The following is a 461,373-nucleotide window of genomic DNA, read 5'->3' on the forward strand; positions in this document are numbered from 1 at the left end:
AAGCAGTAGAAAATGAACTTGAAGATAACTTAGTTGAAAGTGCAAAAGAAGCTGAAGAACAATGTCCAGTAAGTGCCATAACAGTAGAGTAATTAATTTAAAGCTTAGATACTAATTTAAAACTTATAAAAGTAGACTACATTCTATTTAAATTACATTGATGAGAAGTCATGTGATTAATGGAGATGTAGTCTTTTTTTGTTCCTTTAAGGTACGCTCCTACAGATTATAGATGCCCAAAAAGCATAAACATTTTATGAAAAAGGATAATTTTTAAGGAAATGTAATGGAGATGGAAGTTTTACTGTAAAAATCTGCTTTTACATATGGTATAAATTTATATTTTTGGTTGGCATGGGACTTGCTCTTTATTAATTACAAAAGGTGAACTTTTTAAATAAAGGTATCCTATTAGGAGCCTTCTGAAAGGAGTAATAGTTCAATGGAAGGAAAAATGAAAGCAGCAGTTATACATGCATTAAAAGATGTGAGATGTGAGATGGTAGACATTCCACAGATTGGATCAGATGATGTTTTAGTTAAAGTTAAATATGCAGGAATATGTGGCTCAGATTTACCAAGAGCAATGGTTAGTGGGGCAAGAAAGTATCCATTAATATTAGGACATGAATTTTGCGGTGAGATAGAGGAAGTTGGAGCAAATGTTGCAGGTTTTGAGAAAGGTGATAGAGTTGCTATAGCACCACTTATACCTTGTGGAGAATGTGAATATTGCAGAGCAGGAAATTATGGTTTATGCGATCATTACAATATTATAGGAACTGGAAGTAACGGAGCTTTTGCTGAATATACTAAGGTTCCAAAGGAACATGTACTTAAGATTCCTGATAGTTTAGATTTTGAAACAGCGGCAGGAATAGAACCAGCTACAATAGGTTATCATGGATTAGCTAAAGCAGAAATAACACCAGGAGATACAGTTGTAGTAATGGGATGTGGTCCAATAGGTCAATTCACTATTCAATGGGCTAAGATTTTTGGAGCTTCAAAAATTATAGCAGTTGATATATTTGATGAAAAATTACAACTTGCAAAAGAATTAGGTGCAGATATAACAGTTAATTCAAAGGATTGTGATGCAGTTAAAGTAATTAGGGAATTAACTAATGGTGGAGCTGATGTAGTTGCAGAAACAGCAGGAAGTAAATTCACACAAGAGCAAGCAATACTAATAGCTAAAAAAAGAGGAAGAGTAGTTTATCTTGGAATATCTCACTCTGAATTACATCTAAAAGAAGAGTCTATAGAAAGTGTATTAAGAGGAGAAATTAAGATACAAGGTTCTTGGAATTCATATACATCACCATATCCAGGAAGGGCTTGGTATGCAACTATAGATTTCATGTCAAAAGGTGAAATAAAGTTTAAGCCAATGATATCTCACAAAATAAAGGTTGAAGAAGTTGGTAAATATTTAGAAGATATGGCTGGAAGAAAAATTTACTTCAATAAAGTTCTAGTAGAATTTTAGATGTTTAAAATACTAAAGCATATAGTAAAGGAGAAATAGAGATGGGAATAAAAATATCACCTTCAATATTAGGAGCAAACTTTTGTAATTTAGAGAAGGATATACACAGTTTAGAAAGTCATGGAATAAAATCACTTCATATTGATGTTATGGACGGTAACTTTGTACCTAATATAGCTTTTGGACCAGATCAAATTAAGATGCTTAGGAGCATAAGCAAAGATTTAGAATTTGATGTTCACATGATGGTAAAAAATCCAGATATGTTTATTGAGGCTTTAGTGGAAGCCGGGGCAGATAATATAACAGTTCATGCAGAAACTTGCCCTCATCTCTATAAGACTATTTATACTATAAAAAGCTTTGGCATAAAAGCAGGTGTATCTTTAAATCCTGCTACATCAATAGAGGCAATAAAACATGTGAAGGAAATGCTAAACAAGGTTTTAGTTATGACAGTAGAGCCTGGTTTTGGAGGACAAACCTTTATACCGTTTATGGGACATAAAATAAAGGAATTACATGAGCTTAAAATGGCTAAAGGTTTAGATTTTGATATACAAGTAGATGGTGGAATAAATATAAACAATATTTCAAAGGTTATGGAACTTGGAGCTAATGATATAGTTATAGGCTCAGCAATGTTTGAAGGTGGAGATATTTCTAAAACCTTAGCTGAATTTAATAAAGTAGTTTCAAAATTCTACTAATGATTTTGTAGAGTGTGATTTTTTGTGGTAAATGAGTTAGAAACGGATTAGATGTAAGAGCAATATTTATAAGTGTTTATGGGGTGAGAGTATGATAGCAATAGGTTGTGATCATGGTGGATATCAACTTAAAGAAGCAATAAAGAAGTATCTAGATAAAAATAATATTGAATATAAAGACTTTGGAAGCTATTCAAGTGAGAGTGTAGATTATCCTAAGGTAGCTTTTGAAGTAGCAACAGAAGTAGCTCTTAAACATTTTGAAAAAGGTATATTATGCTGTGGTACAGGGGTAGGCGTTTCAATTGCAGCCAATAAAGTCCCTGGAATAAGAGCAGCTTTAGTAAGTGATAAATTCACAGCAAAGGCAACGAGAGAACATAATGATTCCAATGTTTTATGTTTAGGTGGAAGAGTTATAGGAGAAGAGCTTGCGTTTATGATAGTTGACATATGGTTAAATACAGAGTTTATAGGAAAACATCATACAAGAAGATTAGAACAAATTAAGGATTATGAAGCATATTAAACTAAAATTAGAGAGGAGAAATTTAAAATGTTAGAACAATTAAAAGAGAAGGTATTAAAAGCAAATTTAGATTTACCGGGATATGGACTTGTTAAGTTTACTTGGGGAAATGTTAGCGCAATAGATAGGGAGACAGGCTTAGTTGTAATAAAACCAAGTGGTGTTGAATATGATAATATGACAGCCGAGGATTTAGTAGTAGTAGATTTAGATGGAAACATAGTTGAAGGAAAATTAAGACCATCTTCAGATACACCGACTCATTTAGTGTTATATAAGAAGTTTAAGGATATTGGTGGAATCGTTCATACACATTCTCCTTGGGCTACAATATGGGCACAAGCAACTAAAAGTGTACCAGCATTTGGGACAACTCATGCAGATCACTTTTATGGAACAATCCCATGTACAAGAGCTTTAAATGAACAAGAAATAAAGGGTCAATATGAAGAAGAAACTGGTAATGTAATAGTTGAAACTTTTAAAGATATAGATCCAAGTCAAATGCCAGGGGTACTAGTATATAGTCATGGACCATTTACTTGGGGAAAAGATGCTGATGAAGCAGTTCATAATGCAGTTATATTAGAAGAAGTTTGTAAAATGGCTTATGATACTTTAAACTTAAATACTCATCTGGCATCTATAGATAGTAACTTATTAGATAAACATTTCTTAAGAAAACATGGTGCAAACTCATATTACGGACAAACTAAGTAATTCAATAATTAATAGCATAACTTGTTTCAAGACTTGTTATGCTATTAATTTTATTAGGGGGAGAAAATATGTTGGATAATTTAAAGAGGGAACTGCTACAAGTAGCTAAAGATGCTGAAAAATCAGGACTTTGCAGGCATAAGTCAGGAAACTTCAGTATAAGAGACAGAAAGAGTAATTTAGTGGTTGTAACTCCAGCAGGAGTTGACAGAAATGAACTTATTCATGAACAGATTTGTGTAGTAGATATGGAGGCAAATGTAATAGAAAGATTAGGGGATATGAAACCTACAAGCGAACTTTTGATGCATCTACAGATATATAAGACAAGACCCGATATTAATGTAATAGTTCATACTCATTCAAAATTTGCTACTTCATTTGCAGTGCTTAAAAAGCCTATACCAGCAATAGTTTATGAGTGTTCGGCGCTAGGATTAAAAGAAGGGATAATTCCAGTAGCTGATTATGGAACTCCAGGAACAACAGCACTTTCTAATAGCGTAATAGAACCAATACAAAAAGCTGATGTAGTACTTTTAGAAAGTCATGGAGTAGTAGCCGTTGATAGAAATAGTAAAGACGCATTACTTAAGGCTAACTACGTTGAAGAATTAGCGGAGATTTATTATAGAGCTCTTATGATGAATGGTGGAAAAGAGCCTAACGCTATAAGTTTAGATGAAATACAAAAATGGAGATATCCTTCTGAAATAAAGTTTTAGGACTAACGGGAGTTTTATAAAGAGAATAATATAAGTTTAAAAGCCATCTTTTCGTGAAAGGTGGCTTTTATTATCTATAAATCTTCAGTATATTCTTTTAATACTTTTCCTATAGAATCATGTATAACTAAATCAGCTTTAGAGTCAGCAGAGGTAGTGCTTTTATTTATTAATATTAGATTTTTTCCTTTAAAATAATTAATTAGTCCAGCAGCTGGATAAACAACTAATGAAGTGCCACCAATAATTAAAGTATCAGCATGAGCTATTGCATTAACAGCTCCATTTATAACATTCTCATCCAAACCTTCTTCATATAAAACAACATCTGGTTTTACAGTTCCTTCACATTCTGTACAAGTGGGGATTTTAGAAGCTTTTAATATAAATTCTATTGGATAAAATTTATGACATTTAGTGCAGTAGTTTCTGTGAACAGATCCGTGTAGTTCAAAAATAGTCTTAGAACCAGCAGCTTGATGAAGCCCATCTATATTTTGAGTAATAACTGCTTTTAGTTTACCTAGTTTTTCAAGTTTAGCTAGTGCTAAGTGAGCATCATTAGGTTTAGCTTCTTCATAAATGAGTTTATCTTTATAAAATTTATAAAAATCCTCAGTATATCTCATAAAGTATGTATGAGAAACTAGTTGTTCAGGAGTAAAAGTTTTATTTAATTTCTCATTGAATAGGCCACTAGCGCTTCTAAAATCAGGTATTCCAGATTCTGTTGATACGCCAGCACCCCCAAAGAATACAATATTATTTGAGTTGATAAGTATTTCTTTTAATTTATCTATGCTCATAGAATCTCCTTACATTTAAAGTAAATATAAGTACATTATATCACTTCTATATAAAAAGTACCGAGAACTATTATTCTCGGTACTCACAAAATTTATAAGGATATCCTTACTTTTGTTATTCTTTTTTCCTTAACTTCCTCTATATTAAAAGTTATATTTTCGTAAGTAAGATTATATGTCTCTCCATCTTTAGGTATAGAGCCTAATAGATTTATTAAGAATCCACCTAAAGTGTCTGTATAACCATCTTCTAGTTCCATATGAAGAGAATCTGCTAAATCATCTAAAGATAATAAACCATTTGCTACATAGGTCTTATTATCTAATTTTTCTATATGAGGTTCTTCGTGATCATCTTCATCATTTATATTACCCATAACTTCTTCAATAAGATCTTCTATAGTAAGTATTCCTGAGAAACCGCCATATTCATCTATTAATATAGCCATAGTTTTCTTATTGGACTGAAGTTCTCTAAATAATATATCTATATTTTTAGTTTCTGGTACAAAATAAGGTTGATGAAGAATTTCTCTAATATTAACATTCTCAAAACCAACTTTACGAGCTTGTACTATAAAATCTTTCATATAAAGAATACCTATAATATTATCTATATCATCTTCATAGACAGGTATTCGAGAAAATCTTTCTTCTAATAATTCATCAATAGCTTCTGCTATAGGGGTATCTATATTAAGTAGGTATACATCGGTTCTAGGTGTCATAATTTCTTTTGATATAGTATCATCAAACTCGAATATACTCTCTATCATATCTTTTTCGGTTTCATTTATTACTCCATGTTCTTGTCCAACTTCTATTAAAGAACGTATTTCTTCTTTAGATACTTTCTCTTCTAAATCATCATCATTAAGCTTTGTTATTCTAAGCAATAAATTTGTTGATCCAGAAAGTAGTTTTACATATGGTAAGGCAATTTTAGAAATAAAAATTATAGGTTTAATTGAAAACATTGCTATAGCTTCTGCTTTCTTTAAGGCGATACGTTTAGGAAATAACTCTCCAAATACAAGAGTTACATAAGAAAGTAAGATAGTAACAACAATTTGAGCTATATTACTACTATAAGGAACACTTAGGCTATCTAATAGGTTAGCTAATTGTCCTGATACTCCAGTAGCTGCAGATGCACTAGCAAAAAATCCAGCTAAGGTAATACCAACTTGTATAGTAGATAGAAAATTACTAGGTTCGTTCATAAGATCTTCTAGTAATTTAGCTTTTTTGTTGCCTTCTTCGGCAAGGTGTCTGATTTTATTCTTATTAATTGAGACTATTGCCATTTCTGCTGATGCAAAAAAAGCATTAATTAAAGTTAGGATAACTATCAAAACCAATTGAGTCGTGACGCTACCCTCAGGGACTGATTCCATTAAAATTCCTCCTTGTTATTAAACAAAATATGTTATGAAATATATAATACCATATTTAATGATTATTTTAAAGCCTTAATAAGATTGAAAATTGGAATTATAATAGATATTCCTAAAACTAAAGGCTACAGGCCCTAGTGTATCAATATAAGAAATACTTAGTAAAACAATGAATTATTTAGAAATATAGAAATAATATGATAAATATGATAGATTTGTAGAAAAAGGTCGAAATATATGTGTTAAGATATTACTTGTCGCTGCGGTACAGTAGCGAAAAACAAAAAACAAAAAATGGTCTTTGAAAATTAAACAGAGGAAACTTAAGAAGTTTTGAATAAAACTTACACAACGAAAGTTGTGAGTAAGTAATTGTAACAAGTGTAAAACTTGAAGCAAATACTTAAAGTCAACGTAATTCTTAGAGTAAGATTAAACTAAAATTTGTGCACATTAGTGTGACACTTAAATTGAGAGTTTGATCCTGGCTCAGGACGAACGCTGGCGGCGTGCTTAACACATGCAAGTCGAGCGAGGAAATTGCTTCGGTAATTTCCTAGCGGCGGACGGGTGAGTAACACGTGGGCAACCTGCCTGATAGAGGGGGATAGCCTCCCGAAAGGGAGATTAATACCGCATAAAGTCAAATGAAGGCATCTTCAAATGACCAAAGGAGTAATCCGCTATCAGATGGGCCCGCGGCGCATTAGCTAGTTGGTGAGGTAACGGCTCACCAAGGCGACGATGCGTAGCCGACCTGAGAGGGTGATCGGCCACATTGGGACTGAGACACGGCCCAGACTCCTACGGGAGGCAGCAGTGGGGAATATTGCACAATGGGGGAAACCCTGATGCAGCAACGCCGCGTGAGTGATGAAGGCCTTCGGGTTGTAAAGCTCTGTCTTCAGGGACGATAATGACGGTACCTGAGGAGGAAGCCACGGCTAACTACGTGCCAGCAGCCGCGGTAATACGTAGGTGGCAAGCGTTGTCCGGATTTACTGGGCGTAAAGGGAGCGTAGGCGGATACTTAAGTGGGATGTGAAATACCTGGGCTTAACTTGGGTGCTGCATTCCAAACTGGGTGTCTAGAGTGTTGGAGAGGAAAGTGGAATTCCTAGTGTAGCGGTGAAATGCGTAGAGATTAGGAAGAACACCAGTGGCGAAGGCGACTTTCTGGACAATAACTGACGCTGAGGCTCGAAAGCGTGGGGAGCAAACAGGATTAGATACCCTGGTAGTCCACGCCGTAAACGATGGGTACTAGGTGTAGGGGGTATCGACTCCCCCTGTGCCGCCGTTAACACAATAAGTACCCCGCCTGGGGAGTACGGTCGCAAGATTAAAACTCAAAGGAATTGACGGGGGCCCGCACAAGCAGCGGAGCATGTGGTTTAATTCGAAGCAACGCGAAGAACCTTACCTAGACTTGACATCTCCTGAATTACTCTTAATCGAGGAAGTTCTCCCTTCGGGGAGGACAGGAAGACAGGTGGTGCATGGTTGTCGTCAGCTCGTGTCGTGAGATGTTGGGTTAAGTCCCGCAACGAGCGCAACCCTTATTGTTAGTTGCTACCATTTAGTTGAGCACTCTAGCAAGACTGCCGTGGTTAACGCGGAGGAAGGTGGGGATGACGTCAAATCATCATGCCCCTTATGTCTAGGGCTACACACGTGCTACAATGGCGAGTACAAAGAGACGCAAAGCCGCGAGGTGGAGCAAAACTTATAAAACTCGTCTCAGTTCGGATTGCAGGCTGAAACTCGCCTGCATGAAGCTGGAGTTGCTAGTAATCGCGAATCAGAATGTCGCGGTGAATACGTTCCCGGGCCTTGTACACACCGCCCGTCACACCATGAGAGTTGGCAATACCCGAAGTCCGTAGCCTAACCTTTTAGGAGGGCGCGGCCGAAGGTAGGGTCAGCGATTGGGGTGAAGTCGTAACAAGGTAGCCGTAGGAGAACCTGCGGCTGGATCACCTCCTTTCTATGGAGAAATTACTTAAAACTACAACTTAGTAGAATTTAAGTATAAAATTCAGTCAATATAATTGACAAAGATTTACGTTTTCCTCTGTTTAATTTTGAACGACCATAAGTTGTTCAATGTTCTTTGAAAATTGCACATAAGTAAGTAAAGTAATATATAATAAAGCCAGTTGGCAATTAATTAATCAAATTCTTTTATAGAATGACATAGGTCAAGATATAAAGGGCGTATGGTGAATGCCTTGGCATCGGGAGCCGAAGAAGGACGCGATAAGCTGCGAAAAGCTCTGGGTAGGCGCAAATAGCCTGTGATCCAGAGATGTCCGAATGAGGAAACTCACATGGGAAACCCCATGTATCCATAAGTGAATACATAGCTTATGGAGGGTAAACTCAGGGAACTGAAACATCTAAGTACCTGAAGGAAGAGAAAGAAAAATCGATTTCCTAAGTAGCGGCGAGCGAAAGGGAAAGAGCCCAAACCAGAAATTTATTTCTGGGGTTGCGGACAGAACATAAAAGCTAAATTACGTTAATCGAAGAGAACTGGAAAGTTCCACCGCATAAGGTAATAGTCCTGTAGATGAAAACGCGAAATAGTAAGTTCTGATCCAGAGTACCACGAGACACGTGAAACCTTGTGGGAAGCAGGGAGGACCACCTCCCAAGGCTAAATACTACCCGATGACCGATAGTGAAGAAGTACCGTGAGGGAAAGGTGAAAAGAACCCCGGGAGGGGAGTGAAATAGAACCTGAAACCGTATGCCCACAACCGGTCATAGCACTTTATATGTGTGATGACGTGCTTTTTGTAGAACGAGCCAACGAGTCACGATATGTAGCGAGGTTAAGTACTTAAGGTACGGAGCCGAAGGGAAACCGAGTCTTAATAGGGCACAAAGTTGCATGTCGTGGACCCGAAACCGGGTGACCTATCCATGGCCAGGTTGAAGCGAGAGTAAAATCTCGTGGAGGACCGAACCACGTTGGTGTTGAAAAACCATGGGATGAGCTGTGGATAGCGGAGAAATTCCAATCGAACTCGGAGATAGCTGGTTCTCCTCGAAATAGCTTTAGGGCTAGCGTCGAATATGAGTAATGGAGGTAGAGCACTGAATGGGCTAGGGGGCATATCGCTTACCGAACCTTATCAAACTCCGAATGCCATATACTATTAGTTCGGCAGTCAGACTGCGAATGATAAGATCCGTAGTCAAAAGGGAAACAGCCCAGATCGTCAGCTAAGGTCCCAAAGTGTAAGTTAAGTGGAAAAGGATGTGGGATTTCGAAGACAACTAGGATGTTGGCTTAGAAGCAGCCACTCATTAAAAGAGTGCGTAATAGCTCACTAGTCGAGAGATCCTGCGCCGAAGATGTTCGGGGCTCAAACTTACCACCGAAGCTACGGGCTTACAGTAATGTAAGCGGTAGAGGAGCGTCGTAAACGGGCAGAAGTCGTACCGAAAGGAGCGGTGGACTGTTTACGAGTGAGAATGTTGGCATTAGTAGCGAGATGTGAGTGAGAATCTCACAGGCCGAAAACCTAAGGTTTCCTCAGGAAGGCTCGTCCGCTGAGGGTTAGTCGGGACCTAAGCCGAGGCCGAAAGGCGTAGGTGATGGACAATAGGTTGATATTCCTATACCACTACCATCGTTATTACCGATGGCGTGACGCAGGAGGATAGTGTGTGCTAGCTATTGGATGCTAGTCTAAGCACTTAGGGAGTTAAGACAGGAAAATCCGTTTTAACAATTCTGAGGTGTGATGGGGAAGTCCATTTATGGATGAAGTACATGATTCCACGCTGCCAAGAAAAGCGTCTAGGGAGAAAAGTAGTGCCCGTACCGCAAACCGACACAGGTAGGTGAGGAGAGAATCCTAAGGCCGGCGGAAGAATTGCAGTTAAGGAACTCGGCAAATTGACCCCGTAACTTCGGGAGAAGGGGTGCCTACGAGAGTAGGTCGCAGAGAATAGGCCCAAGCAACTGTTTAGCAAAAACACAGGTCTCTGCTAAAGCGAAAGCTGATGTATAGGGGCTGACGCCTGCCCGGTGCTGGAAGGTTAAGGGGAACACTTAGCGCAAGCGAAGGTGTGAACTTAAGCCCCAGTAAACGGCGGCCGTAACTATAACGGTCCTAAGGTAGCGAAATTCCTTGTCGGGTAAGTTCCGACCCGCACGAATGGCGTAATGATTTGGGCACTGTCTCAACTGCAAATCCGGCGAAGTTGTAGTGCAAGTGAAGATGCTTGCTACCCGCGATTGGACGGAAAGACCCCGTAGAGCTTTACTGTAGTTTAGCATTGAGTTTCGGTATTGTCTGTACAGGATAGGTGGGAGACTGGGAAACTAGGGCGTCAGCTTTAGTGGAGTCAACCTTGGGATACCACCCTGATAGTACTGGAATTCTAACTGGACACCATGAAACTGGTGACAGGACATTGTTAGATGGGCAGTTTGACTGGGGCGGTCGCCTCCGAAAAAGTAACGGAGGCGCTCAAAGGTTCCCTCAGAAGGGTCGGAAATCCTTCGAAGAGTGCAAAGGCAGAAGGGAGCCTGACTGCGACACCTACAAGTGGAGCAGGGACGAAAGTCGGACTTAGTGATCCGGTGGTACCTCGTGGGAGGGCCATCGCTCAACGGATAAAAGCTACCTCGGGGATAACAGGCTGATCTCCCCCAAGAGTCCACATCGACGGGGAGGTTTGGCACCTCGATGTCGGCTCGTCGCATCCTGGGGCTGAAGTAGGTCCCAAGGGTTGGGCTGTTCGCCCATTAAAGCGGCACGCGAGCTGGGTTCAGAACGTCGTGAGACAGTTCGGTCCCTATCCGTCGCGGGCGTAGGAAATTTGAGAGGAGCTGTCCTTAGTACGAGAGGACCGGGATGGACTGACCTCTGGTGTACCAGTTGTTCCGCCAGGAGCATAGCTGGGTAGCTAAGTCGGGAAGGGATAAACGCTGAAGGCATCTAAGCGTGAAGCCCACCTCAAGATAAGATTTCCCATAGAGTAATCTAGTAAGATCCCTTGAAGAACACAAGGTTGATAGGTGAGGGGTGTAAGTGTGGTAACATATTTAGCTGACTCATACTAATAGATCGAGGGCTTGACCAATAAGTTAACTGGAATATATATTATTAAATGAACTTACGTGCAATTTTGAAAGAACAAAATTCTTTCATAATATATTTGGTGATAATGGCATAAAGGTAACACCCCTTCCCATTCCGAACAGGATCGTTAAGCTTTATTACGCCGATGGTACTGCATGGGAGACTGTGTGGGAGAGTAGGAAGTCGCCAAATAATTTATTTACAGGAAACTATTACAATGCAAGTTGTAGTAGTTTCTTTTTTGTTTGAAATATTTATATGTCAAAATCAGATAAAATCTTTTATTTCCCGAGAAATATTTTAATTTTTTTCTGTATAAAAAACTTTTAATAAATCAATAATTATAATATATTGACAAAATTTATTGATAACCATATAATATTTAAGTAAAGTATTTTATGGCTCGATAGCTCAGTCGGTAGAGCAGAGGACTGAAAATCCTCGTGTCGCTGGTTCGATTCCTGCTCGAGCCACCATAAGCCTAGTATTAACTAGGCTTATATTTTTCTCTTGAGTTAACGGTAAAAACTCTATCAAAACTCCGATAATTAACATTAATTAGTTGATGTTTACAAGTTGGATAAAATCACAGTGAAAGCTGTGATTTTTTGTTTCTGTTTTTTTAAATATATTAACTGGATGTAAATAAAAATTTAAGTATATTTAATATTACCTTAAGTAGAATGTAAGAAAATCTTAATATATTGAGGATATAATAATCAATAATAAGATTTTAATAAAAGGGTTGGTGAGGTTTATGAAGGAGGTTTTTAACAAGATTTCTTTAACTGAAGAAGAAAATGAGTACTTAGCAAAAGGAATTGCATTAGGTGCGGGTTTAGGTGTATTGATTGGTGTGGTTGTAGACAATGTTATGTTTGGATTTTCTTTAGGTGGAGTTTTAGGAGTATTAGGATCTCTGGCCTTCTCTTCATATAGAAAATATAAGAATAAGAATATAAAATCAGTAATTAAAAAACTGTAGGAATTAATATTCCTACAGTTTTTTTAAGTTTTCTATAACATCATTAATATGATCTTTTACTTTAACTTTTCTAAATTCTTTTCTTAGAATACCTTTTTCATCAATTAAAAAAGTACTTCTTTCTATACCAATGGTTTTTCTTCCATACATATTTTTCTCTTTTAATACATCATATAGAGCACAAACTTCTTTATCTTCATCACTTAATAATAAAAATGGTAATCCGAATTTTGTAATAAATTTATCATGAGAGGCTAAACTATCTTTACTTATACCAATTACAACAGCATTTTCGTTAGTTATAGTAGGTATACTATCTCTAAAGTCACAGGCTTGTGTAGAGCATCCTGGAGTGTTGTCTTTTGGGTAGAAATAAAGAACAACCTTTTTCCCAAGATAATCACTTAGTTTATGAGTTTCTCCATCTGATCCTTTTAATATGAAGTCAGGTGCTAGATTTCCAATTTCTATTTTTGACATAATTATTACCTCCTAAGTATATAAAATTATTATATAATAATTATTATTAATCATCAAGGAAAAGGAAGTTAAACGATAATATGGAGTTCTTTAGTGTATTAATTTTCTTAAATATGTTATTATGTTAGAGTGTTAAGTTTATATATAAAGGAGATTATGTATGGAAAATAAAGTTTTGGCAGTTGTAGCTGGTAATGAAATAACTGAAATGGATTTACAGCAAGCTATTTTAAAGTATCCTCAAGATAGAAGAGGGATGTTTGCAACAGAACAAGGTAAAAAACAATTATTAGAACAAATGATTTCGTTTGAATTAATGTTCCAATTTGGAAAAGAAGCTTCTTTAGATAAAACTAAAGAATTTGAAACAGAAGTGGAAAAGTTTAAAAAAGAGCTTTTAACTCAAATGGTTATTAACAAAGTAATATCAGAAGTGACTGTTACTGATGATGAAGCTTTAAAATACTATGAAGAAAATAGAAGTATGTTTTCAGAACCAGAAAATGTGACAGCAAAACATATTTTAATAAGTTCAGAGGAAGAAGCAAATAAAATTAAAAAAGAAATAAAATCAAATAACGTAACATTTGAAGAAGCTGCTAGTCAATATTCATCATGTCCATCTAAGGAACAAGGTGGTAATTTAGGTTCATTCTCAAGAGGAATGATGGTTCCTGAGTTTGAAGAAGCTGCATTTGCATCAGAGATAGGCGTTGTAACTGAGCCTGTTAAAACTCAATTTGGATATCACTTGATAAAGGTAGAAGCTAAAAATGCTGGTAAAGATTTAGATTTTGAAGAAGTTAAGGATGGAGTTGTAAATCAACTACTTCAAGAGACTCAACAAAAGAAATATTTTGATTTAATTGGAGAATTAAGTACAAAATATACTATAGATAGAAAATAATAAAATCGCTCTAGATTGTTAAGATCTAGAGTTTTTTATTGAAAATATTAAAGAATTTAATCATTGGGAGATTATAACTAAATTATTTTAGTCATAATATGTTGAAATATAATATAAAAGATGTTATAGTTATAAAAGCTTTTAACTTAGTCCAGAGAGACTAGCAAGGGGGATAAACAAATGAATAATGAACAATTACAAGTATCAGTGGTAGATGTAAATGAGAGTGTGCCACTAAAGAGAGCAATTCCTTTAAGTATCCAGCATTTATTTGCAATGTTTGGATCATCAGTATTAGTACCAATTCTTTTTGGAATAGATCCAGCGACAGTATTATTTTTTAATGGTATAGGTACATTATTATATGCATTCCTTACTAAAAAGAAGATACCTGCATATTTAGGATCAAGTTTCGCATATCTTGCACCAGTTTTTCTATTGTATAGTGAAGGGTATACCTTCCAACATGCACAAGGTGGATTTGTAGTTTCAGGTTTGATTTTTGCAACAATTGCTATAATAGTTAAATTTACAGGAACAGGTTGGATAAACAAGTTATTCCCACCAGCAGCTATGGGAGCTATAGTTACAATCATTGGATTAGAATTAGCACCAACAGCAGCAGATATGGCTGGATTCGCAGTAGGTGGATCTAATAATCCAGAGTTTTCTAATCCTAAATGGATATTAGTATCTATGATAACTTTAGCAGCAGTAATTTTAAGTAGTGTATTACTAAGAGGATTCTTAAAAGTTATTCCTATATTAATAGGTGTTGTGGTAGGTTATATTGCAGCATACGCTAATGGATTAGTTGATTTTACAACACTTGGACAAGCGAGTTTCTTTGTAACACCTAATATAAACATAGCTAAATTTGATTTCACGGCAATAATGACAATATTACCAGCAACTTTTGTAGTAGTAGCTGAACATATAGGGCATTTAGCTGTAACTAGTAGTATAGTTGGAAGAGATTTATCTGAAGATCCAGGACTACATAGATCGCTCCTTGGAGATGGATTATCTACAGCACTATCAGGATTTTTTGGTTCGGTTCCAACAACAACTTATGGTGAAAACATAGGGGTTATGGCATTAACTAAAGTTTATAGTGTATATGTTATATGTGGAGCTGGTCTTATATCTATAGTATTAGGTTTTTCAGGAAAACTATCAGCTTTAATTAGCAGTATACCAACCCCAGTAATAGGAGGCGTTAGTTTACTTCTATTTGGAACTATAGCTACATCTGGTTTAAGAACTTTTATAGAAAAAGGTGTGGATTTTGCTAAATCAAGAAACTTAATTTTAACATCAGTAATTTTTGTAATAGGATTAAGTGGTATAACTGTAAAATTAGGAGCTGTAGAATTAAAAGGAATGGGACTAGCTACTATAGTTGCCATGATTTTAAGTGTAAGCTTTATGATATTTGATTCACTAGGAATAATGAATGAAAAAGAAGATTAATAATATAAAAGCAGGAGATTTTAATTTAAAAAATCTCCTGCTTTTCTTTATACAGCGAATTCAGTGAAATCTTCAATATACTTATCAGCACTATTAATAAGTTTTTCTCTATGCTTAGATGAATGTTCATCGTATACTGCGATAACTTTCATTCCAGCAGCCTTAGCACCTTCTACAGCAGCGGGTATGTCTTCAAAAACAATACACTTATCTGGTGTTACACCTAAACGCTTTGCAGCTAGAAGATATACATCAGGGAAGTTTTTTCCTCTAGTAACCTCATTAGTAGTTGTAATGCTATCAAAAAAATCCTTAATATCATTGCTTTCTAGGGCTATATCTAATAAAGGTGATGAGTTTGAAGTAGCAAGAGCTAGTTTAATGCCATTAGATTTTAAATAGCTTAATAATTTTTTAGCTCCAGGTTTAAGTCTGGCTTTATTCAAATAATTATCATAGGCTAAATCATTAATTTCTTTAACTATTTCATCTGTAGATTCTTTTAGATTAAAATTGTCCTTAAAATACTGAGCGGTCTGCTTAAAACTTAAATGATTTATTTTTTCTTCTAAATCTGAAGGTCTTTTTGCTCCTTTACTTTCTAAATAAGTTATATTAATTTCATCCCAAATCCACATTGAGTCTATAAGAGTTCCATCTAAATCAAATATTGCAGCTTGTACATCTTTAAACAAATATATCTCCCCCAAATTCCTAATGTTATTTTTATAGTATATTAAAAAGTTATTAAGTTCAATATCATAATAAATTTTAATGCAGCATATCAAACTCTATATACTGCATTAATGAAACAGTTTAGCTAAATTCTCTTTCAAAGATTTTAATTTTTTCTTTACTCTTAAAATCCTCTAAGGAATCTATACCAACATTACTTAAAACTTCTTTCATAATATCGCTGTGAGTAGCTACCTTAACGGCTGAATTGTAGGCAAATTCATCAACTGAGGTTTTACCATATTCTTTAGGAATTAGGGCTTTAGGGCCACCGACACATCCTCCAACACAACCCATTCCTTCTATAAAATTGGCATCTAGTTCTCCAGCCTTAGCTTTTTCTAATATTTCTTTACATTCCTTTACCCCGTTAGCTTGAGCAGTTTTTAGTTTTATATGTTTTTCAGGAAAAAGTTCTTCAACTGCTTCTGATACAGCTATTGAAACTCCACCAGTTCTTGCATACAACCTTCCTCCTCTTGAAGCATATTCTATTGAAGGGATTCCTTGAAGTTCATTTGGTCTAATATCTAAAACTTCAAATATTCCTTTTAATTCTTCAAAGGTAAGCACGTAATCAATAGCATCTGAGATATCATTATCTCTAGCCTCTGCTTTTTTAGCGATACAAGGACCTATGAATACAACCTTAACATCTGGATTTAACTCTTTTAAAACTCTTCCTGCTGCAATCATAGGAGACACAGAAGGGGAAACATCTTTAACTAAATCATGATATACTTTTTTTAACATACCAACCCACATAGGACAGCAACAAGAGGTTATCATAATGTCACCATCTTTATTAACGTGATGATTAAATTCTACAGCTTCTTTTATGGTTAACATATCAGCTGTAAAAGCAACTTCTATCATGTCTGAGAATCCCATTTTTATAAAAGCAGCTCTATATTGGTCCATTGTTACATCAGATCCCCATTGACCAGATATTGCAGGAGCAACAGCTGCTATTACTTTTTTGTTATTTTTTAGTAAATCTATTATGGGGATAAATTCAATCCTATCTATAAATTTACCACTATCACAAGCTTCCACACATATGCCACAGTCAGTACAAAGATCGGTGTCTATATAAGTAGTTCCTTTTATTGGATCATCTAAAATAGCATCAAAGGGACAGGCGGTTTGACACTTAGTTCTCTCACCAGCTTCAGAAGTACAATCTCTAGAACAAGAGGAAACTTTTTCAATTATTTTTTCTCGAACTTTATAGTTTGTAATAGCTTTTTTTAGATTATAAATGAAATTTTCATCAGCTTTAACATCAACACCACATAATGAAGAGATTACAGACATAGCTTCAATCTTATCAAAGTTTGGAGAATTCATTATATTTTCTAAGGTTGAATTAAAATTTCCATCATAATAGGATTTAACTAATTCTTTAAATAAGTCTTCGTAAATTTTTTTCATAATATTCCTCCTAAGTGTAAATACTAATTTAGAAAACTTTTCTATTTGTTAGATTAACCATTATTTATAACTATTATGATTTTAGGAGAGAAAACTTATGAAAATATTGATAGGAATTTATATATTTTTAATACTTATGTTTTGGAGTCTTTGTGTAGCTGCTTCGAAAAGCGAAAAATATTATGAAAATATTATGTCTGATAAGGAAGAAGTGAAATAATTATGTAAGTTACAAAATATATATTATATGTAGTAATTTATTTAGGAAGGTGGATATGGTAGATTTAGTTATAGATCCGGGTCACGGAGGATCAGATTATGGGGCTAGAGGAGAAGGCTCTTTGGTAGAAAAATCTTTAACCTTATACATTGCAAATAAGATTAAAGAGTATTTGGATAAGAAACAGATATCTGTAATTTTGACTAGAAATGATGACAGATATGTGACTTTAGAAGAGAGAGCTAAAATTGCTAATAAAAATAAAGCTAGATGTTTTATGAGTATTCATATTAATAGCTCAGGTGTAGATAGTGCTGAGGGAACGGAAGTTTATACATTTACTAAAGGTGATGAAGGAGAGCGGTTAGCAGCTAATGTATTAGATAAGATAGTCTCTGGTGTTAGTTTAAAAAATCGAGGTGTAAAATTTGCTAATTTTACAGTTCTAAAAGAAACTGAGATGCCAGCAATTTTGGTAGAAACTTGTTTCATTAGTAACTCAAAAGAAGAAGCGTTGCTTAAAGAAGATTATTTTAGAGACAAAATAGCGCTTTCTATAGCTAATGGATTCCTTAGACATATTGGAAGAGAAGAAATTTCTATGGGAATTGATGAAGACATAGTTATTAATTCTAAAATCCCTATAATATCAATGCCTACTGCAACAAAGTATCAAGCATTTCAATGGGCTAGAAAAAAGGGAGCTACAGAGGAGTTTATTGCACTTGCAGAAATTTACTGGAATACCTCTATTGAGTCTGGAGTAAATCCAGTAGTAGCATATGCACAAAGTGCTATAGAAACTAATTTAGGAACTTTTAATGGGGTTTTTAAGAAAGAGTACAAGAATCCATGTGGATTAAGGATAAGTAATGATATAAATGATGAAAATGGAGGATATGCAACATTTAACAATTGGACAAGTGGTGTTGAGGCTCATTTAGATCATTTAGGACTTTATGCAGGAGGCGTTATTTATCCTAAAAGAATAAGTAGGGATCCTAGACATTTTCCTTATTTATTAGGTAAAGCGAAATATATAGAGGATTTATCGGGAAATTGGTCACCTTTAGATGACTATGGAATGAAGGTGTTAGAGTTAGTTAGGGAAATAGAGTCAAGCTACTCAGAAGAGGGGATAGCACCTATAAAACTTGATGATAATAATGATGGAAATAACTATAACGATGAGTTAGTAAATGATGATGATAGTGTTGAAGGACTAAAAAAGGAAGTTAGTAGTATTATTAATGATATAGAAAAGCTTAAAAGCAGAACTGAAGAATTAAAAATATACATTAACTCAGTAGAAGGATTTTTGGCACAGGAGAAAAAACTTAAAGATGCTTTAAATGCAACTAATATGTCATTACAGGAAAAAAATAAGAGTTATGAGCAAACTATAGAAGATATTTTAGATGTAATAAGTAAATTAAGAAGTATTGTTATATAAAAAAAGAATTGCTTAAGCAATTCTTTTTTTGGTCGGGGTGACAGGGATTGAACCTGCGACCTCATGGTCCCAAACCACGCGCGCTCCCATCTGCGCTACACCCCGTAGCACATAGATTATTATAAATAGTTTCTTTAAAGATGTCAATAATTTTAAGAAAAATATTCTAATACTGTATTTACTTTTATTTATACAGTGTATATAATACCTTTAGTTTATAAAATAAAGGGAGGTAAATTGCTATGAGAGGAACTACTGTAATCATGGTACTAGCGAGCCTTTGGTTTTTAATATTAGGAACAAGCATTTTGTTAAGTAAAAAAGTAAGAGGTATTATAGAGAGTGCAAGTATCGCTAATGATAAAACAGCTTATGTTAGATTTAATGCGTTTTTTAATTTATGCTTAGGGGGAATAGGTGTACTATTAGGAGTTGTGGATTACTTTTTTAAAGAGTATTCATTGTACATAGTGGGAGCTTATGCTGTAATTATGATATCAGCTGGATTAATTCAAGGAAGACTAAGTGCTAAATATAAATAAATAATTAAAGACCTTGTTTATGTATTAATAAGCAAGGTCTTTTGACTTGTAGCACTTTACGCTTGATATTTAACTAAATATTATAATATACTTACATGGAGCATAGAATTATAATAGGTAAAACAACTAATAATATTTTGTTCACGATATGTTTGTATTTATAAATACAATGGACTGTAAACATTTTATCTGACAACTTTAATGTTGAATAGGTTGTGGCAGTTTTTAATAAATTGTAAAATTTTGATTATTGGACGAATTGGGATTGGTTGTAAATAGGAAAAGTGTTATACTTATAACAGTTTACTAATTAATTGAAGGGGGGAAGGTATTACTTATTCGATTAGTAATGCCAAGGTGTTTATGAAGAAGAAGGCAATATCAGCTTTACTTGCAGCCTCGCTAGTATTCGGAACAGGTGTACAAGTATGGGCAGAACCTTTAACAGAACAGCAACAGCAGGAACTTAACGAAAAGGGTGCAAAGGCAGCAGATGCAAAAAGTAAGTATTCGGAGTTAAAGAATAAAGTAGATGAATTAGATGCACAAATTCAACCAATAGCGTTAGCTATGGAGGAAAATAATACTAAGATAGAAAATACAAATAAAGAAATTGATGATACTAAAAAAGCAATTGAAAAAAGTCAAAAGGAATTAGCTGAAAAAGAAGAGGTTTTTGGAGCTAGAATGAGAGCTCTATACAAATCAGGTGGACAAGAAAGCTACATAGGACTTTTATTAAGTGCTAATAGCTTAGGAGACTTTGTTTCTAAGGCTCAGGCAGTTGGTAAGATAATGAGCTTAGATAAGCAAATCATAGATGAGCTTAATGAAAAGAAAAAAGAATATGATGAACACATTGCGACGTTGAAAACTAAGATTCAAGAACTTGAAGATTTAAATAAAGATAATAAAGTAAAATTAGAAGAACTAAATGTTAAAAAAGCAGAACAACAAGTTTATGTTGATCAAGCTAAAGCTGAATATGATAAGATAGCTGATGATTTAATTACAGTTGAAAGAAATCTATATAGGCCTTTTGCTAATATAGTAAATAATTCAAGTAGTTCAGTTGATGATTTAAATAATGCTATAACAACATTAAGATCCCTTAGAAAGACTGTCAAGAGTTCTCAAGCTGATAATGAATTAGTTGACTTAATAGAAAAAGCTAAAAGTTTAGTACAAGAAAAAACAGCACCAAGCTTAAGCAGAGGTGGTGGAGCAGGATCTGCATCGGATTCAGCAATTCTTTCTATAGCTTATAGTAAATTAAATTCCACGTATGTTTATGGAGCTACTGGTCCTAACGTATTTGATTGCTCAGGATTTACTCAATATGTGTTTAGACAAGCCGGTATATCTATAGGAAGAGATACCTATGCTCAAGTTGGTAATGGGACTCCAGTGAGTTATTCTAACCTTCAGGTGGGAGATTTAGTCTTTACTAGTCCCCACCATGTAGGTATATATGTAGGTAATGGACAAATGATTCATGCTCCTCAAACAGGAGATGTAGTCAAAGTATCTAATATTTGGACCTTCTACGCAGCTAGAAGAGTAAAATAGAATATAGTTTATTATAGAGGGTGTTTAAAACATCCTCTTAATTTTTTTTGAAGTTTTTATAATTAATCTTTATAATGGATAAGTAATAGATATTTGGAGTGTGATGAATTTGGATATAAATAGATTTATTAAAGATGATGAGACCCTTGATGACCTACAGCTTAATGGAATTCATCTTATTCAAAAAAAGAAAGCCTTTAGATTTGGGATAGATGCGGTACTATTAGCTAATTTTGCAGAAGTAAAAAGAAAGCATAGAGTAATTGATATTTGTACTGGAACAGGAATAGTACCATTTGTAATATATGGGAAAAAATCTCCTGAGAGTATTCTCGGTATTGAAATACAAGAAGAATTTGTCGAAATGGCAAAAAGAAGTGTAGAAATAAATAATGCACAGGAGAAAGTAAAGTTTATTAAAGGGGATATTAAGGATATAAAGCTTATGAAGACAATAGAGAAAGCTGATGTTATAACAGTAAATCCCCCATACAAACTTAATTCTTCAGGAATAATAAATAGCAGTGATAAACTTGCTGTAGCTAGACATGAAATTTTATGCTCATTAGAGGATGTAATAATAGGCGCCAGGATTTTACTAAAAGATAATGGCAAATTATATATGGTACATAGACCAGAAAGATTGGCGGATATTTTATGTTTGATGAGAAAGCATAAAATAGAACCTAAAAGAATTAGAATGATTCAACCCAATACAAAAAAACCTCCCAATATAGTGTTAATTGAGGCGCAGAGGGATGGAGGGGCCTTTCTTAAGTGGGAAGCACCTTTGTATGTATATAATGATTGTGGAGGCTATAGCGAGGAAATAGAGCGTATATATGGAAGGGAGAAAGATAATGAGTAAATTATATATAGTACCTACTCCAATAGGTAATTTAAAGGATATAACTATAAGAGCTTTAGATGTTTTGAAAGAGTGTAATGTTATTGCGGCTGAAGATACTAGACAAACAATAAAACTTCTTAATCATTTTAATATCAAAAAACAACTGATAAGTTATCATCAACATAATGAATTAACGAAATCAGAAGAGATAATAAATAGAGTAAGAGGTGGAGAAATTGTAGCTTTAGTTAGTGATGCTGGTTCTCCGGGGATATCTGATCCTGGTAGTGTGATTATTAAAAGATGTATAGAAGAAGAAGTTGAATTTGAAGTATTACCAGGGGCAACTGCAATAATAACAGCGTTAGTTAATTCAGGATTAGATACAACTAAGTTTACTTTTAGAGGTTTTGTACCTAGAGAAAATAAAGAAAGAAGAGTATTAATTAGTGAAATAAAAAACCATAAAGAAACACTGGTATTTTATGAGGCTCCACACAGGATTAAAGAAACCTTAAGTTTTCTTCATGATGAATTAGGAGATAGAAAAGTGGCTATTTGTAGGGAGTTAACTAAACTTCATGAACAAATAGTACGTGGATCAATTTCAGAGGTTATAGAGCATTTTAATATAAATAACCCAAGAGGAGAGTTTGTAGTTGTAATTGAAGGGAAAAGTCAAGAGGAAATAGACTTAGAACAAAAGGCTAAATGGGAAAACACTACAGTGGAAGAACATATAATACTTTATGTAGATAGAGGATATAGTAAAAAAGAAGCAATTAAATTAGTTGCAAAAGAAAGAAGTATGCCTAAGTCAGAGGTATATAAATATTCAACTGATCTATAATAAAAAAAGCACTTCTTGGGGTTGAAGTGCTTTTTTAACCATATATACATATTGATTTATTTATGGATTAAAAATAATGTTAATTATTTTTTTAATTCAGCCATACAGTTCTTGCATATATTTTTTCCCTTGTAGTTAGTAACATCTCTTGCATCTCCGCAGAATATGCAAGCTGGCTCATATTTCTTTAATATGATTTGCTCACCGTCTACATATATTTCTAGAGCATCCTTTTCAGCGATATCTAATGTTCTTCTTAGCTCTATTGGAATAACTATTCTTCCTAACTCGTCAACTCTTCTTACTACACCTGTTGATTTCATATAAATTTCCTCCTCGTTTTACAACATTCGACATTTCGTATATTAATATTAGCAAAGATGTAATTTAAAGTCAATACATTTTCTCTAAATAACTGCAATATTTACAAATTTCTTACTTAAATAACATCTAAGATTAATATAATACCAAATAATTGAAATGTCAATAGTATAGTTTTCAAATAAATGGTAATAATATTATATAGATGAAATGAATAAAATAAGTATTTATAAGGGTTCTAGGGATATAATATAGTTAGATATATGAAGAATAATAATATTTTTAGATAATTAAATTTCTGTGATAAAAAAGTAATAACTTACCATAAATAAAAATTATATGTCGAAAGTGTATATAAAATAAGGATTATATTAACAATGATTCTATATATTATATGTCAATAAAAAGTATAAGTTACAGAAATATAAATAAATAATTAGTTAGTTTGACGAATAATACTAAGATAGTTATTTTATGTAACAATTTATTATATAATTCATTACAATATATATAAATTTTTTTTATTATTATAATCAAAATATTAAAAAAATATAAAAACTCATGTTTTATAAAAAATTATTTGTTGAAGTATTTATATTGACAAAAGCATATTAGAGAAAATTGTTGATAAATAGCTAATTATTCAACAGGTGTTCCACAAGTAATAAACAGATAATCCACAGGGTAAATGTGAATTATGTGGATAAAAATGGATGTAATAAATTTATATCCACATAATTTTTGAAGTTATCCACAATATATGTTGATAACTTGTTTATAACTGTGGATTGTAACTCTAAGGGTCTTAAAATAAGGATTTATTAAAATAAAATATTATTAATAAATTGATGATAACTTGTAAAGAGTTTTGGTATACTATATAATAACAGATATAGTGGATTTTAATGTGGAGGTACTCTTATGGATGAAAAAAGATTTGATGAAGAATACATTGCGAAGTTGGCAGAAGAGATGTCTAAAAATAGTATGATATCTTATGATGATTTACCTAAATATGATTTATTTTTATCACAAGTTATAGATTACTTAAATGATAAATTTGTTGACGATAAATATACAAATAATATAGTTCAGAACTATATAAAAAGTGAAGTTATAACTAAGCCAGAAGATGGTAAAAAAAGAGGATATACTAAAGTTCATTTAGCACAATTAGTATTACTTAGTTATATGAGACCAGTACTTACTACAGAGGAAATAAAAAAGGTATTTAAACTAGCATTTAATGAAATAAATCTTAGAGCAGATGATATAATTGACTGGGAGTCTGCTTATAAAATATTTTCAGATATACAAAGTGAAAGTTTTAATGATATAAAAAATTCATCTGTATTACATGATTCAAAATTAGAAAATATAGTAAAAGACTTAAATCTGGAAGACAAAGATGAAGAAAGAATAAAGATATTTTTATTAGTATTATCTTTGATTGCGCAAGCAAGTGTTATTAAAAAATTAGTGCAGAAAATAGTAAATGAATATAATGAAAAATAAATTTCAATAAATCCTCGATATTTTGAGGATTTATTTTTTTGGAATTAATGCTATTATTAGTATATCCAATTAGAAGGAAGTGATCATTGAAACAATGAAAAGAATAGATAAAATCTATAATTTTTTAATGAATGAAACTAAAGACTTTACTGTAGAAGATTTTAAGGAACTTAAAGGGTTTTCTGCAATAGAGATAGCGGATAGATTAGATATATTAAGGAATAATGTAAGCAAAGAATTAAATGAACTATATAAATCAGATTTGGTGATTAAGATAAAAGAAAGACCTGTTAAATATTTCAGCAAAAGAAGGTTAGAGGAATTATTAAATGTAGAAATAGTAGAGAGGCAAGTGGAGATACGAGAGCTTAGTGAATTATTTGGTGAAGAAAGTAAGATGACTAATTCACCTTTTGATTACTTAATAGGAGCTGAGGGGAGTTTAAAACAAGCTATAAATCAATCAAAGGCAGCGATAATGTATCCTCCAAATGGACTACATACATTAATATTAGGAGAAACTGGGGTAGGGAAAACTTTATTCGCAAATATGATGTTTAACTATGCTAAATTCTCTAAAAGATTTAAAGATAATGCACCTTTTATAGTTTTTAATTGTGCTGATTATGGAAATAATCCTCAACTACTTCTTTCTCATATATTTGGACATATTAAAGGTGCTTTTACAGGTGCAGATACAGAAAAAGAGGGAATCGTAGAAAAGGCAGATGGAGGAATATTATTTTTAGATGAGATTCATAGATTAAGTCCAGAAGGGCAGGAAATGATATTCTACTTCATGGACACTGGAACTTACAATAAATTAGGAGAAAGCGATAGAAAAAGAAGAGCAAATGTACTTATTATTGGAGCAACTACTGAAGAACCTAAGTCATCATTGTTAGCAACTTTTTTAAGAAGAATACCAGTAACAATTACAATACCATCGCTTCAGAAAAGACCATTAGAAGAAAGACTGGAACTTATAAAACATATGTTTTCAGCTGAAGCCAATAGAGTAAATAAAAAGGTTATAGTAGCTAGGGAAGTTATAAAAGCCTTGATTGGTAGTTCTTATACAGGGAACATAGGTAAGCTAAAGTCGAATATACAATTGATATGTGCAACTGCATTTTTAAATAGTTTAGAATCAGGAGACGCAATAGAAATTAATATTGAAAGCATACCTCCTAATATTCAAAAAGGGCTTTTTGTTATTTCTGATAATAGGAAAGACTTCGAAGAAATTTCATCTATTATAGATAATAATATGATTATTAGTCCTAAGGGTCAGATTAGTTTATTAAAAAATGATGATTATGAGCTTCCATTTAATTTATATAGAATTATAGAGGATAAATCTGAAATTCTTAAAAATGAAGGTATGAATAAAGAAGTAATTCATGATTTGGTCATGAAAGATATTGATGCCCAATTAAAAACTTTCTACAAAAAAATTAGAAAAGATAATAATGTAAAAGAAAAACTTTTATCTATTGTAGATAATGATGTATTTGAATTTACACAATATATAAAAAAGTTTACTGAAGATAGGCTAAATGTAACATATGGGGAAAGATTTGTATATGCTGTAAGTTTGCATTTAAGTGTATTTTTAAAACAAAGAGCTGATGATCATTTAACAAAGGAAAAAATAGATAGAATGGGTTATTCCATAGATGAAGATGGGCAGGAGTATGTAGTTGCGGAGGATATAGCGAATAAAATAGAAAACAAATTTAGAGTTAAAGTCCCTAAAATAGAAATTATATATTTAGCCATGTTATTAAAGAATTTAGAAGAAGAAAAGGTTATTAGTGAGAAAGTAGGTATATTAGTAATTGCTCATGGAAGTAGTACTGCCTTAAGTATGGTTAATGTAGCAGTAGACTTACTCGGCAAAGAAGGACCTATTGAGGCGGTGGATATGCCACTTGATGTTAGCCCACAAAGTATATTAGAAGAGGTTACGGAAAAAGTTGTTGAAATGAACGAAGGAAAAGGTGTACTTCTAATGGTAGACATGGGTTCCCTAGTAACCTTTGGGCAGATAATACAGGAGAGGACAAATATAAAAACTAGAACTTTAGATATGGTGTCCACTCCTTTAGTTATAGAAGCTGTTAGAAAAGGACATTTATTTTCAGAAGAGTTGGATGAAATATATTTTTCATTAAGAGAATTTAATGGATACAGTAATATTATAAATACCAACTCTAATAAACAAGGTTCTTCAAAGCCTAAAACAGTTATAACCGTATGTTCTTCTGGAGTTGGAACAGCAGAGAAACTTAAAGAGATAGTGAAGAATATAATTGAAGATATTTCAGTTGAAGAAATAGAGGTTATCCCTATAGGTATAAAAGGTGCAGAAGAAAATGTAAAAAATCTTGAGAGTACAAAAAATGTTATTGCTATAGTAGGGGTTAAAAATGTAGGTAAAGATATACCATTTATTTCACTTGAATCCTTTATAGGTGGAAGTGGTGCAAATGTATTAAGAGGAATAATATCTGGTGTGGAAGTAAGAGAAGAGGAAAGTAGGAGCCTTTTAATTAGAGAATTGTGTGAAGAAAATTTAGAAGAGTATTTAACATATCTTAATCCTAAAAAGATTATAGGGCTTTTGATGGACTTTATTAGATTGTTAGAGGAAGGTTTAAATAAAAATTTATCTAATGCAGAACAGCTTAGATTAATAATACATGTTGCTTGCGCTATAGAAAGAATGGTATTAAATTCAGGATTAACTTATAGAGGAGAAAAGAATTTTACTGCAAATTGTTTAGATGCTGTTAAAAATTCAGTAAAAGTATTCGAAGATAGTCTCAGAATAATACTAACAGAAGATGAAGTGTATCATATTTGTGAAATAATTTGATACAGTATTAGAAAAAATAAGAAAAGTGTATTAGCTTATAAATAGAAGTGTATCAAAATGTATTTTTCATCATAAGAAAGTATCAAAGCAGTGATATTTCTTAGTTGAAATGGCTTACATTCATTGATACACTTTTTTTGGCATGGATATTGCTATAATAAATAACGTATACAAAATAGATTAGTATATAAAATAAGAATATAAAGTTCTAAAAGGAGGAGCGGTTATGCCAGCAGTAGTTGTTGCAACCCATGGAAGATTTTCTGAAGAGTTAGTTAAGTCCTCAGAAATGATTTTTGGAAAACAGGAAAATGTAGAATATATAACCTTTATGCCAGGAGAAGGAACTGAAGATTTAACTAGAAAGTATAGTGAAGCTATAAAAGCTTTAGATATAGAGAATGGGTTAATATTTTTAGTAGATCTTTTTGGAGGAAGCCCATTTAATGCAGCTACATCGATAGTTGTAGAAAATGAAAATATGGATATAGTTACAGGCGTAAATTTACCTATGTTACTTGAGGTATTTGGAGCGAGAACATCTAGTTCTATAAGTGAGCTTGTAAAGATAGCTGAGAATTCAGGTAAAGAGTCCATTAGACCGTTTAAAGAGGGTCTTATAATAAATAAAAACATTAACGATGATGATGAGGAGGTTCTATAATTATGAAAATAGTTTTAGCTAGAATTGATGACAGATTAATACATGGTCAAGTAGCAACAGTTTGGTCGAAGGTAACTGGGTGTGAAAAAATAATAGTAGTAAGTGACGAGGTAGCAAAGGATGAGCTTAGAAGTACATTATTAGTGCAAGTAGCTCCTCCAGGAATAAAAGCACATGTTTTAAATGTTGATAAAGCTATAAGAGTATACAATAACCCTAAAAATGATTTTAAAGCTTTATTATTATTTACTAATCCTACAGATGTTTTAAGATTAGTTGAAGCTGGAGTAGGTATTGAAAGTGTAAATATTGGAGGAATGTCATTTAAAGAAGGAAAGAAACAAATAACTGGAGCAATTTCTGTAAATGATCAAGATATTTCATCTTTCAAAGAGTTAAACAAAAAGGGAATAGAATTAGAAATAAGAGTTGTTGCATCTGACTCTAAGGTTCTATTAAAAGATAAATTACCACTATAAAATTAAAGAATTAAAGAAATGGGAGGAAGAAAATTATGAATGCTTTACAAATTATTCTTGTTGTAGCATGGGCATGTATTTCAGGTATTGGTTCAGTTCTAGATGAATTCCAAACACACAGACCTTTGATATCATGTACAATTATAGGACTTATATTAGGAGATATGAAAACCGGTATTATATTAGGTGGAACATTAGAATTAATGGCTTTAGGATGGATGAATATAGGAGCAGCTATGGCACCAGATGCTGCACTTGCTAGCTGTATATCCACAATTTTAGTAATAGTTTCTAAACAAAGCATTGCAGAAGGAATAGCTATTGCTATACCACTAGCTGCTGCTGGTCAAGTTTTAACAATATTTGCAAGAACTTTATCAGTTGGTTTACAACACAGAGCTGATAAATATGCTGAAGAAGCTAACTTTGCTGGAGTAGATATGTGTCATTTAGGTGGATTGGTTATCCAAGCACTTCGTGTAGCTATACCAGTATTAATAGTTGCTATGTTTGCAGGTACAGATCAAGTAACAAATATGCTAAATGCAATTCCAGATGTTGTTACAAAAGGACTTCAAGTTGCAGGTGGATTCATAGTTGTAGTTGGTTACGCTATGGTTATAAACATGATGGGTGCTAAACACTTAATGCCTATGTTCTTCTTAGGATTTGTTGTAGCTTCATTCTCAAGCTATAATCTAGTAGCTCTAGGTATATTAGGAACAATTTTAGCTTTACTATATCTACAATTATCACCAAAGTATAATGGAGCAGTGCAAGTTGCATCTGCAAGTGATGACTTTGATGATGATGTGTTAGATTAAGAAGGAGGAGGAAATAGGAATGAGTGAACAAAAAAAATTAACTAAAAAAGATTTAATTAGTGTATTCCTTCGTTCAAACTTTCATCAAGGTTCTTGGAACTTTGAAAGAATGCAGGCTATAGGGTATGCGTATGCAATGAATCCTGTTCTTAAGAAGTTATATACAACTAAAGAGGAACAAAAAGATGCTTTAAAGAGACACTTAGAGTTCTTTAATACTCAACCATTTGTAACATCACCTATATTAGGAGTTACTTGTGCAATGGAAGAGCAAAGAGCTAATGGTGCAGATATAGATAATGGAGCTATAAACGGAGTTAAGGTTGGTTTAATGGGACCTTTAGCAGGAGTTGGTGATCCAATATTCTGGGGTACTTTAAGACCTGTACTTGCTGCATTAGGAGCTTCAATAGCAACTGGCGGTAGCTTACTTGGACCAATATTATTCTTCGTTTTATGGAATGTAGTTCGTTTAGGATTTAGATGGATTACACAATTTTATGGATATCAAGTTGGTGCTAACATAGTTAAAGATTTAGCTGGTAATAAGCTACAAAAATTAACTGAAGGAGCTTCAATACTTGGATTATTCATAATGGGTGCTTTAGTTGCTAGATGGACATCTATAAAGGTTCCATTTGAACTTTCAAGAGTTACTAATGCTGCTGGAGAAGTAACAGTTACAACTGTTCAAAGTGTTTTAGATTCTTTATTACCAGGATTATTAGCATTAGGATTAACATTCCTTTGCATGAGATTATTAAAGAAAAAAGTAAGTCCAATATGGTTAATCTTCGGATTATTCGCAGTAGGTATAATTGGATATGCTATAGGATTATTAGGTCTATAAGATTAAATTTTCACTACGTTTAATTTTTAGAAACCTTGGGAGATACTAAAATAAGTATTTTCCAAGGTTTTTTACATTATAGGAGAATTAAAAGTCTGAGTCATTATAATTTTATAGTGGCTTTTACTTAAAAAGTTATTCTATTGCTATAGAATCTTTTAATACTCTAATTGGTCTCATCATATCGTGGTCTTCGTGCTCTAATATATGACAATGCCACACATAATCCCCAGAATGATCTTTAAAATGCATGATTAATCTTGTTATCATTCCAGGAAAAACTTTAACAGTATCCTTCCAACCAGTTTCGAAGTTTCTAGGAGCTTCTGGTGGTCCAGTATACTTAATCTTACCTGTTTCCTGATAAAAAGAAACATCAAAAGGAATCCTATCTAATATTTTAAATTGAACTAAATGAATATGAATAGGATGAGGAAAAGTAGTTAAATTTAATATATTCCATATCTCTATACTATCATATTCAGGTTTTTCAGTTGTTGGATCACTCCACATACGATCATTTAACATAAGCATAGGTCTACCGTAATGATCTGTTGAAGCACTTAATGTCAATATTCTAGAATTATCAGCTAAGTCTTCAGTTAAATGACTTTGTGGTGTTAGTTCATGAGGAATTTCAGTCTTATCTTCTCCTCTTAAAGGTAGACATACTCTAAATTGCATTATTACGCTAATGTTTGGATCTGGAGATTCGTTGTTTAGAGTAATAGTTTCTCCCTTTAAGTTAGAAAAATCAACTATTATATCAGTTCTTTCAGCTGGTTCTAATTCTATTGAGTCCAGTGTAACAGGATGGTGTAACAATCCTCCGTCTGTACCAATCTGATAAAAGTTTTGTTTATTAGATAAACTTAGAGCATATCCTCTGGTATTTGAGCCATTAATAACTCTAAATCTGTACTTTCTAGGTTCAACATTAAGATATGGCCAGACCTTACCGTTTACTACAATTGTATTACCTAAAAATGCAGGAACTACTGATGGTTTTACATCCACTGGGAATGGTGGTGAATCTGGATAAAATAAAGAACCATCTTTGTTAAAGGATTTATCTTGAATCATCAAAGGGATTTCGTAGTTGCCTTTAGGAATATTTAATCTCTTTTCAAGTGGGTCACGAAGAATATAAAGTCCAGCAAGACCTGCATAAACATTTAATCTAGTTATTCCCATACTATGATCGTGATACCACATTAAGGTACCAGGCTGATGATTGGTATATCTATAAACCTTTCTCTTAAAAGTTTTCCCAGTAAAGGTGTAATCTTTTGTAAACCAAGCATCAGGGTGTCCATCACTTTCCCAGTCAACATTAGCACCATGAAGATGAACTACGGTTCTTACTTCTGGCGAATCTGAAGCACCATGAAGAGTGCGGTCTACAGGTAAAAAATGCTTTGAAGGAAGATTATTAATCCAACGTACCCATATTGACTTATCTTTTACAGCTTCTATTGTAGGTCCAGGAAAAATCCCCTCATAACCCCATATATAGGTGAGAGGAAATTGTTTATGAAAAGAATGATAGCTTTCTTTCATTTCGATCTCATAATATACATTCCCGTTTTCTATAAGAGGTCTCATTACAGGTGGGCGAGGAAGTTTATCTGTAAACTTAGGAATAGTATCAGGATTCGATGGATCTACTATTTCATTATTTGTGCTATCAATATAAAATTCATTACTCAAAATAAGCACATCCTTTTAGATAAATTTAGTCTCTTTTGCAATATATAATATGAATTAAACGACAATGTGTGATATTATTATCATAAATTTGACAATATGACTTTTTTAGAGATAAATATGTATAGCTAAATAATGAAAAACACATAATCTTCACATAATATATCTAAAATGATTAGAAATTTATATGTTAGAATAAAAATGTAATTTAATAAGATAAATTCTGGGGTGATAATAATGGATAAGACTATATATCTTGTTGAGGATGAAAAGAGTTTAAATATTTTATTAGAAAGATATCTACAACTAGAAGGTTATAAAGTAACGACATTTCTAGATGGAGATAGTGCTCTACAAAAAATAAAGGATATGCCAGATTTATGGATACTGGATATAATGCTTCCAGGAGCAGATGGGTATGAGCTTATAAAAAAGATAAAAGATAATAATAAAAATACTCCGGTAATATTTATGTCAGCAAGAAATGAAGAGCTTGATAGAGTTGTTGGACTTGAGCTAGGAAGTGATGACTATTTATCTAAACCATTTTTACCTAGGGAGTTAGTTATAAGAACTAATAAACTTATGGAGAGAATTTATGGTGATGAAAAAGAGCGAGTATCAGAATTATCAATAACCATAGGAGACTATGTTATTAGTAAAACGCAAAGAACAGTTTTCCTTGGTGAAATAGAGATTCAATTAACTAAAATGGAGTTTGAATTACTTAATTATCTAGCTGAAAATAAAAACATTTTAATATCTAGAGACCAAATACTTAGAAATGTTTGGGGAGATGATTATTTCGGTTCAGATAGAGTTGTTGATGATACTATAAGGAGATTAAGAAAGAAAGTTGATAAGTTAAATATAGAGACTGTGTATGGCTATGGATATAAGTTGGTATATAAGTCATGAGGGAATTAAGATTTAAATCATTAACAATGAGAATATGGACTACATTTACAGCAGTAATTTTAGTTATAATATGTAGTATTTCAATAGTATATTTAGTTGCCTACAGAACCATAAATGAAGCCAATAAGATGCAGGATCTAAAGGTTTTTCATGATGCAATAATTGATAGCGAAAATTTTATTCAACCTAACAGGTTTGATGAATTAAGAAACCTAAGAGGAAGTGAACATTTTATTGCTAAGGTGAGTAGTTCTGGAGATATAAAGATAGAAAGTGTAAGAAAGATTTCTGAAAAATTCTTCCCTCAAAACGAAGGCAATGTAAATGAGGGAAATAGGGGGATAGTACCCCCTGGAATAAAGGATGAGGGATTTAGAGAGTGGATGGCTACTTTTGCTAAAGGAGATATGACTGAAAGTGAATTTAAGGAGTATTTTAATAATAGAAAATATATATTTGTAATAAGTTCTATTAAAACAAATGCCTCTGAAAATGAATATTTAATATCTTTTACGCCAAATAGTGAAGATAATATAATAATATACATGGTTATGTTTATAGGACTTATATTTATTGGAATAGGCTTTTTTACAGCTAAGGTAGTTGCAAACCGTATCTCAAAACCCCTTAAGGAATTAGAAAATCATACAGTAAGAATAGCTCAAAAAGATTGGAAAGAGCCTATAATGATTAAAAGTGAGGATGAGATTGGAAGACTGGCAAAGGCTATGAACCTGATGCAGATAGAACTAAAGAGAATAGACGAGGAAGAAAAAACTTTTCTTCAAAGTATATCTCATGACTTAAAAACACCTGTCATGGTTATTATGAGTCATGCAGAAGCTATTATAGATGGTGTTTATATAGATTCAGTAGAGAAAACTGCAGAAATAATAAAAGAAGAAGCAATTAGTTTAGAGAAAAAAATAAAGCAGTTATTATACCTTAATACATTAGATTATGTTTTAGGAAATAATATTGACAATGAAGAATTTGATTTAAAAGAAGTTCTTTTAAAGATAATAAATAGGTTTGAAGTTGTAAATAGCAACCTTGATTGGGATCTTGACCTTGATAGGATTATAATTAAAGGTAATAAAGAAAAGGTTAAAGTTGCAATTGAAAATATATTAGAAAATGGATTAAGATATGCAAAAAGTCAGATAAGAGTAAAGCTTAAAAGAGAAGCAAATTATGGAATTATAGAGCTTTATAATGACGGACAGAATATATCTGAGGATAATATTGAACATATATTTGAAACACTCTATAAAGATAAAACAGGGAATTTTGGATTAGGATTAGCTATATCCAAAAAGATAGTAGACTTTTATGGCGGAAGTATAAAAGCTGTTAATAGAGAAGAGGGTGTAAGTTTTATAATTAAATATCCAATTTAGTGAATGAGGTTTAAGTAGTAAAAGATACTTAGACCTTTTTTTATTGTACGTTTGTACAATTGTACAACTGTACAAACGTACAAATAAAAAAATGTATAATCTTACAATTGTACAAGTGTACATCTGTACACTTGTACAATAATATTTAAATTTTTAACTTAAATAGGTCTGTGAATAAAGAAATAGAGAATATAAACAGGGCCAACATATAAAGTGAGTTCTTCTAAGATTTATCATCACATAAATTTCACATAATTATTTGATAATAGCATTACAATTAGTGTCTATAATGTGAGATATGAAATTAGTAAGGAATCACCTAAGGGGGAAGGAATAAATGAGAAAGTTAAAGCTATCAAAAAATGAACTTCTGCTAGTGCCAATATTAATATTATCAGGATTTTTAAGTTTATTTAATTTAAGTATTGAAGGTTATGGGAATGAGTACTACGCCGCTGGTGTTAAAAGCATGACAATGAGTTTAAAGAATTTCTTCTTTGTATCATTTGATCCAGCAGGATTTGTAACTATAGATAAACCACCTTTAGGATTTATGATACAGGCATTATCAGCAAAGATATTTGGGTATAGTGGATGGAGTATAATTCTTCCTCAAGCTTTAGCAGGAGTTATCTCAGTATGGGTTATTTATAAAATAGTAAAGAGATCTTTCGGAATTCCAGCTGCTTTAATATCATCTTTGTGTCTTGCTATAACTCCAATTTTTGTGGCTGATAGTAGAAATAATACAAACGATAATCTTTTAGTATTAGTTTTGCTTTTAGCATGTTGGGTGTTATCAAAGGCTGCAGAAAAAGGACATTTAAAACTATTAATTTTAAGCTTAGTTCTTGTAGGTATAGGATTTAATATAAAAATGCTTCAAGCTTACATGATTGTACCTGCTTTATATATAACATATTTGTTATCTACAGCAGTTTCATGGAAAAAGAGGATAGGACATTTAGTATTAGGAACCATAGTTCTTTTAATAACTTCTTTGAGTTGGGCTTTTGTTGTAGATTTAGTTCCAGAAGAGAATAGACCATTTATAGGAAGCAGCACAGATAATACGGTTATGGAATTGATAATAGGGCATAACGGATTAGAGAGACTTGGTCTTGGAAGTTCATCAAATTCAAATAGAAGTGGACTAGGTGGATTTGGTGAAATGAATCCTCAAGATGCTATGAATAGAGGGCAAGAAACACAAACAGGAAATTATTCATCAAATGGAGATAGTGAAAAGCCTCAACCACCAGAAGGAGCCAATGGACAAATGATGCAAGGTAATCCAGAAAGAGAAGGAAATATGGGTGAAGGTAAAGCACCGGATGGTTCAAGTGGAAATATGCCTCAAAGAGAAGGTGGATCTCAAGGAGGTATGGGATTTGGTAACATGAGAGCTGGTGGTGGCCAAGCGAGTAATATGGGAGGCTCAGAGGGAGCTGGTATTACAAGATTATTTCAAAACAACAGTTTGTCAGATCAAATAATATGGTTATTTCCATTATCATTAATAGGTTTTATAGCAGCCGCTATAAAGGAGAAATTAAACTTAAAGTTGGATAACAAAAAGAAATTAGGATTAGCACTATGGTTTGTTTGGTTAGTACCTGTATTTATATATTTTAGTTTTACAACAGGGTTATTTCATCCATACTATTTAACTATGCTTGCTCCCCCTATAGCAGCATTAACAGGTATAGGTGCTACATCTATGTGGGAACTTTACAAAGATAGAGGTTGGAAATCATGGTTTTTACCAGGAGCTCTTATAATTAATGCAGGAGTTCAACTATTAATCCTCTCTTATTATAGTAGTGATAATATAAGCAAAATATTAGCTATAACAGTATTTGTTTTATCTGGTGTATCTTCGGTAGTTTTAATTGCACTAAATTTACTAAGAAATAATGATAAAAAAGTAATAGACAAAATTGTAGTATCAATATCGGTAATAGGATTGTTAATAACACCATTAGTTTGGTCATCAACTACAATGTTTTATAAAATGTCAGGAACATTTCCTTCGGCAGGGTTAAGTTTGAGAACTGAGGAGATAGGAATGGGAAATACCTTAGAAGGTAATGAAGATATAACTAAGCTTGTAGATTACCTTAAATCCAATATAACCAGTGAAAAATATTTGGTGGCAGTACAATCAGCTACTGGTACAGCTTCACAAATAATCATAAATACAGGTGAATCTGTAATGACTCTAGGAGGATTTAGTGGCTCAGATCAGATATTAACTTTAGATGAGTTTAAAGAATTGGTGAATAAAGGAGAAATCAGATATGTCATAACTGGTGGCCAAGGTAGAGGTGGAAATAATGAAATAATGTCTTGGGTTCAAGAAAATGGTGTATTGGTTCCAGAAAGTAAGTGGGATAACACTAAAACTTCAACCACTGGAAATAAGACATTAAATCAGGGTTTTGGTAGAGGGAATTCTATAGAATTGTATGATTTAAAACCTGGCAAATAGAAGGTAACGCGCTTAGTAGAGGAGAAAAGAATGGATTTTTTCAAAAATGTTAAATTGACACAAAAAATTAGTTTGTTATCTATAAGTTTTTTAATATTCCTGACCATAATAGGAGTTACTTCAGTAAAACAATTGACAGTATTAAACAATAAAATTATGGAATTAAATGAACAAAGAGTTGCTCCAATTATAAAACTAGAAAATATAAAATCAGATATTGAGTATATCAGGTATGAAGGTAATTCTTTAATGGATGCAAGTGATGACGATGAGAAGAAAACTATAAAAGATGCAATAGCAACTAAGGTATCTGATATAGATGAGGCCTTACTTGAGTATAAAGATGATGAGGATTTTTCTAGTTTATTTAGTAATTATGACGCATTTATTGCAGCTAAGGACACATTTGTTGAAAATGCAGAACAACGTGGTCTTATTCAGCAAAATGGATCACATTTAGAAGGACAAATTCCACCAGAATCTCAAGATGGAGCTGGAGGAGCACCTAATAATATGCAGGCTTTTGATGAGGCGAAGATAGCCTTAGTTGAATCTTTTGATGAGGTTATAAACAATCATGTTTTAGAAGCACAGAATACTTATCAGGATAGTAAAGCTGATTATAAAAAAACGGTAATGATATTAATATCTATAGTTGTAATATGTATAGTCATTTCTCTTTTATTATCAATTGTAATAATAAGATCAATAATTGTGCCAGTAAAAAAGGTTACTGGGAAGCTAAAAGAAGTTTCAGAAAGCAATGGAGATTTAACTCAAAGGATTAATTATGAAAGTAAAGATGAAATAGGACAATTGAGTAAAAGTTTTGATTTGTTTATGGATAAATTACAGTCAATTATTAAAGAAGTAGCTAGTTCTGCTGAGGTTATAGAGTCTTCAAGTGGACAACTAAGTAAAGCAACAGCAATAACCACAGAGTCTTTAGAAGAGATTTCTAAGACTGTAGTAGATATAAGTGGAGGAGCAGCAGATGGAGCGGCATCAGCAGAAGAAACAACTGCAGGACTTTCAGAGGCAGCAAGATTTTCAGAAGCGGCTTCCGATGCAAGTAGAAAAACTGCTTATAATAGTAAAAAGGTTAAAGAATCAGCAGAGGATGGAGCTAACAAAATAGATGAGATAGTATCTTCAATTACAAACATAGCAAGTTCATCTAAAGAGGTTTCAGTGATAATAAATGAGTTAGATTATTCCTCAAGAAAAATAGGAGATATTATAAAAATAATCACATCAATATCAGAACAAACAAATCTATTAGCATTAAATGCAGCAATAGAGGCTGCAAGGGCTGGAGAGGCTGGCAAAGGCTTTAATGTAGTATCAGACGAAATCAGAAAATTAGCAGATGAAAGTAGTAAGGCAGCTAGAGATATATATGAATTAGTTAAGGATAATCAGTTAAAATCGGCATCGGCAGTAACTTCAGTAAATCAGGTAGAAGAAAAAGTTGCAAAAGGTGTTGAAAAGGCATCTGAAGTAGGTGAAAGTATCCAAAATATCATTAAAAATGTTAATGAAATAGTTGTAGAAATAGAGCAAATAGACAAAGCAAATGTTCAACAAGTGGAAAGCACAAAAGAGATAGAGCAAGCAATAAATAACATAGCTTTATCCTCAAATGAAATAGCATCAGGAACTGAGAACATAAGCTCTAGTATAGAAGAACAACTTAAAACCATGAATGGAATAGAGGAAACCACAGAAGATTTATTAGAAATGTCTAGAAGGTTAAGCAAAATAACCTCTGGATTTAAGGTATAGATTATAAGTTAATAAACGTGATTATAAACAATAAATAATTTAGGAGGAATTACTGTGAAAAAGAAATTAATTAAATCATTAATAGTAGCAGCTCTTGCCGTAGCAGTTATTACAGGAGGAATTTTCGGGTATAAGAAGTTTTTTGGTACTAATAAAGCTGTAGCAGCAAGTAGTAGATATATAACTGCAACGGCATCTAAAATGGATTTATCAGTAAATATACAAGGAACAGGAAGTGCATTTGCAGGGACTTCTAAAGAGGTAACGCCAAGCAATGAGGGGGTTATACAAAATTTAAATGTTCAAGTAGGAGATACTGTTAATAAAGGAGATACTCTTTTTGTAGCATATAGTGAAGACATTGCAAATGCTTTAGAAACAGCTAAAAACAATGTGTCAAAACAAGAGGCAGCAATAACAACCTCTAATAATCAAAGAGCATCAAAAATATCAGAAGCGCAAACTGCGGTTAAAAATGCTCAATCTCAATTAGATTCCGCTAATAAAGCGTTACAAGCTAATCCCACAGATGAATTACTAAAGGGGAAAGTACAAACTGCACAAGATAATTTAGATAAACAAAAACAGACATTAGAAAGTGCTCAAAATAGTTCAACAGCAGACACAACGCAATTAACTAATGCCCAAGAGCAGTATGAAAAAGCATTAGCTAATTATAATAAAATGACAGTTACCTCACCAATATCAGGAGTTGTAGTTGCTAAAACTTATAACACAGGGGATGATGTACAAGCATCTAAATCAGTTTTAACAATAATAGATCCAAATTCTATAAAAGTTAAGGTAGCTGTAGATGAATTAGACATAGCTAAAGTAACTAGTGGACAAACAGCTACAGTTAAGTTTGATGCAATAAGTGATAAGAGCTTTGAGGGAACAGTTGAGGCTATAGCGCAATTAGGTACAAGCAACAATAATGTAACTACCTATGATGTAACTTTAGGCATAAAAGAACCCACAGGAATTAAGGTAGGTATGAACGCTAATATTACCATAGCAATACAAAGTAAAAAGGACGCATTAGTAGTTCCAGTTGAGGCTGTAACAAAAGAAAGTGACAAAAAATATGTTACAGTTTCAAGTTCATCTGGTGAAAGTGAAGGAACTCAGTCAAGAGGGCAAAGAGTAGAGATTACTACAGGACTAGAAAATGAGAGTTATGTAGAAATAGTTAGTGGAGTAACAGAGGGAGAAAAGTTACTTATTACTTTGCCAACAACAACTACATCAACTAATACTAATAGAAGTGAGAGAGGCAGCTTTGGAGGAGCATCTATGGGAGGCTCTTCTATGGGAGGCGGCTCAATGGGTGGTGGAAGTGGAGCTCCATCAGGAGGACAAAGACCTTAAGGAGGTGAGGTAATGAATAAATACACTAATAAATCTGAAGTAATTAATATGAGTAATATAAATAAGATATATTCAATGGGAAGTAGTGAATTTAAAGCTCTTGACAATATTAACTTAAGTATTAATAAAGGTGAATATGTAGCTATAGTTGGGCCTTCTGGGGCAGGTAAGTCAACTCTTATGAATATAATAGGATGCCTAGATACACCAAGTGGTGGAGAATATATATTAGATGGATTAAATACAAAATGTAGTGATTCAAAATTAGCAGAGATAAGAAATAAAAAGATAGGTTTTATATTTCAGAATTATAATTTATTGCCTAAATTAAATGTTTTGGAAAATGTAGAATTACCCCTTTTATATTTAGGAATGAGTAGTCGTGAAATAAAAGAGAAAGCATTGTCAGCATTAAAAAAAGTTGGTCTAGAAACCCATTTAAAGCATAAGCCTAATGAGTTATCAGGAGGGCAAAAGCAAAGAGTTGCAATAGCCAGAGCCTTGGTAACAGAACCTCAGATAATACTTGCAGATGAACCTACAGGAGCTTTAGATAGTAAGACAGGAAGAGAAGTTCTTAATATGTTGGAAGATTTAAATAAAGAAGGTAATACCATAATTATAATAACTCATGACAAGGAAATAGCAGCCGAGGCTAAAAGAATGATAACCGTAAGAGATGGAATAATCACCTCAGATACTTGGAAAGTAGGTGAAATAAGCATATGAGAATTTCAAAACTAATTAGGATTTCTTTAGCATCTGTTTGGAGTAATAAAATGCGATCTTTTCTTACTATGCTTGGTATAATAATAGGAATATCTTCAGTAAGCATATTAGTAGGAATAGGAGAAGGAACGAAAAAGCAGGTAACTGAGCAAATTGAAAGCCTTGGAACCAATCTTATAACAGTTAGTATAACTGGAAATAGAACTAAGGCCATTACTAATGAGGAGCTTGAAGAATTAAAAACTAAACCAGGTATTAAGGAGATAGCTCCTGCATTAAGTCAAGGAAACATAAATGTTAAAGCAGGAACAACATCTAAAACTACTACACTTGAAGCTTCAACAGCTAACTATGCAGATATAAGAAAATTAGCAGTTGCAAGTGGTAGATTCATTAATGATAATGACGATGAGAATAGATATAAGGTTGCAGTAATTGGCTCAGAAACAGCTACAAATCTATTTTCAACAACAAATGTTGTAGGAAAGACAATGTATATAAGTGGTATTGAGTTTAAAATAATAGGAGTTCTTGAGTCTCAAGGAACAAGTGCTACAGGTTCAAGTGATGATAGGGTAATAATTCCATTACAAACAGCTCAAAGATTGTTACAAACTACAACTGTAAAAACATTTTATGCGGAAGCTACAGATAAAGACAGTGTTAGTGAAGCAAAATCATATCTAACCTTATTTCTTAATAAGAAGTATGATAATAATACAAATAGCTATAGAATAATGGATCAGACAAGTCTTTTAGAAACAGCTAGCTCAACTACTTCAAGTTTAACTACAATGCTTGGAGGAATTGCTGCAATATCTTTAGTAGTAGGGGGAATAGGTATAATGAATATTATGCTGGTTTCTGTTATAGAAAGAACTAGAGAAATAGGCATAAGAAAAGCTATAGGAGCTAAAAGAGGAGTAATTTTAACACAATTTTTGATAGAAGCAGCTACAATAAGTACACTAGGTGGTATTTTTGGAGTTTTAATAGGATTTTTAGGCGCTTATGTGGCTCAAAACTTCTTTAACTTAAGTGTAAGTATTTCTAATAATATAGTAATAGGAGCATTTATTTTCTCCTTCTTAGTTGGAGTAGTGTTTGGCATATATCCAGCCAATAAAGCATCAAAATTGAATCCTATTGATGCATTGAGATTTGAATAAGTTCTAATAAAGGAAACGTATCAAAAAGTTTTTGGTACGTTTCCTTTTTAATAGCTATTATTTAGGGTAAAATATTAAGTATCAAGTGAAACTTGATTCAGGTGGAGTTTGGTCTCCAACTGAATCTTAGTTGAACTTATCTAGGGTCGTGCCACTGTTAGCTCCCGACTTAATATAGGATGGGAGTGCTACAGTGGCTAGACATCAGATCAAATATACTTAAATGAGGATAACCATGGATATAAAAGAACTAAGAATATCTGTAAGAAATCTTATTGAATTCATTTTAAGAAGAGGAAGTATAGATAGCGGATATACAGGTAACAAGAGGGCGCAAGAAGGAACCAAAGCTCATCAATATTTACAAAAAGAGAATAGCAAAATCTATGAAACCTATAAAAAAGAAGTTTATTTAAAGCATGTATTTAGTAGAGAAGATATAGTATTAACAGTAGAAGGACGAGCTGATGGGATAATAGATTTAGATGAAAAGATAATTATAGATGAAATAAAAAGTACAACTAGAGATTTAATTGATATACAAGAGGAAGATAACTTACTACATTGGGCTCAGGTTAAATTTTATGGATATATGTATTTAATAGAAAATAGTTTAGAAAACATAGAGTTACAACTCACATACATAAATCTAGAAAGTAGTGAAGTAAAGAGCTTCCTTAAAGAGTTCAACCTTAAGGAGCTTGAGGAGTTTGTAAATAGTGTAGTAGACGAATATGTAAAATGGGCAAAGTTTACTTTAGAGTGGAAAGAAATTAGGAATAATTCTATAAAAGATTTAACATTTCCCTTTCCTAAGTATAGACAAGGACAAAGAGAATTTGCGGTTGTTATCTATAATACCATAAGAAATAATGGTATGCTTTTTGCACAAGCGCCTACAGGAATAGGAAAAACCATATCAACACTTTTTCCTAGCATAAAGGCATTAGGTGAAGAGCAGGCAGATAGAATATTTTATTTAACAGCTAAGACAATTACAAGGACTGTAGCTGAAGAGTCTATAAGTATTTTAAGAAATGAGGATTTAAGAGTAAAAAGCATTACCTTAACAGCTAAAGATAAAATCTGCTTTAGTGAAGAGGGAAAATGTAATACAGAAGAATGTCCTTACGCAAAAGGATATTATGACAAAGTTAATGAGGCTTTATTTAAAATACTTAACAATGAAGATGAATTTACAAGAGAAAAGATAGAAGCATATGCTAGGGAATATGAAATATGTCCATTTGAATTTTCTTTAGAAATATCAATTTGGTGTGATGTAATAATAGGGGATTATAATTATGCATTTGATCCTAGAGTATACTTAAAAAGATTTTTTGATGAAAGAACAGAAGATTATATATTTTTAATAGATGAAGCTCATAATCTAGTATCTAGAGGAAGAGAGATGTTTTCAGCAGCTATAAGTAAAAGAAAGATTTTGGACCTTAAAAATCTTTTAAAGGGAGAAAAAAAGCTAACAAGAAGATTAAATAAGATAAATAATTTTTTGATAGCTTTGAGAAAAGAGGGAGATGGGAAAGGAGAAAATGAGTTTATAACAGAAGAACCTAATGTGGTATACGAATATATTAGAGACTATTTAAAAGAGTGTGATGAATTTCTAATAAATAATAGGGATTTTCAATATTATCAAGAGGTTTTAGATGTTTACTTTGAGTTAAATACTTTTATAAATATGAGTGAATTATATGATGAAAATTATTTAAGCCTGGTTGTTATTGATGGAAATGAACTAATATTAAAGCTTTATTGTATTAATCCAAGAGATAATCTTATAACTGGAATGAATAGAGCTAAAAGTAAGGTTATATTTTCAGCAACATTATCACCAAGCAGTTATTTTATAGAACTTCTTGGAGGAGAGGAAAATAGCTATAAGATGAGTTTACCATCTCCTTTTCCAAAAGAAAATCTATTAACTTTAATAGCGCCTATATCTACACGGTTTAAACATAGAGGGGCAACAATAGAGAAGATACTTCTTATGATAATAGAATTTGTAAAAGGCAAAAAAGGTAACTATATGTGTTTCTTCCCGTCTCATAGATATATGAAGCAAGCTGAGGAACTTTTAACTAAGCTTAGTGATGAAATTATATATATACCTCAAAAAGAAAATATGACTGAGATAGAAAAAGAAGATTTTTTAGATAAGTTTAAAAAACCAAAGGAGAAGGTACAACTAGGCTTATGTGTCATGGGAGGAATATTCTCAGAAGGGATAGATTTAAAAGGTGATTCCTTAATAGGGGCAATAATAGTAGGGGTAGGTCTCCCTCAATTATCTTTTGAGCAAAATCTAATTAAGGACTTTTTTAATGAAGTTGGAACAGGGTACGATTATGCATATGTTTATCCAGGGATTAATAAAGTTATGCAGGCTGTAGGGAGAGTTATTAGAAGAGAAGAAGATAAGGGTGCAGTTTTATTAATTGATGATAGGTTTTTAACTGAAAAGTATATTAAACTTATGCCAGAAGGTTGGAGAGATTTTAAAGTAGTCAAAGATAACAGTTCTATAAATAAACAAGTCAAAGAATTTTGGAGGAGTAATAATGAAGAATAAGATATTTTATTTTTCATCTACGGGAAATTGCTTGTATGTATCAAAGCAAATAAAAGATGAATTAGGAGAATGTGAAATAATATCAATACCTAAAGCTATGAAGGAAGGAAAATTTGAGTATGAAGGAGATAGGATAGGAATTGTATTTCCACTACATTCATATGGACTGCCAATTATAGTTAGAGACTTTATAGAAAAAATAAAGATTAACAAAGATGCTTATATATTTGCTGTAGAAGTTACTGGTGGAGGTAAGTCAAATTTCCCATTAATAGAAATAGATACGCTTCTAGAGGATAAAGGAGAAATAAAAAATTCAGTTATAATAAAATATATTTCAAACTATACCAGAATGGGTAAAAATCCTACAGAAGAAAGAGCTAAAAAGGCTATAGAAGAAAACACCTCTAAGCTTCAAGAATTTATAAAAACACTAAAAACTAAAGAAATAAAAGCCTTACCAAAAAGATATTCTTTAATTCACAAAAAGTTTTATAGTTTATGGAAAGATTCCTATAAAGAAAAAGACAAAAACTTTAATGTAGATGAAAGATGTATATCTTGTTCTATGTGTCAAAAAATATGTCCAGTAAATAATATAGAAATGGTTGAAGGATATCCTAAATGGACGGGAAAATGTATAGACTGTATGGCTTGCATAAATATATGTCCAAGTAAGGCTATAAACCTTGGAAAAAGCACACAAAATAAAAATAGATACAGAAATCCATATATTAAAGCCAATGAATTAATATAATTACAATAAATATTATATTTTAGAAATTATTAATTTAAGTGGGTATGATTTCATCTGTATACAACGTAAAAAGTGTAATAAAACTAAATGCTTAATGGACACAATATGTTTGTAAACATTAAGGAGGGATATATTATGAATTACAGAAGAAATCATAAAATAAAAGAAGGATTAATTCCTACAGCATTAGGTACCGCAGTAACTGCAGGAGCAATAGCAGCTCGTTGTATGGACGCAAGACACCACAGCATGGGTAAAAGAGATATAGTGCCAATGTTAGAAACGGCTGTATTAGGCTTTGGATTAGCTCATGTAGTACTGGGAGCTATTGATTTATTTCAAGATTAATAGATGTATTATAAACCATACAGAGAAATGTATGGTTTTTTTATTTTTAAATCCATAAAATTGTATATTAAAAGTATAAATGGTATTTAAAAGCAAAAGGAAAACCTCTACAAACCCAGCTATAATGGGACTTTAAATTAGATTATAATTTTAACAATAATAATTATTAATAAATAATTTTATGAAGAATTAAGTAGAGTAATAAGAGAGTTAGTGATATAATTAGTTTAAAATATTTCATAAAAATAGGGGTGGAAAAATGAAAGGAACTGTTGTAAGTACCTGGATGAAAACATGTAGTAATATGTATAGTAAAGAATGCGTTGAAAATGCTTTAGCCTCTGCTGGACTTGACAGACATAAGATTTTTTCTCCGTTAGAAGATGTAGATGATGCAATAATTAATAAATTAATATCTAATATAGCTCAGGCTAATAAGGTATCTATTTCTGAACTATGGAGAAAAATAGGTGTTGATAATATAAAGGCATTTTTTAAGGATTATCCAGCATTTTTTAAACATGAAAATCTATATACGTTTTTAAAATCAATGTATGATGTTCACGTTATTGTTGTTAAAAGAATACCAGGAGCAAAACCGCCACTATTAAACTTGGAACCAATATCTAAAAGAGAAGCTATATTTGAGTATTCTTCTAAAAGAGGTATGTTTGATTACTTTCAAGGATTAATAGAGGGAGCAAGTAAGCATTTTAATGAAAAATTAAGTACTGAAGAAATATCTAGAACCCCTGATAATCTTAAATTAAAATTAACTTTTGAAAATGATATATATGTTAAGAAAAGTTATAAAATAAATAAGATATTATCTTTTGGTTTCCTAAAGGATGTAGGAGCAAAGGTAACAATTTTATCAACACTTATAATTGCTATATTAAATTTATTAGTTTATTTTACAGCTAAAGATTTACTTATATACACTTCAATTGCAAGTGGTTTAATTGGTTCATTTGTAGCCAACTATATATTACATAGACCTATGAAGGTCATAATCAATGATTTAGAAAGACTTAAGCAACATAATTATGTGGATGATTTATATCTTGAAACTAATGACTCCTATGAAAAATTCTATGATTTAATAAAAGATTATAAGAAAGTAATCACAGAAGATTTTGTTGGATTTAAAGGAGTTACAGATGAGATTAACACCTTTAGTGCCGAGGTAAGTAATATAGCTAACAAGATGAACTCTACTTCAGAAGAAATTGGCGGAGTAGTAGAACAAGTTGCTAATGCTGCAATACTTCAAACCTCCGAAATAGAAGGATCAGTAGCTATGCTAAAAGATAGTGTTCAATCTATAGTATATGTAACTAAAAAGGAACATGAAAATAAAGGCGAATTAGAAAATGCTGTAGCTAAAATTACTAATAGTTATAAAAACACTAAAGCTACATCAGACAAGCTTAATGATGTATTAGTAGAATTCGGCAATGTTAAAACTAATAGCTTAGAATTACAAGAAAAGGCTAAAGGAATAACACAAATCGTATCATTAGTATCTTCAATAGCAGAACAAACAAACTTACTTGCTTTAAATGCATCTATAGAAGCAGCTAGAGCTGGTGAAGCTGGAAGAGGATTTGCGGTTGTAGCTGAAGAAGTTAGAAAACTTGCAGAACAATCACAACAAGCTGTTAATGATATAACTGGAAGTTTAAATCAAATAATTGGTGAAATAGATAATGTAGTAACAGACATAGGAACACAATTTGATGTTTTAAAAGAAGAAAACAGCAAATTAAATGTAGCTGTTAGCTATAGTGATAGTGCTAATACAACTATAAACCTAGTAGCAAATAAGATGATTGAAACTTCAGACCTACTTGAAAAAGAGACAGGCTCTATGTCTGAAGTATATAGCAAGATTGAATCTCTAGTATCTATAGCAGAAGAAAATACTGCAGCATCAGAAGAAGTAAGTTCTAGTGTATTAATGTATACAGAAGATATTAGAAATCTTACTAAGAGTATACAAGAGTTTAAGCAGTTAGCAGAACAATTTAATGACGATATGGATAAATATAAGATATAATATCAAAAGTAGTTCTCAATTTATTTTGAGAACTACTTTTTTACGCCGTAACCTCCATATAAAGAAGCCACATCTCTAATGGTTATAAAAGCATCTGGATAACTATTTTTAACATAATCTATAACTTCATTTTTAATTTTTCTTTTTAGATGAATCATAAGTATACGCTTTTCATTCACTCTTCCATAGGCCTTTATTTCAGTAACCCCAATTTTTTTATCTCTTAAATATTGAGCAAGCTTATTGCCATCTTCCTTATTTAAAATAATCTCTAAAGTTACTAATCCATAATTTAATTTTTCCTCTAAAGATAAGCCGACAAAATGTCCTAAAGCGTAACCTAAAGCATAGGCTATCATTCTATTTGGATAACTAGTTATATCAACAATTATTCTGCTTACAACTACTAACCAAAGCATAATCTCAAAAAAAGCAATAATTGAAGCAATAGTCTTTTCTTTTTTAGTTATGAATATTGTTTTAACTGTGGTTAAGGATACTTCTATAATTTTGGCTAAAAAGATAATTAATGTACTTAATATCATTTTCTACACCTCCTATATAAAGTTTTCTCTAATAATACTAAATTTATAGTTATATATCAATAAAAGAAGGTGAAGAAATAAATTATTTTCTTCACCTTCTTTTGGTTAAATATTAAATCCAAGGTAATAAAATGTAAACTGATTTAATTTAAAACTATACTGCATTGTGAACGAAGGATGCTATTCTATCAACTGGGATATCACTAACTGCACCAGTATTAAAAGGTCTTCTATTACCATTATGGTTGCAACATTGATTGTTATTTCCTGAATTTATTTGATAATACTCATCACAAGCGCTACCTAAAGGGCATGCTGGGGGAGCCCCTGTTTCATTTAGTAGCCTTATGAAAGTTGGATTTACCGCTAAAAGTACTCCTGTAAACCCTTGACCAGATAAACCTCCACTTGTTGTGAATACTGTAACTGTTTCACCTATATATCTAGCCATATGAGCTACAAAATTACAATCTGAACCGTTAGCCATTTTGAATTTCCTCCTCTGTAATAAATTTATCATTAAGAATAATGATATGAGACAAAGTATCTTGATATATATTATGAGCGAAAGATTTATGTTGTTACAAAAAAATACAAAATATTTATAGAAAATACATTTATATACAATTAAGAACGGCGAAATATATTTGTATAATATACTATCCTCTTGGCAAACTAATTTTTAGAAAATCCAATAGAGAGGGTGTTAATTATGAAGAATTCAAATGGAATATCCGTTTATAGCGAAATCGGAAAACTTAAAACTGTTTTACTACATTGCCCAGGAGCTGAGTTAGAAAATATAGGACCTGCACACTTACAACAGCTTCTCTTTAACGAAATTTTATATATAAATCAAGCTCAAAAAGAGCATAATCAATTCTCAGACATTCTAAAAAAAGAAGGTGTGGAAGTTCTTTATATTACAGAGCTTATGGCTGAGGTCTTAAAAGATAATAGAGTAAGAAAAGAATTTTTGGATGACTTTTTGAAAGAAGGAAATGCAGATGTAACTGGATTAAAAGAGAATATCCTTGAATATTTAAATGAGTTTTCACCAGAAGAATTAATAAAGAAATGTGTTGGAGGAATAAAGAGAGGGGATATACAAGATAAAAGAGCAAATAACCTCGAAAATATGGTGAAAAATGCGCATCCTTTTTATATAGATCCTATTCCTAATCTATATTATCAAAGGGATATATTTGCCTCTGTAGGAAAAGGAATTTCCTTAAGTGTAATGGCGAATAAAGTGAGAGATAGAGAGGTTTTATTACCTGAATACATATTTAAATATCATCCAAGATTTAAAGGTACAGAGATGTGGTATCATAGGCAAAAGGCGCATAATATTGAAGGCGGAGATATATTAGTATTATCTGATAAAGTAGTTGCTATAGGGATAAGTCAAAGAACTCATCCAATCGCTATAGAAAAATTAGCAGAGAAATTACTGTCATCATCAGAATCTTTTGAAGTAATTTTAGCCTTTGATATACCTAAAGAAGATGCCTATATACATTTAGATAGAGTATTTACAATGGTTGATTACGATAAGTTCACTATATATCCACAAATACAGGAACCACTAGATGTTTATAGTATAACTATGGATAAAAATAATAAAATAAAAATCATATATGAACATGATGATTTAGCAAAAATATTAGCAAAACATCTTAACTTAGGTACAGTTAATTTAATAAAATGTGGAGATGGAGATCCAATAGCTGCTAACAGAGAACAATGGAGTGATGGTAGTAATACTTTAGCTGTAGCACCAGGAAAAGTCATATGTTATGACAGAAATTATATAACTAATAATGCTTTAAGAAAAAATGGCGTGGAGGTTTTAGAAATAGAATCTTACGAGCTGTCTAGAGGCGGTGGAGGTCCTAGGTGTATGAGCATGCCAATAGTAAGAGATAAATTGTAAAGTGACAACTAAAATTATGTAAGTTTTCACTTTATTTTTAAAATACTAATTTAGGCATAGAAAATTAACAAAGTACTACATTTGGGTTATTATAAATAAAATTTACACATAAAAATAAATAAAGTGAAAACTTGAGTATGATATTGTATGAGGTAGTATTTAAGAAATAAACTAATGAAAAGGCTTTTCTTATTAAAAAATAATTGTGAACTTTTTGTTACAATATAAATATATGAAAAAGTAATTAAGAGAGGACGTGAGTATTATTTGAGGGAGCTTATAAGTAAATTCAAAGAGGTTACAGTATCAGTATTGCCTATAACTATAATTGTATTAATACTTAACTTTACCATTACTCCCATAGAGTCAGATTTAATATGGAGATTTTTAATTGGGGCTGTATTTATAATAGTTGGATTAGGAATATTTTTATTTGGTGCTGAATTAGGAATTCAGCCTATAGGGACTTTAATGGGGTCAACACTAACTAAAACTAAAAAAGTATCAATAATAATTATATTTGGTTTTATTCTTGGATTCTTTATAACCATAGCAGAACCAGATTTGCAGATACTAGCAAAACAAGTAAATGAAGTTACAGCTGGAGCGGTATCACAAGCATTATTATTGATAGTTGTTTCTATTGGAGTAGCAGTACTACTTGTAATAGGTTTATTAAGAGTGGTCTTTAATATAGCCTTATCTAAAATTCTAACAATTCTTTACGGGATAATATTATTACTATCTATCTTTACGTCATCTGGCTTTTTAGGCATATCTTTTGATGCAGCAGGAGCCACAACAGGATCTATGACAGTTCCTTTCATATTAGCTTTAGGTCTAGGAATAGCATCTGTAAATGGTAAAAAAACATCCGAAGAAGATAGTTTTGGACTAGTAGCTATAGCATCTATTGGACCTATAGCATCTGTACTCATAATGAGCATAATATCTAAAGTTGAAATCTCAGCAGAACTTTCTAGTAATAAAAATGAAGCTGTAAATGGAATTCTTTCTCCTTATATACATGAGATACCAAAGATGCTATTAGAAGTGGCAGTAGCTCTATTACCATTAGTAGTACTATTTTTAATATTTCAAGTAATATATTTTAAATTATCAAAAAAGAAATTTACGAAAATATTAAAGGGAATGGGTTATACATTTATAGGATTAGTTCTATTTTTGACTGGAGTTAATGCAGGATTTATGGAAGTTGGAAGCGAAATAGGAAGAGAGGTAGCCTTATTAGAGAATAATTGGATTCTTATACCAATAGGGTTTATACTAGGATTTACAGTTATATTTGCAGAACCAGCTGTTCACGTCTTAAATGAGCAGGTTGAAGATGTTACAAGTGGTCATATAAAGAAAGAATTTATATTATATACACTATCTATAGGAGTAGCAATAGCAGTTTCATTATCTATGATAAGGATAATGGTGCCTTGGATGAAATTGGCATACTATCTATTGCCAGGATATATAATAGCTATAATTCTTTCATATAAGGTTCCTAAAATATTTGTAGGAATAGCATTTGATTCAGGGGGAGTAGCCTCAGGGCCTATGACTGCAACCTTTATTTTAGCCTTTGCCCAAGGGGCAGCAGATGCCATAGACAGTGCAAATGTTCTTATAGATGCATTTGGTGTAATAGCAATGGTAGCATTAACACCACTTATAGCCATACAAATTTTAGGGTTGATTTATAAACGTAAGACCATGAAGGAGGGAGTTCAGTTAGATGGTAAGTAATCCAAGAAACTCTGGGTATTCAATGTTTATAGCGATAGTTAACTTTGGAGTTGGAAGTAAGATATTGAAAGAAGCAAAAAAAGAAGGAGTATCAGGCGGAACCATATTTTTAGGAAAAGGAGCAGCAAAAAACCATATATTAGAACTATTAGGACTAGATAAGGTGAAAAAAGAGGTAGTTTTAATGGCTTCTTGTAGTGATATTGAAAATAAGGTTCATGATATACTAACCAAAAAATTTGCTCTCCATAAACCTAATCATGGAATACTATTCTCAATTGAAGTTAACAAAGTATTTGGATCAAGGGTATGTAGTGCAAATAGTGAAAAACAAGAGGGAGGATCTATGGAAGAGTTAAAGGAAAAAAATGATTATGAAGCTATTTTCACCATAGTGGATAGAGGAAATGCAGAAGATGTTGTAGAAGCCGCTACACTAGCTGGAGCACAAGGTGGAACTATAGTCAATGGTAGAGGATCTGGAGTCCACGAAAACAGCCAATTCTTTGGAATGACCATAGAACCAGAAAAAGAAATAGTTATCATACTCATCGAAAAATCAAAAACAAATGATGTGGTTACAGCAATTAGAGAAAAAGTTGACATAGATGAACCTGGCAAAGGAATAGTATTCATAATAGATGTAAACAAAACTTCAGGTTTGGTAAACGTAGATAATATATTATAAATATTAGAAGAGAAAATATTTTTTAAAAGCACTGATTCAAGAGAGTCAGTGCTTTTTCATTGGGAATATACCTTTTAAAGGGAATAAGGACTATATGGCAACTGATTGTCCAGGAGCATTAATGGAATATATGGGTGATATAAATGGAGCTGCAGCTTTTATACCTAAAGCAACTTAAAATACTACAACTAATCAGAATGGAGAATCAATTGGTGTGTTGTAGCTAAAAGTGGACTTAATGCAAGACGTGGAGATGGTACAATATTTATTTAACCTGACTTTAATATATGTTGGATAGGAAATTGTTGTTACAATTTAACATTAAATACAAGCTAGGAAATTAGGTGTTTTTATTTATTAATTTTTAAAATAGTATGTAGATTTTTTTGTTGTTTTATATACATGTTTGTCGAAAATATTGCTTGTCATTAATCCGCAGAATATACTGAAATAAAAGAAACCATCACGACTTCCAATCAGTAAATGGTTTCTTCACAATAAATTGTAGTTTATTGAATATATCAATTATAAACATATGTTCTCTAAAGTGCAATAGTATTTTAGGAGGATAAATGAATCAAGAAAGAATAGATGCTAAAAAATTGTTTAAAGAAAAAAATTATACTAAAGCAGTGGAGTTGTATGTTAAGGTTTGGGATGAAGATAATATTGATAAATGGGTAGGTTGGGAATATGCTACTTCCTTAAAGAATCTAGGAAATATAGATGAGGCGCTTAAAGTATGTAGAATTCTATATAAATACGAACCTACATTTAAATATAATAATGATTTATATTCATGGACTTTATATGAAAAGTATTTTAAGAATTTGGATGCAAAAGAAAAACCAAAAAGTCTAAATCATCTTTTAAAAGTAGCGGACTTTATAGTTAATATAACTAATCAATCTGATAAATCGCCATATGAAAGAACTATATGGAGAGTTGTAAAAATATACAAAGAAAGCGCTGATTTACAAGCAATGCTTTATTGGTTGAAAAAATTAGATGTAAATAAGTTGAGCGATATCTGTGTTAAGGTGAAAAGTAATAATAAAGAGAGAGAATTGGCTTCACAAAAGGAAGACTGGTTTTATTTAATGAGCAAATGTCTTAAGGAAGTAAAGGAATATGATGAGTGTATCAATATGTGTGATTTGGCTCTCAATAATATAAATAAGTTTCACAATGATAGAGATAAATGGATACAAATGGAAAAAGCACAATGCATGGCGAACTTAGGTAAAGAAGAGGATTCCATCAAATTATTAGAGGGAATATTAATGAAAAAAAATCATTGGGTTATACACTATACGATTTTTAAGATAAAAGTTAAAGTTGGAGATATTAAAGGTGGATTAGCTAGTGCGTATGCAGCAGCTTTATCAAAAGATCCAATGAAATTAAAAGTTAATTTATACTATGAAATAGGTCAAATATTAGAAAATAATAAGAGTTATGAATATGCATTAATGCATTATATATTAAGTAGAAAAGTAAGAGAAGAAAATGAATGGAAAGTGTCAAGCCAATTAAATGAAGCAATAGATAGACTTAAAAATATAACTGCTATTAATAATATGGATATTGAGAAAGAATTAAATAAGTTTTGGACAAGTGGCAAGCTGGAAGGAACCGAGAGAGAAGATGGTTACATATTAAGAATAATGCCTAATGGTAGAGCAGGCTTTATAAAAACAAATATAGAAAATTATTATTTTAAAACATCTTCTTTTTTATCACATAAAAAATTTATCAAGGAAGGAACAAAGGTTACTTTTAGTATTATGGACTCTTTTGATATAAAAAAAAATAAAGATACAAAAGAGGCTATAGATATTTTATGTATTTAAACAAATTTTAGGAGGAGAAACATGGGCAAGAAAAAATATTATGCTGTCCGTAAAGGTAAGGTTCCAGGAGTATATGAATCATGGGAGGAATGCAAAAAAGTAATTGATGGATTTAGTGGTGCAGATTATAAAGCATTTGGAAGTAGGGAAGAAGCTTTAGCATATGCAGAAAATAGGGATATAAGCAAATCTCACAAAGAAAAGGCGCAAGAAGTAGGTGCTGTAATAGCTTATGTAGATGGTAGTTATTCTGATACAGCAAAAAGATATTCCTATGGATGTATTATGATAACCCCAGAAGGTGATATTATAAAAAAATCTGGATATGGAGAAGATCAGAGAGCTTTAAATATTAGAAATGTTGCAGGGGAACTTCAAGGGGCAATGTATGCTGTAAAATCAGCTTTAGACTTAGGATATAAAAGGCTTATAATTAGGCATGATTATATAGGGATATCTAAGTGGTTTAATGGAGAATGGAAAGCCAAGGATGAAATAGTAAAAATTTATGTTGAATATATGAGTAAATTTAAAAATAGAATTGAAATAATGTTTGAAAAAGTTACTGCTCATAGTGGAGATTATTATAATGAAGAAGCAGATAAATTAGCTAAAAATGCTATTATGTTAAATAATAAAAAAGAGTTGTTGGACAATGAAATAAATAATTCTAATGAGGATAGCCAACGTGAAAAAATTATTAATTTGATCAATGATTTAATAATGGAAACGAATGAAGTTATGGAGTTTTTAGGGATAAGCAGGCAGAAATTAACGGCTATTAATAAGCAACAAAAATTAATTCCTATTAAAAAAGATATATATTTGAGAATAGACATAGAGAATTTTATGAAAGAAATAAGTGAAAAATAGGAGGGAATATTTTGGTAGATAAAATTAAGAAAAAGTTGGAAGATTTAATTGAAGAAATAGAGGGTGTATGCGAAATTGAAGATATTAGTTTTTCATATGAAAAAAATAGTGATTTATTAACGCAAGTTACATTAAATAGTAGTACAATCCTAAGGCTATACAGTACTAAAAAGGGATTAAAAATAGATGATTCTGTAGCAAAAGATAAGGAAGTAGCGAATAAAGTAATAAATAAGTGGAAAGAATTACATTATAACGAAATAGAAAATAAAAATTTTACATATAAAAAAGTTAAAGATTTTTCTAAAAGTAAAGAGAATCTATTAGGATTAGCAGAAGGTGGATTTGTATCTAATGAATATAAGGGAAATTCAAACATATATGATTTCTGTATAGTTATAGAAGATAAAGAGGTATGTGAGAAAGTAACAATAAATTTTTATAAGACTGGAAGTATAATGGTTCAAGGGTATACAGGTAATTTATGGGAAAGGGTATGTAGGGCAATAGAGGAAGGCATAGATTGTGATGTTAAAGATATATTTAGAAGAATAGCTACAGAAGCATTAAATATAGAGGATGATACAAAGGATGATTTTAGTAAGTATGATGAAAGTCTTAAAGAAAAATTAACAGAGCAAGTATATAATTATCTCAGCATAGAGGATAGAGAGTATTTAACTTCATCTGAGAAATTAATTCAAGAAAAAGTTAAATTTCGTAGATATAATAGTATATTGTGCCCAGCGGTACTATCTCTTGAAGGATTTTTTAAGATATTAATAGTGAAGTTAAAAATATTAAAGACTTATGAAATATCTAATTCTAAATTTAATTTTGGATGTATATTTGACGATAAACACAAGCTTTTAGATTCTAAATATAGAATAATGACATGCAAAGATGAAATGCATAGAAAAGAAATTAAAGAAGTTATAGAGTTATTATATAGTAAAATAAAAGCATTCAGAAATCCTGCATGTCATAGTAGTGGAGGAATGGGACCGTATAGTTCAAATGTTAGAAGTTTTGAAAGATGTAAGGAAATATATGAAAAAGAAGTAATTCAGTGTATAAAGGATTCATATTATACTGTGTACAAGTAAATACTTATCTGTTAATATAAATAATAAAGAAAGGTTGGTGAAGTGATTGTGATAAAGAAACATTATATTAATAATTTGTGTAATAATGAGTTTTCATATCATGATGACATTATCATTTGGGAAATAGATTTTAATAATCGTAATAGAACATGTGTATTGCAATCAAGTTCATCATATAATCCATGTGACTATATACAAGATTTGTTTAGAAGTGTAAAGGAAATAAATCCAGAAATATGTAATATGTTTATTGACCTAAAAAACTTTTATGGAGATTATACTGATTCATGGTTTTGGAAATGTACTTTTATCTTAGATTCATGCAGAAATTTAGATGATGTTGTATTTGAAGATATACAAGATATTAATTTGACTAAAGATGAGAATCAGATAATAAAAGAATATCTGTATAGATGCGTTCAAAAAGAAGCATTTATTTAAAAGTATTTATATATAATTAAATTAAAACTGCACTTCTTTAAAATAGAAGTGCAGTTTTAATTTAAGGAATTACTACATTAATATATACATAAAAAATATAGAATAATACAAATCGCTGAAAGTCTTGATTTTACTATATTCCTTAACATAGAAAAATACACAAAAACACATCAATCTAATCTAGAAGTAGGGGGGGAATCCCTCTAGGTGCACCAATTTCTTTTCTCCAGTTTTTAAAGTCACCTTATAGGCTCTTAAAGCTTTTTGGGGCAATTAAGTTTCTGATTTAGGTTGTGAAAGTGACTTCTAACAATCCTCCCCCTTAACCCTCACAAATTATCCCCGAGCACATCCAACCTTTCAAAAGTAAATAACCCACACCATCCCCCACCTTTAGACATATTATATTACTAAGTTTCATTTTTTGTGAAAGGAGGTAATATAAATGACAGAGAGCATATTAACACGTATTTCTTTAGAAGTGGAATATAAAGCAGGACTAGATAAAGAAGGAAAAGATGTGTTTAAAAAGCAGAGCTTTATAGGCATAAAAGAAGATGCTTCTGATGAGGCTTTATGCATAATAGGCAACTCAATAGGTGATGTTTTAGATACTCAAATATATAGAGTATCTAAAGGACTAAAGTATGAATTGATTAATTTATAAAAAATATAAATTTGCTTTAAGGTAGTAATAGTCTAGTTTTAGACGTTACTACCTTTCTTTTTAACTATATTTACCATACGGATTTCTATATTTCGACATATATATATATTAATATCAAGTGAAAATTTTTTCAGGTAGAAATTATTCTTAATTGAATAAATAATGAGAAAATATCTCCCTCTAATAGAAGATTTAAAGGCTTGGTAATTATGCAAAAGATAAAAAAATTGAGGTGATTTTATGAGTCAAGATGACTGTGACTATGAATATATAGAACAGCTTGTGTATAGAGTTCAAAATGGTGAGATTGAGGCAAAAGATCAATTAGCTATAAGAGTTAAATACTTTATTAGAAGCATAGTTAAAAAGTATCATATCAATTCCTATAGGCGTAGAGATAAAGTCAGTGAAGGTTATGAGATTATGTTTAGATGCATCAAGGATTATGATGTAAAGAGAGGAAAGTTTTTTCCTTTTATAAGAAGATGTATAAATAATCACTTTATAAATTTATTAAAAGCCACTAAAAAAGGTGAATTTAAAGATGGAAAAAAGACTTTGATTATAGATGAAAAACTAGAGAATGTGCTATTTTATGAAATGGATTATCCAGAAGATATTTTATATGAAAAGTTTAATATAGAGGTTTTAAGAAAGGCTCTAAGATCATTAAATGAAAAGGAACTTGAGCTAATTAAGTATAGATATTATGAAAAAAAGACTCTAAAAACCTATGCTAAAGATAAATGTATAGATTATAGCACTGCCATTAGGCGTAATAAAGCTGTTCTTGAAAAGTTAAAAAAGCTTATAAATAAGGAATTAAAAAACCATAGGGACTGATTAAAAATTTGTAAAAAGAGAGGCTGAAATAATTCAGCCTCTCAAATTTTTTAAATGAATTACTCTAAACTAATTCAGTGCTTCTTCTTTCATTTAGCTTTGCAGAATAGAGAGAAATAAGATCATTACCTTTGGATGTGAAGATGTTTTGCTCTAAAATGTCATTAGCTAATTTGGTTACTTCTTCTTTAGTTAGGTCACTTCTAACATCTGAAATGGAGAACGTTGCTTTATCTCCACTTGAGGTTACAAATACAAGTGTTAAAGAATAATTCATTTTTATTCACCACCTTTTAATTATTTTTAATACATATATTAAGCTTCATCTATGATAGAAACTTCATTTAGCATAAAGTATCTAGTAGATGAGCTTAACACTGCAGCAATTGACTTTGCAACTATTACTACATTACTTACAGGAGCATCTACTTTTACATTAGAATAGCTCTTTTTTCTAAAGGTATCTGCACCAGCATCATTTGTTCCAGACTTTACTTCTATTACTAAAGAAGTGGTCTTTGGTTCTTTGATAGCCTCCATAATATCACCTCCTTCCAAAATAAAATGTCTATACTATATAAGTAAAACAATAAATAAAAAAGTGGCGTTTTTTAGAGAAAAAGTTTGTTTTTTTGTAAAAGAAGTCAGTGTTTAATGACCTTCTTAGAACTTCTACAGAAGGAATTTAATGGGGCTGAACTTATACGCTGTAGAGACTTCTTCCCAAGTCTCTTTAGATTCTTATTAGGAACGCTCCTACAGGGTAGAAGTACATAGAATCATATAGTCATAGAATCATAGGGTCATAAAGTCATAGAATCATAGAGTCATAAAATCATAAAGTAGCATAGTATAAATAGTAGATTAAATAGGTAATATCGGGGGAAGATTTATGAAAAATAAAAAAACTGAAGGATTAGGTGCTAATGATGAGATTACACAGGGAGGAGAATGGGTAAGTGGTGAAAAGCAGGTTGGGCAAACTATAGTAGATTTTGGGTTCGAACCTGAAGAAGTTTCTGTGAAGAAACAAGTGGAAGAAAAGAGCATATCAGTTCCTAAGATTGAAAAGAGGTTTAGTAGACTTAATTTTTTATCAGTAAATGATGAGGAGCTAACATTAAGAAAAACCTATAATCTTAAGGAATCTATCGTAATAATGATTAATCAATTAAAGCTTGTTCATCCAAATGCCAATGCAAGATTTAATTCTATAGTTGAAAAAGCAATAAAACACTACTATAAATACATTATGGAAGAAGGCGGAAGCCAAGAAGAGTAGATAAATTAGCATTAAGAAAAGAAACATCATGGATAAATAGTTAGAATTTATAATTTTATTAAATAAATATATCCTCAAAAGCATTGATTTAGATGAGTCAGTGCTTTTTCATTTCTAAAACTACCATAATAGTTTCTAAAAATGAGCCGTAGAGTAGGAGGAATGTATAAGAGTAAAGCTGTGTGGAATAAGGCGATTATATTTTTGAAGCATAAAGTTTAAACAAACTATTTTTATAAAATAAATAGTGGAATAGTATCCCATAGCATAGTCGAAACTTTTGTTATTATTCCTGTTTTCCAAGTATATGTAGAGGTGATATTATGATTATGCTAAGAAAAAATATAAAGGTATAATAGTTAGAATTATTAATATATACAAATGTTGAAATAGATTAAATAGGAGATTTTAAAATGAATATTAGCAACTAAAAGTTCATAGATAATCCGAATGTCATGGTGATTATAACAAAATAATTAGTTTTTATATTTGTAAAAGCAATAAGCGATAAGGGGTATTAAATATATGAAGTTGATTCATGAATTGATTAGTGAAGATGAATCTGCAAAGAAAATATTATTAAAATGGGAAGATGAAGCAATAAATAAAATAGAAATTCTACATCCGTGCGAAGAGAATAATGAGAAGGTGTTACTAAACTTGCAGGTAACAACAAAGTCTTTATTAGGAGCAATAGCGTATAATACTGGTGGTATATTTATAGAATACGGATGGATTAGAATTTTGGGCAGCGGAAGTAATAAAATTAATAGAGATGTTTCATCATGGAATGGGCTAAATAGTAATAAAAAATTAAATGGAGCTTTATTAGTTGCAGATGATGTTTTAGGGGGATTTTTTGCAATAAATGGAGGTGCATTTATCGGGGAGATGGGGAATGTGTTCTACCTTGCTCCAGATACATTAGAGTGGGAAGATCTAGATTTAAAATTTGCAGATTTTATTTATTGGACTTTCACAGGAGATATAAACAAATTTTATGAAACATTTAGATGGCAAGGATGGAAAGATGAGATTGGCAAGATAACTGGAGATGATGGGATTTCAGTGTATCCTTATCTTTGGGCGGAAGATTTAGATGTAGAAATACGGTCAAGAAAGAGAGTTCCCATTGAGGAATTGTGGGGAATTACTATGGAGTTTAGAGAGCGGTTCGGTTTAAACTAGAGAAACTTTTTAGAACGTATTACGAATTAAGAGGAGTACTATAAGGGATCATAGGGAGAAAATTATATCAATATGATGTAGTGGGAGATGAGATGATTTGAGTGATTTTTTTGAAAGGCATGAACCCGCAAGTAGTAGAGCGAATGTGTTCGGATGGATTAGTATTAAAGATGATAAATATAAGCTTTTATCGGAGGCTCCAGATTTAATAAATAGAATTAATCAATATATAATAGAAATAAACGGATTTAAAAAATTCATTGAATATTTAGGGAAGGATAAGCAAATTTATTCTTGTTGTTATTTTAAAAATAAATCTGAAATTTTGACAAAGATCCAAAAATATATTAAAAAGAAAGCACTAATAAAAGAAGAATTTGTTGAATCTAATATAGTTGATGAACTCTATTATAAAAAAATATATAGTATAAAAGATTTTGACATCGAGTTGTTTAAAGATTCTTATTGCGATACTTTATTAGTTTTTTCAAATGATAAATTTGAAGAAAATACATTGGTAGAAATATTAAAAAAGTTAGATTTCTTTTGTCAACCAAAGGATCTCGGGGGGTATTTTCCAACTGAAAATGTTATTTCTTCATTAATAGCAAAAGAAATGGGATTAGTTTATGTTGTAAGGCATTATTGTAATTGGGATGAAGTAAATGAAAGAGATATATTTGTTAGTTATTCAAAAGAGAAATTATAAATATAGTTTTGTAAAGGATAGTATATTATGAAAAAAGTATCTTCTTTAGGATCTGTAGGAGTTTTATTGGGCTTAGTAATATCAAGATTTACTGTGATTAAGTATGGGGTTAATGCGAGACCAATCATACTATTTACTATACTAACAGTTTGTATGTTATGTGAAATATTATTAATAATTAGAAGAGAGTATATAATTGCAGTATGTTCATTGTCTATGATAATACCTTTAGTTCTTATAACAATTGGGGTGTATTTAGATAACGTAATTGTAGATTTTATTGGAATAGGATTAATATTTATATTAATTCCACTTATGATAAAGTTTCTAAAGAGATATAAAAATAATTCTAGTATTAAGTAGTTTGTAAATTGTTAAGTTAGGGGTAAAAGATGTTAGATAAGATCAAGAAAAAAGTCATAAATATTTTAGATTTAAGTAGTGATAGGTTACCTTTTGGATTTTTTGCAGCAATAGTAGTTATAACTTCTATAACTACTAAAAGAATGGGTTTCAATTCAATTATTATATTATTAGTTACAGTAAGTGTATTAATGCTATTAGCAACTATTACACAGATCATGAGACATGATAGAAATAAAAGAAATATTTTAATTTATTTTGGAGCGACATTAGCATGCATAATTATGACTATAACAGCTGAGAGATTAGAATATTATTTAAGAATAGGTGATTCAATAATGTTTGCTAATATTATAAAGATATTCTTAAGTGGATTGGCTATAGTTGCGGATATAATTGGAATACTCCAAATCAAAAATAAGATTAATAGCAAAGGAAAAAAGCTTACATTAATTATCATAATGATATATTTTAGTATGATAGCTATACTAGCAATAGTTTTTTTACCTCCTAAAAACATATGACACATAAATAATATAAAAAGATGACCTAAACATTAGTCGTAGTTTTTTGTTCTATAATATATTTATTTATTAAAAAACAATACGTAGGGGCAATTATATTTCTAGTGATTTCTATACCACTTAGCGTAGTTGCTGTTGGAATGTATCTAGGAAATATGGAATTATTAGAATTAGGACTAGTATTATTTTTACTACAACTGGAAGTTTAGCTTTAGTTTTACCTAGATTTATAAAAAATAGCTAAAGTATATGTAATGAGAATGTATAAATACGTGCAGGAGTTATTTATAGTAAAGGAGACTAAGATGTGTTTATAAGAATTTTTATTCGTTCTAATACAGTAGATGAAGCTAAGGAAGTGTATCAAAACTTAATTAATGAAACAAAACAATTTATTAAATCTGAAAAAATAGAGAAAATAGAACCTTATTGGAAATATGATGATACACATGTTATAGAAGCGAATATATTATTAAATTGCCACTTAGATAGTATTCAATTTAAAGAATTTTTATATAAAATATCAGATAAGTGGGAGTTCTTTGGTATTCCTGTAGATGAAGCATTAGCATCTAGAAATGTAGATGGATGTAAATACATTATTGATGAAATTGATATGATAAATATATTCTATTAATTAAATTTAATATATTTAAAAATTAATAAGCATAAAATTTAACCACAGCTAATAGTTAAACATAAAAGTATTCAATATACTTGGATAGTTTATTGTTTTATAATTAGATACCAACTCCAAAAATATTTAATGTTTCTTAATATTATGAAAGTAGGTCTATAAATTGAAAGATAAAAGAGCGCTTATGTCTATATTATCCATTGCTTGTGGACTTTTTGGGTATTTTTGTTGGAATAATGTTCGAAGTGAATTTAGAATTTTATTTTTAGTTGCAGTATTCATATTAGTAATGGCGTATATTATGGAAGGCAAAAAAAATAATTATAATAAGGTTTCATTAAAAATAAGTATACTAGCGTTAATGTTATCTGTAACTCTTTTTGTGAATGAACTTATTACGTATAAGTATCCTGAATTCTTATATTTACAAGGATATATCATTTCTTTAACTATTGTCATAATTAGTGTTATGCTAATTGTTAGTGCAATTTATTATATTAAAGCATCTAATAGAAGAAAGCGTGCTTTAATGATAGCAATTATATCATTTATGATATTATGTGTAATAGTTATAATTATAGCTGCGGTACTAAAAAATAAATAGATATTATAGTTTTTAGAAAACAGGTGATTGAATGAGATTTAAAAATAAAAAAAGATTTTTAATTTTAATGTTTCTATTGATTTTAATTTTTTGGTATATAGCATATAAGGTTAAGAGATTTGATAATAAGTTATTGCTGGGCATTGCAGTAATAGTGTCAAGCATATTTTACTTAGTTGCTGTTTTTGAATATTTTCAAGTAGAAGAAGATAGACTTATATACGTAAATCCTTTAGGAATGATAAGAAAAGAAATACCATGGACTGAGATAGTAAGAATATATGTTTATTCTGATAATGTTTTGAAAGCAGTTAAGATTGGATATGGAACATTAACAGAGAGAGAAATAACCATCGATTTTGTGACTAAAGACTATAAAAGATTAATTAAAATGGTATTAGATAAAGTTGAGGGAAATGAGAAAGTTTCAATAGATATAAGAATTGATGATTTCATAAAATAAATATACCTTCAAAAGCATTGATTTACACGAGTCAGTGCTTTTTCATTTGTAAAATAACCTAATAAACTTCTAACACTGATCTGTAGAAAAGAAAATAATTAGACTGACTCTGAATAGAGGGGGAGAAAATTTTATTGTGAGGGGTTAATAGTTGGGAAATAGAAGTGGTATAATAAAAAGTAAATATAGTAACACAATTGGAGGTAACAATGGATAAAACGATTGATAGAGAGTATATGCTAAAGACTGCAAAAACTTTGTTGGAGTTTAACAGTCCTAGTGGATTTTGTTTTGATATTATGAAAGTAATAGAAAAATGGGCAGTGGGATTTGGATATGATTTTGAGACAACTAATAAAGGTTGTGGAATTATTACTGTACCAGGTAAGGAAGAAGGTAAGGTAGTTGGATTATCGGCTCATGTTGATACTTTAGGAGCTATGGTAAGATCAATAACTAGCAGTGGAACTTTAAAGTTTACTTTGGTAGGTTCTCCTACAGTTCCAACTTTAGATAGTGAATATTGTAGTATAAGAACTAGAGATGGCAAGATATATACTGGAACTTTTTTAAGTGATAGTCCAGCAGCTCATGTTTTTGTAGATAGTAAAACTAAACCTAGAGATCCTGAGCATATGCATATAAGAATAGATGAAAGAGTAACTAATAAAGAAGAAACTCAAAAACTTGGTATATGTCCAGGGGATTTTGTGTTTATTGATCCTAAAACAACAATAACAGAAAGCGGCTTTATTAAGTCAAGATTTATAGATGATAAGGGAAGTGTAGCTTGTCTCATGACTTTGCTTGAAATGATGAGCAGGGAAAAAATTGTTCCTACATACACTACTAAAATATTTATTTCTACTTATGAAGAAGTTGGGCATGGTTCATCATATATTCCAAGTGATATAACTGAAATGATAGCTGTAGATATGGGATGTATAGGTGATGACCTTAGCTGTACAGAATATGATATTTCTATTTGTGCAAAAGATTCAGGTGGACCTTATGATTATAATATGGTAACTGACTTAGTGAATTTGGCTAAAGGAAATAACTTAAAGTATGTAGTTGATATTTATCCTATGTATGGATCAGATGTTGGAGCAGCTCTTCATGGAGGAAACAATATAAGAGGGGCTTTAATTGGGCCTGGAGTTCATGCATCTCATGGAATGGAGAGAACTCACAGCGAAGCTTTAGAAAATACTATTAAACTTTTATATCTATATTTAACTAAATAGAAAATAATCTAGTCCATAAAGATTTCGGTCTTTATGGACTATTATTTATAGAAGATTTATTAATTCATTCCCATAAAAACTTTTTCTGGAGTTATAGGAAGGTGCCTTACATTTACTCCAACAGCATTATAAACTGCTGCGGCAATGGCTGGCGCAGGTGTGTTTATAACTATTTCACCTATGGATTTTGCACCAAAAGGGCCAGTTGGCTCATAGCTTTCTTCAAAATCAACTATTATATTACCGATATCTTTTCTTGTTGGAATTTTGTATTGCATAAAGCTGTTGCTTTGAAGTCTTCCATTAGGATCATATTTAACATCTTCATATAAGGCTAATCCTATTCCTTGAACGATTCCGCCTTCAGCTTGGATTTTTGCAAGTTTTGGATTTATTATAGTTCCACAGTCAACTACTCCTACATAGTTTAATAAATCAACTTTTCCAGTTTCTTTATCGACTTCTACTTCTGCAAAACCAGCCATAAATGGTGGTGGAGTAACGTCACTTCCATGATTTCCAAAGCCTATTAGATGTTTACCCTTAGGACCAACAGTTAATTTCTCTGCTAAATCCTTAAGTGATATTAGCTTATCATGAGTTTTAGATTTAACTACATCTTCTGATAGTTCTAATTCATCTTTAGCAATATCTAATATTTTTGAAGCTTCTTCTAGAATTTTAGTTTTTAAATCTTCAGAGGCTTTAACCACTGCCATACCTGTAACATAGGTTCCGCTTGATGCATAAGAACCTGGATCATAAGGAGTTATATCTGTATCTGCTGCAATAACTGTTATGTTTTCCATGGAGGTATCAAGTACCTCAGCTGCCATTTGTGTAAGGATTGTATCGCAGCCCATTCCTACATCTGTAGCACTTATTAAAAGAGTAAAGTCGCCTTCCTCATTTAATTTAACTTCAACAGAAGAAGTGTCTATATGAGCTATTCCTGAACCTTGCATAGTTATAGACATACCAACTGACCTTATTTTGTTAGGAGAAACTTCTCTAGATGGATATTTTTCATCCCAATTAATAAGAGTTTTACCCTTCTTAATACAATCTTCTAAGGATATACTTTGAATTGGTTTTCCATAGGCTTTTGTAGTTTCCCCATACTCTACTAGGTTTTTTAATCTTAGTTCTATAGGGTCTATATTTAATTTTGCTGAGAGCTCATTCATAGCAGATTCAACTGCAAAGGTTCCTTGAGTAGCACCGTAACCTCTAAAGGCAGCTCCTATAACTTTATTAGTATAAACTGCTTGGCCAAAGAATCTTGATGCTTTTACCTTGTTGTATAAAGGGAGGGTTTTTTCAGCTACTAAACCTAGGGTTGTAAAACCATGTTCCCCATAAGCTCCTTGGTCAGATAAAGCATTTATATCTATGGCATTTATGGTTCCATCTTTTTCGGCACCTATAGTAACTTTGATTCTCATGGCATGTCTAGTATTGGTTGCTTCAAAATTTTCTTTTCTTTCATATATTATTTTAGATGGTTTACCTGTTTTTAAGGTAACTAGGGCTGTATATATTTCAACTACAGAGGTTTGTTTACCACCAAAACCTCCACCTACCCTAGGTTTAATTATTCTAATTTTACTAGGGGATATCTCTAATGCTCTAGCCAATTGTCTTTTTATGTGGAAAGGAACCTGAGTTGAAGATGTTACTACTAATCTTCCCATATGGTCAAGGTAACTAAAACTTCTGAAGGTTTCCATCATTGCATGAGCTTGTGCTTGAGGATAATAGGTGCTTTCAACTACTACAGGGGAATTGTTTATAACCTCATCAACATTTTCTCCAAAGGAATCGTTTCTGGTACATACTATATTTCTATCCTTCTCCATTCCTGTTGGAAAGTTTAGATGAATATCTTCTTCTGGGTGAATTATTGAAGGATGGTCTATAGCTTTTTCAAAATCCAAAACAGGCTCCAATACTTCATATTCAACCTTAATCATATTCATGGCCTTTATAGCAGTTTTTCCATCTACAGCAGCTATGATAGCCACTTCATCTCCAACATAACGAACTAGTTCATCTAAGATTAAGTTATCATAAGGAGATGGTTCAGGGAAGGATTGTCCTGCTAAGGTAAAGCGGGTTTTAGGTACATCTTTATGAGTAAATATACATTCTACTCCTTCAAGTTTTTCAGCTCTTGAAACGTCGATGGATTTTATCCTAGCAAAAGCATGAGGACTTCTTAATATTTTAATAACTAAAGCGTTTTGGAGTGCTAGATCCTCAGTATATACTGGTTTTCCTGTAACTAAAGCTAAACTATCTATTTTATTAAAGCTTTTTCCTACTGACTTCATATTACATTACCTCCAAGTATTTTTTTACTGCTCTAAGTTGTCCCATGTAGCCTGTACATCTACATAGGTTTCCAGTTAGATAATGAATTATCTCTTCTTCAGTAGGATTTTTTAGCTCATTTTTCATAGCTATTACTGTCATTATAAAACCAGGACTACAGAATCCACATTGTTCAGCACCTTCATTTGAAAGAATTTGTCCAAACCTTTTCGCTTCCTCTTGAACTCCTTCTATAGTAACAATTTTTTTATCACAAGCTTTTAATGTAAGTAAGGTACAAGATAATAAAGGAGAGCCATCTATCCAAACGGTACATAACCCACAGCAGCTTGTGTCACAACCTTTTTTAGCTCCAAGATATCCATTTGCTCTAAGAGTATCTATAAGCATATCATCTGCTTCAACTTGTAATTTATGATTTTTACCATTTATATTTAAGTTTACTAACATTTTATTACCTCCATAATAGCTCTTTTAACCAATACTTTGCTTATTGCTTGTCTGTATTCATAAGTAGCTCTCATATTGGTTCCAAATATAAGTTCAGAGCTCATTATATCTAGAGCTTTATTTAAAGAAGCTTCGCTAAAGCCTTCCTTTGATAAAAACTTTGACGCATCTATAGAGATTTTTGCAGTGGCAGGTCTAGCCCCTACAACTATTTTGAAATCATCATTAAGTTTAGATACAGTTACATTTAATATAGGATAATCACTTTTTGAATTTCTTAAAGATTTATAACTAGCTTTTCTCTCATTTTTCTTTATATAAATTTTAGTTAATATGTCTTTTTCATAGGGTTTTATTAAAAAATCTTGAAGGCTTAGTCTTCCACCTTTATATAGCTCAACTTCTGTATCAAGGGCTAATAAGGCAGTTATAAAATCAGAAAAACCGTATTTTGAATATACTGAAGCCCCTACAGTTACTATATTTCTAAATTGAACCCCAATAATATCTTTAACAGCTTCTTTTAATACTCCATTAAAGTAGCTGTTTAACGCTTCACTTGTTTCTATATCTCTAAATGTAGTTGAAGCACCTATTTCTATATAATTATCAGTTTCATTTATGTAATTAAGGTTAAGCTTTGAAAGGTCTATTCCTGTACCTATCCTTTTTGACCCCATTTTTAAAAAGGCACATCCTCCTAGAATGGTATTAGTCTTTCTAGCCACTAATTTATTGTAGGCATCTTCTAAGGTTTCAGGTTGAAAGAATTCTAACAAAGTAAACATATATTATACTCCTCCTAAAAAACTTTATATTAACACGAATATTTTCAAACTATTTTATTATATCATATTCTATATAGGCGTACATATATTAATTTTAAATTAGGTATGTTCAGATTTATTATCCTGTTGTATAATAAAAAAGGTCTTGTTATCACTTTGATAAAAATATATTGAGGTTTTAGAAGGAAAAGAGTTGGGATTATAATTATCAATAAATACAATCTTTTATATCAAAATGATAAATAATTATCATTTTGATATAAAAGATTAATAAAAAAATTATTAGAAAAATAAATAATTAGACAAATGGAATACTTTTAATGGTAAAAATGCATAAATATAAGTAATAAGTAGCCTGTGTTAAACCATATTAATTCATATATTCCTTAAATTACATATTCGAGAAGTTGGCACGGGAATTGCTCTATATATTTATGCAGTTTAGTTAGAATCTTTATTTGATAAATGACTATTATTTTATGCCATTAAAAATTAATAACGAATATTATTATAAGCAAGTTCAATGAGGAACTTTAGAGCTTAGAAATTGATTTTTTATTGTATTTCTAAAACTCAAAGTCTCTTTTGAACTTGCTTTTTTATTTTTAATAATAATATTGTCATTTAGAAAGATAGGGAGGTAAAGGTAGCAATTGTTAATCAAAATTTTAAGTATTTAATTAAGGGGGAAAAAACATGAAAAAATTTCTTAAAATCTTTGCAACAGGTTTAGTTGCAGCATCATTAGCATTAACTGGTTGTAGCACATCTTCGGGGGATTCAGGAAAGAAAACTGAAGAAACAAAAAAGGATATAAAAGTTGGATTCTTATTATCAGGTCCAATTACAGATGGGGGATATAACTTCAATCACAACAAAGGTAGACTTTACCTTGAGGAACAAACTGGAGTTGAAACAATTTATAAAGAGTCTGTTAAAGAAGATTCAGCTGAGGTTCAAAAAGTTGTAGAAGATATGATTAGCCAAGGTGCTAATGTAATAGTTGGAGCAAGTTTTGGATTTATGGATGGTATGGTTGCATCTGCAAAAGCTCATCCAGATGTAAAGTTCTTACATGGGGGTGGACATCAAACAGCAGATAATTTATCTAACTACTTTGGTAGAGAGTATGAGGCTAGATACTTATCAGGTATAGCTGCTGGTATGAAATCTAAAACTAAAAAACTTGGTTTTGTAGGAGCATTCCCAATACCAGAAGTTATAAGAGGTATTAATGCATTTACTTTAGGAGCACAATCAGTAGATCCAAGTATAACTGTACAAGTTGTTTGGACAAATACTTGGTATGATCCAGCTAAAGAAAAAGAAGCTGCAAAAGCTCTTATCGCAAATGGTGCTGATGTTATAGGACAACATCAAAATACAGCAGGTGCACAGCAGGCAGCAGAAGAAGCTGGAGTATTCTCAGTAGGTTATAACATAGACATGAGCGAAGCTGCTCCAAAAGCTAACTTAACTTCAGACATATTTAACTGGGGAGTTTATTACACAGCTCAAATAAAAGCAATTCAAGATGGTACATGGAAATCTGGAAGCTACTGGGGTGGAATTAAAGATGGTCTAGTTGATATAGCACCACTTACAAGTAATGTAGCAGAAGGAACTAAAGAGAAGATAGAAAAAGCTAAAGCAGCAGTTGTTTCAGGAGAAAACAAAATATTTGTTGGACCTTTAAAAGATCAAACTGGAGCAGAAAAAGTTGCAGCTGGAAAAACTATGACTGATGATGAAATCTTCTCTATGAACTGGTTTGTAAAAGGTGTAGATGGAACTATTCAAAAATAATTAATATGGAGTGATACTTTATGAATTCAGAGTTAATTGCTGTAAAAAGAATAACCAAGACATTTGGAAAAGTTGTAGCAAATAACAATGTTGATTTCAGCGTAAATGCCGGTGAAATACATGCACTTTTGGGTGAAAATGGGGCAGGTAAAAGTACACTTATGAATATGCTATCTGGAGTTTATACTCCAGATAGTGGTTCAATATTCATACATGGAAAAGAAGTTACTTTTACATCACCTAAAGATGCTATAAAAGCAGGAGTTGGAATGATATATCAACATTTTAAGTTAGTAGAATCAATGACTGCTATACAAAATGTATTGTTAGGACAAGAAAATAAATTATTTGTTAGTCAAAAGAAGCTTTTAAATAAGATTAATGATATTTGTAATAGGTTTGAGTTAGATATAGATGTTAATAAATATGTTCAAGACATGTCTGTTGGGGAAAGACAAAATCTTGAGATATTAAAGGTATTATATAGAGGTGCAGATATTCTTATATTAGATGAACCAACATCGGTTTTTACACCACAAGAAACTAAAAAGTTATTTAACATTATGAATAAAATGAAGCAAGAGGGTTGCGCTGTAATATTTATAACACATAAATTAGATGAAGTTATGGAGGTTTCAGATAGAATCACTATATTAAGAAAAGGTGAGACAATCTGTACTGTTGATAAGTTGAATACAAATCCTAAAAATCTTACTGAACTTATGGTGGGAAAAGAAATGGATTTATTTATAGATAGGGTAGAATGTGAAGCTGGAGAAGTAGTTTTAAAGGTTTCAGATTTAAGTGTTTCAGGTAGCGACAAAATAAAGCTATTAAAGGATGTAAGTTTTGAAATAAAAGCTGGAGAGGTACTAGGTATAGCGGGTATAGCTGGTTGTGGTCAAAAGGAGCTTTGTGAAGCTATAACGGGAATATGTAAAATTGATAATGGCGAAATAAACTTTAAGGGAGAAAACTTAGCTGGAAAAACCTCTAAAGAATTTATGGAAAGAGGAATAGCTATGAGTTTTGTTCCAGAGGATAGACTAGGGATGGGGCTAGTTGGAGCCATGGGAATAGTAGATAATCTATTATTAAAAGACTATAGAAAACAAAAGGGTATGTTTGTTAATAGAAAAAGTCTAGTAGATAAGGCTAAGGATATAGTAGAAAAGTTAGAGGTTAAAACACCAGGAATATATTATCCTATAAGGTATCTATCAGGTGGAAACATTCAGAAGGTTTTACTTGGAAGAGAATTAAGCTTAAATCCTAAACTTATAGTTATGGCTTATCCAGTGAGAGGTTTAGATATAAATACTTGTTACACCATTTACAACTTAATAAATGAGGAAAAGAAAAAAGGTACCTCAATTTTATTTGTTGGAGAAGATTTAGATGTACTTATTAAACTTTGTGATAGGATTATGGTTTTAAATAGTGGAAATGTAACTGGAGTAATTGAGGCAGAAAAAGCTACTAAAGAAGAAATTGGTCTTATGATGGTATCAAGCGGAAATAAGGATGGTGATAAATATGCTAGTGAGGCTAGTTAAGAGAACAGAAGTAGATAATAAAAAAAGTATGCAGATAAGAGTACTAGCAGTAGTTTTGGCTTTAGTTATAGTAAGCTTATTACTTCTTTTTCTTAAATTAAATCCATTAAGTGTATATGGCACAATGCTAAAAGGCGCTTTTGGTTCTGCTTATGGAATAAGACAAACAATAATTCAAGCAATCCCTCTTTTGATTGCTGGTTTAGGAGTATCTATAGCCTTCAAAATGAAGTTTTGGAACATAGGGGGAGAAGGACAGATAATGATGGGAGCTTTTGGAGCTGCGCTAGTAGCTTTAAATTTTCAAAGCTTACCTAAACCATTATTATTGCTACTAATGCTTGTAGTAGGTGCTGTTTTAGGTGGAATATGTGTGTTAATTCCAACATATTTTAGAGTAAAATATAGAACTAATGAAACTATTACAACCCTTATGATGAACTATATAGTTATAAAATTCATAACCTACTTACAGTACGGACCATGGAGAGATAAAAATTCTTTAGGCTTTCCTAAAATTCCAAATTTCTCTGATAATGCTATTATGCCTAAACTTTTTGGGGTTCATATAGGATGGATTATAGCTATAATTTTAGCTGTTTTAGTATATATTTATATGAACTACACTAAAAAAGGATATGAAATTTCAGTAATAGGAGAAAGTGAAAATACGGCTAAATATGCAGGGATGGATATAAAGAAAACAATTCTTGGAGCGCTTTTCTTAAGTGGGGCAATATGTGGAATTGCAGGAGTTATACAAGCTTCAGCAGTAAGTCAGACTTTATCTGTAGAAGTATCAGGTGGAGTAGGTAATACAGCTGTTATAATAGCTTGGCTTGGAAATTTAAGCTCCATAGGAATAAGTATAGTAGCTGTACTATTTGCAGCTTTAGTGTCTGGTGCAAGACTTATACAAACAGCTTATGGAATTCCTGAATCTGCAGCTTCATTACTGCAAGCGATTATACTTTTCTGTGTACTTGGAAGTGAGTTTTTTGTAAGATTTAAGCTTATATTTAACGGAGTATCTAAAAAAAGAGAAAAAGTTCAGGAGGTGGCATAAATGGATTGGATTACGAATTTTTTAGCAGCAGCAGTTATCGCAGGAACACCGCTTCTTTTTGGAACTTTAGGAGAAATAATAATAGAAAAAGTAGGAAATCTTAACCTAGGGGTTGAGGGGTTAATGCTTTTGGGTTCAGTTATGGGCTTTATGGTAGGCTTAAGTACTGGAAATCCATTTATTGCTTTAATTGCAGCTATGATTGCGGGAGCATTAGGAGCATTAATATATGCCTTTTTAACTGTTACCCTTAGAGCCAATCAAACTGTTTCAGGTTTAGCTTTAACCATATTTGGAACAGGATTATCAAGTTTACTTGGAACTAAACTTGTAGGCCAAGTAACTCCAGATAGTATAAAAGCATTTTTTAAACCTGTTGCCATTCCTTTATTATCAAAGATACCAGTTTTAGGTACAGCTTTATTTAACCAAGATCCCTTTATTTATTTAGGATATATATGTGCAATAGTCCTAGGATTATATTTATATAAAACCTCAAAAGGGTTAAATGTTATAGCTGTAGGAGAAAATCCAGCAGCTGCAGATGCTGCAAGTATAAATATTAATTTATATAAATATGTGCATATTCTTTTAGGTGGAGCTTTGTGTGGACTTGGAGGAGCTTATCTTTCACTTGTATATGTACCTGCTTGGCAAGAAAATGTTACAGCTGGTCGTGGGTGGATAGCGGTGGCTTTAGTTATATTTGTAGGATGGAATCCATTTAAGGCTTTAATAGGAGCTTATTTCTTTGGAGGGTTAGATATATTAGGATTTAGAATAAGTAGTCCATTTATTAATCAATATTTGATTGCGGCTATTCCATATATAGCAACCTTCGTAGTTCTTGTAGTGGTTTCTATGAGAAATTCAAGAAAAAATTCTCCACCTAAATCTTTAGGACAATCATATTTTAGAGAAGAAAGATAAAAGATCTTAGAAAAATAAATTAGTTTAGAGGTTGCTGCAAACAAACTTGCAGTAACCTTATTTTTAAATTAGTAAGTTAGAGTTGATTATGAAAAATAGGGGGTGATTATATGCTTATTGATGAAATAAGTAAACCTGTTAAGAGAATAGATGTTGAGGATAAGATTAAAGGGAAAACGGAATATTTAGCAGATATGCACTTTGAAGATGCTTTATATGCAAAAACATTAAGATCCACAAAGGCAAGAGCTGAAATATTATCAATAGATATTCCGAGTCTTCCAGAAGGATATTATATAGTAGATAAAAATGATGTGCCTGCTAGAAATGGGGTAAAAATTATAAATTATGAGATGCCGTTTTTTGCAGAGGATACAGTAAACTACATTGGGGAACCGCTTTTACTTTTGGTAGGACCTGATAAAGAGACGGTTGAGGAATTAATAACAGAGATAAAAGTTAATTATAAAGAGTTAAAGGGAGTTTTCTCCATAGATGAATCGGAAGCACTAACTGAACTTATATATGGAAAAGATAATTGTTTTATAGAATATAATTATGGAAAAGGTGACCTAGATAAAACTGAAAAAGAAGCAGCCTATGTATTTGAAAAAGAATATACAACTGGATATCAAGAGCACATATATTTAGAAACTCAAGGTATGGTTGGAACTTATGAAAATGGAAGAGTTAAGGTTATAGGCTCTATGCAGTGTCCTTATTATGTTAAAGATGCAGTAGTAGATGCTTTAGGTTTTGATTATGATGATGTTCAGATAGTTCAAAGTAATACTGGTGGAGGTTTTGGGGGAAAGGAAGAATATCCTTCCTTAATAGGTGGGCAAGTTGCTATTGCTGCATTAAAGATTAAAAAGCCAGTTAAGCTTATATTTGATAGGGATGAAGATATTCAATGCACAACTAAAAGACATCCTTCACAAATTATTTTAAAAACTTTTTTAGATAAAAATCATAAGATAATAGGTGTAGATGCAGATGTTAAATTAGATGGTGGCGCTTACATGGGAATATCTAATATAGTTCTACAAAGAAGTATATTTGCAGCCATAGGTGTATATGATGTTGAAAATATAAAGGTTAGAGGAAGAGCTTTTGCTACTAATAATATTGTAACAGGAGCCTATAGAGGTTTTGGAGCGCCGCAATCTTTTTTTGCTACAGAAATGCACATGGAATATATGGCAAAGGAATTAGGAATAAATTCTTTGGACTTTAAGAAAAAGAATTTATTGAAAAAAGGAGATCTATCTTCAACTGGTGGGGTATTTAGAGAGGATATTGTATTACCAAAAATAATTGAAACTATAGAAGAAATGTCTTCATATAGCGAGAAATATGAACAATATAAAAAGAGTGATAAATATAAGGGAGTAGGAATGTCTCTATTTTTCCATGGAGGCGGATTCACTGGAAATGGTGAAAGGGATATTATAAAGGCAAAGGTTAAGCTTAAAAAATATAAAAATGATAAAGTAGAAATTCTTATATCTAACGTTGAAATGGGACAGGGAGTAACTACTGGACTTAGGAAGATAGTTGCCCATGCTTTAGAGATACCATTAGAAGATATAATATATGCAAATCCAGATACTGATAGGGTTCCAAATTCAGGACCTACAGTTGCTTCAAGAACCACAATGATTATAGGAAAACTTCTTCAAAATGCGGCTATAAGGATGAAGGAAGAGTGGAAATCTGGAGAAGAGATAGAGATCATGGAAAAATATAAACATCCAGAAGGGTTTAATTGGGATGCAGAAGCTTTAGTTGGAGATGCGTATAATACTTATTCATGGGGAGCTAACGTAGTAGAGGTTGAAGTTAATCCTATAACTTATGAAGTAGATATAAAGGGTGTTTGGACTGTTTTTGATATAGGTAAGGCTATTGATGCAAAGATAATAGAAGGTCAGATAGAAGGTGGAGTTGCTCAAGGTTTAGGTTATGCAGGTATGGAGGTTATGAATTCAAAAGAAGGAAGATTAATTCAAAGAACCAACACAGATTACGTAATACCTACAGCTAAGGATCTACCTAAGATTCATAATAAGTTAGTTAACACACCTTATGATTACGGTCCTTTTGGAGCTAAAAGTGCAGGGGAACTTACTTTAATAGGAGCAGCATCTGCTTATGCAATTGCAGTGCAAAATGCAATAGGAAAAACAGTGAGCCAGATTCCTGTAACCCCTGAGTTAATAATGGAGGTAATAAAAAATGACAAAAATTAAATTCAATCTAAATAATGAAGAAGTTAGTATTGAAAGCAATCCATTAAGACGACTTTTAGATGTTCTAAGAGAGGATTTTAAGTTGATAGCTCCAAAAGAAGGTTGTGGACAAGGCGAATGTGGAGCCTGTTCTGTAATTATAGATGGAAATCTTATTAATTCTTGCTGTGTGCCTTTAGGTAATGTAAATGCAGCTAAAGTTATTACAATAGAAGGTCTCGTAGATACTAAAGAATTTAATATACTCAAGGAAGCATATGAGGATGCGGGAGCTGTTCAATGTGGTTTTTGTACTCCAGGAATGATAATGGCATCATATGCACTACTAACTAAAAATAGTAGACCAAATGAGGATGAAATCAGAGAAGGAATATCAGGGAATCTTTGTAGATGTACAGGATACGATAAAATAATCGAAGCTATTAAGTTAGCTTCAAAAAGAGGTGATACTGTATGGTAATAAGTAAAGAGGAGAACTCTAATATAATATTGTATTTACCAGAAAGTTTAAAAGAGGCTTTGGAGGTAATAAGTAGAGAAGAGACTATAATATTATCTGGCGGAACAGATCTTATGGTAAGAAGGAAAAGACCCTCAGGACTTATACCTAGGTTTGATAAAAATACTGTCTTTGTTGCAAATCTAACAGAATTAAAAAAGATATACACATTAAGAGATTATCTTCATATAGGAGCTGCATGTACATTTTCTGAAATTAGTAATTATGAGTTAATTCCTGATTATTTTAAAATTGTAATTAAGGATATAGCATCACCGGCTATAAGGAATGTAGCAACTATCGGAGGCAATATCTGTAATGCTTCACCAGCTGCAGATATACTTCCATTACTTTATGCTTTAGAAGCTGAACTAGTGGTAGGAAGCCTGAAGGGGGATAGGATAATATTTATAGAGGATTTTATTGTTGCCCCAGGAAGAAATGTATTAGGCAGTGATGAAATTTTAAAAGAAATAAGGATTCCTATAGTTAACTTTAATGAATATTATTATAAGAAAGTTGGAACTAGAAAAGCTACAGCAATATCTAAACTATCTTTTATAGGATTTATAAATGTTGAGGAAGATGTAATTAAAGACGTGAGAATAGCTTTTGGAGCAGTAGCACCTACAATAGTTAAATCTAAAAAGATGGAGAATGAATTAATAGGAAAAAATATAAACAATTTAGATGAAATAAGCGAAGAATTAATTGAGGACTATTCAGATTTAATAAATCCTATAGACGATCAAAGATCAAATAAAAACTATAGAAAGCAGGTAGCGGTTAATTTATTAAAGGATTTTCTGAAATTAAAATAGATTCTTCCTATATAGAGTGGATAATGAGCAATAAATTATATAAATATAATAAAGCCCTTTTAAATTTTAAATTTATAATATAAAGACGTCATTGTATAATTAAATTACAGTGACGTTTTTGTGCAATAAGTATTAAGGAGTGTTAATATATGGATATTAAAAAGGATTTGCCAGAGATTTTTGAAGATTTTTCTGAAGCAAGAAAAAATGGGTTCATAATAGCAAAAGAACTTAAGGAGAAGAACATTCCTTTAATAGGAACATTTTGTACATATATGCCCCAGGAAATAGCTATGGCGGCTGGAGCAGCAGTAGTTTCTCTTTGTTCAACCTCAGATGAAACTATAGGAGATGCAGAAATGGATCTTCCTAGAAATCTTTGTCCACTAATAAAAAGTAGCTATGGTTTTGGGAAAACAGATAAGTGTCCTTATTTTTACTTCTCTGATTTAATTGTAGGAGAGACAACCTGTGATGGAAAGAAAAAGATGTATGAATATTTAGGGGAATTTAAAGCTGTTCATGTCATGCAGTTACCTAATACACAAGTTGGGGAAAAGAGCTATGAATTATGGAAAAGTGAGATAATAAAGCTAAAAGATTTATTAGAAGATAAATTAGAACTTAGAATTACAGAAGATAAGATTAAAGAAGCTATAAACTTAAAAAATAGAGAAAGAGTAGCTTTAAAAGAGTTTTATGAAATAGGTAAGTTAAATCCACCAGCTATTTCTGGAACGGATATATTGAAGGTTATATATGGAGCGACCTTTAAGTTTGATAAAGAACAATCTATAGAAGAACTTTCTAGTTTAACTGAGAGAGTAAAAAGAGAATACTCACAAGGAAAAAGACTAGATAGTAGACCAAGAATATTAATAACAGGATGTCCTATAGGGGGAGCTGCTGAAAAGGTAGTAAAAGCTATAGAAGATAATGGTGGTTATGTAGTTGCTTTTGAAAACTGCACAGTTGCTAAAGCAAATGAACTTTTAGTAGATGAGGATAAGGATGTATTTGATGCATTAGCAGAAAAATATCTTGCAATAGGCTGCTCTTGCATGAGTCCTAATGAAAATAGAAAAACTTTATTAGGAAAGATGATTGAAGAGTATAAGGTGGATGGGGTAGTAGATGTAATACTTCAGGCTTGCCATACTTATGCTGTAGAGACTCTTTCAATAAAAAGATTTACAAATAATAATTATAAAGTTCCATATATGGCAGTAGAGACAGACTATTCACAGTCAGATATAGGACAGTTAAATACAAGAATGGCAGCATTTATAGAAATGTTATAGGTGAAAATATGTATTCAATAGGAATAGATTCAGGTTCTACCTCAACTAAAGGAATATTATATAATGGGAATATAGTTAAAAAGATAATAACTAAAACAACTTCAAGACCTAGAGAGAGTATGATGAAGATATATTCAGATTTATCTTATGGACTTGAAGATAAACCCTATGTAGTGCTTACTGGTTATGGGAGAGAACTTGCGGATTTTGGAGATAAGAAGGTTACTGAAATTACCTGTCATGGAAAAGGTGCTAAATACCTTTGTGAAAATACAAGAACTGTAATAGACATTGGTGGTCAAGATAGCAAGGTTATAAAACTAGATCGAGATGGTAATCTTACAGATTTTTTGATGAATGATAAATGTGCAGCTGGGACTGGAAGATTTTTAGAGGTTATGGTAAAGACCTTAGATGAAGAGCTATCTTTAATAGACTCCCTTACAAAAGGGGTTAAGCCATATCCAATATCTAGTATGTGTACGGTATTTGCAGAATCAGAAGTTATAAGCCTAATCGCTAAAGAGGTTCCAAGAGAAGAAATATTGTCAGGAATTTTATCTTCTATAGCAAAAAGAACAGCTACCTTCGCATCTAAATTAAATATTGAAGAAGGTGTGTTTTTCTCTGGGGGAGTTAGTAGAAGCGAGGAATTTAAGAGAAGATTAGAAGGATTTATAAATAAAGAAATAAAGGTATCTCCTTTATCACAATATGCTGGCGCAATAGGAGCAGCAATAATTGGATATGAGAAGCAATTTAAATTGAGGAAGTGAATTTGTATGAGCCAAAATAACGTGAAATTTACCTGTGGCGGTGGATGTACAGCTAAGTTAGGTCCAGGTATGCTTAAAAGTGTATTAGATAAAATTCCTAATAAGTTTGATGAGAATTTATTAATAGGATTTGATAGCTCAGACGATGGAGCTGTATATAAATTGACAGATGACATAGCTATTATTCAGACCTTGGACTTTTTTACTCCTATAGTAGAAGATCCATATACTTTTGGCAAAATAGCTGCAGCTAATGCTTTAAGTGATGTATATGCCATGGGGGGAGAGGTAAAGGTAGCTCTTAATATTGTGGGATTTCCAGAAAAGATGGAGGCAGATATTCTAGGAGAAATACTTAGAGGAGGAGCTGAAAAAGTTCATGAAGCAGGAGGAGTTGTATCGGGAGGACATTCTATAAATGATCCAGAACCTAAATATGGCTTATCTGTAACCGGGGTAGTTCATCCTTTAAAGATTCTTGCTAATAATAACTGCAAGATAGGAGATAAACTTATACTTACAAAACCACTAGGGGTAGGAATAATAACAACAGCTCATCGGGTAGGAGAAGCCAGTGAAGAAGCTTATAATAAGGCTATAAAATCTATGGAAACTTTAAATAAATATGCGGCTGATAAGATGAAAAAATACAAAGTTAACGCATGTACTGATGTAACTGGCTTTGGATTTTTAGGACATTTAAATGAGATGATTAAAGATGAATATTCAATAAAGGTAAATGGAAACACCATTCCTTATATAAAAGAAGCTTATGACTATGCTAAAGAGTTTTTAATAACAGCAGGTGGACAAAGAAATAGAAGACATTTAAAGGATAAAGTATTTTTTAAAGATATTGAATTTGCATTAGAGGAAATTCTATTTGATCCACAAACTTCTGGAGGACTTTTGATAAGCTTATCTTCAGATGAGGCAGATGATTTATTGAAGGAATTACAAGAACTTGATTTAAAATCAGAAATTGTAGGAGAAGTTATTGAAAAACAAGAGTTTAATATAATAATAGAGAAATATTAAAGGAGAGAGAACTATGATAAAAGTTGATGCTAGAGGGGAACTTTGCCCTATACCAGTAATAAAGGCTAAAAAAGCTTTAAAAGAAATTGAGAAAGATGGGGTTATTCAAGTAGTTGTAGATAACGAAATAGCGAAAGAAAATTTAGAGAAAATGGCTAAAGAAATTGGATATAAGTATGCGGGCGAAAAATTAGGTGAAGATCACTATGAGGTTAAGATAATAAAAGGAGAAGGGGAAGAAGAAGTTAAAGAAGTTCTTATAACAAAGGAAACTATAAGTTCAACAGCTGTAGTTATTTCTTCTGACAAGATGGGAGAAGGAAATGAAGAATTAGGAACTATTTTAATGAAAGCTTTTATTTATACCTTAACAGAAACAGAGACTCTTCCAACCTGCATTCTATTTTATAATGGAGGAGCTAAACTTACAACTAAGAACTCATCTGTATTAGAAGATTTGAAAAAGCTTGAAGAACAAGGGGTAGAAATATTAACCTGTGGAACATGTCTAAATTATTATGGATTAACTGAAGAATTAGCTGTTGGATCTGTAACTAACATGTACAGTATTGTTGAAAAAATGAATTCTTCAGATAAAATCATTAAACCATAAGAGGAATTAGAATGGATGTGGAGATATTTAGTTTAATAACTTTTGATTCTACTCACAGTGCTATTAGAGCTGAAAAAGAGCTTATGAATAATATAAATGTAAGAATAATACCTGTTCCAAGAGAGATAACTTCAGGTTGTGGCCTTTCACTTAAGCTGGATAACAATAATATAGATAAGGCTAGAGAGATTCTTATTAGCAAAAACATAAAAACTTCTGGTTATTATTTGATTAAGAAAATAGGATTAAATAAGGAAGTAACTCGCTATGAAACTTAAGGAAGTTTTAGATGTAAAGTTAGGGGATGTTATAACTATTGTTGGGGCAGGAGGGAAAACTACCTTAATGTTTACCTTAGGAGAAGAGTTAAGAGGAGAGGGGAAAGTTTTAATAACCACTACAACAAAAATATATATGCCTGAAACTAAGCAGTTTGATTTTCTAGAAATTGATTCCCATAAGTTTAATGAATATGTTATTGATAAGGGTATTTATATTTATGGAGAAAGTGTAGATTCTGAGAATAAGATAAAGGGGTTAAATTTAAAACTTTTAGAAAAACAGCTTCATAAATTTGACTATGTATTAGTAGAAGGGGATGGCTCCAAAAAGAAACCTATTAAAGGGTGGAGAGAAGATGAGCCAGTTGTAAGTAGTAATACTACTAAAACTGTAGGTGTTTTAAGTATAGAGGTTGTTGGAAAAGAAATTAATGAAGAAAATATTCATAGAGTAGACAGGTTTTTAGATATAACTAATTCAAAATTGGATGATGTTGTAGATTTAGAGATGATTACTTCTCTAGTTTTCCATGAAAAAGGATTATTTAAAGATGCAAAAGGTGAAAAAATACTTTTTATAAATAAGGTTGAAAGTCATAAAGACAAGATGCTGGCGGAATGTCTAAAAGAAAAGATAAAGAAAATAAATAATGGATATATAAATAAAATTATTTGTGGAAGCTTAAGAGGGGAAGTTTATGATTAATTGTATAGTTATGGCATCTGGATACGGAAGTAGAATAGGAACAAATAAACTTCTTTTAGAGTATAGAGATAAAAAGCTTATTGAGCATATTATGGATAAGATTTTACAGATTAATTTTTATTCAAGGCTTGTAGTAGCAAAGGATAAGGAAGTTTTAGATATTGCATGTAAAAGAGGATTTAAAGTAGTGGAAAATAAAAATTCTATTCTTGGGCAAAGTGAATCCATAAAACTAGGAATAGAGAGTTCTCCAGTTGCAGAAGGATACATGTTTTTTACAGGAGATCAACCTTTATTAAGTAAGCTAACAATAGAGAAGATGATAGATGCTTTTAAAAATAATCCTCAGAATATAGTAATTCCTAAATATAAAGAGAGAAATGGTAGTCCAGTTATATTCTCTTCAATATTTATAGATGAACTTAAAGCTTTAAAAGGAGATAAGGGTGGAAGAGAAGTCATTAAAAGAAACAAGGATAGTTTAATATTTGTTGAAGTTGAAAATGAATATGAGCTGATGGATATAGATACCTGGGAGGATTATGAAAAATTACAGTTACAAAGGAAGGATAATTTATAATGAAAGAAATGGTTATAGTTAGAGGGGGAGGAGATATAGCCTCTGGTGTAATTCAAAAGTTATATAGATGTGGATTTAAGGTTTTGGTATTGGAAATAGAAAACCCTACCTGCATTAGAAGAGAGGTAAGTTTTAGCGAGGCTTTATTTGAAGATGAAATAGAAGTAGAGGGAATAAAATCTGTTAGGGTAAAAAACTTAGAAGAAATAGAAGATGCTTGGAAGAATAATAAGGTACCTGTGATTGTAGATCCAAAAGGAAGTTATATAAACTTATTAAAACCTAAGGCAGTAGTAGATGGAATATTAGCGAAAAAGAATTTAGGAACTTACATTAATATGGCACCTATAACCATAGCTTTAGGACCAGGTTTTGAAGCAGGAAAAGATGTTGATGTAGTAATAGAAACAAATAGAGGACATAATTTAGGAAGACTTATATTTAATGGAGAAGCTCAAGCAGATACTGGGGCACCAGGGAATATAGGAGGATATACTAAAGAAAGAGTTATATATAGTCCTTGTGATGGTGTTATAAATAATGTAAGAGTGATTGGGGATATAGTAAAAAAAGAAGAGCCATTAGCATATGTAGGAGATTATATAGTTAGAGCTACTATAGATGGAGTTTTAAGAGGGATAATAAGAAATAACAGCAAGGTGTATAAAGGACTTAAAATTGCAGATATTGATCCAAGGCTTGAAGAGAGAAAAAACTGCTTTACTATTTCTGATAAAGCTAGAACTATAGGTGGAGGGGTATTAGAAGCTCTGATATACTTAATCAGACAATAATTGTTGATTTACAAATATATACCCAGTTGTTATAATAAATTATATAAAAAAATAACATTTAATTAATAAAATATCATATAAACTACTGAAAACTTTCCAAAATATTAAAATTGATAAGGAGGGGACTATGAGTAAAGTTATTTTTGAAAAAGTCCTTGAAGCTTTAAATAAAGATGAAGAAGTAGCTCTAGTTATGCTTACAAACAGCATAGGTTCAGTACCAGGTGCAGAAGAATCTATGATGGCTGTATATAAAGATGGAAAAACTATTGGCACTGTGGGTGGTGGGAAGATAGAGTTTGACTTAATAAAAAGAAGCCTTAAAGCATTAGAAACAGGAGAGAGTTTCACATTTAAATACACCTTAAACGAAACTGGTGAGTTAAAAATGACTTGCGGTGGGGTATCAGAAGGGTTTGTAAGGATAGTAAAACCTAATGAAAAGTTGGTTATTTTCGGAGCTGGACATGTATCTCAAAAGATAGCTTCTATAGCTAGTAGTTTAAGCTTTGATGTTTATATAGTAGATGATAGAGAAGAGTTTAAAAATGTTGATACTTTTAAGGATGTAAAGAGATTTTTATGCTGTACCCCTAGTGAAGCCTTAAGTGAGATTAATTTAAATAATAGAAGCTATGTAATATTGGTTACTAGAGGTCATGTTACTGATTATGAAGCGCTTAAAGAAGTTATAAATAGAGATGTTGCATATATAGGCATGATGGGAAGTAAAAAGAAGGTTAAGGAAATAAAAGAGAAGTTAAATAATGAAGATATAGATAAAGAGAAAATAAAGAAACTTTATGCTCCTATAGGACTTGATATATGTAATGGTACTCCGGAAGAAATAGCCATATCTATTATAAGTGAGATACTGGTGATTAAAAACAAAGGTACCTTGAAACATTTAAGTGAAAGGGAGGAATAGGTTTGTATTCAGTTGGAATAATAACAGCTAGTGATAAAGGTTCTAAAGGTGAACGAGTAGATAAAAGTGGAGATGTAATTAGAGAAATAGTAGAAGCAAGTGGATATAAAGTTAATAGATATGTAGTAGTTCCAGATGAAAGAGAAGATCTAAAAAAAGAGCTTACATATATGAGTGATGATCTAAAGTTGAATTTAGTGGTTACAACAGGAGGTACAGGCTTTAGTCAAAGAGATGTAACCCCAGAAGCTACTAAAGAAATAATTGAGAGAGAAGTGCCAGGAATATCAGAGGCAATAAGAGCTTACAGTTTAACTATAACTAAGAGAGCTATGCTATCTAGAGGAATATCTGGTATAAGAGGGAACACCTTAATAGTTAATCTACCTGGAAGCCCTAAAGCTGTAAGAGAATCTCTAGAATATATAATAACTGAGTTAGAGCATGGAATAAAGATATTAATTGGTGAAGACTCTGAGTGTGCAAGATAAAAGGGGTGAAATGATGAAAAAGATAAAAACTGAAGATGCAGTGGGAATGATTTTATTTCATGATATTACTAAAATAGTCCCAGGAGGATTTAAGGGTAGAGCTTTTAAGAAGGGACATTTAATAAAACAAGAGGATGTACAGGAACTACTTTCATTAGGAAAAGACCATATTTATGTGTGGGAAGATATTGAAGGATTTTTACATGAAAATGATGCGGCTATAAGGCTTAAGAATTTAGCTTGTGGAGAAGGTATCGTGTTTGGGGAGATAAAAGAAGGAAAGATAGATTTTATAGCAGAACATGATGGACTTCTTAAAATAGATTCAGAGGAACTACTAAATTTAAATATGATAGATGAAATAATGATGGCTACTCTTCATGACAATACGTATGTGAAAAAGGGAGAAAAGCTTGGGGGAACAAGAGTAATTCCTTTAGTTATAGATGAAAAGAAAATAATAGAAGCTGAGGATACCATAAAAAATAAAATAGTGAGAGTAGTTAAAGTTAATCCGAAAAAAGTAGGTATAGTAACTACAGGCAATGAAGTTTTTTATGGAAGAATAAAAGATGCCTTTGGATCAGTTATAAGAGGGAAAGCAGCTGAATATGGCTGTGAAGTATTGGGGCAAAAAATACTACCAGATGATTTAGATAAAATTAAGTCAGCTATTTTGGAGTTTATAAATGAAGGCGCAGAGCTCATAATGTGTACAGGCGGTATGTCTGTAGATCCTGATGATTTAACCCCTTCTGCAATAAAGGCAACAGGAGCAGAGATTATAACCTATGGTTCTCCAGTTTTACCAGGAGCAATGTTTTTACTTGCTTATAATGGAGATATTCCTATAATGGGACTTCCAGGATGTGTTATGCACTCTAAAAGAACAGTTTTAGATCTAGTTTTACCTAGAGTTTTAGCTGGTGAAAGAATAACCAAAAGAGACATTGCTATGTATGGCCAAGGTGGCTTATGTCTAAATTGCGAAGTATGTACCTTCCCACATTGTAGTTTTGGAAAGTACTAAAAGGAGGTGCGAAATGGAAAAATTAACTCACTTTGATGAGCAAGGTAAAGCTAAAATGGTTGATGTAACAGAAAAGGATATAACTAAAAGAATAGCTAGAGCTTCTGGGAAAATACAAGTAAGTCCTGAAACTTTAAAGATAATTGAAGAAGGTAAAATAGGTAAGGGGGATGTGCTCGGAGTAGCTAGAATAGCAGGTATTATGGGGAGTAAAAAAACTTCAGACTTAATTCCAATGTGCCATCCTCTACTAATAAATGGCTGCAAGATTGAATTTAATATAAATAGAGAAAATAATGAAATTGAAATATATTCAGAAGTAAAAGTAAGTGGGAAAACAGGAGTAGAAATGGAAGCTTTAACAGCAGTATCCATAACTGCTCTTACTATATATGACATGTGTAAAGCCGTAGATAAAGGAATGATTATTAAAGATATTCACCTTATAGAAAAAATAGGTGGAAAGAGCGGGCATTTCTTATACGACAATAATACTAAGATTAAATAAGTTTGGGGGCTAGGGTTATGAAAGAATCATTATTAAAGCCTATTCAGAGTACTGTCTTAAAATATGCAGAAGTTATAGCAAACGTAATAAAAGTAGATGTGGAAATTGTAGATAGTAACTTAAATACTATAGCAGGGACTGGAATATTTACTAGCAATATAAATGGAGATAACAAAGGTGTAGTTTATAAACATGTTTTAGCTACAGGGAAACATCAAATTATAGAAAATCCTAGAGAAGCTGAAATATGTAGACTCTGTAATCAGAAAAATGAATGTTTAGAAATGATGGAGATATCAACGCCCATAATATTTCAAAAAGAAATAATAGGGGTAATAGGTTTGGTTTGTACTACTATTGAACAAAAAAATTACCTGTCTGATAATTTAGATTCCCATTTAGAGTTTTTGTATAAAATAAGTGAACTTATAAGTGCAAAGATATATGAATTTAAGGGGAATGAAAGAAATGTATCTTATATAAATTTACTTAAGCAAGTTGTTAATAGTGTAGATAACGGAGTTATAATTATAAATTCTGAAAGTAAAATAGTTGAAATGAATAGTAAAGCTATGAAAAAGTTAGAATTAACTCCGAGCGATATTAATGGGAATATACAGCTTAAACTTTTAGAAGGAAATATATTAGAAGAAGAATTCTATAAAGTAAGAATAAATGGCAAAAAATATAATCTTGTAGGAAGCCTAATACCGCTAGAAGATACCTTAGAAGACTACAATAAAATGCTTATTTTTAATATGCTAAAGGATGTAAATACAAAGGCGTATAAAATAACCAGTGATAATAAAATAGTAGGTTTAGAGGCTATAATCGGAGAAGGTAAAGCCATGCAAGGCATAAAAGATAAAATAAGAAAAATAGCTAACACTAAATCAACTGTATTTGTTACTGGAGAAAGTGGAACTGGAAAAGAACTTATAGCTAGGGCAATTCATGCTGAAAGTGATAGAAGAAATAACCCTTTTATAGGAATAAACTGTGCAGCTATACCAGATACCCTACTAGAGAGTGAACTATTTGGATATGTTAAAGGAGCATTTAGTGGTGCAAATCCTAATGGAAGAATAGGTAAATTCGAGCTAGCAAATAAAGGTGTGATATTTTTAGATGAGGTTGGAGACATGCCTCTGTATCTTCAGGCTAAATTATTAAGGGTTCTTCAAGAGAGAACATTAGTAAGAATAGGCTCTAATGAATTAGTAAACTTGGATATTAGAGTAGTTGCAGCAACTAATAAAGATCTAAGACAAATGATTAAGGAGAATAAATTTAGAGAAGATTTATATTATAGATTAAATGTTATACCTATAGAAATACCTGCACTAAGGGAAAGAAGAGAAGATTTTAAACTCATATTAAACACTCTAATTGATAAATATAATAAAATTTTTGATAAGTATGTTCATACTGTTAATAAAGATGCTTATGAAAAATTAATAAGATACAGTTGGCCTGGAAATATTCGTGAGCTTGAAAATGTAGTAGAACTTTTAATTAATTTATCTGACAGTAGAGGAATAATAGAGAAAGAAATGCTTCCACATACTATATTAGGTAATAACAAAGTTGAGACTTTTCATGAAGAGGAAGAAATACGATTTCTTAAGGATATAGAAAGAGAATATATACTTAAAGCTTTAGATAAATATGGCTATGATACCAATGGGAAAAAGATGGTTGCAGAAAAACTGGGAATAGGAATAGCTACTATATATAGAAAAATAGGCTCTTTTAAAGAATAGTTATCAATGTGAGAAGGTATTATCATTTTGATAATTAATTACTATAGTAGAATTTCTAAATCTAAAAAGTTAAAAGGGATTTAAGCGGTTTTTAGTTTCATAAAAATACTTTTGGTAAAATCAATAATCTAAGTGGCAAAAATACACCTATATTTTTAATATATCAACAATTTTTATACATTTGGCAAGGGATTTGCTAGAAAGGTAAAGTAAGAAATGTTTATAAAGAAAAACTTAATAGAGAAATAGAAACAAGTTCAATGACGAACTTTCAAAATCTTAGGAAAAATAGATTTATTTTTCTTTTATTTGAAATGAGAGTACTGAACTTGTTTTTTTTTATTTTCCTTTTAAGTTTAAAGTAAAAATATAGGGGGCTAATTATGATTAGGTTTATATTAAACGGAAGAGAAGTTTCTGCAGATGGAGAGTTGAAGTTAATTGATTATTTAAGAGATTATGAAGGATTAACTTCAGTGAAAAATGGATGTGCAAAGGGTACTTGCGGGGCATGTACTGTAGTTATTGAAGGAAAAAATATAAGAGCTTGTATCAAAAAGATAAAGGATATAGAGGGAAAAGAAGTAGTTACAATTGAAGGTTTAACAGAACTTGAAAAAGAAGTTTATACAGATTCATTTTCAAATGCTGGTGCTGTTCAGTGTGGATTTTGTATTCCTGGAATGATAATGAGTGCTAAAGCATTAATAGACAGCAATCCTAATCCTACAGAAGAAGATGTAAAAAAGGCAATAAAGAGTAATTTATGCAGATGCACTGGATATGTAAAAATAGAAAAAGCAATTTTAATGGCAGCTGAAGCTTTTAGAAAACATAATAAAATTCATTTAGAGCAAGAAGCTAAAGTAGGAAGACGAATGGCTAGAATTGATGCCAAAGAAAAGATTCTAGGTACAGCAAAATATCCCGACGATTATTACATAGAAGGAATGTTATATGGAAAAGCTCTTCGCTCAAGATATCCAAGAGCAAAGGTTTTAAGTATAGATACAGATGAAGCTAAAAAGCTTCAAGGTGTACATGCAGTTCTTACTGCCGAAGATATTCCAGCTAATAATTATCAAGGATATATATTTAAAGATTGGCCTACTATGGTAGCTATAGGAGAAGAGACTAGATATTTAGGGGATGCTATAGCAATAGTAGCAGCTGAAACAAAAGACATATTAGAAAAAGCGCTTTCATTAATAAAGGTTGAATATGAAGAATTACCAGCAATAACTAATGTTCATGATGCCTTAAAAGATGATGCCTACAAGATACATGAAAAAGGGAATATTTTAAGTAACACTTATGTAAAAAGAGGAAATCCAGATAAGGCAATTGAGGAATCAAAATATGTTGTAACAAAAAAATATAAGACTATGCCTATAGATCATGCCTTCTTAGAACCAGAAGCAACCATAGCTTTTTATGAAGGAGATGTATTGACTTTATATGTTTCTTCACAACATATTCATTCAGATCATGAAGGTATATGTCATGTATTAGGACTTCCAGAAGATAAGGTACATGTTATATCAGCATATGTTGGAGGGGGATTTGGAGGAAAAGAAGATTTGACAGTGCAACACCATGCAGCTCTTCTTACTTACTACACCAAAAAGCCAGTTAAAATAACCTTTAGCAGAGAGGAAAGTTTACTTGTACATCCAAAGAGACATGGAATGGAAGTAGAAGTAACTACAGCTTGTGATGAGGAAGGAAATTTGACAGCTTTAAAGGCTAAGGTTTTAGCGGATACAGGAGCTTACGCATCTCTTGGTTCCGTGGTACTAGAGAGAGCGTGCACTCATTTATGTGGACCATATAGAATACCTAATATTGAACTTAACGGATATGCAATATATACAAATAATCCGCCAGGAGGGGCATTTAGAGGATTTGGAGTTCCTCAAACAACCTTTGGAAGTGAAACCAATATAAATATTCTTGCAGAGCAAGTAGGTCTAGACAAATGGGAGTTTAGATACAAAAATGCTGTAAAACCAGGAGATATTCTTCCAACTGGACAACTGTGCGATGAGAGTACAGCGATAATAGAAACTTTAGAAGCAATAAAGGATGAATATTACAGTGGAAAACATAAATACATAGGTATTGCTTGTGCTATGAAAAACACTGGTTGCGGAGTTGGAGTAATAGATACAGGGAGATGTAATATAGAAGTTAAAAATGGAAAGATAATTATAAAAACTTCTGCTCAATGTATAGGACAAGGACTGGCAACAGTCATGACACAAATTTGTGGAGAAACTACAGGAATATCTTTAGAATTAATTGAATATCATTCACCAGATACTATGGTTACTCCAGATTCAGGTCCTACTACAGCATCAAGACAAACCTTAATTACAGGAGAAGCAACTAGAAGAGTTTCTTTAAAATTAAAGGAAGCTCTAAAAACAAAAACATTAGAAGAGCTTGAAGGAGAAGTATTTAAGTCAGATTTTACTGCAATTACAGATAAGTTAGCTTCAGAAAAGGAAAATCCAAAACAACATATAGCTTATGGATATGCAACCCAAATGGTAATTTTAGATGAAAAGGGGAAGGTTGAAAAAGTATTTGTAGCTCAAGATGTTGGAAGAGCAATAAATCCTACAAACGTGGAGGGACAGATAGAAGGTGGAGTTGTAATGGGACTTGGATTTGCTCTTACAGAGAAATTTGAGACAGAAGATGGATATGTGAAATCAAAGTTTGGAACAATAGGTTTATGGAGATCTACAGATGTTCCTAAGATAGAATATAAACTTATAGAAAAGAAACTAGGAGACTTAGCATATGGTGCTAAAGGGGTTGGGGAACTAGTTTTAATACCAACTTTAGCGGCGACTTCAGAAGCCTATAGAACCTTTGATGGAGAAAGAAGATATACTCTTCCACTAGATAATACTCCATATAAAAAGAAGTAAAAATGAAGGGGGTAAGAAATGAAAACTTCTGTTATTATTTTAGCTGCTGGTCAAGGTAAAAGGATGGGAACTGTAAAACAGCTACTTCCTTGGGGAGATACAACAGTATTAGGACAATCTATTACTTGCTATAATGATATTAATATTGATAAACTTATTATAGTAGTTGGATATAAAGCAGATTTAATAAAAGAAATTTTTTCACAGGATAAGATAACCTGGGCATATAATGAAGATTTTGCTGGAGATATGGCAAGTTCTTTCAAAAAAGGCTTTGAAAAAATAGATAATGATACAGAAGTTTTATATCTTGCTTTAGGAGACACGCCAGCAATTAAGGCTGAAACATTACAACTTATGGAATCAGTTTATGATAAAAACAGATATAAGATCATAATACCAATGGTTAATGGTAGAAAAGGACACCCGGTATTGTTTTCTAAAGATATATTTAAAGATTTAGAGATGGTTGGAGAAAATTATAATTTAAAAGATGTAATTAAAAATCACGATGATGAGGTTTATTATTTACAAGTAGAAGATGAGAATATTATTTATGACATAGATACTATAGAAGAATATGAAACCTTATTAAGAAAGAATAATCTATAAAGGTGGCATTGATAAAATTGATAGATAAACAAGGAAGAAATATAGAATATTTAAGAATTTCATTAACTGATGTATGTAATTTAAGATGTGTTTACTGCATGCCAAAAGATAATATTACTTTTATGGATAAAGAGAAAATCTTAAAAGATGATGAAGTTATAAAGCTAGTCAAATTAATGGCTAAATGTGGCATAAAAAAAGTGAGATTAACAGGTGGAGAACCACTTACTAGAAAGAACATACTTAAAATAATAGAAGATATACACAGAGTACCTGGCATAGAAGAAGTATATATAACAACCAATGCCCTTTTATTAGAAGGAAAAGAAAGAGAATTTAAAGAAGCAGGTTTAAAAGGAGTAAATATAAGTTTAGATACTTTAAAGGAAGAGACCTACAGAGACATTACTAGAGGTGGAGATTTAAAAGTTGTATTAAGAGTTATAGATAATTTATTAGACTTAGGTATTAAAGTTAAGGTTAATTCAGTAATAATTGGAGGAGTTAATGAAGATGAAATATTAAATTTAGCAGCTCTTACAATAAATAAAAAAATGGATGTAAGATTTATAGAGCTTATGCCTATAGGAGCAGCTAAAGATTTAACCCCTATAACCAATAATAAAGTTAAAGAGATTATAAAGCATGGGCATGTACTTGAAGATGAAAAGATGATAGGAATAAGTGGACCTGCAAAGTATATGAAACTAAAGAATGCCTTAGGTAAGGTTGGATTTATAAGTGCTATAAGCGATAATTTTTGTGAAAGTTGTAATAGGATAAGAGTAACTTCAGAAGGATTTTTAAAACAATGTCTACATTGGAATTATGGTATAGATTTAAAGACTTTAATCAGAAGTGGAATGAATGACGAAGAGTTATTGGAGATAATAAAAGACAAAATATATAATAAACCTATTAAACATAGCTTTGGAAAAGATGAAAAGGATAAGGATAATAGATTTATGAATGAGATAGGAGGATAACCATGGGTAGAATAGTAGCAATATGTACAAGCGTGAAAAAGGGGACCAAAAAAGAAGAAGTTAAAGAGATAGAATTGGTTGAAGACTTTGGATTAAAGGGAGATGCTCATGGTGGTAAGTGGCATAGACAGGTAAGTTTATTGGCCAAGGAAGAAATTGATTCCTTTAATAAAAAAGGTGGTAAAGTAGTTTATGGAGACTTTGGTGAAAATTTAGTTACCGAAGGAATAGATTTAGCTAGTTTATCAGTAGGAGATAAAGTAATAATTGGAGAGGCATTAATAGAAATAACTCAATTAGGCAAAAAGTGTCATGATAAATGTGAGATTTTTTATTCAGTAGGGGAGTGTATAATGCCTACCAAAGGGATTTTTGGAAAGGTATTAAAAGGTGGAGATATATATTTAGGAGAAAAAATTGAATTATATTAGGACTTAGATGTATTATCAAAATGATAATAAAATATCATTTTGAGAGTAGAGGGTTTATTTACTGAAAGTTTTATCGGATTCAAGATTATCCACAAGTATTTAATAAGTTGTTTGTTTTCAAGGCTTTAATGATTAATAGTAAGAATTAATAGTGAATTGGCACAGTATTTGCTTATATAAATCATATGAGTATTTAAAAATGAAATTTAAATTTTAGATTAAAAACAAGTTCAATGATGAGCTTTTAATTTCTAAATATATTTCTTTGGAATATATTTTTAATTAGGGATCACATTGGGCTTTTTTTAATTTAGTACTATTAAGGAGCGGAAACAAATGGACAACATTATAAAATGGAAATTTAATGAACTTAAAAATTGTGGTAAGGCTTCCACAGACTTTTTATCTAAGAAAGAAGTTTCTAAAGCTAAAAACTTTCATGGTAGTTTTCCTCAATATGAAAGGACTCCAGTAGCATCTTTAGATAATTTAGCTAAAGAAATTGGTCTTGGAGGAATATATCTTAAAGATGAATCGTATAGATTTGGATTAAATGCTTTTAAAGTATTAGGTGGTTCTTTTGCTATGGCAAAATATATAGCTAAAAAATTAGAAACAGATATATCAGAACTTGACTATAAAAAAATTATATCTGATGAAGTTAGAGATAAACTTGGTGAAATAACTTTTGTAACGGCTACAGATGGAAATCATGGAAGAGGTGTAGCTTGGACAGCAAATAAGCTTAAACAAAAATCTGTAATTTATATGCCTATAGGATCATCTTTAACTAGGTTAGCACATATACAAGCTGAAGGTGCAGAAGCCTCCATTACTGATATGAATTATGATGATGCAGTAAGATTTGCAGCTAAGTATGCTGAAGAGAATAATGGACTTATGGTACAAGATACAGCTTGGGAAGGGTATGAAGAAATCCCTACATGGATAATGCAAGGATATGGAACTATGGCATTAGAAGCTTCAGAGCAGCTAAAAGAGATTGAAGTGGAAAAACCAACACATGTTTTTGTTCAAGCAGGAGTAGGATCATTAGCAGGAGCAGTTCAAGGTTTTTTTGCTTCTGAATTAGGAGAAGATTGCCCAACAACTGTTATAGTTGAGTCAAATTTAGCAGATTGTTTTTATAAATCGGCAGTAGCTGGAGATGGAAAAGCTTATGCTGTGGGGGGGGATATGCAAACTATAATGGCAGGACTTGCTTGCGGAGAAGCTAATACTATAGGCTGGGAAGTTCTTAAAAGTTATAGTTCAGCATTCGTATCTTGCCCAGACTGGGTATCAGCAAATGGAATGAGGATATTAGGAAATCCACTAAAAGATGATAGAAAAGTAATTTCAGGGGAGTCTGGAGCAGTTACTACAGGTTTACTATATGAAATAATGACTAATCCAGATTATAAGGAACTAAAAGAAGATTTAAAACTAGATGACAAGTCTAAGGTTTTGCTTTTTAGTACTGAAGGAGATACAGATCCAGCTATGTACAGAAAGATAGTATGGAAAGGCGTAAATAGTAAAGAAGAATTATAAAATAATTGAGGTGAAAGTATGTTATCAGAAGCAAGAAAAAATAAACTTACAGAAGTGTGTCAGGAATTAATAAGAAACAAAAGCTACTCAGGAGAAGAAAAAAATGTAGCAGATGCTATTAAGACGGTTTTTGAGGAGTTAGGTTACGATGATTATTTTATAGATGAATATGGAAATATAATTGGACATATAAAGGGAAGTGAAGAAGGAAAGAAAATTTTATTTGATGGTCATATAGATACAGTTCCAGTACCAGATGAATCTAAGTGGACTCACAATCCTTATGGTGGAGAAATTGTAGATGGAAAGATATATGGTCGTGGAACTTCTGACATGAAGGGACAGCTAAGTGCAATGATAGTTGCAGCAGCTTGTTTTGCTGAGGATATTAAAAAAGACTTTAAGGGAGATATATATGTAGCAGGGGTTGTACATGAGGAGATATTTGAAGGAATAGCTTCAAGAAAAATAAGTGAAGCTGTAAATCCTGATTATGTAGTAATAGGTGAATCTTCAGAGCTAAATCTTAAAATAGGACAAAGAGGTCGTGCGGAGATTGTTATAGAAACCTTTGGAAAACCAGCTCATTCGGCTAATCCTGAAAAAGGTATAAATGCAGTATATAAAATGAGTAAAATCATAGAGAAAATTCAAGAACTTGAAACACCAGTGCATCCAGTATTAGGTAAAGGCATATTAGTTTTAACAGATATAAAATCTTCTCCTTATCCAGGGGCATCAGTAGTTCCAGACTATTGCAAGGCAACTTTTGATAGAAGACTTTTAGTTGGAGAAACAAAGGAAAGTGTATTAGCACCTATAAAAGCTTTTGTTGAAGAATTAATGAAGGAAGATTCAGAACTTAAAGCGGAGGTTTCTTATGCTAAAGCTACTGAAAATTGTTATACAGGAAGTACTATTTCAGGGGAAAGATTTTTCCCAGGATGGCTTTATGAAGAAAAGGATGAATTTGTTCAAATAGCTTATGAAGGATTAAAAAGTGCAGGTTTAGATCCAGAAATAACCCAATACTCTTTCTGTACAAATGGAAGTCATTATGCGGGAGAAAAAGGAATAAGAACTATAGGATTTGGCCCATCGAAAGAAAACTTGGCTCATACTATAGATGAATATATAGAATTAGAACAATTATTTATTGGAGCTGAAGGATATTACGGAATATTGAATTCTCTATACAAAAAATAAGGGGTGTTAAAAATGAGAGTGTTAATTAAAGGGGGAACTATCGTTGATGGAACCTTGCAAAAAGGATATTTAGGAAACTTACTTATAGAGAATAACAAAATATTAGAGATAAGCAAAGAAGAAATAAAAGCAGATAAGATAATTGATGCAGCTGGAAGAGTAGTTTGTCCTGGATTTATAGACACTCATAGTCACTCAGATTTAAAGATATTAGATAATCCTTTTAATGAAATTAAGATAAGACAAGGAATAACTACAGAAGTATTAGGGCAGGATGGAATATCTATGGCTCCACTTCCTAAAGAATATATAAGCACTTGGAGAAAGAACTTAGCCGGACTTGATGGGGAAAGCGACAATATAGATTGGGAATATGAAACCACGGATAATTATCTTAAGCTTATGGAGAAAAACGGAGTAGGATTAAATGAACTTTATCTAGTGCCTCATGGAAATGTAAGAATGGAAGCCATGGGTTTAGAGGACAGATATTCAACCACAGAAGAAATAGAGAAAATGTGTGAAATAGTAAGAAGAGAAATGGAAGCAGGAGCTTATGGATTATCAACAGGGTTAATCTATATTCCTTGTGCATATTCCGAGACAAAAGAAATTATAGAAATGTGTAAGGTAGTAGCAGAATATGATGGAGTATTTGTAGTTCATCAAAGAAGCGAAGCTGATACTATTCTTAAATCTATGGAGGAAGTTATAAACATAGGAAGAGAATCTGGTGTTAAAGTTCACTTCTCACATTTTAAAGTATGTGGGAAAAATAACTGGCAGTATATTGATGGAGTTATTGAGCTTTTAGAGAAGGCACAAAAGGAAGGAATAAAAGTTTCTTTCGACCAATATCCCTATGCGGCAGGAAGTACAATGCTTGGAGTAGTTTTACCTCCATGGGCACATTCAGGTGGTACAGATAAACTTTTAGAGAGGTTAAAAGACGAAGAATTAAGAAAGAAAATGATCTATGATATAGAGCATGGCATAGATGGATGGGATAATTTCATAGACTTTGCAGGTCTTGATCAGATATTTGTAACCAGTGTAAGAACCAAAGAAAATGAACATCTAATAGGTAAAAATCTACTAGAGATAGGTGAGCTTAAAGGAAAAGATCCTTATAATGCAACTTTTGATTTATTGTACGAAGAAGAGAATGCAGTAGGAATGGTAGATTTCTATGGATTAGAGGAACATGTAATTAAATTCATGAAGAGGAAAGAGCAAAATGTTTGTACAGATGGGCTTCTTTCAGGAAAACCACATCCTAGAGCTTATGGTTCTTTCCCAAAGGTTATAAATAGATATGTTAAGGAATTAAATATCCTTTCTATTGAAGAAGCTGTATATAAAATGACCTATAAAGCGGCAGAAGCTTTTAATATTAAAGATAGAGGAAGCTTAGAAGTTGGAAAGTACGCTGATATAGTAATAGTAAATATGGATACCGTTAAGGATAAAGGAACCTTTGTAGATCCTACACAATATCCAGAGGGAATTGATTATGTAATCATAAATGGTAATGTTGTTGTGGAAGAAGGACAATATAACAAGATTATTGCCGGGAAGGTAATAAGAAGGAATTAAGAAAGTAAGGGGGCTAATCCTTTGATTATAGGAAATGGAAGAGTAATAACTAGGGATGAAAAAAATCCATATATAGAAAATGGAGCAGTAGTTATAAAAGATAACACCATAATAGCGGTGGGAGAGTATTCATTACTTAAAGAAAAGTATAAAGAGGAAGAGTTTATAGATGCAAAAGGAAAGGTGATTATGCCTGGACTTATAAATACGCATATGCATATTTATAGTGCTTTTGCTAGAGGAATGGCAGGAAAAGGACCAGCACCTAAAAACTTCACTGATATCTTAGAAAATCTTTGGTGGAGACTTGATAAAGGCTTAACTCTAGAGGATACAAAATATAGTGCCTATACGACTTACTTAGATTGTATAAAAAATGGAGTAACTACTGTTTTTGATCATCATGCAAGCCCTTATAGTGTTGAAGGCAGTCTATTTACAATAGGAGATGCAGCAAAAGAACTTGGAGTTAGAACTTGTCTTTGTTATGAAACTTCAGATAGAGATGGGGAAGAGATTCTTAAAGCTGGAATAAATGAAAATATAAACTTTATCAAAACTTATAACAATGTGAATGAGGAAATGTTAAAAGGAATGTTTGGAATGCATGCCGCATTTACTCTTTCAGACAAAAGTTTAGATATGTGTAGAGAAGCTATGGAAGGATTAGATGCAGGTTATCACATACATACCTCAGAAGGAATAGATGATTTATACGATTCCCTAAGAAATCATGGAAAAAGAGTTGTAGAAAGACTTATGGATTTTGATATTCTTTCAGATAAAACCATAGCTGTTCATTGTGTTCATGTTAATAGTAGAGAAATGGAGATTTTAAAGCAAACAAATACAAATGTAGTTCATAATCCAGAATCAAATATGGGGAATGCAGTAGGATGTTCACCAGTTTTAGAATTTATAAAAAGAGGGATTAACGTGGGTCTTGGAACTGATGGATATACTAGCGACATGATGGAATCCATGAAGGTAGGAAATATAATTCATAAACATAATCTATGTGATCCTAATGTTGGCTTTAATGAAGTATCCTCTATGGCATTTGATAATAACAGAAAAATAAGCTCTAAGTATTTCAACAAAGAAGTTGGAGCTTTAAAAGAAGGAGCTTATGGAGATGTAATTATTGTAGATTATAATCCTCTTACTCCTTTAAATGAAAACAATATAAATGGACATATTATATTTGGAATGTCAGGAAGATGTGTTACAGACACAATAATAAATGGAAAAGTAGTAATGAGAAATAGAGTAATAAATACAGTGGATGAAGAAAAGATATTCTCAAAATCTAGAGAGATAGCTCAAAAGTTATGGGAAAGAATCTAAAATAAATTAATTAAGGGGAGTTAATTATGGCAAATTTAAATATAGATATTTTAGGTATGAAATTTAATAATCCAGTTTTTACAGCAGCTGGCCCAGGTGCTAAAGATGGAGATATGTGTGTAGCAGCAGTAAAAGGAGGAGCTGGTGGATTAGTTACTAAAACTATATCAGTAGATGCGGCAGATGTTCCAAGACCTTGTATGGGAGCAACTAATAGCGGATTTTTAAATACTGAGCTTTGGTCAGAATTGCCTAAAGAACAATGGATAGAAAAAGAGTACTTAAAGGCTAAAGAAGCTGGAGTTCCTATGATAGTAAGTATGGGATACACAAAGGAGCAGATTGAGGTAGTTGCTCCTTTGGTTAAACCTTATGCAGATGCAGTTGAACTTTCAACTCACTATGTTGGAACAGATGTAACACCTATAGTAAATGCACTAAAGGCAGCAAAAGCAGCATTAGATGTTCCGGTATTTATGAAAATGAGTCCACATACTGACATTAAGGTAATAGCAAAAGCAGTAGAAGATGCAGGTGCAGATGGACTTGTTATGATTAATTCCTTTGGTCCATGTATGTCTATAGATATAAATACAGGACTACCTATAATGGGAAGTAAAAATGGTTATGGCTGGTTATCAGGAACAGCTATAAGACCACTTGCTATTAGATGTATATTTGAAGCTTCTCAGGTTGTAAAGATTCCTATAATAGGAGTTGGAGGAGTGTCAAACGGAAGAGATGCAGCTGAAATGTTAATGGCTGGAGCTTCAGCTGTTCAGGTATGCACGGAAGCTATATTAAAAGGTCCAAGCATTTATGGGAAAATAGCTAAAGAACTTAATGATTTTTTAGATACAAAGGGCTATAAAGATGTAAATGAAATAGTGGGACTAGCTTCCAAGAATATAAATGAAAGAAACTTTAGAACTCACACAGTTCCTCCAGTAGTAAATCATGATAAGTGTATAACTTGTGGAATATGTAAGAGAAGCTGTGTATATGATGCTATAGAGATTGATGGAAAGCTTACTATAGATAATGAAAAATGCTTTGGTTGTGGACTTTGTGTAACTAGATGTCCTAAAGAAGCATTATCAATTTCTTATGTTTAATTAGTTGAGAAAGGGGTATGGTTATGGGGATAGTATTAATTAATGGTAGAGTTGTTACTCCGGAGGAAACCGTTGAATGTGATATAAGAATAGAAAATGAAGTAATTGAAAGCATGGGAAAAGATTTAGCAAAGGAAAATGATAAGATTATTGATGTAAAAGGAGCTTACATTCTTCCAGGGGCAATTGATACTCACACACATTTTGATTTGGATACAGGAACTACCTTTACAGCTGATAATTTTGAAACAGGAACTAAAGCTGCTATAGTTGGGGGAACCACAACCATACTAGATTTCGCAACACAAAACAAAGGGGAATCTCTAGAAGATGCTCTAAATAATTGGCATAAAAAAGCTCATAACAAAGCATACTGCGACTATGGTTTTCACATGGCAATAACTGATTGGAATGAGAAAGTTTCTAAAGATATGCAACTTATGATAGATGAAGGTGTAACCTCATTTAAGATGTATATGGCTTATAAAAATTTAATGGTTAAAGATAGAGAAATATATGAGGCCTTAGTTAGAAGTAAAGAAATAGGTGGACTTATAGGCTTTCATTGTGAAAATGGAGATATTATAGATGCTTTAGTTGATAATGCTAGAAAAAATCATAAAACTAAACCTTATTACCATTTTAAAACTAGACCAGCTTGCCTGGAAAGCGAGGCTATTAATAGACTTGCTTCAATAGGAGAAGTAGCAAAAGCTCCAGTTTGGGTTGTTCATTTAAGTACTGAAATGGGACTTAAAGAGGTCAAGAAGGCAAGAGCAAAAGGAGTAGAGGTAGTACTTGAAAGTTGTCCTCAATACCTCCTTTTAGATAACAGCTATTATGGAAAAGAAACAGATGAAAGCTTTGAAGCTGCAAAATATGTTATGTCTCCACCTCTTAGAGAAAAAAATGATAATGAAGCTCTTTGGGAAGGAATTAGAAATGGGGATATAGATTTTCTAGGAACAGACCATTGTTCCTTTAACTATAAAGGGCAAAAAGATCTAGGAATAGATGATTTTAGTAAAATTCCTAATGGAGGACCAGGAGTAGAACATAGAGTTTATCTAATGTATACCTATGGAGTTTGTGAGGGTAAGATATCAATAAATGAGATGAGTAAATTAGTATCAACTAATGCTGCGAAAAACTTTGGTTTATATCCTAAAAAGGGAATAATTCAAGTTGGAAGTGATGCAGATTTAGTTGTTATTAATCCTAACACAGAAACTATAATAACAAAAGATAAACAAACCCAAAATGTCGATTATACTCCTTATGAGGGCTTTAAAAGAAAAGGTTCAATTGAGTATGTATTATTAAGAGGACATGAAGTTGTAAAAGACGAAAACTTTATAGATAATTCACCAATAGGCTTATATCAGAGGAGAAATATAAGGCAATTTAATTAAGGGGGCTAAGAGATGTATACATTTATTCTTAATAATAGGGAAGTTGAGGCTAAAGAAGATATAAATCTCTTAGAATTTTTAAGAGAACAGGAAGACTTAACCTCAGTAAAAAATGGCTGCTCAGAAGGTGCTTGTGGTGCATGTATGGTTCTTTTAGATGGAAAAGCCATGAGAGCATGTATACTAAAAACCTCAAAAATCCAAGGAAAACATGTAATTACAGTTGAAGGGTTATCAGAGAAAGAAAAAGAGGTTTTCGCTTACTCCTTTGGGGAAGCAGGGGCAGTTCAATGCGGATTTTGTATTCCTGGAATGGTTATAAGTGCAAAGGCTTTAATCGATACAAATAATAATCCCACTAGTGAGGACATTAAGAAGGCGCTAAGAGGGAATATATGCAGATGTACAGGATATATCAAAATAGAGCAAGCAGTTAACATGGCTGCAAAAATCATAAGAGAAGGAACGGAAGTTCCAGAAACTCACTTTAAGGGTGTTATGGGAGAAAACGTTCATAGGGTTGATGCTTTAGCTAAAACCTTAGGAACAGGTAAATATGTAGATGATATGAAAATTAATGGGATGCTTTATGGATCAGCTTTAAGAACAAAATATCCTAGAGCATTAGTTAAAAACATAAATATAGAAGAAGCTAAAAAAATTCCAGGTGTAGTGGCTATATTAACCTATAAGGATATCCCGGGAAATAGATATTTAGGTCATTTAGTTAAGGATTGGCCAGCCCTTATAGCTGAAGGTGAGGAAACTAGATATATAGGAGACTCTATAGCATTAGTTGCCGCTGAAAATAAGAAAGCACTTAAAGAAGGTTTAGAAGCAATAGTTGTAGACTATGAAGAAAGAACCCCTTTAAGTTCACCAGAAATGGCTTTAGAAATAAATGCACCTAAAATTCATGAAAAAGGAAATATACTTTTTAAGCAGGTTTTAAATAGAGGAAATGCTGAAGACACCATAAAAAATTCTAAATATGTTGTAACAAATAAATATTCTGTTCCCTTTACTGAACATGCCTTTATGGAGCCAGAATGTGCTATAGGTATGCCACATGGTTTTGGAGTTAAGGTTTATACTGGAGGGCAAAATGTATTTGATGATCAACATGAAATAATGTCTCTTTTAGGACTTCCAGAAGAAGAGGTGAGAATAGTTAGTAAATATGTTGGGGGAGGTTTTGGTGGCAAAGAAGATATGAGTGTTCAACACCATGCAGCTCTGTTAGCATATATAACTAAAAAGCCAGTAAAAGTAAGCTTAAGCAGAAAAGAAAGCATAATGATTCATCCTAAAAGGCATGCTATGGAGATGGAATTCACAACAGCCTGTGATGAAAATGGCATATTAACTGCTATGAAAGCGGTTGTTATATCAGATACAGGAGCTTATGCGTCACTTGGAGGACCTGTGCTTCAAAGAGCATGCACCCATGCAGCTGGACCATATAATTATCACAACGTGGATATAATAGGAACAGCTGTGTATACTAACAATCCACCAGGAGGAGCTTTTAGAGGCTTTGGGGTTACTCAGACAGCTTTTGCAACAGAATGTAATTTAAACCAACTAGCAGAAATGGTTGGCATATCACCTTGGGAGATAAGGTATAAAAATGCTATAGAGCCAGGCCAAGTTCTACCAAATGGACAAATAGCAGATGAAGGAACAGCTCTAAAAGAAACTCTAGAAGCTGTAAAGCAAGCTTATGAAAGCAGTCCATATGCAGGAATAGCTTGTGCCCTTAAAAACAGTGGGGTAGGAGTTGGAGTACCAGACGTAGGACGAAGCAGGTTGACTATTATAGCTGGAAAAGTTCATGTAAGATGTGGAGCGGCTTGTATAGGTCAGGGAATTGGAACAGTTAATGCTCAAATAGTATGTGAAACCACTGGAATAACCTATGACAAAATAGTCGTAGAAGATCCAGACACTCATGTTACACCAAATTCAGGAACTACTACAGCATCAAGGCAGACAGTATTTGCAGGAGAAGCTACAAAGCAGGCAGCTATTAAACTAAAAAAAGACTTAGAAAATAAAACGCTAGAAGAACTTGAAGGCAATGATTATTATGGAGAATACAAAGGAGTTACTGATCCTATAGGTTCAGATAAAGAAAATCCAGTAAGTCATGTAGCGTATGGATATGCAACACAAGTTGCTATAATAGATGAAAAGGGAATTCTTAAAAAAGTGGTAGCGGCTCATGATGTAGGGAGAGCAGTAAATCCTAAAAATGTAGAAGGACAGATAGAAGGTGGAGTAGTTATGGGACTTGGTTATGCTTTAACTGAGGATTATCCATTAAAGGATTCCATCCCAACCGCAAAATATGGAACTTTAGGACTTTTTAGAGCTAATCAAGTTCCAGATATAGAATCTATAATAATTGAAAAAAATACTGATGAGGTTGCCTATGGAGCAAAGGGAATAGGGGAGATAGTTGTTATTCCTACAGCACCAGCAGTCCAAGGAGCATACTATAAATTAGATGGAAAGTTTAGAACAAAGCTCCCACTTAGTGAAACCCCATATAGAAAAAAATAAAAACTCATGTTTTTACATCATTATTGAGATAAATATTGTTTAGACAAGTATCATAATGAGTTAAATTATAGAATAGATTAGTATAGACTGGTAAAACATTCTAATTAAAACAGGGGGTTTTTTATGAAAGTCTATATAGTACTAAGCATGGATACAAATGATGTAATTTCTGTAGATAAGGTTTTTAGGGATAAGGAAATAGCAGAGAAGTATGCAGATATTCAAAATTCAAGAAACAGGGCGTTAGATTATTTTATAAGAGAACGAGCTTTAATGGAAAACATAGATGAGCCTGTTAGTGTGTAGATAAAAAAGAGGTGTAAAAATCAAACTTAAATGATTTTTACACTTTTTTATGTTTATAAAATAAAGAGAAAATAAATTTAATCAATATCTAAATGAATTTACGAGAAAATCATTTCTTTAGTTTTGCTTGAATCAACCATATATTCGTAGGCTGCTATATGGCTATAATATAATTGTCCAAGCTTTTGACCTGTAGGAAGGTTCCAATCTTTTTGAAGTTCTGATGAAATAGCAAACCAGTTTGTAGTTTTTACTCCAGCTTGAGCCAGTCTACTTATAGCTGACTGCTCCACTAAGGGACACCATGTTCCAGAGGCGTCAATAGTAGCGTAAACATCATAACCATCTCTTACAGCAGAGATAGCAGGAAATGTTAAACAGACGTCTGTAACTATTCCAGCCATTATTAATTTACTTCTTCCAGTAGCTTTAACTTTTCTTAAAAAGTTTTGATCTTCCCAAGCATTTATTATTGTTCTATCTATTACCTGAACATCAGGAAACATTTCAGTAATTTCTTTTAAGAATTCACCATTTGGACCACTGCTTTTACTTGAAGTTAATATAACTGGAATATTAAATAGTTTTGCAGTTTCTGCTAAGGAGATAATATTATTTTTCAAAATATTTGTAGGTAAAGTTTTTACTGTAGAAAGTAACCCAACTTGATGGTCGATTAAAATCAAAGCAGAATTTTCTGGAGTCAAAGTTTCATAAAATCTAGTATTATCTTGCATAATTAGAAACCTCCTAAAAATATATTTTTGAATTAAGCTACAGTAATTAATATTCCCTTAGCTGATTTTCATATGTTCTATAATTAATGACATTAAAGCTTGAATTTATAAATTTTTAACGATAATTACTAAAAACTAAGCGTTTATTTCAAAAACCACATATTCACATTAATTTCATGGTAATATAAAGGTGGGAACAATTAAGTAAAATGGTACATATAGCTTTTTATTAGCGACTTAGAAAACTAAAGGGGAATTTATGAAAAATTTGATATTAATTTTAATGTTGATAGGCTTACTATTAGATTTTTATGCAGTATTTAATCTATTTAGATTTAAGATAGGTTTTAATATTATTGGGAATAGGACATATGTCAGTAGGACTAGCAGAGTTAAACTAAATAAGTATCTTGTAATCGGTGGAGTAGGGATTACTATAACTTCGATTGCATCGATTTTAAAGATATTCGTAGGATAATGAGGGGGAGAATATGAAAAAGAAGTTTTCAAGATTATTTATAATCAATATTTTGTTTTATTTAAACAATTTGCTCTATTTAATATTTGGATTAAAGATAGAGAGTAATTCTTTAGAACAGGCTTGGTCAATGATACCTCTTATCTTTATTGTAATAGTATATGATTTTATGGATTATTCATGGAAAAATAACTTAAGTATAAAAAACAAATCCATAGTTGATTTTATTATAAGGATTTTAGCTTTTTTAGCTGTATTATATAGTGATGAAAATAAAATGGTATTTTTTATTTTACTTATGATATTAATGACTATAACAAATATACTGATAGAATTTGATATAAAAAAAGATATACACAGTAATAATTATTATAAGGATATAAAAGAATTTGATTTATATGAAAATGAAAAGTTGGATAATTTGATAAAGAGATACTATTATTATAAAAATGTAGATCTAGATAAGTGCAATTTAGATAATAGATATGAAGTAGATAAAATGTTTAAGCTTGAAAAGAAAGAGAAATTGGCAAAATGGATTTCCTTTTGTTCGATGTATATACCAATTATTTTTTTAGATGTTTTCACAGGTATAGGCAAAATTCTTATAGGGATAATACTTTTGGTAGCATTTATTATATATATTTACGTATCTCATGAAAAATTTAGCTGTTTTTATAAAGACAATAAAAGATTGAGAAGAAAAAATATAATGAATTGTATATTTCTGTTTATGGGGATGACAATATTATATATAGTAAAGATGTTCCTTCATAAAAGTAATTTAGTAGAATTAAGTTTTAGAGATGAAGTATTTATTATGATTACTGGGATATTATTTTGTGCATTTTCAATGAATCATAGTCAAGAAATATTAAATAGATATTAAAATAAAGGTTAATAAATGAGCTGTCGCAATATGCGGTAGCTCATTTATTTTGGATATATTCCCAAATAAATGTTAAAAAAATAACCACAAATATAACGTTGTAAGTTTTTAAATTATGATTACAAAAGAAAAAGTTTTTATAACTCAATAATACTCTTGAATTCATAGGTTTATATAAATAAAAAATTGAATATTTAGAAAAATATTATCAATTTAATGTTAAAAAATTAACATTATTTCTGAAAAAAGTGATATAATTAAATAGTAATAATATAGAAGAATTTTATATAGGACAAGGAGGTTCTTTTATGGAATGGAAAAAAAATTTCGAAAGTAAGATAGTTACTGCAGATGAAGCTTCTAGAAAAATAAAATCAGGGGATAGAGTTGTTTTAGGCAATGCTTGTGCAGCTCCCAAAGATGTTGTTAAGGCCATGGTTTTAAACAAGGAAAATTATAGAAATGTTGAAATCATGAATATGCTTTTGCTAGAAGAATGTGAATATGTAAAACCTGAAATGGAGCCATATTTCCGTCACAATTCTTTATTTGTTGGAGGTGGAGTTAGAGAGGCTGTTATGTCTGGAAGGGCAGATTATACGCCATGTTTTTTTTCTGAAATGCCTAAATTATTTAGAAGTATAAGGGTAGATGTAGCTATAATTAATGTTAGTGCACCTGATGAGCATGGATATTGTAGTTTTGGGGTATCTGTTGACTATATTAAGGCAGCGGCAGAAGAAGCAAAAATTGTTATAGCAGAAGTAAACGATAAGATGCCAAGAACTATTGGAGATTCTTTTATACATGTTTCAAAGATAGATTATATAGTAAAGACCTCAAACAACATAGTTGAACTTAACCCTCCAAAGATTGGGGAGCTCGAAAGAGCTATTGGTGAAAACTGCGCAAAGTTAGTAGACGATGAATCAACTCTTCAATTAGGAATAGGGGCTATACCAGATGCTGTTTTATTATTCCTTAAAGATAAAAAGAATTTAGGGCTTCATTCGGAAATGATTTCTGATGGAGTTGTTGAGCTAATTGAATCAGGTGTTATTACAAATGAGGCTAAAACTTTGCATAGAGGTAGATCTGTAATCACATTTCTTATGGGAACAAAAAAGCTTTATGATTATGTAGATAATAACCCCAATATTATAGTATATCCAGTTGACTATGTTAATGATCCACGTGTTATAGCTCAAAATGATAAGATGGTTTCTATTAATTCTTGTATCCAAGTGGATCTTATGGGACAAGTAGCCGCAGACACAATAGGATTAACTCAGTTTAGCGGAGTTGGTGGACAAGTTGATTTTATAAGAGGAGCTGCAATGAGCAAAGGCGGTAAATCTATAATAGCAATGCCTTCAACAGCTGGACATGGAAAATTTTCAAGGATAGTCCCTATGTTAGATGAAGGAGCCGCGGTAACCACATCTAGAAATGATATACATTACGTTGTTACTGAATTCGGGATAGCAGAATTAAAAGGAAAAACCTTAAGGGATAGAGCAAGAAATTTAATAAATGTTGCACACCCTAATTTTAAAGAAGAATTGATAAGTGAATGGGAAAGAAGATTTAAAATGAAGTTTTAGAAATATGTATATAGACATCCTATAGAAATATGGGATGTCTATATTTTATTGTTTAATATTATTTAAATATACTTGATTTTATATTATACTTGTTATATATTATATATAACAAGTATAATATGATAAAGGAGGAGATAAAATGCTCATAAGAATTGATTTTCAAAGTGATGTTCCTATATATCTTCAGCTTAAAAATCAAATAGTCCATGGAATAGCAAGTTCAGAACTTCAGCCGGAAGAAAGCCTACCTTCTGTTAGACAAATGGCTGAAGACATTGGCATAAATCTTCACACTGTAAATAAGGGATATAACCTATTAAAGGATGAAGGGTTTGTTACTATTGATAGACGTAAAGGTGCAGTAGTAAATGAAATACCTATTAAGCCAAGCGAAAAGGTTAAGGAAACTTTAAAAGATGAGCTGAAAAATATAATTGCTCAAGCGCATTGTTTTGGAATGGATAAAGAAGAGTTTATAAATGAGTGTTTAAGCATGTATGACGAATATAATAAATAAACCTCAAGGAGGGGTGTTTTATGAATAACGAATTAATTAGTAATGTGATGTCAGTTTTCATTTTTGCTTTGTTATATTTGACCTTTTTAGTTACCCCTAAGATAACTAGAAAGGATTTAATATTTGGTGTTTCTATACCATTGGACAGGACTAAAGATGAAGAAATAAAAAAAATATCTAGAAGTTATTATATTGAACTAACAGGAATAACTTTAATTATTGCCATAATATATTTTATAATATTAAACAATGTTTTGAACCACCCATTAACTTTAGTATTATTTACTTTTGTTATTATTGGAGCATATTTTGTAGTATTTTTAAGAGCTAATAAAAAGATGAAAACATATAAAAGTAAAAATAATTTTATGGGTAATAAAAAACAGGTGGTTTATGTTGATACCAATATGTCTAAAACCTTAAGAAAAGATGCTGTAATACATCCTGTTTGGTTTATTATACCTGGAATTATAGCTTTAACTAATTTAATTTTGCCACTTATGAATTACGATAATCTTCCAGAAAATATAGGTACACATTGGAATATACAAGGTGTTGCGGATAGATTTGTGACTAAATCTATGGGTTCAGTTATAAGTACTGGATTAATACCTTTAGTATTAGTTGGAATTTTAGCTTTCACAAATTACTCTATTGCTATAAGTAAAAATAAAATTGATGCAAGTAATCCTGTTAAATCTTCACAAAAATTATTTAAGTTTAAGAAAATTAATTCAATAATGATATATTGTTTAACTATTGGATTAACTCTTTTATTAACAACATTTAATTTAAAATCTTGTAATATTATTTCTTTTGATTTAGCTAAATTTTCACCAGTTTTAATTATATTTTTCCTAGCAGTAGTTATAGGTCCTATTATTATAAGTATTAAAATAGGTCAAGGTGGAAGCAATATAAAGGATAAGGATGAATCAGATATAAATTCTGATGTTATAAATGTTGATGACGATGAGTTTTGGATACTTGGATCTTTTTACTATAATCCTAATGATCCATCAATATTTGTAGAAAAGCGTTTTGGAACTGGATGGACAATGAATTTTGGCAATAAAATATCTATTATTATATCGATAATATTTATAATATTTGTAACTATAATGATGCTAATGCCAGTTATATTTTCATAAAGTAAAGTAGGGGTGTGTTGATATGGTAAGTAATAATGTAATAATTTCAATGCTTATAGTAATGCTAGTTTGTGTATTATTTCCTATAGGTATATTTATATATTTCAAAATTAAAGATGGGATATCTATAAAGACAACCTTAGGGGGAATAATAGGCTTTGTATTATTTGCACTAATATTAGAGCAAATACTTCATAAAGTTGTAACATCATCAAATATAATTCCAGTAAACACTTTAGCTTTTGGGATATATGGGGCGCTGGCTGCTGGAGTATTTGAAGAAACAGGAAGATTTTTGGTTTTCAAAACTTTTTTAAAGAATAAAAGAGAATGGAAAGACGGACTAGGATATGCTATAGGTCATGGAGGAATAGAAGCTATACTAGTTGGAGGATTGAGTTTTCTGAACTCTTTAATAATAACTTTTGCATTAAACTCAGGCACTTTAGATACGATGCTAAAGGGACAAAGTGAATCTATGGTTGAAGGTATTAAATCTTCTGTAATTAATGCAACTCCTTTAATGATTGGGGTTGGAGGTATTGAGAGAATATTTGCATTTATGGTTCAAGTAGGACTTACTTTTGTAGTGTTTTATGGAGTCAAAAAGAGAAAAAATATTTATCTTTTATATGCAATATTGCTCCATGCATTAGTAGATTTTATTCCTGCTTTATATCAAACCAAGATAATAAGTAATGTTTTTATAGTAGAGGCAGTTGTAGGTATATTTGCAATTATAGCAGTAGTTTTTACTATAAGAAGTAGAAAAATATTTGAGAATATTGAATAGAAAATAAAACTCTGAGAATAATTTTTTGTCCTCAGAGTTTTTTCTATTTACAATAAAATATTTTAGGAATATATTGTATTTACAGTTAATTTCCCTAATATGTTTCCAGTTGAAAATGATGAAGAAGAGGTAGAGAAAATGACCCGTATATTACTTGATGGAATAAGAAAATAATTATAAATATAGGAGGCAACTTACCATGCACAGTAATTCTGTTATTTCTGTACAAAATATTACACAGAAGTTTGGTTCCAATACAGTACTTGATGATGTAAGTATTGAGGTTAAAAAAGGTGAGGTATTAGGTATTTTAGGACCTTCTGGTTCTGGAAAAACAACTTTAGTTAAGTCTATAGTTGGAATGCAGACACCGAACTTAGGAAGTATTGAAGTGTTGAATACTAAAATTCCATCATTAAAGGTAACATCTAAGGTTGGTTATATGGCTCAATCTGATGCCTTATATGAGGACTTAAATGCAATGGATAATCTTTTGTTTTTTGCTGAACTTTATGGATTAAAAGTAAAGAAAGCAAAAGAGAGGGCTAGGGAGGTTTTAAAACTTACACATCTTTTAGAAGATGAAAAAAAGGCTGTGAGAAACTTCTCTGGTGGAATGAAAAGAAGACTATCTCTTGCGATAGCTTTAATACACGCCCCTGAGATTTTAATATTAGATGAACCAACAGTTGGAATAGATCCAGTGCTTAGACAGGAGTTCTGGGGCAAGTTTAATGAACTTAAAGATAGTGGTTGTACTATAATAATTACTACTCATGTTATGGATGAAGCTGAAAAGTGCGATAGATTAGCTCTTATAAGAGATGGAAAGATAACGGCATTATCTTCTCCAGAGGACTTAAAAAAACAAGCTAAGACTGAAACTATAGAAGGTGCTTTTTTGTATTTTGGAAGCTTAAAGGGGGAGAAATAATATGAGAAGTATTACTGTTGCTAAAAGGGTTATGAAACAGATTATAGGAGATAAACGTACCATAGGAATGATGTTATTAGCACCTATATTTGTTATCTATCTTTTTAGTATAATATTGACTTCCGCTCCAGAGAAGGCAAAGGTTGATGTAATATCAGCACCAGAAGAGTTTATAGTTTTCCTTAAAGATGAGGCAGAGGTCATAAATGTATCTAATGAAAATGAAGCTATAGATAATCTTAAAGAAAAGAAATCAGATGGATTTATAAATTTTAGTGGAGATAAATCAGAAATAACTATTGATGGTTCAGAGCCTAATACAGCAAAACTTACAATAAATTCAGTAAGTAAGGCACTGTCATCTTATTCAGAAGATAAATTATCTGTATTTATACAAGATATCAGTAAAACCTTAAAGGGAAATGCCGTGAAAATAGATATGCCTAATAAACCAGAGATTAATTATCTTTATGGCGCAGAAGATATGGATTTATTTGATGTTTTAGCACCAAGCATGATGGGATTTTTTATATTCTTTTTTGTATTTCTAATAGCTGGAGTATCTTTTCTAAGAGAAAGAATAAGTGGAACATTAGATAGAATATTAGCTACGCCTTTAAAGAGAAGTGAGATAGTGCTTGGATATTTTATAGGCTTTGGTGTATTTGTAGTTATTCAGACTGTAATTATACAACTGTTTATGTTTTATGGATTAGATATAAATTTAAAAGGCAGTTTTTTAAGTGTATTATTAATAAATATAATACTTGCAGCTGGATCACTGTCCTTAGGAACATTTTTATCATCATTTGCAAGAAATGAACTTCAGTTATTTCAGTTTATACCAGTTATAATAATTCCTCAGATTCTATTTAGCGGCATATTTAATCTGACAGAAGCTCCAACATGGGTACATGTTTTATCTAAAGTATTTCCTCTTACCTATGGAGCAGAAGCTTTAAAAAATGTTGCTATAAAAGGATACACTTTAGGGGAAGTTTCTTTTGATGTTTTTATGCTTGCAGGATATGCAATATTATTTATAATGCTTAATATATTAGCTTTAAAGAAATATAGAAGGATTTAGAAGTAAAAAAAGTAGTTTTTATCAGCTTAAAAACTACTTTTTTTGTACATTATACTATTCTAAACTAAATACATAGATAAACATAGTACATAGTAAAACTAATCATTTAGTAAAACTAATCAGTTAGGTAAAAATAGTACATAGTAAAGCTATGTATTTAGGTAAACACAGTATGCAGTAAAACTTAAAATCAGAAGGATTTTAATGAGGATTAAAAATAAGCCTCTGAAGAGCTACAGTGTAGACAATTCTTTTATAGCTTTAATCCCGATCTCAATTTCATCACTGGTATTAAAGTAAGAAAAACTAAATCTTACTGCTCCTTGCTCTTTAGTGCCTAAAGCTTCATGCATAAGTGGAGCACAGTGAGCACCAGCTCTTGTTGCTATTTCATAGTTATTCCAAAGTTCATCACATACAAGGTTTGAATCATAATCACCAAGATTTAAAGTAACTATAGGAGCTCTTAAAAACTTTGAGAAGTCTCCATAGATACGTATATTTTGAATATCTTTAATTCCATTATAAAACTTCCACATATGAGAGAGTTCCTTTTCTCTTATTTTATCTATTCCTATTTCATCTATAAATTCAAGTCCTGCTAAAAGTCCTGCTATACTGTGGCTATTAACTGTTCCTGCTTCTAAAGCATCGGGCATTTCTAGGGGATGGGACTTTGAATATGAGTGACTTCCGCTGCCTCCTGTTTTTAATGGACGTATTGGAAGATTATCTTTTATACATACTCCGCCTGTACCTTGGGGACCCATTAAAGATTTATGTCCTGTAAAGCAAATTATATCAACATTATCTCTGTGCATATCTATAGGGAAAACTCCAGCAGTTTGAGAAGCATCTAATATAAATAGTAGATTGTTTTTTTTGCATATTTCTCCTATAAGTTTTATATCTATAAGGTTTCCTGTAAGATTTGAACCATGGGTGCACACTATGGCTTTAGTGGTTGATTTAATTTCTTTTTCTATTTTAGAGTAATTTAAAATTCCATTTATATCAGAAGGAATTATGGATAAATCAATTCCTTTTTCTCTTAAAGCATAAAGTGGTCTTAAAACAGAATTATGTTCAAGTTCTGTAGTTATTACATGATCACCTATGATCAGACAACCGTTTAAAGATATATTTAAAGCTTCTGTAGAATTTGAAGTGAAGGCAACATTTAGAGGATTACCAACGTTAAATAGTTCTGAAACTTTTTCTCTGGTTTTATATACAAGTCTAGAAGCATCAAGAGCTAAAGAGTAAGAGCCTCTAGAAGGATTTCCTAAAGTATTTATAGCATTTGCAACAGCTAGAGCTACAGTATCTGGTTTTGGGAAGCTTGTAGCTGCATTATCAAAATAAATCATTATATTTGCACCTCATAATTTTATGATATTATATCATTATAACAAATTTACTAGTAGGTGATTAAGATGAATGAAGAAATTTTTAATTTAATTGCGTTTAACTCAACAAGTAATGCTATAAGAGCAGAGAAGGAATTGAAACTAAACGATATAGAGGTTAAAGTTTTACCTGTACCTAGAGAGATAACAGCAAGTTGTGGTTTATCTATAAAAATAGAAACTAAGGATTTAGAAAAAGCTGTATCTACTCTTAAAGAAGGAAGTATTGATGTAGCTGGATACTACAATGTTAGTAAGATTGGATTAAATAGAAACATAGAAAAAATAGAGCTTTAAGGGAAATCGCTATAAGGTAGATAGAAATTATTCTACAGTATAGTGATTTTTTTGTTATATAGGTTCATATAATTTTTATTTCTTGGGGCATAATAATTTTATTAATCAGAAAAGTGAGGAGAGGATTACATGCTCTATGGATATATAACTATATTAGCAGTAATTGTAGTAGCTATACTTTATATGTTATTAAGAGGCAGAGGAGAAGAAGACCATAATTTAATGGAGGATGTTCCTAGTATAAGTATAAATAAAGAAAGCTTAGAAAAGCATGCTTTTCAGATATCACAATATTTTTCTACCATTACAAGGAAGTCCAATTGTAGAAGAAAATTAATTAAAAGCTTAGACAATAGTTATGGTCATATAATTAAGACTTATGAATATTTAGATAAGCAGGTTAAACAAAGGAAAGAAATTCTGCCAGCAGCTGAATGGATGATAGATAATTTATATTTAATTGAAAGAGAATATAAGGACATAAAACATAATATGCCAATGTCATATTATAAGGGGCTTCCGGTAATTAAAAAAGGGATAATGAAGGGATATGCTAGGTGTTATCACATAGCAGTAGAACTTATTTCGCATACAGATGGAGCCGTAGATGAAGAGATTATAGAAACCTTTATAAAGGCATATCAAAAAAATTCTGTTCTTACCACAGGAGAGCTTTGGGCTTTACCTATTATGATAAGGATAGCTTTAATTCAAAATATAAGTAAGATAGCAGAAAAAATAATTTATGCACAACAAGAAAAACAAAAGGCAGAAACTTTAGCTGAGAAAATTATAGAGGCATATAATAATGAAAGACTTGAGGATGAACTTAGAAGGATATCCTTAGAGGAAAATATAGAGTATAGTTCACATTTTGTGGAAAGATTACTTAAGGTTGTTAGAGATAATGGTGTAGATAGAGCACCATTTTATAAGTGGATAGATGATAGACTGATTTTGCAGCAAACTACAGCTGACAAAATGATAATTGTTGAGCATCAAAAGCAAGGAAGTTATCAGATATCAATGGGAAATTCAGTTACTAGTATAAGAGCAGTAGCTGCAATAAATTGGAGAGACATATTTGAAGAAATAAGTATGGTGGAGAAAATATTGCAAAATGATCCAGCTAATATTTATTGTAATATGGATTTTGAATCTAGAGACTATTACAGACATAAGATAGAAAAATTATCAAAAACAATAGATGTAGATGAGGTTGTTATAGCACAAAAAGCTATTGAGTGTGCCAAAAATGCTGATAGTGATGAAGCTTATATAAGACATATAGGTTATTACCTTATAGATGATGGTATAAGTAAATTGAAAAAAGTGGTTGGTGGAAAAAGAAGTATAAAGGATGGTTTTGAAGGTTTTATATTTAAGCATAAAACTTTCTTATACTTATGTGTTATAACAGTTGTTACTATTTTATTAAGCTTTACATCTATAGGAATGGTAAAGAATTCTCTAAATCCTATTACTTATGTAGTAGCTTTTTTGGTTCTTCTTATACCTTGCAGTGAAATAGTTATCTCTATATTACATTGGAGTATAAATAAATTATTAGATCCTAAATTTATTCCTAAAATGGAGCTATCAAAGGAATTGCCAGAGGATTGCACATCCATGGTTGTAATTCCAACTCTATTAAGTAATAAGGATAGAGTTTTGGATTTGATAGGAGATTTGGAAGTATATTATCTTGCAAATCAACATAAAAATCTATACTTTGGGCTTTTAGGAGATTTTAAGGACGGTAAAAATAAAGAAGAAAAAGAAGATAAACACATATTAGAATTAGCTTTAAATGAAGTAAAAAGATTAAATGATAAATATTCAAATAATGGTGAAGATATATTTTATTTCTTTAATAGATATAGACAATATAACGACAAGGAAAATATATGGATTGGATGGGAAAGAAAACGTGGTAAGCTCATGGAGTTTAATGCTCTACTAAGAGGAGCTAAAAACACAAGTTATGATACTATAAGCGGAGATATTACAAAACTTCAAAAAGTTAAGTATGTAATAACCTTAGACGCAGATACTCAATTACCTAGAGAAACTGCAAAAAAACTTATAGGGGCTATGTGTCATGTGCTTAATAAACCTCATGTTGATGAAAAAGATAAAAGGGTTAAAAGAGGATATGGCTTAATGCAGCCTAGAGTAAGTGTTGGTACTATTGCAGCTAACAAAACTGTTTTTTCAAAGATTTTCTCTGGGGAAACAGGGATAGATAAATATACTACTGCTATATCAGATGTATATAATGATTTTTTTGGCGAGGGCATTTTTACAGGGAAGGGAATTTATGATGTAGATATTTTTAACTACATGCTTAAAGATGAGATTCCAGAAAACACAGTGCTTAGTCATGACTTATTAGAAGGTTCTTATGTAAGGACAGCATTAGTTACAGATATAGAACTTATAGATGGGTACCCAGCTTATTATAATTCTAGCTCTATGAGACTTCATAGATGGGTAAGAGGAGATTGGCAGATTATTAAATGGATTACTAAAAAGTCTCCTTTAAACACTGTTTCTAGGTGGAAGATATTTGATAACTTAAGGAGAAGTATTTTAGCACCATCTATTATATTACTGACACTATTATCTTTTGTTATATTTCCTCATAGTGAAGAATGGATTGTAATAGCTTTATTAGCTATTTTATGTCCTATTCTTTTTGATGTGTCAGAGGCAGTAGTTTCACCTATTAAGGGGATAAGTTTATCAGGGAAAATAGGAAATGGGAAAACGGCATTAGAACAAACTTTATTGATTTTTTGCTTTTTACCTTATCAAGCTTATTTAATGATGAATGCTATAATAAAAACTTTATATAGAGTTTTTATTAGTAAAAAAAATCTTCTTGAATGGCAAACAGCAGCAGATGTTGAGTCAAAGCTTAAGAGGGGAATGAAGGATTTTATTTCGTTTATGTGGCAAGGGTCTGCTATAGCCCTATTAATTTTGGGAATTTCTTTCTTAAATTCCACAGAAGCGGGGTTATTAATACTTCCTTCATGTATTTTATGGTTTTTAAGCCCAGTAGTTGCTTATTATATTAGTAGTGATATACCTTTAACTCGTTTAGATATAAATAAGGAAGATACTCATTTATTAAGAATTTTAAGTAGAAAGACTTGGGCATATTTTGAGGATTTTGTTAATAAGGAAAACAACTGGTTAGCACCTGATAATTATCAGGCTGATCCTCCAAATGGAGTAGCTACAAGAACTTCGCCTACTAACATGGGAATGGGAATTACATCTAATTTAGCGGCCTATGACTTAGGATACATAGGGGTAATAGAAACTGTAGATAGATTAGAAAAAATACTAACTAGTATGGATGGGCTTATAAAATATAAAGGACACTTTTATAATTGGTATGACACAGTAAGTAAAGAGCCTTTATATCCAAGGTATGTTTCTACAGTTGATAGTGGAAATCTAGTAGGATATTTATGGGTGGCTGAGGAAGCCCTTGAAGAATATAAAAATGATATTATAGTTAATAAAAGGAAGATAGATGGGTTATGTGATGTTTTAGAGTTATGCAACGAAGAAATAGAGTTAGCCTCAGGAATAAAAGAAATCTATTCACCTATAATAAGTGATATTAGAGAAGTAGATTTAGATATTATAAGTTGGAGAAATCTTTTAACTAATATAAGAAATAAAGCCTTAGAAGTTGATAAGATTGATGGCTGTAGAAACTTGTATTGGAACAATAAGTTAAAAAGTTCTGTAAATAAGTATTTAGGAGAAATACAAAGGATATTCCCTTGGGTAGATATATTTATACAAAACATATCTTCAATGGATACCAAAGAAGAGGATCTTAAAAAGATTCCTTCTAATACTAAATTAATAGAGCTAAATAATAAAATAGATGAAGTTATTTCAGGTACCAATATAAATGAAGTTTGGTGGGAAGAGTTTAAACTTCTTTTTAATAACGGAAAAGATGAAGTAAATAAAATAATCAATAAAATTAATAGAGTAAAAGATAATTTACACAGTATGGCAGAGAATACTGATTTCTCAATTTTATATAATAAAAGCAGAAATCTTTTTGCTATAGGATATGACATAGAGAGAGATGAGCTTGGAAATTCTTATTATGACTTACTTGCATCAGAATCAAGGCAAGCAAGTTTTATAGCAGTAGCCAAAGGTGATGTGGAGCAAAGACACTGGTTTAGTTTAGGAAGAGCAATGACTCTTATGGATAGTGGAAAAGGTCTTGTTTCTTGGTCTGGAACTATGTTTGAATACTACATGCCCCTACTTATTATGAGAAACTATCCAGATACTCTGTTAAATGAGACTTATAGAGAAGTAATAGGTGTTCAGCAGCGTTACGGAAGGAAAAGAGGGGTGCCTTGGGGAATATCAGAGTCAGCATTTTATACATTTGATATCTCAAAAAATTATCAATATAAAGCTTTTGGAGTTCCAAGTATTGGCCTAAAAAGAGGGTTAGCAAACGAGTTAGTAGTATCTCCATATTCCACAGTAATGGGACTTCAAATAGATTTTAAAGGTTCTTTAGAGAATATAAAAAGTCTAAAAAATGAAGGGCTAGATGGGAAATATGGTTTCTATGAAGCTATTGATTATACAAAAGATAGATTATCTAAGGACGTAAATAAGGCCATAGTTAAATGCTTTATGGTTCATCATCAAGGTATGAGTTTAATGGCTTTAACAAATGTATTAAATCATAATATTTTTCAAGATAGATTCCACAGAATACCTAGAGTTAAGGCTACTGAACTACTACTTCAAGAGAAGGTATCTAAGAGGGTTGTATATGATAGACCACAAAAATTTGAACCTATAGAATTAAACTTAGAAAAACAAGATATCGTAGTAAGAACCTTTAATACTGCTAAGAGTAAATATCCAGAGGGTCATCTTTTGTCTAATGGTAATTACTCAACCATGATAACTAATAGTGGAAGTGGATACGGTAAGCTAAAGGATATGACTGTTTACAGATGGAGAGAAGATCTGACTTTAGATAATACAGGAATGTTCTTTTATATAAAGAATTTAAATTCTAATGAGTATTGGAGCGCAGCTTATTCACCATGTGGCAATGAAGGAGAAGAGTATGAGGTTATATTTTCTCTAGATAAAGCTGAGTTTAGGAGAAAAGATGGTAATCTTACAACTTATTATGAAATAACTGTGTCTCAAGAGGACAATGCAGAAGTAAGGAGAATATCCATAACTAATCACAGTGAACATAGCAGAACAGTAGAGGTAACAAGTTATGCTGAAGCTACTCTTGCACCTTATAATGCAGATATAGTTCATCCAACCTTTAGTAACTTATTTATAAGAACTGAATATGTTGAAAGTCCTTCTTGTGTAATAGCTAATAGAAGACCAAGAGCTAAAGGGCAGAAAAAACCTCATGTTATGCAAACTATAGCAGTTCAAGGAGAAGCTATAGGAACCATACAATATGAAACTAGCAGAGCTAATTTTTTAGGTAGAGGAAGAGCGGTATCAAATCCTATAGTTATGGATGATGAAACACCACTTAAAAATACAGTAGGTGCAGTACTCGATCCTATAATAAGCATGAGAAGAAGATTAAAAATAAGACCAGGTGAAACAGTAAAGATAGCTTATACAACAGCAGTTGGGGATTCTAGAGAAGAAGTTATAGAATTAGCAAAAAAATACTCAGAAATGAGAAATGTTGAAAAGGTATTTGAAGCTTCTTGGACTCAGACGCAAATGGAAATGAAATATTTAGGAATAAAGTCTACACAAGCAAATATATATCAGCTTATGGCTTCAAAGATATTATTCTTAAATAACTCGCTAAGAGAAAGAGAAGATTATATTAAAAGGATTAAGAAGGCTCAATCATCCTTATGGCCTTATGGTATATCAGGAGACGTACCTATACTTTTAATAATAATAAGGGATGAGAAGGATTTGTATTTAATAAAGCAAGGACTTCAAGCTCATGAATATTGGGATAGAAAAGGTCTTAAAGTAGATTTTGTAGTATTAAATCTACAAAATACTCTATACATTCAACCCCTACAAGAAGCTATAAAGGATATTGTAAATTCAAGCTATGCAAGGGATAGACAAAATATTCAAGGAGGAGTGTTTCTACATAGCAAAGGAAGTATGGCTCAGGATGACATAGAATTTTTAATATCCATAGCTAGATTTTTTATTGATGGAGACAAGGGAAGTTTAATAGAACAAATAGAACTAGTAAGTGAAGAGGAAGATAACATAGAGTATTTATCTGTAAAAGAAAAAGACTATGGAAATATTCAGTATTCATACCCAAGCAAAAATCTAGATTACTATAATGGAGTAGGTGGATTCGACACAGAAAATGATGAATATGTAATAATACTTAAGGACAATAAGACCACTCCTGCACCTTGGATTAATGTAGTATCTAATGGAGACTTTGGGTTCCATATATCAGAAAGTGGAAGCAGCTATACCTGGTATAAAAATAGTAGAGAAAATAAGATAAGCACTTGGTCAAACGATCCTATAACAGACCCATTAACTGAAGGCTTATATGTAAGAGATGAGATTACAGGAAAGGTATGGGGAATATCCGCAAGACCACTTAGAGATAAGGGAGAATATATAGCTGAACATGGTTTTGGATATTCTAGGTTTAAACATTTCTCACAAGGAATATTAGGAGAAATGACTACTTTCTGTCCTATGGATGAAAGTGTAAGAGTGGAGATAGTAAAGTTAAAAAATCATACTAATGAAGAGAGAAAATTATCATTAACCTATTATTCAGAGCTTTCATTAGGAGTAGTACCTCAGCAGACTGTTCAATATATATCAAGCTATTTAGAGGAAGACTTTATATATGCTCAAAACCCTTATAGTGAGCACTTTGGAAGGGCATTTGCATATCTTACTATATTAGGTGGAGAGGATAGAAGCTTTACTGGAAATAGAAGCGAGTTTTTAGGAAGAGGAGGAAACGTTGAGGAACCTGAAGCTCTGAAGAAAGCTAGGTTATCAAATGTTACTGGAGCAGGATACGACCCTTGTTTAGCTTGTAATACTAAGATTTCATTAAAACCAGATGAAGAAATCGAATTAATAGTATTATTTGGGCAAAAAGAAGGAATAGAAAATATAAAAGCCGTAATTAATAGATTTAAAGATATTAGTTATGCTGATAACTCATTAGTAGAGGTTAAGAATTTCTGGAGGGATTTACTTCATAGAGTTCAGGTTAAAACACCAGATAAAACCATGGATATTATGCTTAACGGATGGCTTATGTATCAAACTCTCGCTTGTAGGTATTGGGCTAGAACTGCATTTTATCAATCTGGTGGAGCTATGGGCTTTAGAGATCAACTTCAAGATGTTATGTCTATAGGATTTTTAGATTCAAGCTTTACTAAAGAGCAAATAATACGAAGTGCAACAAGACAATTTGTAGAAGGTGATGTTCAGCATTGGTGGCATCCAGTTGTTAATAGTGGTATAAGAACAAGATTTTCTGATGACTTGTTATGGCTTCCTTATGTAACTATAGATTACATAAAAAACACTGGAGATTACAGTATATTAGATGAAGAAGCAGTATATCTTGAAGATGAACCATTAAGAGAAGGGGAAGATGAAAGATATAAGGTTACTCCAGAATCAGATAAAAAAGGAAGTATATATGAACACTGTATAAGAGCTATAGAAATTTCTTTAAGATTTGGGGAACACAACATTCCACTTATGGGAAGTGGAGACTGGAATGATGGTATGAGTACTGTTGGGAACGAAGGAAAAGGAGAAAGTGTATGGCTTGGTTGGTTCCTATACAGCATACTAGATAACTTTAAAGAAATTTGTAAACATAAAAATGATGAAGAAAAGTTTACACGTTATGAGGAAATGAGAGACTTTATAGGAGAAAATCTAGAGAAAAATGCTTGGGATGGAGGCTGGTATAGAAGAGCCTACTTTGACGATGGAACTCCTCTTGGTTCAATAGAAAATGATGAATGTCAGATAGATTCTTTATCTCAATCTTGGGCAGTTATATCTGGAGCAGGAAGAAAAGAGCGTGTAGAAGAAGCAATGCGTGCCTTAGAAAAATATTTAATTAAAGAAGATAAAGGAATAGTACTTCTACTTACACCACCTTTTAATAATTCTAAGTTAGAACCTGGATACATAAAAGGTTATATTGCTGGAGTTAGAGAAAATGGAGGTCAATATACCCATGCAGCTACTTGGGTAATATTAGCTATGGCGAAGTTAGGTTATGGATATAAGGCATGGAAAACATTCCATATGATAAATCCTATAAACCATTCAAAATCTCATCTAGAATGTGAAAGATATAAAGTAGAACCTTACGTAATGACTGCCGATGTATATGGTGCAGAAGGTCATGAAGGAAGAGGTGGTTGGAGCTGGTATACTGGAACTTCTGGATGGATGTTTAGAGTAGGTATTGAAGGAATCCTTGGGCTTAAGCTAAAAGGAGATAAGGGATTCATTATAGAACCAGCTGTTCCAGATGAATGGAATGAATATGAGATTAACTACAGAAAAGATAAATGCTCCTATAACATTAAGGTTGTTAGAGGAGAAAAGAAAGAAATTTATCTTGATGGTAAACTATTAGAGGATAATCTAGTTCCATATTTAGAAGATGGAGAACATATAGTTAAAGTAATTATATAATGAGAAGGGATCATTGTGATAAATTATTGCAATGGTCTCTTTTTATTTTATCCTGTAGGAGCGGTCCTAAGCTCCATTAGATTCCCTATATCTGCTTCCTTTTAGAAGCTCGAAGAACTTAATTAAATTCATTATCTTTCTCAGCGTTAGACTTATTAAGAACAAAGTAAACTTTTAAAAAAGCCTTGCTAATGAATTAAGGCAAAGTCAAAATCCATATTGAACAATAGATGAATAGAAAAATATTTTTATAAAAGATGAATAATGAGTGGGAAGAAAAGTAGACTACCCAGTGTCAAAGTGTCAAAGTGTCAAAGTGTCAAAGTGTCAAAGTGTCAAAGTGTCAAAGTGTCAAAGTGTCAAAGTGTCAATATGGCATTATGTTGTACTTAGAAGGGATTTAATGAAACTCTTGAGAAAAAGAGTTTTTACAGAATATAAATTGACAGATTTACCTATATATAGCCGTATATATATGTGAAGGGGGGATAGGGAAATGAAAAAACTAAAATTTTTATTTATTACATTACTTTCAGTCATAATTTTAACAGCTTCACTAGTTGGTTGTGAAGGTAAAAAAAATGATGTTCCAAGGGTTAAAGGGTTATTTTATAAAGTAGAAAAGGATGGGAACTATTTATATCTTGGAGGTTCTGTTCACGTAGGAAAAGAAGTTAAATTTATAGATTCAGTTGAAAAGGCCTATAAAGAATCTATTGGACTTGGAGTAGAAGTAGATATACAAAATAGCATAGAAGGATTTATATCCGAAAACAAAAAATACTTTATAGTAGTTGGAGCGGGTCACATAGTTGGAGAAGATGGAATTATTAAAGCCTTAGAAGATAAAGGTTACTCAATTACTAGACTTGAATAATAAATAAAGGAGTTTCTATTAGGAATGAAGTGATAGAGGCTCCTTTTACCTTTAATTAAATAATAGTTTAATTGTTCTAGCAAGATAGGTACTTTATACTAACGCATATTTCTATAGTTAACAAAATGACTAATAGATTAGAACATACCCCTATAAAAAGGGATCTCATTCTCTTCCTCAGCTTCAGTCTAATCCTTTTACTTATTAAAAACAAAGTAAACTTTTTTGAAAAAGATCTTGATAATAAGTCACGGAAAAGCCAAAATGCCTATTGAAGAATTGAAGAATTGAAGAATTGAAGAATTGAAGAATTGAAGAATTGAAGAATTGAAGAATTGAAGAATTGAAGAATTGAAGAATTGAAGAATTGAAGAATTGAAGAATTGAAGAATTGAAGAATTGAAGAATTGAAGAATTGAAGAATTGAAGAAAAAAGGAATCTAATGGAGTTTGAGAAGAAACTCCTACAGGGCAGTAGTGCACATCTATTCGGTAGACACGCACTGCTTATCTGTAGAAGTTCGAAGAACTTCATCAAATCCCTTCTCTTCCTTAGCGCCAGTCTAATCCTTTTATACATTAAGAAGAAAGCTCATTAGTGAATAAATACATAAACTTATGAAGAAAATAATTAGAGATAAAACATAGGAGGAAGATAGAGATGAAAAAAATATTTACTTTAATACTTACGTCAATGCTTTTAGTTGGATGTACAGCAAAAGATTCTGGTGCAGCTAAGAATGCCGAAAATGCTACACTTTTAGATAAGGTTAAAAAGGCAGGAGTTATAAAAATAGGCACTGAAGGTACTTATGCACCTTTTACATACTATGATAGTTCGGGGACTTTAACTGGTTTTGATATAGACATAGCAAATGAAATAGCTAATAGGCTTGGTGTCAAAGCAGAGTATGTTGAAACAAAATGGGATGGAATGTTTGCTGGGTTAGATGCAGAAAGATTTGATGCTATAGCTAATCAAGTTGGAATAAAAGCAGAGAGGCAAGAAAAATATGACTTTTCAGATCCATATATAGTTTCAAAAGCAGTTCTTATAGTTAATAAAGATAATACAGATATTAAAACTTTTGATAATTTAAAAGGAAAAAAGTCAGCTCAAAGTTTAACTAGCAACTTAGCTGATATAGCAAGGAAGTACGGAGCTGAAATAGTTCAATCTGATGGATTTAATCAGTCTATAGATTTATTAACCTCAAAAAGAGTTGATGCTACAGTTAATGATAGCTTGTCATTTTATGATTTAAATAAACAAAAACCTGATTTAGGGGTAAAAATTGTGGCTGAATACGAAAATGCAGATAAGTGTGGAATAATGTTTAGAAAAAATAATAAGGAACTAGTTGATGCTGTTAATAAAGCGTTAGCAGATATGAAGAGTGATGGAACATATTTAAAAATATCAGAAAAATGGTTTGGTACAGATGTATCTAAATAGAAGGAAAAGCTTATGAATTTTGATGAAAGAATAGTAAGGATAGTTAAAGATTCCTTTTTTCCATTACTTGAGGCTGGAATTAAGTTTACAATACCTGTAGCTGTTATATCATTTGTACTAGGACTAATATTAGCATTGTTTATAGCTTTAATGAGAATATCAGGAGCTTGGCTATTAGAGGGAATAGCAAAATTTTATGTATGGATAATAAGAGGAACCCCTTTATTAGTACAGTTATTTATAATTTTCTATGGATTACCTAAAATCGGAGTCATATTAGCACCACTTCCATCAGCTATTATTGGATTTACTATGAATATGGGTGCGTATAATTCTGAGGTAATAAGAGCGGCAATAATATCTATAGCTAAAGGACAATGGGAAGCTGCCTATTCTATAGGAATGACTAAAAGGCAGGCTTTAGATAGAATAATTTTACCTCAAGCTGCAAGGGTATCAATACCTCCATTATTTAATTCTTTTATAAGTTTGGTTAAGGACACCTCTCTTGCAGCATCTATAACTTTGACAGAAATGTTTCAAGTAGCACAGAGAATAACAGCAGCCACTTATGAACCTCTTGTATTGTATTGCGAAGCTGCATTTATTTATCTGATGTTTTGTACAGTATTAACCTTTATTCAAGGATGGATAGAACACAGATTAGATAGATACGTAGCTAAATAATTGGAGGAATTATATGATTAAAATAAAAGGCTTAATGAAGAGGTTTGGGGATAATTTAATATTAAAAAATGTAAGTTTAGACATTAATAAAGGTGAAACTGTTGTTATAATTGGACCATCTGGATCTGGAAAAACAACTTTTTTAAGATGTATTAATTTACTTGAGATACCTAATGATGGAGAAATAAATTTAGGAGAAAACAAGATTAATTTCCATGACCCAAATAAGGTCAGTCAAAAAGAAATATTAGAACTTAGAAAACATACAGGCATGGTGTTTCAAAGTTTTAATCTTTTCCCACATAAAACTGTAGAAGAGAATATTATAGAAGGACAGATTACTGTTCTTAAGAGAGGTAAGGGAGAAGCTATAAGTAAGTCAGATGAGTTACTTAGTAAAGTAGGGTTAAGTGATAAAAAGATGAGCTACCCTCATGAATTATCAGGAGGGCAACAACAAAGAGTGGCAATAGCTAGAGCCATGGCCATGGATCCAGCGGTAATCTTATTTGATGAACCTACATCGGCGTTAGATCCAGAGCTCGAGGTTGAGGTTTTAAATGTAATGAAGGAGCTTGCAAAGGAAGGAATGACAATGATTGTAGTAACTCATAAAATGAGCTTTGCAAGAGATGTGGCTAATAAGGTTGTCTTTATGGATAACGGAATTATAGTTGAAGAAGGTACACCAAATTATATATTTAAAGAGTCAAAAAACGAACGATTAAGACAGTTCTTGAACATAATAAATGATTAGTATAATTGATATATTAATTAAAATACACTTGAATATATAATGAATTAATAAGTGTTGAGAAAAATATTTTATAATCTATTAAAAATATATTGGCAATATTAATACTCATATGCTATACTAATAGTATTAACAAAGGCGTTTTCAGTAACATGAAAGCGCCTTGTTTTTTATTATTGAATAGATATATAGACAATGAAGTCAATTTCTTTATTTCAAGAAATTGGCTTTTTCTGTTTAAGTATAAATAAGGTGGTGCAAGATGAAAAAAGTAATTATTAAACTAGATCATGTTGATAAATGTTTTGAAAAAAATCATATAGTTAAGGATTTATGTTTGGAAATTTATGAAGGTGAATTTTTAACAATGCTTGGACCCTCAGGATGTGGAAAAACTACTACCTTAAGAATGTTGGCAGGCTTTGAGGATTCAACTAATGGAATTATAAGTGTTGAGGGAGAGGATGTTCGTAATAAGGCTCCTTATGAGAGAAATTTAAACACAGTTTTTCAAAACTATGCACTTTTTCCTCATATGAATATTTATGATAATGTTGCCTTTGGGCTAAGCATGAAGAAGGTAAACAAGGCAGAAATTAAAGAAAGAGTTAAGGAAATGTTAGAGCTAGTTCAGCTTAAAGGGTTTGAGAAAAGAAAGCCAGATCAACTTTCAGGAGGTCAAAAGCAAAGAGTAGCTATAGCTAGAGCTCTTATAAATAAACCTAAGGTGCTATTACTTGATGAACCTTTAGGAGCTTTGGATTTAAAGCTTAGAAAACAAATGCAGATGGAGCTTAAAAGGTTACAGAAAAAACTTGGAATTACATTTATATATGTTACCCATGATCAAGAAGAAGCGCTTACTATGAGTGATAGAATAGCCATTATGAATGGAGGAATATTAGAGCAAGTTGGAACTCCAGATGAGATATATGAAAGACCAGTATCAAAATTTGTTGCTGATTTTATAGGGGAATCAAATATATTTTCTGGAACTATTAGAGCAAATAATGGAGATTATTTAAAAATAGATGTTGATGAAGGACAAGTGGTCTCTTATGCTAAAGGGTTTATGGAGGATGAGCATGTATATGTATCAGTAAGACCTGAAAAAATCAATATGTCCATGCAATCCATAGAGGGGTTTTCTTTAGTAGGTATAGTTAAAGAGCATGTATATGTTGGATCTATGATTAAGAGTATTGTAGTTTTATCTTCGGGAGAAGAGATAAAAATAAATAGGTTAACAGGAGAGGATTTAATTCCAATAGGCAAAAAGGTATATATACATTGGAATGTTAAAGATGCTGTAGTTATGCACTCAAAAGACAATGAGGAGAAATTTATAGGGGAAGAGAGAGGGTTAGATTTTATAGAAAATAAAAGGACTATAAGTGTATAGGGGGGATAGAATGGAGACAGTTAATAAAAAGCTAGTTAATAATTTTAATAAGGCAATAATACCGATAATCACTATGGTGGGACCAGTTACTTTTTGGCTTTTACTATTTGTATTAATACCTCTTATATATGTTCTTGGAATTAGTTTTATGGAAAAGGGGGTATATGGTGGCGTTGAAGCTACTTTTACCTTAGCTAATTACAAAGCGCTATTTGATCCTTTATACCTGAATATATTTTTAAGATCCTTAATTATAGCAGCAGCTACTACTTTTTTGTGTTTAATAATAGGATATCCTTTTGCATATTTCATATCAAAAAGATCACCAATGACAAGGGTAATATTATTAATGTTAGTTATAATACCCTTTTGGACTAATTCCTTAATCCGTACTTATGGGTGGATTATTATTCTTAGAACTGAGGGGTTATTAAATCAAGTACTAATGACATTTCATATTATTAAAGAACCTTTAAAGATAATGTATACCAATATTGCTGTAATGATTGGCATGGTATATACTCTATTTCCATTTATGGTATTGCCTTTATATTCTTCAATTGAAAAACTAGATAAATCTCTACTTGAAGCGGCAAATGACTTAGGAGCTAAACCTAGGAATTCATTTTTAAAGGTGACTCTTCCTTTAACTAAATCAGGGATTTTTGCAGGTTCTATATTAGTATTTATACCTACTTTAGGGTACTTCTTCATTCCAGATTTATTAGGTGGAAGCAAAATAATGCTTATAGGGAATTTAATAAAAAATCAATTCTTAACAGCAAGGAATTGGCCTCTCGGAGCAGCTTTATCTATGGTATTAATAGTATTAACAATAGTTCTTGTTGGAGTATATTCAAAAACTGGAGGAGATATGGAGGACATAGGAAGGGGATTTTAGTATGAATAGAAGTAAAAAGTTATTTAATATATCAACGTTAGTATATGTATGTCTTGTTTATTTGTTTTTATATCTGCCTATTTTTGTGTTGGTATTATTCTCTTTTAATAGTTCAAAACTAAACATTAATTTTGAGGGATTTACTTTAAAGTGGTATGGGGAGTTGTTTTCAAATGGACCACTTCTTGAAGCCTTAAAGAATACAATGATAGTTGCTTTTTTTAGTACTTTAGTTTCTGGAATAATAGGAACAATAGCGGCTGTGGGAATGTATAGGTACAGCTTTAAGGGCAAAAGTGTAATAGATAGTTTATTATATGTACCAGTAGTTATTCCAGAAATAGTTTTGGGAATTTCATTACTTTCATTTTTTTCACTTATAAAAATAGATTTAGGTTTATTTTCTTTAGTGCTTGCCCACGCAACCTTTAGCATACCTTTTGTGGTCATAACTGTAAGATCTAGACTCAGTGGGTTTGATAAATCCATAGAAGAAGCAGCTATGGATTTAGGTGCTAGTAGATTAAAAACTTTTTTAAAAGTAACTTTACCTATTATATGGCCTGGAGTAATGTCAGGGGTACTACTAGCATTTACTTTATCTTTAGATGATGTAATAATAAGCTTTTTTACTACAGGTCCACAAAGCAATACCTTACCTTTAAAGATTTTCTCAATGGTTAAAACGGGAGTTACTCCTGATGTAAATGCACTTTCAACTTTGATGCTGGTAGCAACCTTTATGGTAGTTGGAGCGGCTCAATATATACAAATAAGAAAAGAAAAAAGTTTAAATTACAATAATGATTAAGAGGGGTGTAGAAATGAAATTTAAAAAGGTTTTAGGGATTTTATTAACAACTACTATTTTAGTTGGGGGGCTATACGGTTGTGGAAAGAAGTCTTCTGAAAGTAAAGGTGAGTTAAATGTTTTTAACTGGACAGAATATTTACCACAATCTGTTATTGATAAATTTCAAGAAGAGTATGGAATAAAGGTTAATTATAGTAACTACTCTTCAAATGAGGAATTACTAGCAAAAGTTCAAACGGCAAATGAAGGAACTTATGATATTGTGGTACCTAGTGACTATATGGTAGATATAATGATTAATAAAGGACTACTTGAAAAGATAGATACTGATAAGCTTACAAACTTTAAAAATTTAGATGAGGCGTATTTAAATCAATATTTTGATAAAGGAAATGAATATTCGGTTCCTTATGTAGCAGGTGCGGCAGTTATTGCAGTTAATAAAGATAAGGTTAAGGAGAATATAACATCATTTAAAGATCTTTTGAATTCTAAATATAAAGATTCTATAGTGGCTTTAGATGACCAAAGAGCTCTTATAGGTATTGCACTTAGAGCATTAGGATATTCAATGAATGAAGTTGATGATAAAAAACTTCAAGAAGCAAAAGAATATCTAACAAAATTAAAACCTAATATAAGAAGTTTCGATAGTGATAGTCCTAAAACCTCAATGATAAGTGGAGAAACTTCTATAGGCTTTATGTGGAATGCTGAAGCTGCACTTGCTTACCAAGAAAATAAAAATATACAACCAGTTTTTCCAGAGGAAGGGACTTATTTGTTCTTAGACAATATGGCTATTCCTAAAGGTGCAAAAAATAAAGAGGCAGCTGAGAAGTTTATAGATTTTATCCTTAGACCAGAAATAACAGAAATGATAGCAGAAGAATATCCTTATAAAATTGTAAATAAGGCAGCTTATGATTTATTACCAGATGAGTATAAAAATAATAAGGCTTCAAATTTACCTACAGAAGTATTCACAAAAGGAGAATATGTTAAGGATGTTGGAGAATCTACATCAAAGTTTGATGATCTTTGGAATTCATTTAAGCAATAGTTATGAAGGAGGGAAGCGCTATGGATGTTAAAAAGATGTATATAGATGGTCAATGGGTAACTTCATCCTCAGGAGAAATAAGAGAAATTATAAATCCGGCTACAGGTAAGGTTATAGAGACGGTTGCAGAAGGAACGGCTGAAGATGTTAAAAAAGCAGTAACAGCAGCAAAAAGAGCTTTCTATGAAGATGGATGGATGGAAACTACAGCTATAGAGAGAGCAAGTTATCTATATAAAATTGCAGATAGATTAGAAAGTATGGAAAAAGAATTTTCTGAGATAGATACTTTAGATAATGGAAAACCACTTAGAGAAACAGTGGGGGACGTACAAGATGGAGTTGCATGCTTAAGATATTATGCAGGTCTTGTTAATAAGCCAAGTGGACAAATTTATGAAGTGCCAGATCCTAATATGCAGTCAATGGTAGTTAGAGAACCTATAGGAGTGTGTGGCCAGATAATTCCATGGAACTATCCACTTTTAATGGCTTTATGGAAGATTGCTCCTGCATTAGCGGCAGGAAATACAATTGTATTTAAGCCATCAGAAGTTACGCCACTTAGTGCTATTAAATTATTTGAAGTAATTGAATCTGTAGGGATTCCAAAAGGAGTTGCTAATCTAGTTATGGGAGCAGGAGCTGTAGTTGGACATGAGATTGCAGCTAATATGGATATAGATAAGGTTGCTTTTACTGGTGGTACTAAAACAGGACGAAGTATAATGCAGGCAGCCACAGGAAATATAAAAAATATTTCATTAGAGCTTGGAGGAAAATCTCCAAACATTGTATTTGCAGATGCAGATTTTGAAACAGCTGTTGATTATGCATTGTTTGGTATATTTTGCAATCAAGGACAAGTGTGTTCAGCAGGTTCAAGATTAATTCTTGAAGATAAGATATATGATAAATTCATCGCAAGACTTGTGGAGAGAGCTAAAAAAATTAAGGTAGGATCAGGAGTTGATCCAGAAACTGAAATGGGACCTCTTGTAAGCAAAATACAGATGGATAAGGTTCTAAATTATATTGAAATAGGTAAAAAGGAGGATGCAAAATTAGTTTGCGGTGGAAATAAGATTAACACTGAAGGATTGAAGGATGGATTTTTCGTTGAACCTACTATATTTATAGATACAACTCCAGATATGACGATAGTTAAAGAAGAGATTTTTGGACCTGTTCTTGTGGTACAAAAGTTTACAGGGGAAGAAGAGGCAATAAAATTAGCAAATGATACAGTTTATGGACTTGCAGGTGCAGTATTTACTCAAGATGGAGCTAAAGCTATGAGAGTAATAAAGAAATTAAGAGCAGGAATTACTTGGGTGAATTCATATCATCCAACATTTAATGAAGCACCTTGGGGTGGATATAAACAAAGTGGAATAGGAAGAGAACTTGGAACTTTTGGTTTAGAGGAGTATACAGAAGTGAAGCAAATTAATATTAATTTAAAACCTGAGCCATTATATTGGTTTAAAGAATAATGAAAAGGAGTAGATATTTATGGAAAAGAAATTTGTGCTTGAGGATTTAGAAAGAATCCTAAGCTATGTAACTGGTGATGAACTGACGGCATACGATAAGAAGAAAATAGTAAAGGAAGCAGTTGATAATTATAATAATTACGTGAATCCTGGCTGGTTAAAGTATAGAAAATCAGTTTCAACAAATGCAGCTTTTGTTGAATGGACTGACAATGATTCATATTTTTATGATGTAAATGGAGAAGAGTTCATAGATTGTCTAGGTGGTTTTGGAATTTTTATGTGCGGTCATAGAAATGAAGAGATATTAGAGGTTGTTGAAGCTCAGCTTAAGAAGCAGGCACTTCATAGCCAAGAACTTTTAGATCCATTAAGAGGGTACCTTGCTAAGGCTATGGCTGAGATTACTCCAGGAGACTTAAATTATTGTTTCTTTACAAATGGAGGAGCTGAAGCTGTAGAAATGGCTATAAAACTTGCAAGAATAGCTACTGGAGGTAGCTGGTATATTTCTGCCGTAAACGGATTTCATGGTAAGTCTATGGGAGCTATTTCTCTAGGAGGAAAGGATACCTATAGAACTCCATATCTTCCTATGATACAACAAGTACAACATGTTGAATATGGAAATGCAGAGGATATAAGAAAAGCCATAAGAAACTTAACACATGTAGGTGAAAAAGTTGCAGCAGTTGTACTTGAGCCTATACAAGGGGAGGGAGGTATTATTATTCCACCAAAGGGATATCTAAAAGAGGTAAGAAAGATATGTGACGAGTATGATGTATGTCTAATTTTAGATGAAATTCAAACTGGAATGGGAAGAACTGGCACAATGTTTCGTTGTGAAGCAGAGGGGGTTGTTCCAGATATTTTAACTTACGGAAAAGCTTTTGGTGGGGGAATTATGCCTATAACAGGAATTATTGCAAGACCGCATTTATGGGTGAAGGAGCTTCAAGATAATCCTTGGATTTTAGGATCACCAACTTTTGGAGGTAATCCACTTGCTTGTTCTGCAGCATTAGCTACTATAAAATATATGTTAAAACATGATATTCCGAAACAAGCCCATGAAAAAGGAGAATATTTGCTTAAGGGATTAAACAAGCTAAAAAGTAAATATCCTGAACTAATTCAAGAAGTTAGAGGGGTTGGATTAATGATAGGAGTAGAGTTTAATAAAACTGAAATGGGTTTTTCAGTTGCAAAAGGACTTTTCTCAAGAAAAGTAATGACAGCCGGAACTTTAGTAAATTCTAAAACTATAAGATTTGAACCTGCAGCTACAACTTCATATGAAGATTTTGATAAGGTATTAAAAAGATTAGATGAGGCGTTAGCAGATACAAAAAAACTTTTTAATCATAGTGATTCTAAAATAGGTTAATAAATTATAAAGTGACAGTTGGCAATAAGAGATTAATTCTCTGAAATTTGTCTACTGTCACTTTTATTATAATTGATTTACAAATTCTTTATGAAGATGTTTTTCTAAGTTAAATCCTAAATCTCTTAATACTGAATCTAAAGCTTTAAGTGTCAAATAGAGTTTATCTTCATAACAGTTTTCACCCATATGCCCTATACGAAACACCTTATTTTGTAAAAAACCAAATCCACCAGCGATAATTATATTATGTTCTTTAAGCATATTATTGAATATATCACTGTAGTTAAGATTATCAGGAACTAATATAGTAGAAACTGTATTTGACGGATGTGTTTCTGGAAATAGTTCTAGTCCAGAATATTTTAGAGTATTTCTAAGAGCAGTGGCATATTTTGAATGTCTAGAAATTACTCCTTCTTTATCTTCCAATATATTATCTAAAGCAACATCAAATGCATATAGATCACTTATAGGCTGAGTGTAAGGAAACCATTTATCCTCATACCAAGTATTCCAAGTGGAAAGATTAGTATAAAATCCTCTTATAGGTTGAGTTCTATTGTTTATAGCATCTAAAGCTTTAGAACTTAAACTTAAAAACGTTAGTCCAACTGGAGCAGAAAGACACTTTTGAGAACCGCCTACTATAATATCTATATTCCAGTCATCTACATAAACTTCTTCCCCACCTATACTAGATACGGCATCAACTACAGAAATTATATTATAACTATTAAGAAGTTTACATATGTCTTTTATTGGATTAGTTATACCAGATGGTGTTTCACAATGAACTAATGTTGCTATTTTATAATCATGGTTTTCTTTAAGAAAGTTTTCTAATTGATTTATATTAATTCCTTTTCTTTTATTACCATGAAAATAGTCAACTCTGCCGCCATACATTTTAGAAAAATCTCCAAAACCTTCTCCATATATACCATTTTCAATACATAAAACCTTATCTCCATCTTCTATTAAGGAAGCACAAGCAGCCTCTAAACCTAATATTCCTTCTCCAGCTAAAACTAGAGTTTTATTCTTTGTATTTAATAGAAGTTGTAATTTTGAACATATATTTTTATAGAAGTCGAAAAACTCCAAATCTAAGTCAGGATTAGTTATTTCTTTTGCTAAGGCAATTCGTACATTTTCTTTAATATAAGTAGGTCCAGGTGTCATTAATAAAGTATTCATAATAATAACCTCCTTTATAGGTTAGTTAAAATATTTCTACGAGAAAAAGCTCCTTGTAGATAGTAAGCTAAAGGAAGTCCTATTACGGCACCAACAACACATTGCATAAAATTACCCCATATAGATTGAATAGGTGCTATAAAATTGCCTAACATCGCAGCTTCTGTAAGATAGTAACCACCAACCATAATTATAGTTGCAATTATTATTCCTAAAGAATTGAATATTATTACTTTTGATTTAGATGAACCAGCCTTATGAGAAAGATATCCCATAATATATCCCATAGTGAATCTTATTATAAATGTAAATGGTGCCCATATAAAATATGAACTTGTTACATCAAATAAAGCCATGCCAAACGCCCCCGATATGGCACCAGCTTTTTTCCCAAAAACTATAGCAATAGTAAAAGCCATTACATTACCTAGATGAAATAGTCCTCCAGAAGTAGGACCAGGTATGTTTATAAATCTAGTAGCTACGTAAACTAAAGCTATAAACAGACCGTATAAAGCAAGGTTTTTTATTTTTGATTGATTTGTAGTAGTATTATTCATTAACACTAAGCCCCCTTGGTAATTTTTATTGAATATATCTTAACGCAAATATATAAAAAATTAAAATGTATGCATACAATTATAAATGCTTTTAGTATCACTAATTTTATAAGTTTAATAATATATAATATATCAATAAAAATAGGAGAAAATTTATGAGTTATACTACAGATAGACAACCTCAGGGGAGAGCAAGGTCCACTGCTAATCTACTTAGAGAAGGTATGATAGCAGAATTAGTTGCTATAGATGACTATAGCTATTTCATTAGTTATACTGATAATAGAGAAGTAAAAGAAATACTTCATCATATAATGGAAGAAGAAAAAAGACACTATGGAATGTTTTTAGATGCTTTAAGAAAAGTAGATGATGAAGAAAGTGCTATGCAGGAGAAGGTAAAAAATGAAGTTAAGCTATCTAATAGAGGAAGAGAAAAGTTAGGGATAAAAAATAGACCAGCTAAAGACGATTTATTAAAATTTATAAGAGATGCAATTAAAGGAGAGTTGGAGGCAATAATACTTTATGATCACATGGTTAATGAAATTTGTGATGAGTATGTAAATAAGATTATAAATAGTATAACTAAAGAAGAAAAAGAACATGTTGAAGAACTTACTAAGGTTTTAGTACTTTTAGATAAGGATACTTATGGGCCTATAGGCTGGGATCTATAAATTAGGAAAAGTGATGCAAAATGTTGTGCATCACTTTTTCACTATAAAAGAAAATCAAGTGTTATAAATTAATAAAAAACACTCTCACATATTATTTGAATAGTATATTATAAATAATAATTTGTAAGGGTGTTTATTTTGGCAAAAGGTTATATATTAGTTAGATTATTTAAGGTAAAGGATGCGTTACCTATAACACAAGCTAAGCTTAAAATTATAAATTCTGAAAATAAGGAAGTAGTTTATGAGAATGAGGATGCATTTGATATAAGTGGAAGAAGTAAGAATATAGAAGTTATAACTCCAGAAAAGTCTCTTTCCTTAAAACCTTATGAGGAGGGCATACTTCCTTATGGAGTATATAATATAGAGGTAGATTCAGAAAAAGATGGTAAGGTTATAGTAGAGGGAGTAAGTGTATTTGAAGAAAATACATCTATACAAAATATTGAAATAGTTGAGGAGAATAATAATAATAACTTTAAGGGTTCACCAAAACAAATAGTTATTTCACCTCAAAAGCTTGTTATGAAGAATGGATTAGGCGAAAAACAAGGAATTTCAATTACACCATATGTTTTGGATCAAGTATATATACCTGAATTTATTATAGTTCATTTAGGAGCCCCAAGTGCAGCCGCAGAAAATGTTACAGTAGGATTTATTGACTACATAAAAAATGTTGCTTCAAGTGAAATTTATCCAACCTGGCCAGAAGAAGCTCTAAAAGCCAATATTTATTGTCAAATATCTTTTGCATTAAATAGAATTTATACAGAATGGTATAGAAATAAAGGGTATTCTTTTCAAATAACGAACTCTACTGCCTATGACCAATATTTTATAAAAGGTAGAAATATATTTGAGAACATAAGCAAGATTGTTGATGATATTTTTAGTAAGTATATTATAACTATAGGAAACAAAACTCCATTTTTTGCTCAATATTGCAATGGAACTACTGTTACCTGTGATGGGTTATCTCAATGGGGGACTGTGGATTTAGCCAAAGCAGGAATGGAGGCATTTGGAATTATTAAATATTATTTTGGTGAGGATAAGGAGTTAGTTAGAGCCACTATAATTGAAGGTATACCAGAATCTTATCCAGGAACACCTTTAAGACTTAATGATATAAACGAAAATGTTAAAGTAATTCAAAAGCAATTAAATAGAATATCTAAAAATTTTCCTGCAATACCTAAAATACCTTTAGAGGATGGGAATTTTGGAAAAGACACTGAGGAAGCAGTTAAGACTTTTCAGAGAACTTTTAATTTGACACCAGATGGTATTATAGGTAGATCTACTTGGTATAGAATATCTAGTATTTATGTTGGGGTAAAAAGATTAGCTGAATTAGAGCAAGAACCAGAAGAAGAGATTAAAGAGCCAGAGGGAGATGGAAAGTACCCAGGATATTTATTAAAATATGGCTCAAGGGGAGAGAAAGTAAGAGAAATGCAAAGCTATCTTGCTGAAATTTCTAAATATTATAATATACCAAGTATACTTCCAGATGGAATATTCGGTAATATAACCAAGCAAACTGTTATAGAATTTCAAAGGTTATTTGGATTGGACGCAGATGGAATAGTAGGGGTTAGTACTTGGGATATGATTTATAACGTGTATAAAAAATTAGATCGAAAAAATATTAGAGAAACCTATATATATTCTTCTGATTATCCGGGATATGTGCTAAAAGAATATTTAATTAATGATGATATAAAGTGGCTACAGACTTACTTAAATTCAATAGCTAAATTTTATAAAGAGGTTCCGACTATAGCTGTAGATGGTATATATAGAAAAAGGACTAGAAATGCTGTAAGTTCTTTTCAGAGACTCTTCGGATTGAGTCCTACTGGGGAAATAGGATATAACGATTGGAATAAATTAATATCTGTATATAAATCTTTAGGTGATGAAAAAGACAATAAGAGAATTGAAAATATATATGATTATCCAGGATTACCGATTATGATTGAAGATGAAGATGGATACGTGACTATTTTACAAAAGTATATAAACATTTTATCTAAGAATAATTATAGAGTACATCAAGTAAATGTTACTGGATACTTCAATGAAGAAACTGAACTTGCAGTAAAGAAGCTTCAAAAAGAATTTGATTTACCTCCTACTGGTAAGGTTGATGAAACCACATGGAATAAAATTTTATCAATATATAAAGCCTTATATACAGGAGATTTTGTTAAAAGAAAAAGACATTAGAAATATTTAGAAGATAAATAAACAGTTATTGAAAGAGATTTAGATAACTGTTTATTTATTTTTTCTATATTATGGAACAAAACAAGTTGACTACTGACAACTTATAAAATATAATTAAGTTGTGATTAAAGTGAAAGGAGAACTGTTGATGATAAAAGTTTGTTTATTAGGGTTAGGTAGAACAGGAAAAGAAATAGCTAAAGTTTTATTAGAAGAAGAGGATATAGACCTAACTTTTGTGGTATGTAGTAAAGATAGTGAAAAGGCTAATAGGGATTTAGGAGAAGTATTAAATATAAGTAATACTGGGGTAAATGTCATAGAGTCCGATGATCTTGAAGGTTATATATTAAAATATAAACCTCAAGTAGCAATAGATTTCTCTAAAAGTGAAGCTGCTATAGAAAATGCAAAAATATTGTCTAAGATGAAAGTTAAAATAATTATTGGAACTACAGGTTTTAATGAATTGCAACACAAAAAGTTAGTTAATTTAGCTAGAGAAAATAAAACAGCCATAGTTCATGCGCCAAACATAACAGTAGGAGTAAACGTATTAATGACGCTTACTAACATAGCAGCAGGTATTCTCCAAGACTATGATTCTACAATTATAGAATCTCATTTTAAAGAAAAGAAGGAAGCTCCTACAAGCACAGCTAAAAAGATTGCAAATGAAATAGTCAAGGGACATGCTTATGAAGAGAATATTAATAATATTGATATTAATTCCATCCCTATATTATCAGTAAGAGCTGGTGGAATAGTGGGTAGACATAAGGTAATAATGGCTGGAGAACATGATAAGATTGAGATAACACATGAGTCTTTTTCTAGAAAGGCTTTTGCATTAGGGGCACTAAGAGCAGTAAGATTTATCGTTGATAAGATTGGTTACTATGAAATGGATGATGTTCTTAATCTAAAGGAAATAATGAATAAGTTCTCAGAAAGAAGTATATTAGTAAATCAAATGGAAAATTAATAAATATAATTTAATTAAAGAAGGTGTTGAAAAATAATTTTAAAATTATTTTTCAACACCTTTTATATGATTTTAGCTAAAAAATTCTAAAATGTAAGAGCATTCAAAAGTACTTCCTATTTCTAATTTTTCTACGCCTTCTCTGTCTTTAAATTCTCCAGCAAAACCTTCGTAATCAGCATGACCATACCAAGGCTCTATACAGACAAAAGGTGCACCTGTAGGTTTAGACCACAAACCTAGGTAAGGGAATCCACTAAAATCCATAGACATATATTTATTATGGTTTTTAGACTTTAAATAAATTTTGTTGGATTTTAAATTATTAAATACTAAAGCGTCATTTTTAAAAACTTCTTTTGATAAAGGAATCTTATTCTCATTATCTAGATAAGGAATATTTTTATTTGTATAAAGTCCTGTAATTGGAGAAAGTTCCATTATAGAAGTAGTTTCCTTTTCAGAGAACTCAAAATAATAGTCATCTATAGTTTCACCTTCTTCTATTGAACAAAGGAAAGCAGGGTGAGCACCTACTGAAAAATAGATATCTTTATCATCTAAATTATCTACAGTGTAACTTACCTTTATAGAATTATTTATAAGGGTATATTTTACTTTAAGTGAAAACTTATAAGGATATATTTCTAAAGTTTTTTCGTTATATTTTAAAAGAAATTCTAAAGAATCTTGAGATTTATTTATTACTTCATAATTGCATACTCTACCAAATCCATGTTGAGGAAGCTCATAGGTATTGCCATCAACTCTATATTTATTTTCTGAAACCTTTCCAACTATCGGGAATAAAATTGGAGCATGGTATTTCCAATGATTTCCATCACCGTTCCATAGAAATTCTGTAACACTATTTTTAGTTTTAATACTATGTAATTCAGCACCATAAGCATTAGCTTCAACTTTTAAAAATTCATTTTCTATCAACAAGTTCATAAATGTATTACCTCCTGCAAAATAACTAATTCACTACAATTATATCATTAATAAAAGAAATAGTAAGTTATTATAAATCTTTATGTAGGTATTTTGGTATAATAAGTAGTACTAGAGTGTAATTATAAATTATAGCAATTAAGTTAAGGAGACAATGGCATGAAAAAAGATTGTTTTATGGATAAGAATTGCCTTTGGAGTTTTATTAAAAAGTTAGTAGTAAGAGTTAATGATGATGAAATTTTTGCACTTTCTGCTCAATTAGCCTATTATTTACTACTTTCATTTTTCCCACTTCTAATGTTAATTATGATTATTGTAGGATTCAGTAATATAAGTACAACAGACACATTAAAATATTTAGAAGGATTATTACCTATAAATACCTATTTGCTTATTGAATCTACTGTTGTAGAGGTTTTAGACGGACAAAAGGGCCAGTTGCTTTGGTTTTCAGTAATATTATCTGTATGGTCCTCCTCGTCAGGATTTGCAGCAGTTATAAAAGGATTAAATAAAGCTTATGGAATAAAAGAAACAAGGGGATATATAAAGGGGACTTTAATTTCTATACTTTGTACAATCGGAGTAGTATTAATTATAATTTTAACATTATTTTTAGTTGTATTTGGAGGAGTTATTAGAGAATTTTTAATTGCCAAACTCCCTTTTGATAATATTATAACCTTTGCTTGGGATATATTGAGATTTGCAATACTTATATTTGTTATGATATTTGTATTTGCAACCTTATATCATTTTGCTCCTTGTAAAAGATTAAAGTGGCATGACGCATTACCAGGAGCGGTAACTACAACACTGGGATGGATTGTTGTGTCGTCTTTATTCTCATTTTATGTAAATAATTTTTCCAATTATTCTAGGTTTTATGGAAGTTTAGGTGCTGTGATTGTATTGATGACATGGCTTTATATAACTTCTGTTATACTTCTTTTAGGGGGAGAAATTAATGCAATTTTAATGGAATAAGTAGTTTTAAAATTTATAAAGATTATAAATTATATTTGAATAATATCCTGAATTATGGTTAGAATTTACAATAAAGTAATTCAGGAGGTTAAATTAATGAATAAAATAGTTTTAATGGGAAAAATAATCAAAGACCCTGAACTTAGAGTACTAGAAGAGACAGAAAAAGTATTTACTAAATTTATTATAGCTGTAGAAAGAAATTTTAAAGCATCAGATGGAACTAGAAAATCAGACTTAATCCCTGTAGTAATGTGGGGAAGAAAAGCAGAAGTAATTTGTGAGTATGGAAAAAAAGGAACTATGCTAACATTAAGCGGCCGCTTAAGAACAGGAAGTTATGAAGATAAAGAAGGAAACAAAAAATACATAGCAGAAGTTATCGCAGAAGATTTTAAGTTTTTGCAAAGAAGACAACAAGAAAAAGAAGCGGTTTTGGATGAAATCAAATAATTCCTGGGGGTTTATCCCCAGGAATTATTTGATTAAGCTATATATTAAACTAAAGCTCCTTTTTAACCTCTTTATCCATAATAGTTTGAGCAAATCCAACACCAAACTCGAAGGCTTTTTTCAAGTCTTCAGGAGATGGTTTAAATAGTATCTTTAAGCCAGGAGTGTACATTTTCATTTTTAATTCCTTTAAACGAGCTTCCATTCTAGGAACTGCCTCACCACTCCAACCATATGAACCAAATGCTCCTGCATATTTTCCACCGTGAATTACAGGATTAAGTTTAGCTAAAACATCTCTGATTGGCTCGAGCAATTCTCCAACTATTGTTGGTGAACCAAATAAAATACCCTCAGAATCAGAAATATCTTTTACTATATCTTTTAAGTCATTATGAATAACATTATATAACTTAATATCAAATTTACCTACGGATTGAATTCCTTCAGATATTTTGTTAGCAAGTTGCTCTGTATATCCATAGGCTGATACATAAGAAATTGTTATTTTTTTTATTTCTTTAGGAGCTGGAGGAGTACTCCACTCTTTATACAAAGAAACTATCTTCCATGGATCTTCTCTTAAAACTGGACCATGACCAGGGCAGATAAGGTCTATATCCAAATCTTTAATTTTATCTATTGCACTTAAAACATAAGATTTAAAAGGTCCCATTATACAATCAAAGTAATATCTTAACGCTTCATTATATTGCTCTTGATCAGGGATTTTATCATTAAATACGTCCTCAAAACAATAGTGTGCTCCAAAAGAATCACAAGTAATGAGTGTTTTATCTTCTGGTATATAGGTATATATAGTGTCTGGCCAGTGTAAGAATGGAGCAGATATAAATTTAAGAGTTTTATTTCCTAAACTTATACTGTCGTTATCAGATACCACAATAGCATCTATATCTCTATTAGCTATTTTCTCCATAAACTTAATTGCAGGTGCAGAACCTACTACTTTTGCTTTAGGAGATAAATCTAGTAATTTTGCGACAGAACCTGCATGATCAGGTTCTGTATGATCTACAACTATATAATCTATTTTGGTAACATCAATATCTAGAGTTTTTAAGCGTGCTAAATATTGATCAAAAAATTGTTCTTTTACAGTTTCAAAAACTGCAACTTTTTCACTTCCTTTAACAACATATGAATTATAAGTTGTTCCATAAGGAGTATACATTATAATATCAAAAATTCTTAAATCTGGATCTAAAGCTCCAACCCAATGAATATCTTTTTTTATTTCTAAAGAGCGCATATTTTACACCTTCCTTATACATTATAGCGTTTAATTATTATATAATAATAATTATCCATTAATATTATTATATAATAATTGTTGATAAAAATAAATACTGTAGAATTAATTTACAAATTTATTAAATGGTAATAATTTGTTGATAAAATAGCTATTTTACAATATAATTATGAACTAACAATAAGTTATTAAGTTTTAGAATAGGAGATATTAAATAATGAGTTCAGTTTTTTGGGTTTTATTATTGTCTGCAACACCACTAATAGAGCAAAGAGGAGCAATTCCATATGCTATTTATGCTGGAATGGAACCACTACAAGCATTTATAGTAGGTTATTTAGGAAGTCTAATACCAGCTCCTTTTATTTTGCTACTATTTAATGCGATTTATAAGTGGTTAAAAAAATATCCTAAATTTGAAAAGATAACAAATCTTATAGATAATAAAATAAGTAAAAATAAACATAATCTTGAAAAATATAAGGAAATTGGACTTATAACCTTTATAGCTATACCACTTCCTACTACAGGTGTGTGGACAGGAACAGCTATAGCGGCTTTTTTAGGATTGGATTTTAAAAAGTCAATGTTTTGTGCGGCAGTAGGAGCAGCAGGTTCAGCTATATTAATAACAATTTTATGTATGGTTTTCCCGGCTTTATTTTAAGGGAAATACTTTGTAAAAAAGGTTATCAAATTTGATAGCCTTTTTTATTTGGAATAAAAGGATGAATTGGCATAAATATTGCTTGTTATATTGGTATAAAAAGTTCAAATTATAAGATAATGAACTATGCTAAATAAAAAAAACAGTATATAATAATATTTCATTAGAAATTTATTAACATAAAATTAATTATTATTATGGAGAGGTGGTGATAATAGATCAGTCGAAATATAAGCTAGATTCAGTAACGGGGTGATATAGATATGGAAAAACTAGTAGAAATTATTAAACAAGAAGATAAAAAGAATCCTTATACAGATCAAGAATTAGCTAAAATATTATCTTTACCTAGATTAAAGATTATCAGTGAAAGAAACAAACTAAATATTCCAGACTCTAGAGATAGAAGAAAAAAAATGTTGTTAGAGGACTTAAAATATATTCTAACTAAAAATCCAAACATGTCAGAGAGAAAAATAACTGATCTGATGATAGAAAGAGGATACAATATCTCTAGAAATATTGTGGCTAGAAATATGAAAGATTTATTAGAAGATACTGAATCAAAAAATGATAACAATAAAGATATTGAAAAATCTTCTAATACATTTAAAGAATATATAAAAAGAGAAGAAAAAACAGAGGAAGATGAATCAGGGTTTAAAAAATTAATAGGTTATAGAGGAAGTCTTAAAAATAAGATTGATTTAGCAAAAGCTGCTATACTTTACCCACCCAATGGATTACATACATTAATATACGGGGGAACAGGAGTAGGTAAAAGTGAATTAGCAGAATGCATGTATGAATTTGCTGTAGCTAACAATGTTAAATCTAAAGACGCTCCATTTATCATATTTAACTGTGCAGATTATGCTGAAAACCCAAATCTTTTAATATCTCAATTATTTGGTGTGGTAAAAGGTGCATATACTGGAGCCAACTCAGATCGGGAAGGATTAGTGGAAAAGGCTAATGGCGGAGTACTATTTTTAGATGAAATCCATAGACTGCCGCCAGAAGGACAAGAAATTCTATTCTATTTAATAGATAAAGGTAAGTATAGAAAACTTGGAGAGACAAATACTGAAAGAAATGTAAATGTTTTAATACTAGGAGCTACAACAGAAAATCCAGAATCTAATCTGCTATTAACCTTTAGGCGAAGAATTCCAATGTTAATAGAGTTGCCGAAACTAACAGATAGACCACTATCGGAAAAACTTGAGATTATAACAATGTTTTTAGTTAGAGAAGCAAATAGAGTTAATAGAAATCTTTTAGTAACTAGAGATGTGCTTATGTGTTTAATGTTATATAACTGTCAAGGGAATATCGGACAGCTTAAGAGTGACATACAAGTAATATGTGCAAAAGGATATGTTAAATACATGTCTAAAAACATCAGTGAAGTAATTATTGATATGGAAGACTTAAGTAACATTATTAAAAGTGAGTTCTTAAAAGGAAATAAAATAAACAAAACAATAATGAGCTTAGTTACTGACGATCTATATATTGATATTAAAAATATGAAAAGTCATAAAAGTGAAATTACTAAGTACGTAAATGAGAACGAGATATACCAATATATAGAGAATGAGTTCCAGAATCTTGAGAGTCAAGGGATGAAGTCAGAAGAAATTGATGAGATTCTTTTGCAAAAAGTTGAAGGTAAGTTAGGAAGGATAATTGATAATAAAAATATAACAAAGGTGCTTAATATAAATGAATTAAAGACTATAGTAAGACCTGAAGTTATAAACATAACCGAAAAAATACTAGATATTGTAAGGGATAAATATAAGTTTATAAATAACAGCTTTTTTATAGCACTTGCAATACACATTAACTTTACTATAGAGAGAGTACTTACTGGGAAGAGTATAACAAAATCAAATATAGATGTTACTAAAAAAGTACTTCCACAAGAATTCCAAGTTGCAGAAAAAATTAGGAAGACTATAGAAAAAGCTACTAATCTACCAATACCAAATGATGAAGCAGGATATATAGCACTATATATTAATAAATTTTGTTCAGATGAATTAATACTAGAACCTAAAGTAAGAGTTATTATAATAACTCATGGACATGTTGCAGAAGGGATGGCAGATGTAGTAAATCAACTATTAGGAGTAGATGATACCATAGGAATAGAAATCGCCTTAGATGAATCCCCAGAAAGTGCACTAGAGAGAACGATAAAGGTAGTTAAACAAATAGATGAAGGGAAAGGCTGTCTTTTACTTGTAGATATGGGGTCCCTAGGTGGATTTGCTAGTGCTATTGAAGAAAGGACTGGAATTAGAGCTAAAACAATAGGAAGAGTTGATACACTGCTAGCTTTGGAAGCAGTTAGAAAAGCTTCAATAGAAGGAGATAGTCTTGATAATATAATGGAAGAATTAAAGGAGTCAAGATTATATCAGGGTACATTTAAGTCAGAGATATCTAGTAGAGCAAATGTAGATGAAAAGAAAAAAGCTTTAGTAACAATATGCTTAACTGGAGAAGGTAATGCCCTAAGTATAAAGAAATATCTTGAAAATCACTTAAAAAGAGATAATAAAGATATAGAAATATTCCCTATGGGCTTTATAAATAAAGAAGATATAGAGGAGGAGATAGAGTTACTTTCAGAGGAATATAATGTGGTAGCAGTTTGTGGAACAATAAATCCTAAGATAAGCAATGTTCCATTTGTATCCTATGAAAGTATATTAAATGGTAAAGGAATAAGCCGAATATCTAAATTTATGGATATATACACACAAGAAGAAGTTGTAAATGAAGAAAGGTTAATAGATTTAATACAAGAAGACTTGGTATTTTTAGATATGGATGAATTATCTAAAGAGAGCATTATAGACAAGATGGCAGAAACTTTAGAAGCTAAGGGATATGTTAATAGCAAATTTATATTAAGTCTATATAAAAGAGAAGCCATGGGTAGTGGAATATTTAATAATACAATAGCAATTCCTCACGGATTGCCAGAAAACGTGATAAAACCGGCAATTGCCATAGCAAAACTAAATAATCCAGTTCAGTGGGAAGGGGAAGTTATGGTAGATTTAGTAGTGATGTTGGCATTAAAAGAAAATAATAGACAAGAAATTAAAAAATTATTTTCCATGATTAGGGAAGAGGATCTTACTGAAAAGCTGAAAACAGCTCAATCTGTAAAAGATATCAAGAAAATGTTTTCATAAAATCAAAATATTCCATAATGTTGGCATGACCCTTGCTAATATAAATAGTATCTAGCTCAGGAAGGAGAAGTGGGGATGGAGATAAATAATTATATTAAGAAAGAATTGATAAAAGTAAATCTACCTTGCAAAAATAGAAATGAATTATTTCAAATGATGCATGACGAAGCATTTAAACATGGCTATGTGGAACGCGACTTCTTAGAAGGTTTGTTGTCGAGAGAAGATGTATTCCCTACAGGAATAAAATTGGAAAACTATAGTGTAGCCATTCCTCATACAGAGGCAGAATATATAAAGGAACAGTTTATAGCTATAATAGTGCCTGAAAAACCAATAACATTTAAGTTAATGGATGACGAAACTCAAGAAGAGGAAGTTAATTTAATTTTTATGTTAGGTTTAAATAAACCTCATAGTCAATTAGAGGTTTTAAAAGAACTAATGGGTTTAATCCAAGAAGAAGAAGTTGTTAAAAAGATAATTTCATCAAAAGATGTAAACGAAATTAAGAGTATATTAGAAGCAAGTTAACATCAATCAAAAAATAAAAGAATTATTAGGAGGAATTTATTATGGGAAAACGTATTTTAGTAGCATGTGGAGCGGGAATAGCAACATCAACAGTGGTTTGTGACAGAGTAGAAAAATTGGTTAAAGAAAATGGAATAGATGCAGAAGTAATTCAATGTAAAATTGCAGAGGTTGCATCTAAGCAAGAAGGGGCAGACTTAATAGTATCAACAACTATTTTACCAACAACTTATAGTATACCAGCTTTAAAAGCAACAGCTTATATAACTGGTATTGGTACAGAAAAGTTAGATGAAAAGATATTAAGTTATCTTAAGTAAAAAGATTTACACTGTCTTTTTATTGTAAAGATAGAGAGACAGTTAAATAATATTTAATTTATATTTTGAGGAGGAATTTATAATGGACAAACTTATGGAAATCGTTCAGTACATTTTAGGTATCGGACCTACAGCAATCTTACCACTAGCAATTTTAATTATCGGTCTAATATTTGGTACAGGTTTTAAGAAAGCATTTAACTCAGGAATAATTATAGGTATAGGTTTTGTAGGTATAAGCTTAGTTGCAAACTTACTTACAAGCACATTAGGACCAGTTGCTCAACAAATGGTTGAGAGATTTGGTTTAAACTTAACTGTAATTGACGCTGGTTGGCCAGCAGCAGCAGCAGCAGCTTGGGCATCACCAGTAGCAGCTATAATGATTCCAATATGTTTAGCTGTAAACTTAATAATGATATTCACTAAGACAACAAAAACATTAGATATAGATATATGGAATTACTGGCACTTTATAGCAGCTGGAGCAACTGGATATATAGTTACAGGCAGCTGGTGGTTTGCAATACTTTGTGCAGTTTTATACGAAATCGTTGTATTAATTGTTGCTGATAAAACAGCTCCAATGGTATCAGAATTCTATGAACTTGATGGTATATCTCTTCCTACTGGATCTACAGCAGCATTTGCTCCACTAGGATACTTAATCGGTAAAGTAGTAGATAAAATCCCAGGAATAAATAGCATAAAAGCAGATGCTGAAACTATTCAAAAGAGATTTGGTATATTCGGTCAACCTATGATGATGGGATTAATCCTTGGTTGTATACTTGGTATTTTAGCAGGTTTAGATGTTGGTTCAATATTCAAAACTGGTATATCAATGGGTGGTGTTATGCTTCTAATGCCAAGAATGGTTAAGATATTAATGGAAGGTTTAATTCCAATATCAGAAGCAGTTAAAACTATGCTTCAAAAGAAATATGCTGGTAGAGAATTATATATCGGTATAGATGCAGCTGTATCAGTTGGTCATCCATCAGTTATGGCAACAGCATTAATATTAGTTCCAATAACAATATTCTTAGCTGTTATATTACCAGGAAATAAAGTTTTACCTTTCGGTGACTTAGCAACAATTCCATTCTACATGGCATTTATAGTTGGATTTAGAAAAGGAAATATTGTTCACTCAGTAATTACAGGAACTATACTTATAGCAATATCATTATTCATGGCAACAAACTTTGCAGATGTTCATACAGCAATGATGGCAAATGCAGACTTCAATATGCCAAATGGAATGACTCAAATATCAAGTTTAGATATGGGTGGTAACTTATTTAACTGGTTAATATTAAAATTTGCAGAGCTTGCTAAAGCTTTTTTCTAAAGCTTTAACTATATAAATAATATTTGTTAGAAGGAGGAAATTATGAAAGCAGCAGTATTGCATTCAGTAGGAGATATAAGGTATGAAGATATAGATATCAAACCTTATGGAGATGATGAAGTTAAAATAAAGGTAATGGCGGCAGGTATATGCGGGTCAGATCCTCCAAGAGCATTAAAAAATTGGAAGTATCCTTTACCAGCTATATTAGGACATGAATTTGCAGGTTATATAGTTGAAAAAGGTAAAAATGTTAAAAACGTAGAAATAGGAGATAGAGTTGTTGCTATTCCATTTGAACCATGTTTTGAATGTGAATATTGTAAAAAAGGTCATTTCTCACTTTGCGAAAGTTATGGAATGTTAGGAGCACAATCTTATGGAGGTTTTGCAGAATTTGTAAATGTGAAAGCTCAAAATGTCCTAAAGATAGGTGACATCGACTATGAAGAAGCAGCAATGATAGAGCCATTAGCGGTAGCATTACATGGAGTTTTAAATATTAAACCTCAAGTTGGTGATACTGTAGCAGTTCTAGGAGCTGGTACTATAGGTCAATTAACAATTCAATGGCTTAAGGTAGCTGGAGTTGAGAAAGTAATAGCAGTAGACATATCTGATAAAAAAATATCTGAGGCTTTAAATCTTGGAGCAGATGTTGCAATCAATGCATTGAAGGAAAACCCAGTAGAAAGAATACTAGAATTAACTAATGGAATGGGTGTAGATATTTGTATTGAATGTGCTGGTTCAAAAATAACTCAAGAACAATGCCTTCTTGTTACTAAAAAGAAAGGTAAAATAGGATATCAAGGAATCGGTCATGCTGGTATTGAATTATCAGAGGCTGCTTTTGAAGGAATATTTAGAAAAGAGTTAAATATCCAAGGATTCTGGAATTCATATTCAGCACCTTTCCCAGGACAAGAATGGGTTAAGAGTATAGAGTATGTAAAACAAAAGAAGATAAAATTAAAAGAGTTAATATCACATAGATTCACTCTAGAAGATACAGCTAAAGCTTTTAAAATGATAGGTGATAGAAAAGAAGAATATAATAAAATAATGATAGTACAAGACTAGAGGGGGGATTTAGAAGTGAAAGCATTGACAAAGACCGAAAAAGGATATGACAAAATGGCATTACTAGATATAGAAGAGCCAAAGGCAGAAAAAAATCTAGTAAAAATAAAGGTTGAATATAGTGGGATATGCGGATCGGATTTACACTCTTTTAAAGGTGAATATGGAAACATAAAAACACCTGTAGTACTAGGTCATGAATTTTCAGGTGTAGTAGTAGAAGTTGGTGAAAGTGTTACAAAGGTAAAGGTTGGAGATCGAGTAACTAGTGAAACTACTTTTGAAACTTGCGGTGAGTGCGATTTCTGTAAGAGTAAAGATTATAATCTATGCTCTACTAGAAAAGGTATAGGAACTCAAGCAAATGGAAGTTTTGCAGAGTATGTATTATCAAGAGAAGAAAGTGTTCATGTATTACCTGAAAATGTTAGCTTATTAGCAGCTTCATTAACAGAACCACTTGCTTGTTGTGTACATGCAGCATTAGAAAAAACTACTATAAATGCAGGCGAAGTTGCATTAGTATTTGGACCAGGTCCAATAGGATTACTTCTTAGCCAAGTAGTAAAATCTCAAGGTGCTTATGTAATATTAGCAGGTGTTACAAAAGATAAAGAAAGAATGGAATTAGCTAAAAAGTTAGGTATAGATTTAGTTGTAGATTTACTTCAAGAAGATTTAGATGCGATAGTAATGGAAAAAACTAATGGATATGGAGCTAATAAGGTATTTGATTGTTCAGGCGTTATCCATGCAGTAAATCAAGGATTAAGACTTACAAAGAAAAAAGGTGACTTTGTTCAAGTAGGCTTATTCGCTAAAGTAAAAAATGAATTAGATCAAGAAGCTATTATTCAAAGAGAAATAAGATATATTGGATCTAGATCTCAAAAACCAAGTTCTTGGATAACATCTTTAGAATTACTAAGAGATAAAAAAGTTGATACTGAAACATTAGTAACTAAAATGGTAGACCTTGAAAACTGGAGAGACGGTATAGATGCAGCTATGCAAGGAAGCGAAATTAAGGTTGTTATAAAATCTTAATAACTAAAGACGTAATAAAAGATAAAGTTAATAAAGTAGCTTTAGAAGTAGAACTTAAGATTGAGGGGGGATATAAATGGATATAATAATTTCACCATCATTGTTATCAGCAAATGTATGTAATTACGCAGAGGATTTCGGAGTATTTAATCAAAAAGATATAAAATCAATCCATATAGACCTTATGGACGGACACTATGTTCCCAACATATCATTCGGATTGGACCAAATAGCTTCTTTAAGAAAATTGACAGATGCAGAATTTGATGTTCATCTTATGGTTACTGATCCAGATAAATTTGTTGAAACTTTGGTTGAGGCAGGTACAAACAGTATAACAATACATGCAGAAGTAGCGACTCATCTATATAAAAGTATACATTATTTAAAAAGTTTTGGAATTAAGGCAGGGGTAGCAATAAATCCAGCTACATCACTACAGTGCTTAGAATATGTTTATCCACTACTAAATAGAGTTCTAATAATGTCTGTTGAGCCTGGATTTGGAGGACAAGCATTTGTACCTTTTGCTTTAGAGAAAATAAAACAATTAAATAAGATAAAAGAGGATGGTAATTACGACTTTACTATTCAAGTAGATGGGGGAATAAACATAGATAACATAGAAGATGTTATTAAGTGTGGAGCTAGAGATATTGTTATAGGTTCATCTTTATTTAAACAAGATTTGTCAGAGAATATTGATTTGTTTAATAATAAAATAAATGAAATTATTAATACCCCTTAACCCCTCACATTTTAATAATAAAGATAAGGAGAATATTGCGAGTATTCTCCTATTCTTTTATTAATAATTAATTATACTACGTCATTTACTTTCTTACAACAGAATAAATATTGAATATAGAGAGGATGATAAAAATGAAAATATCAATAGGTTGCGATCACGGTGGTTTTAAATTGAAGGAAAAGATTAAGGAATACCTTACATCTAAGAATATAGAGGTAGACGACTATGGTACATTTAGTTCTGAAAGCGTTAATTATCCTAATTATGCTATAAGTGTATCAAAATCTGTAGTAGATAAAAAAAGTGATTTAGGAATATTATGTTGTGGTACAGGAATAGGTATGTCTATAGTGGCAAATAAAATTCCTGGTATAAGAGCAGCAGTTGTTGGAGATACTTTTTCAGCTAAAGCTACTAAAGAACATAATAATACAAATATATTATGTTTAGGTGAAAGAGTTATAGGAGAAGGCCTAGCTTTAGATATAGTGGATATATGGATTAATGCTGAGTTTCAAGGTGGACGTCATCAAGATAGATTAGATTGTATTACAGCTGTAGAACAAGGTAATCTATAGAAGTTTTTATAGAAAAAGGGGGGATTTATTGTGATAGAAGAATTAAAGAAGTTACAAAATGGAACAGATATCAGAGGAATAGCTATAGAAACGTCAGAGCATAAAGTAAATCTAACACCTCAGGTAATAAGATTTATAGGAAATGGATTTGTAAAGTGGATAAAAGAAAATAAATGTAACGGTAAAAGTAAGATAAAAATAGCAGTAGGCATGGATTCAAGATTATCAGGTCCAGAACTTAGAACTTCTTTAATAGATTTACTTATAAATGTAGGGTGTGATGTGTATGACTGTAATATGAGTACAACGCCAGCTATGTTTATGACAACACTATTGGATAATTACAAATGTGATGGAGCCATAATGATAACGGCAAGTCACCTTCCTTATTACTATAATGGACTTAAGTTTTTCACTAAAGAAGGGGGTTGTGAGAAGAAAGATATAGAAGATATCTTATTCTCAACCTACAACTCAGAGATGAGCTATACAACTAAGGGAGAACTTAAAGAAGTAAACTTGATAGATGAGTATTCAAACTTGTTGGTTGATAAAATCAGGTCATCAGTAAACTCAAAGAAAAATTACAATAAACCATTAGATGGAGCAAAAATAATAGTAGATGCTGGAAATGGGGCTGGAGGTTTCTTTGCTAATAAAGTATTGATGGAGCTTGGAGCTAATACAGAAGGAAGTCAATTCCTAGATCCAGATGGAACTTTCCCCAATCATATTCCTAACCCAGAAAATAAAAAGGCCATGGAATCTATAAAAAAGGCCGTGTTAAAATGGGATGCAGATCTTGGGATAATCTTTGATACTGATGTAGATAGAGCTGCAATAGTATCTAATACAGGAGAAGAAATAAATAAGAATGCCCTTATAGGGCTAATATCTTCCATAGTGCTTGAAGAACATCCAAAATCAGTAATAGTTACTGATTCAGTAACATCTACAGGATTAGCTGAGTTTATAAGTACTTTAGGTGGAGTTCATCATAGATTCAAAAGAGGATATAAAAATGTAATAAACGAATCTAAAAGACTAAATGAAGAAGGCAGAGATAGTCAATTAGCTATAGAAACATCTGGCCATGCAGCTTTAAAGGAAAACTACTTTTTAGATGATGGTGCTTATCTTATAGCTAAAATATTAATAAAAATGGCTAAGCTTAAAGAAGAAGGAAAAGAGATATCAAGTCTTATTAGGGGATTAAAACACCCAAAAGAAAGTGAAGATATAAGACTTAAGATAAGAAGAGAGAATTTTAAATCATATGGGGAACAGGTAATAAGTGGAGTAAAGCAGTATGCTTATAAAGTTGAAGGTTGGAGTGTAGATCATGAAAACTTTGAAGGAGTAAAGATAACCTGCGATGAGAATTCCGGTGATGGGTGGTTTCTGCTTAGATTGTCCCTACATGAACCAGTACTTCCTCTTAATGTTGAATCAGATAGTATAGGAGGAGTAAATAAAATATTAGATAGATTAGCACCTTTCTTGGAAAAATATAGTGAACTAGACTTATCTAATATATCTAAATATACTATAATTATATAATGTTTTATAAGGGGTTGAGTAATATGAAGTTAGCTGCATCTATAATGTGTGCTAATCAATTAGAGTTAGCTGTAGAATTAAAGAGGCTAGAGGAAGCAAGTATAGAACTTCTACACTGTGATGTTATGGATGGTGTTTTTGTTAATAACTTAGCTATGGGACCATATGTATTAGAGGCTATAAGTAAGGCTACTAGCATACCATTAGATATACATTTAGCAACGGTAGATGTACCAAAATACATAGATATGTATTCATATTTAAAACCGGAATTTATGTCGTTTCATATAGAGGCAAGTAAAAATGTCGATGAGGATATTGAACGTATAAGAAAAAAAGGAATAAAGGTATCTTTAGCAATAAGTCCAGAAACTTCTATTGAGAGTATTAAGCCATATTTGAAAAGAATAGATATGGTTTTAATGATGACTGTAAACCCGGGGTTTGCAGGCCAAAAGTTTAATTATAGCGTATTGAATAAAATAGATGAGTTAAATGAATATATGAAATCATTTGACAAAAAACCTGTTATAGAAGTTGATGGATGTATAAATAAAAATACTATTTTAGAATTAAAAAATAGAGATATAGACACGTATGTATTAGGAACATCAGCATTGTTTAATAAAGATAAAGAGAGCTATAAAGATAAAGCAAGAATAGTAAGAGAACTAATATTTGAATAAGACTAAAGAGAATGTTATAAGTTTAAAATTTGTAACATTCTCTATTTATATGAAATATAATAATAGCAATTTTATTTTAGAGTTGATTTTATTTACGAATATTGGTATAATTTAATTAGGGTTGTTAACGTATACACAAATTTCAGCTATGGAAAAGGGAATTTTTAGAGAGATGTTTTTAAAAGAATCGGTATATCCGATTCTTTTTTCGTAATAAAATTAACTGCTTATGCATAAAATAGTACTTGAATAGTAAGAATAACTTGGCATAAGGAGGGAATTAGCTTGGATAAAAAAATATCATCAAAAAGTTTTTTTGAGTTTATAAATTTAGTATGTGCAAGAGAAGTAGAGTATTTCATGTTAGAGACTAACTATACTACTAAGTTTAATAATAATATAAAGCAGATTATAGAGGAGCTAAAGACCATAGGGAAAACAAGTGTAGAATTTATGGTTTTATTTAATACAAAAGGTGAGATTGCTCTAATTAATGAAGAGATAATTGGTAGTTATGTAGGAGAAAATTTAATTGAAAATTTAAAAACTACATATAAACATACTGATATTGATACTTTAATAGAGTTAAGTGAAAAGTATTCTTACGAAGAGAAGCAAACTTTTATAATTAAGTTATATGAAGATTTATGTAGAATATTGAATGAGATATATAAAGATATTAAATTTAGAAAAGAAGTCGCAGAAAGTTATAAAAAGAGGTATTCACTAGCTCATGTAAGGGAAGATATGCTGCCTATGTCAATAGCATCAATACTTATTTTAGAAGATATATGTGCATATTTGTCTTTTGATGTAGAATTAACAAAAATAATACCACAAAAAACTAAATAATTCGATTTTAACCCCCATTAACAAAGGGTATTAGGAGGAAGTTGTTTACAGATTTGCTCTTTTTACAAATAAATTGTCTATAAATAATAGAAAGTTTTTTTTATTTGAACCATTGTTTGACAAAGTTTTTTTAGTAGATTATGATATGATTTTTTTAGAGTTTATTTTATGCCAAAGGGGATTTATAAGTTATTAAGGGGGAGAAAAATCAATGATTATTTTAAAGAATGAAAAAGTTGTTGAAAGTGTACAAGATAACAGTAGGTATGAGTATTCGTACAGATTAGTTAAAACCGACTATAGAAATATGGTTGCCTACGGCATAGAAGTTGAAAGGATGGACTTCAATGATGAAAATTTAATAAATATAGAGAGGGAATGTATAAATAAAATTTCTCCAGTATATAACAAAGTAGAAAATATGGTAGATTTACTCTATAAGTATAGAGTATCACCTATACATCTAGTGGATGTTTTAGGAGAAACAATAGACGAATGTGTTATGGATTTTCCTAATTAAAGAATAATATAGAAAGGGTTTAGAGCTCTTTCTTTTTATTATGAAAAAATTATTATTTTGAAAACTTGTTAGTTGTAATTATATAATTTAAGTATAGAATTTTAGATATAAAGTGAAACTTCAGGAGGAAGCTTATGATTTATGGTATAGGAGTTGACATAATAGAAATAAATAGGGTAGAAAATGCAATAGAAAGAACTACAAGTTTTCTAGGAAAAGTTTTTAATGAATCAGAGATACTGTACGTTAAAAATAAAAAAAATAAGTATGAGAGTTTAGCAGGAAATTTCGCAGCTAAAGAAGCCTTTTCAAAAGCGTTAGGTACGGGGGTAAGAGGTTTCTCTTTAAGAGAGATAGAGATAACAAGAGATACTTTAGGAAAGCCAGGTATTTTACTTCATGGAAAGGCTAAGGAATTGGTGGAAAAAGAAAATCTAAGTATTCATTTAAGTATATCTCATAATACTACAAATGCAGTTGCATATGTAGTATTAGAAAAAATATAGGAGGAGATATGATAGAAATCCTAAGCTCTAAGTCTTCAAGAGAAATGGATAAGATCTCAATAGACAAGTGGGGTATTCCAAGTATTTTATTGATGGAGAATGCGGTATTTTCTCTATTGAAACACTTTAAAGATTTGGATGACATACTAATTGTATGTGGTCCCGGAAATAATGGGGGTGATGGATTAGCATTAACACGGCATCTACTTAATTTGAATAAGAGAGTTAGAGTATTTATAGCAACAGATACTAGTGGAAAAACAAGTGATTTTAATACTAATTTTAGGTTGTTAGAATGTCTAAAAGTAGAAATCATCTTGATGTCAGAGGATAAAAATTTAAGTGTTTTCAAAAAAAGCATAAATGAGTGCAAGGTTTTGGTAGATTGCATCTTTGGGACTGGCTTGAATAGAAATACTGATGGGATATATTCAAAGCTGATAAATGAAATAAACAAGTCTAAAGCTTATAAGATCTCAATAGATATTCCATCAGGACTTTGCAGTAATGCAGGAGTTCCTTTAGGAGAAGCTATAATTTCTGACAAAACAATAACATTTCAATCGATTAAAAAAGGTTTTATAAATTACGAAGCATTAGATTATATAGGTGAACTAATAGTAGAAAATATAGGAATACCTAATGAAATTGAAAAAGAAATATCCGAAAGTATTTGGATGTTAGAAGAAAAAGATGTAAAAAATCTTATACCCAAAAGAAAAAGGCATTATCATAAGGGTAAGTATGGTAGAGTGTGTGTTGTTGCAGGAAGTAATAGGTACTCAGGCGCAGCATATCTTAGTACTCAAGCTGCAGTAAAAGCAGGAGCGGGTCTGGTTTATCTGTATACAGATAAAACGTTGAAGCCCTCTTTGGATAGCAAATTAACGGAGGCTATGGTTGGGGACTATGAATCAGATGAATTCAAAGAAATTATAGATAAATCTGATGTCATTGTTTTTGGTCCTGGACTTGAAAATACAGTTGAAACTCTTGATAAGTTAAAATTAATTCTTGAAAATTTTAAAGGTAAACTTTTAATAGATGCTGATGGAATTAATGTACTAGAAAATAACTTGAGTCTGTTACATAAGTGTAAATGTAAGGTAGTGATGACTCCTCATCCAGGAGAAATGAGTAGAATAACTGGAAAATCCATAAGATATGTAAATGAAAATAGAATAGAATTAGTAAAAAGATTTAGCAAAGAGTATAATGTGGTTTTATTGTTAAAGGGATTGTATACGGTAATATCTGATGGAAATGGAGTATGTGTTAATCCAACTGGAAATAGCGCCATGGCTTCAGGGGGAATGGGAGACACTTTATCAGGTATAATTGGTGCTTTGATTGGACAAGGATTAGATGTATTTCAAGCAACAAAATTAGGAGCATATTTGCATGGATATATAGGAGAAAAACTATCAAAAACAATGTATATAGTTAATGCCAGCAATATAATAGAAAATTTACCTTTGTTTTTAAAAGAGTTTGTATCAAAGGATGAATAAATAAAATTATGTGATAATAGTATTAATGTAGGATTAATTAGTTTGGAGGAATTATGAAGAGAAAAATCCTGTTTTTAATACTTATATTCTTAGTAATAGGCTTATCTTTTTGCTCAATAGTGTACTTGAAATTCTCAAGAAGTGATGAAAAAATTATAAGTGACATAAGAGAGCTTAAAAGTTATCAATGTGATGTAAGGTACGTTATTAAAAATTCAAGAGGAGAAATAAAAGAAGAAACTAATCAACTTTATAGTGACAATAAAGGTAATAGAGTGGACTTTGGAGAAGATAGAATACAGGTGTATAATAATGAAGGAAAGGTTAAAGTTTGGGATAAAATTTTAAATAAAGGCTATGAGACTACAACTCAAGATTATAGTTTTTATTCAATTAGTTTTATTAACAATCTTTCTAAGTATTTAAATGATGGAAGTACTATGGAGATGGAGTATGATAAAGAGATAAATAAGAGATATCTTAAAGTTAACGTAGTGCTTGATAATAATAATCCTAATTTAGATAGAGCTATATTATATGTAGATATATACGAAAGAGTTCCAGAAAAGCTTTTAGTGTTTAATAAAAAAGGAGAATTAGTAGTAGAAGCCTTTTATAATAATTTTATACGAGATGCTAAGGTGGATGAAACTCTATTTGATTTAGGAGAATAGAGAGAGTATTAAGAGGTGTGAATAATGGAAAATAGTATTAGACCTGTATGGGCAGAAGTTGATTTAGGACGTATAGAGCATAATGTAAAACAAATAAAAAGTCTTTGTGAAAACAAGAAAATATATGGAGTAGTTAAAGCAGATGCATATGGACATGGAGCTTTGGATATTGTTCAAGTATTATTAAAATCTGGAGTTACTGATTTAGCTGTAGCCTTAATAACAGAGGCTTTAGAGATTATAAAATCTGGAATAAATGTACCGATGTTAATTTTAGGTTTTACACCATTAACTTTTGCAGAAGATATATTAAATAATAATATAGAGCAGACCGTTTATGATCTGGAGTACGCAAAGAAACTTTCAGAAATAGCTCAAGAAAAAAATAAAACAGCTAAAATTCATATTGCAGTAGATACAGGTATGGGAAGAATAGGATTCTTGCCAAATGAAAAAGGAATGGAAGCTGTTAGACAAATAAGTAAACTACCTAATATTAATATTGAAGGAATCTTTACTCATTTTTCTACAGCGGATGAAGCTGATAAAACTTATTCATTAGAGCAACTAGCTAAGTTTAATAAGTTTGTTGATGACCTAGAGAATGAAGGAATTAAAATTAATATAAAGCATGCATCAAATAGTGCTGGAATAATGGATTTACCAGAGGCACATTTTAATGCAGTAAGACCAGGAATAATAATGTATGGATATTATCCGTCCAATGAAGTTATAAAAGAAAGACTAGATTTAAAACCAGCATTAACTCTTAAAACTAGTGTAGTTCATGTTAAAACACTTCCTAAAGATATGTATATAAGCTATGGAAGAAAGTATAAAACAGATAAGGAAAGAGTAATAGCAACATTACCTATAGGTTATGCTGATGGTTATACAAGAGCACTTTCTAATAAAGGAAAGGTAATTGTAAATGGAAAATTAGCATCCATAGTAGGAGCTGTGTGTATGGATCAGTGTATGATTGATGTAACTGATGTAGGTACAGTAAAAGTTGGGGATGAGGTAATACTTTTAGGTGAACATGGTAATACAAGATTTAATGCAGATGATTTAGCAGAACTTTTAGATACAATAAATTATGAAATTATATGTATGATTGGCAGAAGAGTGCCAAGAGTTTACATAAACAATGAGAAAATTGTCAAAATAAGAAACTATGTGTAATTAAAAACTAAAATATGGAAAATGAAGAGATAAAATCCTTTGACATATTGACATAATTTGCAATATAATTAGTACATAAACTCTTTTTCTACCTAGGAGGAATGGTTATGTCTATATCAAAGGATAATTCTATAAAATTAAATTTATTCAATAATAATGAAAAAAACAGTAAATTTAATGAAAACAACTTAATATTATATATTGAGGGTCAAGAAGTAGTTTTAAACGAATCAGAAATAATTAAAGCCTACGAAGAAATGGCGCAGATTAATTTAGAATTAGCTGAAACTTGTATGGATTCTTGTATACAAGAAACTGATGAATACGAGAAGTGGTTATGCGGAGTGTGATAGACAGATGACCAATATGGTAGTAAAAAGAGGAGATGTCTTTTATGCTGACCTAAGCCCGGTAATAGGATCGGAGCAAGGAGGCATAAGGCCGGTTATTATAATCCAGAATGACATCGGAAACAGGTATAGTCCAACAGTTATTGTGGCTGCAATAACTTCTCAGATAAACAAAGCAAAACTTCCTACTCATGTAGAAATTTCGTCTGAAGAATATGGATTAAATAGAGATTCAGTAGTATTGCTTGAGCAGGTTAGAACTTTGGACAAGAGAAGGTTAAAAGAAAAAATTGGTCATATGACTGAAGGCGATATGAAAAAAGTAGACAAAGCTTTATTGATAAGCTTAGGACTTTCTTAAGAAAAGACTCAATTTAAAAGTATTATTATATTAATAGGTTATTTAAAATTGATTAATTTTAAATAACCTATTTTTATTTAAATTTAAATAGTATAGCACAATAAAAATAAACAGTAAAAAATATAGCTTATATAAGTCAATTATATATACAAAATGTTATATTATATGTTATAATTGCAACTGGAAAATAATCGTAGAAAAATAAACTTTTAAGCAGGGGGATAAGTATGAGTAATAAAATTGCTGAACTAAAAGAAATAGCTAAAGTAATAAGGAAGGATATAGTATCCATGCTTACTGAATCAGGGTCAGGGCATCCAGGTGGATCTTTATCAGCAACTGATATACTAACAACACTATATTTTAATGAGATGAAAATAGATCCTAAAGATCCTCAAAATCCAAATAGAGACAGATTTGTATTATCAAAAGGCCATGCTGCTCCAGTTTTATATGCAACTTTGGCAAGAAAAGGGTATTTTGATGTAGAAGAATTAAAAACTTTAAGAAAACTTGGATCAAATCTTCAAGGACATCCTAATATGAACGACTTATCAGGTGTAGATATGTCAACAGGTTCATTAGGTCAGGGGATATCTGCTGCCGTAGGAATGGCTTTGGCAGGAAAATTATACAATAAAGATTATAGAGTTTTTGCCCTTCTTGGAGACGGAGAATTAGAAGAAGGACAGGTATGGGAAGCTTCTATGAGCGCTGCACATTATAAATTAGATAATTTAACTATATTTGTCGATTTTAATGGACTTCAAATAGATGGGGATATACATGAAGTAATGAATCCATCTCCAATTGATAAGAAATTTGAAGCTTTTGGATGGAAAACAATCATAATAGATGGTCATAATTATGAAGATATACTGAATGCTATAGAAGAAGCCAAGGCTACGAAAGATAAGCCAACTGCTATCATAGCTAAAACAATAAAAGGTAAAGGGGTATCTTTTATGGAAAATGAAGCAGCTTGGCATGGAACAGCACCTAATAAAGAGCAATGCGAACAAGCGTTAAGAGAAATAGGAGGAGAAAACTAATGGGTAAAAAGATAGCTACAAGAGAAGCATATGGAAAGGCTTTGGCAGAAATAGGACAAGTTAATAAGAACATAGTAGTATTAGATGCAGATTTATCGAAGTCAACAAAAACAGCAGATTTTAAAAATGTTTGTGAAGACAGATTTATAAACATGGGAATAGCTGAAGGAAATATGATGTCTGTAGCAGCTGGGCTTTCTACATGTGGGAAAATACCTTTTGTAAGTACCTTTGCTATGTTTGCAGCTGGAAGAGCCTTTGAACAAATCAGAAATTCAATATGTTATCCTAAATTAAATGTTAAAATATGTGCTACACATGCGGGATTAACTGTTGGAGAAGATGGGGCATCTCATCAAGCAATAGAAGATTTATCACTTATGAGAAGTATACCAAATATGACAGTAATTTCGCCAAGTGATTCCGTAGAGACAGAAGCAGCTATAAAAGCTGTAGCTGAATATAATGGACCTTGTTACGTAAGACTAGGTAGAGCGGCAGTTAATGTAATAAACGATAACCCTGAATACTCTTTTGTTATAGGAAAAGGAGTAACTTTAAAAGAAGGTAATGACGTAACTATAATAGCTAACGGAATAATGGTAGATGTAGCTTTGGAAGCAGTAGGTATATTAGAAAGTGAAGGAATTAATGCTAGAGTTATTAATGTACATACATTAAAACCTATAGATAGTGAACTTCTAGTAAAGGCGGCTAAAGAAACGGGAGCATTAGTTACTGTTGAAGAACATAATGTCATAGGTGGACTTGGATCAGCAGTTTCAGAAGTTTTAGCAGAAACATATCCAGTTCCAATAGTTAAAGTTGGTGTTAAAGATACTTTTGGAGAGAGTGGAAAACCAGAAGAACTGCTTAAGGTTTATGGATTAACTTCAGAGGAAATAGTTAAGGCTGTTAAAAAGTCTATTTCTTTAAAAAGATAATTTAAAAACAGAAAAAACAGTGTGGCAAGAATAATTTGCTATACTGTTTTTAATTTTTGAGCTAAAATATTAAAGGTGATATTAAAACTTAATAATTTCCAATACAAAAAATAGAATGATAAAAAAAGGATAAAATAATTGTTAATATGAAAAACTATTTTATGAGGAGGGTAGCTATGAAAAAAACTGTTTTTAAAGATTATTTTTTGATAACATTAGGAATAATTTTGGTGGTATTTTCACTAGAGTATTTTTTTATACCTAATAAAATAGCAGCTGGAGGGGTTACTGGTATTGCTATTGTACTAACAAGCTATTTACCATGGATTAATACTGGGGCATTCGTATTTATATTGAACTTAATATTATTTGCATTAGCATTCTTACTTATTGGGGGAAGTTTTGGAGCGAAAACTATATACGCAAGCTTTGGTTTATCGTTTGTAATGTGGTCTGTTGAAAAGTTTTTAAATCCTGTGGCTGTAACTGAAGAATTGATGCTAGCTGCAGTTTTTGGAACATTAATTAGCTCTCTCGGTATGGCACTTATATTTAATGTAAATGCATCTACAGGAGGGACTGATATATTAGCAAAGATTTTAAATAAGTATATAATGCTGGATATTGGTAAATCTTTGTTGGCAGTGGATTTTTTAGTAACCTTAGCCGGAGCTATTACATTTGGAATTGATGTAGGATTATATGCGCTTTTTAGTGTTATATTGAATGGATTAACTATAGATAAGGTAATAGAAGGATTCAAAGTTAGAAAAGAAATTAAGATAATTAGTGATAAGAATATGGAAATAAGTGAATTCATATTAAATGATTTAGACAGAGGATGTACATTTCTTACTGCAAAAGGCGGATTTAATAAAAATAATATAAGTATTTTATATACAGTATTAGGGAGAACAGAATTTATAAAACTTAAAAATTATATAAGAGAAATAGACCCTAGGGCATTTATTACAGTAGGAGAGGCACATGAAGTATTAGGTGAAGGGTTTGGAGAGTTAGAGTAATAGGGGGACAAAAGATGAAAAAATATATAAAGGAATACTTCTTAATAACACTGGGAGTACTATTGTTAGCTGTTGCGTTGGAGTATTTCTTTTATCCAAATGAAATTGCGGCAGGTGGAATATCAGGATTAGCACTAGTAGTTAACAGGATTTTTGGTATTTCTACAGGGATTATAATGATTGGAGCAAATATTATTTTATTCTCTTTAGCATTTTTATTAATAGGAGGAAGCTTTGGAACAAAGAGTTTATATGCAGCATTTGGCCTTTCGGCATTGCTTTGGGTAGTTGAAAAATTCTTGAATCCTGTAGCAATTACAGAAAATTTAGTACTTGCTACTGTGATAGGAAGTGTAATAAGTTCAATAGGGATTGCAATAGTGTTTTCTCAAAACTCTTCTACAGGTGGAACCGCTATTATAGCTAAAATATTAAATAAATACATTCATTTAGATATAGGTAAGTGTCTTCTAATTTCAGATTTTATAGTAACGTTACTTGCAATATATATATTTGGTATAGACCTAGGTATGTTTGGTTTAATAAGTGTATTTATGGTAGGGAATTTAGTGGACAAATTTATAGAGGGTTTTAATATATGTAAGCAGGTAATGATAATAACCTCAAAAGGTGAAGAAATTGTTAATTATATTATTAATGAAGTAGATAGAGGGTGTACGGTAATTAATGGTACTGGAGGCTATTCTAAGGAAGAAACCAAAATAATATATACAGTTTTAAATAGAAGAGATTTTATCAAACTAAAAGGTAAAATTAAAGAAATTGATAGAAGAGCATTTATTACAGTTAATGACGTAAGAGAGGTTTTAGGCGAGGGATTTAATATACTACCTGAGTAGCTAATTTTTATAAAAAGAGGAATTTATGATTTGTATCTAAGTTCTTCTTTTTTTCATTTAAATATTAAATATATTGATATAATTCTACAGAAAAATAGAAATTATTAAAAAACTTTTAAAAATTGGATTTCATAATAAATTTTTTGTATGCTATAATAAAACCATATATGACAAAACTGGCTAACTATTTTGATGAAAAAATTGAGAGGTGTTTATATGATCGAATTTAAGAATGTGAGTAAGCTTTATAATAATAACGTAAAAGCTTTGGTAGATGTTAACATAAAAATAGAAAATGGAGAATTCGTTTTCCTAGTTGGTCCTTCCGGTGCAGGTAAATCAACATTTATAAAAATGCTTATAAAAGAAGTAGATCCTACTAATGGCAAAATAATAGTTAATGGAACTGATTTATCAGCAGTTAAAAGAGCACAAGTACCATACTATAGAAGAAAAATTGGAATGGTTTTTCAAGACTTTAGACTTATTCCTACTCTAAATGTATATGAAAATGTTGCGTTTGCAATGAGAGTAGTTGAAGCATCTCAAAGAGAAATAAGAAGAAGAGTTCCAATGGTATTATCTTTAGTTGGATTATCGCACAAATACAAAATGTTCCCAAATGAACTTTCTGGTGGAGAACAACAGAGGGTTTCTTTGGCAAGGGCAATAGTAAATAATCCATCAGTGTTAATTGCAGATGAACCTACAGGGAATTTGGACCCAGAAACTTCTACAGAAATAATGAACTTATTAGATGACATAAACAGAGCGGGTACTACTATACTAATGGCTACACATGCTAAAGACATAGTTGATACCATGAAAAAGAGAGTTATAGCAATAGAAAAAGGTACGATAGCAAGAGACATCATGAAAGGTAGGTATGAAGATGAAATTAAGTAGTATAAAATATTTTATAGTGGATGCATTTAAAAGTATAAAAAGAAATTTAACTATTAGTATTGCATCAATGGCTACAGTTTTAGTTACATTACTTATATTTGGAGTTTTCTTGTTAACAGCATTGAACATAGGTAAAGGTGTAGCAGATATAGAATCTAAAGTTGAAATAATGGTAGTGCTTAAAGACGATGTTACAATGATGGATCAACGTGAAATTGAAATACAGTTAAAAAAAGAAACTGGAGTTAAAGATGTTGTATATGAATCTAAAGCAGAAGCTTTAGAAAAATTTAAAGGTCAATTAAATGAATATAAAGATTTACTTAATGGATATGATGATAAAAATAATCCACTTACCAATTCATTTTTAGTAAAACTAGAAAAACCAGAGTATGCTGAAGCAGTGGCTGATTCCGTATCTGATATGACTGGAGTAGAAAGCGTAGAAAATGATCAAGAATTGATTAATAAAATTGCTTCTTTTACAAAAGCTATAAGATGGGTAGGAGTGGTACTATTTATAATATTAGTTGGAGTATCATTATTCTTAATTATAAACACAATAAAGCTAACAGTATTCTCAAGAAGAAGAGAAGTTGGAATAATGAAGTTTGTTGGAGCTACAGATTGGTTTATTAGATGGCCTTTTATAATAGAAGGTGTAATTATAGGTTTATTAGGTGCTGTATTATCTAATATTGTTCTATATTCATCTTATAGTGTATTATTCTCTGTAATATCTAAACAACTTATTACTATGACATTGGTAGCTCCTAGTTACGTATTAACAGTGATGCTTGGAGAGTTTATAATAGGTGGAATATTAATTGGTGCATTTGGAAGTTTCATTGCTCTTAGAAAATTCTTAATAGTTTAACAAATATGGTATAATATTCTCTACATATGTTAATATATTTAAAGCAAGGATGTATGAAAGGAAGACAAAATATGAATAATAAATTTGTTGAAGTAAAAAGAAAATCAAAATTTCCTAAGATTTTGATAGCAGTAATAATTGCCTTGCTATTTCTAGGGAGTAATATTTTCTTCTTTTTCTTAGGGAATAGGCTAACATTAAATGGACTAGTAATTCCTTGGGGAAGAGGGGAAATAAGTGAATCACTTAAAGGAATAGACAATGTAGAGAAATTTAAAAAACTATTTTCAATTAGAGATGAGCTTTATTTAAAATATGATGGCGAAATCGATGAGGATAAATTAGTAGATGGAGCTATTAAAGGAATGACGGAATCATTAGGTGATCCCTACACAGTATATATGACAAAAGAAGAGGCTGAAAGTTTTAATAGTAAAATGCAAGGGAACTTCTCAGGAGTAGGGATACAACTTGACATAAAGGATGAAAATATAGTGGTTGTAACACCTATTGAAGGTTCTCCAGCAGAAAAAGCAGGTATCTTAAAGGGTGATGTTATATTAAAGGTTGACGGGAAAGACGTTTCATCTAAAGAGTATGACAAAGCTGTGGCTATGATCAGAGGGGAAAAAGGAACAGACGTTACCTTAACATTATATAGAGAAGATAAAGGCAATTTTGATATTAAACTAAAAAGAGATACTATAACAGTAAAATCTGTTGAAGGTGAGATGTTATCAAACGGAGTTGGATATGTTACAATAAGTTCTTTTGATGAACATACAGATAAAGAATTTTTAGATACCCTAAACAATTTAAAGGGCAAAGGAATGAAAGGTATAATATTAGACCTTAGAGGAAATCCAGGTGGATATATGCATACCGCAGTATCTGTAGCATCTCAATTTATTCAAAAAGATAAAGTAATAGTAGCAACAAAAGATAAGTATAATCAAGAAGAACATGCTTTATCACAAGGTGGTAGCTTCATTGGAACACCTCTAGTGGTGCTTATAGATAATGGAACAGCATCAGCTTCAGAAATTGTATCCGGAGCTTTTAAAGATTATAAAGTAGCGGATTTAGTTGGAACTAAAACTTTCGGAAAAGGTGTAGTTCAAAGACCTCTAGAATTAGATGATGGGACTTTATTAAAGGTAACAATTTCTAAGTGGTATACTCCTAATGGAAACAATATTCATAAAAGTGGAATTGAAGCTGATTATGAAGTGGAGTACCCAAAAGAATTGGCAACTGCAAAATATAATAGAAGTAAAGATCCTCAATTTGCTAAAGCTTTAGAGTTGATAACAGAAAAATTAAAATAGGAGGATTTAAGACTATGGATCTAACCTTATATACATTAAGATCCGTAGCATCTGCGATAATAGGACCATCAATAATAGTTGTTATATTATTAGGGGTAATGTTCTATATTAAAAATAAGAAGATATCATTTATGCAAAAAATGATAGTAGGGGAGAGTATTAACTCTCCCCTAGAACTTACTTTGTCACAAATAGTTTTAGGTATTTTTGCAGGTGCAATTGGAAGCTTATTATTAACTTACTTTGGTATAATGTTTAATGAAAATTCAAGGATAGAGTGGTTATTTTTAGTATCAATGTTATTGATGTTATATAAACCTAGATTCGTATGTTTTTCATATAGTGGAGCTATAATAGGAGCTTTAACATTAATTTTAACTTTTATATATGGAGATCAATCTCCAATAAAACTAGATATAGTACATTTAGTAATGTTTGTAGGAATTATTCATATAGTAGAAGGTTTTTTAGTTATTATTGATGGAAGCAGAGGCGCTATACCTGTATTTACTAATAAGAATGGTAAGATATTAGGTGGGTTTGCACTTAATAGATACTGGTCTTTGCCTATAGCTGTGTTAATAATAATGAATTCATCAGGAAGTTATATAGGAACACAAAGTGTAGGAACTCCTGATTGGTGGCCAATACTTAATCACAGCTATACACTAGATATTCTAAAGACTGCCATAATAGGGTTATTTCCCTATTATGGAGTTGTAGGATATTCATCTATTACTTTTTCCAGTACTAAAAGAGAGAAGACATTGTTGTCTGGTTCATTAATTTCTCTTTATGGCATTTTATTATGTGGTGTTGCATTGATAGCAGACCTTGGGATTACAGGAAGTATAGTTGCTTTAATATTTATGCCTCTAACCCATGAAGCAATGCTTAGGTTATCTAGCTACATAGAAGAAAAAAAGTCGCCTTTATATACCAGCGATGAAGAAGGAATATGTGTGCTTGAAGTAGCACCAAGATCACCTGCCTTTGATGTTGGTATCAAAAGTGGTGATAAGATACTTCTTATAAATGAAGAAATAATTAGCAATGAAGCTGAAATATATAAAATTGTTAAAGAAAGCTTCAATGATGTAAAATTAAAAGTGAAAAATATAAATGGGATAATATGTGACTATACATTAAAACCAGATATAAATAGAAGAATAGGGGTAGTGTTAGTTCCTAAAATGGTTAAGCAAGAAGATGCTATGCCTTTAGACAATGACTTTAGAAGTGTTTTAGAGAAGGTTAGAAATAGGAAAAACAATAAAGAATAAAGACTAATAAGAAATGTAAGCTAATCTAAAAATAAGTATTTATTTATGGGTTTAGCTTACATTTTTAATTAATGAGTAAATATTGACTAAGAGAGAATATAAATATAGAATATATTTAGGAACTTATGTTCGATGAGCAATTTAAGTTAGTTTTATTAAGGAGTAGGAGGGAAATATGGGTAACTTTAAAATAGAATCAAAATTTAAACCTACAGGCGACCAGCCTCAAGCTATAGCAAGTATTGTAAATTCCTTGAGAAATGGTGAAAGAGGGCAAACCTTATTAGGTGTAACTGGTTCTGGTAAAACTTTTACTATGGCAAATATAATTGAAGAAGTTCAGAAACCTACATTAATACTTGCACATAATAAAACACTTGCAGCTCAATTATGTGCTGAATTTAAAGAGTTTTTTCCAAACAATATTGTTGAATACTTTGTGTCATATTATGACTATTATCAGCCAGAAGCTTATGTAGCTCATACAGATACTTTTATTGAAAAAGATGCATCAATTAATGACGAAATAGATAAGTTGCGTCACTCAGCTACGTCAGCGTTACTAGAGCGAAGAGATGTAATAATTGTTGCTTCCGTATCTTGTATATACGGATTAGGTAACCCAGAAGAATATAAGAAGCTTACTATATCTTTAAGAGTTGGTATGGAAAAAGATAGAGATGAAATAATGAGAAGACTTATAGAAATTCAATATGAAAGAAATGATATAGACTTCGCTAGAGGTACATTCAGAGTTAGAGGAGATTCTTTAGACATAATACCAGCATCATCATCTAACAAAGGAATAAGAGTAGAATTTTTTGGAGATGAAATTGAAAAGATAAGAGAATTTGATGTTTTGACCGGTAAGATAATTGGGGATAGAAAACATGTATCTATATCTCCTGCATCCCACTTTGCTGCATCTAATGAAACTGTAGAAAAAGCTTTGGGAACCATAGAAGTTGAGTTAGAGGATAGACTTAAGGAACTAAATGCAGAAGGAAAACTTTTAGAGGCTCAAAGATTAAAACAAAGAACAAATTTTGATATAGAAATGATTAGAGAGATGGGGTATTGTACAGGAATAGAAAATTATTCTAGAATTCTAGATGGAAGGGCTCCAGGAACCTCGCCTCAAACTTTAATTGACTATTTCCCAGAGGATTTTCTGCTTTTTATAGATGAATCTCATGTAACTTTACCACAAGTTAGAGCAATGTATGCAGGAGATAGAAGTAGAAAAGAATCTTTGGTGGAATATGGATTCAGACTTCCTTGTGCATATGACAATAGACCACTGAAATTCCAAGAGTTTGAGAAAAAAATAAATCAGGTTGTTTTCGTATCTGCAACACCAGCAGTATACGAAATAGATAATTCTACGAATGTAGCAGAACAGGTAATTAGACCAACAGGACTTCTTGATCCTGTAATTGAAGTTAGGCCTGTAGAAGGACAGATCGATGATTTATACAGTCAGATAAAAAATACTGTAGATAAAGGATTTAGAGTGTTAGTAACCACATTAACTAAGAGAATGGCTGAAGATTTAACTAAGTATCTTAAAGATCTAGGAGTAAAAACAACTTATATGCATTCAGATATAGAAACAATTGAAAGAATGAAAATAATAAGAGATCTTAGATTAGGAGAAGAGGATGTTCTTGTAGGGATAAATCTATTAAGGGAAGGACTAGATATACCTGAAGTAGCTTTAGTAGCTATATTGGATGCCGACAAAGAGGGATTCCTTCGTTCTGAAACGTCACTAATTCAGACTATTGGTAGAGCAGCTAGAAATGCTGAATCAAAAGTTATAATGTATGCTGATAAAATAACTAATGCTATGGATAAAGCTATAAAGGAAACTGATAGAAGAAGAGAAATTCAAATTAAATATAATGAAGAGCATGGAATAACTCCTACAACAATAATTAAAGATGTAAGAGAAGTTATTGAAGCTACTAAGGTTGCTGAAGATAAAGAAGTGTACGGATTGTCTGAGTTAGTTACTGAAAGTATAGAAAATAAAGCAGAATTAATAAAGAAATATGAAGAAGAAATGATAGATGCAGCTAAAAATCTACAATTTGAAAGAGCAGCAGAATTAAGAGATAAAATAAAGAAGCTTAAAGATAAGAAATAAGGGTTATTGCACTATTAGATAGTGCAATAACCCTATTTAGTTGGACAGAGAAAAGTACTCATTAGCAGAAGCTTTATTTGGTAAAGAACCCTTAAATAATATAGATAATAATTTATATTTATCTACTAAAAAGTTGAATAATAAAGAAACTGATAAACTTACCAAAGTAAATCCTACCCAGCTAGTACTAGGGAAAATACTCAATAATAAATTCCCCACGGGTTTATGAAGATACATTATAATTAGTGAATTTTTACCGCAATAAGATAAAAACTTAATAATAGTTTTATTCTTCATATTATTACTAAAACTCAAAATTAAAATAGTAAAAGTTAAAGGATATATTAAATCTAAAATGGGATGTTTAAAAAAAGATTCTTTTATATTTAAATAATAGTAAAAATCCTTCTCAATGTTTAAATATAGTAAAATAATAGCAGATAAAGAGCATATAACTAAAGAATATACTGAGGATAGATATTTTAATATATTCTTACTATAAAAGCCTATAGCATAATAAGATAAACATATTGGCAATACATCTATTCCTAGAAAAAACCAGTATTTTTCATCTATGAGTGTTATAGTATCAGGTATAGTATTAATAGAATATACGTGTGCTAATAAATAACCGAGGAATATAAATAATATGATATAAATAGTCTTTAGATATCTTTGCATTTTAGTAAATACAAACCTAGTTAAGAATAAAATTGGAATAAACCAAAAAACTCCCCAAGCAGCTTTACCGCTATAAATATGACGTGAAAAATAGAGGATAAAGTTGTATAAAGAAATACTATCAGGAGAGATAATAAAGTCAAACATTATATCTATAACTGAAAAAATAATATAGGGAATATAAAAATTTAACAACTGAATTTTAAAGTCAATATTTTGTTTATGTAGAATGCCGCTAATTATAAAGAATGCAGGCATATGAAACCAATACATGTACGGAGCAAACTTGAAGGGGCTATGAGATAATACTACTGTTATGATTAATATACCTTTTGCTAAATCTAAATAAGTTATTCGTTTATTCATTATTCCTCCTAAAATGTGTATTTATTATTAATTTTAATAAAGTTTTGTTACAAATTTGTGACTAAATAATCTGAATTAGCATATTAAGTTAGATTAATAAATGAAATAGTGAACCAGTAAGTGATATTTATGATAAAATTATTAATTAGATATCAATAAAAATTTGGAGGGTTATATGGGATTTCATGTTAGAATGAAACAATACTCAGAGGACTTTACACAATCGGAACAAAAGATAAGTGAATATATATTAAAAAATCAGGAAGAGGTGGTTAATCTTTCTGCTCAAGAATTAGGAGAAAAAACAGGAACTTCTCCAGCATCAATTGTAAGATTCTCTAGAAAACTAGGATTTTCGGGGTTTGGAGAATTAAAAATTGAGATAGCTAAAACTACTAGTTCTGAAGAGGAAGAGTTAGATACTATTATTTCACCTAAAGATTCAGTATCAGACATAGCAGAAAAGGTTGTTAATAGAGCAGTTACTTCATTAAAAGAGACATATAGTTTAATAAATATTAAAGATTTAGAGGAATCTATTAATTTAATGAGAGAAGCTGAAACAATATATTTGTTTGGGATAGGAGCATCATCTTTAGTAGCTATGGATTTAATGTATAAACTAGTGAGGATAAATAAAAGGGTTATATTTAATATAGATAGTCATTTACAGCTAGCAGCGGTAGTACATATTACAAATAAAGATGTAGCTATAGGAATATCATATAGTGGGAAAACAAGAGAGGTAAATGAGGGGATAATAAGAGCTAAAGAAAAAGGAGCAAAAGTAATAAGTATAACTAATTGTAATAAGAATCCTCTTTCTAGCATAAGTGATATATCTTTAAACATACCTAATGAGGAAAGACAACTAAGGTTTGGAGCTATATCTTCTAGAATGGATCAATTAGCACTTATAGATATATTATTTTTAGGTGTAGCTATTGGGAATTTTGATAAAATTGAAGATATGCTAATGGAAACAAAGGAAATAGTCAAAAAATTGAAATAGGTCAAAAACATTTTCTATATTTTAGAAAATGTTTTTTTATTTCTATAAAAATAGGAATAAAATAAAACTTTATTTCATAAAATTAAAATAAATATTGAAATATTATTTCAAAAGTGTATAATAATAATTGAAGGTGAAAACATTTACGCGAGGTGATATTTTGAATGGAATTAATTTAAATAAACTAGTAACAGAAAGTAGAAATAAAAATACTAAAAATATAGACAAGCTGACGACTATAGAAATGCTTAAACTGATAAATAATGAGGATAAAAGTGTCCCATTAGCAGTTGAGAAAGAGATATATAATATAGCTAAATCTATAGATATTATAGCAGAAGCTGTTCAAAATGGAGGAAGATTAATTTATTGTGGAGCAGGAACATCAGGAAGACTAGGTGTGTTAGATGCATCTGAGTGTCCTCCTACTTATGGTGTTGATTCTAACTTGGTACATGCCTTTATTGCTGGAGGAAAAGAAGCAATGTTTAGTGCAATAGAAGGTGCAGAAGATTCAAAAGAACTTTGTGCAGAGGATTTGAAAGGTATAAATTTTTCAAACAAGGATGTTCTAGTAGGAATTGCTGCATCTGGAAGAACTCCTTATGTAATAGGCGGATTAGAATATGCTAAAAGCATACAAGCTACAACTGTTTCTTTAACTTGCAATCCTGATTCAGAGATTAGCAGCATAGCAGATATTGCTATAAGTCCTGTAGTAGGGCCTGAAGTAGTAACTGGATCAACTAGAATGAAAGCAGGTACAGCACAAAAATTAGTTTTAAACATGATATCAACAGGAGTAATGATTAAAATAGGCAAGGTATTTGGTAATCTAATGGTAGATGTAAAGGCAAGTAATGAAAAACTTATAGAAAGAGCAAAGAGAATAGTAGTAGAAGCTACTGGGGTGAGTAAAGAAGAGGCCTCAAGGGTATTAGAAAAAACTAAATATAATGTAAAATTATCTATATTCATGATTGTTTCTAATTTAGAAATAGAAAATGCTGAAATAATTTTAAATGAAAATTATGGATACATAGCTAAGGCTATTGAATCAATAAAAAAATAGATTTAGGAGGGATTTACATGAAAGTATTAATGGTATGTTCTGGAGGGATGTCATCAGCGATAGTTGTGAAAGCTGTAAAAGCTGAAGCAGATAGACAAAATTTTGAGTTAGATATTAAGGCTGTTGGAACAGGGGAATTTGAGGATGAGTTAGCTACTGGAGAGTATGATTTAGCTATAGTAGCTCCTCAAGTTAAACACAGATTTGAAACTTTTAAAAATCAAGCAACACAATATAATGTACCAATAGAACTTATAATACCTATGGGATATACACCTTTAGGGGCTCCAAAGACTCTAGAGCAAATTAAAAAACATAAAAAATAATTAATAAAGGAGAGAATAAAAATGCAGAAATTTTTAACGTGGATTGAAGAAAAGTTCATGCCACCTATGGCTAGGCTTGCTGAACAGAGGTATTTAAAGGCAATAAGAGACGGAATTATTTCAGCTTTATCACTTATCATAGTAGGATGTTTTTTCATTATCGTAGCTCAACCACCTATAGATTCATTAAAGACTTTAGTAGCACCTCATGTAGCCAATATAATGATTCCATACAGAATAACAATGGGACTAATGTCTATCTATGCAGTATACGGTATGGGGTATAGTTTAGCGAAATCATATAAACTAGATGGAATGAGTGGAGGAGTACTATCATTAGCAGGTTTTTTAATGATGACAGTTCCACTAAACATTGATGGAGTAATAAACAATGCTATTAAGGCAGGTGTAGAAGGTGCAGATAAAATAACTGCTCCAGGATGGATATTGCCTATGGGAAATTTAGGGGCAGCAGGAATGTTCACCGGAATAATCATGATGATATTCGGAGTTGAAACATTAAGAATATTAAAGAAACATAAGATAACTATAAAAATGCCTGATCAAGTTCCTGAATCTGTTGCAAGAAGTTTTGAAGCTCTGATTCCAGCAGCTGTTGTTATAATAGTATCTTGGGTAGTTAGAGTAGTATTAAGATTTGATTTAAATCAAGCAATTATAAATGTTTTTAAGCCAATAAATAATATAGTTGGAAATAGTTTAATTGGAGTAGTACTACCTGTTATATTAATAACTCTATTATGGTCAGCAGGCGTTCATGGAGTATCAATAATAGGATCTATATTGAGACCTATGTGGTTAATAATGTTAGAGCAAAATGCGTTAGACTTATCTAATGGAGTTGCATCAAATAAACTATCATATGTTGCACCTGAACAATTTTATCAATGGTTTGTTTGGATAGGGGGATCAGGAGCCACATTATCATTGTGCCTACTTCTAATATTCTCAAAATCAACTTACTTAAGGTCTGTCGGAAGATTTTCATTAATTCCAGGACTATTTAATATCAATGAACCTTTGATATTTGGTGTACCATTAGTTTTAAATCCATTATTAGCTATACCATTTATATTAGCACCAACTGTAATGACAATATTAAGTTATATAGCAGTTAAATCGGGAATGATATCAGGATTTGTAGTTAATGCTCCATGGACTCTACCAACACCTATAGGAGCATATCTAGCTACTGGTGGTGACTGGAAAGCACCAGTTCTAGTAATAATAAATATATTAATAGGTGTTGCAATATACTATCCATTCTTTAAATCATATGAAGCTAAACTTATTAAAGAAGAAAATGCTCAAGTTGACGGAGCTGTTCAAGTATAGTTAAATTATAAAATAATCATGGAGCTGTCGCATTAGCAGATAAAATTTATTAGCGACTGCTCCCTTTTTAGATTATGTTTTGATATGTAGTTTCCTTAGAAAATTTAAAGCTAAAGATATAAAAATGGCTATAATCCGCATAAACACTATATATAGTTATCTATATATATAGTTATATAGATAATGTTATATTTTTTATAGCAAAACAATAAAATTAGGAGGAGAAATAATGGAAGAAAAAATTTTTGAAATAATATTACACTGTGGTGACGCAAGAGGACATGCTTTTGATGCTTTAAAATTTGCAAGAGAAGGAAGGTTTGATGAGGCAGCGGATTCAATTAAAAAAAGTGAAGAAGAACTAAGGTTATCTCATAAGACTCAAACGGAGCTTATACAATCAGAAATAAATGGAGAAAAAGTTGAAATGAGCTTGTTAATGGTTCATGCACAAGATCAGCTTATGACAGCAATTTCAGAACAAAATTTGATAGTTCAAATGATAGAAATGTGTAAAGAAATAAAAGAATTAAAAAAATAAAAAATGGAGGTGTTTTTTATGATAAACACTTTTTTAAATATATTACTATTAATAGCTTTTGTAGCTATAACTGCAAAACTCACAAAATACATGATTGAAGTGAAAAAATGGAATTTGATGAAATATAGATGGTATATTGCTTTTATAGCTCCTTTTATAATAATAATTCCTACAGTGGCATTTGAAAATTTACCTAAATTTGTATTACAAATATCGGGATTTGTATTTGGCATGAGTTGTATAATATTCTTTGAGACAACAAGATTAATGATTGAGAAGAAGGAATTAAAAGGAGTAATCTATAATAACACTACCCCAAAATACAAAAAGAAAAAATAGTGAAGAAGGTTATGTCATGAAAAAAGAAAGCTATGTAGTGGGACTGATGTCAGGAACTTCTTTAGATGGTATTGATTCGGCATTAATAAATATAGTAGAAATAGATGGCAAAATAGAAGTAAAGCTAATAGATTTTATAAATGAGCCATTGGAAGAAGAACTAAAAGAAAAAATAAAAAGAGCCTTAAGTAAAGAAAGTTCTAATGTAGAACTCATATGCAGTTTAAATTTTGAATTAGGATATGCATTTAGTAATGCTGTAAAAAATTTGTGCAAAAAAGCAAATTTTGATATTGATAAGCTGGATATTATAGGATCACACGGTCAGACTATTTTTCATATTCCAAAAGCTTATGGAGAACATATAAAATCAACACTACAAATAGGAGAACCAGCAATTATAGCATATGAAACAGAAACCACAGTTATCTCTAATTTTAGAACTATGGATATGGCGGCTGGTGGTCAAGGAGCTCCTTTAGTTCCATATACGGAATATCTGCTTTATAGAGGAGATAAAAATAGAATCTTACAAAATATTGGGGGTATAGGGAATGCTACTGTATTACCGAGATATTGCAAATTAGAAGATGTCTATGCTTTTGATACTGGACCAGGAAATATGATAATTGATGAAGTTACTAAAAATTTAAAAGGAATACCATATGATAAAGATGGTTATTTTGCAAGCATTGGAAGTATAAAGCAAGACCTACTTAATGAACTAATGAGTATAGAATATATATCTATGAAACCACCTAAAACTACTGGAAGAGAGCTGTTTGGAAAACAATTAGTAGATTGTATTTTAAATAAATATGGGGATTTAAAGGCTGAAGATATAATAGCAACTATGACCATGTTTACCGCTAAATCTATAGCTTATAATTATAAAAAATTTATTTTTCCAAAACTAAAAATAGACGAAGTAATTTTAGGTGGAGGGGGAAGTTATAATAAAACCCTGATCAAAATGCTTAAAGAAGAACTTAAGGATGTTAAAGTATTAATACAAGAAGATTTAGGATTATCATCAGATGCAAAAGAGGCAGTGGCATTTGCCTTATTAGCTTATGAAACTGTTAATAGAAGGGCCGGAAATGTTTTGGGAGCTACAGGGGCAAGAAAAAGAGTTATACTTGGAAATATAACATTACCGCCTATAAAAAATAGAAGGAGATAGAGATATGAGAAAATTAGGAATTTCAATTTATCCTACACATGCAACATTAGAAGAAAATTTAGCTTATATAGATTTAGCTGCGAAATACAAGTTTAAGAGAGTTTTTACTTGTCTTTTATCTGTTGAGGGAGATAAAGAAAAGATTGTTGAAGAATTTAAAAAAACAATTGAGCATGCAAACAAATACAATATGGAGGTAATGGCTGACGTATCCCCTAGAGTGTTTGGAGACTTAAATATAAGTTATGAAGACCTAAGTTTTTTTAAGGAAATAGGAGCCTATGGAGTAAGGTTAGACATGGGTTTTACAGGGAACGAGGAATCCTTAATGACTTATAATCCCCAAGGATTAAAGATAGAATTAAATATGAGCTCAGGAACAAAGTATATAGAGAATATCCAATCTTATAAACCTAATATGAATAACATAATGGCTTGTCATAATTTTTATCCACATAGATATACAGGATTAAGTTATGATCATTTTATAAAGTGCTCAAAACAGTATAAAGAATTAGGAATAACTACAGCAGCATTTGTAAACTCCACTGAGGCTACATTTGGTCCTTGGCCAGTAAATGAAGGGTTATGTACTTTAGAAATTCATAGAGAAATGGGTATAGTAGCACAAGCTAAACATTTATGGGCTACTGGATTGATTGATGATATAATAATAGCTAACTGCTTTGCGTCAGAAGAGGAATTGAGGCAATTAAGCGAGATAGATCCGTATTGTTTATCATTTAATGTAGAAATAAATAAAGATGTACCTAATGTTGAAAGAAAAATTCTTTTAGAAGAATTGCATTTTAACAGAGGCGATGTTTCGGATTATGTTATTAGGAGCACACAAAGCAGAGTTAAGTTTAAGGGGCATGAATTTATTCCATTTAACACAATAGATATGAAAAAGGGAGATCTAGTTATAGAGACTTCTCTTTATGGACATTATGCAGGGGAACTGCATTTAGTAAAAAAAGAAATGAAAAACACAGGAAAATCTAATGTTGTGGGGAGAATAGTTCCAGAAGAACAATTTTTATTAGATTTTATTGAACCATGGCAAAAATTTAGATTAAAAGAGGTTAAGTAGAAACTGTTGCATTGCAGCAGTTTTTTTGTGGAAAAGTTATAGCTTTATATAGTTAAACAATTAAACAATTAAAACTTTATAACTTTTTATAAAGTTTTAATTGTTTAAAGTCCTAATAACCTAGAGATTCATTAATTACTATAACTTTTATTCTATTTTTTATAAATTGACCTGTTATTAGTACAAAATCATTACATATGCGATCTTTATGGTTACAGTCTATACATCTATCTAATTTAGTACAGGGAGTAGATTTCCCTAAACGTTTTGCATCTAAGGGGGCAGCTATTTGGCGAGTTCTTTTGATAGCACTATCTAGATTTTCAACTATTTTGTTAATACCAACCACAATAATTACTTGCTTAGGACCGTATAGCATAGGAGCAACGCGGCTTCCATTACCATCTATGTTGAAAATTTCTCCAGCTAGAGTAATAGCACTTGTACCAGTAATAAATGTATCAACATTAAAATTTTTTATATATAAATCACGTTTTTCTTCTTTTGATAAAGATGGATTAAATTTATCTAAAAATCTGTAATTGCCATTTCTTAAAAATTTAAAAATACCTGTATCTTCTAAAGTTATAGAATCACCTGAACCTACTGAAGACCCTTTGATTATTAATTCAGATATTAAATTTAATAGCTCTTCATTATTGTTTACAAAGTAGCCAGCCATATTATTTTTTTCAAGATTGGTTATTAATTTAGTAATACTTTGATTCATTTACTCACCTCTAAGACTTTTGAGAAATAGTATATCAAATAAATAAGAGAGCAGCAATATATAGAAATATATAAATATTTCTATAGAATAGATTGTTGACTAATGCACTTGAAAGATTTAAAATATAAATTATACGAACAGATGTTCAATAATATGTATGACAAATTTGAATTTACTCTGGAATTTAGGCAAAAATATTAGATAGGAATTTATAGAAGTATATTGATCAACAGGAGGATTAAATGAAGGATAAGATAATTATTAAAGGTGCAAAAGTTCACAATTTAAAGAACGTAAGTTTAGAAATTCCAAGGGATAAACTAGTGGTGTTTACTGGATTATCAGGCTCGGGGAAGTCTTCTTTAGCATTTGATACTCTTTATGCAGAAGGACAAAGAAGATATGTTGAATCCCTATCAGCTTACGCTAGGCAATTTTTAGGACAAATGAATAAACCAGATGTTGAATACATAGAGGGACTTTCTCCTGCTATATCAATTGACCAAAAGACTACATCAAAAAATCCACGTTCTACAGTTGGTACAGTTACAGAAATATATGATTATTTAAGACTGTTATATGCTAGAATAGGAACTCCGCATTGCCCTAAGTGCGGAAAAGAGATAACCCAGCAAACAGTGGATCAGATTGTAGATCATGTTATGGCAATGGGGGAAAAAACAAAGATACAAGTATTATCTCCTCTTGTTAGAGGTAGAAAAGGGACTCATGAAAAGATTTTAGATAGCATAAGAAAAAATGGCTTTGTGAGAGCAAGAATAGACGGAGAAATATACGAGATTACTGAAGAGGAAGTAAAGCTAGAAAAGAATAACAAACACAATATAGAAGCTGTTATAGATAGATTAGTTATAAAGTCAGATATAGAGAGAAGGTTAACTGATTCTCTAGAGATGGCATTAAAACTTAGCGGCGGCTTAGTAATAATCAATAAAGTTGGAGAAGAAGATGTATTGTTCTCAGAAAATTTTGCTTGTGCTGATTGTGGAATAAGTATAGATGAATTAGCACCTAGATTATTTTCTTTTAACTCTCCCTTTGGAAAATGTGACCACTGTGATGGTTTAGGAACTTTAATGGAAATAGATGAAGATTTAGTAATACCTAATAAGGAATTGTCTATAATGGAGGGAGCTATTGCCTCTTGGGGAGATGGAAGACTTAAGGAAGATGCATGGACTTTTGCAGTGTTAAATTCTTTAAGCAAAAAATATGGTTTTGATTTGAATACTCCTATAAAAGATCTTCCAAGAAACATAGTAGAGCTATTATTATATGGAACTAAGGGTGAGAGAGTTTCAGTAGATTATACAAAGGAAGGGATTAAAGGAACCTACAATCATGCGTTTGAGGGAGAAATTAATAATCTTAAAAGAAGATATAGAGATACTAACTCTGACCTTATTAAAGGTGAAGTAGAAAAGTTTATGAGCAATAATCATTGTCCTAAGTGTAAAGGACATAGGCTTAAGCCAGAAGCTTTAGCTGTAACTGTGGGAGAGAAAAATATAAGCGAATTCACAAGATTATCCGTAAATGATGAACTCAGTTATATAAATTCCTTGGAGTTATCAGAAAAAAATAAGGTAATAAGTGAACAAATTCTAAAAGAAATAAGAAGCAGACTAAGTTTCTTAAAGGATGTAGGATTAGATTATTTAGATTTAGCAAGAAACTCAGGAACTCTATCAGGAGGAGAAGCACAAAGAATAAGATTAGCAACTCAAATAGGATCATCTTTAATGGGAGTTTTATATATACTAGATGAACCTAGTATAGGACTTCATCAAAGAGATAATGACAGGCTGATTAAGACCTTAAAACACCTAAGAGATGTTGGAAATACGGTTATTGTAGTTGAACATGATGATGATACAATAAAAGAAGCTGATTTTGTTGTAGATATAGGACCAGGAGCTGGAGAACATGGTGGAAATATAGTAGCTGCTGGAACTTTAGATGTTATTAAGAATTGCAAAGAGTCTATAACAGGCCAATATTTAAGAAAAGAAAAAGTAGTAGAATTACCTAGTGAGAGAAGAACAGGAAATGGTAACTTCTTATCTATAAAAGGAGCAAAGGAAAACAATCTTAAAAATGTTAATGTAAAAATTCCATTAGGATTACTAACGATGGTTACTGGTGTATCCGGATCAGGAAAAAGTACCCTAGTTAATGAAGTTTTGTATAAAGGACTATATAAAATTATAAATAGAGCTAATATTGTTCCAGGTAAACATAAAGAAATAACAGGATATGAGGCTATAGATAAGATAATAGACATAGATCAAAGCCCAATAGGAAGAACACCACGTTCTAATCCAGCCACATATACTGGAGTTTTTGATATAATCCGTGAACTTTTCTCTCAAACTACTGAGGCAAAAATGAAGGGGTATAAACCAGGCAGATTTTCTTTTAATGTAAAGGGTGGAAGATGTGAGGCTTGCTCTGGAGACGGAATTATAAAAATAGAAATGCAATTTTTATCAGATGTTTATGTACCTTGCGAGGTTTGTAAAGGAAAAAGATATAATAGAGAGACTTTAGATGTAAAATATAAAGGTAAAAATATAGATGACATATTAAATATGACAGTGGAAGAAGGATTAAAATTCTTCGAGAATCTACCAAGAATTAAGAATAAACTTGAAACCTTGTATGATGTAGGTCTAGGATACATAAGATTAGGTCAACCATCAACACAACTTTCTGGTGGAGAAGCTCAAAGAATAAAATTAGCCTATGAACTTTCAAAAAGAAGTACAGGGAAAACCTTATATATTCTTGATGAACCAACAACAGGTTTACATATAGATGATGTTAATAGATTAACTCAGATAATTAGAAGACTTGTTGAAGCTGGAAATTCTGTAGTAGTAATTGAACATAATTTAGATATGATTAAATGTGCGGATTATATTATAGATTTAGGTCCAGAAGGTGGAGATGGAGGTGGCACTATAGTAGCTACAGGAACTCCAGAAGAAATTATTAAGGTTGAAAGTTCATTCACTGGTAAATATCTTAAAAAATATTTAGAATAAGATCAGGTGTAACTTGATTGAGTTGGGGTATCCATAAGGTGTCATAAGTTGACTAGTGGGTACCCTAAAATAATATATAATTTTATAGGAATTTCTTAAGATTACCTGAAAAATGCAATATTTGTAGTTTTTTTGTTGTATAATCATTAATGTACTAGTGAGACAATATAAATAAGAGTATGAAATAATAATTGAGGTGAGTACATGAGTTTTCAGAAATTGATAGGAGTGGTCTTTGCAATTTTATTTATTGTGGTATTATACATAATTATTTACTACGCGCTTAAAATTATGTACAAAGATGTAAAAGGCGGAAATAGAACAAAGGGTTCATCTAATAAAGAAAAATTAGCCTATGGGTTAGAAGTTGTTAATGAAGGACAAAACTCTAATCTAAAGAAAGGCTCTCTTATACATGTTAGAAATACTGTGACAATAGGAAGAAAAGAGGATAATTCTATTATTTTATCTGATACCTTTGTTTCAGGTAACCATGCTAAGTTATATGTGAGAAATAATGAGTTTTATTTAGAGGACTTAGATAGTACTAACGGAACTTATATTAATAATCAAAAACTACAAGGAAGAATGAAGTTAAAGATGAATGATGAAATAAAAATAGGTACAGTAGTATTTAAAGTGATGTAACTGGGGTGAAAAAATGAAGACTTTAAAGGATGAAAGAAAACTTTTAGCAGTAGTATACTTTTTAACCATAGCACTTTTCGTTAATCTAGCACTCCTTAAAGATCCTATAGATATAGGAGCTTTAATTATGGGAGGAGTATTAATTATACTTATAGGGTTTTCTCACTTTGTTATAAGAAAATACTATCCAGATGGAGATAAGTTTATACTTATATTTGCAGCTGTTTTAGCAGTAATAGGAATAGCAGTTTTATATAGATTAGATGAAAAAGTTGCTATAAAGCAAATTATATGGTTTATAGCAGGAATAACAGCTTATATTCTTATAATAGTATTACTTCCAGACCTAAAAACTTTTAATAGATATAGATACTATTTTTTAGCGGCTACGGCTCTGTTTATGCCTATGGCCTTACTTATCGGTAAAGAACAATATGGAGCAAAAAACTGGGTGCTATTTGGAGGTTTTGGATTTCAACCATCAGAATTCGGAAAGATATTTTTAGTTCTCTACCTGGCTTCGGCTTTAAGAAATTATGAAGACAAGAAGAATTTAATGGGAGACTTTAAACAACTTGTGGAGCCAGCAGCAGTAGTTATGGCATCCATAGGATGTATGGTTTTACAGAGAGATTTAGGTTCTGCCTTAATTTTCTTTGGAATTTCAGTAACTATATTATATATAGCTACAGCTAAAGGGAAATACGTATTTATGAGCTTAGGGCTATTTTCTGTAGGATCAGTAGTAGCTTATGGATTATTTTCTCATGTAAGAAATAGAGTTCTTATATGGAAGGATTTATGGGCATATGCTAATAACGAAAGTTATCAAATAGTTCAAGGGCTTTATTCTATATCATCAGGTGGTATGGTAGGAACAGGACTAGGGCAAGGGTATCCAGGATTCATTCCAGTAAATACAACGGACTTTATATTTGCAGTTATTTGCGAAGAAATGGGAATGGTATTTGGGATAGGTATATTAATGCTTTACTTCCTTTTATTTTATAGAGGTATGAGAAGTGCACTTAAGGTTGAAGATAGATTTTCTCAACTGATTTCAGTTGGATTTTCAGCAATGATTGCAGCTCAAGTTTTAGTAATTATAGGTGGAGTATTTGCCGTTATTCCATTGACTGGTATAACGCTTCCTCTTATAAGTTATGGTGGAACTTCTATGCTAACAATGTTTTTTGCACTTGGAATTATGCAAAAGATATCAGAGGAGGGTTAAAGTATGAAAGATATCCAAAGTAGTATAAAAAAGGTAATGATAGTTTTTTCTTTTCTACTTTTAGCTTTAATTACTTATATAGCTTATTTTCAGGCCTTTAAAGCTCCTGATATAGCAGAAAAAACAGGTAATCAGAGATTGTGGGCGGAAAGAAATAAAGTTTTAAGAGGAACTATATATGATAGAAATATGGTGGCTCTAACGGAGAGTAAAAGAAAAGATGCATTAACTCAAGAGAGAAAATATACTCAAGGATCATTATATTCACATATTTTAGGATATGCAAATGAAAAGTATGGACTAACAGGATTAGAAAATACTTATGACAAAGAATTAAGAAATTATAATAAAATATCTTATTCGGTTAATAGCTTATTAGATACTTTAAAAATTAAAGAAGCTTTTAAAAATAGAATAGATGAAGATGAGGATATAGTCGGGAATTCTTTAGTTACCTCATTAGATACTAATGTACAAAAATCCGCTTATCAAGCATTAGAAAATAAAAAAGGAGCAGTAGTGGTGTTAAATCCTAAAACTGGGGAGATTATAGCCTCTGTTTCTAGTCCTACTTATGATCCTAATAATTTAGATGATGTTATGAAAGCAGCTAATTCAGGAGCACAATCTAATTTTCCACTTATTAATAGAAGTACAGCTGGTATGTATGCTCCAGGATCAACCTTTAAGATTGTAACTTTAACATCTTCATTAGAAAATTTACCTGGAGTTACGAATAGAACCTTTAACGATAATGGAAAGATAGTATTTAATTCTAAACAATCCTTAAGTAACTATGGGGGAGCTTCATATGGTTCTATAGGATTAAAGGATGCACTAAGAGTTTCATCAAATGTGGTTTTTGGTACACTAGCTATGGATTTAGGAAATGGTAAGCTCAAGACTACAGCAGAGAATTATTATTTTAATAAAAACATCCCTGCTAATGGAGTAGTTATAGAAACTTCTCAATTTCCTACCATAGATGATTCAGAAAAAGGAAGCATAGCTCAAACAGGAATAGGTCAAAGTTCTATTTTAGCTACACCTATGCAGATGGTGTTAATAGCTTCTGCCGTAGCTAATGATGGAGTAATGGTTGAGCCTAAACTTGTAAATACAGTAGTTGATAAAAACGGGAAAACCGTTAAGAATATAGATACAAAAAACATAGGAAGAAGCCTTTCAAGTGAAAATGCTGCGATAATTAAAGATTACATGAGAAATGTAGTAAGTAGTAGAGAGAACAGTCAATGGACCTATTTTAAAGGACTTAATGTGGCTGGTAAAACTGGTACAGCCGATTATAAGCTTCCAGATGGAAAAGATGCAGTTCCAAATGCTTGGTTTATTGGATTTGCTCCAGCAGAGAATCCTCAATATGCAATTGCAGTGTTAATCGAAAATGGAGGAGTTGGCGGTGTAGCAGCGGCAGAGACTGCAGGAAAGGTATTAAAAACAGCCATGGGCAAATAGGAAGAGGTGGTTTTTATATTTGATTTTGAATATCATTTGAAGAACCTTCCTGAGAAACCTGGAGTTTATATAATGAAAAACTCTTTAGGTGAGATTATATATGTTGGGAAGGCAAAGGTTTTAAAAAATAGAGTAAGACAGTATTTTCAAAGTTCTAAAAATCATTCAGAAAAAGTTAAAAAGATGGTGTCGAATATTTCTGAGTTTGAATATATAGTTACAGATTTAGAAATGGAGGCTCTTCTATTAGAATGTAATTTAATTAAAAAACATAGCCCTAAGTATAATATTGCACTTAAAGATGATAAGTTTTACCCGTTTATTAAGATAACAATGAATGAAGATTTTCCAAGAGTATTTGTTACTAGGAATTATGCTAAAGACGGTAATAAGTATTTTGGACCTTATGTAAATGGCACAGCTGTCTATGAGACTATAACTTTAATAAAGAAGATATTCCCACTAAGAACTTGTAAGAGATCTATTATAGAAGGTGGGGAAAAAACAAGACCTTGCTTAAATTATCATATTAATTTATGTAAGGCCCCTTGTGCTGCACTTATATCGAAAGCTGAGTATAGAAAGATGATAGATCAGATTATAGATATATTAAACGGCAAAGATAATTATATAGTTAAGGAACTTAAAGAAAAAATGCTAAAGGCCTCAAATGAATTAGAATTTGAGGAGGCTGGAGGTTATAGAGATAAGATATTAGCGATAGAAAATATAATAGAGAAACAAAAGATGTTTACAGTTAAAGAAGGAGAAGAAGACTATATAAATCTTTATTGTGATGAAAAAGATTGTTGTGTACAAATATTCTTTTCAAGAGATGGAAAAATCAGTGGAAGAGAGCATTTTGTATTTGAAGATAAAGCGGGATATAATAAAAGAGAAATTTTAAGAGAATTTATTACTAGTTTTTATGGTGGAACAGCGCAAATACCTAAGAATATTTACCTACCAGATGTAGATGATTTAGAGTTATTAGAAGAGTTTCTAACTATAAAAAGAGGGTCAAAGGTTTGGATAAAGATACCTAAAAAAGGAGAGAAGATAAATCTTCTTGATATGGTAGAAGAAAATGCAAAGGTAACTTTAGATAAATTTAAAGATAAGATATTAAGCGATAAAGAAATAAATAGGGTAGCTTTAGAGGAGCTTAGAGAAATTTTAGAGTTAGATGAGTTGCCTATGAGAATAGAGGCTTATGATATCTCAAATATTCAAGGAGTGGATTCTGTAGGAACCATGGTAGTATTTGAAGAAGGTAAACCTAAAAATAGCGATTATAGAAGATTTAGAATAAAAACAGTTCAAGGTCCTAATGATTATGAAAGTATGAGAGAGGTATTAACAAGAAGATTTGCTCATGGATTAGAGGAAGTTAAGCAAATCCAAGAGAGAAAATTAACTCTTGGAGGTGGTAAATTCTCGGTATTTCCAGATGTAATCTTAATGGATGGAGGAAAAGGTCAAGTTAATATAGCACTTGAAGTTTTACAGAGTTTTGGAGTAGATATACCTGTTTGTGGAATGGTTAAAGATGACAAACATAGTACAAGAGGGCTTATTTATAATAATCAAGAGATATTATTGTCAAGAAGAAGCAATTTATTTCATATGCTTACAAGGATACAAGATGAGGTTCATAGATTTGCTATAACCTATCATAGAAGTTTGAGAGATAAAAGAACTCTTCATTCCATATTAGAAGATATACCTTATGTAGGAGAGAAGAGAAGAAGAAACCTACTTTTAAAATTCGGAAGTGTAGATAATATAAAAAAAGCTACTGTGGAAGAATTATTAGAAACACCTGGAATAGATAAAAAAGCTGCTGATAGTATAAAAAAGTACTTTAGTGGCAATTAAATAAATAGGGAAAGAAAGAGGGGCTTTAGCTATGAAATATGTAGTAGATACGCACACACATACTATTGATTCAGGGCACGCTTATAGTACATGGTTAGAAAATATTAAGTGGGCATCTGAAAACGGAGTTAAGGTTTTAGCAACAACAGAACACGGACCAGCTATGCCTGGAGGACCACATATATTCTTTTTTAATAATCTTAAGGTTTTACCAAGAGAAATGTATGATGTAATTCACTTAAGAGGTTGCGAAGCTAATATTGTAGACTTTGAAGGGAATATAGACATACCAATGGAAACACAAAATAAACTTGATTTAATAATTGCATCTTTACATGATGTTGTTATAGAATCTGGAACTGAAGAGCAGAATACGGATGCACTTTTAAATGTAATGGAAAACCCAAAGGTTGATATATTAGGTCATATAGGAAATCCCCAATTCCCAATATGTATAGAGAAAGTTATAAAAAAAGCAAAAGAAAAGAATAAAATAATAGAAGTAAATAATAGTTCATTTAGATCAAGACCAGGAAGTGAAAAGAATTGTAAGAAAGTAATTGAGTTATGTAAAAAATATGAGGTTAATATAATAGTTAGTTCAGATGCCCATGTATGTACTCAAATAGGTAAATTTGATGTAGCCCATGAACTTTTACAAGAAATTTCTTTTCCAGAAGAGTTAATAATGAACACAAATAAAGATAAGATAATAAACTATTTAGTGAAGAAAAATAAGCTTAAAGACATATAGCTTGTTAAATTTAGGATTATTTATTATACTTATATATTAGAGTACTATTAATCAGAAGGGGTTTCAATATGAATCAGTACGGTTTTTTATTAAATAAGCTAGACAAAATACTTGATAAAAATGACATAAAGATAAATGAGCCAATGAGTGAACATATATATTTTAAAGTTGGTGGACCAGTAGATTACTTGCTTAATCCAAAAAATAAAGAGCAGGTTGTGGAAATTATAAATATTTGCAAAAATGAAAATATTCCATACTATATAATTGGTAATGGATCAAATCTTTTAGTTAAAGATGGTGGAATAAGAGGCGTTGTAATAAAACTTTGCGAGTTAGATAATATAGAAGTGAAAGATAATACTATAATATCAGAATGCGGAGCTTTATTATCTAAGGTTTCAGAAGCTGCACTAGATAATTCTTTGACAGGATTTGAATTTGCTTGCGGGATTCCAGGAAGTATTGGCGGAGCTGTATATATGAATGCAGGAGCCTACGATGGAGAAATATCTCATGTTATAAAATGGGCTGAAATAATTGACGGAGATGGAAAACTAGTAAGGTTATCGAAGGATGAACTGAAATTAGGATATAGAACTTCGTATATTATGGAGAATGGGTTTGTTGTTATAAGCGCTTGTTTTGAATTAAGGTTTGGAGATAAAGAGTTAATTAAAAATAGAGTAGATGAATTAACTAGAAGAAGAGAAGAAAGGCAACCGCTTGAGTATCCTTCAGCAGGAAGTACATTTAAAAGACCACCTGGATACTTTGCAGGTAAGCTTATACAAGATGCTGGGCTTAAAGGTTTTTCTTTAGGGGGAGCCGCTGTATCGGAAAAACATTCAGGTTTTGTAATTAACAAAGGAGATGCAACTGCTAAAGATATTTTGGATTTAATAGCTCATATTCAAGCAACAATAAAAGAAAAATTTGGGGTGGAGCTTAATACTGAAGTCAGGATAATTGGAGAAGAAAAAGATAATTAGATAAACAAGAACTCAGCTTTTAAGGCTGAGTTTTTTACTTAGTGGTATTTAAAATAATATTCATCATAATGGAGGGAGTAAGCACATAAATATTAATACAAAAATTAAGTATTTATGATATAATTTATTATAGATTTTTAGTAGAAAGGACGGTGAAATCCTGATTTTGCTTAAGGCAATATTGTCAGGGGAACTTATGAGATTTGTAATTGTTACTGGATTGTCAGGAGCGGGAAAAACGGAAGCCACAAGAAGCCTTGAGGATTTAGGATATTTTTGTGTTGATAACTTACCACCTAAATTAATACCTAAATTTGCAGAAGCATGTATTCAAAGTGAAGGAAAGATAGATAAGGTTGCACTTGTTATAGATATTAGAGGGGGAGTTTTTTTTGATGACCTCTTTGAAAGCTTAATATATTTAAAAGATGGTGAATTTAAGTATGAGATATTATTTTTAGAAGCATCAGATGATATATTAGTAAAAAGATTTAAGGAATCAAGGAGAAGTCATCCATTAGCTCCAGATGGAAGAGTTATAACAGGAATAGAAAGTGAAAGAAAGAAATTAAGGGAAGTTAAGGATAGAGCAGATATAATTATAGATACATCAAAATATGCAATAAAGGATCTTAGGGAGAAAATAAATGAGAATTATGGAGATGGAAAGGTTATAGAAAAACAATTATCTGTGACTATATTATCTTTTGGTTTTAAATATGGAATACCTGTAGATGCTGATTTGGTATTTGATGTTAGATTTATTCCAAATCCTTTTTATATACCAGAACTAAAACCTTTTTCTGGAAATGAAAAACCTGTCAAAGATTATGTATTATCTCAAGAAGAGACTATAGGATTTGTAGAAAGACTTGAAGATATGCTTAAATTTCTTATACCAAACTATACTAAAGAAGGAAAGAGGCAGTTGATTATTGCAATAGGTTGTACTGGAGGAAGACATAGATCTGTTGCTATTGCTAATGATATTTACGAAAGATTAAGTAATGATTATACGGTTGGAATTGAGCATAGGGATGTGAATGAAGATACCTATAAGGGAGCTAGAAAGTTATGAGGTTCCTAGACTGGTTAAGACCTGGAATAAGGGTTAAAAGATGGATCTTATTTGGATTATTAGGAGTGCTTTTAGTAGCTTACGGTTTTACGGAACTTGCTTTACACAGTATGTATAGCATCATGTATAAAGTATTTTATGTATTTTTAATAATAACAGGGATTTTTGTTTTATATGTTTCAGTAACTGAAGTGATGAGGGGAATAATAGCACTTATAAATAAAGGATATATAAAGGTATCCTTAGATTCAGATAAAATGCAAAATCTTATATATGAAAAAAGATTATTAGTAAAAGGACCTAAAATAGTAGTAATTGGTGGGGGGACAGGTCTTTCCACAATGCTAAGAGGATTAAAGTATTATACTTCTAATATAACTGCTATAGTTACAGTTGCAGATGATGGTGGAGGATCTGGGGATTTAAGAGAAGATTTAGGTATTCTTCCGCCAGGAGATATAAGAAACTGTATATTAGCTTTGGCTGATACGGAGCCTTTGATGGAAGAACTACTTCAATATAGATTTAAAGATGGAAGGCTTAAGAATCAAAGCTTCGGTAATTTATTTTTAGCTGCAATGGATGGAATTTCGGATAATTTTGAGGATGCTGTTCAGAAGATGAGTTCGGTATTAGCAGTAACAGGGAAAGTTATACCTGTAACTTTGGAAAACATGAGATTGAAAGCATTTTATGAAAATGGTAATACAGTAGAGGGCGAATCACAGATACCAGAAGAAGCTATTGCTCAAAAAACTAAAATTTCGAAGTTAATGATTATACCTGAAAATGCAGAGCCATTAAGGGAGGCATTAACAGCTATACGAGAAGCCGATGTAATAATTATGGGACCAGGAAGTTTATATACTTCTGTTTTGCCAAATTTATTAGTAAAAAAGATATCGACAACCATTAAGAGAAGTAGTGGTTTAAAAATGTATGTCTCTAATATAATGACTCAGCCAGGAGAAACAGATAATTTTAAAGTTTCAGATCATCTAAGGGTTTTGTATAAACATTGTGGGAAAGATATAGTCGATTATGTTATAGCAAATGTTCAAGAATTACCTAAAAATCTTATTGAAAAATATAGGGAAGAAGGTTCTCAAGAAGTAATAATTGATAAAGAGATTATAAATAAGATGGGAATAGAGATTATAGAAGCTAATTTAGTTAAATATAAAGATGGCTTCATTAGACATAATTCAGAGGAACTCGCAAAAGTAATAATGACTACAGTTATGGAGAAAGCTCTTCTTTATGATAAGAAGAAGATAATAGAGTATATGTATCTATCCCAAAGGTTAAAAGAAAGTAAATAACTATATATTAAAGGAAGTATAAAGGGAAGGGAGATCCTATGTCATCATTTTCATCTAAGGTTAAAGGAGAAATATGCAGATATACAGATATAACTAGGGAAGAGGCTTTAGCTGAATTATCAGCTATAATGAAGGTAAGTGGAACTTTAGCCTTTAGTGGTAGGCAGATTAGTTTTAAGATAACAACAGAAAATCCAGGTGCAGCAAGATTAATATTTACTCTTCTTAAAGAACATTTTAGTATTCACTCTAAACTTATGGTTAAAAAGAGTAGTTCTTTAAAAAAGAACAATATTTATATGGTTCTAGTTACAGAAGAAATGGGAGTAAAAGAACTACTTTATGAAACTGGTATATTTAAAGAAGTTGAAGGCATAATGTCTTTAAGCTATGGTATAGAAGAACAAATGGTTTCTAGTGATGAAAACGCTAGAGCATATATTAGAGGTGCATTACTTGGAGGAGGAAGTATATCTAATCCGGAAAAAGCATATCATCTAGAATTTGTGACTCATAGTGAAGAATATGCTAAAGATTTAAGTAAACTTGTTAATAGGTTTGGATTGAATTCTAAAATTATTCAGAGGAAAAACAGTTATATAGTTTATATTAAAGAAGGTGAACAGATAGTTGATCTTTTAAATATAGTAGGAGCTCATACTTGCCTATTGGAGTTAGAAAATATAAGGATAATGAAGGAAATGAGGAATAATGTAAATAGACTTGTAAATTGTGAGACTGCAAACTTAAGTAAAACTGTTAATGCCGCAGTAAGACAAGTTGAAAGTATAAGACTCATTCAAAAGGAAATAGGACTTCAAAGATTACCTAAAAATTTAAGAGATATAGCAGAGCTTAGATTAAATTATCCAGATGAATCCTTAAAAGAGTTAGGAGAAATGCTAGATCCACCAGTAGGGAAATCAGGTGTAAATCACAGATTAAGAAAAATAGAAAAAATAGCAGAAGAGCTACGAGGGAAGTAAGATAGTTAAACTTAGATTAAGTTATTGTTATGAATGTTAAAGATTGAGTTAAAGGTGTATTAATAATAATACACCTTTAATTATTTTATGTAAAATTGGTATTAAGATGGTTGTTTGGAGGAATAAAAACAATGATAAAGAAAAGTATTAGAAATCAGCTATTAATACCAATTATATCTATGATAATTCTTTTAGTTTCAGTTTTATCTTATGTAGCCATAAGTGAGTCTAAAAAACACATAACTAATAATTCAGAGAGATTTCTAATTGAATTAACAAATGAAAAAATAAATAATATCAATAATATTTTTAATGATAATTTAACAAGTATGTGGGGAATTGTTAATTCTCAAATTCTGAAGGATGGAAAAACTCCCTGGGAAACTTTAAAAAATTTACTTGATTCTCAAAAAAAATCAAGGGATCATATATCTATAGGAATTATAGATGAAAATGGGAGCATAAAATATAGTGATGACACAACTGGAATGCTTGAAGATAAAGAGTTATTAACTAGAGTGCTTAATGGAGAAGGGTTAGTAAAAAAAGTTGGGATTGATGGAGATAATAATCCTATATTTTCTTATTTAGTTCCGATAGTAGTAGATGGTAGAATATCTAAAATACTAGTTGTAAATAGAATTGAACCAGAGCTTAGCAGAATAGTTAAAGAGGAAGTCTCAGGATATGGGGCAGGAATTATACTAAATGAACAAGGAATTATACAAATACATACTAACAATGAGTTTATAGGTAAAAAGTTAAGTGAGCTTGATGATAATGTTGGATTAGCATATATAGAACAAAAAATGATAAAAGGTGAGGTATCTTCAGGAGAATACAAACTCAACAATAAAGATAATATAATAACATATGGAAAAATAAAAGTAATAGGGTGGTCATTTGGTCAATACCTAGATAAACAGGGAATACAGCAAGAGGTTGATGAGTTGTCAAAGTATTTCTCTGCTTTAGGAGGCATAGTTGCGGTTATTGGTGTATTGACGGCATTAATAATAATAAACCTAATAACACGAAATTTAAAGAAAATAGACAATCATATGACTATACTTTCAACTGGGGACTTAACAAAAGGTGTAGAAGAGAATTTAAAGAAGAAAAAAGATGAGGTTGGAGACATAGCAAATGCTATTAATAAAACCCAACAATATATTTCTGAAATAATTTCATTAATAAAAATAAATTCAGATAGTATTGATATGAAGTCCGAAAATCTATCAAATATTTCAAGTAAGTTTGTCTATTCAACTGAAAACATAGCCCATGCAATAGAAGAAGTAGCAAGTGGAAGTGATACTCAAGCACAGGAATTAACCGATACAGTAGAAATAGTGAATAAGTTTGGACGAGAACTTGATAAAATAGTAGTACAGTTTGAAGAGATAAATACTAGAGCAGTAGACATTGATAAAAAAGCTAAAAAGTCTAATAACTCTATGGAAATGGTTGTCCAAGGATTGTTAGAACTTATAGTGACATTTAGTGAATTTAAAGAAAAAATAAATTTAATGGACAAAAATATTAAAAAGGTTAATGAGTTTACTTCAGTAATCAAATCCATATCAGAACAAACCAATCTTTTAGCTTTAAATGCTGCAATAGAGGCTGCTGCTGCTGGCGATACAGGAAAAGGGTTTGGGGTAGTAGCTGATGAAGTTAGAATTCTAGCAGAAAAAAGTAAAACAGCCTCAAATAAAATTTTTGAAATAGCATCTGATTTATTGAAAGATACACGAAATATTTCCTCAAATAGTGAAAAGATGAATAACGAAATAGTTAAACAAAGAGAGACAATAGATACATCGATGACTTCTTTTAAAGAGATATCATCATCTATAGAAGAAATAACTCCTAGGATAAATAATGTAAGTAGATATGTTGAAAGATTGTCGTCTAATAAGGATGATATCGTCATAAAAAGTGAAAATGTGGCATCAATTTCCCAGGAAATATCTTCATTAGCACAAGAAATATCAGCTTCGATGGAGGAAATGAAAGAATCATCACTTGATGTTTCGATAACATCTAAAGACTTAAAGGATATGACTGCAGTAATGAAAGAGAATGTAGGGATATTTAAAATAGAATAAGGTATGTTTTAAAGTAAGATCGCTTCAATATTGTGTGGTGGTCTTATTTTATTTATAACTTTGATGATTTACCTATTTTATTTAGGGCTATTTTTGTCTAAAATAGAAGATAGGGAAGGAAGTGATGGAGTGAGTGAAAAGAAGTTTTGTCATCTACATTTACATACAGAATACTCTTTGTTAGATGGTTCGGGTAAAATATCTAAAATAATAAAAAAGGCAAAAGAATTAGGGATGGAATCAATAGCAATAACTGATCATGGTGTAATGTATGGATGTGTGGATTTTTATAAAGAGGCGAAGAAAGCAGGCATAAAAGCTATATTAGGCTGTGAAGTTTATGTGGTGCCTAAATCTATGTATATAAAAACTAATGATAGCGAAAATGAAACCCATCATTTAGTTCTTTTAGCTAAAAATCAGCAAGGTTATGAAAATCTGATGAAGATTGTATCAAAGGGTTCAACAGATGGTTTTTACTATAAGCCAAGAATAGATCATGAATATTTGAGAAAACATAGCGAGGGTATAATAGGATTGAGTGCTTGTCTGGGAGGGGAAGTAAACTCAGCATTAAATAATGGTAATTATAATAAGGCAAAGAATATTGCCTTAGAATATAAGGATATATTTAAAGAAGGATTTTATCTAGAACTCCAATACCATGGATTAGAAGAGCAAAGAAAGGTTAATGCAGGTCTTATAGAAATTTCTAAAGAAACTGGAATACCTTTAGTTGCTACTAATGATACTCACTATATTGAGAAGAAGGACTATAAATCTCATGATATATTATTGTGTATTCAAACAGGAAAAACAGTAGAAGATGAAAAGAGGATGAGATATCCTTCTGATGAGTTTTATCTAAAGTCTCCAGAAGAGATGTGGGAATTATTTTCTTATGTTCCCGAGGCACTTGAAAATACAATTAAAATTGCTGAACAATGTAATTTTGATTATGACTTTCATAAATCAAAGTTACCTAAGTTTCCACTACCAGAAGGTCAAGATCCTTATGAGTACTTAAGAGATGTATGTTTTATGGGATTATTAGAGAAATATAATATAACCAATGAAAAATACTCTTATGAAAATATAGAGAAATATAAAAATATTAGTACTGAAGTAAAAGAACTTGTGGATAGATTAGAGTATGAACTTGGAGTAATAAACCAGATGGGTTATGTAGATTACTTCTTAATAGTTTGGGATTTTATAAGATTTTCAAATGAAAACAACATCCCAACAGGTCCTGGAAGAGGGTCTGCAGCAGGATCAATTGTAGCCTTTACGTTAGGGATAACCAAAATAGATCCAATAAAATATAATCTTTTATTTGAACGTTTCTTAAATCCTGAAAGAGTAAGTATGCCTGATATAGATTCAGACTTTTGTTATGAAAGACGACAAGAAGTTATTGACTACGTTGTAGATAAATATGGTGAAAGCAATGTTTCGCAGATAATAACCTTTGGAACAATGGCTCCAAGAGCCTGCATAAGGGACGTTGGAAGAGCTATGAATTATACTTATGCGGAGGTTGATAAAATAGCTAAAATGATTCCTACAATGTTAGGAATCACTATAGAAAAAGCATTGAATCTAAATCCAGAGCTAAAAAAACTATATGATGATGAAGATAGAGTAAGAAATTTAATAGATGTAAGTAGAGATTTAGAGGGATTACCAAGGCATTCATCAACCCATGCGGCTGGTGTTGTAATTGCTTCAAGACCACTTGTAGAATACGTTCCAGTACAGAAAAATGAAGATAATATTGTAACTCAATTTGATATGAATACTTTAGAAGAATTGGGTTTATTAAAAATGGATTTCTTAGGACTTAGAACATTAACAGTAATGAAGGATGCTGTTGATATGATAAGACAAAATAGAGGTATAGAGATAGATTTAGATGATATTAATACTAATGATAAAGAAGTCTATAAGATGTTAGGAGAGGGAAAAACTGTAGGTGTATTCCAATTAGAATCAGCTGGAATGACTAGCTTCATGAAGGATTTGAAGCCTGATTCTTTAGAGGATATAATTGCGGGTATATCATTATATAGACCAGGCCCTATGGCAGAAATACCTAGATATATAGAAAGTAAAAAAAATCCCGATAAGGTTACATATATAACACCAGAATTAGAAAATATATTGGATGTTACTTATGGTGTTATGGTATATCAAGAACAGGTAATGCAGATAGTTAGGGATCTTGCAGGTTATTCTTTAGGACGTTCAGATATGGTTAGAAGAGCTATGTCAAAGAAAAAGCATGAGGTAATGGAGCAGGAAAGACGAAACTTCATCTATGGAATAGTAGATGAAGAAGGAAATATTGAAGTTCCAGGTTGTGTAGGTAATGGTATTTCAGAAGAGGCTGGAAATAAAATATTTGATCAAATGATTGACTTTGCAAGTTACGCTTTTAATAAATCCCATGCTGCGGCTTATGCAATAGTAGGTTATCAAACAGCATTTTTAATGAGGTATTATCCTGTAGAATTTATAGCTGCAATGCTTAATTCAGTAATGGGAAATAATGATAAAGTAGCAGCCTACATAAACTCGGCAGAAAAATTAGGCATTAAGCTTCTACTACCTGATATTAACGAAAGTTACTCTAAGTTTACAGTAAAAGAAGATACTATAAGATTTGGATTGGCTGCAATAAAAAATGTAGGTTATAATGTTGTAGAATCAATAGTAAAAGCAAGAAATGAGAAGGGGAGATTCACATCCTTACAAGATTTCTGTAATAAGATGGATTTTTCATCTATAAATAAGAGGGCAGTTGAAAGCTTAATAAAAGCAGGCGCTTTTGATAGTTTTAATGTATATAGATCAAGACTTTTAGCAGTTCATGAAAAAGTTATGGATTCAGTTGCTGGAGATAAGAGAAGGAATATAGATGGACAAATGAATTTATTTATTGATCTTAATGAAAATGTATCTATTCCAGAGGTTACATATCCGCAGATAAATGAATTTAAGAAAAACTATATTTTAACAATGGAAAAAGAGATGACTGGTTTATATTTAAGTGGGCATCCTTTAGATGATTATAAAGAAAGTATTAAATTACAAACTAGTACTACTATAGATAAAATAATGGCTACAAAGGAAGTTTTAGAAGAAGATATACATGACGTACTTACAGTTGGTATGAGTGGATATAAGGAAGATGCTATAGAAGATGGAACTAGAGTTGTAGTTGCAGGAATAATAAGTTATGTAAGTAGAAAAGTAACTAGGAACAATACTATGATGGCATTTGTTAAGATAGAGGATTTAACAGCATCGATGGAGGTTGTAGTATTCCCTAAAACTTTGGAGAAAGTAAATTCACTTATTAATATGGATAGCTTGGTTGTAGTAAGAGGAAGAGTAAGTATAAACGAAGAAGAATTACCCAAAATTCTGTGTGAAGATATAACTCCGTTAGAAAAAATAAACACAGAAAAAGTTTATATTCGCGTAGAGAATACTACCAAGGCAAAAGAGATTAATAAGCTTCTTAAAGTTCTTTTGACCGAATATAAAGGTGATACTCCTGTTAATATTTTTACTGAAAAAGAAAAACAAAACTTTAGATTAGCTAGAGATTGTTGGGTAGATTTAGACAAGGGAGCTTTAGAGTATCTAAGAAAGAAATTTGGAAATGATAATGTAAAATTAGTTGATTAAAAGTGAGGGTTCTCAATTTTTTGGGAGCTCTTATTTTCATTATTTGTATTTGAAATAATTAAAGGTTTTTGATATAGTATATATGATGTAGATTTATAGAAAAAAATGTTGAAAGTTTTTAAATAGTTTATTAAATATTTAAATCTTATAAAAGCTTTGACAAAAAGTTAATAAATAATAATTAATAAGAGAAATGGGTATAATATAGTTAAATGAAATAGATTACATTATTTTTTGTAATAAAACCTAGTAAAAAGCTTGAAAATACCCGAAACTTTAAGTAAAATTAATTTGTCTTAATATATTTATAATTTTGAGAAAACTTCGAATAATAAGTAGTATTAAGTATGAAAATAGGATTAATACGTTTTTTTTAAAAGTGGTGGGTAAATTTTAGCATATGTGGGACTAGCTGTGTCCCTATAGTGTAGAGGAGGCATAATTAATGAAAAAAATAGCTATTTTAACAAGTGGTGGAGATGCACCAGGAATGAATGCTGCAATAAGAGCAGTTGTAAGAACCGCATTACATAATGGATTGGAAGTAATGGGTGTTGAAAGAGGATATGCTGGTTTAATTAGTGGAGAACTTCACCCAATGGACAGACGTTCAGTATCAGATATTATACAAAGAGGTGGAACAGTTTTAAGGACTGCAAGATGTAATGAATTTAAAACAGAAGAAGGCAGAGAAAAAGGCGCAAAAATACTTAAAGCTTATGGAGTAGACGCATTAGTTGTAATAGGTGGAGATGGATCTTTCACAGGAGCTAAACTTCTTTCTAAACTTGGAGTTAAAACTGTTGGACTTCCAGGAACTATAGATAATGACTTAGCTTATACTGACTACACAATAGGATTTGACACAGCTTTAAATACAGTGCTTGACGCTATAAATAAATTAAGAGACACTTCAACTTCTCATGAGAGAGTTTCTGTAGTAGAAATAATGGGAAGAAACTGTGGAGATTTAGCTTTATATGCAGGTCTTGCAGGTGGTGCAGAATCAATAGTAGTGCCAGAAAAAGGTTTTGACAAAGATGAATTATGCAAAACTATATTAGAAGGAAAAGTTAAAGGAAAAATGCACAATTTAATTTTAGTTGCTGAAGGAGTAGGTGGAGCGGAAGAATTAGCTTCATACATCGAAGAAGTAACTGGAATTGAAACAAGAGCTACTATTCTTGGACATATTCAAAGAGGTGGAAGTCCATCAGCTTCCGATAGAGTGCTTGCATCAAAATTAGGTCATAGAGCAGTGGAAGTTTTATTAGAAGGAAAAACTGCTAGAGTAATAGGAATAAGAAATAATCAAGTAATTGATGTGGATATAGATGAAGCTTTAGCTATAGAAAGAAAATTTGATGAAAAATTATATGATATAGCTACTGAAATATCATCATAAAATTAATTTAAAAGCAATAGCTTTTTAAATATATTTATTTTTAATTTATTTTATTTACGCATTTTGGAATTAAAAAATAAGGAGTGTTATCTATGAGAAAAACAAAAATAATATGTACAATTGGACCGGCTAGTGATAGCGATGAAATTTTATCAAAAATTATAGAAGCAGGAATGAATGCATCTAGACACAACTTTTCACATGGTGATCATGCAGAGCATGCAACAAGAATAAACAAAGTAAAAGAATTAGCTAAAAAATATAATAGAGAAATAGCAGTTCTTTTAGATACAAAAGGACCAGAAATAAGAACCGGAAAATTTGAACCAAGTAAGGTTGAATTAACTGTTGGAACAGATTTCACAATATATCCAGGTGGAGATGTTGTTGGAGATACTACAAAATGTTCTGTAACTTATACAGGTTTAGCTAAAGATGTTAAAGCTGGCGATACTATATTAATAGATGATGGTTTAGTTGGATTAGAAGTTAAATCAGTTGAAGAAGGTAAAGTAAACTGTGTTGTTAAAAATACAGGAATGGTTGGAACTCATAAAGGTGTTAATGTACCAGGAGTAGCAATTAAATTACCAGCTATGACTGAAAAAGATGAATCCGATCTTAAATTTGGTTGTGAAATAGGTGTTAACATGGTAGCTGCTTCATTTATAAGAAAAGCAGAAGATGTTATAGCTATTAGAAAAATATTAGAAGAAAATGGCGGAAGTCATATAGATATATATTCTAAGATAGAAAACCAAGAAGGTGTTGACAATATAGATGAAATCATAGCTGTTTCTGATGGAATAATGGTAGCTAGAGGAGATCTAGGAGTAGAAATTCCAATAGAAAAAGTTCCAGCTGTGCAAAAAATGATTATAGATAAATGTAATGCTGCTTGTAAACCAGTTATTACTGCTACTCAAATGTTAGATTCTATGATAAGAAATCCAAGACCAACTAGAGCAGAGGTTTCAGACGTAGCTAATGCTATATTAGATGGTACAGATGCTATAATGCTTTCAGGTGAATCAGCTAATGGAAGCTGGCCAGTAGAATCGGTTGAAACTATGGCTAAAATAGCTAAAGAAACTGAAAATCAATTAAGTTATGAATTAGCAGTATCTAGCGCTAAAAGACATATACCAGCAATTGGTGGAGTTATTTCAAGAGCTGCATGTAATGCTGCATATGAATTAAAAGCGAGTTCAATAATATCATCAACTCAATCAGGTGCAACTGCAAAGAGAATATCTCAATGTAGACCAGATTGTGCGATTATTGCAGTAACTCCTGATGAGAAAGTTGCAAAGAAATTAGCTTTAAGTTGGGGAGTATATCCAATAGTAGCTGAGAGAGTTAATTCAACAGATGAAATGATGGAAAAAACTGTTGATATAGCTAAAACAACTAAATATGTTAAATCAGGTGATACAGTAGTAATAGTTGCTGGTGTTCCAGTTGAAAAAGTTGGAGCTACTAACATGATGAAAATAAGCATAGTAGAATAATATATAAAACTGTCTAAGATGGTAAAAATCTTTAGACAGTTTTATTTTTTTATGAATAAGTTAAGAATTTGTTTAGATTTACTTAAGGTGCTTTTAATCTTCGAGGTTTATAATAAAATTAATATAAGAAATAACTTAGGGGGTATTTTTATTATGAATCTTGTAAAAAGGGTATTGATAGTAACTGCATCAACAGGACAAGGTCATAATTCAGTAGCAGACTCATTAAAAAAAGAGCTTGAAAAACAAGGCTACGAAGTTAAATGTATAGAACCTATAAAAGAGACTGGAGAAGTTTTAGATAAATTGGTATCAGGAGGATACGAAATTCTTGCAACTAAGGTACCTAGTTTATTTGGAATGTTATATAAAGCAAGCAATCACAAATTAACCAGTAATAGTATAGGCGGAATATTAGGGAAATCCATAAAGGATAGTACTTATGAGATTATAAAAGAATATAAACCTAATATTATAATATCTACTCATCCATTATTGGTTAAAGTTATAGCAAATCTAAAAAAAGAAAATAAAATTAATATTCCATTTATATCTATAGTTACAGATTATAAAGCTCATAGTACTTATGTGGACAAAAGCGTGGATGCCTATATAGTAGGAAGTGAATACACGAAAGAAAGTCTTATAGAAAAGGGAATAGATAAAGGAAGAATATATAGCTATGGAATTCCTGTAAAGAGAGATTTTATGAATTTCACTAATAGTATAAGTAGAGAAGAAGAATTTACTATATTACTAATGGGTGGGAGTATGGGACTAAAATCCATGAAAAAAGCTTTATTTGAGCTAATGAATTTAGATATTCCTTTAAAAATAATAACTGTATGTGGAAATAATGAAATTTTAAAAAGAGAACTTGAAGAGAACTATAAAACAGTACCAGTAAGTAAAGAGTTAATAATTTTAGGATTTACAACAAATGTATCTCAGTTAATGGATAGAGCAAGTTTGATTATAACAAAACCAGGTGGTTTAACTGTAACTGAGGCATTAGTTAAGAGGCTTCCAATTATAATACCTTATTACATACCAGGACAAGAAGAAGAAAATGTTAGATTTTTAGTTAACGAAAAGGCTGCTATATATGCAGAAGGAGATAATTTAAATAATATAATTAAAAGATTATTTAATGATCCTAAAGAACTAAAAAACATGGTAAACAATATAGATAAAATAGTTAAGGAGATTTCACTAGATAATACACTTAATTTAGTTACATCAATAATTGCAAGCTAGTTTCCTAGAAAAGGACTTTGCATTAGCATTTAAGAATTGCTGATGCGAAGTCCCCTTTTTTAATTTATTATTTTACCAGTTTCGGTTATATCATATCCACCAAGACCTTGAAGCTCTAATTTAAACTCATCAGAATTTAAAATCTCCATTAAGATATCAAAATAAGGTAGAATAGAATTCTTCTTTTTTATAACTATTTCATAGCGCTCTTTTTTCATTGGTATAAACTCTATACCTTGAACTTGAAGACTTGTTTTTTCAGTTCCTATTCCTAAGTCTGCATCACCACGAGAAATAGCACTTGCAACTGCTAGATGGGATGTACATTCTTTAGCATATCCATTTATTTTTTCAGGATTAATAGTATGTAAGCGTAGATTCTCATCTAATAATATTCTTGCACCGCTACCTTTTTCTCTATTAACTATAGAGATGTCATTTCTATCTAAATCTAACCAGGATTTTATATTTTTAGGATTGCCTTTATTAACATAGAATCCGATATTTCTGCAAGCTAAATGTACAGTTATGGTTGGTATTCCGGGAACTAATCTTTTTATATAAGGAATATTATAGCTATCAGTATCCCCATCCCAAAGATGAGTTGTTGCTATATGAACCTTATCTTGGTATAAGGAATACAAAGCATTGTATGATCCCATATAAGATCTAAGTATTTGAATGCCCTTAGGATGATATTCAATATGTCTACACAAAATATCTAATGCTACATCTTGACCACATAGAATAACACCTGTATTTGGAATAGGAGGATTTATTTTAGAATCTTCATTATTTACACTACTTATTTCATTAAATAATGATTTTTTGTTGTCTCTGGAATTATTTTTATATTCTTCCACATCTATAAAATCTACTCTGAATTTTCTTCCAACTCGATAAGCTTTAAGTTCACCTCTTTTTATTAGTTCATACACAGTATTTTTTGCTATCTTTAAAATATCTGCTACCTCTTGAGGTGTTAAGGATTTATCTTGAGTCATAATTAAATCTCCTTTCGAATAAGGAATATAAGTAAATTATAGCATAGAAGAAATATTAATCAATTTTACGAATGAAATATAAAAAAATCAAAAAAAGTTTTATAATATCAAAAACATTTACATTGGCAATATCATTATAATTCGTGAAGTGATAATAGGTTTCAATTAGAATAATAGTAAAAAACTTCATTTTTCCTATTGTAAAGCAAAAAAATATATGATAATATTAAGAACATAAATTACAAGTAAACAAACTAATAAAAAATTATGTGTATAGTTGATAAAATTTCATTTAAATATGATATTTTTATGAAATTTAAATTATGTTTTATATTGGACAAAGAAGTCTGTTAACTAAGCGGGCAAAGAAGTCTAGAAATTTAGGTTATTTATGAATTATCTAAATTATGGACTTCTTTTTTTATTATCTAAAATTAAGTATAAATCTTATCTAAAACTCAGTTTTAGATAAGTTTATAATAAATATTCAGTTTGAAGGAGGAGTATAAAAATGAGACAAGTAGCTATTTATGGAAAAGGTGGAATAGGTAAATCTACAACAACACAAAACTTAACATCAGGGCTTGCTACAATGGATAAGAAGATAATGGTAGTGGGATGTGATCCTAAGGCTGACTCAACAAGATTATTACTAGGAGGACTAGCACAAAAAAGTGTTCTTGATACATTAAGAGAAGAAGGAGATGACGTAGATTTAGATTCAATCTTAAAGCCAGGATTTAGAGGCATAAAATGTGTTGAATCAGGCGGTCCAGAACCAGGAGTTGGATGTGCAGGAAGAGGTATAATAACTTCAATAAATATGTTAGAGCAATTAGGTGCTTACGAATCAGATTTAGATTATGTTTTTTATGATGTATTAGGTGACGTTGTATGTGGTGGATTTGCAATGCCAATACGTGAAGGAAAAGCACAAGAAATATATATAGTAGCATCAGGAGAAATGATGGCATTATATGCAGCTAACAATATAGCAAAAGGTATCCAAAAATATGCAAACACTGGTGGAGTTAGATTAGGTGGAATCATCTGTAACTCAAGAAAAGTTGCAAATGAATATGAATTATTAGATAACTTTGCTAAAGAATTAGGAAGTCAATTAATTCACTTTGTACCAAGAAGTCCAATGGTAACAAAAGCTGAAATAAACAAACAAACAGTAATAGAATTTGATTCAACTTGTGAACAGGCAGATGAATATAGAACATTAGCAAGTAAAGTTGATAATAACGATATGTTTGTAATTCCAAAACCAATGAGCCAAGATAGATTAGAAGAAATATTAATGCAATATGGATTAATGGATCTATAAGAAAATAATAAAGAACATATGTGAATAAGAGGAGAGAGTTGTTATGTTAATGGTTCGTGCTATTATAAGACCTGAAAAAGTTGGAACAGTACTATCAGAACTTTTATCAGCTGGATTTCCAGAAGTGACTAAAATAGATGTATTCGGACGTGGAAAGCAAAAAGGAATTAAAGTTGGAGATATATATTATGATGAATTACCAAAAGAAATGATCCTAGTAGTAGTAAAAAATGAAGAAGATAAAGACGATGTTATAAGAATAATAATGAGAACTGCAAGAACAGGAATAAAAGGGGCTTTTGGTGATGGGAAAATATTTGTGTCTCCAGTAGAAACGGCGTATACCATAAGTAGTGGAAAAGAAGTCTTATAAAAGTTGAGGTGCTATAAATGAAAGAAATAATAGGAATTATTCGTTCGAATAAAGTAAATGTAACAAAAGAATCTCTCGCAGAGGCTGGATTTCCCTCATTTACTTGTAGAAAAGTTTTAGGGAGAGGGAAAAAATCATTAAATATGGCTTTAATTGAAGATTTAGTTCTTGATGAAAACATACCTGCCTCACCTGTAGCTGAAAATATATCAGAGCTTGGAAGACTTATACCTAAAAGATTATTCACATTAATAGTTAAAGATGAAGATGTAAAAAAAATTATAGATATAATTATAAAGGTTAACTCCACAGGAAATGCTGGAGATGGGAAAATATTTGTTTTACCAGTTAATGAAGTATATAGAGTAAGAGACAATAAATCTGGAGAAATAGTTATATAAAAGTAAATTTGGAGGTGAATTAAATGAGTACTATAGATAAAGTTTTGGATGGTTATAGTGCCAAAGTATTTAAAAATAGAAAAGCTCATATAGGAGAAATATCTGAAGAAGCACCAGAGTTAACTTCGAATGTAAGAACAATACCAGGAATAATGACAAACAGAGGATGTTGTTACGCAGGGTGTAAAGGGGTTGTACTTGGACCTTTAAAAGATGTTGCAGTAATTACACATGGTCCAATAGGTTGTGGTTTCTATACATGGGGAACAAGAAGGCATAAAGGAAAAAGTGATGAAAACACACAAAACTTTTTAGAATATTGTTTCTCTACAGATATGCAAGAAGGCGATATAGTATTTGGAGGAGAAAAGAAACTTAAACAAGCTATCAAAGAAGTAGTTGAGTTATTTAGCCCAAAATCAATAATGATTTGTTCTACTTGTCCAGTTGGATTAATTGGAGATGATATTCATGCAGTAGCAAAAGAGGCTGAAGCATTATATGGAATCAAAGTTCTAGCATTTTCTTGTGAAGGATATAAAGGGGTATCTCAATCAGCAGGTCACCACATAGCTAACAATGGTCTTATGAAAAATGTTATAGGAACAGGAAGTTATGTACCTAAAAAATTCTCAATAAACTTATTAGGTGAATATAATATAGGTGGAGATGGTTGGGAAATCAGCAGAGTATTAAAGAAAATCGGTTATGATATTGTATCAGTAATGACTGGTGATGGAAGTTACGAAGAACTTAAAAATGCACACACAGCAGATTTAAATATAATCCAATGTCATAGATCAATAAATTATATTGGTGAAATGATGAAAACTAAATATGGTACTGACTGGCTAAAAGTTAATTTTGTAGGTGTTGATGGTACTATAGAATCATTAAGATCAATTGCTAAGTATTTTGGAGATGAAGATCTTATAGAAAGAACAGAAGAAATAATTGCAGAAGAACTTCAAGATATCGAAGAATACATGGAATTATACAAAAATAAATTAACTGGAAAAACAGCAGCATTATTTGTTGGAGGATCTAGATCTCACCATTATCAAAACCTATTAGAAAGTTTAGGTATGAAGACTTTATTAGCAGGTTATGAATTTGCTCATAGAGATGACTACGAAGGAAGCGAAGTAGTACCATTTATGAAAGTTGATGCAGATTCTAAAAATATAGAAGAATTAAAATTAGAAAAAGATCCAGAAAAATTCAGATTAGTTATTCCAGAAGAAAGATATGCTCAATTAAAAGATGAAATAGCGTTAAACTACTACGGTGGTATGGAAAAAAGCATGGATAAGGGAGCAATAGTTGTTGATGATTTAAATCATTATGAAACAGAAGAGTTCTTAAAGTTATTAAAGCCAGACATATTCTTCTCAGGAATAAAGGATAAATTTGTAGCTCAAAAAGGTGGAGTTTTATCAAGACAATTACACTCATATGACTATAGTGGACCATATGCAGGATTTAAGGGAGCTGTAAACTTTGCAAGGGACGTTACTATGGGAATATATACTCCAGCTTGGAACTATACAGTAGCTCCTTGGAAAAAGGAACCTATATTAGAAGGAACATTAGGAGGTGTGGTATAATGTTAGATTTAACACCAAAAGAAGTAAAAGAGAGAAAAGCCCTAAAAATAAATCCAGCTAAAACTTGTCAGCCAGTTGGCGCAATGTACGCAGCATTAGGTGTTCATAAATGCATGCCACACAGCCATGGATCTCAAGGATGTTGTTCATTCCATAGAATGTACTTAACAAGACATTTTAAGGAACCAGCTATAGCTTCAACATCATCATTTACTGAAGGATCATCAGTATTTGGTGGAGGAAGCAATCTTAGAACTGCTGCTAAAAATTTATTTGAAATATATGATCCAGAAATAATTGCAGTTCATACTACTTGTCTATCAGAGACAATAGGTGATGACTTAAACTCAATTATAACTTCAATTAATATTCCAGAAGGAAAATACATGGTTCATACCAATACACCAAGTTATGTAGGATCACATGTAACAGGATTTTCTAATATGGTTTCAGGATTTATCAAATATCTTGCAACCTCAACTGGAACTTCCAATGGAAAATTAAATGTAATTCCTGGTTTCACAAATCCAGGAGATATGAGAGAAATGAAACGTCTTATGAAAGACTTTGGAATAGACTTCACAATGCTTCCAGATACAAGTGGAGTTTTAGATGCTCCTATGACTGGAACATATGAAATGTATCCTAAAGGCGGTACTAAGATAGAAGATATAAAGGCAATGGGAGACAGTGAATTAACACTTGCTCTAGGAAGTTTTGCTTCTGAGTTAGGAGCTACAGATTTAGAGAAGAAATGTAATGTACCATATAAAACATTACTTTTACCAATAGGAATTGGAGCTACAGATGATTTTATAATGGAATTATCTAAGTTCTCTAAAGGAGAAGTTTCAGAAGAATTAGAAGACGAAAGAGGACAACTAGTTGATACAGTAGTTGATTCACATCAATATGTATATGGTAAAAAAGTTGCTATATATGGAGATCCTGATACTGTACTTGGACTAACTAAATTTGTATTAGAATTAGGAATGATTCCTAAATATGTTATAACAGGTACTCCAGGAATAGCTTTTGAAAAGGCTGCTAAAGCTCTATTTGAAGAGTTTGGAGTAGAAGGATGTGTAGCAAAAGCTGCTAGCGATCTTTTTGAATTACATCAATGGATTAAAAATGAAGGTGTAGATTTATTAATAGGTGGAACTCATGGAAAATACATAGCAAGAGCTGAGGATATTCCATTCGTAAGAGCAGGGTTCCCAATTATTGATAGATATGTTCATTCATATATGCCAATAGTAGGATATAGAGGAGCTATGAGAGTTCTAGAATTAATTCTTACTGCATTAATGGATAGAATAGATAGAGATTGTGAAGATGAAGATTTTGAAATGGTAATGTAATTTATTTTTTAAAAAGGATTTTCAAGGGAGGAAATCTTCCCTTGGAAGTCCTTTTTTACTTTATAAGGAAGGTGATTTATTATGGAAGCAAAACCAGTAGCAGAAATTTTAGATGAAAGAAAAGATTTTATTTTTTGTAAAGAAGGCGATCATGGTAACTCTATGAAGTGTGATAGTGAAAGTGTATCTGGATCTGTTAGCCAAAGATCATGTGTATATTGTGGTGCTAGAGTTGTACTTAATCCCATAACGGATGCTTTCCATATAGTTCACGGACCTATAGGATGTGCTAGTTATACATGGGATATAAGAGGAAGTTTATCTAGTGGAGAAGAACTATATCGTAATAGTTTTTCAACAGATTTAAAAGAAAAGGATGTAATCTTTGGAGGAGAGAAAAAATTAGCTGGTGCAATAGAAGGAATCATGAAAAATCATTCACCTAAAACAATATTTGTTTATGCAACTTGTATAGTTGGAGTTATAGGAGATGATGTTGAAGCAGTATGTAAACAAGCTGAACAGAAATATGGAATTCCAGTTATACCAGTAATGTCTCCAGGATTTGCAGGACATAAATCCATGGGATATAAGACAGCATGCAATGCTCTTATGAATTTAATAGGAAGAACTAAGTCCCCTAAGATTAAAGGAGTAAATATATTAGGAGACTTTAATTTATCAGGTGAAATGTGGATAATTAAAAACTATCTTAATAATTTGGGGATAAATGTTGTTTCACAAATAACAGGTGATGCAAAGTGTGAGGAGCTTCAAAAAGCAGATGGCGCTAGTTTAAATATAGTTCAATGTGCAGGTTCCATGACATATCTTGCAAAAAGAATGGAAAAAGAAATGGGAGTACCATTTATAAAGGTAAGTTTCATGGGAATAGAAGATACAATGATTTCTCTTATAAATGTAGCTAATGCTTTGGGAGATAAAGAAATAATAAAAAGAACGCTAGCATTTGTAGAAAAAGAGAGAGCTAATTTAGGAAATGTACTAGAGAAGTATAGAAAAAACCTTGAAGGGAAAAAAGCAGCAATATACGTTGGTGGGGGATTTAAAGCAATATCATTAATAAAGCAGTTTGAAGAATTGGGTATGGAAACTGTAGTGGTTGGAACGCAAACTGGGAAAAAAGATGATTATGAAGTTATAGGTAACTTGGTAAAACCAGGAACAGTTATATTAGATGATGCAAACCCTTATGAACTTGAAAAGTTTATGAATGAAAAGGGAGCAGATGTTTTAGTTGGTGGTGTTAAAGAAAGACCTCTAGCATATAAGCTTGGTATAGCTTTTTGTGATCATAATCATGAGAGAAAACATCCTTTAGCAGGATTTGAAGGAGCTGTTAATTTTGCTAAAGAAATAAACTTAACAATAAATAGTCCAGTTTGGAAATATACAAAAGTTGGGGTGTGATAGTATGGGAGAACAATACGTAAACTTGACAGTTAATCCTTGTAATATGTGTATGCCTATGGGAGTAGTAAGTGCTTTTTATGGAATAAAAGGAGCAATGACAATCCTACATGGGTCCCAAGGATGCAGTACATATATTAGAAGGCACATGGCAACACATTATAATGAACCTATAGATATAGCTTCATCTTCATTAACAGAGCAAGGAACAGTTTATGGTGGAGAAAAAAACTTAATGAAAGGGCTAGAGAACCTAATTAAGTTATATAATCCTGAGGTAATAGCAGTAGCTACAACTTGTTTAGCTGAAACTATAGGTGAAGATGTTTCCCGTCTATCAAAAATATTTCATGAAAAACACCCAGATGAAAAAGTGAAATTAATACCAGTTCCATCTCCAGGTTATGGTGGAAGCCAATACGAGGGATATCTAAAAGCATTAAGATGTATAGTGGAAAATACAGAAATGGAAGAAGAGAAAAATAACAAAATAAATGTAGTTACAGGATATATAAGTCCAGCAGATGTAAGGGAATTAAAAGAGATTTTGGATAGCTTTGATATTGACTATATATTACTTCCAGATATATCTGAGAATCTAGATTCGCCAAGAACTGAGAAATACAACAGGCTATCAGTAGCAGGAACAGATATAAAAGATATATCAAAAATGGGGGGAGCTAGAGCAACAATTGAAATAAGCAGCTTTGTTAAAGATGATTATTCAGCTGGAAAATATCTTGAAGATAAATTTGGCATAAAAAACTATAGATGCAATGTGCCTAGAGGGTTAAGAGATACAGATGAGTTTTTAAAACTATTAAGTGAAATAACTGATAAACCAGTACCAGAGAGATATAAAGCTCAAAGAGGAAGATATATTGATGCTATGATAGATTCTCATAAATATAATGCCGAGGCTAGGGTAGTTATATATGGAGAACCGGATTTTGTTTACTCTACAGCAAGGCTGTGTGTTGAAAATGGTGCTATGCCAGTATTACTTGCTACAGGAACCTCTTGTAAAGAAATGAAGATATTAATAGAAGATGAATTAAATGAAGTGGCTGAGAGATTGTTTATAGATGAATATAAAATACTAGATAATACGGATTTTAAAGATATAGAAAAATATGCACTTGATCTTGGAGCAAATCTTATGATTGGAAGTTCCGATGGAAGAAGAATAGAAGAGAAGCAAGGGATTCCTTTAATAAGAGCTTCTTTCCCTATACATGATAGGATAGGTGGTCAAAGAATATTGAGTATAGGATATGTTGGTTCTTTAAACCTGATTGATGAAGTAACAAATAAAATATTAGAAGTTAAAGAAGGAAAATATAGAAAAAGTATTTATACTCAATTCTATAAAGAGGAGGGAAAGAAAGTGGAAGAAGTATCAAATGTAACAATAGAACCTAAATCAATTGATGAAAAAACTAAAACTCACCCTTGTTTTAGCTGTGGATCGGCTCATAAATATGCAAGGATACATCTGCCTATAGCACCTAAGTGTAACATTAGTTGCAACTATTGTTTAAGAAAATATGATTGTCCAAACGAAAGCCGCCCAGGAGTAACAACAGAAGTATTATCAGCACAACAAGCATTTGAAAAATATAAATTTGTAAAAGAAAAAATGCCTAACTTAACTGTTGTTGGAATAGCAGGGCCAGGAGACTCCTTAGCAAACTTTGAAGAAACTAAAAAAACTCTTAAGTTAATAAAAGAATTTGATAAAGATGTTACATTCTGCTTATCAACTAATGGTTTGATGTTACCATTTTATGCAAATGATCTAGTTGAACTAGGAGTTAGTCATGTGACTATAACTATGAATGCTGTAGATCCTAAAATAGGCGCAAAGGTATATAAATTTGTTGACTATTTTGGAACTAAGTATATTGGGGAAGAAGGCGCATCAATTCTTCTAAATAATCAGTTGCAAGGGCTTAGATTCTTAACAAGCAAAGGGATAGTCTGCAAGATTAATATCGTAATGCTTAAGGGGATCAATGATGAACATATAGAGGAAGTTGTAAAAACAGTAAAAGAATATGGAGCAACTATTACAAATATAATGCAGCTTATACCAGTTAAGGGAAGCGTATTTCAAGATATGCCTTTAGTTAGTAATAAAGAGCTAATGGATTTAAGAAAGACATGTGGAGAGCATATAGAGCAAATGTATCATTGCAAACAATGTAGAGCAGATGCTATAGGAACATTGGAAAATGATGAATCCATTAAATTTAGGAATTTTTCATCAAAAGATGGAGTAAAAGAGGAAGAATCAGCATTAAGATTTGCAGTAGCATCAAAAAGTGGAATGTTAGTAGATAAGCATTTTGGACATGTTACCGAATTTTATATATATGACTACAAAGAAGGGATTGTTTCTTTAGTTGAAAGAAGATCAGTAGAAAAATACTGCCAAGGATCAGAAGAGTGCGACGAGAGAGATGATAAAATATCAAAAATACTTAGATCAATTGAGGATTGTTCAGGAGTTTTAACATTGAGAATTGGTGATGCACCAGCCAATAGGTTAAAGGATAAGGGAATAAAGGTTTTTGTTACCTATGAAAGAATAGAAAAGGCCATAAAGGTTGCGGCTGAAGAAATTATAAAAAATAAAGAGGATAATAAACTAGTTTATATTAAGGAGGAAGAAATAATATGATAAGCCCAAAACATCATATATTTGTGTGTGCAAGTTGTAGAATCAATGGAACTCAAAAGGGGTTTTGCCATTCAAAGGATTCTGTAAATATACTTCAAAGATTTATAGAAGAAGTTGACGATAGAGATTTATCAGGAGAAGTTATGATAACTAACACAGGTTGTTTTTCAATCTGTGATAAGGGTCCTATAGTTGTGGTATATCCAGAAGGAACCTGGTATGGATCTGTAACACCTGACGATGTAGAAGAAATTATGGATAGTCACATAGAAGGTGGAGAAAAAGTAGAAAGATTACTTATATAGTATAAACTTAAGTGCAACTAAGGGGGAATATGCATGGAAAATAAAAAAATAACGATTATAGATAAAACTTTTGTTGCACTTTATGAGATTTATGGCGACAAGCTTAAAAAATTTAAAAATGAGCTTAGAGAATTATGCAATTATCTTAAATTAATAGGAGGGGACTATATTGAGGTTACCCCAAGGATTTTAGATATTTTACTACCCTTGCCCCAAGGGGTAGAATATATATTAAATGTTGAAAATAGATTAGAAGTGAACCAGTATGACAATGTAAATTTTATAATTTTTAACCTCAATAATATCCCCTCATATATCTTAGAAAAAGTTAACTTTATGATAGAAATAAATATAAATACGGTTAAAGATATAGAAATTTTCTCTAATTTTAAATTAGGGTTAAATGCTAATAATTTTATACGAATAACTGGATTGGATGATTTAATATTATATGACTATAAAAAAGTATTTTATAATTTAAAAGAAATATGGGGAGAAAATATAAATTTAAATCCAAAAAACAATTATGGATGTTCTACTGCAATAGCTATAGAATGGATAAAAATGATGGGAAAAAGTGTGACAACAAGTTTTGGAGGTATAGGTGGATATTGTGCATTAGAGGAACTTCTAGCTTCTAAAAACTTCATACTAAATCAACAAAATGATGAAGATTTATCAGTACTTCCTAAAATGGCAAGCTTACTTGAAAAAATAACAGGGAATGCGACACCAAGTAATAAACCTATCATAGGTAAAAATATATTTGAATTTGAATCTGGAATACATGCAGATGGAATATTTAAAAATCCAGAAATATACGAACCTTTTGACCCAACCAAAGTTGGAATAAAAAGAAGGTTAGTAATAGGAAAACATTCAGGAAAAATGGCAATAAAAAAGAAGTTGAGAGAATTGGGACTTCCGATTGAAGAAGATAGATTAGGAACAATGTTAGATAAGATTAGAGAATTAAGCACAAGAAGAGGAAGAGGCTTAAATGATAAAGAGGTATCAGATATATATAATAGTATAAAATGATTTAGGAGGTATTTCATGAATAATAATATATTTATAGTAGATACAACCTTAAGAGACGGAGAGCAAAGTCCTGATATAGCATTTTCATTAAAGAAGAAAATAGCTATAGCAAAGATAATGGATAATAATAAAATCTATCAAATAGAGGCAGGAATACCTGCCATGGGTGAAATAGAAAAAAGATGCATATATAAAATCATGGAGCAGAAGAAAAATTCATTGATATCTGTATGGAATAGGTTGAATAAACAAGATTTGATAGATTCTATAGATTGTAATCCAGATATTATTCATATAAGCATACCAGTATCAGATATACAGATTTACTCTAAACTTAAAAAAGATAGAAAATGGGTTGTAAATAAGATGAGAGAATGTGTTAATTTCGTTAAAGACAAGGATTATGAAGTAACGGTAGGATTTGAAGATGCATCAAGAGCAGATATAAATTTTATAATACACATGGCTAAAATATTAAAAGACTTAGGAGTAAATAGAATAAGATATGCAGACACTGTAGGAATACTTATACCATCTACTACAAGAACAGCCATTACTAATATATTAGAAAATGTACCTATAGATATAGAAATGCATGCACATAATGATTTTGGAATGGCACTTGCAAACTCAATTGAAGCAGCTAAAAGCGGAGCAAGATTTGTAGATTGCACTATGAATGGAATAGGGGAAAGAGCTGGTAACTGCAATTTACAAGAATTTATTAGAGTTTCATCTAGGCTTTTTAACATTAATGATGGAGCTTTGAAAAACTCAATATAAAAATAAAATTAGTATTTTAAGTATATATAGTGTGCTTTATAAAAAAACTAACTATTGTTCAATTTAATTGTAATATAGTTAGTTTTTTTATGGACTTATTTAATTATGTCACTTATTACAAAAGGATTTTTAGTTTTGTCACTAATACATTATGACTAGGATAGATTAAGTTTAGGTTGAATAAATAAGCTGTAAAAACTAAAATATATAGTATAAAAGGCTGAATTTACGAAGAAAACTAGATTCGTCGCATGAATTTAAGAGAGAGGTGTTTATGGAATAATGGGCATTACTTTAAGAGAAAAAGATATAATTATGTCCATAATTGAATCTGATAAAGATAATCCAATAACAATAAACGCTATAGCAGAGAAAATAGATGTAAGCTCAAGAACCGTTTTAAGAACTATACCTTATATAGAGAAATTTTTAAAAGCAAATGGATTTAATTTTGTTAGAAAACCTGGAGTTGGGTTAATATTAAAAGAAACTCAGGAAGGGAAAAAAAGGCTTTTAGAATTAGTAAATAATCAATTCTTAATAGAGGATTACTCGCCTAAACAAAGAGGGTTATTTATATTATGTGAGTTGCTTTTATCAAAGGAGCCTATCAAGCTTTATTATTTTACTTCTGTATTAAATGTATCAGAAGGAACTTTAAGTAATGATTTAGATAAGCTAGAAGGTTGGATAAAAGAAAGAGATTTAAAATTAGTACGTAAACCAGGACTCGGGATATATATAGAAGGAGAAGAAGACAAGACAAGGCAGGCAATAACTTCTATGGTTTATGAATTTGTAGATGAAGAACAAATTATAAACATAATAAAAGAAAAAATATCTTTAGATAAAAAAGATAAAAATAAGTTGGAATTAGATATAAAAAATAGACTGCTAAGTCTTATAGAAAAAGACACTATTAAAACTATAGAGAAATACGTTTCTCAATTAGAGGGTGAAGAAGAATTACATCTAGCAGATAGTGCATATATAGCGCTTATAGTACATTTATCTCTAGCAATACAGAGAATAAAAAATGAAGAGAAAATTGATTTTAATGAAGAAGCTCTAAATGAACTTAGAAACTTACCAGAATTTGATATAGCTAGAAAGTTATCTAAAAAGCTTTCCGAAGCTTTTAATGTTAGTATACCAGATGGAGAAATAGGTTATATAACAATGCATCTTAAAGGTGCAAAACTAGATATGGTGACTTCGAAGGAAGACTATAAAAATATTACCCAATTTCATTTATCTAAATTAGCTATGGAGATAATAAAAACAGCAGAAATTGAAACTTCCTATCCCCTAACAAAGGATAAGAAGCTAGAACAGGATTTAGTGAATCATTTAGGACCAGCTGTAAGCAGACTAAAAATGAATTTGGTTATAAGAAATCCGCTGTTAGACAGAATAAAAGAAGACTATAAAGATATATATAATGTCAGCAAAAGATGCTGTATGGTATTAAAGAATATAGGAAAAGGAACTATACCAGAATCAGAAATTGCCTATATAGCTATGCATATAGCAGCAGCTATAGAAAGAATAAAAAATAATCTAGCAAAACCAAGAATAATAGTAGCATGTGGAAGTGGTATAGGAACATCTAGATTATTATCAGCAAAACTTTTAATACTTTTTCCTAATATTGATATAGTGGATACTGTTTCTGCATTTACTATAAATGACAAAATGTTAATGGAAAAAGATATAGATTTAATTATATCCACAATAAACTTAGATGTTAAATTTCCAAGCATTATTGTAAGTCCTATGTTAACTGATAAAGACAAAGACAAGATAAATAAGTTTTTGAATATTCCGGTAAATAGGTATAGGATTTCTGGAAATGAAAACGGAGTATCAGTAAATAAAGAGCAGAAGTATGAGGATGTATTAACACTAACAAGTTATGGAAACGCAATAAAGTCATTATTAGATAGCTTTGAGGTTTATGAAGATAATGAAATAACCACAAAAGAAGAATTAATAGAAAAAACATCAATATTGTTTTCAAAAGATAATAATGAAAAGGCTCTTATAAAAGAAGGACTATTATATAGAGAAAAATTAGGATCAACATTTATAGAGGAACTTGGAATAAGTTTGTTACATTGTACTTTAGATTCCTTCCAAGGGGTAAAATTTGGATTAATAAGACCGAAAAAAGAAGTAGAAGATTTTCCAAATTTAAAAGTTGTTGTTGTAATAATAGTACCTAAGAAAAATAATACTATATTATTGAAAACAGTTAGTGAAATAAGTGAAGCTATAATTCAAGATGAAAATTTAGTGAAAGATTTTATTGTTAAAGATAAAGAACAGCTATTGAATTATTTAGAAAATTTATATACTAAGTTTTATTTTAAAATTGTTCAAAAAATTACAGATAAAAAAAGTTTATAATATCATTAATATAGAAATTAAAAAAAGAAAAAAGAGGTGCAAATAAATGTTCAATTTTTTTAAGAAAAATAAAAAAGAAGAAGTCGTAGTAGAAAATGAGAGTGATATATTAAGAAAAGCTAATATAAGATTAGGTTTAGAATCAGTTGGTAAAGTTGAAGCTATAGAGATGGCAGGAAGATTATTAGTTGAATCTGGATATGTTGAAGAAGAATATATTCAAGCTATGAAAGAAAGAGAAGAAGTTGTAACAACTTATATAGGCATGGGGGTTGCTATACCTCATGGAATAGGTGAAGCTAAGAAAAATATAAAAAAATCAGGAATAGTAGTATTACAATTCCCAAATGGAATACAATTTGATGATGAAAAAGCATATTTAGTTATAGGTATAGCTGGAATAGGTGATGAACACATAAAAATACTGTCCAATATAGCAGTAGTACTAGAGGATGAAGAAATAACAAAAGAGTTATATACAACTGGAGATAAAGACAAAATATACAAACTTTTTGCTAGTGCAGTATAAAATAATAGGAGGAAGAGATATGAAAGCTATACAAATAGGAGCAGGAAATATAGGAAGAGGATTTATAGGTGAACTTTTAGCTCACTCTGGTTTTGAGGTTACTTTCGTAGACGCTAACAATACCGTTGTCGAGTTAATAAATGAACTTAAAAATTACACTGTGCATGTATTAGATAATGAAAAAAGAGATGAAAAAGTCGAAAATGTTTCAGCCTTAAATATAAATGATGAAAAATTAATGGATGCAATACTTGAAGCAGATATAATGACTACAGCAGTAGGGGTAAATATATTAAGCAGAATAGCAGAAACTTTAGCAAAGGGAATAAAAAATAGATTAGCTAAAGGGGTAGAAAAGAATTTAAACATAATAGCTTGTGAAAATGCAGTAGGAGCATCAGAAGTTTTAAAAGAAGAAATATTTAAATATTTAACAGAAGAAGAAAAGGAAACTGTGGATAAATACGTAGGTTTCCCTAATAGTTCTGTTGATAGAATTGTACCTCCAGTAAGTGAAAAAATGGAGAATCCATTAGATGTAGTAGTAGAAAATTACTATGAATGGAATGTAGATAGAAATGGATTTAGAGGAGAAATTCCAGAAATAAATGGAATGAATTTAACTGGAAATCTTATAGCATATGTAGAGAGAAAGTTATTTACTTTAAATACAGGTCATGCAATAACTGCGTATTTGGGTAATTTAAGAGGCTATAAAACCATAGAAGAAAGTATAAATGATAATGAAATCTATGAAGTTGTATACCATGCTATGGTAGAAAGTGGAGATGGATTAGTAAAGAAATATGATTTTGACAGAGAAGATCACTTAAAGTATATAGATAAGATAATAGCTAGATTTAGAAATCCATATCTTCAAGATGATATAAAGAGAGTAGGAAGAGAACCTATCAGAAAGTTAAGTAAAGGTGATAGACTAGTTAAACCTCTATTAACCTCTATGTCATATGGTATAAGTACAGAAAACTTACTACTAGGAGTAGGTGCTGTATTATATTACAATAACCCAGAAGATCCTCAAAGCTTAAAATTACAAGAGATAATAAAAGAAAAAGGAATCAAAGGTGCAGTTCAAGAAGTTTCTGAGATATCAGATGAAAACATACTTATAAGTATAGAAAGTAAGTATGAACAAGTAAGAGAATTATTTAAATAATGTCATGTATGTGTATAAAAATAGTTAGCAATTTTGTTGCTAACTATTTCCATTATAATAACATTTATTTTTGAGAAATATATAAGTTGAATAGCTGAAATCTATAGAGTAGATAGGGACTTAAAAAAAACCATAGGGCTACAACTCAGTAAAATCAATGGTTTAGAAGTGTCACTATCTAGATAAAAAGATATAAAAATTTGTCACTAACCCTTGGTGACAATGTAGCAGTATCTATAGATTGAAATCATACTACCTGTAAACGTATAATGAAAGTATCAAAAGGAGGTAATAAAAAATGAGTCAAAATGGTGGATTTAAAAACAAAGTTCAAGTATTCGGTAAATTCCTTAGTGGAATGGTACTTCCAAACATCGGTGCTTTTATAGCATGGGGACTTATAACAGCTTTATTTATACCAACAGGATGGATACCAAATGAATATTTTGCTAAATTAGTTGGACCAATGATAACTTACTTACTACCATTATTAATAGCATACACTGGTGGTAAGACTGTAGGTGGACAAAGAGGTGGAGTTATCGGTGCTATAGCTGCAATGGGAGTTATAGTTGGAGCAGATATGCCAATGTTCCTAGGTGCTATGATAGTAGGACCTTTAGCAGGATGGGTAATCAAGAAGTTTGACAAAGCAGTAGATGGAAAAATACCTGCTGGATTCGAAATGTTAGTAAACAATTTCTCAATCGGTATTTTAGGTATGATATTAGCAATGCTAGCATACACAGGTATAGGTCCAGTTGTAGTAGCAATAACTACTATACTACAAGGTGGAGTTGAAGCTATGGTAAATGCAAATCTTTTACCACTAGTATCAATATTCATAGAACCAGGTAAGATATTATTCTTAAACAATGCAATTAACCACGGTATACTTAGTCCATTAGCAGTAGAACAAGTTAAAGAAGTTGGTAAATCAGTATTCTTCTTACTAGAAGCTAACCCAGGTCCAGGACTTGGAATATTACTTGCATACTTTGTATTTGGAAAAGGATCTATAAAAGATTCAACTCCAGGAGCAATAATCATACATTTCCTAGGCGGAATTCACGAAATATACTTCCCATATGTATTAATGAACCCAGCATTAGTATTAGCAGTAATAGCTGGTGGAGCTAGTGGAGTATTCACATTCTCAATATTAGGTGCAGGACTTGTAGCAAGCCCATCACCAGGAAGTATATTAGCTATAATGGCATTAGCACCTAAGGGATCATTCTTATCAGTAATTGCAGGTGTTGCTGTTTCAGCAGTAGTTTCATTCTTAGTAGCTTCAATATTTGTTAAAAATGCTAAGGTACAAGATGAAGAAGATTTAGAATCAGCTAAAGAAGCTGTACAAAGCTTAAAAGTTAAAAAGACTGGAAAAGTAAACAAAATAGTATTTGCATGTGATGCTGGAATGGGATCAAGTGCAATGGGAGCTTCAAAAATAAGAAGCAAAGTTCAAAAATTAGGCTTAGATATAGAAGTAACTCATTCATCAGTTGATGAAATACCAGGAGATGCTGATATAGTTGTAACTCAAGAAAATTTAGCAGACAGAGCAAGAAAAAGCTGCCCAAGTGCTGAATTAGTAACAATTAAAAACTTCATGTCAGATCCTAAGTTAGATGCTTTAATAGAGTCTTTGAAATAATATAAACTTATAACAAAGCTACCTAGTAGATAGAAATTAAATTTCTATACTAGGTAGTTTTTTTTGTATTTAAATTAATTCATTTAAGGTTTGTTTAAGTTGTGGAGAATAAAATAAACCTATGAAATGGAGGAATTAAATATGAATAGAAAATCAATATATAGCAAATTAATAGCAGCACTTTTGTGCACAAGTTTTTTATATTCATGTACTAGAGGTACAGCAACGAATACAGACACTTCAAGTAATACAGCAACAGAGCAAACAATAGCTGCAATAATAGGTGATAAGAGTATAAGCACAGTAATAAGTGAATTAGTTAGTTACGATGAAGAAGATAGTTATACAGATTGGAAAAATGAAAGTCTTAATTACATTAAATTAAATGGAGCATCAGCCACAGTAGAAGGAGATGGGGTAGAGGTTAAGGATAGTACAATAACTATAACAAAAGCAGGTGTTTATGTATTAAGTGGAACCTTAACAGATGGTCAAATACTAATAGATAATGAGGATAAAGGTGTAGTTAGATTAGTATTAAATGGAGTGGATATAACCAACGGCGATAATCCTGCAATATACTCTAAAAAGGCAGGAAAAACTATAATATCCATTGAAGAAGGCACAGTAAATAAATTAACCGATGGAAAAGAATATTCATTAGAAGATTCAGAGGATGAACCAGATGCAACTTTATTCAGTAAAAATGATCTTACTATAAATGGGTCAGGTAAGCTGATTGTAAATGGTAATTACAGTAAAGGGATAAAGACAAAAGATGATTTAAAAATAACTGGAGGAGATATAGAAGTAAATTCTGTTGATAATGGTATAGTTGGAAGAGACTTAGTTGCAGTCAATTCTGGAAACATTACTATAAATGCAGGAGGAGATGGTATTAAATCTACAAATGATGCAGATACAACTAAAGGTTTTATAGCAATTGAAGGTGGAAAATTCAACATAGAGGCAGAGCAAGATGGAATACAGGCAGAAACTTACTTGCTTATAAAAGAGGGTGAATTTAATATTACAGCTGGTGGAGGAAGTGAAAATGCACCTGCCAAGACCAATAATGATATGGGAGGGCCAGGAGGATTTGGAGGACAACAAGGTGGAAATACACAGCAAACCTCTGAATCAAGTAGTACAGATGATACCACAAGTACCAAAGGTCTAAAAGCATCAGGAGAGATAGGAATAGCTGGAGGAACATTTAACATAAATTCTGCTGATGATTCGGTACACACAAATAATAGCATCGTAATAAATGGAGGAGCCTTATCATTATCAGCTGGAGATGATGGAGTGCATGCTGATAATACTTTAGTTATTAACGATGGAAAAATAGATATATCAAAAAGTTATGAAGGGCTTGAGAGTGCAGTAATAACTATAAATGGAGGAGATATAAATATAGTTGCCAGTGATGATGGAATAAATGCAGCTGGAGGAGATGATGAATCAGCTCAAAATAATGCACCAGGACAGGCGAATGAAAATAATAAATTGGTTATAAATGGTGGTTATATTATGGTTGATGCATCTGGAGATGGATTAGACTCAAACGGATATATTTATATGACAAATGGAACTGTGATTGTTAGCGGACCTACAAATGATGGAGATGGAGCCTTAGACTATGATGGAAGCTTTGAGATGACAGGCGGATTATTAGTAGCTTATGGAAGTTCAGGAATGGCACAAGCAACATCAGATAGCTCAACACAAAACACAATTAGCATGATTTATACTAGTAAACAACAAGCTGGAACAATAGTGCATTTAGAAGATAGTGATGGAAAAGATATTATAACTATAGCGCCTAATAAGGATTATCAATCTATAGTTATAAGTTCACCAGAAATACAAAAAGATAAAACTTATACATTATATTCGGGAGGAGCATCAACAGGAGCAGCAAAAAATGGACTTTACACTAACGGAAAATATACTAATGGAACAAAAGTAGTTGATTTTTCCATATCTAACTCAGTAACTTGGTTATCAGAATCAGGGGTAACAGAAGCTAGAACTAACCAAATGGGCCCAGGAGGCGGTCAACAAGGAGGAATGAAAGGGCAAGGTGGTAAAGGAGGAATGCAAGGAGCACCAAATGGTGATAGACCAACAGAGGCGCAACAACCTCAAACCAATAAATAAATTAATGAAAAGCTATTTCACTAAAATAATTAGTGAAATAGCTTTTTATCATTTATTTTTAGGTAATTCAATAGAAAAGGTGGTTTCTTTATCAACAATGCTTTTTACAGATATTTTTCCGTTATGTTGTTCAACTATGGCTTTGGCTATAGATAGTCCTAGTCCATATCCACCACTATCTCTCGCTCGAGATTTATCAGTGCGATAGAATCTATTAAAGATCTTGGAGATATGCTCTTCTGGAATTCCTTTTCCTGTGTTAGTTACAGATAAATTGATTTTATTATGGGTTTTATTTAGAATTAGATTTATTTTACCTTTTTTATCTGTATATTTAATAGCGTTATCAAGGAAAATCATTATAACTTGTTTAAGCTGTTCTATGTTACCAGATACTATTAAGTTAGGTTCAATATCATAATGAAGAGCGATATTATTTTCAAATACGACTCCTTCCATGGTCAAGATAATATGTTCTACGGCTTCACTTAAGTTAAAATCAGAAAAAATCATCTTTACATCTGAATAATCTACTTGAGCTAGATATAATAAATCACTTGTTAGTTTATTCATTCTTTCAGCTTCAGATTTAATATAGTATAGCCATTTAGATTGATTATGTATGAAGTCATCTTTATTTGAAAGAAGTACGTCAACATTTGTATTTATAACGGTTAGAGGTGTTTTAAGCTCATGAGATGCATCAGCTATAAATTGTTTTTGTTTGTCAAAGGCTTCTTTTATAGGCTGAATTGATCTATTAGCAAAAAATCTACTAATTAGGAAAATGATTATTAGCATAAAGAAGGCGACAATTGTAAATGTATAAATCAAACTTCTGAGAGTATTTTTTTGAAAGGTTATGTCTAAAAAATATAAGTTATAACCACTAGAAGTATGATTTATAACAAAGGCTAAATCAGTATCGTCAACTGAAATATATCCTCTATTAACCTTCTTATTTATAGCTGCCTTTTTTGCTGATTCATAAAATTCATCAGAGATACTAAAGCGTGAAAAAGTGCTTATCTTGTTCCAATTGCCATCAGTAGTAACTGTGAAAGCATACCTTTCCATAGGACCTTGCCCTTTAGTAAAATCATTTTGGGGTACATCCATCTGTTTATCATTAGGCATGTCATCATTAGTTTTAGGTTTGTTACCTTTAGCATCACTTCCTGAAAGCTTATCTAAATCCATATCTATCTGAGTGTAGATATCTTTATGAGTTATTGCATAAATAGAAGTAAAGGAAATAAGAAGCATTATAGAAATAATTACTAGATTGAGAATTAGAAATCTATTTCTAAGCTTTTTAAACATTTATTTTTTAACCTCCAAGATATAACCAGCCCCACGTATGGTTTTAATCTCAACATCCGCATCTAAAAACAAAAGTTTTTTCCTTAAAAAAGATATATAAACTTCTACATGATTATGCTCAACCTCAGAATCAAAGCCCCATATCTTCTCTATTATTAACTCTTTAGAGGTAACAGCGTTTTTACGTATAATAAGCAGTTCTAAGAGTTCACTTTCCTTTAATATAAGCTTAATTTCTTTATCATCCATAGATAATTTTAAAGTGGCTGGATTTAGTTCAATAGAGCCTGTTTTTAGGGTGTTGTCTGTTATAACTTCACTTTTGCGTCTTGAAAGAGCACGTATTCTAGCTAATAACTCTTCAGTTGCAAAAGGTTTTGCTAGGTAATCATCCGCGCCAGTATCTAGCCCTTTAACTTTATCAGAGATATCTCCTTTTGCAGTTAAAAGTATAACTGGAGTAGCTATTTCCTCCTTTCGTAAATGCTTTAGAATTGTTAATCCATCCATTTTAGGAAGCATTATATCTAATAGTATAATATCGTAAATACCACTTAAAGCATTGTCTAATCCATCTTCACCATCATGAACTACATCTACAGTATAATTATTTTTCTTTAATATTTGAGATAAAGCCTCTGATAAATGGATCTCATCTTCAACTACTAAAATCCTCATAATATTCCTCCTGTTAAAGTAGTTTTTATCCTAATTATATCATAGCTAAGCTTAAATGAAGCTTAAAGGGGGAAGAGGATAGACATTAGCTTAAAAAAGTCTTTAAGGTTGGTTTAAGGTTAAAAAAGTAAACTTTAAACATAGATTATTAAGTTCTTGTTAACAAAGATTAATGAAATATTATAAGGAGTGAGTTACATGGCTATAGAAGTGTTTAATAGATACGAGAACAAATTTCAAATGAATAAGGAATTATATATGGATTTTAAGAGAGAATTACTAAAACGTATGGAAATGGATGAATTCAATCAAAATGATGAATTCTATAAAATATCAAATCTTTATTACGATACAAAAGATGACTTATTAATAAGAAGATCCTTAGATAAACCTAAATATAAGGAAAAAGTTAGACTAAGATCTTATGGAGTACCTGAAGAAAATGACAAAGTATACTTAGAGGTTAAGAAGAAGTTTAAAGGCATAGTTAACAAAAGGAGAACAACCTTGAAGTTAGATGAAGCCTACGAATTCTTAGATACTGGTATTAAGCCAGAGTATAAGGAATATATGAACAAGCAGGTATTAAAGGAACTATCTTATATATTGAAGATATATGATTTAGAACCAAAGGTTTATATAGCTTATGATAGAATAGCTTATTTTGAGAAAGAAAATCGTGAGTTTAGAGTAACTTTTGATACTAATATAAGAACCAGAAGATATGATTTAAAACTTGAGTATGGTGATTATGGAAATATTTTAGTGGAAGATGATTTATGGCTTATGGAAGTAAAAGCAGAAAACACTGTGCCATTATGGTTTTCAAAATTACTTTCTGAATATAAATTATATAGCTCAAGTTTTTCAAAATACGGTAATGAATATAAAAATATGATAAAAAATAGTATGGATGCGAAAGGAGAACTTAACATATGCTTGAATCAATATTCAGCTCAACAACCACAACAACTGATTCCACAATATCTTTAGTAACTGCATTATTAATAATAGGGGCCTCATTTATCCTAGGAGGAGTAATTAGTACTACCTATATGAAAACGAGCAGTAAAAAGTTATACTCACAAAACTTTGCACTAACCATGGTACTTTTGCCAGCTGTAGTTGCTATAATAATATTATTGATAGGAAGTAATGTTGCTAGAGCCTTTAGTTTAGCAGGAGCATTTTCAATAATAAGATTTAGAAGTGCCCCAGGTGACCCAAAAGATATATCATATGTGTTATTTGCTATGGCAGCGGGATTAGCTACAGGAGCTGGCTTTATAGGTTATGCAATATTATTTACAGCAATCCTTTGTGCACTTATGTTTATATTAAGTTTAATAAACTTTGGGAATAAAAATGTATCAGAAAAGTTATTAAAAATATCTATTCCGGAAGATTTAGACTACGAAGGCGCTTTTGATGATGTATTTGAGAAATTCACAACAGGATATGAGCTTAAAAAAGTTAAAACAACTAATTTGGGAAGCTTATTTGAATTGGTTTATACCGTAACAATGGATAAAACAGTAAGTCAAAAGAAATTTTTAGACGAGCTACGTTGTAGAAATGGAAACCTAAATATAGCTTTACTTATGGCTCCAGAAGCTACAGAATACTAAGAAAAATATTTAATTTATCCCCTTTAGAATAAAATTAACAGAATGTTAACAATTGAACATGGCAGTTTTAGGCTATAATATCAATGTTATGGAAATGCGCGTTTTCATAGCCAAGTTAGATAAAATAAGAATCTAATGGCAACTGATTCAATTTACTTGCACCGAAAGGTGCTCTTTTTTTGTAGTTTTTTAAGAAAAATTAGTGAAAAATATCATATTTATATAAACAACTAATTAGCGTGCGAACTATATTTATGTACAAGCAATTTGTAGAAAATAATTTTTGTAAATGTTGCGAGCATTTTCCATAGCAAATACATCTAATAAGTGTAACCTTAGCTAAGGAATGATAGAAATAGGGGGAGAGAGGATGCAGGTAATACCTTTCATAAAAATTAAAGCTAAAAAAGAGTCAGTAATTACTTCGATAAAGAATGGTGCACATTATTGCTGTAGAGGCTTCTTCTCAAGCCTCATTAAAGTCATTCTTGTTAAGATTATGTTTAATAAAGAGTTAAACACCTTGTTGCTGTAGAAGCTGTTTCTCAGGCTTCATTAGATTCATTAAATACTATGTTTAATAAAAAGTTAAAAAGTTAAATGTTTAAACATTTAAAAAGAAAAAAAGAAAAACATTTAAAAAGTTAAAAAGAAAAACATTTAAAAAGAAAAACATTTAAAAAGTTAAAAAGACTCTTTTATTCTGATGGGCTTCTCTTAAAGCTCCATCAAATTCATTTTCTCAAGAAAGATACAAAATTAGAAATTCAGAGGTTTTTATTGATGGAAAGACGTTTTTAATATATTATTAGTTTGTATACTAACCATATGGAGGATAATATGGATAATAATATAGGTACGTTAATTAATAGATCATCAAAACTTTTAAAGAATAAAATAAATATATCCTTAGAAAATTTGGGACTAACAGCAGTTCAGTGGTCTGTTTTGAAGGACATTTATAATATAGAAGAATTAAAGGGGGATATAGAAGAGCTAACCCCTTTAGAAATAGGAAGAAGATTAAATTTAGATAAAGCAACTTTATCTGGAGTTATTAATAGACTTATAAATAAGGAATGGATAGAAAAAATTAAAAATCCTAAGGATAAAAGAAGTTTTTATTTACTATTAACGCAAAAGGCGTTATATAATATGGAAGAGCTTGAGCAAATAAATAATGAGACTATAAAAAAGGCAGCAGAGGGTTTATCTAGCCAAGAAATAAAGCTATTAGAAAAGTATTTAGAAACTTTTATAAAAAACTTAGATAATGAATAAAAGCCTTTCTTTTGTAGATAATAGATATGAAATATAAAAGAAGGAGCTGGATTTTATGAATAAACTTGGATGTAGCGCTATGGATTGTGTTAACAATATATCTGGATTATGTTCTGCAAATGTAATATTAGTAACAGGACATGATGCTTCTAGTTCTTCAGGAACTCAGTGTGGTACATTTGCTGAAAAAAGTTTTAAAAATGCTGTTACTAGTGTTGGAAATACTAATTATGTTGGTGAATTAAAACAGATGTTTTCAAATAATAGCGGAATATTAATGTCTCCAGAAGTTAAATGTGAAGCAAAAAAATGTGCATACAACAAAAGAGGAGAATGTTCAGCAGATAACCTAGTTATATTTGGGCCAGAGGCTAGAAGTTCTTATGGAACAGCCTGTGAAACCTTTATAGAGGGATAAAATTTTAATATATAATGAAGATAAGGTAAAAGCATATAATGATAAAAGCTTTTACCTTTTTGATTTTATTTAATTAGTTTAACCTCTAAATTCAATGTGTTCATCATCAGGACCTTTGAAGACAACACGTTTCCACCCTTTCTCTTCAGGGGTTCTTGGACTAGGAATATGTGGTTTAGCAACGATGGGTACACCAGCCTCAACTAATTTAGAGTAGTCTTCATCAAAGTTATCACTAATAAGGCAAAAATGTGATCCAGAATTTATTTTTTTCTTTGTCCAATGCTCAAGTTCTAAAACTGTGTTACCTAATTTAAGATAGACGACTTTTTCAATTTCTGGTATGCCGGGGACATCATGTTCAAAGTATTTTTTAAAACCAAAGTTTTTTTCATAAAATTCAATAGACTTTTCTCTATCTTTAACAGAGATTGCTACATGGTCAATGTGAGTAAACATTAATTAATACCTCCTATTAATTATCTTTTGGTAGCTGAAGTTTGATTTGTAATACAACCCAATTGGATGAGGAGGTATTGTTGAATCCATGAGTTTCACCATGTGGTGAAAAAATAATATCTTTTTCCTTTATAGAGATTGGTTCATTATTTATGGTAATGGTACCTTCTCCAGAAATTATATAAAACACCTCATCAATATCTGAATGCTTATGGTCTGGGGTTATCTGACCAGGGGTGTAAAGTAAAAGACCTGTATCTAGCTGACCTTCTTTAAATATTCCTTTACGTGCACTTTTATCAGCTACAAAGTCTGTAATGTTATCAATATTAAATTTTTGCATTACTATTTCTCCTTTATATGGTTATAATATCTAATATTCAGCAATCATAATGAACTGATACAAGCGCTTGAATTTATATATTAACTGCTGTAAAATCATCATAGTATAGCAACTTTCTTTTTGCAATAAGGCACTTTTTAGTTAAGTACTTACCAAATGGTATGTATTGAATAAAGATGAGGTGGGGAATAAAATGCCATGTGATAAACATTGTCCAATTGAGCATACAGTTAATTTGATTGGACATAAGTGGAAGGTATTAATTATTAGAAACCTATTAAATAAAGGGGTTCAAAGATTTTCAGAATTAAGTAAAGGAATTAATGGAATAAGCCAGAAGATGTTAACTCAACAACTTAAACAGTTGGAGTCTGACGGGATAATAGAAAGAAAGGTTTATGCAGAGGTTCCTCCTAGAGTAGAATATTCATTGACTGAAATTGGATATTCATTAAGTCCAATTTTAGATTCTATGAATACATGGGGTATTTCACATATAAAGCATAATGATGAAAAGATATAAATGTAATTAAAGTAAAATAGGCATTGAATTTTTAATATAATAATGAGAAGGTAAAAGCATATACTAATAAAAAGGCTTTTACCTTTTTTGTTGATCAAGCTGTGAATAAATCTGAAGTAAGTGTGGATAATAGTTGCATGAAAAAATGTTAACTGATATTCTAATATTATCGAATTTAGGAAAGCGCAAGGGTGATAGATTTGGTTGAAAAGAATAAAGAATATGTTTTAGATATAATTTCTCAAGGATATGAAGGAGAAGGAATAGCTAAGATTGGTAGCTATCCAATATTTATAGAGGGTGCATTAAAGAACGAAAAAGTTAAGGTTAAAATAGTAAAAACAAAAAAGACCTATGCATATGGGAAGCTTTTAGAAATTATAGACGAATCTCCAGAAAGAGAAATTCCTGTGTGTGGAATATATGAAAAGTGTGGAGGTTGTAGGCTTCAACATGCAAGCTACAAGGCTCAGATAGATTTTAAAGAGGAAAGAGTTAAGGATTGTATAACTAAAATAGGAAAATTAAATGATAATATAGTTTTAAAGCCTATTGGAATGGAGAATCCTTTTAGATACAGAAATAAGGTCCAATTGCCTATAGGCTCAGTTAACGGAGAGCTTAAGATCGGTTTTTATGCGCCTAGAAGCCATGATATTATTGATTTAAAGACTTGTCATATTCAAGATGAAATTGGGGATAAGGTTGTAGAACTAACTAAAAAGTGGATGAAGAAATACAACATAACTCCAGCTACAGTAGATGGAAGATATAATCCTAAGGGTATCATGAGACATATTATGATAAGAAAGGGATTTAAAACTGGGGAGGTAATGATAGTTCCAGTAACAAACTCTACTGAGCTTCCATATAAAAAAGAATTTATAGAATTGATGATAAATAACATAAAAGGGTTAACTTCAATAGTTCAAAATATAAATGATAAAGAAACCAACGTAATACTTGGGATGAAATCTAGAACTCTTTGGGGAAAAGATACTATAACTGATTATATAGGAGGCTTTAGATTTAATATATCTCCATTATCATTTTTTCAAGTAAATCCAACACAAACAGAAGTGCTTTATTCTAAAGCTTTAGAGTTTGCTGGCCTTACTGGGGAGGAAACTGTATTTGATGCATATTGCGGTACTGGAACAATAACACTATTTCTATCACAAAAAGCTAAAAAAGTTTATGGGGTTGAAATAGTACCACAAGCCATAGATGATGCATGGAAAAACGCAGAAGCAAATAATGTGGATAATGTAGAATTTTTTGTAGGAGAGGCAGAAGAGGTAATACCAGACCTTATAACTAAAGGAATAAAGGCAGATGTTGTGGTTGTAGATCCACCAAGAAAAGGTTGTGAGAAAGCTCTGCTTGAAGCAATAACATCTATTAATCCTAAAAGAATTGTATATGTATCTTGTGATCCAAGTACCTTGGCTAGGGATTTAAATATTTTAGATGGACTTGGATATAAAACTGAGAAGGTTCAGCCAGTTGATATGTTTCCTCAGACGGCTCATATAGAGAATGTTGTATTGATGACGAATAGTTGTCCAAAAGTTAAATAAGACGGATTGACTACATATGTAGCTGTTTTGATGTGAAAATTAAGTGAAAATCGGGCTTTAAAAATTAATTTTATAGCCCGATTTTTTTGACCTTTTTATAGAGGACATCTGAGATTTTCATTGGCTGCTAATTAAGGGTTTATTTCCTATCTGTTTTATCTTAAAAAAGCAGCTAAGGGCTTAAAATACACCACACATTCTAAACAGGCAGCAAGCCCTTACTGCTTACTTATTGAAATATTTATCTAACTTGTTTGCGATACTTCATTTCTTAGGAAAAACTTTTTGTTCAAAACATAAATTCCACACCAGCCTATCAATAATAACAATTGTGCAAGGATAACAAGCCATAGTACCTCCATGTACCCGCCAATAACACAAAGTAAGGTGTTAACCAGAGGAAAACCTAGGAAAGTAAACATGATTGGAAAATCTTTTTTGTAATTCAAAGAGCTAACAAAACGACGATCCCAGAACTTAACTAAGGCTAACACTAAAACTCCCACTGTAATTATGGAAAGTGCAATCAACATTACCCATTGCATATTAGACGTTCTTGGGAAAAATGGTCCCATAAAATTAAAGAAATTGGATAAAGGTGAAACCAAACAAACTAGAGAAAGAATGGAAGCCAATATCGGATATATATAACCAATTAGATTATTGTAACCTTTCTTTTTATGCCACCATTCACCGATTAAAATAAAGGCAGTCCAGTATCCGGCTATATAGATCCATCCTGTAAAATTCATGACAGGTTCCCCATATATTACAGGTTCACCAGGGATCGGGTAATAACTCCACCTGGCAATGATTCCTTCAGAAGTTTGAAAAATCTGTTTTACTGCGACTGGATCCAGTGAAAAGTCAAAAATCATAGCACTAAGTCCAGTAATGAATGGTTTCGTCCAGGACGGTATATTTATCGTCTTCAAAACACGTAACGTTGAGTAAACTATAAGAAACTCGATAATTGGAACAGTTAATGGTATATTGAATATCATTAGGATACTGCGCCCATATGCGTAAAAACCTTCATTTCCCATAAGTCCCATAGATACCGCAACATTTTCAAAGGCTGCGGCGTAGAAAAAGACAAAACCTATGAATTGCATTAATATAATCTTTGGACGTTCTTCGTTATTAATTATATAAAAAATCATTAAAGTTGCAATTATTAAAACTAAAATATCTTGAATAAGCCATACAGGAACTAATGTTATATTTTCCATTGTTTGTACCTCCAGTTAAAATTAATATTTGTGTCGAACGTTCAAATATATTATAATAACACCATGTTACTTAATCAACAGGCAGTTCGATAACATTACGTTCGATATCTTACAAACGATGTAAGGGATGTTCGTTTATGATTTATTTAGGGAGGATATTATGGCATACGAAAAAGCTGACCAACGAGTGAGATATACAAAGATGGTTATAAAAAACAGTTTATTGGAACTTATGAAAGAGAATCCTATCAGCAAAGTTACAGTTACAGATATATGCAAGAAAGCAAATATAAACCGCAATACTTTTTATTCACATTATGCGAATCAGTTTGAACTTCTATCAAATATTGAAGATGAGTTATATGAAGAAATCAGACAGGTTGTGGAACATACTATGAACCTTAAAGCATCTGCTAAACTATCATATGAAATTTGCAAGTATATAAAAGCAAATAGTAATATATGTGAAGTATTATTTTCAGAGAATGGGGACAAAAAATTATTAGAACGTATTATTTATATCAGCCACGATTTAAATATTGAGAAATGGAGTAAAGAAGTTAAATATTTTGATCAAGAATTATTTGATAAATGGTATACATTTACCGCATATGGCAGCATAGCCATAATAAAAAAGTGGGTTAATAGTGGACTGAAGGAAAGTCCCAGCAAAATTGCTGCTTTTATTGATAAAGCGACAGAAGCAGTATCAAAAGATTTTTATTAATGCGCCATTTCATGCATAGAATTTACTCCTGGTGAATGATAAAATTCTCCACAGACTATACAGGCAATATATAGTCTGTGGAGAAAGTAGTTATTATACCCTATCATCCTTATACAAAAGCTTAATTAAACCTATTGCTGTTCTGCAAACCTCCACCATGCGACTGTTCCAACAAATCCTGTTACTCCAGTAATCGCAAGTATGGAGATGCTAGTGATTCCAAGAGGAACATTTGAAATAAATAATGCTGGAATTGTCCAAGGAAAGTAAGCTGAAAGTCCAGCCTGCGCAACGACATTGGAAATGACCACAATAAGGAACGCAAGTCCAATAGGTGCTAAATATCCCTTACTGACATTTGCCAATAAGGCACTTATTGTACTAACAACCATAGTTAGTAGTGATGCTAACATAAAAGTAAAAAAGCTATTCATGATAAGCAACCATGTGCCACCATTAAGTCCAATTAAAATACCCATAATGAATACAACTGCAAACATGAAAAAGGCCATCAATACATCCCAAAGAAAAATTATGATGAACTTTGAGATTACCACATAAAGTTTAGATACAGGTTTCACTAGCAATTCACTGATTGTTTTATCTGTATACTCCCGTCCGAAAACCCAACATGAGGTGAAAGAGAATCCAATAACCAAAATAGCAGTGATTGAACCAAGTAAATCAGTTAAATAAGGTTCCCACCCTGTATTAACAGCATTGTTATATGTTACTAGGCCAAGCATAATTGGCATAGTGGCAAATGCGACAACAACAATCCAAAAAACACTTGAACGTAATACTTTAAGGGCCTCACAATGTATAAATGACAATATCTTCATTAGTTCATCCTCCTTTGACTTTGAATAATTCGTAAAAAATAACCTTCCAAATCTTCTGTAACGATGTTTAGTTGAGTTGGGGGCTGTCCAAAGCGAACCAGCAATTCAGCTAATCTTTCAGGCTTTTCAGTTACGTGGCCATCGAAAAGCAACAAGCGGCCATCTGTATTTTCTTCAAAGTTATATCCGTGTTCTGTGAGTATATGTTTCATTGCATTTTTATTACGTCCATCTAGAATCATATGTTTTTGTAAAGACTGTTCTAGATGTGCCATTTTAATTTCCTGAATTAAGCTACCTTCATGGACAATGCCAATTCGATCGACCAGCTTTGAAAGTTCCTCCAGTTGATGACTAGATATAAAGATAGTAACTCCAAAATTTTTTGATAAATCTAAAAGCATTTTCCTGATTTCTACGACACCAGCAGGATCCAGACCGTTGATAGGTTCATCCAAAATTAAAATTTTTGGATTGTGAATCATTGCTTTGGCTAACCCTAGCCTTTGCTTGTTTCCTAAAGAAAGATTTTTTGCTTTCTTATTTTTATGAGACTCTAAACCGAGTTTTTGTATCACTCTGGTAATAGATTGGTGATCAGATATCATTTGCATCCTACGGGCAATATCTAAATTTTCTATTACAGTAAGTCCTGGATAGTAAGTGGCATCCTCTAAATAACCAACTTGTTCCCACAACTTGTGACTTCCAGAGTTAACTTTATTTCCTAGCATATAGACACTGCCAGACGAAGGGGTTAGCAATGACAGCATCATTTTAATTGTGGTAGACTTACCAGCTCCATTCAAACCAAGAAATCCGAATATTTCTCCACTATTTACCTCAAGTGAAAGATCACTAACGGCACGATAATCACCAAAATTTTTTGTGAGACTATCCAACTGTATTGCAGCTAAGGCGTCACTATTTAATCTTCCCATTTTATACACTCCTTTTGTGAATTTCTTTTTACGTTTTTATTAAAATTAACGCTATAATGAACTTTAATTTTAAAACATCAACTGAACATCAATTTTTACTCAAATTTCAGTTGATGTTTAGTTTACTTTGTAGGTGATATAATACTTATAATGGAGGTGAACTATAGTGTTTGATATTTTAATTGTCGAAGATGATATAAATACACAAAAACTAATGTGCGCAGTTCTAAAGCGTGGCGGATATAACGCATATACTGCAAAAGACGGACTTGAGGCCCTTGATAGGATGGAAACACAGCGATTTGATTTGATTGTTTTGGATCTGATGATGCCTCGTATGGATGGATATAAATTTTGCGGGCAATTAAGAAGTGTGGGAGAGAACATTCCAATACTGATGGTAACAGCCAACCAGGAGACTAAAGACAAGCATAAGGGGTTTCTTGCTGGAACTGATGATTATATGACGAAACCTTTTGATGAACAAGAGATGCTATTTCGAGTAAAGGCGCTTTTACGTAGAGCACAAATTGCCAGTGAACACAGAGTTGTCATGGGGGAAACCACAGCAGATTACAATACGCTTACTGTTTCATGGAAAAGTAAACAACTTGCTTTGCCAAAGAAAGAATTTCAACTTCTTTTTAAGCTCATGAGTTATCCCAATATGATCTTCACGCGCAATCAACTAATGGACGAATTTTGGGGATTGGAGACTGAAACAGACGAGCATACTTTGAATGTTCATATAAACAGATTGAGGGATAAATTTAGAGATAACCAAGATTTTGAAATTGTTACTGTACGCGGCTTGGGATATAAAATTGAGAGGCGAGTATGAAACAAATAAAAAATAGATTCACAAAGAAAATTAGTCTTGTTGTTTCCTTGGTGATCTTGGTTTTTCTAGTTATGTTACTGTCTATTTTATCGGCTGGCTTGATAGCTTATTTGCTAATCAAATTAGGAATCATGGATTTAGAAGGTACTGCAAGTCCAAGTCGAGCAATCTCCATAATGGCATATATCAGTATTTTTTTGGGAGTGGTAATAGCAACATTATTAAGTCTGCGCTCTGTTAAACCAATTAGAGACATGATGAAAGCCACTGAAAAGGTATCTCAGGGTAATTTCTCGGTCATGGTAAAGGGTAGTTTTGTATTTGAATTGGATGCACTTGCTGGGAGTTTCAATAAGATGGTGCATGAGTTAAAAGGTATAGAAACTCTGCGTAGTGACTTTGTAAGAAACTTTTCCCATGAGTTCAAAACTCCAATTACTTCGATTAGTGGATTCGCAAAACTATTACAGGCAGATGATATTAGTGAGGAGGAAAAGCAGGAATACCTGAATATAATAGTGCAAGAATCAGAGCGCCTTGTTCATCTTTCAACTAACGTTCTTAACCTTTCAAAAATAGAAAGTACAGAAATTATTAGCGGAAAAACTATCTATTGTTTGGATGAACAAATTAGAATTGCAATTGTAATGTTAGAACCAAAGTGGAGCGATAAAAACATTCACGTTGACATTAGACTCGAAGATGGAATTAAAATACTTGGAGATAAAAATTTAATCCATCAGATTTGGGTTAATCTTCTTGAAAATGCCATTAAGTTCACCAACACTAGTGGAGTAATAAAGGTTGGTCTATGGAGGAGTGGGGAAAAGGCAATATTTCAGATCGAAGATAACGGATGCGGAATGAATGATGAAACTATAAGTCATATATTTGATAAGTTTTTCCAAGGAGACACGTCTCACTCAGTAGCTGGAAATGGATTAGGTTTGACGTTAGTCAAGAAAATTATAGAATTATGTGAAGGAACAATTGAAGTACAAAGCGAGCTTGGGAAAGGTAGCGTTTTTATTGTGAAATTGCCACTAGGCTTAGATCTTAAGATAGATAATAATTAGTAATACAAAGCTTTGTCATTAAGCGGGTAAGCTAGGAAACGTGACAAACACCTTTTGATTTTGCTCCAAATTATCTAATGGAATTTTTGAAAAATTTAAAATCTGCTATACAATATTTATTATAAGAGGAAAATAAAAAATTCGAATTATGGTATATAGAATGAAGGGTGGTTTAATAATGAAGATACTTATAGTAGGCTATTTTACAGAGAACTCAAAATCAAATGTTATAGGGAACTTTCCAGAAGAATGGGACGTTGTAATTGTCCCACCAGGAGAAGAAATGCTGCATCATATTAAAGATTGTCAGGTAATCATACCTGAACATATTAAAGTGGATAGCAACCTGCTTTCGATAGCAAGAGAATTAAAGTTGGTACAGACAGGTGCAGGATTTGATAATGTTGATATTGATGCCTGCACGAAGTTAGGTATTTGGGTAGCGAATGCTGCGGGAGTGAATGCACAGGCAGTAGCTGAACACGTAATGGCACTGATGTTGTCTTATTATAAAAACATACCGTTTCTTGATACTTTTATGAAAAATAGGATGGATGAAAATCAATTGTATTATACAGGAAGCGAATTAAAGGGCAAAACGATTGGTATTATCGGCTTGGGAGCTGTAGGTAAAAAAGTTGCTGAGTTTTGCAGGGTTTTTGATATGAATGTACTAGCTTATGCTAGAAATACAGTTGTACATTCTGATGGATTTGCAAAAATAACGGATTTCGATACTCTTATAAGCTTATCAGATATAGTAAGTGTACATGTATCCTTGAATCAACAGACAAAACACTTAATCAATAAAGAAGTATTCAAGAAAATGAAGAATACTGCACTTTTCATCAATACAGCCCGTGGTGGGATTGTAAATGAAGGAGACTTGATTGATGCATTAAAAAATAAGGATATTTTAGGAGCGTGCCTAGATGTGTTTGAATCTGAACCGCTTCCTATTAACAGCGAGCTCAGGAGTCTTGGTAATGTTATACTTACCCCACATACGGCAGGTATGCCTGACGGGATCAAGTTCCACAAAAAAAGATATGAGTTTTTTGTGAATAATATAAAACGTGTAGAGAATGGTGAAGAGCCTGAAAGCAAGTTAAATCAATTGTTATAGTTTCGGTACAAAGAATAAGATTAATTAAATCTTATTCTTTTTTTCTCTATACTTAGTAGGAGTCATTTCCGTTACCTTTTTAAATTGGCGCATAAAGTGAATATCATTATTATATCCGCACATTTCTGATATCTTTTTAATTGGAATATCAGTTGTGGAAAGTAAGTATTTGGCATGATCAATTCTACTTAGAATTACATCTGTAATTGCACTTATTCCAAATAATTCTTTATATAGATGTTGAAAGCTAGACCTACTCATACTTAATTCGTGGGATAGTTCATTAATATTCCAATTAATATATGGCTGATTATATATTTTTGTCCGTATAATAGATAGTTTATTGTAATGGGTATTTATAATTTCATTATTTGAGTTATGTATTTTGTTGCTTAGCTTTAAAAAGAATAGTTTTAGATATAATTCGATAGTATCGTATTTGTAACGGTTTGACGCATAGGTTTCATAGCATAAGTTATTTATTATTATTGAAAGTTCATTTAAATTACCAATGTGTACTACTTCATCTTGAGGAATACCAAGGTTTTTAAATAAATCTTTTTCTTCTGGATCTATTTTAAAATGAAACCAATCATTTTGAAATTGAGAACCAAATGAGCGATAGAACTGAGGGGTATCCTCTCTGTATAATATGAAGGAATCAGGTCTTGTTATAATTTCAGAGCCATTTAATGTGAATATGGCAGGAGTTTTTAGAAGGAGCAATAGATAGTTTCCAGAACCATTGGGTCTACTTATATTGAAATCAGCATCGTGGCTATGATTATAGCCTATATTTATTATATGCATATATATTCCATCCCTAAAAATTTGATACATTTATTGTATTTTTGTACTAACATATTGTCAATATTAAATTTGCACAATATGTTAGTACAAACGCATGATACTTAATTGATATTTAATATATGACAACGTATACTGATTACATAAATTAGTGGAAAGTATTAGAAGTGATTAATTTTTAGAAAGGTGATGTTTGTGAGAATTGAAATAACAGATAAGTTAGGTAAAGATATTAATAAAGGAATGATAGGTCTTTTCTTTGAAGACATAAACTATGGCTTAGATGGTGGCTTGCATGCAGAAATGATTGAAAATAGATCTTTTGAATTTGTGGAGTCTAGGGGATTTAAAGATAATTATGAGATAATATTTGATGGGCTTTATGGTTGGGGCGCTTATCCAAAAGATGCAAATGGTGCTGAATTAAATATACAATCAACTAAACCACAAAACAATATAAATCCACATTATCTCGAGTTCATTGCATCTGAAAACCAAATGGGTTTTACTAATAAAGCTTATGATGGAATCTGTATGAAAAAAGATTTGACATATCATATATCTTTTTATGCAAGAACAGAAGATTATATGGGTGGAATTGAGGTTTGCGTAGTAAAGGATGAGAAAATAAAGGCCAATGTGGTTGTGACAGAATCAGTAAGTTCAGAATGGGTTAAATATCAAGCGGATTTAATCTCTAATGAAGATATTTCATATGGAGAATTTGTTGTGAAACTGAGTAAAGCAGGAAAAGTTTACTTTGACTTTATATCAATGAGGCCTTCTGATGCTGTTCTTGGTCTTTTTAGAAAAGATTTAGCTGAGATGCTAAAAGATATGATGCCAGGATTTTTAAGATTTCCAGGAGGATGTATAGTAGAAGGGAACACTTTAGATAGCCGTTATCAATGGAAAAGAAGCATAGGAAAGGTAGAAGAGAGGAAGGTAAACTGGAATCGTTGGGCTGTTCATGGAAGTACAGAAGAAAATAATTACACAAGCGAATATAGTCATTATAATCAGACTTTAGGAATTGGATACCATGAGTATTTTCTTTTATGTGAATATCTTAAAGCTAAGCCTATCCCCGTTATAAATGTAGGACTTGCGTGTCAATTTATGTCTTCTGAAAAAGTAGAAATTGAAGACCTTGAATTTCAAGAATTTGTACAGGATGCTATTGATTTAATAGAATTTGCAAATGGACCTGTAGATTCGAAGTGGGGAAAAATACGAGAAAAGATGGGTCACAGTGAACCATTTGGGCTTGATATGATAGGTATTGGTAATGAGCAATGGGAAACCGAGAATATAGACTTTTTCAAAAGATATGAAATATTTGAAAGAGCAATCCATGAAAAATATCCATATATAAAGTTAATTGGTTCGGCTGGCCCAGATATAAGTTCTAAAAAGTATAGTGATGCATGGAGTTATTATAAGGAGAGGGTAAATAATAATCCTAGTTATGTATATGCCGTTGATGAACATTATTATGTAGAACCAAAGTGGCTTTGTGATAATGTACATTTTTATGATAAGTATCCAAGAGATATTAAGGTTTTTGCAGGTGAATATGCTGCTCATTATGGTTTTGAAATGAATAGACCTGACTTTAATGATTGGGAAGCAGCTTTGTCAGAAGCAGCATTTCTTACAGGAATAGAAAGAAATGCAGATGTTGTTGTACTTGCTTCTTATGCACCACTTTTTGCAAGGATTGGATATATGCAATGGTCACATGACATGGTATTTTTTAATGGTGAGGCTTCTTACGGAAGTCCAAGCTACTATGTTCAAAAGATGTACAGCACACTTATGGGGACAAATCTTCTTGAAGTAATAAATGATGTGGAAGAAATACCATTTACTGTTTCTTATAATAAGGAAGAACAATATATAATAGTAAAGCTTGTTAATTACTTGGAGCATGAGGTTCGTGTAGATTTAGAAACTAAATTCTCATTAGCTGAAGATGGGGAAATGTATATTATGGAAGGGAAAACAAAGGATGTAAATTCTATATATAAACCATTTAATGTAGCTCCTAAAAAATATGATATTAATGTAAAAAACAGCATGAGTTATGAAATAAATCCAAGGTCATTTTGTGTAATTAAGATGTATTGTAAGGATGTAGAATGATACAATTTATAAATAAAATTAATCTTCTAGTTAAATTTCAATGTCTTAGAGAGTAAGAGTAAGTTGAGAAAGTCACAGAAGGAGAGTATGATTTAATCTAAGAGTATTATTTTTATGAATTGTTTAAGCTTAAGGATTTTATTTATTATGTGAACAACTAGGAGAAAAATAATGAATTTTAAGAATATGTTTTTCTATATACATTATTGTAATGGCAGAAGACTTATTAGAGAAGACAGTGCGAAGAGATTTACAAGAACTCTTAAACATCATGAATTGGCTTTTTTTACAGGTGGAAAGGGAACGATTGAGATAGAGAATAAGAGATATAAAATTAGAAAAGGGATGCTTTTTTATATTTGTAAAGGGGTATTACATTCATTAGAGTCTGATAGTAATGAGCCACTTAGTTTCTTAACTGTACATTTTAGTTATACCAATATAGATTTTAAGGATGGAAACTGGAATATAGAGGAGCCTATGAAAAGACTTCCTATAAGTACTGTATTAGATTTAAAAGATTATTATAATGTTGAGGATATGTTTCAAAAACTTTTTGATGGTTGGAATGCTAAATTACCGGGATATGAGTTTGTAACTGGAACATTATTTCAGCAGCTATTGATTACTATATATGAAAATGTAAAAGGACAAAATAGAATTTATTCAAACTCAATAAAAGTTGAAAAAGCAATTAAATATATGCATGTGCATATAGATAAAAAGATAACTTTATCTGAATTATCAGAAGTGATTCAGATATCTCCTTTCTATTTATCAAAGATTTTTAAAGATGCTACTGGTTACTCTGTAATAGAATATTTTAATAAGATAAAAATTGATAAAGCTAAAGAATTATTTATAGAAGGAAATAAAAAAGTAAAGGAAGTTGCAAATACTCTCGGATTTGCAGATGAATTTTATTTTAGCAGAATGTTTAAAAAGTTTGAAGGAATAAGTCCTTCAGAATATTATAACAAGAATATCCATGAAGTTTAATATAATACATGGTATAGAGCTCTCTTGTAAGTTAAAATGATATTGCTAATTAATCATGTGATTAGGTAGTAGCGACATTAAACTTAGCGGTAGGAGGGCTTATATTTATGCCTATATGGAAAAGAAATCTTATCTTTTGCTGGTTTGGAATGTTTATGACTGGTATAGGAATGAGTCAAATAGCACCAATATTACCTCTTTATATAAAATATCTTGGAGTTGATAATCCTAGTGAAATAGCACAGCTTTCAGGGATAGCTTTCGGTATTACTTATGTAGTTTCAGCTATCTTTTCACCGATTTGGGGACATGCTGCGGATAAGTTTGGAAGAAAACCAATGCTTTTAAGAGCGAGTTTGGGAATGGCTATAATCGTTGGAGGAATGGGTTTTTCAACTAATGTATATATACTTATAGGATTAAGAGTTTTACAAGGAGCTATAACAGGTTACAGCACATCATGTACAACCTTAATTGCAACTCAAACTGATAAAGATAATGCAGGATATGCATTAGGAACACTTTCAACTGCTAGTATTGCAGGATCTTTACTAGGACCTACAGTTGGGGGTATCATAGAATCATTTTTTAACTTAAGTAGCGTGTTTTTTATAACTGGGGGACTGCTTTTTAGTGCATTTATAACAACACTTTTATTTGTAAAAGAAGAGTTTGTACGTGAAGACAAAAAAGTTCTTAGTATTAAAGAAAAGTGGAGTATGGTTCAAGAAAAAAATTTAACTGTCACTATGTTTATAACATTTTTTATATTAACAGTGGCATTATATTCGGTAGAACCTATAATTACTGTATATATTGGACAACTTACTTCAACTACTAAAAATGTAGCTTTAATATCAGGAGTAGTATTTTCATCTTCAGGGTTGGCAAATGTACTAGCTGCCCCAAAACTAGGAAAACTTTCTGATAAAATAGGAGCTCATAAAGTTATTCTAGTATCTTTAATATGTGCAGCAATTATTTTTATACCACAGGCCTTTGTTAAAAATCCTTGGCAACTTATGTGTCTGAGATTTTTACTGGGTTTAACAGCAGGGGGATTAGTTCCTTCTATTAATATACTCGTAAAAAAGATAACACCAACAAGTCTTACAGGAAGTATATTTGGACTTAATATGTCGGCAGGATATCTAGGGTCATTCGTAGGGGCGGTATTAGGTGGGCAAGTAACGGCTTTACTTGGAATAAGATATGTATTTATTATTACTAGTATATTATTAGCTATAAACTCAATATGGGTTTATTTTAAAGTATATAAAAAATCTAACATAGAAAGATTACTATTAACAAAAAGACAATGAGGAGCTTCTATGGAACAGATTTAGATTTACAACCAAGGTGTAAAGGAATTGACACCATTGTTTTGTGTGGTATATCTACATCTGTAGGAGTAGATGCAACTGCTAGAGAAGCCTTATCAAAATGAATATAACCAAATTTTCGATAAAGATGCAATGAAAGCTTCGACTAAAGAAGAACCTGATTACGTTTGTTAATACATACTTCCTAAAATAGGTAAAGTTAGAAATACTGAAGAGATAATAAAGAGCTTATATATTTAATTGATTAAAAAAGATTTTGAATGAATTTTCGAAGTCTTTTTTACTTATGTTCTTAAAATGTAAAATAATCTTAATAAATATATTGGAAAATATATGCTAAAATATATGATAAAATATAGATTAATTAATTTATTAAAGGAGGAAGATATGAAAGCTTTAAAAGGGATTACCTTATTATTTTTAATAGTTATAAATATTATTTTTTCAGCTTGTAGTAATAATAATTCATCTTCAGTTACTACAATAAAACAGGGAGAAGACAGTATTTCTAAGACATTAGAAATCTCCTTTCCATATGAAAAACAGAAAGGGTATGCAACTAATCAATTTGCGGTTTGGATAGAAAATGAATCAGGAGAATATATAAAGACTATTTTTGTTACAAAATTTACGGCAACTAAAGGATATGAGAAAAGAAAAGATGCTATTCCGACATGGGTAGAAAAATCTAATATAAGTGATGGAAGTACACAGGAGATTGATACTGTTACGGGGTCTACTCCTAAGAAGTCAGCCGATCTAGTATATGTTTGGGATTGTAAAGATAAAGATGGAAATGAAGTGCCAAAGGGTGTATATAATTATTATGTTGAAGGCACTGTAAAGTGGGAAAACCGTGTACTTTATAGTGGGAAGATTGAAGTTGGAGGAATTGATTCATCTTCTGAGGCGAAGGTTGAGTATTCTACAGAAGAGGCAAAAGAGAGCGATATGATAGGAGCAGTAAAAGCAGTATATAATAAATAGTATAGAATGGAGAAGTAGGCATTTTTAATCTACGTATACTGGAACCAATGTTATGCAATTCAAGACTATTATGAAAAATGGGATTTAAACCATCGAATGCATATATTACATTTAATGGTTTCTTTCTTTATGTTTATTTGGTAAATACATTATGATACAATAATTTATAAGATTCTACAATAACTTAGGCAAAACTTATAGTTAGTTTTTTGATAAAGTCATAGAATTTATGAGATAGATCTGTCAATAAAGGAGGATAAGTAATGAAATTTATTTCGTGGAATATTGATTCATTAAATGCAGCACTAACAAGTGCTTCAGAACGAGCTTTATTATCTAAAAATGTATTAAATTCGATTATAGAACATAATCCAGATGTAGTTGCCTTACAGGAAACAAAGTTACCAAGTAATGGTCCTTCTAAAAAACATTTAGAAATTTTGAAGGAGATGTTTCCTGATTATAAAGTTGTTTGGAACAGTTCAGTTGAGCCAGCGCGTAAGGGTTATGCTGGGACAATGTTTTTATATAAGGAGAATTTAGAAGCAGTTGTTACCTATCCAGAAATCGGTGGACCAAGTACCATGGACTATGAGGGAAGAATAATCACTCTAGAGTTTGATGACTTTTTCTTAACTCAAGTTTATACTCCTAATGCAGGGGATGGACTCAATCGTTTGGAAGAACGCCAGATTTGGGATATAAAATATGCAGAATATCTAGCAAGCCTAGATAAAGATAAATATGTTATTGCAACAGGTGATTTCAACGTAGCTCATAAGGAAATAGACTTGGCTCATCCTAATAGCAATCGTAATTCACCTGGATTTACTGATGAGGAACGCCAAGGGTTCACAAATCTTTTATCAAAAGGGTTTACAGATACTTTCCGTTATATTCACGGAGAAATAAAAGATGTTTATACTTGGTGGGCTCAGCGAGCTAAAACTAGTAAAATTAACAATTCTGGATGGAGAATTGACTACTGGATAGTTAGTAATCGTATTGCGGATAAGGTTATAAAATCTGAAATGGTTGATTCAGGTACAAGACAAGACCATGGACCAATATTACTTGAAATTGATTTGTAGTATATAAAGAATTACAAGCATTAACTGGATTTTTAGGGAGAGGACATTACTCCTAGAAAATCCAGTTTTCTTTTATAGAATATATGGTAGCATAATAACTGCCGCTAAAACCTTTGGGTAATAACGGCAGAAAAGAAGTATGCTTTAAATTTTAAATTGTTTAACTAGATTGATTAGTGATTCTGATTTCTCATTTGATTTATTTGCTAAGTTTACGACACTTTCAGCCATATTAGCAATAACTGCTGTTTTCTGAGCAATATTTGTTGCTCCCATAGCTTCATCATTGGCAGATGTACTTATTTGGGTGATGGATTCAACCATATTTTGCATAGATGCCAAAAGTTCTTCCGATATTGAACTGAATTCAGTTACTATATCGCTTATCACCTTAGAGTGCTTGTTGTAACGTTCACTGTTCTGTACTACGCCCTCATAATCATTGAGTACTTTCTTATCAATAAACTCAGAGATCTCCATAGAACTTGAGGAAAGAGCATCTACTACTGTTAGAACCTCACTTGTTACTTCTTGAATTCGAGATACAGAAGTTTTTGAGCTTTCAGCCAGCTTTCTGATTTCGTCTGCTACAACTGCAAAGCCTTTGCCTGCTTCTCCTGCCCTAGCTGCTTCAATAGCTGCATTCAAAGCTAGAAGATTGGTCTGGGAAGTAATATCTAGTATAGAATTTGACAATTCATTAATTTGATTTACTGCCTTAGCTTGTTCAATTGCATTCTGCAAATTGACCTTTGTCCTACCGTATATTTCCATAGCTTCTTGTTTAGAAGAAATTGCACTTAATCTCATTTCCTCACTAAGTATACTTACTTTATTAACAGTGACTGAACCTTCTTGAGCTTTAGAAGCAACAGACTCGATGGCCTTTGCTACATCTAAGGAAGTGGCATTCATTTCTTCACTTGAAGCGGCTGTTTCCTCTGTTGTTGCGGATAATTCTTCCGTAGTAGAGGAAATATCTTCAATGTTTTCGTTCAAACTAGACATATCTTTATTGATTGAAAGTAACATTTGACTTACATTAGAAGATTCATCTACAACTGCTTTCATCATTGTACGCATGGAACTTTGCATCTTATCAAGTGAATTAGCTAAAATACCTATTTCATCCTGCTTTTCTAAAAGATTTTTGGATATATCTACTGTAAAGTCTCCAGTAGATATAACATTTAGATGTTCGGTGGTCTCTTTGATTGGTCGAGAAATATTGCGAGATATTAATATTGTTAGCCCCATACCAATTAAGAGGAATAAAGCGGATACCATGATCATGAGTTTAGTCAGATCATCCACCTTAGCCATAGCCACTGATTTTGGTACATTTACACCTAAAGACCAGTTAGTTCCATATACAGGATGGTAAGCCATGTATTTAGTTTCGCCATTGTAGCTATACTCACCTACGCCTGTTTCCCCTTTAGCCATTTTCTTTTGAATATTATACTCTGATTCCAATTCTGGATCACTCTCGTATTGTTCAAAGATGCTATACATTTCCAAGACCCGATTATTATCGCTGTCGGCTATTGTTATGCCATCAGGATTAATCATAAAAACTTCTTGCTGGTTAACTTCCATTTCATGTGTATACTCGCTTAAAGAATTTCCGTCTTGAATGGCAACCAGCACTCCTGTTACGTTACCATTTTCTTTGATGGGAACTGCAAGCATAATCACTACGCTTTTGTTTAGCATATCGATTAGAGGGTCTGACACATTAGGTTCTCCAGCTACTGCCTTTTTAAAATAGTCTCTTTCTTTGATATTCATAGTAACTTTATCTGTATCTACTACATCCCCATTGGTATTAGTGATAAGCATATTTACATGCCCATTTCTCTTAACTTCATCTCGAAGTAGGTCAGCTTTTTCATACATTGTCAACTCATTGCTTTTTATCCATGGGCTTTCAGCTAAAGCCTGCAAGGCATTAAACTGGGTATTTATCTTCTCGCCAATAATATTGGCATCAGCTTCAGCTATCTGTAAAAGATTTTCATCAATACTTGTTTTTAAAGCATTGCTGGAACTTAAATAAGCACTAACTCCTAATCCTACACAGATTGCAAACATTAAAAAAGCAAATGATAATGTTATTTTTGTTGTAATACTTTTAAATTTCATCAAATCCACTCCTAGTATCTTTTTCCGTTCTGTTAAGTTATATGAACATTGCTCTTCTCAATCCTAGGAAATACAATAAGTTTGACTAGAACTAAATGTCCCCCTTGAAAGGAGAAGCGCAATGAACAAAACAAAAGTAAAATGTCCTCGTTGTAACTCTGACCAACTATATAAGTTTGGTTTAGATAAGCAGGCTAATCAAAAATATCAATGTAAAAAGTGTAAGCGACAATTCGCACCTGACTCCGTCAGAAAGCGGGTAACATCTAAATATCCAAGATGTCCAAAGTGTGGTAAAGCAACTTTCTTGCATCACATCTATAAACACTATAATCGCTATAAATGTGGTAATAAGAAGTGCAATCATATCATTGTTCATCACCATAACCTAAATATAGATGATGCCTCCAGTGAAAACCTAACCGGTTCCCTTTCTATGAAAGGTATGCGTTTTCCACTCCATACTATTCTGACTGCATTAACTTTATATTTTTTAAACAACTCATCAACAAGAACTATTTCACAGTTCCTTTTCGTAACTTCAAATATAAAGGTTTCTCATGTCACAATAGCTAGTTGGACTCAAAAGTTTGCACCTTTTTTCAAACAAAAAGCTGATAAGTTTAAAGAGCAGCTAGATCTCCAATCTGACGATTGGCATGCTGACGAAACAGTGGTCTTTATAAATGGTGAACGCTATTATTTATGGTTAGCTATTGACTCTGAAACGAGATTTATTTTAGCTTTTCATCTAACCAAATCACGTAGTGAGGATTCAGCATTTACACTAGTAAACCAAGCTAAACAATTTGGAATGCCATCAAACTTTATAACTGATAGACTACCTTCATATAACCAAGCTGTAGCGAAGCTATTGGGCGAAAACAAGCATGTGCCTGTTGCTCCTATGTCTAGCGACATATCAAACAATTTAATTGAGTCTTTTAACAAAACATTTAAAGCTTGGTATAAAGCTAAAAAAGGGTTTAACTCTTTTGAGAAAGCAAATAACTTAATATACTTATTTGTCTTTCACTATAATTTCATTAGGCCTCATGGTTCATTAAATAATCTCACACCTGCTGAAGTTGCAGGCTTCGCTAGCAATAGCATTGATCGTAAATCTTGGTTTGTCGCTGCTTAATCTCAACTTAATATCTTTGATTAACCTGCAAAAATCTAACTTTTTGTAGGCTTATTTGCCATACAAAAATTTATTCAAACTTATATAATTTTCAAAGAACGAGTAATTCTACGAAATGTTAAGCTATTTTTTCATAACAACCTAACAGAATCTCTTTTTCTTTGGTAACAGCATGGTGAGTAGCCCTAGCTGTAGATAGTTTTGGTGCATGCTACAAGATAAAGTAATTATAGCAAAACATATATTTATTTTTTCGAATTAATAGGTAACATAATAGTCATGATGGTTCCTACTCCTACCTCACTTTCACATAAAATACTTCCATCTAATAATTCTATAATTCTTTTTACTATGGATAGACCTAGACCATTGCCTTGTCTTTTGTGTGATTCATCACATTGATAGAATTTGTCATATATTTTACTTAAGCTTTCCTTAGATATTCCCATTCCGTCATCTCTGATTGAAAACTGAAGAAATTTATCTATGACTTTAGTTGTAATCCATATGGTAGATTTTTGTTCTGAATATTTTATAGCATTATCAATTAGATTAGTCCACAATTGAAAGAGCAAGTCATAGTTACTTACAATACTACATTGTTCAAGTTGAAGCTCATATTGAATATCTCTATCATGCCACTTTTCTCCCAGTGAAATAATACAACGTCTAATTTGTTCATCAACTCTAACTTTTTGGTTCAAGTCTACGATGTTCTGATGATCTAACCTAGACATATTAAGCATGTTTTCACTCATACGAGAAAGTCTTTGGGATTCTTGATAGATATACGAGAGGTACTCCTTTTGTTCTTCTTCACTAAGTCCTCCATCTAACAACATTTCAGAGAAGCCTGCAATAGCTGCAATAGGGGTCTTAATTTCATGTGATACATTGCTCATAAAGTCCTTTCTCATATAGTCCATTCCATTTAATTCACGTGTCATTTTGTTAAAATTGCTTGCCATTACAGAAATTTCGTCGGGATATAATTCGTTTTTCTTTTTTCTATGATTATTATTAAATGATAATTGCACTGAAAAGTCACCATCAGCTACCTTTTGTACTCCTTCGCTAATTTCAACAATGGGGTTAATTACATAAGATGCTGAATGCCAAAGTGCGACAACACTCAATATCATGGTTATAGCACAAGCAACAAGACACATAAATAAAGCAACTTCACTGGTGATTGGACCATTATAAAATAAAGAAAAACCAATAAGCACCATGAAATATGCGATTCCGCAGGAAGCGCATAGGATTATAATGGATGCTAATGCAAGCTTAAAACGTAGAGATATTCTGTTTTTTCTAATTTTTTTAGTCATAGGTCTATAATCCTTTCCTATATTTTTGCTTTATAGCCTAGCCCACGAATTGTCACTATTTCAAAGTCAGTACAATGTTCAAATTTTCTACGAAGTTTCTTGATATGAGAGTCTATAGTACGGTCATCTACATCAGTATCCATTCCCCATATCTCATCCAATAGCTCTTGTCTTGTGAATATCTTATTAGGATTAGTAAGAAGCTTAAAGAGTAAGTAAAATTCCTTGGGAGGCATTTCGAAAATTTCATCATGTACCTTAACTGTTAGTGCATTATAATCAAGTAAGGTATCACCAACTACTAACTTCTTCTCGTTTGCAATTTGAGCTCTTCTTAACAATGCCTTTACTCGGAGTACCAATTCCCTCATGCTAATTGGCTTAATCATGTAATCATCCGTTCCAGCACGAAATCCTTTTTCCATATCTTCAAATTGATTCTTAGCTGTTATCATTAGAATTGGAATGGTATATTCTGCATCACGAAGTTCTTTGGCTAATTGATATCCATTCATATTTGGCATCATTATATCACTAATAATCAAATCAATATGTTCCTTGTCCAGTAAGTCCAAAGCCTGTTTTCCATCAAATGACGTAAAAACACGATAGGACTCTTGCTGTAGCTTTGCAGATATCATTCTGTTCAGTACCTCATCATCTTCAACAACAAGAATGGAGAACATGCTATCACCTACTTTCTTCTTAATGATTAACTACTTTATAATCAGCTACCTTTTTTAATTGAGAGTTTTCTAATCTATATACCACATCAACTAGGTCTAATACTCTTTCATCATGAGTTACCATGATGGCAGCCTTATTATGTTTTTTAACTTCTTTCTTAATTAACTCTACTACCTGTCTACCTCTAACTCCATCTAAACTCGCTGTTGGTTCATCGGCTAAAATAACATCTGGATTATTCATAAATGCTCTTGCAATTGCCACACGTTGCTTTTCACCACCAGACATCTTTGCGGGATATTTGTTTGAACATTCTGACAGTCCAAGATCATTTAACATATCATCTGCATTCATTTTAGGTTTTCCATTTTTTTTATTCATATCAAGAACTAATGTAAGCTGCTCCTTTGCTGTTAGATAAGGAAGTAAGTGATGACTCTGAAAAATAAATCCAATCTTTTCCCTACGAATTTTAACCAGTTTTTTGTTTTGTTTATTCAAAAGCTTTTCTCCTCCTACCACAACGCTACCATCTGTAGGTGAAAGTAACGCACCTGATATGGATAGAAATGTACTTTTACCTGAACCAGAGGGACCGATAATTGCAATAAATTGACCTGGCTTTACCTCAAGAGAAACATTTTTTAAGATGTTATTTTGTTGCTCACCATCTTGATAAGACTTCGATATATTATTTAACTGTAATGCATATTCATTTTTCATTATTCGTTTCCTCCTATTATAACAATCGGGTCAACTTTGGCAACTTTTATTATTGATACTAAACTTGTGACTAAAGAAATCATGATAAAAACAATAGATATAATAATAACTGATGGTATTTTAAGAGCAAAGGGCATACTACTTGGGAGAATAGATGCCATACCAATTGAAAGAAGATTGCCAATAATAACTCCAAACATTGAAAGAATTAGAACCTGACTAATAATATATCTTGTAAGTTCTGACATCTTCATTCCTATCGCTTTAAGAACACCAAACTGTTTTTGTTTTTGTATAGTGATTACATAGAAAAATACACCTAGTACTGCTGCTGATATTATTACTAGTACCCAAAGAATCATCTTAATAGTTAACTGCTCAGCAGAATAGCCAGGAAGATTATTAATAACTGTTTCTTTATCGATCACTTCTAATCCGTTTATATTTATATTATCGATATCTGAGCCCTGAATTGCTATTGCATTATACTTTTCAGTATAAGAAGAACTTACTAGTAGATTAAGTGCTGTAAATGTATCATCCTTAATAAAGCCTACTGGTGAGTGTCCATACATTTCATCATGTGTAAAGCCTACTACTGTTAAAGAAAGTCCTGTTACAGAATCCTTTACCACATCTCCAAGAGCTATATTTTGATCTTTAAATGAATCATCTAATAAAACAGGATATTCTACTGAGGATTCTTTTAATGATTCTCCTTGCGATATTTCTGGAGAAAGAAAACTTTCTGGATCAATAGCAAAATAAGTAATATCTAATTTCTTTTCATCTACTGATGTATTAATATTGGATCTTTTAATATTAAGATTTGTTACATTATCATTTGTTTGAGATGCTACTTCTTCTAGTACATCTGTTTTTATATCAGATATTGAAATTAAGTTTTCTGCATCTGAGCTTACTACGAAATACTCTGCGTCTGTCTTTTCAATGGTTGCACTAATAGCCCAACCAAGTCCATTTGCTAGTCCTGATAAAAATACAACCATAAATATCATCAGAACTAGTATGCTCTCTATCAGTGCATACTTTAATATGCCATGTTTTATTTCTTTCCATGCTAATTTCATAACTTACCTCTTTCCTTATATGATTATCATGAGTGTGATTTATATTCGCCTTATTTTTTAAACGTAATTTTTTAACAGCGTTCTTATTGAAATTGCAAAAAATATTAAGATAAATATTACAGCTGTAATGACTATCGATGTACATAATATAAAGCTGTAATGTGACCTGAATATGACCAAATTAAAAATAATAGAAGCTTAGAGAATATAAAAATGGAAGTAAATAAAATTATTTGATACAATGAACATAAAATTTTATTAGACAATACTATCTATGTAAAGGAAAGTATACAATCAAAAAGGTTAGTAAAAAACCAATTGACGGCTTTGTAGGATAAGCATAATAAATTATAAAAAACGGAAAGATATTAGCATTAGTTTAAAACAATGGCTTAGGAGATATAAAACATGAACATTATAGATTATGCAGAGTCACAAATGGAAGATTTTAAAACCACTAAGTTCAGTCTAGTAGATAGCTTGGTTTTATCTCAATTTGCATATATTCATTTTAATAAAGTTGTACCGGATATTTTAGATAAAAGTGAGCCTGTAAGAATTGGAGATTTGCTAAAAGCAGAACATATTCCTCATATGCTTAAGAATGTGAGAGATCCAAAAAGCAATAATAGACTTTTAATAGCGCTTGGAATGAGTCCAAGGTTTAGGGATATTCGTATGTGCTGCTATTCAGATAGTTTGGATATAACTTTACAAAAACAATTTGCGGCTGTAACTTACCTAATTGATGATGAAATAGCTTATGTCGCCTATAGAGGTACTGATGCTACTATTGTAGGATGGAAAGAGGACTTCAACATGGCTTTTATTTCTCCAGTTCCTGCTCAGCAAGAAGGAGTTGACTATTTAAATGCTGTTGCTGAAAGGTTTCCACATCTATTAATGGTAGGGGGACATTCTAAGGGAGGAAATGTTGCTGTTTATTCAGCTATGGAGTGTAATCAAGATATACAAGAACGTATTGTTGGAATTTACAGTCACGATGGACCTGGTTTTAGAGAAGAAATCTTTACAAGCGAAAAATATGCACATATCAAATCAAAGATACATAAAACTTTGCCACAGTCATCTTTAGTTGGAATGCTTTTGCAGTATCAGGAAGATTATCTTGTTGTAGAAAGCAACGAGTTTTGGATTATGCAACATGACCCTTTTTCATGGGTAGTTAATGAACGTGATTTTAAATATACACAAGGACTCACTAAAGATGCAGAGTATACTAATACCGTTATTAATGATTGGCTTTCATCTTTGGATGATGAAAAACGAGAGTTATTCATTACAACACTTTATAGTGTATTTGAATCCATTGGAGTTGTAAACCTTAGTGATTTGACAGAGGATTGGCGCAAAAAAGTAGGTGTAGCCATGGGAACTGTAAGAGGTATTGATGCAGAAACCAAGCGTTTTGTTTCTGCTACCATAAGATCTCTTTTGTCATTGTATGTGAAGAATTTACGTTTATTTTAATCCATATTAACATTGATTCGAGCAGTTAATGATTCATTTAAGTGATCCATTGTTAATTTGTAAAGTTCATCTGGTGAAAGGTTTTTGTCATTTAAGACCCATGTTTCTAAGACACTGAAAATAATATTAGATCTAATATTTAACATATAGTCATAAAATATGTTCTCTTTATATTCTATATTTAATTTCTCTAGTAAGTTTTTAGTTGTCCTTAAAATATTATCAATTATTATTTCTTTTTTATTAGTTACTAAAAGTTGTTCTAGTATTAAAGAATCTAAATACCAAAATCTTAAAAAAGGTTTTAGTAAAGATAGTGGATGTATTTTGTTAGTATTTTTATTCGATTTATAGTTAGCATATAGATATTCACTTAATTTAATAAATTTCTGATCTAGTTCATAACGTAATATATCATCTAAAGAATCATAGTTTCTATAAAAAGTTGCACGACTAACTTGAGATCTTTCTATAACTTCAGTAATTTTAATATCTTCATATCTCTTTTCTTCTAATAGCGAACTTAGAGCATTATATATGAATTTTGAGGTTTGTATTGAACGCTTGTCATTCTTGATATGATACATTTTATCCACTCCTGTTTCATAAAAATAAACTATATTTACATAGACAAAAGTATATCATATAATTTTTTATGAAACAAATGTATCTTAAAAAACGTTGAAGGGAGAAGTTTTATAAATGATTAAGAAGAAAACTATTATAATATTAGCTACAATAGTTGCGGTTCTAATTGGAGTTGGATTATACCTTTTTGGAGGGAATACTGATGATTTTGCAAAACATATCCCAGCTGTAGAAAAAACTCAATTTGTTGAGCACCCAAAGGATTGGAGAAACTTAAGGTATGGAGAAATTATACCTGTTTATAGAAAGGGAGCAAAGTTATATATTGAGGTATATAATTCAATTGATTCAAATGAATTACCACAAGAGTTATGGGAAAAAATTGATGGTGAAAAGTTAGCTAAGGAATATGGTGCTATGAAGGTATTACTTAATGGACCAAGATATTGGGTAGTTAATACAATAGATGCAAAAGGGAATACGAAAAATGGAAAAGTAGCTGATTTTGGTGGAATACAAATGACACAAAGAGCAACTTTAGAAAAAACTATATTTGAAAAAGGTTTAGGGGAGTCATCATACACTGAGAACAAGGTTAAAAGAGATACTGTGTACACTTACTTTAAGGGAAATATGGTTTATGAGTTAATATCGCATAAGGGAGAAAGATATAGAATGCAATCATATTCTCAAAATATAGATGAAGACTTAAAAATTGATGAATTAGAAAATCTAGGTGACGTACTTGAATTACCAGAAGGATGGAAGTATGAAGCAAAAATATTAGATGAAGAGTCTAAATTAAAAAGTAATGGTGAAGCAATAGTAATAAACGATAACTTACAAAACACTTATCAAAAAATTACTGATTAGACATCTTATGTAGAGAAACAATTGATATAAAAGATTGATTTATTTACAGAAATACTGAAAATTTACTTTTAATATATTGATACTGTAAATCAATAATTATAAATAATATAGCAATATGCAGTTATAACGTTTATTAAAAATATGATGTTATAACTGCATTTTTATTATTTTGATAAAATTTATTATTTTGATAAATTTAGTGATTAGGAAATTTTAAGTAAATAAATTTAAAATTTCCACAAAAATACTATAACTAATAAACATCCAATTTACAAATCGTTAAGAAAATTATAAAATTTATATAAAAATATTATAAAAATGAACAATAGGTTAATAGATACACTTATTGACAAGGTGAAAATTGAATATATAATAATAAATAAGACGATGGAGTTTTGCAATGACAGGCAGGTTCTATCTTTTTTTTTAAGAAGTTTTAGGGGGGATACAATGAAAAATATTAAAAAGATATTGTCTCTGGTAGCTACACTAACAATATCAGTTAGTTTAATAGCTTGTGGTGGAAAAAGTACAAGCACACCAGACACAGCAGGATCAGGAAAAACATTAAAGGTACATCTTGATGTTGAAGTAGCATCAATGGACCCACAAATCGCAACAGATGGTACTTCTTTTGAAGTAATGGCCGCAGTTACAGAAGGATTATATTCTGTAGACGAAGCTGGATCGCCTATTTTGGCAATGGCTGATAAGGTTGATAAAAGTGAAGATGGTTTAAAATATACGTTCACATTAAAGGATGCTAAATGGACTAACGGAACTGCAGTTAGTGCAAAGGATTTCGTTTTTGCCTGGAAGCGTCTAGTTGATCCTAAAACAGCTAGTGAATATGCATTCATAGCTGGTATAGCAGGAATTAAAAATGCTGATGATATTTCAGCAGGGAAAAAGGGATTAGATGAATTAGGAGTAACAGCTAAGGATGATAAAACTCTAGTAGTAGAATTATCACATCCAGTTCCATTCTTCGAATCATTATTGTCATTCCCTTCATTTTTACCAGTTAATGAAGAATTCTTTAAAAAGAGTGGAGATAAATTCGCTACATCACCAGATACTATTTTAAGCAATGGTCCATACAAAATTACTGCTTATGAACCAGCTGCAACAACAATAGAATTAAAGAAAAATGAAGATTATTGGGATGCTAGCAAGGTTAAATTAGCTGGTATACAATATCAAGTAATTAAAGAAGCTCAACAAACTATGCTAGCATATCAAAATGGAGATTTAGATGTTGCAACTCTTGCAGGAGAGCAAGTAGAACAATTTAAAGCGGATAAAGAATTCCACAACATTATGGCAGGATACCTATGGTATATTTCTCCTAACCAAAAGGTTGCTGGATTAGAAAATGAAAATCTTCGTAAAGCTCTTGCATTATCTTATGATAAAAAAGCTGTTGTTGATAACATATTAAAAGATGGTTCTATAGTAGCAGACTTTGCAGTACCAAGCTTACTTGCAACAGGTCCAGATGGAAAAGACTATCGTGAAACAGCAAGCACTTATCTAAAAACTGATAAAGCTAAAGCTGTAGAATTCTATAACAAAGCTAAACAAGAATTAGGTAAAGATAAATTTGAATATAAGATGGTAGTTGAAGATACTGAATCAGCTCAAAATGTAGCTCAATTCATTCAATCAGAAATACAAACAAATCTTCCAGGAGTTACTGTTAAGTTAGAAGTAATGCCTAAGAAGAACAGAGTTGAAAGAATGCAAGAAGGAACATTTGAACTTGGATTAACTCGTTGGGGTCCAGACTATGCAGATCCAATGACATACTTAGATATGTGGACTACAGGAAGCCCTAACAACTATGGTTTCTGGTCAAATTCAGATTACGATAAAATAATAAAATCTGCTCAAGATGGAGATCTTGCTTTAGACCTTGATAAGAGATGGGAAGAATTAAAGAAAGCAGAAAAAATAGTAATGGATCAAGCAGTTATTTTCCCAGTATATCAAAAGGGTAATGCTGTTATGATTAAAGATGGCGTATCAGGTATTGAATTCCATTCTGTTGGTATCAATAGAATCTTCAAGAATGCCGATAAGAAATAGTAAGTTATGTTCATTAATAAGATATTACAGTGGTTATTTTATAACCACTGTAATATTGCTTAAAAGAGGCTTTAACAGACATATTAGCTGCTTAAGTATTCCGAGAAGGAGGAATTCAACATGAAAAAATACTTGCTCAAAAGAATAGTAGTTTCATTACTCACTTTATTAGCAATTTTATTAATATTATTTTTAATGTTAGAACTTATGCCTGGTTCACCATTTAATGATGAAAAATTAACTGTAGATCAAGTGGCTTTATTAAATGCAAAATATGGATTAGATCAACCGGTATTTATAAGATTTTTTAATTATGTGAAAAATATGCTCACAGGAGACTTTGGAGTTTCCTACACAATTTCGAAAAATACACCAATATCTCAATTGCTTTCAATGCGCTTGCCTATATCTCTTAGACTTGGAGGACAGGCTGTTTTGCTTGGAGCACTAATAGGTTTGGTTTTAGGTATAATAGCTGCTTTAAAGCACAATACAATATGGGACACATTAACTACTGTAATTTCAGTTTTAGGTGTTAGTTTACCTTCTTATGTATTTGCCCTTGCTTTATCATATTCATTAGGATATAAATGGACAATATTCCCGTTGCTTTATTCAGCAGATTCACCATTTAAATCAGCGGTATTACCAACTATAGCCCTATGTATGTTTACCATAGCTACTATAGCTAGATTCACTAGAACAGAAATGCTAGAAGTACTTGGAACTGACTATATGTTACTTGCAGAAAGTAAAGGTGTAAATGGTATAGCATTAATATTTAGGCACCAGCTTAGAAATGCACTTATTCCAATAGTAACTGTACTTGCGCCTTTAGTTGTAGGATTAATGACAGGAAGCTTGGTTATAGAAAAAATCTTTTCAATACCAGGTATAGGAAGTTTATTAGTTACTGCAATACAAGCAAATGACTATAACGTAGTAGTTGCTTTAGCATTTATCTATAGCGCTATGTATATTGGAATTATGCTTATTGTAGATATTTTATATGGAGTTATAGACCCAAGAATAAGATTAGCAAAGGAGGACGGTCATGAGTAAACTAAATGAAAATCTAGAATTTCTACCTAATGATTTTGAATTAGTTGGGGAAGAAAATATATCTCATATCGATAAGAGTTATGCTAGTCAGCCCTACTTTAAAGATGTATTAAATCGCTTTGTTAAAAATAAGGGAGCAGTAATAGGATTAGTTTTTATAATACTAATAACATTAATGGCTGTAATCGGAGTAAGTCTTAATGGACATACATATGAGTCACAGATAATTTCACAGCAAAACTTAGCACCTAGAGTTCCTGGGCTTGAGAGTTTAGGTATTTTTGATGGCAGTGAAACCATGAATACATCTGGTGGACAGGTAGAAACAAATAAATATTTAGAAAATAATGAACTTAAAGACGTTTATTATTGGTTTGGTTCAGATGTTCTAGGAAGAGATATATTTACTAGAACTTGGATGGGAACCAGAATTTCATTATATATAGCTTTAATAGCAGTTTTAATAGATATGTTATTTGGATTAAGCTATGGACTTATATCAGGATATTTTGGAGGTGCCGTTGATAATGCTATGCAACGTTTTGCAGAAATATTAAACGGTATACCAAACTTAGTTATAGTTACTCTTTTAATTATTGTATTAAAGCCGGGACTTGCTACAATCACCTTCTCACTTATGATAACTGGGTGGATAGGTATGAGTAGAATTGCAAGAGCCCAGATGTTAAAACTTAAAGAGCAGGAATTTGTACTTGCCTCAAGAACCTTAGGAGCAAAAGACTTCTTTATTATATTTAAAGAAATACTACCTAATATTTTAGGTGCAATAATTACAAACACAATGTTCTCAATACCAAATGCAATATTTACAGAGGCATTTTTGGCCTTTATTGGTCTAGGAGTACCACCTCCAATGGCTTCACTTGGGTCATTAATAAGTGATTCATTTAAATCTTTTACAACCCATCCATATATGATAATGCCTCCAGTTATAGTACTAGCTATATTAATGCTTAGCTTTAATATGCTTGCAGATGGTATACGTGATGCATTTGACCCTAAAATGAAAGAATCATAAGGAGGATGAAGAAATGGAAAAAGAAAAAATATTATCAATTAGAGATTTGTCAATATCCTTTAAAACATCCTCAGGAAAAGTTAGTGCTATTCGTGGTGTTGAATTAGACCTTTATAAAGGTGAAACCTTAGCAATAGTAGGGGAAAGTGGTAGCGGAAAATCTGTAACTATGAAGGCTGCTATGGGTATACTCAGCAGTAATGGGCAAGTAGAATCAGGAGAAATTAACTTCTCTTATTATAAAGATAAAGACAAAGTTAATGTAGATATACTAAAACTTTCAAAAAAGGAAATGAGAACAACAATAAACGGAACTCGTATAGCTATGGTGTTCCAAGACCCAATGACTTCTTTAAATCCAACTATGACAATAGGGGCTCAGATTATGGAAGGTATGATATGGCACTATAAAACCCCTAAAGAAGAAGCAAAAAAAAGAGCTATAGAACTTTTAGAACTTGTTGGAATAGTTGATGCAGAAAAACGCCTAAAGAACTATCCTCACCAATTATCAGGAGGAATGAGGCAAAGAGTAGTTATAGCTATAGCTCTTGCATGTAACCCAGATTTATTAATCTGCGATGAACCAACAACAGCATTAGATGTTACTATTCAGGCAAAGATAATAGAACTTATAAAAGATATTCAAAAGAAGATGAATATATCAGTTATTTATATAACTCATGACCTGGGAGTTGTAGCAAAGGTTGCAGACTATGTTGCTGTAATGTATGCAGGAAAAATAGTTGAAAAAGGAAAGATAGATGAAATATTCTATGATCCAAGACACCCATACACTTGGGGCTTATTATCAGCTATGCCTGACTTAGACACAAAAGATGATAAGTTATATACAATACCAGGAACCCCTCCTAATTTGGCTGAAGAAGTAAAAGGAGATGCATTTGCACCAAGAAACATCTATGCATTAAACATTGATAACAGATTAGAACCTCCAATGTTTAAAATATCAGATACTCACTATGCTTCAACATGGCTTTTACATGAAAAAGCACCAAAGGTTGAGATGCCTTCTGAACTTAAAGCAAGAATAGACAGAATGTTAAGGGAGGCGAAACTAGATGGAAAATAAAAAGCCTTTATTAGAAGTAAAAGAACTTAAGCAGCATTTTAAGATAAGCAGAAAATACACAGTAAAAGCTGTTAATGGAGTAGATTTTGAAATATTTCCAGGGGAAACCTATGGATTAGTTGGGGAATCTGGAAGTGGAAAATCAACAATAGGACGTTCAATAATTCGTCTATATGACCCAACATCAGGTAAGATAAACTTTGATGGGGTTGATATATCAGGAAAATTATCTGAAAAGGAAAAAAAGCATTTAAGAATTAATATGCAGATGATATTCCAAGACCCAATGGCATCTTTAAATCCACGTAAAAAAGTATTAGATATAATAGCTCAAGGTTTAGATGTTCATAAACTTTATAAAACCAAAGAAGAGAGAGAAGAAAAAGTATATAAAATATTAGAAAAAGTTGGCCTATCAAAAGAGCATGCAAATAGATATCCTCACCAATTTTCAGGAGGACAAAGGCAACGTATAGGAATCGCAAGAGCTCTTATAATGAACCCAAAACTTATAATAGCAGATGAAGCTATAAGTGCATTAGATGTGTCTATACAAGCTCAGGTAGTAAATCTAATGAAAGATATACAAGAGGAAACAAATACAGCTATCTTATTTATAGCCCATGACTTATCCATGGTAAAATATATATCAGATAGAATAGGAGTTCTTCATTTAGGATATCTTTTAGAAACAGGAACAAAGGATGAAATATTCTCAAATCCAATTCATCCTTATACAAAATCACTATTATCAGCAATACCACATCCAAATCCTATTGTTGAGAGAACAAGAATATCAGAAAGCTATGATTACAAAACAAGTGGAATAAGTTACGAACAAGGAAAACAAAAACATGTAAGTGGAAGTCATTATGTATTAGCTACAGATGAAGAATATAAAACTTGGTCAAATAAATAATGAAAATCCTCCAGATTATCTTTCTGGGGGATTTTTTTGTACAAACTAACAGAAACTTTTCTAAGAAAAAGATTGTGCACAATTAAATTGAGCATTATAATAAAGAAGTCGTGATAACTAAAATAACTTAAATTTTAAAAGAGAGGATTGATAAGTATGGAGAATTTAAGATTAATAGAGGTTATAAAGAAGTATCAAAGAGATGAGAAGTTAGAATACTATGTTTATTTGAAGATAGCAAAGTTTGTTAAAGATAAAAATGACCATGATATGTTATTAAAAATAGCGGATGAAGAATACAAACATTATAATATATGGAAGCAGTATACTAAATGTGATGTTGAACCAAATATGTTTATAGTATATTGGTATGTATTTATGGCAAGACTGCTTGGATACACCTTTGTAATAAAAAATATGGAAAATAAACTTAGAGACTATAATAGTGACAATGGAATCGAACGCTCAATGGATTTAATAAAACTAGTACCAAGGGTTGAAGAGATTTTTAAAGATGAAATTGAGCATGAAGAAGAATTAATAGCTATGATTGATGAAGAAAAACTTAGATACGTTGGTTCTATGGTTCTTGGATTAAATGATGCATTAGTTGAATTTACAGGTAGCTTAGCAGGTTGGACTTTTGCTATGCAAAGCAATAACTTAATCTTATTAGCTGGACTTATAACTGGTATATCAGCAACCCTTTCAATGGCATCATCAGAATATTTATCAGTAAAAAATGAAGGGGGAAAGGATGCCCTTAAGTCCTCAGTATACACAGGAATAGCGTATTTATTAACAGTAGTAATACTTCTCTTACCATATATGATTCTTGGAGATTCAATGTATGTTCAGGCATTACTTATAATGCTTATTTTAGTAATACTAATAATAGCGACCTTTAATTATTATATTTCGGTAGCAAAAAGCATTTCATTTAAGAAAAAATTCTTAGAGATGAGTTCAATTAGTTTGTCAGTAGCAGTAGTTTCTTTTATAATTGGATTATTAGTAAAACGCTTTTTAGGAATAGATATATAAGAATTGAAAGTATATATATCTAAATTTAGGTTTAATATATTAAGGTAGTTAATTAATTAAAATATAAGGGGGAATAGATATGACCTTTAGAAAAATATTAACAGTGCAGCTTATGATTTGTATGTCACTTGTTTTTGTTGCATGTGGTAATAAAGAATCTTCAAAAAATCTAGAAAGAAATACTCCAAATACCTTAGAAATATCATTTCCATATGTAAGACAAAGTGGAAGTTCAAACAACCAATTTGCTGTATGGATAGAAAGTGATTCTGGAGAATACATAAAAACCTTATCCGTAACTAAATATACAGCAACAAAAGGATATAAGGTTCAGGAAAATGCAATTCCTACATGGGTTAAAAAATCAAACATCTCTAAAAAGAAGACAAAGGAAATTGATGCAGTTACAGAAGCAACACCTAAGTCAGGTGATATGGTTTATATATGGGATCTTAAGGATAAAGATGGCGCAGAAATACCAAAAGGAAGCTATAAATTTGTTGTGGAAGGAACCACAAGTTTAACAAGTAGAATACTTTACAGTGGGAAGATAGAAATAGGTGGGGAAGAAAAGACTGTAAAAGCAGAACCTCAATATGTTGGAAATGAAGCAAAAGAAAGTGATATGATAGGTGAGGTTGTAGCAAAATACAATCCATAATATAAAAATATAGAAGTAAGTAAAAGAACCATATATGAAGATGTGTAGCATATATGGTTCTTTTTTATATAATGTTTTTTTATGCAAATAAAACTTGTAAATATTTCTATAAATCATATTGACAATAAAAAATGTAAATGATATCATTAGTTTAACGTTAAATCTTAACAACTTACTATCATTAATCTTAAAGAAAATGTCTTAAAATATTTAGTTTAACGTTAAATCAACCAACATATAAGAAAGATGAGGAAGGGGAAAGTTTATGAACAGATTTAAAAAACTCTCTAGCATAGTGCTAACTACAGTACTAGCAATGTCAGTATTATCGGGGTGTGGACAAACTGGCAATACTGCAAACACTTCAGACAGAAAGGTTAAATTAAAACTAGGAATATGGCCTGAAGCTACAATGACAAGTGAAATTACATTACATGAAGGTTACAAGGCTAAATTAGAAGATAAAGATAAGGATGTTGAAGTTGTTCCATCATACTACAAATACACTACAGAGACATTTGTACCTATGGCTGAAGCTGGAAACTTACCAACCATATTTGAAACATGGTATACTGAACCTCAAAAACTTATTAAGGGTGGATATGTTGCTGATATAACAGATATATTAAAAAAGCGTGGATGGGATGAAGCAATAAATCCATCAATTAAGAAACTTTTATCAGATGGAAATGGAAGAATATATGGTATTCCACGTGATGGATATGCATTAGGGGTTATGGCTAATGTTAAATTATTTAAAGACGCCGGACTAGTTGATGCAGATGGACGTCCAATAGTTCCTAAAACATGGGATGAATTAGCTAAAACAGCTCAAACTATTAAACAAAAGACTGGTAGTGCGGGACTATGTCTTTTAGCTAAAGATGCAGCTGGTGGTTGGCATTTTTCTAATATAGCTTGGGCATTTGGAGCTACTTTAACTACACAAGAAGCTGATGGTAAATACAAATCTCACGTTGATAGTAAAGAAGCTATAGAAGCAATGAACTATGTTAAAGATTTAAAATGGAAATATGATGTTTTAACTGCAGATCCTACAAACGAAGATTGGGGAACAGGTTTCTCTAACTTAGGAACAGGCGCTGCTGCTATGTATATAGCTGCAAATGATGCTGTTGAGCAACCTACTGAAAATAATGGACTTCCTGCAGAAGATTTAGCTATATTTGCTATGCCAGCAGGACCTAATGGAGCTCAATATTCATTATCTGGTGGAACTCCATATATGTTCTCAAAGGATGCTACTGAAGCTGAAATCAATGCGGCTTTAGATTATCTTGAACTTATGGGTAAGGCACCAGTTGCAACAGAAGATTCAATAGCAGGTATGGAAGCTGATGCTAAGAGAAAAGTAGAAACTGGAATTCCTGTAATTAAGAGATTCCCTGCTTGGGTTAATAAGGAAGTACTAGATGCGGAAGCAAAAGTATTAAAAGATAACAAAAATGTTGATGATAAATTATATGCTTCATATTTTGATGCTATAGACAAGCAAGGAAACCTTCGTGTAGAAGAACCAGGATCAGCTCAAGATTTATACTCAGAACTTACAAAAGTTATACAAGCAGTTATCACTGACAAAAATGCTGATGTTACTGCTTTAATGAAACAAGCTAATGTTAATTACCAAAAGATTTTAGATGAAAAAGTAAATAAATAAAAATAGTTATTTTATATGTCTAGTTATCCAAATAGGTTTTCTTTATAAGACAACCTATTTGGATTCTTAAAAATCTTAGGGAGTGGGAAGAATGCGAAAAGTTGAGAAGAATGATTTACAAATCTGTGCAACTCCAGAAATTACAGTAAAGAAGAAAAAGGTTTTAAAAAGAAAAGATTTAATAGGTTGGGCTATTATGTTACCAACACTTATTTTATTTTCTTTTTTCATATGGGAGCCTTTATTAGAAAACATTAAACTTTCACTATATCAAGCAAATGGAATTAGACTGGTTAAATTTGTAGGATTAGATAATTACTTTACCGTATTTGCTCATCCTGATTTTTGGGCAGCACTTAAAAATACTTTTAGTTACATTGGTTGGTCGTTGGTTATAGGTTTTTTTGCACCTATATTAGCGGCTATTCTTATAAGTGAGACTATTCACTTCAAAGGATTATTTAGAGTAGGAATTTATTTCCCTAATATTATGCCAGGACTTGCCACAGTGATAATGTGGGGATTTTTATTTAAACCTGGTGGAACAGGAACCTTAAATATTTTGCTTGGAAAAATAGGAGTAGATCCTCAGCTATGGTTAACTAATCCCGGTTGGACAATTCCTCTTATTGTTATGAGTATGACGTGGAAAAGTGCAGGAGCTACAGCCTTAATCTATTTAGCTGGTATAAGCAGTATTAATCCTGAACTATATGAAGCTGCAACCATAGATGGAGCTTCAGTATTACAAAGAATAAGATATATAACATTACCGAAGTTGTTTTCACTTGGTAAGACAATGTTCATTCTTCAAATAATAGCAGTCTTTCAAATTTTATATGAACCAATGGTTATGACTAATGGGGGTCCTAATAATGCTAGTATTTCAATTATGCAATTAGTATATAATTTTGCATTTAAGGATTATAATTTCCCAGTAGCGGCAGCTTTATCAGTTATTGTATGTATAATACTTGCGGTATTAAGTGTACTTTATTTTAAGCTAACAGCAAATAAAGAAGGGTAGGAGGAGAGTTATAAGATGTTTTTTAATAAGTATAAAGAAAAATCAGATGGAGCAATTCGTTATTATGATATAAAGTCATTAAAAACAAAAATACTTTCTATAACAATTTTTATACTGTGTTTATTAATACTTATAGTATGCTTATTTCCTTCTGTATGGGTGTTTTTAGCTAGCTTTAAGGATATTAGTGAATTTAGAAAAGATGCGACTATACTACCGTCAACTTTTAATTTTCAAAAGTATGTTGATACTTGGAATAACTTAAAATTTGTTAGATATTATATAAATTCAACCATAGTAGTAATCGGGGGAACCTTGTGTTCAGTAACCTTTAATGGTCTTTTAGCTTATGTGTTAGCTATAATCAAGCCTAAAGGGCACAAAATAATATTAGGATTAGTTATGTGGAGTTTATTAATTCCAGCTACAACAAGCATAGTAGCATTATTTGTAAATATTAACAAAGTTGGTTTAAATGGATCTTTTCTACCTCTATGGTTGGTATTTGGAGCTAATGCATTTTATGTAATACTGTTTAAGAACTTTTTTGAAGGGTTGCCTAAAGAGTTAATAGAAGCAGCTAAATTAGATGGATGTGGAGAACTTCAGATATTTTTAAGAGTAATACTTCCTTTATCTAGACCTATAGTAATGGTTGTTGTTATTTTTACAGTTACTGCAGCTTGGTCAGATTTCTTATTACCTTATCTAGTACTTAATGGTACTCAAAAGGAAACAATCATGGTTAAGTTATTTGCATATCACTCCTCTAATAAAGTTAATGCAGTAGATATGTTAAGAGCAGTAGCCTTTTCAATTATTCCACCAATTATTCTATTTACAATATTCCAAAAACAAATTACAGATGGTGCCACAGCAGGTGCAGTAAAGGAGTAGAATTAAATATGGCAAAAATAGCGGATAAATACTATGTTACAGACTCGTGGAAAATCATTGAAGAAGGATTTAATAAAGATTATTCAGAGGTGTCCGAATCTATATACTCCCTTGGAAATGAGTATATGGGAGTTAGAGGTTATTTTGAAGAAGGGTATACTGGAGATAGCCTCCTTGGAAGTTATTTTAATGGAGTGTATGAATCACAAGAAGTTACAGGCTCCTCATATAAAGGAATAATAAAAGATAGTGAGTTTATGGTTAATTCAGTAGATTGGCTATATACACGTATAATTCTTGACAATGAAGTTTTAGATTTAAATAAAAGTAGTTTCAGAGATTTTAAAAGAGAACTAGATTTAAATACAGGAATTTTAACTCGTTCATTTATATGGGAAGTAGATGGAGGAAAAGAAGTAAAGCTAGAATTTGAACGTTTCTTATCAATGGAAGATGCTAACCTAGCGGGGCAGAGAATAAATATTACGCCTATAAATTTTAATGGTGATATAACAATCATATCGGGTTTAGATTTTACAAATATTCATCATATGGCAGGTGAAAATCTATGGAAATGTAGTGAAAATAGTAGTGGAGATAGGTGGCTAAGTATACTTGGAACCACAATAAATACAAAGCAAAATGTTTTTTCTACTTGCGCCTTTGATTGTATATATGAAAAAGAAGAAGATATTAGTGAGGAAAAGAAAATATTAAAAAGCTTTAAAATCAGCTTAAAAGAGGGTGAAAAAGCTACTTTTACTAAAGTTATTAGCAATCTAGTAAATAAGAATGATAAAGATTCACTTGATGAATTTATATCTAAATGCGAAGATGAAAAGAAAAATATCACATCAATTAAATATGATGAGATTAGAGATAGAAGTATAGAGTGGTGGAAAAAAGTCTGGCTTGAATCAGATATTGTTATAGATGGAGATGAGTTAAATCAGCAGGGGGTAAGATTTTGTATATTCCAAATGCATCAAACTTACCATGGAGCAGATCAAAGTAATGTAATTGGAGCAAAGGGATTAACGGGAGAAGCATATAACGGTAATTCATTTTGGGATACTGAAGCCTATTGTTTACCTTTCTACATCTTTAACAACCTAGAAGCAGCCAAACAATTATTAAGATATAGATTAATTACATTACCAGAGGCTAAGGAAAGAGCAAAGCAGTTAGATTGTGAAGGTGCATTTTTTCCGATAGCAACTATAAGTGGAAGAGAATGTTGTAACCTATGGCAGCATGCAAGTCTTCAGCTTCAACCATCAACAGCAGTTGCATATGGGATATGGCATTATGAGAATATAACTAAAGATGAAGAATTCGTATTTGAAACAGGGGTACCACTTCTTATAGAAATAAGCAGGATGCTTGCTACAAGAGGTGATTGGAGCTCAGATAAATCAAGATATGGATATTATGGGGTAATGGGACCAGATGAGTTTCAAATGATGGTAAACAATAATTGTTACACAAATTATATGGGTAAAACTACACTTGAGTATACCCTAGATGTTTTAAAGAGATTAGAAAGTAAAAATAAAGATTTATATGATAATATCCTTGGAAAGTTAAACGTTAAACAAGAAGAATTAGAAAATTGGCGTTTAATAGGGGAGAAAATGTTCATTCCCTATAATAAAGAAACTAAGCTTTTTGAGCAACATGAAGGATTTTTCAATTTACCGCATATAGATGTTGACAAGATACCCGTAGAAGATTTTCCATTATATCATAACTGGACCTACGATAGAATTTACCGTAACGACATGATTAAGCAGCCTGATGTTCTTATGTTTATGCTTTTATATAACAGCAGATTTACAGAGGAGGAACTTAGAGCTAACTATGAATACTATGAGCCAAGATGTATTCATGAAAGTTCACTTTCACCATCAGTACACTCAATATTAGCAGCACAATTAAAGAAACATAGAGAGGCTTATGATTTCTTTGGATTTGCAACTAGAATGGATTTAGATAACTACAATCGTAATACACATGAGGGTTTACATACAACCTCTATAGCAGCAGCTTGGATGAATATTTTATATGGGTTTGGAGGAATGCGCTCAGATAAAGAGGTGCTTAGTTTTAGACCTTCGATTCCAAAAGAATGGAATGGATATTCTTTTAGACTTTGCTATAAGGATGATGTAATCGTAGTGGAAGTTAATAAAGAAAATGTAGCACTTTATACTTTAAATGGCACAGAAATTCAAATTGAAGTGTATGAAGAAATCATAACTTTAAGTGAAGAAAAAAGGTTAATAAATATTCCAAGCGAATGGAGAGGGGAAAATGATTAGTTGGTTGATAGAAGAAAATTCGTATAACAAGGATAAAATATCAGCAAACGGCAATAAATTTCTTATAGGAAATGGATATCTTGGGATAAGAGGGACTCTTCCAGAGTATGAAAAGGAGCAGTTTGTAGCTATAAATTTATCTGGAATTTATGATCAGGTAGGAAATGCCTGGAGAGAACCCTTAAATGCACCAAATGCTCTTTTCACCTATGCTGAATTTGATGGACAAGAGTACCGTTTGCCTAATGTGGAGCCTTCTACTAATACACTAGCATTAGATTATAGATATGGTTTATTTAAATCTAAAACTAGTTTTGATACAGATAAAGGTAGATTGAGCATTGAGGTAGAACGATTTGCATCAATGGTTAATGAGCATTGCATCATTATGAAATATAGCGTTACTTCAGATTATGATGGAGAGTTAAATATATATACAGGAATAGATGGAGAGGTATGGGATATTAATGGACCTCACTATGATGAGATTAGGTACTCAATACATGAGGATGTATTAATCTCCAATGCTTTAACTCATGAAAATAAAGATAGGGTTTGTGTCAGTGAAAAAATTAAATATAACTTTGAAGCAAAAAAAGAGAAGGTTGAGAAGGATAATAAGCTTCTTAGAAAGATAAGTATAGATGCAAAAAAGGGGTTTACCTACGAAATATATAAGTTTATTACTGTATATACCAGTAAGGATTGTAAAAATCCAATAGAAGAATCGGTAGCACTTGTAAGAGATATATGGGACAAGGGTTATTTTGAATTATTAGAAGAGCATAAAAGAGCATGGGATAAAATCTGGTGTACCTCTGAAATTATTATAGATGGAGACGATAAGGCGGAAGAGGGGATTAATTATTCTATATATCATCTACATTCTATAGCACCGAGACATTCTAAAAGTTTATCAATTCCAGCAAGAGGGTTATCGGGACAAACCTATAAGGGTGCTATATTTTGGGATACAGAAATGTTTATGCTGGACTTCTTCTTAAACACTGAACCAGAGGTAGCAAAAACCTTACTTAAATACAGAATAGATACATTAGAAGGTGCTATGAAAAAGTCAGCTTCTTACGGATATAAGGGAGCTTTCTACGCATGGGAGAGTCAAGAAAATGGATATGATGCATGTTCAGATTATAATGTAACAGATGTATTTACAGGGCGACCAATGAGGACATATTTTAAAGACAAGCAGATTCACATTTCTTCAGCTATTGTTTATGGCATTATGAAGTATATCAATAGAACTGGAGATTATGATTTAATCACAGAAGGTGGATATAAAGTAATAATTGAATGTGCAAATTTCTATCATGATTTATTGCTAACTAAAGTGGGATCAGAAGTATATGAACTTAGAGATGTAATAGGACCAGATGAGTATCATGAAAGAGTTAATAATAATGCGTATACTAACAGAATGGCCAAGTTCACCTTTGAAAGTGCCTTAGATGTAATAAAAATGATAAAGAAAAATAAGTGGAAGCTTGAGGAAGAATATTCATTAGAAGAACTAGAATCAAAGTTTGCGGATGCAAGCTGTAAGATATATATACCTAAACCTGAGGATAAAACATCTATAATTCCACAATTTGATGGATATGAAAGTTTGGAAGATATAGAGATTAATAAGTTAAAAGAGAGATTATTAAATGACAAGGAATACTGGGGTGGAGCATATGGAATAGCCTCAGATACAAAGCTTATAAAGCAAGCGGATGTAATAACCATGCTTAATTTATTTCATAAAGAATATTCAGAAGAAGTAATGCTTAAGAACTGGCAATATTATGAGCCTAGAACAGAACACGGATCATCCTTAAGTGCCTGCATGTATGCTTTAGTAGCGTGTAAGTGTGGAATGCCCGATAGAGCATATCCATTTTTCTTAAAGTCAGCACTTCCTGATATTCTTGGAGGAGGTAAACAGTGGGCAGGACTTATATATATAGGGGGAACTCACCCAGCTTCATCTGGAGGAGCTTATATGACAGTTGTAGAAGGCTTTGGAGGTATATATTTTGAAGATGGTGTAGTTAAGGCAAGACCTTGTATGCCAGAAGGTTGGAAGAGTTTAAAATTTAAAGTTTCCTATTTAAACAAACTATATCAAGTAAATATAGAAAGTAATAAAGCTGATATAAAACAAATTCAGTAGAGGAACCTCCCTCTACTGAATTCTAGGATATAGACATTACACTATAACGTTCAACAACTCTAACTGGAAGAATTGTTTCCTTTTGGTGGATAGGTTTATTTTCAAGTTTATCTATTATGTAATTAACAGAAAGTTTGCCTTTTAAATGAGCATCTTGATGAATAGTAGTTAAGGCAGGTGATATTAAGTTACATAGATTAATATCATCAAACCCTATTATAGAAACATCATCAGGAACTTTTTTACCAGCTTGTTTAAGCCCTGTTATAATACCAGCTGCTAATATATCAGCTGTAGAAAATATAGCAGTAAAGTCATTTCGCTTAGCTAGAGATTTTCCTAAAGCAATGGCTGTTGGAGTATCAAGTTCCTGTTCAAACACAAGATCCTTATTAAATTCTATGTTAGCCTCTGAAAGAGCTTTTTTATAACCATCAAAACGTTCTGATACAACACCTTTGTATTTTATAAAAGGGGATGCAAATGCAATGCTTCTATGACCGTGATCGATAAGGTACTTAGTAGCAAGATAACCTCCATTAAAATCTTCAAGGCTTACATTACAGATATTAGGATTTGAAACATAACTATCTATTAAAACAACGGGAATATTTAATTTAGTTAAAACACTATAAAAATCGTCTTCATAAATGCCTGTAAGAATTAACCCGTCCACATTCCAGTTTCTAAGAAAAAAGTTCAAATCTTGACTTGTTTCTACGGTACGGAGCATTAGATAATACCCATTTTCACGCAAGGTAGATTCTATGGCACCTATGAATATAGAATGAAATGGATCCTCCATAAAATTCTTATCACGAGTAGTTACTATGTGATTTATAACACCTATAACCTTTGATGAGTTAGAAACTAAAGAGCGAGCTGACATGTTTGGAACATAATTTAAGTCCTCGATAGCTTTATTAATTTTAATAATGGTTTCTGCTGAAACACGACCAGGTTTTCCATGAATTACATTAGAAACTGTTGTACAACTTACGCCAACGGTTTTGGCAATATCTTTGATTGTTGCCATGTTTATACGTCACCTCCTTGGGAAGTTTAAGGTTAAACCTTTGGTATATTTTATCATTAAAACAGGAAATTGTATAGTAAAAAATCAGAAGGAGATAGCAGAATGATTAAAGGAGTAATTTTCGATCTTGATGGAGTATTAGTTTCAACAGATAAGATGCATTTTTATGCATGGAAGAAATTAGCCCACAAATTAGGGATCACTAATTACACAGAAGAAGATAATAAAAGACAAAAGGGAGTAAGTAGAATGGAGTCCTTAGAGGTAGTACTTTCAAAGGGGACAACCATCTACTCTCGTGAAGATAAATTAAAGTTTGCTGAAGAAAAAAATAAGTACTATGTTGAATTATTAGAGAGTCTTGATTCTCAGGCAGTTTTAATAGATGTTATAGAGACTTTAGAAATGCTTAAAGATAGGGGCGTATTAATAGGAATAGGTTCTGCAAGTAAAAATACACCTCTAATTTTAGAGAAAACAGGATTAAATAAATATATAGATGAAGTAAGCTGTGGCCTAGATGTTACTAAGTCAAAACCAGACCCAGAGGTTTTTATAGTAGCGGCTAAAAAGTTAAACCTAAAAAATGAAGAATGTTTGGTAGTGGAGGATTCTAAGTCTGGAATAGTGGCAGCAAGAGCATGTCATATGAGATCATTAGGAGTAGGACCAGAACATGAACAGTTAGGTGCAGATTATAATTCATTAACCATGCAAAGCAATGTAGATTGGGATGAACTTCTTAGTTAAGCTATATTACAAGGAAGAGTTATTTTCTAGTTTGATGATATAAATCTACAATGATATAGTTAAATTAGGATGTCAGATGAGAGGAAAAAATATTTAGGGGGAATAAGACATGTCAAGTTTATCATTAAAACACATTTATAAAAGATATTCAAAGGATGTAACAGCAGTAAAGGATTTTAATTTAGAAATAGAAGATAAAGAATTCATAGTATTTGTAGGTCCTTCTGGATGTGGAAAATCTACTACTTTAAGAATGGTTGCAGGACTTGAAGAAATATCAGAGGGAGAGCTATACATAGATGGTCAATTAGTTAATGACTTAGCTCCCAAGGATAGAGATGTAGCAATGGTATTCCAAAACTATGCATTATATCCTCATATGACTGTGTATGATAATATAGCTTTTGGGTTGAAATTAAGAAAAATACCAAAAGATGAAATAAATAAAAAAGTTAGAGATGCAGCAAAAATATTAGATATAGAGCACTTATTAGATAGAAAACCTAAAGCACTTTCTGGTGGACAAAGACAGAGAGTAGCCATGGGAAGAGCCATGGTTAGAGAGGCTAAAGTATTTTTACTCGATGAACCTCTATCAAATTTAGATGCTAAATTAAGAAACCAGATGAGAATAGAAATAGCTAAATTACATCAGAATCTTCAAACTACATTTATATATGTAACACATGACCAAGTTGAGGCTATGACTTTAGGAAGTAAAATAGTAGTTATGAAGGATGGAATAATTCAACAAGTAGATACTCCAACTGAAATATATAATCATCCTGCAAATATGTTCGTCGCTGGATTTATAGGAAGTCCTCAAATGAATTTCTTATATGGAGATGTAAAAGAAGAAAATGAAAATATTATAGTTGAAGTATTTGGGCAAAAAGTTGTTCTAGATAAGGACAAGGCTCATAAAATCAAAGGTTCTAATTATATAGAAAAGCAAGCCATATTGGGAATAAGGCCTGAAGATATAAAAATTGTAACTGAACAAGAGGGTAATAGAAGTTATATTGTAAATGGGATAATAGAAGTAGTAGAAAACTTAGGAGCAGAAGTCTTGCTTCACATAAAAGCAAATGATAGGGCATTTACAATAAAAACAGCTAAACATCAAGGAGAGGTTATAGGAGATAATATAAAATTTGCAATAGATTTAGATAAAGTTCACTTATTTAACGAAGAAAATCAAGATACTATATTCTAATTTAATGGTTTAAAAATAATCTGTGTATAAGTTGAGATGAATACCCCTCTAACTATTCATTATATAAGGCGCACAGATTATTTTTTATTACATTTTAATTACAGCTATTCTTAAGTTCAGGATAATATTCAAGAGACCAGTCTTCCATTTGCTTAAGTATCTTAGTAAGAGCCACACCTTTAGGAGTAAGATGATACACAACCTTAGGAGGAACCTCAGGATATACCACTTTGGCTATTAACTCGTCATTTTCTAATTCCTTAAGTTTTTCATTTAATACCTTTTGGCTTACGCCTTTAACCTTACGTTGAAGCTCTAAAAATCTTATAGGCTCATTATATAGATGACATAAAATTAATGCCTTCCATTTTCCTCTAACAAGATCCATTGCAAAATCCAATAAACACACATAGCTTTTATCTTTATATTCAATCATTTATAATACCTCTATTAAATTTATATAATAAATTAATAATAACAAACTTTCTTCTTATTATAAAGAAGTCATATAAATCTATATAAAAAGCTCAGCAAAAATTTGCTGAGCTAAAATTAATTAAAGCAATTTGGCTTCATCTTTTTTAACGACTTTCGCGTTATTGATGGCAACTAATGCTCCGTTTTTAGTATCGAAATAGTTTTTAGCTATAATAAGATTCATTAAAGCCTCTGTTTGAGCAGAGGTTATATCCTCTTTTACTCCGGAAATAGACATAGAAGCCTTTCCACCATTAGAAGTTATAAAGCTCATAACTAAGGTTTGCGTCATTTTAAATTCCTCCTTTCAGCTTAATGCTTTGAATATTGTTAATCCACATTAACTATTTGTGATATTTCGGTTAATAAATACTCAGCAGTATTATTTGCTAAAATGCCCTTAATAGCCTCTGCAAGAGTATAAAGATCTTCAACACTACAATCAGCTCTTAAGCCGGAGAAACCTAGATTTCTATAAATCGCCTTACCTGCATCATTAAAGCCATTTTCAACTTTAATGGTAATTTTAGAGGTATCTAAAATCTTTTGAATAGCCAAATTCATCACCTCCTCTCAAAAAAGCATTACGAGATAATATATTCAAATTAGACATGAAATGACATTGTTTTATTCATAAAAGAGACAAAAAAAGAGTTCCTTCTCAAGCCTCATTAGATTCATTAAAATACTATGTTTAATAAAAAGTTAAAAAGTTAAATGTTTAAAAAGTTAAATGTTTAAAAAGAAAAACATTTAAAAAGTTAAAAAGTTAAAAAGTTAAAAAGTTAAAAAGAAAAACATTTAAAAAGTTAAAAAGCTGATCAGAAGTGTTCAAATTTTCTTTTTATTGAATATTATTTTATTAAGAGGTGATGATTATGGTCAAAAAGGAAAAAATATCAGAAAAAGAAATAGTGGATATCACAAAAGAACAAGAGGAAGAAACCACTGAATATATAGGTATTAAAGAAGATGAAGAGATTGATGGTGAAGTAGTTAAGGTGCTTATAAGTTCATCATATGAAAATAAAGTTTCTAATACTATTGATGATAAAAATTTAATAAATAAATCAGAAGAGAAAAAAGACTTAATAAAAAGAAAGGGGAAACGTAAAACTCCAGAAGTTGATGGAGAAGGATATGATGTTAGGAGAACTTATCAATTAAGAAAATCTACAGTAGGAATGTTAAACAAACTTATTGGAATGAATCAAAATATAGATATACACATGAATACTATAGTTGATAATGCTATAAGAGAAGCTTATTTTCGAGCTTTATTGAAAGAAAAGAATAAATCTTTATAAAAAAAGATCAATATTTGTCGTTCAAAAATAGGCTCTTATGCATATATATAATATGTATTTGATTTTAACAAGTGCAATTATATAAGGAATAAGGAGCAATAATATGATAGAGTCAATTTTAGTTGAAAATGTATTAGTTATCGAGTATAAAGCAGGACTTAATAAGGAAGGAAAGGATATATTTAAGAAAACTCAAATTAATGTAAATAACACTGATATTACTGATGAAGAGTTATTTGAGCTTGGGCATGCAATAGGGGAGCTTTTAGATACACCTATATACAATATATCTAAAGGAGTGAAGTATTCACTTATAGATTTATAAAGAGGAAAAGGTAAGTATATATTTAATTGTAACTATATTAACGAATATTATTATTGGACTAATTAAGTGAAAATTATTATATAAAATGATTTTCGCTAATATTAGTCTAATTTTTTTGAAACAAAGTTTCCTTGACAAACGAATAATATGTATGCCATACTAACAATATAAATTGATGCTATTTAAAAGAGGGTATCCACTGACAAAGGAGATGTTTTATTTATGTATAAGATTGAAAATAGTCCTAAACGTTATTATGAAATAATACACAACTACCAAGAGGGACAGTTACTCTTTGCGGCAATACGGTTAAATATTTTTTCTTATCTAGATACACCACAAACCGCAGAAGATATTGCAAAGGCAATAAAATGTGATAAAAATCAAATTGAATTCATGCTTTTATCACTGATTTCCTGTGGATTGGTTAATAAACAAGGAGACTTTTATATAAATACACCAGAAACAAAAGATTTCTTATCTAGAAATAGCCAAGTTTTTTTAGGTGATACTCTATTATTTAGAGAGAAAATGACATCTCTTGCAGAACTTGAAGAAAAGGTAAAGACTGCTCAAACTGTTAGTAGGAATGGTTACGATTTTTCGGAGCTTGCACGTTTAAGTATTCCAGAAATGTATACTGGAAGAGTACAGGCGTTTATTGATGAAATCATGAAGTTATATCCAAATAGTAATGAGCCTCTAAACATTCTGGATCTTGGGGGTGGAGCAGGAATTTTGGATATTGAGTTTGTTAAACAGTTTCCAAATAGTAAAGCTACGATTATAGAAACACAGGCTGTTTCTGAAGTCACAAAGGAAATTGTGAGACAACATAAAGTTCAGGAAAATATCAAAGTGGTATCAGGAAACTTTAATTCTGATCCTTTGGGAGGACCTTATGACTTTATTATTGCCTCAGGTATCTTAAATTTTGTAGAGGGTGATATGTCTATATTTTTGCAAAAAGTATCTGATGCTTTAAAGGATGGTGGATATCTTTTTATCGTAGGGAGTTATGAGGATAAAAAAGGTAATGTTCCCACTAATATGTTGAGCTGGTTATCAGGTTTTTTGGAAGGGATTCCTTTGCCACCTAGTAAAGAGGAGATTGAAAATGCACTCCAAAAAGCTGGTCTTACTGTAGCAGATAAGATAAAAGTATCTATGTTTGAAGGGCTTATTTATCAAAAGGGTAGCAGTAATTCTTCAGTGGATGCTAGAGGGGTTATTGATTCATTTATTGAGCTGACAGAGAGAATTGCAAATGGTAAAACAAATGTGCTTGATTTTGGAAGTGAGGATATGAAATTTTACCGTGGAGAAATTCATATGATTAAAACAATAGGGGATTATCCAGGTATCCATAGTGCTGAACTTGCACGGAAATATGGAATAACCAGACCTGTGGTTCATAAGACTTTACAAAAATTGAGTGAACGTGGTCTGATTACTAAAGAAGATGATCCAGAAGATAAAAAACGCTATTTGATTTATTTGACTGAAAAAGGGAAGATTGCCTATGATGCTCATGAAGAATACCATGATAAATATGATAAAGCTCTTTTTGATTTTCTGGATAATACCCCTAGTGATAAATTAGAATCTATTAAAGGTTTTTTAGAGCATGCAATAAGTTTAATTCAAAATCACTCATAAGTGATTGCTTATCAAGGGTATTCCTATAATAGTTTTATAGTAAAGGGAGTGTGTTAATGGATACAAAGAATAAAATTATGATTATAGGGGGACATGGTAAAGTAGGTCAATATATTACAAGAGAGCTTAAAAACTATAATTTGGTTTTGGCTGGTCGAAGCGGAGAAAAGATAAAAAGATTTTTAGAAAAGCAAGAGATAGAAGCAGAAATTTGTGAGATGAATATTCATAACATTGACTTTGAGAAAATGCAAGGTATTGGATGGGTTATTGTTTGTGTGGATCAGGAAAATACTAAGTTGGTTGAATATTGTGATAGACATGGAATTGATTATATGGATGTAACTGCAAACTCGGAATTTATTGAGAAAATAAGGGGGTTAAAGCTTTTAGGATTAAGCAGAATTTTATTAGGCGTTGGATTAGCCCCAGGACTTACAAATCTTATGGCAGAGGAATTTGTTCGTAGCTATCCTTTGGCAGAAAGTATAGACATTCAGCTTGTTTTAGGTTTGGGAGAAAGGCATGGAGATGCGGCTATCAAATGGACTTTAGATAATTTCTTAAAAGGATACCCCCATAAAACCCTTGGATATATAAGACCATTTCAACTGAAAAATACAATAATAACTGAAGGAAATAGCTTAAGAACCTATAATTTTAATTTTGTTGATCAGCATATGTTAAACCAAAAGTATAAGAATAAGAACTTCATAACATATTTGGGATTTGATCAGCCAAATATAACAGCCCTTATTTATGGAAGTAAAAAAATTGGTTTGCTTGGCTTGTTAAAATATAAAAGGATTTACAAGCTTGCTGAAGAGTTTTTAAGAAAACCTAAATTTGGGACAGATATTTTTATAGTATCCATTCAAGCTGATGAAAAGAGAATATGCGCATGGGGACATAACGAGGGTAGATTCACTGGGCTAATTGCTGCAGAAGCAGCAAGACGAATGGCGACTATGGATTTTAAAAAAGGCATACTGGGAATTTCTGATATTATGAACCTTGAAGAAGTTCTTAATAATGAATCATTTGAGCTGACATTCGCTGATATAGAAACGAAATAACCAATATTGAGAAATTCTTCTGATTAGTTATATAATGGTATTGTAGACTAATTTGAAGGGGGCTTAATTTTATATGAAAATTAAAACTGTATCTATTATAGGGCTTGGAGCTCTTGGTATATTATTTGGTAATCATTTATCTAAAAGAATGAAGAAAGAGGATTTAAGAATTATAGCCAGTGAAGATAGAATAAAAAGATATTCAAATATATACTGTAACGATGAGCTTTGTGATTTTAATTTTATAACTCCAGAGGAGAAAACAGCACCTGCTGACCTTGTAATAATTGCTGTGAAATATAGTGCACTTAAGGATGCTATAAGGGATATAAAAAATCAAGTTGGGGAAAATACAATAATTTTATCTTTATTAAATGGAATAACTAGTGAGAAGTTAATTGCAGAAGCTTATGGTGAGAACAAGGTTCTATATTCTGTAGCTCAGGGAATGGATGCAGTAAGGGAAGGTAACAAGCTAACTTATAAAAATATGGGGATGATATGTTTTGGTGAAAAAGAAGCTGGTGTTATTTCAGAAAAGGTAAGCTTAGTTGAGGATTTCTTTAAAAGTGTAGAGTTACCGCATGAGGTTCAAAAGGACATGTATAAAAGGTTATGGAGCAAGTTTATGCTTAATGTTGGAGTTAATCAAACTGTTGCTTTATATAGAGGAAATTATGGAACAATTCAAGTTCAAGGGGAAGCTAGAGATACCATGATTAGAGCTATGAGAGAAGTTATTCTATTGTCTGAAAAAGAAGGGATTAATCTTACAGAAGAGGATTTAAATTATTGGCTCAATATATTAGATGGTTTAAGTGAAACAGGAAAACCATCTATGGCTCAAGACATGGAGGCAAAACGCTTAAGTGAGGTAGACTTGTTTTCAGGAGCGGTTCTTGAGCTTGGGAAAAAGTACTTACTAGAAACCCCTATCAATAAGAATTTTTATGATAGAGTTAAAGCTATAGAAAGTGGATATTAATTATATCTTTAATTTAAGGAAAAATAGAGCCGATAACCGCATTTTTACTTATGCGTGTTATCGGCTCTGTGTATTTGTATCTGGCTTTTTTACAGTTTAACTATTTCATTTCATCAACGGCAGTTTTTCCAGCAATTCTTCCGAAGGTAAATATATCGGTTAATGCATTACCACCAAGACGGTTACCTGCATGGATACCCCCAGCAACTTCTCCAGCTGCATAAAGGTTTTTAATTGGTTTATCATTTTCGTCTAATACATGAGCGTTAGTGTCTATTTTAAGTCCACCCATTGTATGATGAACTGCTGGTTTTCTAGGAGTAGCATAGAATGGTGCTTTCTCCACTTTTAAGCTAAATGTATCCTTATGGAATTCAGGATCAAATCCAGCATCAACATATGAGTTATACTTATTAATAGTATCTATAAGAACTGCAGGATCCATACCAACTTTTACTGCTAGCTCTTCTAGGGTATCTGCTCTAAATAAAGTACCAGCTTCTACCTGACGGTCTAGCTTTTCTTGACTTGTATTAGCAGCTGTTTTCTTTATTTCATCATCAGCTATAAGGTAGAATAAACCACCTTGTTCAATAGCAGCTTTTGTTAAAACATCTCTTCCAGAGAATTCATTAATAAATCTTTTACCTTCTTTATTTACCATTACAAAGTTTTCAGGAGGTACTTGAACTCCGCTGAATAGTTCACCAGTTTCAGGATCTGCTACAGGCATCATTTGAGTAAAGCCCATTCCTGTAAGTGCAGCACCTACTGTTTTACCAAGTAATATTCCATCACCAGTCATAGCGTAGGAATTAGTAGTTTTTATATCATCAGCAATATCGCTCCAATAGGTGTTATATTCTTTTAGCATCTTTGTGTTTGCACCAAAACCACCACTTGCAAGAACTACTGCTTTTGCATGAACAGTTATCTTTTGACCATTAACACCAGTTGCTATAACTCCTTTTATTTCGCCATCTTCTATAATAAATTCTTTTACAGGACTATCTGTAATGATTTTTCCTGAGTTATCTTGTACATATTTTGTTAGTGCAAGTATAAATGATGAACCATGGCTTTTAGTAGGCTTATGACCACGACGCCAAAGTGCACCAACTGGAGCGAATACTATACTTTTATCATACTCAACTCCTATTTCCTCTAGCCATTTAACACTTTCTAAAGCTCTGTCTGTAAGAATTTTTACTAGGTCATATTGTCCGTATATTGAGTTGCCATTAAGGTCAGTTCTTTTTCCACCAAAATATGTTTGCATTCTGTGAAGTAGTGGAGAATCAAATAGATGCCCTTTTTGCGTGTCAAACTTCTTCTTATAGTCAGAAAACTCTTTTCTAAGTGCATGGAAATCATCTAAATATTCTGGATGAATTAAGCTCTCATCTGTATCTAGTAATGCTTCGATGGTATGTCTTTCACCTGGATTTTCATCAAATTTCACTTGCCATTCTGGATCTGCAGCATTTACAGGACCACCTGAACGTATGGTATTACCACCTACTGCTGGATATTTTTCAAGAACAATAGCACTTTTACCATTTTGAAGTGCTGTTGCAGCTGCACTTAGTCCAGCACCGCCTCCGCCTACAACTACTACATCACAAGTATATTCTTCATCTTCTTTTATAAGGCTGCTAGCAGGTTTTGGACGTCTTTTAAGTATATCAGGGTTAACTCCTGCAAGCTTAACTGCTTTAGCTACACCGTCTAATACAGCAGTACTAGTTTCAGAAGCACCAGAAAGAGCATCAACATTTAATGTTTGTCCTTCGATTATTTTATCTGGTATTCTTACAAAAACTACATCGGCAAGACCTTCTGTTTCTCCATCTGTATTTATATCTATACTCTCTATTCTGTTTTCACTAAAGGATACTTTCATTGGAAGACTTCCACTGTGACCTATTGCACTTACCTCATATACTCCTGGAGTAAAGGTAAATTCTTCTTCTTCATTAAGCTGATTTGCAATCTTTGCAAATCTCATAAAGCGTAGGAAACATATTTCAAGGAAATCTATAGTTCTTTCATTGTTTAGATTACCTTCCTCATCAAATGCTTTGTTTGCATTTCCAAGTAAAAACTCATATCCTGGCATTACATTTGCATCTACCCCTGGTGCATCTAGGATTTGACGAAGATGTAGTTGCGCACGAGATGAACCTTGAGTATCAAGAGAAGCACCAAGAATCATTACTGGTTTTCCAGCAAGTGGATGAAGGTCAAAGCTTAGCCATTCAATTAAGCTTTTAAGGCTAGATGGTACTGAATGATTATATTCAGGAGTAGCTATAATAACACCATCACTTGCTATAATCTTATTGTTAAACATCTGTATAACTTCACTTGAGGATTGATTATCAGATTGATTAAACATAGGAACGTCTGTAATCTCAAGTATTTCTATTTCTGCCTTTGAATCAAAGTATTTTTTCATAAACTGAAGGAGTTTACGATTATATGATTTTTTTGCACTAGTTCCAACAATTGCTATAAATTTCATTATACTAATCCTCCTACTCTTCCCACGTGAATTTTTTAACTTTTTTATTTAAAACTTTTTCTGCTAAAAGTTTTGATGTTATATCAGTAAATAGAACAAACTCTCTAAAAATTTCATCAAGTTCTGCTAACTTATCAGCATATATAAGATTTCCTGTGCTATCAAATGCACCTTGTGATCTTCCTAAAAGGAATTCACTGCTTGGCATAATTCTAGCAGCAAGCTCAGGTGAATCAAGTATTTGTCTAAGATGTGCTTGTGCACGAGAAGAACCAAGTGTACCAAGAGAAGCTCCTACTATTAAAAGAGGCTTGTCTGTAAGTGCTTGGCTAGTGTAACTAATCCACTCAAGAGCACTTTTTAAAACAGCAGGTATGGCATGATCATACTCTGGGGTTGCTATTATTACTCCATCGGCTTTTAAGATTTTATCAGATAATTCTTCTACTTTTTGAGGAATAATATCAGAATCCTCAAGTTCAATAAATGGAGGTAAATCCTTGATTTCATATACTTCAATATCTGCCTCATTAGAAAAATGTTTTTGCATAAATTGAAGTAACATACGATTAGTTGACACGTCTGAATTGGTGCCTACGATTGCTAAATATTTCATGGTAATCCCCTTTCTGTACATCAAAATTTCATAATTTTAGTAGTATGTTTGATATAATTTTAACATGCTCCATATATTATATCTAATAGTTATTTATTGATGTTTGATAACATATTTGTTATAATCAAAAACAAGAATAAACAAGTTAATTGTTTCACAAAGGGATGAATGAAATGTCAAAAGGCTATCCTCAGGATATTTTGTATTATATTGATGCTATTTTAAAGTACAGTAATTATGGAAAAGCTGCTAAATCACTTTATATTTCTCAACCGTATTTAACTCAGGTTATTAAAAGGGTAGAAGAGCAGTTAAACTGTGAGCTTATAAGCCGTAGTAAACTTCCATATCGTTTAACTGAGCAGGGGAAGATATATTATCAATATTTAACTTCAATAGAAAATAACTATGCAAAACTACTTAGGGAAATATCAGATGTGTCAGATATAGGTAGTAAGGTTATAAAGATAGGAGTGCTTCCTAGTCTTGGAACCTACCTTTTACCTCTCTTTTTAGCAAAATTTTCAGGTATGCATCCAAACTATAGAGTAGAGCTTTCGGAGGCTTTACCAGATAAAAATGAGAAACTTACTCAAAATGGTGAGTTGGATTTTTGGATTGGACAAAATTCAAGAAATATTTCTCCAAACTTAAATTCAGTTAGCTGGGGAAAACACGGATACCGTGCTATTATTCCACGCTCTTGCGATTTATATCAGAAAGATGTAGCCATTATTCCAGAAGGGACTATGGACATAAGCAAGATATTGAGTCAAAAGATGATACTTACTTCTAAGGGTTCTGCAATAAGAAAACAGATAGATCAGCTATTAAGTGTTTATAAGGTAGAGCCCAAAATAATAATGGAAAGTACAGAGATTTATACTATACGTAATCTTGCAATGAGTAATTTGGGAGTGACTTTTATACCAGAAAGTGTCTATGTAAAGGAGAGCCCCTCTGAATATAATATATATCAGGTTCCTATGGATGAGTTGAGCATAGATTATTTTATTGCATATCTAAGTGAAAGAAAAATTACGAGTATTGATAAAGACCTTATAGATGCATTTCTAACTCATGGGCAGAATAGTTTTAATATAGGAGAACAAAATGGATGAGTATACAAAGATTATATATCTAATGGGAACAAAAATAACTCTTTATATAAAGGGAAAAGATGCTGAAAAACTAGCTGAAAAAGCTTGTGATATGCTTATTCATTATGAAGAAGTTTTTAGCGCTAATAGCGATAACTCACAGCTTGGGATGCTTAAAAAAGCAGCTGCACTAGCTCCACAAAAAGTGGATGAGGAGCTGTATGAGTTGATAAATATAGGGAAAAAACATAGTTTATCTGAAAGTACATATTTAAATATAGCAATAGGCCCGTTGATAAAATTATGGAGAATAGGTTTTGAGGAGGCACATGTGCCAGACAAAGAGTCTATAAAAAAGGTATTAGAACTTTTAAGACCTGAGAATATACAACTAGATGATGAAGAAAAGAGTGTCTATTTACTAAAAGAAGGCATGGAGATAGACCTTGGAGCCATAGCTAAGGGGTATTTTGCTGATAAAGTTATGGAATTTTTTAAGGAAAATGGAGCTAGTTCAGCTATGGTAGATATGGGAGGTAATGTTCTTGTTTTTGGAGAATCACCATCTGAAGGTGGTGACTGGAAAGTAGGAATACAAAATCCCTTTTTGCCAAGAGGAAATGCGGTAGCACTTGTTAAAATAAGAAATCAATCCGTTGTAACCTCAGGGATATATGAGAGAGTACTAGAAAAAAAAGGAAGTAAATATCACCATATATTTGATAGTAGAACAGGATATCCAATAGAAAGTAACGTAGCATCTTTAACTATTATTGCTGATAAATCCGTGGACTGCGATATATATACTACACAATTGTTTGGGTTGGATGCTGTATCAATTATACGTAGAGTTAATAGAATTAATAATATGGGTGCGGTTGTAATAACTGTGGATGGAAACTTAGCCTACACAAATAATCTTAAGGGAAAGATATATCCGATAACTTAAAACTTATAATATTTATACCTATTGGTATTTTAGGAGTTTTGTTTAATATATATCTTTTATTTAAGGGAAAAGATAAAAGAGAAAAATAAAAAAAAGCCTTGCAGAAGGATTTAATAAAATTATTCTGCAAGGCTTTTTAATAGAGTTATTTTATCTTCTAAGAAGATTGCTTTTTACTTAAATTATTGCTGCTGTTTTATTAGTATTATGTGTTGCTTCAAATTTAGAGATATCTTCTTCTTTTAATAGAGTAAGACTTATATCGTCATATCCATTTAGAAGTTTAGTTCTTTTAAAATCTTCTACATCAAAGCTAAATTCTAATCCTGTATTATCTTTTACCTTTTTTTCTTCTAAATCTATCTCTATTTTATAACCTTCGATAGTTTCAGTTTTTTGAAATAAGGCTTCTATTTCTTCAGAAGAAAGTTTTACAGGAAGTATTCCGTTATTGAAGCAGTTATTATAAAAAATATCTGCAAAGCTTGAAGCTATGATAGCTTTAAAGCCATAATCTTCTAATGCCCAAGGTGCATGTTCTCTAGAAGAACCGCAACCAAAGTTTGCTCTTGAAAGTAGGATAGAAGCTCTTTTATATTTAGGAAGATTTAGAACGAAATCTTCAATATCTTTTCCTTCTTCATCAAATCTAAATTCATAAAATAGGAATTTACCAAAGCCGCTTCTTTCAATTCTCTTTAAAAATTGTTTTGGAATTATAGCATCTGTATCTACGTTTGATCTATCTAAAGGAGCTACGATTCCAATATGTTTTACAAATGGTTCCATAAAATAATCCTCCTTATAGTAAATCTCTTACATCTACAAAATGTCCATATATTGCAGCCGCAGCTGCCATTTCTGGAGAAACTAAATGAGTTCTTCCACCACGGCCTTGACGACCTTCAAAATTTCTATTTGAGGTTGAAGCACATCTATCTCCTGGTTTTAATACATCAGGATTCATAGCTAAACACATACTACATCCCGGTTCTCTCCACTCGAAACCTGCTTCTATAAAGATCTTATCAAGACCTTCTTTTTCTGCTTGAGCTTTAACTCTTACTGAACCTGGAACAACTAGTGCTGTAACCTTTGGAGAAACTTTGCGACCTTGTGCTATTTTTGCAGCAGCTCTTAGGTCTTCAATTCTTCCATTAGTACAAGAACCTATAAATGCATAGTTTATTTCTATATCTTTCATAGGAGTACCAGGGGTAAGGTTCATATATTCTAAAGCCTTTTCTGTAGACTTTTGTTTATCTAAATCGTTAAAATCCTTTGGTGAAGGTACTAAATCATTAATTCCTGCTCCCATTCCTGGACTTGTTCCCCAAGTTACCTGTGGTTCTAAGGTATCTAAGTCAAATTCAAGAACTGTGTCAAACTCAGCATCTTCATCAGAGCATAAAGTTTTCCATTCTTCTACAGCTTTTTCGAAAGCTTCATCTTTTGGAGCATAGTCTTTATTTCTTAAGTATTCAAAAGTAACTTCATCAGGTTGGAATAAACCAGATCTTGCTCCTGCCTCTATAGCCATGTTACAAATAGTCATTCTTTGCTCCATAGTAGTTGTCTTAAGAGTCTCTCCAGTAAATTCAATAACATATCCTGTTCCAAAGTCTGTTCCATATTTACTTATAATTCCAAGAATTAAATCCTTAGCTGTAATTCCAGATTTAAAGGAACCTTTAACTTCGATTTTCATAGTTTTAGATTTTTTTTGAGGTAAACATTGAGTTGCAAGTACATGTTCAACTTCGCTTGTACCAATACCAAAGGCTAAGGCACCGAAAGCACCATGAGTTGCAGTATGACTATCACCACAAACAATTGTATTACCAGGTAAAGTAAGTCCAATTTCTGGCCCCATAACATGAACAACTCCCTGATTAGGACTATTTAAATCAAACAATGTAACTTTAAAATCTTCACAGTTTTTACTAAGTGTATCCATTTGCTGTTTAGAAATAGGATCTTTAATATTGTATCTATCTAAAGTAGGTACATTATGGTCCATAGTAGCAAATGATAAATCAGGTCTTCTTATTTTTCTGCCTGCCAGTCTTAAACCTTCAAAAGCTTGAGGTGAAGTTACCTCATGAATTAAATGAAGGTCTATATAGATTAAGCTTTGTCCGCCTTCCCCAAGACTAACTAAATGCTTATCCCAAATTTTTTCGTATAATGTTTTTTTAGCCATTAAAAAAGCCCCCTTTTTTTAGCTGACTTATTGCTTATAGTAATTTTATAACATTTAGGTTTATAATTGAAATATATATTAATTATGTTTGGTATAACTGGAGGTTATATAATGGAAAGCAATTTAGAATTATATAGAGTTTTTTATAAGGTAGCAAAGTGTGGAAACATATCTTTAGCAGCTGAAGAACTATTTATAAGTCAGCCAGCAGTAAGTAAGTCTATAAAAAAGCTAGAAGATGTGTTAGGAATAACTATGTTCTCCAGAAATTCTAGAGGGGTTAAGCTTACAAAAGAAGGAGAAGTCTTTTATAAATATGTAGAAAGAGCTTTAAATGAAATTTCTTTAGGGGAAACTGTTTTGGATAAATTTAAGATGAAGGAACAAGGAAGCATAAAAATAGGGGTAAGTACTACTATATGCAAGCATTTTGTTATACCTAAGCTTAAAAATTTTATAAAAGAATATCCTAATATAGAGATAAAGTTTATAAATAAGACTACCTTAGAAACCTTGAAGCTTCTTAAATATGGAGAAGTTGATATTTGCTTTGTAAGTGAACCTCCAGAAGAAGATTTCTTTAATTATATAAATTTAGTTGAAATTCAAGATATATTTGTAGCTAACAAGGAATACCTAGATTCATTAAATATTGAAAATATAAATGATATTTTTAATGTTGGGACTCTGATGTTTTTAGAAAAAGATAATATAACAAGGAAATTTATAGATAAGTATTTAAGTAATAATAATATATTTGTTCAGCCAGAAATTGAGATAAGTAATATGGATTTATTAGTGGAGTTTTCTAAAATAGGTTTAGGTATAACTGCTGTTATAAAAGACTTTACACTTAAGGAATTAGGTAGTGGAGAACTTGTGGAGATTCCAATAACTCCTCCTATACCTAAAAGAAGCATAGGAATGGCTTATCATAAGAGCATACCATTATCTATAGCGGCTAAAACTTTTTTAAAATATTTCCTATAAGCGTAACAATGGTTACAGAGTTAAGTTTAAGTAAGTGCTATCATTATATTAATGATATTGATTATCAATTAAAATTTATATAATTATTAATGTAATGGGAGGTACACCATGAAAAAAGATATTAACTATGTAACTATAGACGGCAGAGGAGAACATGACTCTTTTAGAGATTGTGTAACTAAAGCTATTAAGGAATTAAAACCAAATGAAGGAATACATGTAATTAAGGATTTTGAACCTTTTCCTATGTATAAAATGATGGAGGAAAAAGGGTTTGATAAGTTTGTAGAAAAAGTAAGTGATGAAGAGTATCATGCTTATTTTTATCCGATTGATAAATTAGAAAAGATAAAAATGACAGAGAATCTAGATATAGATGAGGATAAGATTAATAAAATAATTGAGATAAAATTAGATTATATAAAGGGTAATATATCTATAGAAGAAGCAAAGAAAACTATGAAAGATTCTTTTGAAAAGATTACTGCTCAAGAGTTTGCTATATGCGAGCAATATCTTCAAAAGTATGGAATATCAGATGATTTATTAGCAGAAAGAATGGATGAGATATTAGAGATTTTTGATGGAATATTAGTAAGTGAGAAACTTGATTTACCATCAGGTCATCCTGTTAAAACTTATCTAGATGAGATTTCAGCTATAAGAGAAGTTTTAAGTAAAATGAAAAAACAGTTAGGCAAGAAGTTTATCAAAAATCAATGGTTAGAGTTATATGATAAACTAGCGAAAATAAGCATTCATTTTTCTAGAAAACAAAATCAATTATTCCCAGCGTTAGAGAGTAAGGGATTTGATAAACCATCAAAAGTAATGTGGACTTTAGATAATAATACTAAAGAAATAATAAGAAAATCTAGAGGCCTTTTAGAGGAAGATAAGGATCAGGAATTTTTAAAGCTTCAAGAAGAAGTAATGGAAATGGTTGAGGACATGATGGTTAAGGAAGAAGAGATATTACTTCCAACTTCAATGGACTTACTTTCAGATGAAGACTTTGTGAAGATGAGAAAAGGTGATGATGAAATTGGATATTGTCTAATTAAAACACCAGCACCTTATGGAAATAAGGAGGGTAATGTTATGAGTAATCTAAATGGAAGCAATGAAAATGACTTTATGAAGGATATGGCGGCAGTACTTCAAAAGCATGGCATGCTTAATTCTTCATCTAAAAATGATGTTTTAGATGTTGCTCAAGGAAAACTTACTCTTAGTCAGATAAATTTAATTTTTAAACATCTTCAAGTTGATCTATCTTATGTTGATGAAAATGAAATAGTTAAATTCTATAGTGATACTAAACATAGAGTATTCCCAAGAAGTGCAGGGGTCATAGGTAGAGAGGTACAGAACTGTCATCCTAGAGAAAGTGTTCATATGGTTGAGGAGATCATAAGAGCCTTTAGAGAAGGGGAACAGGATGAAGCTGAATTCTGGCTAGAGATTAATGGAAAGTTCATATATATTATTTATAATGCAGTAAGAGATGAAGAAGGTAACTTCAAAGGCGTATTAGAAATGATGCAGGATGTTACTAAGATAAGAAGCTTAACTGGAACTCAAAGACTTTTATCTTGGACTAATGAAGGCACAAAGAAAAAGGAAGATAGTGAATCCTATATTAAGGAAGAAGAACTTCCAGAGAATGAATATGGAATAACAAAAGATAGTAATATAGGGGAGATAGTAAAGAAATATCCATATATAAAGAATTTTTTAGTTAATCTTTCTCCTAAATTCAGTAAACTTAAGAATCCAATACTTTTTAAAACAATGTCTTCAATGGCAACAATAGAAATGATAGCTCAAAGAGGGGACTTCGAAACGAAAGATCTTTTAGAAAAGATAGTAACTGAAATAGATAAAAACAAATAGAATAAGAAAATATAAAAACATCTAGGTTCTTAGGGAGAGGCTTAGGTGTTTTTTGCATTAAGTAGTTTCCATTGTATTAAAAAATTCATAGTAATATAATAGTAATTAAAATACATAAAATGGAGAATAATTGCGAATGAATATAGCAATGGATTTAAGTCAAAAAGAAGAACGAGAAATTAGAAAATCAATAGCGATTACTAATATGAAGAGGCTTGTGATAGGTCTAACTATAACAGCTCTTATGGAGATATTTATAATTATATTTCATGATTTACCAGGCATAAGATCTTCAGAAAGTACAGATAAGTGGATATATACTTCATACCTAATATTACATGGAATTATTTCAGTGCTGGGATTATATTTTGCAGTATATTTTAGAATAGTAACTAAAGGAGAACTAGCTAGAAGTATAAGTTTTTATGAAAATTGTGTCTACTTTATTTTAGGAATTATTTTGCTAAGTATAACTTTAATTACAGGCTTAGATCAATTTACTACCGGTCAGATAGTGGCCTTTGGGGTTAATATAATCTATAGTGGATTAGTTATTATTATAAAAAAGCCTTACAATAATATAATGTACATAACCTGTTTTTTAACCTTTATCATAGAGATGATAGTATTTCAGAAAGATAAAAACATATTATTCTCTCACCTAATGAATGGAGCATTTTTCTTTGTTTCTGCGTATTTTCTAGCTAAATTTGTATATAACAATCAAGTTTCTCACTTACATAAAAATATGAAACTTGAAGAAAGCAACAAAAAACTTCAATACTTATCTAATTATGATTTATTAACAGAAATACCTAATAGGAGATATTTTAAAGAACAGTTAGAAAAGGTCCTAATAGATAAGTATAATACTTGTAAATCATACATAGTTGTTATGGATATTGATTTTTTTAAAAAGATAAATGATAAATATGGACATCCGGTAGGAGATGAAATATTGAAGCAGTTTGCAAAACTAGTAGAAGAAAATATTACTTCTGATGATTTGGTTGCTAGATTTGGAGGAGAAGAATTTATAATATTTATTTCCAATATGGAGAAGGAAAACATTGAAGAAAGAGTAGACTCATTGAGAAAAGTTATTGAGAAGAATGAGTTTAAGGTAGGGGATACTATAATTAAGATAACCTCAAGTTTTGGGATATCTATTCTTGAAGGAGCTGGAGAATTAAATTTTGAAAAAGCCTACAGATTTGCAGATGAGGCTCTATATAACGCTAAAGAAAGTGGAAGAAATAAAATACACCTAGTTAAGAATTATAACACTTAAATCACAAACAACATTCGTATATATACGAATGTTGTTTTAATAAACTTCTATAATTATTGTATTAATTAATTTTCCATGTTAAAATTAAGATGAATTGTAACGGAATTTATTAATTATGTTTAAATATGAAAGGAATAGTTTATGATTAACGAAGATTTTATTTCAAAAAGAGTTGGAATAATAGGCGGTGGTCAATTAGGAAAGATGATGATAAATGAAGCCGCTAAAATGGGGATTTTCACAGCTATACTTGACCCATCAGAAGACTGTCCTGCTAGTTGTTTAGCAAATGAAAAGATTGTAGCAAGTTTTGATGATAAAGAGGCACTATTAGAACTGGCAAAAAAGGTAGATGTTTTAACCTGTGAGTTTGAACACATATCAACAGAAGCTTTAAAAGAGCTAGAAGAAAAAGGGTATAATGTTTATCCTAAATCTAGCAGTTTAAAAATAATTCAAAACAAATATAATCAGAAAAAAGAACTTCAAAAATACAATATTCCATTAGGGGATTTTATAGAGATTAAAAAAGTTCACGATATAGAATTAGCACTAGAAAAGTTTGGATATCCAGCTATGCTGAAAAGTGCATTAGGAGGGTATGACGGAAAAGGAAATAGTCTTATAAAAACGAAAGAGGACATAATTAAAGCATTTACAGAATTAAAGGGCGATATTATGCCACTATATCTTGAAAAATATATTCCTTACGTAAAAGAGATATCAGTTTTATGTTGTATAGGTAGAGATAAAGAAATAGCTATATATCCAGTAGCAGAAAATGTACATAAAGACAGCATATTATTTGAAACTTCAGTACCAGCTTCTATAAGTAGTAGTGTGGAAGAAAAAGCTAAAAATATAGCTAGAGAAGTGTGCAAGATTTTTGATACTGCAGGCATCTTGTGTATTGAAATGTTTTTAACAGAGGATGAAGAGGTACTGGTAAATGAGGTTGCACCAAGACCTCATAATTCAGGTCATTATACAATAGAGGGATGTATAACCTCGCAGTTTGAAAATCATATAAGAGCAATAGTTGGGCTTCCTTTAGGAAAAGCTGATTTAATAATGCCAACTGTAATGAGAAATATATTAGGGGAACCAGGCTACAGTGGAGAAACTTTTGTTGAGGGAGCTTATGAAGCCTTAAAAGTTAGGGGAACCTATCTTCATGTATATGGCAAGTCAGAGACTAAGCCACATAGAAAGATGGGGCATTTAACAGCAGTTGGGGAAACTGTAGAGCAGGCTAAAGAAAAAGCTCAAGAAGCAAGTAAATACATAAAAGTTATTTCTAAATAAAGTATTAGAAAAGAGGGGAAAAGTTATGAAACCAATAGTAGGTATAATAATGGGGAGTGATTCAGACCTACCAGTAATGAGGGAAGCCGCTGAAATTTTAACACAATTTGAAGTACCTTATGAAATGACAATAGTTTCTGCTCATAGAACTCCAGATAAACTATACAGTTATTCTAAAGAAGCAAAAGACAGAGGAATAAAGGTAATTATTGCAGGCGCAGGTGGAGCAGCACACTTACCAGGAATGGTAGCAGCTATGACAGCTCTACCAGTAGTAGGAGTTCCTGTGAAAACTAGTACATTAAATGGAGTAGATTCACTATATTCAGTTGTTCAAATGCCTCCAGGAGTTCCAGTTGCAACTGTTGCAATTAATGGAGCTAAAAATGCAGGGATTTTGGCAGCCCAAATTTTAGGTACTGTTGATGAAAAAGTTTATAATGCGGTTGATAAATATAAAAAGGATTTAGAAAGTATGGTACTTAAAAAAGCTGAAGACTTAGAGAGTACAATTAAATAATTATATAAATAAAAGAACTAAGCCATACTTAGTTCTTTTATTTATATCCTATAAAGTTACTTCTTCGGTTTCTCCATTAAAAGAACAAATAGATGCAGTTCCTTCTGTAAAATAAAGAACTTCAAAAATGCCATCATCTGCTTTGTACATATTTTTTAAAGCAGGATTAGTTTCTATCATAGCTTCTTTTGCTTCTTGTCTAGAATCTACAGCTAATTCTCCAGCTAAACGAATCCATCTTCCTTTATACATTGCACTTATTTCAACCTTAGGGTTTTTTAGTATTTGTTCAAATACCTTTTTCTTGTTGTTAGTTGCAATGTAAGTTTTTCCATCAAATTCTGCTACAGCTCCAAATGGGCGTACACGAGGTTGTCCTCCTTCATTAGTTGCTAAATAAAAAGTTTTTGCATCAAAAAGAAATTGTGCTGCTATGTTCATAGTATTGCTCCTCTCAATATTATAGTATAAAATTATATTATAGAAATATATTATATTGTTTGTCTATTTATAGCAAGTACGTGTTTTTGCAATAGTAAGTATCTTATATAATACTATTAGGAGGAGAAATGGATAAAAGTTTAGAATTATTCGGAAGATGCCCTTATGTAACGGTTCAGAAAGTTTTTTCAGGAAAATGGGTTATATTAATTATTCACCATTTAGAAAAAGGAACTCTTAGGTTTGGAGAGTTAAAAAGAAAACTACCAGAAGTTACGCAAGCAACTTTGACTAAACAGTTAAGAGAGTTAGAACATTCTGGAATGATAAAAAGAAATGTATATCCAGAGGTACCTCCAAAAGTTGAATATTCTCTTACGGAAATAGGAAGAGAATTTATTAGCGTATTAGATGAATTTGAGATTTTTGGAAATAAGTACATAGAGTATATGAATAACTCAGTTTCAAAGTAGAGTTTTGTAAATCTAACAAGGAAAAGGAATAGCTTATAAACTATCTATTAGTTTATAAGCTATTCCTTTTTTTGAAAAATTTATCCATATATTTTCAGCTGACACGAAAATACAACTTTATAAATATTTTGTACGATTTATTTTAACATATTATGACATACAATACAAACTTTTATAAGAAATTATAGTATTTATTAAAAGTTTTTGTAATAAATATTTTTTTAACGATAAAAAATTGAATTATATTAAATATATTTTAATAATATTCAATATTTCACTACAAAATATTTATTTTGTGTATATCAAAATTATAAAGAGAAATTAGAGAAATAAATGTAAAAAAACAGGGAGGAAAAATGATGAAGTGGTTTAACAACTTAAAAATTGCACCAAAAATAGTATCGTTATTTATCATAGTAGCATTATTTATAGGTATAGTAGGAGCTATGGGTATAAATAGTATGGGAAAAATAAATGACAATGCAGTAAGCCTATATAGTTATAATCTTAGTGCTGTATTAAAAATTACAGATGCCGATGCAAATTTTTCTGATATTAGAACTAATTTATTAAAAATGGTATACCAAAATGATAAAAAAGAAACTAATGAGGAACTTGAGAGTCAAATAAAAACTTTATTTAGTAAAAATGATGAGTTATTAGATTATTACTCAAAAAATTTAATGAATCCAAATGAAAAAGAAACTTTTGATAAAATACAAACTAATAGAATAATTTATAAAGATGGTGTTGAAAAAGCCATAGAATATGCTAAAAAAGAAAATTATGGAGAAGCATCTAAAGCAGTTAATGATATTAGTAAGGCAAGAGCTGAAATACAGGATGGGTTTGATAAAATCATACAGATGAATATTGATGAATCGGAAGATGCAAACAATGAAAATCTTAGGATTTTTAACCTTTCAAAGATAACTGCCTTAGTTATAACAGGAGTAGGATTTGTTTTAGCTGTTATATTAGGCTTATTAATATCTTTATCAATAGCTAAAAAACTCTCTAAAGTAGTAGAGTTTGCTAAAGCATTAGGTGCAGGAGATTTAACTAAGGATATAGATGTGGATTCTAAGGATGAAATAGGTATTCTAACCGTTGAATTAAACAAAGCAAAGGATAATGTTAAAACTCTTATAAGTGAAATTATAAATGGATCATCAGAGATAAGTGCAGGAAGTGAAGAATTATCTGCAACTACAGAAGAGGTATCCAGTAAGATGGAAGTAGTAAATGAAGCCACAAATCAGATATCTAAGGGAATACAAGATCTTAGTGCAACTACTGAAGAAGTTAGTGCCTCAGCTGAAGAGATTGGTGCAACAACTAATGAATTAGCAAACAAAAGTAATGAGGCTTTTAGAGCTGTTGATCAAATAAAACAAAGAGCTGAAAAGATAAAACAAAGAGCTGAAAAAAATATTAATGACGGAAACATAATATTTAACGAAAATAAAAACAACATATTAAAAGCTATAGCTGATGGAAAAGTAGTAGAAGAGGTAAGAATAATGGCTGACTCTATAGGAGCAATAGCCGAACAAACCAATCTACTAGCGTTAAATGCTGCAATAGAAGCAGCTAGAGCAGGTGAAAAAGGAAAGGGGTTTGCTGTAGTTGCTGAAGAGGTTAGAAAATTAGCAGAGCAATCTGGTGATGCTGTAAATGGAATTCAAAGCATGGTAAAGCAGGTCCAAGATGCTTTTGAGAATTTATCTAAGAGTGGACAAGATTTCTTAGTTTATATGGAAGCAAGTGTAAGACCTAATTACGACTTACTGCTAGAAACCGGTATACAGTACGAAAAAGATGCAGAGCAAATAAATAGTATTACAAAAGAAATATCAATATCAGCAAATCAAATAAATGAAGTTATAGAGCAGGTAAATAGAGCTATTCAAAATGTATCTGCTACAGCTGAAGAGTCAGCTAATAGTACTGATGACATACTTTTAAGTATTAATGAAGTAACAGATGCAGTAATAGATGTAGCAAAGACTTCACAGGCTCAGGCTGAAGTTTCCCAAGACTTAAGTGAGTTAGCACAGAAGTTTAAAGTATAATGTTAAGAGGGTTTAGAGATAAAATGAGATATAATAATTCTAATGCATATTATGAAGGAGATTATAATCAATGTGCTTATAACAATAAAGAAGTTAATTTGAATATTTGTAGTCATTTAGAGAGATATATAACAGATATTAAAAATTTGATATTTAAGCCTAAAAGTAAAACAAAGGATTTTTTTCAATTCGATAATAAAATACAGGTTTTTCTAAATGATAATACTATTATAATTATGATTAATATTACAGATAGGTGCAGTTTGAGTTGTAATAATTGTAACATTGAGGGTAATCACATAAAAATAAATGTAGACGAAAAAGAGATTGTTAAGAATGTTAAGAATATATTAGAGTATTATTCAAATGAAATAGAAAAATATGATTTAGTTTTCTATGGAGGAGATCCACTAGTGGATTTTAATAAGATACTGTACATACATGATAATCTAGGGGAAAATTATCATATAAATATAATAACGAATGGATTTCTATTAACTGATGAAATAATAAAAGTAATAATAAATAGAGATATAAGCGTATATGTAAATTTTGATCTCGGGACTAAGAATAAAATATGTGAAAGAATCAAGGACAACTTATTAAAGTATAAAAAGAAATATGCATATAGTAACAACATTAAAATAATAACTCATTATAACTTTCATTCAAACTTAGAGAAACTAGATAAATTTTATGAAGAAAGCAAGTTACAGATTGCAATTTTAAAAGAAGATTATAGTGAGAATCTCAAATATTATGACAAAATAGAACAATCAATAATAGATAGGTATTTAGAGCAATATAGAAAACTAACTAATAAATATAAACTATATAAAAAACAGGGAAAAGAATGCTCAAGTTTTTTAAAACAATTTTTAAATTATAACTAATCAAATACTATGTCTTAATGTATATAAGTTTTTAATATGCATTAAGACATTTTTCTTTACTAAAATGATTTTAATAGACATAAAAAGTCAAAAAAATTATCACGATAAATAGTTTAAATCCATACTATAGAATGATAAGTTATTAAACTAGCTAATGACTTAATTAATTCTTATCTAGGAGGAAATGGATGAGTAATATAGCTTTACAGATAGAACGTTTGGCAGATGGAAATGTAGCATCTGGATCAAGCGTTATCTTTGACAGTGTAGTATATTCTTCAGGAAATATTAGTTACAATGCAGCAACAGGTGTAATAACATTTAATGAAGCAGGAAGATATGTACTTGATTGGTGGATAGCGGTACAGACAGCTACGACTCCAAATTCAGTTATATTTGCAGCAGTATCTTCTCAAGGCGATATATTAGAAGGAAATATGCCAATTAAAACAGGAGAAGTAGTAGGTGTTGGGATAGTAGATGTTACTGTAGCACCAGTTACTTTAAATTTAAATTATATTGGAGCAGGAACAGCAATTTTTGCATCTACCGTACCTGTAAAGGCTACTATGGTGATAATAGAGGATGATATAGTTAGTCCTACAGGAGGAGCAACAGGAGCAACCGGGGTAACAGGAACAACTGGAGCAACAGGAGCAACTGGAGTAACAGGAGCAACTGGAGCAACTGGTGAAACAGGAGCAACAGGAGCAACTGGAGCAACCGGGGTAACAGGAGCAACTGGAGTAACAGGAGCAACCGGGGTAACAGGAACAACAGGAGTAACTGGAGCAACAGGAGTAACAGGAGTAACAGGAGTAACAGGAGCAACTGGTGAAACAGGAGCAACAGGAGCAACAGGAGTAACTGGTGAAACAGGAGTAACTGGAGCAACAGGAGTGACAGGAGCAACCGGAGCAACTGGGGCAACCGGAGTAACAGGGGCTGGACTTACTGGATTAGTAGTATTTGATCCAGCAGCAGCACCAGGTTATCCAGTAGGGCAAGTAGTAACTTATAATGGAGGAACCTATATAGTTAATACTGCTCCACCTACAGGAACACCAGACACATCACCAGATTATACACCATTAGCATTACCAGGAGTAACTGGAGCGACTGGGGTAACAGGAGTAACTGGTGAAACAGGAGCAACCGGAGTAACTGGAACAACCGGAGCAACAGGAGTAACTGGTGCAACTGGGGTAACAGGAACAACTGGAACAACAGGAGCAACTGGAGTAACAGGCGCAACTGGGGTAACAGGAGCAACTGGTGAAACAGGAGTAACAGGAGCAACAGGACCAGCAGGAGCTGGACTTGACGGAATGGTGGAATTTGATCCAGCAGCAGCACCAGGTTATCCAGTAGGTCAGGTCGTAACCTATAATGGAGGAACTTATATGGTTACAAGTGCACCTCCAACTGGAACTCCAGATACTTCTTCAGATTATACAGCAATGGCATTAGCAGGAGCAACAGGAGCAACAGGAGCAACAGGAACATCTGTTTTGACAGAAGGCTTTGCAGCTTTCTTACCAACATTTGCAACATCAGCAAGTGCTCAATTAACTGGATGGACTGTTACTAATCCTTATTTTACAAGTGCAAGTTTTAATCCATCAACTGGAGTTTATACAGTTCCTGCAACTGGAAGATATTCTATAAGTGCTACAATTAATTTTGCTACAACTGCAGCAATAAGTGTATCTTTAGGCACAGGAATAAATCCATCTCTTGTAGTTAGACGAACAGCACCAACGACAACTGATTTAGTTTCAGGTTTATTTCCAATTCTTAATGTTAATATAGCATTACTACTAACTTTAAGAGCTGTATTAGGAAGTGCAACAGTAACATTAGCAGGTGAAGTTGAATTAAATGCAGGAGATAATATTGGTCTATTCTATGAAGCAAATGGCTTAACTGTATCTATAAACCTTGGAGGCGGTGCTCCAGGGACTGTATGGAGTATAAATCGATTGACTTAAAAATGAACAATAAGTAATGTTTTGCCCTCTGGTATATATTTTATAATTTAGACCAGGGGGCATTTTTATATGAAAATAAAGTTTGTAATTTTCACAATGATTTTTGGAATATACCTTTCTGGAATATATAAGCTGTTATGTTTTCCTCTAATTACTATATTTTTACATTTATATACATAAAAGTATATAAAAATACACTGAAATACATCAATTGTAACTATGATATTGCTGTAAACATATTATAAAATGACAAGCTTTAGGTTAAATAAGACCATAAGCTAGATTTTATATGTAAGGAGGAAATTTATGAGTAATATAGCTTTACAGATAGAGCTTTTAGTAGCAGAAAATATAGCATCTGGATCAAACATTATTTTTGATAATACTGTTTATTCAGCAGGAAATGTTAGTTATAACCCAGTAACAGGAGTAATAACATTCAATGAGGCAGGAAGGTACGTTATTAATTGGTGGGTAGCAGTTCAAACTGCAACTGCTCCAAATTCAGTTATATTTGCAGCTGTATCTTCACAGGGAGATATTTTAGAAGGTAATATGCCTACTAAAACAGGAGAAGTAGTAGGGTTTGGCATTATAGAGGTTAGTGCAGCACCTGTTGCTCTGACATTAGACTATATTGGATCAGGTACAGCAATTTTAGCTTCTACTGTTCCAGTAAAAGCAACTATGGTTATAGTAGAAGATGATATTGTTAGTCCAACAGGTGGTACTGGAATAACCGGATCAACTGGAGTAACAGGAGTAACAGGAACAACTGGAATAACTGGAGCGACTGGAGTAACAGGAGTAATTGGGGTAACAGGAGTAACAGGAACAACAGGAGCGACTGGAGTAACAGGAGTAACAGGAGTAACAGGCGTAACAGGAGTAACGGGAACAACTGGAGTAACAGGAATAACCGGAGCAACTGGAGTAACCGGAGCAACAGGAATAACCGGAGCAACAGGAGTAACAGGAGCGACAGGTGAAACAGGAACAACAGGAGTAACTGGAGCAACTGGAGTAACAGGAGTAACAGGAGTAACAGGAGCAACTGGAGAAACTGGAGTAACAGGAACAACTGGAGTAACTGGAGCAACAGGAGTAACCGGAATAACAGGAGCAACCGGAGAACCAGGAGGAGTAACAGGTGAAACTGGAGCAACAGGAGCAACAGGTCCAACTGGTACTATAGGTGAAACAGGAGTAACTGGAGCAACAGGACCGACTGGAGCTATAGGTGAAACAGGACCTGCTGGAGGAGCAACAGGGGGCACAGGAGCAACTGGGGCAACGGGATCAACCGGAGCAACAGGAGCAACAGGAGCAACAGGAGCAACCGGAGCAACCGGAGCAACCGGAGCAACCGGAGCAACCGGAGCAACTGGATCAACTGGGGCAACTGGATCAACTGGGGCAACCGGAGCAACAGGAACTGTTCAACCAAATCCTTTTGATGTATATGTTCAAGCTGGTGCGGTTGGTGGAGATGGAACTCAGGCAAGCCCATTTGGAACTATTCAACAAGGTGTTACAGCAGTATCACCTACAGGTGTAGTTCATGTTCTTGGAGGAACTTATTCAGTTACTTCAACAATTACAGTTAATAAATCAGGAGTAACATTGCAAGGATATCCTAATACAATAGTTTTATTACAAGCAGCTGTAATTCCTTTCCTTGTTACTGGAAGTGGAGTTACAATAGATGGATTTACTATTACAAGTGATTTGGCGTATGCAGTTGAGTTTATACAATTTGCAGGAACTAATCACAAGCTAACAAATAACTATATATATGGACCACCTCAGGCAGGACCATCTACAGGGTGGGTAGTAAATCGTGGATTTTTAACTCAGGGAAATGTAGTTAACCTGATAGTTCAAAATAATATATTCTACTTTATGAGACAACCAGCATATTTAAATCCAAATTCTACAGGATATATTGTAGATAATGTGACTTATAATACTAGAGGATTTGTTGTAGACAGAGCAATATTTGTTTTCTCAGGAAACTCATGGGGAATTCCACAGAATGCCGTTGATATTGCATTGCTAGTTGGGACTCCTACTGGTGCACCATATGATCCTACTTCAGCATTATCAACCTATAACAGTTCTGCTGTAATAAGTGATCAGAGATAAAGAAATAAATATAAAAATATTTTAATTTATAAATTTACCCTACTAATTAATGGCATTGATTAGTAGGGTTATATATTTATAAGAATAAAAAAATCATTTAGAGATAAAATTTATATTTTTTCAGCTACACTTTTCTTATAATGTAAAATCGTTTTAGAATTTCCACTAAAAAATTAAAAAAAATATAACACTTTTGTTGACATATATAATATATTATTGTACATTTATAATGTAATTTAATAAACCTCACTTTTAATGGTGGGGTAGAGGCGCGGTATTTATTAGTCTTTAGAAGAGTTTGAGAAGCAATGATGCTATAGAGAAGGAAATATCGCCGAAGTAAATAATAATCTCATTATTATTTGCTGGGTCTGTAGTTAAGAGCTGCAGGACTGTCTCAATAAGCCACCCAGTTTATTGAGTTGTGCTATCTCATTTAGGGAAAAGTGGAGGGAAACTAGTAGCAACTATGTTTATTGCGATCTGAGTTCAGCTCAGATCTTTTTTTATAACTTAAAAAGATAATATAAGCTAAAAATATGAGGGGGAACAAAAAAATGAAAAAATTATCATTAATAGTATCAGCTGTTTTATCAGCAACACTTTTATTTACAGGATGTGGCTCAAAAGCTTCTGATACATCAAAAACTGAAGATACTTTTAAAGTTGGAATGGAAGCTGGGTATGCTCCTTTTAACTGGACTCAAAAAGACGATTCTAACGGGGGAGTTAAAATTGATGGGGCTGCAGAATATGCAGGAGGCTATGATGTAGAAATAGCTAAAAAAATTGCTGACGATTTAGGTAAAAAGCTAGTTATAGTTAAAACAGAATGGGATGGATTAATACCAGCATTAGAATCTGGAAAGATAGATGCAGTTATAGCAGGTATGTCCCCAACAGCAGAACGTAAAGAAACAATAGACTTTTCAGATAATTATTATAAATCAGAGTTAGTTATGGTAGTTAAGAAAGGTGGAAAATATAATGGAGCTACTTCATTAAAAGATTTTAGTGGAGCTAAAGTAACTGCACAATTAAATACTTTTCACTATTCTGTTATAGATCAAATAGCTGGAGTTCAAAAACAAACAGCTATGGATAATTTCTCTGCTATGAGAGTTGCCCTTGAGTCAGGTGTAATTGATGCATATGTTTCAGAACGTCCAGAAGGAATTAGTGCTGAATCTAATAGCAATAATTTCAAGATGATAGAACTTAAAGATGGATTTAAGGCATCTGAAGAAGATGTTGCAATAGCAGTAGGCGTGAAAAAAGGCAGTGATTTAACAGCTAAGATCAATTCTACATTATCAAAAATTTCTGAATCAGATCGTAAGACTATAATGGATAATGCTATAAAAAATCAACCTGCTGCTGAATAATAGCAAGGTATATATAAAGCCGAGTGTATTTAAGTAACATTCGGTTTTGTCAAGTGAAACTTGATTCAGATGGGGTTTTATCCCCAGCTGAATTTTAGTTGAACCTATCTAGAGTCGTGCCAATGTTATCTCCAACCAGAGGTATTACAGTGGCTAGACGTCAGATAAATTAAAGGAGTGAAAAAATGACTTTTGAGGATATTGTAAAAATCTTTTCAAATAACTGGCCTATGTTTTTACGTGGAGCTGGTATGACTTTATTAATTTCTATTATTGGTACAATCTTAGGATCTATTATAGGGTTGTTAGTGGGAATGGTTAGAACTATTCCTGTACCTGAAAGAGGTATAAAGAAGGCAGTTCTAAAAGTTGTTAATGCTATCTTATCTATTTACATAGAAGTATTCCGTGGAACCCCTATGATAGTACAAGCGATGGTAATTTATTATGGATCAGCTTTAGCTTTTGGGATAGATATGAACAGAATATATGCAGGTATATTTATAGTATCTATAAATACAGGAGCGTACATGTCAGAAATTGTCCGCGGAGGAATAGTTTCTATTGACAAAGGACAGTTTGAAGCAGCACATGCTATAGGTATGAGTCATGTTCAAACTATGATTAATGTAGTATTACCACAGGTTATTAGAAATATATTACCAGCTACAGGTAATGAGTTTGTTATAAATATAAAGGATACATCTGTTCTTAGTGTAATATCTGTAACTGAGTTATTTTTCCAAGCAAAATCTGTAGCAGGAATTAATTATAAGTTTTTTGCAACGTTTTTTATTGCTAGTGTTATGTATTTTATAATGACTTTTGCAGTAACAAGAATACTAAGATTTATCGAGAGAAAAATAGATGGTCCGGACAACTATATTATGTATGCAAACCAAATGCAAGTTGAAACACCAGAAGATATGTTACGCAGAAACCAAAATAATTAGGTTAAGGATTTAAGGACAAAGGAGATAAGTATGGAAAAAATAATTGATATTAAACATTTAAATAAATCCTTTGGAACTCATGAAGTTTTAAAAGATATTGATTTTTCAGTAAATAAAGGAGAAGTTGTTTGTATCATAGGATCATCGGGTTCAGGTAAGTCTACTCTTCTTCGCTGCGTTAACCTTTTGGAGAAACCAAGTGGTGGTGAGATAATATATAAAGGAAAAGATATTTTACATGATGAACATGATACACGTGCATATCGTACAAAGCTAGGCATGGTATTTCAACAGTTTAATCTATTTAACAATCATGATGTTCTAAGTAACTGTACTGTAGGACAAATGAAGGTTTTAAAAAGAAGTAAAGAAGAGGCTGAGAAAGTAGCCATGAAATATTTACAAGTTGTAGGTATGGAGCGTTTTATAAATGCAAAACCAAGACAATTATCTGGTGGACAAAAACAGAGAGTTGCTATTGCTAGAGCTCTTTCTATGGAACCAGATGTTATTCTTTTTGATGAACCAACATCAGCTCTTGATCCAGAAATGGTAGGCGAAGTTCTAAAGGTTATGAAAGAACTTGCAGAATCAGGACTTACTATGATGGTAGTAACTCATGAAATGGGATTTGCTAAAGAGGTATCTGATCGTGTAGTGTTTATGGATAAAGGCGTTATAGCAGAAGAAGGTCTACCAGAAGAAATATTTAATAATCCAAAACAAGAACGTACCAGAGAGTTCTTAAAAAGGACTTTGAATTAATAAATAAAACCCTTGAATTTCAAGGGTTTTATTTTTTTATAAACCTATGTAAATCTATGTCTTAAAAGGTAATAAAAATTTAAATATTAGTTCATAATTGAAAATGATTACTAATGTTGACAGGTTCCTTCAAAAGTTGTTTAATTGAAACTGACCAGTCGGTTTATGAATAAAAGGAGGAAGGAACATGAATAAAACTAATAAATTTACTGCTAAAAAATCTGTTATAGGAATTTTAATTATATCTGTAATTGCTGTAACACTTATACCTATGCTATATTCCTCTATTTATTTAAGCGCATTTTGGGATGTCTATGGTAAATTAGATAATGTGCCTGTAGCGTTTGTAAGTATGGATAAGCCTATAGTAAAAGATAATAAGAAGTATAATATAGGACAAGACTTACAAGACAACCTAAAAGATAATAAAAAGGTTCAGTGGAATTTTGTAAATTATGATGACGCAAAGGCTGGGGTTGAGGGTAATAAATATTATGCAATGATAGTCATACCAGAGGATTTTTCCCAAAAGATTGCAGACTCAAAAGATGGTGTTTTTAATAAACCTGAGATAATTTATGAAGCTAACAAAGGGCGAAACTATATATTCTCACAAATATCTGAAAAAGTAGCAACAAGTATAAAATCAGAAATAGCAGAAAATATACAAGAGGAAACTTCAAAAGCACTTGTTGACAATTTGTATGATATTAAAAAGTCATTAGGAGATGCTAGTGATGGAGCTAATAAACTTCAAGATGGAACTCAACAACTTTACGATGGAAGTAAAGATTTATCAAATGGACTAATTAAAGCATCCAACGGATCAGGAGAACTACAAAAGGGACTAAAAGATGCAGCAAAGGGTGAAAGCCAAGTTTATAATGGAATAAACTCTTTAAGTATTGGATTGAACCAGCTTAAACAAGGATTAACTCAAAAAAATGATAAAGTAGATCAACTTGTAGCTGGAGCAAAGGGAGTTTCTGATGGGGCAAGTTCTATATACAGTAAAGCCAGTGACGCAAACATTAAGCTATCTCAAAACTTAAATAGTGCAGCTACTGGAATTAAGGATGTATCGAGTTATATAAATACTTCAGATGCTTTAATAGCATCAGTTTTAGAAACTTATAAAACAACCGGAATTTTAGATGTTGCTACTCTTATGAAGGCTCAGGCTATTTTAGATGGTGTTAAAAGTAAGGATATAAGTAGTAATATAGCATATCCATTAAGTCAATCAGCTAATTCACTACAGCCTTTAGTAGATGGACTAGGTACACTTAAAGGTGGAGCAAAACAAGTGGCTGATGGTACTTCTGAACTTGTGAAAGGCCTTGAAGCAAGTCAAATACAGGCAGCAGCAGGAGTAGATCAATTAATTGCCGGGACAAGTTCATTAAAAGATGGAAGTGGACAAATACTGCAGGGATTAAATACTGCTGCTGATAAAACAGGAGAATTAAGTAGTGGATTATCACAACTAAGTAATGGTGCGAATACTTTAAACTCTGGCTTAAATGATGCAAATGAAGGAAGTAAAGAATTAAAAAATGGTCTAAACAGTGGATATACAGATATGACTAATAATTTTAAATTTACATCAGATAATATGGCCGACTTTGTAAAGGAGCCAGTGGTATTAAATGAAAATACTATAAATAATGTAGAATATTATGGTGAAGGATTAGCTCCTTATTTTGTATCATTATCTTTATGGTTAGGAGCAATGTTTATTACCCTTTTATTATCACTTGTTAAGAAATTTGATTTAATAAAAGGCAAGTTCTTTAACAGCTTTTTAGGAAAGTTTGTATTAGGTACAGTAATAGCAGTTGTTCAAGCTTTATTAGTAAGCGTAGTGCTTACTAAGGGATTAAATATACACACAGTATCCATGACAACTTTCTTCATAACAAATATGTTTATATCTGTTGTATACTTTAGTGTGATGTATGGAGCTTCACATGCTATAGGAATTGTGGCAACACCAATAATGTTTATTATATTCCTATTGCAGTTAGCTTCATCAGGAGGAACTTTCCCAATAGAAACAGCACCAACTTTCTTTAAAATAATAAACGAATATATACCTATGACTTATGCTGTATCTATACTAAGAATGGTAACTAGCGGAATAAATTCTGTAGTGTTTAATAAGGATATCTTTATACTATTAATATTTATGTTAGCATTTTTATGTGGAGGTCTAGTTATAAGAGCTATTATTAATACTTTACAAAAAGAGAAAAAAAGTAATGAAAATTTGAAAGTAGCTTAATAGATAATTCCCCTTTAGAGTAAAATCTAGAGGGGACTTTTTATTTGTTAATTTGACGTACAGTAATAGGATAGGTATTATGATAGGGGGGGGGGTAGTTCCATAAAATTTACAAGGGGGATATAGATTTGCAGAATTTATTATTAACACTATTAGTAGCAATAGTAGGAGGAACAATAGCACTAAAATTAAAAGTTCCAGCTGGAGCAATGATAGGAGCTATGATTTCAGTAGCAATTTTTAATATAGTTTTAGGAAAGGCTTATTTCCCAGTAAATGCGAAAATAGTCACACAGATAGCAGCAGGAGCTTTTGTTGGAGCTGGAATAACTTATAAAGATATTATAAGTCTGAAATCAATAATAAAGCCTGCGGTAATAATAACTTTAGGTATGATATCAATAAATCTCATTATGGGATATTTAATGCATAAACTTACTGGAATTGATTTAGTTACGTCTCTTTTTGCTTGTGCTCCAGGTGGAATTGTAGATATGTCGATTATAAGTAGTGATTTAGGAGCTGATACATCCAAGGTTGCAATATTACAATTAGTTAGGCTCATGGGGGTAATGCTTATATTGCCATCCTTGTTAAAGTTGATATGTAATAAACTGGGAGTATGTATAGTAAAAGATAAAACTAAAGTTGAAAAAGAAGAAAATATGAACAATAGTAATATACAGAATCTATTTATGACATTAGCTGTAGGAGGAATTTTTGGAACAATAGGTTATCTTCTAAAAATTCCTGCTGGAGCTATGACTTTTTCTATGATATCAGTTGGAGTTTTTAATATACTTTCAAGCAGAGGATATATGCCACTTACACTTAGGAGAATAACTCAAATGTGTGCAGGAGCATTAATAGGAGAAAGGATGACCTTTAATGACTTAATAGGTATAGGGGACATTCTGTTTCCAGCGCTTATGATACTTGTGGGGATAATAATTACAAACTTAGCCCTAGGATTTTTAATAAGTAGAAATAGTAATTTAGAAATAACAACAGCATTATTTTCTAGTGCGCCAGGTGGAATGTCAGATATGACACTAATAGCTGATGAACTTGGAGCGGATACCCCTAAGGTAGCAGTTTTACAGCTTGTTAGAGTAATAAGCGTAATAGCTTTATTTCCAATAATAATTAAGTATATAAGCGAACCCTTGACATAAAATTCAAAAAGTGGTATATAAAAAGTAGGGATTAGCACTCTATTGTATAGAGTGCTAATAAAATTAACTAACTACGAGTAAGAAGCGTAGTTTTATAGCGAGAGGAGAGATTTGCGTTGGAAACAAAACAATTTAAAGCAGAATCCAAGAGACTTTTGGACCTTATGATTAACTCTATTTACACTCACAGGGAGATTTTTTTAAGGGAGCTTATTTCTAATGCTAGTGACGCCATTGATAAAATTTATTATAAGGCACTAACAGATGACTCTATAACCTTTGATAAGGACAATTACTTTATCAAGGTAACTGCTGATAAAGAAAGCAGAACAATTAAACTTACTGATACAGGTATAGGAATGACAAAGGAAGAACTTGATGATAACCTTGGTGTTATAGCTAAAAGTGGTTCCCTAAATTTCAAAAAAGAAAATGAACTTAAAGATGGATATGATATTATAGGTCAGTTTGGTGTTGGATTTTATTCAGCATTTTTAGTAGCTGATGAAGTTACTGTTATAAGTAAAGCCTTTGGTAGTGATGAAGCTTATAAATGGGAGTCAAAAGGTGTAGATGGATATACTATTGAACCTGCTGAAAAGGCTTCTTATGGTACAGAAATTACTCTTAAGATTAAAGAAAACTCAGAAGATGAGAACTTTGATGAATATTTAGAAGAGTATAAATTAAAATCAGTAATCAAAAAATACTCTGACTTCATTAGATACCCTATTAAGATGGATATAACAGGTAGAAAACCAAAAGAGGGTACAGAAAATGAGTTTGATGAATATATAGAAGAACAAACTATAAATAGTATGGTTCCTATATGGAGAAAAAATAAAAATGAACTTACTAAAGAAGATTATGATAATTTCTATTCAGAAAAACACTATGGGTTTGATAAACCATTAAAATATATACACACTAGCGTTGATGGAGCTATAAGCTATAATGCTATATTATATATTCCTGAAAAAACACCATTTGACTTTTACACAAAAGAATATGAAAAAGGTCTAGAATTATATTCAAATGGCGTAATGATAATGAATAAATGTGCTGATCTTTTACCAGACTATTTTAGCTTTGTAAAAGGTATAGTAGACTCAGAAGATCTATCTCTTAATATATCAAGAGAAATTTTACAACATGATAGACAACTTAAACTAATAGCTAAAAATATTAAGTCTAAGATAAAAGGTGAGTTAGAAAGCTTATTAAAGAATAAAAGAGAAGATTATGATAAGTTCTATGAATCTTTTGGAAGACAATTAAAGTTTGGAGTTTACAGCGATTTTGGAAGTAATAAAGATGTTCTACAAGATCTACTAATGTTCTATTCTTCAAAAGAGAAAAAGATGGTAACTTTAGCTGAGTATGTTGGTAGAATGAAAGAAGATCAAAAATATATTTATTATGCTGCTGGAGAATCAAAAGAAAGAATAGAAAAGCTTCCACAAATAGAACTTCTATTAGATAAGGATTATGAAGTATTATATTTCACAGATGATATAGATGAATTTGCTATAAGAATGCTTATGAACTATAAGGAAAAAGAATTTAAATCTATATCAAGTGGAGATTTAGGAATAGAATCAGAAGAAAATAAAGAATCTAATGAAGCAGAAGAAAAAGATAATAAAGACTTATTTGAATACATGAAAACTGCTTTAGCTGGCAAAGTTAAAGATGTTAGAGCTTCAAAAAGACTAAAAAATCATCCAGTATGTTTATCAAATGATGGTGAACTTTCAATTGAGATGGAAAAAATATTAAACTCTATGCCTAATAATGAAAATGTTAAGGCAGATAAAGTTTTAGAAATTAATGTACATCATGACGTATTTAATTCTTTAAAACAAGCTTTTGAAAATGATAAAGATAAATTAAGTTTATTTACAGGTCTATTATATAATCAAGCTTTACTTATAGAAGGATTATCTATAAATGATCCTGTAGAGTTTACAAATAATATATGTAAGATAATGAAATAGTTAAAAGTCCATTGCGGAAGTGCAGTGGACTTTTTTACTTTAATTTAATAAGGAGCATTGACAATATACTAAGGTACCTTTATAATTAAATTAAAGAAGGTACCTTAGTATATTATTAAAGGAGATAAAAACATGGAAAAAAATAATAATGATTTAATTAAACAGTTAGCTAGACTTCAGTGGTTAATGCATAAACATCATTTCAAAAATCATAAAAATCATGGACCTATGGCGGATATTCACAGAGGTCAAGGAAGAGTGTTAGCCTTATTGAAATTAAAACCAGAAATTACTCAGAAGGAATTAGCGAATATTTTGGATATAAGATCACAGTCATTAGGGGAGCTTTTAGCAAAATTAGAGAGAAACGGATATATAACTAGAACACCTTCAGAGGAAGATCGTCGTGCTATGATTATTCGTCTAACAGAAGAAGGAAAAGCAGCAACCAATGAAAAAGAACAAGAGGATAATACTGAGGATTTATTCAAGTGTTTAAATGAGGCTGAGCAAAGTAATCTTAAAGATTATTTAGGACGTATAATTGTGGAATTAGAAAAAGAGTTTGGTGATACAGATGAGATCGAACACGAAATGCACCATCATAATCATCCTCATATGGGTAGAAGAGGATTTTTAGAGCATTGTGATAGAAGAAGAGGCTTTAATCATCAAAGCAATGAGGAAAATCATCATAATCCTTTTGGTAGAAAAACAGATATAAAGGAGGATGAAATTGAAGAATCTAGTGATAAAATGTAAAAAAGAACTATAAAAATAAAGCAAGAAGTTTTCTATTTATAAAGATAAACTTCTTGCTTTTTTACCTATATTTTTGAAAGAGCTTGTTCTAGATCGTAAATTAAGTCATCAACACCTTCGATACCGATTGAAAGTCTTATAAGATCTGGAGTAACTCCAGCAGCTATTTGCTCTTCTTCAGTAAGTTCTGAATGAGTTGTGCTTGATGGATGAATTACTAATGACTTAGCATCTGCAACATTTGCAAGTAAAGAGAATAATTCTAAGCTATTAATAAATTTCTTTCCGGCTTCAAGACCACCGTGAATTCCAAAAGTGAATATTGAACCAGACCCTTTTGGTAAGTATTTATCTGCAAGTGTTTTATATGGACTAGATTCAAGTTCAGGATAATTAATCCAAGAAACTTTAGGGTGATTACCTAAGTACTCAACTATTTTTCTTGTATTAGATACATGTCTCTCAACTCTTAAAGATAAAGTTTCTAGTCCCTGAAGTAAATAGAAAGCGCTTTGTGGACTAAGTGCAGCACCTGTATTTCTTAATAATTGAACTCTTGCCTTTAAAGCAAAAGCAGGTGCACCTAAAGATGCATAAACTAGATTGTTATAGCTTTTATCTGGAGTTGTGAAGTCAGGGAATTTGCCACTAGCAGCCCAATCAAAGTTTCCTCCATCAACAATAATTCCTCCAAGTGTAGTTCCATGTCCCCCTATAAACTTTGTAGCTGAATGAACTACTACATCAGCACCATATTCTATAGGTCTAATTAAATATGGAGTTCCAAAAGTATTGTCTATTATAAGTGGAATATTGTTTTCATGTGCTATATTAGCTACTGCTTCGATATCTAAAACATTGATTTTAGGATTTCCTATCGTTTCGCCATAAAGAGCTTTAGTTTTATCTGTAATAGCTTTTCTGAAGTTTTCTGGATTATCTGGATTTACAAATATAACATTAATTCCTAGTTTCTTTAAAGTAACTGAAAATAATTCATAGGTTCCGCCATATAAAGTAGCGGCAGCAACTATTTCATCTCCAGCACTTGCAACATTTAGAATAGAATAAAGTATGGCAGATTGACCAGAAGCAGTTGCAAGCCCAGCAACCCCACCTTCAAGTTCTGCAACTCTTTTTTCAAATACATCAGTTGTAGGATTCATTATTCTTGTATAAACATTTCCTGATTCCTTTAGCTGAAATAGATTAGCAGCGTGATCTGCGTTATTAAATACATAAGAAGTCGTTTGATAAATTGGAACAGCCCTAGCTCCAGTAGTAGGATCAGGAACTTGTCCTGCATGAACCTGTAAGGTTTCAAAACTTAATTTTCTTTCACTCATTTTTTTAGCCCCCTTAAAAATTAATCGTAAAGATTAGAAATTATAAATATTGTATCAAAGAAGAAATCATTTAGAAAGAAAAAAATAGCAAGAAGAAAAAATAAATATGAGACTTACCTAAAAGTGCGTACTTGTCCATAAAATTATATTGGAGTAAACTAAAAACTATATTAAGTTATTAGGAGGAGTTTTAATGAAAGTTGTTGCTTTTAATGGAAGCCCAAAAAAAGAAGGAAACACTTATCAAGCACTTAAATTAGTTGCTGATGAATTAGAAAAAGAAGGTATAGAAGTAGAGATTGTCCACGTGGGAAATCAAGTTATAAGAGGATGTATGGCTTGTGGTGGTTGTGGAAGAAATAAGGATGAAAAATGTGTTTTGCAAGGTGACTTCTTAAATGTCTGGGTTCAAAAAATGAAAGAAGCTGATGGTATATTACTTGGCTCACCAGTACATTATTCAGGAATAGCTGGAACTATGAAATCATTTTTAGATAGAGCTTTCTATGTTGCAAGCAGTAATGGAAATTTATTTAGACATAAGGTTGGAGCAGCTGTTGTTGCAGTTAGACGTTCAGGTGGACTTCCAACTTTCCAACAATTAAATAACTTTATAAACTATTCAGAAATGCTTGTACCTACTTCAAGCTATTGGAATGTAATTCATGGAACTAAACCAGGAGATGTAGTTGAAGATGGAGAAGGAACTCAAATAATGAGAACATTAGGGAAGAACATGGCTTGGTTAATGAAGTTAGTTGAGAATGGTAAAGATAATGTTCAAGAACCAGAAAAAGAAGATAAGATATTTACTAGTTTTGTAAGATAAAAACATATATTTTAAATAAGCTATCGTATTAACAGATTAAATTTGTTAGCGATAGCTTTTTTGTAGTTTATATTAGGAGAAAATGCTATAATGCAATTACTTAAAAGGAATTTAATATTATGAAAGGATGTAGGGGGTAGGATGTTAGAAGAGCTAAAAACTTTTATGGTTGTAGTAGAACAAGAGAACTTCACTAAGGCAGGAGAAATGATAAAATTATCTCAGCCAAGCGTAAGTTTACATATAAAAAATCTAGAAAAATATTTTAATACAACACTCATTACTAGATCCTCAAGGCAGAAAAATATTATAATAACTGAAAGTGGAAGGTTGCTTTATAGAAGAGCAAAAGAAATTTTTAGATTAGTTGAGAATACAACAAATGAACTTAAAAATATATCTAGTTCACTAAAGGGGCACATAAAGATAGGATCAAGTCTTACCATAGGTGAGTATTTTCTTCCTAATTTTTTAAAACAGTTTTCCATGGATTATCCAGATATTGAGATAGAAGTTATAATTGAAAATACTGCAAGTATATGTGAAGGAGTTAGAAATCTAAAGTTAGACTTTGGACTTATTGAGGGAATTGTTTCTTCACATGATTTTAAGCAAGAATATTTTTTAGAGGATAACATGGTTTTAATGGTTCCTTACAATCATCCTCTAACAAAAGATGAGTTTACATATGATAAACTGCAAAACTTAAGATGGATAAGTAGAGAATTTGGATCAGGAACTAGAGAATATTTAGATATATTTCTAACAACTAATGAGATAGTTCCAAGAAATATTATGGTGCTTGGAAGTAATTATGCAATAAAGGAAGCTGTGAAAAATTGGTTAGGTGTAACTCTTATTTCTAACTATGTAGCAAAAGAAGCATATAAAAATAAAGAAGTATCAATAATAGAAGTAGATAATAGTTTTAAAAGACATTTTTCATATCTAATATCCAAAGACATATCTCTGTCAATGATTTCAAAGGTATTTATTGAAAGTCTAAGTGCTTATAGTGATAAATATGATGTTGAAAAATAATAAGGTTAAATGATATACTAATTCAAGTAAATAAGAACAACTTAAGAATGTAGAGGTAAAATCATGAACACTGATGAAATATATAAACGTATAATGGTTATGGATAGCGTAAAAAGTGCTACTTCATATATGAAAAATAGCGAACTTACTAAATCAGATTTAAGTAAGTTATGTAAAAGACATAATATTTTCGTTGATGATAAAGCAACAAAAGAATCTATGATTACATTATTCATAAATTCGACTATTGGTGTGAAATTGAAGAATAAAGCTAAAAATAGATATAAAACTAAATAATTCAGATGTGAGTATTGTTTATGAATATCTAATGACAAGTTAAGCTATTATATTAATTAAAAATTAATGTAATGGCTTTTTTGCTTTAGTAATCAGCATAAGCTTTTATATCATAGAGAATACTATTTTAAAGACATAGCTATAAAAATAGATTTATCTATGGAGGATACAAGTATGGTTATAAAATTGTTAAAAAGAAATTGGTTAATTTGTGTGGTAGCTTTGGGTGTATTATTTAATATAAATAGTGAAGCAATAGCAAGTGAAATCATAACTTACAGTATTTCAACAAATTACAAAGATGATAGAATTGAACCACAGATAAAGATTCCTATTAATCTAGAGATTGAAAAAGAAGCTCAAAAGAGCGTTGAAGAAGGTCATTCGCCATGGAAACTTGATCCTGTTTTTGTAGCTCAGGTTTTTGTAAGTCTGCAAGTTTCGCCAGAAGGTATTACAGGATACTACCCAATCAAAGATAAAGAATTAAAGATTATCCAAAGCAGCGAAAAGGAAACTATAGTTGAAGTAAATTCAAATAAGACTAATATTAAAAAAGTATATTTAAAAAGGTTAATAAAAAAGGATTCCACTGGAATATGGACTGTTGTGGGATATGATGATAAGTAATAAAATAAATAGTAGGTTACACTGAGCACTTAGTGTAACCTACTGACTTTATCTATTGACAAGTAAAGAAATATCATTTTCATCATAAACATATTTTTTTCCACATATAGTACAGACAGTTTCTATATTTTGTTTTTCATTTAAAGCTCTGGTTAATTCTTCATTACCAAGAGAATATAACAACCCCAAAAACATTTCTCGTGAACAGCCGCAGAATAATTGTATTTCTTGAGTTCCAACTACTTTAGTATTAGGTAAGATAGTGTTTGGATTAAAATAAGAGTTATTAAAAAGACACTTATTTCTATCTATATAATCCAGCCAGTTAGACAATAAATCGGGATTGCAAAAAGGGAGTGGTTGAAGGAGTATGCCTCTACTATATAGGGTTTTAGAATTTTCATCCTTATAATAATACCTAAAAGCAGTTTCTACCTGATCACTTTTTAAAAAGTAATTGGAGAAGTCATCAACTATATTTTTATAAGGCATATCTACAATTCCTGTAAATAAGGAGCCCATACCTATATCCTTAGTCATCTTTATAATACCCTTATTTCCAATAAGCTCATGGATAGAATTAAATTTTTCTTTATTATCTATTAAATCCTCACTTGCATATCCTCTAACATTTCCATAGGAATCTACATCGCATCGTATATATTTAGAAGGAGTAGAAGTATTAATCTGGATACTTACTCTTTGTTTGTCTTTTAATAATCCACATAATAAGCTGGATAAGGTAAAAGTTGTAGATAAAGCTTCCCTTGAAATTATATTGAAGTTTTCTAAAGAAACTAATTCTTGAATTAAATCAGTATTATCTAAAATGTAGATTCTTGCTTGCTTGTCATTAGTAATTAGTTTAGTAATAGTTGCTTTCATAACAACGCTCCTTTCTCTAATTTAATTCTATAACCTGACGTTAGGTTAGGTTCAAGTGGTAATTTTAAGAATTTGATTGTAACTGACGTAAGGTTAGGATATATACTAATTATATAGAAGGAGGAATTTGCATGGAAAAGGAAGGCTTAAAGATAGGTGAGTTAGCAAAAAGGACAGGGATGACAGTAAGAGCACTACACCATTATCATCATATAGGGTTACTTACTCCCTCAGAGTTTACAGATTCAAATCACAGAATATATACAAAGGAAGATATATTAAAACTTCAGCAGATAATATTCCTTAAAGAATTGGGGTTAAGATTAGAAGACGTAAAAGATATTATTGAAAGACCTAATTATAATCCTGCAGGAGTAATTAAATATCAATTAGATAAAGTTAAAGAAAAAATTAAAATAGAGCAGGAATTATGTGAGGAACTTGAAATACTATATAAATTTCTTAAGGGCAATAAGGATGTAGATTTAGAAAAGTTTATAGAAGTAATACAATTGATGCAAGTAGGAGTGTATAATCATTTTACGGAAGAACAAATAGAGAAGATGAAAAATATACGAAGAAGCTTCACAGATGAAGAACAGGAAAAAATGCAAAAAGAATGGACTGATTTTATAAATAGACTTCAAAGGTGTTATGATAATAATACACAGTTTGAGGATGAAGAAGTTAAAAAACTTGTTAATATATGGACTGAAGCTGTGGATAAAATCACAAATAAAGATAAGGAAATAGTAAAAGCAGCTGAAAACTTTCACGGTGAAAATCCAGACAATCCTATAAGTTTTGGTATGACAGGAGAATTGTATAGATATTTGCAAGAAGCTATAGAGAAAAATAAGATATATTAAATAAATGCCACATCAACTAAGGAAAGTTAATGTGGAAATTTATTCTTTATCTATTTTGCACTTAAAGCAACTATATTTAGTAAACTCCAAGGTTTGTTAAAGTGTGGTTGGAAGAAGAAATCAACAAATGCTAACTCATCTATAGTCATTTTGTTTTGAATAACAACAGACATTGTATTCATTAATTGAGTTAAATCTGTTTTAGATATTATTTGAGCACCAAGTATTACTTCTGATTCCTCGTCATAAACAACCTTAACAGTTGCTGAGTCAAATGTCGGCATAAACTCAGGTCTATAGTTATCTGTAGCTGATACTGTTTTTACTTTTAGTCCAGTAGCTTTAGCTGAAGCTTCTGTAAGACCAGTTGAAGCTATGTTATAGTCATAGATTTTTATTCCTGAGGTTCCTTGAGTACCCATATATTTAGTAGTAGGTTCTACTAAATTTCTACCTATTAAAGTACCCATTCTAACTGCATTTGTAGCAAGTGGAATGTATTCTCTTTTGCCTGTTGGATTATATATTATTGAAGCGCAGTCTCCAGCAGCAAAGATACCTTCTTTACTTGTTCTCATATATTCATCCACTATTATTGCTCCGTTTGGAAGCATATCTAACTTATCTTTAAATAGAGCTGTACTTGGTCTAAATCCAATACATAGAATTACAAGATCAGCTTCATATTCACCTTTATTAGTTATAACTTTAGTTACTTTACCATCTTTTCCTTCAAATTTACTTACAGTTTCTCCCAAAGCTAGTTTAATTCCATGGTTTCTAAATTCATCTTCAGCAGTATCTGTAAATTCTTTATCAAGATATTTGCTTAAAACTCTATCCATACCATCTATTAAAGTAACTTCTTTACCGTTCATTTCGAAAGCTTCTACAAGCTCTACACCTATATAACCAGCTCCTACAACAACTATTCTATTAGCTGATTTAGCTTTTTCTATAATTGTGTTTGAATGAGCATAATTTTTTGAAAGAAGTATATTGTCTAAATCTATTCCTTCAATATTAGGTACTATTGGCCATGACCCAGTAGTAATTATTAATTTATCAAAATTATCCTCAAACTCTTCTCCAGAAGTTAAATCCTTAACTTTTAAGATTTTATTATCTACATCAATATCTAAAACATCATGAGACATCTTAGTTGTAACTCCAAGTTCCGCTAAAGCCTCTGGTGAACTGTAAAATAATCCTTGAGGATCTTTAACCACTCCACCTACATATAATGCTATTCCACAAGATAAGAAAGAGATGTTGTCATTTCTTTCGTATACTGTTATTTTTGCATCAGGATGTTTTTTTGCTGTATTTACTATTGCAGCTGTACCTGCATGAGTACAACCTATAACTGCTACCTTCATATAAAATTACCTCCAAAATAATAAATATATTTTATTTACAAATAATCATTCTCTATAAATAATATTTTAACAAAGTATTGTTAAAAAATCTATATATTTTTTTATTTTTTTCTTAAATTTAAATTGTATACCATAAAAATATTATCTATAGCAAAACTTAACAGGGATAGTTTCATAAGCTTTTCAAAAGATAGATAAGGAGGTGATTTTAATGACTCAAAAACTTGGTAAAAATAATAAAACAGGTGAAAAATCTTATTATAGAAATAAAAATAATAAATCAGCAGCAAACCCTGTAAATGCAGATGAAGATAAAGATATGAGTAAACCTGTTAGAGGACTACCTAAATAACAGTATTAATTAAAAATGAATTCTACAAGGCGCAAGTGGTGCCTTGTTTTTTTATAAAAACAATTAACTTTTTTTCTTTTTAAATGTTTTTCTTTTTAAATGTTTAAATGTTTAACTTTTTAAGCATTTAACTTTTTATTAAACATAATCTTAACAAGAATGACTTTAATGAGGCTTGAGAAGAAGCCTCTACAGTAATAAGGTTAGAAGGATTTGATGAAGCTGAAAAGCGCTTCTACAGATTAGAGGTGCGTATATTTCCCCAATAGATGGAAATAATAGTAGTGATTTTAATTAATTGTGTTTAGGAGGATTTTTATGGAGAATTCAATGTTTTGTTATCAGTGTGAGCAAACTATGGGTGGTAAAGGCTGTACTAAGTCAGGGGTTTGTGGTAAAACTCCAGAGATAGCTAATCTTCAAGATCTACTTATCTATCAGTTAAAGGGAATATCTTGTTATGCTAAGAAAATCATGGAGCAAGAAAAAAAGATAGATAAGAGTATAGTTTCTTTTGTTGAGAATGGATTGTTTACAACTTTAACTAATGTTAATTTTGATGCAGAAGTTCATGTAAAACTGTTACAAGAATCACAAAGTATAAAGGAAAGACTTAGAGATGAAGCTCCAGAAGGAGAATATCCCGATCAATGTACTTATAATCTAAGTGAAACAAAAGAAGAGATGCTTAAGGATTCTGTAAAGGCAGGCATTATGTATGATCAAAGTCTTGATGCAGATATAAGATCATTAAGATCCACTATATTATATGGATTAAAAGGCGTAAGTGCCTATGGCCATCAAGCAAGATATTTAGGTTATCACAGTGATCAGGTTGATGAGTTTTATTTTAAGGGATTAGAGGCAACGACAAATGATAATCTAAGTCTTGAAGATTTGATTAGAATGGCTATGAGAACTGGAGAGATAAGTGTAGAAGTAATGAGAACTTTAGATGAAGCTAATACTACTACTTATAAGAATCCATCACCACATAAGGTAAATGTAAATAGGGTTAAAGGACCATTTATTATTGTTTCAGGACATGATTTAAAAGATTTAGAGATGTTATTAGAACAAACAGAAGGAAAAGGAATAAATATATACACTCATGGGGAAATGATTCCAGCTCATGGATATCCTTCATTAAAGAAATATAAACATTTAGTAGGTAATTTTGGTAGCGCATGGCAGAACCAACAAAAAGAGTTTGATAATATACCAGGATGTATTTTGATGACTACTAACTGTTTAATGAGACCAAGAGAAACTTATAAAGATAGAATATTTACAACAAATGTAGTTGGATGGGATGGTATAAAATTTATTCCGACTAATGAAGATGAAACAAAAGATTTTAGTGAAATAATAGAAAAGAGCTTAGAGTTAGGTGGATTTAAGGAAGATGAAGAGAAGAAAGAAATATTAGTAGGCTTTGGTCATCATGCAACTTTATCTCATGCAGAGAAGATAGTTGAAGAAGTTAAGGCGGGAAATATAAGACATTTCTTCTTGATTGGTGGATGCGATGGAGCAAGACCAGGAAGAAACTACTATACTGATTTTGCTAAAATGGTACCAAATGATTGCATAATTCTTACTTTAGCTTGTGGCAAATATAGATTTAATAAATTAGATTTTGGTACAGTTGTAGGACTTCCAAGACTACTAGATGTAGGTCAATGTAATGATGCATATTCGGCTGTTAGAATAGCTACAGCTTTAGCAGATGCTTTTGATACAGATGTAAACTCACTACCTTTAACTATTGTACTTTCTTGGTATGAACAAAAGGCTGTTGCTGATCTTTTAGCATTATTATCTTTAGGTATAAAGGGAATGTACCTTGGACCAAGTTTACCAGCATTTTTATCTCCTAATGTTCTACAATACTTAGTTGATACATTTAATATAAAACCAATAAGCACAGCAGAAGAGGATTTAAAAAGTTCATTAAATCAAATCTGTTAACATAAGTAGTAAAATACTGTTAAAATTTTGTTTTAGCAGTATTTTATTTTTTCTATAATAAATATAATGGAAGTGAGGTTTTTATGAACGTTGAAGTGTTCATTTTAATTAATAATGTATATTTAAAAAAAATTTATATTAAAATAAAAAGGTATATAGAAAAAATATATACCCAATGGTATAATTTAGGGAATAAGAATAAAAGGTGTTATATAATAGGATTTCGTATACTTACTGGGGAGGATTGCTAATGGATCTTGTGGCTGCGTTATCATTATTAACTTTCATAATATATGTGTTTATAGGCGTGCATACCTTTAAGTCAAGCACTAGTTCAGCAGAAACTAAGCTGTTTTTATTGTTATGCTTAAGTTTATCTATATGGTCCCTAGGATATTTTTTAGGAAATATTCCAACCTTTTTTGCATCAGAACCGCTAATGAAGCTAGCTGCTATAGGGTGGTGCACTTTTACAACATTTGTTCTTCATATTGCATTAAGATTTACTAATAATAAGCTTTTTAAGAATAAGCTCTTACAAATACTTTTATATGTACCATCTATTTTCCTAATATACGTTAGAGTATTTTTACATTGGGAAGGTATAAGTTCAACCGACTCTATTTATGTTATTTTTTCGCTAGTTAATACTATTTATAATATTTCCTATCAATCTCTTTCACTAATTGTGATAGCTATCTGGGGCAAAAGACAATTGGAACTTAATAAAAAGAGACAAGCTATTATAGTAGTGTCAAGTAGTGCAGCATCCTTTGGAATTAATTTTTTGTCAGAGGCTGGAATACTGCCAGCTATGGGACAATTTTATGCTTTAATAATGGTTTTAGGAATTTATTATGCAATAATTAAATACAACCTTTTAAAAATACCTTCAGATATTTTGTTTGATGAAATATTAGCTGAAATGATGGATTTATTTTTTCTTGTATCTCCTTCAGGTGAAATAATAGAAATAAATAAGAGAACTGTTAGTTTACTTGGCTACTCTCAGCGTGAAATTTTGAATATGAGAATAGAAGATTTATTTAGTGAAAAGGAAACTGTTAAAAAGATAGTTCTAGAGTCACCCTATGACAAACATATATATCGGGAACTTAATTGTGTAACAGCATTAGGAAAACAAATTCCTATGGATGTTTCTTGTAAAAAAATAATTGATGAAAAGAGTAAGAAAGTAATAAGTACTGTTATTATTGGACATGATATAACCCTTACTAAAAAGCTTGAATATGAGTTACATGTACATGAGGAAATAGAAGAAAAACTGAGGGTAAGTGAAGAAAAGTTTCGTGTAATGTTTAGTGAACACTCAGCTATAATGCTTTTGATAGACCCTGAGAATTTAAATATTTTTTCCGCTAATACTTCAGCTCAAAAGTTTTATGGATATGATCAGGAAGATTTCGAAAAAATGAAAATTACGGATCTAAATGGAGCTGAGAATTTAGGTAACTCAGATATAGGTAATAATCTTAAAAATATATTAGATAAAAGTGTAACTGTAATTGAAACAACACATAGACTATCTAACGGGGAAATGAGAAATGTAGAGGTTCACCCGTCTCCAATTAAGGGTGGAGATAAGATTATGGTTTTTGCAATTATCCATGATATTACAGAAAGAAAAAAAGCAGAGGAATATATAACTTATCTTGCTTATCATGACGCACTAACAGGATTAGTAAATAGAAAGTATTTTGTTGAAACCTTAGAGGAAGAGCTAAGACTTCAAGTTAATGATCCCAAAAAATTAGCACTTATATTTTGTGATTTAGATGAATTTAAATATATTAATGATACTTTTGGACATGGTGCTGGGGACTTTGTTTTGTGTGAAGTTGGAAACAGAATTAAAGATTGTATTAAAGGTGAGGGAATTGTTGCTAGGTTAGGTGGAGATGAGTTTGCAATAATATTATTTAATATAGAAAATTATATGGATGCAGAAAAGTATATATATAGAATAAATGGAAGACTACAGATTCCAATGAAGATAAACGGTAATAAATTAAATATAAGAGCTAGTATGGGGATAAGCGTTTTCCCAGATGATGGAACAAGTGTAGATGATTTATTAAAGAATGCAGATAGGGAAATGTATTCAGTAAAAAGAAAAAATTATGAAAATGTAAATAATTAGTTAGGTAGAGCATATTTTTATGCTCTATTTTTTATTCTACTGAATAATAAAAATATTTAATAGGACAAGGGTTGAATTATTTAATTAATACAAAAAGCAGATAAAAATTAAGAAAATACTACCAAATAAGGTGAAGTGTTAATATATATTTAATAAAATTTAAATAAATAAATTATAGTAATAATTAGTGTTTATTGACAATTAAATAAGTTGTGAATAATATAACTATATATCATATTAAGTCTATAGGAATTATTAATTAATACTAGACTGTGAAAAGGTGGTAAATTCATGGTTATTAACTGGAATTTTATTGTTGAAAAAATACCATTATACCAACAAGCAGCGATATTGACTTTAAAGCTTGCTTTTTGGGGAATATTAGGCTCATTTATCATTGGGATAATATGTAGCGCTATAAATTATTACAAGGTTAAGGGTTTAAATATAGTAGTAAAAGCATATATAGAGCTTTCACGTAATACACCGTTGTTAATCCAATTATTTTTCTTATATTACGGATTAACAAAATTGGGATTAGTTTTAAGTGAAAATACCTGTGGAATAATAGGACTTTCTTTCTTAGGGGGGAGTTATATGGCAGAGGCATTTAGAGGTGGAATAGAGGCAGTAAGTAAAACGCAACTTGAATCCGGGATGAGTATAGGTCTTTCCAAGTTTCAACTTGCAAGATATGTGATACTTCCTCAAGCTTTTTCAGTAAGCATACCAGCTATAGGAGCGAATTGTATATTTTTGCTTAAGGAAACATCCATTTTAGGAGCTATAGCTATAGTTGATCTGATGAATGTTACTAAAGATTTAATCGGAATGTATTATCAAACTGTAGAATCTCTACTAATGTTAGTAGTATCTTACCTAATAATACTTTTACCATTATCTTTATTTTTAACCTGGCTAGAAAGGAAGGTAAGATATGCTGAATTCGGGTCTTAGTGTGATTTTTGATGGAATGAACTTTACAAGATTACTTGGTGGATTATTAGTTACAGCAAGAATTGCATTTATATCAATAGTTATAGGTTCTGTATTAGGAATAATTTATGGATTAGTTATGACTTCAAAATCTAAGGTTGTTAGAGTTATTTGCAGGTTTTATTTAGAACTTTTTAGGGTAATTCCAATCCTTGTTTGGTTATTTATATTTTATTTTGGAGTAACAAGCGTATTAAATATACATTTAGAGGGTGAACTTATTTCAATAATTGTTTTTAGCTTATGGGGAGCAGCAGAGATGGGTGATATAGTTAGAGGTGCTTTAGAATCTCTACCTAAACATCAGACAGAATCGGCTAAGGCATTAGGGCTTAACTTCTTTATGTTATATAGATATGTTCTTATACCTCAAGCTGTAAGAAGAATGCTTCCTGGTGCTATAAATTTAGCTACAAGAATGGTTAAAACTACTTCTTTAGTAGTACTTATAGGTGTTATTGAAGTAGTAAAAATAGGACAACAGGTTATAGAAGTTTCAAGGTTCAAAGTTCCAACAGCATCCTTTTGGGTTTATGGATTTATATTCATATTATATTTTATAATATGTTATCCATTATCCATATTATCTAAAAAGTTAGAAGCTAAGTGGAATAACTAGGGGGAATTAAAGTGGTTAAAGATAGTAAAGAGATATTACTAGAAATAAGTAAATTAAATAAAGGATATGATGGGAAACAAATATTGAAGGATATTGATCTTGAGATAACAAAAGGTGAGGTAGTGGTTATTTTAGGACCATCAGGATGTGGGAAAAGTACATTACTAAGATGTATTAACGGTCTTGAGGAAATACAAGGTGGGGAAATAAGGTTAGATGGTAATAACCTTATAGATAAAAATGTTAATTGGGGAGAGGTTCGTCAAAAGATAGGTATGGTATTTCAAAATTACGAACTGTTTCCTAATATGACAGTTATAGAGAACATACTATTAGGCCCTACAAAGGTACAAAAAAGAGATAAAAATGAAGTTTTAGAGCAAGCTAAGCAATTATTAGAGAGAGTTGGTTTGGCAGACAGAATGAATTCTTATCCAAGACAGCTTTCAGGAGGACAAAAGCAAAGAATAGCTATAGTAAGAGCTTTATGTATGAATCCGGAAATAATGCTTTTTGATGAGGTAACAGCATCTTTAGATCCAGAAATGGTTAGGGAAGTTTTAGATGTTATGCTAGGACTTGCAAAACAAGGTATGACCATGGTTATAGTAACTCATGAAATGGGATTTGCTAAAGCTGTTGCTGATAAGATTGTATTTATTGATGAAGGAAACATTCGTGAAGAAACTACTCCAGAAGAGTTTTTCACAAATCCAAAGACTGAACGCGCAAAGCGCTTTCTAAATATATTTCAATATTAAATAAAAGAGGGGATGAATAATAATGAAAAGTATTAAAAAAATTTTAGCAGCTGTAATTACTGGAACTGTTTTATTGGGGGCTTTTGCAGGTTGCAGTAAATCAGCGCCAGCAACTGATTCAAATAAATCTTCTATAGAACAAATAAAAGCAAACGGAAAAATAAGAATAGGTGTATTTAGTGATAAGCCACCATTTGGTTATGTAGATTCTAATGGTAAAAACCAAGGATTCGACGTAGTAATAGCTAAAAGATTTGCTAAAGATCTTTTAGGTGATGAATCAAAAGTTGAATTTGTTTTAGTTGAAGCTGCTAACAGAGTTGCATACTTAGAATCAAATAAAGTAGATATAATAATGGCTAACTTCACAGTTACAGATGAAAGAAAGCAAAAAGTAGATTTTGCTAATCCGTATATGAAGGTTTCTCTAGGAATTGTATCTCCAGATGATGCACCTATAACATCTGTTGATCAATTAAAAGGTAAAAAACTTATTGTCAACAAAGGAACTACAGCAGAAGATTACTTCACAAAAAATCATCCAGAAATAGAATTATTAAAGTTTGACCAAAATACTGAAACTTTTGAAGCCATGAAAGATAAACGTGGAGCAGGTTTAGCACATGACAACACAGAAGTTCTTGCTTGGGCGAAATCAAATCCAGGATTCACAGTGGCTCTTCCATCTTTAGGTGGGATAGATTCAATAGCTCCAGCTGTTAAAAAAGGTGATACAGAGTTATTAAATTGGATAAACTCAGAACTTGAAACTATAGGAAAAGAGAACTTTATACACAAGGCATATGAAGAAACTTTAAAACCAGTTTATGGTGATTCGGTTAGTCCAGATGAGCTTGTTGTAGAGGGTGGAAAGTTAAAATAAGTTTTATTTAAGGCAGAGAAAATTCTCTGCCTTTTTTTACTTATTATCAATTAATTATTTCATTTGAATTTACAATCAATTAACAGTATAATATTGCAAAGGGATAGGATTTTTAATTTTATTTCTATAATAAAAGTACTTACAATGAAGTGAGTTATTTATAAACATGTAAGTGCTGAATCATAACGAGAAAAGAAGGTATATTAAAATGAGTGAAGTTCACACGAAAAAAAATGAGATTCTTGAGGAGTGTCCTTTTTGCAATAGTAAGCATTTAGTACAGATCAAAGATAGGAAGGCTAAAGCTATAGTTAAAAACTTAGAAGTTGAATATGATGAGACTGTATATTTTTGTACTGTAGAGAAGTCAGAATTTATTCCTAATAAGGTATCAGATGAGAATAGTTTAAGGTCTAAGGATAAATATAAGAAAGTCATGGGATTATTAACATCATATGAAATAAAAAGTATTAGGGATATCTACGATTTAACCCAAAAAGAATTTTCAAACCTATTTGGTTGGGGAGATGTGACAGTTCAGAGATATGAAAAAAAATTAATTCAGGATGAAACTTATGATGATATGATGAGGATGACACTTATCAATCCTTCTTATACTTTAATGCTTTTAGAAAAACATAAGGATAGATTTAGTGAAGATAGATTTATTCAAATCAAAAGCAATATTAAAGAGATTATTAAGAAAAAAGGAAATCTTCATTTAAAAATAGAGGAAATTAAAAATGGTTATATTGATTTTGATGAACCCTCAGAGTTCAATGGGTATAAGGTTTTAAATATAGAGAAAATTGTTTCTGTTATTGGATACTTTATTCATTACATAAATCCTCTAAGCAAAGCAAAACTAATGAATTTATTATGGTACTCAGATATTCTTTCATATAAATTATATAACACATCTATTACAGGATTAGTTTATGAGCATCTTCAGTTAGGAATGTGTCCTATATCCTTTAATGAGATAATAAACCTTCCATTTATTAAAGTTGAAGAAGAACTTGTAGGAGAAGCTGTAAATTTAAAAATATGTTCAAAAGACAAGGTTGATATTTTAAGATTAAGTTTAGAGGAATTAAATGTGCTTGAAAAAGTAGCATTGTTCTTTAAGAGATTTGAAACTAGAGATATTGTAGAATATATACAAAAGGAAGTTGCATATATTGAAACAGAAAAAGAAACCATATTTTCTTTTTCATCATCAAATCATATAAAAAATTTTGAATAACATTTTATATAACGCCATAAGAAAAGTTATTAACTTTTCTTATGGCGTTACTTCTTATATTTTTTTAATATTGATTCAACATAATAAATAAATGATATTAAAAATGACTGTAAATAATCAATTGATTAAAAATGATTGATTTAATTATCATTTAATGATAGAATGATATTAAAGAATGAATTAAATGTTAGTTTAGAAATAATTAACAACATTAGTAAAATAAATCTTAAATGTAGGGGGATGATTTATGAGAGTAAATAAAGAAAAATGGTATAGCCTGTCTGAGCAAAATGTATTAAATATTTTAGATACTAGTATTTCAAAAGGGTTATCAGAAAAAGAAGCACAAGATAGAATTGAAAGGTACGGGAAAAATATTCTTCCAGAGGGAAAGAAGCAGAATCTATTTATGAGATTTATAAAACATTTTAATGATGTTTTAATATATGTACTTTTAGTTTCAGCAGTCATAACTGCAAGTTTAGGACACTTTGTTGATACGGCAGTTATAGTAGTTGTAGTTATTATAAATGCACTAATAGGTTTCTTCCAAGAGAATAAAGCAGAGAAGGCATTAGAAGGAATAAAAAACATGCTTTCCCTTAAGGCCCATGTAATTAGAGACGGTAAGAGATTAGAGATAGATTCTTCAGAAGTAGTTATTGGAGATATAGTACTAATAAGTCCTGGTGATAAGATTCCAGCAGATATGAGACTTTTAAGAGCTGATAATTTAAAATTAGAAGAATCGCCTTTAACTGGAGAAGCTACTTCCGTAGATAAAAACACTTATATTCTTAAAGAAGACGTAGTTTTAGGAGATAGAGATAATATGGTATTTTCAGGTACAACAGTAAGTTCTGGGACTGGACTTGGAGTAGTTGTAGCTATCGGAGAAGATAGCGAAATAGGTAAAATTAATAAGCTTATGTCTGAAGTTGAGCAGATGGAGACTCCACTTCTTAAACAAACTTCTAATTTTGGGAAGAAAGTGGCGGTTGTTATTGTAGTAATTGCTATACTTGTATATGTTTTTGGTCACTATTTGAGGGAGTATACTTCTAGTGAGTTACTCTTATCTGTTATAGGACTTGCAGTGGCTGCAATACCAGAGGGGTTACCTGCTATATTATCTATCATATTAGCAATTGGTGTGCAAAACATGGCTAAGAGAAATGCAATCATACGTAATCTTCCATCGGTAGAAACCTTAGGATCAGTTTCAGTAATATGTTCAGATAAGACTGGAACCTTAACTAAAAATGAGATGACAGTACAGGATGTTATAACAGCAGATGAGGATTACAAAGTTACAGGAACAGGATATTCACCTAATGGAAAATTTATTAAAGATGAAAAAGAAGTCAATGTAGAAGAGGATAAGGTGTTACTTGAAACCATTAAGGTTTTTAAAATCTGTAATGATTCAAGTTTAAATGAAGATGAAAATGGTAATTGGAGCATAAAAGGCGATCCTACTGAGGGATCTTTATTAACACTTAGCGAGAAAGCAAATATAGACTCAAGTAATTTATACAGAGAATCTACAATTCCATTTGATTCTGAGTATAAGTATATGGCTACATTGGTTAATCATAATGATGAAAAAATAATCTATATAAAAGGAGCTCCAGATAGGCTTTTTGATATAGCTAAGCTACAGGAAACTAAGGATGGATTAGTAGAATTTAACAAAGATAAATGGGAAGAGAAGATGGAGGCCTTAACTGAAACTGGCCAAAGAGTAATAGGTGCAGCTTATAAAAAAGTTAGTAATGAAATTGCCTCAATAACTCAAGAAGATTTAAGAACAGACATAGTTTTCTTAGGATTAGTAGGGATTATAGACCCTCCAAGAGAAGAAGCTATTGAAGCGATTAAAGAATGTGCTGAAGCTGGAATAACAGTAAAAATGATTACTGGAGATCATATAGGTACAGCTAAAGCTATAGGTAAGCAGATGGGTATACTAAATGCAGACCTAGCTATAGAAGGTAGCGATATTGAAAAAATGAGTGAAAAAGAGCTAAGAAGAGCTGCAATTAAATACAATATATTCGCAAGAACAAGCCCGGAGCATAAGTTAAAGCTAGTTAAGGCTCTTCAAGATGAAGGAATAATATGTGCAATGACTGGGGATGGTGTAAATGATGCACCAGCACTAAAGAAAGCTGATGTTGGAATAGCTATGGGAATAAAGGGAACAGAAGTTACTAAGGATGCATCAGAGATGGTTCTTGTAGATGATAACTTTAAAACTATAGTTAATGCAGTAGAGGAAGGAAGAAGAGTATACGATAATTTAAAGAAAACAATCCTATTTATACTTCCTACTAATGGTGCAGAAAGTTTTTTAATAATTGCAAGTATTCTATTTGGTACGATGATACCACTTAATCCAGTTCAAATTCTTTGGGTTAACATGGTTACCTCTGTAACTATATCACTAGCTCTAGCTTTTGAGAAAATGGAAAAAGGAGCAATGAAAAGACCACCAAGAGTAGCTAAAGCTCCATTGCTAGATAAATATTTTATTTGGAGAATTCTATTTGTATCAGTGATTATAGGGGGTGGAACATTGTTTATGAATGTTAATCTCTTAAATAGAGGGTATGATATAGACATGGTTAGAACAATAACTCTGCAAACAATAGTTATTACGCAGATGTTCCATTTGTTTAATAGCAGAAGCATAAGAGATTTTGCTTTTGATAAAAATTTCTTTTCAAATAAAGCAGTGTTCATTGTTTCGGGACTTCTTATAGTTCTACAACTTTCAATAACCTATATACCATTTATGAATACAATTTTTAATACAGTACCACTAGCATTATCTTATTGGAGATTTCCAATAGCTATGGGAGTAATAGTATTTGTAATAGTTGAGATTGAAAAGTTTATAATGAGAAAGCTTGATAAAATAGAAAGAGTTCAAAAAGTTAAGAAATCCGACAATAGATATATAGAAGTAGAGAGCAAATAATAAAAAACCACCTCACGGAAAGGTGGTTTTTTCTATATATTAACTTCTCTCTCAGGGATCTTAGATTTTATGGCTTTTTCAATTTCTTCTAAGGCTCTGTTATCCTTTGGATCAATAAATAAACAGGTATAGCCGCTTTCGCCAGCTCTTCCAGTTCTTCCTATTCTATGTATGTAGCTTTCAGGAGTTTCAGGAATATCGTAATTATATATGTGAGAAACTCCGCTTATATCTAATCCTCTAGCAGCCACATCAGTAGCAATTAGATATTGAATATCAGCATTTCTAAAAGATTTCATGATTCTCTCACGTTTTGATTGTAATATATCACTATGTAATTTTACGCAATTATATCCACGTTGGTGTAGAGCAATTTCAAGTTCATCAACTCTTCTTTTGGTTCTGCAAAAGATTATAGCCATAAAAGGATTATCTTCATCTAGAACCTTGCATAGAGCATCTTTTTTTCTTCTATCCACGGTTTTAACAACAAACTGCTTAATAGAATCTAGAGTAACCTCTTTTTTCTGTACTGAAATCATTAATGGGTCAATCATATATCTATATGCCAGTTTTTTAACATCAGAGTTTATAGTAGCAGAGAAGCAGATAGTTTGACGTTTTTTAGGCGTTTCTTTAATTATAGTTTCAACTTCATTTTTAAATCCCATTAAAAGCATTTGATCTGCTTCATCTAAGATAAAAGTCTTAAGTTTACTAAGATCAATACTTTTTCTCTCAATGTGATCCAGGAGTCTACCAGGAGTTGCTATAATTAAATGAATATTCTTTTTTAATTTTTTTAGTTGAGATCCAATGTCTTTACCGCCATAGGCAGATAAAACATTTATATTTTTAACCTCTTTTAGCTTATTAACTTCTTCAGCTATCTGTATAGCTAATTCTCTAGTAGGCGTAAGTATTAAAGCTTGAGTTGATTGTAATTCAGGGGATATATTCTCTAATATAGGCAGTAAAAAAGCGAGAGTTTTTCCAGTGCCAGTTTGAGCTTCACCTATTACGTCCCTACCTTGTTTTATATAAGCTATGCTGCTTTTTTGAATCTCTGTAGGTTCTGTAATACCATTTTTTCTTAATACCTTTATAATATCATCATTAATTCCTAAGTCTTTAAAATTCATAATTCATTCTCCCTTTATATTTTATGGGTCTAGTTAAGTTTAAAGGCTTTAGTGAATTATATCAAGAGCTCTTTTGAACTTTGAGTTTCCTATTAAAACGCATAAATACAATTAAAGGAATAATAACAAAGTTTATAAGTGCTACAAATTCATAATAATTAAGAAGTTTAAAAAGTATGAAAGAATTTTTAGAAGAAATATAAGCACATATAAACACTAGGAAACTAATAGCGTAGATAGAATAAGATACGTATTTTTCCTTTATATTAAAGTTTCTTAAAAGCAGTATTAATGAATAAAATGTGATGATATATTTAAGAAGCCATCCACCAACTATCTGGAGCATTACATAAAGTTCTCCAAATTCTAGAAACTGTAGATAACTCACCTGTTGAGTCTGTAGAAGCTTAGGATAATTCATAGTAATTGCTAAATCAGGAGTAAAGGTCATTAATATACCTGATATAGCCATAATCTGCATTTGTATAACAAATAGTAAAGCTATTACAACATATCTAGTCATTCTGCCTTTTTTATCACTTATTTTATTTAAATATGGAAGGGTTATGCAGATCGAACCATATAGCCCTAGGGATTTAAGAATAGAAATAAAAAAACCAGGGGTAAGACCATGTTCAAATATAGGAAATAGAAGCTTTATATCTTTATATTTTGTTGTTAATATAGAAAGATTTATTCCAGCAATAATTATAAGCATAATTCCTATTATAGATATTGTGACAATAGAAACTAAATCCTTTTTTATTGTGTATATGGCTGGAACAACAAAAAACAATAATAAGTACCAATTTGGAGTCTCAAGGAGCATGTTTTGATGCATTGAGTCTGCTTCAATAGAAGCACTTTCAATCAATGTAAAAAAAAGTGTAAACATAAATAAAACAATTACTATATTACCTAGGTTATTACCTATAGCTTCTCTATATATCTTAATTAAATTATAGTCTGATTTTTTTTTCCATATCGTGATTATGTATATATAAACTATAAAAATTATAATTGACGATATTATTACACCTATCCATGTATCCCTTAATCCATCGCGTATGAAGGTTGTAGGATAAGTTTTTAAAGAGACTATTGATACTCCTAATATTAAGAAAAGAAAGTGTTTTGGCGAAAATTTATCCATAAAAGAGCATCCTCCTGAAATTATGGTTAACTTAGAAATAATTACATATACTTATTATCTTCGAAATAGGGAATATTATTACATATTAAATAGAAAAGTTTAAAAGGTGATGAGATATGGGAGTTTCATATATTGAATATGTAAGAGAACGCTTAAATAATACCTTTGATGTAAAATATAGAGAGCTTAAGTGGCATGATAATAATATTTACATTGTTTATATAGAAAGCTTATGTGATTCTAAGTTTATAAGTGAATATATAATTGCACCAATTATGACAAGAGGAGAAGAATACCACAATGTAGATGATATAAAGGGAAGAGTTATAGTATCCAATTCAATAGAAGAGGCAAAAGGTAAAGAAGAGATTATAACTAGTATTTTAACTGCTAATGCTGTAATAATTTTTGATGATATTAATAGGTGTTTATGCTGTGAGGTTAAAGGTTTTCCTAAAAGATCTATTGATATTCCAATTACAGAAACAGTAATAAAAGGACCACGAGAAGGTTTTTCAGAAAATATCCAAGATAACATATCAGCTATAAGAAGAAGGATTAAAAGTGCTAACTTAAAAATAGAAAGTGTTATTCTTGGAAAAGAATCAAAAACTACTGTTGCGATTTTTTATATGGAAGACAAAGCTCCAGAAAAATTAATAAAGACAGTAAGAGACAAAATAAATGATATAAGCAGAAATTTTAAAGATGAGTTTATTTTTGATATTTCTTCTATAGAAGAAGGGCTAAGGAATAAAGGAACTCCTTTTGATACTATTGGCTACACTGAGAAGCCAGATGTTGCAGCATCAAAGATATCAGAAGGAAGAGTTTTAGTAATGGCAGATGGTGGTAGTTTTGCAATAACCGCACCTTATTTTTTTATTGAAAACTTCCAAACCACTGATGACTATACATTAAATAAATTTATGGCGAATATGGCGAGATTTTTAAGGTGGTTTTCATTTGGGATATCTACTTTACTTCCAGGAATATATATAGCTTTAGTTACCTATCACTTTAAACTTGTACCCTCAACATTTTTACTTAGAATGGCTGTATTTAGAGCTGGAGTACCAGTCCCAACAGTGGTAGAACTACTATATATGATTATATTCTTTCAAATTATAAGAGAGGCCGGTGTCAGACTTCCTCAACCAATAGGGCCCACATTAAGTATAGTAGGAGCACTTATATTAGGAGATGCAGCAGTGAATTCTGGATTAGCATCACAAGTTACAGTTGTTGTTGTAGCGATTACTTCTATAGCATCATATTTGGTTCCTAAGGTTTACGTAGCGATATTTACTTGGAATATTTTAATAATAATATTTTCAGCCTCTTTGGGGTTACCAGGATTTTATATAAGCTTTGTATTATTTGTATCTCATTTAGCTAGCTTAACTAGTTGTGGATATCCATACCTGTATCCATTAGGAACATTAAAAAGCTTTAAATATAAAGATGTTATATTTAGAGGGGATTTAGATAAAATATCATCTAATATATTCTCTGAGGAGGATTAGAATATGAAGAAGTTAATATGCATTTTTATGGTAATAGCTACAACTTTAAATGTAGGATGTTTTAATTATAGAGACATGAATAAATTATTATTTTCATTAGCGGCTATATTAGATGTGGATACTTCTGGAGATATAATTTTATATGGAGAGTTTTTTAAAACCCATAGGTATGGAGAAGAAAAAATGGGAAGAGAAGATAGAGTTATAATTAAAGGAAGAGGAGAAACCCTTTTAGATGCTTTTTATGATATAAACACACTTACAGGTTCTCCTGTAGCTTACGATGTTAATAGGGTTCTAATATATACTGAGAGAGCTGCGAGAGCTGGGATGGATGTTTTGGTAGATTCATCATTAAGAAATCAAAGACCAACATTAAGAGAGTTTATGTTTATATATTGTGGGAATCCAGAAGACTTAGTCAATATTCAAATAAGAGATGAAAATTTTATAGGATTATTTCTTGATAATAGTATGATATATCAAGGAAAGTTATTAAATATTGCAAGGCTTAGACTTGATGAATATTCAAATAATAGGCTAATGGGAAGCCGGGTCAATATAATGCCTATTATAAAAACAAGTGAGGAAAGTAAAAGAGATCGACTTGAATTTAGTGGTGCAGCTATTATAAGTGATGATAAAATGATAGGAAAAATCGAAAAAGATGAAGTAGAGGCATATAAAATTCTTATGAATGATATTAAACTTGGAGATATAACAACTATAAATCCTATGAATGAAGGTAAGGTTATATCATTAGATATACTAAAAGGCTCCACAAAGAAATTACTTAAGTATAATGGAGATAGAATAAAGTGTGATTTTAAAATTAATGTTAGGTCATCCCTAGAGGAAGCTCAAAAGAGTATAACTTTAACAGATGATAATATTAGAAAACAAGTAAAAGAATCAGCAGAAAAAACTGTAAAGGATAGATGCGAAAATCTATTAAGAAAATGTAAAGAAGAAAATATAGATATATTAAATATACAAAGAGAGCTAGAAGTTGAATATCATGGGCTTAATATTGAAAACATAATGGATAAAGTAGATTTTAATTTAGACATAAATATAGATATAGAAGGAAGTCAGGTAATTAATGATTCAAAATAGTAGGAAAGATAGCTTAATATTTATATAATAAAAGATAATTTTGGAGCCATAGCAAAACTAAATATGCTAGTTTTGCTATGGCCCCTTTTGACTATCATTAAATAATATATAATAACAAAATTAGTTTAAGAGTTAGAACATTCCTCATCACAAAGATTATATTTGATATCATAATCGAAATAATCATTTTTATAGGCCCAATCACACATCATCCCAAGAATAGGGATGACTTCTTTGCCACTATTTGTTATGGAGTACTCTACCTTCGGAGGAACTTCAGGATAAATCTTTCTTACGATTAAGTGATTTTCTTCTAATTCTCTTAATTGTTTAGTTAATATTTTATGTGTAATATCAGGAATAGAATGTTGAATTTGACTAAATCTTAAAGTTCCAGATTTAGATAAAAACCATAAGATTAAGGGTTTCCATTTACCACCTATAACCTCAAAAGCTACTTCAAATTCACAGGTAGCATTTTTAGTTTTATTTAGATTATTGGGCATAAGCACCTCCTAAAAATTTAATGATAATGTATAATAGTATTATACTATAAAAACTAAATTTAACATAATATAGGTATCATAAAGGATACTATCTATCAATAAAGTACATTCTTGTTTAGACTTAACTATAAGATTATACTGTATTTAATGGAATAAATAAAACTTTTAGTTGGAGGTGGACTTATGGATTTTAATTATCATATACCTACAAAAATTTTATTTGGACCTGGAAAGTTAAATGAATTATCAATGGAAAAGCTTCCAGGAACAAAAGCATTAATTGTAACTACAGCAGGAAAGTCAGTAAAGAAATATGGCTATTTAGATAGGTTACAGAAAATCTTATCTGGTAGAGGGATTGAATACGTTTTATTTGATAAGATTTTACCTAATCCTATTAAAGCTCATGTAATGGAAGGTGCAGATATTGCAAAAAAAGAGAATTGTGATTTTGTAATAGGGCTTGGAGGGGGAAGTAGTATTGACTCTTCAAAAAGTATTGCAGTTATGGCAAAAAATCCAGGTGACTATTGGGATTATATATCTGGTGGAACTGGAAAAGGGCTTCAAGTCAAAAACAGTGCACTTCCTATAGTTGCAATAACAACTACAGCAGGGACAGGAACAGAGGCTGATCCATGGACTGTTATAACAAAAGAAGAAACAAATGAAAAAATAGGTTTCGGTAATGAAGATACATTTCCAACCTTATCAGTAGTTGATCCAGAACTTATGCTAACAGTTCCTAAAAATTTAACAGCGTATCAAGGGTTTGATGCATTGTTTCATGCAACAGAAGGATATATAGCCAATATTTCAACACCTATAAGTGACGCCTATGCTTTAAAAAGTATAAAATTAATAGCAAAATATCTTCCTATATGTGTTAATGAAGGTGATAATCTTGAGGCTCGTATACAAGTGGCTTTAGCTAATACTCTTTCAGGGTTAGTTGAGTCTACATCTAGCTGTACATCAGAACATTCAATGGAACATGCGCTAAGTGCACATTATCCAGAGCTTCCTCATGGGGCTGGGTTAATTATGCTTTCAGAAGAATATTATAAGTTTTTTGCAGATAAGGCTCCCGAAAGATTCGTATCTATGGCTAAAGCTATGGGGATTGATTTCCATTCAGTACCTAAAGAAGAACGTCCTATGATGTTTGTAGATGCCTTATTAAAGTTACAAAAGGAGTGTGGAGTTGATAATCTAAAGATGTCTGACTACGGAATAGCAAAGGAAGAGATACCAGCACTAGCTAAAAATGCAAGAGAAACTATGGGAGGACTTTTTAGATTAGATCCATATAAATTATCATTAGAAGAAACCATAGAAATTATGACTAAAGCATATAAATAAAACATATAAGGATTAAGCCCAAAATCCTTATGGATAGATAAATAGAAGTTTAAGAGGAGGAACTATAATGTTATATAGAACTTATGGAAAAACTAACGAGAAGGTTTCTGTGTTAGGATTTGGATGTATGAGATTACCGATTATAGATGGAGATACAACAAAAATTGATGATGAAAAGGCTATAAAGATGCTTCGTCATGCAATTGATCAGGGACTTAATTATGTTGATACTGCATACCCTTACCACGGTACAGGAATGGGAAGAGGAGGAGAAAGTGAGCCTTTTGTTGCAAGAGCATTAAAAGATGGCTATAGAGATAAGGTTAATATAGCTACAAAACTTCCAAGTTGGTTAATAAAAACTAGAGAAGACATGGACAAATACTTAAATGAGCAATTAGAACGTTTGCAAACAGATAGAATAGATTTCTATTTAGTGCATGCACTTAGTGCAGCAACATGGGAAAACTTAAAAGAATTAGGTATAGATGAGTTTTTAGATTCAGCTATAAAAGATGGAAGAATAAGATATGCTGGATTCTCTTTCCATGATAAGTTAGAAGTATTTAAGGGAATCGTAGATTACTATGATTGGTCATTTTGCCAAATACAATTTAATTACTTAGATGAGGATTATCAAGCAGGAAAAGAAGGATTAGAGTATGCTGCTAATAGAGGTTTAGGTGTTGCTATTATGGAACCTCTTAGAGGTGGAAAAATAGTTAAAAATCTGCCAGAAGCTGTTATGAATACATTTGATGAAGCAGATGTAAAAAGAACTCCAGCTGAGTGGGCACTAAGATGGGTATGGAATCATCCAGAAGTATCGGTTGTTTTAAGTGGAATGAATACTATGGATAATGTTACAGAAAACTTAAGAGTTGCTAGCCAAGCTGAGCCAAATTCATTGACATATAAAGAATTAGAAATAATGGATAAAGTTAAAACTGTATTTAAACAAAGGATAAAAGTTAACTGTACAGCTTGCGAATATTGCATGCCTTGCCCAGCAGGAGTAAATATTCCTAAAAACTTCACTTATTATAATGAATTTAGTTTATTTGCAACACCTGATACAGAAAAAGAACTTAAAGCAAGATATAGTTCTGTAAGAGAAGAGGAAAGAGCGTCAAAATGTGTTGAATGTGGTAAATGCGAAACTCATTGTCCACAAGCTATTAAAATTCGTGAAGAGTTAAAAAATGTTACAGAATTATTTGTTTAAATAATAGAGTATTGTCATGAAATCAGAAAAGATTTTATGGCAATATTTGTGTTTAAAGAATTTGGAGGGGTTAAAATGCATATACCAGATAATTATCTAAGTCCTTCTACTTGTGCTACCTTCGGAGTAGCAATGGTACCTGTATGGAGGAGAGCTATTATAAAAATAAAACAGGAAGTAACTAGACAAAAAATGCCTTTACTTGGAGTGTGTGCTGCTTTTTCTTTTTTAGTTATGATGTTTAACATTCCACTTCCAGGAGGAACTACTGGACATGCTGTTGGAGCAGCCCTTGCAGCAATTTTATTAGGCCCTTATTGCGCTGTTATTTCAGTTACTATAGCATTGACTGTACAAGCCTTGTTTTTTGGAGATGGTGGGGTTTTAGCTTTAGCAGTTAATTGTTTTAATATGGCGTTTATTATGCCCTTTACTGCTCACTATGTGTTCAATTTTATAAAAAGTTTTATTAAAAATAAAAAAGGGGAATATATAGGAGTTTTTATAGCAGGCTATGTATCTTTAAATATAGCGGCTTTATTTACAGCTATTGAATTTGGTATTCAACCAATACTTTTTAAAGATGGAGCTGGATTACCTATATATAGTCCCTATGGATTAGCTATAGCAATTCCAGCTATGATGATACCACATTTATTAGTGGCAGGAGTTTTAGAAGGAATTATAACTACTGGTGTGTATAGCTATGTAAAGAAATTAACACCAGAAATAATATATAAGGAATCTAATAATAAAATAAAACCACTATATTTTTTAATAGGAATATTAGCTTTAGCAACACCATTAGGACTTTTGGCAACTGGTACAGCTTGGGGGGAATGGGGAGCTGAAGAAGTTCAAGAACTTGTAGGTTTTATTCCAAATGGAATGAAAAATGGTTTTAATTTCTCAGCACCAATGCCTGATTATGGATTAGAAGGTTTAAAAGAATATTTTGCATATATTCTTTCAGCTTTAGTAGGAATAACTGTAATATTTTTAATAATAAAACTTTGGGGAAAAGTATCATATAAAAATAGTCAAAAGGTGCAAAATGATTGATGAGTGGCTTTTAGAAAAAGATAGCTATATACCAAAAGGTGAAAAAAACTCATACATTGAGAAAAGTATTTTTTCTATGGTAAAAACAGTTTCTATTATAAGAGAGAATAAGATTAAAGAGGGAATAATTTATCACATAAATCCATTATTAAAAGTGGTTATTAGTATCTTAAGCTTAATAGCCATAGCAATAACCAGAAGTTTTATATATGTAGGAATTTTCGATATATATTTATTATCCGAACTTTTAATGATGGATAAAAGAGATGGGATAAGGATAATCAAAATGAGCTTGATTTTTCCTATTATAACTTTCATAGCATTAATACCAGCTGTTTTAATGGGGAATATATACAACAGTTTATTAATATTACAAAAGGTATTAAGTACAATAGTATTAATGAGTATTTTATCTCATACAACCAGATGGAGTGATATTAATAAAGCTTTAAAACTAATGTTTATACCAGATATAATTATTTGGATTATGGATATAACGATAAAATATATTGTACTATTAGCTGAATATTCTATTGATCTTTTATTCGCGTTAAAACTTAGGTCAGTAGGAAGTTCAAAAGATAAAAATAAATTTATTTCAAGTATAGTGGGAAATGTTTTTTTAAAATCCTATAAAATGAGTGAAGAGATGTCTAGTGCAATGGAATGTAGAGGTTTTGTAGGAGAATATAGTATATCTAAAAATTTAACATTTAAGAAGTATGATTATATATATGTAATTATAAATTTAGGTTTGTTTCTTTTATTCACAATTAAATTCGTTTAAAACTAAGGAGAGTAGTTTATGATAAGGCTCGAAGATGTTTCGTTTAAATATAAAAACAAAGTGGCTCTAAATAAGATTGACATAAATATAGAAGAAGGAGAATCAATTGCTATTATTGGACCTAATGGAAGTGGAAAATCTACTCTTCTAAAATTGTTAAACGGAATTATTTTTGCTAGCCAAGGAAAATACTTTTTTGATGAAACTGAGATTAGTGAAGAAACAATTAAAGATAATAAATTTTCAAAGTCCTTTCATAAAAAGATTGGTTTTGTTTTTCAAAATTCTGATACCCAACTTTTTTGTTCTACAGTATTTGAAGAAATCGCTTTTGGTCCTATTCAAATGGGGTTGAGTAATGAGGATATAGAAAAGAGAGTTAGTAGTTGTTTAAGGATGCTTAATATAGAAAAAGTTAAAGATGAGCATCCCTATAATTTAAGTGGAGGAGAGAAAAAAAGGGTTGCTATAGCTAGTGTTTTAGCCTTGAATCCAGAAGTTTTAGTTTTGGACGAACCTATGAATGGAATAGACCCTAAAGGTAAAAAGTTTTTAAAAGAATTATTGATAATGTTAAATAAAAGTGGCAAGACAATAATATGTGCAACTCATGACTTTGAATATGTAGAGGGAATATTTAAACGAGGAATAGTGTTTTCAGAGAATCATAACATTATAAGGGATGATAGGTATGAGAATATTATAAAAGATAAACAATTTCTAGAAGAGCATAACATTATATAAGTAGCATTGGAGGAAATTATGAAAGTATTATATTATGACTGTTTTTGTGGAATAAGTGGAGATATGCACATTGCAGCTATGCTAGACTTAGGTGTACCGCAGGAATATTTACTAAAAGAAATATCAAAACTTAAAATAGATTCTGAGTACGAAATAAAAATACAAAAAACTATAAAAAAAGGAATAACAGGTACAAGAGTTGATGTTATATTGAAAAATGAACATGACCATCATTATAATCACCACTACGATAATCTTAGTGATGAAAATATTGTTGGGCATTCTCATAATCATCAACATTCTCATACACATCACCATCATGAGGACAATGAACATAATATGGAGCATCATCATAGAGGGTTAAAGGAAATAGAAGAGATAATCAACTCAAGTGACTTAAGTGATAATGTAAGGACGTTAAGTATTAAAACTTTCATGAAGGTAGCAGAGGCGGAGGCGAAGGTTCATGGGAAAGATTTATATGAGGTACATTTTCATGAAGTTGGAGCCGTAGATTCGATTATAGATATAGTAGCTTCGGCTATAACATTAGATTATTTAAAGGTAGATAAGATTATTGCATCAAGTATTCAGTTAGGTGGAGGATTTGTTAAATGTGCTCATGGGATAATACCAGTGCCAGCACCAGCTACTGTTGAGATATTAAAAGGTATTCCAGTAAAAACTGGAGTAGTAGAATTTGAAACAACAACTCCTACAGGAGCTGCTATATTAGCTGCAAATGTTCAAGAATATACAGATAAAATAGATTTTCAAATAGACAAAGTTGCTTATGGATTAGGTCATAGAGAACTAGAAATACCTAATGTATTAAGAGTATATCTAGGGACAATAAAAGAGTCAGAAAAGACAGAAGAACAGTATATTATTGAAACAAATATAGATGATATGAATCCAGAGTTTTATGAATATATTGAAGAAAAACTTTTTTCAAATGGTGCTTTAGATGTTTATAAAACAGCTATTATTATGAAAAAAGGAAGACCAGCTATAAAGTTAAGCGTACTGGTAAGTGCATATAAAGAAGAAGAAGTTTTAAAGATAATTTTTAAAGAAACCACTTCAATAGGGGTAAGAAAATATAAAGTTGAAAAAATAATGCTAGATAGAGATTTTTCTAAGAAAACAACAGTTTTTGGAGAAGTCACACTTAAAAATTCCTATTATAAAGGTGAATTAATAAAATCTAAACCTGAATATGAAGAGTGCAAGATTATAGCTAAAGAAAATAGTATACCACTAAAACAGGTATATGAAGAAATTTATAGGAGCTAAGAATTATGAATAAAGAAGATATAAAACACCTTCTTAAACTAGTAAAAGACAGTGAAATAGAAATAGATGAGGCTTTAGAAAAGTTAGAGGATTTACCTTTTAAGGACTTGGATTTTGCTTTAATTGATAATCATAGAGAGCTTAGAGTTGGATATCCAGAGGTAATTTATTGCCAAGGAAAAACTGTAGAGCAAGTTAGAGATATAGTTAGGTTTATGCTTACAAAGAACACAAACATATTGGGAACTAGAGCTACAGGAGAAATGTATATGGCTGTAAAAGAAATATGTCCAGAAGCTAGGTATAACAGTATAGGAAAAACTATAACTGTAGAAATGAGAAAAGAAGAAGTTACAGAAAGTTATATTGCAGTTGTTTCGGCAGGAACTTCTGATTTATATGTAGTTGAAGAGGCTGTAGAAACAGCAAAAATATTTGGAAATAGGGTTGAGAAAATTACGGATGTAGGTGTGGCTGGTATTCATAGACTTTTTGCTAAACTAGACATAATTAAGGGGGCAAAGGTGGTTATAGTAATTGCTGGTATGGAGGGCGCATTAGCTAGTGTTATTGGTGGACTTGTAGATAAACCAGTTATAGCAGTACCAACAAGTGTGGGATATGGAGCTAACTTTGGTGGTGTTGCTGCACTTTTATCAATGCTTAATAGTTGTGCAAGTGGGGTTAGTGTTGTAAATATAGATAATGGATTTGGAGCTGCGTATAATGCTAGTATAATTAATAAACTTTAGAGATGATTAGGAGGATAATATGTTGCTAGATGAGAAATTAGAATTACTTAAAGATATAATTAGGAAAAAAGGAAGTGCTGCAGTAGCTTTTTCAGGTGGTGTTGATAGCACATTTCTTATAAGGGTAGCTAAAGAAGTTTTAGGGGATAAACTTATAGCAGTTACAGCTACTTCATCAACTTATCCAGAAAGAGAACTTAATGAAGCAATTAAGTATGCAAAAGATTTTGGAGTTAAACATATAATTATTTCTTCTGAGGAGCTTGATATAGAGGGATTTGCGAGCAATCCTAAAAATAGATGTTATTACTGTAAAAAAGAGCTTTTTACAAAAGTTAAAGAGGTCGCTTTAGAAAATGGGGTTGAATATGTTTTTGATGGATCGAATTTAGATGATAATGGGGATTATAGACCAGGAATGTTGGCAGCAAAAGAATTATTAGTAGTTAGTCCGTTAAAAGAAGCTGGATTAACCAAAAAGGATATTAGAGATTTATCAAAAGAATATGGACTTGCAACTTGGAACAAGCCTGCTTTTGCTTGTTTATCATCAAGATTTCCCTACGGAAACAAGATAACCTTACCTAAACTAAAAATGATAGATCAAGCAGAACAATTTCTACTTGATATGGGAATAAGACAGGTTAGAGTAAGACATCATGGAGAAATAGCCAGGATTGAAGTTGCACCAGAAGAGAGAGAAAAGTTCTTTAATATAGAATTTATGGACAAGATATCGTCTAAGTTTAAAAAAATAGGTTTTATATATACCACATTAGATATAGCTGGGTATAGAACTGGAAGTATGAATGAGGTTTTAAAAGAAGAAGAGAAGATAAAATTTAAAATAAATTAGGTTTATTTTTACCAACAATATACTCATTGTAATTATAGAGCTCAGAAGTTATATTATATTTAGCTTCTGAGTTTCTTATTTCGACAAGTGTTTTCCTGTATTTTTATATAATATGATATAAATACAGGAAAAATATATCATAATTTGTCGTTTTTGAGTTAAATGTATTTAAAAAAATGAATAATCCATGTATAATAAAAGTTGGACAACCAATTAATAAATTAATAGGGAGAGGTGTTTTTTATGAAAAAATTATTTCAATTCCTTGGAACAGTTTGTTTAAGCTTAGCTGCAATAATTACTATTGTAGGTCCGGTATCTATGAGTGGTACAGCAGTAGAAGAAATGCCTGAGTCAATGAAAAACCAAAGATAACCTTTCATGTCCAAAATTGGAGGTGTGTCCCACCTCCAGATTTAAAAATTCCCCTAAATAAAAGGAGATAATAAATGTTAGCTAATGTATTCGATACAATAACCACAGTTTTTCAAGCCATATTATTTATTTGGATAACAAATAATATAGCCTATAGTTATAATAAGATTTCAAAGAAAAAGTCTTATGTTGCTATAGCACTTGTATTTACAGAGATTTTTATTCTTACTCATGCTGGGAGCAATATATCCATTTCAAATTTGTTAATGGTAGCAGGTGCAATAATAATAATTGGAGTATTTTTTAGAAAGTCTCTAATAGACACTTTTTTAGGTTTTGGTGTTGCTTATGCCATAATAGCAATGTCGTCATATTTTGTATTTACAATTTATAAGAGTATACTTATTAATTTGGATTTTGGATTTTCTGAGCAACTCCAATTAGTTTTATACATATATATTCCTGTTTGGATAATATTTTTCATTATATATAAAGCAAAAAAGTATGTTTTTAATGCAATTATAGCTCTAAAGAACACTAGGAATTTACTTGGTTTTGTATTTATTATTGATTATTTTATAGTTTTTCTAGATATTGTTCGCATGGATTGGACTAATGAACCAGTAGGTTTAATGATAAAAGCTATTATGTACTTATTTGCATTTATAAGTTTAATATTTACAATAATATATTTTGCTAAAATAAATGATAAATCAAAAGAAGTTGAGATGCTTAATAAGGCATTAAATGAAAAAATAATAGAACTTAAAAAAATAAAACATGATTATGGTAGTGAGATAAGTGGTCTTTATGGACTCTATCAATTAGGTAAATACGATAGAGTAGGACTTTTATTAAAAAGCATTGTAGAGAGATATCAAAATTTAAATGATGCTGTAAGTGTAAGTGAACAAACAACACCATTAGTTGCTTCAGTATTACATCCAGCTTCGTCTGCTGGTATAAATGTTATAGCTTTTGATAGCGCAGAATATGAAAATATATCAATATCAGATAATGATTTATTAAAACTTTTATCTAATATTGTTAAAAATTCTATGGACATACTTAAAGATATAGATAATCCTATAATAAAACTAAAAAGTTATAATGGGCATAACGGAGTTAGTATAGCTATATCTAATAATGGACCTAAAATACCAGATGATATAAAAGAAAAAATGTTTAACTCTGGATTTACCACAAAAGATAACCAAAATGGTGATAGGGGATATGGTCTTAGTATAGTTAAGGATATAATTAATAGTTGCAATGGCGAAATAGCTATTGAAAGCGATAAAGAATGGACAACCTTTAGATTTTTGATTCCAAATAAGGTAGTATAATAAGGATTTAGTAAATATTTTGGGAGGTAATGATATATGAGGAAGCTTATATCTATTACTGCACAGTACATATCTAAAGTAAATAATTATACTAAAGATCAAGAGCAACAGGTGGAATATGCTTTAAAAGTTTTTGTTTTTGAAGCCTTAAAAACTATTGGAACTTTTGCCATATTTTTTATATTAGGTAAACCAATATATGCATTAGTTGCTATAATGACAATGATAACTACGAAACCCTTTATAGGCGGGTATCATGAAGATAGCCAGATAAAATGTTTTTTTAGCACTGTATTTATAATTGGAAGTGTAATCTATCTAAGTTACAATGTAGATATTAATTTCTTGGGCAAACTAATATTAGGAATAGTATCTTTATATTGTATATGGAATCAAGCACCAATAGTGAATTCAGCTATGCCAATAACTAGAGAAGATTTATTAATTAAAAATAGGAACATTGGAATTATATTAAGTTCAGTATTTATAATAATAGGACTTATATTTTATAGATTAGAAGTAGTGAGTAATACTATTACATGGATGATGATTTTTCAAGCTCTTCTAATGTTTAATAAAAGAAAATCTAATCAATAGAATTTATTAAGACTTATCTAAGTAAAAGGTAAGTCTTTTATTTTATTTAGGTAGTACCATATATAGATAATAAATGAATATTGTGGTAGTATTAATTAGTAAGAGTAGATAGATATAAAGGGGAAGACATGAGAGAGGAAATTTATTATATGTTGCACTTAAGAGATTACATAGTAATTAAGGTAACTAATGAGTTTTTAGAATTAATTCAATACTTAAGAGAAGATATAGTTAATAAACATATATCAGAAGTTTTGAGCCTTTTAAAAGCTACTTTTGATATGAAAGAAGTAGAAAAAGAAAAAAATTACTTTATATTTACAAAAGATTATGAAGCAATAGAAGTTAATATAGAATTAGAAGATAACTTGATTATGTTTAAAGTAAATAGGGGAACTAAGTTAAAAGATAAGTTTTTATTTTTTGAGGAATTATATAATGAAAATAGATTAGGTATGGCTATTTTTTCAGTTCCAGATATTAGATTACTTAAGGCTAATCAAACTTATCTAGATTTTTTTGATACCCCTTTTGATATAAGAGAAAATACATATGGAAGGAAAATACATGAGTTTGTAACTGGATGGAAAGGAAGCCCATCAGAACAACTATGGAGAGAAGTATTATCCCAAAAGAAAATAGTCCATGTAGATGAATATGCATATGACAATTTCAAAAGAGGAAGAACTTTTTGGAAGGGAACGCTTATACCTATACATGAAGATGGAAAAATGAAATATGTAGCAGAGATGACAGAAGAAATAACTGAAAGATACTTAACTGAGATGTTGATAGAGGAACAATCCCATATAGTATTAGAGGAAAATGATGAATTAGAGAGGACTTTAAGTAATCAAGAAAAATTCTTTTCCTTTATATCACATGAGTTTAAAACTCCTCTTACAGTTACAATGTCAGCTGTACAAGCTATAGAATTAATCTGTAAAAATGAGTTAAGTGATATTGCAAAGAAGTATATCAAAAAGATATATCAAAGCTCACTACAACAAGTGAGATTGGTTAATAACTTACTTGATATAACAAGAGCCGATGCTGGATATCTAAAAGTAAATAAAAAAAATATGGACATTGTAAGGATGACTAAGTTAATTATAAAATCTATTTTAGTATATGCAAATGAGAAGAATGTGAACATAGAGTGTAACCCTTCTTCAAAAGAAATATATCTAGGAATAGATGATGAAAAATATGAAAGAATATTACTGAATTTATTATCTAATGCTATAAAATTTTCACCTATTGAAGGTAATATATATGTTAATATAGAAGAAAATGATGGACTAGTATCTATTACGGTGAAGGATGAGGGTCCAGGGATACCAGAAGATAAACAAAAAGTGATTTTTGAAAGATTTGGACAAGTTAATAATAGTCTTACAAGAGAATCGGAAGGTACAGGAATAGGTCTATATATAGTTAAACTTCTAGTGAATGCACTAAGAGGAGAGATAAATTTAGAAAGTAAACTTGGTCAAGGAAGTGCTTTTAAAGTTATACTACCTATAGAAATAGTAGAGGAAGAAGATCTTCTTAAAGGTAATTTAATGGATGATGGTTTAGTTAGGACTGTTAATGTAGAATTTTCAAATGTATATTTTGATTAATATAAAAGAAGTTACCACAAAGCTAAAGTTAATTTGGTTTTGTAGTGACTTCTTTTAATTTTATCTGATGTTTGTACTTAATTGATGCCATATATATATGATTTTCTACCATCTATATATTAATTGTGGTTAAAGTAAAAAATATATTTTATACTTACCATAGAAGGAGAGAAAGGGGCGTAAATTATGAGTTTAAAGTTAGAAATTAAAATAGAGCCAGATCTTAAAGAAAGTAAAATAGTGATTTTTACAAGTGAAGTTACTGAAGAGATAAAAGAAATTATTAATAAGATAAATAAAACCCAAGGAAAAGTTTTTAAAGGCGTTAAAGATGAAAAAATATATTTAGTTAATCCTAATGAAATTTATTATTTTTACGCTGAGAACCAAAAAGTATTAGCAAAGATTGAGAAACATTCACTACAGATAAAATCCAAGTTATATGAACTTGAAGAACAATTAGAGGGAACAAACTTTATAAGAATATCTAATTCAGTAATAGCAAATATAGATAAGATAAAAAATTTAGAGATGTCTTTTAATGGAACCTTATGTATAAGATTTATGAACGGTGATGTGGAGTATTCATCTCGAAGATATGTAAAAAAAATCAAAGAATATTTAGGACTATAGGGAGGAGCGATTTATATGAGTTTAAAAAATCTAAAAGAGATGTTAGCAAGAGGAATTCAGGGAAGTGTTATAGGAATTTTTATTATTCATACCATCGGAGTTATTATGATGTTGTTAAATGGAGAAACAGCCACTTTTACTAGTGATTTTTTAATCACACAGTATATTTCCTCAGCCGTAGTTGGATTTGCTTTTGGCGCTCTTAACATGTTATTTCAATCAAATAGATTAAGTATGTTAACTGCAACTATAATTCACTGTATCGGAGTTGCTATTGTTTATTTTCCTTGTGCAATTAGAGCTAGATGGTTTGTTGATGATATTAATAGTATTATATCTACTTCTATAATTTTCATAGGAATGTATTTTATAATATGGATTTTTTGTTATATTCAAATGAAGATATATATTAAAAATATTAACTTAAAGTTAGATAGTAGGAGGAAGTGATGGTGAAAAGGCAAAAAATAAGAAAAACAATGATATTAATGTCCTTTTTATTATTCCCTATAACTCTATATTATTTTTCACCGTACCTAATAGTTATGGGAGCTTCAGAAGGAATAATTACAGGTAGTGCTGTAGTGTTTATACTAATGTTTATATTCTCATTATTATTTGGAAGGGGTTTCTGCGGATGGCTTTGTCCAGCTGGCGGTCTTCAAGAATGTTGTTCAATGGTAGTAGATAAAAAAGCAAAGGGGGGTATATTGAATTGGATAAAGTTCTTTATCTGGGTTCCTTGGATAGCTTCGATAATTACCATGTTTTTATTAGCTGGGGGAATAAAAAGAACTGACTTTTTTTATCAAACTCAGTATGGGATATCAACAATAAGTATACAAGCCTATGTAGTATATTATGGTGTAATAGCATTAGTTACGATATTAGCTTTAACTTTAGGTAGACGCAGTTTTTGTCATTATGTTTGTTGGATGGCTCCATTTATGATCATAGGAACTAAGATAAAGAATATTTTTAAATATCCATCACTTCATTTAGAAGGAGAAAAGGATAAATGCATAAGCTGTAGTATTTGCAACAAAAAATGCCCTATGAGTTTAGATGTAAACTCAATGGTTAAGAAAGAAAAAATGCACAACCTAGAGTGTATGTTATGTGGGGAATGTGTAGACTCTTGCCCTAAAAAAGCCATTAAAATAACTTTTAGCATTGATAAATAAATCTAATAAAGCCTCTTAAGGGGGCTTTATTAGATTTATTTTAACTACTTTAAATGCATAGATAATTACTTAATTATCTATGCATTTAAGTATCACCGTATACCCATATCTAAGTATCTAAGTACCTAATTACTTAATTAGATACTTATTTAATTAAGTAATTATTAATGGGAGAGATATTTGGAAAAGTCTTTATTTAGAAGAGTTGCTGTTCTTGTAGGATAAAATAATAATACCTATCTAAATAGGTTAATTGACTATACTTTGAATCTATAGTAAGATTAAAAGTGAATACAAAAGGCTATGATGAGAAATAGTAAGTATCTTGGATTTATCAGAGAGAAGGCATTGGTGCGAGCCTTTAATGAACAGATACCCAACCAATCTTTGAGCTGTGTGCTGAACGGAAAAAGATATCTTTTTTCAGTAAGTTCCACCGGGTTCTCCCGTAACAGAGATAAAGTATCAGATAATTATCTTGTACTTAATGAGAACGGATTTATTCCGTATTTAGGTGGTACCGTGGACTTGGTTATAGTTCGCCCTAGATTGATTTTTCAATCTAGGGCGATTTTTTTGTATTTAAAAACAAAAATGGAGGTATAAATATGAAACTTGAAAAATTAATTGGTGATCGTTTTAAAGAAAGACCATCTGATTGCGTAGTTGATAGTCATGCATTAATGGTTAGAGGAGGATATATAAAAAGTGTTTCCAATGGAATCTATTCTTCATATACTCCACTGAAAAGAATCACAAAAAAGATAGAGCAGATTATGCGTGAAGAAATGGATGGGATTGAAGGGCAGGAGGTACAGTTTCCAGTAGTTATGCCTGCAAGCTTATGGCAAGAATCTGGGAGATATGAAAGTATAGGTAACGAACTTGTTAGATTTAGTGATAGAAATAAAAGCCCTCTGGTTCTTGGTATGACACATGAGGAGGCGGCTGTTCAACTTGTACGTGAATATGGGAAGAGTTATTTAAAATACCCATTTATGATTTATCAAATACAAACTAAATTTAGAGATGAAGCTCGTCCAAGAGCAGGATTAATTCGTGTTCGTGAATTCACTATGAAGGATGCATATTCTTTCCATACAAGTAAAGAGGATTTAGAAGAATACTATACTAGTTGTTATGAAGCTTATGAAAGAATTTATAAAAGAGCAGGGATACCAGAAGTAATATCCGTAGCCTCTGATTCTGGTATGATGGGGGGAAGTATATCTCATGAATTTATGCTTTTAACTCCTATTGGGGAGGATTCAATAGCTATATGTAAAGAATGTGATTATCGTGCAAATATAGAAGCTGCTGAGAGTATAATTCATAATAATAAAGATGAAATTTCAGAAAACCTGACACTTGTTCATACACCAAATATTCATACCATTGAAGAGGTTTGTAAGTTTTTAAATAGTAAAGAAAGCCTTTCTTGTAAAGCTGTTGTATATCAAAGAAATTCGGATGATAAGTATGTTGTGTTATTTATACGTGGAGATATAGAGGTAAATGAAACTAAATTATCGAATTATTTAGGGGAAGAAATTCATCCAGCAATAATTACTGAAGATAGCGGACTTACTCCAGGCTATATAGGCCCATATAATTTAGAAGGTGATTTTATCCTGCTTTTTGACTCTTCACTTAAAAACACTAACAATCTTTCTTGTGGTGCTAACAAGAAGGAGTATCACTATACTGGATTAGACATTAGTCGTGATATTGGAGCTGTTGAGTATTATGACTTTGGGAAAGTTATTGAAGGTGGTATATGTCCTAATTGCGGAAAGCCAGCTATTACAATTTCACGTGGGGTAGAAGTAGGCAATATTTTTCAACTTGGCGACAAATATACTAAATCTATGAACATGACTTACCTTGATCAAGATGGTAATTCACAAAATCCTATAATGGGTTGTTATGGTATTGGAGTAGGTAGACTTGCAGCTGCAGTTTGTGAGGCTCATCATGACGAATTTGGTCCAATATGGCCAATATCAATTGCTCCATGGCATGTTCATTTATGTGCGGTACGATCTGATAATACTGAAATAAAGGAATGTGCAGATAATTTATATAAAAAATTACAGCAACAAGGTGTAGAAGTTATTTATGATGATCGTTCTGTAAGTGCAGGAGTTATGTTTTCTGATGCTGACCTATTAGGAGTTCCAGTAAGAGTAGTTGTTAGTCCAAGAAATTTAAAACAAAATATCATAGAAGTTGTTGCCAGAGATAAGAGCTTTTCTATAAATGTACCAATGGAAAATGCAGTAGAATCTATATTGAAGATAGTTTCTGATTTAAGAGCTAATAGCAATATGTAACATGACTATTTATTTGAAAAAAATAGCAAATTATAATATAATCATCATAAGCCCTCTTAAATAGAGGGCTTTAATAGTATGTTGGGGGATTTTTATTTTGTATAATGATTTATTTAGAGGGGTAGATTCTATAGGAGGATTCTTTAAAAGGATAGGAATAATAATTATAACAATTATCATTTTTTTCGGTTATATTGGAGGAATGGGGACTTTAACCTTTAAGGTAATTAGCAGAAATTCTAAGGGATATATGTTGCTTGATACTTCAGTATTAAATTATATTATGCTTATGGTTATACCAATACTTTTAGTTATATTATTGTATATATATTTTAAATTTAAAAAAGATGCATATGAGCCTTTAGAGTATACTCCTGTTTATAGCGGCGTATATAAAAAGAACAAAAGTAACAAATTACGGTATAATTTAGTTTTTGCTGGTTTGTTTATAGTCTTATTAGTAACATATTTATATGGAATAAATAATTATTACGCAGTATTTGAGAACAAGATAGAGAAGCATAATTTATTAGGGTTTAAGGATAAAACCTATAGCTATAAAGATATTGAAGAGGTTTCTATCTATGTTAAAGAACATAAATCTGGTGGAAGTTTATATTACAAAGTTTATTTTAAGGATGGATACAAAATAAATTTAGCTACATTTGGGTCAATATATGATTTGTTGGATATAACTGAGATAGTTAAAGACAATAATGTTAAAATAGATATAAACAATAAACACTTCAATGAACTTGTTGAAGATTTAGATAATGAGCATGCAAAACCTTATAGGATACTATTTGAGGAATAATTTATAGGTTAGGTGAGATTTTATGTACAGTATTATGCTTATAGAAGATGATAAAAAGTTACGGGAACTTATTAAAAATCATCTTGAAAAGTACGGATATAACATTCAAGAGGTTGAGAATTTTTCTAATATAAAAAGTGAGTTTATAAAAAATAATCCAAGTTTAGTACTTATGGATATTAATCTTCCTTTTTATGACGGGTTTTATTGGTGTATGGATATAAGAACTGTGTCAAATGTTCCTATTGTATTTATATCTGCAAGAGATTCAGATATAGATCAAGTTAGAGCTATAGAAAATGGTGGAGATGATTATATAACTAAACCTTTCTCATATGAGGTATTGCTTGCAAAGATAAAAGGGGTAATAAGAAGAGTTTATGGGAGTTATTCAGAGGGAGTATCCCAAGAGGTCTTTGAGGTAGAAGGATTATTTATTTATACTGATAAAAATATTATAGAATTTAGAGATAAAAAGATTGACTTAAGTAAAAATGAGTTTGTGCTCTTATTTACTCTTGTAAAGAACATAAATAAGATTGTAAATAGAGATATGCTGCTTGAAGCTTTATGGAGTGATATCGATTTTGTAGATGATAATACTCTTTCAGTTAATATAACTAGGTTAAGAAAAAAACTTGAAGATATAGGTATTAAAGATTCTATTGAAACCAAACGAGGACAAGGATATAAACTTATAAATAATTGGAGATAATTAATCTATGAATAAGGAAATAAATTTTTTTCAATACCTTAAAGATAGGATAGGATACATAGTTATTTATTTTGTAGCTATTTTATTGGTTATATTGACCATGCATCTCACTTTATTAATATCTTTAAAAGAAGTATTTTTTGAGAATATAGTATATTCTTTATTGATATCAGTTATTTTGCTTAGTGTTTTTTTAGTTTATGATTATAGAAAAAATAGAGATTTCTATAAAAAATTAAGTACCTTAGTAAATTCTGATATAGATTTAGATGATTTACTCTACGATGTACAAGGAGTAACAAGAGAACAGGAAATTTTTCAAGTTATTCTAACAAAGCTATATAGAAATTACAAACAGGAAATAACTAGATATGAAGATATACATAACGAGTATTTGGAATTTATAAATCAATGGGTACATCAGATGAAAACGCCGGTATCTGTTATTAATCTTCTTGTGCAAGAAGCTGTTAATAATGAGGGGAATGAAGCCTTTGAAAGTATAGGGGAAGAAAATGATAAGTTATACCATGGATTAGAGATGGTTCTTTATAATGCTAGATTGAATAAGTTTAATTTAGATTTTGTAGTAGAAAATATACACCTTAATGAGTTACTTAGAGAAGTTATAAATGATAATAAGAAGCTTATTATAAAAAATAGAGTTTATCCAAAGATTAAAGGAAAAGAAAATATAATAGTAAGAAGTGATAGAAAATCTTTATATTTTGTAATAAATCAATTGCTTATCAACGGTGTAAAATATTCAAAAGATGGTGAGAAAAGAAGCATAGATTTTATTATAAAAGAGGAAAAGAAAGAAAATATATTGGTTATTGAAGATAATGGAATAGGTATAGCTAAAGAGGATGTAGGAAGGGTTTTTAGAGCTTTTTTTACAGGCAAAAATGGAAGGAAAATAAACGAATCAACAGGAATGGGATTATATCTATCTAAAAAAGTGTGTGATGAGCTTGGACATAGAATTTGGGTTGAGTCTGAAGAGGGAGTAGGAAGCAAGTTTTATGTAGCATTTAATAAAGAAAAGAGTATATTCAATATGTAGTCTTACAAAATTGAAAGAAATGTAAGTTAAGTTGAAAGAGAAATCGATAGGTAGGTTTCTCTATTTTTTTTACAATATAAATATACTTTTTAATTTAGGAGGATAGAATGGGAAATATAGTTACTGTTATAAAAGGTGTAGTTATAGGTTTGGCAACTTTAGTTCCAGGAGTTAGTGGGGGAACTATGGCAATAATATTAGGTGTGTATGATGATTTAATTCATTCTATTAGTTCTTTTTTTAAAGATTGGAAAAAGAATAGTTTATTTTTAGTTCAAATTGGAATAGGTGCTGTTGTAGGTATGGGTGCGTTTAGTAAAATTATAGAACAGGCACTAGTTAAGTATGAGAATCCAATGATTTATCTGTTTTTAGGTATAATATGTGGGGGGATTCCTGTTTTATATAAAAAGTCATTGAGTTCTGAAAGAAAAAAAGCAGACTTAATGTTTTTAGTTATAGGTTTTATAATTGTATTTATAATGACTTTACAGCCAAGTGCAGTGCTTACTTTAGCTACAGATACTGGTGTTAAGAGTACAATATTTCTTGTAATAGCTGGTTTTATAATAGCTGTAGCTCTTATTCTTCCAGGGATAAGCACTTCATTTATGCTTTTAACTTTAGGATTATATAGTATTACTTTAGAAGCTATAAATACTTTTAACCTTGCGTATTTAGTTCCAATAGGAATAGGGGCTATAATAGGAACTTTATCTACTACAAAGGCTATAGAAAATTTACTTGAAAAGTATCCAAGTAAAACTTATTTACTTATATTGGGTTTTGTAATAGGGTCTTTATTAGAAGTATTTCCAGGAATACCTGAAGGATTTGATATAATATACTGTATAATCACATTTATTGTTGGATTTGCAGTTATTAAATATATGAGTAGAGATACTTAATTTGGAGGAAGGGTAATGAGTATACTAGAAGCAAAAAATATAACCAAAGTGTACACCTCTAAGAGAGGTAGCATGAAAGTTAAAGCTCTAAATAATTTTAGTGTTACTGTAGAAGAGGGGGAGTTTATAGGTGTTATGGGACCTTCAGGAAGTGGAAAAACAACACTTCTTAATATCCTAGCCACATTAGATTATCCATCCTCAGGAGAAATACTTATTAGTAATATTACCCCTTCCACCTTAAATGACAAGGAGATATCTTTATTTAGACGTAGAGAAATAGGATTTATATTTCAAGATTTTAATCTATTAGAGTCGCTATCTATCGAAGAGAATATACTTTTACCATTAGCTTTGGAGAAGGTTGAAGTTTTAGAAATAGAACAAAGACTTAGAAGTATAACTGAATTTTTGAACATAAGAAGTATATTAGGTAAAAGAGTTTATGAAATTTCTGGTGGTCAGAGGCAGAAGGTAGCTTGTGCTAGAGCTTTAATCAATAATCCTTCTATTATTTTTGCAGACGAACCTACAGGAAGTTTAGATTCTAAATCAGCTTACGATATAATGGATGGGTTAAGTAAATTGAATAAAGAGAAAAAATCTACTATCTTAATGGTTACTCATGATCCTTTTGTAGCAAGTTTTTGTAATAAAGTTATCATGATAAAAGATGGAAGATTTTTTCTTGATATAGTGAAGCGGAATAGTAGGGAAACTTTTTTTAAGGAAATTATAGACTCACTTTCACTTTTGGGAGATATAAGGAGGAGTTATAATGACCTTAAGTGATGTTGTATATAAGAATATGAGAGAAAACTTAAACAAATATATTATGTACTATTTAAGTAATGTAATTATAATAATGATATTTTTTATGTTTGGAAACTTTCTCTATAATTTAGAGGTAGGTAATATTCAAGAACTAAACAATATGGATAGGGTTATAAAAATTATAATATATTTTTGTGAAATTACTATAGTAGTGTTTACCTTGATTTTTTCTAGTTATTCTATTTCTAATTTCTTGAAGATACGTAAGAGAGAATTTGCGCTTTTAAAAACTCTTGGATTTACTAATTCTAATATAACTTTATATACATCTATAGAAAATTTGTTGTTTTCACTTATTTCTATAATTACTGGAATTATAGTGGGGATGCTATTTTCAAGATTATTTTTCTTAATTATAACTGTAATTTTAGATTTAGATGAGGTAATAAAATTTCATATATCTAAAAGAGTAACCTTATTAACTTTGGTAGGATTTGTGATTTTATCTCAGGTAATAAATTATATATGTAGTTACAGAATAAAGAAGAGTAGTGTTATTAAACTTTTGAAAGAAGAACAAGAGTCTAGATATGAAACAGAATTTTCTACAGGAAAAGCTATATTATGTTTAGTCCTTTTAGGCTTAGGTTATGGATTAGCTTTATTTTCGGGAAGAGAAATAGAAGTTACAATGCTACCTATCTTAGTTATAACTATACTAGGAACTTATCTATTGTACGCTCAGTTAAGTATATTTTTAACAGATAGACTAAAGAAAAATAAAAAGAAGTATTACAAAGGTATAAACTTAATAAGTATATCTCAGCTAATTTATAAAATAAAAGATAATATTATAATTCTATTTATTGTTTCAATATTTAGTGCTATTAGTTTAACAGCTATAATAAGTGTCTATTCGGTACAAAAGAATGTATTAAACAGTATAAGGCTTAATTTTCCACAGGATTTTGACTTTATTGAGAGAACTGGAGAAAATAATGAGAAATTAGTGTCTGATATATTAGTTTCAAATGGATATGATATAGAGGATAAAATAAGTATAACATTAATAAAAGCTGAGAATTTAGATGCAGTAGAGCCTAAAAAGGGTAATCTTAATACGATTAATAACAAAAAGGACTTTTACTTAATGTCTAATTATGATTACAATAAGTTGGCTTTAAAGCAGGGAAGAGAAGCAGTAAACTTAAAGGATGATGAGGTTATAATACGTACTTATAATGTTATGGGGGGGATTGGAAGTCAGTATTTTATAGATGAGAAAGATAGGATAAATTTAGGTGTAGATAAATCAATTGTGGAATTGAATATAAAAAATGAGATTAGTGGTGGAATAATAAATGATGACTATGAAAATACCAATGCTAATACAGCTGTTTTAGAAGATGGATTGTATAACAAAATACTAAGTTACACTAATGAAAATAATAAGATTATATATTATGGATACAATTTCAAAAACTTTAATAATGATTTGAACTCGATGAGTGAGATTGGAAATTTATTTAATAATAATATAGGAAAGTCTTTTATTGAGAGGATACAAAGATATTCGCCCCTTATTAAAACTATGTCCTTGCTTCTCTTCATAGGAAGCTTTATCTCTATAATATTTTTTATCTCAACTAATAGTATATTATATTTTAAAATATTCAATGAAGTTCAAAAGGATAGATATGAATTTATAGCATTAAAGAAAATAGGAATAACAAATGAAGAAATAGAGAAGACAGTAGAGGGCCAGATTTTTATAATATTTTTTATTCCTTTTATAGTTTCTATTTCTCATACATTTTTTGCTATAAAAGCATTAAGCAATTTATTAAATGATAACCTATCAGCATATTTTGTAGGTACAACATTAATTTTCGCCCTTATTCAACTAGCATATTATAAATTTGCCAAAACCATGTATATTAAACAAATAAAAGTTTGGAAAGGAATTTAATCTAATAGCTGGCTTTTCAGGATTATTTATTATTAGTTAAATAATAGAAGAGGTAGATAAAAAAGTTTATGCGTTTATTAATACACATAGGCTTTTTTATGTTTAATCAGATAGAATTTAATATATTGTAATATACTAAATTGAGGTGTAAGATTATACAGGGTAAATTTATTAGGGAGATGAAGATTAATGTATAAGCTGACAGACTTGATAGATAAAATAATTAAGATAGAGGAGCTTGGTGCAAAGCTTTATATAAAAAAATCAGAAGGACTTGAAGGTCAAGAGAATATAAAGGTGTTAGCTAAAGCGCTAGCTAACCAAGAAAGAAAACATGTAAAGATTTATGAAGACTTTAGAGATAATATACTGAACTGTGAGGATATAGATGTTGAATTTGATATATACGATAAAGCAAGTAAATTAGTATATGAATTTATGCATTTGAGTATGAGTAAAGAAATACATGAAGTTAAAGATTTATTGGATTTGGCTATAGGTTTTGAAAAAGATTATTTGGCTTTAGTTAAAAGGATAAGAGGATTATTTGTTAGTGAACCTAATGATATGGAAACTAATAATTATAAACTGTTGACGGTAATAATAAGCCAAGAAGAAGGGCATGTTAGGGACTTAGAAAGTGTACTTAAAAAGATAAATACTAACATATGAATAAAAGCATTCAATTAAGGGTTGAATGCTTTTTATGTTAATTGATACAATTATAAAAAGTAAAAAAGGGAGGCGTTGATTTATATGAGAAATATGATTGAAGTTGGAGATACTATTGGGTTAATAGCCTGCTCAAATGGGCTGCCTATTGAAAGTAATACGAAAATAAAGCAACTAGAAGAAATTTTAGTAAGTTTAGGGCTTAAGTTTGTTTATGGAAATGAAATTTACAGAAGTAAAGATGTTTATAATGGAACTCCAAAAGAGAAGGCTGAAGGACTTAAGAAGCTTTTTAAAGATAAGTCAGTTAAAGCCATATTTGATATATCTGGAGGAGATTTAGCCAATGGGGTTTTAAAATACTTAGATTTTAATGAGATAGGGAGTAATAAGAAACCATTCTTTGGGTATAGCGATTTATCAGTTTTATTAAATCCACTCCATGATTTAAGTGGAATAGATACGTATTATTATCAACTTAGAAACCTTGTTGGAGAGTACAAAGAAGAACAATTAAAGCTATTTAAAAGTTTCTTTTTTGAAGGAAGTACTGATTTATTGAACTTTAATTATAAATGGATTAGAGGGAAAAAGATGAGTGGAGAAATAGTTGGGGGGAATATCCGATGTTTTTTGAAGCTAGCAGGAACAAACTATATGGGAGACTTTAAAGATAAGATTTTATTTTTAGAGAGCCTAGGTGGGGATGTCTCTAAAATAACAACCTGCTTAACTCAATATGAACAGCTAGATGTTTTTAAAAATGTAAAGGGAATAATATTAGGTAGCTTTAGCGAGATGGAGGAGAAAAATTATACACCAAAAACTGAAGAGATTTTGTTAGATATTTTAGGGGATTTAGATCTACCAATAATAAAAACAAATGAGCTTGGTCATGGGCAAAATAGTAAAAGCATAGCTATAGGAAAAAAGATAAAGTTTATGAGAGAATAATTAAATAATAATAAAAAAACATCTAATGGGAAAGTATTAGATGTTTTTTATTTATTCACATAATCATTTAGATATTTAGATTTGGAACGATATAGAAGATATAGGGATTTATATTGGAACCATAAGGGGGAGAGGTTTTGGAAAGAAGAGTGAAACTCATATACATAGAAGACTTGAAGGATGGAATGGTATTATCAAAAGACTTAGAGATTAATGGAAGAGTGTTATTAGTTCAAGATACATATCTTACAGAAAATATTATATATAAATTAAAAAATCAATATATTTTAGATAAAATAGAGATTTACGATGATAAATCACAGCTATTTGAAAATATGTTTTCTGAAAAAGAAAAATCTATAGAAGAAATTGAAGAGAGTTTTCAAAAGTTAACTGATAATATGAAAGACATATTTGAAGGTATATATAGCATACAAAGTAATGGAATTGAAGAAGTCAGAAAGTTTGCTAAAAAGATTCAAGAAGAATTAAAATCAACAAGTTCAGTAATTAAAAATATTGTAATAAAGGGAAGCGGAGATGATGCAATATATAGACATAGTGTAAATGTAGCAGCATTAAGCGCTATTTTAGGGAAATGGATTGGTTTAGATGAAGTAAAAATAAATCTATTAACCTATTCAGCTATATTACATGACTTTGGAAAAACTCAAATAAATCCCCAAATATTAAATAAAAAAGGAAATCTAAGAAAAGATGAGATTAAAGAAATAGAAAAACATCCTACCATAACATATAATCATATAAAGGAAATTTCTTTTCTTGATAGTTCTGTAAGTTATGGGGTATTGATGCATCATGAAAGAGAAGATGGCTCAGGATATCCATTAGGAATAAAAGGCGATAAAATACATATTTTTTCAAAAATAATAGCTATAGCTGATGTATTTGATGTTGTTAATTCTAATAGAGGTTACAAGAAGAAAAAGGGTGCATTAGAAGCTTTAGAAATAATAAAGGAAGAGGGCTTAAGAAAGTTAAACTATGAGTATTGTGATATTTTTTTAAAACATATAATTAATTATTATATGGGAGAAAGTGTTTTATTGAGTGATGGAAATGTTGGCAAAATAATTCAACTTGATATAAATAATATCTCTGAACCACTTTTATTATGCGAAGACAAGTTTATAGACGTAAAAAAAGAAAAAAATATTGTTGTAGAAAATTTAATTTTGTAGTAAATAAGATGTATGAGTTATTATAATTTATACATCTTTTTTTATGTAAAAATTTAACTTTAGAAAAATTTAATACTTATTTTATACATAGATAATAACTTATTTAATATTAGTTTATACTTACTATATAAGATAATAACATAAAATAAAAACTATGGGGGTTACATAAATGAAAAAGAAAGTAATAGCAATAATCATAGCTGTAGTAGTCGTTGGAGGAGTATTTGGTTTAAATAGAATAAATAGAGCTAGAAATCAAGGAAGTACAGTAAAAACATCAGAAGTTACTCAAGGAGACTTGCAGGTATATTTATCTAGTACAGCTTTAGTTAAATCGCAAGAGGTTAAAGATTATTATGGTGCTCAAGCAAAAGTAACAAAAGTAAATGTTAAAGTTGGAGATACAGTTAAAAAAGGTGATGTATTAGTAACTTATGATCAACAAGATTTAAATACTCAAGTAAAGCAAGCAGAAATACAATACAATAATGCTTTACTTCAAAAGCAGGATTTAGTAAATCAAAATAATGATATTAAAAATAAGATAGCTGAATATGATAAAAATATTAAAGAGATAAATGCAAAAATAGAAAAAATTAAGGATGATCCATTTGAAATAGATTCATTACAGGTTTTAAATCAAGATAAAGCTAATCAAGAACAGAAAAAGGCAGCATTAGCACCAATATCAGATACAAAGCTTCAACAAGCGGACAATAGCATAAATTCTGCTAAACTAACTTTAGATAACGCAAACAGCAATTTATCTAAAGGAGTAGGTAGTATAGTAGCAGATATAGATGGAGTAGTTACAGTAGTAAGTGTGGCAGAAGGAGCTATAGGAAATATACAACAAGCTGCTGTAACAGTTCAGAATGTAGCAAACTTAAAAGTTACTTTATCTCTAAGTAGATATGATGCAGCTAAAGTTACTATTGGTCAAGATGCAGTAATTAAAAATAATGGAAAAGAGTATAAAGGTAAGGTTTCTTATATATCTCCTACAGCTGAAGTTGCAAAAACTTCTACAAGCGGAGAGGCTAATCTTAGTGTTGATATTAATATAACGGATGTAAATCCAGAACTTAAAATAGGATTTGAAGCAGATGTTGATATATTACTAAATGAAGCAAAAGATGTAATTAAGGTACCAACAGAGAGCCTTAAAACAGATAAAACAGGAAAGAGCGTTATTTATATAGTTGAAGATAATAAGGCGGTAGAGAAGGAAGTTACTAAGGGAATTCAGTCTGATACTGAAGTTCAAGTAGAGGGAGTAACAACTGGTGCTAAAGTAATCCTTAATCCTACAGATACAATTAAAGACGGAACTGTAGTAAAGTAGGAGGATATTAAATTGAGTGATGTAAATGTTGTTGAAATTAAAAATATAATAAAGATATATGAGACTGGGTCAGTAACCTTTAAAGCACTAAAAGGAGTAGACTTAAAAATTACAAAGGGAGAATTTACATCTATAATGGGAGCCTCTGGTTCAGGTAAATCAACCCTTATGAATATATTAGGATGCCTTGATAAAATGAGTGAAGGTGAGTATTACTTAAATGGTAAAAATATTTCTATGCTTAAAGATGATGAGTTAGCATTTATAAGAAATAAAGAAATTGGATTTGTATTTCAAGCATTTAATTTACTTCCTAGAATGACTGTATTAGAAAATGTTGAGCTTCCTATGATTTATGCAGGAGTTTCACCTAAAGTCAGAAGAGAAAGAGCTATAAAAGCTTTAGAAAAAGTAGGGTTAGGAGATAAACTTCATAATAAGTCTACAGAAATATCAGGTGGACAAAAGCAAAGAGTTGCAATAGCTAGAGCTATAGTTAATGAACCTACTATAATAATGGCAGATGAACCTACAGGAAATTTAGACACAAAATCTACATTTGATATCATGAAGATATTTCAAGATATAAATGATGAGGGAGCAACTGTAATAATGGTTACTCACGAGCCAGATGTAGCTAAGTATACTAAAAGAATCGTAAGGTTTAAAGATGGAGTAATAGTAGAAGATAAGCCTGTAGAAGACAGAACTAGATTATAGGAGGGCTAAGCATGAATTTTATAGAAAACTTTAAAATGGCAATAGATAGCATAAAATCTAATAAAATGAGATCCTTCCTTACTATGCTTGGAATAATTATAGGAATAAGTTCAGTTATAATTATTTTATCCTTAGGGGCTGGTGGTAAAAATAGTATTGTAGGAGAGTTTGAGAAAATTGGAACTAACAATGTAACTGTTAGTGTAGATACTAATAAATCTGTAGACGGAGATAACATAACCTTAAAAGATATAGAAGCTGTAAGAACAAAGGTTGATACAGTAAAATATGTAACCCCTACAGTTTCTCAAAGAGGAAAGGTAAGCTCAAATGATAAAAAAAGAGATGCGACTATTAATGGAGCTAACGAAGATTATGCGCTTATAAATAATACAAATATATTGTATGGAAGATTTTTTAGCGAAAATGATGTATTGAATAGTAAAGCAGTTGCTTTAATTGATGAAAATTCTGCTAAAGAGCTTTTTGGATTTTCAGATGTAGTTGGAGAATCAGTTAAAATAGGAGCGGAAGGAACCAGTAAAAGTGTAACCATAATAGGAGTTACAGAATCACAAAACATGGGACCACAGGGTTCAGATAGAGCTACTATAGTAACACCGATTACTTTTGTACAAAATCTTTATCCGACAACAAGTAAGATATATTCAATAACTGTAACATCAACCTCAAAAGATGATGTAAATGATGCGGCAAACAGTGCAATCAGTATACTTGAAAGTAGACACAATAATTCTGGTAAGGAAGTATATAAGGCACAAAGTATGCTAGACATACTATCTCAAGTTGATAATGTGTTAGGCATATTTACAACTTTTGTTGCAGCGGTTGCTGGAATATCTCTTTTAGTAGGAGGTATAGGAGTTATGAATATAATGCTGGTATCAGTAACTGAAAGAACTAGAGAAATAGGTATAAGAAAAGCAATAGGAGCTACAACAAAAACCATACTTATTCAATTCTTAACTGAATCTTCTATAGTTTCATTAATTGGAGGGTTAATAGGTATGACACTAGGCTATGTAGGAGCAGAGCTTATAGGTCTAGCGGCTAAAATAACTCCATCAATATCTATTGGAATGGTATTAGGAGTAATAATATTCTCATCCTCTATAGGAATGTTTTTTGGAATATATCCAGCTAAAAAGGCAGCTAACTTAGATCCAATAGATGCACTTAGATATGAATAAGAGTTACATTATAGTGGGCGAGATTTTTGTCCACTATAATGATATTTAAGGAGATAGAAGATGTCTATTAAAGTAAGACTAAGATTTTCATATATAGCAATGCTAGTAATTCCATTTATTCTAATATTAGCTTTGACCCATATATATACCTCTTTATTGGAAGGTAGCACAAAATATAGTATTGGTGCAAAAGGTCCTGTAGATAAGTTGGATTTTTATACTCAGGTAGTAGCTTCAACTAATAGAATGATGAAATTTGTAAACAATCAAAGCATTCAGAATTCTGATAAGTTTTTAGATAATGATTTTATGGAGTCTCTAGAAAATAATAGACAATTAGAATATACTGGCTTAGTGATAAGAAAAAACGAAGATATAGTTTACGTATCAGAAGAAATAAAGACTAATCTTGATACATCAAAGTTACCAAGGTTTAACTTAGAAGAAGTCACTATGGAAGAGCTTTACGAAGAGAAAAAACAAGTTACATTAGGACAACAAGATTTTTATTTTAAAGATGGAAGTGAAGGAAGCGTATTTTATATATTAGATAAATCACACTTAGCCCAATTATTTAAAAGGAATATAAGCGGGCTTCTTGTTGGCATTTGTTTGATTTTATTTAGTACTCATGGAGTGTTAACCTATCTAGTGTATAAGAGTATAATAAAACCATTAAAAGAATTAGAAAATGCAGCTAATGAGATTAAACAAGGAAACTTAGATTATAAAATAAATATTGACTCAAAGGATGAAATAGCTCAAGTAGGAAATTCTTTTGAGAATATGAGGATAAGGCTTAAGGAATCTATAGAATTACAGCAGCAATATGAGGATAATAGAAAAGAATTGATTTCTAATATATCTCATGATTTAAAAACTCCTATAACTTCTATAAAAGGTTATGTTGAAGGAATAAAAGATGGGATAGCAGATACTCCAGAAAAAATGAACAAGTACATAAATACAATACATGCCAAAGCCAAATATATGGATATATTAATAGATGATTTATTTTTATTCTCAAAACTTGATATTAATAAATTACAGTTTCATTATCAACAAGTTGATTTTACGGAATTTATGAAGGATTGTATAGAAGAGCTTTCTTTTGATATTGCTAAAAATAATATAGAATTAACATCGCATATTCCTAAATCTACAATCATGGTTAAGGCGGATGTTCAAAAGCTTAAGAGAGTTATACTAAATATAATTGAGAATTCTATGAAATATAAAGATGATAAGGCTTTAAAAATAGATATAAATATAGTTGAGAAAAATGATGAGGTAATAGTTGAAATAAAAGATAATGGAAAAGGAATAGATAAAGAAATACTACCCAATATATTTGAGAGATTTTATAGAGGAGATTCAGCTAGAGAAACTATAGGAGGAGGAAGCGGATTAGGCCTTGCTATAGTAAAAAAGATAATAGAGGAACATCAGGGAGAAATATGGGCTGAAAGTGAATTAAATAAAGGAACTAGTATTTTCTTTAAGTTAAAAAAAGATAGGTTGGGAGGGGAAATATGAAGAGAGTTCTAATAATAGAAGATGATATTAGCATTGCAGAGTTAGAGAGAGACTATTTGGAGATTAATGGATTTAGTGTTGATATAGAAAGTAGTGGAGATAAAGGTTTTTATGAAGTTCAACATGAAGATTATGATTTAGTTATATTAGATGTTATGCTTCCAACAATGGATGGTTTTGAGATATGTAAAAGAATTCGTATTGAAAAAGATATACCTATTCTTATGGTGTCAGCTAAAAAAGAAGATATAGATAAAATTAGGGCTTTAGGACTAGGTGCAGATGATTATATGACTAAACCGTTTAGTCCCAATGAATTAGTTGCAAGGGTTAAAGCACATATTTTAAGATACGAGCGTTTAGTAAATGGAAGCGGTAAAAAAGAGCAGGATATAATACAGATTAGAGGAATAACCATAGATAAAACCTCCAGAAGAATATTTATAAATGATAAAGAAATAAACTTTACAACTAAAGAATTTGATTTATTATTATTACTAGCTAGTAACCCAAATAGAGTTTTTTCAAAAGAAGAGTTGTTTGAAAGAATATGGGGTATGGATTCCGCAGGAGAGATTGCAACAGTAACAGTTCATATAAGAAAAATAAGAGAAAAAATCGAGTCTGATTCTTCAAAACCACATTATATTGAAACCATCTGGGGAATAGGATATAGATTTGAGGTATAAAAAGAATAATATTTTTATGTACAATCTACTAATAGTGAGAGATAATTATTAGTAGATTTTTTAATTAGATTTTTATTAGGAGTGACAGCGTGAAAAAGACTTATAATTTTTACAAGTGGAGAATTTGGACAATATTATCTTTGTCCTTTGTTATGTCATTATTTCATAGAAGTGCATTAGGGGTAGTGTCAGAAGAACTTTCAAAAACCCTTAACTTATCGGCAGCTCAGATTGGTAATATTGCATCTGTAACCTTTTATAGTTATGCTATTATGCAGATTCCAGCAGGAATTCTTTTAGATGTATTTGGATATAAAAAGATAAGTTACCTAGGCGTTATAACTACAGGAGTGGGATCTATGTTACTTGGAGCAGCTTCAAATGTATGGCTTGCCTATGGAGCAAGACTTCTTGTAGGAGTTGGAACTTCAGTTATATTTATATCAGTTCTTAAAGCACAAGCTATATGGTTTTCAAAAGATGAGTTCTCAAAGGCATCATCAAAGCTATCTTTTATAGGTAATATGGGAGGGGTAATAGCTACCTTTCCACTTGCAGCCATGGTTATATTTATGGGATGGAGAAACTCCTTTTATGTAATGGGAGTAGCTTGTTTTATAGTTGGATTTTTGGTGTACAAGTATGTAATATCTTCTCCAAAGGAAGTGGGATTTGCACCTTTAGGGGTAGACCAAAATGGAGAGAAGTTTAACCTACTTAAAGCATTAAAAGAAGTAGTAACAAATAAAGCAACTTGGAGAAATTTCTTTATATTATTTTCTTTAGTTGGATGTACCACAACACTAACAGGACTTTGGGGAGTATCTTATTTTACTTATGTTTATGGTTTAAGTAAAACATCAGCAGCCTTTTATACTTCTTTTATAATTTATGGATTAGTAATAGGCTCATTAGTAGTTGGACAAGTGGATAGAGTATTAAAAGACCCTATAAAATGGTATCCAAGAATAGGGTTAATTATAAATACATTAATATGGATATACATACTTATAATTGAGGGAGGAAAACCTCCGCTATCCGTGTACCCAGTTATTTTATTAGTTATGGGAACACTGGCTATGGCACATATACTAAGTTTTACAGATATTAAAGATAAGGTAAATAAAAGTTATGGTGGAATAGGAACAAGCATAGTAAACTCAGGAGAGTTTGTGGGAAGTTCAGTAATGAGCATATTAATTGGTTATTTTTTAGACTTAAAGTGGAATGGAGAAACTATAGATGGGATAAAGTCATATAGTTTAAGTGAATATAAATTTGCATTTCTAATATTCTTAATAGTTTCAGTTATAGGAATATTGATGTCTTTTATGAAGGATAATAAGGTCAAAGGCTAGGATTATTTAATCTTAGCCTTTTCTTAACTTTAAAATATTGATAATATTATACTTAATTACATAATCTTTATTATAAGAGGGGTGATATAAGTGAAGATTGATTTAAGTAAGATAGTTAAAAATAAGAAGATAACAGCTTTAGAAGAACAGGTGCTTGAATATATTATTGAAAATATTGATAATGTTATGGATATAGGGGTTAGAGGAGTAGCCGCAGCAAACTATACTTCAACATCTACAATCATGAGGCTTTCTAAAAAGTTAGGTTTCACTGGGTTTATAGATATGGTTTATAATATAACCCCTTTAGTAGATAGTAAAAGCACAGGGATAGTTGAAGAGGAAGATACATTAATAGGAACAGATATAAATTTTTTATCTAAGTATGTTGAGGAAGAACATGTTAATAGATTTATACAGTTATTAATAAATAAATCAAATAGATATATATTTATTTATGCCAGGGGATATTCAAATATAGCAGCAGATTACTTTAATAAGAAAATGTTAGGCGTGGGTATTAAAAGTATATTAATAGATTCTATAGGAAGCTTTGAAAACAATGTTGAAGATATGGAAATGCTTATAGTCATATCTAAATCGGGAGAAACTAAGGAAGTGTTGGATAAAGTTAAGGTTGCAAAAGATAAAAATAAGCTTGTAGTTTCTTTTACTAAAGAAGTTGAAAATAGTATTTCAAAGCTTTCAGATATATCTTTTAAGATATTTGATATGCATAAGTTAGATGATAGTAATGTTATGGCGAATTCATTTTTCCCTAATATGCTTATGTTTATGGAGTACTTAATTCACAGATATCACCAGGGACAAAAAGAATATAATGTTAAATAAATACAGAAAAATAGCCCTTTTTAAGAAACCTGTTATCTTTTAAGTTAACAGGTTTCTTACTGCCTGAAAACTATTTCTTAATTTTGAAAACGTAATTATAATAAAAACTGTGAAAGAGATAAAAATATATTAAGAGGTGGAAATTATGAAAGAAAAGATTATGAATGCTATGCAAAGATTTTCAAAAGCAATGTTCATTCCAGTTCTAATACTTCCAATAGTAGGTATACTTATTGCTTTTGGAAATATATTAACAAATGCTAGATTAGCAGAATACGCGCCCTTTTTAAAAAACACATTAATATTTGGTTTCGGTAAAATACTTTCAGGTTCTTTAGTACCTATATTATCAAATTTAGGAATTATATTTTGTGTAGGTTTAGCAGTAGGTTTAGCTAAAGAGAAGAAAGCAGAATCAGGATTTACATCAGTATTAGTTTATTTTGTATTTATTAATGCTATGAACATCTTCCTTAATCTATCAGGTAAATTAGTACCAGCTGATCAATTAAGAGGATCTGGTCAAGCAGTAGTTTTAGGAACACAAGTTTTAGATATGGGTGTTTTCTTAGGAATTATTTTAGGTATTGTAGTTGCTTATATTCATAATAGATATTGTAAAAAAGAGTTCAATGGAGCTTTTCAAGTATATGGTGGATCAAGATTAGTATTTTTAATATTAATTCCAATAGTAGTAGTATTAGCAGTTGTACTTTCTTATGTTTGGCCATCAGTACAATGGGGAATATCTAGTTTAGGATATTACATTCAAAAGAGCGGTAATTTTGGAATATTCATATATGGTATGTTAGAAAGACTTCTTATACCTACAGGACTTCATCACTTAGTTTATACACCATTTTTATATACTCAACTTGGAGGGGTGGAGACTATAGGAGGTCAGGTTATAGAAGGAGCAAGAAACATATACTTTGCTGAAATTGCAGATCCAGCAGTAAAAGTATTATCTGGTAGCGTTATATGGGATGCCAGAGGAGTATCAAAAATGTTTGGTTTAGTAGGAGCTTGTTTAGCCCTTTATCATACAGCAGATGATGATAAGAAAAAGAAAGCAAAAGCTATACTTATACCAGCAGCAATAACATCAGTAATAGCAGGTGTAACAGAACCTATTGAGTTCTCATTCTTATTCACAGCACCTATTCTTTTTGGAATACATGCAGTATTAAGTGGACTTGGAATGGTGGCTTTAAATATATTAAACGTAAGAGCAATAGGACCTAATGGACTTATAGACTTCTTATTATATAACTTACCATTAGGTATAGAAAAAACATCATGGCCAATGTTTGTATTAGTAGGAATAGTTCAATTTGCAATTTACTATGGGTTATTCAGATTCTTAATAGTTAAGTTAAACTTAAAAACTACTGGTAGAGAAGATGATAAGGATGATGTTCAGCTTTATACAAAAAGTGATTATAAAGCAAAAGCAGAAGGTAATAAATCTATAGCTTCTGATGATAAAGCATTAGTTATAATAGAAGCTTTAGGTGGAAAAGAAAATATCAAAAAAGTAGATAATTGTTATACAAGACTAAGACTTATCCTTGAGGATTCAACTAAGGTTGACGAAAAAACTTTAAAAGGAACAGGAGCAGCTGGGGTTGTAATCAAAGGAGAAAATGTTCAAGTAATATATGGACTAAATGTAACAAGCATTAGATCTATGGTAGATAATGCGTTAGGAATAGTAGGAGAATAAAAAGAAACTTAGAAGGAAGGTAATTTATATGAAAAAACATTCTATAGTTATTGCAGGCGGAGGAAGTACATTTACACCAGGGATAGTTATGATGATGTTAGACAACGTACATCGTTTTCCAATAAGAAAATTAAAATTATATGATAATGATGGAGAACGTCAAGGCATAATTGGAGAAGCACTAAAAATAGTATTAAAAGAAAATGCACCAGAGATTGAATTTTCATATACAACAGATCCAGAAGAAGCATTTACAGACGTAGATTTCTGTATGGCCCACATCCGTGTAGGTAAATATGAAATGCGTGAGAAGGATGAAAAGGTTCCTTTAAAGCATGGAGTTCTTGGTCAAGAAACTTGTGGACCAGGAGGAATAGCTTACGGTATGAGAAGTATAGGCGGTATGCTTGAGTTAATAGACTACATGGAAAAGTACTCTCCAGATTGCTGGATGTTAAACTACTCAAATCCAGCAGCTATAGTTGCTGAAGCTTGCCGTAGACTAAGACCAAACTCAAAGGTATTAAACATATGTGATATGCCTGTTGGAACTCTTCGTCGTATGGCAGGGATAGTAGATTTAGAGCCACAAGATTTAGAAGTTAAATACTTTGGATTAAACCACTTCGGATGGTGGACTAGCGTAAAAGATAAAGAAGGAAATGATTATACTCAAAGAATAAAAGATTACGTTTCTGAAAATGGATATCTTACAGTTAAAGAGGTTGAAACTCAACATACAGATCCAAGCTGGCAAGAAACACACAAAAAAGCTAAAGATTTATTAGCAATAGACCCACGTTTCTTACCAAACACTTATCTTAAATATTATCTATATCCAGACTATGTTGTGGAACATTCTAATGCAGAATATTCTAGAGCAAATGAGGTTATGGATGGAAGAGAAAAAGATGTATTTGGAGCAGCAAAAGCTATAGTTGAAGCTGGAACAGCTAAGGGTGGAGAGTTCCACATAGATGCTCATGCAACATTTATAGTAGATTTAGCAAGAGCTATAGCCTACAATACTCATGAAAGAATGTTATGTATTGTAGAAAATAAAGGTGCTATATCAAACTTTGATCCAGAGGCTATGGTTGAAGTTCCATGTATAGTTGGAAGCGACGGACCAGAACCACTAGCTCAAGGAGAAATTCCAGAATTTCAAAAAGCTTTAATGCAACAACAACTTTCAGTTGAAAAACTAGTAGTTGAGGCTTGGATAGAAGGATCTTATCAAAAATTATGGCAGGCTCTAACTTTATCTAAAACAGTACCTAGCGCTAAGGTTGCTAAGGACTTATTAGATGATCTTATTGAAGCAAACAAAGGCTACTGGCCAGAGCTTAAATAGAAGGTGTAAATATATGTTTAAAAATTTATTTAAGAAGAAAAATGAAAATGTAATGTATGCTTTTTGTAATGGAGAAAGTTTAGACCTAGGTGATGTTAACGATGAAGTCTTCTCTCAAAAGATGATGGGAGATGGAATCGCAATAAAACCAATTGACACTAAAGTATATGCACCTTGTGATTCAGAAGTAGTTACAATCATGATGGAAAGTAAACATGCGGTAGGACTTAGAACCAAAGAGGGAATTGAGCTACTTATACATGTGGGAATAGATACAGTAAACCTAAAGGGTGAAGGCTTTAATATTCACTGCAAAGAGGGACAACAAGTTAAAAGAGGAGATTTACTTCTAAGCTTTGATATAAATGTACTTAGAAGAGAAGGTTTAGATAAAACAATAATGCTAATACTTGCAGAACCTAACGGTCATGAAATAAAAAAATACAATGTTGGGGAAACTATGAAGGCAAGTGAAAGTATTTTATTGGAAATAAAATGATATAATAAAGGAAAGAAAAAGAATAAGCTTCACTTCAGGTGAGGCTTGTTCCTTTAGGAGGAGTTTTGAATGAGCGTAGTTGATAACATACTTGAGAACAAAATAGTTGCTGTAATAAGAGGAGATGACAAGAAAGAAGCACTAAACATAATAGAGGGAGCAATAGAAGGTGGTATAAAACTTATAGAGGTAACTTACACAAACAAGGATGCCTCAGAAATCATAAAAAGCCTAGTAGGAAAGTATAAGGATGTAGTTATAGGTGCAGGAAGTGTTTTAAATGTAGACACAGCTAGAGAAGCCATAAAAGCAGGATCAGAATTTGTAGTAGGACCTAACTTCGACGAACTTATAAGTGAGTACTGTACAGAAAAAAATGTAGAATATATTCCGGGTTGTTTCACACCAACAGAAATAGTAAATGCCCTAAACTCAGGTGTTAAGGTTATTAAATTATTTCCTGGGGAAGCTTTAGGACCAAGTTACATAAAGGCAATAAAAGCACCAATTAAAAATGTTAAGATAATGGTAACAGGTGGAGTTAACCTTGAGAACCTAAATGAATGGTTAAATAGTGGAGCAGATTCAGTAGGAATAGGAAGTATATTAACTTCTGGAACTAATAGTGACAGAGCTAAGATAGCCGAAAATGCAAGAAGATTTATGGAGAAGGTAGGGAAATAACATGGGAAAATTTCTTTCAATAGGTGAAATACTTATAAGATTTACTCCAAAAAACTTTGATGTATACGGAAACTCTAACGAGTTCGAGTGTTTTTATGGAGGCTCAGAAGCTAACATATCTTCAATGCTTTCAGCTTGGGATGTAGAAACTTCTATCCTATCAGCTCTTCCAGATAATGATATAGCTAAAAATGTAAAAAGGTATTTTAGAGGAGTTGGAGTTGACATAAAGAATATTCTAACTAAAGGAGAAAAGATAGGTTACTACTTCTTAGAGAGAAGCTCAGGAGTTAGAAACAGCAGTGTTATATACGATAGAAAACACAGTAGTTTTTCAGAGTTATCTATAGAAGATATAGATATAAACAAGATACTTGAAGGGGTAACCTGGCTTCACTTTAGTGGAATAACTTTAGCAGTTGGGGAAAACTCTAGAGAAATAGTAAGAGAAGTTGTAAAAGAAGCTAAAAAGAGAAATATATTTATAAGCATGGACTTAAACTTTAGAAGCAAAATGGCAACCTTTATGGAAGCTAAAAACTATGCAACAGAATTAGCTCCTTTTGCAGATATATGTTTTGGAATAGAACCAATAATGGTAGATGATAAAGACATAACCATGTTTGATAGAGAAACTTCTACAAAGGAAGATATATTTAAACGAATGCAAAAACTTAAAGAAAAGTTTGGTTTTAAGTATATTTTCCATACAGAAAGACAAAACGATAAAGAAGATAACAACACCTACTACGCTTACGCCCTAGGAGAGGAAGAAAAAGCAGAATCAGTTAAACTTACAACTAAAATGGTTGAAAGAGTGGGAAGTGGAGATGCTTTTGTATCAGGAGTAATCTACTCAATTATGAAAGAGAAAACTCTAAAAGAAGCCATAGACTTTGGAGTAGCAGCAGCAACTTTAAAATGCACTATTAAAGGCGATAGTATGCAAGTAGACCCAAGAGATGTAGAAAAGATAATAGGGGAAAAAAATTCTATAGAGAGGTAAGGTGAAAACTATGTTATATTCTCAAAAGGTAAGAAAAATAGCTCCAGAAATGGATTCTCTAAAAAGAGGAATGGGATGGACTACAGAAGATTTAGAAAAGATGCAGGTAATAGTAGAAAGTACCTATGGTAAAAGCCATCCAGGAAGCGTTCATTTAGATGTAGTAGTAAATGAGGCTATGGAGGAGCTTACAAGTTTAAACATAAAGGCAGCAGACTATTATGCAACAGATATATGTGATGGTCAAGCTCAAGGACATGATGGAATGAACTATTCTCTAGTATCTAGAGAAATAATAGCAGACATGATAGAAATTCATGCAAATGCTACAGGTTTTGATGGAGGACTATTTGTAGCAAGTTGTGATAAAGGAATGCCAGGAAACCTAGTAGCTATGTGTAGAGTAAATATACCTTCAGTAGTAATACCCGGTGGAATTATGAATGCAGGTCCTAATCTTTTAACCCTAAACCAAGTAGGAACCTACAGTGCCATGCATAAAAGAGGAGAAATAACTACAGCTCAATATGATTTCTATAAAGAAAATGCATGCCCAAGCTGTGGAGCTTGTTCTTTTATGGGAACAGCTGCAACTATGCAGGTACTTGGTGAAGCTTTAGGACTTGCTCTACCGGGAGCAGCGCTCTTACCGTCAACCTCAGAAATATTAAAAGAATACACAAGAAAAGCTTCAAGAGCAGTAAAGAGTTTGGTAGAAAAAGGAATAAAAGTATCAGACATAGTAAACAGAAAATCCATAGAAAATGCAATAATGGTTCATGCAGCTATAGGTGGATCAACTAATGCACTTCTTCATATACCAGCTATAGCAAAGGAACTTGATATAGAAATACGCCCAGAAGATTTTGATAAAATCCATAGAAATATACCATTTATACTAAATGTAAGACCAAGCGGACATTGGCCAGCAAACTATGTATTTTACGCAGGAGGAGTACCTGCAATAATGAATAAAATAAAGAAATACCTTCACCTAGATGTTATGACAGTTACAGGTAAAACCCTAGGAGAAAACTTAGAGGAATTCAATAAAGAAGAAGCTTATGGTAAATATTTAGCTTCTGCTCCTAAGATGGACTACACGGAAGTTATCTACGATGCTGAAAGTCCACTAAGTGAAATAGGAGCAGTATCAGTACTTAAAGGGAACCTAGCACCAGAAGGCTGCGTAGTTAAACACTCAAGCTTACCTAAAGGAATGAGAGATATAAAACTAAGTGCTAGAGCCTTTGACTCAGAAGAAGAAGCCTTTGAAGCAACTATAAATGGAGGCATAAAACCAGGAGATGCAATAATAATAAGATACGAAGGACCTAGAGGTTCCGGAATGCCAGAAATGTTCTACACAACAGAAGCCATAGCTTCAGACGAAAAACTAAACTCAACTGTAGCTTTAATAACCGATGGAAGATTCTCAGGAGCAACAAGAGGACCTGCTATAGGACACGTATCTCCAGAAGCAAGTAATGGAGGACCAATAGCTTTAGTTAAAGATGGAGATATAATCCACATAGATATAGAAAACAGAGGAATAAACATAGTTGGAGTAAATGGACAAGAAAAATCAAAAGAAGAGATAGAGAAGATACTAAAAGAAAGAAAAGAAAAATGGACACCAAAACCACCTAAATATACTAGAGGAGTACTTGGCATGTACACAAGTTTAGCCACTTCTGGTATGGAAGGTGGAGTAATTAAAATAAGATAGAGAATAGTAGAAGAGCTTAGCAGATTGTTAAGCTCTTTTTAAATTTAGGGGAAAGAGTATTTTTCTACAGAGAAAACAAATAAATCAGAGGCATGCAGGAGTTTTGAAGCAGTGCAAAAGCGCAGCATCGTTACTCAAAAGCACAGGCGCATTGGAAAAGCGGAAAGGTGGACTGCAGGAGCATAAGAAATTTTCAAAAGTGGAGCATAAGAGCAGTGCAAAAGTGGCACATTGGGATGCTGGAACATAGGAAAAGAGCAAAAGTGGAATGTTGGAAAATAGGAGCATTAGAAAAGAGGACCAGCGGAGCAGTGGTATGAATAAAATATTAGTAAAAAAGAACTATAGGAGACAAAGTAATGAAGAAAAATGAAAAGCAATATAATAATGCTAATGAAAATATAGAAGAGCTAACGCCTAAAAAGCAAGAATATCCTAAGGGAGCTATATGGACAGATGGTGAAGTACTTAATGAAAAGGTAATAAAAGAATTCAATATAGAGGAAGATTTAAAAAGTATTGGCATTAGTACTTCTTTTAGTGAAAAGAATTTAAATACAAATAATGATAATAAAATGAAAAGTAGAGTGGTTATTTTAGAGGATGAGGAGTTTTTAATTAGAAAGAGTTTTAGCATTAGAGAATCAACTGCTCAAATGTTAAATGAGCTTAAGTTCTTACATCCAAATGTAAATATAAGATTAAACGTATTAATAGATAGCGCTATAAGACATTATCATGAGTATATAATAGAGCGGGGTGGATTTTAATAATAAGGATAACTGGTATGAATAACTTGATATTTTCCTCCAAATAAACTATATTAAACACATTAGCAATACTTGAAAAATAAAGTGTATAAGTGTTTAATGGGAGTGATATTGATGAGTAAAAAATCAAATGAAGAATTAATATTAGAGGTTATTACTGAAACATGTAAAAGGCAAAAAAATAAAGGGTATGAAATAGGATGCACAACGAATTATATAGCAGATAAACTTGACATGCAGAGAGCAAATGTCAGCAGTATATTAAATAAATTATATAAAGAAGAAAAAATAGTTAAAACAAAAGGGAAGCCCGTTATATATTTGGTGGAATCTGAAATAGAGAAGGCAGAGAAAAGAGAGCTTCAAGAGTCCTTTGGTCTTGATTTTTTAATAGGAAGTAGTGAAAGTTTATTAAAGCCTATTCAACAGGCAAAAGCTGCAATTTTATATCCGCCTAAAGGACTTCATACACTTTTATTAGGAGCTACAGGGGTAGGAAAAACAATGTTTGCAGAGTTGATGTATAAATTTGCAATTGATAATGATGTGTTAATGGAAAACTCCCCTTTTGTGTCCTTTAACTGTGCAGACTATTCAAATAATCCCCAGCTCTTATTAGCACAATTATTTGGAGCTAAAAAAGGAAGTTATACTGGAGCAAATGAAGATAAGGAAGGGTTAGTTCAAAAGGCTAATAAAGGAATTTTGTTTTTAGATGAGGTTCATAGATTACCACCAGAGGGACAAGAAATGTTTTTTTATCTTATGGATAAAGGACAATATAAACCTTTAGGGGAGACAGGTGAATATAATAAGGCAGATGTAATTATAATTTGTGCTACTACGGAGAATAAGGATAGCAGCTTATTATCAACCTTTACTAGAAGAATACCGATGGTAATCTCTCTGCCGTCTTTAAGAGATAGAACAATGAAGGAAAGATTTTCTCTCTTAAGTGAATTTTTTAAAATTGAAGCAAGTAAAACTAGCAAAGATATAAAGGTTACTTCAGAGGTTATTAAAAATTTAATGTTATATAATTGTTTAGGAAATATAGGGCAGCTTAAAAATGATATACAGTTAGTTTGTGCAAATGCATTTTTAAAGTGTGTAGTAAATGGTTCAGATTGTATAAATGTTGATATTGATGAGTTACCTGAATATATAAAGAAGGGGATTATAAACTATAAATTACACAAAAAAGAACTAGACGAAATTATCTCTGACAGCTTTATGTTTCATTTTACTATAGAAGGAAGTAAAAATAAGAGGGAAGAAGAAGAGAGTTCAATTGCAAACACCTTTTATGATTCTCTAGAAGAAAGAATTAGTACATTAAAGGCTAGAGGTTTAACAGAAGACGATATTAATTTAATTATGAGTATGGACATAGAAAAGTATTTTAAAAAGTTTATATATAAATTTAATGAAAATATAAATAAGGAAGAGCTTTCTAAAGTAGTAGATGAAAAGGTAATAGAACTAGTTGAAGACTTTTTAAATCATGCTGGGAAAGAGCTTAAAAAGGTTTTCCCTCAAAAAATATTTTACGGATTATGTTTACATGTGGGGTCTTCTGTTGAAAGAATAAGATTAAGCAAATTTGTAGAAAATCATAAGATTAAAGAAATAATAGAAAAATATCCAAAGGAATTTAGTGTAGCTAATTATTTGGCGGATGCTTTGGAGAAAGAATATAGTATTTTAGTACCTAAAGATGAAATAGGGTTTATAACAATGTTTATAACTGATGAGTTTGTAAGTCAAAAAGAAAATAATGATGCCGTTGTAATACTTATAGCTATGCATGGAAATTCTACTGCTAGTTCTATGGCAGATGTAGTTAATAAACTAATCGGAGAAGAGAATACTTTTGGATTCGATATGCATTTAGAGAAATCTACTAAAACTGCATATGAGGAGCTAAAAGAATATATTCCATCTATTAATAAAGGTGGAGGAGTACTTATGTTAGCTGATATGGGTTCTTTAAGTATGTTTGGAGAACTTATAAGTCAAGAAACTGGAGTTAAGATAAAAAGTATAGATATGGTAACTACATTAATAGCACTAGAAGCTTCAAGAAAAGCAGCTATGGGTACAGATATTGATGATATATATAATGAAGTTATACATAAGAATTTATTTAATATTTATTATAGTAATGATTATACAAAGCTAGATAAATCAAAGGAAAATGTTATAATAACTATGTGCTTAACAGGTGAAGGCAGTGCTATTAAACTTAAGAATATGGTTGAAGAACAGCTATATATAGATGATAAAAACATTCAAGTTATTCCAATGTCAATAAGTGATAAGGAAGATATGCACATTAGAGTTAAAAGGATTTTGAAAGAAAAAAATATAATAGCCATCATTGGAACAGTAAATCCTGAGTTACACTCCATCCCTTTTGTTTCTGCAAGCGAACTATTTTTAGATAAAGACTTTACTAAGTTAAAATCTATAATTAATGTTAGAAAAGATATTTCTTCAAATAGACAAAGTATAGAGGAAATATGCGATAAGATTATAGAAAATTTTAAGGAAGATATTAAGTTATATGATCTAAATACCTTTAGAGATATATTAGTAGATTCACTAAAGAGAATAGAAGAAGTTTATTCAATAGAAATGGACTTAGATACTCTTGTAGGATTAAGTATGCATATGGTTTGTGCCTTAGAAAGAATTTTAGGTAGAGAAAAGGGAGTAATTTTTAGCAGAAAAGAGTCGTTTAAGACTTTGTATGCTAAGGACTTAGAAAAGTTAAAATATTTACTTATAAATATTGAGGATAAATTTGAAATAATAATAAATGAAGATGAGTTATGTTATATATACTCATTAATAAAAAGAGTATAATGTGTATGATATCTATTTATACACATTATAATTGATGTGTATAAATAGATTGATGTGTATAAAAATAATTTAATTAATATATCTAAACCCGATAAAGTAAGGCTTTATCGGGTTAATTTTTAGTTGTTATGTGTTTGGCATAGCAATTGCTATTATTTATAGTGTGAGTATAGAGATTAAAAAATAAAAGAAAGAAGGGTAAGGTATGAGTAAAAGACCAAACTTAGTATTATTTGTTGGAGATCAATTACGTGCTGATGCTTTAGGACATTTAGGAAATCCAGCAGCTATCACACCAAATTTTGATAGAATACCTAATGAAGATGGAGTATCTTTTAGAAATACTTATTGTCAAAATAATGTTTGTGTACCAAGTAGATGTAGCTTTTTAACAGGTTTATATCCACATACAAAAGGTCACAGAACAATGCATTACTTACTTGAGAAAGATGATCCGATGTTACTTAAAACTCTTAAAAACCAAGGATATAATGTGATGTGGCTTGGTAGAAATGATATTATTCCAGCTGGAACAGACTTAAGCGATTATTGTGATGAGTATTATTCAGGTTTTGATAAAGGTTCAAACTTTATGAGTGCTAATAAAAGTTGGGAAGAAGGTTTCAGAGGAGATGCTGAGGGAGACAATTATTATTCATTTTATGCAGGAAAGTTAGATGAAGATGCTAATTATGGAAAAGCAGATTGGAATTGTGTAAATAGAGCAGTTGAACTTATAGGAAATTTTAATAATGATAGCGAAAAACCATTCTGTATATATATAACACTATTATTTCCTCATCCTCCATATGCTTGTGAAGAACCCTGGTTTAGTTCAATTGATAGAAATAAAGTTGAAGATATAATAGCCGCCCCAGAAGATTGGTCTAAAAAAGCTAGTATGCTAAAAGGTATATATGATAAGCAAAATCTTCAAAGCTGGAGTTTAGATAGATTCAAAGAATTAAGAGCAACTTATCATGCTATGGTATCTAGACTAGATCATCAATTTGGTATGATAGTTAAAGCTTTAAAAGAAAAAGAGCTTTATGATGATACCTCAATATTTGTATTTAGTGACCATGGAGACTATACAGGAGATTATGGAATAGTAGAAAAAACTCAAAATACTTTTGAGAATTGTGTTAGTAATGTTCCGCTTATAGTGAAACCATGTAAAGATATAAATGTTAAGCCAAGAATAAGTGATGCGTTAGTAGAGCTTGTGGATTTATGCGCAACTATAGCAGAAATGGCTGATTATGAAATAGATTATACTCAGTTTGGAAAATCTGTTGTAAAAGCTTTAGAGGGATCTGAAGAACATAAGGATGCAGTATTTAGTGAAGGTGGAAGAATACATGGCGAAGTTCAAGCTATGGAAGGTGGTCATGGACCAGAGTCAAGTTACTGGCCAAGATTGAGTACCCAAGGAAGTGAAGGACCAGAACACACCAAGGCTGTAATGGTTCGTATGGGAGACTTTAAATATATTGAAAGGCTTTATGAACATGATGAGCTATATGATTTAAAAAATGATCCCAAAGAGCTTAATAATTTAATTAATGATGATAAATATTCTGATTTAGTTATAAAGATGCAAAGAAGAATATTGAGATTTTATATGGAGACAGCAGATTTTGTTCCAAATAGAAGAGACAGAAGATTTTAATAGTGCAAGGAGATGTAGAAATTATGGAACTAGAAGAAGTTATATTTGGATTGATAGTTAATTCGGGAGAGGCAAGAAGCATGGCTTTTGAAGCTTTAAAAAGTGCTAAAGATGGAGACTTTGAAAAAGCTAAAGAGTTTCAAGACTTGGCTAGTAAAAAGTCTATAGAAACACATAAGGTTCAAACTGACTTAATACAAAAAGAAGCTCAAGGAGAAAATATAGCAGTGAGTTTATTAATGGTTCATGCTCAGGATCATTTGATGACTTCTCTTTTAGCAAAAGAGCTTATTAATGAAATTATTTATCTGCATGAAAAGGTAGATAAGCTTGAAAAAAAACAAAAATAAATCAAGGTGTATAAAGATTTTGGTGGCCACTGAAATTAATATAAAATTACAAAGGAGAGTACAAGATGAAAATATTATTAGTTTGTGCAGCAGGAATGTCTACAAGTTTAGTTGTTGAAAAAATCAAAAAAGCTTTAAGTCCAGAGGAACAAAACTGGGTTATAAAAGCTGAGCCAGTTGAATTACTTCCAACCATAATTGACGAATGGGATGTTATATTACTTGGACCTCAAATAAGCTATAAAAAAGCTGAATTAAGTAAATTAGCTGAAGAGCATAATAGACCACTAGATGTTATAAAGCCTATGGATTATGGAATGGGAAAAGGTGAGAATATTTTAAAACAAGTAAAATCGCTAATAAATAAATAGTAAATTTAGGAGGGAAAGACATGTCAGCACTTGATAAAGTACAAGGATTTCTTGAACAAAAACTAGCTCCTATTGCGGGAAAGATAGGAGAGCAAAGACATATATCTGCAATGAAAAATGGTCTTATGGCTACACTGCCGTTAACTATATTAGGAGGATTTACATTAATAGTATCAACTCCTCCAGTTAATCCAGCCGTGGTACAACCGACAAATGCATTTAATAAATTTCTTTTAGCTTGGAAAGCTTGGTCAGTGTCAAACTCATTTGCATTAAATATTCCATATAATATGACAATGGGACTACTAGGATTATTTACTGTTATGGCGGTAGCATATTTCTTATTACAAAAATATAAAATGAATGTAATAGGAGGGGTTATTACGGCAGTTGTTACATTCCTTTGTGTGGCTGCACCAGCAACTGCTGTTAATAAAGAAACGCCAGGAGCTCTATATCTATCTACAGGATACTTAGATGCAAAAGGTATGTTTACAGGAATAATAATTGCTTTTTTAACTGTTGAAATTACTAAATTCTTTATGGACAAAAATATTAAGATAAGACTTCCAGAACAAGTACCACCAATGGTATCAGCACCATTTGAAGCGCTTATTCCACTAATTGTTAACGTTTTACTATTTACTACAATAAATAACCTACTTATAGGTGCGTTTGGCATGAATATTCCTCAATTAGTACTTAAAGCATTTGCACCATTAGTTTCAGCTTCAGATAGTCTTCCAGCATTATTACTTATAATGTTTTTAGTAAATATACTTTGGTTTTTTGGAATACATGGAGGTAATGTAGTAAATGCTGTTGTAGTACCTTTTGCAACTATAAACTTAGCTGAAAATGCAGATGCAATCGCAAAAGGCCTTGAACCAACTCACATTTTATCAGGCGGATTTATTACGTTATGGGGAAATTTAGGGGGGTCAGGTGCCGCTATCGGATTAGTAGTTGCAATGCTTATTGTTGCTAAGTCGGCTCATCTTAGAAGTGTAGGTAGGTTAGGAATTATACCAGATATATTTGGAATAAGTGAACCGCTAGTATTCTCTACTCCAATTATATTAAATCCATTTATACTGATACCATTAATAATAGTTCCACTTATAAACACTGTAATTGTTTACTTTGCATTAACATTAAATATTGTTGGTAAAACATATGTAAGTATTCCATTTACAACACCAGGTCCAATACAAGCGTTTTTAGCAACAATGGATTGGAAGGCTCCTATTTTGTGGATCATGCTTATGGTAATGGATGTACTTATATATATTCCATTTGTTAAAGCCTATGATAAAACTTTAGTTGAATCAGAAAATCAATCAATAGAAGCATAATATAAGAACATTTTGATTATAAGGATGTGAGAAGGATAATATTCGTTTTGAAGATATCTTTTATATCATCCTTATAAGTGCATAGAGATGTATTTACCTTGATGCAGGAGGATAGAAAATGAATGTAATATATATAAACACACATGATAGTGGAAGAATATTAAGCCCATATGGTTATGATGTACCAACACCAAATTTAAGAAAATTTTCAGAAGACGCATTGGTATATAGACAAGCATATTGTGTAGGACCAACCTGCTCACCGAGTAGATCAGGTTTAGTAACAGGTATGTATCCTCATAGTAATGGAATGCTTGGATTATCTCAGAGAGGGTTTGGGCTTAAAAATTATAATTGGCATTTAGTTAATAAAGTTAAAGAAGAGGGATATAAGACTATTTTATGTGGAATTCAACATGAAGCTGGTTCTTATTTAGATCATTCCAAAGGAGCAGCAATTATAGGATATGATGAGGATATAACTTGTGATAATAAAGGAATAGAACAAGAAGACCTTGTGAAGTGGGATTATAAAAATGCTAAAAGTGTTGCAGAATGGATAAAAACAAATGGAAAGAAAGAAAAATTTTTTATATCCTATGGATTATATGCAACTCATAGAAGGTATCCTAAAAAAGTAGATGAATCGATAGATAAAAGATATATAGTTCCACCATATCCAATAGTAGATACAGATGAAAATCGTGAAGATCATGCGAGATATTTAACTTCGGCTGCATGGTTTGATAAATGCTTTGGGCTGGTTATAGATACTTTGAAAGATGAAGGCTTATATGAAGATACAATAATAATATTTACAACAGATCATGGATTAGCAGTACCGTATTCAAAATGTAATCTTTATGATAGTGGGATAGGAGTAGCGCTTGTAATTAGGGTTCCAGGAGTAAAGGCAAATGGGAAAATAACAGATAGCTTAGTATCACAAGTTGATATATATCCGACCTTATGTGATTTATTGAACATAGAAAAACCAGAACGACTTCAGGGTAAATCTTTTGCAAATCTTTTTGTCAATCAAGAGGAAGTACATAGAGAATGTGTATTTGCAGAGATAAATTTCCATACTTCTTATGAACCTGTAAGATGTGTAAGAACTAAAAGATATAAGTATATAAGATATTTTGATGAAGACTATTTAGGAATCAACTATTCCAATATAGATGAATCTGTACCTAAGAATTTTTTGATTGATAATGGACTCAAGGATCAAGTTAAATATAAAGAAGCTTTATTTGATTTATATCATGATCCAGCTGAACGTAGAAATCTCATAGGGTGTGAAAGATACAAAAATACTTTATCGCATATGAAAAAAGTACTTTTAACTTGGCAGGAAGATACAAAAGATCCATTGCTTAAAGGAAATATAGAAATTCAAAAAAGTTGGAAAGTTAATAAAAGAGAGTGTTTAAATCCAAGCTCCAAGAATAATGAAGACTATGATAATCTACCAATACTTGGATAACAGCAAATAGTAAAATATAATATAAATTAGAATTATTGAAAGTAAGGTGATAAGATGCCACCAATAAACATATTGATAAAACCTGCATCAGGAAGCTGCAATTTGAAGTGTAAGTATTGCTTTTACAATGATGTGGCAGAAAATAGAAAAGAAAAAAATTATGGATTAATGAGTTACGATACCTTAGAGGTACTAGTAAAAAAAGTCTTTAAGTACGGAGAGTATTCTGTTGGTTTTGCCTTCCAAGGGGGAGAGCCTACATTAATAGGTATAGATTTTTATAAACACTTAATTGAACTTCAGAAGAAATACAACGTTAATAAAATTAAAGTTAATAATGCAATTCAGACTAATGGTATTAAAATTGATGATGAATGGTCTAAGTTTTTAGCAGAGAATAATTTTTTAGTAGGCTTATCTTTAGATGGACCTAAAGAGGTACATGACTTAAACCGTATAGATATAAATGGTGTGGGAAGTTATAAGAAAATAGAAAAGACTATTGAAAGTTTTAATAGACACGGTGTTAAATATAATGTCTTGTGTGTAGTTACAAAATCTGTAGCTAGACATATACAAAAAATATACACTTATTATAAGAAAAAAGGATTTAATTACCTTCAGTTTATACCTTGTTTAGATGAATTAGGAGAAGAAGCAGGGAAAAATCCATATTCTTTAACGCCAGAAGTATATGCACAGTTTCTGAAATCCTTGTTTGATCTATGGTATACAGATTTTATGGAGGGAAGAAGAATAAGTATAAGAATGTTTGATAACATACTTCAAATTATGTTAGGTTATAGACCGGAGGCTTGTGATATGAGTGGGACATGTTCCGCAAACTTAGTGATTGAAGCTAATGGAACCTGTTACCCTTGTGATTTTTATGTACTTGATAAGTGGAAAATGGGAAATATAGTAGAAGATAATATAAAAGATTTGTTACAAGGAGAGACCGCTAAGGAATTTGTAGAAGTATCCTTAAAAAAGGATAGTTGTAATGGCTGTCAATTTCTATCCTTATGTAGAGGAGGATGTAGAAGGCATTATGAGCCTATAGGGGAAGAGGGGTTAGGAAAAAATTATTTCTGTAGCTCTTATAAGGAGTTTTACAGCTATACAATTTCAAGATTTCAAGAAGTAGCAAGAATTGTTAGTAGATAGTTGGAGGGATAAAGAAATGAAAAAGAAAGAAGAAAAAGTATATAATTTTAGTCAAGAAGAGATGATACTAAGGGATTTCTTAGCAGCAGATAGAACTTTACTAGCAAATGAGAGAACTCTATTAGCGTATATAAGAACCTCAATAGGATTATTAGCTATAGCCATTTCATTAATTAAGTTGTTTGATGATACTTTTACTTATACAATTGGGATAATTTTTATTATTTTAAGTGTAATTCCACAAGTTATAGGTATATCTAGATATAGAAAAATAAATAGGAAACTTGAGACAGTTATTTATAAATAAAAAAGTAGAGAAATCTAATTAGACCACAACTTAGCATAATTAAAATTGGATTGAATTTTGTTTTTCTTAAACTTATTAAAGCTAATGAAAAAAGAATAATAGAAATAAAATCAATATCAGAAGGATTTAGAGATATATTTCCTTCTCTCCATATTGATAGTGTAAAAATAGATATACCAGCTGAAGCAATTAAGGCTATGATTAGTGGGCGAAGGCTTTTAAGAATTCCTTGAACCATATCTACATGTTTATATTTAAAGTATAGCCAAGCTAATAAACACATAATAATACATGATGGTAATACACATCCTAATGTTGCAATTATAGCTCCACTTAATCCAGCAACTCGTATTCCTACAAATGTTGATGAATTTATGGCTATAGGACCTGGTGTCATTTGAGAAATTGTAATTAAATCGGTAAATTCACTTTGTGTAAGCCAGTTATTATTATAAACTACTTGCGTTTGAATTAGTGGGATAACAGCATATCCACCTCCAAAGCTAAATAGACCTATTTTAAAAAAACTCCAAAAAAGATTAAATAGAATCATAAATTATTTTTTCTCCTTACGTTTAGTGTTTAAATAAGTTTTCAATGCGCCAATTGCTATACATATAATAAGTAGATAAATTACACTAATTTTAAAGAAATGAGATAATATAAAGGTTATAATCATTAGTAATATAGATAGTTTTTCCTTCTCTTTAAAGATATCTTGTCCCATATTGATAACAACATCAATAATGACAGCAGCAACACCAGCCTGCATTCCATCGAGTATAGTTGAAACAATCACGTTTTGGCTAAAAGATTTATAAAATAAAGAAATAGTAGATAAAATTATAAGTGGTGGTAAAACTGTTCCTAATATAGTTATTAATGCACCTAGTACACCACAAACCCTATAACCTATTAAGATGGAGGAATTCACTGCTACAGAACCCGGTGCTGATTGAGCTATTGCAACTAAATTTAGAAGTTCGTCTTTTTCAATCCATTTTAAATCATCTGAGAATTTTTTTTTCATCAAAGGTATAATAACGAATCCGCCACCAAAAGTTACTGCGCTTAGATAAAAAGTTGAAGTGAATAGTATTATATAAGTATTAAGATTTTTACGCATAAACATCCCTCCGCAATATAAATTCTACTCCTTGAAGATTCATATGTAAAATAATATAATAATATAAATATCATAAGAAAAAATTATATTATTTAAGGTGGAATATATATGACATTGAGACATATGAAAATTTTCGTTGCAGTATGTGAATGTAAAAGCGTTACTGCAGCTTCAAAAAAGCTCTTTATAACACAACCTGCTGCCAGTCTCGCAATTACCGAACTAGAAGCTTATTATGGGGTAAGGTTATTTGATAGAATTTCAAAAAGATTACATATAACTGAAATGGGTAAACAATTACTTTCTTATGCAACACATATAGTCTCTTTGTTTGACGAAGCAGAAAAAAGTATTAGAAACTTAGATAGTATTGGAATTTTGAGAGTAGGAACAAGTATAACTATAGGAAATTATCTACTCCCTAACTTTGTGAAAAAGTTTCAAGATACTCATAGAAATATAAAAATTAATGCTGTAATTGATAATTCAAAGAATATTGAAGATTTAGTATTAAGCAATGAAATTGATTTAGGACTAATAGAGGGATTCTCTCATAGTGAATATATTGAAAGTAAGATTTTTATGACAGATAGAATGGTTCTTATATGCTCACCTGATCATCATTGGTCTAAAGTAAAAGAAATAGAAATATCTGATTTAAATAATTCAGAATTTATTTTAAGGGAAAATGGAAGCGCTGGTCGAGAAATAATAGATAATATTTTTGAAATGCATGGAATAAATATAAATCAAAGATGGCAAAGCCTAAGTACACAAGCTATAATAAAAGCGGTTAGTAAAAACTTAGGTATATCTGCGTTACCATATCTTTTAGTTAAGGAAAACTTAGATAGGGAAGAGGTCGTAGAGGTATCAATAAAAAATATAACATTGATACAAAACTTTTCAATCATTAGTCATAAAAATAAATTTTTAACTAATTCTGCAAAAGATTTTATGGCGCTTTTCTTGAACTAATAATTATGGATTGTTTTAAAATTTTATAGTTTTTAAGTTTGGATAATTTACATTAAAAATAGAGTGTCGACTTTGTCGACACTCTTAAATAGTAATAAACTTAATTCAGTTAATACGCGATTACTATTCCGCCATTATCAGCATAGACAGTACTTAATCCACTAGCCTCAAAAATAATTACATCTTTAAATGGATATCTATTTTCTATAACTGCTTTAAGCTCAGTGGCTTTTTCTAATGCATGTACGTGTGTTATAGCTAAAACTGTATTTTTAAAGTCAACAGGAGCTTCGCCTATCATATCCACAAGTCTTGAAAAAGCTTTTTTCTTTCCTCTAACTTTTTCTTTTAAAACTATTTCACCTTCACCATTTTCACCCATAATAGGAACTATATTAAGTAGATTTCCTATTATAGCTTGATAATTGCTTATTCTTCCGTTTTTGGCTAGATTATCTAAAGAATTAAGCACAAATAAAGTCTTTAATTGAGATATGTAGCTATTAACTTTTTCCACTATATCTAGAGAACTAAGGTTTTGAGCCAATAATTCTTTTACCTTTAGTGCAACTAAGGATTCTCCAGCACAAGCAGATTTTGAATCAAAAACATGAACCTCACTTCCTGGTTCCATTTCCTCAAACATGTCTTTTGCTGCTATTGCACTATTATGAGATCCACTTAGCTTTGATGATATAGTGACAACATAATTTTCAGCATTCTTTTTAAAGTTCTCAAAAAAGTCATTAGGTGAAGGACATGCTGTTAAGATTCTATTTTTAGTTTCTTTCATCTTTGACAATAAGTCAGAAGTATCTAAGTTTTTGTCAATTATATCGTTACCATCAATTGTAACTATAAAAGGAATTCTTTTTATTTCTGTATCATCCCCAAGGACTTCATTATTAAAATCTACACAACTATCTGTTATTAACATATTTTCTCCTTAATCTATAATTATTAATTGTTAACTTATAATTAATATTCTTATCTATATTATGTGTAAAATTAGAAAGAAAATCAAGGCTTATGGCATAGAAATTTCTTTTTACAAAAATAGAAAGTCTTAATGATTAATATTAGGTTATAATAAAAAAGTAACTGTTAATTTTTAAATAGGGGGATTTAGAGAATGAAATATAAATTATTAGCTATTGATATGGATGGTACTTTTTTAGATGCCGAACATAAGCCGCTAGAAGAAAATTATATTGCAATAAAGAAAGCTGCTGATTTAGGAGTAAAGGTTGTAATATGCTCAGGAAGAATTCCAGCAGCACTTAAATTATTTACAGATGATATGCCTAAGAATCAACCTATTATAGCAGGTAATGGAAGTATAGTGTACGATGGTGATTTAAATGAGATTTATAAGGAATATATAGATCCAGATACTGTAGGCGATATTATTTCAATGCTTAGAAACGAGTATGACCATGTATATTATCATGTTATGGATCCATATGTTGTATATTCAGAAGGTATTGGAAGAATAGTACAAGATTTTTTATTTAAATTAAATCTATCGCTTCCTAGAAAACATAGAATGGAATTTCGTCTAGTTCCAGATTTAGTAACCTATATTGATGAACATAGGGTGAAGGCCTTAAAAATAGAAATTCATGAAGATGATAATAATCTATTTAATGAAATAAGAAGAAGAATTGAAACTATACCAAATGTGGAAGTAGTGACTTCTGGTTTTGGTTCATTAGAAATAGTTAGGAAAGGAATTAATAAAGGTAAAGCTCTTGAAGTATTAGCAAAACACTATGGATATTCTTTAGAGGAATGTATAGCTGTTGGTAATGATGAAAATGATGTTGAGATGATACAAGAGGCTGGTCTTGGGATAGCTGTTAAAAATTCTAATCCAAAGGCTAAAGATGTTGCAGATTATATAACAGAAAATGACAATGATAACAATGCAGTTGCAGAAGTTGTGGAAAAGTTCATACTTAATGTGGATTAAAATAAATTAAGAATTTTTGAAATAAAAATATTTTTAAATATGTTTTACGAAGGGAGAAATTTAAATGAGTAGATTACCAGAAGGATTTTTATGGGGAGGAGCTACGGCTGCTAACCAATTAGAAGGTGCATACTTAGAAGGGGGAAAGGGATTATCTACAGTTGATGTAGTTCCAGCAGGAAAAGATCGTTTCCCTGTGGCACTTGGAAAAATGAAGATGTTTGAATGTGATGAAAATCATTATTATCCAAGTCATGAGGCAATTGATTTTTATCATAATTATAAAGAAGATATAGCACTATTTGGAGAAATGGGTTTTAAAACTTTTAGACTATCTCTTGCTTGGTCACGCATATTTCCAAATGGAGATGATGAGATACCAAATGAAGAAGGTTTAAAATTTTATGAGGACATATTTGATGAATGTCTAAAGTATGGTATAGAGCCATTAGTGACAATTACTCATTTCGATGTGCCTATGAACTTAGTTAAGACAGTTGGTTCATGGAGAAGTCGTAAAATGGTAGGATATTATGAAAGATTATGCGCTACTATTTTTACGCGTTATAAAGGTAAGGTTAAATACTGGCTAACATTTAATGAAATAAATATGTTATTACATTTACCTTTTATGGGAGCAGGACTTGTGTTTGAAGAAGGAGATGATGTAGAAGCTATAAAATATCAAGCTGCGCATCATCAATTAATAGCAAGTGCAAAAGCAACTAAAATTGCTCATGAAATAAATCCTAACTTTAAAGTTGGTTGTATGTTAGCTGCTGGAAATACTTATGCTAATACATGTGCACCAGAAGATGTATGGAAGTCAATGGAGAAGGATAGAGAAAATTATTTCTTTATTGATGTTCAATCTCGTGGAGAATATCCTAATTATGCTAAAAAAATGCTTGAGAAGCTTAATATTAACATAAAGATGGAAGCTGGAGATCTTGAGCTTTTAAAGGAAAACACAGTTGATTTTATTTCCTTTAGTTATTATTCTTCAAGATTAACTAGTGCAGATCCTAAGATAAATGCACAAACAGAAGGAAATGTATTTGCAACTTTAAAGAATCCACATTTAAAAGCGAGTGAATGGGGATGGCAAATTGATCCATTAGGACTTAGAATAACTATGAATGCTATGTATGACAGATATCAAAAACCTCTATTTATTGTGGAAAATGGATTGGGTGCTGTGGATAATCCGGATGAAAATGGATATGTAGAAGATGATTATAGAATAGAATATCTAAGAGAACACATAAAAGCTATGAAAGATGCAGTAAATGAAGATGGTGTTGAACTTATGGGATACACTCCATGGGGATGTATAGACCTTGTAAGTGCATCTACTGGTGAAATGAAAAAGAGATATGGTTTTATCTATGTAGATAAAGATAATGAAGGAAATGGAACCTTAAAGAGATCTAAAAAGAAGAGTTTCAATTGGTATAAGAAAGTCATTGAATCTAACGGAGAGATTTTATAATAAAAATTTTAAAGAGGATGATTTCTGTATTGAACAGAAATCATCTTTTTTGTAATTAGGTGATATAAAAAATAGATTAAGAAAGTTTTTGTTGGAGATGTAAATCAAGATGCAAACTTGAGGTGATAAATTCTTAACATAATAGTTAATGAATAATATTATAATGTAATATATAATATTTAGTATATTAATATTTTAGGAGAATTATCATGTTTGAGTTTCGAAAGTTATTGATATTTTTGGCCGTAGCCATACTGCTTTTCTATATGATTAAATTATTATACTTCACTAATAAAAAATGGCCTCTTAAATCATATACCTTCCTTATATTAATAGGAGGATTAGCTTTGCTAACAGTTGCAACCTTTGCTGATTTTATAGGAAGTATTTTTGATTATGAGTTTATTAGCAATATAAGAAAAGTTGGATTTACTTTAGGCGGAATTATATACATAATAGGAGTAATATTGTGGAGCAACTTCACTAAAACAATGATGAATAAATTAGAAAAGTCAGCTATGACAGATCATATGACTGGTATTTTAAATAGAAATGGAATTGAAAAGATATATGATTCTGTTGCAAGAGAGAAAAATCCTTTTTTTGTTATAGTATGTGATTTAGATGGAACCAAGATGGTTAATGATACATATGGACATATAGAAGGAGATTATTATATAGATGAAAGTACAAAGATAATAGCTAATGTGGTTGGATTAAGAGGTCATATATCTAGAATTGGCGGGGATGAGTTTGTAATTCTTTTATCATATACAACTATAGATGCTTTAAACGATATGATTAAAAATATAAAAAAGAGGGTAAGTGATATTTATTCTAATAAGAATCTTGGAATTAGTGTAGGTTATTCAATGTTTCCTAGAGATGGGAAATATCTTACTGATTTAATTAAAGTAGCAGATAAAAATATGTACGAGGATAAAAAAAGCTTAATAGATGTTAAGTGATTTTAATGGTACTTTTACAAAAAAAGAAATTTATAAAAGAAAAATTGATATATAATTAATAGTATATAAACTTTGTTATAAGAAAAATTTAGTGTAATAAGGGTAATTTTAATAAAGATTGTGAGGAATTTATAAATGATTGTGGATAATAATAAAGTTGTACTATATTTAATGAGACATGGACAAACTATAATAAATAAAGCTAAACGTGTTCAAGGTTGGTGTGATGGAGTATTAACTAAAGAGGGAGAAGAGATAGTTACAAGTACTGCTTTAGGATTAAGAGATATAGAATTTAAAGCAGTTTACAGTAGTGATTTAGGACGCGCAATTAAAACAGCTAAAATTGTTATAAGAGAAAATAAAGCTAGTAAAGGCTTAGAACTTGTAGAGGTTCCAGGGCTTAGAGAAATGCATTTTGGGAAATACGAAGGAGAAATAGAGAAGGTTTTATTTAATGATATATTTAAAAAATTAAATATTAAATCCTTTGAAGAAGCCTTAAAAATACCTGACTTTGGGAGAGCTTTTGCAGATACTTGTGCATCCTTAGATGAAACTGGACAAGCTGAAAATTATAATATTATGATTAATAGAGTAATGAGTGCATTAACTGAAATCACTAAAGAAGCTTCTAACAATGGAGGAGGAAATATTCTTTTAGTAGTACATGGAGGTATACTTAGGAATATTTTTAATCAATTAGATAAAAGCATTGATGTATCTGGAATCGAAAACGCTAGCATATCAAAAGTAGAATATGAAAACGGCGAATATAAAGTTATAACTACAAATGATATGATCTATAAAATAAAAGGTGAAAAAATAAGAGAAGAAGAATTCAGTAATTAATCTGAATTCTTCTTTTATCTAGTAAATTATTTTATAATAATGTCCTCTAACTTTCTTTTTGGAACATGATGTGTTTGATTTTCATCTCTCCAGTATTTAATATCCGAAGATGAAGAAACACTTTCTATAATAACTTCTTCTTTTGGTTTTCCTAAAGCTATAACCATAGCTATTTCTTGATTATCACTTAAATTAAGAGCTGGTGCTAAAACTTTTTTATTTACATTTAAAAGCATACAACCACCAAGTCCTTTTTCTACAGCAGCTAATAGAATATTTGTAGAAGCAATACCTACATCAATAGCAGGATTTTTACTTATAGAGGTATCATTAACGAGTATTAAGTAGGCACTTGGCTTTTCTCCTTCTTCAGGACCAGCCCAATCTTTTAGGTATCCGGCCCATCCAAGAGTATTAAAAATCACTTGATTTTTTTCATAATCGTTAGATAATACATATTTTAGAGATTGTAAATTAGCAGCTGAAGAAGATAATCTCCCTAAATCTACTAGTTCAAGTAAAGTTTCAGTGCTTATTTTTTCATCTTGATAAAAACGTCTGTAAGATCTATTTTTCTTTATTAATTCTGATAACATTTTAAACCTCCCTAATAAGTTATATATATATTATTATGTGTAACTTTATTACCATTTTATAGCAAGTGAAATAAATACACAAGCAATCTAGCTTATTACTGTATAAGACTACTATTATATGTAACCAGCATGGTATAATTAGGATTATAATAAATCAATAAAATATATGGTGATTAGGGGATCGGCATGGATAAAAAGCAGATTTTGAAGAATTTTTTGAGATGGTTTTTAATTGTTAATGTTATTACATTTATTGGGGGATTAGTGGATGCATTTTACTGGATTCCTTATGGCGAAAGAGGAGGAGTAGGAGGATTTCCTGTATTCACTCTGTATAGTATTGTTTTGGGTGTTTTTATTGGGATAATTTACAGTGCTATAAATTTTAGAAATAAAAATCAGTCTAAAGGAGTAAAAATTATTCAACTATTAATTTCAATCTTTAGTATAGCTGTTCCTATATTAAATTTAGTAGGAGCTTTACTTGGAATGGGAGTTGGCTATGTTATTGTAAAAATATTTATGTAATAGAATATTGAATGTATTTAGCAAGGAGGTAAAGTAATGGGTTTTTCAATAATAGGAACAATGATTGCAATAGCTATATTTATACCTAATTTATTAATGATAAAATTTCCACCAAATAATGTGCCTAAGAATTTAAAAGATGCAGGATTTATATTTACTATTTTAGAAAGAATAGGTCAGGTTGGATGTATTTTAATTTTAGTTATATCTAAAAATAACTTTGAGAAATTGACTATAAACATTTGGGCTGTTTTTATGGTATTTTGTATATTGATATATTATTTTTTGTGGGGTAGATATGTAGTTAAAGGACAAGAATACAAACTTTTATGGGAGCCTTTAAGTTTTATACCTATTCCTATGGCTGTTTTTCCAGTGGGAGCATTCTTATTTGCTGCTTTTTTAGGAAAATCAATTTGGTTAGGTATTTTAGTTGCATTTTTAGGATTAGGACATTTTGCTAATAGTTGGTATAGCTATAAGGAATTAAAAAAGAATCATATTTAAAGAAAGATAAATTTCAATAAATATGATTCTAATTTAGGTAATATATTAAAAAGTTATTAATGTGTTGGAACTATATAGCTGCCATCAAAGTTAATCATGTTCAGGGAAAAATATTTAAAAGCTGAACATGATTTTTGTAAAGGTAAGGTATTCCTTAATATATTGTGTAATATTGAGATATTTATGCTGGAAAGTTATAGAAGATTAAATTGCTTTTAAATTCAGTGAAAAAAGAAATATAATTGGATTTATACAGTTTAAGTAAAATGTGATATAATTTATAGCAATTAATAAGTAACTATAGAAAACAACTGGGTATAACCTTAGGAGGAGCTTGAAAATATATGATCATTTTAATAAACATTATAATTGCACTTTTACTTGTATTTATGAATGGTTTCTTTGTTGCTACAGAGTTTGCCATGGTAAAGGTGAGAAAATCTAGAATAGAAACTTTAATGCTTGATGGAAATAAAAGTGCAAAACATACTTTAACTGTTGTAAATGACTTAAATTCCTATTTATCTGCATGTCAGCTAGGAATAACCTTAGCTTCTTTAGGCTTAGGGTGGATAGGGGAACCAGCAGTTGCAGATGCTTTAAGTCCGCTATTTAATTTATTTCATATGCCAGAATCTCTTGTACATTCAATTTCTTTTGTTTTGGGATTTGCAATCATTACTGGACTTCATATTGTACTTGGAGAATTAGCACCTAAATCATTAGCAATTATAAGTGCAGAAAAAATAGCTATGTACACAGCATTACCATTAATAATGTTTTATAGGTTGACATACCCAATAATGTGGGCATTTAATCATAGCACTAATTTAATTTTAAAGAGCTTTGGAGTATCCCAAGTAGATGAACATGATGCAGCACATACTGATGAAGAGATAAAATTATTGGTTGAGGATAGTTATAAACATGGGTTAATAGATAAAACAGAATTAACTTTTGTTGATAATATATTCGATTTTTCAGAAAAAACTGTAAAAGAGATAATGATACCTCGTACAGATATGGCTTGTATATTCCTAGAGGATTCCTTTGAGGAAATTATAAAATATGCAATGGATGAACAATTAACTAGATATCCTGTATGTAGAGATAGCAAAGATAATATTACTGGGTTTGTGCATATTAAAGATTTATTTAGGTTAAAAATTGAAGGTAATAATGAAAATATAGAGAACATAGTTCGTGAGATTAAATTTGTTCCAGAATCAATGTCAATAAGTGAACTTTTAAAGATATTTAAAAGAGAAAAACCTCAGATGGCTATTGTTATTGATGAATATGGTGGAACTTTTGGATTAGTTACTATTGAGGATATATTAGAGGAAATAGTAGGCGAAATTCAAGATGAATTTGATGAAGAAGTTGATAGTATTACAAAAACTGAGGATAACAATTATGTTGTAGATGGAAAGCTTATTCTTGATGAAATAAATGAGCTTTTAAAGATATCAATAGAATCTGATAATATTGATACAATAGGAGGCTGGATTTATTCGCAGTTGAAAGCATATCCTAAGATTAATGATGTAATTGTTTATGAAAACTATGAATTTGTGGTTTTAGAATGTGATAATAAGAGAATTAATCAAATACTAATAAGAGAATTAGACAGTAAGGGAATGAACGATGGAGAAGAGATTGAACTTTAGAAAAACAGTTAAAGCAGATGTTGATAATGTAATGGTAGTAATAAAGCAAGCACAAGATTATTTTAAAGAACTAGGAATAAATCAATGGCAAAACAATTACCCAAATAGTGATACAATAAATAATGATATTGTGAACGGACATAGCTATGTATTATTGAAAGATGACAATATTGTTGCTACGGTAGCCGTATCCTTTGATGGAGAAAGTACATATAACAATATTTATGATGGTAAGTGGATTACTAATGATAAGTATGCTGTAATACATAGAATAGCTGTTGATAATACATATAAGGGTCTAGGTTTATCATCTGAAATTATAAAAAAAGTAGAAGAGCTTTGTTTAAGTAAAGATGTTCATAGCATTAAGGTTGATACTCATAGAGATAATTTATCTATGCAAAAACTTATTAAGAAAAACAAGTTTGAATACTGTGGGATAATTTATTTACTTGATGGTAATGAAAGAATATCCTTTGAGAAAACATTCTAGGAAATAGCTAAAGTTGACTTTAGTTAATATGAATGATATTCTTTCTACATATTAATAACGATGGGGTTAGTGAATGGAGGGTTATCATGCGTCAATGTATGGATTCGGATAATTTACATAGAAGAATAAAGAAGATTATGGGACAGTTAAATGCCATAGATAGAATGGTAGATGAAGATGTAGATTGTGAGAATATTTTGATTCAAATAAATGCAGTTAAAAGTGCAATGCACAAAGTTGGGCAAGTAGTATTAGAAGGACATTTAAGCCATTGTGTAAAAGATGGTATAGAGCACGGAGATGCTGATAAAACAATTAAAGAATTTGCAAAAGCAATAGAACATTTTTCAAGAATGTCATAATGAAAGTAAGTAGTCAATGAAAATTGGCTACTTTTTTATTGCATAGGAAAGTGTATTCTTTCCTATGCAATAAAAAGGCAAAGGGTGCAGGGGAAGTTGTGTTCCCCTGCCTGTTAAGGAGGGTGCTCAGACACGCAGTGTCGTCGAAGGGAACCATAGGGTTCCCTAGCGAAGTGGCGACAGCCACTTTTTTATTGACAAAAAATAGTATAAACAATATTATATACATATACCCCTATAGGTATAATGGAAGGGAGATATTGTTATGGCTATAGTAAATTCACTATTTAAAGATGAAGAAAATCGCACCATAGTAGCACTTATAATTTCAGTAATATCACTTATACTTAGTTTCTTTGACTTAGTACAAGCTCCTATTGATTTAGCATGGATTGCAATTATTCTATGTGGGATTCCTATAATTAAAGAGGCTATAATTGGAGTAGTTACTGAATTTGATATTAAAGCAGACGTATTAGTATCTATGGCGTTAATTGCATCAGTTATAATAGGAGAAACTTTTGCAGCTGGAGAAGTTGCATTTATTATGACTTTAGGTGCGCTACTAGAAGAGCGTACTGTTAAAAAGGCTCAAGCAGGAATTGAAAAATTAGTAAACCTAACACCAACTACAGCAAGGGTAATTAAAAGTGGAGAAGAAAAGATAATTACTGCTAAAGAGGTATTAGTAAATGATATCCTTAAAGTATTACCAGGAGAAACTATACCAGTTGATGGAGTTTTGATAAAAGGGGAAACCTCAATAGATCAATCAGTTATGACTGGTGAATCAATGCCTGTAGATAAAAAGACTGGAGATGAAGTCTTTAGTGGAACTGTAAATCAATTTGGAGCTTTTGAAATGAAAGCTATAAAGGTTGGTGAAGATAGTTCACTTCAAAAAATGATTCGTCTTGTTAAGTCAGCAGATGCTGGAAAAGCTAAAATAGTTGGTATGGCAGATAGATGGGCAACTTGGATTGTTGTTATAGCTTTAATATCAGCAGCGGCAACTTGGTTTATTACAGGAGAAATTATACGTTCAGTTACTATACTAGTTGTATTTTGTCCATGTTCCTTAGTATTAGCAACACCTACAGCAATAATGGCAGGGATAGGAAATGCCACTAAATACGGTATTTTAATTAAAGAAGGGGATGCCCTAGAGAGATTATCAAAGGTAAGAAAAATAGCTTTTGATAAAACAGGTACATTAACTTATGGAAAACCTAAGGTTACTAAGGTTAAGTCTTTTGATGAAGCTATTTCAGAAGAACAGCTATTAAAACTAATAGCTAGTGTTGAAAAATCATCAGAACATCCACTAGGTAGAGCAATAGTAGATCACTTTAATTCAGTATCAAAGTTGCAACTAGAAGACATAACAGACTTTAAGATGGCAATAGGTAAAGGGGTATACGGAACTATAAGTAGCAAGAAGGTTTTAGCAGGAAATGACAGGCTCTTAAAGGAAAACAATATAGCTTTAACTTCTTCTCAAGAGGATAAAGTTAAAGAATTTAGAAGCAAAGGATGCACAATTGTATTTTTAGCTGAGAACTCTATAATAAAAGGATTTATAGTGTTAGAAGATGTGTTAAGAAAAAACTCTAGAGAAATGATTGAGAACCTCAAGAAATTAGGAAAAGATACTGTTTTACTTACAGGAGATAATAAGCAAACAGCTTCAAATATAGCTTTAGCATCAGGAATTGATGAATTTTATTCAGAGTGTTTACCAGAAGATAAACTATCCGTAATTGATAAATTTCAAAGTGAAGACGAAAGAATTTGTATGGTAGGAGATGGAGTAAATGATGCTCCCGCTTTAAAGAAATCCTTCGTAGGAATTGCTATGGGAGGAATAGGTAGTGATATAGCTGTTGAGGCAGCAGATATAGCACTGATAGGTGATGATATAAAAGCAATACCACACTTAATGGAGCTTTCAATAAGAACTATGAGGACAATAAATATTAATATTATCATATCAATGATATTAAACTTTGTAGCAATTATACTTGCTATGGCGGGTGTTTTAAATCCTATATTGGGGGCATTGGTACATAATATAGGATCTGTAGTTGTAATAATACATTCTGCATTATTGCTGAAGTGGAAAAGTTAATTATAAAAGAATTTTATTATAAATAGATTTAAATAATACAAAGCTGCGATTTGTTCGTGGCTTTTTTTGTCTGAAAACATTCAGTTAGGTTATGCAAGGATTATACAGATAAAAGGCAAATAAATCAGCGGTATGCAGGTGATTTATGCAAAAGCACAGGAACATTGGAAAAGTGGTGAATAGGGCTTCAGAAAAATAGGAACAGCATAAAAGCGGAGAAGTAAAACATAGGTGCAGTGAAACAGTGCTGAGATTTATAAAGTAGAAAATTGATGGTGTATATAACTAAAACTCATTGACAAAGTATATAAATGGAGATAAAATCTACTAAATAGATAGGGATAATATGCAATTGAATGGGGGAAGGTTATGTTAAAAAATATATTTTCATCAAATTATATAAAAGAGGTAGATTTACTACTAAGAGATATTTCAAGAGGGGATCTCACTAAAACTTTTGAGGGAGATAAAGTTAAAAGATATACGCTAGGAGCTAATCTAAATAAAGTAATATTAAAGCTTAGAGGGTTAATAGCTCAGATTATTACACTATCAGATAAAATTATAAATTATACTATAGATCTAAAAAATGCTGTAGCTGATATTAAAGCCTCAAGTAAAGAAAATGCCACTATGATTAATGATATTTCTAATAATATGGAAAAGCAGATGGAACTCATCGAAGAAACAAAGGATTATTCTCATGAAGTGAGCGATTGGTCAAAGCAAATTGCAGAGAATGCTGAAAACATCAAGACAATGGAAAAAGAAAATATAAGTGCATTAAACTCAAGCTATGAAAATCTTGAAACACTAATAAGGAAAATAGAAAATACGGCTGAATCTAACTTAAATACTAGTAAAAAAATAATAAATCTTAATGAAAAAACTTATTTAATAGAAGAGATAGTAGATGAGGTTGGGAAGATAAGCAAAAGCACGAATCTCTTAGCCTTAAATGCATCAATTGAGGCGGCACGTGCAGGTGAATATGGAAGGGGCTTTGGAGTTGTGGCTGAAGAAATAAGGAAACTTGCAGAAAATTCAGCAGTACAAGCTAAACATATAGAGGGAATTATAAATGAAGTAAAACAAGAAATACAAGATATTTCTAGTAGCTTACAAACTGAAATAGAGGACATTAAGGGATATGTAGAAGTATCAAAAACAACAAAAAACTATTTAAATACATTAAAGGTACAAACTCATAAGTCTTTTGATGAGTTTATAAAAATAGAAGATCATATAGCAAGTCAAGTTGATAGAATAGAGAAAATAGATAATGCAGTAAGTGATGTATATGAAACATTTGAGTATTTATTTTCTACTACCTCAGAAATAGCGGCTTCCTCAGAAGATCAATATAAAATAACAGAAAATATATTTAATAGATTAAGTAACCTTAATGATATGAATAAAGACATAAAAGAGTACGTGGATAGTTTTGTAAAAAATTATAAGATTGACGATAAAAAGCAACAATATATAAATGATGGAATAGCTACATTAAAAAAAGTAGCTGAAAACTCTAGTTTTATAACTATGGATTATGCTAAAGCTACTCCAGTATTATTAAGCGAAATAAAAAAGTATCCTTACTTTGAATTAATCGCATTAATGCAGAAGGATGGCTTAAGAAAAGCCATTACTTTGGATTATTCTGAAGATGAAGTGTATGTTAATTTTTCTCATAGACCATACTTCAAAGAAGCTATAAGTGGGAAGGACTTTATTTCGGAACCCTATATATCTGTAGATACAAATAGTTATTGTATCGCAATGTCTGTGCCTATAAAAAGTGAAACAAATCAAATATTAGGAATATTAATGGCGGATTTAAAATTATAAATTTAGAAAAAAAGTATTGACATACAATTCATATAGTATTAATATGGATTAAAGGATTGTTTCTGCTAGAAACAAAAATGGAGGATAGGGTGGAAGATTTTAATATCAAGTTAGATCAAATGATTGGAAGAATGTTTTCAGTTAATGAAATACTATCAAAGCAGTCTAGAGATTATGGTAGTTGTGGAGTTAAGCTTCATACTTCTGACATACATATGCTTGAGGTAATAGGCAAAAATTCTGATGCTAACACAACTGAAATTGCTAAAATAATGAACACTACCAAAAGTACTGTATCTAAAGTGACCAAAAAGTTGGAGCTTAAAGGATTAATTAAAAAGTACAAATTTCTTGATAATAAAAAGGAAATATATTTTAAACTGACTGATTTAGGAACTAAAGCATTTAATGGACATTATGAATTTCATTCTATAAGAACTAAAGCATTTGATAAAGAATTTAATGATTATACCATTGAGCAAAAGGAATTTGTATTAAACTTTCTTAAAAGATACACTGAGGAATTAGAGCAATATATGGAATAATTATTTAAAATAATGAATTAAATATTAAGCTGACTAGAAATACTAGAGGCTGAGCTTTAAAAAGAAATTTTAAATTCTTTTTAAAGCTCAGCCTTTTTTAAAACAAATAGTTTCCTATGGAAACAATATGAATTAAAGAAAAAGCTAATTATTATTGTAATGGAGGTGCTGAAAAAGTGGATAAAATTGAACAAAAAATTATTGAGGTAATTGATGAAAATAGGCAAGTAATTATAGAGTTTGCAAGAGACATCTATAAAAATGCGGAACTTGGTTATAAAGAAGTAAGGACATCAGAAAAGGTTAAAGAAATATTAGGGAGAAATACAAAGGCTTTAAAAGATAATATTGCTATTACTGGAATTAAAGGATATTTAAAAGAGATAAATGATGATGATATAAATATTGCTTTAATTGGAGAGTTGGATGCTATAGTGTGTCCTGGACATATTTATGCCAATAAGAGCACTGGAGCCAGCCATTCCTGTGGACATCATGCTCAATTAGCTGGGATAATTGGAGCTTCAATAGCTTTAGCTCATGAGGAAATTATAAATAATATTGAGGGAAATGTTATCTTCTTTGGAGTTCCTTCAGAAGAATATGGAGAGATAGAGTTTAAAAACTCTTTAAAGGATAAGAATTTAATAAAATACGGTGGAGGCAAAAGTGAACTTATTAGGATAGGGGAATTTGATGATGTTGATATAGCTGTAGTTCATCATACAAGACCTGGAGAAACTGATGTAATAGTTGGAGATTCAAGCAGTAATGGATTTTTATCAAAACTTATTAGGTATAAGGGGAAGGCATCACATGCAGCAGGGACTCCTCATCTTGGTATAAATGCACTTAATGCGGCTAACATAGGTTTAAATGCCTTATCTTATCAAAGAGAAACATTTAAAGATGAGGATTCAGTGAGAGTTCACCCTATAATCACTAAGGGAGGGAATTTAGTTAATGTAGTTCCTGATGAAGCTGTTATTGAAACTTTAGTAAGAGGAAAGTCTATTGAGGCTATTTTAGATGCTGATAGAAAAGTTAATAGGAGTTTTAAATCTGGAGCAATTGCTATAGGTGCTGAAATAGAGATTACTACTCTTCCAGGGTATTTACCAGTAATCCCACTTAAGCCATCAGAAATTATATTTAATATTGCTAAAGAAGTTATACCTAATGGAGAGATTAGAAAGACTGAAATAGGTTCTCACATGGCTGGTTCAACAGATGTAGGAGATTTAACTCATATACTTCCAGTTTTAAAGTTTGAAACAGGAGGAGTTAAGGGAGCACTTCATTCTGAAGACTTTAATGTTGTAGATGAAGAGGTTTCTTATATAGTTACCGCTAAAATAATGGCTTTAACTGCATATAGACTATTAAAAGAAAAGGCAAGTGAAGCTAAAAAGATAAAGGATGAGTTTAAACCTAAGTTTACTATCAAGGAATATGTAAATTATATGGACAAATTAGAAAATACTTTTAAGGGGGATTATAAAAATGAGTAAAGAACAGATTGATAAAGAGTATGCCATAGAACAAGTAAGACTTGCATCTAGACATTTTGGAGATTTATATTTCTATTTTGCTAAGGTTTTAGTAGAGGAATTTGGAAATGAAAAAACGGGAGAAATACTTAAAAAGGTTCTATTTGAAAAGGCCATAGAAAGAACTGAGTCAATGAAAGAAAGGGCTAAAAAAGAGAATCTAGATTTAGTTTCAGACAATATATTCAAACTAACAGACGTTCCATTTTTGGGTTGGGTACCAGAACTTAAAGAATCTCACTGCCCTTATGGGGTTTCCTGGATTTCACGATTTGAAAAAAATCCTTGGTTTAAGGAATTTGCTTCATTATATTGTGATGTTACTGATACTACCATATCAGAAGGATTTACAGGAGACACTTCGCATAAGATAACTAAAAATGTGCTCTGGGGAGACAAGTCCTGCGAAAGAATATATTTTTCTAAGGACGAACTATTAAGAGGTGAGTATACTTATGGAAAAAAAGAAGATAAATAGCAAAAACTTAATTGGGCAGATCATTTTACTTTTAGCTATTATGGGAGCTATAGAATTTGTGGTTTCATCTGGAAGAATAAATAAACTGTATTTAGCTTCGCCTAGTCAGATATTCCAGGAATTATTGGATTTACTTACTAAGAACATATTACTCAAACATATTCTAGCTACTATTTCAGAGTTTTTAGCTGGTTATGGGTTATCTATTGCCCTGGGAATAATATTGGGATTACTTTTTGTAGCATTTCCAAAAGTAGATAAGTTCTTTGCACCTTTTGTGTCTGGGCTTATGTCTATTCCTAAAGTTGCAATAATACCACTACTTACTATTTGGTTTGGAATAGGATTTTCAAGTAAGGTGGTGCTTGTATTCTTATTTAGTTTCTTCACAATATTCTTTAATACAATCTCTGGAGCAAAACAGACCTCAAATAATTATTTAAAGGTATCTAAAGTTTTTAGGGCCTCTAAGTTTCAGACAATCTTAAAAGTACTTTTACCATCAGCAATACCAAGTATATTTGCAGGGTTAAGAGTAACGGCAGCTACAGGAATAACAGGTGTTATATTTGCTGAAATGCAGGCTTCTAAAAAAGGTTTGGGATTTATGTTATCTGAAGCAGCTGCAGTTTATAATACACCAAGGTTATTTCTTATCATAATCATAGTAACTATATTATCTGTAATTTTAGTAAAGATAGTAGATTTATTTGAAGAGAAAGTTTTTCTAAAATGGAAAAATTCATAAAGTTTAAGGAGGAGTAAATAATGATAAAAGTTAAAAAAGTATTGTCAGTAATTATAGCAAGTGCTTTGTTTGTAGGGGTTTTAGGAGGATGTGCAAAAAAAGAAGAAAGCTCTTCTAATGGTGAAACATTAAAGGTAAGATATGCGGCGTATCAAGGAATGACTGCTGTAGGATTTTGGTTTGGAGTAGAGAAGGGCTTTTTTAAAGATGCTGGAATAGATTTAGAACTTGTAGATGTAAAAGACAAGGTTTCAGCTATAGCATCAGATTCTATAGATATGGGAGATTTAAATACTTCTCAAGCTATAACAGCAGCAAGTACAGGAGCCCCATTAAAGTTAGTATCCTCAATGTTTAGAACTAAAGGCGCTTGGTATTTAATAGGTAACACTTCAATAAAGGATATAAAAGATTTAAAGGGAAAAAAAGTAGGAGTTAATGAAAAAGGTAGTGGAATGGATGTTACGGTAAGAGAAATTCTACAACAAAATGGTTTAGATCCAGATAAAGATGTAGAGTTGATAGCTAACGGATCTATGCAACAAGCTTACGCTAGTTTAGAAGCAAAACAAGTTGATGCAACAATAATACATCAACCATTTGTAGCTATGGGAGAAATAGAAGGAAAAGCTAAATTACTTGCAAAAGGCTGGGATTATGTTCCTAACTTTAATACTGGTTCTTTAGTTGCTAGTGATAAATTTATAAAAAGTAATCCAGAAACTGTAAAAAAAGTTATAGAAGTTTATTTTAAGAGCAATGAGTATGCTAAAGAGCATCAAGATGAATTCTTAGAATTTGCAACTAAATATTTAAATATACCTAAAGATACTTTGGTAAAAGCTTTAGAACCAGAGAGAGAATTGTGGGAAAACGAACCTAATATAAATATAGAAACTTTAAAGGCAACACAAGAATTACAAAAGAAATGGGGATTCCAAAAAGAAATTTATGATGTAGATAAAATTGTAGATTTGAGCTTTATACCAAAGAAATAGTAAAGGAGGAGGAGTATGCCTAAAATTATATTAAATCATATAAACAAAGTATACCCAGGTACAGATGGAACAAAAGCTTTAGAGGATATAAATTTAACTATAGAAGAAGGTGAGTTTGTAGCTATATTAGGTCCAAGTGGTTGTGGAAAAAGTACTTTATTAGAAATTATAGCTGGCTTGTTAAAGCAAAGTAGTGGTGATGTATTTTTAGGTAATGAAAAACTAGATGGACCAAGTAAAGATATAGGAGTTGTATTTCAAGATTCTTCCCTATTTCCATGGAGAACTATAAGGAAGAATATTGAATTTGGATTAGAGATAGGTAAAATTCATAAGGAAAAGAGAAAGTCTGTTGTTGATAAGTATATAGATATTGTGAATTTGAGAGGTTTTGAAGATAAATATCCTCATCAATTATCAGGAGGAATGAAACAAAGGGCAGGTCTAGCAAGAACAATGGTAAATAACCCTGAGGTTCTTTTAATGGATGAACCTTTAGGGGCAGTAGATTATCTAACTAGGTTATCTTTACAAGATGAAATAGTGGATTTGTGGAAAAGAGAGAAGAAAACCATAATATTTATAACTCATGATGTATCAGAGGCTGTGTATTTAGGAACAAGGGTAGTTCTTTTATCACCTAGACCAGGAAGAATACGTAGAATTTTTGAGGTTCCTTTTTCAAGACCAAGAAATAGAAATGACGAAAATATTTTAGAGATTATTGATGAAATCCATAAAGAAATCAATTCAATAAATGCGCCTAAGTTAGAAGAAAAATTAGAATATATTTTATAGATTAAAAAGGAGAAGATAATTATGTCAGAAGAAATACTAAGAAAATTTAACTTATTAGAGGAAGAATATTTAGCGTTAGATGAGGTGGAATTTAGAGCAAGGTTCAGGGAAAGAATACACCATACCCTAGAAATTCAAACTTATTCAGCTGCTCATGGAGAAGAAAAATTAAAAGAAAATCAATCGGATACAGCTAAAAAGTTTCTTGATTTATGGGAGAAAAGAAATATTTCTAAGGAATTACCAGAGTATATATATGCAAAGAAGCTAATAGGTTTATCAGAAGTTTTACTTAAGGGGGAAAGTTTAGATTTATCTGAATTTAAATCATATAAATTATCAGATAAAGAACAAGAAGCGTTTTTTAAGGTTATAAAAGAGAGAAGATCTGTAAGACACTTTAAAGAAGATAGAGTTCCAGAAGAACTTATAGAAAAGATACTTGAAAGTGGATTGTGGGCAGCACACTCATGCAACTTACAATCTATAAAATATCTAATAGTTAGAGAAGAGACCACCCCTAATTTATTTAGAGGAAGTGATGTTCCAGGAGGTCCAGTACACTTAGTACTTCTACAAGACGAAAGAGTTTATAGAGCAAATCCATTAAATCCTGTAAGAAATAGACTTATTGATGTGGGAGCTGCTGCTCAAAACATAGTATTAGCTACTCATGCACTTGGATTATCAGGGGTTTGGCTTACATTTAATGAGACAATGATTGAAAGAATAAGTAAACACTTTAATCTTCCAGAGTATATAAAACTTGTGACTTATGTGGATATTGGATACCCAGATCAAACACCATATGCTCCTCAAAGAAAAACTTTAAATGAGGCTATAATAGCTAATATATAAATCTTAATTAAAAGGAGGTTTTAAAATGAAGGTACTTATAACTGGAGGAAGTCAGGGGATTGGATTAGCTGTAGCTAAAGAACTCCATAAAAGTGGACATGAATTATTTTTAGTTGCGAGAGATTCAGATAGATTAAATAAAGCTGTTTCAGGTTTTTATGAAAGAGTTAACGGATTTGCTTGGGATTTAAAAGATGATGTTGATACATTAATAGAAGAAACCTCCAAAATAAACTTTTCACCAGATGTAATTATTTTAAATGCAGCTTACTTTGGAAGTTCTTTAAGATCAGTAGTAAAAGCGTCTCCCTATGAACTTGAAGAGTTATTAAAAGTTAATGTTATTTCTAATTATAAATTGGTGCAGAGATTTATAGATATACTTAAAAAAGGAGAGTATCCACGCATAATAATCATAGGCTCTACAGCAAGTATAAGAGTTGATGATGGATCACTTTATGGAATTTCAAAATGGGCTTTAAAATCCTATGCATATAGCTTAAGAAACGAACTTAAAGAATTAGGGATTGGAGTTACACTACTTAATCCTGGGGGAACTTTTACAGAAAAAAGAACTCCTAATGAAAAAACTCCAGAAGGAAGATTACTTGAAGCGAGCGATATAGCAAAACTTGTGGGTGTTCTACTAACTTTAAGCCCTCAAGCAGTTGTAGAAGAAATAAATGTAAGACCCATGCTTGGAGATACTTATTAAAAATAAAAACAGTTCAGCAAAATTAATGCTGAGCTGTTTTTATTTTAATGAAAGTCAGTTAGAAAACCATTGATAGCTTTAATTAAATTTATTTAATTTTAGATTCAATAGCCAGATAAACAGTTAATCAGAAAAACAAATATCTAGGTGAAATATAAAGGAATTTAATGGAGCTGAGGAACGCTCCTACAGGATAGATGTGCAGAAATCCAGGTGAAGTATAAATGAATTAACTTTAATTCTTTTAAGTATTAATTTTAAATACATTGAAGAATTAATTAATAATCTTAGGATTAGTTTTATATAAATCATAGCAATTAAAACTAGCAGAAAATCAAGGAAACAGGGTAATTCAGTAAAAAATATACTTTGTATAGATAGCCTTAAGTACCAAATGGCATGTAATTTGCTTTATATAAATATATGAAATGAAATTTATGGATTTAGTTTAAGAGAGGAGAGTTAAATAATATGAACATGGATTTAGAAAAGGACTTATATTTAAAAATAGAAGAGATTATAGAGAAGTATGAAAATAATAAAAACAACATACTAGGAATTTTATTAGAGGTGCAAGCAATTGCTCCGCAGCAGTATATTTCTGCTGATATTGCAAAGTTTGTAAGTAGAAGTTTAGGGATATCACTTAGCAGAACTTATGATGTAATTACTTTTTATTCTGCATTATCTGATAAACCAAGAGGACAGTATGTAATTCAAATATGTAATAGTACAGCTTGTATGGTGAATAAATATGAGACTTTAAAAGATGTTTTAGAACAGCAGTTAGAGATAAAGGTAGGGGAGACAACTAATGATGGAGTGTTTACGTTAATGTACTCACCTTGTTTTGGAGCATGTGATGTATCGCCAGCTTTTCGTATAGGAGATGAGATTTTCGGAGAATTAAGTAAGAAAAAGATTAAAGATATTATTCATGATTATAGAAGAGAAAACTTAAAAGAAGTCTTATAGGAAGTAAATAAAAAGAGGAGATATCAATATGAAAAAGTCAGTTGAAATAATATCTAAAAATTTTAACTTTAAAAATCCTGAATCTTTAGAGGAGTATATTAAATCAGGAGGATTTTCAGCTTTAAAGCAGGTTATAGATATGCCAAAGGAAGAAATATTCGATGTTGTAACTGCTTCTAAATTAAAAGGTAGAGGGGGAGCTGCTTACCCAACAGGGAGAAAGCTTCAACAAGCTGCTCAAGAGATAGCTGATTCAAAGGTTATTGTGTGTAATGCTGATGAAGGAGAGCCTTCAACATTTAAGGACAGAGCTCTTTTAGAATGGGCACCATTTAAGGTGTTGGAAGGGCTTATTATTTCGGCATATGCCATAAATGCGGACAGAGGATATATTTATATAAGGGAAGAGTATCAGAAGCTTCAAAGAAGAATGAGAACTGCCATAGAGCTGGCCGAAAAAGAGAATTTGCTTGGTGAAAATATCTTAGGTAAAGGCTTTAATTTAAAGGTGGAGGTAGTTTCAGGAGGAGGAGCTTATGTCTGTGGAGAAGGATCTGCACTAGCTGAATCAATAGAAGGTAAAAGCGGAAGACCAAGAATTAAACCTCCATATATCAAGCAAAAAGGTGTGTTTGGACTACCTACATGTATAAATAATGTTGAAACTCTAGCTATAGTTCCAGTGCTGTTTTCAAAGGATGCTGAGGAGTACCTTTCTTGTGGGACAGAGGAGAGTAAGGGAACTAAGTTAATAAGTATATCAGGAAATGTTAATAGGCCAGGAGTATATGAAATCCCATTTGGTTTAACCTTGAGAGAGATAATATATGATGTAGCAAAAGGTATTGAAAATGATAAAAAGTTTAAATTTTTGCAGTTAGGGGGAGCTTCTGGACCCATAGCTTCAGATATGATGTTAGACGTTAAGTATACATATGAAGATTTTAAAGCTAATGGATTAGCTATTGGTTCAGGTGCGATTTTAGTAGGGGATGAAAGTAACAGTATTGTAGATTACGTAAGAACAGTTCAAGATTTTTTTGTTCATGAAAGCTGTGGGAAATGTACTCCTTGTAGGGAGGGAAACAAACAATTAGCTGTTATAATCAAAAGATTTTCTAATAAAATTGCAGGTCCAGAGGATTTAGCAAGTATAAATAAGATTACTGATATTATGAAGAGTGCATCTTTTTGTGGTTTAGGTAAGTCTTGCACTGCTCCTTTAATTTCTGCAATAAGGGAATTTAAAGAAGAGTTCTATAGCTGCATGTAAGTTAAAAGAGTCTAATATAAAGAGGAGAAAATATATATGAATTATTGCAAAGTAATTATTGATAAAAAGGAAGTTAGTGTGCCAGAAGGAACTACAATTTTACAGGCAGCAAAGCTTTTAAATATAAATATACCAACATTATGCTATCATCCAGACCAAAGTGTGAAGGCTAACTGTAGAATTTGTCTTGTTGAAATAAAAGAAAGAAACTCCTTAGTTACGGCTTGCTCTACACCAGTATGGGAAGGTGCTCAAATACTAACAAGCTCTAAAAGAGTATTAGATGCTAGAAAGAGTGTTTTAGAATTAATATTGGCAAATCATCAACAGGATTGTTTAAAGTGCATTAGAAATGGAAGTTGTGAACTACAAGATATATGTAGACAATTTAATTTAAGGGACAGTGATTTATCAAACATTGCCCAAAGATATCCTTTAGATAACACTAATCCTTCAGTGGTGAGAGACAGGTCAAAATGTATAAAGTGTAACCGTTGTGTAGAGATGTGTGAAACTACACAGGGAATAGGGGCGCTTTGTCATTCTCATAGATCTAGCAACTTAACTGTTGGAACAGCCTATAATGAAACATTAGAAAAATCTAATTGTATATATTGTGGACAATGCACAACAGTATGCCCTGTAGGTGCTTTATATGAAAAAGATGACACTGAAAAGGTTTGGGAAATACTTAATGAAGCAGATAAGCATGTTATAGTTCAAGTAGCTCCATCAATAAGAGTAAGTGTTGGGGATGAGTTTAATATGCCAGCAGGAGAAAATGTTACAGGGAAGATGGTTGCATCACTTAGGAGAATGGGTTTTGACAAGGTATTTGATACGAATTTTGCAGCAGACTTAACTATTATGGAAGAGGGAAATGAATTAGTTGAGAGAATAGAAAAAAATGGAGTATTGCCAATGATTACTTCCTGCTGTCCAGGATGGATAAACTATGCTGAAATATACTCTCCAAGTATATTAAAAAATTTGTCTAGCTGTAAATCACCACAACAGATGTTTGGCGCAATATCTAAAAGTTATTATTCTGAAAAGTTCGGAGTAAGCCCAGAAGATATAGTAACTGTTTCTATTATGCCTTGTACAGCTAAGAAGTATGAGGCCAATAGATCGGAAATGAAAACTAATGGGGTAAAGGAAGTTGATTTTGTTTTAACTACTAGAGAATTTGCAAGGATGATTAACACTGCAAACATTGATTTTAGAAACATAAAAGAGGAGGAATTTGATTCTCCTTTAGGAATTGCCTCAGGTGCTGGAGCATTATTTGGAGCAACTGGAGGTGTAATGGAGGCTGCTTTAAGAACTGCGTATACTCTACTAACTGATGAAAAGTTAGAAAGCATTGAGTTTAAGGAAGTTCGAGGAATGAAGGGAGTAAAAGAAGCTGTTATAAACATAAATGATGTTCCTATAAAAATTGCTGTTGTTCATGGAATCTCGAATGTTAAAAATATAATAGAGCAAATAGAGAATGGAACTGTTGAATATAGTTTCATCGAAGTTATGGCCTGTGTCGGAGGATGTGTAGGTGGAGGAGGACAACCTGTTGGAAGTACTCTAAAAGCTAAAGAAAAAAGATTGGAACAGATTTATAGAATTGATGAAAGGAAAGAGATAAGAGAATCCCATAAGAATCCTGAAATAATAAAACTGTATAGTGAATATTTAGGTAAACCTATGAGCAGCTTATCCCATAAACTTCTCCATACAAAATACTCTCCAAGGAATATGGATTAATAATACAATACTTTAATAAATCAAAGTGATAATAAAATGTATTATATCAAATAAAACTTGATTCAGTTAGAATTATATTATAAGTTGCATTGATTGTGCCTATTGCGGCAATAGTTGGGCTTGTATCAAATTTTGGTTACTTATAACTCAATACAGAAGTGAATTGAAGTAACTCTAATTATAAAAATGATTAAGATTAAAATAACTTAATTAAAAAAATATGGAAGTCTTCAAAGTGAGTATTAATAAGTGTTTGAAGAGTAGTAAAGGCAAAAATATAAAGGATTTAGTTTTTTTGGCATAATAGTTGCTTTATTATAATAGAGAGGTATAGGTAGTGTAGAGTTATTAAGTATTACAAGTAATTCTAATATGTGATAGTTTAGAAAAGATTACTAAAAGAGAATTCCAAAATAAAAGATTACAATTTATATTATCCTCAACATTTTAAGTTTATTTTACCACATAAATACCAGTACCACCTTAGTGAAAGTAGAATTCGTCAATAGCAGATGATGAGTTCTACTTTTACTTATTTAGTAGAGAAATATAAATAGTTGTATGAGATAATATTTATTAGAGTGCATGATTTAATATAGCTTAATTGAGAATATCACCGAAATATTGAAATTTTGGCGGTATTTTTTAATTTAAAGGGTAAATATAGTAGATTGAATTATCTATCTACCTCTGATATATTTAAGTTGTCCTTACGGAAAATATAGAAAACAAAATATTGGAGGAGTTTTTGTGAACTATGAAAAGGTTACCCTACTTCAAATTGAGTATTTTCTTGCTGCAGCGAAGCATTTAAATTTTACAGAAGCAGCTAAAAATTTATATGTCTCTCAGCCTTCTTTAAGTAGACAAATTGCTATATTAGAAAATGAGATAGGCGTTCAACTTTTTTTTAGAACTAAGAGAAATGTAAGATTAACATCAGCTGGAATGGTTTTGTTTAAAGAAATAAATGGAGTTGTAGACTCTATAGAGCAGGCAATAGAAAAAGTAAAACAGCCCAATTTAGGTGAAAATTGCACCTTAACTATTGGATGTTTAGAATCTATGAATACAAGTGTGTTTTTGCCCATGATAATTAGGAAGTTTAAAGAGAAACATAGTGATACTAATCTAATTGTTGAAAGCTACGGTTTTAAACAATTGAGAGAAAAACTTATTAATGGGAAATTAGACATAATATTTACCCTTTCCTTTGAAGTCGATGATTCATTAGGAATTGTATGGGATACAGTTTATAGAGGGAATTCTTATATTGTAATGGATGTGTCCAACCCCTTAGCTAAATCTGAAAGTTTAAGCATTAAAGACCTTAAAAATGAGAAGTTTGTTATAATTTCTAGAGATGAATCACCTAAAGGTTTTGACGGAATAATAAAGATATGCAGAAAAAATGGATTTGATCCAAAGATAGTAAAGCAACTTCCTAATATAGAGTCGGTACTTCTTTGTGTAGAGGCTGGAGTTGGGGTTGCATTGTTTGATTCTCAAGTAAGATATGACAATAAAAATATAAAAGTTTTTAAGGTTGAAAATGATTTTGTAGATGTAATAATGGCATGGAAAAAAGAAAATATGAATTCAAGCATACCACACTTTGTAAATGGAGTTTTAAGTGAAGTGAAGGTGGAGTAGTATGTATAGAAAAGGCTAGTATATATGCGTACTAGCTTATTTTTTTACTTATAATTGCTAAAATATCATACCAATAACGTATAACAGTAATAACAAATAGGCATTTTAATTAAATTTTGAAGATTGATAAAATATAAACAAGCAAGCAAATAAAGATTAATTTACTTGAAAAGGATTACTGGAGTAATAAAAATAAGGAGAGATATATGATAAAGGATTTAAAAAGAGAATTAACCAACGAAGAAAAAGAAAAGTCATATTCAAAGTACTTTTATAAGCAACTTGCAACTCCAAACCCAGAATTAATGGAAATTCTAAAAAAAGGACCTATGAACTCAGAGAAAGCATTAAAACCTGAAGACATAAAGAAATTACTTGAACTAGGATACGATGAAGTAGAAACAGGATACTGCATTTTAGAAAATGGAGCTGGTTATGTTGCTGTTAACAACAAGTTTCCAGGAGTTTCATTAGATATGATTAACTGGTGGTTTGCATGGCATGCTATTGAGGATTTAAGATACATGCTATGGTTTAGAGACGGTCATTATGGAATATCAATAAGTGATGAAGATAGAGAAAAAATACTTAATCCTGAGACGCCAATGTTAGAAAAGTTCCAAGGACGTGTTCATCAGGTAATAGAAGATACAGGAAATGGACCAGAGGATATTCAGATTTTGTTCTTAAGCCCAGAACAAATAGGTTTTGATCCTAAGGAACTTAAAGAAAAAAACATAACAGTAGTATGTGGTAATGGTATGGCACAGTCAAGAGCTGGTGGACCTAAAGCACCTGCTGTAATGATGCATTTATTTAGACAAGTAGATGGAGGAGTAGAATCTCGTACAAGATTTTGGATGGGATATAACATAATTGATAAAAAACTTTGCAAATTGCTTCCAGATGGAATACAGATGCCAATTCAAGCACCAATGGGACTAGCCTTCCATAATGTTGAGGAGTATAGCAATTTAGCAGAGATATTACCAGGCCTATATAGTGAAATGAATGGAGAAATATTTTAGAGATTCTTTTAGTTAAATTTAAATGAACATGGATGAATATTAAGAGAGAGTGAGGAATTAGTAATGAGCAAATATAAAAATGTGTTTTCGCCAATAACAATAAAAGGAGTGGAGTTCAAGAATAGAATAGAGGTAGCACCTATGGTACCTTGTATGGCAACTCCAGAAGGATGGGTTACTAAAGAAGTAATTGAATTTTATAGACCGTTTGCTAAAGGTGCTGCAGCAATAGTTACAGTAGGTGACTCTGCAATAAACTGGGAACATGCAATGGACCATGAAGGACAAATTAATCTAGGTGATGATAATGTAAAAATGGGTCTAGATGATCTAGCTGATGAAATACAAAGATATGGTTCTTTAATTTCTATAGAATTAAACCATGGAGGACGTTTTGCTAACTCTATGAATTTAGCAACTAAAGGGTTAAAACCAGTTAGCTCTACTCCAAAACCAGCTGAAATTGATGAATTCTTCTCTAAACTTCAAGGTAAAACACCAGCAGAAGTTGAAGAAATGAGTATTCCATTAATAAATAAAACTATTCAAGATTTTGCAGATGCTGCTGGAAGATGTAAAGACAGCGGATTTAAAATGGTAATGATTCATGGAGCTCATGGTATGCTTCCTTCACAATTTCTATCTCCATATGTAAATAAACGTACTGATAGATATGGTGGAAGTTTTGAAAATAGAGCACGTTTCTGTATCGAATTATTAGAAGCTGTACGTAGAAGAGTTGGAGAAAACTTTATACTAGAGTACAGAATTAGTGCAGATGAATTAGTTGAAGGCGGAATGAAAGTTGAAGAAGTTATTGAGTTTGTTAAGCTTATAAAAGATAAAATTGATATACTTCATGTTTCAGCAGGTATGCTTCCAAATCCATTTACTATTCAATATATGATTCAACCATTATATGTTCCTTACATGTTAAACATACATTTTGCTGAAGAAATTAAAAAGGCAGTTGGAGATGATTTATATGTAACGGCAGTTGGATCAGTTATGACTTTAGAGAATGCAGAAGAAATATTATCAAGAGGATTAGTTGACTTTGTTGCTATGGCAAGACCATTTGTAGCAGACCCAGAATTCATGAGAAAAACTGCTCTTGGAAAAGTTGAAGATGTACGTCCTTGCGTACGTTGTAATACTTGTTGCGGTCGTTCAGCATTCTTTAAGAAAACTAGATGTTCTGTTAACCCAACTAATGGACGTGAAACAGAATATCCAGGCGGAAAAGTTCAAAAAGCTGATATTAAGAAAAAGGTTGTAATAGTTGGTGGAGGCCCAGCTGGAATGCAGGCTGCACTTACTTCTATTGAAAGAGGACATGAAGTTGTACTTTTTGAAAAGGAAGAAACATTAGGCGGTACTTTAAAACACGCTACAGACCTTGAATTTAAAAAGGACTTAAGAAACTACTTAGAATGGATAGTTGCTCAAACTTTAAAATGCGGAGCAACAATAAAGTTAAATACAGAAGCTACAGAAGATATGATAAAAGAAGAGAATCCAGATGCTTTAATTATAGCAGTTGGAGCTACCCCACTTATTCCTAACATACCAGGTGTTGATAAAGAACATGTTCATTGGTCAGGAGATGTAGATTGCGGAAGAGTACCAGTAGGCAACAAAGTAATTGTTGTTGGGGGAGGACTTACGGGAGCTGAATCAGCTGTTGATTTAGCAATGCAAGGTAAGGACGTAACACTTCTTGAAATGCAAGGACCAGATGCTTTACTAAATGGTTCTTCATTAATAAACAAATTCTCATTACAATCTTTATTAATGAAACATGGAGTTAAAGTTATAACTAATACTAAGCTAGAAGAAATTACTGACAAGGGAATTAAGACTATAAATTCTAGATTCCAATGGAAAGAATATGAAGCGGATACAGTTGCATTAGCTTTAGGAATGAGACCACGTAAAGATGTTATAGCTAGTCTTAGACATGCGATTCCAGAAACAGAGGTTTATATTATTGGAGATGGAAAACAAATAGGTAATGTATATTCAGCAGTTCACGCTGGATTTGATACAGCGGCAGAAATATAAAATAAACTTAAGATGATAATAAGTATTATGGAGGAGTAGAAATGAAAATTTTAGCAGTTACAGCAGGTAGAAAAAATGGAAATGGGGAAATTTTAGCTAAAGCAGCTCTAATGAAAGCAGAGGAATTGGGTGCAGAAGTTAAGATGATTAACCTTCACAATTATAATATTAAACCTTGTTCTGGCTGTGAGTCTTGTACAGTAAAATTCACACAAAAAGGAGAAGCTCCTGAATGTGTATTTAAAGATAAAGATGATATGGACACAATTATGCAAGAATGGTTAGCAGCTGATGGAGTAATTGTAGTTGTCCCAGCATACTCATTTATGCCAGCAGGTTTATACAGAATCTTCACAGACCGTCATTTAGCATATGAACCAAACTTCCATAAGCAAGTAAATAATCCTGCTTACTTTAAACATAGAGTTGGTGGAATAATTTCAAATGGAGGATCTACTAGAAGCTGGATGTCACTTGGATTAGAAAGCATGAACATTACACTATTAGCTCAAGACATCAAGGTAGTTGACCAAGTTATGATAAATCGTGCACCAAGACCTGGACAAGTTCTTCTTGATGAAGCAAGTTTAGAAAGAGCAGCAAAACTTGGAGAAAACGTAGTTAAGGGAATTCAGAACTATGAAGAAGTAGGGTTCCTTGGAGATGAAAATCTTGGATGGTGTCCAGTTTGCCACTCAAATGTTCTATCATTAGGAGAACCACATTGGAATGAACAAGGCTTCAAAATAGAATGTCCTGTATGTCATTGCGGTGGAGATTTAGAAAAAGATGAGAATGGAAAGTGGAAGTTTGTAATAGAAGAAGATGGACACAGAAAATCAATGACAAACGGTAATGGAGCTAAGGATCATTTCTTCGAAATACAAGACACTATGAGAAAATACTTCTCTAACATGGAAGTAATAAATGAAAAACGTAAGAAATATTTGGATTATAAACCAGCGACAATTGAAATAAAGAAGTAAAGTTAAAAGGGACTATGAAATTTTTCATAGTCCTTAATTAATACAATATTGTATTAAAGATAAATTATTGGAGACGAATTTAATTTATAGTTATATCACCTATTTTTATTTTTTACTGAGTAAGATAGCTAAACACTTAACATTCTTTCAGTTGCAAGACTTTGAAATGTTGATTGTTAAAAATATGGCATGGAAATTGCTTTATTATTTTAAGGTAGTGTTTTAACGAGTTTTATGTAAGAAAGGAAGAAATATATGAACTTAATAGATATGTTTAATTTGTCTTTGGGGCAATGGCTTTGGATGATAGTAGCTGCATTTTGTATTGGTTTTTCAAAGACGGGAATAAGTTCATTTTTAATGCCGGCTATACCTATAATTGCAGGGGTATTTGGAGGTAAGGAATCCACTGGAATTATGCTGCCTATGCTTTTAGTAGGAGATATAGGTGCTTTATATTATTATAATAGACATGCTGAATGGAACAACATAAAAAAATTATTACCTTGGGCTATAACAGGACTAGTTCTTGGAATCATAGTTGGTAATTATATTAGTGACAAGCAGTTTAAGTCATTTATAGCAGTTTCAGTAATAATATGCCTATTAATATTAATTTACACTGAAATAAAGGGCGAAAATTTAAATATACCTAAAAATTTCTTTGTATATGCTTTAACAGGAACCTTGTGCGGTTTTACATCAATGATAGGTAATGCTGCTGGGCCAGTTTTCAGTGTTTATTTATTAGCAAGAGGCTTTAAAAAAGATGGATTTATGGGTACTACTGCATGGTTTTTCTTTATTATAAATTTAGCTAAAGTACCACTACAAGTTGTATTCTGGCACAACATTCCTTTCAATACGATTTTCCTTACTATAATAATGATACCAGCAATAGCTATTGGGGCAGTATTAGGAGTTAAGGTAATAAAAAGACTTAATGAGAAGTTATTTCATAGCACTATTTTAGTTGTCACGGCTATAGCAGCAATAAAATTGTTGATTTAAAACATATTTGCATTAGCTCGATTCATTTTTGTATTGGCAAAAAGTGCTTTGTGTAAGATGAGGGGGATAATATGGATAAGAACTTAGAAAACATAATAGAGTTTGCTCCAATAATAAAGCAATTAGTTAAAGAAGACTGTTCATTAACTATAACTAATAAAGAAGAATGTATTTATTCTGAAGATGGACAAAATGTTAAAGCTCCTTTTAAGGTTGGAAAGTTAAACGAACTAGAGATGAGCGGACTTAGAACGGTAATAAAAAATAAAAAAACATTAGATAAGATGCTTACAAAAGAGACTGACGGAATAGACTTAATGATAACAGCTATGCCACTTATAAATAGAGAGGGGGAAGTAATAGGAAGTATAGGAGTCTCTAAAAGTATTGAAAAGGTGGCAAATATAAAAAGTTCATCCTTAAGACTAATGAAGTCCTTAGAGGAAACTAATAGAATAGTAAATGGATTTGCTAGTGATGCAGTAAAACTTTCTGAAAGGTTAAATTACATGATCAAGGAAACCAAGCAAGGAAAAGATAATGTGGAAAAGAGTAATGAAGCCGTAAGGCTGATAGGAAATATAGCCAGACAGTCAAATATATTAGGGCTAAATGCATCTATTGAATCAGCAAGAGCCGGAGAATATGGAAGAGGGTTTTCTGTAGTAGCTAAAGAAATGAGAAAGCTTGCACTATTAAGTGAGGAAACTTCTAAGAAAATATCAGGAGCATTAAATAACATAGATTCAGGAATAGACATGGCAATAGAGTCATCTAGCTATATTGGGGAAATAGCATCAGGACAAGCTGAATCAATAGAGAAGATTGCTGCAAGTATAGAGAAAATAGCCTTAGATTCAAAGGCATTAGTTGAACATTTGGGTACAGATATCTGAGTAAAAGTCAATATTTATGCTGATAACGATTTCTGATATAATGAATCATGATATCTATTTTAGAAACGGGAGAAAAACATATGAATGAGAACCTTATTACAATTCAGGTAGATTCTAAAACCAAGAAAAAGTATACTGATATACTTAATAAAAGTGAACTTTCTCCAGAAGTATTGTTAGACAGAATGATGGAAACTTATAATTTTCGCATGGATAGTGATATTGATGTACTACTTGTAGCAGACACTGTATATGATGGAGTATATATTACAGACAAGGATGGTGTTGTAATATATATTAACAAAGGATACACCAGAATTGCTGGAGTAGAAGAACATGAAATAGTGGGAAGAAATATACAAGAGATATGGGAAGAGAAGGGGTTTTATTCAGATGCTGCATTTATACTTTTAGATGACAATAAAGAGAGTACTGCATTGCAGATGATAGGTAGCTTAAATAAAAAATCTATGAAGCTTATAAAACCACAACCTATTTCACATATAGTTATAGAAAAGAAGAAAGAGATTTCAGTAATAACTACTATAGAAAGAAATAATAAAATAGTACTCATGAGTGGAAAACCATTCTTTGATGAAGAAGGAAATATAGTAAGAGTTACTATATTAATGAGAGATATTACTGAATTAATGAAGTTAAAAGAGAATTTGGACAAGGCCGAAAATGAGAAAAAGAAATACTTAAATGAGTTAAAACACATAAAGAAAGCTCAATTTGAAGGAAACATAATATCTCAAAGTAAAGAGATGGATAGCATAAGAAGCCTAATAGAAAGTATAGCTAAAACAGATGCAACTGTACTTATAACTGGAGAAACAGGTGTAGGGAAAGAAGTAGTAGCAAAAGAAATCTATGTTAATAGTAATAGAAATAAGGAACCTTACGTAAAGATAAATTGTGCAGCTATACCAGAGTCGTTATTGGAATCTGAACTATTTGGATATGAAAAAGGAGCGTTTACTGGAGCACAAAATAAAAACAAGCTAGGATTGTTTGAGATAGCGAATAATGGAACTCTACTTCTAGATGAAATAGGGGAAATGCCTATAGCTCTTCAATCAAAGTTGTTAAGAGTCCTTCAAGATAGAGAAATCAAGAGAATAGGCGGGTTAGAGTTTATAAAAATAGATGTGAGGGTAATTGCTGCCACAAACGAAGATCTGAATAAACAAATAAAAGAAGGAAAGTTTAGAGAAGACCTGTTCTACAGATTAAATGTAATTCCTATAAATATTCCACCGCTTAGAGAAAGACCAGAAGATATAGATGCTCTAGCAGATAGCTTTTTAGAAAAGAGCAATAAGAAGTATGGAAAAAACAAAGTATTTAAGAATGAAGCATTGCACGCTTTAGAAAGTTATAATTGGCCAGGAAATGTAAGAGAACTACAAAATATAATAGAGAGATTAGTAATAATCGGAGAAGAAAAGCTGATAGATAAGGACAAGATTTATGGAGTTTTAGGTAGAGAAAAAATGTCTAACTGCTTTAATATGGATGAATTTACGAGCTTGAAAAAATCAGTAGAAGACTTAGAGCGAGAAATAATAAAAAAGACTCTTAATAAATATGGAAGTACATATAAAGCAGCAGAAATCTTAGGAATAACACAATCCACAGTTGTAAGAAAAGCTAAATCTCTAGGAATTAAGGACTGGTAGAAGTATATACATAAGTAATGATATGGAGGAGAAACATGTACAAGATAGTTAAAAAAAGACAACTAAACGAAAATATCTATCTAATGGATATTGAAGCACCAAGAGTAGCAAAATCATCAAATCCAGGACAGTTCATCATAGTAAAAATGGATGAAAAAGGGGAAAGAATTCCGTTAACTATTTGTGATTATGACGCTGAAGCAGGAACAGTAACAATAGTGTTCCAAACCTTAGGCGGATCAACACAAAAAATGGCTAATTATAATGAAGGAGACTACTTCCATGACTTTGTAGGCCCACTTGGAGTACCTTCAGAAATGGTACATGAAGATTTAGAGGAGTTAAAGAGCAAAAAAATAGTGTTTATAGCAGGTGGAGTAGGAACTGCACCAGTATACCCACAAGTTAAGTGGCTAAATTCAAGAGGAATTAATGTAGATGTTATAGTAGGGGCAAAAAGTAAAGACATATTAATACTAGAAGAAGAAATGAGAGAAGTAGCAGGAAACCTATATATAGCAACAGATGACGGTTCCTATGGACATAAAGGATTAGTAACAGAAGTACTTAAAGATTTAGTACAAAATCAAGGAAAAGAATATGACTTAGTAGTAGCCATAGGACCTATGATAATGATGAAGTTCGTATGTCTATTAACTAAAGAATTAGATATAAACACAATAGTAAGCTTAAACCCAATCATGGTAGATGGAACAGGAATGTGTGGAGCTTGCAGAGTAACTGTCGGAAACGAAGTTAAGTTCGCATGTGTAGATGGACCAGAATTCGATGGACACTTAGTAAACTTCGATGAAGCAATGAGAAGACAATCCATGTACAAGACTCAAGAAGGACGAGTAGAACTTAAGAAAGCAGAAGGGGATACCCACCATGCAAAAGACTGTGGCTGCGGAGGTGAAAACTAATGGATAGAATGAAAAGAACACCAATAGCTGAACAAGCACCAGAAGTAAGAGCAAAGAACTTCGAAGAAGTATGTTTAGGTTACAAAGATGAAGAAGCAAACCTAGAAGCAACAAGATGTTTAAACTGTAAAAAACCTAGATGTGTAGATAAATGTCCAGTATCCATTAACATACCTGCATTTATACAAAAGGTAAAGTCAGGAGACATAAAAGAAGCGGCAGAAATAATAGCAGAAGCATCGGCCCTTCCAGCAGTATGCGGAAGAGTATGTCCTCAAGAAAGTCAATGTGAAGGAGTATGTGTACTAGGAGTAAAAGGTGAAGCTGTAGCTATAGGAAAACTTGAAAGATTCGTAGCTGACTGGACTAGAGAAAACAATGTAGACATCTCTAAAAAAGCTGAACCAAATGGTAAAAGAGTAGCGGTAGTAGGAGCAGGGCCAGCAGGATTAACCTGTGCAGGAGACTTAGCTAGACTAGGCTATGAAGTTAAGATATTTGAAGCTCTACATGAACCAGGTGGAGTATTAGTATACGGAATACCAGAGTTTAGACTACCAAAAGAAACAGTAGTAAAAACAGAAATAGAAAATGTAAAGAAACTTGGAGTAGAAATAGAAACTAACGTTATCGTAGGAAGAACCATAACAATAGAGCAGCTATTCGAAGAAGAAGGTTTTGAAGCAGTATTCGTAGGTTCAGGAGCAGGACTTCCAAAGTTCATGGGAATACCAGGAGAAAACGCAAATGGAGTACTATCTGCAAATGAATTCTTAACAAGAAGCAATCTAATGAAAGCCTTCAAAGAAGGTTACGACACTCCTATAAGAGTTGGAGATAGAGTAGCTGTAGTTGGTGGTGGAAATGTTGCTATGGATGCGGCAAGAACAGCTTTAAGATTAGGAGCAGAAGTTCATATAGTATATAGAAGAAGCGAAGCAGAGCTTCCAGCAAGAGTAGAAGAAGTACACCATGCAAAAGAAGAAGGAATAATCTTTGACCTTCTAACAAACCCAATAGAGATACAACAAGATGAAAAAGGCTGGGTTACAGGCATGAAGTGTATAAGAATGGAACTAGGCGAACCTGACGCCTCAGGCAGAAGAAAACCAGTAGAAGTAGAAGGTTCAGAATTTGTAATGCCATTAGACACAGTAATAATGTCTTTAGGAACTTCACCAAACCCATTAATATATTCAACAACAAAAGGACTAGAAATAAACAAAAGAAGATGTCTAGTAGTTGAAGAAGAAACAGGAAAAACAACAAAAGATGGAGTATACGCAGGTGGAGACTCAGTAACAGGAGCAGCAACAGTAATCCTAGCAATGGGAGCAGGAAAAAGAGCTGCTAAAGGAATTCATGACTACTTAAACAATAAATAACATCAAGAATAAGGCTGTAAATCTAACTTAAACGGTTGGGTTTACAGTCTTTTTTAATGCACATCTAATCGGTAGGCGCGCCTTTCAGCGCCAGTCTAATCCTTTGTAGATTGATGATATAGGGTGTAGACAAAATGATTTAATGAGGTTTGAAAAAAAGCCTCTACAGAGCAGTAGCGTGGAAATTTAACAATATTTTTTGTGAAATATTGAATAATAAAGCAGCAGAGAAGTAGACTACCCTAAGGAGTCAAGGAGTCAAGGAGTCAAGGAGTCAAGGAGTCAAGGAGTCAAGGAGTCAAGGAGTCAAGGAGTCAAGGAGTCAAGGAGTCAAGGAGTCAAGGAGTCAAGGAGTCAAGGAGTCAAGGAGTCAAGGAGTCAAGGAGTCAAGGAGTCAAGGAGTCAAGGAGTCAAGGAGTCAAGGAGTCAAGGAGTTAAGGAGTTAAGGAGTTAAGGCGTCAAGAAATTTAATAGGTCTTAGAAGTTAAAAGGGAATTAGATTGGCATAAGGAGGAAGATGACAAATAGTACAGCAATATGCTACAATTACAGAAAAAAAGTTAGTGTAGCCTAACTATGTTTTTGTAAGGAGTTATGCTATGAAAAAGGCGTTAGATAGAGAGATTATTTTTTCAAAAGAAGAGTTAGAAGATGCTCTTAGAATATGGGAGAAGTGTAGCATTTCTCTAATGGATATAAGGCATAGTCTTATTTCTAGCGGGGAGGCTATAAACAGTTATATAATGCCTGCTAATACTTTTATCTATACTAATGGAGGAAAAGCAGAGGTATCTATTGGAGACAATTCCTACAATGTAGATAATTTTGGAATATTTCATGGAGGAAAGGGTGCAGAACTTTCAATAAAACCAATTGAAAGTTGGATTGAAACTTACATGATTCTGTATAAGGCTAGTGAGCCGTCTTTCTATAGAAGGGATTTTCACAGGCTTATAGAGAATATGAATCCTTTTAGTTTGCAGTATGGTTTTCAGCCTAGCAGTCCATTATTTTTTGGAAGCAAGTTTTTAGAGATGTATGAAAAGTGGCAGAAGCCAAGTCCTTTAAATCTATTTTATGAAAAAGCAGCTTTTTATCAAATAGTTTATTCTGTATATGAAGAATTAGTTAATGAGAATGTATCTGTATTTTCTTTAGATATAATTTCTATGGCAAAACGGTATATTGATGGACATTATAGCGAAGCAATATCAATACAAAATATTGCTTATATGTTAGGAGTAAGCGATAGTAATTTACGTAGAAATTTTAAAAAAAGATATGGTAAAAGTCCACAGGAATATTTAATAAAATCTCGTTTAGAACAAGCTAAAAAGATGCTTAATACAAGAAAGATTTCAGTGAAGTCAGTGGCTGTTAGTTGTGGCTTTCAAGATGAGTTTAATTTCAGTAAGTTGTTTTTGAAAAATGTAGGTATGTCGCCAACTGAATATAGAGCGAAAACACCAATCAATATAAGCGATTATACCATGGATAGTGATTTTTTATTCCCTTATAATAAAGAAAGCTTAGTTAGAGTAGGCAAACTTTTTGAGGAAGGGGAATATAAAATGTTCAAACAATTAAAAAATAAAACTGTAATTGCAGCAGCTTTAAGTCTTACTTTGCTATTAACTGCATGTAGTAGTGCAGCTAGTAGTAATGGAGCAAAGTCTAATAATGAAGAGTCTCAATCTGTTGATGAGGGTACAAGAGTAATAAATACAATGATGGGAGATGTTGAAATTCCAGTAAAACCTAAAAGGATAGTAGTAGCACAGTTCCAAGGAGATATTTTAAGTCTTGGTATAGAACCTGTGGGAACTTCATTTAATGATGGGGCAGTTTTTGAAGGTGATTTATCAAGTACAACTGTAATTGACTCATGGGAGCCTAATTATGAGGAGATAGCAGCTTTAGAGCCAGATATTATTATCTGGATTCAAAAAGATAATTACGATCAACTCTCTAAAATTGCACCTACTGTTATTATGCCATACTATGAATGGGGATATGAAGAAAGAGTTAAATTTTTCGGCGATTTAGTAAATAAAAAAGAAGAGGCTGAGAAAGTAGTTACAGAATTTAATAAAAAGATTTTAGATGCAAAGGAATCTTTAAGTAATGCTGGAATCAGTGATAAAACGGTATCGTTATTTGAGATGAGAGATAATGGTGTAATGCGTGTTTTTGGAGCTGACTATGGTCGTGGAGGCGAAATAATTTATAAACACTTAGGTCTTAATTCTCCAAAGCGTATTAAAGATGAGGTATTTGATAAAGATGGAGTTTCCTATATTGATATATCCTATGAAACCTTACAGGACTATGCAGGTGATTATATATTCTCAGATGAACAAATTGAGAAGATGAAGGGTAATAACATATGGGAATCAGTTCCGACTGTAAAGAATGGAAATGTAGTTCAGGTAGAAAGCGGAATGTTCTGGTTTTCCGATATTCAATCCTTTAATGCACAATTGGATGTGATTGTAAATGGGCTATTAGAAAAGGCTAAAAGTTAAGAATATAATAAAGTGTACAGATTCTTTTTCCTATGATATAATTACGAAAAAAGTTAGGGAATACTAACAAAATCGTGATTTTATTATAAAGGAGGGTCAGTGATGAAGAAAAAAAGTCTTGAGGATGCTATTAAGATTTGGGAGAAGTCTGTTATAAGTTTAATAGATATAAGATACAGAGCCTTAAGTTTTGAAGAGCATGTGAAAGATTATAAAATGCCTGCCAATGCTTTTATTTTTACTGGCAGGGGTAAGGCAGAGGTAACTTTTAGTGGTGTTTCATATAATGTTGAACGTTTTGGGGTATTTCATGGTGGAAAAGGTACAGAATTTTCTATTAAGTCAAACTGTGAATTGTTAGACTATTATATGATTTTATATAAGGTAGGAGAACCAGCTTTTTATAAGAGAGAACTTATTAGGATGATGGAGCAGGTTAATCCTTTTAAGCAGATATACGGCTTTTCAGCTAATAATCCTATTTTTTTCATGGAACAGCTAAGAAAAATGTATGAGAGATGGAGAAAACCAACTTCTATAGATATGTTTTATGAGAAGGCTGCATTTTACAACCTTGTATATGAGATATATAAAGAACTAAATGAGGACGAAGTACAGGTATTTCAACCTGATGTTGTCAGTATTGCTAAGAGCTATATAAATGAGAATTATAGAGATGCGGTATCAATACAAGCATTGGCAGATTCACTTAATATAAGTCAAAGCTATTTAAGAAGCATATTTAAAAAACAGGTTGGAAAAAGCCCACAAGAATATCTAATTTATTGCAGAATAGAGCAAGCTAAGGAATATTTACGTGAAACTGAATACTCTATTAAGGATATAAGTATGTCCTTAGGTTTTTATGATGAATATCATTTCTGCAATCTTTTTAAGAAGGTTACAGGAAAAACTCCAAATGAATATAAAGCGATTTTTAGAATAAAGTTGAGCGATTCTTACATTGGAAACAATTCTATATTTCCTTATAATAAAGAAAGCTTAGTTAGAGTAGGCAAACTTTTTGAGGAAGGGGAATATAAAATGTTTAAACATTTAAGAAACAAAACTGTAATTGCAGCAGCTTTAAGTCTTACTTTGCTTTTATCTGCGTGTAGTAGCGCGCCTATAAATAATGGAACTGACTCTAAATCAAAGACTGAAGTATCGCAGTCAGCAGAAGAAGGGACAAGGGTCATTAAAACAATCAAAGGTGATGTTGAAGTGCCATCTAACCCAAAGAGAATAGTAGTACATTACTTAATGGGAGATGTGTTTGAGTTTGGAGTTACGCCAATAGGAGTTTCACAGGTACTTGAAGGAGCTGTTTTTGAAAATAATACAAAAGAGGCAACTGATTTAGGAAGCTGGGACTTTGAGGTTGAAGAAGTTATGAGCTTAGAACCAGATTTAATTATTTCAGTAAATGAGGGTCAATATGAAGACCTTTCGAAAATTGCACCAACCATCTTAGTTCCATATGGAGATATGACTACAGAAGAGCGAGTGACTTTCTTAGGGGAAGTACTTAATAAACAAGAAGAAGCTAAAGAGATTATTGCTGATTATAAAGCGAAAATAGAGCAAGGTAAGGAAGCTCTTAAGAAAGCTGGAATAGAGAATGTCAGTGTAACTATATTGCAAACAACTGATAAAATCAATTCAGTAGCTGGAGACAAGCATGCATTAGGAATTTTAGCATATAAAGAATTGGGTCTTACTCCTCCAGATAAGGTTAAGAATGATATAATCGATAAGAATGAATATTGGGCACAGCCATCCCTAGAAGTTCTATCACAATACTGTGGAGATTATTTAATTCATTTAGGACCGGTTCTGGATTCAGTAAATAGTAGTACTGTTTGGAGTTCGATTCCTGCTGTTAAAAACAAAAAAATTGTTATTGCAGATACTGCATTAACTTATTATACCGATATACAATCATCAGGTGCTTTAATTGATACACTTGTTGATGGTTTAATTAATATATCTAAGTAAAATAAAGGCAAGTGTTGAGAATCTCCCTCCAATACTTGCTTTTATTGTTAGTAGAATAATGTTGTTATGAGATAAAGTTTTTTAAATAAGTTCAAATCCATTTTATTTAAGTTATACTCCATAATAAAGAGAATAATTTTCATTTGACCTTTGTAAAACAATAGATAATTCTTATTTTAATAAAATATGACTTCTATAAGTGAGAAGATTAAGCCGTTGACAGTAAAAAATAGAAGTGCTAAGATTTTAAAAGTTAGACTGGTCTTACATTTGAACGTAACGCAGGCGCTGGCGTTAATCAGATTAATATAAGAGATTTATAAGGGAGAGATATATAATGAAAAAATTCTTATCGTTGTTTTGTGCAGTATTTATGAGTACAGTAATCTTAGCTGGCTGCTCTTCAACTAAAAATGCAGAGAAGGAAGAAGATGCTGTTCGTACAGTAAGTACTGTAAGAGGAGATGTAGAGGTTCCTGCTAATCCAAAGAGAGTTATTGTAACTTATGGAATGGGTGATGTTCTGGCTTTAGGAGTTAAACCAGTAGCTACTTATGATGCCAAAGGCAGTGCTTATGAAAAAGAGGTGGCAGATTTACCAGTATGGGAAAAGTTTGAGCCAGAAGAAGTAATGCAATATGATCCAGATCTTATCATCGTTGTAAGTGAAGAGAAGATAGATGAATTTTCTAAGATTGCACCTACAGTTTATGTACCTTTTACTACTCTAAGTATGGAAGAGAGAATGGCCTTTTTAGGAGAGGTTTTAAATAAAAAGGAAGAGGCAGCAAAGGCTGTATCTGATTTCAAGAAAAAAATAACTGATGCAAAGAAAGAACTAGATGGTAAAGGAATTATGGATAAGAAATTCAGTATTTTTGAAGGAAATCAAAAAGGTGGAGTTTGGGTGTATGGAGATAAATGGGGACGTGGTGGCGATATGATTTATAGCCAATTAGGTTTTAAAGCACCAGATGTTATACAGAATGAAATTATAGCAAAAGATCAATATAGAGAAATTTCACTTGAAACAATTAAGGATTATGCTGGAGATTATATAGTATTCAGTGGAGAAATTGGAGAATTAGCTAATAATCCAGTTTGGCAGTCAATTCCTGCGGTTAAAGAGGGACATATTATACCTATTGATTTTACACTGTTTTATGATATAGATATCTACTCATCCAATGTTCAGTTAGAGTATCTTATGGATAAATTACTAGAAAGTTAATGAAAGAAATTAAGATACTTATGTGCTATAAGTATCTTAATTTTTTCTATAAATTGAAGGATTTTCTGAAGTCACTTGGAGTAATTCCATGTACATCTTTAAAAGCGGCAGCAAATTTTGCAGGATTTTTATAACCGCATTGCTCAGAGATATTACGAATACTTAAGTGATCATCTGATAAGAGCTGCATAGCTCTCTTCATGGTTTCTATACGAATATATTTATAAAGGGGAATTCCATAGTGATTTTTAAAGGATTCTCGAAGTTTACTTTCGCTCATTCCAGCTATTCTGCATAGTTCAATAGTGCCTGGAGGATTTAAAATATCTTCATCAATTTTACTTTTAACTTGATAAATCTTCTGCTCATTTTCCCAAGTAACATAGTGGCGGCGACTGCTTCTTCTTTTAGGTATGTCAGGGAAATTTCTAGTGATAGAAGATAATAGCTGTAAAGTCATACCTTCAAAAGCAAGCAATGGCATGTCTGCATTTCTTACACCCCATCTAATTTGCTCTAAAATAAGCATTATATCAGGAGTATTATAGTGTTGAGTTTTCCAAAGTTTTGCATCTTGAATACTAATTTTAGGTGCATTGGTACGATCCTTTAGGAATGGCTTTATAAAGTCATCAAAAATCAACACGCTGGTAAAACAATAGTGCACATCTTTTAAAAAGGTTAGTGTAAATTGTTTTTGAGGATTAATAATCACATGAGTTATAGGGGAAAGAGTTTGTCTCTTTTTTCCTTGATGTGAATAGACGATATCACCACAGTCAACACAAAAGATTATCATAAAGGGTTTTGTAGAATTTATTGCATGTACTATCTGCTCACTTGGAGTAAGCCAAGCACTTGATACATATAGTCCATTAGCGGGATTCAACTCTGCAATCCACCCATTTGACCAATGAGGTGGAAAATCGTAAATCTGGCCATTGCCATAAGGTCTCTTAATAAGATTATATTTATCTGCTAAAGCATTCCAAGAGGAATCTTTATATTCATCCATAAAATTTTCACGCCTCTCGTTTTTGTAATTTAAATTAAGAAAATTATAGCATTATTTGAGAAAGATTTTCAATAAGAAGATACTCCATTTTATTTAAATTGCAATCCATAACAGAGAGAAGTATTTTCATTTAACTCTTATAAACCAATAAATTAACATGATTTTAATAAGTAATGACTTCTTAAAATGTACTTTTAAGGCGATTGACAGAAGAATTTATAAATGCTACGATTTTTGAAGTTAGACTGGTCTTACATTCGTATATAACGCAAGCGCTAGCGTTATAAGATTAATAATAAGATTTACGAGGGAGAGATATAAAATGAAAAAATTCTTGTCATTATTTTGTTCAATAATTATGACTACAGCAATTTTAGCTGGTTGTTCTTCAACTAAAGATGCTGAGAAAGAAGAAGCAACGGTTCGTACTGTAAGTACTATAAAAGGGGATATAGAAGTTCCAGCTAACCCTAAGAAAATTGTTGCTAATTGGTATGTTGGAGATGTTATTACTTTAGGGTTAAATTTAGTTGGATACAATGCATGGGCTCAAGAAACAATGCCTTTCTACAAAGAATTAACGGCTTCTAAAAAAATAGAAAAGTGGGAACCAGAAGAGGTCATGGCTTTAGAACCTGAACTTATAATTACATATGATGAAGCAGACTTTGACAAGTTCAGTAAAATAGCTCCAGTTCTTGTTATTCCAGAGTCAAAAAGTGCAGAAGAAAGACTTAAGATTATAGGCGAAGCTACTGGACGAGCTGATGAAGCTGATAAAGAAGTTTCAAAATTTGAAGAAAAACTTGCTGAAGCTAAGAAAACTCTTAAAGGTGATGCATTTACAGGGAAAACTTTCAGTATCTTAGAAGACTGGGGTGCTACTGGAGAATGGAGCGGAGTATATTATGAGACAGGCTCTAGAGGTGGTACTTTAGTTTATGATTATCTTGGTCTTAAATATCCAGACAAGCTTAAGGAACTTATAGCTAAATCAGGAGAAGGCCGTGGATCTATAAGTTATGAAGTAGCTCATGAGTATTTTGGAGATTATATATTATGGTTCCAACAAGAAGATAAAGAATCAGAGTATGCTAAGACAGAAATATGGAAGAGCATTCCTGCTGTTACAGAAGGTAGAGTTGTTGAAATTCCAGGGAAATATTTAGGACTTTTCTACTATTCAGATGTTACAAGTCTTACTGCTCAACTTGACTATATGGTTGATGCAATAAATTCATTAGCTAAATAATGTTAATCAAGAAAGGAAAATAAATATGCAAAATACCTATAAAAAAAAGCGACAGTTAGGAGCTTTGAATTTTACAATCTATATGATTGCAGGGGTGGTTTTGCTGGTGATTATGTCAGCGGCGTCAATTTCTTTTGGCGCTGCTGATATGAATTTGTCTACGGCTTGGGGAGCCATTTTTAATTTTGACTCTTCTTTAACTGAACACCACATTATCCAAACTCTAAGACTTCCTCGTACAGCAGCTAATATTATTGTTGGCTCAAGCCTTGCAGTGTGTGGGGCTATAATGCAGGGAACCACAAGAAATCCACTTGCAGACTCAGGGCTCATGGGGATAAGTAGTGGAGCTACCTTTGCCATGGCTATTTGTATGGCCTTTTTACCTGGTGGAAGTTATGGACAGATGATGCTTTTTGCATGTATCGGTGCAGCTGTAACCACTGGCATGACTTACTTTATTGCTTCTTTTGGAAGAGGTGGAATGAAACCACAGAAACTTGTGTTAGCAGGGGTTTCAATATCTATGTTATTTGGTGCTTTTAGTCAATATCTTTCTATTAAGTATAGACTTGGACAGGCGCTAGCTTATTGGACCGCTGGAGGAACAGCAGGTGCTAGTTGGAAGGATCTTTCTATAGTTTTCCCATTCTTCATAATAGGGATACTTGTGTCAATGGCTATATCACCTTCAATTACTGTTTTAAATCTTGGGGATGATGCTGCTGTGGGGCTTGGACTTAATACTAAGAGGGTTAAGGGAATATCAACTTTAGTTGTTTTAATACTTACAGGACTTTCTGTAATTGTTGTAGGACCTGTTAGTTTTGTAGGATTAATAGTACCTCACATAGTTCGTTACCTTATAGGGGTAGATTACAGATACATTGTTCCAGCTTCAGCATTATATGGAGCTTTACTAACTGTTTCAGCAGATCTGATTGGAAGACTTATTAATAAGCCTTATGAAACTCCTATTGGAGTTATTTTTGCTGTAATAGGGGTTCCGTATTTTCTTTATCTTACAAGAGCACAAAGGAGGGAATTTGAATGAAAAAAAAGGGTTATTCAGTTTCACGTGGTTTAACTATTATATTTATACTTACAATTATTCTGCTAGTTGTAGCAGTAATAAGCGTGAATTCTGGTAAAATGAACCTCTCTCCTTCGGAAGTTTTTAATGTTCTTCTTGGAAAAGGTACTGCTAAGCAAAATATTATTGTATATGATTTCCGTCTTCCTCGTATTGTATTAACTGTTCTTGTTGGTATTGGTATGGGAACAGCAGGATGTGTAATGCAGAGTTTACTTCGTAATGATATGGCTAGCCCTGGAACTTTGGGTATAAGTTCTGGTTCAGGATTATTTGTATTATTATTTGTAGTCATTTTTAAGGTTGAAAGTACGCCTTCTGCTATTGCACTGCCACTCCTAGCTTTTGTAGGGGGAATGAGCGCTGCCATATTGATATTCTTTCTTGCTTATAGAAAAGGGAGAAGCATATCGCCTACAGGACTGATTTTAACAGGGGTAGCTGTGGGAAGTGGATATAGTGCAGTTACTACCATACTTACTTTAAAGTTAGATGAAAATCAGATGGAGTTTATTCAAAGATGGAGTGCAGGAAGTCTTTGGGGAGATAATTGGACTTATATTTCTATTCTTGCGCCTTGGGTGTTGATTTTATTTTTATATGTACTTTATAAATCTCGTATTTTAAATACTTTAAATATTGGGGAGCAAACTGCAACAGGTTTAGGTGTGGCAGTAAAGAAAGAATTTATAGCTTTAGCTGTAGTAGCTGTTGCTTTATCTTCAGGTAGTGTGGCTTTAGGTGGAAACTTCTTTTTCATTGGAATGATTTCACCTCATATGGCAAGAAGGTTTGTAGGTTCAAATCATAAACTTTTAATTCCTACAGCATCTTTAGTGGGCTCAATAATCATTCTGCTATCAGACACTATTACTAGAACAATAAGTCTTGGTACTGATGTTCCTACAGGAATTATTATTACAGTATTAAGTACACCGTACTTCTTATATCTATTAGTGAAGTCAAATTAAGGAGGTTTATATGAAAAGTATTGAAACTAAAAATTTAGATATAGCTTATGAGGATACACTCATTGTAAAAGAATTAAATATGCAGATACCAAAAGGAAAGATAACTTCGATTATAGGTGCTAATGGATGCGGAAAGTCAACTATATTAAAAGCTGTTGGTCGTATATTAAAGCCTAAAAAAGGAGTAGTACATCTAAGTGGACAAGATATAAGTAAACTTCCTACAAAGGAAATAGCTAAAAAGATGGCTATACTTCCTCAAACACCTACTGCACCAAGTGGACTTACTGTAAGTGAGTTGGTTGCATATGGACGTTTCCCACATCAAAAGGGTTTTGGTAATCTGACTGAAGAGGATAAGAAAATAGTTAAATGGGCTTTAGATGCAACTAAGTTAAGCGAGTTTGAGAGAAGAGAAGTTGATACTTTATCTGGAGGGCAAAGACAGAGAGTGTGGATTGCCATGGCTTTAGCTCAACAAACAGATTTAATATTACTAGATGAACCTACTACTTATCTTGATCTTGCTCATCAATTAGAGGTTTTAAAACTTTTATTTGAACTTAATCGTAGTCAAAAGTGCACAATAGTTATGGTTCTTCATGATTTAAATCTTGCTGCAAGATTTTCTGATTATATTATTGCTATTCAAAAAGGAAATATTATAAAACATGGAAGTCCTGAGGAGGTTATGACTCCAGAGGTTCTTAGAAAAACTTTTAATATAAATGCTGATGTTGTTATTGAACCTAAGAGCAATCGTCCAGTATGTATTACCTATGATATTGTTGAAGAAAATGAAGAGGTAATAATAAAAGAGAAGGAGGCTATAGTCATATGAAGACAACCTTACGTGTTTTTATTGGGGCAAAAAAATATTGGGGCTATTTAATACTAGCACTAATAGCTGTTATTGTTTCTACTATAGCAGGATTTTACAACCCATGGGCCTTAAGAGAACTTACAAGCTTAGCAACTGAGGGAAGTCCTGACTTTGGTGCTCAATCTTTAAGAATAGGATTAATGCTTTTAGTTGCAACTATACTTCAATCAGCTGGAGGTTCTATTTCAGGATATTTAAACCATCATGCAGCTTTGCATTATGTTGCAGATATGAGAACTGAACTTTATTCTAAACTACAACATATGGGACTTAAGTATTTTAATAAAAGTCGTACAGGAGATTTAACCAGTAGGGTAATTAATGATGTTATGGAAGTGGAGGTTCTTTTAGCTCATATAATTCCTGACTTTGTTGTTAATATACTGACTTTCATAGGTGTAGGGATATTATTATTTTCTATTAATGTAAAGTTAGCTTTTTTTAGTCTTGTTACTATTCCTTTTCTTATTGGAATTACGATTTGGCAAAGTAAATACATGTCTCCTATATGGAAGGAAAACTCTAGAGTTAGGGGAGAACTTTCAGGAACTGTTCAAGATAATTTTTCTGGAATCAAGGAAATACAAATATTTAATCAACAAGATACAGAAGAAAAAAGAGTTAATAAACTTTCAATGAAACATAGTAAAGCTTACTTAAAAGCAAGTTTCTTCTTTGAAACAACATTTCCGCTACTTGCATTCTTCACAGCATTAGGCTCTGTTATAGTGATAATAGTTGGAGGAATGATGGTTTCAAGAGGAGAAGTTAATATTGGAGACATTGTAGGGTTTTCTATGTATCTTGGTATGTTCTATGGACCTATAAAGAGTTTTTCAAGACTTATGGAAATGGCAGGTACAGCAGTTGCAGGATGCAGACGTGTATATGAAGTCTTGGATGAGGTTCCAGATGTAAAAGAGAAAACTAATGCAGAGAAATTATCTAAGGTAAGTGGAAAAATTGAGTTTAAAGATGTTTCTTTTTCTTATAATGATGAAATAGGTGTTTTAGAAAATATAAACTTAAATATAAAATCAGGTGAAACTGTAGCTTTTGTTGGAGCAACTGGAGTAGGTAAAACCACAGTTGCAAGTCTTTTGAATAGATTCTATGATTTACAAAATGGAAGCATTCTAATTGACGGAACAGATATCAAAGATGTAACATTAAAAAGCCTTAGAGATAATATAAGTATGGTTTTACAGGATACTTTCTTATTCAATGGAAGCATTTATGAAAATATTGTTTATGGATGGAAAGAGGCAAGTAAAGAGCAGGTACTTGAAGCTTCAAAAGCTGCTAATGCCCATGAATTTATTGAAGCTTTAGAAAATGGATATGATACAGTTATAGGTGAAAGAGGAGTACGCCTTTCTGGAGGACAAAAACAGAGGATTTCTATAGCTAGAGCAATTCTTAGAAACTCACCTATACTTATATTGGATGAAGCTACTTCGGCTCTTGATACAAAAACAGAGAAGGAAATCCAAATAGCATTAGATGAAATTTCAAAAGATAGAACAACGATAGTAATTGCCCACAGACTATCTACTATTCGTAATGCAGACAAGATTGTTGTATTAGAGAAGAGTGGGATTAAAGAAATGGGAAGCCATGATGAATTAATCCGCAGGGGTGGAACTTATGCTACTCTCTATAGGAGTCAGGTATCTTAAATTATTGAAAAAATCATGATTAGCAAAAATCATGATTTTTTACTTACAATCAAATTCTAATAAGAAGTTCTGCATAGCTTGAATTGAGTCTGAACTAATAACATGCTCTATAGAACATGCATCATTATCAGCAATAGAGGAGTCTACTTTTAAAACTTTTATAAAAAAGTCCTTAATAATATGATGTTTTTTAGAGGTTAATTTAGCTATTTCTAGTCCTAAAGGAGTTAAAAATATTTCTTTATACCTTTCATTAGTAATAAGCCCTTTTTCAGCTAAAGTAGCCATGGCACTATTAGTACTTGCTTTAGTTACTCCGAGTTTTTCAGCTATACGAGTCATTTTAACTCCTTTACCTTCTTCTGATAACTCATAAATAGCTTCTAGATAATTTTCCATTACAAAAGTAAGTTTTTCCATAGGGACCTCCTAGTATTTTTAGTTTATCTAATTCAAATTAATAACAAATCTTATTTTATCATAACATGTTTTAAAATAAGTTCCAACAAGAGGTTTAATACAAGAATGCATCATAGTTAATGCATTTTTGTATTAATATATTTGTGGAAAATCAAGATTCTATATTATAATAATACATATATGAATTATTTGTAGGGTCTCCTAAGAAGATATATAAATATGAATAGTAGGCTTAAGGTAAGAAAATTCAAGGCTTAAGCGGATATTTATAAATATAGATTAATTGGTATCAAAATTGCTAATACATAATTGTATTAGATGTTCGGTGTTATGAGATAAAATATTAGGAGTTGAGGAGAAAATAAATGTCCAAAAGAATATTTGAAATTGAAAAGGATTTAAACAGTAAAATTAGAGAGTTAGAAGAAAAAGAACCTCTAGAAGTTGATGGAGATACATTAAAGATAATTGAGAGTTACAAAGAAATAGTACTAAAGCAAAAAGAAGAGTTAGAGATTTTGAAAACGTATAAAGAGAGAGAGCTGGATGCCTTTTCTATAGGTGATGCTGTATCGGATGGTATATGTATAGTTGATAACAAAGGAATAGTCATAGCAGTTAATAAAGGCTACACAGAGATAACTGGAATAAGAGAAGAGGAATTAGTGGGTAAAAGTGTAGAAAGTGTAGTTATTGAAGGGTATTTCGATAATTCAATTTCTTTGCTTGTTATTGAACAAAAAAAGAAAATAACATCTCTAGCTACTGTAAATAACAATAACAAGGTACTTATAACTGGAAATCCAATATTCGATGAGAATGGAGAAGTTATTCAAGTATTAACTGTAATGAGAGATTTAACAGAGTTATTAAAGTTAAAAGATGAAATAGAGATGGCTGAAAAGAAAAATGAAAAGTATCTTAATGAATTAAATTACTATAGAAGCAAGTTTATTAAGAACAAAAGCTTTATAGGAGAAAGTGTAAAAATAAGAGAAATAAAAGAACTCATTAGTTATGTAGCAAAAACAGAAGCTACAATATTAATAACAGGTGAGACAGGCTGTGGAAAAGAGATAATAGCTAAAGAGATACATGAAAAGAGTGATAGAAAAGATAACCCATATATTAAAGTAAACTGTGCTGCTATTCCAGAAAGTTTAATTGAGTCAGAACTATTTGGGTACGAAAAAGGATCATTTACAGGAGCTTTAAATAAGGAAAAACTTGGTATGTTTGAAATTGCAAATGGTGGAACTCTACTTTTAGATGAAATAGGAGAAATGCCTATGAGCTTACAATCAAAATTATTAAGAGTTCTTCAGGAAAAAGAGCTAACAAGAGTTGGAGGAACTAAAAGTATAAAACTAGATGTGCGAGTTATTGCATCTACTAATTGTAATTTAGAAGAATTAATAAGACAAGGGAAATTTAGAGAGGATTTGTTTTATAGACTAAATGTTTTACCTATAAAAATACCTCCATTAAGAGAAAGAAAAAGTGATATTAAACTTTTGATTAATGCATTTGTTGACAAGCTTAATACAAAATACAATAAACAGAAAAAGATTGACTCTATGGCGATAGAAGGTTTAGAGTATTATGATTGGCCAGGTAATGTAAGAGAACTTCAAAACATAATAGAAAGACTTATTGTTATCGATGATAGCTCATATATAAACTATGATAATGTAGTAAACGTTCTAGGAAAAGATAAGATAAATTTCAAAAAGAATAATGAAGATTTGACTTTAAAGGAAGCTGTAGAAACATTAGAAAGACAGATGATAGAGCAGGCGTTAAGAAATCATGGAAGTACGTATAAAGCTGCAAAAATATTAGGTGTAGCTCAACCAACTGTATTTAGGAAAGCAAAAGCCTTAGGAATAAAATTGGGACAAGATTATATAGAGAATTAATATGTTGATATAGATTCATTTTTTTGATATTCTTATAGTAATAAATTTTATATACTATATATTGCAAGAAATAATATATTAGAGGTGAACAGATGTCTGCGATAGTTAAAAAATCCTTAGTAGATCAAATATATGAGCAGCTTAAACATGAAATAATAAATCAGGATTTAGTTTGGGGAGAAAAGCTTAATGTAAATGAGCTTCAAGAGAGATTTGAAATAAGCTGTACTCCAATTAGAGAAGCCATAAATAGACTTCAAAAAGAAGGATTTGTGGAATACAAAAATAATGTTGGAGCAAGAGTAATTGACATAAAAGAGAAAGATGTTGTTGAAATTCAAGAGGTTGCATTAACTTTGGATTGTGCAGCAATAAAGTATGCAATAAGAAATGAAGATATAAATTCACTTTGTGAAGAGCTTTTAAATCAAATCAACAGATATAAAGTTGCTGAGGATGAGTTTACTCGTTCAAACTGTACAGAAGAGTTTAGTAATATACTTTATAAGTATGCAGATAATGAGAAATTATCTAGTGTAGCTAAGCCAATTAAAGGGCTTCAAGGAATGCTTAAAAGTACCTATAGAAAAGAGAAAAAGCAATTATCTAACATGGAAGAACATGTAGCAATATATAATGCCATAAAGAATAAGGATTTTTTAGCAGCAGTAGAAGCTATGGAAGAGAATTATAAAAAAGGAACCGAGTTGTTGGTTAAAGTTTTTGAAGATAAAAAAGAGAAGTAGGAAAGCTGATTAGTGGAATTTAAAATCCATTAATCAGTTTTTTCTTTGTTTTAAAATAAAATAACTTGTATCTTGCAAGATATATGATATATAATTAAGGTGTAAAAAAGAGAAGGATAATTTAGGAGGATTTGAATATGGAAATGAAAGTATCTCAAGATTCAATGGGAACACATCTTGATTGGAAACATGAAGGAGTAACACCAGTAATGATAGACTGGTTTTGGAGCAATATGGAGAAAGGCTTCATTTTATGGCATCCATCACAACATGAAACATTAGAGTGGGCGGTAGCACCTAAACATGGAAACCCAATTGGTTCAGTTCATATAGCACCACAAACTTGGAACGATGGAACAAGACAAAATCTTTATATAAGATTCGAAGATTTAGCTACAATACCAGCTGAAGTAAAGGATTATATAATATATGAACACTGTGTTGTTGTTGCAGGATTAGGACTTGGACCTGAAAGTATGAATGCAGAAGGGGTTATGGGATATCGTATACACCAATGGGAAAAAACTGACTATGGTGTAGTAGGTAAGTCTTCAGCAATAGGAATGAAGAAAAAAGAGACTCCAGAAGAGGGAATTATATGGTCAGAACATTGTGCAGAAGAGATTGGAAATTGGGGAGTTTTCTTACCACAATTATATAATTTATATAAAGTTGTTGAGAACACAAACTACAACCTTTATGCTGACCTTAGTGTTGAAGGAAAAGGAAAAGACTTAAGATATAAATATATTAAGTAAGATGCATTCTTATAGTGAGAAGTAGTCTTTAGAGACTGCTTCTTTTTTATTTCCTAGAAGAATGATGAAAAAAATCATTGCTTCCAATACAAAAATGCATTATTTAGAAATGGCTATAATAAAGAGTTGTGATTAAGACTCTATAGGTACTGATGAATAAAATCATCATAGAATTAAGGTTTATGAGTAACGTTTACAAGAAGGTGAATAATAGAATAATAATATATCTGTAATGATAAAAAAATATTACTTACTGAAATATAAGGTTTTTCAGTGTTTTAATGGCATTAATGGGATTATAAAAGTTAAAAAAATATCAATGTGGCATATATCTTGCTTAGTAGTATTGTGTCGGTAATACTAATATGTCTAGAAAGAGAGGAGAATAGGTCTACAGACAAAACTACACAATAATTTAATATTATTTTAAGGAGAGATTTTTGTGTCTAAAAAAAGAAAAGCTTTACTAATTCAAGCCGCTGCAGGAGCTGTTATATTAACTTTATTAATGCAGCCTATGTTCATGTTAGGATTTGAGGGATATAGCTGGATGCTATTCCTAGTATTAGTTCTCTTTTTTGCACTGGGAGCTGATTTTAAGAAGGTGCCATCAATGGTTATTTGTTTTACAATAGGTATTGGATGGGCAATGTTAAATGGTGTATTAATGAGTGCGTTGTCAGGATTACCAGCTTGGGTTTCTGGAATACTTCTAACAATGGTTATTATATTCTTAATACTAACTGTCCATGAGAACCTGTTAAGAGATACTATATTTGGTTGTGTACCTGCATTATTTTTAGGTTTATCAGAAACATTCTTTTTATTCACTTTACAACCAGCAAATGCACCTGCTATTACACCGATCCATGTATTTGTATTCTTTTTATATGGATTGCTAATGACAATGGCATTAGTTTTAGGTGGGGGATTACTTTGTAATATTTTTGTAGGTAAAGATTGGCCAAGATATGTATTTGGAAATAAAGATGAAGCAATAAATAAGACACAAGATATGTAGAAATTATAGTAGTAATAAAAAAGGTTAATTTATATTATATAAGATATTTAGGAGGAGTAAAAAATGAAAATATTAGGAATAAGCTGTGGAAGAAGAATGAGTAACACTGAGATTTTAGTAAAGGAAGCATTAATGGGAGCTGAGGCTGCTGGTGCAGAGGTTGAATTTGTAAGACTTCATGATTATAAATTAAAACCATGTACAGGATGTAATGCTTGTGTTGTAGATTTATTAGAAAAGTCCGGTTCAGGTAAATGTACAATTAGAGATGATGATTTTGCATTAATTGATGAGAAAATATTAGATTGTGATGGAATGATAGTTGGATCACCTATATATGAAAAAAGCCCATCAGGTCTATTAAAAACACTTAATGATAGAATGGGACCATCCCATGATTTAGCATTTAGAACTATTGCTAAACAAATAAGAACTGCAAAAAATATAACTACTGGAACAGGTCCAGATGAAAGATCCTTTAAACAAAGAGCTGCATCTCTTATAGCTGTAGGTGGAAGTGAGTGGGATACTTTAGCGCTTCCTATGTTACACCTATTTGCATTACCAATGCAATTTGAAGTTGTGGACAAGATATTAGCTAATTGGGTAGCGTTACCTGGTTCAGTAACACTAAGAGACGACCTTTTAGAAAGAGCAAGAATATCTGGTGAGCATATTGTTAAGTCTTTAAGCAAAGATATATCTGAAGCTGAGTATATAGGCAAAAAAGGAGCATGTCCTCTATGTCATTCAGACGTTGTAGAAATTAGAAATGGCAATGAAGCAAAATGTGGTATATGTGGAGTTGTAGGAACATTAAATATGGTTGATGGAACTATGAAGTTAGATGTTACTGATGAAGCAAAAGCCCATTCACATGTTCTATTATCAGGAAAGTTCGAGCATGCTAGAGAATTAAATGAAGTTTCATTAAAGAAAGCAGATAATGCACATGAAATTCCTGAAAAATTAAAAAAATATAGAGCGTATCTAGCTGCTTCTAAATAATACATTTGATAATTACAAGAGGCATTACTATAAGGTCAATTATGGTAATGTCTCTTATTTAAATTAATTAAAGGGTGGTATTTATGGAAAATAAAATTGGTGTAATTGCATCTGATGAAGAACTTAAAAATAGTATAGTAGATTTATTTAGAGATGAAGTAGAAAGTGGAAATATAATAATAGATATATTAGACCAAAGTAATATAAATAATCAAGGAAAGATGTTAGAAGAAAAAGGAGCAAAAGCAATTATAGCAAGGAGTGGAGGATATCGTCATACTCTAGGAAAAGTTAATGTTCCTGTAATACATCTAAAAATAAGTACCATTGATATTTTATATGCCATAAAAACTGCTGGAAGGTTTAAGAAAGATATTGTACTTATGATATCAGATTTAGAGTATTTTGATTATGATGAATGGAAAGACATGATAACTACAAATGTCATTATAGAAAAGTTCCATGATGTTAATAACATAGAGGAATTTGTAATGAAGTATCTTGAAAACAAAGATAAGGTAGTTATAGTAGGTGGAGGTATACCTTGTAAGTATGCAAAGAAATGGGGTATTGATAGTGTATCAATAGGTGCAACTAAAGAATCTATTTATGAAGGTATTGAATATGCTAAAAATCTAGCTGATGGATTACAAGAACAAAAATATAAAAATGAAATTTTAGAAACTGTTTTAGATGGGGTTCACGATGCAGTTATATCTGTAGATAAGTATGGAAAAATAATAATATATAATGAGAGAGCGAAAGAAATATTAAGAAAGGATACTTCGGAGATAATGGATAAAAACCTATTAGAAGTATTTCCTGAGCTTAAGTTTATGATAGATATATTAGAAAGTAAAACTAATTCCTATAATGAGATAAGGACATTAAATAATATAGTTATTACTGCAAATGTTTCTATGTTGGACGTGGATGGAGAGATTTATGGAGTTCTATGTTCATTTCAAGATATAACTAAGTTACAAAAATTAGAGAAGAGAATAAGATATGAACTTAATAAAAAGGGACTAGTTACTAAATATACCTTTAATCATATAATAGCCTATGATTCTTTAATGAAAGCTACTGTTGCTAAGGCTGTAAATGCGGGCTTAACAGAGAGTACTGTAATGATTTATGGAGAAAGTGGAACAGGAAAAGAAATGATTGCACAGAGCATACACAATATAGGAAGAAGAAAAACAGAGCCATTTGTTGCTATAAACTGTGCAGCTATATCAGAAAGTCTCTTAGAAAGTGAGCTTTTTGGATATGAAGAAGGTGCCTTTACAGGAGCTAGAAAAGGCGGTAAGCCAGGCTTATTTGAACTAGCACACGAAGGAACAATATTTTTAGATGAAATAAATAGTATATCTTTAAATTTACAGGCCAAGCTGCTGCGTGTTTTAGAGGAAAAAGAAGTGATGAGAATAGGTTCAGACTATGTGATTCCACTTGATGTAAGAATTATTGCTGCTGCTAATGAAAATTTGAAAAACAAGGTTAAAGAAAGAAGTTTCAGAAATGATTTATTTTATAGGCTTAATATTTTAGAAGTTCACATTCCTCCTTTAAGAAAAAGAAAAAAGGATATTATTCCTTTATTTGAACATTATTTAAATGTATTGTCCAATGATAGAGAAATAGTAGAACTAAGTGAAGAGGTGAAATTTAGGTTAGAAAATTATATGTGGCCAGGTAATGTAAGAGAATTGAGAAATGTTGCTGAAAGATATATTGTATTTGAGGAATTAGAATTAGAGGAAGAAGAAAATATAATTGAATATGAAGTGTATGAAAATGATATGAGTATTGATTTAAAAGAGATAAATAGATATGTGGAAGAGAAGGTTATAGATATGCTAGTAAAGGGAGGGATGTCTAAAAGTGAAATAGCTAAACAGTTAGGAATAAGCAGAACCTCTTTATGGAGTAAAATGAAGAAGTAAAGAAAATTGAACATGGTGTTAAGAAATTTGAACATGACTAATAATGAGAAGTCAGTAAATACAAGCAAAATGCTTGTATTTTTTTTGGCACAAACTTTGCTTAGTTAATAATTGCTAGTGAGATTTAAATTTTAAGGAGGATAATAATGTACCTAAAAAGTTTTGAGCAACTAATAGAGACGCTTAAATGTAATGATAAGAAAAAAGTAGCAGTTGTAGCAGCAGAAGATGAACATGCCTTAGAGTCAGTTTTTAAAGCAAGAAATGAAGGAATAGTAGAACCTATATTAATAGGTAATGAAGAGAAGATAAGAGAAATATCAAATAAGTTAAATGAAGATTTAAAAGACTTAACTATTATTAATATTGAAGAGCCTAAAGAAGCGGCTGTTAAAGCTGTAGAGCTTGCAAGAGAAGGAAAAGTTCAGGTTATCATGAAAGGGAAAATTCAAACTGCAGATCTTTTGAGAGCAGTAGTAAATAAAGAAAAGGGGTTAGGCACAGGACGAATAATGTCTCATATGGCTATGCACGAACTTCCTAATTACCACAAGTTATTAGCTGTAACAGATGGCGGAATGATGATGTACCCTAATGTACAAGAGAAGAAACAGATAATAGAAAATGCAGTAGATATATTTAAAGCAATAGGATATACAAAACCAAAGGTTGGTATTTTAGCAGCAGTGGAAAACGTAAACACAAAAATGCCAGAAACTGTTGATGCAGATAACCTAAAGCAAATGAACATAAATGGTGAGATTACTGATTGCTTAATTGAAGGACCAATATCTTATGACTTGGTAATGAGTAAGGAATCAGCAGAGATAAAGGGATATAAAAGTGAGATTGTAGCAGATGCGGATATATTAGTAGTCCCTAATATAACAACAGGAAATATATTAGGAAAATCACTAGTATATTCAGCTGAAGCTAAAATGGCAGGATTTATTATAGGAGCTAAAGTTCCAATTGTTTTAACATCAAGAGGATCTACAGCAGAAGAAAAGTACTTATCACTTGTTTTATCTGCATCTGCATCAAAATAATTAATTAAATGCTGTTGAGGTGATTTATGAATATTGATTTAAAAAAATTTACAGTAGATAAATCCAATTTTATTTTTGTTGGGGAAGCTGGAAGCGGTAAGAGTGAGATTGCAATAAACTTTGCAAAGTATCTTGTTGATCTTAATGAAAAGCCAGTACATTTCTTTGATATGGATATGACAAAACCTTTGTTCCGTTCCAGAGATGTTAAGGAAAATATTGAAAGCATGGGTATTATATTTCACCATCAAGAGCAGTTTTATGATGCTCCAACAATTGTAGGAGGGGTCAACCTTCTACTTAAAGACGATAGTTGTTATGTAGTTATGGATGTTGGTGGAAATGATATAGGTGCACGAGCTATCGGTGGATTCGCTCCTAAAGTAAATAAAGATAACACAGCTGTATATTATGTTCTTAATGCCTTTAGACCTTGGTCTGATGAATTAAATCATATAGATGGAACCCTTTCATCTATATTAAAGATATCTCATATTAGATTAGAAAAAGTGAACATAATAAGTAATCCGAATAACGGAGTTTCTACAACTGTAGAAGAAGTTTTAGAAGGTAATTCAAAAATAATTGAAATGATTGGCGAGTTAAAGGATATAAAGTTTACCTGCGTAAATGATGAGTTATACGATGAGGTAAAAGCGAAGACAGATATTCCTTTAATGCCCATTCATTTATATTTAACATATCCATGGAATCAAGTCGAAAATGAATTTTGAGAGGAGAATTTGATTAAAATGGCAAAAGTAGAGATTAGATCAGAAAGCTGTAAAAGCTGTCAGTATTGTATTAAGTTTTGTCCTAAGAGTGTGCTAGCTGTAGGAAATAAAGTTAATTCAAAAGGCTATGAGTATGTAGTACCAGTTAATATGGATGCTTGTATCGGATGTTGTATGTGTGCAAGAATGTGTCCAGATGCGGCTATTGAAGTATACAAATAAGAGGAGGGAAATTAACATGTCTAGAATATTTATGAAAGGCTGTGAAGCTATAGCAGAAGCAGCTGTTAGAGCAGGATGTAGATTTTTTGCTGGATATCCTATTACACCACAAAATGAAATACCAGAATACTTTGCAAGAAGATTGCCTGAGGTTGGAGGGAACTTTGTACAAGGAGAAAGCGAAGTTGCCTCTATAAATATGGTTTATGGAGCTGCTTCAACAGGAACAAGATCCATGACATCTTCATCAAGTCCTGGAATATCACTAAAAAGTGAAGGTATTTCATTCTGTGCATCAGCTCGTATACCAATGGTTTATGCTAATATTTCTCGTGGAGGCCCTGGAATAGGCTCTATTCAGCCAGCTCAACAGGATTATTCCCAGGCAACAAAAGCTTCAGGTAACGGTGGGTTCAAAATGATGGTGTTTGCTCCAGCTTCAGTTCAAGAAGCTGTTGATATAACGTATAAAGCATTTGATTATGCACAAAGAGATATGAATCCTGTTTTAATTCTTTGTGATGGGGTCATAGGAACAATGATGGAGCCAGTGGAGCTTCCTGATATGAAAATAGAGGAGGAAGTTTCTGCATTAAAAGAAGCAAATAAAAATTGGGCTTGTGTGGGGCATAAGTTGGATTATCCAAATAGGTCATGGATTCAACCAGGACAATGGATTACAAGCAAAATGCAACAAGTAAATGAAGAAGCTGCTGACTTATATAATTCATGGGAAAAAGATGTGCAAGTAGAAGAATATATGATAGAAGACGCAGAAATTGTTATTGCTTCTTATGGTATTTCCTCACGTATATCAAAATCAGCAGTTGATATACTTCGTAAAGAAGGTATCAAAGTTGGATTGATAAGACCAATCACGGTAAGTCCTTTCCCATACAAGGCTTTTGATAATATAAACTACGATATATGCAAAGCTGTTCTTGATGTTGAAATGTCTATTCCTGCTCAATTTGTACAGGATGTAGAAAAAGGAACAAAGGGACGTTGTCCAATTGAAATGTGCTTATGTTCAGGGGGAAACATCATAAGTCGTGAAGCTGTTATTGAGGCTATAAAAGAAATTAATGAAAAGTATTAGGCGTAACAATTAATAATTGTCACGTGTAATTTAGGAATACTAGGAGGTATAGAAAATGGAAAAGATTTATGCAAGAACAAAGACAATCCAAGAAGATAAAGTTTCCGGTTTCTGTCCGGGATGTATGCATAGTACAGTTATGAAATTAATAGGTGAAGTTTTAGAAGAAATGAACGTTGTTGAAAGAACTGCCTGCATACTTGGTGTTGGGTGTTGTGGGCTTCATATGGACTATATTGCATATGATAATATAACATCCCCTCATGGACGAGCTTGTGCTGTTGCTACTGGAGTTAAAAGAGCAAATCCAGATTCTTTGGTTTTTACATACCAAGGAGATGGTGACTTTGCTGCTATAGGACTTGGAGAATCAATTTCAGCAGCAAATCGTGGTGAAAATATTACGGTTATTTTTATAAATAATGCTACTTATGGTATGACCGGGGGACAACTTGCACCTACTACACTATTAGGAATGAAAGCATCTACAGCACCTAAAGGTCGTATAGCTAAGGAACACGGATATCCAATGCATATGTGTGAAATATTGAATCAGCTTACAGCACCAGCATATTTAGAACGCACAAGCTGTAATACTCCAGGTAATGTAATTAAAACTAAAAAGGCAATTAGAAAAGCATTTGAAAACCAACTAAATGGTAAAGGTTTCTCAATGGTTGAGATAGTAACAAGTTGCCCAACAAACTGGGGACTTGATGCATTAGATTCACTTAAATTCATTGAAGAAAAAATGCTTCCAGAATACCCACTGGGTGTAATAAGAGATAGGTAGGAGGAAAAAAGATATGGAAACAAACTTGTGTGTTGCCGGATTCGGTGGACAGGGAGTTATGACACTAGGAAAATTCTTAGCATCTGCAACTTGTGATTCTACAGATAAAAACGTTACTTTCTTCCCATCATATGGAGCTGAACAACGTGGTGGTACAGCAAACTGTTTTGTTGTAATTTCAGATGAAATGGTAGGAGCACCTTTAGGTGATGTTATGGATGACTTAATTGTTATGAATGAACCATCATTAGATAGATTTATTGGTACATTGAAAGAGGGCGGTACTCTTTTTGTTAACAGTTCAATTATAGATAAAGAAGTTACAAGAAATGATATTAAAGTAGTTTCAGCGCCTGTAACAGAACTAGCACTTCAGTTAGGAAATGCAAAAGTTCTTAATGTTATCATGCTTGGAGTGTATGTAGGTTATACTGAAGTAATTTCTCCTGAAATTGTTTGGGGAACAATTGAACAAAAGTTAGGTAAAAAACCAAAGTTACTTCCTCTAAACAGACAAGCTTTTGAAAAGGGGCTTGAAATTGGAAAATCTCAGAAGTAAAGCAGCTTACTAAAGATAGGGGATGATTTTTTTGAAAAAGGGAGATTTTTATTGGATAGGTGCACTGCTAATATGGATTTTGATATTAGTAATACCTGCATCTAGAACGGTATTTATAGATTTTACTTCTAGATATGCTTATCTAGGAGGATTTGTTAAGTTTGGTATCTTAGCGACAATGGGTGACCTTCTTGGTATTAGAATTATAAAGAAAGAATGGAGTATTCCTAAAGGGATAATCTATAAAGCTATTATATGGGGAATTATAGGAATGATGGTAACCCTTGTGTTTAGCGTATTTATGGGAGGGGCACAAGCTGCTCAAGTAGAAGCTAAACTTCCATTTGCAGGATCTAAACTAGCACAAGCTTTCTTTGGAAGTGCAATAATGAATGTAACTTTTGGACCAATGATGATGGTATTTCATAGATTTACAGATTTGTATATTGACATTAAATATGAAAAGCAAGGTGGAAAAGTAACAATAAATGAACTAATAGAAAAAAATGATTGGAGTAGTTTAGTTAAATTTAGCTGGTTAAAAACATGTCCTTTCTTTTGGATTCCAGCTCATACAATAGTATTCCTACTACCATCAGAATTTAGAGTACTTGTTTCAGCTTTCTTATCTATAGCATTAGGTTTGCTATTAGCAATGGCAAAGAGCAAATAAATAGTACTTTTAGGAGGAGAAAAATGAGTTTTAAAATATTAGTAATAAACCCAGGGTCAACTTCAACTAAAATAGCTCTTTATGAGAATGAAAAAGAGATTTTTTGTGAAACTCTAGATCACCCTGCTGAAGAGATAGATAAATATAATAGCATACAAGAACAGTTTGAAATGAGAAAAGAATGCGTTCTTCTATGCTTAAAAGACAAAGGATATAAAGTAGAAGAATTAGCAGCTGTAGTCGGTAGAGGGGGAATGCTTCCATCAGTAAAATCAGGAGCTTATAAAGTTAATGACAAGATGGTAGACAGACTAAGAAACAATCCTGTAATAGAACATGCTTCAAACTTAGGAGCTATAATAGCATATGAAATAGCTAATTCTATCGGAGTTTCTTCATATATATATGATTCAGTAAGAGTAGATGAGTTAGAAGATATAGCTCGTATATCAGGAATGCCTGAAATACCAAGAACTAGTACAAGTCATGCATTAAATTCTAGAGCAATGGCTATGAAAGTTTCAGAGAAATATGGAAAGAAATACTCAGATATGAACTTCATAGTAGCACATTTGGGTGGTGGAATATCAGTAAGTGTTCATAAAAAAGGTAGTATGGTAGATATAATTGCTGATGATGAAGGTCCATTTTCACCAGAAAGGTCTGGAAGAGTTCCTTGTAAAGAACTAATAGACTTATGTTTTTCAGGAAAATATGATAAGAAAACTATGAGCAAAAAACTAAGAGGAAATGGTGGAATAAAAGCTTACCTAAATACTGTAGATGCAAGAGAAGTAGAAAAAATGATTAATGAAGGTAATGAAAAAGCTAAGCTTGTTTATGAAGCTATGGCTTATCAAGTAGCTAAAGGAATTGGAGAACTTGCAACAGTCGTTAAAGGACAAGTAGACTATATAATTATAACTGGAGGAATTGCCTACTCTAAATTAATGACAGGCATGATTAAAGAACGTGTAGAATTTATTGCTCCAGTAGAAATAAAAGCAGGAGAAAATGAGATGGAATCTCTTGCACTAGGAACCCTTAGAGTATTGAAAAACGAAGAGCAATACAGAGAGTATGCAGAATAGTATAAGAATGAACATATAAATTAAAGAAAAGGTATTACAAAGTGATTTTTTTATCATTATTGTGATGCCTTTTTGTTATGTCTCTGATACGTTAATACATCGAATTAATACATAACTGTATTGGAGAGAAAAGAAGAAATATATCTATTATAGTGGCTAGACATCAGATAAATTTAAATATTAATACTAATATGAATTGAAAACTTCCTATATACAAAAATCAATTAAATTACAGAAACCTAATAGAAATAAGAAGTATCAATGCTTTTAGAAGAAATAAATGCTTAGGAAAATAATTGGTACATTAATTGCTTATAAAACTAAGTATAGAAATTAGAAGAAGATTTTAAGGAGAAAATTATGCACAATTTAGAAAATGAATTAACTCACAATTTAAAAAATGAGTTACATCACAAATATTTAAATAATGAGATAGTACACATTAATTCAGAGAATGAAATAGTTCACAAGGGTATGAAATTTATATCAAAGAATTTTGAAGATGAAGATATAGAATCATTAAAAGAATATTTAGAGGTTGAAGGTTTTGCTTCACTTAACCTTATGAAGTCAATGAGCAAAGAAAATATAATTGAGGTTATAGATAAAGCTGGACTTAGAGAAAGAAATAGCTCTGCTCATAATATTGCAAAGAAGTTTAGGTCGTTAATAAATGAAAAAAATATAGAAAAAGCAGTTGTTTGTAGCATAGATGACAAGAGTTTAAGGGATTTAACTCTATTAGAGAAAGACTCCTTTAGAGTATTAGAAGGCATGATTATAGCTGGAAACATTATAGAAGCTTCTGAAGGATATATTTATTTGGGTAAAACATACCCTGATCTTAATAGGAAGGTAGAGAAATATATAAATGAATTATTTAGGGAAGGTCTTCTAGGAGAGCAATTTAAAATAAAGGTGGTATACGAAAAGTTAAATGAAAAAACTTTAAAGACAAAAGAAAACCACGCTATATGTATAAATAATATAGAAACCTTAGCTGTACTGCCAACTTTATTTTCAGCAGACTTATATACTTACTTAGAAAATGGAACAAAAGAAAGCAGAGGAACTAAGCTTATAAACATATTAGGAGATGTGAATGAACCAGGGGTATATGAAATACCTTTTGGAGTAACTCTAAGGGATATAGTATATGAGGTTGGTAAAGGAATTTTTGAAGACAAAAGATTCAAATTTATGATGTTATGTGAAGAGGAAGATTCCATAATTACTGAAAATCTATTAAATATAAAATATACCTATGAAGATTTAAGTAAGTACGGATTAAAGGTATGCTCAGAGATTGTAGTTATGTCTGATAATTAAAAGAATCAATATTAAGAAAACGATACATTAATAAATTGAAGCAATACAAAAATGTATTAGAGATAAAACGGTTATTAAATCTATACTAACACTTAGTTTTTAAAGAATGATACAAAAATGAATTAAATCTATAAGTAATTGAAAAAGGTTTCCAAATACAAATAAGAAGAAATTAAAGAAACAACTTAACTATAAAAATGCGAAAGCCCATAAAATAAGGGCTCATAGCTATTTAAGATATAAGAGGAAAAGAGTATAAAGATTTTCCAGAGGGTTGGCATACTAATTGCTATAAGTATAAGTGTTGAGAGATACATGATTAGAAGTAGGTGACTTATGAACAAGATAAAAAGTATTGATGAGGTAATGGAATACATTAAAGATGATATGACCATTATGGTAGGGGGCTTCATGGGGGTAGGTACTCCTGAGTTTATTATTGATGCAATAGTGAAGAAAAATGTGAAAAATTTAACTATAATAGCTAATGATACTGGATTTCCAGACAGAGGAGTAGGTAAATTAGTTGTTAATAAGCAGGTTAAAAAGGTTATTGCATCTCATATAGGATTAAATCCAGAGGCAGGAAAGCAAATGAATAGTGGAGAGCTTATTGTTGAACTTGTACCTCAAGGAACATTAGTAGAACAAATTAGATGTGGTGGAGCTGGAATCGGAGGGTTTCTAACTGAAACAGGTATAGGAACAATTGTAGAGGATGGCAAACAGAAAATTAAGGTTGAAGATAAAGAATATCTTCTAGAACTTCCATTAAGAGCGGACTTAGCAATATTGGGAGGTTCAACTGTAGACAAGCAAGGTAATGTATTTTATAACGCTTCAACAAGAAACTTTAATCCACTAATGGCAACAGCAGCAGACAATGTAATAGTAGGTGCTGAAAGAATTGTGGAAGTTGGGGAACTTGATCCTAATCATGTTATGACCCCAGGAATATTTGTTGATTATATTGTTGGAGGTGAAGCGTAATGAATCCTAAAAATGCTAAAGAGTTTATTGCAAGAAGAATAGCAAAAGAACTTAAAGATGGAGATGTAGTTAATTTAGGAATTGGACTTCCAACAATGGTAGCAAATTATTTACCAGAAGATATAAATGTAACTTTCCAATCTGAAAATGGTTTTGTTGGGTTAGGAAGCGCACCAGAAGAAGGTAAAGAAGATAAAGACATAGTAAATGCAGGAGCACAATACGTAACTATAAATAGTGGAGCAGCTTTTTTTGACAGTTCTACATCTTTTGGAATAATTCGTGGTGGACATGTAGATGTTACCGTTTTAGGTTCCTTAGAGGTAGATGAAAAAGGAAATTTAGCAAACTACATGATACCAGGAAAGATGGTTCCAGGTATGGGGGGAGCTATGGACTTAGTGAGTGGTGCAAAAAAAGTAATAATTGCCATGATGCATACTGCTAAAGGTGAAACAAAAATACTTAAAGAATGCAGACTTCCACTTACAGCTGTGGGCAAAGTGAATCTAATTGTTACTGAAATGGGTGTTATGGAAGTAACTCCAGAAGGGCTTCTTTTAAGAGAGATTGCTCCAGACTTAACAGTGGAAGAAGTAATAAATGCTACTGAAGCTAATTTAATAATAGCTGAAAAATTAAAGATTATAGATATTTAAAGGATATTGAGAGGAGGTGAAGAAATGAAACAAGTTAAATTTAACGAGGTTAAACCATATAAGGCTCCATTACATTTTGATTGCTCAACTTTAAAATTACATGGTACTGAAGAAACTGGAGCAAAAGAATTTTGGATGGGAGTAACACATTTTCTTCCAGGTGGTGGTGCAGAGTACGCTTATGAAGACTCTCCTACTGAAAAAATTTATGTTGTATTAGATGGACAAGTAACTATAAAAACTAAGACTGAAGAATATGTACTAAATAAATATGATTCAATATTTATAGCTCCTAATGAAGGTAGATCAATTATCAATGAAACTAATATGCCTGCAACTATGTTAGTAGTAGTAAATTATTAAGGCATAATCGAGAAGGAGAATAGTAATGGATTCACAATTTGTAAATAAGTTATTTAATGTTACAGGGAAAGTTGCTGTTATAACTGGAGCTACTGGAGCATTAGGAAAAGCAGTTGCTTTTGGATATGGACTTGCAGGAATGAAAGTTTTCGTTACTGGACGTAGTGATGCAAAGTGCAAAGCTTTATGTGATGAATTAGAAGCTCAAGGAATTGCCTGTGGATATTCAACAGGAGATCCTGCTATAGAAGCAGATGTAATTAAAGTGGTTGATGATGCTGTTAAAAGATTTGGAGAAATCAATGTATTAGTAACAGCAGCAGGATACAATAATCCACAACCAATAGTAGAACAAGAGTTAAGTGAATGGAAAAAAATCATGGATTCAGATGTACAAGGAACTTGGTTATTCTGTAAATATGTTGGACAACAAATGATAGAACAAGGAAAAGGCGGTAAGGTTATAATGGTATCTTCTGCGCGTTCTAAGATGGGTATGTCTGGATATACAGGATACTGTACAGCAAAAGCAGGAATAGATCTTATGGCTCAATCCCTAGCTTGCGAGTGGACAGCTAAACATAAAATTAATGTTAATACTATAAACCCAACAGTATTCCGTTCAGATTTAACAGAGTGGATGTTTGATCCAGAAAGTGCTGTTTATAAAAACTTCTTAAGAAGACTTCCTGTAGGTCGTCTTGGAGAACCAGAAGATTTTGTAGGACCATGTATATTCCTAGCATCAAGTGCAAGTGACTTCATGACTGGAGCTAATGTAGCTGCAGAAGGCGGATACTGGGCTAACTAATCTAATTTAATTAAGAAAATTTCAAGGATAATACTTGATAGAATAAATAATTCACAATTTTAGGAGGAAATAAAAATGGCAAAAAAAGTATTTGTAGATTTAACACATCCATTCAGCGCTGATATTCCACGTTGGCCTTATTTTGTAAAACCAGTAATTGATTCTATGCACAGTTTAGCAAAGGGTGGAGTTCTTACACAAAGAATTGATTGTGTACAACACACTGGAACACACTGTGATGCACCACGTCACGTTATGGAAAAAGAATTTGATGGAAGAAGAGCTCGTTACACTCATGAAATGCCAGTTGATGCATATATGGGTGATGCAGTTTGTCTTGAAATAAATATTGAACCTTGGGGGTTAATTGGCCCAGAACATCTTGAAGATGCATGTAGACGTGCAAATATAAAACTAGAAGAATTAGAAGGAATGGTTATCTGTTTAAATACAGGAATGCACCGTAAATTTGATGATTCAAAAGAATACTATCATTACTCATGTGGTACAGGGGTTGAGGCAGGAAAATGGTTTGTAAAGCACAAAGTTAAATGTGTAGCTATGGATATGCAAGCTCTTGATCATCCACTTCATACAGCTATGGGTAATAATGGAGCTACTAAATTAAACTTATTAGGTGCTTCAGGAAGACCAATAACAGAAGAATACAAAGAAAAATTTGGTGAAGAAGCATATGCTGAGTTTGATAAAGATGAATATATTAGAATTCATGGTAAAGAAGCATATGATGAAAAATTCGGTGACTTAGAAGAAATCGGATGCTGGGGAACATGGGAACCATGTCATAAACAAATGTTAGGACATGGTATAGTTGGTGTTGAAAACCTTGGTGGAAATTTAGATCAAGTATCAGGAAAGCGTTTCAGATTCTTATGTTTACCAATCAGATGGTACATGGGAGATGGATCTATGGTTCGTTGCGTTGCTGAAATAGATGAAGATCAAGTAAATGATGTTCCAGAAAGAACTTACACATACGGTGGATTCTAGGTCTTAATTAATGAGGTCTAGAAAATACACAAATATAAATAAGAATTAATTTTGAGGATACTCTTATAGAGTATCCTCAAAATTAAAATTAAGGAAAAGAGGAAATTAATTATGGGAAATCCAGAAGATAAGGTTATATTGACAGTAGCAACTACAGGAGCTTGGCCTACAAAAAAAGAGACACCATATGTACCGCTACAACCTGAAGAAATAGCAGAAGAGATTTATCAGTGCTATAAAGCAGGAGCTTCTATTGCTCATATTCATGTTAGAGATGACGAAGATAAGGCATCTATGAGTTTTGAGAAATTTGAAAAGACAGTAGAGCTTGTAAGAGAAAAATGTGATATAGTAATAAACTTAACTACTTCAGGTGGAATAGGTCTTGATGATGATGTAAGAATGAAGCCTTTCATAGAATTAAAACCTGAAATAGCCTCTTATGACTGCGGAAGTATGAACTGGCAGCATTCAACAGTGTTTGAAAACAGCCCTCAGTTCCTAGAAAAGTTAGGGATTGCTATGCAAGAAAATGACGTGAAACCTGAAATAGAAATATTCGATGCAGGAATGGTTTATAATGCATTATATTATTACAAAAAAGGAATCTTAAAAGGACCACTTCATTTCCAATTTGTATTAGGAGTACCTGGAGGAATGGCAGCAACTGTAGAAAATCTGGTATATCTTAAGAATTTGATTCCTGCGGATGCAACTTGGGGAGCTATAGGAATAGGAAAACAACATCTTCCTATATTATATGCAACATTAGCATTAGGAGGAAATTTAAGAGTAGGAATGGAAGACAATATATTCTATAAAAAAGGACAGCTAGCTACATCTAACGTAGAATTTGTTGAAAGAACAAAGAGAACAGTAATTGAAATGGGTAAAGAAATAGCAACTCCAGCTGAAGCAAGAAAAATATTAGGACTTAAGAATTGCTAAATAAAAACACATTTTTGTGTTTTTATCCGATAGCTAGCATCCGTAATATCCCACTTCTTCAAGTGGGAAATAACGGATGCACGCTCCTGGATTAGTTCAACTAAATTCAGGTGGAGTATAAAACCCCACCTGAAAAGTTTCACTTTATTTTCATTAAGAATGTAGGAGGATTAATTTCGTGAACAATAAGATTAAAAACATTACAGTATTTGGTCCAGGCATGATGGGAAGCGGAATAGCTCAAGTATTTGCTGGCTGTGAAGATTTAAAGGTAACTATATTTATTAGAGAAAAGTTTGAACTTGAATGTATATATAAGATAAGGACAAACCTTCAAGTATTAAAAGAAAATGGTGTTTTTACTCAAGAAGAAGTTAACGCTACATTAGATAGAATAACTTTAACAGAAGATTTAAAGGAAGCGGTTAGGGATGCAGATTTTATTATAGAATGTATTCCAGAAAAAATGGAACTAAAACAAGATTTATTCATGCGTTTAGAGCCATTATGCAAAGAAAATGTAATATTTGCAACTAATACATCTGTAATGAGTATTACTGAAATATCACAAAAAGTTAAAAATAAATCAAGGGTTGTAGGAACTCATTTCTGGAATCCTCCATACCTAATACCCCTAGTTGAAGTAGTTAAATCTGATTACACTTCAGAAGAGGTTATGGATGACACTATGGAATTACTTAAGAAGGTAAATAAAAAACCAATAAGAGTAAACATGGATGTTCCAGGCTTTGTAGCTAATAGACTTCAACATGCACTTTGGAGAGAAGCTATCTCTATTGTAGAAAGAGGAATAGCAGATGCTAAAACCGTTGATGAAGCGATTAAATATAGTTTTGGACTAAGACTTCCAAAGCTAGGGCCTATGGAAAATGCTGATATGGTAGGAACAGATTTAACTTTATCTATTCACGACTATATATTGAAGCATTTAGAAAATTCTACTGAACCTTCTCCTATATTAAGAGAAAAGGTTGAAAAAGGAGAATTAGGCTTCAAGAGCGGAACGGGATTTCAAAATTGGACTCCAGAACAAATTGAAAAGTCAACTGAAGAGCTTAGAGATTATTTAATAAAAGTGCTATATCAAAATAATGCAAAAATGCGTTGAAAAAATACAAAAATGTATTAATCAATGTTATCAAAATACAGGCTTCGTTAGAAAAATCACAGGAATGATGCAAAAATGCATTTTATTCAAAAAAATCTTAGGAATTAGTTCTTAGAAATCTAGTAATATAGGGCTTTGGTAACCTTAGAAAAGCTAAATTAACTTGGCATATAACTTGCTTTATCTTATAAGGGAGATATAAAAAAAAGTATATAACCCGCTAATTGTATACGTTTAAGAGGAAGAAAATATTTTGAGGAGGCAATTAATATGTCATTAGAATTTAAACCTATGAGAAGTCTTATTTATGTGGATGTTGTGAAGGAGGATTATAGGCACATGCTAAAGCATTGGCTATATAAGCACCATATATCAGACAGCATTTCACAATTTGGACCATATGTAACTAAATATGCTTTCTATCCAGCACTACCAACTCCACAAGAAGGAGATAGATTTGGAACTCATAGAATGCAATTAACTGAACATTATTGGTTGATTAATCCAATGTCTGCTGAAATAAAAAATAAAGCATTAACTGAATACTTCCCAATGGATGTATTAAAGTGGCAAGGAACTATACCAGATGATAGTAAAGTAGCAGTTCTTGAAGGAGAAGAAGTAGATAATGTTGAGGGTGATGACGCAAGATCAACAGGTGGAAACAACGGATGCCCTCCATTTATATTTGCTTTTGTACCTGTTTGTTGGGAAGAAGATATTAAAGGTGCTCAAAGAACAGTAGAAGATGGACCTAACTACCGTTGGCAATTTGTTATGAAGTATCCAGAAGGTGTGTCAATGGAAGAAGGAGACAAGTGGTTCTACGAAGAAGTTATACCTAAGTTTAAAAATATGCCAGACGTGTTAAGAATATTAACAAGTAAAATTATTCAAGAAGTAAATGGATGCACATATCAAAGAGTAGTTGAAATGTGGTTTAACTGCCCTTCAGCTTGGTATAGATCAGCAGTAGTAAACGCTAAAGAAATTAAGAAACCATCATGGGCGCAATATGATGAGTTTCCATACTTGAAACCTAAGTTTGAAATATCCAGCTTATTCTTAACAGATATAGCTGAAAGTGATAATTTCTCACAATATCGCGGATATATAACAATGAGATAAAAGAAAGAAATCATTTTTCTAATTTAGATATTGACCCCCAATATTTAAAATATATCACTATATAAAAAGGAGCCTAGCATTAAATTGCTGGGCTCTTGTTTTTTTATAGTAAGAATTAGAGGATTATACAAATAAAAAGCAAATAAATCAGCGGTATGCAGGAAATTTGGAACAGCGAACCATTGTTGCGCAGAAGCACAGGCGCAGTGGAAAAGTGGAGCATTTGAAAAGTGAAACATAAGAACAGTGGAAAAGTGAAACAGCGGAATTCTGGAACATAGGGATGCTGGAGCAGTGGAATGAATATAATATTAGTAAAGAAAAAACAGTTTCAAGTTCTAAAGAAATATGGACTTGTAACTGTTTTTTATTAATTAAAAATTAAGTTCAATACTCTTCTGAATAAGTGAAAATAGATAAAGTTAAATATATATGATAGAATCTAAATATCTTTAAATTGTAATGCGGAGAGGTGAACTATTAAATGAAGAGAATCGATTTAATTCTTAAGAAGCTTATAGAATCAACAGAAAAAAAACCAGAGGGAGTTTCAGCAATAGAAATTGCAGAGGAATTAAATCTACTTAGAGGAAATGTAAGTAATGATTTAAATAAATTAGTTGCTGAAGGAAAAGCGGTTAAGTTTAAAGGAAAGCCTACATTGTTTAAAGCAGTAAATGATACATCTATGATAAATAGATTTTCAGAATTAAATCCAAGTTTGTATACAGCTCTAGAGCAGGCGAAAGCAGCAATATTATATCCGCCTAATGGAATGAATATATTATTGCTTGGAGAGACTGGGGTTGGAAAATCAACCTTTGCGGGGTTAATATATAAATACGCTATTGAGATGGAAGTAAAACCTAAAAAGAGTCCTTTTATAATTTTTAACTGTGCTGATTATGCAAACAATCCTCAGCTATTGTTAGGACAAATATTTGGGGTGAAAAAAGGAGCATATACAGGAGCTGATTTTGATAAGGCTGGACTTTTAGAGCAGGCGGATGGAGGAATTCTATTTTTAGATGAAGTTCATAGACTTCCAGCAGAAGGGCAAGAAATGTTTTTTACCTTTATGGATAGAGGAATGTATAGAAGATTAGGAGAGACAGTTAGCGAAAGAAGTG

Annotated in this window: 415 protein-coding genes, 2 tRNA genes, 3 rRNA genes, 1 pseudogene, 1 riboswitch and 1 other annotated feature (2 of these 423 cut by a window edge); of the genes and pseudogenes, 362 read left to right on the top strand and 59 right to left on the bottom strand. The window is 31.3% G+C overall.

The window, feature by feature from the left end; all coding sequences use genetic code 11:
* From P8F83_RS20440 to P8F83_RS20465, 6 genes are all read left to right on the top strand, one after another.
* Positions 1–92: the final stretch of a ferredoxin gene (locus P8F83_RS20440; protein ID WP_181602186.1), read on the top strand. The gene continues 97 nt to the left of window position 1, outside the view; the window shows 92 of its 189 coding nt (coding positions 98–189); its start codon lies off the left edge, out of view; it ends in the stop codon at positions 90–92.
* A 350-nt stretch (positions 93–442) separates the two neighbouring features.
* Positions 443–1,492, top strand: coding sequence for a galactitol-1-phosphate 5-dehydrogenase (locus P8F83_RS20445; protein ID WP_326512457.1), 1,050 nt, complete (start codon positions 443–445; stop codon positions 1,490–1,492).
* Positions 1,493–1,533: 41 nt separating this feature from the next.
* A complete protein-coding gene (gene rpe / locus P8F83_RS20450) occupies positions 1,534–2,202 on the top strand; it encodes a ribulose-phosphate 3-epimerase (protein ID WP_326512458.1) in 669 nt (222 codons plus the stop codon).
* Between the two features lie 91 nt (positions 2,203–2,293).
* On the top strand, positions 2,294–2,731 hold the full coding sequence (gene rpiB / locus P8F83_RS20455; RefSeq protein ID WP_326512459.1) for a ribose 5-phosphate isomerase B: 438 nt from the start codon (positions 2,294–2,296) through the stop codon (positions 2,729–2,731).
* Positions 2,732–2,758: 27 nt separating this feature from the next.
* The gene (gene araD, locus P8F83_RS20460) at positions 2,759–3,451 is read left to right on the top strand and encodes an L-ribulose-5-phosphate 4-epimerase (protein ID WP_073022240.1); all 693 of its coding nucleotides are present in this window, start codon (positions 2,759–2,761) and stop codon (positions 3,449–3,451) included.
* Positions 3,452–3,519: 68 nt separating this feature from the next.
* Complete coding sequence (locus P8F83_RS20465) at positions 3,520–4,176, top strand: class II aldolase/adducin family protein (RefSeq protein WP_326512460.1); 657 nt, start codon at positions 3,520–3,522, stop codon at positions 4,174–4,176.
* Between the two features lie 74 nt (positions 4,177–4,250).
* On the opposite strand, the gene P8F83_RS20470 is transcribed toward P8F83_RS20465, so the two are convergent.
* Complete coding sequence (locus P8F83_RS20470) at positions 4,251–4,982, bottom strand: NAD-dependent protein deacylase (RefSeq protein WP_326512461.1); 732 nt, start codon at positions 4,980–4,982, stop codon at positions 4,251–4,253.
* Between the two features lie 92 nt (positions 4,983–5,074).
* Positions 5,075–6,379, bottom strand: a complete 1,305-nt coding sequence (locus P8F83_RS20475) for a hemolysin family protein (RefSeq protein WP_326512462.1) — start codon at positions 6,377–6,379, stop codon at positions 5,075–5,077.
* A 466-nt stretch (positions 6,380–6,845) separates the two neighbouring features.
* On the opposite strand from P8F83_RS20475, the gene P8F83_RS20480 reads away from it, so the two are divergent.
* The 5 genes from P8F83_RS20480 (at position 6,846) to P8F83_RS20500 (ending at position 12,466) form a co-directional block, all read left to right on the top strand.
* Positions 6,846–8,366: ribosomal RNA gene (locus P8F83_RS20480) — 16S ribosomal RNA — on the top strand.
* A gap of 212 nt (positions 8,367–8,578) precedes the next feature.
* A 23S ribosomal RNA gene (locus P8F83_RS20485) occupies positions 8,579–11,482 on the top strand.
* 74 nt (positions 11,483–11,556) lie between these two features.
* A 5S ribosomal RNA gene (rrf, locus tag P8F83_RS20490) occupies positions 11,557–11,673 on the top strand.
* The 16S, 23S and 5S rRNA genes sit together here with 1 tRNA gene alongside, the layout of an rRNA operon.
* Positions 11,674–11,881: 208 nt before the next feature.
* A tRNA-Phe gene (locus P8F83_RS20495) sits at positions 11,882–11,957 on the top strand.
* A 281-nt stretch (positions 11,958–12,238) separates the two neighbouring features.
* Positions 12,239–12,466, top strand: coding sequence for a hypothetical protein (locus P8F83_RS20500; RefSeq protein WP_315115896.1), 228 nt, complete (start codon positions 12,239–12,241; stop codon positions 12,464–12,466).
* Positions 12,467–12,478: 12 nt separating this feature from the next.
* On the opposite strand, the gene bcp is transcribed toward P8F83_RS20500, so the two are convergent.
* Positions 12,479–12,946 carry a thioredoxin-dependent thiol peroxidase gene (bcp, locus tag P8F83_RS20505; RefSeq protein WP_326512463.1) on the bottom strand — a complete coding sequence of 156 codons (468 nt, stop codon included), beginning with the start codon at positions 12,944–12,946 and terminating at the stop codon, positions 12,479–12,481.
* A 160-nt stretch (positions 12,947–13,106) separates the two neighbouring features.
* Between bcp and P8F83_RS20510 the strand changes: the two genes are divergently transcribed.
* Positions 13,107–13,853 (top strand): peptidylprolyl isomerase, encoded by a 747-nt coding sequence (locus P8F83_RS20510; RefSeq protein ID WP_326512464.1) that lies wholly within the window; start codon positions 13,107–13,109, stop codon positions 13,851–13,853.
* A 180-nt stretch (positions 13,854–14,033) separates the two neighbouring features.
* On the top strand, positions 14,034–15,326 hold the full coding sequence (uraA, locus tag P8F83_RS20515; RefSeq protein WP_326512465.1) for a uracil permease: 1,293 nt from the start codon (positions 14,034–14,036) through the stop codon (positions 15,324–15,326).
* A gap of 47 nt (positions 15,327–15,373) precedes the next feature.
* On the opposite strand, the gene P8F83_RS20520 is transcribed toward uraA, so the two are convergent.
* Positions 15,374–16,021: an HAD family hydrolase gene (locus P8F83_RS20520; protein ID WP_326512466.1), complete on the bottom strand. Its 648-nt coding sequence runs from the start codon at positions 16,019–16,021 to the stop codon at positions 15,374–15,376.
* 121 nt (positions 16,022–16,142) lie between these two features.
* Positions 16,143–17,495 carry a [Fe-Fe] hydrogenase large subunit C-terminal domain-containing protein gene (locus P8F83_RS20525; protein ID WP_326512467.1) on the bottom strand — a complete coding sequence of 451 codons (1,353 nt, stop codon included), beginning with the start codon at positions 17,493–17,495 and terminating at the stop codon, positions 16,143–16,145.
* Positions 17,496–17,592: 97 nt separating this feature from the next.
* Between P8F83_RS20525 and P8F83_RS20530 the strand changes: the two genes are divergently transcribed.
* Both P8F83_RS20530 and P8F83_RS20535 read left to right on the top strand, forming a co-directional pair.
* The gene (locus P8F83_RS20530) at positions 17,593–17,715 is read left to right on the top strand and encodes a hypothetical protein (RefSeq protein WP_278329721.1); all 123 of its coding nucleotides are present in this window, start codon (positions 17,593–17,595) and stop codon (positions 17,713–17,715) included.
* Between the two features lie 55 nt (positions 17,716–17,770).
* Entirely contained in the window at positions 17,771–19,168 is a 1,398-nt protein-coding gene (locus P8F83_RS20535) for an N-acetylmuramoyl-L-alanine amidase (RefSeq protein WP_326512468.1), read from the top strand.
* A 29-nt stretch (positions 19,169–19,197) separates the two neighbouring features.
* Here P8F83_RS20535 and P8F83_RS20540 read toward each other — a convergent pair.
* Positions 19,198–19,273, bottom strand: a tRNA-Pro gene (locus tag P8F83_RS20540).
* A 137-nt stretch (positions 19,274–19,410) separates the two neighbouring features.
* Here P8F83_RS20540 and P8F83_RS20545 point away from each other — a divergent pair.
* The 4 genes from P8F83_RS20545 (at position 19,411) to rsmI (ending at position 22,979) form a co-directional block, all read left to right on the top strand.
* Positions 19,411–19,710, top strand: coding sequence for a hypothetical protein (locus P8F83_RS20545; RefSeq protein WP_021803665.1), 300 nt, complete (start codon positions 19,411–19,413; stop codon positions 19,708–19,710).
* 363 nt (positions 19,711–20,073) lie between these two features.
* Positions 20,074–21,279, top strand: coding sequence for a C40 family peptidase (locus P8F83_RS20550; RefSeq protein WP_326512469.1), 1,206 nt, complete (start codon positions 20,074–20,076; stop codon positions 21,277–21,279).
* A gap of 103 nt (positions 21,280–21,382) precedes the next feature.
* On the top strand, positions 21,383–22,147 hold the full coding sequence (locus P8F83_RS20555; RefSeq protein WP_326512470.1) for a tRNA1(Val) (adenine(37)-N6)-methyltransferase: 765 nt from the start codon (positions 21,383–21,385) through the stop codon (positions 22,145–22,147).
* Positions 22,140–22,979, top strand: a complete 840-nt coding sequence (rsmI, locus tag P8F83_RS20560) for a 16S rRNA (cytidine(1402)-2'-O)-methyltransferase (RefSeq protein ID WP_326512471.1) — start codon at positions 22,140–22,142, stop codon at positions 22,977–22,979. The genes P8F83_RS20555 and rsmI overlap by 8 nt, the downstream gene beginning before the upstream one ends.
* A gap of 83 nt (positions 22,980–23,062) precedes the next feature.
* Here the strand turns inward: rsmI and P8F83_RS20565 are convergent, their stop codons facing one another.
* The gene (locus P8F83_RS20565; RefSeq protein ID WP_021803662.1) at positions 23,063–23,302 is read right to left on the bottom strand and encodes an AbrB/MazE/SpoVT family DNA-binding domain-containing protein; all 240 of its coding nucleotides are present in this window, start codon (positions 23,300–23,302) and stop codon (positions 23,063–23,065) included.
* Positions 23,303–24,221: 919 nt separating this feature from the next.
* On the opposite strand from P8F83_RS20565, the gene P8F83_RS20570 reads away from it, so the two are divergent.
* From P8F83_RS20570 to P8F83_RS20595, 6 genes are all read left to right on the top strand, one after another.
* Positions 24,222–24,815, top strand: a complete 594-nt coding sequence (locus tag P8F83_RS20570) for a DUF1836 domain-containing protein (protein WP_286907566.1) — start codon at positions 24,222–24,224, stop codon at positions 24,813–24,815.
* A 94-nt stretch (positions 24,816–24,909) separates the two neighbouring features.
* Positions 24,910–27,696: a sigma-54-dependent transcriptional regulator gene (locus tag P8F83_RS20575; RefSeq protein WP_326512472.1), complete on the top strand. Its 2,787-nt coding sequence runs from the start codon at positions 24,910–24,912 to the stop codon at positions 27,694–27,696.
* A 226-nt stretch (positions 27,697–27,922) separates the two neighbouring features.
* The gene (locus P8F83_RS20580) at positions 27,923–28,360 is read left to right on the top strand and encodes a PTS sugar transporter subunit IIA (RefSeq protein WP_238907310.1); all 438 of its coding nucleotides are present in this window, start codon (positions 27,923–27,925) and stop codon (positions 28,358–28,360) included.
* 2 nt (positions 28,361–28,362) lie between these two features.
* Positions 28,363–28,839, top strand: coding sequence for a mannose/fructose/sorbose PTS transporter subunit IIB (locus P8F83_RS20585; protein WP_021803658.1), 477 nt, complete (start codon positions 28,363–28,365; stop codon positions 28,837–28,839).
* Between the two features lie 35 nt (positions 28,840–28,874).
* On the top strand, positions 28,875–29,663 hold the full coding sequence (locus P8F83_RS20590) for a PTS mannose/fructose/sorbose transporter subunit IIC (protein ID WP_073018961.1): 789 nt from the start codon (positions 28,875–28,877) through the stop codon (positions 29,661–29,663).
* Positions 29,664–29,682: 19 nt separating this feature from the next.
* A complete protein-coding gene (locus tag P8F83_RS20595) occupies positions 29,683–30,513 on the top strand; it encodes a PTS system mannose/fructose/sorbose family transporter subunit IID (RefSeq protein WP_021803656.1) in 831 nt (276 codons plus the stop codon).
* Between the two features lie 135 nt (positions 30,514–30,648).
* Here the strand turns inward: P8F83_RS20595 and P8F83_RS20600 are convergent, their stop codons facing one another.
* Positions 30,649–32,223: a multicopper oxidase family protein gene (locus tag P8F83_RS20600; RefSeq protein WP_326512473.1), complete on the bottom strand. Its 1,575-nt coding sequence runs from the start codon at positions 32,221–32,223 to the stop codon at positions 30,649–30,651.
* A 234-nt stretch (positions 32,224–32,457) separates the two neighbouring features.
* Between P8F83_RS20600 and P8F83_RS20605 the strand changes: the two genes are divergently transcribed.
* The 11 genes from P8F83_RS20605 (at position 32,458) to P8F83_RS20655 (ending at position 47,840) form a co-directional block, all read left to right on the top strand.
* Positions 32,458–33,138: a response regulator transcription factor gene (locus tag P8F83_RS20605; RefSeq protein WP_326512474.1), complete on the top strand. Its 681-nt coding sequence runs from the start codon at positions 32,458–32,460 to the stop codon at positions 33,136–33,138.
* The gene (locus tag P8F83_RS20610) at positions 33,135–34,538 is read left to right on the top strand and encodes a sensor histidine kinase (RefSeq protein ID WP_326512475.1); all 1,404 of its coding nucleotides are present in this window, start codon (positions 33,135–33,137) and stop codon (positions 34,536–34,538) included. Before P8F83_RS20605 ends, P8F83_RS20610 begins: the two co-directional genes overlap by 4 nt.
* A 337-nt stretch (positions 34,539–34,875) precedes the next feature.
* Positions 34,876–37,029: a glycosyltransferase family 39 protein gene (locus tag P8F83_RS20615; RefSeq protein ID WP_326512476.1), complete on the top strand. Its 2,154-nt coding sequence runs from the start codon at positions 34,876–34,878 to the stop codon at positions 37,027–37,029.
* Between the two features lie 30 nt (positions 37,030–37,059).
* Complete coding sequence (locus tag P8F83_RS20620) at positions 37,060–38,814, top strand: methyl-accepting chemotaxis protein (RefSeq protein WP_326512477.1); 1,755 nt, start codon at positions 37,060–37,062, stop codon at positions 38,812–38,814.
* Positions 38,815–38,868: 54 nt separating this feature from the next.
* Positions 38,869–40,185, top strand: a complete 1,317-nt coding sequence (locus tag P8F83_RS20625) for an efflux RND transporter periplasmic adaptor subunit (RefSeq protein WP_326512478.1) — start codon at positions 38,869–38,871, stop codon at positions 40,183–40,185.
* Between the two features lie 12 nt (positions 40,186–40,197).
* A complete protein-coding gene (locus P8F83_RS20630) occupies positions 40,198–40,914 on the top strand; it encodes an ABC transporter ATP-binding protein (RefSeq protein ID WP_326512479.1) in 717 nt (238 codons plus the stop codon).
* Positions 40,911–42,083, top strand: coding sequence for an ABC transporter permease (locus P8F83_RS20635; protein WP_181602210.1), 1,173 nt, complete (start codon positions 40,911–40,913; stop codon positions 42,081–42,083). Before P8F83_RS20630 ends, P8F83_RS20635 begins: the two co-directional genes overlap by 4 nt.
* Positions 42,084–42,318: 235 nt before the next feature.
* Complete coding sequence (locus tag P8F83_RS20640) at positions 42,319–44,676, top strand: ATP-dependent DNA helicase (RefSeq protein WP_326512480.1); 2,358 nt, start codon at positions 42,319–42,321, stop codon at positions 44,674–44,676.
* Positions 44,666–45,433 carry an EFR1 family ferrodoxin gene (locus P8F83_RS20645; protein WP_326512481.1) on the top strand — a complete coding sequence of 256 codons (768 nt, stop codon included), beginning with the start codon at positions 44,666–44,668 and terminating at the stop codon, positions 45,431–45,433. Before P8F83_RS20640 ends, P8F83_RS20645 begins: the two co-directional genes overlap by 11 nt.
* 135 nt (positions 45,434–45,568) lie before the next feature.
* Complete coding sequence (locus tag P8F83_RS20650; protein WP_021803645.1) at positions 45,569–45,781, top strand: hypothetical protein; 213 nt, start codon at positions 45,569–45,571, stop codon at positions 45,779–45,781.
* Positions 45,782–46,040: 259 nt separating this feature from the next.
* Entirely contained in the window at positions 46,041–47,840 is a 1,800-nt protein-coding gene (locus P8F83_RS20655) for a heme NO-binding domain-containing protein (RefSeq protein ID WP_238907320.1), read from the top strand.
* Positions 47,841–47,872: 32 nt separating this feature from the next.
* On the opposite strand, the gene P8F83_RS20660 is transcribed toward P8F83_RS20655, so the two are convergent.
* Together P8F83_RS20660 and P8F83_RS20665 are read right to left on the bottom strand one after the other, a co-directional pair.
* Positions 47,873–48,385 (bottom strand): DUF2179 domain-containing protein, encoded by a 513-nt coding sequence (locus P8F83_RS20660; RefSeq protein WP_326512482.1) that lies wholly within the window; start codon positions 48,383–48,385, stop codon positions 47,873–47,875.
* A gap of 154 nt (positions 48,386–48,539) precedes the next feature.
* Positions 48,540–48,872: an LSm family protein gene (locus tag P8F83_RS20665; RefSeq protein ID WP_315111009.1), complete on the bottom strand. Its 333-nt coding sequence runs from the start codon at positions 48,870–48,872 to the stop codon at positions 48,540–48,542.
* 225 nt (positions 48,873–49,097) lie between these two features.
* On the opposite strand from P8F83_RS20665, the gene P8F83_RS20670 reads away from it, so the two are divergent.
* The 9 genes from P8F83_RS20670 (at position 49,098) to P8F83_RS20710 (ending at position 58,550) form a co-directional block, all read left to right on the top strand.
* Positions 49,098–50,321, top strand: a complete 1,224-nt coding sequence (locus tag P8F83_RS20670) for an arginine deiminase (protein ID WP_326512483.1) — start codon at positions 49,098–49,100, stop codon at positions 50,319–50,321.
* A 267-nt stretch (positions 50,322–50,588) separates the two neighbouring features.
* Positions 50,589–52,079: a DUF1538 domain-containing protein gene (locus tag P8F83_RS20675; protein WP_326512484.1), complete on the top strand. Its 1,491-nt coding sequence runs from the start codon at positions 50,589–50,591 to the stop codon at positions 52,077–52,079.
* Entirely contained in the window at positions 52,069–52,767 is a 699-nt protein-coding gene (locus P8F83_RS20680; protein ID WP_326512485.1) for a P-II family nitrogen regulator, read from the top strand. Before P8F83_RS20675 ends, P8F83_RS20680 begins: the two co-directional genes overlap by 11 nt.
* Positions 52,768–53,339: 572 nt before the next feature.
* Positions 53,340–54,620 carry a tetratricopeptide repeat protein gene (locus P8F83_RS20685; RefSeq protein ID WP_238907501.1) on the top strand — a complete coding sequence of 427 codons (1,281 nt, stop codon included), beginning with the start codon at positions 53,340–53,342 and terminating at the stop codon, positions 54,618–54,620.
* A gap of 21 nt (positions 54,621–54,641) precedes the next feature.
* Positions 54,642–55,493, top strand: a complete 852-nt coding sequence (locus tag P8F83_RS20690; RefSeq protein ID WP_238907500.1) for a ribonuclease H1 domain-containing protein — start codon at positions 54,642–54,644, stop codon at positions 55,491–55,493.
* An 11-nt stretch (positions 55,494–55,504) separates the two neighbouring features.
* Positions 55,505–56,599, top strand: a complete 1,095-nt coding sequence (locus P8F83_RS20695; protein ID WP_238907499.1) for a hypothetical protein — start codon at positions 55,505–55,507, stop codon at positions 56,597–56,599.
* A 48-nt stretch (positions 56,600–56,647) separates the two neighbouring features.
* Positions 56,648–57,040, top strand: coding sequence for a hypothetical protein (locus P8F83_RS20700; RefSeq protein ID WP_238907498.1), 393 nt, complete (start codon positions 56,648–56,650; stop codon positions 57,038–57,040).
* Between the two features lie 445 nt (positions 57,041–57,485).
* On the top strand, positions 57,486–57,707 hold the full coding sequence (locus P8F83_RS20705) for a DUF1659 domain-containing protein (protein WP_021803634.1): 222 nt from the start codon (positions 57,486–57,488) through the stop codon (positions 57,705–57,707).
* A 240-nt stretch (positions 57,708–57,947) separates the two neighbouring features.
* On the top strand, positions 57,948–58,550 hold the full coding sequence (locus P8F83_RS20710; RefSeq protein WP_326512486.1) for a sigma-70 family RNA polymerase sigma factor: 603 nt from the start codon (positions 57,948–57,950) through the stop codon (positions 58,548–58,550).
* 64 nt (positions 58,551–58,614) lie between these two features.
* Here the strand turns inward: P8F83_RS20710 and P8F83_RS20715 are convergent, their stop codons facing one another.
* Positions 58,615–58,827 carry a DUF2922 domain-containing protein gene (locus P8F83_RS20715; protein WP_326512487.1) on the bottom strand — a complete coding sequence of 71 codons (213 nt, stop codon included), beginning with the start codon at positions 58,825–58,827 and terminating at the stop codon, positions 58,615–58,617.
* Positions 58,828–58,865: 38 nt separating this feature from the next.
* Positions 58,866–59,090 carry a DUF1659 domain-containing protein gene (locus P8F83_RS20720; RefSeq protein WP_238907495.1) on the bottom strand — a complete coding sequence of 75 codons (225 nt, stop codon included), beginning with the start codon at positions 59,088–59,090 and terminating at the stop codon, positions 58,866–58,868.
* A 352-nt stretch (positions 59,091–59,442) separates the two neighbouring features.
* On the opposite strand from P8F83_RS20720, the gene P8F83_RS20725 reads away from it, so the two are divergent.
* From P8F83_RS20725 to P8F83_RS20765, 9 genes are all read left to right on the top strand, one after another.
* Positions 59,443–59,832, top strand: coding sequence for a hypothetical protein (locus P8F83_RS20725; protein ID WP_326512488.1), 390 nt, complete (start codon positions 59,443–59,445; stop codon positions 59,830–59,832).
* Positions 59,833–60,357: 525 nt separating this feature from the next.
* Positions 60,358–61,020, top strand: coding sequence for a DUF2625 family protein (locus tag P8F83_RS20730; protein WP_238907493.1), 663 nt, complete (start codon positions 60,358–60,360; stop codon positions 61,018–61,020).
* A gap of 97 nt (positions 61,021–61,117) precedes the next feature.
* Positions 61,118–61,729, top strand: a complete 612-nt coding sequence (locus P8F83_RS20735; RefSeq protein ID WP_326512489.1) for a hypothetical protein — start codon at positions 61,118–61,120, stop codon at positions 61,727–61,729.
* 27 nt (positions 61,730–61,756) lie between these two features.
* Positions 61,757–62,092, top strand: a complete 336-nt coding sequence (locus P8F83_RS20740; protein WP_238907491.1) for a hypothetical protein — start codon at positions 61,757–61,759, stop codon at positions 62,090–62,092.
* Positions 62,093–62,121: 29 nt separating this feature from the next.
* A complete protein-coding gene (locus P8F83_RS20745) occupies positions 62,122–62,616 on the top strand; it encodes a hypothetical protein (protein WP_326512490.1) in 495 nt (164 codons plus the stop codon).
* Between the two features lie 307 nt (positions 62,617–62,923).
* Positions 62,924–63,253 carry a hypothetical protein gene (locus P8F83_RS20750; RefSeq protein ID WP_238907489.1) on the top strand — a complete coding sequence of 110 codons (330 nt, stop codon included), beginning with the start codon at positions 62,924–62,926 and terminating at the stop codon, positions 63,251–63,253.
* A gap of 163 nt (positions 63,254–63,416) precedes the next feature.
* Positions 63,417–63,857, top strand: coding sequence for a hypothetical protein (locus P8F83_RS20755; protein ID WP_326512491.1), 441 nt, complete (start codon positions 63,417–63,419; stop codon positions 63,855–63,857).
* Between the two features lie 31 nt (positions 63,858–63,888).
* Positions 63,889–64,320, top strand: coding sequence for a hypothetical protein (locus P8F83_RS20760; RefSeq protein WP_326512492.1), 432 nt, complete (start codon positions 63,889–63,891; stop codon positions 64,318–64,320).
* A gap of 209 nt (positions 64,321–64,529) precedes the next feature.
* Positions 64,530–65,567 (top strand): M42 family metallopeptidase, encoded by a 1,038-nt coding sequence (locus P8F83_RS20765; protein ID WP_326512493.1) that lies wholly within the window; start codon positions 64,530–64,532, stop codon positions 65,565–65,567.
* A gap of 59 nt (positions 65,568–65,626) precedes the next feature.
* Here the strand turns inward: P8F83_RS20765 and P8F83_RS20770 are convergent, their stop codons facing one another.
* From P8F83_RS20770 to P8F83_RS20780, 3 genes are read right to left on the bottom strand one after another with little or no spacing between them, the layout of a single operon-like run.
* Positions 65,627–67,900, bottom strand: a complete 2,274-nt coding sequence (locus tag P8F83_RS20770) for a xanthine dehydrogenase family protein molybdopterin-binding subunit (protein ID WP_326512494.1) — start codon at positions 67,898–67,900, stop codon at positions 65,627–65,629.
* A 1-nt stretch (position 67,901) separates the two neighbouring features.
* A complete protein-coding gene (locus P8F83_RS20775) occupies positions 67,902–68,351 on the bottom strand; it encodes a (2Fe-2S)-binding protein (RefSeq protein WP_326512495.1) in 450 nt (149 codons plus the stop codon).
* On the bottom strand, positions 68,345–69,139 hold the full coding sequence (locus P8F83_RS20780) for an FAD binding domain-containing protein (protein ID WP_326512496.1): 795 nt from the start codon (positions 69,137–69,139) through the stop codon (positions 68,345–68,347). The genes P8F83_RS20775 and P8F83_RS20780 overlap by 7 nt, the downstream gene beginning before the upstream one ends.
* Positions 69,140–69,835: 696 nt before the next feature.
* Between P8F83_RS20780 and P8F83_RS20785 the strand changes: the two genes are divergently transcribed.
* The 32 genes from P8F83_RS20785 (at position 69,836) to P8F83_RS20940 (ending at position 104,947) form a co-directional block, all read left to right on the top strand.
* Positions 69,836–70,945: a BMP family ABC transporter substrate-binding protein gene (locus tag P8F83_RS20785; protein ID WP_286910836.1), complete on the top strand. Its 1,110-nt coding sequence runs from the start codon at positions 69,836–69,838 to the stop codon at positions 70,943–70,945.
* 20 nt (positions 70,946–70,965) lie between these two features.
* Positions 70,966–72,501, top strand: a complete 1,536-nt coding sequence (locus P8F83_RS20790) for an ABC transporter ATP-binding protein (protein WP_326512497.1) — start codon at positions 70,966–70,968, stop codon at positions 72,499–72,501.
* A complete protein-coding gene (locus P8F83_RS20795; protein WP_021803618.1) occupies positions 72,482–73,567 on the top strand; it encodes an ABC transporter permease in 1,086 nt (361 codons plus the stop codon). The genes P8F83_RS20790 and P8F83_RS20795 overlap by 20 nt, the downstream gene beginning before the upstream one ends.
* On the top strand, positions 73,568–74,497 hold the full coding sequence (locus P8F83_RS20800; RefSeq protein WP_326512498.1) for an ABC transporter permease: 930 nt from the start codon (positions 73,568–73,570) through the stop codon (positions 74,495–74,497).
* Positions 74,498–74,607: 110 nt separating this feature from the next.
* Positions 74,608–76,749, top strand: a complete 2,142-nt coding sequence (locus P8F83_RS20805; protein ID WP_326512499.1) for a xanthine dehydrogenase family protein molybdopterin-binding subunit — start codon at positions 74,608–74,610, stop codon at positions 76,747–76,749.
* Entirely contained in the window at positions 76,736–77,209 is a 474-nt protein-coding gene (locus P8F83_RS20810; RefSeq protein ID WP_326512500.1) for a (2Fe-2S)-binding protein, read from the top strand. Before P8F83_RS20805 ends, P8F83_RS20810 begins: the two co-directional genes overlap by 14 nt.
* Entirely contained in the window at positions 77,203–78,069 is an 867-nt protein-coding gene (locus P8F83_RS20815) for an FAD binding domain-containing protein (RefSeq protein ID WP_326512501.1), read from the top strand. The genes P8F83_RS20810 and P8F83_RS20815 overlap by 7 nt, the downstream gene beginning before the upstream one ends.
* 149 nt (positions 78,070–78,218) lie before the next feature.
* On the top strand, positions 78,219–79,370 hold the full coding sequence (locus P8F83_RS20820; RefSeq protein WP_326512502.1) for a double-cubane-cluster-containing anaerobic reductase: 1,152 nt from the start codon (positions 78,219–78,221) through the stop codon (positions 79,368–79,370).
* An 8-nt stretch (positions 79,371–79,378) separates the two neighbouring features.
* Entirely contained in the window at positions 79,379–80,146 is a 768-nt protein-coding gene (locus P8F83_RS20825; RefSeq protein WP_326512503.1) for an acyl-CoA dehydratase activase, read from the top strand.
* A gap of 6 nt (positions 80,147–80,152) precedes the next feature.
* The gene (selD, locus tag P8F83_RS20830) at positions 80,153–81,184 is read left to right on the top strand and encodes a selenide, water dikinase SelD (protein ID WP_326512504.1); all 1,032 of its coding nucleotides are present in this window, start codon (positions 80,153–80,155) and stop codon (positions 81,182–81,184) included.
* Positions 81,185–81,197: 13 nt separating this feature from the next.
* The gene (yedF, locus tag P8F83_RS20835) at positions 81,198–81,797 is read left to right on the top strand and encodes a sulfurtransferase-like selenium metabolism protein YedF (RefSeq protein ID WP_326512505.1); all 600 of its coding nucleotides are present in this window, start codon (positions 81,198–81,200) and stop codon (positions 81,795–81,797) included.
* Positions 81,798–81,808: 11 nt separating this feature from the next.
* A complete protein-coding gene (locus P8F83_RS20840) occupies positions 81,809–82,075 on the top strand; it encodes a putative Se/S carrier protein (protein WP_073019037.1) in 267 nt (88 codons plus the stop codon).
* Positions 82,065–82,784: a selenium cofactor biosynthesis protein YqeC gene (gene yqeC / locus P8F83_RS20845; protein ID WP_073019039.1), complete on the top strand. Its 720-nt coding sequence runs from the start codon at positions 82,065–82,067 to the stop codon at positions 82,782–82,784. The genes P8F83_RS20840 and yqeC overlap by 11 nt, the downstream gene beginning before the upstream one ends.
* Positions 82,777–83,364: a molybdenum cofactor cytidylyltransferase gene (gene mocA / locus P8F83_RS20850; RefSeq protein ID WP_326512506.1), complete on the top strand. Its 588-nt coding sequence runs from the start codon at positions 82,777–82,779 to the stop codon at positions 83,362–83,364. Before yqeC ends, mocA begins: the two co-directional genes overlap by 8 nt.
* Positions 83,364–84,158 (top strand): selenium-dependent molybdenum cofactor biosynthesis protein YqeB, encoded by a 795-nt coding sequence (gene yqeB, locus P8F83_RS20855; RefSeq protein ID WP_326512507.1) that lies wholly within the window; start codon positions 83,364–83,366, stop codon positions 84,156–84,158. Before mocA ends, yqeB begins: the two co-directional genes overlap by 1 nt.
* Before the next feature lie 127 nt (positions 84,159–84,285).
* Entirely contained in the window at positions 84,286–85,086 is an 801-nt protein-coding gene (locus P8F83_RS20860) for an XdhC family protein (RefSeq protein ID WP_326512508.1), read from the top strand.
* A gap of 2 nt (positions 85,087–85,088) precedes the next feature.
* Positions 85,089–85,577, top strand: coding sequence for a MogA/MoaB family molybdenum cofactor biosynthesis protein (locus tag P8F83_RS20865; RefSeq protein ID WP_326512509.1), 489 nt, complete (start codon positions 85,089–85,091; stop codon positions 85,575–85,577).
* A gap of 13 nt (positions 85,578–85,590) precedes the next feature.
* Positions 85,591–86,607 (top strand): molybdopterin-binding protein, encoded by a 1,017-nt coding sequence (locus P8F83_RS20870; RefSeq protein WP_326512510.1) that lies wholly within the window; start codon positions 85,591–85,593, stop codon positions 86,605–86,607.
* A gap of 13 nt (positions 86,608–86,620) precedes the next feature.
* Entirely contained in the window at positions 86,621–87,115 is a 495-nt protein-coding gene (moaC, locus tag P8F83_RS20875; protein WP_326512511.1) for a cyclic pyranopterin monophosphate synthase MoaC, read from the top strand.
* Positions 87,116–87,132: 17 nt separating this feature from the next.
* Positions 87,133–88,878 carry a sigma-54 interaction domain-containing protein gene (locus P8F83_RS20880; RefSeq protein ID WP_326512512.1) on the top strand — a complete coding sequence of 582 codons (1,746 nt, stop codon included), beginning with the start codon at positions 87,133–87,135 and terminating at the stop codon, positions 88,876–88,878.
* Between the two features lie 383 nt (positions 88,879–89,261).
* Positions 89,262–91,817, top strand: a complete 2,556-nt coding sequence (xdh, locus tag P8F83_RS20885) for a selenium-dependent xanthine dehydrogenase (RefSeq protein ID WP_326512513.1) — start codon at positions 89,262–89,264, stop codon at positions 91,815–91,817.
* Positions 91,818–91,835: 18 nt separating this feature from the next.
* Entirely contained in the window at positions 91,836–92,429 is a 594-nt protein-coding gene (locus P8F83_RS20890; protein ID WP_326512514.1) for a nucleotidyltransferase family protein, read from the top strand.
* Positions 92,430–92,446: 17 nt separating this feature from the next.
* Positions 92,447–93,415, top strand: a complete 969-nt coding sequence (moaA, locus tag P8F83_RS20895) for a GTP 3',8-cyclase MoaA (RefSeq protein ID WP_326512515.1) — start codon at positions 92,447–92,449, stop codon at positions 93,413–93,415.
* Between the two features lie 2 nt (positions 93,416–93,417).
* Positions 93,418–93,846 (top strand): MOSC domain-containing protein, encoded by a 429-nt coding sequence (locus tag P8F83_RS20900; RefSeq protein ID WP_326512516.1) that lies wholly within the window; start codon positions 93,418–93,420, stop codon positions 93,844–93,846.
* Between the two features lie 336 nt (positions 93,847–94,182).
* Positions 94,183–95,400, top strand: coding sequence for a diaminopropionate ammonia-lyase (gene dpaL, locus P8F83_RS20905; protein WP_326512517.1), 1,218 nt, complete (start codon positions 94,183–94,185; stop codon positions 95,398–95,400).
* An 18-nt stretch (positions 95,401–95,418) separates the two neighbouring features.
* The gene (locus tag P8F83_RS20910; protein ID WP_326512518.1) at positions 95,419–96,606 is read left to right on the top strand and encodes a YgeY family selenium metabolism-linked hydrolase; all 1,188 of its coding nucleotides are present in this window, start codon (positions 95,419–95,421) and stop codon (positions 96,604–96,606) included.
* 12 nt (positions 96,607–96,618) lie between these two features.
* Positions 96,619–98,202, top strand: a complete 1,584-nt coding sequence (locus tag P8F83_RS20915; protein WP_326512519.1) for an N-acyl-D-amino-acid deacylase family protein — start codon at positions 96,619–96,621, stop codon at positions 98,200–98,202.
* 21 nt (positions 98,203–98,223) lie between these two features.
* Complete coding sequence (gene ssnA / locus P8F83_RS20920; RefSeq protein ID WP_326512520.1) at positions 98,224–99,549, top strand: putative aminohydrolase SsnA; 1,326 nt, start codon at positions 98,224–98,226, stop codon at positions 99,547–99,549.
* A gap of 26 nt (positions 99,550–99,575) precedes the next feature.
* Positions 99,576–100,664, top strand: coding sequence for a 4Fe-4S binding protein (locus P8F83_RS20925; RefSeq protein WP_326512521.1), 1,089 nt, complete (start codon positions 99,576–99,578; stop codon positions 100,662–100,664).
* Positions 100,665–100,687: 23 nt separating this feature from the next.
* A complete protein-coding gene (gene hydA, locus P8F83_RS20930; RefSeq protein ID WP_326512522.1) occupies positions 100,688–102,076 on the top strand; it encodes a dihydropyrimidinase in 1,389 nt (462 codons plus the stop codon).
* 12 nt (positions 102,077–102,088) lie between these two features.
* Positions 102,089–104,641 carry a selenium-dependent xanthine dehydrogenase gene (gene xdh, locus P8F83_RS20935; RefSeq protein WP_326512523.1) on the top strand — a complete coding sequence of 851 codons (2,553 nt, stop codon included), beginning with the start codon at positions 102,089–102,091 and terminating at the stop codon, positions 104,639–104,641.
* Positions 104,642–104,764: 123 nt separating this feature from the next.
* Entirely contained in the window at positions 104,765–104,947 is a 183-nt protein-coding gene (locus P8F83_RS20940) for a hypothetical protein (protein ID WP_021803588.1), read from the top strand.
* A 98-nt stretch (positions 104,948–105,045) separates the two neighbouring features.
* On the opposite strand, the gene P8F83_RS20945 is transcribed toward P8F83_RS20940, so the two are convergent.
* Positions 105,046–105,684: an isochorismatase family protein gene (locus P8F83_RS20945; RefSeq protein ID WP_326512524.1), complete on the bottom strand. Its 639-nt coding sequence runs from the start codon at positions 105,682–105,684 to the stop codon at positions 105,046–105,048.
* 259 nt (positions 105,685–105,943) lie between these two features.
* On the opposite strand from P8F83_RS20945, the gene P8F83_RS20950 reads away from it, so the two are divergent.
* The 8 genes from P8F83_RS20950 (at position 105,944) to P8F83_RS20985 (ending at position 113,137) form a co-directional block, all read left to right on the top strand.
* Positions 105,944–106,162, top strand: a complete 219-nt coding sequence (locus P8F83_RS20950; protein WP_326512525.1) for a hypothetical protein — start codon at positions 105,944–105,946, stop codon at positions 106,160–106,162.
* A 13-nt stretch (positions 106,163–106,175) separates the two neighbouring features.
* Positions 106,176–107,051 carry a hypothetical protein gene (locus P8F83_RS20955; RefSeq protein ID WP_326512526.1) on the top strand — a complete coding sequence of 292 codons (876 nt, stop codon included), beginning with the start codon at positions 106,176–106,178 and terminating at the stop codon, positions 107,049–107,051.
* A gap of 308 nt (positions 107,052–107,359) precedes the next feature.
* A complete protein-coding gene (locus P8F83_RS20960; protein ID WP_326512527.1) occupies positions 107,360–108,655 on the top strand; it encodes an acetyl-CoA hydrolase/transferase family protein in 1,296 nt (431 codons plus the stop codon).
* 139 nt (positions 108,656–108,794) lie between these two features.
* Positions 108,795–109,172, top strand: coding sequence for a GntR family transcriptional regulator (locus tag P8F83_RS20965; RefSeq protein ID WP_326512528.1), 378 nt, complete (start codon positions 108,795–108,797; stop codon positions 109,170–109,172).
* Between the two features lie 20 nt (positions 109,173–109,192).
* The gene (locus P8F83_RS20970) at positions 109,193–110,323 is read left to right on the top strand and encodes a DUF1648 domain-containing protein (protein WP_326512529.1); all 1,131 of its coding nucleotides are present in this window, start codon (positions 109,193–109,195) and stop codon (positions 110,321–110,323) included.
* A 22-nt stretch (positions 110,324–110,345) separates the two neighbouring features.
* Complete coding sequence (locus tag P8F83_RS20975) at positions 110,346–111,116, top strand: YhfC family intramembrane metalloprotease (RefSeq protein WP_326512530.1); 771 nt, start codon at positions 110,346–110,348, stop codon at positions 111,114–111,116.
* 199 nt (positions 111,117–111,315) lie between these two features.
* Positions 111,316–112,050 carry an ABC transporter ATP-binding protein gene (locus P8F83_RS20980; RefSeq protein ID WP_326512531.1) on the top strand — a complete coding sequence of 245 codons (735 nt, stop codon included), beginning with the start codon at positions 111,316–111,318 and terminating at the stop codon, positions 112,048–112,050.
* A gap of 1 nt (position 112,051) precedes the next feature.
* Positions 112,052–113,137: an ABC transporter permease gene (locus tag P8F83_RS20985; RefSeq protein ID WP_326512532.1), complete on the top strand. Its 1,086-nt coding sequence runs from the start codon at positions 112,052–112,054 to the stop codon at positions 113,135–113,137.
* 233 nt (positions 113,138–113,370) lie between these two features.
* On the opposite strand, the gene P8F83_RS20990 is transcribed toward P8F83_RS20985, so the two are convergent.
* Positions 113,371–114,507 carry an aminotransferase class V-fold PLP-dependent enzyme gene (locus P8F83_RS20990; RefSeq protein WP_326512533.1) on the bottom strand — a complete coding sequence of 379 codons (1,137 nt, stop codon included), beginning with the start codon at positions 114,505–114,507 and terminating at the stop codon, positions 113,371–113,373.
* Between the two features lie 66 nt (positions 114,508–114,573).
* On the opposite strand from P8F83_RS20990, the gene P8F83_RS20995 reads away from it, so the two are divergent.
* From P8F83_RS20995 to P8F83_RS21050, 12 genes are all read left to right on the top strand, one after another.
* A complete protein-coding gene (locus tag P8F83_RS20995) occupies positions 114,574–114,843 on the top strand; it encodes a putative Se/S carrier protein (RefSeq protein ID WP_326512534.1) in 270 nt (89 codons plus the stop codon).
* 129 nt (positions 114,844–114,972) lie between these two features.
* Positions 114,973–123,576, top strand: coding sequence for a glycoside hydrolase family 94 protein (locus P8F83_RS21000; RefSeq protein ID WP_326512535.1), 8,604 nt, complete (start codon positions 114,973–114,975; stop codon positions 123,574–123,576).
* Between the two features lie 496 nt (positions 123,577–124,072).
* Positions 124,073–124,453 carry a TraB/GumN family protein gene (locus P8F83_RS21005; RefSeq protein WP_326512536.1) on the top strand — a complete coding sequence of 127 codons (381 nt, stop codon included), beginning with the start codon at positions 124,073–124,075 and terminating at the stop codon, positions 124,451–124,453.
* Between the two features lie 661 nt (positions 124,454–125,114).
* Positions 125,115–125,909, top strand: a complete 795-nt coding sequence (locus P8F83_RS21010; RefSeq protein WP_326512537.1) for an amino acid ABC transporter substrate-binding protein — start codon at positions 125,115–125,117, stop codon at positions 125,907–125,909.
* Between the two features lie 12 nt (positions 125,910–125,921).
* Positions 125,922–126,596 carry an amino acid ABC transporter permease gene (locus P8F83_RS21015; protein WP_326512538.1) on the top strand — a complete coding sequence of 225 codons (675 nt, stop codon included), beginning with the start codon at positions 125,922–125,924 and terminating at the stop codon, positions 126,594–126,596.
* Between the two features lie 13 nt (positions 126,597–126,609).
* Positions 126,610–127,353 (top strand): amino acid ABC transporter ATP-binding protein, encoded by a 744-nt coding sequence (locus tag P8F83_RS21020; RefSeq protein ID WP_326512539.1) that lies wholly within the window; start codon positions 126,610–126,612, stop codon positions 127,351–127,353.
* Between the two features lie 259 nt (positions 127,354–127,612).
* Complete coding sequence (locus P8F83_RS21025; RefSeq protein ID WP_326512540.1) at positions 127,613–128,752, top strand: ABC transporter ATP-binding protein; 1,140 nt, start codon at positions 127,613–127,615, stop codon at positions 128,750–128,752.
* Positions 128,753–128,762: 10 nt separating this feature from the next.
* Positions 128,763–129,653, top strand: a complete 891-nt coding sequence (locus P8F83_RS21030) for an ABC transporter permease (protein WP_326512541.1) — start codon at positions 128,763–128,765, stop codon at positions 129,651–129,653.
* A gap of 1 nt (position 129,654) precedes the next feature.
* The gene (locus P8F83_RS21035; RefSeq protein WP_326512542.1) at positions 129,655–130,464 is read left to right on the top strand and encodes an ABC transporter permease; all 810 of its coding nucleotides are present in this window, start codon (positions 129,655–129,657) and stop codon (positions 130,462–130,464) included.
* Positions 130,465–130,477: 13 nt separating this feature from the next.
* Entirely contained in the window at positions 130,478–131,530 is a 1,053-nt protein-coding gene (locus tag P8F83_RS21040; protein ID WP_326512543.1) for a polyamine ABC transporter substrate-binding protein, read from the top strand.
* 20 nt (positions 131,531–131,550) lie between these two features.
* On the top strand, positions 131,551–133,026 hold the full coding sequence (locus P8F83_RS21045; protein WP_326512544.1) for an aldehyde dehydrogenase family protein: 1,476 nt from the start codon (positions 131,551–131,553) through the stop codon (positions 133,024–133,026).
* Between the two features lie 19 nt (positions 133,027–133,045).
* Positions 133,046–134,416: a putrescine aminotransferase gene (locus P8F83_RS21050; protein ID WP_238902241.1), complete on the top strand. Its 1,371-nt coding sequence runs from the start codon at positions 133,046–133,048 to the stop codon at positions 134,414–134,416.
* Between the two features lie 66 nt (positions 134,417–134,482).
* Here P8F83_RS21050 and P8F83_RS21055 read toward each other — a convergent pair whose 3' ends face one another.
* Both P8F83_RS21055 and P8F83_RS21060 read right to left on the bottom strand, forming a co-directional pair.
* Positions 134,483–135,616 (bottom strand): pyridoxal-phosphate-dependent aminotransferase family protein, encoded by a 1,134-nt coding sequence (locus P8F83_RS21055; RefSeq protein ID WP_326512545.1) that lies wholly within the window; start codon positions 135,614–135,616, stop codon positions 134,483–134,485.
* A 14-nt stretch (positions 135,617–135,630) separates the two neighbouring features.
* A complete protein-coding gene (locus P8F83_RS21060; RefSeq protein WP_073019150.1) occupies positions 135,631–136,176 on the bottom strand; it encodes an ECF transporter S component in 546 nt (181 codons plus the stop codon).
* A gap of 155 nt (positions 136,177–136,331) precedes the next feature.
* Between P8F83_RS21060 and P8F83_RS21065 the strand changes: the two genes are divergently transcribed.
* The 3 genes from P8F83_RS21065 to dapB all read left to right on the top strand — a co-directional run bounded on the left by P8F83_RS21065 (position 136,332) and on the right by dapB (position 140,079).
* A complete protein-coding gene (locus P8F83_RS21065) occupies positions 136,332–136,856 on the top strand; it encodes a ferritin family protein (protein WP_021803565.1) in 525 nt (174 codons plus the stop codon).
* A 138-nt stretch (positions 136,857–136,994) separates the two neighbouring features.
* Positions 136,995–139,094: a peptidoglycan-binding protein gene (locus P8F83_RS21070; RefSeq protein WP_326512546.1), complete on the top strand. Its 2,100-nt coding sequence runs from the start codon at positions 136,995–136,997 to the stop codon at positions 139,092–139,094.
* Between the two features lie 148 nt (positions 139,095–139,242).
* Positions 139,243–140,079, top strand: a complete 837-nt coding sequence (gene dapB, locus P8F83_RS21075; protein WP_315111072.1) for a 4-hydroxy-tetrahydrodipicolinate reductase — start codon at positions 139,243–139,245, stop codon at positions 140,077–140,079.
* Positions 140,080–140,151: 72 nt separating this feature from the next.
* Here the strand turns inward: dapB and P8F83_RS21080 are convergent, their stop codons facing one another.
* Positions 140,152–141,033, bottom strand: a complete 882-nt coding sequence (locus tag P8F83_RS21080; protein WP_326512547.1) for an aldose 1-epimerase family protein — start codon at positions 141,031–141,033, stop codon at positions 140,152–140,154.
* Between the two features lie 159 nt (positions 141,034–141,192).
* Here P8F83_RS21080 and P8F83_RS21085 point away from each other — a divergent pair, with 159 nt between their 5' ends.
* Together P8F83_RS21085 and P8F83_RS21090 are read left to right on the top strand one after the other, a co-directional pair.
* Positions 141,193–142,023: a YihY/virulence factor BrkB family protein gene (locus P8F83_RS21085; RefSeq protein ID WP_326512548.1), complete on the top strand. Its 831-nt coding sequence runs from the start codon at positions 141,193–141,195 to the stop codon at positions 142,021–142,023.
* 96 nt (positions 142,024–142,119) lie between these two features.
* Positions 142,120–142,476 carry a single-stranded DNA-binding protein gene (locus P8F83_RS21090; protein WP_021803560.1) on the top strand — a complete coding sequence of 119 codons (357 nt, stop codon included), beginning with the start codon at positions 142,120–142,122 and terminating at the stop codon, positions 142,474–142,476.
* 49 nt (positions 142,477–142,525) lie between these two features.
* Here P8F83_RS21090 and P8F83_RS21095 read toward each other — a convergent pair whose 3' ends face one another.
* Complete coding sequence (locus P8F83_RS21095; protein ID WP_326512549.1) at positions 142,526–143,749, bottom strand: FprA family A-type flavoprotein; 1,224 nt, start codon at positions 143,747–143,749, stop codon at positions 142,526–142,528.
* Positions 143,750–143,966: 217 nt separating this feature from the next.
* Between P8F83_RS21095 and P8F83_RS21100 the strand changes: the two genes are divergently transcribed.
* The 28 genes from P8F83_RS21100 (at position 143,967) to uvrB (ending at position 171,927) form a co-directional block, all read left to right on the top strand.
* Complete coding sequence (locus P8F83_RS21100; RefSeq protein ID WP_326512550.1) at positions 143,967–144,416, top strand: COG2426 family protein; 450 nt, start codon at positions 143,967–143,969, stop codon at positions 144,414–144,416.
* 263 nt (positions 144,417–144,679) lie between these two features.
* The gene (locus tag P8F83_RS21105) at positions 144,680–147,631 is read left to right on the top strand and encodes a sigma 54-interacting transcriptional regulator (RefSeq protein ID WP_326512551.1); all 2,952 of its coding nucleotides are present in this window, start codon (positions 144,680–144,682) and stop codon (positions 147,629–147,631) included.
* Positions 147,632–147,706: 75 nt separating this feature from the next.
* Positions 147,707–148,165 (top strand): PTS sugar transporter subunit IIA, encoded by a 459-nt coding sequence (locus P8F83_RS21110; protein ID WP_021803556.1) that lies wholly within the window; start codon positions 147,707–147,709, stop codon positions 148,163–148,165.
* A 41-nt stretch (positions 148,166–148,206) separates the two neighbouring features.
* Positions 148,207–148,485: a PTS sugar transporter subunit IIB gene (locus P8F83_RS21115; protein ID WP_326512552.1), complete on the top strand. Its 279-nt coding sequence runs from the start codon at positions 148,207–148,209 to the stop codon at positions 148,483–148,485.
* A gap of 82 nt (positions 148,486–148,567) precedes the next feature.
* Entirely contained in the window at positions 148,568–149,839 is a 1,272-nt protein-coding gene (locus tag P8F83_RS21120; RefSeq protein WP_073019159.1) for a PTS galactitol transporter subunit IIC, read from the top strand.
* A gap of 42 nt (positions 149,840–149,881) precedes the next feature.
* Positions 149,882–150,922, top strand: coding sequence for a galactitol-1-phosphate 5-dehydrogenase (locus P8F83_RS21125; protein ID WP_326512553.1), 1,041 nt, complete (start codon positions 149,882–149,884; stop codon positions 150,920–150,922).
* Between the two features lie 15 nt (positions 150,923–150,937).
* Positions 150,938–151,969 (top strand): zinc-binding dehydrogenase, encoded by a 1,032-nt coding sequence (locus P8F83_RS21130; protein ID WP_073019163.1) that lies wholly within the window; start codon positions 150,938–150,940, stop codon positions 151,967–151,969.
* Positions 151,970–152,045: 76 nt separating this feature from the next.
* Complete coding sequence (gene rpe / locus P8F83_RS21135; RefSeq protein WP_021803551.1) at positions 152,046–152,717, top strand: ribulose-phosphate 3-epimerase; 672 nt, start codon at positions 152,046–152,048, stop codon at positions 152,715–152,717.
* A gap of 134 nt (positions 152,718–152,851) precedes the next feature.
* Positions 152,852–153,298 (top strand): ribose 5-phosphate isomerase B, encoded by a 447-nt coding sequence (rpiB, locus tag P8F83_RS21140; RefSeq protein WP_326512554.1) that lies wholly within the window; start codon positions 152,852–152,854, stop codon positions 153,296–153,298.
* Positions 153,299–153,328: 30 nt separating this feature from the next.
* On the top strand, positions 153,329–154,858 hold the full coding sequence (locus P8F83_RS21145; RefSeq protein WP_326512555.1) for a phosphohexomutase domain-containing protein: 1,530 nt from the start codon (positions 153,329–153,331) through the stop codon (positions 154,856–154,858).
* A gap of 23 nt (positions 154,859–154,881) precedes the next feature.
* Complete coding sequence (locus tag P8F83_RS21150; protein ID WP_326512556.1) at positions 154,882–155,544, top strand: ribulose-phosphate 3-epimerase; 663 nt, start codon at positions 154,882–154,884, stop codon at positions 155,542–155,544.
* Between the two features lie 285 nt (positions 155,545–155,829).
* Positions 155,830–156,396 carry a hypothetical protein gene (locus tag P8F83_RS21155; RefSeq protein ID WP_326512557.1) on the top strand — a complete coding sequence of 189 codons (567 nt, stop codon included), beginning with the start codon at positions 155,830–155,832 and terminating at the stop codon, positions 156,394–156,396.
* Positions 156,397–156,607: 211 nt separating this feature from the next.
* On the top strand, positions 156,608–156,916 hold the full coding sequence (locus P8F83_RS21160) for a DUF6514 family protein (protein ID WP_021803546.1): 309 nt from the start codon (positions 156,608–156,610) through the stop codon (positions 156,914–156,916).
* A 134-nt stretch (positions 156,917–157,050) separates the two neighbouring features.
* Entirely contained in the window at positions 157,051–157,422 is a 372-nt protein-coding gene (gene acpS / locus P8F83_RS21165; protein ID WP_326512558.1) for a holo-ACP synthase, read from the top strand.
* Between the two features lie 8 nt (positions 157,423–157,430).
* The gene (locus P8F83_RS21170; protein ID WP_326512559.1) at positions 157,431–158,933 is read left to right on the top strand and encodes an NAD(P)H-hydrate dehydratase; all 1,503 of its coding nucleotides are present in this window, start codon (positions 157,431–157,433) and stop codon (positions 158,931–158,933) included.
* Between the two features lie 53 nt (positions 158,934–158,986).
* Positions 158,987–159,607, top strand: a complete 621-nt coding sequence (locus P8F83_RS21175; RefSeq protein WP_238902224.1) for a germination lipoprotein GerS-related protein — start codon at positions 158,987–158,989, stop codon at positions 159,605–159,607.
* A 24-nt stretch (positions 159,608–159,631) separates the two neighbouring features.
* Positions 159,632–160,792 (top strand): alanine racemase, encoded by a 1,161-nt coding sequence (alr, locus tag P8F83_RS21180; RefSeq protein ID WP_326512560.1) that lies wholly within the window; start codon positions 159,632–159,634, stop codon positions 160,790–160,792.
* Positions 160,793–160,899: 107 nt separating this feature from the next.
* The gene (locus tag P8F83_RS21185) at positions 160,900–161,142 is read left to right on the top strand and encodes a hypothetical protein (RefSeq protein ID WP_021803541.1); all 243 of its coding nucleotides are present in this window, start codon (positions 160,900–160,902) and stop codon (positions 161,140–161,142) included.
* Between the two features lie 7 nt (positions 161,143–161,149).
* Positions 161,150–161,503 (top strand): type II toxin-antitoxin system PemK/MazF family toxin, encoded by a 354-nt coding sequence (locus tag P8F83_RS21190; protein ID WP_034856351.1) that lies wholly within the window; start codon positions 161,150–161,152, stop codon positions 161,501–161,503.
* A 227-nt stretch (positions 161,504–161,730) separates the two neighbouring features.
* On the top strand, positions 161,731–162,555 hold the full coding sequence (locus P8F83_RS21195) for a transketolase (RefSeq protein ID WP_326512561.1): 825 nt from the start codon (positions 161,731–161,733) through the stop codon (positions 162,553–162,555).
* Positions 162,555–163,499, top strand: a complete 945-nt coding sequence (locus tag P8F83_RS21200; RefSeq protein ID WP_326512562.1) for a transketolase family protein — start codon at positions 162,555–162,557, stop codon at positions 163,497–163,499. Before P8F83_RS21195 ends, P8F83_RS21200 begins: the two co-directional genes overlap by 1 nt.
* 176 nt (positions 163,500–163,675) lie before the next feature.
* Positions 163,676–164,524, top strand: coding sequence for a YitT family protein (locus P8F83_RS21205; protein WP_326512563.1), 849 nt, complete (start codon positions 163,676–163,678; stop codon positions 164,522–164,524).
* A 14-nt stretch (positions 164,525–164,538) separates the two neighbouring features.
* Positions 164,539–165,384 (top strand): YitT family protein, encoded by an 846-nt coding sequence (locus P8F83_RS21210; RefSeq protein WP_326512564.1) that lies wholly within the window; start codon positions 164,539–164,541, stop codon positions 165,382–165,384.
* Positions 165,385–165,600: 216 nt separating this feature from the next.
* On the top strand, positions 165,601–166,290 hold the full coding sequence (gene ftsE / locus P8F83_RS21215; RefSeq protein WP_021803535.1) for a cell division ATP-binding protein FtsE: 690 nt from the start codon (positions 165,601–165,603) through the stop codon (positions 166,288–166,290).
* Positions 166,277–167,167 carry a permease-like cell division protein FtsX gene (gene ftsX, locus P8F83_RS21220; protein WP_326512565.1) on the top strand — a complete coding sequence of 297 codons (891 nt, stop codon included), beginning with the start codon at positions 166,277–166,279 and terminating at the stop codon, positions 167,165–167,167. The genes ftsE and ftsX overlap by 14 nt, the downstream gene beginning before the upstream one ends.
* Before the next feature lie 71 nt (positions 167,168–167,238).
* Positions 167,239–168,495, top strand: coding sequence for a S41 family peptidase (locus tag P8F83_RS21225; RefSeq protein ID WP_073019179.1), 1,257 nt, complete (start codon positions 167,239–167,241; stop codon positions 168,493–168,495).
* 14 nt (positions 168,496–168,509) lie between these two features.
* A complete protein-coding gene (locus P8F83_RS21230; RefSeq protein WP_326512566.1) occupies positions 168,510–169,778 on the top strand; it encodes a signal protein PDZ in 1,269 nt (422 codons plus the stop codon).
* Between the two features lie 175 nt (positions 169,779–169,953).
* Positions 169,954–171,927: an excinuclease ABC subunit UvrB gene (gene uvrB / locus P8F83_RS21235; RefSeq protein WP_326512567.1), complete on the top strand. Its 1,974-nt coding sequence runs from the start codon at positions 169,954–169,956 to the stop codon at positions 171,925–171,927.
* Between the two features lie 36 nt (positions 171,928–171,963).
* Here uvrB and P8F83_RS21240 read toward each other — a convergent pair whose 3' ends face one another.
* Entirely contained in the window at positions 171,964–172,974 is a 1,011-nt protein-coding gene (locus P8F83_RS21240; protein ID WP_326512568.1) for an acyltransferase family protein, read from the bottom strand.
* A gap of 175 nt (positions 172,975–173,149) precedes the next feature.
* Here P8F83_RS21240 and P8F83_RS21245 point away from each other — a divergent pair, with 175 nt between their 5' ends.
* The 8 genes from P8F83_RS21245 to P8F83_RS21280 all read left to right on the top strand — a co-directional run bounded on the left by P8F83_RS21245 (position 173,150) and on the right by P8F83_RS21280 (position 179,896).
* Positions 173,150–173,986, top strand: a complete 837-nt coding sequence (locus P8F83_RS21245; protein ID WP_326512569.1) for a MurR/RpiR family transcriptional regulator — start codon at positions 173,150–173,152, stop codon at positions 173,984–173,986.
* A gap of 160 nt (positions 173,987–174,146) precedes the next feature.
* Positions 174,147–175,058 (top strand): N-acetylmuramic acid 6-phosphate etherase, encoded by a 912-nt coding sequence (gene murQ / locus P8F83_RS21250; protein ID WP_326512570.1) that lies wholly within the window; start codon positions 174,147–174,149, stop codon positions 175,056–175,058.
* 17 nt (positions 175,059–175,075) lie between these two features.
* Positions 175,076–175,384, top strand: coding sequence for a PTS sugar transporter subunit IIB (locus tag P8F83_RS21255; RefSeq protein ID WP_326512571.1), 309 nt, complete (start codon positions 175,076–175,078; stop codon positions 175,382–175,384).
* Positions 175,385–175,405: 21 nt separating this feature from the next.
* Positions 175,406–176,740, top strand: a complete 1,335-nt coding sequence (locus P8F83_RS21260; protein ID WP_326512572.1) for a PTS sugar transporter subunit IIC — start codon at positions 175,406–175,408, stop codon at positions 176,738–176,740.
* 229 nt (positions 176,741–176,969) lie between these two features.
* Positions 176,970–177,281 (top strand): PTS lactose/cellobiose transporter subunit IIA, encoded by a 312-nt coding sequence (locus P8F83_RS21265; RefSeq protein ID WP_326512573.1) that lies wholly within the window; start codon positions 176,970–176,972, stop codon positions 177,279–177,281.
* 18 nt (positions 177,282–177,299) lie between these two features.
* The gene (locus tag P8F83_RS21270) at positions 177,300–177,620 is read left to right on the top strand and encodes a hypothetical protein (protein ID WP_326512574.1); all 321 of its coding nucleotides are present in this window, start codon (positions 177,300–177,302) and stop codon (positions 177,618–177,620) included.
* 16 nt (positions 177,621–177,636) lie between these two features.
* Positions 177,637–178,803, top strand: coding sequence for an anhydro-N-acetylmuramic acid kinase AnmK (gene anmK / locus P8F83_RS21275; RefSeq protein ID WP_326512575.1), 1,167 nt, complete (start codon positions 177,637–177,639; stop codon positions 178,801–178,803).
* A gap of 4 nt (positions 178,804–178,807) precedes the next feature.
* On the top strand, positions 178,808–179,896 hold the full coding sequence (locus P8F83_RS21280) for a DUF871 domain-containing protein (protein WP_326512576.1): 1,089 nt from the start codon (positions 178,808–178,810) through the stop codon (positions 179,894–179,896).
* A gap of 112 nt (positions 179,897–180,008) precedes the next feature.
* Here P8F83_RS21280 and P8F83_RS21285 read toward each other — a convergent pair whose 3' ends face one another.
* Positions 180,009–180,626 (bottom strand): lactate utilization protein, encoded by a 618-nt coding sequence (locus P8F83_RS21285; protein WP_326512577.1) that lies wholly within the window; start codon positions 180,624–180,626, stop codon positions 180,009–180,011.
* Between the two features lie 242 nt (positions 180,627–180,868).
* Between P8F83_RS21285 and uvrA the strand changes: the two genes are divergently transcribed.
* The 15 genes from uvrA (at position 180,869) to P8F83_RS21360 (ending at position 204,042) form a co-directional block, all read left to right on the top strand.
* The gene (uvrA, locus tag P8F83_RS21290) at positions 180,869–183,694 is read left to right on the top strand and encodes an excinuclease ABC subunit UvrA (protein WP_326512578.1); all 2,826 of its coding nucleotides are present in this window, start codon (positions 180,869–180,871) and stop codon (positions 183,692–183,694) included.
* 204 nt (positions 183,695–183,898) lie between these two features.
* Positions 183,899–184,342 carry an FHA domain-containing protein gene (locus P8F83_RS21295; RefSeq protein ID WP_326512579.1) on the top strand — a complete coding sequence of 148 codons (444 nt, stop codon included), beginning with the start codon at positions 183,899–183,901 and terminating at the stop codon, positions 184,340–184,342.
* 13 nt (positions 184,343–184,355) lie between these two features.
* On the top strand, positions 184,356–185,576 hold the full coding sequence (locus P8F83_RS21300; protein ID WP_326512580.1) for an FtsW/RodA/SpoVE family cell cycle protein: 1,221 nt from the start codon (positions 184,356–184,358) through the stop codon (positions 185,574–185,576).
* Between the two features lie 3 nt (positions 185,577–185,579).
* Positions 185,580–187,052, top strand: coding sequence for a peptidoglycan D,D-transpeptidase FtsI family protein (locus P8F83_RS21305; protein ID WP_326512581.1), 1,473 nt, complete (start codon positions 185,580–185,582; stop codon positions 187,050–187,052).
* A gap of 15 nt (positions 187,053–187,067) precedes the next feature.
* The gene (gene uvrC, locus P8F83_RS21310) at positions 187,068–188,930 is read left to right on the top strand and encodes an excinuclease ABC subunit UvrC (protein ID WP_326514869.1); all 1,863 of its coding nucleotides are present in this window, start codon (positions 187,068–187,070) and stop codon (positions 188,928–188,930) included.
* Positions 188,931–188,961: 31 nt separating this feature from the next.
* On the top strand, positions 188,962–189,684 hold the full coding sequence (locus tag P8F83_RS21315; RefSeq protein WP_021803520.1) for a phosphatase: 723 nt from the start codon (positions 188,962–188,964) through the stop codon (positions 189,682–189,684).
* 68 nt (positions 189,685–189,752) lie between these two features.
* Positions 189,753–190,676, top strand: coding sequence for a UDP-N-acetylmuramate dehydrogenase (gene murB, locus P8F83_RS21320; protein WP_326512582.1), 924 nt, complete (start codon positions 189,753–189,755; stop codon positions 190,674–190,676).
* A gap of 196 nt (positions 190,677–190,872) precedes the next feature.
* Positions 190,873–191,754: an RNase adapter RapZ gene (rapZ, locus tag P8F83_RS21325; RefSeq protein WP_326512583.1), complete on the top strand. Its 882-nt coding sequence runs from the start codon at positions 190,873–190,875 to the stop codon at positions 191,752–191,754.
* Complete coding sequence (locus P8F83_RS21330; RefSeq protein ID WP_073019206.1) at positions 191,751–193,076, top strand: gluconeogenesis factor YvcK family protein; 1,326 nt, start codon at positions 191,751–191,753, stop codon at positions 193,074–193,076. Before rapZ ends, P8F83_RS21330 begins: the two co-directional genes overlap by 4 nt.
* A 38-nt stretch (positions 193,077–193,114) precedes the next feature.
* Complete coding sequence (whiA, locus tag P8F83_RS21335; protein WP_326512584.1) at positions 193,115–194,062, top strand: DNA-binding protein WhiA; 948 nt, start codon at positions 193,115–193,117, stop codon at positions 194,060–194,062.
* A 131-nt stretch (positions 194,063–194,193) separates the two neighbouring features.
* Positions 194,194–196,173, top strand: a complete 1,980-nt coding sequence (locus tag P8F83_RS21340; RefSeq protein ID WP_326512585.1) for a methyl-accepting chemotaxis protein — start codon at positions 194,194–194,196, stop codon at positions 196,171–196,173.
* Positions 196,174–196,302: 129 nt separating this feature from the next.
* Positions 196,303–199,869 (top strand): DNA polymerase III subunit alpha, encoded by a 3,567-nt coding sequence (locus P8F83_RS21345; protein ID WP_326514870.1) that lies wholly within the window; start codon positions 196,303–196,305, stop codon positions 199,867–199,869.
* Between the two features lie 445 nt (positions 199,870–200,314).
* The gene (pfkA, locus tag P8F83_RS21350; protein WP_073019212.1) at positions 200,315–201,274 is read left to right on the top strand and encodes a 6-phosphofructokinase; all 960 of its coding nucleotides are present in this window, start codon (positions 200,315–200,317) and stop codon (positions 201,272–201,274) included.
* A 92-nt stretch (positions 201,275–201,366) separates the two neighbouring features.
* Positions 201,367–202,785 (top strand): pyruvate kinase, encoded by a 1,419-nt coding sequence (pyk, locus tag P8F83_RS21355; protein WP_073019214.1) that lies wholly within the window; start codon positions 201,367–201,369, stop codon positions 202,783–202,785.
* 153 nt (positions 202,786–202,938) lie between these two features.
* Positions 202,939–204,042, top strand: coding sequence for an MGDG synthase family glycosyltransferase (locus tag P8F83_RS21360; RefSeq protein WP_326512586.1), 1,104 nt, complete (start codon positions 202,939–202,941; stop codon positions 204,040–204,042).
* Between the two features lie 59 nt (positions 204,043–204,101).
* On the opposite strand, the gene P8F83_RS21365 is transcribed toward P8F83_RS21360, so the two are convergent.
* Positions 204,102–205,046, bottom strand: coding sequence for a helix-turn-helix transcriptional regulator (locus P8F83_RS21365; protein WP_326512587.1), 945 nt, complete (start codon positions 205,044–205,046; stop codon positions 204,102–204,104).
* Positions 205,047–205,557: 511 nt separating this feature from the next.
* Between P8F83_RS21365 and nifH the strand changes: the two genes are divergently transcribed.
* The 15 genes from nifH (at position 205,558) to P8F83_RS21440 (ending at position 224,305) form a co-directional block, all read left to right on the top strand.
* Positions 205,558–206,379 (top strand): nitrogenase iron protein, encoded by an 822-nt coding sequence (gene nifH, locus P8F83_RS21370; RefSeq protein WP_021803510.1) that lies wholly within the window; start codon positions 205,558–205,560, stop codon positions 206,377–206,379.
* 43 nt (positions 206,380–206,422) lie between these two features.
* The gene (locus P8F83_RS21375) at positions 206,423–206,752 is read left to right on the top strand and encodes a P-II family nitrogen regulator (RefSeq protein WP_326512588.1); all 330 of its coding nucleotides are present in this window, start codon (positions 206,423–206,425) and stop codon (positions 206,750–206,752) included.
* 17 nt (positions 206,753–206,769) lie between these two features.
* Positions 206,770–207,153: a P-II family nitrogen regulator gene (locus P8F83_RS21380; protein WP_326512589.1), complete on the top strand. Its 384-nt coding sequence runs from the start codon at positions 206,770–206,772 to the stop codon at positions 207,151–207,153.
* Between the two features lie 23 nt (positions 207,154–207,176).
* Complete coding sequence (gene nifD / locus P8F83_RS21385) at positions 207,177–208,760, top strand: nitrogenase molybdenum-iron protein alpha chain (protein ID WP_326512590.1); 1,584 nt, start codon at positions 207,177–207,179, stop codon at positions 208,758–208,760.
* Positions 208,760–210,124, top strand: a complete 1,365-nt coding sequence (gene nifK / locus P8F83_RS21390) for a nitrogenase molybdenum-iron protein subunit beta (RefSeq protein WP_238902202.1) — start codon at positions 208,760–208,762, stop codon at positions 210,122–210,124. Before nifD ends, nifK begins: the two co-directional genes overlap by 1 nt.
* Positions 210,125–210,205: 81 nt before the next feature.
* Positions 210,206–211,555, top strand: a complete 1,350-nt coding sequence (gene nifE, locus P8F83_RS21395; RefSeq protein ID WP_315111177.1) for a nitrogenase iron-molybdenum cofactor biosynthesis protein NifE — start codon at positions 210,206–210,208, stop codon at positions 211,553–211,555.
* Positions 211,556–211,559: 4 nt separating this feature from the next.
* On the top strand, positions 211,560–214,238 hold the full coding sequence (gene nifB, locus P8F83_RS21400; RefSeq protein WP_073019226.1) for a nitrogenase cofactor biosynthesis protein NifB: 2,679 nt from the start codon (positions 211,560–211,562) through the stop codon (positions 214,236–214,238).
* A complete protein-coding gene (locus P8F83_RS21405; protein ID WP_021803504.1) occupies positions 214,235–214,543 on the top strand; it encodes a 2Fe-2S ferredoxin in 309 nt (102 codons plus the stop codon). The genes nifB and P8F83_RS21405 overlap by 4 nt, the downstream gene beginning before the upstream one ends.
* Before the next feature lie 33 nt (positions 214,544–214,576).
* The gene (locus tag P8F83_RS21410; protein ID WP_326512591.1) at positions 214,577–215,584 is read left to right on the top strand and encodes a homocitrate synthase/isopropylmalate synthase family protein; all 1,008 of its coding nucleotides are present in this window, start codon (positions 214,577–214,579) and stop codon (positions 215,582–215,584) included.
* A gap of 15 nt (positions 215,585–215,599) precedes the next feature.
* On the top strand, positions 215,600–216,367 hold the full coding sequence (locus tag P8F83_RS21415) for a beta/alpha barrel domain-containing protein (protein WP_073019228.1): 768 nt from the start codon (positions 215,600–215,602) through the stop codon (positions 216,365–216,367).
* Between the two features lie 282 nt (positions 216,368–216,649).
* On the top strand, positions 216,650–218,776 hold the full coding sequence (locus tag P8F83_RS21420; RefSeq protein ID WP_326512592.1) for a BglG family transcription antiterminator: 2,127 nt from the start codon (positions 216,650–216,652) through the stop codon (positions 218,774–218,776).
* 46 nt (positions 218,777–218,822) lie between these two features.
* Positions 218,823–219,305: a PTS mannitol transporter subunit IIA gene (locus tag P8F83_RS21425; protein WP_315111190.1), complete on the top strand. Its 483-nt coding sequence runs from the start codon at positions 218,823–218,825 to the stop codon at positions 219,303–219,305.
* Between the two features lie 19 nt (positions 219,306–219,324).
* A complete protein-coding gene (locus tag P8F83_RS21430; protein ID WP_326512593.1) occupies positions 219,325–220,482 on the top strand; it encodes a mannitol-1-phosphate 5-dehydrogenase in 1,158 nt (385 codons plus the stop codon).
* A 298-nt stretch (positions 220,483–220,780) separates the two neighbouring features.
* Positions 220,781–222,142, top strand: a complete 1,362-nt coding sequence (locus P8F83_RS21435; RefSeq protein ID WP_315111197.1) for a PTS mannitol transporter subunit IIBC — start codon at positions 220,781–220,783, stop codon at positions 222,140–222,142.
* Between the two features lie 141 nt (positions 222,143–222,283).
* The gene (locus P8F83_RS21440; RefSeq protein ID WP_326512594.1) at positions 222,284–224,305 is read left to right on the top strand and encodes a carbohydrate-binding domain-containing protein; all 2,022 of its coding nucleotides are present in this window, start codon (positions 222,284–222,286) and stop codon (positions 224,303–224,305) included.
* A 48-nt stretch (positions 224,306–224,353) separates the two neighbouring features.
* Here the strand turns inward: P8F83_RS21440 and P8F83_RS21445 are convergent, their stop codons facing one another.
* Together P8F83_RS21445 and P8F83_RS21450 are read right to left on the bottom strand one after the other, a co-directional pair.
* Positions 224,354–225,628 carry a sensor histidine kinase gene (locus P8F83_RS21445; RefSeq protein ID WP_326512595.1) on the bottom strand — a complete coding sequence of 425 codons (1,275 nt, stop codon included), beginning with the start codon at positions 225,626–225,628 and terminating at the stop codon, positions 224,354–224,356.
* Entirely contained in the window at positions 225,629–226,306 is a 678-nt protein-coding gene (locus P8F83_RS21450; protein ID WP_326512596.1) for a response regulator transcription factor, read from the bottom strand.
* Positions 226,307–226,504: 198 nt separating this feature from the next.
* On the opposite strand from P8F83_RS21450, the gene P8F83_RS21455 reads away from it, so the two are divergent.
* The 5 genes from P8F83_RS21455 to P8F83_RS21475 all read left to right on the top strand — a co-directional run bounded on the left by P8F83_RS21455 (position 226,505) and on the right by P8F83_RS21475 (position 229,633).
* Positions 226,505–227,299: a polyphosphate polymerase domain-containing protein gene (locus P8F83_RS21455; RefSeq protein WP_238902191.1), complete on the top strand. Its 795-nt coding sequence runs from the start codon at positions 226,505–226,507 to the stop codon at positions 227,297–227,299.
* Positions 227,242–227,934 (top strand): DUF4956 domain-containing protein, encoded by a 693-nt coding sequence (locus P8F83_RS21460; protein WP_326512597.1) that lies wholly within the window; start codon positions 227,242–227,244, stop codon positions 227,932–227,934. The genes P8F83_RS21455 and P8F83_RS21460 overlap by 58 nt, the downstream gene beginning before the upstream one ends.
* 370 nt (positions 227,935–228,304) lie before the next feature.
* Positions 228,305–228,469 (top strand): hypothetical protein, encoded by a 165-nt coding sequence (locus P8F83_RS21465; RefSeq protein ID WP_326512598.1) that lies wholly within the window; start codon positions 228,305–228,307, stop codon positions 228,467–228,469.
* Between the two features lie 305 nt (positions 228,470–228,774).
* A complete protein-coding gene (locus P8F83_RS21470) occupies positions 228,775–229,215 on the top strand; it encodes a MarR family winged helix-turn-helix transcriptional regulator (RefSeq protein WP_073019249.1) in 441 nt (146 codons plus the stop codon).
* Between the two features lie 55 nt (positions 229,216–229,270).
* Positions 229,271–229,633 carry a DUF1540 domain-containing protein gene (locus P8F83_RS21475; protein ID WP_326512599.1) on the top strand — a complete coding sequence of 121 codons (363 nt, stop codon included), beginning with the start codon at positions 229,271–229,273 and terminating at the stop codon, positions 229,631–229,633.
* Positions 229,634–229,711: 78 nt separating this feature from the next.
* Here P8F83_RS21475 and P8F83_RS21480 read toward each other — a convergent pair whose 3' ends face one another.
* Together P8F83_RS21480 and P8F83_RS21485 are read right to left on the bottom strand one after the other, a co-directional pair.
* Positions 229,712–230,092 carry a VOC family protein gene (locus P8F83_RS21480; RefSeq protein WP_326512600.1) on the bottom strand — a complete coding sequence of 127 codons (381 nt, stop codon included), beginning with the start codon at positions 230,090–230,092 and terminating at the stop codon, positions 229,712–229,714.
* A 16-nt stretch (positions 230,093–230,108) separates the two neighbouring features.
* Complete coding sequence (locus P8F83_RS21485; protein WP_326512601.1) at positions 230,109–230,435, bottom strand: cupin domain-containing protein; 327 nt, start codon at positions 230,433–230,435, stop codon at positions 230,109–230,111.
* A gap of 193 nt (positions 230,436–230,628) precedes the next feature.
* Here P8F83_RS21485 and P8F83_RS21490 point away from each other — a divergent pair, with 193 nt between their 5' ends.
* Entirely contained in the window at positions 230,629–230,958 is a 330-nt protein-coding gene (locus tag P8F83_RS21490; protein ID WP_326512602.1) for a winged helix-turn-helix transcriptional regulator, read from the top strand.
* Between the two features lie 200 nt (positions 230,959–231,158).
* Entirely contained in the window at positions 231,159–232,538 is a 1,380-nt protein-coding gene (gene rlmD / locus P8F83_RS21495) for a 23S rRNA (uracil(1939)-C(5))-methyltransferase RlmD (RefSeq protein ID WP_326512603.1), read from the top strand.
* 245 nt (positions 232,539–232,783) lie between these two features.
* Here the strand turns inward: rlmD and P8F83_RS21500 are convergent, their stop codons facing one another.
* The gene (locus tag P8F83_RS21500) at positions 232,784–233,770 is read right to left on the bottom strand and encodes a carotenoid biosynthesis protein (protein ID WP_326512604.1); all 987 of its coding nucleotides are present in this window, start codon (positions 233,768–233,770) and stop codon (positions 232,784–232,786) included.
* 160 nt (positions 233,771–233,930) lie between these two features.
* On the opposite strand from P8F83_RS21500, the gene P8F83_RS21505 reads away from it, so the two are divergent.
* Positions 233,931–234,497 (top strand): TetR/AcrR family transcriptional regulator, encoded by a 567-nt coding sequence (locus P8F83_RS21505; RefSeq protein ID WP_326512605.1) that lies wholly within the window; start codon positions 233,931–233,933, stop codon positions 234,495–234,497.
* Positions 234,498–234,628: 131 nt separating this feature from the next.
* Here P8F83_RS21505 and P8F83_RS21510 read toward each other — a convergent pair whose 3' ends face one another.
* Complete coding sequence (locus tag P8F83_RS21510; RefSeq protein ID WP_326512606.1) at positions 234,629–235,339, bottom strand: ABC transporter permease; 711 nt, start codon at positions 235,337–235,339, stop codon at positions 234,629–234,631.
* Complete coding sequence (locus tag P8F83_RS21515; RefSeq protein WP_326512607.1) at positions 235,339–236,280, bottom strand: ABC transporter ATP-binding protein; 942 nt, start codon at positions 236,278–236,280, stop codon at positions 235,339–235,341. The genes P8F83_RS21510 and P8F83_RS21515 overlap by 1 nt, the downstream gene beginning before the upstream one ends.
* 166 nt (positions 236,281–236,446) lie before the next feature.
* Between P8F83_RS21515 and P8F83_RS21520 the strand changes: the two genes are divergently transcribed.
* The 3 genes from P8F83_RS21520 to P8F83_RS21530 all read left to right on the top strand — a co-directional run bounded on the left by P8F83_RS21520 (position 236,447) and on the right by P8F83_RS21530 (position 239,323).
* Positions 236,447–237,121 carry a response regulator transcription factor gene (locus P8F83_RS21520; RefSeq protein ID WP_326512608.1) on the top strand — a complete coding sequence of 225 codons (675 nt, stop codon included), beginning with the start codon at positions 236,447–236,449 and terminating at the stop codon, positions 237,119–237,121.
* On the top strand, positions 237,118–238,197 hold the full coding sequence (locus P8F83_RS21525; RefSeq protein ID WP_326512609.1) for a HAMP domain-containing sensor histidine kinase: 1,080 nt from the start codon (positions 237,118–237,120) through the stop codon (positions 238,195–238,197). The genes P8F83_RS21520 and P8F83_RS21525 overlap by 4 nt, the downstream gene beginning before the upstream one ends.
* A 178-nt stretch (positions 238,198–238,375) precedes the next feature.
* Positions 238,376–239,323 carry an NAD(P)-dependent oxidoreductase gene (locus P8F83_RS21530; protein WP_326512610.1) on the top strand — a complete coding sequence of 316 codons (948 nt, stop codon included), beginning with the start codon at positions 238,376–238,378 and terminating at the stop codon, positions 239,321–239,323.
* A gap of 24 nt (positions 239,324–239,347) precedes the next feature.
* On the opposite strand, the gene P8F83_RS21535 is transcribed toward P8F83_RS21530, so the two are convergent.
* On the bottom strand, positions 239,348–240,163 hold the full coding sequence (locus P8F83_RS21535) for a helix-turn-helix transcriptional regulator (protein ID WP_326512611.1): 816 nt from the start codon (positions 240,161–240,163) through the stop codon (positions 239,348–239,350).
* 162 nt (positions 240,164–240,325) lie between these two features.
* On the opposite strand from P8F83_RS21535, the gene P8F83_RS21540 reads away from it, so the two are divergent.
* The 6 genes and pseudogenes from P8F83_RS21540 (at position 240,326) to P8F83_RS21565 (ending at position 246,695) form a co-directional block, all read left to right on the top strand.
* Entirely contained in the window at positions 240,326–242,275 is a 1,950-nt protein-coding gene (locus tag P8F83_RS21540) for an alpha-L-arabinofuranosidase C-terminal domain-containing protein (protein WP_326512612.1), read from the top strand.
* Positions 242,276–242,446: 171 nt separating this feature from the next.
* Positions 242,447–243,274: an AraC family transcriptional regulator gene (locus P8F83_RS21545; protein ID WP_326512613.1), complete on the top strand. Its 828-nt coding sequence runs from the start codon at positions 242,447–242,449 to the stop codon at positions 243,272–243,274.
* A 107-nt stretch (positions 243,275–243,381) separates the two neighbouring features.
* Complete coding sequence (locus P8F83_RS21550; RefSeq protein WP_326512614.1) at positions 243,382–244,596, top strand: multidrug efflux MFS transporter; 1,215 nt, start codon at positions 243,382–243,384, stop codon at positions 244,594–244,596.
* 2 nt (positions 244,597–244,598) lie between these two features.
* A pseudogene (locus P8F83_RS21555) lies at positions 244,599–244,791 on the top strand (isochorismatase family protein); the annotation flags it as partial.
* Between the two features lie 213 nt (positions 244,792–245,004).
* Complete coding sequence (locus P8F83_RS21560; RefSeq protein WP_326512615.1) at positions 245,005–245,604, top strand: DUF2271 domain-containing protein; 600 nt, start codon at positions 245,005–245,007, stop codon at positions 245,602–245,604.
* A gap of 263 nt (positions 245,605–245,867) precedes the next feature.
* Positions 245,868–246,695 (top strand): exodeoxyribonuclease III, encoded by an 828-nt coding sequence (locus tag P8F83_RS21565; RefSeq protein ID WP_326512616.1) that lies wholly within the window; start codon positions 245,868–245,870, stop codon positions 246,693–246,695.
* 144 nt (positions 246,696–246,839) lie between these two features.
* On the opposite strand, the gene P8F83_RS21570 is transcribed toward P8F83_RS21565, so the two are convergent.
* Positions 246,840–248,840 carry a methyl-accepting chemotaxis protein gene (locus P8F83_RS21570; RefSeq protein WP_326512617.1) on the bottom strand — a complete coding sequence of 667 codons (2,001 nt, stop codon included), beginning with the start codon at positions 248,838–248,840 and terminating at the stop codon, positions 246,840–246,842.
* 121 nt (positions 248,841–248,961) lie between these two features.
* On the opposite strand from P8F83_RS21570, the gene P8F83_RS21575 reads away from it, so the two are divergent.
* Positions 248,962–249,984, top strand: a complete 1,023-nt coding sequence (locus P8F83_RS21575; RefSeq protein WP_326511720.1) for an IS6 family transposase — start codon at positions 248,962–248,964, stop codon at positions 249,982–249,984.
* Positions 249,985–250,229: 245 nt separating this feature from the next.
* Here the strand turns inward: P8F83_RS21575 and P8F83_RS21580 are convergent, their stop codons facing one another.
* From P8F83_RS21580 to P8F83_RS21595, 4 genes are read right to left on the bottom strand one after another with little or no spacing between them, the layout of a single operon-like run.
* On the bottom strand, positions 250,230–251,315 hold the full coding sequence (locus tag P8F83_RS21580; protein ID WP_326512618.1) for a HAMP domain-containing sensor histidine kinase: 1,086 nt from the start codon (positions 251,313–251,315) through the stop codon (positions 250,230–250,232).
* A gap of 17 nt (positions 251,316–251,332) precedes the next feature.
* The gene (locus tag P8F83_RS21585; protein WP_326512619.1) at positions 251,333–252,001 is read right to left on the bottom strand and encodes a response regulator transcription factor; all 669 of its coding nucleotides are present in this window, start codon (positions 251,999–252,001) and stop codon (positions 251,333–251,335) included.
* A 19-nt stretch (positions 252,002–252,020) separates the two neighbouring features.
* Positions 252,021–252,725, bottom strand: coding sequence for an ABC transporter ATP-binding protein (locus P8F83_RS21590; protein WP_326512620.1), 705 nt, complete (start codon positions 252,723–252,725; stop codon positions 252,021–252,023).
* Positions 252,725–253,816, bottom strand: coding sequence for an ABC transporter permease (locus tag P8F83_RS21595; protein ID WP_326512621.1), 1,092 nt, complete (start codon positions 253,814–253,816; stop codon positions 252,725–252,727). The genes P8F83_RS21590 and P8F83_RS21595 overlap by 1 nt, the downstream gene beginning before the upstream one ends.
* 408 nt (positions 253,817–254,224) lie before the next feature.
* Between P8F83_RS21595 and P8F83_RS21600 the strand changes: the two genes are divergently transcribed.
* Complete coding sequence (locus P8F83_RS21600) at positions 254,225–255,307, top strand: DUF2974 domain-containing protein (RefSeq protein ID WP_326512622.1); 1,083 nt, start codon at positions 254,225–254,227, stop codon at positions 255,305–255,307.
* Here the strand turns inward: P8F83_RS21600 and P8F83_RS21605 are convergent.
* Positions 255,304–255,894 carry a TetR/AcrR family transcriptional regulator gene (locus P8F83_RS21605; RefSeq protein ID WP_326512623.1) on the bottom strand — a complete coding sequence of 197 codons (591 nt, stop codon included), beginning with the start codon at positions 255,892–255,894 and terminating at the stop codon, positions 255,304–255,306. The genes P8F83_RS21600 and P8F83_RS21605 overlap by 4 nt on opposite strands.
* Positions 255,895–256,009: 115 nt before the next feature.
* Here P8F83_RS21605 and P8F83_RS21610 point away from each other — a divergent pair, with 115 nt between their 5' ends.
* The 13 genes from P8F83_RS21610 to P8F83_RS21670 all read left to right on the top strand — a co-directional run bounded on the left by P8F83_RS21610 (position 256,010) and on the right by P8F83_RS21670 (position 272,773).
* Positions 256,010–256,768 (top strand): hypothetical protein, encoded by a 759-nt coding sequence (locus tag P8F83_RS21610; protein WP_326512624.1) that lies wholly within the window; start codon positions 256,010–256,012, stop codon positions 256,766–256,768.
* 450 nt (positions 256,769–257,218) lie between these two features.
* Complete coding sequence (locus tag P8F83_RS21615) at positions 257,219–258,856, top strand: peptide ABC transporter substrate-binding protein (RefSeq protein ID WP_326512625.1); 1,638 nt, start codon at positions 257,219–257,221, stop codon at positions 258,854–258,856.
* 120 nt (positions 258,857–258,976) lie between these two features.
* On the top strand, positions 258,977–259,918 hold the full coding sequence (locus tag P8F83_RS21620) for an ABC transporter permease (protein WP_238902165.1): 942 nt from the start codon (positions 258,977–258,979) through the stop codon (positions 259,916–259,918).
* Complete coding sequence (opp3C, locus tag P8F83_RS21625) at positions 259,911–260,957, top strand: oligopeptide ABC transporter permease (RefSeq protein ID WP_326512626.1); 1,047 nt, start codon at positions 259,911–259,913, stop codon at positions 260,955–260,957. Before P8F83_RS21620 ends, opp3C begins: the two co-directional genes overlap by 8 nt.
* A 13-nt stretch (positions 260,958–260,970) precedes the next feature.
* Positions 260,971–262,050 (top strand): ABC transporter ATP-binding protein, encoded by a 1,080-nt coding sequence (locus P8F83_RS21630; RefSeq protein ID WP_238902163.1) that lies wholly within the window; start codon positions 260,971–260,973, stop codon positions 262,048–262,050.
* Complete coding sequence (locus P8F83_RS21635; RefSeq protein WP_326512627.1) at positions 262,040–262,969, top strand: ABC transporter ATP-binding protein; 930 nt, start codon at positions 262,040–262,042, stop codon at positions 262,967–262,969. The genes P8F83_RS21630 and P8F83_RS21635 overlap by 11 nt, the downstream gene beginning before the upstream one ends.
* A gap of 156 nt (positions 262,970–263,125) precedes the next feature.
* On the top strand, positions 263,126–264,013 hold the full coding sequence (locus P8F83_RS21640) for a VIT1/CCC1 transporter family protein (protein WP_326512628.1): 888 nt from the start codon (positions 263,126–263,128) through the stop codon (positions 264,011–264,013).
* Between the two features lie 79 nt (positions 264,014–264,092).
* Complete coding sequence (locus P8F83_RS21645) at positions 264,093–264,674, top strand: DUF2271 domain-containing protein (RefSeq protein ID WP_326512629.1); 582 nt, start codon at positions 264,093–264,095, stop codon at positions 264,672–264,674.
* A gap of 265 nt (positions 264,675–264,939) precedes the next feature.
* A complete protein-coding gene (locus tag P8F83_RS21650) occupies positions 264,940–266,355 on the top strand; it encodes an ABC transporter substrate-binding protein (protein WP_326512630.1) in 1,416 nt (471 codons plus the stop codon).
* Positions 266,356–266,446: 91 nt separating this feature from the next.
* On the top strand, positions 266,447–267,382 hold the full coding sequence (locus P8F83_RS21655; RefSeq protein ID WP_326512631.1) for a carbohydrate ABC transporter permease: 936 nt from the start codon (positions 266,447–266,449) through the stop codon (positions 267,380–267,382).
* Between the two features lie 15 nt (positions 267,383–267,397).
* Positions 267,398–268,279 carry a carbohydrate ABC transporter permease gene (locus P8F83_RS21660; RefSeq protein WP_238902158.1) on the top strand — a complete coding sequence of 294 codons (882 nt, stop codon included), beginning with the start codon at positions 267,398–267,400 and terminating at the stop codon, positions 268,277–268,279.
* Positions 268,280–268,287: 8 nt separating this feature from the next.
* Complete coding sequence (locus P8F83_RS21665; protein ID WP_326512632.1) at positions 268,288–270,600, top strand: glycoside hydrolase family 65 protein; 2,313 nt, start codon at positions 268,288–268,290, stop codon at positions 270,598–270,600.
* Positions 270,593–272,773, top strand: coding sequence for a glycosyl hydrolase family 65 domain-containing protein (locus tag P8F83_RS21670; RefSeq protein ID WP_326512633.1), 2,181 nt, complete (start codon positions 270,593–270,595; stop codon positions 272,771–272,773). Before P8F83_RS21665 ends, P8F83_RS21670 begins: the two co-directional genes overlap by 8 nt.
* 22 nt (positions 272,774–272,795) lie before the next feature.
* Here the strand turns inward: P8F83_RS21670 and P8F83_RS21675 are convergent, their stop codons facing one another.
* Positions 272,796–273,809, bottom strand: a complete 1,014-nt coding sequence (locus P8F83_RS21675) for a LacI family DNA-binding transcriptional regulator (RefSeq protein ID WP_326512634.1) — start codon at positions 273,807–273,809, stop codon at positions 272,796–272,798.
* A gap of 102 nt (positions 273,810–273,911) precedes the next feature.
* On the opposite strand from P8F83_RS21675, the gene pgmB reads away from it, so the two are divergent.
* Positions 273,912–274,559, top strand: coding sequence for a beta-phosphoglucomutase (gene pgmB / locus P8F83_RS21680; RefSeq protein ID WP_326512635.1), 648 nt, complete (start codon positions 273,912–273,914; stop codon positions 274,557–274,559).
* 109 nt (positions 274,560–274,668) lie between these two features.
* A complete protein-coding gene (locus P8F83_RS21685; RefSeq protein ID WP_326512636.1) occupies positions 274,669–275,775 on the top strand; it encodes an ABC transporter ATP-binding protein in 1,107 nt (368 codons plus the stop codon).
* A 94-nt stretch (positions 275,776–275,869) separates the two neighbouring features.
* On the opposite strand, the gene P8F83_RS21690 is transcribed toward P8F83_RS21685, so the two are convergent.
* The 3 genes from P8F83_RS21690 to P8F83_RS21700 form a co-directional block, all read right to left on the bottom strand.
* Positions 275,870–276,211, bottom strand: coding sequence for a winged helix-turn-helix transcriptional regulator (locus P8F83_RS21690; RefSeq protein ID WP_286908497.1), 342 nt, complete (start codon positions 276,209–276,211; stop codon positions 275,870–275,872).
* Positions 276,212–276,331: 120 nt separating this feature from the next.
* Positions 276,332–276,544: a DUF2922 domain-containing protein gene (locus P8F83_RS21695; RefSeq protein WP_238902151.1), complete on the bottom strand. Its 213-nt coding sequence runs from the start codon at positions 276,542–276,544 to the stop codon at positions 276,332–276,334.
* A 38-nt stretch (positions 276,545–276,582) separates the two neighbouring features.
* Positions 276,583–276,810 carry a DUF1659 domain-containing protein gene (locus tag P8F83_RS21700; protein WP_238902150.1) on the bottom strand — a complete coding sequence of 76 codons (228 nt, stop codon included), beginning with the start codon at positions 276,808–276,810 and terminating at the stop codon, positions 276,583–276,585.
* 320 nt (positions 276,811–277,130) lie between these two features.
* Between P8F83_RS21700 and P8F83_RS21705 the strand changes: the two genes are divergently transcribed.
* The 5 genes from P8F83_RS21705 to P8F83_RS21725 all read left to right on the top strand — a co-directional run bounded on the left by P8F83_RS21705 (position 277,131) and on the right by P8F83_RS21725 (position 281,604).
* The gene (locus P8F83_RS21705; protein WP_326512637.1) at positions 277,131–277,559 is read left to right on the top strand and encodes a hypothetical protein; all 429 of its coding nucleotides are present in this window, start codon (positions 277,131–277,133) and stop codon (positions 277,557–277,559) included.
* A gap of 103 nt (positions 277,560–277,662) precedes the next feature.
* Positions 277,663–277,884, top strand: a complete 222-nt coding sequence (locus P8F83_RS21710; protein ID WP_073019330.1) for a DUF1659 domain-containing protein — start codon at positions 277,663–277,665, stop codon at positions 277,882–277,884.
* 222 nt (positions 277,885–278,106) lie between these two features.
* Positions 278,107–279,543 carry a methyltransferase domain-containing protein gene (locus tag P8F83_RS21715; RefSeq protein ID WP_238902148.1) on the top strand — a complete coding sequence of 479 codons (1,437 nt, stop codon included), beginning with the start codon at positions 278,107–278,109 and terminating at the stop codon, positions 279,541–279,543.
* 56 nt (positions 279,544–279,599) lie between these two features.
* Positions 279,600–280,619, top strand: a complete 1,020-nt coding sequence (locus P8F83_RS21720; RefSeq protein WP_326512638.1) for a saccharopine dehydrogenase NADP-binding domain-containing protein — start codon at positions 279,600–279,602, stop codon at positions 280,617–280,619.
* Between the two features lie 73 nt (positions 280,620–280,692).
* The gene (locus P8F83_RS21725; protein ID WP_326512639.1) at positions 280,693–281,604 is read left to right on the top strand and encodes a ketopantoate reductase family protein; all 912 of its coding nucleotides are present in this window, start codon (positions 280,693–280,695) and stop codon (positions 281,602–281,604) included.
* Positions 281,605–281,704: 100 nt separating this feature from the next.
* On the opposite strand, the gene P8F83_RS21730 is transcribed toward P8F83_RS21725, so the two are convergent.
* Positions 281,705–284,128: a flavocytochrome c gene (locus tag P8F83_RS21730; RefSeq protein WP_326512640.1), complete on the bottom strand. Its 2,424-nt coding sequence runs from the start codon at positions 284,126–284,128 to the stop codon at positions 281,705–281,707.
* A 13-nt stretch (positions 284,129–284,141) separates the two neighbouring features.
* Positions 284,142–284,744, bottom strand: coding sequence for an NADPH-dependent FMN reductase (locus P8F83_RS21735; protein WP_238902144.1), 603 nt, complete (start codon positions 284,742–284,744; stop codon positions 284,142–284,144).
* A gap of 173 nt (positions 284,745–284,917) precedes the next feature.
* Here P8F83_RS21735 and P8F83_RS21740 point away from each other — a divergent pair, with 173 nt between their 5' ends.
* Both P8F83_RS21740 and P8F83_RS21745 read left to right on the top strand, forming a co-directional pair.
* Positions 284,918–285,865 (top strand): LysR family transcriptional regulator, encoded by a 948-nt coding sequence (locus P8F83_RS21740; protein ID WP_326512641.1) that lies wholly within the window; start codon positions 284,918–284,920, stop codon positions 285,863–285,865.
* Positions 285,858–286,793 (top strand): FAD:protein FMN transferase, encoded by a 936-nt coding sequence (locus tag P8F83_RS21745; protein WP_326512642.1) that lies wholly within the window; start codon positions 285,858–285,860, stop codon positions 286,791–286,793. Before P8F83_RS21740 ends, P8F83_RS21745 begins: the two co-directional genes overlap by 8 nt.
* A gap of 177 nt (positions 286,794–286,970) precedes the next feature.
* On the opposite strand, the gene leuD is transcribed toward P8F83_RS21745, so the two are convergent.
* A complete protein-coding gene (gene leuD, locus P8F83_RS21750; protein ID WP_326512643.1) occupies positions 286,971–287,582 on the bottom strand; it encodes a 3-isopropylmalate dehydratase small subunit in 612 nt (203 codons plus the stop codon).
* 13 nt (positions 287,583–287,595) lie between these two features.
* Positions 287,596–288,996: a 3-isopropylmalate dehydratase large subunit gene (gene leuC, locus P8F83_RS21755; protein ID WP_326512644.1), complete on the bottom strand. Its 1,401-nt coding sequence runs from the start codon at positions 288,994–288,996 to the stop codon at positions 287,596–287,598.
* Positions 288,997–289,107: 111 nt separating this feature from the next.
* Between leuC and P8F83_RS21760 the strand changes: the two genes are divergently transcribed.
* The 5 genes from P8F83_RS21760 (at position 289,108) to purE (ending at position 294,998) form a co-directional block, all read left to right on the top strand.
* A complete protein-coding gene (locus P8F83_RS21760) occupies positions 289,108–289,986 on the top strand; it encodes a LysR family transcriptional regulator (protein WP_073019351.1) in 879 nt (292 codons plus the stop codon).
* Between the two features lie 108 nt (positions 289,987–290,094).
* Positions 290,095–291,882 carry a PAS domain-containing protein gene (locus P8F83_RS21765; RefSeq protein WP_326512645.1) on the top strand — a complete coding sequence of 596 codons (1,788 nt, stop codon included), beginning with the start codon at positions 290,095–290,097 and terminating at the stop codon, positions 291,880–291,882.
* Positions 291,883–292,018: 136 nt separating this feature from the next.
* Positions 292,019–293,173: a GGDEF domain-containing protein gene (locus P8F83_RS21770; protein ID WP_326512646.1), complete on the top strand. Its 1,155-nt coding sequence runs from the start codon at positions 292,019–292,021 to the stop codon at positions 293,171–293,173.
* 141 nt (positions 293,174–293,314) lie between these two features.
* A complete protein-coding gene (locus P8F83_RS21775) occupies positions 293,315–294,478 on the top strand; it encodes a 5-(carboxyamino)imidazole ribonucleotide synthase (protein ID WP_326512647.1) in 1,164 nt (387 codons plus the stop codon).
* A gap of 25 nt (positions 294,479–294,503) precedes the next feature.
* The gene (purE, locus tag P8F83_RS21780) at positions 294,504–294,998 is read left to right on the top strand and encodes a 5-(carboxyamino)imidazole ribonucleotide mutase (RefSeq protein WP_238902136.1); all 495 of its coding nucleotides are present in this window, start codon (positions 294,504–294,506) and stop codon (positions 294,996–294,998) included.
* 48 nt (positions 294,999–295,046) lie between these two features.
* Here purE and P8F83_RS21785 read toward each other — a convergent pair whose 3' ends face one another.
* On the bottom strand, positions 295,047–295,439 hold the full coding sequence (locus P8F83_RS21785) for a pyridoxamine 5'-phosphate oxidase family protein (protein ID WP_326512648.1): 393 nt from the start codon (positions 295,437–295,439) through the stop codon (positions 295,047–295,049).
* A gap of 128 nt (positions 295,440–295,567) precedes the next feature.
* On the opposite strand from P8F83_RS21785, the gene P8F83_RS21790 reads away from it, so the two are divergent.
* The 12 genes from P8F83_RS21790 (at position 295,568) to P8F83_RS21845 (ending at position 312,337) form a co-directional block, all read left to right on the top strand.
* Entirely contained in the window at positions 295,568–295,912 is a 345-nt protein-coding gene (locus P8F83_RS21790; RefSeq protein ID WP_326512649.1) for a winged helix-turn-helix transcriptional regulator, read from the top strand.
* Between the two features lie 356 nt (positions 295,913–296,268).
* Positions 296,269–297,987 carry a methyl-accepting chemotaxis protein gene (locus P8F83_RS21795; RefSeq protein ID WP_326512650.1) on the top strand — a complete coding sequence of 573 codons (1,719 nt, stop codon included), beginning with the start codon at positions 296,269–296,271 and terminating at the stop codon, positions 297,985–297,987.
* Positions 297,987–298,880 carry a radical SAM protein gene (locus tag P8F83_RS21800; protein ID WP_326512651.1) on the top strand — a complete coding sequence of 298 codons (894 nt, stop codon included), beginning with the start codon at positions 297,987–297,989 and terminating at the stop codon, positions 298,878–298,880. Before P8F83_RS21795 ends, P8F83_RS21800 begins: the two co-directional genes overlap by 1 nt.
* A gap of 188 nt (positions 298,881–299,068) precedes the next feature.
* A complete protein-coding gene (locus tag P8F83_RS21805) occupies positions 299,069–300,871 on the top strand; it encodes an exosporium protein (RefSeq protein WP_326512652.1) in 1,803 nt (600 codons plus the stop codon).
* Between the two features lie 306 nt (positions 300,872–301,177).
* Positions 301,178–303,016: a collagen-like triple helix repeat-containing protein gene (locus P8F83_RS21810; RefSeq protein WP_326512653.1), complete on the top strand. Its 1,839-nt coding sequence runs from the start codon at positions 301,178–301,180 to the stop codon at positions 303,014–303,016.
* 256 nt (positions 303,017–303,272) lie between these two features.
* Positions 303,273–303,454, top strand: a riboswitch (Lysine riboswitch).
* 119 nt (positions 303,455–303,573) lie between these two features.
* Positions 303,574–304,401 (top strand): transporter substrate-binding domain-containing protein, encoded by an 828-nt coding sequence (locus P8F83_RS21815; protein ID WP_326512654.1) that lies wholly within the window; start codon positions 303,574–303,576, stop codon positions 304,399–304,401.
* Positions 304,402–304,586: 185 nt separating this feature from the next.
* The gene (locus tag P8F83_RS21820) at positions 304,587–305,354 is read left to right on the top strand and encodes an amino acid ABC transporter permease (protein ID WP_326512655.1); all 768 of its coding nucleotides are present in this window, start codon (positions 304,587–304,589) and stop codon (positions 305,352–305,354) included.
* Between the two features lie 30 nt (positions 305,355–305,384).
* Positions 305,385–306,119, top strand: a complete 735-nt coding sequence (locus P8F83_RS21825) for an amino acid ABC transporter ATP-binding protein (RefSeq protein ID WP_021803422.1) — start codon at positions 305,385–305,387, stop codon at positions 306,117–306,119.
* Positions 306,120–306,306: 187 nt separating this feature from the next.
* Positions 306,307–308,403 carry a YhgE/Pip domain-containing protein gene (locus tag P8F83_RS21830; RefSeq protein WP_326512656.1) on the top strand — a complete coding sequence of 699 codons (2,097 nt, stop codon included), beginning with the start codon at positions 306,307–306,309 and terminating at the stop codon, positions 308,401–308,403.
* Between the two features lie 128 nt (positions 308,404–308,531).
* On the top strand, positions 308,532–309,578 hold the full coding sequence (locus tag P8F83_RS21835; RefSeq protein WP_326512657.1) for an AbrB family transcriptional regulator: 1,047 nt from the start codon (positions 308,532–308,534) through the stop codon (positions 309,576–309,578).
* A gap of 116 nt (positions 309,579–309,694) precedes the next feature.
* Entirely contained in the window at positions 309,695–311,575 is a 1,881-nt protein-coding gene (gene htpG, locus P8F83_RS21840) for a molecular chaperone HtpG (protein WP_326512658.1), read from the top strand.
* A gap of 132 nt (positions 311,576–311,707) precedes the next feature.
* Positions 311,708–312,337, top strand: coding sequence for a MarR family winged helix-turn-helix transcriptional regulator (locus P8F83_RS21845; RefSeq protein WP_326512659.1), 630 nt, complete (start codon positions 311,708–311,710; stop codon positions 312,335–312,337).
* Positions 312,338–312,402: 65 nt separating this feature from the next.
* Here P8F83_RS21845 and P8F83_RS21850 read toward each other — a convergent pair whose 3' ends face one another.
* Positions 312,403–313,683 (bottom strand): O-acetylhomoserine aminocarboxypropyltransferase/cysteine synthase family protein, encoded by a 1,281-nt coding sequence (locus P8F83_RS21850; RefSeq protein ID WP_326512660.1) that lies wholly within the window; start codon positions 313,681–313,683, stop codon positions 312,403–312,405.
* A gap of 193 nt (positions 313,684–313,876) precedes the next feature.
* Between P8F83_RS21850 and P8F83_RS21855 the strand changes: the two genes are divergently transcribed.
* From P8F83_RS21855 to P8F83_RS21870, 4 genes are all read left to right on the top strand, one after another.
* Complete coding sequence (locus tag P8F83_RS21855) at positions 313,877–314,512, top strand: flavodoxin family protein (RefSeq protein ID WP_326512661.1); 636 nt, start codon at positions 313,877–313,879, stop codon at positions 314,510–314,512.
* Positions 314,513–314,653: 141 nt separating this feature from the next.
* Entirely contained in the window at positions 314,654–315,553 is a 900-nt protein-coding gene (locus P8F83_RS21860; RefSeq protein WP_326512662.1) for a LysR family transcriptional regulator, read from the top strand.
* 63 nt (positions 315,554–315,616) lie between these two features.
* Positions 315,617–315,850, top strand: a complete 234-nt coding sequence (locus P8F83_RS21865) for a hypothetical protein (protein ID WP_073019385.1) — start codon at positions 315,617–315,619, stop codon at positions 315,848–315,850.
* Between the two features lie 174 nt (positions 315,851–316,024).
* Positions 316,025–316,480 carry a hypothetical protein gene (locus P8F83_RS21870; RefSeq protein WP_326512663.1) on the top strand — a complete coding sequence of 152 codons (456 nt, stop codon included), beginning with the start codon at positions 316,025–316,027 and terminating at the stop codon, positions 316,478–316,480.
* A 48-nt stretch (positions 316,481–316,528) separates the two neighbouring features.
* Here P8F83_RS21870 and P8F83_RS21875 read toward each other — a convergent pair whose 3' ends face one another.
* Positions 316,529–317,365 (bottom strand): Hsp33 family molecular chaperone HslO, encoded by an 837-nt coding sequence (locus P8F83_RS21875; RefSeq protein ID WP_326512664.1) that lies wholly within the window; start codon positions 317,363–317,365, stop codon positions 316,529–316,531.
* A 131-nt stretch (positions 317,366–317,496) separates the two neighbouring features.
* On the opposite strand from P8F83_RS21875, the gene P8F83_RS21880 reads away from it, so the two are divergent.
* Positions 317,497–318,234: a MerR family transcriptional regulator gene (locus tag P8F83_RS21880; RefSeq protein ID WP_326512665.1), complete on the top strand. Its 738-nt coding sequence runs from the start codon at positions 317,497–317,499 to the stop codon at positions 318,232–318,234.
* Between the two features lie 50 nt (positions 318,235–318,284).
* On the opposite strand, the gene P8F83_RS21885 is transcribed toward P8F83_RS21880, so the two are convergent.
* The gene (locus P8F83_RS21885; RefSeq protein WP_326512666.1) at positions 318,285–319,613 is read right to left on the bottom strand and encodes an FAD-dependent oxidoreductase; all 1,329 of its coding nucleotides are present in this window, start codon (positions 319,611–319,613) and stop codon (positions 318,285–318,287) included.
* Positions 319,614–319,824: 211 nt separating this feature from the next.
* Here P8F83_RS21885 and P8F83_RS21890 point away from each other — a divergent pair, with 211 nt between their 5' ends.
* The 9 genes from P8F83_RS21890 (at position 319,825) to P8F83_RS21930 (ending at position 331,585) form a co-directional block, all read left to right on the top strand.
* A complete protein-coding gene (locus P8F83_RS21890; protein ID WP_175550890.1) occupies positions 319,825–319,965 on the top strand; it encodes a hypothetical protein in 141 nt (46 codons plus the stop codon).
* Positions 319,966–320,283: 318 nt separating this feature from the next.
* Positions 320,284–321,936: a hydroxylamine reductase gene (gene hcp / locus P8F83_RS21895; protein WP_326512667.1), complete on the top strand. Its 1,653-nt coding sequence runs from the start codon at positions 320,284–320,286 to the stop codon at positions 321,934–321,936.
* 250 nt (positions 321,937–322,186) lie between these two features.
* Positions 322,187–324,097, top strand: a complete 1,911-nt coding sequence (locus P8F83_RS21900) for a diguanylate cyclase domain-containing protein (RefSeq protein ID WP_326512668.1) — start codon at positions 322,187–322,189, stop codon at positions 324,095–324,097.
* 291 nt (positions 324,098–324,388) lie between these two features.
* Positions 324,389–325,054, top strand: coding sequence for an amino acid ABC transporter permease (locus P8F83_RS21905; protein WP_238902116.1), 666 nt, complete (start codon positions 324,389–324,391; stop codon positions 325,052–325,054).
* Positions 325,035–325,712, top strand: coding sequence for an amino acid ABC transporter permease (locus tag P8F83_RS21910; RefSeq protein WP_073019392.1), 678 nt, complete (start codon positions 325,035–325,037; stop codon positions 325,710–325,712). The genes P8F83_RS21905 and P8F83_RS21910 overlap by 20 nt, the downstream gene beginning before the upstream one ends.
* Before the next feature lie 11 nt (positions 325,713–325,723).
* Positions 325,724–326,473 carry an amino acid ABC transporter ATP-binding protein gene (locus P8F83_RS21915; RefSeq protein WP_021803407.1) on the top strand — a complete coding sequence of 250 codons (750 nt, stop codon included), beginning with the start codon at positions 325,724–325,726 and terminating at the stop codon, positions 326,471–326,473.
* A gap of 22 nt (positions 326,474–326,495) precedes the next feature.
* Complete coding sequence (locus P8F83_RS21920) at positions 326,496–327,356, top strand: cysteine ABC transporter substrate-binding protein (protein ID WP_315110236.1); 861 nt, start codon at positions 326,496–326,498, stop codon at positions 327,354–327,356.
* Between the two features lie 208 nt (positions 327,357–327,564).
* Positions 327,565–328,602, top strand: coding sequence for a type II TA system antitoxin MqsA family protein (locus P8F83_RS21925; protein WP_326512669.1), 1,038 nt, complete (start codon positions 327,565–327,567; stop codon positions 328,600–328,602).
* 247 nt (positions 328,603–328,849) lie between these two features.
* Positions 328,850–331,585, top strand: a complete 2,736-nt coding sequence (locus tag P8F83_RS21930; RefSeq protein ID WP_326512670.1) for a cation-transporting P-type ATPase — start codon at positions 328,850–328,852, stop codon at positions 331,583–331,585.
* A 32-nt stretch (positions 331,586–331,617) separates the two neighbouring features.
* Here the strand turns inward: P8F83_RS21930 and P8F83_RS21935 are convergent, their stop codons facing one another.
* Complete coding sequence (locus tag P8F83_RS21935; protein WP_326512671.1) at positions 331,618–332,727, bottom strand: DEAD/DEAH box helicase; 1,110 nt, start codon at positions 332,725–332,727, stop codon at positions 331,618–331,620.
* Between the two features lie 61 nt (positions 332,728–332,788).
* Positions 332,789–333,880, bottom strand: coding sequence for an endospore germination permease (locus tag P8F83_RS21940; protein ID WP_326512672.1), 1,092 nt, complete (start codon positions 333,878–333,880; stop codon positions 332,789–332,791).
* A 116-nt stretch (positions 333,881–333,996) separates the two neighbouring features.
* Here P8F83_RS21940 and P8F83_RS21945 point away from each other — a divergent pair, with 116 nt between their 5' ends.
* Positions 333,997–335,406, top strand: a complete 1,410-nt coding sequence (locus P8F83_RS21945) for a spore germination protein (RefSeq protein WP_326512673.1) — start codon at positions 333,997–333,999, stop codon at positions 335,404–335,406.
* 3 nt (positions 335,407–335,409) lie between these two features.
* Positions 335,410–336,522, top strand: a complete 1,113-nt coding sequence (locus tag P8F83_RS21950; protein WP_326512674.1) for a Ger(x)C family spore germination protein — start codon at positions 335,410–335,412, stop codon at positions 336,520–336,522.
* A 125-nt stretch (positions 336,523–336,647) separates the two neighbouring features.
* Here P8F83_RS21950 and P8F83_RS21955 read toward each other — a convergent pair whose 3' ends face one another.
* Entirely contained in the window at positions 336,648–337,028 is a 381-nt protein-coding gene (locus P8F83_RS21955; RefSeq protein WP_315110241.1) for a winged helix-turn-helix transcriptional regulator, read from the bottom strand.
* 183 nt (positions 337,029–337,211) lie between these two features.
* Between P8F83_RS21955 and P8F83_RS21960 the strand changes: the two genes are divergently transcribed.
* The 47 genes from P8F83_RS21960 to P8F83_RS22190 all read left to right on the top strand — a co-directional run bounded on the left by P8F83_RS21960 (position 337,212) and on the right by P8F83_RS22190 (position 387,337).
* On the top strand, positions 337,212–338,390 hold the full coding sequence (locus tag P8F83_RS21960; RefSeq protein ID WP_326512675.1) for an iron-containing alcohol dehydrogenase: 1,179 nt from the start codon (positions 337,212–337,214) through the stop codon (positions 338,388–338,390).
* A gap of 67 nt (positions 338,391–338,457) precedes the next feature.
* Positions 338,458–339,615: an aldo/keto reductase gene (locus P8F83_RS21965; protein WP_326512676.1), complete on the top strand. Its 1,158-nt coding sequence runs from the start codon at positions 338,458–338,460 to the stop codon at positions 339,613–339,615.
* A gap of 75 nt (positions 339,616–339,690) precedes the next feature.
* Entirely contained in the window at positions 339,691–340,677 is a 987-nt protein-coding gene (gene cbiM, locus P8F83_RS21970) for a cobalt transporter CbiM (RefSeq protein ID WP_326514871.1), read from the top strand.
* Positions 340,670–341,464 carry an energy-coupling factor transporter transmembrane component T gene (locus P8F83_RS21975; protein WP_326512677.1) on the top strand — a complete coding sequence of 265 codons (795 nt, stop codon included), beginning with the start codon at positions 340,670–340,672 and terminating at the stop codon, positions 341,462–341,464. The genes cbiM and P8F83_RS21975 overlap by 8 nt, the downstream gene beginning before the upstream one ends.
* A gap of 18 nt (positions 341,465–341,482) precedes the next feature.
* Positions 341,483–342,208, top strand: a complete 726-nt coding sequence (locus P8F83_RS21980) for an energy-coupling factor ABC transporter ATP-binding protein (protein WP_326512678.1) — start codon at positions 341,483–341,485, stop codon at positions 342,206–342,208.
* Positions 342,209–342,226: 18 nt separating this feature from the next.
* Positions 342,227–343,504: a nickel pincer cofactor biosynthesis protein LarC gene (larC, locus tag P8F83_RS21985; RefSeq protein WP_326512679.1), complete on the top strand. Its 1,278-nt coding sequence runs from the start codon at positions 342,227–342,229 to the stop codon at positions 343,502–343,504.
* Between the two features lie 5 nt (positions 343,505–343,509).
* Positions 343,510–344,256, top strand: a complete 747-nt coding sequence (gene larB, locus P8F83_RS21990; protein WP_326512680.1) for a nickel pincer cofactor biosynthesis protein LarB — start codon at positions 343,510–343,512, stop codon at positions 344,254–344,256.
* 19 nt (positions 344,257–344,275) lie between these two features.
* The gene (gene larE / locus P8F83_RS21995; RefSeq protein ID WP_326512681.1) at positions 344,276–345,112 is read left to right on the top strand and encodes an ATP-dependent sacrificial sulfur transferase LarE; all 837 of its coding nucleotides are present in this window, start codon (positions 344,276–344,278) and stop codon (positions 345,110–345,112) included.
* A 243-nt stretch (positions 345,113–345,355) separates the two neighbouring features.
* A complete protein-coding gene (locus P8F83_RS22000) occupies positions 345,356–345,487 on the top strand; it encodes a hypothetical protein (RefSeq protein WP_278335134.1) in 132 nt (43 codons plus the stop codon).
* Between the two features lie 74 nt (positions 345,488–345,561).
* Complete coding sequence (locus P8F83_RS22005; RefSeq protein WP_326512682.1) at positions 345,562–346,833, top strand: sensor histidine kinase; 1,272 nt, start codon at positions 345,562–345,564, stop codon at positions 346,831–346,833.
* Between the two features lie 36 nt (positions 346,834–346,869).
* On the top strand, positions 346,870–347,430 hold the full coding sequence (locus P8F83_RS22010; RefSeq protein ID WP_326512683.1) for an accessory gene regulator ArgB-like protein: 561 nt from the start codon (positions 346,870–346,872) through the stop codon (positions 347,428–347,430).
* A gap of 128 nt (positions 347,431–347,558) precedes the next feature.
* Positions 347,559–349,055: a sensor histidine kinase gene (locus P8F83_RS22015; RefSeq protein ID WP_326512684.1), complete on the top strand. Its 1,497-nt coding sequence runs from the start codon at positions 347,559–347,561 to the stop codon at positions 349,053–349,055.
* Positions 349,056–349,241: 186 nt separating this feature from the next.
* Positions 349,242–349,688 (top strand): LytTR family DNA-binding domain-containing protein, encoded by a 447-nt coding sequence (locus P8F83_RS22020; protein ID WP_326512685.1) that lies wholly within the window; start codon positions 349,242–349,244, stop codon positions 349,686–349,688.
* Between the two features lie 15 nt (positions 349,689–349,703).
* Positions 349,704–350,138 (top strand): DUF3021 domain-containing protein, encoded by a 435-nt coding sequence (locus P8F83_RS22025; protein ID WP_326512686.1) that lies wholly within the window; start codon positions 349,704–349,706, stop codon positions 350,136–350,138.
* Positions 350,138–350,872: a 4Fe-4S binding protein gene (locus P8F83_RS22030; RefSeq protein ID WP_326512687.1), complete on the top strand. Its 735-nt coding sequence runs from the start codon at positions 350,138–350,140 to the stop codon at positions 350,870–350,872. Before P8F83_RS22025 ends, P8F83_RS22030 begins: the two co-directional genes overlap by 1 nt.
* Before the next feature lie 294 nt (positions 350,873–351,166).
* Positions 351,167–351,422: a binding site (T-box leader), on the top strand.
* Positions 351,423–351,480: 58 nt separating this feature from the next.
* Entirely contained in the window at positions 351,481–353,205 is a 1,725-nt protein-coding gene (locus tag P8F83_RS22035; protein WP_326512688.1) for a proline--tRNA ligase, read from the top strand.
* 97 nt (positions 353,206–353,302) lie between these two features.
* Positions 353,303–354,019 (top strand): hypothetical protein, encoded by a 717-nt coding sequence (locus P8F83_RS22040; RefSeq protein ID WP_326512689.1) that lies wholly within the window; start codon positions 353,303–353,305, stop codon positions 354,017–354,019.
* 22 nt (positions 354,020–354,041) lie between these two features.
* The gene (locus P8F83_RS22045; protein ID WP_326512690.1) at positions 354,042–354,734 is read left to right on the top strand and encodes a response regulator transcription factor; all 693 of its coding nucleotides are present in this window, start codon (positions 354,042–354,044) and stop codon (positions 354,732–354,734) included.
* Positions 354,735–354,753: 19 nt separating this feature from the next.
* The gene (locus P8F83_RS22050; RefSeq protein ID WP_326514872.1) at positions 354,754–355,800 is read left to right on the top strand and encodes a sensor histidine kinase; all 1,047 of its coding nucleotides are present in this window, start codon (positions 354,754–354,756) and stop codon (positions 355,798–355,800) included.
* A gap of 107 nt (positions 355,801–355,907) precedes the next feature.
* Complete coding sequence (locus P8F83_RS22055; RefSeq protein ID WP_238902095.1) at positions 355,908–356,708, top strand: DUF368 domain-containing protein; 801 nt, start codon at positions 355,908–355,910, stop codon at positions 356,706–356,708.
* A 15-nt stretch (positions 356,709–356,723) separates the two neighbouring features.
* Positions 356,724–357,500, top strand: coding sequence for an ABC transporter ATP-binding protein (locus tag P8F83_RS22060; RefSeq protein WP_326512691.1), 777 nt, complete (start codon positions 356,724–356,726; stop codon positions 357,498–357,500).
* The gene (locus P8F83_RS22065; protein WP_326512692.1) at positions 357,487–359,451 is read left to right on the top strand and encodes an ABC transporter permease; all 1,965 of its coding nucleotides are present in this window, start codon (positions 357,487–357,489) and stop codon (positions 359,449–359,451) included. Before P8F83_RS22060 ends, P8F83_RS22065 begins: the two co-directional genes overlap by 14 nt.
* A 189-nt stretch (positions 359,452–359,640) precedes the next feature.
* Positions 359,641–360,123 (top strand): ferritin family protein, encoded by a 483-nt coding sequence (locus P8F83_RS22070; protein ID WP_326512693.1) that lies wholly within the window; start codon positions 359,641–359,643, stop codon positions 360,121–360,123.
* An 84-nt stretch (positions 360,124–360,207) separates the two neighbouring features.
* Positions 360,208–361,077, top strand: coding sequence for a S66 family peptidase (locus P8F83_RS22075; protein WP_326512694.1), 870 nt, complete (start codon positions 360,208–360,210; stop codon positions 361,075–361,077).
* Between the two features lie 137 nt (positions 361,078–361,214).
* Positions 361,215–362,279, top strand: a complete 1,065-nt coding sequence (locus P8F83_RS22080) for an HD-GYP domain-containing protein (RefSeq protein WP_326512695.1) — start codon at positions 361,215–361,217, stop codon at positions 362,277–362,279.
* 169 nt (positions 362,280–362,448) lie between these two features.
* Positions 362,449–363,624: an efflux RND transporter periplasmic adaptor subunit gene (locus P8F83_RS22085; RefSeq protein WP_326512696.1), complete on the top strand. Its 1,176-nt coding sequence runs from the start codon at positions 362,449–362,451 to the stop codon at positions 363,622–363,624.
* Between the two features lie 12 nt (positions 363,625–363,636).
* Positions 363,637–364,344, top strand: coding sequence for an ABC transporter ATP-binding protein (locus tag P8F83_RS22090; protein ID WP_326512697.1), 708 nt, complete (start codon positions 363,637–363,639; stop codon positions 364,342–364,344).
* A gap of 11 nt (positions 364,345–364,355) precedes the next feature.
* Positions 364,356–365,555, top strand: coding sequence for an ABC transporter permease (locus tag P8F83_RS22095; RefSeq protein ID WP_326512698.1), 1,200 nt, complete (start codon positions 364,356–364,358; stop codon positions 365,553–365,555).
* Positions 365,556–365,615: 60 nt separating this feature from the next.
* Positions 365,616–367,091 carry a sensor histidine kinase gene (locus P8F83_RS22100; RefSeq protein WP_326512699.1) on the top strand — a complete coding sequence of 492 codons (1,476 nt, stop codon included), beginning with the start codon at positions 365,616–365,618 and terminating at the stop codon, positions 367,089–367,091.
* Positions 367,088–367,780: a response regulator transcription factor gene (locus P8F83_RS22105; protein ID WP_326512700.1), complete on the top strand. Its 693-nt coding sequence runs from the start codon at positions 367,088–367,090 to the stop codon at positions 367,778–367,780. The genes P8F83_RS22100 and P8F83_RS22105 overlap by 4 nt, the downstream gene beginning before the upstream one ends.
* Before the next feature lie 89 nt (positions 367,781–367,869).
* Complete coding sequence (locus P8F83_RS22110; RefSeq protein WP_326512701.1) at positions 367,870–369,138, top strand: MFS transporter; 1,269 nt, start codon at positions 367,870–367,872, stop codon at positions 369,136–369,138.
* Between the two features lie 96 nt (positions 369,139–369,234).
* Complete coding sequence (locus tag P8F83_RS22115) at positions 369,235–369,990, top strand: MurR/RpiR family transcriptional regulator (protein ID WP_420022627.1); 756 nt, start codon at positions 369,235–369,237, stop codon at positions 369,988–369,990.
* Positions 369,991–370,135: 145 nt separating this feature from the next.
* Positions 370,136–371,716 (top strand): PTS transporter subunit EIIC, encoded by a 1,581-nt coding sequence (locus P8F83_RS22120; RefSeq protein WP_073019453.1) that lies wholly within the window; start codon positions 370,136–370,138, stop codon positions 371,714–371,716.
* 28 nt (positions 371,717–371,744) lie between these two features.
* The gene (locus P8F83_RS22125; RefSeq protein WP_315110268.1) at positions 371,745–373,070 is read left to right on the top strand and encodes a 6-phospho-alpha-glucosidase; all 1,326 of its coding nucleotides are present in this window, start codon (positions 371,745–371,747) and stop codon (positions 373,068–373,070) included.
* A 13-nt stretch (positions 373,071–373,083) separates the two neighbouring features.
* A complete protein-coding gene (locus P8F83_RS22130; protein ID WP_326512703.1) occupies positions 373,084–373,569 on the top strand; it encodes a PTS sugar transporter subunit IIA in 486 nt (161 codons plus the stop codon).
* A gap of 69 nt (positions 373,570–373,638) precedes the next feature.
* Positions 373,639–374,253 carry a bifunctional 4-hydroxy-2-oxoglutarate aldolase/2-dehydro-3-deoxy-phosphogluconate aldolase gene (locus P8F83_RS22135; protein WP_326512704.1) on the top strand — a complete coding sequence of 205 codons (615 nt, stop codon included), beginning with the start codon at positions 373,639–373,641 and terminating at the stop codon, positions 374,251–374,253.
* Between the two features lies 1 nt (position 374,254).
* A complete protein-coding gene (locus P8F83_RS22140; RefSeq protein ID WP_326512705.1) occupies positions 374,255–375,259 on the top strand; it encodes a sugar kinase in 1,005 nt (334 codons plus the stop codon).
* A 10-nt stretch (positions 375,260–375,269) separates the two neighbouring features.
* The gene (ilvD, locus tag P8F83_RS22145) at positions 375,270–376,988 is read left to right on the top strand and encodes a dihydroxy-acid dehydratase (protein ID WP_326512706.1); all 1,719 of its coding nucleotides are present in this window, start codon (positions 375,270–375,272) and stop codon (positions 376,986–376,988) included.
* 359 nt (positions 376,989–377,347) lie between these two features.
* Entirely contained in the window at positions 377,348–377,758 is a 411-nt protein-coding gene (locus P8F83_RS22150; RefSeq protein ID WP_326512707.1) for a hypothetical protein, read from the top strand.
* A 114-nt stretch (positions 377,759–377,872) separates the two neighbouring features.
* Positions 377,873–380,626: a sigma-54-dependent transcriptional regulator gene (locus P8F83_RS22155; protein WP_326512708.1), complete on the top strand. Its 2,754-nt coding sequence runs from the start codon at positions 377,873–377,875 to the stop codon at positions 380,624–380,626.
* Positions 380,627–380,831: 205 nt separating this feature from the next.
* On the top strand, positions 380,832–382,298 hold the full coding sequence (locus P8F83_RS22160) for a sulfatase family protein (protein ID WP_326512709.1): 1,467 nt from the start codon (positions 380,832–380,834) through the stop codon (positions 382,296–382,298).
* Between the two features lie 23 nt (positions 382,299–382,321).
* Positions 382,322–382,648 (top strand): PTS lactose/cellobiose transporter subunit IIA, encoded by a 327-nt coding sequence (locus tag P8F83_RS22165; RefSeq protein ID WP_326512710.1) that lies wholly within the window; start codon positions 382,322–382,324, stop codon positions 382,646–382,648.
* 65 nt (positions 382,649–382,713) lie between these two features.
* Positions 382,714–383,019 (top strand): PTS sugar transporter subunit IIB, encoded by a 306-nt coding sequence (locus P8F83_RS22170; protein ID WP_326512711.1) that lies wholly within the window; start codon positions 382,714–382,716, stop codon positions 383,017–383,019.
* Between the two features lie 20 nt (positions 383,020–383,039).
* On the top strand, positions 383,040–384,374 hold the full coding sequence (locus P8F83_RS22175; RefSeq protein ID WP_326512712.1) for a PTS sugar transporter subunit IIC: 1,335 nt from the start codon (positions 383,040–383,042) through the stop codon (positions 384,372–384,374).
* Positions 384,375–384,492: 118 nt separating this feature from the next.
* On the top strand, positions 384,493–385,863 hold the full coding sequence (locus tag P8F83_RS22180) for a sulfatase family protein (RefSeq protein ID WP_326512713.1): 1,371 nt from the start codon (positions 384,493–384,495) through the stop codon (positions 385,861–385,863).
* A gap of 54 nt (positions 385,864–385,917) precedes the next feature.
* Positions 385,918–387,030: an anaerobic sulfatase maturase gene (locus P8F83_RS22185; protein WP_326512714.1), complete on the top strand. Its 1,113-nt coding sequence runs from the start codon at positions 385,918–385,920 to the stop codon at positions 387,028–387,030.
* A 16-nt stretch (positions 387,031–387,046) separates the two neighbouring features.
* Entirely contained in the window at positions 387,047–387,337 is a 291-nt protein-coding gene (locus P8F83_RS22190) for a YidH family protein (RefSeq protein ID WP_326512715.1), read from the top strand.
* On the opposite strand, the gene P8F83_RS22195 is transcribed toward P8F83_RS22190, so the two are convergent.
* Both P8F83_RS22195 and P8F83_RS22200 read right to left on the bottom strand, forming a co-directional pair.
* A complete protein-coding gene (locus P8F83_RS22195) occupies positions 387,324–387,890 on the bottom strand; it encodes a chromate transporter (protein ID WP_326512716.1) in 567 nt (188 codons plus the stop codon). The two genes, P8F83_RS22190 and P8F83_RS22195, sit on opposite strands and share 14 nt — an antisense overlap.
* Positions 387,891–387,893: 3 nt before the next feature.
* On the bottom strand, positions 387,894–388,463 hold the full coding sequence (locus P8F83_RS22200; protein ID WP_326512717.1) for a chromate transporter: 570 nt from the start codon (positions 388,461–388,463) through the stop codon (positions 387,894–387,896).
* A 108-nt stretch (positions 388,464–388,571) separates the two neighbouring features.
* Between P8F83_RS22200 and P8F83_RS22205 the strand changes: the two genes are divergently transcribed.
* Positions 388,572–389,441: a LysR family transcriptional regulator gene (locus tag P8F83_RS22205; protein ID WP_326512718.1), complete on the top strand. Its 870-nt coding sequence runs from the start codon at positions 388,572–388,574 to the stop codon at positions 389,439–389,441.
* Positions 389,442–389,550: 109 nt separating this feature from the next.
* Here the strand turns inward: P8F83_RS22205 and P8F83_RS22210 are convergent, their stop codons facing one another.
* A complete protein-coding gene (locus P8F83_RS22210) occupies positions 389,551–390,378 on the bottom strand; it encodes a DegV family protein (protein WP_326512719.1) in 828 nt (275 codons plus the stop codon).
* A 195-nt stretch (positions 390,379–390,573) separates the two neighbouring features.
* On the opposite strand from P8F83_RS22210, the gene P8F83_RS22215 reads away from it, so the two are divergent.
* The 4 genes from P8F83_RS22215 (at position 390,574) to P8F83_RS22230 (ending at position 394,725) form a co-directional block, all read left to right on the top strand.
* Positions 390,574–391,413 (top strand): Cof-type HAD-IIB family hydrolase, encoded by an 840-nt coding sequence (locus P8F83_RS22215; RefSeq protein ID WP_315110293.1) that lies wholly within the window; start codon positions 390,574–390,576, stop codon positions 391,411–391,413.
* A 64-nt stretch (positions 391,414–391,477) separates the two neighbouring features.
* Positions 391,478–392,905 (top strand): 6-phospho-beta-glucosidase, encoded by a 1,428-nt coding sequence (locus tag P8F83_RS22220; protein ID WP_326512720.1) that lies wholly within the window; start codon positions 391,478–391,480, stop codon positions 392,903–392,905.
* Positions 392,906–393,252: 347 nt separating this feature from the next.
* On the top strand, positions 393,253–393,873 hold the full coding sequence (locus P8F83_RS22225; RefSeq protein ID WP_326512721.1) for a GGDEF domain-containing protein: 621 nt from the start codon (positions 393,253–393,255) through the stop codon (positions 393,871–393,873).
* A 135-nt stretch (positions 393,874–394,008) separates the two neighbouring features.
* Entirely contained in the window at positions 394,009–394,725 is a 717-nt protein-coding gene (locus P8F83_RS22230; RefSeq protein ID WP_326512722.1) for a histidine phosphatase family protein, read from the top strand.
* Positions 394,726–394,751: 26 nt separating this feature from the next.
* Here the strand turns inward: P8F83_RS22230 and P8F83_RS22235 are convergent, their stop codons facing one another.
* Positions 394,752–395,321 (bottom strand): nitroreductase family protein, encoded by a 570-nt coding sequence (locus P8F83_RS22235; RefSeq protein ID WP_326512723.1) that lies wholly within the window; start codon positions 395,319–395,321, stop codon positions 394,752–394,754.
* 186 nt (positions 395,322–395,507) lie between these two features.
* On the opposite strand from P8F83_RS22235, the gene P8F83_RS22240 reads away from it, so the two are divergent.
* The 30 genes from P8F83_RS22240 (at position 395,508) to P8F83_RS22385 (ending at position 430,941) form a co-directional block, all read left to right on the top strand.
* Entirely contained in the window at positions 395,508–395,849 is a 342-nt protein-coding gene (locus P8F83_RS22240; protein WP_326512724.1) for a hypothetical protein, read from the top strand.
* A 36-nt stretch (positions 395,850–395,885) separates the two neighbouring features.
* Positions 395,886–396,356, top strand: a complete 471-nt coding sequence (locus tag P8F83_RS22245) for a hypothetical protein (protein ID WP_326512725.1) — start codon at positions 395,886–395,888, stop codon at positions 396,354–396,356.
* 344 nt (positions 396,357–396,700) lie between these two features.
* Complete coding sequence (locus P8F83_RS22250) at positions 396,701–398,026, top strand: hemolysin family protein (RefSeq protein WP_326512726.1); 1,326 nt, start codon at positions 396,701–396,703, stop codon at positions 398,024–398,026.
* Positions 398,016–398,519, top strand: a complete 504-nt coding sequence (locus tag P8F83_RS22255; RefSeq protein WP_326514873.1) for a GNAT family N-acetyltransferase — start codon at positions 398,016–398,018, stop codon at positions 398,517–398,519. Before P8F83_RS22250 ends, P8F83_RS22255 begins: the two co-directional genes overlap by 11 nt.
* A gap of 86 nt (positions 398,520–398,605) precedes the next feature.
* A complete protein-coding gene (locus P8F83_RS22260; RefSeq protein ID WP_326512727.1) occupies positions 398,606–398,881 on the top strand; it encodes a metal-sensing transcriptional repressor in 276 nt (91 codons plus the stop codon).
* 265 nt (positions 398,882–399,146) lie between these two features.
* Positions 399,147–401,009, top strand: coding sequence for a heavy metal translocating P-type ATPase (locus P8F83_RS22265; RefSeq protein ID WP_326512728.1), 1,863 nt, complete (start codon positions 399,147–399,149; stop codon positions 401,007–401,009).
* Between the two features lie 369 nt (positions 401,010–401,378).
* Complete coding sequence (locus tag P8F83_RS22270) at positions 401,379–402,857, top strand: methyl-accepting chemotaxis protein (protein WP_326512729.1); 1,479 nt, start codon at positions 401,379–401,381, stop codon at positions 402,855–402,857.
* A gap of 89 nt (positions 402,858–402,946) precedes the next feature.
* Complete coding sequence (locus tag P8F83_RS22275) at positions 402,947–403,402, top strand: MarR family transcriptional regulator (RefSeq protein WP_326512730.1); 456 nt, start codon at positions 402,947–402,949, stop codon at positions 403,400–403,402.
* A gap of 176 nt (positions 403,403–403,578) precedes the next feature.
* Positions 403,579–404,913, top strand: coding sequence for an amidohydrolase (locus P8F83_RS22280; protein WP_326512731.1), 1,335 nt, complete (start codon positions 403,579–403,581; stop codon positions 404,911–404,913).
* A complete protein-coding gene (locus P8F83_RS22285) occupies positions 404,906–405,430 on the top strand; it encodes an L-2-amino-thiazoline-4-carboxylic acid hydrolase (RefSeq protein ID WP_315110311.1) in 525 nt (174 codons plus the stop codon). The genes P8F83_RS22280 and P8F83_RS22285 overlap by 8 nt, the downstream gene beginning before the upstream one ends.
* The gene (locus tag P8F83_RS22290; RefSeq protein ID WP_315110312.1) at positions 405,408–406,178 is read left to right on the top strand and encodes an ABC transporter permease; all 771 of its coding nucleotides are present in this window, start codon (positions 405,408–405,410) and stop codon (positions 406,176–406,178) included. Before P8F83_RS22285 ends, P8F83_RS22290 begins: the two co-directional genes overlap by 23 nt.
* Before the next feature lie 20 nt (positions 406,179–406,198).
* On the top strand, positions 406,199–407,176 hold the full coding sequence (locus P8F83_RS22295) for an ABC transporter substrate-binding protein (RefSeq protein WP_326512732.1): 978 nt from the start codon (positions 406,199–406,201) through the stop codon (positions 407,174–407,176).
* 15 nt (positions 407,177–407,191) lie between these two features.
* Positions 407,192–407,974, top strand: coding sequence for an ABC transporter ATP-binding protein (locus tag P8F83_RS22300; RefSeq protein ID WP_326512733.1), 783 nt, complete (start codon positions 407,192–407,194; stop codon positions 407,972–407,974).
* Between the two features lie 21 nt (positions 407,975–407,995).
* Entirely contained in the window at positions 407,996–408,832 is an 837-nt protein-coding gene (locus P8F83_RS22305) for a nitroreductase family protein (RefSeq protein ID WP_326512734.1), read from the top strand.
* A gap of 25 nt (positions 408,833–408,857) precedes the next feature.
* Complete coding sequence (locus P8F83_RS22310) at positions 408,858–409,547, top strand: SDR family oxidoreductase (protein ID WP_326512735.1); 690 nt, start codon at positions 408,858–408,860, stop codon at positions 409,545–409,547.
* A 471-nt stretch (positions 409,548–410,018) separates the two neighbouring features.
* A complete protein-coding gene (locus tag P8F83_RS22315) occupies positions 410,019–410,522 on the top strand; it encodes an NADH-quinone oxidoreductase subunit NuoE family protein (RefSeq protein WP_326512736.1) in 504 nt (167 codons plus the stop codon).
* 28 nt (positions 410,523–410,550) lie between these two features.
* Positions 410,551–411,795: a complex I 51 kDa subunit family protein gene (locus P8F83_RS22320; protein ID WP_326512737.1), complete on the top strand. Its 1,245-nt coding sequence runs from the start codon at positions 410,551–410,553 to the stop codon at positions 411,793–411,795.
* 36 nt (positions 411,796–411,831) lie between these two features.
* Positions 411,832–413,556 (top strand): NADH-dependent [FeFe] hydrogenase, group A6, encoded by a 1,725-nt coding sequence (locus P8F83_RS22325; protein ID WP_326512738.1) that lies wholly within the window; start codon positions 411,832–411,834, stop codon positions 413,554–413,556.
* 750 nt (positions 413,557–414,306) lie between these two features.
* Positions 414,307–415,209: a LysR substrate-binding domain-containing protein gene (locus tag P8F83_RS22330; RefSeq protein WP_326512739.1), complete on the top strand. Its 903-nt coding sequence runs from the start codon at positions 414,307–414,309 to the stop codon at positions 415,207–415,209.
* Positions 415,210–415,415: 206 nt separating this feature from the next.
* Complete coding sequence (locus P8F83_RS22335; protein WP_326512740.1) at positions 415,416–416,237, top strand: DAPG hydrolase family protein; 822 nt, start codon at positions 415,416–415,418, stop codon at positions 416,235–416,237.
* Positions 416,238–416,300: 63 nt separating this feature from the next.
* Complete coding sequence (locus P8F83_RS22340) at positions 416,301–418,301, top strand: oxidoreductase (protein WP_326512741.1); 2,001 nt, start codon at positions 416,301–416,303, stop codon at positions 418,299–418,301.
* A 41-nt stretch (positions 418,302–418,342) separates the two neighbouring features.
* Positions 418,343–419,287 carry a flavodoxin family protein gene (locus tag P8F83_RS22345; RefSeq protein WP_326512742.1) on the top strand — a complete coding sequence of 315 codons (945 nt, stop codon included), beginning with the start codon at positions 418,343–418,345 and terminating at the stop codon, positions 419,285–419,287.
* Positions 419,288–419,542: 255 nt separating this feature from the next.
* Positions 419,543–420,298, top strand: a complete 756-nt coding sequence (locus P8F83_RS22350; protein WP_326512743.1) for a sulfite exporter TauE/SafE family protein — start codon at positions 419,543–419,545, stop codon at positions 420,296–420,298.
* Between the two features lie 71 nt (positions 420,299–420,369).
* Positions 420,370–421,194 carry a methyl-accepting chemotaxis protein gene (locus P8F83_RS22355; RefSeq protein ID WP_326512744.1) on the top strand — a complete coding sequence of 275 codons (825 nt, stop codon included), beginning with the start codon at positions 420,370–420,372 and terminating at the stop codon, positions 421,192–421,194.
* 80 nt (positions 421,195–421,274) lie between these two features.
* Positions 421,275–422,876: a sigma-54 interaction domain-containing protein gene (locus tag P8F83_RS22360; protein ID WP_326512745.1), complete on the top strand. Its 1,602-nt coding sequence runs from the start codon at positions 421,275–421,277 to the stop codon at positions 422,874–422,876.
* A 35-nt stretch (positions 422,877–422,911) separates the two neighbouring features.
* Positions 422,912–423,802, top strand: coding sequence for a sulfide/dihydroorotate dehydrogenase-like FAD/NAD-binding protein (locus P8F83_RS22365; RefSeq protein ID WP_326512746.1), 891 nt, complete (start codon positions 422,912–422,914; stop codon positions 423,800–423,802).
* On the top strand, positions 423,802–425,187 hold the full coding sequence (gene gltA, locus P8F83_RS22370) for an NADPH-dependent glutamate synthase (protein WP_326512747.1): 1,386 nt from the start codon (positions 423,802–423,804) through the stop codon (positions 425,185–425,187). Before P8F83_RS22365 ends, gltA begins: the two co-directional genes overlap by 1 nt.
* Positions 425,188–425,786: 599 nt before the next feature.
* A complete protein-coding gene (locus P8F83_RS22375; protein ID WP_326512748.1) occupies positions 425,787–427,712 on the top strand; it encodes an AraC family transcriptional regulator in 1,926 nt (641 codons plus the stop codon).
* A 102-nt stretch (positions 427,713–427,814) separates the two neighbouring features.
* Positions 427,815–429,710: an AraC family transcriptional regulator gene (locus P8F83_RS22380; protein WP_326512749.1), complete on the top strand. Its 1,896-nt coding sequence runs from the start codon at positions 427,815–427,817 to the stop codon at positions 429,708–429,710.
* 337 nt (positions 429,711–430,047) lie between these two features.
* Positions 430,048–430,941, top strand: coding sequence for an ABC transporter substrate-binding protein (locus P8F83_RS22385; protein WP_326512750.1), 894 nt, complete (start codon positions 430,048–430,050; stop codon positions 430,939–430,941).
* Between the two features lie 46 nt (positions 430,942–430,987).
* Here P8F83_RS22385 and P8F83_RS22390 read toward each other — a convergent pair whose 3' ends face one another.
* Complete coding sequence (locus P8F83_RS22390; RefSeq protein WP_326512751.1) at positions 430,988–431,956, bottom strand: helix-turn-helix domain-containing protein; 969 nt, start codon at positions 431,954–431,956, stop codon at positions 430,988–430,990.
* Between the two features lie 322 nt (positions 431,957–432,278).
* On the opposite strand from P8F83_RS22390, the gene P8F83_RS22395 reads away from it, so the two are divergent.
* The 5 genes from P8F83_RS22395 to P8F83_RS22415 are packed head-to-tail and all read left to right on the top strand — an operon-like array spanning position 432,279 to position 437,834.
* Positions 432,279–433,208, top strand: a complete 930-nt coding sequence (locus P8F83_RS22395; RefSeq protein ID WP_326512752.1) for an ABC transporter substrate-binding protein — start codon at positions 432,279–432,281, stop codon at positions 433,206–433,208.
* A 25-nt stretch (positions 433,209–433,233) separates the two neighbouring features.
* Positions 433,234–434,262 carry a FecCD family ABC transporter permease gene (locus P8F83_RS22400; protein WP_326512753.1) on the top strand — a complete coding sequence of 343 codons (1,029 nt, stop codon included), beginning with the start codon at positions 433,234–433,236 and terminating at the stop codon, positions 434,260–434,262.
* Entirely contained in the window at positions 434,259–435,272 is a 1,014-nt protein-coding gene (locus tag P8F83_RS22405; protein ID WP_326512754.1) for a FecCD family ABC transporter permease, read from the top strand. Before P8F83_RS22400 ends, P8F83_RS22405 begins: the two co-directional genes overlap by 4 nt.
* A 10-nt stretch (positions 435,273–435,282) precedes the next feature.
* Entirely contained in the window at positions 435,283–436,113 is an 831-nt protein-coding gene (locus tag P8F83_RS22410) for an ABC transporter ATP-binding protein (protein WP_326512755.1), read from the top strand.
* On the top strand, positions 436,110–437,834 hold the full coding sequence (locus tag P8F83_RS22415; RefSeq protein ID WP_326512756.1) for an ABC transporter ATP-binding protein: 1,725 nt from the start codon (positions 436,110–436,112) through the stop codon (positions 437,832–437,834). The genes P8F83_RS22410 and P8F83_RS22415 overlap by 4 nt, the downstream gene beginning before the upstream one ends.
* Positions 437,835–437,873: 39 nt before the next feature.
* Here P8F83_RS22415 and P8F83_RS22420 read toward each other — a convergent pair whose 3' ends face one another.
* Positions 437,874–438,254 (bottom strand): metal-dependent transcriptional regulator, encoded by a 381-nt coding sequence (locus P8F83_RS22420; RefSeq protein ID WP_326512757.1) that lies wholly within the window; start codon positions 438,252–438,254, stop codon positions 437,874–437,876.
* Positions 438,255–438,619: 365 nt separating this feature from the next.
* Here P8F83_RS22420 and P8F83_RS22425 point away from each other — a divergent pair, with 365 nt between their 5' ends.
* The 24 genes from P8F83_RS22425 to P8F83_RS22540 all read left to right on the top strand — a co-directional run.
* On the top strand, positions 438,620–440,173 hold the full coding sequence (locus P8F83_RS22425; protein WP_326512758.1) for a sigma-54 interaction domain-containing protein: 1,554 nt from the start codon (positions 438,620–438,622) through the stop codon (positions 440,171–440,173).
* Between the two features lie 92 nt (positions 440,174–440,265).
* Entirely contained in the window at positions 440,266–440,919 is a 654-nt protein-coding gene (locus tag P8F83_RS22430) for a GntR family transcriptional regulator (protein WP_326512759.1), read from the top strand.
* A 137-nt stretch (positions 440,920–441,056) separates the two neighbouring features.
* Positions 441,057–441,677 (top strand): hypothetical protein, encoded by a 621-nt coding sequence (locus P8F83_RS22435; protein ID WP_315110854.1) that lies wholly within the window; start codon positions 441,057–441,059, stop codon positions 441,675–441,677.
* Between the two features lie 442 nt (positions 441,678–442,119).
* Positions 442,120–442,698, top strand: coding sequence for a DUF1097 domain-containing protein (locus P8F83_RS22440; RefSeq protein WP_326512760.1), 579 nt, complete (start codon positions 442,120–442,122; stop codon positions 442,696–442,698).
* Between the two features lie 63 nt (positions 442,699–442,761).
* Positions 442,762–443,706 (top strand): flavodoxin family protein, encoded by a 945-nt coding sequence (locus P8F83_RS22445; RefSeq protein ID WP_315110851.1) that lies wholly within the window; start codon positions 442,762–442,764, stop codon positions 443,704–443,706.
* An 83-nt stretch (positions 443,707–443,789) separates the two neighbouring features.
* A complete protein-coding gene (locus P8F83_RS22450; protein WP_315110849.1) occupies positions 443,790–445,655 on the top strand; it encodes a sigma 54-interacting transcriptional regulator in 1,866 nt (621 codons plus the stop codon).
* A 146-nt stretch (positions 445,656–445,801) separates the two neighbouring features.
* Entirely contained in the window at positions 445,802–446,704 is a 903-nt protein-coding gene (locus P8F83_RS22455) for a bifunctional enoyl-CoA hydratase/phosphate acetyltransferase (protein ID WP_326512761.1), read from the top strand.
* 26 nt (positions 446,705–446,730) lie between these two features.
* Positions 446,731–447,438: a hypothetical protein gene (locus tag P8F83_RS22460; protein WP_326512762.1), complete on the top strand. Its 708-nt coding sequence runs from the start codon at positions 446,731–446,733 to the stop codon at positions 447,436–447,438.
* Positions 447,439–447,456: 18 nt separating this feature from the next.
* A complete protein-coding gene (locus P8F83_RS22465; RefSeq protein WP_315110843.1) occupies positions 447,457–447,660 on the top strand; it encodes a 4Fe-4S binding protein in 204 nt (67 codons plus the stop codon).
* A 16-nt stretch (positions 447,661–447,676) separates the two neighbouring features.
* A complete protein-coding gene (vorB, locus tag P8F83_RS22470; protein WP_326512763.1) occupies positions 447,677–448,759 on the top strand; it encodes a 3-methyl-2-oxobutanoate dehydrogenase subunit VorB in 1,083 nt (360 codons plus the stop codon).
* Positions 448,760–448,814: 55 nt separating this feature from the next.
* Positions 448,815–449,552, top strand: a complete 738-nt coding sequence (locus tag P8F83_RS22475) for a thiamine pyrophosphate-dependent enzyme (RefSeq protein WP_326512764.1) — start codon at positions 448,815–448,817, stop codon at positions 449,550–449,552.
* Positions 449,553–449,565: 13 nt separating this feature from the next.
* Complete coding sequence (locus P8F83_RS22480; protein WP_315110837.1) at positions 449,566–450,111, top strand: 2-oxoacid:acceptor oxidoreductase family protein; 546 nt, start codon at positions 449,566–449,568, stop codon at positions 450,109–450,111.
* 31 nt (positions 450,112–450,142) lie between these two features.
* A complete protein-coding gene (locus tag P8F83_RS22485; RefSeq protein WP_420022601.1) occupies positions 450,143–450,784 on the top strand; it encodes a hypothetical protein in 642 nt (213 codons plus the stop codon).
* 23 nt (positions 450,785–450,807) lie between these two features.
* Entirely contained in the window at positions 450,808–451,875 is a 1,068-nt protein-coding gene (gene buk / locus P8F83_RS22490; RefSeq protein WP_326512766.1) for a butyrate kinase, read from the top strand.
* A 360-nt stretch (positions 451,876–452,235) separates the two neighbouring features.
* Positions 452,236–453,204 carry a hypothetical protein gene (locus P8F83_RS22495; RefSeq protein WP_326512767.1) on the top strand — a complete coding sequence of 323 codons (969 nt, stop codon included), beginning with the start codon at positions 452,236–452,238 and terminating at the stop codon, positions 453,202–453,204.
* Between the two features lie 336 nt (positions 453,205–453,540).
* Complete coding sequence (atoD, locus tag P8F83_RS22500; protein WP_326512768.1) at positions 453,541–454,194, top strand: acetate CoA-transferase subunit alpha; 654 nt, start codon at positions 453,541–453,543, stop codon at positions 454,192–454,194.
* Positions 454,194–454,853, top strand: coding sequence for a 3-oxoacid CoA-transferase subunit B (locus P8F83_RS22505; RefSeq protein WP_315110828.1), 660 nt, complete (start codon positions 454,194–454,196; stop codon positions 454,851–454,853). The genes atoD and P8F83_RS22505 overlap by 1 nt, the downstream gene beginning before the upstream one ends.
* 24 nt (positions 454,854–454,877) lie before the next feature.
* Entirely contained in the window at positions 454,878–455,216 is a 339-nt protein-coding gene (locus tag P8F83_RS22510) for a cupin domain-containing protein (RefSeq protein ID WP_073022397.1), read from the top strand.
* A gap of 25 nt (positions 455,217–455,241) precedes the next feature.
* A complete protein-coding gene (locus tag P8F83_RS22515; protein WP_315110826.1) occupies positions 455,242–456,027 on the top strand; it encodes an SDR family NAD(P)-dependent oxidoreductase in 786 nt (261 codons plus the stop codon).
* Between the two features lie 75 nt (positions 456,028–456,102).
* A complete protein-coding gene (locus P8F83_RS22520; protein ID WP_315110824.1) occupies positions 456,103–457,038 on the top strand; it encodes a cyclase family protein in 936 nt (311 codons plus the stop codon).
* Positions 457,039–457,149: 111 nt separating this feature from the next.
* On the top strand, positions 457,150–457,986 hold the full coding sequence (locus tag P8F83_RS22525; protein WP_326512769.1) for a beta-keto acid cleavage family enzyme: 837 nt from the start codon (positions 457,150–457,152) through the stop codon (positions 457,984–457,986).
* Between the two features lie 178 nt (positions 457,987–458,164).
* A complete protein-coding gene (locus P8F83_RS22530) occupies positions 458,165–459,115 on the top strand; it encodes a 3-hydroxyacyl-CoA dehydrogenase family protein (RefSeq protein WP_326512770.1) in 951 nt (316 codons plus the stop codon).
* Between the two features lie 270 nt (positions 459,116–459,385).
* Complete coding sequence (locus tag P8F83_RS22535; protein ID WP_326512771.1) at positions 459,386–460,243, top strand: acetyl-CoA hydrolase; 858 nt, start codon at positions 459,386–459,388, stop codon at positions 460,241–460,243.
* Between the two features lie 484 nt (positions 460,244–460,727).
* Positions 460,728–461,373 carry the beginning of a sigma-54-dependent transcriptional regulator gene (locus tag P8F83_RS22540; protein ID WP_326512772.1) on the top strand. Its footprint extends 2,024 nt past the window's final position, so only the first 646 of its 2,670 coding nucleotides appear in the window; its start codon is at positions 460,728–460,730; its stop codon lies off the right edge, out of view.

The sequence above is a fragment of the Clostridium intestinale genome (assembly GCF_035905475.1).
GTDB classification, from domain to species: domain Bacteria; phylum Bacillota; class Clostridia; order Clostridiales; family Clostridiaceae; genus Clostridium_T; species Clostridium_T intestinale.

Excerpts from the sequence above, each read along its gene's own strand:
- P8F83_RS20910 (WP_326512518.1), top strand. The coding sequence starts at position 95,419 with ATGTTATCAGAAGCAAGAAAAAATAAACTTACAGAAGTGTGTCAGGAA.
- P8F83_RS22260 (WP_326512727.1), top strand. The coding sequence starts at position 398,606 with ATGCGTCAATGTATGGATTCGGATAATTTACATAGAAGAATAAAGAAG.
- P8F83_RS21635 (WP_326512627.1), top strand. The coding sequence starts at position 262,040 with ATGGAAAATAAAAAGCCTTTATTAGAAGTAAAAGAACTTAAGCAGCAT.
- P8F83_RS22425 (WP_326512758.1), top strand. The coding sequence starts at position 438,620 with ATGTCCAAAAGAATATTTGAAATTGAAAAGGATTTAAACAGTAAAATT.
- P8F83_RS21600 (WP_326512622.1), top strand. The coding sequence starts at position 254,225 with ATGAACATTATAGATTATGCAGAGTCACAAATGGAAGATTTTAAAACC.
- P8F83_RS22000 (WP_278335134.1), top strand. The coding sequence starts at position 345,356 with ATGAAAAAATTATTTCAATTCCTTGGAACAGTTTGTTTAAGCTTAGCT.
- P8F83_RS21190 (WP_034856351.1), top strand. The coding sequence starts at position 161,150 with ATGACCAATATGGTAGTAAAAAGAGGAGATGTCTTTTATGCTGACCTA.
- P8F83_RS20570 (WP_286907566.1), top strand. The coding sequence starts at position 24,222 with ATGGATGAAAAAAGATTTGATGAAGAATACATTGCGAAGTTGGCAGAA.
- P8F83_RS21500 (WP_326512604.1), bottom strand. The coding sequence starts at position 233,770 with ATGGAAAATATAACATTAGTTCCTGTATGGCTTATTCAAGATATTTTA.
- P8F83_RS21845 (WP_326512659.1), top strand. The coding sequence starts at position 311,708 with ATGGAAAAAAATAATAATGATTTAATTAAACAGTTAGCTAGACTTCAG.
- P8F83_RS20840 (WP_073019037.1), top strand. The coding sequence starts at position 81,809 with ATGGATGTGGAGATATTTAGTTTAATAACTTTTGATTCTACTCACAGT.
- nifD (WP_326512590.1), top strand. The coding sequence starts at position 207,177 with ATGAGTACTATAGATAAAGTTTTGGATGGTTATAGTGCCAAAGTATTT.
- P8F83_RS22495 (WP_326512767.1), top strand. The coding sequence starts at position 452,236 with ATGCACAATTTAGAAAATGAATTAACTCACAATTTAAAAAATGAGTTA.
- P8F83_RS22345 (WP_326512742.1), top strand. The coding sequence starts at position 418,343 with ATGAAAATTTTAGCAGTTACAGCAGGTAGAAAAAATGGAAATGGGGAA.
- buk (WP_326512766.1), top strand. The coding sequence starts at position 450,808 with ATGAGTTTTAAAATATTAGTAATAAACCCAGGGTCAACTTCAACTAAA.
- P8F83_RS20610 (WP_326512475.1), top strand. The coding sequence starts at position 33,135 with ATGAGGGAATTAAGATTTAAATCATTAACAATGAGAATATGGACTACA.
- rpiB (WP_326512554.1), top strand. The coding sequence starts at position 152,852 with ATGAAAATATCAATAGGTTGCGATCACGGTGGTTTTAAATTGAAGGAA.
- P8F83_RS20715 (WP_326512487.1), bottom strand. The coding sequence starts at position 58,827 with ATGAATTATTCTTTAACACTTGTATTTGTAACCTCAAGTGGAGATAAA.
- P8F83_RS21080 (WP_326512547.1), bottom strand. The coding sequence starts at position 141,033 with ATGAACTTGTTGATAGAAAATGAATTTTTAAAAGTTGAAGCTAATGCT.
- P8F83_RS20545 (WP_021803665.1), top strand. The coding sequence starts at position 19,411 with ATGAGAGGAACTACTGTAATCATGGTACTAGCGAGCCTTTGGTTTTTA.
- P8F83_RS22420 (WP_326512757.1), bottom strand. The coding sequence starts at position 438,254 with ATGGAAAAACTTACTTTTGTAATGGAAAATTATCTAGAAGCTATTTAT.
- P8F83_RS22535 (WP_326512771.1), top strand. The coding sequence starts at position 459,386 with ATGTCATTAGAATTTAAACCTATGAGAAGTCTTATTTATGTGGATGTT.
- P8F83_RS21955 (WP_315110241.1), bottom strand. The coding sequence starts at position 337,028 with ATGCCCAATAATCTAAATAAAACTAAAAATGCTACCTGTGAATTTGAA.
- P8F83_RS22020 (WP_326512685.1), top strand. The coding sequence starts at position 349,242 with ATGAGTTTAAAGTTAGAAATTAAAATAGAGCCAGATCTTAAAGAAAGT.
- P8F83_RS21465 (WP_326512598.1), top strand. The coding sequence starts at position 228,305 with ATGCAGGTAATACCTTTCATAAAAATTAAAGCTAAAAAAGAGTCAGTA.
- P8F83_RS21020 (WP_326512539.1), top strand. The coding sequence starts at position 126,610 with ATGATTAAAATAAAAGGCTTAATGAAGAGGTTTGGGGATAATTTAATA.
- P8F83_RS22025 (WP_326512686.1), top strand. The coding sequence starts at position 349,704 with ATGAGTTTAAAAAATCTAAAAGAGATGTTAGCAAGAGGAATTCAGGGA.
- purE (WP_238902136.1), top strand. The coding sequence starts at position 294,504 with ATGAAACCAATAGTAGGTATAATAATGGGGAGTGATTCAGACCTACCA.
- P8F83_RS21195 (WP_326512561.1), top strand. The coding sequence starts at position 161,731 with ATGAGTAATAAAATTGCTGAACTAAAAGAAATAGCTAAAGTAATAAGG.
- P8F83_RS22305 (WP_326512734.1), top strand. The coding sequence starts at position 407,996 with ATGTCAGAAGAAATACTAAGAAAATTTAACTTATTAGAGGAAGAATAT.
- P8F83_RS22515 (WP_315110826.1), top strand. The coding sequence starts at position 455,242 with ATGGATTCACAATTTGTAAATAAGTTATTTAATGTTACAGGGAAAGTT.
- P8F83_RS21445 (WP_326512595.1), bottom strand. The coding sequence starts at position 225,628 with ATGTTTAAAAAGCTTAGAAATAGATTTCTAATTCTCAATCTAGTAATT.
- P8F83_RS20630 (WP_326512479.1), top strand. The coding sequence starts at position 40,198 with ATGAATAAATACACTAATAAATCTGAAGTAATTAATATGAGTAATATA.
- P8F83_RS22250 (WP_326512726.1), top strand. The coding sequence starts at position 396,701 with ATGATCATTTTAATAAACATTATAATTGCACTTTTACTTGTATTTATG.
- bcp (WP_326512463.1), bottom strand. The coding sequence starts at position 12,946 with ATGTCAAAAATAGAAATTGGAAATCTAGCACCTGACTTCATATTAAAA.
- dapB (WP_315111072.1), top strand. The coding sequence starts at position 139,243 with ATGATAAAAGTTTGTTTATTAGGGTTAGGTAGAACAGGAAAAGAAATA.
- P8F83_RS20670 (WP_326512483.1), top strand. The coding sequence starts at position 49,098 with ATGAAGAATTCAAATGGAATATCCGTTTATAGCGAAATCGGAAAACTT.
- P8F83_RS20585 (WP_021803658.1), top strand. The coding sequence starts at position 28,363 with ATGAAAATAGTTTTAGCTAGAATTGATGACAGATTAATACATGGTCAA.
- P8F83_RS21850 (WP_326512660.1), bottom strand. The coding sequence starts at position 313,683 with ATGAGTGAAAGAAAATTAAGTTTTGAAACCTTACAGGTTCATGCAGGA.
- P8F83_RS21005 (WP_326512536.1), top strand. The coding sequence starts at position 124,073 with ATGAAAAAACTAAAATTTTTATTTATTACATTACTTTCAGTCATAATT.
- P8F83_RS22105 (WP_326512700.1), top strand. The coding sequence starts at position 367,088 with ATGAAGAGAGTTCTAATAATAGAAGATGATATTAGCATTGCAGAGTTA.
- P8F83_RS22230 (WP_326512722.1), top strand. The coding sequence starts at position 394,009 with ATGATTGTGGATAATAATAAAGTTGTACTATATTTAATGAGACATGGA.
- P8F83_RS20975 (WP_326512530.1), top strand. The coding sequence starts at position 110,346 with ATGGTAAGTAATAATGTAATAATTTCAATGCTTATAGTAATGCTAGTT.
- P8F83_RS22190 (WP_326512715.1), top strand. The coding sequence starts at position 387,047 with ATGAAAAAGAAAGAAGAAAAAGTATATAATTTTAGTCAAGAAGAGATG.
- P8F83_RS21785 (WP_326512648.1), bottom strand. The coding sequence starts at position 295,439 with ATGAACATAGCAGCACAATTTCTTTTTGATGCAAAAACTTTTTATTTA.
- P8F83_RS21010 (WP_326512537.1), top strand. The coding sequence starts at position 125,115 with ATGAAAAAAATATTTACTTTAATACTTACGTCAATGCTTTTAGTTGGA.
- P8F83_RS21380 (WP_326512589.1), top strand. The coding sequence starts at position 206,770 with ATGAAAGAAATAATAGGAATTATTCGTTCGAATAAAGTAAATGTAACA.
- P8F83_RS21830 (WP_326512656.1), top strand. The coding sequence starts at position 306,307 with ATGAATAAAACTAATAAATTTACTGCTAAAAAATCTGTTATAGGAATT.
- P8F83_RS21705 (WP_326512637.1), top strand. The coding sequence starts at position 277,131 with ATGGTCAAAAAGGAAAAAATATCAGAAAAAGAAATAGTGGATATCACA.
- P8F83_RS20925 (WP_326512521.1), top strand. The coding sequence starts at position 99,576 with ATGGCAAATTTAAATATAGATATTTTAGGTATGAAATTTAATAATCCA.
- P8F83_RS21015 (WP_326512538.1), top strand. The coding sequence starts at position 125,922 with ATGAATTTTGATGAAAGAATAGTAAGGATAGTTAAAGATTCCTTTTTT.
- P8F83_RS20510 (WP_326512464.1), top strand. The coding sequence starts at position 13,107 with ATGGAAAATAAAGTTTTGGCAGTTGTAGCTGGTAATGAAATAACTGAA.
- P8F83_RS21695 (WP_238902151.1), bottom strand. The coding sequence starts at position 276,544 with ATGACGCAAACCTTAGTTATGAGCTTTATAACTTCTAATGGTGGAAAG.
- P8F83_RS22475 (WP_326512764.1), top strand. The coding sequence starts at position 448,815 with ATGGAAAAGATTTATGCAAGAACAAAGACAATCCAAGAAGATAAAGTT.
- P8F83_RS22525 (WP_326512769.1), top strand. The coding sequence starts at position 457,150 with ATGGGAAATCCAGAAGATAAGGTTATATTGACAGTAGCAACTACAGGA.
- P8F83_RS20690 (WP_238907500.1), top strand. The coding sequence starts at position 54,642 with ATGGGCAAGAAAAAATATTATGCTGTCCGTAAAGGTAAGGTTCCAGGA.
- P8F83_RS22310 (WP_326512735.1), top strand. The coding sequence starts at position 408,858 with ATGAAGGTACTTATAACTGGAGGAAGTCAGGGGATTGGATTAGCTGTA.
- larB (WP_326512680.1), top strand. The coding sequence starts at position 343,510 with ATGAATAAAGAAGATATAAAACACCTTCTTAAACTAGTAAAAGACAGT.
- P8F83_RS21795 (WP_326512650.1), top strand. The coding sequence starts at position 296,269 with ATGATGAAGTGGTTTAACAACTTAAAAATTGCACCAAAAATAGTATCG.
- P8F83_RS22380 (WP_326512749.1), top strand. The coding sequence starts at position 427,815 with ATGAAGAAAAAAAGTCTTGAGGATGCTATTAAGATTTGGGAGAAGTCT.
- P8F83_RS22035 (WP_326512688.1), top strand. The coding sequence starts at position 351,481 with ATGAAACTTGAAAAATTAATTGGTGATCGTTTTAAAGAAAGACCATCT.
- P8F83_RS22335 (WP_326512740.1), top strand. The coding sequence starts at position 415,416 with ATGATAAAGGATTTAAAAAGAGAATTAACCAACGAAGAAAAAGAAAAG.
- P8F83_RS20550 (WP_326512469.1), top strand. The coding sequence starts at position 20,074 with ATGAAGAAGAAGGCAATATCAGCTTTACTTGCAGCCTCGCTAGTATTC.
- P8F83_RS21765 (WP_326512645.1), top strand. The coding sequence starts at position 290,095 with ATGAAAAAAGATATTAACTATGTAACTATAGACGGCAGAGGAGAACAT.
- P8F83_RS21110 (WP_021803556.1), top strand. The coding sequence starts at position 147,707 with ATGGAGATAAATAATTATATTAAGAAAGAATTGATAAAAGTAAATCTA.
- P8F83_RS21815 (WP_326512654.1), top strand. The coding sequence starts at position 303,574 with ATGAAAAAATTATCATTAATAGTATCAGCTGTTTTATCAGCAACACTT.
- P8F83_RS20720 (WP_238907495.1), bottom strand. The coding sequence starts at position 59,090 with ATGGAGGCTATCAAAGAACCAAAGACCACTTCTTTAGTAATAGAAGTA.
- P8F83_RS22385 (WP_326512750.1), top strand. The coding sequence starts at position 430,048 with ATGAAAAAATTCTTATCGTTGTTTTGTGCAGTATTTATGAGTACAGTA.
- P8F83_RS22435 (WP_315110854.1), top strand. The coding sequence starts at position 441,057 with ATGGAAATGAAAGTATCTCAAGATTCAATGGGAACACATCTTGATTGG.
- P8F83_RS21615 (WP_326512625.1), top strand. The coding sequence starts at position 257,219 with ATGAAAAATATTAAAAAGATATTGTCTCTGGTAGCTACACTAACAATA.
- P8F83_RS21745 (WP_326512642.1), top strand. The coding sequence starts at position 285,858 with ATGGATGAGTATACAAAGATTATATATCTAATGGGAACAAAAATAACT.
- P8F83_RS22265 (WP_326512728.1), top strand. The coding sequence starts at position 399,147 with ATGGCTATAGTAAATTCACTATTTAAAGATGAAGAAAATCGCACCATA.
- P8F83_RS21255 (WP_326512571.1), top strand. The coding sequence starts at position 175,076 with ATGAAAGTATTAATGGTATGTTCTGGAGGGATGTCATCAGCGATAGTT.
- P8F83_RS21630 (WP_238902163.1), top strand. The coding sequence starts at position 260,971 with ATGGAAAAAGAAAAAATATTATCAATTAGAGATTTGTCAATATCCTTT.
- P8F83_RS20780 (WP_326512496.1), bottom strand. The coding sequence starts at position 69,139 with ATGTTTACTTTGTTAGAATTCTTTCAACCTGAAACCTTAGAAGATGCC.
- P8F83_RS20955 (WP_326512526.1), top strand. The coding sequence starts at position 106,176 with ATGAAAAAGAAGTTTTCAAGATTATTTATAATCAATATTTTGTTTTAT.
- P8F83_RS22480 (WP_315110837.1), top strand. The coding sequence starts at position 449,566 with ATGGAAACAAACTTGTGTGTTGCCGGATTCGGTGGACAGGGAGTTATG.
- P8F83_RS22195 (WP_326512716.1), bottom strand. The coding sequence starts at position 387,890 with ATGATTCTATTTAATCTTTTTTGGAGTTTTTTTAAAATAGGTCTATTT.
- P8F83_RS22065 (WP_326512692.1), top strand. The coding sequence starts at position 357,487 with ATGACCTTAAGTGATGTTGTATATAAGAATATGAGAGAAAACTTAAAC.
- P8F83_RS20915 (WP_326512519.1), top strand. The coding sequence starts at position 96,619 with ATGAGAGTGTTAATTAAAGGGGGAACTATCGTTGATGGAACCTTGCAA.
- P8F83_RS20765 (WP_326512493.1), top strand. The coding sequence starts at position 64,530 with ATGGATAAAACGATTGATAGAGAGTATATGCTAAAGACTGCAAAAACT.
- ftsE (WP_021803535.1), top strand. The coding sequence starts at position 165,601 with ATGATCGAATTTAAGAATGTGAGTAAGCTTTATAATAATAACGTAAAA.
- vorB (WP_326512763.1), top strand. The coding sequence starts at position 447,677 with ATGTCTAGAATATTTATGAAAGGCTGTGAAGCTATAGCAGAAGCAGCT.
- P8F83_RS22100 (WP_326512699.1), top strand. The coding sequence starts at position 365,616 with ATGTCTATTAAAGTAAGACTAAGATTTTCATATATAGCAATGCTAGTA.
- P8F83_RS21730 (WP_326512640.1), bottom strand. The coding sequence starts at position 284,128 with ATGAAATTTATAGCAATTGTTGGAACTAGTGCAAAAAAATCATATAAT.
- P8F83_RS20470 (WP_326512461.1), bottom strand. The coding sequence starts at position 4,982 with ATGAGCATAGATAAATTAAAAGAAATACTTATCAACTCAAATAATATT.
- P8F83_RS21575 (WP_326511720.1), top strand. The coding sequence starts at position 248,962 with ATGAACAAAACAAAAGTAAAATGTCCTCGTTGTAACTCTGACCAACTA.
- P8F83_RS21045 (WP_326512544.1), top strand. The coding sequence starts at position 131,551 with ATGGATGTTAAAAAGATGTATATAGATGGTCAATGGGTAACTTCATCC.
- P8F83_RS21210 (WP_326512564.1), top strand. The coding sequence starts at position 164,539 with ATGAAAAAATATATAAAGGAATACTTCTTAATAACACTGGGAGTACTA.
- selD (WP_326512504.1), top strand. The coding sequence starts at position 80,153 with ATGAGCCAAAATAACGTGAAATTTACCTGTGGCGGTGGATGTACAGCT.
- P8F83_RS21060 (WP_073019150.1), bottom strand. The coding sequence starts at position 136,176 with ATGAATAATACTACTACAAATCAATCAAAAATAAAAAACCTTGCTTTA.
- P8F83_RS20965 (WP_326512528.1), top strand. The coding sequence starts at position 108,795 with ATGCTCATAAGAATTGATTTTCAAAGTGATGTTCCTATATATCTTCAG.
- P8F83_RS20825 (WP_326512503.1), top strand. The coding sequence starts at position 79,379 with ATGTATTCAATAGGAATAGATTCAGGTTCTACCTCAACTAAAGGAATA.
- alr (WP_326512560.1), top strand. The coding sequence starts at position 159,632 with ATGGAAAATAGTATTAGACCTGTATGGGCAGAAGTTGATTTAGGACGT.
- P8F83_RS21565 (WP_326512616.1), top strand. The coding sequence starts at position 245,868 with ATGAAATTTATTTCGTGGAATATTGATTCATTAAATGCAGCACTAACA.
- P8F83_RS20960 (WP_326512527.1), top strand. The coding sequence starts at position 107,360 with ATGGAATGGAAAAAAAATTTCGAAAGTAAGATAGTTACTGCAGATGAA.
- P8F83_RS20970 (WP_326512529.1), top strand. The coding sequence starts at position 109,193 with ATGAATAACGAATTAATTAGTAATGTGATGTCAGTTTTCATTTTTGCT.
- nifE (WP_315111177.1), top strand. The coding sequence starts at position 210,206 with ATGGAAGCAAAACCAGTAGCAGAAATTTTAGATGAAAGAAAAGATTTT.
- P8F83_RS22460 (WP_326512762.1), top strand. The coding sequence starts at position 446,731 with ATGAATATTGATTTAAAAAAATTTACAGTAGATAAATCCAATTTTATT.
- P8F83_RS21300 (WP_326512580.1), top strand. The coding sequence starts at position 184,356 with ATGAAGACTTTAAAGGATGAAAGAAAACTTTTAGCAGTAGTATACTTT.
- cbiM (WP_326514871.1), top strand. The coding sequence starts at position 339,691 with ATGCATATACCAGATAATTATCTAAGTCCTTCTACTTGTGCTACCTTC.
- P8F83_RS21470 (WP_073019249.1), top strand. The coding sequence starts at position 228,775 with ATGGATAATAATATAGGTACGTTAATTAATAGATCATCAAAACTTTTA.
- leuD (WP_326512643.1), bottom strand. The coding sequence starts at position 287,582 with ATGGAACCATTTGTAAAACATATTGGAATCGTAGCTCCTTTAGATAGA.
- P8F83_RS22405 (WP_326512754.1), top strand. The coding sequence starts at position 434,259 with ATGAAAAAAAAGGGTTATTCAGTTTCACGTGGTTTAACTATTATATTT.
- P8F83_RS21650 (WP_326512630.1), top strand. The coding sequence starts at position 264,940 with ATGAACAGATTTAAAAAACTCTCTAGCATAGTGCTAACTACAGTACTA.
- P8F83_RS21125 (WP_326512553.1), top strand. The coding sequence starts at position 149,882 with ATGAAAGCAGCAGTATTGCATTCAGTAGGAGATATAAGGTATGAAGAT.
- P8F83_RS20635 (WP_181602210.1), top strand. The coding sequence starts at position 40,911 with ATGAGAATTTCAAAACTAATTAGGATTTCTTTAGCATCTGTTTGGAGT.
- P8F83_RS21875 (WP_326512664.1), bottom strand. The coding sequence starts at position 317,365 with ATGAAAGCAACTATTACTAAACTAATTACTAATGACAAGCAAGCAAGA.
- P8F83_RS22055 (WP_238902095.1), top strand. The coding sequence starts at position 355,908 with ATGGGAAATATAGTTACTGTTATAAAAGGTGTAGTTATAGGTTTGGCA.
- P8F83_RS22295 (WP_326512732.1), top strand. The coding sequence starts at position 406,199 with ATGATAAAAGTTAAAAAAGTATTGTCAGTAATTATAGCAAGTGCTTTG.
- P8F83_RS21205 (WP_326512563.1), top strand. The coding sequence starts at position 163,676 with ATGAAAAAAACTGTTTTTAAAGATTATTTTTTGATAACATTAGGAATA.
- P8F83_RS22445 (WP_315110851.1), top strand. The coding sequence starts at position 442,762 with ATGAAAATATTAGGAATAAGCTGTGGAAGAAGAATGAGTAACACTGAG.
- larC (WP_326512679.1), top strand. The coding sequence starts at position 342,227 with ATGAAAGTATTATATTATGACTGTTTTTGTGGAATAAGTGGAGATATG.
- P8F83_RS20890 (WP_326512514.1), top strand. The coding sequence starts at position 91,836 with ATGAAAACTTCTGTTATTATTTTAGCTGCTGGTCAAGGTAAAAGGATG.
- P8F83_RS22450 (WP_315110849.1), top strand. The coding sequence starts at position 443,790 with ATGGAAAATAAAATTGGTGTAATTGCATCTGATGAAGAACTTAAAAAT.
- ilvD (WP_326512706.1), top strand. The coding sequence starts at position 375,270 with ATGTTATATTCTCAAAAGGTAAGAAAAATAGCTCCAGAAATGGATTCT.
- P8F83_RS21610 (WP_326512624.1), top strand. The coding sequence starts at position 256,010 with ATGATTAAGAAGAAAACTATTATAATATTAGCTACAATAGTTGCGGTT.
- P8F83_RS20620 (WP_326512477.1), top strand. The coding sequence starts at position 37,060 with ATGGATTTTTTCAAAAATGTTAAATTGACACAAAAAATTAGTTTGTTA.
- P8F83_RS21770 (WP_326512646.1), top strand. The coding sequence starts at position 292,019 with ATGAATATAGCAATGGATTTAAGTCAAAAAGAAGAACGAGAAATTAGA.
- P8F83_RS22085 (WP_326512696.1), top strand. The coding sequence starts at position 362,449 with ATGAAAAAGAAAGTAATAGCAATAATCATAGCTGTAGTAGTCGTTGGA.
- P8F83_RS22340 (WP_326512741.1), top strand. The coding sequence starts at position 416,301 with ATGAGCAAATATAAAAATGTGTTTTCGCCAATAACAATAAAAGGAGTG.
- P8F83_RS21160 (WP_021803546.1), top strand. The coding sequence starts at position 156,608 with ATGATTATTTTAAAGAATGAAAAAGTTGTTGAAAGTGTACAAGATAAC.
- P8F83_RS20685 (WP_238907501.1), top strand. The coding sequence starts at position 53,340 with ATGAATCAAGAAAGAATAGATGCTAAAAAATTGTTTAAAGAAAAAAAT.
- P8F83_RS21725 (WP_326512639.1), top strand. The coding sequence starts at position 280,693 with ATGAAAATTAAAACTGTATCTATTATAGGGCTTGGAGCTCTTGGTATA.
- P8F83_RS20665 (WP_315111009.1), bottom strand. The coding sequence starts at position 48,872 with ATGGCTAACGGTTCAGATTGTAATTTTGTAGCTCATATGGCTAGATAT.
- P8F83_RS21510 (WP_326512606.1), bottom strand. The coding sequence starts at position 235,339 with ATGAAGATATTGTCATTTATACATTGTGAGGCCCTTAAAGTATTACGT.
- P8F83_RS20740 (WP_238907491.1), top strand. The coding sequence starts at position 61,757 with ATGAAAAAAGTATCTTCTTTAGGATCTGTAGGAGTTTTATTGGGCTTA.
- P8F83_RS20580 (WP_238907310.1), top strand. The coding sequence starts at position 27,923 with ATGCCAGCAGTAGTTGTTGCAACCCATGGAAGATTTTCTGAAGAGTTA.
- P8F83_RS21305 (WP_326512581.1), top strand. The coding sequence starts at position 185,580 with ATGAAAGATATCCAAAGTAGTATAAAAAAGGTAATGATAGTTTTTTCT.
- P8F83_RS21980 (WP_326512678.1), top strand. The coding sequence starts at position 341,483 with ATGATAAGGCTCGAAGATGTTTCGTTTAAATATAAAAACAAAGTGGCT.
- P8F83_RS20950 (WP_326512525.1), top strand. The coding sequence starts at position 105,944 with ATGAAAAATTTGATATTAATTTTAATGTTGATAGGCTTACTATTAGAT.
- P8F83_RS20655 (WP_238907320.1), top strand. The coding sequence starts at position 46,041 with ATGAAAGGAACTGTTGTAAGTACCTGGATGAAAACATGTAGTAATATG.
- P8F83_RS21910 (WP_073019392.1), top strand. The coding sequence starts at position 325,035 with ATGCTGAATTCGGGTCTTAGTGTGATTTTTGATGGAATGAACTTTACA.
- P8F83_RS21375 (WP_326512588.1), top strand. The coding sequence starts at position 206,423 with ATGTTAATGGTTCGTGCTATTATAAGACCTGAAAAAGTTGGAACAGTA.
- P8F83_RS22510 (WP_073022397.1), top strand. The coding sequence starts at position 454,878 with ATGAAACAAGTTAAATTTAACGAGGTTAAACCATATAAGGCTCCATTA.
- P8F83_RS21505 (WP_326512605.1), top strand. The coding sequence starts at position 233,931 with ATGGCATACGAAAAAGCTGACCAACGAGTGAGATATACAAAGATGGTT.
- P8F83_RS21240 (WP_326512568.1), bottom strand. The coding sequence starts at position 172,974 with ATGAATAAACGAATAACTTATTTAGATTTAGCAAAAGGTATATTAATC.
- mocA (WP_326512506.1), top strand. The coding sequence starts at position 82,777 with ATGATTAATTGTATAGTTATGGCATCTGGATACGGAAGTAGAATAGGA.
- P8F83_RS22060 (WP_326512691.1), top strand. The coding sequence starts at position 356,724 with ATGAGTATACTAGAAGCAAAAAATATAACCAAAGTGTACACCTCTAAG.
- P8F83_RS21430 (WP_326512593.1), top strand. The coding sequence starts at position 219,325 with ATGAAAGCTATACAAATAGGAGCAGGAAATATAGGAAGAGGATTTATA.
- P8F83_RS21580 (WP_326512618.1), bottom strand. The coding sequence starts at position 251,315 with ATGACTAAAAAAATTAGAAAAAACAGAATATCTCTACGTTTTAAGCTT.
- P8F83_RS20770 (WP_326512494.1), bottom strand. The coding sequence starts at position 67,900 with ATGAAGTCAGTAGGAAAAAGCTTTAATAAAATAGATAGTTTAGCTTTA.
- P8F83_RS21225 (WP_073019179.1), top strand. The coding sequence starts at position 167,239 with ATGAATAATAAATTTGTTGAAGTAAAAAGAAAATCAAAATTTCCTAAG.
- gltA (WP_326512747.1), top strand. The coding sequence starts at position 423,802 with ATGGATAGAATGAAAAGAACACCAATAGCTGAACAAGCACCAGAAGTA.
- P8F83_RS22070 (WP_326512693.1), top strand. The coding sequence starts at position 359,641 with ATGTATAAGCTGACAGACTTGATAGATAAAATAATTAAGATAGAGGAG.
- P8F83_RS22180 (WP_326512713.1), top strand. The coding sequence starts at position 384,493 with ATGAATGTAATATATATAAACACACATGATAGTGGAAGAATATTAAGC.
- P8F83_RS22375 (WP_326512748.1), top strand. The coding sequence starts at position 425,787 with ATGAAAAAGGCGTTAGATAGAGAGATTATTTTTTCAAAAGAAGAGTTA.
- P8F83_RS20445 (WP_326512457.1), top strand. The coding sequence starts at position 443 with ATGGAAGGAAAAATGAAAGCAGCAGTTATACATGCATTAAAAGATGTG.
- P8F83_RS20795 (WP_021803618.1), top strand. The coding sequence starts at position 72,482 with ATGCTAGTGAGGCTAGTTAAGAGAACAGAAGTAGATAATAAAAAAAGT.
- P8F83_RS20475 (WP_326512462.1), bottom strand. The coding sequence starts at position 6,379 with ATGGAATCAGTCCCTGAGGGTAGCGTCACGACTCAATTGGTTTTGATA.
- P8F83_RS21810 (WP_326512653.1), top strand. The coding sequence starts at position 301,178 with ATGAGTAATATAGCTTTACAGATAGAGCTTTTAGTAGCAGAAAATATA.
- P8F83_RS21245 (WP_326512569.1), top strand. The coding sequence starts at position 173,150 with ATGGGATTTCATGTTAGAATGAAACAATACTCAGAGGACTTTACACAA.
- rapZ (WP_326512583.1), top strand. The coding sequence starts at position 190,873 with ATGAGATTTGTAATTGTTACTGGATTGTCAGGAGCGGGAAAAACGGAA.
- P8F83_RS21675 (WP_326512634.1), bottom strand. The coding sequence starts at position 273,809 with ATGGCAACAATCAAAGATATTGCCAAAACCGTTGGCGTAAGTTGTACA.
- P8F83_RS22285 (WP_315110311.1), top strand. The coding sequence starts at position 404,906 with ATGAGTAAAGAACAGATTGATAAAGAGTATGCCATAGAACAAGTAAGA.
- P8F83_RS21715 (WP_238902148.1), top strand. The coding sequence starts at position 278,107 with ATGTATAAGATTGAAAATAGTCCTAAACGTTATTATGAAATAATACAC.
- P8F83_RS21800 (WP_326512651.1), top strand. The coding sequence starts at position 297,987 with ATGTTAAGAGGGTTTAGAGATAAAATGAGATATAATAATTCTAATGCA.
- P8F83_RS22360 (WP_326512745.1), top strand. The coding sequence starts at position 421,275 with ATGAATGAGAACCTTATTACAATTCAGGTAGATTCTAAAACCAAGAAA.
- P8F83_RS21360 (WP_326512586.1), top strand. The coding sequence starts at position 202,939 with ATGAATCTTGTAAAAAGGGTATTGATAGTAACTGCATCAACAGGACAA.
- nifK (WP_238902202.1), top strand. The coding sequence starts at position 208,760 with ATGTTAGATTTAACACCAAAAGAAGTAAAAGAGAGAAAAGCCCTAAAA.
- P8F83_RS21030 (WP_326512541.1), top strand. The coding sequence starts at position 128,763 with ATGGAGACAGTTAATAAAAAGCTAGTTAATAATTTTAATAAGGCAATA.
- opp3C (WP_326512626.1), top strand. The coding sequence starts at position 259,911 with ATGAGTAAACTAAATGAAAATCTAGAATTTCTACCTAATGATTTTGAA.
- P8F83_RS21455 (WP_238902191.1), top strand. The coding sequence starts at position 226,505 with ATGGCTATAGAAGTGTTTAATAGATACGAGAACAAATTTCAAATGAAT.
- P8F83_RS21660 (WP_238902158.1), top strand. The coding sequence starts at position 267,398 with ATGTTTTTTAATAAGTATAAAGAAAAATCAGATGGAGCAATTCGTTAT.
- P8F83_RS21905 (WP_238902116.1), top strand. The coding sequence starts at position 324,389 with ATGGTTATTAACTGGAATTTTATTGTTGAAAAAATACCATTATACCAA.
- P8F83_RS20530 (WP_278329721.1), top strand. The coding sequence starts at position 17,593 with ATGAAAATATTGATAGGAATTTATATATTTTTAATACTTATGTTTTGG.
- P8F83_RS21890 (WP_175550890.1), top strand. The coding sequence starts at position 319,825 with ATGACTCAAAAACTTGGTAAAAATAATAAAACAGGTGAAAAATCTTAT.
- P8F83_RS22430 (WP_326512759.1), top strand. The coding sequence starts at position 440,266 with ATGTCTGCGATAGTTAAAAAATCCTTAGTAGATCAAATATATGAGCAG.
- P8F83_RS22125 (WP_315110268.1), top strand. The coding sequence starts at position 371,745 with ATGAAAAAACATTCTATAGTTATTGCAGGCGGAGGAAGTACATTTACA.
- P8F83_RS20465 (WP_326512460.1), top strand. The coding sequence starts at position 3,520 with ATGTTGGATAATTTAAAGAGGGAACTGCTACAAGTAGCTAAAGATGCT.
- murB (WP_326512582.1), top strand. The coding sequence starts at position 189,753 with ATGAATCAGTACGGTTTTTTATTAAATAAGCTAGACAAAATACTTGAT.
- P8F83_RS22290 (WP_315110312.1), top strand. The coding sequence starts at position 405,408 with ATGGAAAAAAAGAAGATAAATAGCAAAAACTTAATTGGGCAGATCATT.
- P8F83_RS21920 (WP_315110236.1), top strand. The coding sequence starts at position 326,496 with ATGAAAAGTATTAAAAAAATTTTAGCAGCTGTAATTACTGGAACTGTT.
- P8F83_RS21425 (WP_315111190.1), top strand. The coding sequence starts at position 218,823 with ATGTTCAATTTTTTTAAGAAAAATAAAAAAGAAGAAGTCGTAGTAGAA.
- P8F83_RS22155 (WP_326512708.1), top strand. The coding sequence starts at position 377,873 with ATGAGTAAAAAATCAAATGAAGAATTAATATTAGAGGTTATTACTGAA.
- P8F83_RS21585 (WP_326512619.1), bottom strand. The coding sequence starts at position 252,001 with ATGTTCTCCATTCTTGTTGTTGAAGATGATGAGGTACTGAACAGAATG.
- P8F83_RS22165 (WP_326512710.1), top strand. The coding sequence starts at position 382,322 with ATGGAACTAGAAGAAGTTATATTTGGATTGATAGTTAATTCGGGAGAG.
- P8F83_RS22245 (WP_326512725.1), top strand. The coding sequence starts at position 395,886 with ATGGGTTTTTCAATAATAGGAACAATGATTGCAATAGCTATATTTATA.
- P8F83_RS20790 (WP_326512497.1), top strand. The coding sequence starts at position 70,966 with ATGAATTCAGAGTTAATTGCTGTAAAAAGAATAACCAAGACATTTGGA.
- P8F83_RS21000 (WP_326512535.1), top strand. The coding sequence starts at position 114,973 with ATGCTCTATGGATATATAACTATATTAGCAGTAATTGTAGTAGCTATA.
- P8F83_RS20785 (WP_286910836.1), top strand. The coding sequence starts at position 69,836 with ATGAAAAAATTTCTTAAAATCTTTGCAACAGGTTTAGTTGCAGCATCA.
- P8F83_RS21735 (WP_238902144.1), bottom strand. The coding sequence starts at position 284,744 with ATGAAATATTTAGCAATCGTAGGCACCAATTCAGACGTGTCAACTAAT.
- P8F83_RS22300 (WP_326512733.1), top strand. The coding sequence starts at position 407,192 with ATGCCTAAAATTATATTAAATCATATAAACAAAGTATACCCAGGTACA.
- rpiB (WP_326512459.1), top strand. The coding sequence starts at position 2,294 with ATGATAGCAATAGGTTGTGATCATGGTGGATATCAACTTAAAGAAGCA.
- rpe (WP_326512458.1), top strand. The coding sequence starts at position 1,534 with ATGGGAATAAAAATATCACCTTCAATATTAGGAGCAAACTTTTGTAAT.
- atoD (WP_326512768.1), top strand. The coding sequence starts at position 453,541 with ATGAACAAGATAAAAAGTATTGATGAGGTAATGGAATACATTAAAGAT.
- P8F83_RS20805 (WP_326512499.1), top strand. The coding sequence starts at position 74,608 with ATGCTTATTGATGAAATAAGTAAACCTGTTAAGAGAATAGATGTTGAG.
- P8F83_RS22220 (WP_326512720.1), top strand. The coding sequence starts at position 391,478 with ATGAGTAGATTACCAGAAGGATTTTTATGGGGAGGAGCTACGGCTGCT.
- P8F83_RS22410 (WP_326512755.1), top strand. The coding sequence starts at position 435,283 with ATGAAAAGTATTGAAACTAAAAATTTAGATATAGCTTATGAGGATACA.
- P8F83_RS22355 (WP_326512744.1), top strand. The coding sequence starts at position 420,370 with ATGGATAAGAACTTAGAAAACATAATAGAGTTTGCTCCAATAATAAAG.
- P8F83_RS21440 (WP_326512594.1), top strand. The coding sequence starts at position 222,284 with ATGAATAGAAAATCAATATATAGCAAATTAATAGCAGCACTTTTGTGC.
- P8F83_RS21095 (WP_326512549.1), bottom strand. The coding sequence starts at position 143,749 with ATGCGCTCTTTAGAAATAAAAAAAGATATTCATTGGGTTGGAGCTTTA.
- uraA (WP_326512465.1), top strand. The coding sequence starts at position 14,034 with ATGAATAATGAACAATTACAAGTATCAGTGGTAGATGTAAATGAGAGT.
- P8F83_RS21975 (WP_326512677.1), top strand. The coding sequence starts at position 340,670 with ATGATTGATGAGTGGCTTTTAGAAAAAGATAGCTATATACCAAAAGGT.
- P8F83_RS21330 (WP_073019206.1), top strand. The coding sequence starts at position 191,751 with ATGAGGTTCCTAGACTGGTTAAGACCTGGAATAAGGGTTAAAAGATGG.
- P8F83_RS21965 (WP_326512676.1), top strand. The coding sequence starts at position 338,458 with ATGTTATATAGAACTTATGGAAAAACTAACGAGAAGGTTTCTGTGTTA.
- P8F83_RS21925 (WP_326512669.1), top strand. The coding sequence starts at position 327,565 with ATGAGTGAAGTTCACACGAAAAAAAATGAGATTCTTGAGGAGTGTCCT.
- P8F83_RS21935 (WP_326512671.1), bottom strand. The coding sequence starts at position 332,727 with ATGAATTTTAAAGACTTAGGAATTAATGATGATATTATAAAGGTATTA.
- P8F83_RS22130 (WP_326512703.1), top strand. The coding sequence starts at position 373,084 with ATGTTTAAAAATTTATTTAAGAAGAAAAATGAAAATGTAATGTATGCT.
- P8F83_RS20705 (WP_021803634.1), top strand. The coding sequence starts at position 57,486 with ATGACAGAGAGCATATTAACACGTATTTCTTTAGAAGTGGAATATAAA.
- P8F83_RS20645 (WP_326512481.1), top strand. The coding sequence starts at position 44,666 with ATGAAGAATAAGATATTTTATTTTTCATCTACGGGAAATTGCTTGTAT.
- P8F83_RS21560 (WP_326512615.1), top strand. The coding sequence starts at position 245,005 with ATGAAAGCTTTAAAAGGGATTACCTTATTATTTTTAATAGTTATAAAT.
- P8F83_RS22120 (WP_073019453.1), top strand. The coding sequence starts at position 370,136 with ATGAAAGAAAAGATTATGAATGCTATGCAAAGATTTTCAAAAGCAATG.
- P8F83_RS22390 (WP_326512751.1), bottom strand. The coding sequence starts at position 431,956 with ATGGATGAATATAAAGATTCCTCTTGGAATGCTTTAGCAGATAAATAT.
- P8F83_RS21170 (WP_326512559.1), top strand. The coding sequence starts at position 157,431 with ATGATAGAAATCCTAAGCTCTAAGTCTTCAAGAGAAATGGATAAGATC.
- P8F83_RS20820 (WP_326512502.1), top strand. The coding sequence starts at position 78,219 with ATGGATATTAAAAAGGATTTGCCAGAGATTTTTGAAGATTTTTCTGAA.
- P8F83_RS20980 (WP_326512531.1), top strand. The coding sequence starts at position 111,316 with ATGCACAGTAATTCTGTTATTTCTGTACAAAATATTACACAGAAGTTT.
- ftsX (WP_326512565.1), top strand. The coding sequence starts at position 166,277 with ATGAAATTAAGTAGTATAAAATATTTTATAGTGGATGCATTTAAAAGT.
- P8F83_RS20660 (WP_326512482.1), bottom strand. The coding sequence starts at position 48,385 with ATGATATTAAGTACATTAATTATCTTTTTAGCCAAAATTATAGAAGTA.
- P8F83_RS22325 (WP_326512738.1), top strand. The coding sequence starts at position 411,832 with ATGAATTATTGCAAAGTAATTATTGATAAAAAGGAAGTTAGTGTGCCA.
- P8F83_RS21415 (WP_073019228.1), top strand. The coding sequence starts at position 215,600 with ATGAATAATAATATATTTATAGTAGATACAACCTTAAGAGACGGAGAG.
- P8F83_RS20985 (WP_326512532.1), top strand. The coding sequence starts at position 112,052 with ATGAGAAGTATTACTGTTGCTAAAAGGGTTATGAAACAGATTATAGGA.
- P8F83_RS22270 (WP_326512729.1), top strand. The coding sequence starts at position 401,379 with ATGTTAAAAAATATATTTTCATCAAATTATATAAAAGAGGTAGATTTA.
- P8F83_RS21280 (WP_326512576.1), top strand. The coding sequence starts at position 178,808 with ATGAGAAAATTAGGAATTTCAATTTATCCTACACATGCAACATTAGAA.
- P8F83_RS21120 (WP_073019159.1), top strand. The coding sequence starts at position 148,568 with ATGGACAAACTTATGGAAATCGTTCAGTACATTTTAGGTATCGGACCT.
- P8F83_RS21405 (WP_021803504.1), top strand. The coding sequence starts at position 214,235 with ATGATAAGCCCAAAACATCATATATTTGTGTGTGCAAGTTGTAGAATC.
- P8F83_RS20730 (WP_238907493.1), top strand. The coding sequence starts at position 60,358 with ATGAAGTTGATTCATGAATTGATTAGTGAAGATGAATCTGCAAAGAAA.
- P8F83_RS22415 (WP_326512756.1), top strand. The coding sequence starts at position 436,110 with ATGAAGACAACCTTACGTGTTTTTATTGGGGCAAAAAAATATTGGGGC.
- P8F83_RS20745 (WP_326512490.1), top strand. The coding sequence starts at position 62,122 with ATGTTAGATAAGATCAAGAAAAAAGTCATAAATATTTTAGATTTAAGT.
- P8F83_RS20640 (WP_326512480.1), top strand. The coding sequence starts at position 42,319 with ATGGATATAAAAGAACTAAGAATATCTGTAAGAAATCTTATTGAATTC.
- P8F83_RS21480 (WP_326512600.1), bottom strand. The coding sequence starts at position 230,092 with ATGTTTACTCACATTGACCATGTAGCAATCTCTGTTAAAGATAGAGAA.
- P8F83_RS22315 (WP_326512736.1), top strand. The coding sequence starts at position 410,019 with ATGAACATGGATTTAGAAAAGGACTTATATTTAAAAATAGAAGAGATT.
- P8F83_RS20900 (WP_326512516.1), top strand. The coding sequence starts at position 93,418 with ATGGGTAGAATAGTAGCAATATGTACAAGCGTGAAAAAGGGGACCAAA.
- P8F83_RS21460 (WP_326512597.1), top strand. The coding sequence starts at position 227,242 with ATGCTTGAATCAATATTCAGCTCAACAACCACAACAACTGATTCCACA.
- P8F83_RS21655 (WP_326512631.1), top strand. The coding sequence starts at position 266,447 with ATGCGAAAAGTTGAGAAGAATGATTTACAAATCTGTGCAACTCCAGAA.
- P8F83_RS21315 (WP_021803520.1), top strand. The coding sequence starts at position 188,962 with ATGAAATATGTAGTAGATACGCACACACATACTATTGATTCAGGGCAC.
- nifB (WP_073019226.1), top strand. The coding sequence starts at position 211,560 with ATGGGAGAACAATACGTAAACTTGACAGTTAATCCTTGTAATATGTGT.
- P8F83_RS21265 (WP_326512573.1), top strand. The coding sequence starts at position 176,970 with ATGGAAGAAAAAATTTTTGAAATAATATTACACTGTGGTGACGCAAGA.
- P8F83_RS20810 (WP_326512500.1), top strand. The coding sequence starts at position 76,736 with ATGACAAAAATTAAATTCAATCTAAATAATGAAGAAGTTAGTATTGAA.
- P8F83_RS21685 (WP_326512636.1), top strand. The coding sequence starts at position 274,669 with ATGTCAAGTTTATCATTAAAACACATTTATAAAAGATATTCAAAGGAT.
- P8F83_RS21960 (WP_326512675.1), top strand. The coding sequence starts at position 337,212 with ATGGATTTTAATTATCATATACCTACAAAAATTTTATTTGGACCTGGA.
- P8F83_RS21435 (WP_315111197.1), top strand. The coding sequence starts at position 220,781 with ATGAGTCAAAATGGTGGATTTAAAAACAAAGTTCAAGTATTCGGTAAA.
- P8F83_RS21185 (WP_021803541.1), top strand. The coding sequence starts at position 160,900 with ATGTCTATATCAAAGGATAATTCTATAAAATTAAATTTATTCAATAAT.
- P8F83_RS21515 (WP_326512607.1), bottom strand. The coding sequence starts at position 236,280 with ATGGGAAGATTAAATAGTGACGCCTTAGCTGCAATACAGTTGGATAGT.
- P8F83_RS21490 (WP_326512602.1), top strand. The coding sequence starts at position 230,629 with ATGCCATGTGATAAACATTGTCCAATTGAGCATACAGTTAATTTGATT.
- P8F83_RS21115 (WP_326512552.1), top strand. The coding sequence starts at position 148,207 with ATGGGAAAACGTATTTTAGTAGCATGTGGAGCGGGAATAGCAACATCA.
- P8F83_RS20870 (WP_326512510.1), top strand. The coding sequence starts at position 85,591 with ATGAAAAAGATAAAAACTGAAGATGCAGTGGGAATGATTTTATTTCAT.
- P8F83_RS21950 (WP_326512674.1), top strand. The coding sequence starts at position 335,410 with ATGAAGAAGTTAATATGCATTTTTATGGTAATAGCTACAACTTTAAAT.
- P8F83_RS22010 (WP_326512683.1), top strand. The coding sequence starts at position 346,870 with ATGAGGAAGCTTATATCTATTACTGCACAGTACATATCTAAAGTAAAT.
- P8F83_RS20940 (WP_021803588.1), top strand. The coding sequence starts at position 104,765 with ATGAAAGTCTATATAGTACTAAGCATGGATACAAATGATGTAATTTCT.
- P8F83_RS21775 (WP_326512647.1), top strand. The coding sequence starts at position 293,315 with ATGATTAACGAAGATTTTATTTCAAAAAGAGTTGGAATAATAGGCGGT.
- P8F83_RS22320 (WP_326512737.1), top strand. The coding sequence starts at position 410,551 with ATGAAAAAGTCAGTTGAAATAATATCTAAAAATTTTAACTTTAAAAAT.
- yedF (WP_326512505.1), top strand. The coding sequence starts at position 81,198 with ATGATAAAAGTTGATGCTAGAGGGGAACTTTGCCCTATACCAGTAATA.
- P8F83_RS21570 (WP_326512617.1), bottom strand. The coding sequence starts at position 248,840 with ATGAAATTTAAAAGTATTACAACAAAAATAACATTATCATTTGCTTTT.
- P8F83_RS21820 (WP_326512655.1), top strand. The coding sequence starts at position 304,587 with ATGACTTTTGAGGATATTGTAAAAATCTTTTCAAATAACTGGCCTATG.
- P8F83_RS20555 (WP_326512470.1), top strand. The coding sequence starts at position 21,383 with ATGAATTTGGATATAAATAGATTTATTAAAGATGATGAGACCCTTGAT.
- rsmI (WP_326512471.1), top strand. The coding sequence starts at position 22,140 with ATGAGTAAATTATATATAGTACCTACTCCAATAGGTAATTTAAAGGAT.
- P8F83_RS22140 (WP_326512705.1), top strand. The coding sequence starts at position 374,255 with ATGGGAAAATTTCTTTCAATAGGTGAAATACTTATAAGATTTACTCCA.
- P8F83_RS21100 (WP_326512550.1), top strand. The coding sequence starts at position 143,967 with ATGAGTTCAGTTTTTTGGGTTTTATTATTGTCTGCAACACCACTAATA.
- P8F83_RS21605 (WP_326512623.1), bottom strand. The coding sequence starts at position 255,894 with ATGTATCATATCAAGAATGACAAGCGTTCAATACAAACCTCAAAATTC.
- P8F83_RS21645 (WP_326512629.1), top strand. The coding sequence starts at position 264,093 with ATGACCTTTAGAAAAATATTAACAGTGCAGCTTATGATTTGTATGTCA.
- P8F83_RS21260 (WP_326512572.1), top strand. The coding sequence starts at position 175,406 with ATGCAGAAATTTTTAACGTGGATTGAAGAAAAGTTCATGCCACCTATG.
- P8F83_RS21525 (WP_326512609.1), top strand. The coding sequence starts at position 237,118 with ATGAAACAAATAAAAAATAGATTCACAAAGAAAATTAGTCTTGTTGTT.
- P8F83_RS21025 (WP_326512540.1), top strand. The coding sequence starts at position 127,613 with ATGAAAAAAGTAATTATTAAACTAGATCATGTTGATAAATGTTTTGAA.
- araD (WP_073022240.1), top strand. The coding sequence starts at position 2,759 with ATGTTAGAACAATTAAAAGAGAAGGTATTAAAAGCAAATTTAGATTTA.
- P8F83_RS20775 (WP_326512495.1), bottom strand. The coding sequence starts at position 68,351 with ATGTTAGTAAACTTAAATATAAATGGTAAAAATCATAAATTACAAGTT.
- xdh (WP_326512513.1), top strand. The coding sequence starts at position 89,262 with ATGATTAGGTTTATATTAAACGGAAGAGAAGTTTCTGCAGATGGAGAG.
- P8F83_RS21670 (WP_326512633.1), top strand. The coding sequence starts at position 270,593 with ATGATTAGTTGGTTGATAGAAGAAAATTCGTATAACAAGGATAAAATA.
- P8F83_RS20605 (WP_326512474.1), top strand. The coding sequence starts at position 32,458 with ATGGATAAGACTATATATCTTGTTGAGGATGAAAAGAGTTTAAATATT.
- P8F83_RS21105 (WP_326512551.1), top strand. The coding sequence starts at position 144,680 with ATGGAAAAACTAGTAGAAATTATTAAACAAGAAGATAAAAAGAATCCT.
- larE (WP_326512681.1), top strand. The coding sequence starts at position 344,276 with ATGTTGCTAGATGAGAAATTAGAATTACTTAAAGATATAATTAGGAAA.
- P8F83_RS21420 (WP_326512592.1), top strand. The coding sequence starts at position 216,650 with ATGGGCATTACTTTAAGAGAAAAAGATATAATTATGTCCATAATTGAA.
- P8F83_RS21595 (WP_326512621.1), bottom strand. The coding sequence starts at position 253,816 with ATGAAATTAGCATGGAAAGAAATAAAACATGGCATATTAAAGTATGCA.
- P8F83_RS22150 (WP_326512707.1), top strand. The coding sequence starts at position 377,348 with ATGAAGAAAAATGAAAAGCAATATAATAATGCTAATGAAAATATAGAA.
- P8F83_RS20525 (WP_326512467.1), bottom strand. The coding sequence starts at position 17,495 with ATGAAAAAAATTTACGAAGACTTATTTAAAGAATTAGTTAAATCCTAT.
- P8F83_RS21295 (WP_326512579.1), top strand. The coding sequence starts at position 183,899 with ATGAGTTTTCAGAAATTGATAGGAGTGGTCTTTGCAATTTTATTTATT.
- P8F83_RS21620 (WP_238902165.1), top strand. The coding sequence starts at position 258,977 with ATGAAAAAATACTTGCTCAAAAGAATAGTAGTTTCATTACTCACTTTA.
- P8F83_RS20535 (WP_326512468.1), top strand. The coding sequence starts at position 17,771 with ATGGTAGATTTAGTTATAGATCCGGGTCACGGAGGATCAGATTATGGG.
- pyk (WP_073019214.1), top strand. The coding sequence starts at position 201,367 with ATGAGAAAAACAAAAATAATATGTACAATTGGACCGGCTAGTGATAGC.
- P8F83_RS20500 (WP_315115896.1), top strand. The coding sequence starts at position 12,239 with ATGAAGGAGGTTTTTAACAAGATTTCTTTAACTGAAGAAGAAAATGAG.
- P8F83_RS21825 (WP_021803422.1), top strand. The coding sequence starts at position 305,385 with ATGGAAAAAATAATTGATATTAAACATTTAAATAAATCCTTTGGAACT.
- P8F83_RS21740 (WP_326512641.1), top strand. The coding sequence starts at position 284,918 with ATGTCAAAAGGCTATCCTCAGGATATTTTGTATTATATTGATGCTATT.
- P8F83_RS21285 (WP_326512577.1), bottom strand. The coding sequence starts at position 180,626 with ATGAATCAAAGTATTACTAAATTAATAACCAATCTTGAAAAAAATAAT.
- P8F83_RS20650 (WP_021803645.1), top strand. The coding sequence starts at position 45,569 with ATGAATTACAGAAGAAATCATAAAATAAAAGAAGGATTAATTCCTACA.
- P8F83_RS22350 (WP_326512743.1), top strand. The coding sequence starts at position 419,543 with ATGAACTTAATAGATATGTTTAATTTGTCTTTGGGGCAATGGCTTTGG.
- P8F83_RS22505 (WP_315110828.1), top strand. The coding sequence starts at position 454,194 with ATGAATCCTAAAAATGCTAAAGAGTTTATTGCAAGAAGAATAGCAAAA.
- P8F83_RS20990 (WP_326512533.1), bottom strand. The coding sequence starts at position 114,507 with ATGATTTATTTTGATAATGCAGCTACAAGCTTCCCAAAACCAGATACT.
- P8F83_RS22185 (WP_326512714.1), top strand. The coding sequence starts at position 385,918 with ATGCCACCAATAAACATATTGATAAAACCTGCATCAGGAAGCTGCAAT.
- hcp (WP_326512667.1), top strand. The coding sequence starts at position 320,284 with ATGGAGAATTCAATGTTTTGTTATCAGTGTGAGCAAACTATGGGTGGT.
- P8F83_RS21805 (WP_326512652.1), top strand. The coding sequence starts at position 299,069 with ATGAGTAATATAGCTTTACAGATAGAACGTTTGGCAGATGGAAATGTA.
- P8F83_RS21590 (WP_326512620.1), bottom strand. The coding sequence starts at position 252,725 with ATGAAAAATGAATATGCATTACAGTTAAATAATATATCGAAGTCTTAT.
- P8F83_RS21665 (WP_326512632.1), top strand. The coding sequence starts at position 268,288 with ATGGCAAAAATAGCGGATAAATACTATGTTACAGACTCGTGGAAAATC.
- P8F83_RS22135 (WP_326512704.1), top strand. The coding sequence starts at position 373,639 with ATGAGCGTAGTTGATAACATACTTGAGAACAAAATAGTTGCTGTAATA.
- P8F83_RS21530 (WP_326512610.1), top strand. The coding sequence starts at position 238,376 with ATGAAGATACTTATAGTAGGCTATTTTACAGAGAACTCAAAATCAAAT.
- yqeB (WP_326512507.1), top strand. The coding sequence starts at position 83,364 with ATGAAAGAAATGGTTATAGTTAGAGGGGGAGGAGATATAGCCTCTGGT.
- P8F83_RS21175 (WP_238902224.1), top strand. The coding sequence starts at position 158,987 with ATGAAGAGAAAAATCCTGTTTTTAATACTTATATTCTTAGTAATAGGC.
- P8F83_RS20880 (WP_326512512.1), top strand. The coding sequence starts at position 87,133 with ATGAAAGAATCATTATTAAAGCCTATTCAGAGTACTGTCTTAAAATAT.
- pfkA (WP_073019212.1), top strand. The coding sequence starts at position 200,315 with ATGAAAAAAATAGCTATTTTAACAAGTGGTGGAGATGCACCAGGAATG.
- P8F83_RS20860 (WP_326512508.1), top strand. The coding sequence starts at position 84,286 with ATGAGTAAAGTTATTTTTGAAAAAGTCCTTGAAGCTTTAAATAAAGAT.
- whiA (WP_326512584.1), top strand. The coding sequence starts at position 193,115 with ATGTCATCATTTTCATCTAAGGTTAAAGGAGAAATATGCAGATATACA.
- P8F83_RS21870 (WP_326512663.1), top strand. The coding sequence starts at position 316,025 with ATGGTTATAAAATTGTTAAAAAGAAATTGGTTAATTTGTGTGGTAGCT.
- P8F83_RS20725 (WP_326512488.1), top strand. The coding sequence starts at position 59,443 with ATGAAAAATAAAAAAACTGAAGGATTAGGTGCTAATGATGAGATTACA.
- P8F83_RS21945 (WP_326512673.1), top strand. The coding sequence starts at position 333,997 with ATGGGAGTTTCATATATTGAATATGTAAGAGAACGCTTAAATAATACC.
- P8F83_RS21365 (WP_326512587.1), bottom strand. The coding sequence starts at position 205,046 with ATGACTCAAGATAAATCCTTAACACCTCAAGAGGTAGCAGATATTTTA.
- P8F83_RS20800 (WP_326512498.1), top strand. The coding sequence starts at position 73,568 with ATGGATTGGATTACGAATTTTTTAGCAGCAGCAGTTATCGCAGGAACA.
- P8F83_RS21450 (WP_326512596.1), bottom strand. The coding sequence starts at position 226,306 with ATGAGGATTTTAGTAGTTGAAGATGAGATCCATTTATCAGAGGCTTTA.
- P8F83_RS21475 (WP_326512599.1), top strand. The coding sequence starts at position 229,271 with ATGAATAAACTTGGATGTAGCGCTATGGATTGTGTTAACAATATATCT.
- P8F83_RS22095 (WP_326512698.1), top strand. The coding sequence starts at position 364,356 with ATGAATTTTATAGAAAACTTTAAAATGGCAATAGATAGCATAAAATCT.
- P8F83_RS21855 (WP_326512661.1), top strand. The coding sequence starts at position 313,877 with ATGAAAGTTGTTGCTTTTAATGGAAGCCCAAAAAAAGAAGGAAACACT.
- P8F83_RS21640 (WP_326512628.1), top strand. The coding sequence starts at position 263,126 with ATGGAGAATTTAAGATTAATAGAGGTTATAAAGAAGTATCAAAGAGAT.
- P8F83_RS21035 (WP_326512542.1), top strand. The coding sequence starts at position 129,655 with ATGAATAGAAGTAAAAAGTTATTTAATATATCAACGTTAGTATATGTA.
- leuC (WP_326512644.1), bottom strand. The coding sequence starts at position 288,996 with ATGGCTAAAAAAACATTATACGAAAAAATTTGGGATAAGCATTTAGTT.
- P8F83_RS20595 (WP_021803656.1), top strand. The coding sequence starts at position 29,683 with ATGAGTGAACAAAAAAAATTAACTAAAAAAGATTTAATTAGTGTATTC.
- P8F83_RS22160 (WP_326512709.1), top strand. The coding sequence starts at position 380,832 with ATGAGTAAAAGACCAAACTTAGTATTATTTGTTGGAGATCAATTACGT.
- P8F83_RS22400 (WP_326512753.1), top strand. The coding sequence starts at position 433,234 with ATGCAAAATACCTATAAAAAAAAGCGACAGTTAGGAGCTTTGAATTTT.
- hydA (WP_326512522.1), top strand. The coding sequence starts at position 100,688 with ATGGGGATAGTATTAATTAATGGTAGAGTTGTTACTCCGGAGGAAACC.
- P8F83_RS21880 (WP_326512665.1), top strand. The coding sequence starts at position 317,497 with ATGGAAAAGGAAGGCTTAAAGATAGGTGAGTTAGCAAAAAGGACAGGG.
- acpS (WP_326512558.1), top strand. The coding sequence starts at position 157,051 with ATGATTTATGGTATAGGAGTTGACATAATAGAAATAAATAGGGTAGAA.
- P8F83_RS22465 (WP_315110843.1), top strand. The coding sequence starts at position 447,457 with ATGGCAAAAGTAGAGATTAGATCAGAAAGCTGTAAAAGCTGTCAGTAT.
- uvrA (WP_326512578.1), top strand. The coding sequence starts at position 180,869 with ATGAAGGATAAGATAATTATTAAAGGTGCAAAAGTTCACAATTTAAAG.
- pgmB (WP_326512635.1), top strand. The coding sequence starts at position 273,912 with ATGATTAAAGGAGTAATTTTCGATCTTGATGGAGTATTAGTTTCAACA.
- P8F83_RS22240 (WP_326512724.1), top strand. The coding sequence starts at position 395,508 with ATGGATAAAAAGCAGATTTTGAAGAATTTTTTGAGATGGTTTTTAATT.
- yqeC (WP_073019039.1), top strand. The coding sequence starts at position 82,065 with ATGAAACTTAAGGAAGTTTTAGATGTAAAGTTAGGGGATGTTATAACT.
- P8F83_RS22210 (WP_326512719.1), bottom strand. The coding sequence starts at position 390,378 with ATGTTAATAACAGATAGTTGTGTAGATTTTAATAATGAAGTCCTTGGG.
- rpe (WP_021803551.1), top strand. The coding sequence starts at position 152,046 with ATGGATATAATAATTTCACCATCATTGTTATCAGCAAATGTATGTAAT.
- P8F83_RS21720 (WP_326512638.1), top strand. The coding sequence starts at position 279,600 with ATGGATACAAAGAATAAAATTATGATTATAGGGGGACATGGTAAAGTA.
- P8F83_RS21230 (WP_326512566.1), top strand. The coding sequence starts at position 168,510 with ATGGATCTAACCTTATATACATTAAGATCCGTAGCATCTGCGATAATA.
- P8F83_RS22030 (WP_326512687.1), top strand. The coding sequence starts at position 350,138 with ATGGTGAAAAGGCAAAAAATAAGAAAAACAATGATATTAATGTCCTTT.
- P8F83_RS22075 (WP_326512694.1), top strand. The coding sequence starts at position 360,208 with ATGAGAAATATGATTGAAGTTGGAGATACTATTGGGTTAATAGCCTGC.
- P8F83_RS21790 (WP_326512649.1), top strand. The coding sequence starts at position 295,568 with ATGGATAAAAGTTTAGAATTATTCGGAAGATGCCCTTATGTAACGGTT.
- P8F83_RS22200 (WP_326512717.1), bottom strand. The coding sequence starts at position 388,463 with ATGCGTAAAAATCTTAATACTTATATAATACTATTCACTTCAACTTTT.
- P8F83_RS22455 (WP_326512761.1), top strand. The coding sequence starts at position 445,802 with ATGTACCTAAAAAGTTTTGAGCAACTAATAGAGACGCTTAAATGTAAT.
- P8F83_RS20680 (WP_326512485.1), top strand. The coding sequence starts at position 52,069 with ATGGTAAGTAATCCAAGAAACTCTGGGTATTCAATGTTTATAGCGATA.
- P8F83_RS21085 (WP_326512548.1), top strand. The coding sequence starts at position 141,193 with ATGAAAAAAGATTGTTTTATGGATAAGAATTGCCTTTGGAGTTTTATT.
- P8F83_RS21065 (WP_021803565.1), top strand. The coding sequence starts at position 136,332 with ATGAGTTATACTACAGATAGACAACCTCAGGGGAGAGCAAGGTCCACT.
- P8F83_RS21550 (WP_326512614.1), top strand. The coding sequence starts at position 243,382 with ATGCCTATATGGAAAAGAAATCTTATCTTTTGCTGGTTTGGAATGTTT.
- P8F83_RS22235 (WP_326512723.1), bottom strand. The coding sequence starts at position 395,321 with ATGTTATCAGAATTAATAAAGAAAAATAGATCTTACAGACGTTTTTAT.
- P8F83_RS22015 (WP_326512684.1), top strand. The coding sequence starts at position 347,559 with ATGAGAGAGGAAATTTATTATATGTTGCACTTAAGAGATTACATAGTA.
- P8F83_RS21040 (WP_326512543.1), top strand. The coding sequence starts at position 130,478 with ATGAAATTTAAAAAGGTTTTAGGGATTTTATTAACAACTACTATTTTA.
- P8F83_RS21535 (WP_326512611.1), bottom strand. The coding sequence starts at position 240,163 with ATGTATCAAATTTTTAGGGATGGAATATATATGCATATAATAAATATA.
- P8F83_RS21900 (WP_326512668.1), top strand. The coding sequence starts at position 322,187 with ATGGATCTTGTGGCTGCGTTATCATTATTAACTTTCATAATATATGTG.
- P8F83_RS20995 (WP_326512534.1), top strand. The coding sequence starts at position 114,574 with ATGAATGAAGAAATTTTTAATTTAATTGCGTTTAACTCAACAAGTAAT.
- P8F83_RS21270 (WP_326512574.1), top strand. The coding sequence starts at position 177,300 with ATGATAAACACTTTTTTAAATATATTACTATTAATAGCTTTTGTAGCT.
- P8F83_RS20575 (WP_326512472.1), top strand. The coding sequence starts at position 24,910 with ATGAAAAGAATAGATAAAATCTATAATTTTTTAATGAATGAAACTAAA.
- anmK (WP_326512575.1), top strand. The coding sequence starts at position 177,637 with ATGAAAAAAGAAAGCTATGTAGTGGGACTGATGTCAGGAACTTCTTTA.
- P8F83_RS21690 (WP_286908497.1), bottom strand. The coding sequence starts at position 276,211 with ATGATTGAATATAAAGATAAAAGCTATGTGTGTTTATTGGATTTTGCA.
- P8F83_RS20710 (WP_326512486.1), top strand. The coding sequence starts at position 57,948 with ATGAGTCAAGATGACTGTGACTATGAATATATAGAACAGCTTGTGTAT.
- P8F83_RS20945 (WP_326512524.1), bottom strand. The coding sequence starts at position 105,684 with ATGCAAGATAATACTAGATTTTATGAAACTTTGACTCCAGAAAATTCT.
- P8F83_RS22045 (WP_326512690.1), top strand. The coding sequence starts at position 354,042 with ATGTACAGTATTATGCTTATAGAAGATGATAAAAAGTTACGGGAACTT.
- P8F83_RS21410 (WP_326512591.1), top strand. The coding sequence starts at position 214,577 with ATGGAAAATAAAAAAATAACGATTATAGATAAAACTTTTGTTGCACTT.
- P8F83_RS21150 (WP_326512556.1), top strand. The coding sequence starts at position 154,882 with ATGAAGTTAGCTGCATCTATAATGTGTGCTAATCAATTAGAGTTAGCT.
- P8F83_RS21860 (WP_326512662.1), top strand. The coding sequence starts at position 314,654 with ATGTTAGAAGAGCTAAAAACTTTTATGGTTGTAGTAGAACAAGAGAAC.
- nifH (WP_021803510.1), top strand. The coding sequence starts at position 205,558 with ATGAGACAAGTAGCTATTTATGGAAAAGGTGGAATAGGTAAATCTACA.
- P8F83_RS21485 (WP_326512601.1), bottom strand. The coding sequence starts at position 230,435 with ATGCAAAAATTTAATATTGATAACATTACAGACTTTGTAGCTGATAAA.
- P8F83_RS21710 (WP_073019330.1), top strand. The coding sequence starts at position 277,663 with ATGATAGAGTCAATTTTAGTTGAAAATGTATTAGTTATCGAGTATAAA.
- P8F83_RS22205 (WP_326512718.1), top strand. The coding sequence starts at position 388,572 with ATGACATTGAGACATATGAAAATTTTCGTTGCAGTATGTGAATGTAAA.
- P8F83_RS21340 (WP_326512585.1), top strand. The coding sequence starts at position 194,194 with ATGATAAAGAAAAGTATTAGAAATCAGCTATTAATACCAATTATATCT.
- moaC (WP_326512511.1), top strand. The coding sequence starts at position 86,621 with ATGGAAAAATTAACTCACTTTGATGAGCAAGGTAAAGCTAAAATGGTT.
- uvrB (WP_326512567.1), top strand. The coding sequence starts at position 169,954 with ATGGGTAACTTTAAAATAGAATCAAAATTTAAACCTACAGGCGACCAG.
- P8F83_RS21090 (WP_021803560.1), top strand. The coding sequence starts at position 142,120 with ATGAATAAAATAGTTTTAATGGGAAAAATAATCAAAGACCCTGAACTT.
- P8F83_RS21760 (WP_073019351.1), top strand. The coding sequence starts at position 289,108 with ATGGAAAGCAATTTAGAATTATATAGAGTTTTTTATAAGGTAGCAAAG.
- P8F83_RS20565 (WP_021803662.1), bottom strand. The coding sequence starts at position 23,302 with ATGAAATCAACAGGTGTAGTAAGAAGAGTTGACGAGTTAGGAAGAATA.
- P8F83_RS21865 (WP_073019385.1), top strand. The coding sequence starts at position 315,617 with ATGAACACTGATGAAATATATAAACGTATAATGGTTATGGATAGCGTA.
- P8F83_RS21930 (WP_326512670.1), top strand. The coding sequence starts at position 328,850 with ATGAGAGTAAATAAAGAAAAATGGTATAGCCTGTCTGAGCAAAATGTA.
- P8F83_RS22170 (WP_326512711.1), top strand. The coding sequence starts at position 382,714 with ATGAAAATATTATTAGTTTGTGCAGCAGGAATGTCTACAAGTTTAGTT.
- P8F83_RS20615 (WP_326512476.1), top strand. The coding sequence starts at position 34,876 with ATGAGAAAGTTAAAGCTATCAAAAAATGAACTTCTGCTAGTGCCAATA.
- P8F83_RS21545 (WP_326512613.1), top strand. The coding sequence starts at position 242,447 with ATGAATTTTAAGAATATGTTTTTCTATATACATTATTGTAATGGCAGA.
- P8F83_RS22215 (WP_315110293.1), top strand. The coding sequence starts at position 390,574 with ATGAAATATAAATTATTAGCTATTGATATGGATGGTACTTTTTTAGAT.
- P8F83_RS21200 (WP_326512562.1), top strand. The coding sequence starts at position 162,555 with ATGGGTAAAAAGATAGCTACAAGAGAAGCATATGGAAAGGCTTTGGCA.
- P8F83_RS21885 (WP_326512666.1), bottom strand. The coding sequence starts at position 319,613 with ATGAAGGTAGCAGTTATAGGTTGTACTCATGCAGGTACAGCTGCAATA.
- P8F83_RS21940 (WP_326512672.1), bottom strand. The coding sequence starts at position 333,880 with ATGGATAAATTTTCGCCAAAACACTTTCTTTTCTTAATATTAGGAGTA.
- P8F83_RS22520 (WP_315110824.1), top strand. The coding sequence starts at position 456,103 with ATGGCAAAAAAAGTATTTGTAGATTTAACACATCCATTCAGCGCTGAT.
- P8F83_RS20760 (WP_326512492.1), top strand. The coding sequence starts at position 63,889 with ATGAGATTTAAAAATAAAAAAAGATTTTTAATTTTAATGTTTCTATTG.
- xdh (WP_326512523.1), top strand. The coding sequence starts at position 102,089 with ATGTATACATTTATTCTTAATAATAGGGAAGTTGAGGCTAAAGAAGAT.
- dpaL (WP_326512517.1), top strand. The coding sequence starts at position 94,183 with ATGGACAACATTATAAAATGGAAATTTAATGAACTTAAAAATTGTGGT.
- P8F83_RS22175 (WP_326512712.1), top strand. The coding sequence starts at position 383,040 with ATGTCAGCACTTGATAAAGTACAAGGATTTCTTGAACAAAAACTAGCT.
- P8F83_RS22005 (WP_326512682.1), top strand. The coding sequence starts at position 345,562 with ATGTTAGCTAATGTATTCGATACAATAACCACAGTTTTTCAAGCCATA.
- P8F83_RS22395 (WP_326512752.1), top strand. The coding sequence starts at position 432,279 with ATGAAAAAATTCTTGTCATTATTTTGTTCAATAATTATGACTACAGCA.
- P8F83_RS20815 (WP_326512501.1), top strand. The coding sequence starts at position 77,203 with ATGGTAATAAGTAAAGAGGAGAACTCTAATATAATATTGTATTTACCA.
- P8F83_RS21055 (WP_326512545.1), bottom strand. The coding sequence starts at position 135,616 with ATGAATACTTTATTAATGACACCTGGACCTACTTATATTAAAGAAAAT.
- P8F83_RS22365 (WP_326512746.1), top strand. The coding sequence starts at position 422,912 with ATGTACAAGATAGTTAAAAAAAGACAACTAAACGAAAATATCTATCTA.
- P8F83_RS20590 (WP_073018961.1), top strand. The coding sequence starts at position 28,875 with ATGAATGCTTTACAAATTATTCTTGTTGTAGCATGGGCATGTATTTCA.
- P8F83_RS21050 (WP_238902241.1), top strand. The coding sequence starts at position 133,046 with ATGGAAAAGAAATTTGTGCTTGAGGATTTAGAAAGAATCCTAAGCTAT.